Origin of the sequence: Ningiella algicola (assembly GCF_028401415.2) — a bacterium.
GTDB lineage: Bacteria > Pseudomonadota > Gammaproteobacteria > Enterobacterales > Alteromonadaceae > Glaciecola.
In genome coordinates, this window is the sequence record NZ_CP171821.2 from 3,523,871 (window position 1) to 3,900,000 (window position 376,130).

Sequence of the window (376,130 nt, forward strand, 5' to 3'; positions counted from 1 at the left end):
TGTTACCGCTTATATCCCCAATCCTTATCTCAATCCGCAGGAATTGAGACGTGCTGTGGCCTCAGAGTTAGGCGTAGAGCTAAGCAATGACAGTGACCAGCAGGAATTTAGCCAGCGCATACAAAAGCGTTTAATTGAAATTCGCAAGAGTAAGCGCTCTGCAGTATTAATTATTGATGAAGCGCAAGCACTCCCAGACGACAGCATCGAAGCGCTTCGTTTGATGACAAACTTAGAAACTGAGTCGCAAAAACTGATGCAGGTTGTGCTATTTGGTCAACCTGAGCTTAATGCAAAAATTGCACAGGATTCACTGAGACAATTACGTCAGCGCATTACCTTTTCCTATCATTTGCAGCAAATGAATGCTGATCAGATTTATCAGTATATTCGTCACCGTATGCGGGTTGCTGGGCATCCAAATGGGGAGGTTTTTGAAGCGAAAGTCTGCGAGAAAATACAAAGGTTTACCCGCGGAACGCCAAGGCTTGTCAATATCGTGTGCCATAAGGCGCTAATGCTTTGTTTTGGAGAAGGTGCGAAAACAGTGAGCGAACAACATATCAAGCTTGCCGCGTTGGATACAGAAGCGGCAGAAACTGCTCACCAAATGCGCTGGCTATATCGATTCAACAAATGGCTTTTACCCGCAGCGACGCTTGCTCTTCTCGCCATCTTTGCGCTTGGATTTTCTCACAGCTACGCAGCGATTCAGGAGATGGGGCAACTTATGGCGATGGTATCTAAGTGAGTGTGGTCAACAAAATGCTGCAAGATTTGGAGGCGAGAAGACGCCTTGCAAAGCAGCAGGCACAAAACAAACAAGGGCAGGCCTTTAGTGCAGACTACGTAACTGATTCTGCAAGCGCGAACACGTCAAAACGAGAGCTAAACAATATCCGCTTTAGAAAGCCGCTTATGTTCGTTTTGGGTCTAGGCACGCTCGTATGCGCAATAGCACTGTTTTGGCAAAACCAAAATTTGATGAGCGCGCTGCATCAGCAAGAGGCTAATCAAGCGCTTATTGCGGATTCTCTTGCATTACACGCTAAAACACAGCTTGATAACGCAGCCCTTGTTGCCAAACAACGCCAGACACAACTGACTCAGCAAAATAAGAACGTATCGGGTTTTGGCATCGCTTCTGTGGACAACTTACCTGGCAAGACTGAACAGTCTGTTGACGATACAGCGCTGGATAATGATTCGAATAATACGAGCATTGAGATGCTCGAACCAAGGGTGAATGACGACGGTAATCAAACGCTTATTGTCGCTCAACAGCTTACAGATGAAGCCCCGCCGTTGATGTCAAATAATGCTTATGTATCCAGTACGGATGTTGTCAATCAGGCATCTGCTCAACAAGCAGAAGAACAAGCCTTTCGTGTCTTACCAAGCAGTGGTGATGAAACTAAACAATCTATACTTCGCGAGCAGGCGCGAGTGGCACTTATCGACAATGATATCGGCGCTGCGATAAGCGCACTAAGCACGCTAGTAGAGCTTTACCCACAAGACTCGCGCGCCCGTAAACAATTAGCGTCGGTGCTTTTTTCACGGCAAGCCTATGAGCAAGCGTCTATTGTGCTTAAGGCCGGTTTGCCGCATGCACCAGCAGACAGCGATATGCGCGTGATGTTAGCACGACTGCTGTATAAAACCGGCGAGTATTCTCAAGCACTTCAGACCTTAAAATCTCATCCTTATCCACATCTAGCGGACATAGAATTAATCAGTTTTAGAGCGGCACTGGGTGAGCGAATGGGCGAGTATAGCAGTGCTTATGAAGACTACACTCTGCTGACTACACGTGAGCCCAATAACGCAAAATGGTGGTTGGGCTTGGGTGTAAGCCAAGACAAGCTGTCAATGAGCGCACAGGCCATCGAGTCTTATTATCAAGTACAAAACCTCAATCAGTTGCCCACAGACGTTAATCAATTCGTTGAGCAACGCATAGCCGTATTGACGAGGCAAATTTAATGGTACAAAGAGCAAAACTCAGACTCGGTGACCTACTGGTTCAAAATGGTCTCATCAACGATAGTCAGTTAAAAGATGCGCTGGCGGAACAACGCCAAAGCGGGCGCAAACTTGGTGCCACCTTAATCGCCATGAATTTGGTGAGCGAGATGCAGCTGTTAGAGCTACTATCGAAACATCTCAATGTGCAAGCCATTGATATTCAAGACTATCGCGTGAATCAAAGCGCAGTGCGCCTATTGCCTGAGATTCAGGCTAGACGCTATCGTGCGCTTGTCATTGATGACATAGGAGAACGCTTGCTTGTGGCGATGACAGACCCCGCCGATATTAATGCGGTCGATGAGCTAAGCGCAAAATTACCCAAGCCTATTGAGCTTGCCGTGGTCAGTGAATCACAGCTGTTTACCGCGTATGAGAGTTTCTATCGAAAAACCGAAGAAATCGCTTCATTTGCGACCGAGCTTGCAGACGAGTATCAAGATGGTGAAGAGTTTCAGTTAGGTAAAGACCTAAATGACGACGAAGATAACCTCGTAGCGAAGCTCTTGCAGTCTATTTTTGAAGATGCCGTATTGGCAAAAGCGTCTGACATTCATATTGAGCCAGGTGAAGAGCACTTGCGCATCCGTCAGCGCGTAGATGGGGTACTACAAGAGAACTTAATTCCTCAGCATAGCATTGCTGCGGCGCTTGTTTTGCGCCTGAAGCTAATGTCGGGATTGGATATTTCTGAAAAGCGTTTACCGCAAGACGGCCGAACACAGGTGAAGATAAAAAACAGAGATATTGATATACGTGTATCGACCATGCCTATTCAACACGGCGAGTCAGTGGTGTTAAGGCTCTTAGATCAATCTCAAGGTATATTATCGCTTGAACAAACGGGTATGCCCGCCTCAATGATGAAGCGCTTTCGACATTTGTTAGGGCGACCTCACGGCATGATTTTAGTCACCGGCCCTACCGGATCGGGGAAAACGACCACGCTCTATGGTTCGCTCAATGAACTTAATAAACCAGAAAGTAAAATTATTACGGTGGAGGACCCAGTCGAGTACCGTTTGCCTCGAATTAACCAGGTGCAGGTTAACCCCAAAATTGATTTGACCTTCGCTAACGTGCTTCGTACCACACTGCGCCAAGATCCCGATATTTTGATGGTGGGAGAAATGCGCGATCAAGAAACCGTTGAGATTGGACTTCGCGGCGCGCTCACCGGTCATTTGGTTCTATCCACCTTGCATACCAACGACGCCATAAGCTCGGCAATACGCTTAATTGATATGGGCGCACCCGGCTATTTGGTGGCTAGCTCGCTCAGAGGCATTGTCGCCCAACGTTTGGTGCGAAAATTGTGCGAGCGATGCGCACATAGTGCCCCGCCTACATCCGAGCAGAGTCTGTGGTTATCTCGCATGGATGAAAGCCATATCAACCAAGACTACAAACATGCAGGTGGTTGTCAGACTTGCAACTATACAGGCTATAAAGGTCGTATTGGCGTTTTTGAGCTGCTCGAAATGAATGAAGCGATGATGCATGCTTTAAAAAGTGGTGATACTGCTGAATTTAGCAAACAGGCTCAATTACATGAGCATTACAAACCGCTCGCAATGGCGGCCTTAGACTATGCCAAACAGGGAATGACTAGTCTTGATGAAGTACTCAAATTGATTGAGCTAATAGATGAAACGCAGTTCATGGAGCCGGTTGCGGAGCCTCACAAAAAACAGCCTTACGAAAATCAATCTCAAGAGAAAGTGCCCGAGCAAAGTGTTTCAAATAAAGACATGTCCGCAAATAAGCTTAAGCTTGAGGATATTGAGTAGTGGAAAGCTATCAGTATTTAGGAAGAAACGCGCAAGGAGAGGTCATTCGCGGCACCCTGGACTCAGTTGACGAACAGTCTGTCGCAAAGACCTTGCTGACGAAGCAAATCACGCCGGTAAGCATTGCGCTTGCAGATAAGACATCCGACACAAGGGGTAAGCGCAAACAAAGCAGCGCTAGTGCTGACAGAGAGTCGGTAAACTTCTTAACACCCAAGGTCAAAATACAAGATTTAGTGATATTTTGCCGCCAAATGTACTCGTTGACCAAAGCCGGTATCCCAATTATCCGCTCGGTCTCTGGACTGACTAGCACTAAGTGTTTGCGTTTACGAGTTGCGCTTTTCGATATTATTGACCAATTAGAAAAAGGCCGTAATTTATCGTCGGCCATGGCGCAGCACCCGCGAGTGTTTTCGCAATTGTTCGTGAGCATTATTCATGTGGGTGAAAATACCGGTCAATTAGAAAGCGCATTTTTGCAGCTTTCTCAGTATTTGGAGCGCGAACAAGAAACCCGCAAACAAATCAAAAGTGCCACCCGATACCCGAGTTTTGTCATCGTTGCATTAATCGGTGCGCTTGTGGTGATGAACATCTTTGTTATTCCAGTATTTGCCGGGATGTTTGAGAAGTTTGATACCCAACTTCCTCTGATGACTCGCTTCTTGCTTGCCATGTCCGATTTTTTTATCCATCGATGGTATATATTGCTGGGCACAATTTTGGTATCAGTTTTGATAATTAAGCACTACAAAGATACCCAAAAAGGGCGTTTAAAGTGGGACTATTTGAAGCTACGAATACCGGTGGTGGGCGACATAATAGAGCGTTCATTACTCGCCCGTTTTTCACGAAGCTTTACTTTGATGCTAAAAGCCGGTGTACCGCTAACGTCTGCGCTGTCATTGGTCGCTGAGGCAGTAGGCAACGCGCACATGCATCAAGCCATTATTGGCATGCGAAAACGCATCGAAAAAGGGGATAGTTTGAGCAGAGTGTCCGCCAGCAGTGAATTATTCACACCGCTTGTACTGCAAATGATAAATGTGGGAGAAGAGACTGGCCGTGTGGATGAGCTTTTGGCCGAAGTTGCTGATTTTTACGAGCGAGAAGTTGAGTACGACATCAAGAGTCTGACTTCAAAAATAGAGCCGATATTAATATCGATTGTTGCAGTCATGGTGCTTGTTTTGGCGCTGGGAATATTTACCCCAATGTGGGACATGATGGGAGTAGTAAAGTAGATGTATGCGTTGAGGCCATGGCAAATTGCCGTGACCATTTTTATTGTGATTACTGTAGTAGCGCTTGCTGCTTTGCATATGTTTTCGCATAACGATAAATGGCAGAACCATGGTGTTGAAGTGTTACGGCACAAAGTGGAGAGCGGCCTTGCGCAAATTCATGGACAGTGGGCAAGTGAGGGTAAGCCTGAGCAGATAGTGTTTCAGCCGCGAACCCATAATCAAGCAATTACGATCAGTCTTCACTCAGATGGCCGGCCAAAAATCGACATCAACCCGCACAGTTGTCGCAAGTTTTTAAACTGGTTTATTGACGGTTCGTCCATTGATCGGGGCGTTAGTATCAGTTCGGACTTAGAACGTAGCTGTAATTTTAAGGTGGCTCAAAGCACCTTCGCTTATCAACTCAGCGATGATGCCGCAGATAGCGGCGCATATACGCAAGACATTCCATGAGACAAAGTTGAGCGGCGGTCCCACAAGCGTAGAGGCGTTACGGTATTGGCACAGTTCTCGCTAGGGTTCTCACTTATGAACGCATTACGAGCGGCAACTAAACAGCAAGCGCTAAGTAAACCATCAAAACCTGAGAAACAGGCGAAGTAGAAACGAATTTAGGACATGAAAAGCATGCCAACAAAACTGAATAACGCGAACAAGGGTTTTACCTTAATTGAATTAGTTATTGTGGTAGTCATACTGGGGCTTTTGGCCGCCACCGCTATACCACGGTTTTTAAACGTGACTGAAGATGCCGAAGACGCAACCGTAGAAGGGGTCTCTGGCGGGTTTGCAACAGGTGTTGGCCTTGTGCGTGCGCAGTGGGAAATTGAAGGGCGTCCATCGAATAACCTCGCAGCCAATCAAACTTTCGTCACCATTGAGGGGATCAGAATTGCCGTCGATGCGGACACAGGCTACCCCAGTGGACAAGTGGGTAATGGCGCAAGCACTGAAGATGTCGATGTGACGCGCACCGACTGTGAGAGCATTTTTAATTTGATTATGCAAAGTGCACCTACTATCACCTCTGTCTGGAATCCTAATGTGGCGGAAGAATTTACCTACTTTACCAACGTGAACCAAGCAGCGGGCTCCGGCAATAACGATGTGTGTCACTATTATTTGATGCAAACGGTAAAGAATTTAGCCAATCAGCCGTTAACAACGAATATTGGTAACGGTTTTGTCTACGACCCACGCATTGGGCAAGTACAAGTATTTAGCAATAACTAATTTTATATTTGAGGATTTTTACATGAAACAACAACGTGGCTTCACGCTAATCGAACTCATCATCGTTATTGTTATTTTAGGCATACTGGCAGTGACTGCAGCGCCTCGCTTTATTGATATTCAAAGTGATGCACGCGAAGGCACGCTAAATGGCGTTAAAGGGGCCTTACAAGGCGCTTCTCAACTTGTCTTTGCAAAGGCGGCTATAGCAGGCGTTCAGCGCTTGGCAACGGCGGATGCAAACGCTGAAGTAACAATAAACGGTATCGTCATACCAACTGAATTTGGTTATCCGGATGCTGGAGCATTCACGAGTATTTCAGACGATGTGTCTGGAAGCACGCCGGTAAGAGGTGCGGGTAATTTTCTTGATATAAGCGACGATGAGTTTGACCTAACGCGTATGTCTGCAACTGCGTTTCGTATTACCTTTGAGGGTGAAGCTGCAAGCACTTCGACATGTTATTTAGAATACACGAATCCACCCGGGGTCAATCAGGTGCCAACGTACAGTGTAGTCGCCACGCAGTGCTAAGTGGTTAAGGAAACAAAGCCGACTGAATTGATGCAAGCGAATATTAATTAGATTAGTCATAGCTATCTCATGAAAACAGAGGGCGTATGTTAATCAAGCTCCATTTTACTCAACGAGGTTTTACCCTCGTTGAGTTGATCACAGTCCTTGTTGTTTTGGGCATCGTCTCCATTGTCGCCATCCCCCGATTCTCTGGAACCGATACCTATGCCGAGTTTGCGCTACAGCAGCGTTTGAAAACCGCGCTTCGCACTTTACAAATAAAGTCCATGTACGACACCCGAGCAGGATTTTGCTACAAACTAAACGTCAGCATCTCATCCTCAAGCACAGAAGCAGCCTTTGGTCCGGCCACTAACAACTATCAAAGCGGTAATGAAAGCAACACCTGTGCTAACACGATTGATTTTACTGCCCCGAGCTATCTTCGAAGTGCTAGCAACGAATTATCCGCGCAAAATATAGACATTGAAGCGCTTGATTCAGGTTTAGCAATAAGTTTTGTTGAGTTTAACTCACTAGGTCAGCCCATCAGCAGTCGAGGGCAATGTACCGCGGGTTGCGAGCTGTCTTTCATTGGCGCAGCTACTGCAAAAGTGTGTATTAGTTCACAGGGCTATGTTCATGATTGCTAACTCGGGTTTTCAATCTTCTTCTAATGGCGGTTTTACCTTAATTGAACTCATTTTGGGTATGGTGGTGTTCGCTGTGGCCCTGGTGGCTTTAGCCAATGTGTTTATTCCACAGGTAAGCAAGGGCATCGACCCCATATGGCAAGTGCGAGCCGTAACCCTTGCACAATCGCTGAGTAACGAAATTCGAGCCAAAGCATTTGATGAGAACTCAAGTTTTGGTACCAGCAATGCCCCTTGCAATGTCGACACCGCCTGCACACAAAGTGCAAGCCTTGGACCAGATGCAGGCGAAAGTCGCGATTTGTTTGATGATGTCGATGATTATCATGGTTTGTTCCTAGATGGCTCTGATATCGCCAATTCGCTGAGTATGAATACGCGTTTTGCGGGCGTTGATGTGTACGCAGGTTTTCGTGCCCAAGTGAGCGTAATCTACGACGATAATGCAGATGGCATCAACGATGACGATGTTGATGCAGATAGTGTTCTTGACACTGGCACGTATCAGGGAAATAAGAAGCTCATTAGAATAGAAGTATTCACGCCTGCAAACGAAAGCCTTGCGTTTTCAATGTATCGGGAGAATTACTGATGCATAAACGAGCGAGTGGTTTCACCTTAGTTGAGCTTATTTTGGTAATTGTCATTTTAGGGATCGTGGGTCTGGGCATTGCAGGTTTTGTGCGAAGTGCCACGTCTGCCTATTTAGATATGACAGAACGAGAAGCGTTACTCAGAGACGGCAGTTTTTTTGTGGAGCGCCTCACCCGAGAACTTAGTGATGCGGTGCCAAATTCAGTGCGCCTTACAGGCAACGCAAGCGCTCATTGCCTTGAATTTGTGCCCATTAATTGGAATACCTATTACCTCGATATTCCGCTTGTAGACGAGTCCGGGGCAACGGTTGATTTAATTGAGATGAGTAACGATTTGCAAGGCCAGGTCTATGTACCGGACGCAAATGACGTAGCCATCGTTTACCCATTGCGCGCGGAACATGTTTATGGTGTGCCAAATCCCGACAACGCTGATGATATTCGAATGCGTCCAATTTTATCTTGCGATGATGACGACAATGATTGTTCAACAGCCACTGATGCAGACTCAATTGTTCAGTTGAGCTTGGGGGACGGATTTTTCACTGACTCGCCCTCTAAGCGAATTTACATTGCGGATCAAGCCATTAGCTATTGCGTGCGCTCAAACGCAGTTTATCGACATGTAAGTAACATCAGTGGCGCGCAAAGCTTATATACAAGTGGCGGGGTATTAATGGCTGAAAACATAAACAACATTCTGTCGGCAGACCCAAGTATCTCGCCGGGTGACCAAGACCCTTTTAGGATATTTGACAGCTCCTTAAGACGAAACGCCTACACACAACTGCGCTTTATTCTTTCAAGAGAAGATGAGCAAATCAGTTTTATTAAAGAGGTGCATACGCCGAATGTTCCCTAATAAAATAAGCGTCAACAAGCAAAGTGGTAGCATGCTGGTCATTGCACTTTTTGTGTTGGTCATCCTAAGTTTGCTTGCAGGTACGATGATCACCATCATCTCAGGCTCCAGTAAGTCTGTGGTGCACGAGGTTTACGGATTACGTGCACAGCAAGCTGCGCATGCAGGCCTTGAAACGCTGATTGCTGCGAGCTTTCCCTTATCTTCACCCGCGCAAAGCTGTAGCACTACCATCAACAGCAGTGCAAGTTTCTCACAAGTCGATGGCTTCCAAAATTGCCGTTACACCGCAACTTGCTCGTCTGATGACATTACCTTTAATACCGCAAATTCTCGCTACTATCGCTACTCCAGCACTGGATTTTGCGATACGGGAAGTGGCGTAGTAAGCCGAACGCTCTATGTGGATGCGATGCAGGAGGAATTGCCGTGAGTTGTCAAAGCTTCCAAGGTCTTCGAAAAAGCTTTTTTGCTACTTCGTTGTTGATGATATTTCTGCTAAGCCCTAAAAGCTTTGCAACACAATGTTTAGACTTCTTCCCCGACCCCGTTGCCTCGTTTGCCAGTAACGGCAGCGTATCTTTTGCAGCAAACAGCAAGCTAATTGGATCAGATACCGTTTTAGATATTGGCATTTTGACTGATTTGTCTGCTGCTAGTTGCGATAGCGCTGCTTGTACCACAAGTGGAAGCAATACAGCTTCACTAAACTTCCCTGCCTTTCAAACCACCACAAGCTCAACGGATGTAACCGTCGCGTTAAACGGCTCGCAAACGATGAATCAAGTTGACCTCGATCAAGTCAGTATTCAAGCAAATGGTCGCATAACGGTGCAAGGGCAAGACGGTCAAGTGCGGATCGCAAGGCTTACCCTTGCCGATAACGCTCAGATTGTGCTGACATCGGGTGTGTATTTTATTGACGAACTATCTATGTCTACTAGTGCCAGGATAAACGTCACTACGGGAAATCGCGCAATTATCTATGTCAACTCCGCTAGTTTGGGGAGCACTGTTCAAATAAACGCCTCAGGTAGTGCTGACCAGCTGGTTATCAGTGCTTCGGGCAATGTGAGTATGGGCAGTGGCGCCACAGCAAGTGCATATCTTTATGCCTTGGGAGAGGTGAATCTTGGTCAAAATACGCAATTTTATGGTGCGATAAACGCGCAAAGCGTTCAACTCGCTCAAAATGCAACGGTTACTTATCAGGTAGCACAAATCGAACAAGCGAACTTCAATGCTGCTTGTGGACTGAACGCGCTCTTGCCCAATCCCATTGTGCACTACTCTATGGATATGTGCTTATCGCCGCAGCGTAATAAGGGCATAAAAGACGAAATTGGCAGTAATGACGCTGACGCGCTAAACGGCGTTAGCGTAGACTTTGATGGGAAGTATTGCCAAGGCGCATACTTTGATGGCGATAAAACCGCTATTGATATTCAAGATGCCGGTTGGTTTGATTTGCAGCAGGGCAGCTTATCGCTGTGGGTAAATGCTGAGGATTTGAGTTTTAGCAATGCGCCCTCAGCAGGCCGTCAAGGGATTGTGTCAAAAGATGCTGTCAATGGCGAGATTGACGATAGGCTGTCGCTACTTTTAGAGCCATCTGGTCAGTTATTACTCAATTTAAGAGGAGAAAACAACACATGGTTTACCACAAGCCCAGTTATCACTGAAGGGGCGTGGCATCATGTTACGCTCACATGGGGGCCTTCAGGTGTTTACTTATACACCGATGGTGCGCTTCGCGGCAGCGACACCAGCAATACCAGCGCTAAGCTGCAACCAAACGGATTGGATATGGCGCTTGGGGCGAGTAGCCGTCAATTCAACTTGTCGGCCAATATTGAACGATCATCCCAGTTGCGCGACTTTTTCAAAGGCAGCCTAGACGAGCTTAAGGTATTTGATGTGCAGCTAAATGCGGCGCAAGTTTCGCGCTTATACACCTTGGCAGCGCAAAGCTGTGACAGTTGTTCTAACTCTCCGGTTTTACTTTCCCACTTTTCTTCCGATATTTGCAGTATTGAGGCAAATGAAATTGTTGATGTCGTAAGCGGATACAACGGCACCAGTTACAACGGCGTCTCCACTGAGGTAGCGAGTCGTTTTTGTCAAGGTCTCAAGCTAGATGGCGATACATCCTTTGTGCATGTTCCTAATCAAAGCGATTACCAAAACAGTGGCGGTGCAATAGCGCTTTGGTTCAAAATTGACGATTTATCTCATACCTCCAATCCTTTGGTTTTTAGCAGCGGCAGCCAGCAACTTGGCAATACCCTGTTTTCCAAAGGTGTGCCAGATGATTCGAGCGAGGGATACACTCTAGTGAGAGTGACCGAAGGCGGAAGACTTGCCGGACGGATTCAAACTGACAGTGCAAGAGTGCGTTTCACTGGATCAGGCCTTGTTAGCGAGAACACATGGCATCATATGGTATTGAGTTTCGGCGCCCAGGGCCTCCAAATTTATTTAGACGGGACTGAGGTGTTTGCAGATCCTTTTTTAACAACCGCATGGGATCAAAACTCAGCCGACTTAGTGCTCGGTGCATTGGGGACAATATCTGCTGGCAATAGTCCGTCAACCAGTAGTTTAAATAACTTTTTAAAAGGCGAGCTGGATGATGTCAAAATTTATCGCAATCAGCCCTCTGCAGCAGATGTAAACGCATGGTACAACGACAGCGACTATGTGTGCTCCTCGTGCTCATTTTTGGTAGCGCAATACACATTTGACGACGCCGATATAAGCGGCGACTTTGTCAACGATGTCAGCGGTAATGGCAACACAGGGCAGTTTCAACGAAATTTGTCGACCGTATTGCCCAGTGACAACATTGCATGTCGAGCCTTGGAGGTGCCTGACTCGCGCTCACGCAGCAACTTCGAGAATTTCGATACTGGCATTGACCTTAACGACATCGGCAATCAGGGGGGAGTATCATTTTGGTATCGCTCAACATCTGACTGGGGCGGTGATGGACCAAAGCAACTGCTTGACGCGACTCGTGGAAATAAGTTCTTTTACTTGAGTATTCGCGACAATGGCTCACTTTCCTTTGGTGCCGAGGACGAAAATGACAGAGATGTATGGGCGAGAACCGCCATCCCGGGGATAAAAGCAAATGAGTGGGTGCATATTGCGCTAAGTTGGAACTACGACGCGCGCTTTATGACTATCTTATTAAACGGTCGAGAGTATCACCGTCAGTCATGGGGCAGTTGGTATAATAATATTGCCCCGTATGGAACATTAACTTTTGGTGATAATAAAAGCACTTATATTGTGCTGGATATGACAGGCAATTCCGCTGACGGTTACTTTGATGACATCCGAGTGTATCGTCAAATGGTAACTGAGGCTCAGGCTCAGCTCGATATGGCAAACGTACAAGCGTGTGAATCGACGGTGCGCTATCTCATTGAGCATCCTGAAAGCGCCAGTGCCTGCGCAAGCCCATCTGTTACCTTAAAAGCCTGTGCAAATGACGACTGCAGTGAACTCAGTGCAGATCCTGCGACCTTAAGGCTGACACCGGCAGATGCTTGGGCGCAATCTCTAGTGACTTTCACAGGCCAAACTCAGGTTCAGTTAAGCTATGATGAAACGGGCACGCTCACTATTGGAAGTGATGGGCAAACCCCACTTGCACCCGTTAGCTGCGAGCCCGATTGCACGATTGAGTATGAAGAATTTGGTTTAGAGTTTTTCAATCCGCTGACAGGTCAAACTGAGTTTAGCAGCACGCCATTAACGGCAGAGTCCTCCTTCTCAAGTTTAGGACTGCGTGCCACTCAAAAAAGTGGCGCAAGTTGCGATGCCCTGGTGAGTAACTCGCAAACCATCAATATCCAATATCAGTGCATTACTAGTGAGTCAACGCCCTATTTAACTGGAGGGTGTCAAGTTCCCTTTGCTGGTATTCCTTTGAGCACAAGTGGACCTCATTCAGGCAGTATTGATCTAGATTTTGACGCAAACGGCCTTGCTGACTTTGCTGGTCTGTCATTTGCAGATGTTGGTGTATTGAGTTTGACTGCATCAATGGATATCGGCACAGGTGAGAGTGTATCGGCAAGCACGCTAGTAAGCGTTGCACCAGATTCGCTTTTGCTAGACAACACTGCGCCAACGAAGCCAACTGCAGGACTAGCCTTTGAGACGACAATACAAGCAAAGGGAGCACTTGGTGGCACCCTCGTTAGCTACCAGGCAAATGAGCTTGAAGTGTCGGCGCAAAGAGTTACACCCTCTTCAAGTTCCGGAAATGACGCAGAAATCAATTTTAATAGCAACAATGCCATTACAACTAGCACTTCCATTCGATATGCGCCTTTAAATTCGCTTTCGTTTGCTAGTGGCAATGCCGCTATTTCAAACACTGTCGTTGAGGAAGTCGGAACATACATCATTCGCGTTCGAGATGACGATTATCTGGGCAAGCAAGTAAGTTCCAATGAAATGGCACTGGGGCCGGTGATCCCCGCGTATTTCAGTGTAAGACAAGTGAATAGCGCAGTGCTTCAGCCATCAGCAATTACTTTTACCTACGTTGGGCAAGCCTTTGGATTTTTGGAACTCAGCGAGCCTGAACTTGAAATCACCGCCTACAATGCGCAGGGCCAAGTGACGCGCAATTATGCGGACAGTCTGTGGCGCTTGCCAGCAGATCTCTCAAGAGTCGATAGCTTTGTCAATTATACGGACACTTCAGTTTATTCAGGCGATATTCTCAGCGTCAGTAAAGCAGACAGTGTGATGCTATCTAATCAAAACATATATGACGGCAAAGCGACTGTTCGGCTATCTGAGCCCTTATTAAAATACAACAAAATTGCGAGTCCCGCTGGCGCAGACGCAAGCCCCTTTGATGCGGCCCTATCCATTGACTTTGCCCCAAGCTTTTTTACTGACCTGGACAATGTGTGTTTTAAAAATAATGCCTCTGAGAGCACATGTCGGTCATTTTCAATTGATAGCGTGGGTGGCACGCAGATGCGCTATGGCCGGTTAGCATTAGAAAATACCTTTGGGCCTGAAGACAGAGCGCTTCGGGTGCCTGCGGTTGCGCAATACTTGCTTAACGGCAGATGGCAAACGAATCTCCAAGATAACGCCACAGTCATTCAATTTACTCAGGCAAATGGAGATATTGACATTATCCACGATCCACAAAGTTCAAACAACTTAGCTTCCGAAATCAGCGGGCTACTGGCAAACTCAACCCTAATGGGTGGATATTCTTCAGGGAACGATCTTGTGATATCGCCGGTCATAGTCAGCGGTAGTGCACAAAGCGGAAGCTTTTTTATCAGTCTTGATGGTGATTCGACGGGCTTAGCGTGGTCAGAGTATTTGAATATTGACTGGGATGGCGATGGCGATATTGACAGCGATGATCAACCCAGTGCAGCGGTGAGTTTTGGTCTATATCGAGGGGATGATAAAACGATTCACTGGCGCGAGTCTTTTTAAGGCGTATTTTAGGCACAAAACCACTTGCGGCGCTTGCTCTAAGGGCGTTGCATTGTTAAAGTTACGCCATTGTAGTTGGACACAGTCAAACATACGCCGTTTTCCAATAAAAACCGGCGAATTTTTTGCATCTGACCTTCACTCACATAACAAAAACAAATAAAGGCACTCCATGTTCAAAAAGCTCCGAGGTATGTTCTCAAACGACCTTTCCATTGATCTGGGCACTGCAAACACGCTGATATACGTAAAAGACCAAGGTATTGTGCTAAATGAACCTTCCGTGGTAGCTATTAGGCAAGAGCGCGCTGGTGGTCCAAAAAGCGTGGCAGCGGTTGGGCATAACGCTAAGCAAATGCTTGGTCGCACGCCCGGTAACATTAAGGCTATTCGTCCAATGAAAGATGGTGTAATTGCCGACTTTTACGTGACTGAAAAAATGCTGCAGCACTTTATCAAGCAGGTGCATGACAACAATTTTCTGAGACCCAGTCCTCGTGTTCTAGTATGCGTCCCATGCGGCTCAACACAAGTTGAACGTCGCGCTATTCGTGAGTCAGCGCTTGGTGCAGGTGCCCGAGAGGTTTACTTAATTGATGAGCCAATGGCGGCGGCTATTGGCTCAGGTCTGCCGGTTTCAGAGGCCACTGGCTCTATGGTGGTTGATATTGGCGGTGGCACAACCGAAGTTGCCATTATCTCATTGAACGGCGTGGTATATTCATCATCGGTCCGAATTGGTGGTGATAAATTCGACGAGGCCATTATCAATTATATTCGTCGTAATTTTGGTTCATTGATTGGTGAAGCAACCGCTGAACGAATCAAACACGAAATTGGCGCGGCTTACCCCGGTGAAGAAGTCAAAGAAATTGAAGTGCGTGGTCGCAACTTGGCGGAAGGGGTTCCCCGCGGATTTAACCTTAACAGTAATGAAATACTCGAAGCGCTACAAGAACCGCTATCGGGCATCGTAAGTGCAGTGATGGTTGCTCTTGAGCAGTCTCCTCCAGAGCTCGCTTCAGATATTTCTGAACGCGGCATGGTGTTAACCGGCGGTGGTGCATTACTAAAAGACCTAGACCGTTTGCTAATGGAAGAAACAGGTATTCCAGTGGTGATTGCTGATGATCCGCTAACCTGTGTGGCGCGTGGCGGCGGCAAGGCCTTCGATATGATTGATTTGCACGGTGGCGACCTCTTTAGTTATGAGTAGGGCAGCAATGAGCCTGTCCATTAAATATGAATGAAGTCTTCCCTCGAGGCCAATCCCTAATCACGCGCCTCGCCTTGGTGCTATCATTTTCCGTGCTAGCGATGTATTTAGACACGCGCGTAGAGAGTGTTAGCACTGCGCGCGCATACATGACCTCCCTTGTAAGCCCCTTGCAGTATATTGCAGATATGCCGGGCGCTCTGCTCAACTGGAGTGCTACGCGATTCACATCCCGACAGCACTTGCTTGATGAAAATGAACGTTTAACGGAGCAAATTACGCTCATGAACGAGCGCTTGCAGAGATTCCAAGCATTGCAGCAAGAAAATAATAAGCTCAGAGAATTTTTAGATGCGCCGGTGCAAGAGCAAACCTACAAAATGATCGCCGAGCTTATGGCAGTAGACAACAACCCCTACAGTCATCAAATTGTTATCAATAAAGGCGCGCTAGATGGCGTATATTCAGGTCAAGCAGTGCTGGATGAAAGCGGTATTATCGGACAGGTGATCGAGGTTGGGACAACCAATAGTCGAGTATTACTTATTTCGGATGTGACCCATGCCATTCCCGCACGGATAAGCCGCAATAATGTGACCGTCATCGTATCTGGTGTGGGCGACATAAATGAACTATCGCTAGATCATGTTCCTCACAGCATCGATTTAAAGCTCGGTGATGTGCTCATCTCTTCCGGTCTTGGAAATGTATTTCCGCAAGGCTACCCAATTGCTACGGTGTCGGAAATTGTGCGTGATGAGACGCAGCCCTTTGCACAAGTTAAAGCGCGTCCAATCGCTAAACTCGATCGGATCAAGTATTTATTATTGCTATGGTCAGAATCAGACGCGCCAGAAAATTCAGTTTCCTCCTCTGGGGATATCTCTCAGAGCACTGAGAATGAGGGGGAAACAGTTGATGAAAGGTAATAGCACCTTCATATTCACCAGCATTATGATTGGGCTAGTCTTGCAAATCATTCCAATGCCTGCGCAAGCGGACGTTTATCGCCCAGATTGGTTGTTGCTCATATTGTGCTACTGGGCTATGGCTCTGCCAAATAGGGTCAGTGTGGGCATTGCGGGTCTCACAGGGGTAATTCTTGATTTGCTATATGGCACGGCGTTAGGAGTACATAGCTTTGCCCTTGCCATCCCTATATTTATTGTTGCGACTAACTATCAGCGAATGCGCAATCAATCCATTTTACAACTCGCACTAACCGTTGGCGTGCTGTCTTTCGTGTATCACCTTCTCATTTATTGGCTTCAGTTTTGGCTTACCAGCATTGAGTTTCGTATCGAGTTTTTATGGCCAAGCATAAGCTCCGTGCTCATTTGGCCCTGGATGTTTTGGTTACTGAGAAAGTTTAGACGTAAGTTCGGAGTGTCCTAGTGAAGGGGGCACAGCGTTGCGGCTTAAGTAAAGCATGGGATATGCAAATAACACTCGCCTCAGCCTCACCGCGACGACAAGCCTTATTGAAACAAATATGTGCTAACTTTAGTGTTGTCCCTGCAAATATTGATGAGAAAAGGGGAAAGGCTGAAAGCCCAGAGCACCTAGTTAAACGTCTTGCCTTAGAGAAGGCGAAAGCCGTATTTGCACGTCATTCTACAGGTATCGTGCTAGGCTCTGACACCTTAATCGCAAAAGATAATGAGGTACTCGGTAAGCCCCGTGATTGCGCAGATTTTTTATCAATGATGAAGGTTTTGTCTGAATCTAAACATCTTGTATTAACCGCAGTCGCCGGTGTTGCTCATGGGCAAGAGGACTGTGAGCTTGTCGCAACTGAGGTGACCTTCGCTAAAGTAAGTACTGCTGATGCACAAGCTTATTGGCAAACGGGAGAGCCACAAGATAAAGCCGGTGGTTATGCCATCCAAGGTTTAGCTGAGCAGTTTATCAGTCATATTAGTGGCAGTTACAGCGCAGTTGTGGGTTTGCCTCTATATCAAACTAAGCAGCTACTAGAGAGGTTTCACTCATGGACATAAGTGCCGAATTGCTCATCAACGTTACGCCCTCCGAGTCACGAGTTGCATTAATTGAGAACGGTATTCTCCAAGAAATTCATATAGAGCGACATACTAAAAAAGGCATAGTGGGCAATATTTACCGAGGTAAAGTTATCAGAGTCCTTCCCGGGATGCAGGCTGCCTTCGTTGATATTGGACTAGATAAGGCCGCTTTTTTACATGCCTCTGACATTGCGGTGCATGAAGAGCTAAAAGAAGAGGTAAAAGATGAGGTGGCTTCGAGTCAGCTTGAGCGAAAAGATATTAGGGAGTTGGTACGAGAGGGGCAATTTATTGTCGTGCAAGTCATCAAAGATCCTATCGGGACTAAGGGAGCGAGACTGACTACAGATATTACCTTACCTTCGCGATATCTGGTATTTATGCCAAGCGTGACGCATGTAGGGGTATCACAGAAAATTGAAGATGAAGCAGAGCGAGAAAGGCTAAAAGCGCTAGTGGCGGATTTGTGCGATGAAAATGGCGGCTTTATTTTACGTACCGCTGCAGAAGGGGTAAATGGACGTGAGCTGCGCCAAGACGCAGAGTTTCTTCGCAGACTTTGGAGCAAAATAGAGTCGCGTAAAGGCAAAAAAGAATCCAATATATTGTACGAAGACTTACCTGTTGCACGTCGAGTATTAAGAGACTTTGTGGGTACGGAAGTTGAACGCATTCGCATTGATTCTAATCTCACCTTTCAGGAACTTATTGCTTTTACCAAAGAATATGTGCCGGAATTAAGTGATAAGCTTGAGTATTATCAAGGCGACCTGCCCATATTTGATTTATATGATGTTGAGAATGAGCTGCAGCGAGCGCTGGGACGCAGGGTGGATCTCAAATCAGGTGGCTACATCATTATTGACCAAACAGAAGCCATGACCACCATCGATATTAATACTGGCGCGTTTGTTGGGCATAGAAATTTGGAAGAAACGATTTTTAACACCAACATTGAAGCCACACTGGCTATTGCACGACAGCTTCGCCTTAGAAACTTAGGCGGCATGATCCTCATCGATTTCATTGATATGATGGAACCTGACCATCAGCGCCGTGTCTTACATTCACTTGAACAAGCCATGGCTAAGGATAAAGCGAAGTCGAATATTTACGGTTTTACACAGCTTGGCCTTATTGAGATGACTCGCAAACGTACGCGAGAATCCCTTGAGCATCAATTGTGTGGTGAATGTCCCGCTTGCTTAGGCCGAGGTTCTGTTAAAACGATTGAAACTATTTGTTTTGAAATTACGCGCGAAGTCGTTCGAGTGAGTCGCGCTTACAACGCAGACAAATTTGTTGTCTATGCATCTGTGCCCGTGGCAGAGGCTTTGTTAGGCGAAGAGTCGCATATATTGGCAGAGTTGGAAGCCTTCGTTTCAAAGCAGATTAAAGTGCACACGGAGCATTTGTATCATCAAGATAAGTTTGATGTTGTGATGATGTAGTGAGCTTTGCAAAGTTTCAGAAAGTGGATTAAGTCGTCGGGCACGACTTTAGGTAAAAGAAGATGAGTGAAGCACGTTGAGTAAATCAAGCAAATATGCGGCGTTGGCTCTGAGGCAGCTTTGGACAGCTGCTGCAGTTGCGCTCGTTATTATTGCTTTGGGGATTAGCTTGCTGCGCTATTCTTTGCCGTTGCTGGATGATCGAAAACATCTTATCGAGAATTATGTACTCACCGAGTACGGCGTTGATTTGACCATTGGGTCGGTCTCAGCGATGTGGAAAGCAAGCGGTCCCTCACTTCAATTTACTGATGTTCACTTGCGTCAGAATGAGCAGTCGCCGGTGGCTGTACAAGTACAAAATGTGTATATTGCGGTGGAATTTTGGTCGTCGATATTCAGCAGACAGTTGCAGTCGCGCAAAGTGACGCTGTCTGATTTAAACGTTACTGTTGATGTGAAGCGTCTAGCTGGCGGCAGCAGTGACTTCCCAGTAGTTGATGCATTAGAAAGTCTGTTCTTAGAGCAACTCAGCCAATTCTCAATCACCAACAGCGAACTTTCTTTTGTCAATGCAGACGCACAAAACAAGGTTCGCATTCGCCAGCTGTCTTGGTTAAATCAAGACAACCGGCACCAAGGTCTTGGTGAATTTTCACTGGACGGCTTTGCAAGCAACACTGCGGTATTTGTTCTTGATTTAACTGGCAACATCGAAAGTTACAGCGGAATACTGTATGCAAAGGGGCAAGATTTAGATATTTCTGGTTGGCTAAATGATTTTGTTACTCAACATGAAAGTGATGCGAAAGAGAATGTTCAAATTGATAGCAGCATAAAAAGCGCGGGAAATTTCGAGCTTTGGGCGAGTATAGATCAAGGGCGGTTTACCTCAGTTTCTGGAAAGATTTTACCTAGTCAACTTACCTACACGGATGCAAATCAACTTCCCTTAATAAGTTCAATTTCAGCAGACTTCTATGCGGCGCCACACAAAACCGTGAACGAGCAGAATAAATGGTATTTTGGCATCGATAATTTTAACTTTTCAAAGGAGCTGGATGTACAAAATAGTGATGTTAACGAGGCTTTGATGACGGGGTTTCGGGGGCAATTTACGAGTTTCGATGACATCCAAGTGCACAATACCCAAGCCCTTGAACTCGATAAGCTCATTCCTTTATTGAGTATCTATGACAGCAAAATCGCGACGCTCGCATCTGCTTTGGATATGCGCATAAAAGCGCCAACAGTACAACTCAGTTTCTCATCATCTGGTTTGAATGCAATAGTAAAGGACAGTGTATGGTCTTGGTCTGAGCGCGATAAAATCCCCGGCGTCAATGGTTTGCTTATGGATCTTTATCTAGACGAAAATCGAGGGCTTATCGAGTTGTCAGCCGAGCAAACAGACGTATTTTCGCAAAATATGTTCGAGCGTGATTTAGCCCTTGAAAACCTTGATATTCCAATCTGGCTTACAAGGTCGAATATGTCTCGCAGTGTTGCGGGCGATGACCTACCTAAACGGGTAGCTCAAAAAGGATGGAGCCTAAGCAGCACCGAAGGAATGATTAAAATAGATGGACTATTGATACATCCTGACTTTAGCTATCGCAGCGTTGATAAGGCGCTTTCAGTAATAAGCGACGTTGAGACCTTAGCGCTTGCCCGAGTACCTGAATTTCTGCCAAAGAATCTTATGGGCGAAAACGTTCGACGATATTTATCCCAAGCATTTACAGGCGGCGGAACAGTCGAGGCTGCTCACATACTCTGGCAGGGTGATGCCTCTAAGTTTCCATTTTCGGACAACTCGGGTGTGTTTCAGGCATCGGTGGCTATTGATGATGCAGATTTTGTGTTTTCAAAGGCATGGCCCACGCTTAACGAGCTTGATATCAGTCTGTTGTTTGAAAACAATAGTCTAACGATGCGCGCCGACAGCGGTAAACTTGCTGGCGTTAACTTGACTCATTTGGATGCATCAATTGAAAGTTTAGCTAAAAGTAGTCTGTTAACGATTGATGTGCGCGGGGACAGTACTGGTGAGGACGTGGCGCAACTCATGTTACAAAGCTCTCTGGAGACCTCGCTGGGTAGAGTGTTAAGTGAAGATGTGATCGTAGATGGTGAAGTTAGTACAGATTTACGTCTACTTATTCCACTGGCAGACCCGAATAATACTCGCGCTATTGGAGAAGCGGTGCTAAACCAATCTCAGGTGAAAGTTGCCGCCTTAGGATTAAATTTTGCCGATGCCGATGGGGTAATATCTTTTGACAACGAAGCCTTGAGCATTGATGCGCTAAATGCGACCTTGTTAGACCAAGCCGTTTCCATTTCTCTTCAAGGTCAACAGCAAGAAGAAAGCTATTCGCTCAATCTTGACATAAATGGTCAATGGGATGCAAAGCCCATTGTGGAACGCTATGCTACACACTTAAACGGCAAGCTAAGCGGATCCTTCGATTGGAACTTAGGTCTGGAGCTTGCTTTAACTGGGAAAAACTACCGTTATCAAGCCCAGCTCAATTCTTCTATGTTAGCGCTTGAGTCAAGTTTGCCAGCACCATTTTATAAGTCTGCGCGCGATGCAATGCCACTAAAAGTAGTGGCCCAGGGCGACAATATCGCTTCGACAATTACCGCAAAGATTGGCGGCGATGTCAGCTTTGAAGGCGTCTTACCGCATAAAGAGAAACAGTTTAGCCGCGCCCATTTAGCACTAGGGCAAACAGATTTTGTTGGCATGGGGGTTGGCTTTAGCATCAGTGCGAACTTGGCATCTATTGATTTTGAAAACTGGTATCAGGCAGTCAACGGCTTAACTCGTGGACTAGAATATTCCGAAAAGCCGATTTTCTCCGTTCCCGAACGTATTTTTGCGCAGGCCGATCAAGTATTGATTGGTGGTACCCGCATTACAGATGTAGATGTGACAGCCAAACGCCTCGATCGAGACTGGCGCTTTGATATCAATGCCGACCAAATACGGGGGCAATTGGACATCAGCAGCAATTGGGTTTCTGAAGGTGTGCGCTTCGATGCCGATTATATCAAATTGAGCGATATTGACCTTGAAGCGAGTGCGAAAGAGGACGCTACTGGTTTTGAGCCGCAGTCTTTGCCCATGATCCGCCTAAGCTGTAAGCAATGTGAAGTGGGCTCAGTAAATTTAGGTCGGTTAACTCTGGAGGCAGAACCTAATGACGACGGAATTGAAATTACCCGCCTGGAAGTAGAAACCAAGACAGGTGCTATTAGTGCAACTGGACAATGGTACAAGCGTCATCAAGATCACTACACGTTTTTAAGTGGCGACTTGCGAAGCGGTGACTTTGGACAATTCCTGAGTGGCTTCGGTCTGGATTCGGGCATAAAAGATTCTGGCGCAGCAATGGATTTTAGGTTGACATGGAAAGACTCACCAATGGACTTTGGCTTCGCAGACCTTGACGGCACAGTCGATTGGTCGCTTAGCGATGGTTACATGACGGAGGTCAGCGACAAAGGATCGAGAATTTTTACCTTGCTAAGCTTAAACTCTTTGGTTCGGAAACTGTCACTGGATTTTAGGGATGTGTTCGCAAAAGGATTCTTCTATGACGAAATGCTTGGCAGCATCCAAATCACCGATGGTAAAGCCGACACAAGAGATACTCGAATTGATGGTGCAGCCGGCGAGATTGAGATTTACGGGTACACGGATTTGGTCTCTAAAGAGTTAAACTATAACGTGAGCTTCGCGCCTAATGTGACCGGCAACTTACCTGTATTGGTCTATTTTTTCACCGTCAGTCCTCCTTCTGCGCTTGCTGCCTTAGCGATTGACCAAGTGTTAACGTCGGCCAAAGTGATTTCAAACGTCAATTATTCTGTTTCAGGCACAATCGATAATCCAGTATTGATTGAAACAGGAAGACAAAGTACTGACGTGGATTTACCTAGCCGGCGTGTGCCTGAGCTTGACGAAAATTCAGATGAATTTTTACCACCTACTATCGAAGATTTCCTGCCTTTGGAGCAAGGCGATGGTTGACTTATTTGCGCTACAAATAAATGGAAGTGGTAGCGTTGACAACAATTTGGCAAAGATTGAGAGCATCTTAACGCGTGTTCGCGTCGATGTAAGCAAGCCAGCACTAATAATCTTACCAGAATGCGCAAGCTGTTTTGGCGTTGACGGCGCAACGATGCGAAATATAGCAGAACTTGATGGCAGCGGAGCTATTCAAGAGGCTTTTTCGAGCTTAGCAAAGCGCTTTAATGCGTACTTAGTGGCTGGCACTACCCCCATTATCAACACGCCTACTAATAATAATGATTTCAAATATTACGCAGCTAGTCTTGTGTATGCACCAAGTGGCGACTGTATTGCGCGTTATAACAAGATTCATTTATTCGATGTCGATGTGGCAGATAAAACTCAAGCATATTGTGAGTCGAATACGACTATTGCAGGTAGCCAACTTTCACGTTTTGACAGCCCATGGGGAAATATTGCGCAAGCGGTATGCTATGATTTGCGCTTTGCGACAATGTTTCAATCATTATGCCCCGCTAATGTAGTAGTGATACCCAGTGCATTCACCAAGCTCACGGGCAATGCACATTGGCACGCACTGTTGCAAGCACGAGCAATTGAGATGCAAAGTTACGTGGTCGCCGCGAACCAGGTAGGGCGCCATCAAGATGGACGTGAGACCTTTGGTCACTCTTGCGTGTATTCTCCTTGGGGAGAGCAGCTTAGTATTATTAAAAATGACGAAGGGGCTGCATGTGCAGTCTTTGACGCCAGCATCCTTGATGACATTCGACAACGAATGCCAGTGCAGGCACACCAACAAGAGAGATACACATTTGAATAATTTGGTAAGCGACAATTTGTTACATCAGTCTGGTATTACGCTTGGCGACGTCGATGACATGCTTGGTCAAATCATGGGGCATCGCAACACTTTTGCGGATATGTATTTTCAAAGCTCACAACATGAAAGCTGGGTACTGGAAGACGGTATTATTAAAGACGGTAGTTATAACGTCGAGCGCGGGGTGGGCGTGCGTGCAGTGAATGAAGACAAAACCGGTTTTGCTTATTCAGATGAAATCACTAAAGATGCTTTACAAAAAGCCTGTCATGCGGCACGTACAATTGCGCCTAAAGGTCAAACTCAGGCGATTGCCTCTCTTGAAAGTCTAAGCATTCAGCCGCTATATTCCAACGAAAATCCACTGCAAAAAATGACGGATGAAGACAAAATCGCCTTACTTAGCAGCGTAGATTCGTATGTACGAATAAAAGCGCCTGAAGTCAGTCAAGTTGTCGTGAGTTTAACCGGTGTGTATGAAGAGGTTCTAGTCGCTGCGACAGATGGCACGATGGTGACAGATGTACGTCCTTTGATTCGTCTAAACTGCAGCGTGTTGCTTGAACAAGATGGAAAAAGAGAACGTGGCGCATCCGGTTGTGGTGGTCGCCGAGGCTATGAATTCTTTAGCCAAAACACCGAAAGTGGTATTCCTCGTTATCAACAATTGGCCGACGAAGCGCTTCATATGGCGCGCGTCAACTTAAGTGCCGTGCCCGCGCCTGCTGGGGCTATGCCTGTTGTGTTGGGCTGTGGTTGGCCTGGTGTACTTTTGCATGAAGCGGTTGGTCATGGGCTGGAGGGAGATTTTAACCGTAAAGGTGCATCAACCTTCAGTGGACGCATTGGTGAAAAGGTTGCGTCAAGCGGGGTAACGGTTGTTGACGATGGCACACTGGAAAATCGCCGCGGATCGCTTTCTGTCGATGATGAGGGTACGCCGACTCAGCAAAATATCTTAATCGAAGATGGTGTTTTGCGCGGTTACATGCAAGATAAGATGAATGCGAGTTTAATGGGCGTTGCGCCAACAGGAAATGGTCGAAGAGAGTCTTACGCACATTTGCCGATGCCGCGAATGACCAACACCTATATGCTCGCAGGTGATTATTCTCAAGAAGAAATTATCGCCAGTGTCGATAAGGGCATTTATGCACCGAATTTTGGCGGTGGACAAGTTGATATTACCTCTGGCAAGTTTGTATTCTCTACCTCTGAAGCTTACCTGATTGAAAAAGGCAAAGTCACTCAAGCTATCAAGGGCGCAACGCTAATCGGCAATGGCCCAGAGTCGATGCAAAAAATTTCGATGATTGGAAATGATTTAGCACTAGACGCAGGCGTTGGCGTGTGTGGTAAAGACGGTCAGTCTGTGCCAGTTGGAGTAGGTCAGCCGACCTTAAAAATTGATGAAATTACGGTGGGTGGTACTGCATAGCTAACAGGCAATATTGCTACTTTTAGCAAGATCTTGCTGAGCATCGAATTCAATTAGAATTCAGCGAAATCTCGCAAGCTTTTTCGCCCGGTTAAGTATCGCCTGTTTGTTATTTTGCGCCTTGCGAGGGCTGCGCATTTTAACCTTGTCCAAGACGCTGGGCGCTACTTGTTGCGGTTCAACATGCGCCATCATAATCGTGTAATCACTAAAGTCATATAGCCCTTCAACGGATTGCACATATTCGCTGGGGAGACTCACGGGGTAGGGCGGACAGAGCTCACCCTTCACCTGCACCATCAAGTCAGCAATGTATATGTATTTCATTTTATGATTTGCAAGGCTGATATCCATGCTGGTGTGGCCAGGCGTTGAAACCGCGTGCCAATCTGGAAAATGAGGTACTGGCTGTCCATCGTCTAACATTATATCCGGCTTTAATTGCGATGAATACCATATGCGACGCCGAGTCTGTTTAAGCCTTCCAGCCACCCAATGCGCTAATGCGATATCGATAAGATGAGCAATTCTGCCGGACAAGCCCGCGTACCATTGTTTCTCGAACACGCCTGAAATCACCAAGCAGCCCGCGCGTTCGCGCAGATAGTGTGCGCAGCCAGCATGGTCGGGATGCATATGCGTCACCATTACCACTTTTAGGTCAGTTAATGGACGATGCATCACTTCAACAAAGTGCTTTTCAATCAAGTCAAAATCGGCTCGGCAGGCACCGTCAAGTAACAAGCAACCGTGCTCGTACTCAATCAGGTATATGTTCTGAATGTAGCCTTTTAAATGATGAACTTTTGCCAAAGTGTTCTAACGTGCTTTAGAGAAGATGGGCTATGTAAGCCTTAGGCTTGTTTCTTTTGCTGCATGTCTACAATGTCTGCTTTTTCTGCTTCCAGTATGCTATCTGCATCCGTACCACGGAGTAATTTTGCCACTGCATCTTTGTTTTTGGCTAGCAATATCGACAAATCCTCTGCAATCTGATCGTCCAGCTCAATGCCTTTATGCTGAATATAAAGGCTTAAATTGTCGGCGATGCCCAACATTTTGTCGTATTGGTCTGCTTCTTTTTTGTCAGTAGTTACCAATTTATCGATTCCTTTATGTTGCACCACGTACTGCGTGATTACGGCCATGTGGATCTCCTCTGGTTAAATCCATACGTCATCATACGATAACCAACTGTATAAATAAACAGGTTTTAAAGATTGGTCTTGTTAAAGGAATATCAACTATTAAATAAGCTGAACTCAGGATAAGAAGTAGCGCTCATTGTTTAGTTTTTGTGGTGTAAAAGGCATTATTTTTGATTTGGATGACACATTGGTGCACGCTAATCTGGATTTCAAACAGATAAAATCGGAACTCAATTGCCCGACTGATAGCGATATTCTGGCATATATTGACAGCATACCCTGTCCACTTGAAAAAAAACGTGCAATTGACCTTGTGTTAAGACATGAATTAGAAGATGCAAAAACTGCGCGGTCGATAAAAGGTGCAACACACTTTATTGCGCAGGCGAGAGCGCATGACCTACCCTTGGCCATAGTGACGAGAAACTGCAGAGCCGCGACAGATATCAAGCTACAGAATACCAACATCGAAGTAGATATCGTGATAACGCGAGAAGATGCACCACCAAAACCTGATCCTCACGCTATTTTACAAATTGCTGCATTATGGGGACACTTGCCAGAAAATATCGCTTACATCGGCGACTACATTTACGATATACAGGCTGCGCACAATGCCGATGCGCAAGCATGGTTGTTCACGTTTTCGCCAAATTACAGTCGATACTCAGATAACTTGACGCGAGTATTCAAAGAATAAATTCATCATTTCAATAGCTTAAGAAACATTTTAGAAATGTCAGCGAAAATCGAATTGTCGCGGTTTCGCCCGCTTATTAGCATCTGAGGCGTCTGGTTCGAAGAACGAACCTTTGTCATCGTTATTGTTTGTCGTTCAAGGATTGAATATGCAAATCTCTCAGCCTCTATCTTATTATCCTGAGTTCTTTTCAGTCACTGTGACGGTGGCACAGCTAATCATCTACAGTGTCTTCACGCTGCTAATCTTGTGCATCATTTATGCGAGCCGAGGGCTATCTCAATCGGTATTCCGATATCTTCAAGCTCATCTCGGATTCAAAAGGTCAAAGCAAGATTGCAACGCGAGGCAGATAAAATCCCCTGACTGCAACGATGACGGTGACCCTGCATTAATTGATATGTCAAAAATGCTCGACAAAGTCGTCGATAGCATGTTGCATTCACAATATTTAATGAAGGATAAAAAGCGATATAGTTCCGTGTACCAAACGCCTTTCAGAGACAACTTGATTACACTGAAAAACCTGTCAAACGAATTGAGACGAAACGCCTTAACGGAGCAAGTTGACGGCATCAATCTCGCCCACAATCCATCGTTTGATAACGCACAACCAAGAAATAAGCGCCGTGGGGCATCTAAAATCGTGTCTAGCGTGCAGATAGTGCAAGATATCTTACCACCCTTGCAAGATTACGCTATGCGCTCAGGCATATCGCTAAGCTTCAGCGAGCAAGCTAATGGGCAACTTAATATGCCATCGGGTATAAGCGATAAGTTACTGCGTAAACTGATTCTAAATGCCATTCGGTATAATCCGGCTGGTACGAGTATCACCTTGCAATGCGCTGCAAACGAGCATTTTTTGTGCTTCACTATTCATGATAACGGCACTGGCGTCTGTGCAAGGTATACAGACAAAGTCTTTCAGCAAAATAGTCGTAAGCACATTCCTCGCTTGCGCCGACTCTCTGATGCTGAAACACAACTCGATCTTTCGACAATTGCCTATGTCGCGAGACAATTTAATGGAGAGCTGTCAATTAGGTCTGCGCTTGGCATAGGCACGAGCGTAACGCTTATGTTGCCACTCCAACTGGTGCAGCCCAGCCCTCATTTAGCTAAAAAAATCCCCAGAGTGTCAAGCTCTGCAAGCCATCAGGTGCGAGTGAGCGCGCGCAAAAAAGCGGTATTCATCGGTAAGCACGAGTCTGTGCATAACAAATTGGACGAACGTTTTTCTGAATCATATGCGTGGTTTGCCTTTTGTTCCATCGACCGAGCGCTTGCTGATATCTTTGATATTTTGCCTGACATCATTATCGTTGATTTTAGTTGGCAAAACGCCCTTTGTGTTCAACTCTCCGAGTTTCTAAGAGCCTCTAATGAGTTTTCTACAACGCCCCTAATTATGCTGACCAGCTCGGTTGATACCAGAGCAAGAGTGGCTGCATATAGCGCGGGCGTAACAGCCATTGTAGAGAAGCCCTTAGATGTTGACGAGCTAAAAGTGGTAATGGAAAACGTGCTGGAAACAAAGCGCTTATTGATGCGCGCTGATAAACAGTCGAATAATGATACTAGAGATGACGCAAGTGAAGGCTTTACTTATTCATACAGCTCTCGGTCTGATAAAAAGGAATCACAAGCCACGGTTGAAGAGCCGCAAAGCACCTCCTACGAGACTCAACAACTTGCGACTCAGGACATGTTTTGTAGACAGTTAGAAAGCTTAATAGGCGAACATTATCAAGACGAATCACTCAAAGTTTCTGATATTTCGACTTTAATGCACATGAGTGAAAAGACCCTGCAGCGTCGTATTAAAAAGCATTATAATTTAAGTTTTAAACTGTTTTTGCGTCAATATCGCCTTGAAAATGCGCGTCGACTATTGCTTGAAGGTAAAGGTATTACTGAAGTGAGTTTTGAAGTGGGTTATAGCTCAAGCTCATATTTTGGGAAGTGTTTCAAACAGTGGTATGGCTATCCGCCCTCGTTTATTTCAAGGGCGGACTAAGGTGTATCTTTGTGTTTTAGTCGTGACCACCTAAAATTTGAACCTGTGCGATATCGGTATCTCCTTTGAGTACTTTCAATATGGCGTCTTGCGTCAGTGTGCGCATGCCGTCACCCATCGCCTGAGCTTTCATTTCCGACACGGCAGACTCTTTATACACTAAGGAGCGTAGTTCAGAGGTCATACCCAACAGCTCATGCACGCCCGTTCGGCCTTTATAGCCAGTGTCGCCGCAATTATCGCAGCCTTTCGCTTTGTGCAGTTTGATGTCTTGTTCAAGCTCAAGCTCGGCAAAATACTCCTCGCCATATTGGCGTTTAAGGAAGGCTATGTCGTCCTCACTCGCAGGGTATTCTTCCTTACAACTTGGGCAAAGTGTTCTGATCAGGCGTTGCGCAAGAATACCGACACACGCGTCTGAGAAATTCACTGGATCCAATCCTAAATCTAACAAACGTGTAATGGTTTCCGGAGCTGAATTAGTATGCAGTGTTGATAATACTAAGTGACCGGTAAGTGACGCTTCTATCCCTGCATGGGCGGTTTCTTTATCCCGCATCTCACCGATAAGAATAATATCAGGGTCGGCACGCAAGAAAGCACGCAGTGCATTGGCAAATGTAAAACCAATTTTTGGACTAACTTGCACCTGCTGAAGACCTGCTTGGGTAATCTCTACAGGATCCTCGGCTGTCCATATTTTTTTGTCCGGCGTGTTCAAATAGCCTAAAATTGCATGCAAAGTGGTGGTTTTACCCGAACCAGTTGGCCCAACCACCAGCATGATCCCATGAGGTTGCTTGATCATGGTCTCAATCATATTCATGTTACGAGGCGAAAGGTTCATTTTCTCAATTGGCATAGCGCCACCTGTCGCCAAAATCCGCATGACTACGCCTTCACCCGCAACGGTAGGGATGGTTGCAACACGCACCTCAACGGCTTCACCGCCAAGTTTAAAAGCAAGTTTGCCATCCTGTGGAATTCGTTTCTCGGCAATGTTTAAGCTAGACATGATTTTTATTCGCGCAACGACCGAGTTGTGATGCGAAGCGGGCACTTGATTGATATCTCGTACAACCCCATCAACGCGCATTCTGACTCTAGTGGGACCGCCTTTTTCTGGGTCAATATGAATATCTGAAGCGTTGAGTCGTTTCGCATCATGTAGCACACGGCTGACTAAACGAACCACCGCAGGCGCATCTTCACCTAAGTCGTCTGACTGTTCGTCGACTTCATCGGATGAAGTGCCGATTTCATCCAAGATGTCATCCATTTCACCTGGACCACTACCCCCAACGTTTTCACCCAAGTATTTGAGTACATGATTAGGCAAGGATACTGCGATTTCATAGCTATCAATGCCCAGTGCGCTTTCTATTTCCATTAACAGAGCTGCGTTGTTGGGCTCAGACATAATCACAATGATGTTTTCATGCGCATCTGCAATGACCGCAACAAAGTTACGTTTTAGGTATGACAAATTAAGTCGACTGTCGCTTTGATACATGTGATACGTATCAGGAAGATAGTCAATGTAAGGCACTTGATAATGCACAGACAAAGCGCTTCCAATGTCTTTTTCTTCGACGCGATGCTCGCTGGTCAGACGCGTCACGATATGTTTCACATCGTTTGATTTAGTCAATTCTTGAACAATCTGATCGGTCACCAGCCCCCTGAGCGCTAAGTAATCGAAGGGATTCTTTGTTCCCCCCAGCTCGTATCGGAATTTATCGCCTAAAATATCCGCTATCTGCATTCCGACATCAAGGTCGTTTTGGTCAAAATTACTGTCGTTTTTGTTGATGATTTGCATCACGCCCATCATCACGCCTGCGTTCATAACGGGAATACACAAAATGTTTTCGGTCTTGAACTGGCTGGCCCGGTCAAACTTTTTGTCAAAGCGCAAGCGCATGTGAATATTTGAAAGCTGGGTATCATCATAGGGATCATTAATGATGAGAGGCTGCTGAGACATGGCCACGTAACCTGCTATCGACGCTGGACTGATCGGTACCTTGATCTCTTTCGTTTCTTGGCCTGTTTTAAAACGCGCAACCAAGTCTTGCTGCTGGGCACGTTTTTGAAATAGCGACATCCGCGACGCACCAAAAATTTCCAGTATCATTGGCTCTAGCTTTTCATAGGCGGCCATTAGGTTCGGAAACTCTTTTAATTGTGCCTGCAGATTTTGGAGCACGGGTGAGTTAGGTACGCTATCGAACATATAGAAAAAAGGTTCCAGTCATTTGATCCACTTCATAGAATTAACTATCGGCAATTGTGTGCAAAGTCTTGAGCGCTTAAACCATAACATTCACATCTTTTCAGCACTTTGCTTGTAAGAATATCCTGCAAATTCACCATCATCAACTGTCCGTCGGTTGGAATTGCCACACTCAGAGCCGTCTCTAAGTGTCAAACATACCGTATAAATTGATATGAATGTTAAAAATAACTAATTGATTTACATATACTTTATGTTTTCCTTATATTTTTATTATTTTTTTCACAGGTAAGTGATACACACAAACACAATACTTCAATCGAGTTTACGTTCGCCAGCTTGTCGCGCTCGAAGATGCTTGCTTTGCCATGGTATCTAAAAGCCGAAAATGCCGGATCCAGCTTTACATCAATCCTTTGATGAGACGCCCGATCAAGCGTTAACCGAACCACATTTTATGCAATATTTAAGGGACATAAATATGACTTTATTATCATCTCGTATTGGTTTTTGCTTTGTTGCACTGTGCTTGCTATTCCATTCGCAAAGCGCCAAAGCCTTATTGATTTCCATCCAAGCGTCACCGAGTACCGTTAGTGTTGGTGACACCATCGATATTGAGTTCTGGGCTTCTGACCTTAACCCAGATTTGATTGCTGCATATGATTTTGACCTGAGTTTTGACAGCACATTGGTCACTTATGTAAGCGCATCATTTTCTAACTTTCTAGGCAATGATGACTTCTTCTCGTTCGCTGATGTTATTCAAAGTGGCAACTCACTCAATCTAAGTGAATTGTCTTTTTTAAGTGATGCCGAGTTAGGCGATAGACAGTTTATGGCGCCTAGCGGTGATAATCCAGATGAAAGCTTTATGCTTGCTAGCTTGAGTTTTTCAACACTAATGGCCGGCACCACGTCCTTTTCAATCAGTGCAGACGGCCTCGGGCAGGGTTTTATCGGTGCGGACTTTGAACAAATTGACGATGTATTTGAGCGTCGTGAAGTAAGCGTCGACATCGAACCGCTAGCCACCTCTGTGCCTTCACCTACCGCATGGGGTCTGCTGATATCTGCTATTGCCCTAATCATTCTGCTTCGCGCAAGCGCCCGGGAGTAAAAATCATGAAATGGAACAACATTACTCGCACGCTCTTATTGAGCGTTTTCTTAGTATTCATGACACCTTCGGCGTTCGCGCTGGTGTGTGATGCTGATGAGGATAACGACGTTGATAAAAACGACATAGGCTTGATTTTCCAAGCCAGAGGCCAGTCTGCGCTTGGTCCTGACGATCCGAGAGATGAAGATGGTGATGGTGTCATTACTATTTTTGACGGACGTGCTTGCTCAGCTCAGTGTAACTTGGCACGTTGCGCCATCGTTACCCCCTCGGGCAACACGCCACCGGTTGCAGATGCCGGTATGGACGATAGTGCTCTAGTTGGTGAAAGCGTGACCCTTAATGGAGCCAACAGCTCTGATGCAGATGGGGATGCGATTACCTATTCTTGGTCATTCATTCAAAGACCCAGCGGCTCTGGCGCCACCTTAAGCGATCCTAGTTCAGTCAATCCTAGCTTTACGCTTGATGTAAGCGGCAATTACGAAATACAACTTGTTGTTAATGACGCCACGGTAGACAGTGCACCAGATTCAGTCATTATCAGCACCGAAAACTCAGCCCCAGTCGCCGACGCTGGCGCTGACCAAAGTCCGTTGGTGAACGATATTGTCATGTTAGACGGCTCCGCATCATCTGATGTTAATGGTGATACTTTGACTTTTAGCTGGCGCTTTGTGAGTCAGCCGGATGCAAGTAGCGCCGTCTTGTTGGATGAAGATTCGGTATCCCCAAGCTTTTTGGTGGATGCTGCTGGCACCTACGAAGTCTCTCTTATTGTAAATGATGGCAGTGTTGATAGCGCCCCTGACATCGTTTTAATTACCACTCAAAATTCAGCGCCTGTGGCAAATGCGGGAGACGATATCAGCGCTAACGTTGGAGACACGCTTAGCCTTGACGGTACAGCATCATCTGATGTGGATGGCGATAGTTTGAGCTACAGCTGGAGCATATTATCCGCTCCCGTGGGGAGCACCGCCGTTTTAAGCGACCCTGTTTCAAGCATGCCGAGCATTACAATAGACCTTTCAGGGAACTATCAGGTGCAATTAATTGTAAATGACGGTGATATTGACTCCTTAGCGGATGTGGTCAGTATTTCAACAACTAATACCGCGCCTATTGCTGATGCAGGCGCTGATCTAACCCCTTTTATTGGTGATACTGTTACTTTAAACGGCAGCGCATCAAGCGATGCAGATGGCGACCCTTTGAGCTACGCATGGTCACTCACTACTCGTCCTTTCGGCAGCGCGGCGAGCTTAAGCGACCCGTCGTCTGCTATGCCAAGTTTCGATGTGGACGTATCAGGTAGCTATATCGCGCAGTTGATTGTCAATGATGGCTCAGTAGATAGTCTACCCGACACGGTATCAATCAATACCTTAAACTCGCCACCTGTTGCCAACGCGGGTATGGACCAAGATGTTAATGTTGGTGATACCGCAGTACTGAATGCAAGCGCAAGTTCGGACCCAGATGGCGACCCACTCAGCTTTGTGTGGTCCATTACCAGCCAGCCAGCGGGGAGCGCTACATCTTTAAGCGATGTCAATGCACAGATGCCCAGTATCGGTATCGATGTGGCGGGCGAATATGTGATACAACTTATTGTCAATGATGGCACAACGGACAGCGCACCAGATTCTGTGATCCTAAGTACCACAAACACCCGTCCGGTCGCTGACGCAGGTCCTGATAGGACCGCAGAGGTAGGCGATACAGTGGCATTAGACGCCAGTGCAAGCTTTGATGCAGACGGCGATACACTAAACTACGCATGGTCAATCACCTCAAGACCGCCCAGCTCAACTGCCAGCTTAAGCTCCGTAGATACGGTCACAAGTGATTTCATCGCAGATGTTGCTGGCACTTATGTTGTACAAGTAAGCGTGGATGATGGCGCATTAAGTGCGCTGGATACAGTGGTTATTCAAACCGAAAATCAGCCGCCAGTCGCCGATGCAGGAAACAATCAATCGGTCACCGTTGGCGATAATGTCATTCTCAATGGAAGTGGATCGAGCGACCCAGATGGAGATGCAATCACTTATTCGTGGACCATTGCTTCTGCACCTGCAACAAGCGTTGCAGCCCTGAGCAATGCAGATTCAGTCGCGCCTAGCTTTACGGCAGATGCTGAAGGTGACTACATTATTGAACTTATCGTTAATGATGGTGAAGAGGACTCGAGCACCGATAGCATCACCGTTACTGCCGAGCCTGCTGACATTGAGTTGAGCATTACAATTAGTAGTAACTTAATTGGGGTAGGTCGCACAAGTGATGTGGAGGTAAGTTTAAGCTCTGCGGCGCCTTCCGGAGGTCTTGAAATAAGCTTGGCATCGTCTGATTTGGGAGTGGCTGATGTAAATCCTGGTAGCTTTGTCGTTCCTGAGGGTGAGTTTATCGCCAGCTTCACTGTCTCAGGTATTGCGCTGGGTAGTGCAACATTAACCGCCAGTGCACCTGGTTTAGCTAATGCTGCAGTTGCTGTAACAGTCTCTAGCGACCTGATTAGTTTAGGCGAGCTATCTGAAATTGCACCGGGTGAGATGACCGATCTAGCGTTAAGTATTTCGTCTCCGGCACCGTCAGGTGGCGTGGTGATTAGTTTAATCAGCAGCGATGAGAGTGTGGCAACGGTGAGTAGCTCGGTTACCATCGCCGAAGGGGCTTTAGTACCCAGTGCTAATCCTGTTGTGAGTGGCGTCGCTTTGGGCAGCGCAACAATTACAGCCACCGCGACAGGCTATGCGCCAGACAGCGCTGCTGCTGAAGTGGTCGCATCCCTTAGCTTTGAGCCAAACCCTGTTAATATTGCACAAGGCGAAAGCAGCGATGTCACCATACGTCTCAGTGCTCCCGCGCCAGCAGGAGGCGTGATAGTTGACTTATCGTCAAGTGATACCGCAATTTTCACAGTACCTGCTAGCGTTACCGTTGCTCAAGGTCAATTGACGGCGGTTGTCTCATTAAGCGGTATAGATCAAGGCAGTGCGCAGCTTTTAGCCAGCGCAACTGGCATTCCTGAAACGAGTTTGCCGGTTACAGTATCCAGTGGCCCTGCTATCAATTTAACTGCCTCAGCAAGCATCGGTCGTAATTTACAAGCACTGTTGTCTGGCTCGCTTGAAAGTCCTGCGCCTGCGGGTAATCTAGATATTACTATCACGAGTAACAACCCAAGCTTAGTCTTGCTTGCACAAAATCCAACGGATGCAGGAAGTACAAGCATTACCGTTACTGCAAACGCAGGTTCATCCTCTGTTCCCGTATTTTATGTGCAAGGACTGGCATCATCGGGCAGCGCAACGATTACGGCAACAGCAGACAGCTACACCGCAAGCACAAGCACGATTACTTTGGTGCAATCGGGCGCGATCATCAATTCTCCCTCGAGCATAAGCACAACACCATTTTCAAGTAATTCTACGGTGAGTCTTCGCTTATATCGTTTGCAAGCAGATGGCACGCTAAGCACAATACAAGCACTTCGCGGCGGTATTTCAGTGTCGGTGCCAATTACCAGTAGCGATACCAGTGTTGGCGTATTGACTGCAACAACCGCTGATTTCACAGGAGGTGAATCACTTGCTTCGGTTGAATTTGACCCTATCTCAGTAGGAACGACGGACATTGCGGTCGGGAGTGTTAGTGAGCTTGATACGGCGACTGTCTTTCAGTCTATAGAGGCAACGGTCAATGGTGCACAAATACTATTTAGTGACACTAGCGTTGGTCAAAATCTGCAGCGTGGGCAAGGAATTTCTTTGGGTGTAGCACCGCCAGGGCCTGTGGAGGTAACCGTGACCAGTAGCGATCCGAGTGTTCTTGTTGTCAGCAATGCGAGTGAAACAACGGGCAGCGCAAGCACCACGTTTACTAACGTTACAACGGCCTTTGGTGGCACAGTATTCATTCAAGGTGTCAGTAAAGGTAGCGCAACCATTACTGTTTCTGCCGATGGTTATAGCTCAGCGAATGCGACGGTGACGGTTCAAAACAGCGGATTTATTATTAGTAGTCCTTCGACCATCACAACAGATGTATTTGCTGTGAACCGCACTATTACACTAACCTCCTATATGCTAAACGCCAGCAACGCCATTGCTCAACGTCAAGAGCTGCGTGCTGGACAATCGGCCAGTGTTGGTTTCAGTTTGGATGACACAAGCGTAGGAGAGATTATTCCGCTGACTGCTGATTTCGTCGGAGGTGACGTTAGTGTAAGCGTGGAGTTTGACCCTCAAAACGCAGGCAGCGCGACACTATCGCTTACTACGCCGTCAGGTTTTGATACGCCGGCAAACTTCCAGTCTATACCGATTGTGGTGACAGCACCTACCATAACACCGGGCATCTCCAGCACCACAGAAATTGGTCAGAATCTGCAGCGCACAGCCTCTGTGAGCTTCAGCTCAGCACCGCCTTCCGCACAAGATTTAATCATCTCCTCAAGTAATCCAAGTGTGGTTGTGCTAAGCACTGATCCCACTGTGGCAGGCAGTTCAAGTATCACTCTAAACAGCGCGAGCACATTCGTTGGCAGCTATGTTCTTCAAGGTTTAAGCAAAGGTACATCGGATATTAGCTTCACGTCGACTAACTATACGCCTATCACGGTAACGGTTACGGTGAGTGATTCAGGCTTTATTATTGCCTCGCCCTCTAGTATCAATACCACGGTGTTTAGCCCCGATACAAACGTTCGCCTATCTGCCTACTTATTGAACTCTACTACTTTAGCCATCGTACAGCAGCAAGCGCTCAGGGCAGGGTTCAGTGTTGATGTGCCGCTTGTTGTAGACGATCCAACGGTGGGTGTGATTACGACATCTCCGGTCACGTTTTCGGGTAATGATGTAACCTTAAGTACAGGCTTTTCACCTATCGCCTCGGGTACTACGACCGTTGCTGTTACTCAGCCAACAGGCTTTAGTACGCCATCAAGGTTCACATCTATTGATGCAAATGTGAGCGCACCCAGCATATTGATAAGTGATGTGACTGTTGGAAAAGACTTACAGCAAGGTTTAGGTATTACGCTTGACGCCGCGCCACCTAGTCCAGTCGATGTAACGGTGAGCGTTTCGGCAGGCGCCATTGCGGTAATCAGTGACAATATCACCACCGCAGGCACAAATACGATTACCTTTAGCAATGTCACTTCAACCTTTGTCGGCACACTGTTTGTGCAAGGCATTGATATAGGGACAACGCAACTGACTGCGTCGGCACCGGGCTATACTAGCGACATATCAAACGTTTCAGTAGAGCCTGCAGGTTTCATCATTTCAACGCCAAGTGATTTTATCACTACGACCACGCCTCGAGCTATTCGAGTGCAGTCTTTCAGGCTTAATCCAACAACTCTTAATATTCAAGCCGCTCAGAGTGTAAGAGCCGGTTTGGATGTAACGGTAGATTTATTAAACTCGGACAATAGCGTGGGTACGCTTAGCGATACATCGCTTGACTTTATTGGAGGCTCGGCATCCGTGCAGAGCACATTCACTCCAATCGCGCCAGGCACTACAAATATCTCTGTGCAGACGCCCCCGGGGTTTAGTACCGCCAGTAACTTCTCTGAAATTACTGCAACCGTTGTCCCATGAGAAGGCTGCAAGCATCTACGAATAGTATTCACACCGCGGCGCTTTTGATTTAAGCGCCTTCTAGGTAAAACGTTCCCATGACGTTTACCGCCCCCTAAGCCTGTTTACAGACGCTGGGGGGCGGTTTTTTTTATTTTTGCTTGACGCAATAGCGCCTTATTATCTATGGTCTCTTTCACAGTATAAAAAACAGTCAATGCATAATGGAAGCACGGAAGTTCGATTTTACAGTAGGCGATTGGCGCGTTGACGTTAAGGCTTCCTGTATTTTTAACGACGATGGTGAGACTCACGTAGAGCCTAAAGCGATGGAAGTATTGCAGCTCCTCGCAAAAGCTCAGGGCGATGTCGTGTCCCGCGAATCAATTATGGAAAGCGTATGGAATGGACGCTTCGTCACCGATTATGCCTTAAACAATGTGATTGCATCTTTGCGCAAATACTTGTGCCCTGACGATAAAAACAAATATATTGTCACCAGGCCCAAGCGAGGATATCAGCTTGTTTCGCCGGTGGAATTTGCTATTGAACCAACACCAGCGCCCGATTTATCTCAGCATTCTGCACAAAGCGATTCTAAAAATTCATCGCTACCTATGTTACATGATAATACTGGTGGCAGTCGTTTGCATGAAAGTGCTCGTTCAAATTCTAAAATCCGGCTGGTAGCCGCCTTTGCCGCCCTAATTGTCGTTGTCGGTCTCATATCTTCAGTAGGCCCTATTGGCAGCAACGAAATTGACAGGAATATCGTTGCCAAAGAAAGTCTTGCGGTGCTGCCTTTTAAGACACAAAAAGATGTCTCAGAGCTTTCATATCTAGCAATGGGATTAAGTAACGAGCTTATTGCGCAATTTTCGGGAAGCGAAGATTTGTTGGTGATGGATCAGCGCAGTACCAAAGACATCGTGTCGCGCACACGAGATGCCAGAGAGGTCAGTGATCTTTTGAGCGTCGACTTTGTGCTTGACGGAAATGTATATAAAGAATCAGATACTACTTATATTGACGTTGTCTTGTATGACGAACTGGGTAACGAGCGCTGGTCGTCCACTTTCACTGCAAACTCAGATTCGGTATTTACTTTACAAGACGATATATTACTTGAAGTGCACAAAACGATGGACACCGAGCCCATGTTGCTGACTGAAAGCACTACATATTATCGCTCAAGCAATCCACAAGCCTTCGAGAATTTATTGAAGGGGCGTGCGCTAAATAACGAAGCGACAGTGAAGGCCTACAAACAAGCAATTGTTCATTTTCAATTAGCCATAGAATTTGATCCAAATTACGCCAGTGCATACTTAGACCTAGCGACCGCTTATTTATTGTTGTATGGCACAAACAGCTTGTCCTTAGATGAAGCCAATGCCAACGCTAAGCCTCTAATTGAACGAGCAAAGATGCTAGCGCCAGATAATCCCTCAACTTATGCGGTACAGGGAATATTTGCTATGTACAACCGTCAATTTAAAAAGGCGATTGACTATTTTTCGCAAGCCTTAGTGCTCGATTCTGACTTATATCTTGCGCGCGCAAATTTATCTCATTTATATAGTATGCAAGGCGAATACGAGCTTGCGCTTGAGCAAAGCTTAAAGTCACTACAGATACACCCCTTAGCGGCGGTGCCGAATTTCCAGGTAGGTGATATTTACTTCGAGTTAGGAGAGGTAAGCAAAGCCATAAAGCAATTAAAGCGTTGTGTAGGCTTTGTGCTTAATTACGATGACTGTCACTTAGAACTTGCTTTCATACAACGTCTTATTTCTCAGCATCAGGATGCGCAACAAACCTTTGAAGATATGTTAAGCACTCGTGCAGCGCTAAGCGACTTTTGGGTTATCCTCAACCAAGGCTTTCACGCTTGGTGGCAAAACGATTTGTCATTGGCAAACCGCTATTATGGGCAGTTGTTTCAAGAGCATCGTGCTAACTTTTCGTTTTTAAGCTCATACGCATGGTTGCAGTGGCAGATGGGGCAAAAAGATGCATTTATGGAAGAGTTGCAAGCGCTTGATCAAGAGAGTACGAGCGCTACGGCTCATTTAATGCGCTCTTTAGCGCTTTTAGCATATGCCAACGGTGATTGTGACCAGATGTTTGAATACTATCGCCGTAGTGACGAGATTGAAGCGCCTGTTCAATACAAATTTTCTCACCTTATTGAAGGTTATTCTGATGCCTTGAATAAAGCGGCATGCTATCGAAAAGCGGGGCAACCGCAATTAGCACAATCTCTTATTGAGGGCGTAGAGCTTGGCGTAAGCACAGGCGACACGCTAGGGCAGTCGGCAGCAGGCATTCAATTAATAAGAGCAAAACTAAGCTTGCTAAAAGGAGAAGCGACTGACTTGGCATCTTTACGAGAAGTGCTTGAGCAAAAACAATATCCTCATGTCTGGATGCTCGATGAAGACTGGCTATTTCAATAGCTTTATCGCTGGCACTTTCAAATGATGTGATTACGTAAGCTGAGCACCAGCTAATAGAGGTGGATAAAAGTCATTAAAAGCCTTGCCAACTAAGCAGATACATGTATAATTCGCGCCCACTGTCCAAAGCAACTAATCAAATTTAGATGCAAATGGGCGTGGTTAGTGGGTGTTTTTCTAGGTCAATCAGTGCGCTTTTACAGCTGTCACTCCTTTAGATAACACCGCGTGCGGGCAAGAAGCTTTGCTCAGACTTGTAACCTTAAGTCCAGCACACACTAGTATGAACAGGACTCCGATTGGGAGTCATCGGTTTACGCACATCTTTTCAGCTCACTTTCAAATAAGAAAGAAAAGCGTGAAGAGATGAATTTTTTTGTTCTTTCGATTGGAGCTTAATCGATGCCAAATCAAAGAATTCGTATTCGTTTAAAAGCGTTTGATCACAAGTTGATCGATCAGTCTACAGCGGAAATCGTTGAAACAGCTAAGCGCACGGGTGCTCAGGTAAGCGGACCTATTCCTCTTCCTACCCGCAAAGAGCGTTACACTGTGCTGATTTCTCCGCACGTAAACAAAGACGCGCGTGATCAATACGAAATCCGCACACACAAGCGTTTAGTAGACATCATTGAACCAACTGATAAAACAGTTGACGCGTTGATGAGATTGGACTTGGCCGCCGGCGTTGATGTTCAGATTTCTCTGGGCTAACGCTGTTAGAGCTAAATAGAAGAGGGTAATAACAATGTCGATTGGTCTTATCGGTCGTAAAGTGGGCATGACTCGCATCTTCACAGAAGACGGCGTATCTATCCCTGTGACTGTTATCGAAGCGACCCCTAACCGCGTGACCCAGTTACGTACTTCAGAAGCGGACGGTTATCGTGCACTTCAAGTAACCGCGGGCACCAAAAAAGCAAATCGCGTCAATAAGGCTTCTGCTGGTCACTTTGCAAAAGCAGGCGTTGAAGCAGGCCGTGGTTTATGGGAGTTCCGTTTAGAAGACGGTGAAGGTAGCGATATTGAAGTGGGCAGTGAAATCACTGTCGAAATTTTCAGCGATACCAAAAAAGTAGACGTAGCAGGTACATCAAAAGGTAAAGGTTTCCAAGGTGCAATCAAACGCTGGAACTTCAGTTCACAGCGCATGACGCACGGTAACTCGCTATCTCACAGAGCCCCTGGTTCAATTGGTCAAAACCAATCGCCAGGTAAAGTTTTTAAAGGCAAGAAAATGGCAGGTCAGCTTGGCAATAAGCGTGTGACTACCCAGTCTTTAGAAGTGGTTCGCGTAGATGCTGAGAACAACCTTCTATTAATCAAAGGTGCTGTGCCTGGCGCAACTGGCAGCGATGTTATCGTCAAGCCAGCTGTTAAAGCGTAAGTGGGAGTGAACTGATGGAATTAACATTGAAAGACGCGAAAAGCGCTCTTGAAGTATCAGACGCCACTTTTGGCCAAGAGTTTAACGAAGCGTTGGTTCATCAAGTCGTAGTGGCTTATGGAGCAGGTGCTCGTCAAGGTACCAAAGCGCAGAAGACTCGTTCAGAAGTGCGTGGTGGTGGCAAGAAGCCATGGCGTCAAAAAGGTACAGGCCGTGCACGTGCTGGTACCATCCGAAGCCCAATTTGGGTTGGTGGTGGTCGCGCATTCGCAGCGAAGCCTCGTAACTTCGAGCAAAAAGTAAATAAAAAGATGTACCGTGGTGCGATTAAAAGCATTTTGTCTGAGTTGGTACGTCAAGACCGTTTGGTTGTTGTTGAGAAGTTTGGTGTAGACGCACCAAAAACGAAAGAGCTTCTTGGCAAACTAAACGACCTAGAATTGAAGGACGTGCTAATTGTAACGAGCGAATTAGATGAGAATTTATTCTTATCTTCGCGCAATCTTTACAAGGTAGACGTGCGTGATGTTCAAGGCATTGACCCGGTAAGTTTGATTGCTTTTGAGAAAGTATTGATGACCGCCGACGCAGTGAAAGCACTTGAGGAGGCCTTAGCATGAACCAAGAGCGTTTATTAAAAGTGCTGGTTGCACCTCACGTATCTGAAAAAGCGACTTTAGCAGCAGAAGGTGCTAACACCTTCGTCTTCAAAGTAAGCACAGACGCTAACAAAGCCGAAATCAAAGCAGCAGTTGAGCTTTTGTTTGAAGTGGAAGTAGATAATGTGCGCACCGTGAACTGTAAAGGAAAAACCAAGCGTTATGGCCAAAACTTTGGCAAGCGTAGCGACTGGAAAAAAGCTTACGTTTCACTTAAAGAAGGCCAAGACATCGACTTCGTCGGTGCCGCTGAGTAAGGGGATTAGACATGCCATTATTGAAAGCTAAACCTACTTCTGCTGGTCGTCGTCACGTTGTTCAGGTAATTAATCCTGACCTACATAAAGGTGCACCTCACGCTCCCTTGCTAGAGAAAAACAGCAAGAGCGGTGGTCGTAACAACAACGGTCGTATCACAGTTCGTCATATCGGTGGTGGGCACAAGCATCACTATCGTGTTATTGACTTTAAACGCAACAAAGACGGCATTCCTGCCAAAATTGAGCGTTTAGAATATGATCCAAACCGCTCTGCAAACATTGCACTTGTGCTTTACGCAGACGGTGAGCGTCGTTACATCTTGGCTCCGAAAGGCGCGCAAGCTGGCAACGCTATCCAATCTGGTTCTGGTGCACCTATTAAACCTGGTAATGCGATGGAAATGCGCAATATCCCGGTAGGTACAACAGTACACGCGATTGAGATGAAGCCTGGCAAAGGTGCTCAAATTGCACGTTCTGCTGGTAACTATGCACAGATTCTAGCGCGTGAAGGCACTTATGTGACGCTTCGTTTACGCTCAGGTGAAGTGCGCAAAGTATTAGCTGACTGCCGTGCTACTATCGGTGAAGTAGGTAATGCTGAGCATATGCTTCGTTCACTAGGTAAAGCCGGTGCTAGCCGCTGGCGCGGAATTCGCCCAACTGTTCGTGGTGTTGCCATGAACCCGGTTGATCACCCACACGGTGGTGGTGAAGGTCGTACATCTGGTGGTCGCCATCCAGTAACACCTTGGGGTGTTCCTACCAAAGGTAAGAAAACCCGAAGCAACAAGCGTACTGATAAACTTATCGTACGTCGTCGAAACAAGTAAAAGCGAGGATTCACCATGCCACGTTCTCTCAAGAAAGGTCCATTTATTGACCTGCACTTGCTGAAGAAGGTAGAGGCTGCAGTGGAAAAAGGCGACAAGAAGCCAATTAAAACTTGGTCTCGTCGTTCTATGATCATCCCAGATATGATTGGGTTGACCATTGCGGTTCATAACGGTCGACAACACGTTCCTGTATATGTCAGTGACGAAATGGTTGGCCATAAATTGGGCGAATTTGCGCCTACGCGTACTTACCGTGGCCATGTCGCGGATAAGAAAGCCAAACGTTAAGGAGATAGAAATGGAAGCATTAGCTAAACACCGTTTTGCTCGCACGTCGGCTCAAAAAGCACGCTTAGTTGCAGATCAAATTCGTGGGATGCACGTTGAAAAAGCTTTAGAGCTTTTACAATATAGCCCCAAGAAAAGTGCAGCGCTTGTCAAGAAAGTTCTTGAATCAGCGATTGCCAATGCTGAAAACAACGAAGGCGCGGATATTGACGAATTGTCAGTAGCCAAGATTTTCGTTGACGAAGGCCCAACTATGAAGCGTATCAAAACACGTGCGAAAGGCCGTGCTGATCGTATTTTTAAGCGTAGCAGTCACATCACTGTGGTTGTGGCGGATAACTAGGAGTAGATAATGGGACAGAAGGTTCATCCTACCGGTATACGCCTGGGTATCAGCAAGCCATGGACATCGACCTGGTACGCAAATACTGCAGAGTATGCCGACAATTTATATAACGACCATAAAGTGCGTCAATATCTGACTAAAGAGCTGAAAAACGCTTCTTTGTCTAAGATTGTGATTGAGCGCCCAGCAAAGAGTATTCGTGTGACAATTCACACTGCTCGTCCTGGTGTGGTTATTGGTAAAAAAGGTGAAGACGTAGAGAAACTTCGCAATCACATCACTAAGCTTGCCGGCGTGCCAGCTCAAGTGAATATTGCGGAAGTACGTAAGCCTGAACTTGATGCGCAGCTTGTTGGGGATTCAATCTCCAGCCAGTTAGAACGTCGTGTTATGTTCCGTCGCGCTATGAAGCGTGCGGTTCAAAACGCAATGCGTTTAGGTGCATTAGGAATTAAAGTTGAAGTAAGTGGCCGTTTAGGTGGCGCTGAAATCGCACGTAGCGAATGGTATCGTGAAGGTCGTGTACCTTTGCACACATTCCGTGCTGATATCGACTACGCGACATCTGAAGCTTTGACTACTTACGGGATCATTGGCGTAAAAGTCTGGATCTTCAAAGGTGAAGTATTAGGTGGCTTGCCACTTGAACAAGAGCAGCAAGCTCAAGCACCTAAGAAGAAAGGCCGAAGCGCTAAGCGAGAGGGCTAATCATGTTACAACCAAAGCGTACGAAATTTCGTAAAATGCATAAAGGTCGTAACCGTGGTCTTGCTGTTGCGGGTAGCAAAGTAAGCTTCGGCACATTTGGCCTAAAAGCTATTGGTCGTGGTCGTATGACGGCTCGCCAAATTGAAGCGGCACGTCGAGCTATGACTCGTCACGTTAAGCGTCAAGGTAAAATTTGGATTCGAGTTTTCCCTGACAAGCCAATTACTCAAAAGCCTTTAGAAGTTCGTCAAGGTAAAGGTAAAGGTAACGTTGAATATTGGGTTTGCCAGATTCAACCAGGACGTGTTTTGTATGAGATGGAGGGTGTTCCTGAGTCTCTTGCACGTGAAGCCTTTGAGTTGGCAGCAGCTAAATTGCCGTTTAAGACAACCTTTGTAACTCGGACGGTGATGTAATGAACGCGACTGAACTTAGAGAAAAAAGCGTAGATGAGCTAAATGAAGAGCTTTTAAGCTTGCTTAAAGAGCAATTTAATCTTCGTATGCAACATTCTACTGGCCAGCTTGAAAAAACTGACCAACTGAAAACAGTACGTCGCAGCATCGCACGTGTTAAAACTATTTTAACTCAAAAGGCTGACGCCGGAACGGGAGCGAATTAAGTATGAGCGAACAAAAAATCCGTACCCTTCAAGGCCGTGTATCAAGCAACAAGATGGATAAAACCATCACTGTTGTAGTTGAGCGTTTTGTTAAGCACCCGATCTATGGGAAGTTTATTAAGCGTTCTACTAAGATGCATGCACATGATGAAGCCAACGTGTGTAATGAAGGCGATATCGTTACTATTACTGAAACGCGTCCGGTTTCCAAAAGCAAAACTTGGAAACTAGTAGACGTAGTGGAAAAAGCGCGCATCTAAAATCGCGTAAGTATTTAGTAACAATAGAAAAGCGCTTGGTACATGCCCAGCGCTTTTTTTATATCTAAATTTTGGAGCGCGCTTTAACAAAGCTCTATCTGCTGATGGTGAGTTCTTCAGACGGTATGTCTAAATACAATGTCAGTGGCCTACCTTTTCTTTCAATTTCAAAAACCAATGTGTCTGCATATTGAATGGTTCGCTGTAGCTCCGCAAAATCTTCCTGATTCGTAATTTGCTTGCCATTAATTTTTTTAATAACGTCGTCTTCTTGCAAACCAATTTGTTTGAACAGCTGCGGATTCATCCCAACGCTTGCTAGCATGCCATCAGCAATAAAGTCCGTGGGAATTAAAGTGACTATATGTTCGATTATTTTAGGGCGTGTGCCAATTTGTTGCGCAGTCATCTGCATTGGGTCGGGTTCAAGCTCCTCATTCTTCTTGGAAAGCAGATTAGGCCCAATTAAGTTAAATGAATATTCTTCGCTCTCATAACCAACAACTACAAAGCTATCGCTAATCTCAATAAGCTGTATCGGCCAGTTAAATAGAAGCTCTCCGATCATAAACTCTTCCACAAGACCTTGAGATTCTATAAGCGCCAACGGTTCGTTTTTGCTGCGAATCCCAACCACCTTCAGTCTTATAGGGAGACCAGTAGTGGATGAGAGCGATTGGCCAGATCGGCTGGTGCGCGATACTGTAACTTCGCCTGATTGCTTTACCGCTGGATGTTTGTCGATGGACTCGTGCGGGTAACCAAGAGATGAAGTAGGTTCACTTGCATCGCTGGAGGTGAAATTAGAGGCTCTTGCAAAATCAGGTTCAGCATTGAGCGACATAACCGAATAGACGACGGCGCCCAATAAACACAGCAGAAGTGCTGGCGTCGTGATGCTTTGTTTCATCTAGCACTCGTTATAAATACACAAAAAGATGTCTAGGGTATCGGCGTGCTAAGAAAAAACTCGACGCATATCGGAGAATAAATAACCTGAATCCTGTTTAAGAAACGGCGCTCAGTACCGCTAGAATTGCGAATTACTGCGTTGTAAAAGTAAGTAATAGAATGACTATTACGTGACTTTTACGCCTTGTTCTTCACAATTCTAGCAGCACTGAGTGTTAAAATTAAGTTAAAGCAGATGAAACAAGCAGTTGCACCATTCCTTAAACAGGATTCAGGTTAAATAAGCTCAACTCGGGATAGACACATATATTTACGCACTAAGTGTAAAACTTAAGATGCAAATACCTGACGACTTAAATTATGGACGTGCACAATTTAAGTCATAACTCAAAAAATGAATTTAAAGCTGTTAAAATTTAAGTCAAATATTAAGTCATTTATTTATATAAAATTTGGAAAATGAAAAAATCAATAAAATCATATAGTTAAAGTTTTAAAAAAGTTGGCACAGCTAGTGCAAAGTGTGATTCATATCGAAATGTTTAGCCTCGTAAAACTACGACGCAAAAATGAGTTCCACTAGGAGTCACTAATATGAAATCAATCGCACAGCTTAGCCCTATCGTTTTAGCAATTACCGTAGGCGCAACTGCACTTGGCGGTGCCTACACATTTAACATGTTGCCTTCGCACCAGTCGCAGGGCTCTGCAAGTTTAGTTCAGCAGGCGCCAAAGTCTTACATTATTCAGGGTTCTAGCGCCGATTTGCTAGTTGCTAAAGTAGAAAGCGTAGGTGGCGACGTTAACAAGCAGTTCCCTATCATTAACGCTGTGAGTGCGATTCTAACCCCTAGTCAAGCCGAACAGCTTAAAGGTGGTTCGGGTATCCGCGTGATGGATGACCGAAGCGTTACTACTATGTCAACATCGAAAGAATTTGTTGTCGATAACTACATCTCTACTCAAGTTGGCGCAAATCGTCTTCACGATAACGGTATCACGGGTAGTGGCGTAACGGTTGCTGTTATCGACAGTGGTGCTAACCTAGGCGGCGACGGTGAACACTTGTTCAAAGACACCAATGGTGACGTGCGTGTAGCGATTAAGTATGACGCATTTAATAGCACGGAAAATCACTATTATAATGATGACAACAACGGTCATGGCTCACATGTGACGGGTATAATCGCAAGCTCTTTAAAAGATAACGGAGACCGATATAACGGCATCGCACCAGACGCGCTTATCGTATCGATCAAAGCCTTCGATGAAGATGGTGATAGTAGCTATTCTCACATTCTTGATGCTTTAAATTGGATTGCGATGAATAAAGATCGCTTTCAAATTAAGGTGCTCAACTTGTCCTTGGGCGCAGAGGCTCAGTCACGATATTGGAATGACCCTATTAATCAGGCGGTAACTTTCTTATGGGAACAAGGTGTCACTGTAGTTACATCTGCAGGAAATAACGGTGAAGAGCTAGGTATCACTGTTCCAGGAAATAACCCTTATGTGATTACTGTTGGTGCGACTAGTTATAACGGCACACCATTTGATATTAGTGATGATCGCGTTGCGTCATTTTCTGCTCAAGGTCCGACATATGAAGGCTTTGTCAAACCAGACATTGTGGCGCCAGGTGCATCAATAGAAGTCAAATTAGAAGACGAATATTTCACTAAGTCATTAAAAAGTAGTAAACGAGGTATCGACTATTCAGTAATCTCAGGCACATCTCAAGCATCAGGCGTAGTGTCGGGTATTGCGGCCTTAATCATTCAGGCTAATCCTGGTATCAGCCCAGATGACGTGAAATGTAAAATTGTCGCAACCGCAAAAGCGTCGATGAACAAAGATAAGTATGCATATTCCCCTCTTATTCAAGGAAGCGGTATGGTCGATGCCTTTGATGCAGCAAATAGCAATGAAACTGGCTGCGCAAATCAAGGTCTTGATGCCCAAGCTGACTTAAATGGAGATGCTCACTTCGTCGGTCCAGTTGAAAAAGATAACGGTAAATATACTATTAAGCTCGAAAGTGGCGATTCAATGAATCAGGGTAGCGACTGGGCGCCGGAAACGTCAAGCAAGAAAAAAGCCCATTGGAGTAATGAAGTTATTCATGTTGAAGGATCTCATTGGGCTAATGAAACCATGGCAATGCAAGGTTCGCATTGGAGTGATGACTTCGTTGAGACAAAAGGTTCACATTGGTCAAATGAAACGATGGAAGTACAAGGAATTGATTGGAAAGCAGCTACCATGAGCATCAACAAAGCAAAGAGCGCTAATAAGCAAGCGGTTCCTCTTAATCCAAATGCGTGGAACTAAAAATCACTTAATTTGAGTTCACCTGAAGGAAATAGGAAAAGCCATCATTCGATGGCTTTTTTTTTAAAGCAAAGGCAGATGCAGCCGTTAAATGAGCATGGATATTTTCCCAACGCTCGCACAAGAGACTTTATGATTACAAGCAACAAATTGTTTTTTGTCCATAATTTTCCAAGACTTCGTATATTTACGATGTTATTGCTTAGCCTTGGATGCGTGTGGTCGGCAAGTGCGGCAATCGACAATGTTCGCTTTGAGCGCTACTTTGTTGAGCAGGGGCTGTCACAAGAATCTATTACCTCTATTTTTCAAGATTCCAGAGGGTTTATCTGGATTGGCACGCAAGAGGGTTTAAATCGCTACGACGGTCGTCAATTTGTTCAGTTTTTACAGTCTTTTGATCGAAGCGATGCGATCATTTCTTCTTTTGTAACCGACATAACCGAAGATGCTAACGGCAATATTTGGGTAGGCACACAAAACGGTGTCAGTATGTTCGACCCCAAGACTGAGACTTTTTCAAACTTTAATGATGAAGCGTTCGCAAGCGGACTGAACAATAACTACATTCATGAAGTTTGGACTGACCGAAACGGCGATGTTTGGGCGACGACTAAAGCTGGACTCAATAAGTACATTGCCGAGCAGCGCAGATTCAAGCCATATAACCTTACCGATGGAGATGCTAACCCTATCGCCATTGTATCCATTGCAGAGGACTTAGCTGGAGGGCTATGGTTAGGAACGCGCGGTAACGGCGTATATCGTTTTGACCCGATAACCGAGCGCTTTTCAATTGCGTTTCAAAAGTTTCCTTCAGATACCGGTCTGCGCAAAGATACTGCCCGTGCACTTGCTTTGGACACAAAACAACGCCTATGGGTGGGCACTTCACAGTCAGGTATTTTCTACCTTGACTTAAGCTTACCCAAGACCGATGCCTTGCATAATTCGCTTCAGTATATTGATGGGATGCAAGATTACAACGCGCTTAGCATCATGCAAGATAGCAACGATACGCTTTGGTTTGGTACGCCCATTGGATTGGTGTTCTTAGATTCAAGCGGAAATCTCGGAAAGTTCGAACATTACGTTGACGACATTTATTCGCTATCAAATAGCTCAGTTACCGCCTTAATGCAGGATGATGCAGATGTCATTTGGGCTGGCACATTTAGAGGTCTCAATAAATGGAACACCTCAACGGCGCAATTTGATCACTATCGTGCTAGCACACAAGATGGCTTCGGTTTAAGTGGAAACAGTATCACGGCAATTACTCAGTTGGACGAGAATCATTTAGTGATTGCGAATAAAAACGGAACAGATATTGTCAATGTACAAACTGACAAGAGCGAAGCGATCGTTTTACCCGGTGCCGAAACTGAATACTCCGAAGCCTTCTCAGTCATGTCTTTGGCAAGCACGAACTCAGTGGAAATTTGGTTGGGCACGTTCAGCAAAGGTCTGTATCTTTACAATACCGAAACTAAAGAATTTACGCACTACAAAGGTCAAACCGATTTAAGCAAGAACGACAATCAACTGCATTCAAACGCCATAACCGCAATTTATCCCGAATCAAACGAGATAATATGGGTATCTACATTTGGCGGTGGTATAAGTAAAATTGACCGGCAAACGGGCATCATTGAAACCTTCCGACACAGCGCAGAAGATGTTTATACCTTATCCAGCGACAAAGTCATGTCGATTTCTCCAACCGATGACGGCACATTCTGGCTAGGGACCTTTGATGCAGGTTTGTCTGTGTTTAATCCTGAAACGGCCTCTACTTATCGGATTTTGCCAGATCGCGCAGAACCAAATGGACTCTTATCTGATTGGGTATGGTCAGTGCACGAAGATAAGCAAAACAATATTTGGGTAGCAACCCAGCATGGCGGCCTCCATTATCTAAAACGTGAAGATCGTGAAGCGGCACAGATTAAATTTACGCATCTTACAAAATCTGATGGGATGCCCAGTGATGTCGCTTTTGGCATCTTGGAAGATAAGTTAGGGTTTTTATGGGTCAGTTCAAATCGAGGATTAAGCAGGATTAATCCAGAAACACTGGAAGTAACAAACTTTAATTATGCACAAGGCCTGCAAGGGAATGAATTTAATTCAGGCTCGTTCTTTCAATCAAAAGATGGGCGCCTAGCCTTTGGTGGGCAAAATGGGGTGACGGCTTTTTATCCAGAGCGAGTGACGCTGAATAAACATATCCCGAATACCGTAATAACGGCATTTCAAAGGTTGGATAAGGTGAATTCAATTTATCTAGAACAAGATGAAAACGGCCACGTCAACGTCGAGTATACGGATTATTTAATAGGCTTTGAATTCGCTTCTTTGCACTTTATTGCTCCCGATCGCAATCAATATAAGTATCGCTTGTTAGGTTTTGAGGATCAATGGGTCACTGTGCGCGACGTGCCGCGAGCCGTTTATACCAACTTACCTGCAGGTACTTACACCTTTGAAGTAATTTCATCAAACAGTGACGGAGTTTGGAATCTAGAGCCTGCTCGTGTCACATTAAATGTAGAGCCCGCTCCTTGGTTAACGGTGTATGCTTACACGCTGTATGGGATCATAGCGATACTCATTTTGTCGTTAATTTACCGTTCGTATCAGAAGAAGCTTGTGGCAGAAACGCAATATCGTCAGGCCCTAGAGGTGGAGGTCAACAAGCGAACGAGCGAACTTCAAGAAGCAAATGATAAATTACTTACAGCAAGTATTACTGATCAGTTGACCGGTCTTTATAATCGTAGATATTTATCTGACATCATTGCTGAGAAATCGCAAACGATTTATAAGAAATTTCAAAGTGCAGCAAAACGCAATCAAGTGAGTCATGAAACCGGTCCACGACTATTTTTCCTGATGTTCGATTTAGATGGCTTTAAACCGATAAACGATACTCATGGACATGACGCCGGCGATAAAATCATCCAACAAGTTGCGAAACTGCTGCAAGATGTCTGCAGAATGAATGACATTGTTATCCGATGGGGAGGCGATGAGTTCTTAGTGGTTGGTGAAATAAACAAACAGGAAGAACTTGCGTCCCTTGCAGAGCGCATTCGTTATAATATTGAAAAACATGGGTTTGATATAGGTCTTAAACAACGTATGCATGTTTCAAGCTCTATTGGCTTTGCCATGTATCCCTTCAGTCACCACTTGCCCGATTCTTTGAGCTGGGAGCAAACGCACATTCTGGCCGATCACGCTTTGTATCAATCAAAAGCGGAAGGAAAGAACAAGTGGACAGGCATTGTGCAATCAGAAGATGAAATACCCTTCAACATCATGAATGCGCTGCTCGCCAATCTAGATAGTGCAATTGAAAACCAACACGTTACAGTAGTCAAAAGCCATAAAACAAAGCTTCAGCAAACGCAGAATGCCTAAGCTTTAGGATGGATGCGCCCTTCACAATCACATGCTTGCGTAATAAACCTTTATAGTAATCGCTTTAACTTATACAGGGTGGGCTCGCTAACACCCACTAGTTGAGCCGCCTGGCTCATATTAATTGGGCCTAGTTTAAGAATTGTCTCCAGTAAGCTGATCTTGATCATATCCAGCGGAGCGTGAAGTTTTACTTCTTCATCAACCAAATCTTGTATGAGGGTCTGCAATGGCTCAAATGAGCGAGGGAGGGCTGGCAGTGTTTGTGATTGGAACTTTAAAAGCTTTCGGCGCGCCGTGCTCACAGGAATTTGCAGTAAGTGTGCAATATCTTTGTTTGTTTTATGCGAAAGCGAAGATAATTTAAATACCTGCTGTTCCAAATAGCAGCCTATCTGTGCATGGGATAGCTCTGGTTGAGACATCACATCAATCAGGAATGATTCAAGCGCTTGAGACCATCTATGCCGCCACTTAACAACAGCGTCATCGACGGTATCGCTTTCTTTCAAAGCTTCATCATTGATGCTGCCTTCAACTGGCATGTGCGATGAATGCGTGTCTAAGGCTTCGCTATCGACTGCCGCTGGTGTTGTTTTGACCAACGTTGTGGATGTATTGGCGGGTAAAGTTGTATAAGTGCTCACTGGCGGTGAAGCCGGACTGTCTATACTCAAATTCAAGTCATCAAAACGAACTTCATCGTTTTGGCACATTAAACTAGCCTGCATCAATTTATTTTCAAGCTCCCGTATATTTCCCGGCCATTGATATTGCTTCATTTTTTCGAGAGTAGCTTGAGATAAATATTTATTGCTCGTCTCAAACTGGCTGGCAAACTTGGCGAGAAAGTGCTGACTAAGTAAGTCCAAATCCTCTAGCCTGTCGCGAAGGGGCGGGTTGTTAAGAGTCACTACGTTAAGACGATAATACAAGTCTTGTCTGAAGTTGCCCTTATCCACCTCATTTGCCAAATTACGATTCGTGACAGCGATTATTTTCACATCGACCTTTATCGACTTATTTCCCCCTACAGGCGTAAAATGCTTTTCTTGCACAAAGCGCAAGAGCTTAGGCTGCATTGCCAACGGCAGCTCGCCAATTTCGTCTAACACCAAAATTCCACCGTCGGCCGCCTGAATTTTGCCTGTGTTGCTATTTTGCGCGCCTGTAAATGCGCCTTTTACATAGCCAAATAACTCAGACTCAATGAGCGTTTCTGGAATTGAACCGCAATCGACAATCACTAAGGATTGTTTGTTGCGAGGGCTTAAATTATGAATTGCGTGGATAAGCTTTTCTTTACCTGTTCCACTTTCTCCGCTTATCAACACCGTGGTGTCGGTTTGCGCGGCGCGTTGGGTTTGGGAAACTAACTGTTGCATTTTTTGACTGCGGTAGACCAGTGCGCTGGATTTTAACCCCGTTTTGAGCGTATCTAACTCGGAGGCTAATTGCGCGTTTTGCTGTTCTAACCTTCGATTAAGCTCATCTTCCAGTTGACTACGTTTTAGCGCTTTTCCTAACTGTCTGGCGAAGCCCGCAAATAGCATGACCGAGTCGTTCGTTAAATCGAGCGTATCGCCTTTTCCAATTAAGAAAAAGCAGGCCTTGAGCTCAGCGCCAATCGGTATAACCAAATAACGTTTTTCGCTTTTTTGCTCTTGAATATGGTCGCGTTTTTGCAAAGCGTCTGAGCACAGCGATGCTAGATTTTCTGCGTCAGGCAGTTTTGTTATAGGGATCGTCTCTGTGTCGGCCATATCTGAAACCGATACGGCTTGGCTAAAACTGTCGCCCTTTTCTGGTGAATAGATCCCCGCATATTGAAATTCAAAGGTATACGCTAGGCGTTCAATCACGTTATTCAACAGGCGACTAAATTCGTGTTCATCCGCAATAATCGATGAGATGTCCCAAAGCAAAAGCATATTGCGGTAATTAGTGACGTTATCAGGCGTGAAAATTCCGCCCATGTAATTAAAATCTTGTTCTTCGTGATTAAATTTATCCGCTTCCCATTGCACAATGCTGGGTTTATCGGACACTTGCGCAGCTTTAAGTGCTCTCTCAGCACGTGAAATGGCTATGGAAGAAGGGGAACTTCCGTCATCGGTAAGTTCCTCACTACGGATGTGTGCAATGCCAAAGTTAAAGGACAATCGTATGGCGTTTCGAAGGTACGGACGATTGTGCAATTCTGCTTGTAGTTTCTGAGCCAGAGCAAGACCTTCATCGATGGAGTTGGCTTTACTCGCAATCCCAAACAATGCCCCGCCAAATCGGCACGCAAGGTCGTCAGTGCGGGTGTTTTGATAGATGATAGTTGCGATTTCGTTAAGTACTTGGTCTCCCTTTGCTTGTCCAAATTTGCGATTCACAATTTGAAAGTCGCGACAGTGGATCATGCACAAGTTCATCCCGCTGCTGGCTGCTTGCTCATCGATAGTATTTTGCAAGGCGGTTCGCGATTGTAATTTTGTCAAGCTGTCTTCGGTAAGCGCATGTAGCTGATTAAAGACCTTCAAGCTATCTAAAATGCTGGTACAAAGGCTTAATAATAATTGTTGTGAACTAACATTAGTTGCTTTGCTATCTGGCTCCGCCAATGCGAGTAACCATTTGGGTAAGCCTTTGGTTGAAAATAATTCTAAGTTCAGGCTACTGGCTTGGTAACTGGTTGTGACAGCCTGCCTTCGCTCACCATGGATTTCGTTAGCTACATTGATTTGAGCCTGTTTGTCTTTAATTACAAGCGTCACTTTTTGTTCCAAGATAGATGAAACAAAAACGGAATATTGCTGCCATTGGTGTTCTATTTCATTAGTGAAAAGCTCGTTTTCGCTCTGTTCTAGTGCTTTTACATCGGGCGATAGTCCCCCTATCGTATGGCGAATGTGTGGCTTGTTCGAGCGCAGGATAATGCACTCAGACTCGGTGAGGACTTTTACACTATTGATGAGTTGTTCTTTGACTCGGTCCGTGGGTTTCATATAGCCTTTTTACAAAGCGAAATATTGACCATTTGTCATAACGCGTAAACAGCATTTGCGCGAGTAATCTCAATAAGTGGTCAGTGGAAATTATGTCTTACTCTGGTTATCGGCTTAGCTCAGATATTTATTAGTTTCCAATAGCGTTGTTCGATATGCTCAGACGCTTTGAATAGTCTGTTTCTTGATTGCATATTAGCAAGCCATCCTTGCATTACCGCTAGGAGTGATTATTCTAGTCGTGACTATCGTAATTCAAACTTCGGGTTTTATTAAATTGCAGCGCAAACTTGACCTTGAAAAAGATCTTACTGAAATATTCGACGCATCCTCTAGCGTTGTAATCTTATTAGATAGTACAGGCACTATTTTATTCAGCAACTTGGCGATAGAAGAGCTGTTCGGTTACGAAAAAGCTGAAATCACTGGCAATAATATCGCAGTGCTGGTACCGCCAAAATATCGAGCGAAGCATGCGGATTTCGTGCGCAAAGTCAACGCTCAAGGTAGCTCAAGAGATATGGGCCAGGGTCAGTCATTTCCTGGAGTGCATAAGAGTGGCCACGTTGTATATGTGAGCATAGGCTTACGCCCCTTGATGTTAAGAGGTGAGCAACTTACCGTCGCCACCATTACAAAATCTGATGTCCTTAATGAAACGGTCAGCTCACTGGCGCAGTCGCAGCTAAAAGAAAACAATGAAGTGCTCGAAACCACTGCGAAGATAGCAAAGCTTGGGTTTTATTCAGTAGATATGCGCAATAATAAGTTAAGTTGGTCTCAAGAAGTCTTCAATATTCATGACTTGCCCGTTGATCACGATATCTCTATAGAGGAGGCTTTTAGCTATTACGCGCCGTCTGCACGCCCCCGTATTCAAAAAGCGGTCGAGCAGTGCATGCTTAGCGGGGATCCCTTTGATTTGGAGCTGCCATTTACGACCGCAAAAAAACGGGATATTTGGGTCAGAGCATTGGGTTACCCTGAATATGAAAATGGCGAGCCGATTAAGCTTAAAGGCGCGTTTCAAGACATTACCCATATGCGGCAAGCCGCGATTGAGGCTAATCAAGCTATGCGCACCAAAAGTGCTTTCTTAGCGAATATGAGTCATGAACTTCGAACGCCTATAAATGGCATTCTTGGGATTTCGGAACTGCTTGCTGATACGCCTATGTCTGATAAGCAAAACCGTTATATCAAGCTCATTTCTCAAAGTGCAAATTCCTTGTTGTATTTAGTGAACCAAGTGCTGGACTACAGCAAATTAGGCGCGAACAAACAAACGCTTCGCAAACAAGTGTTTTCTTTACGGGCAACCATTGAAGCGGCTTTATCTATCCATCAGCTTGAAGCTCAGCGTAAGCACCTCGATTTCTCCATAGAGATAGCAAAAGATGTGCCCGAGTTGATGGTGAATGACGTTGAGGTGCTCAAGCAGGTGATAAATAATTTGTGTAGCAATGCCCTTAAATTTACCGACACTGGCAGCATTAAAGTCGAGATTTATTTAAGCGACGAGCAATTCGTACGGTTTAAAATCAGTGATACAGGTATTGGAATTGAGGCTAAGGATTTAGAGCGTTTGTTTGTTGAGTTTAATCAGCTTGATAACAGTTTTTCTCGCGCTCATGGCGGTTCAGGCTTAGGTTTGACCATAGCCAAACAGTTGGTTGAGCTCATGGGCGGTAAAGTGGGTGTTGAAAGTACGTTTGGTGTTGGAACATCATTCTTTTTCACTTTGCCCATTGTCACATCAGTGTCCTTGACAACTGAAAACACACGGTTTTCAGGTGCAACGCATTCGCACGAACAAGGCGAGTTTGTACCAGACATCATTTTACTGGTCGAAAATGAAAATCAAGCACAGGTTTTTGATGATCTAGCAAAAATGTTGGGTGTGAAGATCAAAGCGGTACTCGCGCTTCCCGCTTTGATCACGAGCATTAAATCAGAAGATAACTGGCGCGTGATTGGCTTGTTTACACTGCCAGACAGCATGCCCTTGCGAACTGTTTTGAGGTCTGTTGCGAGGGTAAAAAACAATTTGCAGCATATCTGTCTAAGCGAGAGCTTGTTGCATTCCTCAAAGGAAAAAACCGGCATTGAAGATTTTCAGGTTGATATCATTGAGGCGAGCGAGACAGGAGAGTATCAACATCAACGCGCCATCGAGATGATGATTAATAACTATCAACATTTCTTGGCAAGGGCCAATTACCGTTTAGAAGGGAAACGGATACTGCTTGCTGAAGATAATGAGATAAATCAATTGGTTAGCTCACAAATGTTGCTTGATTTAGGTGCTGATGTCAGTGTTGCCCAAAACGGTGAGGACGTGCTAGCAATGCTTGAATCGGGAAAGTGTTTTGATGTGATTTTAATGGATTGTCAGATGCCTCGCGTAGATGGATATCAAGCTGCCCAGAGAATAAAAGCCAACGCTAGTGACTCGGTGCGAAATCATACGATTATTGCTGCCACGGCTCACGGTTTGCAAGAAGATATTGAACGTTGTTATCAGGTGGGGATGAAGGATGTACTAGTGAAACCCTTTACTCGTCAGCAATTACTTGACGTGCTAATTAGAAATCTATGAGCGCGAGAAAAAACGAAAAGCTCACTGAAGCAGCAATACGGTATGTGTATTCGTTTGTCTTGCTGATGGTATTGCCATTGTTGTTACTGTTGTTTCGCAAAAAGCTAAAGATGAAGCATGTGGAGGGCCCCAAACGTTCTTTTATGGAGCGCTTTGGCAAAGTGCCAGATTCCTTTGTTAAAAACAGTGTTCTGTTTCACTGTGTTTCCATTGGTGAGCTCAATGCAGCGAGTGGTCTTATCAAAGTCATACAAGCAAAACATCCTGAAAAAACGATAACAATAAGCACAAGCTCCACCACTGGTGCCGAGCATGCCTATGCTTTATTTGCAAATACTGTACAACATGTATTTTTGCCGATAGATATACCGTGGTTTATGTCACGCTTTTTAAAGAGCTTGTCACCCAGCTTAGTACTGGTAACGGAAGTCGAAATTTGGCCAAACATGCTTGCTCAATGCGCTCAGCGAAACATACCGACCTGCCTAATAAATGCCCGCTTGTCTGAAGCCTCTCTTCCGACTTATCGACGTCTGCGTTGGCTGCTTAGGCCTGCATTGAAAAAATTTGACCTTGTATGTGCTCAAAGCCAACAGGCATTTGACAACTTTAGACAGCTGGGCGTGTACAAATCTCAGATGAGGCTGACTTTAAACATGAAGTTCGATCTTGAGTTAAATCCTTCTGACACTGAAAAAGCAGCATGGCTTAGTCGGGTATTAGCAAGTCAGCAAGGCATATACCTACTTGGCGCAAGCACACATGAAAGTGAAGAAAGCTTGATGTTGAACGTGTATCAAGCGCTGAAACAGGCGCATCCGGGCATGACGTTAATTTTGGTGCCGCGTCATCCGCACCGATTTGACGAAGTGTACCTGCAAATCAAAGCAAGTGGTTTGTCGCTGACCCGCTTAAGCCATGTAAAGTCAGATAAAACGTTAAGCGCGCCTACAGATGTAGTGTTGGTTGACATGATGGGGCAGTTAAAGGCTTGTTACAGCATATGTGATGTGGCCTTTATAGGCGGCAGCTTCGTTCCCAAAGGCGGTCACAATGCCTTGGAGTGCGCCCTATATGGAAAACCTATGGTAATGGGGGAGAGCATTTTTAATAATCCATATATTGTTAGCATGTTAGCAAGCAAACAAGCGCTTAAACTTGTTGCAAACGAAAGCGAATGTATCAGCGCATTTCGAGATTTGTTAGCGGACCCGCATGCGGCACGAAAGCGCGGTCAGAAAGGTCTTGAGGTATTAAATCAGAATCGCGGAGCGGTGCAGCGTACCTACACCGAAATCTCCGCGTATCTAAAGTGGTTTTAGTCACCTTCGCTACTGGTAACCGGGAATCCACGGTCACGCATCAATGCCTCTACTTTTGCATCTCGGCCTCTGAATTTACGATAGGCTTCTTCCGGATCCATCGCATTTCTTACTGCGAACAAATACTTCACTAAACGCTCACCCAATTCTTCATCGTAGTATCCCCCCGGGGCTTGTGCGAAGGCTTCGGCTGCATCTGAGGTCAGCACTTCAGCCCACATATAGCCATAGTATGCTGCTGCATATCCTTCACCTGAAAATATATGACCAAAATGCGTGGAGCGATGTCGCATGACGATCTCTTCTGGCATACCGAGTTTAGTGAGCTCCTCGCGCTCAAAGGTATCTGGCTCAATTAACGCCGGATCTGTCGTGTGGTAAAGCAAATCCATAATAGCAGACGCCATATACTCAGTAGTTTTAAAACCTTCATTGAAGGTAGAGGCTTGTTTAATCTTCGCAACGAGTTCTTTAGGAATGGCCTCGCCAGTCTGATAGTGGACTAAAAACTGATTAATCACCTCATCGGTTAATAGCCATCGCTCAAGCAGTTGCGATTGAAACTCTGTGTAGTCTCGCACGCCAGAATGAGAAGAGGGGTAGACTACATCTGCCGCTAAAAAATGTAGGGCGTGACCAAATTCATGGAAATAGGTTTCGGCATCATCCCAAGATATTAGGGTGGGTTCACCTTCTGCGCCTTTTACGAAATTGGAGTTATTAGACGATAAAACGGAAGTTTCACCATCAAAAGTCGTGTAGCTTCTGTAGGTGGTTGCCCAAGCGCCAGAGCGCTTTCCTTGTCTGGCAAAGGGGTCTAAATACCAAAGCCCGATAAACTTTCCGCTGGTTTTATCTGCCACTTCCCACACCTTTACGTCCTCATGAAACACGGGGACTTTTCCATCAGGCACTGGCGTAAACTCAAAATTGAACAAGCGACCGGCAACATAAAACATAGCGTCGCGTAATTTATCCAACTGCAGGTATTGTTTTACTTCATCAGAGTCCAGCGCGTACTTATCTTGACGAACTTTTTCTGCATAAAAGCGATAATCCCATGGCTCAATAGTGATGTCGTCTCCTTGAGCATCCGCAATTGCCTGCATATCGGCGACTTCTTCTTCCACTCTAGCAATGGCAGCGGGCCAAACTTGCTGCATCAGATTCATTGCGTTTTCAGGATTTTTCGCCATTCTATCTTCCAGACGCCACTGGGCATAATTGTCATAACCCAAAAGACTAATGCGCTCATGGCGTAGGCTTAAAATCTGCTTGATGATATCGTTATTATCAAACTCATCTGCGTTATCGCCTCGACTATAGTATGTCTTCCAGACTTTTTCTCGCAGGCTTCTGTCAGTGGAGTAGGTTAAGAATGGATCCATTGATGAGCGCGTATTAGTGATTGCATACTTACCTGCTTGCCCTCTCTCCTCTGCCATGCCAGCAGCGGCTTTTATGAAAGAGTCAGGGAGGCCGTCCAATTGATTTTCATCTAGATACAGCACATAGTTTTCTTCATCGGCCAGTATATTATTGGAAAATTGCGTATGAAGGCTCGCTAGCTCTTGATTGATTTGTGCATAACGCGCTTGGTCAGCTTCGTTAAGCAGGGCACCATTTCTAACAAATTGATTATAAGCCATCCACGTAATACGTTGCTCTTCGGTTGAAAGCGTCTTCAGCTCTTCGCTTTCGTACACTGCTTTAACGCGTTCAAACAGGGCTTTATTTTGGGAAATTTTTGATTGATAGGCGGAAATTTCAGGTGCCATTTCGCGTTGAATCGCTCTAAACTCTTCAGATGATTTGTTTGAAGCCCAGATACCCCAATACGTAAACACTCGTCTAAGCTCAGTGGAGGCGCGTTCCATTTCAACAATGGTGTTAGCAAAATTTGCTGGCTCAGGATTATTTGCAATCGCATCGTAATTGGCCAAAGACATCGCCATGCCTGTTTCAAGCGCTGGCTTCAACTGGGATAAATCCATTTTGTCAAACGCAGGAACACCGCCGTAAGGGCCTTCGAAGGGCGCCAACAGTATATTTTCAGTGGCTTTGCTAGCATCCACATCAGCATTGTTTGTTTGTGAAACTGCTGGTTCAGATACATTTGATTGAGTATTTGCACCGTCTGGAGCGGGTGTGCATGCGCCAAGGGCGATGATCACTGACGCTGCCACTGCGCATTGAATGGGGTATTTCATTTCTGTCGATTCCTGATATTAGTTTAGGTATGAGCCTTCATCTGGCAATAAATATGCCTGACTCTTTTATATTTAGTCGGAGACAGCCATCATAGGGCGGGCGAATTACACCGATATAGTCACATTATTACCTTTAACGCGGGCGGTATCAATCAAACACAACCGTTTTATGCTCGCAGATAATGACGCGTTTTTCTAAGTGATAGCGTAAACCATTCGCTAATGCATTTATCTCGCAGCGCTTGCCTTTGCGCACCATATCTTTTGCACTGTCGCTGTGACTGATGCGCATGACCTCTTGCTCAATGATCGGCCCTTCATCTAAGTCACTGGTAACGTAGTGGCATGTCGCACCGATGAGTTTGACGCCTCTATCATAGGCTTGCTGATACGGTTTGGCACCCGCAAATGAGGGTAAAAAGCTATGATGTATGTTGATGATTTTACCCGCGTATTTTTTACACATATCCGGTGGAATGATTTGCATAAAACGCGCAAGCACGCTGACGTCTGCATGATAGCGCTCAAAAAGCTCATCCACTTGGGTAAACGCTTTTGCTTTGTTCGAGAAGTCGACATAATGGAATGGCACTTTATACCAGTCGGCGTATTGCCTCATTTTTTCATGATTGGCAATAATGCATGGAATGTTGCAGTCGAGCTCTCCGGTATGCCAGCGGTGCAATACGTCATTTAAACAATGCGATTCATGGCTCGCTAGCAACACGACGTTTTGTTTGACACCCGACTCGCTCAATGACCAATTCATTTCAAAGGTATTTGCTATATCTGCAAAATCCTTACTCAAAGCCTCAACATCGATGGAGTCGGCTGCAATTTCATGACGCATAAAAAATCGGCCAAGATGTTGGTCGGTATGATGACTAGCTTCCAAAATGTTGACACGATGAGCGGCAAGAAACTGCGAAACGGCGGCAACTAGGCCAACTTGATCAGGGCAATCGATAACAAGACGAACGGAAAGGGACAAAGACAAACTCCAAATTGTAAATAAATCAATGGACTACGATTTGTTTAAAAAATACACTGAACTGAGGCACGCTTATTGCGTAAATAAGACTATGGTCTTATACATTTTTCTTGCATTATGAACGCATACATCGAAAAAGCTATAGTTACTTATTGCGATACTAGCCAAACCCTCATCGCAAGGCAAATTGCATACACCGCCCTAACCAATGCTGGCTTTACCGACGCTGATCTAGAGCAAGTATTAAATCAAGGGCCAGAGTCTGTGCCCGTGATGGTGTTTCTAGCCTAAACTAAAGTGCATTCTTCCTTTCGTTCGTCCAACTAATACACTAAAGTCGAATAACAACTATTTCGTAAACGCGATATAAACGGTACTGAGCACGTTTATTTAGCACATTAATAAGGAACAGTGGTTATGGCAAGAGTAGCGTTAGTGACAGGCGGCACACGCGGTATTGGTGAAGCAATATGCACCACATTAAAGGCAAAAGGATATACGGTAGTCGCAAACTACGGTGGCAATGACACAAAGGCTGCTGAATTCACTTCAAGAACATCCATTCCAGCAATAAAGTTTGATGTTTCAGATTTTGAAGCCGTGCAAAGCGCGATTGCGTCAATTGAAGATGAGTACGGGCCTGTAGATGTACTCGTCAACAACGCAGGCATTACACGCGATGGCACCATGCATAGAATGACATTTGAACAATGGGATGCCGTCATTCAGACCAATTTAGCTTCATGTTTCAATACATGCCGCGCCGTTATTGAGGGGATGCGAGAGCGTCAGTTTGGACGCATCATTAACGTTGGCTCGGTAAATGGTCAGGCGGGTCAGTATGGACAAGTCAACTATGCGGCAGCTAAATCTGGGATCCACGGCTTTACAAAAGCACTGGCATTAGAAGGCGCGGGTAAAGGCATTACGGTCAACGCTATTGCGCCTGGCTATGTCGATACTGACATGGTCAGAGCGGTACCGGAAGATGTGCTCGCAAAAATTATCCGTACTATTCCGGTGGGTCGTTTGGGCAAACCAGAAGACATTGCGAACAGTGTTGCCTTTTTAGTTGACGATGAATCGGGCTTTATTACTGGCTCTACTTTATCCATCAATGGTGGCCAGCATATGTATTAAGGCACCTGCCTGAATACATGCTTACATGGCGTTCAGTTTTTCTATTGTCGCATTAGATGGGAAGCCATCAGCAATTAAGCCATTCTCTCGTTGAAAAGCTCTCAGTCCAGCCCGTGTGGCTGGACCGATAATGCCGTCCGCGCCGCCTACATCAAAACCCAGGGTATTTAGCTTGCGCTGTACTTGCGCCATTTGCGTAATGCTATAAGTCGGCAGTTCTGGTAATGCCGCTGATAAGCCTGCACCACCAGCAATACGGTTTGCTAATTGTCCTACTGCGATCCCGTAAAACTGAGAGTTGTTCCATCGTAATATGGTTTTAAAGTTAGCATAGGTCAAAAAGGCCGGGCCCTCAGCGCCTGCTGGGACCAACAGGCCCGCTTCAATATCTGAATCAGGCAGGGCTTCGGCACTCGGCAGCGTTATTCCAAGCTTGGACCATTGGCTTAAAGTCTTCTTGTTACCGCCCGCTAAGGTGTAGTCGAAATTTTCAGGCAAAACCACTTCACGACCCCATCGTAATCCGGGCGTCCATCCTAAGCGCCATAAAAAATGAGCGGCAGAGGCTAGGGCATCCTTCTCGCTTTCCCATAAATTCACTTTACCGTCGCCGTCACCATCAATGGCATAATTGGTATAGGCGGTGGGCATAAACTGCGTGTGGCCCATGGCGCCTGCCCATGAACCTAGCATCTGTTCTTTGCTGAGCTCTTCTCTGTCCATAAGTTTAAGCGCTAAAAACAGCTCTTGCGTGAAAAAACTGGCTCGACGAGGTTCGCAGGCTAGTGTCGCTAATGAGTCGAGCGTCGACATCTTTCCTTTGTAGCCGCCGTAATTGGTTTCTAAGCCCCAGAAAGAAATGATGTAATGGCCGGGGACCCCGTATTTTTGAGTGAGTTGCGCTAAAAAAGGTTTGTACTGTTCATACTTTTCTTTGCCTTTTGTTATTCGCCACTCATTAACGCGCTTACTAAAGTAGTCGGGGAAAGTAGAGACAAACTCAGGTTGAGAGCGGTCTAACTCAATCACGCGTGGAACAAAGTTGAGCGACGCAAATTCTTTTTCCACTCGAGCTTGGCTAACGCCAGCGTCGATAGCGTCTGACGCTTTTTCGGCTAGACAAGATGAAAATGATTGGCGTTGCTCTTCTATGTACTGCTGCAGCTCGTCCGCCATTGATTGAATAGCAAACAAAGATAGTGCAGCACATGTAAAAAATTGGTTCAGCTTTATCAAAACATTCCTTAGTTTTATGGGCAAGCTAAGTAATAGATAAACTGTAAGCAAGTTAGTTCATCAAGGCAACACAACTTTTCACATGATCGTCGTATTACGAGATGAAGCGTCATGGAGCGCTCGCTACTTTGCGTATTTATTGATGAACTCATTCACGATGATAAGGATACTATGCATCTGTGCCCAAAGACCAATATCGGTAGTTTGATTTCGTTAATGAAAACCTGAGCTAAGTATAAAAGTAGTTTGTTACCGAATGTATGCTAATATTGCTATCATTAAGTAACAAACTACCGAATGTTGTGTTTGGAAGTCACGCGGACGATACGGCATGCAAAAATTGAGTCTCCAGCTATACAACAACGCACAGTGGCATGATGCCGCAGAAGTCTGCTTTTACGATACGGATGCCGCAGGCAGAGTGACCATTTCCTACACGCATGCTTACTTAGCAAATTGCCCAAGCTACGACGCTATAGACTGTTGGGCATGTAGCGTAAATGCACCGGTGACAATCAATCCTGCTGACTTTGCAAGATGGCCTGCTCTGTTTGATGACCTTTTACCAGCGGGCAAATCTAGGCAATGGTGGTTAAATTATCTCGATGCTTCTAGAGACGATGAGTTTACGCAAAACCTAAAGTTACTCGCAAATGCATGCGCCTCGCCCATCGGAAATCTGCGAATAAAAACAGAAAAGGACTCGCAAGAAGTAAATCAAAGTCAAAGGTTTTCGATTAAAGACGTTGTGCAGCTTCAGTATGATTTTTTAGAATATGCAAATGAGCAAGGTGCGGCAGTATGCGGTGCCACAGGTGCTGGCGGCGTTGCACCAAAGCTACTCCTCATGGTTGAAGAGTGCGCTAAAGCAGCGAGTAAAAGCAGCAAACGTGTGTATATAGACGGCGATTTTGCTGGAAAGCCATTGAATGCAAAACCATACCTCACAAAATTTGCCAGAAACGAGTGCACCGAGCGAGACAATCAAATACTTAAGGCCGAAGGCAGTTATTATCGCTCACTAAATGATGTGCTAGCAGATACTACGATTGCAACCATTGATGTTGACAATATGTTGACACTTGAGCACGAGGGGCAGGTAAGCCTCTGGCTGCCTCGTTTTGACGTCGAGATAAAAGAGGGGCTAGCCCATCGGGTCGGTGTGGAGAGCATCTACTCCATGTTAGATGCAGCAGCTGGAAGTTATCAAGACCATTTTGAAGTGATTGAGTCTATTTGGACTAAAATTCAGCCATCAACAAGGATGAGCAGTGACGAGTTTATTAAGCAATATGTGAGCAGAGACTTACTCAACTTGGTGTATGGCAACTCTGATAACCACGGTCGAAATATTTCCTTTCTGAAAAGAGAGTCCGACATTTGCTTTGCGCCAATTTATGACTTTGCGCCCATGAAAGCCGATCCTGAAATGGTGACGCGGCTATTTAAATGGGGCGCAAACTGTGAAATGGCTGGCAAAGTTAACTTTATAGATGTTGCCCAACATCTAGATGCATTTTGCAAACCACGGGTGCTTATTGATTTTCTAAATAGCCTCGCCAATAAGCTATTAGATTTACCAAACTCACTTAAAACCCACGGCTGCCCAATTGAAATCATTGAGTTTCCTGCAATTGGGTTTAAAAACACCGAGGCTCGCCTTAAACAAATGGGTTTATTGTATGACTAAATCACTTTATGAAGAGCGTATTGAAAAATTCGATAAAATTGAACGCGCGCTTAACTCAGGCGAAGCGACTATCGGGCAAGCGATAAGAATGATTAGAACCGAACTCTACTGTATGACCCAAAGTGATTTTGCCAAATTTTGCGGCATATCTGACAAAACATTGCGTGACATAGAGCGAGGTAATACGGACCCTCGTTTATCTATTGTGAGTAAGTTGCTTTACAGAGGAGGGTTTAAGCTTGGCGCCAGCAGAATTACAAAGTGATTAGTGCAGATATTGCTTGTGACCTGCATTAGACAAAAAGACATCGTCATATTATCCTGGCAAAAAAGATTAAGTTCCTATGAAATCAATTGAAGTCGTTGCTGCTGTAATCGTTCGTGATGGAGAGTTCTTAAGCGTCCAACGAGGGCCTGCTAAGCAAAAAGCATAGTGCATTTAGAGGACAGGGTGTTTATAAGCATGGGAACAACCTGTTTTTGTTTATAGCTCTGCACAAAGATGAAGACGATATCGCATATAAGGACAAATTTATCTCAAGGACTCGAATGCAGTGGGACAGTCCTAATTCGAGCCGCCCTGATAAAGGACTTGGAAGAGAAATCATAGAACATCAGAAAAACGGATATGTATTGCATTTATTTGTTCGCAAATTTAAAGAGATCGATGGAGTCGTTCAGCCATATATTTACATTGGCGGGGCAAACTATAAATCACATAGCTATCGCGCTCAGTCAGAACCCATTACCTTTCAATTGCGCTTAGAACAGCAAGTACCACCAAACATTTACGCTGAATTCACTAGCGAAGCATGATTAGGTATTTATGACTTATCCAATTTTCGCAAGATGCCCAAATCCATACGTTACTGCACCAAGCACGCCAAAGACTCCGTAGAACATTGCAACAGCATTGGGTTTGCTTCCATGCATAGCGATTGCTACAGCCGCATTTCTAAGAAAGGTATGGCGCTCAATATTGGCAAGGAGTCTGGTTGTGATGCGCGCTTATTCGTTTTACGACCAGCAGGGTTTGGATGGCGCATAAACCTACAATAGAACTGCATATTTGCCGACATCAACCGCAATGAAAGGCGCACTATTAACCTGAATCCTGTTTAAGGAATGGTGCAAGCGATTGTTTTACATGCCTAAATTAATTTTTACACTCAGTGCTGCTATAATTGTGAAATACAAGGCGCAAAAGTCACGTAATAGTTATTCTATTGCTGGCTTTTGCAAGGCAGTAATTCGCAATTCTAGCGGTACTGAGCGCCGTTTCTTAAACAGGATTCAGGTTATTTAGCATACTTATTGATAAACTCAGTCACAATGGGGCGAATGTTTTTACGATACATCGAACCGCTGAAAATACCGTAGTGCCCGGCGCCAGGTTGAACGTGATGTTTTCGCATCTTTTTAGGAATGCTGCGACAAATATCTTGAGCAGCTTCGGTTTGCCCTAGCCCGCATATATCATCATTTGCGCCTTCTACGGTTAGCAAAGCGGTGTTGTTGATGGCGTCGAAATTGACAGGCTTTCCTTGATAGGTAATTGAGCCGTTTGCAATTTCATTATTCTTGAATATGCGTTCAATGGTCTCTAAATAAAATTCCGCTGGCATATCAAGCACGGCCATATACTCATCGTAAAAGGCACGGAATCTATCGGCATCTTCATCTTCTCCGAACAAAAGGTTTTGGAAGAAGTTTACGTATTTTTTCATATGGGTTTTCTGATTCATTGATATGAATCCACCCAGTTGCATAAAGCCAGGGTAAACCTGTCGTCCTTCGCCCGGATATCCCACCGGCACTTGCATAATCGCCACATTTTTGTACCAAGACATGGGATGACGATGCGCAAACTCATTTACCCGGGTTGGGTTTTGGCTAGTATCAAGTGGTCCAGCCATTAAGGTTAGAGACACAGGTGTGTTTTTGTTGTTTTCTTCTGCCATCACTGCAGTGGCAATGAGTGCCTGAACGGTTGGCTGGCAAATCGCTATCATGTGCGTGTCTTCGCCTAAGAAATTTAGAAAATCAATGAGGTAAGAAACATAGCAGTCGAAGGAGAAAGGCCCTTCCTCAAGCGGTACTTCGCGCGCATCCGCCCAGTCGGTAATGTACACTTCATGCTCCGGGAGAAGTGCCTCAACTGTTCCTTTTAAAAGCGTCGCATGATGGCCAGATAAGGGCGCGACTAGCAGCACTTTATCTTTGTCTGTGTGACCGATGGTTTTAAAGTGCATAAGATCACAAAACGCTTTGCTCATCACCACCTCTTCGCTCACCCGATATTTTTTCGCGGCAATGGTGATTTCGTCGATATTAAATCCGAGCTTATCATATCGCCTTGTTACACGCATTGCGGTTTCAAGGCTGGCTTTGGTCAAACGGCCCGACCAAGTATACGAGAAAGGGTTGGAGGGATGTGATACAAGGTCACTTACAATGCTCAAGCCTTCGTTCATCATTTGGCCACTGCGGGCAAGATAGTCATAAGCCTGATAATTCATTTTACTACTCCAATCACGGTGTTTCTTCAACTTCGCGGAAAAAAAAACTCCAATCAAGAACCTGTTGATTAGAGTTTTTAACAGCATCAACTTATCATCGATGCTAGCACATTAAAGCGGCTGTGTTCCTTTAAAAGGAAGATAATATTACTTAGCGGCAGCTGTCACTTTAGACGTCACTTCTTCGCTGATATCTTTGAGCATTGCGCCCGCTTTTTGCTGAGCGCCACTCACTAAAGTATAGGTTTCTTTAGCTGATTCAGTGATAGTTTGCTGTAAGGTTTCTAGATACGCTTTCTGCGCTTCTGCTAGGCTCATTACGTCTTTTTGTTGAGCTGCGGTTTCTGCGAATGATACGCCGCTTGACAATAAAGTGGTGAAAAGCGCGTTTTGCTTTTCAGCAAGCTCTTGCAAAGTGTTCATGTTAAGCGTAGCCAGTTCAGTTACAGGCTTAAGCGACTCTTTAAGTTGTTCGTTGATTTGTTCTAACATAGTGTTATCTCCGGGTGTTTTACTTTAGTTAAGTGTTTAATTTTACTTAGTTTAGGCTTTCTTTGAACTATCTGCTTTTACGTCAGCAGGACTGAGTTCAGCAACTTTTTTCTTAGGAGCCGCCTTTTTAGCAAGTGCTTTTTTAGGCGCTGAAATGGGCGTTGCTGCAGGTTTTTTTGCAACTGGCTTCTCGACAACGGGTGGTGTGGCTTGCGCTGTCACTGTTTTAGCTGCAACTGCTTTCTTTGCAACTGGTTTTTTCGTCGTTGGCTTTGCTTTTACAGGTGCTGCTGCGGTTTTCACCTCAGCTTTAGATGCTGCCTGCTTGGCTGGCGCTTTTTTTGCCGCTGTTTTTTTCGGTGCTGCCTTTTTTACTGCTGGCTTTTTAGCAACTGGACTTGCAGCGCTCTTTGCACTTTCAACGGCTGTGGTAACTACTGTTTTGGCGTCTTCGCTCACATCTGCAAGGGTGCTCTTCACTACGCCCGCCATTTCATTACTCATTTCAGAGATTGCGCCGTAGGTTGACTTTGATGCACTGGTTAAACGTTCTCTTACGGACTCAGCATATACTGAGTGAGCGGCAATCATGCCTTTTAGCTCGGTTTGATCGCTCAAAGTTTCAACAAGCTTAACGCTGTCTGACATGACGCCTGAAAAGAAAACGGTTTGCTGCTTAGATACAAGCTCTAAGGTTTTCGCATTCATTTCGAGCAAAGTACTGGCTGGCTTTGTGGATTTTTTCAATTGTTGTGAAAAGTTACCAAACATTATTTTGACCTCATTGAATATTAAAAAGTGCGAAATCACATTTTGCTGCGCTGCAACATCGCTGATGTTCAAATAATAGACAATGAGAGGAAAAGATCAAGAACTTTTTTGTTGCAGTGCAACATTTTTTCAAATTAGAACGAGCTTTAGAGATGGTTTGGGCTTAACGTATTGATTTATATAATTTTATTATTTATTGCGACTTTTGTCGTACTTCCAAGCCTCCATATTCTTTTCCATCATTTTAGTAAACATTCCGATAGGGGAATTGTCGACCATGTTTTGCATCATACCCTGTACTTTATCTTGCTGCTCGATAAACTGAACAAGGCTTTGTTCTAAATACTGACGCACGAAGACCTGCATGTCGCTATCATAAAATCGTATGAGGCTTTTGAGGAGGGCATCTGTTAACAATGATTGATGCTCATTGGTTTCAGACTCGCTTATAATCTGTAGTAATACGCTTTTAGTAATATCGTCGCCGCTTTTCGAGTCGACAATACTAAACTCTTCACGATCATTGATTAAGTTTTTAATATATTCAAGGTTCACATATTGGCTTTTTGTTGTGTCGTACAGTCTGCGATTTGGATATTTTTTTATAGTAATCAAGCCAAGTTCCTTTAATTAGACGCACCGCAAATAGCTGCGCAGTCTTTATTGACTATGCAAGTGTACACTAAAATCATGTACCTCTGCGTGTTGATGCTACAAATCATTTAAAGGTCAAACATACCATAGGGACTAAAGCATACAAAAAAAGAGCACTTAGCTCTTTTTTTTGATAAAGGCGACCTAAAAGGTAGTCATTATTCTAGGCGCTTGCGCACGTATTCACCGGGTGCATCGCAAATGCTAGGGAAGTCTTCTTGCGAGCCAGGCGCGACTGCGGACTTTCGCTTGCCTGCTTGAGGTTTCAGCCATTTGTGCCAGTCGTGCCACCAGGAACCGGCTTTTTCTGTGGTGCCTGCGAGCCACTGCTCTGCCGTTTCGCAAATCTCTTCGTTTACAAAGTGTGGATATTTTCCGCCGTCGATAGGGTTGATCACGCCTGCAATATGGCCAGAGCCAGCAAGAACAAATCGCGTATCGCCAGTCACATGTTTGGTGCCTTCGTACGCGCCTTTCCATAGGACGATATGGTCTGCTACCGTGCTCAAGAAGTAGGTGGGTACATCAATATTAGCTAAGTCGATGGGCATACCGTCAACAACAATGGCGCCCGGCTCAATGAGTCTATTTTCCCAATAGGTCATACGCAGGTATTGTTTGAAGCAAGCAGCAGGAATATTGGTTGAGTCACTGTTCCAATATAAAATATCAAAAGGCGCGGGGTCTTTGCCTTTTAAATAATTGTCGATAAAAAACGACCAGAATAAGGAGTTTTCGCGCAACAAGCTAAAGCTCATAGCGATAATGCGCCCGTCAAACACGCCCTTCATCTCCGCGTTTTGCTCAATAATAGGCAGCATATCTTGACTGAAGTAATTGCCCACTTCGCCAGGCTCAGAAAAATCAAGTAGGGTAGTCAGCAATGTGAGTGAAGCGATACTCTCGTCTTTTAAACCGCATAAATAAGCGGTAGTCACTGCCGATAGTGTGCCGCCTACACAAAAACCTGTCAGGTTGACCTGCTTTTGTCCCGTAATACGCTTTATTACTTCAATAGCTGTGAGCGGGCCTTTGCGCATGTAGTCAAAAAAGTCATTATCTGACAGCTCAGCGTCTGCATTGACCCACGAAATCATGAATACATTATGCCCGCTGTCAAGTAAGCCTTTTGCCAGTGATTTCTTTTCCTCAAGGTCAAGAACGTAGTATTTATTAATGAATGGCGGCGTAATCAACATAGGAAGGGTATGTTGAGTCTTTGTGGTAGACGTGTAGTGAATGAGTTCAATAAGCTCATTGCGATAAACCACTTTGCCCGCTGTATAAGCTAAGTTCTCGCCAATAGTGAAAGCATTCGCATCGGTTTGGCGCATTTTTAAGGCTTCTAGCGGACTTTCTTCTAAATCTTCAAGATAGGCCTGCATGCCTTTCATTAAAGACTGTCCTTTTGTTGCGAGAATTTCTTCGCAGACATCAGGGTTGGTCAATACAAAATTGGTCGGAGATAAGGAGTTTACATATTGGCGAGTATAAAATTTGGCCTGCCGCTTGTGTTTTGGGTCGGCAAACTCAATGCTATCAACCATATTCGTCATCATTTCTGAATTAATCAGATAGCTTTCTTTGATGTAGTTAAAAATAGGGTTTTCATCCCACTGCTGATGTGAAAAACGTCTATCTTTGCGTTTCTTTGTCTGATCATTTGACCCACTCTTATTTTCAGCGTCGTCTGCAGCTTGCCCCATCATGACTTTGCTTGCCTGTTGCCATAGTTCGTTTTGCTTTTGCATGTAATCAAATTGGTGCTGCATCAGTCGGTTTACATCTACTTTCGTTTCACCCTTCAGTAATTCTTCAAATCGCTCTTGGCTAAAAGGATTAGGAAAACTATCTGCACCCTCTTTGCCTGCGCGGGTAAGAATTTCTTGTGCCATGGAGTTAAATACGCTGGCGTATTTATCGAGATAGCCTAAAATTTCGTTTTCGTCAGTGCCCATGCCTTGTCACTCCTTATCGAGGATATTTTCTATTTCTTGTCGCTTTTGCCACTGCCCGAACTGCTCCCCATCCCGCCAGACATAAGATTGGACATTAAGTTTTGATAAGCAGCAAAACCTGACATACCCTGTTCCATAGCCGGTCTTATTAATGTCTCAAAAGCCATCTGCGGGTCTTGTTGGCACTGCTTTAACATGTCTGCTGTGATGTTTTGATGCAGCTCGCTAAAATCCGGTAGTCCAAACATCTCTCGCGCTTCTGCTGGGCTTAACTCTAAATCAATCTTTATCTTCATAGTTTTTCCAATGATGTTCTGCCATTCGTTTGATGATGCTAAACTCACCCTTTGAGTCAGCTCAAGACCTTGAACTTTTAGCCTATGCGCCTGCCTGATTAAAGTCTACAGTTTTCGACTAAGGTAGCAGTTTATTGAACGATGCAATTGGGTGTATTGCCTATAAATTCACTTTGAACTTAGGGCTTTTCCAGAGGGAGGGGCGGAGCTTTGAAAGCGTCGAAATCATGGACGATTTCGCCGAGCGCCCATGGATGGGTTCACAGCGGCTTTCAAAGCTCCGCCCCTCCCTCTGGAAAAGCCCTAAGCTCAAACAATGCGCAAAATTAAACATAGATGTAAATAAAGGATCTTACTCAGTTTGAAAATGTCATCATTACTTTTTGCCCCCTTTAGATGGTTCAAACGCCACTTTTGGAAGCTTGTAACGGTTTTTATTGTGCTTAGCGTAAGCTATCTCATATATATTGACGCACAAGTCAAACACCACTTTGCCGGACATAAATGGGAAGTGCCTGCACAAATCTATGCACGGCCCTTGCGGCTTTCTCTTAAACAAGAAATCAGCATTGAGGAAATACAAGATGAGCTAAAGCTTCTTGGCTATAGGCAGGTCGCTACTGCCGACGATGTGGGTGAATACAGCATCGGCAAAGATATCCTCTCTATTTACAGGCGGGCATTTCAGTATGGCGCGCTAACTGCACCTGAGCGACGGCTCAAAATTGATTGGCAAGGGCTACGTATCAGCCAAATTGCGCTGCTTGACGACAATCAAAACGCACGCTCTGTTCTCCTAGAGCCATGGCTCATTTCACGATTGGTGGGCGGCTTGTCGGAAGATAGGATGTTGATGCAAGACAGCGATATCCCAGATATGCTGAAAATAGCACTGATAGAAGTAGAAGATAAAAACTTTTATAAGCATCATGGCGTTGCACCGCTGGCGATATTGCGTGCTTTATTTGCCAACATAAGCGCCGGTCGCACCGTTCAAGGCGGGAGCACACTGACACAGCAACTGGTTAAGAATTTATATCTTAGTCGTGAACGAAGTTATGTTCGAAAGCTCAGAGAAGCGGCGATGGCTTTAGTCATAGATGCCCGCTATAGCAAAGATGAAATTTTAAATGCCTATATCAACGAAGTCTTTTTAGGTCAAAACGGCAAAGTCGCTGTGCATGGCTTTGGCTTAGCAAGCCATTTCTATTTCAACAAACCTTTACAAGAGCTTGAGCTAGTTGAAATTGCAACATTGGTCGGGATGGTAAAAGGCCCGTCTTTCTATCACCCTAAGCGACAAAAAGACCGTTCGCTAGAGCGTCGTAATTTAGTGCTGCGTATTTTGTTCGATGAGCAGTATTTGAGTGCTAGCGAGTATCAAAGCGCCATTGCAAAACCGCTTGTGACTTCATCAAGCCCCAGTTTGGCCTCTGGCCAGCACCCTGCATTTATGGACAAAGTTAGAGATGAGCTGTTTTCGGTTGTACCCGATTCAAGCGAGCGATTAGCTGGCGTAAAGGTGTTTACTACATTAGATGTTAATGCGCAGCTTCGAGCTGAAAACGCATTAATAAGTACGCTTGAGCAAAAATCGCAAGCACGGAACTTGCCCAATATTGAAGGGGCAATGGTTGTCAGCGACATCTCTAGTGGCGAGATACGTGCCATTGTAGGCGGGAAGCGAGCGCAGTTTGCAGGTTTTAATCGCGCGTTAAATGGATACAGACAAATAGGCTCTTTAATGAAACCGGTGGTCTATCTGGCCGCGTTAGAGAATGCGTATGAGTTTAACTTAGCCACACGCCTTGCAGACGAGCCGGTGGAATACGATGACAAAGAGGGTAAAAAATGGCAGCCGCAAAATGCCGATAAAAGCTTTAGAGGAGAAGTGAGCTTATTAGACGCGATTGTGAATTCATACAATGTACCCAGCGTAAATTTGGCCAATCTTGTGGGCTTTGACGAGGTTGCGGCAACCTTACAACGCTTGGGTTACGAAAAAGCAGTTAAGCCCTTGCCATCATTGGCGCTTGGCGCAGTGGAGCTTTCGCCACTTGAAGTAAACCAAATCTATCAAGTGATCAGTAACCAAGGAGAGCTAAGACCACTGCATGCATTGAGTTCTGTCACCACGGCAGATAATCAGTTAATTTGGGAACGTGAGGCGGTTTCGCAGCAGCGTGCCGATATTGATGCAAGCTACTTGTTGAATTTTGCCTTGCATCAGGTCACCAAAAAAGGCACCGCGCGTGCCCTCGGTGAGCAATTTGGCCGCGTAAATATGGCGGGTAAAACAGGCACGACAGATGACTATCGAGATAGTTGGTTTGCAGGCTTCGATCGCAATTTAGTGACCAGTGTTTGGGTTGGTCACGATGACAATACGCCTGTTAATATGTCGGGCGCGACTGGCGCCTTACCGGTATTCATGGCGTTTCAAGCGCAAAACTCGCCAAAAAGTCTGGTCAGAGCCTTTCCTGAAACGCTAAGTATTGCGCACTTTGATGTCGCAAGCGGTCAACATATGCTGGCAGGGTGTCCCAACATTATGAGCGTTCCGGCAATAACAGACGGCTTGTCAGACGCACAGGGTTGCGCCGAACTCGAGAGAAACCCACCAAAAGCGCCGAAGAAAGAACGTAATTTCTTCGAGCGCTTGTTTGGCTGGTAATGGATGCTGGCGTACAACATAATTGTTTAATTTCAATAAGTTGTGAGTGCGATTGCGATGCAAAACATCGAGTTTGACGAATATGTTGGGGTAGATTGGTCAGGCGCTAAATCCCCTAAAAAGTCATTTTCAATCTCGCTTGCTTCGTGCTTCTCTGGTCAAACAGACGCGCCTTCTGCACGTCTAGAAAAGCTTTCCCGCACGGACATATTCGATTTCATTAAAGCGCGTTTATCCACGACTTCACGCACCTTAATTGGCATTGATTGCAATTTCGGGTATTGCGCCGAAGTCATGCGGCGTCAGTTTGGGAAAGATGTAAGCTATCTGGACCTACACAAGGCTGTTGAACAGATGAACTTGGAACATCCGAACTTTTTCGCGGGTAACTTTTGGTCATGCAAGCCCTACGTCAATGATTTTTGGACGACAGGCAAACAGCCTCAATGGTTTTGCGCGAAAAGCCTGCGTAGACACACCGAAACGGCCTCTATTGAACAAGGATTAGGGATCCCAGAAAGTCCTTTTAAGCTTATTGGGGCGAAACAAGTCGGAAAAGGAGGCTTGGCTGGTATGAGAATGCTTCGTCAGTTAAAAATGCTTTACCCAGATACGCTTGCGCTCTGGCCTTTTGACGGTCAAAAAATTCATGATGCGCGCGTCGTTGTTACCGAAATATATCCTCGCTTATTTATTAAAAAAGCAGGCTTTGGAAACCAAAAAGTTCGCGATTTACCGACGCTCAACGAAGTGCTTAGCAATTTTGATAGCGGTAGTCTTAAATTAGAAGCTGAGCTCAATGATCATCTAAGCGATGCCATTATTGCCTCGGCAGCCCTGAGATGGTTTTGTCAAAATCGCCATCCCTTATCATTGCGCATGCCGCATGAAGCAAAAAAGTTAGAGGGTTGGATATTTGGGGTGGAGTAACGACACATGGGTAGGTGCTTGATTGTAAAACTCCTTGCACTTACCGCAGCGGCAAATGCCTCGAACCTATATTCAATAGTGATTTACACCATCATCACCAGATACATAAATCGCAGTGTCGCTCAGCGAATATAGACCCTATGAACGGTCGAAAACACCAAAGCTACAATGTATAGTCGAAATAACGATGCTTTAAGCTTTGCGCAAAACAATGACCAGATTCAATAGACTGCGTCTATTTTGCATGAATAACCCACCTTACCAAAATAGGTCAATTGCACAACATTAGTGCATCAAAATCACATCAAAGTATATTCTCTGCCTTTAAGTCCCTGAAAAATAGTCAAATATCGTGTTGGCACTGCTTTTGTATTGATTCGCGGTAGGAACAACCCTTTTCAATACATTCAAACACAAGCAGGAGCAATCTATGAAACTAGTCACTGCAATCATTAAGCCGTTTAAGCTCGATGATGTTCGTGAAGCTATCTCAGAAATCGGAATCGATGGATTAACCGTGACTGAGGTGAAGGGCTTTGGACGACAAAAAGGCCATACAGAGTTGTACCGCGGCGCTGAATATCAAGTGGATTTTTTACCGAAGGTAAAACTTGAAATTGCGATAAATGACGATCAGGTAGAACGTTTAGTGGAAGCCATCGTTGGCGCAGCTAAGACCGGCAAAATTGGTGATGGTAAGGTCTTTGTTTATGACCTGGAACAAGCGGTGCGTATTCGTACCGGTGAAGCTGACACAGACGCACTTTAACGCGTTAACGAATACGGAGAATAATAATGGAAATCACATTCGAACTTGGGTATGCACTTGATACCTTTTACTTCCTAATTTGCGGCGCGTTCGTCATGTGGATGGCGGCCGGTTTTGCTATGCTCGAAGCGGGTTTAGTTCGCGCAAAAAACACCACAGAAATATTAACTAAAAACATCGCGCTTTATTCGATTGCCAGCATCATGTATATGGTTTGCGGCTATGCAATTATGTATGGCGGTGACTTCTTTTTAAGCGGTATAACTGGTGACGGTGCAACAGGCGTTGCCGAAGATCCAGCCACATATGCACCTTCCGCTGACTTTTACTTTCAGGTTGTGTTTGTTGCGACAGCCATGTCAATTGTATCGGGCGCAGTTGCAGAGCGCATGAAGCTTTGGTCGTTTCTTTTGTTCGCGGTTGTTATGACAGGATTCATTTATCCAATGGAAGGCTCATGGACGTGGGGTGGTGAAGCTGTATTTGGTCTTTATACCCTGGGTGATCTTGGATTTAGTGACTTTGCGGGTTCGGGTATCGTTCATATGGCAGGAGCCGCGGCGGCGCTCGCAGGTGTATTAGTGCTTGGCGCTCGTAAGGGTAAATATACCGCAGACGGTAAAGTCAACGCGATTCCTGGTGCGAATTTACCCTTGGCAACGTTGGGTACTTTCATCTTATGGATGGGCTGGTTTGGTTTTAACGGTGGCTCTGTGCTTGCAACCGCATCAGTTGAATCCGCAAATGCCGTTGCTGTTGTATTTATGAATACAAATGCAGCGGCCGCAGGCGGTTCAGTTGCTGCATTGATTCTTGCCCGTATACTTTACGGCAAAGCTGATTTAACAATGGCCTTAAACGGTGCACTAGCGGGTTTGGTCGCCATTACAGCAGAACCTTCAACACCTTCAGCACTTGAAGCAACTATTTTTGGTGCGCTAGGCGGAATTCTTGTTGTGTTCAGTATTGTTGGCTTGGACAAACTTAAAATTGATGATCCAGTGGGCGCGATTTCAGTTCACGGCGTGGTCGGTCTATTGGGCTTGTTACTAGTACCAATCACCAACGACGGCTCATCTTTCTCAGGTCAGATCATCGGCGCGCTTACCATCTTTGTATGGGTATTTGTCACTAGCTTAATTGTTTGGTTAGCGATTAAAGCCATCATTGGTGTAAGAGTATCTGAAGAAGAAGAGTATGAAGGCGTTGACCAAAGTGAATGTGGGCTTGAAGCATACCCCGATTTCACTCAGTCACGCTCGTAGCCTGACCTTAGCTATAGTTCAAAGGGAGAAGCTTGCTCTACAACAACAATAAAAATGCAGTAGAATAATAAAAATTATAGCAAGCAACCAACGACAGTTGGTCACAAAAATAGGCCCCGCAATCGCGGGGCTTTTTTCGTTTACTCATGTCATACTATCCTTAAACAGGATTCAGGTTCCTTAGTTTCTGTATTAATTCGTATCGATGAGTTTAATCTTGATGTCAGTAAAGCCAATCCCAAATAATAAGCTTTATGCCTATGTTTTTCCCGGCGTGAAAGAAGATGTAACGCCATTCATCAGGCCAGCCAAAATCACACGCAATTGGATGGATGAAACGCCCGCTCGCTATGCCTATCGGTGCATCCCCTTGACCGCAGCAAACAGCATGGGATGGGAACTCCTCAATCCGGTTGATACACAAGTGACGTGGACAGGCAAAGCAGCCGGTGATCAGTTGCATTTTAAAGTAAAACAGGCAAGCCCATTCGCGGCTCGTCCACATTTTGGCTCAGGTACGGTCACCTGGTATTTACCCTTTTTGTTTCGAACGCCTCCTGATTACGGATTGATGGTTACTGGCCCTGCCAATCAAGATAAGGCACACGTGGTTCCATTAGATGCATTCATTCGCTCAGACTGGCTACCTTTTCCGTTTACCATGAATTGGCGCATCACCGAAGCTGACAAGCCCATTCATTTTGCAAAGGGAGAGCCAATTTGAAGAATTTTCCCTTATCCATTAGCGCTGTTGAACGAGATGGAGCTTGAAATACATGACTTACAGGAGGACCCAGCCCTCATGCAGCAGCTACAGACATGGGAGCAGTCTCGTCAGGGCAACTATGCAAAGCAAAAGCAAGCAGAAGAGCAGTGGGAAAAAGAAGGCAGAAAGCCAGAGCTCAAAGAGCTATGGAATTCCCAGTATGCAAAAGGTAAGGGTGCAGAGCAAGCCCAGGTGGCGCATCAGAACTTCTTTAAATGTAATGAGCCCACTGATACGCGCAAATCTTAATTTTTGTATACCAATCCGGCTTTCATAACAAATGATGGCGTTTCGAGCAGGTCGATATCCTCAAGCGGATTACCATCCACCGCGATTATATCTGCACTTGCATCGCTGGCGATGACGCCTACATTGCCGCTTTGACCGAGCGCCTGGGCCGCAACTGATGTTGCCGCGCGTAAAACTTCATTGCTTGGCATGCCAAATCTGACCATTCGGGAAAGTTGTTTAGCGTTATCGCCGTGAGGGTAAACGCCCGCGTCAGTGCCCAATATAATTTTAGCGCCAGCGTCTACCGCCTTTTTAAAATTGTCACGCTGGGTTTGGCCAGTCATACGTTCTTTTTCGAGGCTTTCTTCTAAAATACCGGCAGCTTCACCTTCACCGAGTATGTATTCCGTGACATAAATATCCATGGAAAGATAGGCGCCCTGCTTAACTGCCAGTTCGATTCCTTCTTCATCAATAAAGCTGGCATGCTCAATAGTATCAACGCCGGCCTTTAGCGCGTTGATTATGCCCTCAGTGCCGTGCGCATGAGAGGCAACCTTTAGCCCGTGGGAATGAGCCTCTTCCACTATAGCCGTGAGTTCTTCAATGGTGTATTGAGGCGCACCGACTTTAGTGCCTTTCGATAATACGCCGCCGGTGGAACATGTTTTGATTAAGTCAGCGCCATACTTAATATTTCGCCGCACTTTGCTTCTGGCCGCCCACGGCCCATCTGCCACACCTTCGCCCAGTAAATTATATTCAGAAGGAAGCAAATTGTTGTCAGAGCAATGGCCGCCAGTAATGCCAATAGGGGGTCCAGACACAAACATATGCGGGCCAGGAATATCGCCCTCGGCAATCGCGTCACGCAGGGCAACATCCGCAAAACTAGGTGCACCAACATTGCGCACAGTGGTAAAACCGGCCATGAGCGTCCGTTTTGCATTCACTACGCCGTTAATCGCCGCTCTCTCGTGAGAAACTCTAAGGCGTTTGTAGCCGTGGTCGGTCGCCATTGATGTTAAATGCACATGCATATCAATCAGGCCGGGCAGAATAGTTTTGCCTTCAAGCGATATTATGGTTGCGCCCTCTGGTGCATTTAATGCGCTTTGTGATGAGACCTCAACAATAAGGCCATCTTTAATAAGCAATGCTGGGTTATCGATGAGTTTACCGCTTTCGCTGTCAAACATTGCATCAGCGCTAAGGTAAATAGTTTCATCTGTCGCAGAATGCGTGGAACTGGTAACTAAAAGAGAAAAAGCGAATAGGGCGCTGGGGAAGCACTTAGCAATAAAATTCATAAATATCGTGTTCATGTGTGTAAGAGCAAACTACAATGAGCATAGCCCACTTACTAAGGTGCATCAACCTGCGCAAACATTCTTATAATGCCGGCTAAACCACTCACATCAAACGCGTATCAAATAGAGCTCGCTATATTGGCAGCTGGAAGCAGCCAACGATTTGGCGGGATAAAGCAATTGCATAAGTATGGTGACATGACTTTGTTGCAAAGGGTATGTGAGCAATTAAACCAGTCGAAAAGTCAATTTATGCACTTTCGTGTAATGCTTGGTGCAAACGCTGAGCGAGTGAGCGCTTCGCTTAATGAATGCTATGACTGTCGCCATGTAGTGCATTGGCAGCGCGGGATGAGTGAGAGCATTAAGCAAGCAGTTCACTGTGTGAGTGAAAAAACCACTCACCTGATGGTATGCCTGGGTGATCAGATAGCAATAAGCAGTGATGATATTGATGCACTTGTTCAGGCAAGTAGAGCGTGGCCCCAAAGGCTCGTTTGTGCCCAGTTTAAAAGTGATTGTCAAAACAAAGTAACAACAGTAAACGGCGTGCCCGCGATTTTCCCGCGAGCGTACTTTAAAGACTTACTTGCCCTTCAAGGCGATAAAGGCGCGCGAGCATTGCTTGCTTCGTCCAGCCATGCCGCGCCCAGCGATACGCCAATTTGCGTCAATATGCCAAATGCGGCTGTCGACATTGATACCCAAAGTGATCTGGAAGCGCTAAGTCGCTCTGGGTTTAAACGGTAAATCTCTGTATCGCTTGCCCGACGCTGCAAACACTGCATTACTTATCGCCGCGGGGAAAGGTCCCAAGCCGGGCTCACCTAAGCCTGTTGGGTCATCGCCATTGTCGATGAAGTGCGAGCGCACAACAGGCATTTCATTGATGCGTAGCACCGGGTAATCATGAAAATTTGAATTTACTACCGCGCCGTTTTTAAACTCAATTTCGGTACGAAGCGACAATGCGGTAGACATTACCACCGCACCTTCCATTTGCGCTCGCGCGCTGTCTAAGTTAAGCACTTGTCCACAGTCGACTGCGCAATCTACCTCTAATACTTTGATATCGTCACCGTTCACTTCCACTAAAACCGCCATTGCAACATATGATTGAAAGCTATAGTGCACGGCAATACCAATTCCCTGGTTGTCAGGAAGTTGGTCTCTCGTATGCCATTTCGACTTTTCAGCTGCGAGTGCTAACGCACCTTTCGAACGCCTAACTTGTTCCGCTTGTTCAGGGTTTTTGTTGTTGTCGTAGAGCTTGTTTAAAAACGTGAGTGTGTCTTGGCCGCTTTTATGAGCAAGTTCATCTGCAAAAGCGCCAAAAGCGAAGCCGTAGAATATTGCGTAAACTGCGCGGTACCAACCAATGCGTGTATGGCGTTTTGCCTCGCCAGATTCTGTGCGCATATTGGCAATACCAAAAGGATGATCAAATACATTACCAAGGGCGCTATCTGGCGCTCGCTCTACACTTTCATCAAACAGAGACGCTATTGGCATAAATGCCGCTCGATGTAGCCACCCAATCACATTCCCCGTCTCGTCAAACCCAGCTTCAATGTGCTGAGCATTAATAGAATGGTAATAGCCGGTTCGAGTATCTTCTTCCCTTGACCACGTCAGCTGTACGGGTGCGCCGACTGCTTTTGACAAAGCGGCGGCTTCCTGCACGTAGTCGCACTTAAACTTACGTCCAAAGGCTCCACCTGCCATGGTGACGTGAACGAGAATATCTTTTGCTTCGCGCTCTAAATATTGCGCTAACACGCTTTGAATATCAGCAGGACTTTGCGTGGCGGCCCATACTTCGCAGCTATCATCCTGCACCCAAACTACGCTGGCATTGGGTTCCATAGGTGAGTGCGATAAGTGTCCGCCAGTGTAAGTTGCACTGTGTTTTTGTTTTGCCTTGGCAAGGGCTGCATCAACATCCCCTCTTTGTGCCGTCACTTTTGCGGGTTTTTCTACATTTTTTACTAATTGCGCTTTGTAGAGCTTCGAATCATAACTTTTATTCGGGCCTAAATCCCATTCAATGACTAGCTTTTTGGCAGCCTGCTGCGCTGTCCACGTATTGTTTGCAACAACACCCACGCCGCCAACTGAGCCATAAGGGACGGCCATTCGAGGAATTTCAACGACGGCCTCGACACCGGGCATTGCCAGCGCTGTGCGTTTATCAAGACTTTTTAGCTTCCCCTCAAACACGGGGCAATGCACAACTGCACCGTACTTCATGCCCGGTACTTTTGTGTCTACACCATAAGTTAACTCGCCTTTGATGATATCGCCTTGATTGTGGCGAGCGAGATCAGAACCAATGTATTTGTAATCCGGCTTTTTCTTCAGCGTCACAGTTTCAGGCGTTGGCATATCTGCTGCCAGTGAGGCAAGTTCGCCATAGCCAAGTTTTTCGCCTGTACTGCGATTGATTACAAAGTGAGATTGCGCATAACAGTCATCTTCTGAGACCTGCCATTTTTTAGCAGCAGCGGCAATTAACATAAGCTTAGCTGCAGCGCCTGCCTCGCGCATGGGAATGTACATGACACGTATGCTGGCAGACCCGCCAGTCGCTTGTGGGCCGTAGAGATCTTCATTTCCGTCAGCTTGTTTCACGCTCACTCTAGACCAGTCAGCTTCGAGCTCATCGGCCACAGCCGCCGGAAGGGCTGTGCTGATCCCTTGCCCCATTTCGCAGCGCCCGCAGTAAATGAGGGTATCGCCGTTTTCGGCAATGTGTACAAATGCATTTGGGTTGAAGGTGCTGCTAACTTCATGCTCTAGCCCCAGCTTTGCCAGTGCAAGGTTAGGGATGTTAAGACCCAGCCAAAGGCCACCGGCAACAACGCCAGAGCGTTTAATAAATGAACGTCTGCTTACGTTTTCAATACTCATATTAAACCTCCTTGCCCAATTCAAGTGCAGCATCAGATATCGCGGCTTTTATCCTCTGATAGGTGCCGCAACGGCAAATGTTTCCTTGCATAGCGGTGTCGATTTGATCTGATGTCGGAGAAGCGTTTTGAGCTAACAGGCTTGCAGCGTTCATAATTTGCCCTGCTTGGCAGTAGCCGCATTGAGGTACTTTGTGTTTCAGCCACGCCTTTTGCAAGGGGTGATCATGCTCAGGAGCAAGCCCTTCAATGGTGGTAACGCTTTTGCCAGCAACCGCAGAAAGCGGCATTACGCATGAGCGCGCGGCCTGGCCATCAATATGCACTGTACAGGCGCCGCACACGGCCATGCCGCAGCCAAACTTGGTGCCGGTGAGCTCCAGCCTATCGCGCAAAAACCACAGCAGAGGCATTGCCTCGTCTACATCAATTTCAAATGCTTTTCCATTTATCGTGACTGACTTGGCCATGTCGTTTACCTGTTTGGATCATCAAAATAGAAGTATGGTCAATCTTTAAGCACTATACAAGACTATGGATTCAAAAGAGGCGCCAAGTGAAGATGGCAGCCTGAGGGGCACAGCGAACAGATTCGACCTATTGCTCGTCTCTCAGAGCCTTCGTTAACAATGGCTTCATAAAGGCAGGCTCTACCTTATCGATAACGATTTCATTGCAGCTTTGAAAACGACTAAAGCGCATTACAGACTTTGCAAAGGCTAATGCGAGCTTTTCTAAGTCAATCATGGTGCTCTTTCGCACATTGCTTTCAAAGCAACTTGCTTCAAAGTAAAGCGCCCTTATTTGAAGTCTTTTGGCGCTTCTGAGCGCTTTACAATCCATGCGTCCAATAAACATGTCGCGATATAACATCGGTAAACTAAAGTAACCGTATTTGCGCTTCGCTTGGGGCACATAGCATTCGATTTGGTAGTCAAAGTTGAAAATTTCGCTCAGGCGTTGGCGTTGTATGGTGCTGTTATCAAAGGGTGAGAGTATCTTTAATCCGTTGTCAAGTCTTTGCATTGGTTCATCAAATGCGGATTTAGTGCATACAAAACGTGCGCCTGATGGCAGCATGACTTCTTCTAACTCACCAGATTTAAGCATATTTTTAAGTTTTCTGTGGACAATAGAGTTAAGTTCTGGATTCTTTCGTAAATAAGTAAAAGACTTTTGAGCAACAACACCATGGCATTTCAATTGCTCCCTAATTAAGTATTCAGCAAACTCATCAAGGGTAGGTAGTGAGCAATCCACTGCAACTGGAAGGACTCTTTCAGTTAAATCATACACTTTTTGAAAACCGTCACGGCGGGCGATCATTAAATCCCCCTCCATGAATAATTGCTCAATGGCTTTTTTGGCGGGCTTCCAATTCCACCAACCGTTTTGTGCGCTCTTGCCGCCCTCAAAATCCCGAGAGCGCATAGGTCCCCCTCGCTCAATGGTGTGAAGCACTTTTTGCATGAGTTTTCGATCAGGATTTTTATGCCAGTGTGTTTTTCCATTTTTCAGCGCATGTTTGTATGGAAGAGAGAAGCGATAGTGGGAAATTGGCAAATATGCAGCGGCGTGTGACCAATATTCAAACACAAATTTAGACGACAAAAGCTTATCGAGCATGGACGGGCAATAGTCATTTGCTCTTGTAAACAAGACATGATGATGTGCGCGCTCAATTACAGAAATGGTATCAATCTGCACATAACCTAAGTGTTCAAGTGCATTGTGGACAGCGCTGATACCCTTGCCGAAAGGTCGAGTTTTCAATAGGCCCTGCGCCGAAAGCGCTAATCTTCTTAGCTTTGTGCGGTCGCTTTTTGTTTTGATTTCTCTCACAACAATCACACTAGCGATTGGCTAAGCTATGGGGTATTTAAGCTATTGATCCATGCTGCTATTGCCAGGGCCTCATCTTCAGGCACCTGCGGCATTGGCGGCATAGGCGTCGCAAATTCAGGCCAGTTTTGTGGTTCAGGACTGTAAATCAATTCAACGATGCGTTCATCACTATAACCACGCTTTGCAATTGCTTTAAAAGAAGGGCCAATCACACGTTGCTCAGCTTTATGGCAGGCAACACAAGTATTTTTGACCAGCAGTGGTTCAACGTCGGGATAGTTGGGCGCACCAGACTCATGATTACTCGCTACAAGCGCCGCGGACGATAAGCTTGCACTTGCTTTGCCCGAGCGTTTTGTCGACAGCTCACTGAGCGCAACTTTTTCGCCCTCGGGAATATTGTTCAAGGTGTAATAAGCGGCGTCGTGCAATAAGGGTTTGCTACCGTCAGCGGTGATAATGCCATTGAGCTTTATCTCATGAACATAGTATTGACGAAGGTTGTTTACGACGACTCTGACTTTTTTACCATCATCCGATACTTTTACTCCTTGTATATCGAGCGCTTCGATATTCATTTGTGGGCTGCCGTAAACAGGATGATATTTGTAGTTATAGCTTTTACCCACATAACTGTCTAAGTCCTCGGCGCTAGCTTTATCTATGGCTAGCGTAAACTCAATTTCAAATCCGTCGGGCATTGCGCGCACGGTCTTCATTTCTAGGGGCATACGGCCCGTCCAGGTTAAAATCTCTAAGCCAGAGTTAGTCACGCCTGCAGATCCCCAGCCACGATTTGTTTGCCCTACCAGCATTCTGCCGTCATTTGACCAGTTCAGGCGCATAACGCCAGACTGAAAGCCGGACCTAAAGTCAAATGCAACGCCTTGATATTCATCGTTTACTTGCTCAAGTGCGACTCTCATAATTTTGCTTTGGCCTTGATCGCCCACAAATAGCTGCCCCGCAAAAGGACCAAAACTCCCACCAGTGCTATCGCTCAGTATTTCAGAATTTGATACCCCAAGGATCCCGTGAGGCAGAATGACCGATGGCAAGGTCAAAGCAGGAATGTCTTGTTTGACGTCTTGTAAATAATCGGGGTTTTCTTCATCTCTAATGTTTTCGGGTTTGACAAAAAAACCATTTTCTTTAATTTGACGTTTGTCGACTCGGGCATAAAACTGCTCCGAGGATAAGGATATTGGCGACCCCTCTTCTTGTGACCATTTTAAACCGGCTGGATGACCAGTGAAGCTACCTTTTTTGACGTGCCATAAACCGCCCGAGCCTATCCAGTCTCCTTGGTTGTCGGTATAAAATAATTCGCCCTTGTACATGCCCAGGCCAGCAGGGGAACGCATGCCGGTTGCCCATGGCTCAAAGCTCCCGTCGGGATGAATTTTTAAGGTCCAACCGCGCCACGGTACGCGACTTTCTCCGCGCCACCACTCTTCGTTTCCAAACGCTACGTTAAAGGTGACAAACATGCCGCCGTCAGGGGCAAGTTTTGGTCCGAAGGAGTACTCATGATAATGGCTAGAAAGCGGCCATGAGTGAACTGTTTCATAAATATCGGCTTTACCGTCTCCGTCGCTGTCCTGCAACTTTGTTAGCTCACCGCGCTGGGCAACAAATAGTGCGCCTTCATGGTAGAGCATGCCTAGCGGCTCATGTAAACCGTTTGCATATAAGGTAAAAACCGGTTGTGTGCCGCCTTCCATTGTTGGGTTTTCAATTAGCCATACTTCGCCCCTGCGGACACTCACGGCTGCGCTACCATCGGGCATCGTCGCAATACCGCCTACTTCAAGATGGATGCCCTCGGGTACCGGCAAGGTCGTCATGCGGTAGTAGTGTCCTTCGTTTGCAGCCTTGCTGCTCAGCGGGCTTTGCGCAACTGCGCTTTGTGAGATTGAAGCGAGCATGATTGCGCTAAAAATCAACGCGCGTGTTGCGCTAATATAGCCATGCAAGTGCTTCATGTGATTTTTCCAAATGCTGTGCATTTTCATCATAATGGTGCGTCTATTGCCGAATGATAGGTTTGCGTGTTTGCCTAAGCTTTTGTTCATCATCACCAGATTACATCCCACACTAAATCGTCATCATTAAGCTGTACGATGAGTTCCTTGTGTTCACCGTCGCTCATTATTTGCGCCGAATAAGCAGTATCTAGCCTAATATAATAATCGCCATCGCCAATTAAAAAAGTATTGTCTTCCATTTTTGTGATTTGATGCGAGTGCGCTAATTTGTAAAAAAATGGCGCCTTCGATACCGATTCGGTCTCGATATCGCCGGTAATTGGGTCAGTCACAAGCAGTCGATTAGTTAGGTGAGTGTAGTGTTGAGGCGCAATATGATGTTCAAATCTCCGTCCACCAAAATCATATAAAAAAATCGGTTGTTTGGTATCTTTATTAAGTCGATAGCCTCTGGGCCTAAAACTCGTTCTATCCGCTTGCTTGTGAAATGCCACCTTATTCGCAGCCGACTGCGCTATTGGATGCCCGTTAAATGTATATACTGGCGCGCCCCTTGGGCGGAACGAACCATCGCCACGCAAATGCCACATGGGGGTTGCATCAACAAAGTCGCCTCGCCACATGGCGACTAAATTCGCGTTATTCAAGTCATAAACGTAGTGCATGCCAGCTGGGTCGCCCACACCAATGGTGTGAGACAAACGCGTAGCCTGTTGATTGTCGTAAAAGTCAAAGAAAGCTCGTAACAAACGGGGCTCAGCGCCAACATCATCATAAATGGGAGAGGGCAAATCAAGGCTTTGCGGATAAGACTCATACTCGTGAAGACTCACGGGATAAGTATTTTTACCCTCTATAAACAACGCAAGGCGCGGTGCGCGCCAGCCCGAAGTTTTAAAGTTGTACAGTGTGAAATTGTAGGTCCCTGCATCCAGCTCAAGTGAGGCTTTTTTGCGTCCTTCGCCTTTGTTTTGATGATCAATTAGTGCCTTTGCGTCTAGCTCGAATTTGACGCCGCCAGTGTGACCAAGGGTAAAAGTATAGGTGTCGGCTTGCTTAAGGGTGATCGTTCCCGAAAACACTACTCCATAGTTGTTCTCGCGCCCTGCAAGGGTAGCATCAATTTTCTCGCTTTTGCCTGTCGTAACTTTTGAAGCCTCATCAAACTCTGAAATCTTGCTAAAGCTTCCCTCATATACTTCATAATTTATATCATTAAGCGCTACAGATAACTCCGAAAGAAGCTTGTAACGAATGTTTCGGATGGCGACTGTGCCGTTAGTGCCATGAAACGCGTGGTCACCTTGAAACATTAGAGGACCTCGCACAGCCTCCTCTTTGCTGATTGAGCCGGCAGTTGTTTGAGGGATTTCGAGGTTGTTATGAATACGTTGACCGTTTAAATCAACGAAGACAAATCGGGCGTTGGCGATTTTGTTGCTTTGGTCGTCAAAACGTGGTGCTTTAAAGCGTAAATGCACGTGTTGCCACAAGCCAGGCGCTTTGGCGGCATTGCTTAATGGTGCTTTGCCCAGGTATATTTCATTACTTAGCTCTTCCCAGTCGCGATAAATGCCGCCCATGTCTGCAAACGACGGATTGCGCTCGCCCCAGCTGTCAAATAATTGCAATTCGTAACGTCCCTGCAAATAAATCCCTGAGTGTGCATGCCTGGCAAGCATGACATCAAAGGATAACTCAATGTCTGCATGCTCCAGTTTGCTTATTAGTGGGGCTTTTGTGCTTTCAGAATGCAGGTTAAGCAAAATACCTGTACCTTCCCGTTCGCTAATGCCTGCGCCTGCTTCACTTGATTCAACGAATGGAGACATGCTTACATCTCCAACGATCTGCCAGTTACCTGCATGAGACTCAAAGGCGGACATATCGTTTAATTGCAGCGAATTATGCGCTGCCCGTGCAAATTGAGTTAATACAAAGGTCAAGCAAAACAATAAACATATAAATCTGAACATGAGGATAAAGAGTCGCTTTTTTGAGTTAAATGCGGGCGTTTAAGAGACGGATATTATAACTAGCATAAACCGCTCAGAAAATAGTCGCAAGGTCGTATACAAAAAGCAGAACTTTTAGATAGTATTTTGGGTATTGAACTATGATTCTTAAAACTCGCGGCAATTGATGAATAATCACACGATTCAATCTATACCCTCGGGAAAACTGAGACGCAGTCCGATGCGAGTGGTGGCTTTGGTTGGCCTATTCACCCTGGCGGTAACATTAGGTCTTGTTTTTTTTACGCAGCATACGGTTTCAGTGATTGTCGATGAGCAAGTGAGATCTGCGAGCCTTATCAATGTGAGCGGTCAACAGCGCATGCTGTCGCAGCGTATTGCCCTGTACACAACCGAATTTCAAAAAACGTCTGGCGATTCAGCAATGCTTAAGGCCCAAGGTGCACTTAAGCGACTGTTGGAGAATCATGACTTTTTATTAAAGGAGCACAAGCTCGCCATCGAGGCTGATAGTGAAAGTCCGCTATCAGATGCTTTGCAAACACTATACTTTGAGGCACCTTCGAATATTCATTTTAAAATTAGTAGCTTTTCCTACAAAGCCAACAGGATTCTGCAAGATCAACTTCCATTTGAGGGCCTTAAGCCTATTTCGATGGAGGCGGACGAAATGCTAGTGCTTTTTGACAGCGCCGTGAAACAATATGAGAGAGAGGCGCAAAGCCGCATCGAACGACTAAGTTTCTTTCAAAAAACGATATTCATTGGTGTAGGTGTCTTTTTGTTATTTCAAACATTCTTTGTTATTAGGCCTCTTATCCTGCAGTCAATGAGAGTGTCTAAGGAACTTGAGAAAGAGGCAAATATCGACCATTTGACCGGTATGTTAAATCGAAGACCATTTCATATTCTGGCTGATAAAGCCCTTGCCTTATGCAAAAGGGATGACAAAAAGCTTACAGTATTGATATTTGATATAGACCACTTTAAGTCCATCAACGATAACTTTGGGCATCAATTCGGGGATAGAGTAATAAAAGAGGTTGCAAACATTATCATGAGCAATGCTCGTAAGTCCGATTCGGTATTTCGTTTTGGTGGTGAGGAGTTTGTCGTTATTTTGCCTAATACAGGTAAAAAAGATGCTTTGAATATTGCCGATGATATTGGCCAACGAGTTAGCGCAAGCTTTGCAGATCAAAACCTAGAAGGTTTGACTGTTACTTTGAGTGGTGGTGTGGCCGAATATGAAACGCACGAAGCTAGCATCGAAAGCACGCTAAAACGAGCAGATACGGCATTGTTTGAAGCGAAAGAATCTGGGCGAAATCGCATGATCCTTGCTGACATATAACGTCGGTAATGGAAGTTTCCAAGTGCTGCGATTAATCGTTTATCATCGTATTTCGTATCACACTACTGAAATAAAATGGCGCGCAACCGTTTGAGCTTGCGTTTATAATATAAGTGTTTGATTTAGCACCTTGATATTGAGAGTTGTCTATGTTTTTGAAACCGTACTTGAAGACCTTTTTTAGCCATTTTCAGCAAAAGGTCAGTCAACCGCTAATCCATAAAACGCGAGTGATGGGACTGACAATTTGTGCGGTGTCCGTGTGCAGCATATCTGCTCATGCCTTCGATAGAATAACGGGTGAACCTTTTGCTACACGCTCAGAAGTGATTGCGCAAAACGGAATGGCAGCAACGAGTCAACCGTTAGCGACTCAAGTCGCCTTGGACGTATTAAAGAATGGCGGCAATGCAATTGATGCTGCCATCGCGGCAAATGCCATGCTGGGTTTGGTAGAGCCAACAGGTTGCGGCATAGGCGGTGACTTGTTTGCCATTGTTTGGGACGCCGAAACGAAAAAACTCTACGGTCTAAACGCATCTGGTCGCTCGCCGCAAAGTCTTACTATGGCGCACTTCAAAGAGAAGGGCTTGGATAAGATCCCTAAATTTGGTCCGCTTCCTGTGAGCGTGCCAGGCGCAGTAGACGGTTGGTTTATGCTCAACGAGCGCTTTGGTAGTAAATCTATGCAAGAGCTGCTTTCGCCTTCAATCAAGTATGCACGGGAGGGCTTCCCCTTAAGCGAATTAATCGCGTATTACTTTGAACGAAATCAACTGCGTATTGGCGACTACCCTGGCTTTGCTGAAACCTTCACGGTAAACGCAAAGACGCCGAAAAAGGGAGAGATTTTCAAAAATCCTGCACTGGCAAATACTTACGAAAAAATCGCGACAGGCGGACGGGATGCGTTCTATAAAGGTGACATTGCCCGCACCATTGGCGCATTCATGAAAGAGCAGGGCGGCTTTTTATCCTATGAAGATATGGCAGCGCATTATTCCGAATGGGTCGAGCCGGTGTCATCAAATTACCGTGGTTACGATGTATGGGAATTACCGCCAAATGGTCAGGGCATAGCGGCCCTGCAGATTTTGAACGTACTTGAGTTATACGATCTAGAAGGCATGGGACGAGATTCTGCAGAATTTGTGCACACCTTTGTAGAGGCGAAAAAGCTCGCGTTTGAAGACAGGGCAAAATTCTATGCTGATCCAGATTTCAATAACATCCCGGTGGACTTTCTGATTTCAAAAGAATATGCAAAAGAGCGCCAAAAACTCATTTCTCCTGAGCAGGCGGCAAAGCGGGTTGATGCCGGCAAAAATGAAGGTGATACCATCTATTTGACTGTGGCCGACAGCGCTGGAAACATGATATCGCTGATTCAAAGTAACTATCGCGGTATGGGCTCTGGCATGATCCCCACCGACTTAGGTTTTGTGCTGCAAAATCGCGGAGAGATGTTTGCGCTTCAAGAAGGGCACTTCAATATGTATGCGCCAGGCAAACGACCGTTCCATACGATTATTCCTGCTTTTGTGACGCGCAATAATGAGCCATTGATGAGTTTTGGCGTTATGGGCGGAGGCACTCAGCCGCAAATGCATGCTCAGATTATTGTCAACATGATAGATTTCGGCATGAATTTGCAAGAAGCAGGTGATGCGCCTCGTATACTGCATTCAGGCTCAAGTACGCCCGAGGGGGACCTTATGACCGACGGTGGATATGTAAGTTTGGAATCAGGTTTCTCTTATAAAACGCGGCGAGAGTTGATGAAAAAAGGCCATGTCTTGCGTGATGTAAGTGGTGCTTTTGGGGGCTATCAAGCAATTCTCTATGATTCAAAAAATCAGGTATACTATGGCGCATCTGAATCAAGAAAAGATGGCCAAGCCGCTGGATTCTAGTCAAACTGATATATAAGGGCGGGCGAAATCCCGCCATCTCACTAGGTTTACTAAAGGCCAATGCGACTACGTCCAAAGCATTAGGAAGCATATAATTTTGCAAATGACGCAACCACAAAAGGGGATTTGTGCCGAGCCTAATTTGCACGCGCAGTATTTGCTCTTCAATGTTGTTGACGATGACATGGACACCGTTCGCAGCAAAGTCGCAGCTTGTATAGACATTTTCGACCATTTCGATGAAGAACATTATGAAGCCATGGTGTCCGGCGTGGTTGCTATTGGCAGTAACTTTTTTGAGGAGCTTTACCCTGGCGAACAGCCAAGAGCACTCGCTCCATTTCCAGATATGCAAAGCGATGACCGCTGTGCACCTGTTATTCCGTGCGACCTCTTTGTTCAAATTAGAGCAGACAGACTAGATATTTGTCACGCCATGGGCATACGCATTATGGAACTGATGCGTTTGCACACTGAGCTCGTTGAGCAAATTCGCGCATTTCGATACCTTGATGGTCGCGATCTTACCGGCTTTATAATCACTGATGACAACCCACGTGGCATGAAAAAGTTCGATATTTCAGTGGTGGGTGAAGAGGATGAGCATTTTGCCGGAGGCAGTTACATTCATGTGCAGCGCTATCGACACGACATGACGCGCTGGCAAACGCTATCCGAAAAGCGCCAAGAAGACATTATTGGCAGAACAAAAGAGCACAATTTACCGGTAGTGGATTCAGGCCTATCCTCCCACGCCTTTCGCACAAAGATTACCGGTGCTAATGGCGAATACCCCATCTTGCTAAATCAAAGCATGCCTTACGGAAACATGAGTGTTCAAGGCTTGTATTTTGTGAGCTGTGCCAGTCATCCAAATGCCTTTCGCAATCTTCTGCATAGTCGTATTTACGGTGATCAGAATGGACACTATGATCGCTTGCTCGACTATACTAATGCGGAAACTGGAGCGGCATTTTTTGCGCCTTCGATTCCCTTTATTCGACAGCGCGCGCTAGTGCAAGAAGAAACGGAATAAAAAGCCTTGAGGCTCTACTTGCATACTCTAACGTGTAAATTGTGAAATCGCCGTTTCTTTATCTAGTTGTTCTCACCATACTAATAAGCCTTATTATCCTTGCTCAGCTCAGTGTTGATGACGCTCATTCCAATAGGCTTTACGACAAATCCTCAGCAAACGCTCAACTGAAGTCGCACGAAAGATACTCAAATAGCGATTTATTATTTAAAACAGCGTCAGATAAGTTCGCACATGACTTACCGATTGAGTCGGCTCAAAGCCACATTAAAACTGAGGCTACCCCTCGAAGCCTAGAGAGCTTTCATTGTGAAGACTCGCTCGATTTTGCCGAGCTTGTAAGCAAATTGTATAAAGACTCAATTGCGTATGGATTAACTGAAAATCGCTTCGAAGGCTTAAAACAAGCGTTTGCGAATATTCATACGCGAGATAGCTTACTTTCATTAGCAACATTTGAAAGGCTTACTCAATCAGGCAAGGCCTTTTCAGTGCTTAAGTCTGCGCTTTCAACTTATCCTAGCGATGAGTTCATATCTTATCGGGTGCTGTTGGCATGTGTTGAGTTTGAAGCTGGCTGTGACAGCGCATTAGTAGAGCAAGCTTCACAGGTTGATACAGAGAATAGTCTGCATTTTCTATTGAGAGCCAACCTTGCTTCAAAAGCGAAGGACGAAGATGCGGCAGAAGGTTTCATGCAGCAAGCTGCTCAAGCAAAGCGCTACAGCATATATTGGGCGGAACATATAGGCGCGATGGAGCGCGCATTTGCGCAAGCAGGAGCTGGCAACAGCGATTCAACACAAGCTGTTTTGGCTCTTTACACGATGGCCATTCCACTGCCAAGTTACAGTAATTTGATTGCTTACTGCAGAGAGGCTGAAGAATCAGATTATTCTCGTTTAAAAATCTGCGAGCAAGTTGCGTCTATCATCCTCGCCTCAAAAAGCTCATCTATTGATGTCATGATTGGTTTAGCACTGCGGCAGATTATCGCGATTAAGCGCAATGAACCGAATGCGCTAGAAACACTATTGGCTGAGGAGCAAGACCTAAGATTATTTATGGAAAAGTCTCTACCTGCATTAGACATTTTATTTCGCAACCCTAAAAGGCTTAGCGACTGGTCGGAACAAATGAAACGAAGCGGAGAACACCGCACTCTTGAATATGCGCTTGACGAAGTAAATCGCCTTTTGTCAGACCCAGAGTTCGATCCTTGCCAAGTCGATTGGCAATTAGATTCAGCAAGATAATATAAATCAAGTGCTATAGGAGCAGTCTTCGTGAGGATAGATATACAACGAATCAATATAAAAAAACATCTGCGACAATAGCAGCGGTGATGGCTGTTTTATCGGCGATTAGCTCAATTATAAGGATTGCTCCTCTGTTGTTAGGGAGGGATGTAAACGCTTCTTTTAACTTCTTTATTGAAGTAACAGTTAGCGGGACAACAACAAAAATACTGTTGATTTCAATGATGCCAATTTTGACTTATTTGATGGCGTTTATGTGCGTTGCAGTATTTGGCTTGTTTTACAATGTTATGGCTAAATATACCGGCGGAATCTCTTTAGAAGTAAACGATCGTGACTCACGCAGTTAAGCTCAGGGTCGATAGCGCTGCCGCTGCCCATGAATGCTATTCGAACAATTTGGCCAGACTGGCCTCATTTAGCCTTTGTCTTGTGGAACGAAGAAATTAAGCGCGTATATTCCTTATGGCCAACAGGGTTGCTGGTAACATCACCTAAACGCAATACCGTTAAACCTGAATAATGGTGCTCGCGCAGCGCGGTATCGATGTGTTGCCAACCGGCCTTGTGATGCACGCCAGCTGCCAAGGCGTTTTCACCTTTAATTGTTAAGCCTTTAGCGTGCGCGGCTTGTCCAAGCCATGCGACTAATGTCTTTGCGCGGCTGTAGGCCGGCGCTTCTGTATTATTGTCCATTTCCAAAGCGGTAAAATGCACAATAAGCGGTCGCTGCGTTGAAGTCGCAAATTGCTGAGCCATTGTTAATATGGACGAATAGCCAAAGTGATTGTCGATGGAATAAGGCTGGAAAGGTATTAATCCAGCCGCTATTTCTGCCGAGCGACGCATGCCTCCTTGCACTGACATTTGCCAATGGATCCCGGGAATTTTGAATCCTAAGGGAATGTTTGAGAATGCACCCTGCAAAGCAGCATCGCCTGTACTGAGCATTTTTTCCCCATGCATTATTAGTGAATGATGATACCAGTCTATAAAGTCTCGGATTGGGCCCGCTTGATGATGCATAGCGTGCGCAAATGCGTGTTCAAGTTCGACCTGGCTCGGTGAAATACTGGAAAAGCCTGCATATTCTCTATTCCAGCTCGCATTAAGGTCTTCGATAGATGCAAATTTGGTAGACAAGTATTCTCGGTATTTTTCCAAAGCCGCTTCAGAAAACGCTTGCAAAGCGCCTCTTGTGGGATAACCAGTATTTTCATCATGCCCGTTGTAGGATGGATATCGTAATTCACCGGCTGAGCCCATCGAGATATTAATCTCTTGTATTTCATCGGCAAAATCCGCAAATTCCGTTTCAAATGCGTGCATGAACTCGCGATACTGAGCATAAACCTGATTCGATACACTTGGCTCGTGCCATATTGCGAGCGTTTCGCGGGCATAGTTGCCTTGCTCGCTTTTAAACATCAATTCTTCTTGAGATACGCCCTCAAAATGCGTCCAAATCCAATTAGGGATTGGAATATTGCAGTTGTCGCCAACATTGCCACCACATTGGTGAAATGACATGATGGGGATCCACTGTAGTTGATGCTTGCGCAGCAGCTCTGCAAGCTTATGGTAGTATGACCAATCGAAGGTATTGTCAGCAGACTTTTCAACTTTTCCCCACCAAATATCAACGGATACACCGTGTACCCCCATTTCTTTGGCGATAGCCAACTCCTTATCAAACTGCTGCCACTGTTCCTCAGTCGCAAGCTCGAGTGGAGCCATCACATTGAATGTATGTTTGGATGTTGCTGCGAAAACATTCGCAGCAAAGAAGTAGAAAAGTATAAAAATTGCAATTCGTATCATTTTGTAAGCAAGATTTTTCTGCGAGCGATCGATACAAATACTATTGCTCAGCAATTAAGCACTATCAACGATTTTAGCTGTTTTTGACTATGAATACGGTTGCATTTCAGCAAAAATAAAACGCGAACCTGCATCAAAGTTGAGTCACCGTGCAGCGTGTTGAAAGCCTCCATCTACTTATCAATTTTCGCAAACACCGCATCCGCAGCTTCCAAGGTATCTGCCACAATATCAGCGGTGTGCGCTTTGGACACAAACCCAGCTTCGTAAGACGCAGGCGCTAAATAGACACCGTGCTCTAACATGCCATGATAAAACTGATTGAATTGCTTAGTGTTGCAGTTAATCGCTTGCTGATAGTTAGTCACGCGCTCTACATCGGTGAAGAAAATGCCGAACATGCTACCTGCCACATTGCAGCTCATGGGTATGCCGTGCTTATGTGCCAAATCGCGCATGCCCTCGGCTACGTTGCGGGTACTCTCAAAAATGGAATCGTAAAAGCCATCTACCGTAATCTGCTTTAGCGCTGCAAGCCCTGCGGCCATTGCAACAGGATTCCCAGATAGTGTACCTGCCTGATAAATAGGGCCGGTAGGGGCTATGTGGGTAATGATTTCGCGTTTTCCGCCAAATGCGCCGACCGGCATACCGCCACCGATGACTTTTCCAAGGCAGGTTAAGTCAGGTATGACATTGAACGCTTCTTGTGCGCCGCCGCGTGACACCCTAAAGCCGGTCATGACCTCATCAAATATGAGCACGCTGTGATAAGTGTCACAAGTTTCCCGCAGGCCTTCTAAAAAGCCATCAACGGGAGGAATGCAGTTCATGTTGCCGGCGACAGGCTCTACAATGATGCAGGCTATGTCATCGCCGTGTTCATCAAACGCCGCCTGAACAGAGTCTAAATTGTTAAAGTCGACAGTGAGTGTATGTTTTGCAAAGTCTTCAGGGACACCTGGAGAGCTTGGTACGCCCAGCGTAAGCGCGCCGCTTCCTGCTTTAACAAGCAAGGAGTCTGCGTGGCCGTGATAACAGCCTTCAAATTTCAATATTTTGTTTTTACTGGTATATCCGCGGGCTAATCGAATGGCGCTCATAGTGGCTTCGGTGCCTGAATTGACCATGCGAACCATTTCCATTGAAGGTACGGTTTTAGCGACCAGCTCGGCCATTAATACTTCTGCCTCGGTGGGTGCGCCGTAACTTAAACCGAATTCTGAAGCTGCAATCACCGCTTGGCGAATTTGAGGGTTGTTGTGCCCAAGCACCATAGGCCCCCATGACTGAATGTAGTCAATATAGCGATTGCCATCTACATCGTACATATAGGGCCCATCTGTTCGCTGAATAAAGCGAGGCGTGCCGCCTACTGCTTTAAAGGCTCTAACCGGAGAGTTTACTCCTCCAGGAATGGTTTTTTGGGCACGTTCAAATAAGGTTTCAGATTTTGTCATAGCGGTCGCAAATATCTCGTATTAATGGGTGAAAGCTTGTTTTATTCGTTAAGCTTTGATTAGTTTTGGCTTTTAGTTGTGTACCAGTGAACAGGTCGGTCGAAGTCACTGACTTTGTCGGCTACCCCTAAAGTGAGCGCAAAAAGTGCCATTCTCACCAACACGCCATTGTCGGTTTGACGGAATATCGCCAGGTTTGGGTGCATGTTTAAATCGTTATCAAGCTCGTTTGCCTCAGCTCGTGAGTCGCGAGGAAGCGGATGCATAATAACGGTTTGAGATTTAAAGTGTTGAGTATAAATTTGCTGGTTCAAGCGAAACTTACCGCGATATTTGTTTGCTTCTTCCTGTGAAGGAAAACGCTCTTCTTGAATGCGAGTTTGATAGCAAATGTCTGCCTCAACAATCCCTTCAAATTGGTCTGTCACTATGAGTTCATGGCCTGCATCGGTGATAGCGGCGCAAACTGAGTCAGGCATGCCAAGTTCAATGGGCGAAATCATGGTGAATTTTACATTGCGAAAAAGCGTCAGCATTTTTGCCAGAGAATGCACGGTTCGACCAAACTTCAAATCACCAATCATGGCAATATGTAAACCATCAATACTCTGCCCGTTAGACATCCGTTCTTTGGCAATGGTATATAAGTCCAGCAATGCTTGAGTAGGATGCTCGTTAGCCCCATCACCGCCATTAATAACAGGCACTCGACTACCTTGCGCAAACTCAGCCACGGATCCGGCATGGGGATGGCGCATGGCAATAATGTCACTGTAACCACTCAATACTCGTGCTGTGTCGTAAAGAGATTCGCCTTTTGCTAATGCTGAATTGCTCATACCAGTGGTTTCGCGTACTTCACCGCCTAGTAAATTAAATGCGGTGCCAAAGCTTACACGCGTTCGAGTGCTGGCCTCAAAAAAGAGATTGCCTAAAATTGCACCGTCGAGCACTTGCGTGCGTTTTTCTCGGTCGGCATACGGCCGCATATTATCTGCAATTGAGAAAACTTGTTCGATAGCATCGCGATCAAATTGATTTACGCTGAGAATGTGTTGTCCAGTAAAGCTCGACATGTATGTGGGCTACTCGGAATTTAGTGTAATTGATGTAACCCTAAGTGTATCAAACTTTATTCATTTGTTGGACAAAGGGATGCTTATTTGAGCGTTCAAATGAACACTTTTGTTCAAGGATATGTTCAATTATCAACACAGTGTTTAACACTGAGACGGGTCACTGCTTAATTTACGATTGAGAATTTCACTTATGGAGCGCTTTAATGTTTATCTACGTATTTCATTACTTAACCTCAACTCGGGATAAGCGATAGTGCAAATGTTTGTTTTAACGATGTATGTAATATATTGTCACCAAGTAGTGATAAAAACGTGAAGTGCAAGGCGCAAAAGAGACGTAATAGTTATTCTATTGCTCGCTTTTGCAACGCAGTAATTCGCGTTTTTAGCGCTGCTTGGCGCTATCGCTTATCCCGAGTTGAGGTTACTTAACAGTCTGCCTTTGCTTACTTATTCAAAGCGGTGAGCTAGGAGAATCCAACTTTAGATGAAAAGATGAGCAATATTTAATATTAATAGACTAGACAGTCTAGTATTTATATTCTAGCATACTGTTCAGTGTATATAATTTGAGCGCAGTCTTTCAGCGTCAGGACCGCTCTCAAGGCTATAAAGAGAACGCCTTAATGCCCAACGACTCCGCCGCCGCACCGATAAAGCATGGTAATAATGGTAAGCTTCTATTAACGCTTATTACTGTCGTAAGTTTTATTTTACTGATAATTCTAATGAGTGTGTCCGGGAGTGGAAGCAGCCAAGCTTATACTCAAAGCGATTTGATGGTAGTCGAAAATATGACCGTCGAAGTTATGCCAATCAAAATGCAATCACAATTTACTCGCAAGCGAATCGTGTACGGGCAAATCGAATCTGCCAAGCAATCTGATGTAGGGTTTGAGTTAGCTGGCGTATTAGCCAAGCGCTTAGTGGCAGAGGGTGATAGTGTACGGCAAGGTCAAGCGCTAGCCATGCTCGATTTAGCTAGGCTTGATGCACGTGAAAACGAGCTAATTGCATCTCTTGACCGTGCGCGTGCAGACGCCACGCTTGCGGAATTGTCCGCTAAGCGAACTCAAGAGCTAGTTGACGCAAAGCTTGAACCACAGCAGCGTCTAGACGAGGCTCAAGCCGCGCTGAACGCTGCAACTGCATTGGTGAATGAAGTTCAAGCTCGTTTGCAAAGTCTGCAGGTAGAAAAGGAAAAATCAACGATCATCGCGCCCTTTGACGGGCAAGTCGTTGCTGAACTCGCCGATGAAGGCACGGTGCTCAATACGGGACAGGCGGTGTTTAGCGTCTTGGCAACTGACTCACTTGAAGCGCGTTTTGGTCTGCCCGAAAACATTGCTTTCGGCGTCGAGCTTGGTGAGCAATATCGGTTAACCTTAGGCGGCCTTGAATTTCCTGCCTCGGTAAAATCTATTTCAAAACAGCGGAATCTTGCCACACGCACCATCGACACGGTATTTGCTTTATCTCGGAATACCCTGGCGCCAGCGGAGCTTGAGGCATTAGTGTCAGGCGACCTGGTGTCCATATCAGTCCCCATTGAAGTTGACAAGCGAGGCGCATGGATCCCTTTGGATGCTTTATCAAGCGGTGTAAGAGGTTTGTGGACGGTATTTGTTTATGATCAAAGTTCGCAAAGCATTGCTTCTCGTACCGTCGCCGTTGAACACATAGAAGCCGAGAAGGCCTTTGTTTCCGGCGCGATTCAGGACGAAGATTTAATTGTCGCAAACGGTTCTCACCGACTTACGCCAGGGCAAACGGTCACTCAAGTGCGTGAAGTGAAAAATACAGTGACGAATACTATGGTAGACGTCAGTGGCAGTTTGCACACGCAAAAGCAAGGCCGCGATGGGGCCCTTTCATCATATGAGAGCGCAGATTCCGCTTCTGCACATAGAAACTAATGTCACATATTTCAGAATCAGATAAATCAAAGGACGGCGCCTCAAATCAACACGGTGCTCATCCCAATTATCAACATGCTCCTTGGTACACTGCGTTTTTTAGAAAAGGGCATTTATTAGTACTGAGTATTGTGATCATTTTGGTTGCGGGCTTATCTGCAATTCAAAGTCTACCAAGGTTGGAAGATCCACGCATTGATTTGCGCAACGTCATTGTGCTGACTAGCTTTCCGGGAGCCTCTGCTGAACGAGTTGAAGCCTTAGTGACTGACGTAATAGAAGACGAGTTGCGCCAGCTATTTGAAATAAAAGAGATTAAATCAACTTCAAAAGCGGGATTTTCGTCGCTGTCGGTTGAGCTGCAAGATACGGTCGATAACAGCAACAATCAACAGATATTTTCAAAGATTCGTGATGCACTTGATGACGCTGCAGCTCGTTTCCCTCCGGGTGCGCAAGCGCCAATTCTAGAAGACAAGCGTGGAGCAACTGCGTTTACAGTTTTGTATGCCTTAAGCCCGGTGTTTGAAGAGAATACCGACTTAAGCTTAACCAGCAGAATGGCCGATGAACTGGCAGATAGCTTGCGAAACGTGCCAGGTACCGAACTTGTGCGCATTTACGGTGAACCTCAAGAGGAAATTACCGTGACGCTAAATGCACAGCAGTTAGCGCTTGCAGGCATGAGCTTATCGCAGGTAAGTCAGCGTATTGCGGCCGCTGATGCTAAACTGCCTGCCGGTGTGCTACTCAACGATGCGCGTAATATTCGCGTTCAGGTTGCTCAGCCACTTGAGAGCGTGTCAATTGTTGCGAACACCCCCATCATCAACAACAGCGGTGATGTCCTACGCTTAGGGGATATTTCAGATGTTCAGCGTACGCAATTGGACCCGCCCACTGAAATTGCGCTAGTGAATGGCAAACGCAGCATTTTTGTTGCAGTGAGAATGCAAACTACCGTTCGGGTGGATACCTGGACTCAGGCGATTAAAAAGCAAGCTGATAAATTTAATCAAAGCTTCGGCAGCAGCGTAAAGGCTGAGTTAGTCTTTGAACAAAATAAGTATACCGATCAACGTCTCTCAGAGTTAAGTAATAACTTACTGCTTGGCTCAGTGGTCGTCATGTTTGTTGTGCTGTTTTTTATGGGGGCAAAGGCAGCATGGATAGTGGGTCTCGCGCTTCCAATGTGCGCCGCATTTGCCATATTTAGCTTGAGCTTTTTTAATCAGCAAATACATCAAATGTCCATTTTCGGCATCATTATCGCCATTGGCTTGCTGATTGATAATGCCATTGTGATCACGGATGAAATTCGGCTAAACCTGCTCAATCACTCGCTCTCGCGTTTAGACGTGCTGCAAAAAAGTGTTAAACACCTATTTTCGCCCTTACTCGCGTCTACCCTCACTACCATTTTAGGCTTTATGCCGGTATTTTTATTAAACGGCAATATCGGTGATTTCATTGGCGGTATCGCCATAAGCGTTGTCATGGCCCTAATTGGCTCATTAGCAATTTCCTTGACCATTATTGCGGCCTTGGCAGCCCGTTTTTTACCGCGTGACAGCAGCGAAGATCATGCATGGTATCGCCGTGGCTATCAGCTACCGTCGGTCTCAAAAGCCTTTGAACGTTTACTGGCGAAACTGATTAATCGTCCAATGTTTGTATTACCCGCCATTGCCGTTTTTTGTGCCAGTGGCTTTGTATTATCAACCACTCTTGAAAATGTGTTCTTTCCAAGTGCTGATCGCGATCAGTTTGAAATGTATGTGTTTATGCCAAGCGGCACCGGCATTAATCGTACCTACGAAATGACCAGAGAAATTGATGAGCACTTGCGCCAAAATGAAAAAATAGAGCAGCTTACGTGGTTAGTGGGTGCTTCCACACCTTCTATCTATTACAACCAGGTCATGACGCGCGACAACAGCCCTGAATTTGCGAATGCGGTATTTACTACAAGCAGCGTAGCAGATGCTGATACCCTTGTACGCAATATGCATTTTGATGTGCAAAACCGTTTTCCCGAAGCTAAAATTGTGGTGCGCAAATTTGGTCAAGGCCCGCCTATTGCTTCTCCTTTAGAGGTAGATATTTTCGGGCCGGATTTGGAAGTGCTCGAGCAGTTAGGGCAGCAGGTTAGACTTGCGATGACAAAAATTGAAGGGCTGACGCAATCGACCGCCTCCATTACGATGACAGAAGCTGAGCTTAACTATGCGGTGTCTGAAGAGGTGAGCTATTTATCGCAGCTATCTTTAAACGAAATTGCAGAACAATTACAAAATGCCCTTGCAGGCAGCACGGGTGGTTCAATCCTTCAAGGTACTGAAGAAATGCCAATTCGCGTGCGAATCAACAACGCCCAGCGAAGTTCACTGAGCGAACTTGAAGCTTTGCCGCTGATAAGTAGGCAGGTGCAACAAACCGGTCCCTTAGGCGTGGCTAATTTGGGCAGTTTTTCACTGCAGCCAAGCATCAGCGGTATCACGCGTCTAGATGGTGAGCGTATTAACAAGGTACAAGCTTATTTGCTGCCAGGTGTTGCTGCGGTGAGCGCCAGTAACCAATTGCGCGATGAGTTGGAACAGGGCGCATTGGTGCTGCCAGAAGGCTACCGTATAAAAATGGCAGGAGATGCAGACGAACAGCAGCAGGCGCTTGGTCAACTAGCCACATATGCGCCCGTGCTGTTGGTGCTGATGATCACGTCTCTCATTTTAAGTTTTTCAAGTGTCAGGTTTGCCGCTGTGATTGCAGTTGTGGCGATGTTGTCAGTGGGGCTTGGCTTTTTTAGTTTGTGGTTGTCAGGCTTGCCGGTGGGCTTTAACCCGCTTTTGGGCAGCGCAGGCTTAATTGGTGTTGCTATCAATGGCTCTATTGTTGTCATTGCATCGATTGCCAGCAATACAGACGCCATGCGCGGAGATACCGAAGCTATCGTGTCTGAGACCATGAGCTGTAGTCGTCATATTTTATCAACTACCTTCACGACGGTTGGCGGTCTTATCCCCTTGTTGCTATTCAGCGAAGGGAGTTTTTGGCCGCCGCTTGCTGTGGTAATTGCTGGGGGAGTTGGATTTTCTGTGATACTTTCGCTCATATTTACCCCCACAATTGTATCTGCCTTATGCCGTCTAAGAGAAAAACGCAAAGCTTTCTTTGCAAAGCAGCTAGCAAATTAGGTAACAAAGTGCAGCAATGGTGGCATACCGATTGTGCTTTTTGTCGACAAACTCGGTATATCATCATATGGGCAATATTAATGATGATGCTATATTTTTATGTCTGGCACTGATACTTCTGACTCGATACTTATTCGCGGAGTTTCCTCCCACAACGGCTTAACCAGTATGCTCATTGGCATTGGTGCTCTGATTTTGGGCGGCCTCACAATTTCAGTTTTACCTGAATTGTTCTTTCTTGCTGGCATATTAATCATCGCCGCAGGCATTATTGGCATTATTATGGGCTTTTTTAAACTTAGAGAGCCAAAGCACAGCGTAGAAATAAATAAAGACGCGCTTATTTATCATCATCGTCTGGGAAAATGGCATATTGAGTGGGACAACCTGCAGCGCGTAGATGTGCCGCGTATCCATAAAGGCTTAGAGCACGTCGATTTGGAAATGGTTGGCTTTCGTCTAAAAAATCCAGAGCCTCTCCTTCAAAACATCTCCCCGCGTTTAATTACGCATTTGTTAATGGAACAGCGCCCCTTGGTTGCGCAAATAGAGCGTGCTAACTGTGAAACCGGTCGTTGTTATGGCGATGATTTGATTGAAGACGCTAAATATAAAACAAGCGATGGTACTGTGATAAAAGGGGTTGTTGCCATGTTTGCTAATCGTATGCGAAAACTGCAAGAGGGTCATGGATACGACGTCTATGTATCGGTGAATGAGCTAGACCGCAGTGCGCAGGAGTTTGTCACCTTGATACGTGAATGTCATGACAGCGTTAAGCAGGAACGCCTAACTAGCCATACCGATGGCACGCTAAATGAATCGGTGGCCAGCCAGACAAAGATAGAACAGGCAAGCAGTCAGCGCTAAGGGGCGACTGCCTTAATTAATCCGATGTACTGTCGAAGGTGATTTTGAAAGCATTATCCAAATCAACAATGAGATCATCAGGGTGTTCTAAACCAATCGACAGGCGTATCAAACCATCAGTCACACCAAACTTAGCGCGCATGTCTGGTGCTACGCCGGAGTGTGTTGTGCTGCCCGGATGACAAACAAGACTTTCAGTTCCACCCAGGCTTACTGCCGATTTAAAGATAGACAGATTGTTGATGAAGCGAAATGCATCTGCTTTTGAAATGTCCAAAACAAATGAAAAAGTCGAGCTAGGGCCCAAGCACTGGCGTTTGTAGACACTTTGGTAAGCATCGTTTTCGATAAAGTCTGGGTGGAGTATTGTTGCTTTAATATAAGGATTGTCAGCAATCCACTGCGCTACTTTACGACCGCTATCAGCAGCGCGCTGCATGCGAATGCTTAAGGTTTCAAGTGAGCGGGAAATCATCCAGCTTGTATGTGGGTCCAGGTTCAATCCTAATGCGCCGCGAGTAGCGCGCACAGCTTTGAGCATATCACGGCTACCGCAAACAGCGCCTGCGACTAAGTCACTGTGTCCACCAACATATTTGGTTAATGAATACATGGCCATATCAATACCATGAGGTACAACTTGCTGAAAGACGGGCCCCATCAAGGTGTTGTCGCACACGCTCAAAGGGCGGTGGCCTGTTTCTCTTTCAATGACGTCGAGAACGCGATTGAGGGCGGCAAAGTCAACTAAGGAATTGGTTGGGTTGGCGGGGGACTCGATAAAGACCATAGCAACACGCCCCTTATTGCCCGCTTCACGCAATGCGCTGAGCATACCTGCTTCATCTAGTCCGTTGTGAAACTCGCCAGTTTGGATGTTAAACTGGGGCAAAAACTTACGAATTAGCGTTTCGGTTCCGCCATACAAGGGCGCACTTTGAACAATTACGTCTCCCGGGCGCAAATACGCAAGCAAAATAGCGCTAATAGCGCCCATACCGCTCGAGCAAATCACGGATGATTCTGAACCTTCGAAAAGTGACAGTCTGTCTTCAATAATCTCTACGTTGGGGTGATTAAAGCGGCTATAAATGAGACCGCCCACATTGCCTTCTGGTGCAGGCTTACGACCCGCCATAATATGAAATGACTCTTCACCCTCTTCTGGTGTTTGATAGGCAAAGGTGGATGTTAAAAATACAGGCGGCTTAACAGACCCTTCAGAAAACTGTGGATTGTAACCATAGGACATCATCATTGTTTCTGGCTTTAGCGCGTGATTGCCAATTTTGTCTTTTTTGTAGTTTGTGTCATTTGCCATAGTTTACTTCTCACTTTTTGTGCCATTTTCGGGGCTGATGTTGATAGCCTCTACCTAAAATTTGCACTGATAAAACGTTTGTTGTTTGGATGATAGCTTAATTGCTTTTCCTTGACTTCACTATCACAACGAATAATGGTGAATTTCAACGAGGCTTCTATGTCAAAACCCAGTGCTGTAAGGTATTGGTATGTGAAAAAAACCTATCTCCTGATGGCAGTAAAAAATTGTTCCACGAAGCAGTCAAAATGAAAGATGTGCTGGGCACTGACCGCTACAAACACTTGTCAAAATCTGATGCTTACGTATTCGACGATTTAAACATGTCTTTTTTTGGTTAATCATTACATTGGCGGGCCGTATTGGGACAAAGATAATATGGCGGCTCAAAGGTCTTACGATGCATTTAACCCGAGTAACTTCGTACAGAATTGGGATACGCCTATGCTTGTGATCCATGGTGGAAGAGATTATCGCGTTCCCATAGGTCAGGTCATTCAAGCCTTCCAAGCAGCGCGATTGCTTGGCGTTAAAAGCCGCTTCTTGTACTTCCCAGACGAAAATCACAGGGTACTCACGCCTCAAAATGGCTTAGTGTGGCAGCATGAGTTTTTTAAATGGTTAGAAGAAACGCTTTAGCTAGAATATACAACGATGTCGCTCCCTCTGGGAGCAACGTCACGCTTAGTCGACGCGAGAGTAACTGTCAGCTTAATATACACTTTAAAATACATACCAAAACTTACTAAAGTATTTCTTTGTAAATACAGAGACTTAGATTGTTGGCATTGAAATTGTACTGCTGTCCTCACACCTTCCATACAGGCTCACCAAAATGAAAAAAACTATCGCTCTTGTCATATGCATGTTTATGGCTAACGCGAATGCCGCGTTGCTTACCGACCCAGCGGGCCTAGTGGGTACTCAAAGTTTAATTGACTTTAGCCAGTTCACAGGTACCAATCAAAAAGAGGGAGTCGGCACGGCTGAGCAAATTGGCGATTTGGTAGGTGAAGATATTCAAGCGCAAAGTATTGGTTCAAGCGAACTTTGGCTCTACGATGTAAGCTGGGGCTTATCAACAAATGGTGATTGGAATTCGGATCGAAACGGATGGTTAGGCATATTTCCGGGTGAAGGCCCGGTCAGAATCGATTTCAATACAGCTGATATTTCAGGCTTTGGTTTCTTTATGAATATTGTTCCTGAATTTGGAACCGTCAGTTTAAGTGCATTCGACTCAAGTGGAACTCTTCTTGAGTTTTTCGACATTACCGCAACGGCCAACATTAGCACACCTGATGCTATCAACGGTGGTGCATTCAGGGGTATTCAGCTAGCCACAACAAATATCGCATATATCGAATTAGTCGGCGACACCGCAGTGTTTGACGATTTGCGCTTTGTGCGCTCGACGATAAACGCGTCAGCGCCAACGTCTTTTGTATTAATCGCACTAGCTATTGTGGGTATCGCATTTTCAAGCGTAAAGCGACGAAAATAAGCGCGGCATATAGAACATGCAACGTGGTTACAATCGGCTGCTAAATTTTTCTATAAAGTTTTGCGTTTTTCAGGAAGTGAGATAACGTTCTGTCTCAGAGTCCAGCGCGTATGACGAAGCTTGATTTCCAAAAATGAATAGAGCCGCTTGCAGCGCATATTGGCTGTGAAAACGCCGAGAAAACTGTGGTTTTTGCGTTTTACTTTAAAGACGATGTATTCCAATCCGTGGCTTATTCACCTATTGGGGAATCTACTGCCCTGGCCGAAGCGAAGGTTGTGAACAAGGTTGTTTCGGTTGCTAGAACAGACTCTGCCATCGATATGGCTGCGCAGATGATCAAAGAGCGTGATTTTGTGCGCATAGCCGTGAACATTTCTCAAAACAACGCGCAGGCTGACGGGCTGAGCTACATGCAGCACAAAAAGCTGTCTGAAGCGATAGGTGAGACGCTAACTAATCGTCTGGTGTCGTCCGACGAGTTAGTGTTTCAATGGCTTTCAATAAAATTACCGGCGGAAGTGGCAATCATAAGAGATGCTGCGGCCCTGACTGCCCAGTGGCAGTTAGAAGCATATGCAAACGTTACTCCCGGTAAGACAAGCGATGCCGATGTGGCTGCATTTCTAAAGCAAAAAATGGGCGAAGCTGGCGTATTAGCCCTGCGCCTGCAAGATAGATAAAACCGGGTAACGCACTACCCGGTTTTGGCTGTGTTGCAAGTTAGTCTTGTCTCAGCGCATTTATCGGATTAGCGCGAGCTACCGCTGAGGCATTTGCTCCCACCGTTGCCCATGCAATCATTAACAAGATAAAACCAACACCTATGCATATTGGAATCAAGTACAGCGCACTGATTCGGTAGGAAAAATTTTCAAGCCAGGTGATCATCGCGAAACTTGCCAAGGGCCAAGCCACGATGTTGGCGATGAGCACGGGCTTTGAAAACTGCCAAACAAGTAGGCTGACAATATCTTTCACACTTGCGCCCATTACTTTTCTAATACCAATCTCTTTGGTTCTTCTTTCTGTGGTGAAAGCGGCTAAACCATATAGACCCAAACACGCAATCACAATCACCAATATTGAAAACGCTGAGAAGAGACTCGATTGTATGCGCTCATCATTATATTGCGCCTCCATCATGCCATCTAAGAAACGCAAAGATATTGGCTGAGTCGGCATAAGTTCTCTCCAGATTTGCTCAATACGGTTGCGCAGTGCTGCTGGGTTATTCGTATTGAAGCTAAGGCTAGCCACACTAAAGCGCTGAGGATTAAGTGTATAGATACTTGCGCGCACGCCAAACTTGATAGAGCGAAAATAGATATCGGGAATAACGCCCACGATGGTTAAATGCTGTTGTCCGCGTATATTTGCTTCAAGCGTTTGACCTATGGCCGCTTGCGCATTCGCAAAGCCAAATTTGGCCAGCGCGCTTTCGTTTATGACCGCGCTTGCATTAGCGGGCAAATCGCCATTCTCATTATCGCTTATTTCGTCTGAACCATAGTCTTGGTTAAATAAGCGACCTGCAATTGGTGCGACTTCGTAAGCTTCAAAAAAGCCATAGCCCATGTTGTGATAATTCACGATTTGTTCTTGGCTCGCCAGCTCATCGCCATCAAGCAAGGAAAAATAAGCATTATTTTCGTTGTCTTGCGAAGGCGCCTCAGATGAGAAGACCACCGAAGTAATTTCAGGTAGATTCAATAACTCTTGACGCAAGCTTTCTCTGGCATCACCCATACCGTTTATTTGAAGAATTAATTTGTTGTCACTTACATAACCCACATCAACTGATTGGGCGAAGCGTGTTTGAGTGAAGATAACGGCTGTACAAATCACAAGCGCAATGGACGCGCTAAATTGGAAAACCACAAGCAAGGTTCTGAAATTTGCCGTTTTCCCAGACTCTGAGCTTTTGTTGGACTTCAAAATATGACCCGGTAAAAAGCGAGATAAATATAGTGCCGGGTATATGCCAGCGCCAATGCCAACGAATAATCCCACGGCAAGTATTGCACCTAGCAAGGATACATCGGTAAATAATGATAATTCCAATTTGCTGCCAAGCACTTGATTATAAATGGGTAGTACAAGTTCGACTAAAACTAAGGCCACTAACAATGAGATAAATACAAGCGCTACCGCTTCACCCAAAAATTGAATGGTGACTTGTTTCCGGCTAGCCCCTAAGACCTTACGCATAGCAACTTCACGCGCTCGCTGACTGGCACGAGCAGTGGCGAGATTCATAAAGTTAATACAGGCAATGACCAGAATGAGTCCAGCGATAATTGAAAACGCCGTAATCATTGTGGCATCACCCAATGGAGAGAGGTCTCCCATGGTTCCTGCATCTTTTTTCGCATGTAAGTGAATATCTTCCAATGCCATGAGTTTATGCTTCATTCCGTCGGATACTTTTGTTTCAGGCTCAATATCCTTTGACAAGGGACTTTCGTTGTCGACCCAATAAGTAAGACGCTCTTGGAAATCTTCAATTGAAACGCCATCGCGCATTTTAAAATAGGTGTACACGTTAACGCTTGTCCAAGTATTTAACCCGGGGTTGTTTTCGATAAGCGCAGGTGGCACAAGCACAATTAAATCAAGGCTTAAATGCGTGGCTTTGGGTAAATCTTTTACTACGCCTGTAACGGTAAGTTCGGAAGGTTCAGGACCAGCGCAACAGAGCGTTAGCGTTTCACCAACGACATCCGTTTTACCAAAATATTTGATAGCGGTTTCTTCGGTGAGAATCAAATCAAAGGGCTTTTTAAAGGCGTTCTCTTTTGCGCCATAAACAAAGGGCAAGTCAAATACATCGAAGAAGCTTGGGTCAACCAGATTCACGCGTTCAGCCGTTGCGTTTTGATCTTTAATCACCGACGCGCCAAATGAAATGAGTCTTGTACCTTCCTCGACTTCTGCAGTGGCGTAGTCTCGCACTGCTTCCATAAAATTGCCTGCAGAACGTACCGTCAAAAAAGGGGGGGTGCCGGCGCGGTAATAAGCCGTATGCATGCGAACAACTCGATCAGAATCAGTGAGCCACTTGTCGTAACCCACCTGCTCACGCACAAAGAGCGAAATTAAAATACAGCTCATTAAACCTAAGGCCAAGCCAAGGATATTAATGGCCGAAAACATACCGTTTTTTAAAATGTTGCGCCACGCGGTGACTAAGTAATTCTTAAACATGAGACCTTCCTTATTAATTGGCTAGCAAGGGTATTAAATCGCTTGGCGAATGCTTTGAGTCACCACATTTCCATCAAATAAATTGATGGTACGATGCGCATAGTCTGCGTGAGAGGGGCTGTGAGTCACCATTACAATGGTGGTGCCTTCTTCGTTAAGTGCTTGCAACATTTCCATGACTTCTTGCCCATGAGCGCTGTCTAAGTTGCCAGTGGGCTCATCTGCCAAGATCATCGATTGATTGCCCACTACCGCTCTTGCAACTGCGACGCGCTGCTGCTGACCACCTGATAACTGACTTGGCATATGTTGAGCACGATGTGCAATGCCCACCTTATCCATCACAATGGATACTTTTTCTTTGCGCTGTGCTGCAGGAATGTTGTGATATAGCAAAGCGAGTTCTATGTTTTCTTGTACAGTTAGCTCATCAATCAAATTAAAACTTTGGAAAATAAAGCCAATGTTATGCTTTCTGACTTGTGATAATTGTGCTTCTGAATAATCTGAAACATCTTCACCGTTGAAAATGTATTGCCCTTCACTTGCTTTATCGAGCATGCCGATGATGCTAAGCAAAGTTGATTTACCACAACCGGATGGACCCATAATGGAGACGAATTCCCCTTTTTCGATAGCAATGTTTACCTGATTTAGGGCTGCAGTTTCTACTTGGTCTGTTTGAAAAATACGCGATAGATTTTTAAGTTGTAACATGTCGTGATTCCTTGTCTTCGATGCGTTGTTGCTTTGCTATTGGTTCCGCATAAAGCGATGTAAATGTCTAGTTCAGCTTAAGTCGCTGCATATCCTGGTAACTTGTGTATGGGCTAGTGACAACGCGCTCGCCCTCTTCGAGTCCATCCAAAACTTCAATAAAGCGAGAATTGCGACGGCCTAGGCGCACAGGACGGCGAACGGCTTCGGTCTCATCTGGCGTCACCACAAATATCCAGTTGCCGCCAGTATCTTGATAAAAGGCGCCATTTGGGATGAGCAGCGCAGGGCTTGCGTCACCCAGTGTTAACTTGGTTTGAACCGTTTGGCCGCGACGGATACCGTTGGGCTGTTGGTCAGTGAATTTCAGGTCAACCTCAAACTGACCGTTAGCCACTTGCGGATATATTTTAGATACACTGAGCTGATATTCCTCAAAGCTAGCTTGCTGATCAATATCGACTCTGCTTAGGTAAAACTCATCAATGAGCGCGGTTAGTTTGAAGTCATTCGGTGTATCAATTTGCCCTAAGCGTTCGCCTTTATCGATGCTTTGGCCTACCTCAAAATCAAAACCTGAAAGCTTGCCATCAACAGGCGCCCTAACATTCATATTGGCTAGGTTTTGTCGTGAAATGGCTAAATTACTTTCAAGGCGCACGGCAGTATCTTTTAAGAAGGCTAATTGGCTTTCTTGCAGCGCTTTGTCTGAGGCTTGGCTTTCAAGGGTTAGTATTTTTCTCTCTTTGTACCATGCCAAGGTGTCGGCAGTATCAGCGTAGGCCGAAGCACTTACCGCCCCCGTTTTAAGTAGCTCGTCTTCTCTACTTAACTGACGCGTGAGTAATTTTATTTGGTAGTTAATGTCGGCTAAATTGCGTTTATGCTGAAGGCGGTTTTGCTCGAGGCTGAGCTCGATGGAACGCATATTATTTAACTGTTCAGCAACGCGAGCTTCGTTGCCTAACACGCTAAGCTGCAATGATGCATTCGACAACTCAACAATTAGGTCGCCTGCTTTAAGACTAGTGCCGTCTTCCACCAAAATACGCTCTACGCGCCCACCTTCAATGGCGTCTAAGTAAACTGTTTTTGCTGGCGTTACGCGAGCTCTAATAGGAATGAAATCCTCAAATATGCCTGAGCTGACGGCTGAAATCGCAATGCGTTGACTATCGACCTTTATGGCTTTTCCTGAGTTTCCTGAAAACTGCAAATACGCGACATAAGCGAGTGCAGCAAGGACAATAAAAGCGATACTGTATTTCTTCCAAGCAAGACTGGGTTTAGCGATCTTGCGATCCATGCCCGAGCCGGACTTCCCTTGCCCATTTGCGCCTGTGGCTTTCTGTAATGATTGCTCCGTCATAACGACATCTTCCTGTGCGATAATTAAGCGATTGCCCGCGTTCATAGTGGCTATCATTCAAGTATCGAACCAAAGCATAAGTTATTGTTTTAAATGGAATAACTAAATCTAAGCATGGTTGTGATTTTTTAAACTGTACGTTTACGAACACTAAGTGTACGATAATGGACATTCGTATAAATTTGATATCCTGAAATCACTTATGTTGAATAAGGGCACAATACTCATTGTTGATGATGATGAAGATATTCTTATAGCGGCTAAATTACTGCTACGCCGTCATCAATTTGAGGTCACCACTTGCAGTGAACCAAGCCAAATCCCCGATATATTAAAAGCCAATTCTTTCAAAGCCATTATGCTCGATATGAATTTTGGGCCTGGTGAAAGCACAGGCCAACAGGGCTTGAAATGGCTGGAAACCATTCTTTCATTAGAGCCTGATTCGGTAGTGGTCATGATTACCGCTCATGGTGGAATGAATCTAGCGATAGAGGCTATGAAGCTTGGGGCCAGCGATTTCGTGATAAAGCCATGGCAAAATGAAAAGCTGGTGGCGACTATTTCAAGTGCGGCGAACTTAGGCGCCATGCGCAGCGAAGCCAAGCAGCTGCAAACAGCCAACAAGCTATTGGTAGAGGTTGCTAACCAGAGTGAACATCCGCAAATTCTAGGCAAGTCTGAGGCTATGCGGCATGTTTTATCCTTGGTTAGTCGCAGCGCGCCTACTGATGCAAATGTTTTGATACTCGGTGAAAACGGCACCGGAAAAGAGCTTATTGCTCGCGAACTTCACTTGCAAAGCAAACGACATAAACACATTTTTATGACCGTTGATTTAGGTGCTGTATCGGAAAGCCTTTTTGAGAGTGAATTGTTTGGTCATAAAAAGGGAGCCTTTACGGGAGCAAATGAAGACCGTATCGGCAAACTAGAAGCCGCCGATGGCGGAACGCTGTTTTTAGATGAGCTTGGGAATCTACCGCTTCACTTGCAAGCGAAGCTACTCACTGTGCTCGAACAGCGCAAAATTACACCCCTAGGTTCAAATCAATCAAAAGCCTTTAATGTGCGCGTCATCTGTGCAACCAATGTAAGCAAGCAAAAGCTAAGCGACGAAAGCCACTTTCGACAAGACTTACTGTTCAGATTAAACACCGTTGAGATAAGCCTTCCTGCTTTGCGCGAGCGAGCGGAAGATATTGAGGCCATTGCGCAATACTACACAGCGCACTATTGTAAAAAATATGGCAAACCTCTTCTAAGTATCGACCCTGCGGCAATGCAGGCCCTCAAAGCCTACCGATGGCCGGGCAACATACGAGCGTTTCGCCACGCCATCGAAAGAGCAATAATTTTAAGCCAATCTTCTACGCTAATGCTCGACGACTTTCAGCTTCAAGACGCCCATCAAATCAGCGTCGTGAATCATGCAAAGGAGTCTGAAGCGCCGATGATTAACACGGTTGGATCTGAGCACTCTCCCAGACTCACCGAAGCAATAGAACAACAAGACGATCTCAACCTTGACCAGATTGAAAAGCAAACGATTACCAAAGCACTTCGCACCTATCGATACAATATCAGTCATACCGCGAAAGCCCTAGGTCTTACGCGAGCGGCGCTCTATAGGAGAATGGAAAAGCATGGGCTTTAAACGATTTTCATTGTTAATAGGTGTCAGAACTGCGCTTACTATGATCAATTTGCTTGTATTGACTTACCTGTTGGTGACGCCTGGATATCATGCAGCGACAGTTCTCGCATTATTCGTATTGGTTGTTCAGTGCTACAGCATCGTAAAATTTACGGCGCGCACAAACGCCGAGTTGGTCAGGTTTTTAGATGCACTCAAGCATGCTGACTACTCTCAGCGTTTTGAATTATCAGAATTAGGCTCAGGCTTTAGTGAATTGGGCCTTGCATTTGAAGAGATACTGCATCGTTTTCAAACTGATAGGCGGCTTCAAGAAGAGCAATTGAGGCACCTCAAAGCAGTAATAGAACACGTACCCGTGCCATTAATTAGTGTCAAACAAGGCGGTGAAATAACCTTATGGAATAACGCGGCCAGACGGATGTTTGGCAGAGCGAACATTTTACGGCTGGACGATTTGGCTCAATTTGGGACTGAATTTGCTAGCGAACTTAGGACAATGAAAGCCGGTGATAAACGTTTGGTGGGGTTTCAAGTCGACAACATGAGCCAACAGCTAAGTGTGTCGATGACACAAGTGATTGTTGCCGCCGAGCAAGAGAAGCTGTTCAGCTTACAAGATATACAAAACGAACTCGATTCATCCCAACTACAAGCGTGGCAAGACTTAGTTAAAGTGTTGACACATGAAATTATGAACAGTATTACGCCTGTTGCGTCACTCGCCAATACCGCAGCTGATTTAATAAAGGACGCAAAACAACAAGCTCTCAAACAGGCGGATATCCAAGACCAACTGAACGACATAGCAAGTGCAGTTACCACCGTATCGCGCAGAAGCGAGGGCTTAATGAACTTTGTCAGCAGCTACAGAAAGCTTGCACATTTACCTGAGCCTAAAAAGGAAACGCTTAAGGTATCGGCGCTATTTGAGCAAGTGATTGAAATAGTCAAACAAGAAGACAGCACTAATTCCATTGAGTTTACGCAAACCGCGGTACCACAAGACTTGCAAATGAATGCGGACAAAACAATGCTTGAGCAAATGTTAATCAACTTAGTCAAAAACGCCCAGCAAGCCACCGATGGTGTCAGCCAGCCGTCAATATCACTTAACGCACGCCTGAATCGACGCGGTCATGTCCTTATTGAAATAGCTGACAATGGCCCTGGGATTGACGATGATATTGCCAGTAAAATATTCATCCCATTTTTCACCACCAAGAAAGAAGGGTCGGGCGTTGGCTTAGCGTTAACAAGGCAGGTAATGAACGCGCACAGCGGGTCAATAAAAGTCTCGGCAAGTCAAAATGGCGGGGCTTTGTTTAGTTTAGTTTTCTAAAGCAGTTATTCTGAAATAACACTTTACTGGCTCAATACAAAACAAAAGCACAATCAGTTAATTCGTAAAAAATGCTCTGTTGCATCATTAAATTTCGCCGCGCCGCTTGACTAATTTCGCTTTAATTTCTCGCGCCTTGTTTTCGTCCAAATCATAAGCCCACATTACCCAGATGGCCATGGCTGCGGTAACGGCAGGGATGATCACATCAGCAAGGCGCAATTGCGTCATGGTTTCGAGAGTTTGTGTGCTTAAGGAGGCATCAAACCCAACTAAGTTTAGCACCAAACCGCCAAGGATTAAGGCGATTGCATTGCCAATTTTGACCATTAGCCAGTAAATAGCAGCAAATGTACCTTCGCGTCGCGGCATGCCGTTGTTAAGTTCATCCAAATCGCAGACATCAGCTGTCATGCTCAGCATCAAAGTGAACAGTCCGCCAATACCAAAAGACATCAAGGGAATAGGCATAAACATAAGCCAAACATTGTCAGGACTGAAGCCAATCCATTTCAGTGAATAGCCTACAATTGAAAGGCATGTAGAAATGATAAATGCGTTGCGTTTTCCAAATTTGTCAGCCATCCACGAAACGATTGGTATCACAAAAAATGCGGTCATCACTGCGCTCATAGTCGCAAACCATGCCGGCCAGTTGCCTGCAGAGCCAAAGTCACCTTCAAACATGTAAAATACGATTATGAAATATGCAAAACTTGACACTAATTGAAAGCCGTTAAAGACTAAAAATGTAGCGCCGCATAGGCGTGCAAAGGCCGCATTTTTGAAGGTCGTTACAATGCCATTAATGATACTTTTTAAATTGATGAGCATGGTGCTAAAGGAAATTTCCTTACGATTTTCAATTTTTTCGTCGCTTATTCCTTTGCAGAGAAGTCCAGGTATTACGCCTAAAATAATACAGATACCACCTACTACGATGGCCATGTCTTGTACACCGTCAGCTTGTGTTTCAAACAGATTTGGATTGGCAATAATGACCCAAAACCAAGGGACAATCATCCATGCGATTTGCCCCATAAACTGCGACACCGCCATCAAGTGCGTACGCTCTTTATAGTCAGAGCTAATTTCGTAGCCAAGACCGACAAAGGGCGTTGCAAACATCGTGTTGCCGATAGTGAAGGCAAGTGAGAACAGTAAAAAATACACAAAATTGTATTGCTCAGAGGCATCCGGGTTCATTTGCCATAGCAGTGCGAACAATACCCCGCTTAATATTGCGCCAATCACAATGTAGGGTCGGCGTCTACCCCAACGTGACTTTGTGTTATCGGTAAGAAATCCCATGATCGGATCGGTAAGCGCATCGAATAGTCTTGGTAAACCCGTTAATAGACCGGCTAAAAATGGATCGATGCCATATGCGGTCACCAAGAAAAAAGCAAAGATATTTAATGAGGCAGGCAGTAAATTCAGTACTAGCGTACCTGTACCATAGGCAGCTTTTTGTCCAATAGGGACAATGTCTTTGAGTGGGCTAGGTGAGTCAGACATAACTATTGAAATAAACCTATGAGGTGATTCAAGACATTGGATGATAAACCTGAATCATCTTCGCATGTAAAATTAATGTTATAAGAGCATACATAACATCTTTACAGCGCGAAGTGTATTTTTTGAGATAACATGCAGCGATTTTGCGTTGAATGGTCTTTTGCGCTAACGTGCTGATTCCATATTAGTGTTAATACATACACATTGAATTATTTCGCGATGATCGTTAGGAAACAGTGCTGCTCGCTCCCGCAATCTCTTCGTTCCATTGTTCACCTGCATTGCTCAACAGTAGTTGAAATTTCTCAAACAGCTCGTCAATTTCCTCTGCTGGACTGTCCTGCGAAGTGTAAAATAATACCCTGCGCTTAAAATCATTTAGCAAGTGATACTGAGTGCGTTCATGGATCCACAGTTCATCGGCTTTTCGCAAGCCTTCGAACGACGCGAAAATACCGGCCATGGCACCAATCACCAAAATGGCGATGTTGAGGCTGGTTTGTATGCTGGGCATGTACAGCGCTAAGCCAGACAAAAGAGAGGTAAGCCCCGTGAAAGTGAATGCGAAATAGCGTAAGGCGCGATGCATGCTTTTGTGTCTTGAGGAATCTCGTCCAAACTGTGTAATTTTGGTATCGATTTCGCTGAGTAAAAATGCACGTTTTTCTACATGTGTCATATCCCTATTCCTTTAAAATTTGGAGCGATGTTTAGATTCTCATAAACTAAACAAAGCGCTGTCGACGTTTCGACCAGTCGTCTTGCAACAAGGCAACCTCTGATATTAAAGCGCTAACTGCGGTCTCAAAGCGATATTCCAAATTGTTTTTCAAGGCCTCTTCAAGCTCATAGCACATATTCTGCAAACGGGGTACGCCTGTGTAGCAGCAAGCTCCATGGAGTTTGTGAATACTCGCTAGCAATTCCTTGGTTTGATAGTTCTCTGCATACTGCTGAATCTCTTCTTGGTGCTCATTCAAATGACTAATAAAATCATCCATAAACGACATGGCTACTTCAGGATTATGATTAGAACGTCTTAGTGCTAGCTCCCAATCGATGCTCTCGGGAAGCTTCTCACCTTGCTCCTCTTGCATATCGCACCATTCGTTTATCAGCGCTATTAAGTTGTCTAACTGAATAGGTTTAGATAAAAAGTCTTCTAGCCCGCACTGCAAAAAGTGCTGCTTTTCCTCTTCCAAGGCATGTGCAGTGACGGCGATAATGGGTGTGCCAAGATTAAGCTGTGTTTTTCGAATGTGTTTTGTTGTCTCAATGCCGTCCATGGTGGGCATTTGGATATCCATTAGAATTAGGTCGTATTCAACCTGTTCACATTTGCTAATTGCACTTTGTCCGTCGTAGGCCAAATCTAGGGTGATGGGAGAGTTTTTTAACCAGGTTTCGAGCAGTCGTAAGTTTAGCTCCATATCGTCTACCGCTAATATTCGTACGCTGGGCAATTGCGTAATTTGTGTTTCGCTGATAGAGGGTTGAGCCTGATTTACGGTTGATTCTATTGAGGTTATTTTGCGTGCTGTCAAAGGTAGACGAACCACTTTGGTGGATACCGGAAGCACGCTAATAAGCGGATTAGGCGGCGGTGGCCCAGAAAATAAAATAACGGTATTTTTTGGCGCAAACTCACTGACTTTGTGCATTATTTCGCTACGCAGCTTCACGTGTTTTATTGGCAGTGCCACAAACAGATAATCGGCTTCGTTTACGTTTGCCTTAACTAAGCTTAAACTTTCAAAACTGCTGACGTCAAAGCCTGTTATCTGAAGCTGTCTAACCAAGGTGCGTCTCGATTCGCCCCAAGGGTCGTAAACTACCGCTTTGCGATTGAAAAATGGGAGTGACGGAGTTTTGGGGCGTGCATGGGTTTGCACCTTAAAGGGGATAGTCGCCTCAAAACTACTGCCAACCGAGGGTGAACTCTCTACGTTAAGCTCGCCTTGCATCAAATACACCAGTTCTTGGCAAATAACGAGTCCAAGCCCTGTTCCCTGATAAGAACGGTTTAATTCGTCCTCGAGTTGATGAAAGGCTTTGAAAATATTATTCAGTTCGTCTTTACTAATGCCGATGCCTGAGTCGTCCACTCGGATGGAAAGGACGCATTCAACGCTATTTAAAGCAATCACTTTTGCTCGCAAAGCAATGTGACCGTAGTTCGTGAATTTAAGCGCGTTGCTAATGAGGTTTGTAATAAGCTGTTTTAAACGAAAAGCGTCGCCTAATAAGTAATTGGGCATGTCGTCTACATCATAAATAAACTCAAGCTGTTTAAGATGTGCGGTTTTTGACATGGTTGCGGCGATGTCTTCGAATAACTCTTTGGGCTTAAAGGATTTCTCATTTAATGTAAGTTGCCCAGCCTCCATCTTTGAAAAATCGAGAATGTCGTTAACGAGTGTAAGCAAGTCGCTTGCTGCAGAATTGATGATCTTCACATGCTCCTCGCGCTCAGCCACATTGACTTTTGACTGTAACTCCTTGCTAAAGCCAATAATGGCATTTAGGGGAGTGCGAATTTCATGCGACATATTGGCTAAAAACTGCGATTTGATTTCACTTGCTTTTACTGCGTCGCGTCGCGCCATTTCCAGAACGACGTTTTGTTCCTCAACTAATATAAAGTTGTTTTCCGCGTCGGCACGTGCTTGCACAAGTTCGGTTTCAAGCTCATTTTGCCGCTTGCTTACGATAGACAATAAAAATGCGCCCGCTTGCACGTTAAGGGCAAGCTGGAACAGCTGTGCATTGAAGGTATTGGTTGCAAGGTAGCCAAATATATACATCGTACTGAGCAGCGCGCCAAAAAACATGACCAACCAGCCGATAAGCATAGGCCGCGCTGGCACAAAGCCGTTATGATAGCTTTGAAGGGCCGTTAAAAAATTAAGCCCCAGGCAAGTAAAACCGAGTGCGTATGACAGCACAAAACGCCATTCTACGGACAAAATCGGAAATAGCATGATAATTAGAATAAAGGTGGCGACACCCATAAAAATCATTAGCGATTTGAACAAGTAAGATGCGTACAAGCGGCGAGGAAGCAAGCTCGTTGAAAATGCGCACGCTGCTAAGCACAGCAAAATAAGGAGCTCCTCTGGCAGCAGTAAATCGATGTAACCGCCGATGTAATCGCTTAACAGATGGCTGTGACCACTCCAATTAAGTTGCCATATCAACACAACAGCAATATGCAAAAAGAAAAGTAAATTATTAAGGCTGGGGTAGTTAAACGAAAAACTGATGGCGTACATAGCCAGAATTAAAATCGCTCCGTAAAAGCCTCCCCATAGCAAAAAGTCAATTCGGTTGGTGAGATCGTGTTCGGTTTCGCTTTGAATATAAATGGGGGCCAGTAAAGACATACTTGACGAAGATGCATAAATGAAAATATCGACTTTTTCTTCTTTTGGCAGCTCAAATTTAAAGGTAGGGTGGGCATAGGATGAGTTTTTGTTTCGGATCCCGTCGCTGGCCTCGTATATCGTATTTCCTCCCCTGACAATATACATGCGCGCGTCATGCAGCTGGGCAAATCGAATCGACAGCACCCACTCATTAAGTTCGGTTTGATTGATCACTTGTGCATGGAACCACAAACCATCGCGTACAAAGCCAAAATTAGAGCGCGTCGAGAATTGATAAGGTAAGGTGTCTTTTACTGCTCTAAACTCATTAAACTTGAGCGGTTCGCCGTCTTGCCAATATACTGCAAATTTAGGTGTGACCAGTTCCGCTTCTTGGGTTTGCGATAGCACTATTTCGTTTTGCGCAAATACGCTTGATGGAAACATTGCAGCGCAAGCTATACACAAAAGAAACCGTATAAGTATGGTCGGAAACAATAAGGTCTTGAGTTTGTTCAATGAGAAGTTATGCTTTTGTCAAAAATGCGATACCATGAACGCTAATATAAAGTGTCGCGAGACATATGTACACTTTGCAAGGTATCAACAGGCCCTTGCGTCTTGATTTCTTATAGTGCAGTTACCTAAAACAAAAGTGCTAATAATTTCACTTACCCAAAGATCATCGATTTATGAATAATGATATAACAATAAACAGTGATGGTATTGAACAGCTTTCATTAGGACGATTTACCGAAGACGCCTATCTCAATTATTCCATGTACGTCATCATGGATAGAGCGCTTCCGCATATCGGGGATGGCTTAAAACCCGTGCAGCGCCGCATCATTTATGCAATGTCTGATTTAGGACTAAGCAACAACGCTAAATATAAAAAATCGGCGCGCACCGTAGGTGATGTTTTAGGTAAGTTTCATCCACACGGTGATTCCGCGTGTTATGAAGCCATGGTGCTTATGGCTCAGCCTTTTTCGTATCGCTACCCCTTGGTTGATGGGCAGGGAAATTGGGGGGCACCCGATGATCCAAAGTCTTTTGCTGCGATGCGATATACCGAAGCCCGCTTGTCTAAATTCTCTGAAGTATTGCTCAGTGAATTGGGTCAAGGCACGGCAGATTGGACACCTAATTTCGACGGCACACTGCAAGAACCCAAAGTACTGCCCGCCCGCTTACCTCATATATTACTCAATGGCGTTACGGGTATTGCCGTTGGGATGGCAACAGATATTCCGCCTCATAACGCGCGCGAACTTGCCAACGCATGCGCCGCGCTACTCGACAACAGCCGTGCACAGCTATCAGATATCTTAGAGTATGTGCAAGGTCCAGATTACCCCACTGATGCCGAAATCATCACGCCCAAAGCCGATATTCAAAAGCTCTATGAAACTGGACGCGGCAGCATAAAAATGCGCGGTGTGTTTCATGAGGAAAACGGCGAGATTGTCATTACCGCGTTACCTCATCAAGCCTCTGGCGCTAAAATTCTTGAGCAAATCGCGGGGCAGATGCAAGCCAAGAAGCTTCCTTTTGTGAGTGACTTGCGCGACGAGTCAGATCATGAAAATCCAACACGTTTAGTCGTGACACCGCGCTCTAACCGCGTGGATGTTGAGCAAGTGATGCAGCATTTATTTGCCACCACTGACTTAGAAAAAAGCTACCGCGTTAATATCAATATGATTGGTTTAGACGGCAGACCGCAAGTCAAAGACTTACGCGCTATTTTGAGCGAGTGGCTCGTGTTTAGAAAAGACATGGTCACACGTCGCTTGCAGTTCCGTTTAGACAAGGTGCTTGCGCGCTTGCATATTTTGGAAGGTTTATTAATTGCCTTTTTAAATATTGATGAAGTGATTGCTATCATTCGCAACGAAGATAAACCCAAACCGGTGTTAATGGAACGTTTTGGATTATCTGATACACAAGCTGAGGCCATTCTAGAGCTAAAACTTCGTCATCTTGCTAAATTAGAAGAGTTCAAAATTAAGTCTGAGCAAGACGAATTGAGCAAAGAGCGTGATTCTCTTGAATTACTGCTTGGCTCAGATAGACGTTTGAAAACCCTGATTAAAAAAGAAATTTTAGAAGCGGCAGACATTTACGGCGACGACCGGCGCTCTCCCATCGTTGAACGTGGCGAAGCAAAAGCCCTTAGCGAAAAAGAACTTGTGCCCTCTGAGCCAGTAACGGTTGTCTTGTCGGAAAAAGGCTGGGCAAGGTGTGCTAAAGGTCACGACATTGATGGCGCAAACCTGAGCTACAAGTCGGGCGATAGCTACTTACATAGCGCTAAAGGCAGAAGCAACCAGCCCTCCGTCTTTTTGGATTCCTCCGGGCGGACCTTCTCGTGCGATGCGCACTCTTTACCATCCGCTCGAAGCCAAGGTGAACCGCTAACAGGACGATTCAGCATTGTTGGGGGTGAGCGCGCCGAATATGTGATCATGGGGCAAGATAAACAGCAATATTTAGTGGGTTGCGATGCTGGCTATGGTTTTGTTGGGCATTTTGATGACATGCTCACCAAAAACAAAGCCGGTAAAGCCTATGTTTCGCTGCCCATGGCTGCAAAAATTATGTGTCCACAGCAGCTTGTTGATATAGAAAGCGACTGGTGCTTGTGCATTTCTAATCAGGGCCGCATGCTGTTGTTCCCGCTGCGTGATTTGCCTGTACTGGGCAAAGGTAAAGGCAATAAGCTAATGAATATTCCTTCTGCCAAAGCGAAATCCAGAGAAGAGTATCTGACTCAGTTAGCGGTGGTGCCCGAGCAAGCGAGTGTAAAAGTGGTAGCAGGTAAGCGAGTGATGACCTTAACGCCTTCGGATTTGTTGCATTACCAAGGTGAGCGAGGACGACGGGGAAACAAGTTGCCAAGAGGACTTCAGCGAGTTGATGAAGTAGAGGTCATCGCAAAGGCGGCTGCTGTTACCGATGACCAAGCGCTAGCGCTAGACAACGAGCAGAGCGCAAATGACTTGCCTGATAAAGATGCATCCGGCGACGCAGAGTAAGCGTTTAGAACGGATGAAAATGAACGCATAATGGTAAACTCATCATGGATTTGTCCATTGTGCTCCAGCGCACTTCATCTTAAAGATAAAACTTACACATGTGATTCAGGCCACGCTTTTGATATTGCAAAATCTGGATATGTCAATTTATTGCCCGTACAGCATAAGAAGAGTAAAGATCCCGGCGACAGTAAAGCGATGGTGCAAGCACGTGAAGCTTTTTTGGCCTCAGGTAGCTATAGCGCACTTGCAGAAAGTCTTTGCAGGAATATCGTTGAGCTAATTGAGCAACACGGTCAACAAAGTGAAGCATTTAGTTTGTTTGATGCGGGGTGTTCACACGCTTACTACTCTCGCTTTATCCAAAAACACATCCGTGAGCATTTCGGCGCTCAGAGAGTTCGCGTCAGTGGTATCGACATATCAAAAACTGCGATAGAAAAAGCCGCAAAATCATATAAAAAAGATAATAAAAACGAAAATTTAGACCTATCTGCAGGTGCAAACTTTGCCGTTGCGAGCACCTTTAACATACCGCTTGAAGACAATAGCCAAGATTTTGTACTTCAAGTATTCGCGCCATCAGACGCGGAGCAAATCCGCAGAGTATTAAAACCCAATGGAAGGTGGTGTGTGGTGACGCCAGGCGCGCATCATTTAAAAGAATTGAAGCGATTTGTGTACGATGAAGTCAATACTCATGATGAGCAGTTTAATGTACCAGAAGGCTTTATATTTGAATCTCGAAATGCTCTGAGTTTTGAATGCTCCCTCAACACATCAAGCATGCGAGAGAACTTACTTGCCATGACCCCCTTTTATTGGCGCATATCAGATGAAAACAGAGTCAGATTACTGCGGTCATTAGAAAGAGTAAGCGCCGATTTCTCAATCCATATGTTCATGAGTGACAAATGGCTCTGAAATATGCCATGCTATCTATGACATCTGAAACACTCGCAAATCGTGCTGTCTTGCATCCCTTCAAGATGATAACGCAATATTACTAGCTTATGCTTTAAACAACAGGTAGTAATGTTAGCCAACTCAATAACGCTTATATAGGAAAAACAGGATGACTTTATACAAGAAGACTTTCGTAACACTGGCGCTCTTATCCAGCTTGTGGTTCGCAGGAAATGCGCAGGCATCACTCATCGGTGATGCTATAGACCTAACCTTAACGGGTGATCTTGAAATTCAAGATTTAGGTGTGATTGTGAGTGACGACGTCGAATTTTTAGGTGGCGATATTGCAACACAGTTTGGCGGGTTTTTCTTTATCGGTGAATCTATAGATATTGGTGCGAGCTCAATTATTATGGATCTAGACCTTCCACTAGGCGAAAACGGCTTTCTCGTATTCAGTAGTTTGGATTTAGGCGCTGACATCACATCAGCCACACTCACGAGTAACAATGACGCTGTGACTCAGGAAAATCTTAGCTTCACAGCAAATTCGGTTTCTCTGGATCTTGCAGACTGGTTTTTCGCAAGTGGCGAGGCGCTTTTGCAAATAGACCTCGGGGTAGACGATATTGTGGTGGAGGCGAACTCTCCCTCCGTCTTATCCCTGCTGCTGTTGTTGGGCTGTGGCATATTCGCACTAAGAAAACGATAACAGCAATGAAAAGGCTTGCACTGGAGCAAGTCTTTTCACTCAAACCGCATACTTTCAGTATCGAATTGGCTAATGTGTAATTTCTTCAAGTTTCGTTCGATTGCGGCGCGATAAAGTCAAGGTATCACCGTTTTCAAGCAGCACTAAATAGTCACCTTTATCGTTGGGGCGAAGTTCCACTATCTTATTGCGTCTTACAATAGACGAGCGGTGAATCCTCACAAAGCACGATGGGTCAAGTTGCTCCTCAAGTGTGCATAGTGTCTCTCTATGCAATACGGTACTGTCGTCGCTTAAATGGAGTTCAGCGTAGTTTCCCGCCCCTCTGATATAATGAATATTGTCGACGTCAATGAGTCGAATGCGCCCAGTGTCCCTGATCACTAAACGGTCGCGATAGTTATGTTTTTCAGTATCTGCGCTTTTGCTAAGCGCATCTTGCAAGATTGGATAGTGTTGCATGCCTCTTTGGTGAAAACGCTCGGTTGCGCGCTCAAAAGCTTGCAAAAATCGCCCATCTTCGTAAGGTTTGAGAACATAATCAGCTGCGCTTAATTCAAAGGCTTTAAGTGCATAGTCGTTGTGCGCGGTGGCAAATATGACGACGCATTTTTTGGGTAAATGTTGAGCCAGTTCTAGACCTGATGCGCCAGGCATTTCAATATCCAAAATCGCAATGTCTGGCAGTGCTTGATGAGATAACGCGAGCGCTTCATTGCCGTTGCTTGCTTCTATTACTTCACCCACATAGGGTATCTGACTTAACAATAATTTGACCGTGTCTCGTGCCAAGCTTTCATCATCTGCAACTAGTACTTTAAGCATCCTCTGCTCCTATTGGAATAACTAAAACCGTCTCAAACAAACCGCCATTTAGGGGAGTAAGCTCTAACTTGAAATGATCGTACAATTTGGATAATCGTTTTCGGGTATTGGACAGGCCGATGCCGAAGCCTTCGTGTCTATCGTTATTAGCCACTTTGTTTATCATCACAAAGTTTAAGTTACCGTCGACCCTAGAAATTTCTACACTTAGCGGGTTTTGATTGGACTCAAGCTGTGAGCCATGTTGCACCGCGTTTTCTACTAAGGGTTGTAAAAGCATATTGGGGATGTGCAAATCGAGACAGTCACTTTGCACTTGAATATGGGTATCAAGCTTGTCAGTGAAGCGTAATTTTTGTATTGCTAAGTAGCTGTTGATAAATGATATTTCATCTTGTAAACGGATTTCCTGATGGTTTTTGTTCTCAAGTATTTTTCGCAGCATTGTGCTCAGCTCAGATAAGGCAAATACCGCTTGTTTTTCGCGTTTAAGCCGCACTAAGCTGGCGATGGTATTTAAAGTGTTAAACAAAAAGTGTGGGTTTAGCTGCGAGCGAAGCGCTTTTAATTGCTCTTGAATCAATAAATTCTGCAAACGTTTGACTTCATACTTTTCGTGTACGCGACGATGATAAATACCAATGCCTCTCGCACCCACAAATACACACGCATATATGATGATATCTAATTGTGCACTAGAAAACACAATGTGGGAAAGCGATGTCCAAAAATCGATGAGGCTTAATTCAAGAAAATAAAGGCGAAAGAAGTTACATACGCACCAATAAGTGGCCAATAACGAAATGGCACTCAAGAGATGGAAGAATATTTTTTGATGGGTAGATTCGAAATTAGCCTCAATGCGTTCAGAAATAGCAAAGACGGCTGCCGTTACCCATATCCAATGTAAAAACCAATAGCTAGCACGAAACCAGATGGAAACCCATGTCTGCGGAGAATCAGAGTTAAGCGTCGCAATCCATTGAATATGAACAAACAAAGCCGAGGCCGCTAACCATAACAGTATATTGGTTGCCCAAAAGTAATGTGTTAATGACGACTGCTTATTGTTCATTGTTGATATGTGCCTTGCACGGTAGATGGTATTAAGATAACTGTCTTTTCACGATTAATCTACTTATGGACCTTCACCCCGTTCGTCCCTGAGTACTGCACTTTAGTCCCAAACGCGTATTGGGCTTTGATTTTTAGATATCTGTAAGGGCTTAAGCCAATGAATTTATTATAATAAATTCAGTCGATTACATTTTTTTACGGATGTAACACTTTCTTACGATTTATGCCTTCGGCGAATAAAGTGAAGCGAGTTCCCCCCGTTTGTCCCAAATCACATACCGACTATCACAAGGTTTTTACACTTCACGGATAGCGCCTAGTCGGCGCACATCATTGGGCATAATTTAAGCTCGAGCGCATCTTTTTTGTGCTTGCTAACAACAATATGTCTCAGAGCGCCATGTATTCGAGCAGTACGAACAGCCATGCACGTTTTCGGTTTGCAATGGCGCTTATGAGCACTAGGGAGACAACATGTTCAACAAATCAAAAGTCGCGCTTTCGGTCAATTTTGCGCTTAGTATCGCCATAATGACTGCAGGCAGCGTTCAGCTTGTTTCTGCACAAGAAGCAAGTGCTGTCGATGAAGCAAACGTGGAAAAAATATCCGTCACAGGGAGTCGCATCCGTGCCCCAGGCACTGAATCCACAAGTCCAATTGTATCAATTGGTGAGGAAGAGATAGGATTTTTAGCTACCCCAGAATTTGAACGGGTGCTTAGGGTTTTACCCTCTACCATACCTGCTGATGGTAGTAACGCCAATAACGGCACAGCAGGTGCTGCAACTATTGACTTACGTGGTTTGGGGGCCCAGCGGAATCTCGTTCTACTTGATGGTAAGCGTATGGTGCCGTTTAACTTTAACGGCCAAGTTGATACCACTAATATTCCAACGGCACTGATTGAGCGCATTGATGTTGTTACCGGTGGTGCTTCAGCAGTGTATGGCTCCGATGCAGTAGCCGGCGCGATTAACGTCATCCTCAAAAAAGACTTTGAAGGCGTCGCGCTTGACTTGAATCATTCACAAACTGGCGAGTCAGACGGTGATCAAGACGCCATCGCATTGACGGTCGGTTCAAATTTCGACGATGGCCGCGGAAACGCTGTGCTATCCATTAGCTGGTTTGAGCGTGAGGCGGTCAGACTGGGTCAACGTCCGCTAGGGCAGTTGGGTATTAACTCAAACTCTGGTGCGGGCTTTCAAGAATTCTTAGATGGTCAGGCACCGGCAGAGCCCCCTTCAGGCTGTGGTGGTCCAAATGTGGTTGATTTTGTGAACGGCAGTGGCTCTACTACCGCTATTCCTACCCGTTTTGAATTAATAGGCACAGGCGTGTCAGGGCAGTTTAGAGATGATAGAACCTTAAGCGCTGAGTGTAGCCGTTTTAATTTTAATCCGTTTAACTTTTATCAGACACCTGCTCAGCGTTATTCGGCAACCGCAATAGCCAACTATGAAATAAATGACCATGCGGAAGTATATGCATCATTTAATTATTCAAATAGCTCGGTGGATCAACAAATTGCACCTTCAGGCACCTTTGGTTCGGCCTTCAACTTACCACTTTATAATCCGTTTATTGGTGATCAGGCGCTTACTTGGATTTTAGATGGTGCGAATGATGCTGTGGCCGATGGCTCGTTAGTTGATGGCGGCAGTTGGACAGATACTAATGCAAATGGCGTGGTTGACTCTGAAGATACGCTCAACGTGCGTCTTCGTCGACGTACTCTTGAATTGGGCCCAAGAACCGAACGCTTCGACTCTGATATCTGGCAGCTAAATATGGGGGTTCGTGGTGAAATCGTTAACGGTTGGGAGTACGACGTGTCTTATCAATACGGCGAGTCTAATAGAACGACCGTGAGAGACGGATATACCAACCTTCCAAATATCCAGGCGGCCCTTGATAGCAGAGATGGCGTGACCTGCGCGTCGGGTGGTACTTGTGTGCCGATTGACCTTTTCGGTGGCTTTGGCACCATAACTGAAGAAATGGCGGGTTTTGCAAGGGCAATTGCCATACAGCAGCAAAAATATGAACAAGAAATCGGTACAATAGTGGTAACCGGCCCCGTAGACGTAGTTACATTGCCTACCGCAGACGCGCCGTTGGCAATGAGTTTTGGTTTCGAGTTTAGAAATGAAACGGGTATTCTAGACCCGGACGAATGTTTAAAATTGGCTCCGGCAAGTTGTCAAGGTGGAGCGGGCGGTAATTTGCTTCCAATTGAAGGCGGCTACAAAACGCAAGACTTCTATTTTGAGGGGATTCTGCCACTTATTGACGGTATGACCTTTGCCGAAAAAGTGGATTTAGAATTTGGTTTCAGAAGCTCAGATTACGATACCATCGGCACCACCGAATCATGGAAGTATGGTGTGAATTGGCGTCCGACTGAAGAATTCTTGGTACGCGTAATGAAGCAGCGCGCAAACCGAGCACCCAATATCGGGGAGTTATTCTCACCGGTTACATCTGGCTTAAGTAACGCGACGCAAGACCCATGCTCAGTCGCCAATGCTGGAAATATTGATGCTGCGCTCACCGCGCTTTGTGTTGCAACAGGGATGTCGGAAGCTCAGGTAGGTGTCATCCCGGATATCATTTCAGGGCAAATAAATACATTTAACGGAAGTAATCCTGTTGAACCGCCGGGCCCTGAAGAAGCTGACACCACTACCGCAGGCTTTGTTTGGACACCTAATTTTGATGCCTTTACAACCTTTACCTTATCTGCAGATTATTATGATATCGACATTCAAGACATCATTAATAGCTTCAGTGCCCAAGAAGTATTGGATTCTTGCTACATCCTGGGTGACTTAACAGAGTGTGCAAAGATTAATCGTGTTGGCGGTGATTTGACTGGGTCTTCAGCTGGGGTGAACTTGTTCACCACCAACCTTAACTTCTTAAGAGCTGAGGGTATCGAAATAGCCATGAATATCGGCATGGATTTAGATGAATATGGAGAGCTAAACTTCACCGCAAACATCAATAAATACCTGACTCAAGAATCGCAGAGTTCCGATACGGTGCCGATTATCGACTGTAATGGCTTTTATGGTACAAGCTGTACACCGATTTCAGATCTACGCTGGATACAACGCACCACATGGAGTTTAGATGATTTGACTGTTTCGCTTCAGTGGCGACACATCAACTCTGTAGATGTTGAACTCCCGGAAGCAAGTTTGCGTTTCGAAGAGTTTAGAACCATCGATTCTTATGACTACTTCGATCTGTTTGCAAGTTACCATGTCACTGAGTGGGCAATCGTAACCGCAGGCATCGATAATATGTTTGACGAAGATCCCCCGGTTCTAGGTAATCAAATAGGCGCTACTCGCGCTAACTCAGGCAATACATTCCCAAGTCAGTATGACACTTTAGGACGTATTTATAAGCTGGGACTCAACTTCAGATTCTAATACCATGTAAGGGAATCTGAGCACAATTAAAGGCGCTGAAGGCAATTCAGCGCCTTTTTTTAGCAGTAACTAATAAAGACCAATGGAGTTGAAATTTGAGCAAAAAAAAAGAAGGCCAAATGGCCTTCTCAAGCATCTAATGTCTAGGGATAGTATTTAGGTGCCTTTTCATAATACTGAACACCCAAAGCGATTAAAGCCCAAAGGGACGAACGGCATAAATCCTGTGATTAATTGCACAATTACGCCGATGAGTTAGTGCTTTCAAATATTTTATCCGCTGATGCAGCCACAAAGCCTTGATAAAGCTCGCCATTTTGCATGGGATATCGCTGCGCGAATTCATAGAAACAACTGGGGATATTAAGTTCCGTATCGCTGAACTTAACAATAGCTTTGTCGGCCATGGTTGACGACTGGGCTAAGCAAACGTCTTTGCCTCCTTTGATTTCGCCGCCAGAGGTGTTGAGTTCAAAACCGTTCTCTTTAAGAATGCGATTTACCTCGGCCAATTCGGTGATGGAGTGTAAATGATTAACGCTTACCGTAAAATGATTAGCACGATAGCCCCAAGCCGCCATCCACGCAGCATATTCTGATTCTTCAAGCAGTCGATAATATTGCTGACTGCTTACTTGCCAATGCGGGCCTGAGTATAAGAAATTGTCAGCTTTTACTGCTGACGCATCCATTTGTTCAACAAGTCGATGAATGATAGATGCAGCATCTTTACTGAGCTCATTAACACGCAGTTCGCTGATAAAGACCTTTGGCTGCTCTGGGTCGGGATGTTGAAAGTGCAGTGCGCTGAGTTTTTTTGCTGCAAAATCGTATTCACCGCCTTGTTCATAGCCTACGGCTTTAAAATGTGCGGCAAGCTTATCAAGGTTGACCGATTCAATATCAAAGGTGCGAAGCGCAATATGGTCATTTACGATGGCGTCAAATCGATTGTCTTGCGAAGTAGCTTCGCCTTGGTCGTATTCACTCAGTATACGATGAATCTTTTTAGCAGAAGGGGTAACTTCTAAATAGTTTTCCCATAAGCCGTTAAATAATGCGTCAACACTACTGTGCATAATAAGCCTCTTTAAATGTTGTCCAGATTAAGCCCGGGGCTTAGCGTTGATGGGAGCATGACTTTATCAAGCTCTACTGAGGCAACAGGATATGCGCAGTAGTCGGCCGCGTAATATGCGCTAGCGCGATGATTACCACTTTCTCCAATACCCCCAAACGGCGCAGCACTGCTGGCACCGGTAATTGGGCGGTTCCAATTCACAATGCCTGCACGTATGCGCGGTAAAAAGTAGTCATAGTCGGCTTCGCTATCGGCAAGTAGACCCGCAGATAAGCCAAACTTTGTGTTATTGGCAAGCGCAATAGCGTCATCAATATCTTTATATCGAATCACCTTTAGCAATGGACCAAAATGTTCTTCATCAGGCATATCGCGAGCGATGTTTGTCACATCTACAATGCCAGGGCTGACAAAACCGGTACTGGTATCGCTATGCTCAAGTGCAATCAATGCTTTTGCACCCATATCAATTAACTGCTGCTGGGCTCTCACCATAAGCGCCGCTGCCTTAGCCGAGATCATTGCACCCATAAAGGGTTGGTCATTAGCATCGTAATGGCCTACTTTAATTTGCGCGGTGGCTTTTACTAAGCTTTCGAGCAATTGGTCGCCTTGAGCTGTGCTTGGTACAAACAGTTTGCGGGCACATGTGCAGCGTTGCCCAGAGCTAACAAATGCCGATTGTATAATGTCGTGAACAGCGGCTTTAGTATCTGCTACTTCAGTCACAATTAATGGGTTGTTGCCACCCATTTCAAGCGCAAGAATTTTTCCAGGGTTACCGGCAAACTGCTGGTGCAATAGCTTCCCGGTGTTGGAACTTCCGGTAAAAAATAAGCCGTCAATATCGCTATGGCTTGCAAGCGACTTTCCGGTTTCTACCTGCCCCTGTACCATGTTCAACACGCCATCAGGCAGTCCCACCTCTTGCCAAAGCTTTAGGGTTAATTCGGCTACCAGTGGCGTTAAGTCGCTGGGTTTAAACACAACCGTGTTGCCCGCCAGCAGCGCGGGAATAATGTGGCCATTTGGAAGGTGGCCAGGGAAGTTATATGGGCCAAAAACAGCAACCACACCGTGTGGTCGGTGACGAAGCATGGCCTTTCCGGCGGGCATTGGGTTTTCAACTGTGCCGGTTCGCTCTTGGTAGGCGCGCTCACTTATGCCCGCTTTACCGATCATTGCCGCAACTTCAGTTGCCGTTTCCCACAATGGTTTGCCCGTTTCTTTGGCAATCGCATGTGCGAGCGCGTCTTTATTGTCGCCAAGCACTTGTGCAAATCGCTTCACTAGAGCTAAGCGTGCGTCAAATTGGCTCATTGACCATGTAATAAAGGCCTTTCGCGCTGCTTTTACTGCATTGTCGACTTGTGGTGAGCTTGCTGCTTGTCCGCTCCAGACGGGAGCATTCTTGGCTGGGTCAATGGAGTTAAATTCTTCCCCATCTCCTTTCACCCATTTACCATTGATAAAGTGTGTTGTATTAGATGACATAAGCTCGCTCCTAATGGCGTTGTTTAAGCGGGTTTTTGTCCGCAAGGTGCAAAGCGAATTTGGCAGTTGCTATCAACAAGCAGCGCCTTGGCCGTTTCTTGGCTAATAAGTGCTTTACCTTGTTCATCTTCACTTTCACCAAGGACAATTTTCCCAACGCAGGCTCTAAAATTTGAAATTTGGGTATTAATAATATAGTGCATCTGTGCATTGGCTAGACGGGAGTCGTCCACAATCAATACCTCGCAGCATCGACTGTTTCTCACGGTAGTGATGTTGGCAACGTCAGCTTCAATGGTTGGACCTGCGTCAAAAATATCTACATATCCACGACTCTTGAAACCTTCCTGTTCGAGCAGTCTAAGCGCTGGTATTGTTTTTTCATGTACTTTTCCAATGCACGCTTGCGCCGCTTTTGAAAGCAGGTTGACGTAAATGGGGTATTTGGGCATTAATTCGGCAATAAACACTTTATTGCCAATACCGGTTAAGTAGTCAGCGGTAGGAAAATCGACTGAAAAAAAGTGCGTTTCTAACCACTCCCAAAAAGGAGAGGTGCCATTATCATCCGACACGCCTCTCATTTCAGCAATGAGGGTATCTGAAAAGCGCTCTGGGTGTTGAGCCATAAACAAAAATCTGAACTTAGACAATAGTCGACCCGATAAACCCTTGCGCGCTTTTTCTCTCAAGAACAAAGTGCATATTTCACTTACGCCGGTATAGTCGTTGCAAAACATAAGTATATCGACAGTGTTATGAACACCAAGCTCGCGTGAAGCGTGCACAACTTTGCTCACATGATAGTGATAAAAGGCGTCATTAAGTCCAACTGTCGCTTCAATGCCTGAGGTACCAACAACTTCGCCAGTTTCGCTGTTTTCGGCCACAAATAAATAACTTTCTGGGCCTGGGCACTTGGGCGTGCTGGCGAATGCAGCGTTTGCAGAATCTATTTTTTTCCGTAAAAGGTTTTCATTAACCGGCAGCGATGTGAAACCGATGCCCGACTCATTGGCAATTTCATAAAGCGCAGCATAATCACTGTCTCTAATAGGACGGATAATCAACATTGGGCTGCTCCAGTTATCTAAGCAGCGTCAGATTTAGCGACGAGTTGGGCAATGCCTTTCTCAAATCGACGTAAACCCTCTATGATGTCCTCATCTGGTATAATCAGCGATGGCGCAAAACGAACCACGTCCATCCCCGCGACTAAGCACATTAAACCTTCTTCGTTTGCTGCCACCATAAAGTCGCGCGCTTTTCCTTTGTAATGTTCATTTAGCGCACACCCTAAAAGCATGCCTTTGCCGCGAATTTCACTGAACACGTGGTACTTGTCATTAATTTGATTGAGTTTTTCTCTAAACAACGCTTCTTTATGACGAACACCCTCTAGGACTTCTGGCGTGTTAACAATATCGAAAACTTTTTCTGCAATGGCGCATGCAAGTGGGTTGCCACCATAGGTACTGCCGTGTGTGCCAGGTTTGAGGCTGGCGGATACCTTATCTGTAGTCAACATTGCGCCAACTGGAAAGCCACCGCCCAGCGATTTTGCGGTGGTCAGTATGTCGGGCTTTACGCCCAAATTTATGTATTCGTATAGCTCACCTGTTCGGCCCATGCCCGACTGCACTTCATCGAAAATGAGCAGTGCATCATGCTTGTCACATAATTCGCGAACGCCTTTTACAAATTCAGGGTCTGGAACAATAATGCCGCCTTCGCCCTGCATTGGCTCCATCATAACTGCACAGGTACGCTCGCTCATTAGCGCTTTGAGCGCATCCAAATTGTTATATTCGCAATGCTCAACAGCACCGGGTTTAGGCCCAAAGCCATCTGAATAAGCGGGTTGTCCGCCAACGGTGACGGTAAAAAAGGTGCGACCATGAAAACCTTTGGTAAAGGAAATTATTTGGTCTTTGCTTTCTCCAAAATGATCCAACGCGAAGCGTCGAGCAAGTTTAAGCGCGGCTTCGTTAGCCTCTGCGCCAGAGTTTGCAAAATATACTTTGTCGGCAAAGGTCGCATCGGTTAGCTTTTTCGCTAAACGCATTGCGGGCTCGTTAGTAAAGACATTGCTTAAGTGCCAAAGCTTGCTTCCTTGGTCGTTAAGCGTTTTTACGAGCTCTGGATGGCAATGACCTAAGACATTTACAGCAATGCCGCCAGCGAAATCAATATATTCTCTGCCGTCTTGATCCCAAACACGCGAGCCTTCGCCGCGAACCGGTACCATTGCCGCAGGATTATAGTTTGGAACCATAACTTCATTGAATGTGTCTCTGGTCACTTGCATACATGCACCTCTTTTCATATCTAATACAGGCTTGGCTTCGCGCAGAAGTAAAATTAAGACTTACTGAATAAACCCTAAACACTGCCTTGTTTTTCTCAAAACGGACGGCAAGTATGACAGAAAATTTTGGCTTAGTCGCTAGGCTCCAAGCTTCTAAAACAAGGTGCTAAGGACTTAATGGAGAAATTTGCATAAACACTGAATAATTATACGTAGCGAGACCGCAAAATACGTCTAAAGCTTCGACGCACAATAAAAATTTGCGCTATAAAAACCCTTGTAGGTGCCCGCAAGCGCCAATTCGCATATTCATTCACAAAAAATATTGAAAAAGTGCTGTAAAGTGAGCGTTTTTAGCCCTCTTCAGGCATAGATTCGTTGATTTTTAACTCAATTCCGGTGAGGTTAATTTTTGTGACAAGCGCGACATCATCTGACTTTATACCAAAATTTCTTAGGTACAGCATGGATGCTTCCTTATCCATCAGCTTATGACTTTGCATCATTTTAAACTGCATATACCCTTGTGCATTGAATAAGAGCTTAGTGAGTGGGTGAAGCTTGTTATCTTCAAGATATTTAAAGCTAATACTCTTAATAGCGGTGTAGTCTTCAAAGCCCATTCCAATGAGGAGCCATTTGCACTTCAAAGCATTAAATACTGAGGCATTGATGGCAGGGGCATGTTTTCCCCACAAACTCATAATATATTTGTGAGAAGGTTTAAGGCCCGCAAGCGCTTTTGCCTGATTGGGATTGTTTTTATTGCGAGCTTCTATGATTACTTCACGCAGTTTATCATCGAAGGAGCGTAAGTAGAGGCTTGCAATAACCGAGCGGCCAATAGTCGACAACAATCCTAGATTAAATCCAAAATGTGGTCGAATTCCTCGCTTTTCAGCCAGTGCTTTACCAATATTTCCTGTGCCAATGGTGTACAACCAAAGATGTTTTTGCAGCTCAGGGGTAAACTCAGAATGAGGCGGCATGCAATGCTTGGCGATTAACACCGGGATGAGCGAACGCAGGCTCTCAACGCCAATAAAACTCAGTGTCGAATGCAAAGTCTTCAATATGATTGGATGGCCCTGAGAATCCACCCTTCGATACTTGGGTTGGCGGACAAACTTCATCAGCGATTTACTAAGCCAATCTACGGGCTCAATGCATTGCACCAAGCGCGAAATTGAGCATGCCTCCGTATAAAGTATATCGAGTAATTTACCCAGTACAGGGTCAAAATCAAGAACGTTATACAATATGTCGTCAACGTCATTAAATCGTTTTTCTAAGTCGGGAATGAGCGTTCTGTGAAAATCATACTCAATTTGATGCATGAAATTGTTTTCAGCGGTTGCCGCTATCTCGCGCTGTTTGTTCGCCAGCTCCTCAACCATTAATAGTTTTCTTCGCGACTCGGCTTGCTCAGAGTCTTCTAGCATTTTCATCTCTTGGGTTTTTTGACCCGACAAAATAATCGCATCATCAAGCGATAAGAGCATCTGCTCGAACCGGTCGTTGTATATCGCTGCTAGCTGTGAGACGCTTTTTTTCATTCGCTATCCGAGTGTTAAAAAGTTTTCCAGTATTTGGTGTCCATATTCTGTCAAAAGTGATTCAGGATGAAATTGCACACCGTACAGTCCTTGGGCATCATTTTCGATGGCCATAACCTCTTTCAGCGCAAAATCCTCGCACCATGCACTTACTGAAAACTGCGTTGGTAAGCTTGCTTCTTCCACAATTAGAGAGTGGTAGCGAGTAGCGATAAATGTTTCACTGCAATGTGAAAACAATCGAGCGCCAGTATTGCACTTAATTGTCGATGTTTTTCCGTGTCTAATGTGACGAGCTTGAACGACATTTGCACCATTTACTGCAGCTATTGCCTGATGCCCTAAACACACCCCCAAAATCGGCCGTTTACCAGTGAAGGCGTGTATTGCCTCCATTGATATGCCGGATTCATTTGGGCTGCAAGGCCCTGGCGATATAACCAAATGGGAAAACTCAATGCCTTTCATTTGATTGATAGTCAATGCGTCGTTTTTCACCACAGTGACCGATTGCTCAAGCTCTTCAAAGTAGCGGGCAAGATTGAAGGTAAAAGAGTCGTAATTATCGACTATTAGTACCAATTGCCTAAACCTTCAAAAAACCTACAGAATCATACACCTTGCTTAATGTATCGGACGCAATAGCGCGAGCTTTAACACTTCCTTGTTGCATGACACTGTTAAGGAAGTCGCGGTCGTCCCGAATGCGATGATATTCTGCTTGAATAGGCTGCAGCATAGCGACGACCGCATCGGCCACATCACCCTTCAAATGTCCATACATCTTATCTTCATACTCAGGGATAAGGTCATCAATTTCCTTTCCTGTCGCGCATGATAGCAATGACAAAAGGTTAGAAACGCCTGGCTTTTCTTTTGTATCGAAGTATATGCGAGCTTGTTCGTCGGAGTCTGTGACGGCACGCTTGATTTTCTTTGCCAATTTTTTAGGGTCTTCTAACAATCCCAAGACATTATTTGGGTTGTCGTCGGACTTTGACATTTTTTTGCTTGGGTCTTGAAGACTCATAACGCGAGCGCCCGACTTTGGAATGAAGGGGTCAGGTAGTGTAAAAATATCGCCATGAAGGTTATTAAAACGTGTGGCAATATCGCGGGTTAGTTCAAGGTGCTGCTTTTGATCCTCTCCAATGGGAACGGCGTTGGCTTGATACAGCAATATGTCTGCAGCTTGCAGCACTGGATAGGAATATAAGCCAACATTGATATTGTTCACATTCTTTTGCGACTTGTCTTTAAACTGCGTCATCCGATTTAGCTCACCCATTTGGGCGTAGCAGTTTAAAACCCACGCCAGCTGCGCGTGCTCGGGGACATGTGACTGCATAAATATGGTGCTTTGTTCAGGGTCGATACCGCAGGCAAGATAAAGTGCCAGGCCATCTAAACAAGCTGCTTGCAGGCTTAAAGGCTCTTGTCTGACGGTAATGGCATGTAAATCCACAATCATATACAAGCACTGATGCGTGCTTTGCATACTAACCCACTGTTTCAGTGCGCCCATGTAGTTGCCGATAGTTAATTGCCCAGAAGGCTGACAGCCACTTAAGACTGTAGGTTTTGCCTTGTTTTTATGATCAGGGTTCTGAAGGTTAAAGTTTTCCACGTAAAGGTTTCCCGCGCAAATTTACTGATATTATTGTTTTGTCATTTCCATTCGAAAGCCTTCGATGGTGCTTTTATAGTCATCGCTGTTGAATATCGCTGAGCCCGCTACAAACATATCCGCACCCGCGCGGCGAACGCGACCAATATTGTCTTTATTGATTCCGCCATCTACTTCTATGCGCACGCAGTGGCCGGCGCTATCTATCATTTGTTTTAATGCTTTGATTTTGTCAATGCTGTGCTCAATAAAGCTTTGCCCACCAAAACCTGGGTTAACAGACATAACAAGCACGTGGTCAAGCTTGTGCAATACATGCTTAAGAATGCCAAGCTCGGTACCGGGGTTAAGTGCAAGTCCAACTTTGCAATTGAAGCTCTTTACCAGCTCTATGCTACGATCTAAATGCAGTGTCGCTTCGGGGTGAAAGCTAATCATGCTAGCGCCAGCCTCGGCAAAACGTTCAATTAACTCATCCACTGGCGTAACCATTAAGTGCACGTCGATATCAGCGCTAATGCCATGTTTTCGAAGCGCGCTGCAAATCATCGGGCCGAAACTTAAATTCGGCACATAGTGATTGTCCATCACATCAAAGTGCACGATGTCCGCGCCAGCTTCGAGCACTTTATCGACATCTTCACCGAGTTTCGCGAAATTTGCAGACAGTATTGAGGGGGCTATTAGAGGTGTAAACATCATCTCTCCGGCTAAAAAACAAGCCTTGATTTTAACATTGCGTAGAGTGTAACGAACTTCGAAGAAATGACAAAGACAAAAGCTTGCCCCGTATTGGTGAGCGTGCGGCAACTTGGTGCATGCTTAGTCTCCTAGATGTGAGGATCCCGCTTTACAATTGAACAAAAACTATGAACATGATCCAGTAAAAGTTATAAAAAACATAACTTTATAATATTTATTAAGTATTCATTTGACTTGGGCATCGAAATTGCTAAGACCATCAACAAACGACAAAAGTGTAAGTCATCACACAGTTGAGATGATGCTTGCCACTTATTTGCGTGCAGCTTCGGCATAAAAACAAAAACAAGCACCAAAAAATTCAACACAATATTAACTCTATGGAGAACACACGATGCATCACATGAAAAAAGCAGCGCTTGCCGCCTCAATCTTAGCCAGTACTTTGGTTAGCAGTCATGCACTTGCCGAAACGCAATGGTCTGCAAATTTAGGTCTATTAAGCGAATATCACTTTCGTGGAATAGTACAAAACTCCACCGCAACCGCAAATGGTGGCGTTGATTTAAGCTCTGGCGGCTTTTACGCAGGTGTATGGGCAGCGGATGTTGAAGATGGTTTAGAAATTGACCTATATGGCGGCTATGGATTTGAATTTGACAATGGCTTATCGCTTGGTGCGGGCGTCACGACCTATCAATACACAGGCGATTTTGACACTGAGTATAATGAAATCAACCTATCTGCAGGCTATGGAATCATAAGTGTTGAGTATACGCTCGGTGAGCGCGACGGTGAAGGTGACCCTGATGACTCTTACACTTTCTTTGGTATAACAGCTGCGCACGAAGGCTTTTACGGCACAATCGGCTCCTTTGGCGGTGACTACGAAGGTAACTACGGTGAACTAGGTTACGGGACTACCATCGCGGATTTTGATGTGGGCGTTGCATTTATCAAAAGCGACAGCGATCTTGATAACGATGAGTCAGTTTACTTTTCAATCGCTAAGTCATTTGACCTATAGTTTGTATTAGTTCACTCAAAGATTTGTAATCTGAATGAACGCTAGAGTAATGCTCTGGCGTTTTTTTTGATTATCGCTTATGCTAAGGACTTGCAGGATGCACGGGTAAAAGGTCAAAGGTAAGGGGGCGTATATGCGAAACACGAAATTATATCTGACAAAATTGCTGGCAACTGTTGCCGTATCTTGTGTGGCTGTATTTGTTTCAGTGAGTTTAATGCTTTCTAGTGCAAACGCTCCTTGTCATAACCTGATCCAACAAGCGCCTACCACGCAAATCGTATCTACCCAAAATCAACAGCGCGGAAATGCCAACGTAGACGCCTTGTGTAATAGAAATAACCAACAGGTCAACTGGGTAAACTGGTTATTTAAACGCTCTGACTCACCTCAATTTCACTTCGCTGATTTACTAGAGTTACTTAGTAAAACTAACTAAACGCTAAGGGCAATAATATGCGCAAGTCTCCAAGCGTTTGGCAGTTAATCAAAGCCGTCTTAGCTGGATTCATGGGCGTACAAACACACAGTAACTACGAACAAGACTTCACAGAGGCCTCTAGTGTCGTGCCCTACGTCATCGCCGGAATTTTGTTTGTGATTCTCTTGATAGCGACAATTTTAAGCGTGGTTGCTTGGATTTTGTGAGCGCTTTGCCGAGCGACGCTGACATGCGCTTAGCTTACAGAACTTCACGCGCTTTAGTATTCTGTGATTCGAAAAATAACACCAGATCTTCATGCGCAATCGGCCTTGATATTAAATAGCCTTGTATGTAATCGCAGCCTAATATTCGAAGTTGTTCAAAATGCTCCTCTGTTTCCGCACCTTCTGCCACGATAGGCACGGCTAGTCCATGTAGCATTTGAGTCAACGAGCCGACAATTCGCTGTTGTCGTTTGTCCTTGTCGATATTCGTCAATAAGGAACGGTCGAGTTTAACCGTATCGTATGGGAACGCAGTAAGATAAGATAGTGAAGAATAGCCCGCTCCAAAATCATCAATCGCAATCTTAAAGCCCATGCCGGTAGCTTGTTCAATCCATTTTTTTGCTTGGGTAAAGCTCATAATCAAAGAAGTTTCGGTTATCTCTAACTCAATTCGTTCAGCATCAATATCGTACTCTTTAAGCTGATTTTGTAAGATTGTGAGCGCGGTATCGTTGACCAACTGTGAGGGGCTAAGGTTAACAGACACCACTACATGCGACATATTGATGCTGTTCAAATACAAGATTTCCTGGATAACATTACCCACAATCCACTCAAAGAGCATATTCATATTTTCGCTTTCTTCTAATACATCTATGAATACTGGAGGCGGTATGTGCCCCATTTCTGGGTGATGCCAACGACACAATGCTTCAAGCTTGTTCACTTCACGAGTCTGTGCACTGACCACAGGTTGAAAAACCACCTTAAGCTGATCTGCAGCGAGCGAAGCAATAAAGTCATTCTTGATGCTAAATCGACGCTGTGCGCTCTCGCGCATTTGATCATTGAAAAATGCGTAGCAGTTTTTACCATCTTCCTTAGCTTGATACATGGCAATATCTGCATAGCGCAGGAGCGTATCTGGCTCAATATCGAGGGCTTTTTGAAAAGCGATACCGATGCTGGCGCTAATGGTGATGCTTGTGTCGTAAATGTGAAAGGGGGCAGAAAATAGCTCTACGACCATGTCTGCCATTTGCTCTAAATTAGTCTCTTTTTCATAGTTGGAATAGCAAATCACAAACTCATCGCCACCAATTCGATATACTCTGACAAACTTATTGACCACGCCTTTGAGGCGATAGCCAATCTTTTTCAACATAATGTCACCTGCTTCGTGACCTAAGTTGTCATTGACCGGCTTGAAGCCATCGAGATCAAGAAAGAAAATCGCAACATTTTCGATTTGCTCATCTCGATTCATATTGGCTAAATCTTCCACTAGCACATTGCGTGTAAACAAGCCCGTTATGCCATCAATGGTTGCTTGGCGAACTAAGCGCTTTTGCGAGTTGCTGAGCTCTTGCTCATAGGTCTCGAGCACGTCAATCGCGTTTCTAAACTCATCTTCTAAGTCATCTAATTCGTCGGGGAGAGTGGCTCTACCGGGTTTTCCTAAACGATAGCGTGCGATGTTATATTCTTTAGCACCGATAAGTTTGATAGCACGTTTGAGCTGATTGATTTTCGAGATGGGAATGATTGAAAACAAAATCAAAAACAACAAAATACCAAAGGTAAGCGTCACAAAAATCACTATCACCTGTTGTTTTTGCTCCCTCTGTTGAGCTAAGTTCGGTGAAATATCTCGAATGAACATTAGCTTGAGGTCTTCCTCAATGCCATTGAAATACTCAAACCAGACAAAGTAATCCGTTCTATCAACGCTAATTTGAAGACCTTCGTTTTCAAGTTTCTGAAGCTCTGAGTCGCTTAAAATGCGATTGCGAAGGGCGCTGTTCTTTTCAATGCCGGTCATAATTTCGGGAATGTAGCGCTTAAGCGTTTTGTCATTAAGCGCAGGTTCGTCAAAAGGTGACAGCACGCCAATGTCGCTGCCAACAAACTGATTAAGTTCGCGGATGGAAGCGTCCAAACTGCTGAGCGTCGAAAAGGACCAGCTACTCCCTTGAAAATCGATAGGTATCGTTGTTGCCAGTTCACACATAAAATGGCATAAAATGCCGCTATGCGGACGTTTAGTTGAGCGAGCAAGCGCTTCTAAGTTTGCTAGTTTATCGCCCGGAAATCTGCCAAAAGTGAAAGTACGCTCGCCATTAGAAAAGGCCATTGAGGAGAGCGAAAAACTTAGCTGAAGCTGAGGCCATATGCTGTTTAAAAACTGATTGGCTTGTTCAGGCGACTTGCTGGATAAATCACTGAGTACTAGAATTTGCTCACTAATTTGGTTTTCAAATAACAAAAGCTGCGTGATTTCAACATGCGAGCGTTTTAGCCCTTCAATGTCCTCCTGTAGATTCTTTTTCTGCTGAATAGACACAAAAGTATATGATGCTGCAAGCGATAAAACCGCGACAACGACAATCAACAGCAGCATTTTTGACAACAGGCCATGCAGAATATTCATATACTTTTTGAAATCGACTCCTTCATGGGTAACGCAGTTTGCTTAAAAAGACTTTGAAGATATTCGTAGGTGATATCTATTGTTCAAAGAAGTGTATCTTAAGCCTGCTATAATACAACGCAACTATGAATCAATATATCGGCAAACTTATAAAATAATTCAGGAAAGATGATGTTTGCTTAAATACTGAACAAAAGACGAAATTCGAAGCATCACTGTGAAAAAAGGCTGTATACTGATATCTATAAATGACAGAATTGCCAGCTATCAATAGTGACCATGGATGCTAAAAATAATAAACGCATGGGTATAAGATGGACACAAAGCCAGCATTGAACAAAGCGGATAGGCGAAAGTTAGGCTATATAGGGGCGGTTCCAACAAGCTCAGATTTTTCTGAGCGTGATTCGGATGCCTGGTTTACACCCAGTAAATACATCCACTTAGTCAAAAAAACAATGGGTGGTATCGACTTAGATCCTTTTTCATGCGCTCAAGCGAACGAGCTAATCGGGGCTTCACGCTTTTTCGATGAAAAGAGCAACGCCTTTTCGCAACAATGGTTTGAAACTCCTGGTTCTGTTTTTATGAATCCTCCGTACAGCCGGCAACTCATTAATCAGTCCATTGCGTTATTTTTAGAGGAGTGGAAAAAAGGCATGATCACCGAAGCAATCGTGTTGGTGAACAACGCCACCGAAACCAAATGGTTCCAACATTTGCTAAGCGAAGCCAGCGCATTATGTTTGGTCAATAAACGTATCGCTTTTGAAAATCGAGACGGTAAGCATGTTTCTGGCAACACGCGAGGGCAAGTGTTTTTGTACTATGGAAAGCGTATCGCTCGTTTCAAAAAGACCTTTAAGAGTATAGGTGTTGTGGTTAAAGAAGCGTAAAGCTCAGGGGGCTGTTGATATTTGCTGCAAAGTCATACAGTAAAAATCAACAGACCCTAGTTATTTATCTCGCTGTGCACTTGCTGTAGAGATTTTACGAAAGGGCCGCTTGATTGAATCCTGTCGGGAAGTTGCAAAATGGCTTGGTTAGCCTCTGCGATAGTGCCAAACGATTCTGCGTGAAGCACCACATACCATGCCCCCCCGTATCGTTGCGTCTCGTATATCAAAGTTGAGTCGTTAAGCTGATTATCCGCAATATACGATTGAAGCACGCTTCTATTTTGAATACCTGAGAGTTGTATGACAAAACGTTGTTCTGATAGCGACAGTAATTGCGCCTCGTCAAATTCAAAGTCACTTAATTGATTTTCTGATGACACCGAAGCCGATGTATTATTGTCGCGAAGCGATGCTGCAAGGTTCGCGTCAAGTTGCGCCACAGACGTGATGTCGGGGACTGCAAAATCTTGCTCATCAGTAGCTGTGTTATTCACAGGCAGGTTGTTGCTCGGCGGGTTAAGGTTAAGCGCTTGTGCATCGTCATTTGCAGTTTCGTTTTGTGCAGATTCGCTGCCACCATCGGCTTCAGTTGGCTCTAATAAAGCTTCGTCTGCTTCCGCTGGCCATTGACTAACTAAGATCTCATTAGCTAGTTTAGGGGCGATCACTTCTAGCTTAGGCTCATAGCCTGTCGATTGTTCTGGACTTTCTGAATTGATATCACTTGCCTCAGACACCGTGCGATAGCTTTCGTCTGCCTGGTTTTCGACTAATTTCGGCGTCATTGCTAACTCATTTGACGGCAGTTCGCCAGTTTGAATAAAGCGGTCAATTTCGTTTGGGTACTGCCAAAACATAAGTGCCGAGAACACCAGCAAAAAACTGATCAGTACCGCCGCAATAAACCATTTTTTTCGGATAATGCTGTGGCGAGTTTCTCCGGTAAAGAAACTTGGCCTTTGTGCCATTAATTCTTCCAATGCGGATACATCAAAACCGACCACGTCCAAAGACTGTGATGACAATAAAACGGGCTTACTGCTTTGATGTTCAGGAAGCCACTTTTGCGCGTCTTGAGTCCACTGTTCATTGGCAAACAAAATGACATTTACATGGATATTGGCATTCACCTGGCGCGCGTTAGTCACCCACTCCCATAACTCTTGTAAAAATTCCATGTCGATACACTGCGCTTTGGCAATACATACCAAGTAATGCCCTTTATCCGCATCCATGTCGTGTAGTAACTCATTTAAAGGCCTTACAAAGCTACCTACGGTATGGTTGGCAAGTTGCCGACATATAATACGACGATAATCACTGCTTGATTGACTTTCATCAGCGGTTAAAAACGAGACTTCGGTATTGTGAGACTGGGCAGCAAGGAAATCGCTTAGTGTGCGCTGTTGCGTGGCAACAGAATCACTACCCACAAAAATTAGTTGGGACGAATAATTGACTAAATGTTCAAGACGTTCGTGTAGCTGAGACACTCATACTTCCCTAATTACCTTGGCGAATAGTGCGTTTTAATTTTAGAGACGAAGGTCATCCGCTTAGTTCAATAAGCTGTGTAACTCATCTTTTGACACATCTGATACGACTCTCGCTTTTCCTATGCCAATTGGAAGAATAAATCGCATGGTATTTTCAAGCACTTTCTTGTCTCGCTGCATATGTTCTATATACGCTTGACTAGACATGTTCTGCGGGCCCTCAGTTGGCAGGTCAAAGACACTGATCAAGTCCACAATACGCTTAAGTTCATTCGAATTAATATCGCCTCTTGTCATCGAAAGTTTGGCAGCAAGCACCATGCCAGCTGCAACCGCTTCACCGTGAAGCCAGGTTCCGTAGCCAAGCTCTGCTTCAATGGCGTGTCCAAAAGTATGACCTAGATTCAACAGAGCCCGAATGTTTTGTTCACGCTCATCCAGCGCGACAATTTCTGCTTTAATTTCGCAGCAGCGCGCAATCATGGTGTTAAGCACTGGCCCATGTTTGTCTTGAATTTCCCGCTGATTATCTTCAAGCCAAGTGAAAAACGCCGGATCATAAATAATGCCGTATTTTATCACTTCTGCCATGCCAGCGGAGAATTCTCGTGAGGGTAGGCTGCTTAGACAGTTTGTGTCTATGTAGACTGCTTTTGGCTGATAGAAAGCGCCAATCATATTTTTTCCTAAAGAATGATTGACAGCCGTTTTACCGCCTACCGACGAGTCGACTTGTGACAATAGCGTGGTTGGAATCTGCACAAAATCGATGCCGCGCTGATAACATGCCGCTGCAAAACCGGCGATGTCACCCACAACTCCGCCCCCAAGTGCAACGATGCATGCACTTCTTGAAGCGGGCATGGCTAAAAGCTTTGTTAATATATGCTCTAGGTTGGCCAAGGTCTTTTCGCTTTCGCCATCGGGCAATACGATCTCATCCACGCGCTTTCCTAATTGCGTTAAGCGAACTTTGAGCGTGTCCAAATATAGCGCTTTTAATACGGTATTGGTCACAATGATTAAGTGTGAGCTTTGTATTTCTTCAAATAAAAAACCGGCATCACTGAGAATGCCGGTTTCGATATAGATAGGGTAGCTGCGCTGGCCTAAATCAAGCTGTAAAGTAGGCATGTTTGCTTCCTTTGCGCGTGGACTTTTTTACAGTCCTATTTTATTGATGATTTGATTAGCAACAGCACGTGCGCTTTGCTCATCGGTGGTGACAACATAGTCTGCAACTTCTTCATAAAGCGGATTACGCTCTTCGGCTAAGTTTCGCAGTACCGTTTCTGGGTCGTCGTTTTGTAAGAGAGGTCGGCGTTTATCACGCTGCGTTCGAGCAACCTGCTTATCAATAGTGGTCTGTAAGTAAACAACAATGCCGCGCGCGGACAAACGATTTCGAATCACTTTTGACACTACAGAGCCGCCGCCAGTCGCAAGCACAATACCCTGCTTATCAGTTAAGTCATGAATGACGGTTTCTTCACGCTTTCTAAAGCCGTCTTCACCCTCTAAATCAAAGATCCAAGCGATGTCAGCGCCAGTCCTGCGCTCAATTTCCTGGTCGGAGTCAAAAAAATCTAGGTGGAGTTCGTCTGCGAGGTGTCGTCCAATTGTGCTTTTGCCTGCGCCCATTGGACCTACTAGGAATACATTACGTTTTTCAGCCATATTTTGCTAATTCACACTTTAATTTAATGGTTAACGTCGGCATGTGTCATGCGTATTTATAGCCAACAATGACCATAACAAGTGGCCTTGTTATGAACGGTATATCTCCTCGGGAATTATCGAGAGCGCGGATTATCTCAATGATTAGCGCTTGTTTGCAAGCCTAGATGTAAAAATGCCGACGAATAATAGGAAAGTCGTCGGCATTGTTCATATTTTAAAGGGGGTTAGCGCTTATTTTACGAGCCTTCCGTAATGATTTTGGGCGTGACAAAAATTAACAACTCACGCTTTTCTTCAAGCTTTTGAGAAGTCTTGAATAAATTTCCGACCACCGGCAAATCACCAAACAAGGGTACTTTAGATACGTTGTCTGCACTGGTTTGTTGGAAAATGCCACCAAGCACAATCGTTTCACCGTTTTCTACCAATACCTGGGTGCTGATCTCTTGCGTATCAATTGCGACCGCAGGGCCAGTTGGCGTAGAGACTGTTTCGCCACGTGTATCTTGCGTTACGACCAAGTTTAAAATAATTCGGTTGTCAGGTGTAATTTGTGGTGTGACTCTCAAGCTTAAGACGGCCTTTTTAAATTCTACAGCCGTAGCACCAGATGAGGCTGCTTGCACAAATGGGATCTCAGTACCTTGCTCGATGTAAGCTTCCTGCTGGTTTGCGACAGTGATTCTGGGACTCGCGATAATTTCGCCTTTGTTTTCAGACTCTAGCGCGCTTAGCTCTAAATCAAGTACATTACCATCTACTAGGTTCGCAATTTGAAATCCGATTCGGCCAGCCGGGTTGGCAACCGGTAAATTAACATTTAGTCGGTTGTCGATAGACGGCAAAATACCGCCACCTGCGGTGTCTGCACCTTCTATTGAACCAGAACTTGTGCTGTCAGAACCAGTTCCGGTGAAACCCCAACGAACGCCCAACTGCTCGTCTGCATTTTCTCTTACCGTTACCATGCGTGACTCGATAAGTACTTGCTTGACTGGAATATCTAAGGTCTCAACGACCTCACGTGCTTCATCTATAGATTCTTGGGTATCACGAATGAGAAGTGTGTTAGTGCGTTCATCAACACTGACCGTCCCGCGCTCTGACAAAATGCCGCCACCTTCGGTTTTTAAAATCTCAGCCAAAGCTAAAGCAGTTGCGTAGTTCACCGAAATATTCGCTGATTTCAATTCTGCTAAATCCTGGACTTGTTGTTTCGCCTGAAGCTCTTGGGTTTCTCTTGCAGTAAGCTCTTCGCGAGGTGCAATCAAAAGGATATTGCCCTCAAGTCGCTTGTCTAGGCCTCGTATGCGCAGGATCATATCTAGCGCTTGGTCCCAAGGAACGCCACTTAAACTGATAGTAACGTTACCATTTACCGTATCTGTCGTGACTAGGTTAAAATTGTTTACCTGAGCGATAATCTGCAGTACCTGGCGCACAGGTACGTCTTGGAAATCTAGTGAAATCGGGTCGCCCGTGTATTGATCCTCTTCAGACTTTGCTATGTCTTCGGGGTTGACGCTGACTATGTCAAACTCGTAGCCGCTTTCAGTTTGTGATTTTTCGATTTTGACTCGTCCGTCGTAGCGAACGTCAACACGTGCAGTTTGTTCGCGTTGAAAGGTCTCAATCGAAGAAACAACGGTGCCGAACTGGCTAACATCGATTTCCACGTATTGTTCGTCGGCAAGTGCGGTATCTTCAAATCGCAGGGAGATATTACCTCGCGCCTCAACCATCGATACTTCAGGTACGCCGTTGTCAAAATCAACGATGACCTTTGCAGTGTCGCCACTTCTATTGAAGTCAATGTTATTCAGTGTGACCGCCTCCGATTTGACTTGATCACCGATCGGGTCAATTAGCGCCACGGATTCTTCATTAGCAAACACGCCGAAGGTAACCAGGCCGAAAAGAACTGCACATATTAAATATGTGACGGGTTTTCGTCGGTTTAATTTTTTATTAAAAATGTATTGCTCGGACATTATTAGGTACCTTCCCCTGTCGCAGACGCCATGTTGATTGTTGCTGTCTTAGGCTGCCAACAGCCCGCTCCATCTGGGAGCATTTCGCGTATCTTCACTTCAGTATTGTTAATTTGTGTGACTCTGCCGTGGAATAAACCAACATGGTTACCCACCGCAACTCGATGTAAACTTCCATCGTTTGCTTTGATTAATGCAAAACGCTTGCCGTTTATTTCGAGAATGCCTGCCATTTGCAAAGCATCTAGGCCAAAACTCTCTAAAACCTCGCGATTTCGGTTACGATTCGGCTGTGAACAATTCGGCGTTGTTTCAACTTGTGCGACTTCCTCTTCACCCACAGCGCGGGTAAATGGACTGCGAACCGTTGCCGCTGCATAGCGAACATTTTCCGCTTCTTCAAACTTTGGATAAGGTTCGATACTGACTTGTGTGTTTGCTTTTACCTGCTGGGTGTAGGCGACCAAATCGTCAATACTCGCGCTACATCCTACAAGTGCTAAACCGCTAACGAGGCCAAGGACTAACTTTTTCATTGCATGCCCTCCGTTTGTTCAGAGCGGTAGGTTTTCGCTTGCATGCGCAAAGAAAGCTCTCCCTCTGCGCGGGTTATCTCAAAATCGTGGAGCGTTACGATGCGCGGCAAATTGGCCACGTTGGAGGTGAACTGTCCAAATTCGTGATAGCCACCGACTACTTCAATTTGAATTGGCAGTTCGGTATAAAATTCTTTAGGCACCTCTTGCTGCCAGTTTATTAATTTAAACGACAAACCCGCATCTGTTCCCACAAAGGTGACGTCGTCTAGTAGGCCCGGCGTTTCATTTGAGGTAGGCAGTGACTTAAGCATCGATGAAAAGTCTTCTTCAATTTGTGCTAACTGCTGTGCATAGGCGTCAAGGTTTACCGCAATGCGATACTTTGCTTCAAATTCCGTGCGCAGTTCCTTTTCCTTTTTCTCAGAAGCATCAAGCACGGGCAGCTTCCCATCAATGATGGTGTAATAGCAGACTGCGCCTACAATAAGTGCACACAGCAGCGCGACGAAAGCCTTTACTTCTTTAGGCCAAATCGCAATTTGTTCGAAGTCTAAATCGTTGAGCTCTTTTAGCTTGTTAAAATCAAAGGCCATGATTACTTAGCTCCCGCTTTATCGTCAGACGTAGAATCTCTATGGGCGTATTTTGCACTGAGAGACAAGGTCAATTCGAAGTCACTAATGGCATTTGAAGTGCTTGCATCAGCGACAATGGACGAAAGTACTGGGTTGATAAAGATTTCTGAATCTTCCAAGCTTCGCATGAAGGCCGAAAGCCGGTTGTTCGATTCGCTACTGCCAATCAACTTCAGTCTGTTGTCGGTTCGCGACAAGCTGTTGAACGAGACACCAGCAGGCACTGTTCGAGCGAGTTCTTCAAACATAATTGGCGTGACGTTGCGGCTGACTTGCAGCTGCTCAATCAGGCTCATGCGAACAACGATTTCTTCTTTGGCCTCTTTAATGCGCTGAATTTCAGCAATTTGATTATTCAACACATCAATTTCTTGCGTTAAGTAACTGTTGCGAGCGTCTTGATTGCGAATTTGTTGCTCAATGAATTCACCTGCGAGCCAGAAAATCGCAAACACAATCACTGAGATAAGCCCCAGTGACATTACGTACTGTTGCTTTTGAGTCTGCCTAAGCGATTCACGCCAAGGCAAAAGATTTATTTTTGCCATTCGCTGAGGCTCCTTGTTGCAAGACCCGCTGCAATTGACAATTGCGGCGCGATCGTCATTAACTTTTCTTGATTCACTTTGCTATCAACGCTCATATCCGCAAAGGGGTTAAACAAAGTAACGTCAAGCCCCATTTCTTTGCTGAGGGTTTCGCAAATCCCGGGAAGATTGGCACCGCCACCGCACAAACTAAACGCTACTGGCATTTGCTTATGCGTAGTTGCGACAAACATTTGAAGCGCTCTTTGAATTTGTTGTTGGACGGTCGCTAGGAAAACCGGCATATTTTCAGTAAACCAGCTCTCTGGCGCTGTGTTGCTGGCCAGCTGAGTTTCGACCTCTTGCGTCTCAATGTTGTGAAGCATTGCCAAATCTTGAACAAAATTATTCACACCAAAGCTGTGTTCTTTACTATATATAGCAACGCCATTTTCAATCGCAGACACTTGCATGATGGACGCACCGAGATTGATGCAAATGCCTAATTCATTTTTCTTTTTGTCACCAAAGGCAATAAAGGTGTCGGCAAGTACATTTGATTCAATGTCAACAACGACCGGTTCAAACGGTGCTTCTCGCACTAGCGTGATTCGACTGTCGAGCAAGTCCCTGTGCGCGGCGCTGAGCAAAACTTCTACTTTTCCCACGTGAGTCGAAGATGGGCCAATTTCTTGAAAGTCGAGATAAACTTCGTCCAGGGGATAGGGAATAAGGCTATCGGCTTCCAGTTCAATTTGAGTCTCAAGCTCAAAATCGCTTTGATCAGGTTCCATGAACACTGATTTACTGATAACCGAAGATCCAGCAACTGCGATAGCGCAGTCTTTATTCTTTGGCTTTACCGCCATATGTACCTTTTTCAAGGCTTTACTAATGGCATCAAAGTCTTTTATTTCGCGCTCAGCGAACGCCATTCCCTGAATGGGCTCGCAAGCAAACGCCAGCACTTTGTGTTCTTTGCCAGACAAGTCTAGACTGCAGGCTTTTACAAACTTTGTGCCTATGTCTAAACCGATAATTGTCTTAGCTTTTTTTGGAAAAAGCGATTTCATTCAATGGCGGCCTGTCGTTAGTTGCAGTATCATACGTGCGCATAATACAAATTTTAAAATTACCGTATGTAGTGGTTAACGACACCTACGTATAAAATTTGAGTGATTATTTCAATTATTTTGAGTAGCTAAGCCATTGTGAAGTATATAAAAGTCATTTTTTTCCTTATTTTACTGGGCCTTGTGCTTGGCACTGTTTCCGTTTTAGGTATGTATTTCTATCTCAAAGATGATTTACCTAGCGTTGAAGTATTGCGAGACGTTGAGTTACAAACGCCAATGCGAATTTTTACTCAGGATGGAAAACTCATTTCTCAATACGGTGTAAAGCGCCGCATCCCTCTTGCGCTGGAAGATGCTCCTGAATATCTGAAGCAGGCCATTATTGCTACCGAAGACAGCCGTTTTTATGACCATATGGGCGTCGACCCCATTGGTGTGTTACGAGCTGCCGTGAGCCTGGTAACCACCGGCGAGAAAAAGCAAGGCGCTAGTACTTTAACTATGCAGCTAGCGCGTGGTTTTTTCCTCAATCGAAGAAAGGAATTCTCAAGGAAAATCAAAGAAGTATTTATTGCGTACCATATGGAACAAGAATTGTCGAAAGATGAAATACTGGAGCTTTATTTGAATAAGATAGAGTTCGGGCATCGTTCCTTCGGCGTTGGGGCTGCAGCTCAAGTCTATTATGGAAAAGAACCCAAAGATTTAACACTCGCGCAAATTGCAACGGTAGCGGGCTTACCCCAAGCCCCCTCGGTTTTAAACCCAATCAGTAATCCTGAGCGTTCAGTTGAACGTCGTCGAATCGTTTTGTTGCGCATGCTGGACGAGGGCTATATAAGCCAAGCTGAGTTTGATGAAGCGGCGAATGCACCCGTTACAGCACGAAAGCACGGCGCAGAGATAGAGCTTGATGCGCCATATCTTGCTGACATTGTGTACAACGAAATGGTGTCTATTTATGGAAAAGAGATTGCAGAAACCAGCGGTTTTAATGTGTTTACCGCAGCGCATTCAGAATACCAAGAAGCGGCACAACGAGCGGTACTGCAAAACTTACACGACTATGATGAGCGGCACGGGTTTAGAGGACCAATCGACCGAATCTGGCAAGGCTTGACCGACGATATACTTGAAGAGTTTGGCTTTGAGCAGCCTTTGAGCGTTGAGGAGGCTACTCAAATTCAAGCAAAGTATGGTGAATTTGTGGCGCCTGACATTGAACAGATTCTAGAAGCTGTGTCACAACATCCAAACATTGGGCCTTTAGTGCCAGCGGTGGTGATGTCTGTCGATGATCAACAAGCGAGTGTGTTGACCCAAGATAATGAATCAATATTGCTTGATTGGGATGGGCTTGATTGGGCGCGAGCCTACATTAGTGATAAAGCACAAGGAAATGAGCCAGAGCAAGCCAGTGATATATTGCAAGCGGGTATGGTGGTATATATCCGTCAACGCGTTTCTGATGGGCAATGGCAACTGTCGCAATTACCGGATGTATCGGGCGCTTTTGTTGCGCTTAACCCTTTCGATGGAGCAGTTGAAGCAGTGGTCGGCGGCTATGATTTTTATCATAGTCAATTTAACCGAGCAACGCAGGCTAAACGTCAAGTTGGGTCAAACATCAAACCCTTCATTTACGCAGCCGCATTAGATAATGGCTATACCCTAGCATCCATTGTGAATGATGCGCCAATTAATCAATGGGATGCATCATCCGGTGTTGCATGGCGACCGCAAAACTCGCCGCCGGTTTATGACGGTCCGATACGCATGCGACAAGCTTTGGGTAAGTCGAAAAACGTGGTATCGGTGCGTTTACTGCGTGGCGTTGGCATGGATAATACGCGTAACTATCTGACTCAATTTGGCTTCCTACGTGATGAAGTGCCTCGCGATGAGACCATGTCCTTAGGTTCAGGCTCACACACGCCCTTAGAAGTGGCAACAGCTATGGCTGTTATTGCAAATGGTGGGTTTGGCGTTCAGCCTTACTTTATTCAGCGTATTGAGAATGCTATGGGGGAAGTATTATGGGAAGCGGAGCCTTTGCTTGCATGTGACCCCTGTGAAACCGATTCGGTCACTACCGCAGAGGATGTGAACGCGGGTGAGGACGGTGAAATTACAAATAGCTATTCTACCAGTGGAACGGGTGGTACTGACGCATTAGATATAGAGGCACAGCTGGCTGCGAGATTCAGTGCACAGAGCATGCAGCAGGATAATACTGCACAAAACGAAAGTGATCTCGCTATGGTGTCCGAATCTCAGTCTGCGCCACGAATAATAAGCGAGCAGACAGCCTTTATGGTATCTGAAATGCTAAGAACGGCAGTGAGAGCCAACGGCACTTGGAATACACCGACTTATTGGCTTGGTACTGGCTGGCGTGCTCGGAATTTATTACAGCGAGAAGATGTTGGCGGCAAAACGGGTACGACAAATGACTTTCGTGACGCTTGGTTTAGCGGATTTGCACCTGGATTGGTCGCCACGTCTTGGACGGGCTTTGATAACCCAGCACGAGAGCTTGGCAGGACATCTCGAAATCAGAACCTGATCAACAAAAATCCAGAAAAATTTAATTGGATTGGCAATGCCATGTTTGGAGCTGAGGCGGGCGCAAAAGCTGCGCAACCGGCATGGATTCGGTTCATGCAGGCCGTGTTAGAGGATACGCCAGAGCAAATCCCAATGACGCCCGAAGGCATTGTCAGAGTTCGAATCGACAGAGCCACAGGCAACTTAAGTAACAAAACCGACAGCAGTTCAATGTTTGAATACTTTCTCAAAGGCACTGAACCCACTACCTTTGTGCAAAATGATGCGCTTAGCTTGCCAATGGAAAACGAGATTGAGGAAGAGCAAGAGGATATGCTCGACGATATTTTCTAGGCATGTTGCGAATATTATGTGCCAATCTTTTAAATGTTTAAGCCACTTTTAGGTAACGATTGACTATGTCAACAGCCGATAACAACGACTATCTTTATATTCCTTACGCTGGACCCGCACTGCTTGAAACGCCATTGCTAAATAAAGGAAGTGCATTTACCGAGCGAGAGCGCAAATCATTTAATTTGTTAGGTTTGCTGCCCCCTCGCTACGAATCCATTGAAGAGCAAGTAGACCGAGCCTATAAGCAATACAGTAGCTTCCTTGCGCCGCTGAATAAACACATCTATTTACGCGCCATCCAAGACAACAATGAGACGCTCTTTTATCGCTTAGTGCAAGAGCATATAGATGAAATGATGCCAATCATCTATACGCCTACCGTAGGTGAGGCCTGTGAGCGCTTTTCTGATATTTACCGCTCCTCGCGTGGCTTATTCATTAGCTATGAAGAGCGCCACATGATGCAGGACATTTTGCGAAACGCCACAAAACGCAAAGTCAAAGTGATTGTGGTGACCGACGGTGAACGCATATTGGGTCTGGGCGATCAAGGCATTGGCGGCATGGGCATTCCCATTGGTAAATTGTCTTTGTATACCGCTTGCGGCGGCATTAGCCCAGCGTACACTTTGCCTGTTATGCTGGATGTAGGCACTAACAACCCTAAGCTTTTAGATGATCCTATGTATATGGGCGCGCGCCATCCACGTATACCTCAAGATCAGTACGATGAGTTTCTCGATATCTTTATTCACGAAGTAAAACGTCGCTGGCCAGAGGCCATGATCCAGTTTGAAGATTTTGCTCAACCTAATGCAATGCCACTGTTAAAACGCTATCGCGACAAAGTGTGCTGCTTTAATGACGATATTCAAGGAACTGCCGCAGTGGCGCTGGGAACCATTTTGGCGGCATGTAAAGCGCGTGGGTCTAAACTGTCTGATAAAAAAGTCGTGTTTGTGGGGGCGGGCTCTGCCGGTTGCGGTATAGCGGAAATGCTGATCCAGCAAATGGTATTTGAGGGCCTGAGCGACGAACAAGCCCGCTTGCAAGTCTTTATGGTTGACCGCTTTGGCATGCTAACCGAAGGCATGCAAGATTTACGAGACTTTCAACAAGCACTGCAGCAACCGCTCAGCGCGCTTAATGGGTGGCAATACAGCGGTGATTACCCGTCGCTGCTCGATGTGATGCACGGCGCTAAACCCGATTTGTTAATCGGTGTGTCAGGTCAACCGGGATTATTTACAGAACAAGTCATAAAGGCCATGATGCAGTATTGTGAGCATCCGATTATCTTTCCTTTAAGTAATCCTTCACGACAAGTCGAAGCCCGACCCGAACAGGTGATTGAATGGACTGATGGAAAAGTTGTGATAGCGACCGGCTCGCCATTTGATGCGGTGGAGTATAAGGGGAAGCGTTATCCTATTGCGCAATGCAACAACAGTTATATATTCCCGGGAATAGGCTTAGGGGTGATCGCCTCAAAAGCGCGTTTAATATCCGATGAAATGCTCATGGCTGCCAGTAACGCATTGGCTGATGCGTCGCCGATGGCAAACAATGGCTCAGGCGAGCTTTTGCCCCCGCTCACAGAGATTACCCAGCTGAGCAAAGACATTGCCTTTGCTGTAGCAAAAGTCGCAATGAAACAAGAGCTAGCATTAACCCTTTCAGATGAGATGCTGCGAGCGCGCATTGAAGGTAACTTTTGGAAGGCTGAGTATCGCGCATTCAAACGAGTAAGCTTGTAGGTAACCCGAACGCGTGAAGCGCTCTTTTTGATGGTTAGCTTTATCACGGTTGCTTTTTCGTTACGCTAATTCCAGCAAATAGACCTTCGAATTTCGAGTAAAATTATACATCTGCTGTTTAACAGGGGGCAGGGTGTCGATACTTTGTTCAACAAAGCCTTGCTCTAAAAACCAGTGCCCGGTGACCGTCGTTAGTACAAAAATTTTATTCAGCTTATGTTGTGAGGCTTTGCGCTTCATTGCATCTAATAAACGCTCACCACGATTTTGACCACGATAGTCACGATGGGTTGCTACGCAGGCTATTTCACCGCTAGCATCCTCTGGGTATTCGTATAAAGCGGCACAAGCGATTATCATACCGTCGCGTTCTATCACGGTGAAACGATTGATTTCATTCTCTAATAATTCGCGAGAGCGTTTAACTAATGCGCCGCTTTGTTCCAACGGTCGAATTAAATTTAGAATGCCGCCGACGTCATCGATATCAGCATCTCTAAGTTGCTCATAGTGATTCTGCATCACGAGAGTGCCTTCGCCGTCACGAGTAAAGAGCTCTTTTAAAATAGCGCCGTTTTCTTTATAACTCACGCAATGTGCGCGCTCAACACCAGCCTCTACCCCCGCAATCATAGCGGTTATGCAGGTGCTTTCACCATTCACTTTGTCATTGCTAATTAAGCTTTGAAGTGCATGAAGCTCTATGGTTCTGATAATGCTTGCTTTGTTACTGGCATCGTCTTGGTACAAGCCCTCTAAATGCGAGAGTGTAATAATTTTGTCTGCCTCAAGCGCAATGGCGGCTTGGGTTGCAACATCTTCATGTGAAAGATTAAAGACTTCACCGGTTGGGGAGTAACCCATGGGCGAAAGCAGCACAATAGAGCCATCTTCAAGCTGATCTTTGACGCCTTCAACATCTATTCTTCGTACCACACCGGTATGCTCAAAGTCGATGCCGTTGCGTACACCAATGGGCTTTGCAATGACCAAGTTACCTGAACATACTCGAATACGCGCGCCATGCATGGGTGAGTTTGGCAAACCTAGGGTAAGCAAGGCTTCTATCTGGGAGCGTAGGGAGCCTGCTGCATCTTTGACGCATTCTAAGGTATCTTTGTTGGTCACTCGCAAACCGTCGACAAACTGACCCTGCAAAGATCTCAGTTTTAGACGCTCATCAATTTGCGGTCTTGCTCCATGGACGATGATGATCCGCATGCCAAGGCTATGTAATAAGGCAATATCTTGTATCAGGCGCGGGAAACTCGGCTCAAGCACCGCTTCACCACCAAACATGACCACAAAGGTTTTACCTCGGTGAGCGTTAATATAGGGTGCCGAATTCCTAAACAGGCGAATACTGTCTTCATGTGAAAGCGTCATAAGGTACGTATCACCTCTCATCATCCATGTTATGGCTCAGCGCAGCCTTTAACTTATCGAGGTTTTCATGTTCTAAATATAGCGCTCTGGTAACCATTTCATGACCTGTGCCACCGAGCTGATTGCGTTTGTTAACAACGACCTCTAAGGGCAACCAATCAAATACATCTTTATCTATACTTTGGTGCAAGGATTGAAGCGTTGAAATCGGCAAACCCTCCAAGGGAAGACCTTGCTCAATTGCTGTCACCACCGCTTGCCCAGATATATCATGGGCGGTTCTAAATGGAACCCCTTTTGATACGAGATAGTCAGCAAGTTCGGTTGCGTTTGCGTAGCCCTGCTGGGCGGCTTTGCGACAGGCTTCTAGATTAAGGCTTAGCCCATCTAAGACCTCTACCCCAATACATAAACAAATATGGTATTGATTAACTGCATCAATTGCCCCCTCTTTGTCTTCCTGCATATCTTTGTTATATGCAAGTGGTAAGCCCTTCATTGTAACTAACAGCGCTTGTAAGTGACCAAACACGCGTCCGCACTTGCCGCGCATCAGTTCAAGCGCATCGGGGTTTTTCTTTTGTGGCATCAAAGACGAGCCCGACGTTACTGCATCGCTTAAGTGCAAAAAGCCGGCTTCGCCCGAGTTATAAAAAATTAAATCCTCTGCCATGCGCGACAGATGCATCATGCCAGTGCTGGCGGTAAACAAAAGCTCTAGTACGAAATCTCTATCGGACACTGCGTCCAGGCTATTTAAGCAGGGCCCATCAAAGCCTAAGTCAGCAGCAAGCTCATCTCTGCCGACAGGAAACGTTGTTCCAGCCAGCGCGCCACAGCCAAGTGGGCACTGATTGAGCCTTTTAATACAATCGTCAATACGGCTGATATCTCGTTTAAGCATTTCTACATAGGCTAAGCACCAATGTCCGAATAAAACCGGTTGTGCGCGCTGTAAGTGGGTATATCCGGGTAGAATGGCTTTGTCATGACGGCTGGCACATTTCAGCAGAGACTCAAGCATTCGAAGCAAATCCTGCTTTAAACCGATTAAATGTTCTTTGCACCAGAGTCTAAAGTCGGTTGCTACTTGGTCGTTGCGGCTTCGGCCTGTATGCAGCTTTCTGCCAAGGTCGCCTAGCGCGTCGGTCAAATGAGACTCAACAAAACTGTGAATATCTTCCTCTGTTGACTGGAGAAAGTCGATTTCGCCTGCCTGAACCTGAGCTAACAAATTTTTGAGCGCTTGCTCAAGTGTTGCCTGTTCTTGCTCGGTCAATACATCGGCTCTAAGCAGCCCTTTTGACCAAGCAATTGAACCCAGGATATCTTCACTTGCCATGACATAGTCAAAAGGCAGAGAGTCATTCACCTGCTTGAACATGGCGCTAGCATCGCCGCTAAAACGTCCTCCCCATAAAGCCATATTGCTACCTCCTTGTTTAGTTTGCGCCGCCTTGCGCTTTTAATGCTTTAATCCTGCTTGAGAGGCTAAACAGTCTTATAAAGCCTTCAGCATGAGATTGGTCATACACATCGTCTGCACCAAACGTGGCGAAGTCTTCTGAATATAGACTATTAGGCGATTTGCGTTTGGTCACATTGGCGTTGCCTTTATATAGTTTTACTACAATTTCACCGGTTACGTGCTGGGCAAAGCTGCTTGCGCTTGCTAACAAAGCATCATTAAGCGCTGTAAACCAGCGCCCGTCATACATAACATGAGCGAACTCTAAACCAATTTGCTCCCTAAATTTCAGTGCGGACTTATCAAGCACTAAACTCTCTAGAGCTTTATAGGCTTTCATCATTACGGTGCCGCCCGGCGTTTCATAGCAGCCGCGAGACTTCATGCCAACTAAGCGATTTTCAACAATGTCTATGCGCCCAACACCGTGAGCACTGGCAATGTCGTTCAGTTTTACCAAAGCTTGATAAGGCGACAGGGACGTGCCGTTTACTGCAACGAGATTTCCACATTCAAAAATCAGGCTCACCTCTTCTGCTTCGTCTGGTGCGTCCATGGGATCAACCGTCATGGTCCAGACTTGTTTAGTGGGTTCGCTCCAAGGGTCTTCTAATTCGCCGCCCTCGTGGGAGATATGCCACGCGTTTGCATCTCGACTGTAGATTTTAGTCGCCGATGCTGACGTTTGAATCTCTCTTGCTTTTAAATAATCGAGTAAGTCCTCGCGCGACACCATATCCCATTCTCTCCACGGTGCAATAACCTTTAAGTCCGGGGCAAGTGCAGCAAACGCACCTTCAAACCTGACTTGATCATTGCCTTTGCCGGTGCAGCCATGGCTGAGTGCATCCGCGCCGACTTTACGCGCAACCTCAACTTGCGCTTTTGCAATCACAGGGCGCGCCATGGAGGTACCTAGTAAGTACTCACCCTCGTATACTGCGCCGGTGGTAATGGTTGGATAAATAAAGTCGCGAACAAACTCTTCTTTCAAATCAACGATGTGACATTCGCTAGCACCACTGGCTATCGCTTTTTCTTCGAGGCCTTCTAATTCTTCTTCGCCTTGGCCAACATCGGCGGCAAAGGCGACCACTTCGCAACCATAGTTTTCCTTGAGCCATGGCACAATAGCCGAGGTATCAAGTCCGCCTGAATATGCGAGAACGACTTTTTTGATTGTAGACATGTTGTTTCCTTAGCTTTGAAGAGATGGCTTGGCCAATAAATAACTTAGAATCGCATTTTGCGCATGCAAACGGTTACTCGATTGCGTCATTAACAATGATTTGTCAGAGTCCATCAAGCTACTTGTGATTTCAAGGTCACGGTGAGCAGGCTGACAATGCATGACAAACTTCGCATTACTTTGCTCAACTAAGGCTTCATTGACCTGATAGGGCATAAATTTTTCTTTGATATCTGCTAGGGGAGTGTCATCTCCCATGGATAACCAGGTATCGGTGTATATCACGTCACAGTGTTGTAAATCGGATATTTGATGAGTGAAGGTAAGTTTAACGTTATGCGCCTGGGCAAGGTCAATTACTGTCTCTTTTATCTGTGCTGCAATATCGTGCCCTTTAGGTGTTACCACTACCTGATGACATCCCAGCAATATGCCAAGAATTAACAGCGAGTGAGTAACGTTATTGCCATCACCAACATAGGCCATGGTTTTCCCCGCGACAGACCCAAGGTGTTCTTGCATGCTGATATAGTCTGCCAATGCTTGGCATGGGTGAAATTTATCACACAAAGCGTTAATTACTGGCACATCTGAACCTGCTGCCAAGTCTTGCAAGGTTTCGTGGGAGAATACGCGCGCAACAATGGCTTTCGCCCACTGCGCTAGATTGTTACCTACATCTTTCGGATCTTCGCGTTTTTTGAGCTCAGCGCCCTGACTGTCAACGTAGACCATGTGACCACCGAGTTGGTTTATTCCCACGTCAAAGGTCACTCTGGTTCGAAGAGAGGGCTTTTCAAAAAGTGCTACAATTGCCATCCCTTCAAGTGGCTTACCGTATTTTTCAGGATGGGTTTTCAAATCAATCGCAAACTCTAGCAGGTGTTTTGCTTGTTCCTGAGTAAAATCTAAAAACGTCAGAAAGTCCTGATGCATAATATCTCCTTTAATTCGGCTTTGGCATAATTTGCGTGCCGAAGCTTTGCTTATCGTCGAGCAGGGCTTGCGCCTCGTTCCAACTTCCTATGACAACGGCGCTATTTAGGGCATCAGCTGAGTCCTGAGCTGCCTGCACTTTCACAATCATTCCGTCTGTTATCACCTCGTCACTAATCAGCTGTTGAGCATGCGCTGGAGTAAGACGATCGATTTTCTCCATCTTGTCGTCAAGGACCCCCGTCACGTCAGACAATAGAATAAGCTGGGCGTCGATTAATCGGGCAATGCAGGTGGCGGCATGATCGGCATTGACATTATAAAGCTTACCATGACTATCCGCTCCAATGGATGCGATTATCGGAAGCATGTTCGCATCTAATAATATCTGTATCAGTGAGGCGTCATTCTCTTTGGGCGCGCCAACGGCTCCAAGTGCTGGATTAATGGCTTCACATTTTGCAAGCAAGCCGTCAGCGAGACTCATGCCCACGCCGTTTATGTGAAGTGCTTGGCTTTTTGCAACCAAAGACTTATTCAAGAATCCAGCGAGCATCCCCGCTACCGTGGGCATGTGCGTATCTGGAGTGATGCGCAAACCATCGAGCTTGTCACTGACAAAGCCAAGCGCCTTGAGTTGTGTCTGAACGTGGTTCCCACCCCCATGAACCAATACAACACGACGACCAGCGCTTTTTAGAGCTTTGATTGCGTTTAGCAGTGGGTGCGCATTAGTCGCATTTGTTGCACTTAGAAGCTCATCAAAAAAGCGCCCACCTACCTTGATGACAATGGGTTTAGAAGCGTCCGTCACTATAATAAGCCTTCAGTTTGGGGGAAGCCGAATCGAATATTGGCACATTGAATCGCTTGGCTAGCTGCGCCTTTTAACAGATTGTCTATGGCCGCACAGATAACAACACTGCGCTTCTGTTCATCGTATGTCCAGTGTATATCGCAAAATGGGGTATGGGCGACCTGGTCGACTTTTGGCGATGTATCGACTAAGCGTACAAGCGCTTTGCTTGCGTAAGCACTGACAAAGGCGCTGCTGATATCTTGCTCAGAGACACTATCGTTCACAAATGCAGTTGTAGTGGCGAGTATTCCGCGTTTGAATGCGCCCAAATGAGGCGTAAAAATCACCTTTGTTTGCGCAAATTCCTCTATCTCAGGCGTATGTCGATGCGATAGCACACCATAGGCTTGCAAAGAGACTTCAAAAAAGCTGGTGGTCATGGAGGCTTTTCTCCCTGCGCCACTGACGCCACTTACCGCATTAATAACCGGAATGTGGTCTTGTGACAACAAGCCATTATCCATGAGCGGTTTAAGCGATAAAATTGACGCGGTTGGATAACAGCCCGGAACAGCTATGAGTTGTTGAGCATCTTTAATTTCGCCTTCATACCACTCTGCGAGTCCATATACCCGTTGACTCAACAGCTCTACATGTTGATGTTTAAAGCCGTAGTATGATTCAAACACTGCTGAATCGGATAAGCGAAAAGCGCCGGATAAGTCAAAGATCATCACCTTGCTTTGCATTAGGATACTGACCCAGTCGTGACTCACTTCATGAGGCAAAGCCATGAAGACTGCGTCATATTGTTGCCCGATTTCAAACACACCTTCGGATGAAAGCGACTGCGTGACCAGCTTAGAGATGTGTCCGAGTTCTCGGTGAATCTCACCGATGGCTTTATTGGCATCTGCGCTGTTGCTCGACACAAAGCAAGCTTCTAAGGAAAAATGAGGGTGGGCATGTAAGTGCTTTATCAGCTCAGCGCCAGTATAGCCACTCGCTCCCATAACACAGGTTTTGATCATATTATCCATTTACCACACATAAAAAATGGCCGACGGTGCTTACATTTAGTGTAAGCACCGTCAGACCTTCAAGGCATTGCGCAATTGCAATATAACAAGCGGCGTCTCAACCGCATCTCTTGTTTAGAGGTTAAACTCCCTAAACAACTATAAAGCAAAGTCGGCAATGAGTCTGGGGAGAGACTTGCGACATTGACATTTTTCCTATTTTTTAATGTTTACCCGCTTAAGCGTTCTACAATCAGTTTCTCAAACACGTTTTTTATATTGAGCTAAGCGCCTTATTTGATAATACATAAAATAAATATATATTCAATATTTTAATATAAGTATTCATTCTTGCTTCGAAAAAAGACAATATAATAAAATGGAGTACAGTGAAAAATTCCATCATATTAATTCTGATCCTGCCGATATCTGTACCATAGCGCAAAATTTCGCGTTCTACTTTGGATATCTACCATGAAAAATAACTACTACTTTCGCATGTGCGAGCGCACCCATCTTATTTTCAGAGCGGTGCTCTTGTGTCAGTTAGCCCTGTCGGTGTTGATTGGATATTTCACAGACACTATGGCCATGGGTATCGGGCTTGGTCTGTTTATTGTGATGCCCGCATTGATTCTCGGGAAAATGAGCCCAAGCGCTTCTCTGTCAAAGCATGTCGTAGCCGCAGCTACGCAATTAATGGCAGCGCTTCATATTCAACAAACAATGGGAATGACAGAAATGCATTTTCAATTGTTTGTATTGCTCGCTTTTTTGTCGTTCTTTAGGGATTGGAAGGTAATCGTTACCGGTACAGTAGTGATTGCCGTTCATCACATTGGTGGATTTGCTATTCAGCATATGGGCGGATCGCTTGTGGTTTTCGAGGCAAGTCAGCCGGCTTTCTTGATTCTCGCTATTCATGCGGCATTTGCCATCATTGAGTGCGCTGTTTTAGCTTTTGTTGCGCACAATTCGCGAAAAGAGTTCGACACAAGCATTCAGCTAAAAGAAGCGATCGAAAATATAGTGGGTCACGATGGGCGAATCAATTTATCGGGCGAAAACATGCCTGATACAGCTGGGTTAAAAGACTTTAATAGAATGATCGACTCAGTCAAAACATTGGTGTCAAAGGTTTATACCTTGGGCGAAGAGCTGCTTGCCTTCTCAGAAAAGGTGAGGCATTCCTCAAATGAGCTGGATACAACAGTAGACGCTCAGTACGAACAAGTCAGCAGTATATCGTCAGCCATGCGAGATATGACCAGTAGCATTCAAGATGTGGCAAGTTTATCCCAAGATGCCAACGAATATGCGCTTAGCGCTACCGGCAAAACTGAAGATACACGTAGCGCAATTGAAGATAGTCGCAATAATATTGGTCAGTTAAAAACGACATTGCAAACGACATCAGAGGCCATTGGCGACTTAAGCAGTAAGTGTCAAAACATCTCAGAGGTGATGCAATCCATTAAAACGGTTGCAGAGCAAACTAATTTGCTTGCGCTTAATGCGGCGATTGAATCCGCTCGTGCAGGGGAGCATGGTCGTGGATTCGCAGTGGTTGCAGACGAAGTGCGTAACCTTGCGATAAAGTCAAAAGAAAGCGCAGAAGAAATTGAACAGATTACTGATCGGCTAACGGCAAGCGCCAACCATTCTGTAGACAACATGGACAACTGCGTGAGCATGGTTAACGTGGCAGTTGCGTCCTCTGAAGCTGCGACGAAAAATATGAAAGAAGTATTGGACGGTATCGCGGTAGTCAACAGCAACGTGACAAACGTTGCGGGCTCAGCAAGCACGCAAGCTTCTAGCTCTGAATCAATTAGTCAGTCCGCCGAGCACCTAAACAGCTTGTTCTCTAATGAAAAAGAGCAAGTGGATGCTTTAAAAGACGAGATTAATGCCCTAAGTCGCTTAACGGAAGAACTCGGTTCGCAGCTGAACAAATTCGCAATCTAACCATTTAAGCAGCGGCGTATGAGCAAATGAAACTCTGGCAAAAGAGAGTGCTTACACTTAGCGTTGTGATGTGGTTTATTCTCGCCAGCGCAGGTGTATTTGCTGTAAGTAATGTGACAAGCAAATATTTTGACCATGACGCTCGCCTGTCTATGGCCTTAATGTCGCTTGATTTTGAATCGCGTTTAGTGAATGCATTAACCGACCCAGCAGATTCTAATGGCGCACGAATTTATCATATTCGAGGTGTACACAGCTGTTTTTGTGAGGGCTTGGTGCAGGCTCACGTAAAAGCGCTAAACGCCCTCGCCGCAGACAAACTTTCAGTGATGAATGTTCAGCTAGAGCCATCATCTGCTTTAGCTTCTATGGTGCCATCTACACCCGCAGTTGCGGTAGTAGATGAAGATGGCGACCTAGCTTACTTTGGCCCTTACTCACAAGGAATGGGATGTTTTAGTCGAAGCGGTAGCATCAATACCTTGATTCAAAACGTGGCAGATGGCTTACATTCTTATCAAAAGGTTCAAAACAAAACCGCCAGCATCCAAGCGGAGGCTAGCGGGTGTTATTGCAATCAGTGAAAATAACGATTTACATCATGGATTAAGATCTTTGATCACGCGTTCCCTTGTTTTTTCGAGGTTTTCGCTCTCCAATTTGCTGCAATCGATCGCGTTGTTTTTCATCAAGCACGCTTAACATTTCAAACTTCGCCGATGCGTTATTTAGCCCAGCCGATATCTTAGTGGCTTCAACAGATGTTTGAAGGGCAAGCCAAGCATCTTCATCAAAGCTGTCTGAAAATACAATATCGCGTTCGGCTTGCCGGAAGTCCTGCAGTGCATCTACAAAACCTGTATTGGCTTGCTCTGCGGATTCTTTAATTAAGTCAATCTCGCTCGCCTGCTCGTCGGTAAGGTGAAGCACTTTTGCCAGGCGGTCGAATTCACGAGGTCTTTTTTTCTCTTTTTCTGCGCGTTTGTCTAAGCGTTGTAAAAACTCAACTTGCTGCTCTTCGTTTAGCACATTGAACGCTTGGTTACGTGCTTTTGCCATATTGAGTTGAACACCTGCAGATTGTTGTACACGCTGGGTGACTAAATCTTCAGCAAGTGCAGCATCCCATGTTTCAAGTTGCATTAATGCTTGCATTTGCTCACGCAGGGCCTTTTTTTCGCCTCTGTATACTGAATTGTCTTGGGCAAGCTGTTGAAAAATGGCTGCAATATCCTGCTTTTGCGTCTCTGATAAATCGAGCTTCGCAAACATGCGTTTTGCACTACGCTTTTGCTGCATCTGTGATGCGTCGGCCTGTGCGGCGAAATGACTATTGCCAACACTTTGTGCATTGACTAATGATATGCTTGAAAGTATTAGGCTCGCTGTTAGCGCTATACCAGATACAATAGGCAAGAATGATTTGTTTAATGTCGATTTCATACTCTTTCCTTTTTTTGATGTCCTGCATAATAATAAGATTTTCAATGCAAAGAAGTGCTTTGAGCGTGTAAAGGTTATGTAAAGATAGTGCGCAAGCGGACTCAGCCTATTTAGACTATGCTGTTATGAGCACGTCAAACTATGATTTATGGCATGAAAAAACTGATACTTCTTGATGATGATGTAGGCTTGAGTGAGCTATTAAGCGACTATTTGTCAAGCCAAGGATTCGACATACAGGTATATAACGACCCACAACTTGGACTTAATGCTTTAAAACAGAAACAATTTGATTTGCTTTTGCTTGATGTGATGATGCCCAGCATAGATGGTTTCGAACTTTTACGCCAACTTAGGCAGTTCTCCAGCATTCCGGTTATTATGCTAACCGCCAAAGGTGATGACTACGACAAAATCCTGGGGCTAGAATTAGGCGCAGATGATTACCTCCCAAAACCCTTCAATCATAGAGAACTGCTCGCGCGAATTAAAGCGCTGCTGCGTAGGCTGGATAGTTTAAATGGCTTTTCGGCCAGCATGACTTTCAATCTTCATGGGATATCTATTGAGGAGGCAAGCCAAAGCGTGCACATTGGTCAACACGAAGTGTTGTTAACGGGTACTGAATATTTGATGTTGCTGCATTTAGTTAAACATGGCGGTAGTTTAGTATCAAAAGAGCAATTGAGCGAGCAAGTGTTAGGGCGACGCTTGGCGCCCTATGATCGCAGTTTGGATATGCACATGAGCAACATTCGTAAAAAACTCGCTGCGTATGATGTGCATGATGTCATAAAAACGGTGCGCGGCAGCGGTTACATGATGAAAGCGGCACAATAATGCGAGTGTGCCGTGCATCAATACAATAAGCCTGTGAGTCATATGGAAACACCTTCAGCAACGTCCATTTTTTATAAGCTCAATCCCGCTAATAGTTTGTTTGGGCGCATCTTTGTTTGGTTTTGGCTGTCGGTCAGTGCGCTGCTTGTGAGTGTGTTTTTATTAGCAAAACTGATTGCGCCAGCGTTAGACATTTCTGAACCAAATCCTAAGCGCCTAGAGCAGGCACAGCGTGCAGCTACGTTTATGCAAGCTGCATTTAATCGTGGTGTGGACCCTGAAAGGGCGCTAAGACGAGTGGCTAACCGCGGAAGATTTCAACTTGTGTTGGTTGATACACAGTCAAAAGAGGTCATTTTGGGTTTTCCAGCACCCATATTGCCCTCTAAAAAGCCTTTGCTTGAACTTGCCGAATCAACTCAGGTGATTCAAGCCACCACGCCTACCCTGGAATTTATTGGTCCTTTTACCATTAATGCCGCAAATACCGAATCAGCTTATCAACTATTTGTGGGGCGTTTGCTCAAAAGAGAAGAGCGTCGTCCGGTAAATTGGGCTTTAGGGTTAGTGGTAATCCTGACGGTAGGGTCTGCATTGTGTTTTTTCTTGGCGTGGCGCATAAGCAAACCATTGCGGCAGTTGGGAGATGTCAGTAAAGCCTTCGCAAACGGAGATTTTAGCGCTCGAATAAATAACTATACGCACAGACAGGATGAGATTGGCCAACTGGCTCAAGGCTTCAATAACATGGCAGACAAAATCAACGCCTCTGCCCAGCAGCAACAGTCATTGTTAGCGAATGTCTCACACGAGCTTAGAACTCCATTGACGCGTTTACAGCTCGCCGTGGCGATGCTCGAGGACGCACAAAACGCGCCACGATATTTGTCGCGTATAGAGGATGAAATCGACAGTATGGACGTCTTGATTGGTCAGGTCCTTTCACTGACTAGAATGCAGGGTATGCAAAGTGGACTGATTCTGACGGGTGAGCAGCTGATGCAACACCAGAGGCTCCCAGAGCTATTGAAACCTTTACTTGATAATATTCGCTTTGAAGCGGAGGCGTCACAAAAATCAATCATGATTAATGATGTACCTGACATCACTATGAAAGTGCAGGTCAGCAGCTTTATAAGTGCAATAGAGAACATAGCGCGAAATGCGATTAAGTTTGCGCACGATTCTGTGCGTATTCAGTTTAGCGTAGATAAGAGCCATCAACCCACCTTAGACATCTCGATCGAAGATGACGGAGACGGACTACCAAGCGATTCAATAGACAAAGTGTTTCAGCCATTTTATCAAGCACACGCTTCCAACCAAACTGACGCGAAAAGTGGAGCCTTGGGCAGCGCTGGTAATGGGCACAAAGGTTCAGGCCTTGGGTTGGCAATAGCCAAAGCCGCTGTCGACTTACATAAAGGTGAACTGAGCGTATCTCGCAGCATGTCATTTGAAAGTAAAGGAGGCTTGCGTTTCTTGATGAAAATCCCCATCATTGCCGCCTAAATTAATCGCATTGTCGCCAAGCCAATCAGCCATTACGGATCACGTCGTGTACTTAAGTCATGAGGCAAATCTGGAGTCTTACTACCGCGAATATTTGCCGAATTTTATTCAGCAACATCTCGTTGCTGATAATGTAAAGGCTGGCGCCGGGCATCGCTTGCATTACCGATATGCAATAAACCCACAAGCAAAAGCCTGGGTGATTGTGCTCCAAGGGCGGGCTGAGTCTGCCGAAAAATATGCGGAGCTCATAGACGAGCTTTATCAAAATGGCTTTTCGGTGTTTACCTTTGACCATGCAGGGCAAGGCTATTCAGGCCGCTTTAATCAAAACCGGATGCACGGGTATATTGATAGCTTTGATACATACGTCGATGATGCCCATGACTTGATAAGTATTCATTTAGCCGCTGTCAAGGGGCAACATCGACAGGCACACCTCCCACAATTTTTACTCTGCCATTCAATGGGAAGTGCCATTGGAACCCTGCTACTAATAAAGCATCCGCAGCTATGCTCGCACGCGGTGTTTTGTTCTCCCATGTACGGTATAAAAGCGCCAATCCCGCTGATGCTTGCGAGAATTATGATAAACGTGGGCTTGCGGATGAGTCAGTTTCTAGGCCGTAAAAGTCTGTATTTTTTAGGACAAGGAGATTACAAGTCGACAGCTTTTGATAAAAACCACTTAACCAGTAGCCCTCAAAGATACGCATGGTTCAAGGAGTATTACGACACAAATGGCGATGCCAGCATAGGCGGGGCAAGTGTCCAATGGTTGGCCGCTGCGTTAACTGCTATGCATAATATTGAGCAAAATGCCCACAGCTTATCTCACCCTGCTTTGGTCTTTAGAGCAGGTGATGACCACATTGTAGACAATAAGGCCATCGCAAGCGTGGTTTCTTCAATGCAAAACGCACAAATGATTGATATCGAAGGCGCACAGCATGAGATTCTGTTTGAACGCGACATCTATCGTCAGCAAGCGATTAAAGCCATTCATTCATTTTTTGAGCGAGCATTAGTGTCTCAAACAGACAAAAGAGAGCTAACAGATGCTTGATGTCGTTTTATATCAGCCTGAAATCCCGCCCAACACGGGTAATATTGTGCGTCTTTGCGCAAACACAGGGTATCGTCTCCATCTTATCGAGCCCTTAGGATTCGACTGGGAAGAGAAGAAGCTTAGGCGAGCAGGCTTGGATTACCATGAGTGCGCAAGCGTTGCTAGGCACCTTTCACTTCAAGCTTATATTGACAGGCATGCACCAAATCGAATTTTTGCATGCGAGACATGGGGCAAAAGCACGCATTCTGAGGTTCAGTACCAAGCTGGCGATGCGTTATTATTCGGCCCGGAAACGCGAGGCTTGCCCGATTCAGTAATGAAGCTCATTCCAGCTCAATGCCAAGTGCGCATTCCAATGGCTAAAGACAGCCGAAGCTTGAATTTGTCGAACGCCGTTGCAGTGCTGGTATACGAAAGCTGGCGCCAATTGGGCTACGAAAATGGGCAGTGACCTATTCGCTGGTTTGTTCTCGGCTTAATAGCTGGGCTGCTGCCTCTTTTGCGGGTTTTGAGTGATACAAAACTTGATAGATTTGTTCACAAATCGGCATCTCAATGCCTTGCCTCTTTGATAATATATGCACTTCGTCGGTATTTCTGTAGCCTTCAACGACTTGTCCAATAGAGTCAATTGCTTCTTCTACGCTCATGCCTTGTCCTAGTGCCAAGCCAAATCGCCGGTTTCGTGATTGGTTATCGGTACAGGTTAGCACTAAATCGCCCAAGCCAGCCATGCCCATGAAAGCTTCAGCGCTTGCGCCCAATGATGTGCCCAGGCGCGTCATTTCAGCTAGCCCGCGCGTAATCAATGCGGTGCGCGCATTCGCTCCAAACCCTAAGCCATCCGCCAAGCCAGCTCCGATAGCAATCACGTTTTTTACGGCGCCACCTAACTGCACACCAACCAAGTCTTGATTCAAATAGACGCGAAAACTTTTGGAATTGTGCAGCATCGCGCTAAAGCTTTTTGCAAGGGCAGTGTCTGTGCTTGAGAGGGTAATAGCGGTGGGCAGGCCTGCAGCCATTTCTTTTGCAAAAGTAGGCCCAGAGAGCACCGCTCTTTCAATGCTTTTGCCCAACACATCATCAACTACATCTTGAAGCAGGCGTCCGGTTTTGGGCTCTAGCCCTTTCGAGGCCCAAATTAGCTTATGGTGAGGCTGAATAAACGCTTTCATTTGCTTTAGCATTTCGCCAAATGCGTGGCTGGGCACAACAACCAATAGATATTCGCTTTGCGCAATCGCAAATTCTAAATTGTCAGTCGGATGCAGATCTTTTGGAAAGGTAAAGCCGTCAAGATAACGCGAATTGACTCGATTTTCTTGCATGCTTTTAATGTCGTTGGAGTTGCGCCCCCAAAGGTAAGTTGGGTGCTCATTGCGACTCAAACAAAAAGCTAGGGCAGTACCATAGGAGCCTGCTCCAAACACACTAACCTTAGCTTTGCTAATCCTCATATCTTACGAATCGAGTTTAGGCGCAGGCTCTCCAGTGTCGTTTTGACGCTTTTTAACATATGCCGCGAATATAGCATCGAAGTTAACCGGCTGAAGGTTCAATGTCGGGAACGTTCCTCGATTGACTAAATTTGAAATACATTCCCGAGCGTATGGGAACAACATATTAGGACAAAAAGAACCGAGCATGTGAGCCTTGTTTCCATCAGGCATATCACCGATCGCAAAAATACCGGCTTGTTGGACTTCGCATAGGAAACCTGTCTCTTGGGCCACGGTAGCGGTAACTGTCAGAGTCAGCACCACTTCATATAAGTTTTGCTCCAGCTCATTTGTACGTGTATCAATGTCTAGCTTAACTTCAGGCTTCCATTCTTTTTGAAAAATGGCAGGGGAATTTGGCGTTTCAAAGGAAATATCTTTTGTGTAAATACGCTGTAAATTAAACTGAATCTCTTGTTGCTGAGGTTTTTGTTCTGGGTTTTTTATAGCTTCGTCCGCCATCTGTGTTACCTGTTTTGAGTTAAGTTAAATACTGTAAAATGGGAGTTCGTTGCAGGCGGTCTAGGCTTGCAACATGGGATCTAGTTTTTGTGCTGATTCCAGAGCAAACAAATCGTCGCAGCCACCAACGTGAATATCGCCGATAAATATTTGAGGAACAGTAGTACGCCCATTCGCTCTTTCTACCATTTCTGATTTGAGCGATGGCGCTTGCATTAAATCGTGCTCTGTAAACGCGACGCCTTTTTGTTCGAGAAGCATTTTCGCGCGCTTGCAATAAGGGCAATAATCTTTGGTGTAAATAACAACATTTTGCATGGTATGAACCTTATGTGTTTAGGATATGCGCGAGGGCTATTTATTCACTGGAAGGCCTGCAGATTGCCAAGCATTCATCCCGCCGCTCAACACGCTGACTTCTGTGAAGCCTTGCTTCACCATTTTATTCGCAGTACCGGCAGCAAGATTTCCCATTGCGCACACCACAATAATGGGTGTGTTCTTAAACTTTTCAAGCTTTGAAAAGTTCGCTTCGCGCACTTCTTCAGGTTTAATTTGGCGTGCGCCCACTATATGACCGGCTTTAAAGTCTTTTTGTGGTCGAATATCTAATAAAATCGCATCTTTTTTGTTAATCAATTGCGTAGCTTCATGATTATCAACGCGTTTTACCTTTGATAGAAGCGGTCCGATAAAGGAGTAAGCCAACATAATAACAAGGGCAATCCAGATGCCAGACAAAATTAAATTGTCGCGTGCAAATTCGATAAGCTGATCCATGGCGGCGAGTTCCTACCTATATTCCATCGCTAAACTAGCGAACGACTTGAAACTTAAGCACTTCATACTGTGCAAAAAATTACTTACGCACCTTATGCTGTACAAGATAATTACTCTTAAATCCGGTCATTAAATGCAAGCTTGCAACCGTCGCAGAGCAAATTGAAGTCGCGAATTATATAGAAAGCAAAGCTAAAACACACGCCCTATCACCAGATTATATAGCCCGCTTTAATGGCATATTCTGTTTTAGTGTTTATAGCCTGCATAAATACTGGTAAATTGTGCAATTGAATCAAATACAAAAGTAGGTAAAAACTGAATGAGTGAACAAAAGTCGCCATTGGCATTAATTATTCTTGATGGTTGGGGTTACCGAGAAGATACTAAAAATAATGCAATTGCCGCTGCGAATACGCCAAATCTGGATAAGCTAGCACAGCAGTATACAAGTACTTTGATTTCCGGCTCAGGTCTGGATGTAGGCTTGCCCCAAGGGCAAATGGGCAATTCCGAAGTAGGCCATGTTAATTTAGGTGCAGGACGCGTGGTATATCAAGAGTTCACTAAAATTACCAAAGCCATTGACGATGGGGACTTTGCTAATAACGAGGCGATTTCCGAGGGCATCAGTGCTGCAGTGTCTAGAGATAAAGCAGTTCACATCTTAGGTTTGCTGTCAGACGGCGGTGTTCACTCTCATCAAGATCATTTATTTGCTGCCATAAAACTTGCCTGTGAAAGCGGCGCAAAGCATGTGTATTTGCATGCTTTTTTAGATGGTCGTGATACGCCTCCGCAAAGCGCTGAGAACTACCTCAAAGCTGCACAAGCAGTATGCGATAAATACAAAGGTGCACAGATTGCGTCCATCGTAGGGCGCTATTTCGCTATGGACAGAGACAATCGTTGGGAAAGAATAGAACAGGCCTACGACCTTATCGTAGACGGAACGGCCGCTTACGAAGCAGACACCGCGCTTGAGGGCTTACATGCATCATATGAGCGTGATGAAAACGATGAATTTGTGAAAGCAACCAAGATTGGAAATTACAAAGGTATTGAAGATTGCGACAGCGTTATTTTCATGAACTTCAGAGCAGACCGCGCGCGTGCTATGTCTCACGCTTTGGTTGACAAAGACTTTGATGGCTTTGCACGTAAGCGTTTTTGCGACACTCATTTTGTTATGCTGACTGAGTACGAAAGCACCTTACATTGTCCTTGTGCTTTCCCGCAAAAAAAGCTCGTGAATGTGATGGGTGAATGGCTGGCTAAACAAAATAAAACGCAATTGCGCATTTCTGAAACGGAAAAGTTTGCGCACGTCACGTTTTTCTATAGCGGCGGAAAAGAAGATGAATATCCGGGCGAAAGCAGAATATTAATCAAGTCACCAGACGTCGCCACTTACGATCTGCAGCCTGAGATGAGCTCCCAAGAGCTTACTGACAAGTTTGTAGAGGCCATACTTGCAAGAAAGTTTGACGTCATAATTTGTAATTTTCCAAACGGTGACATGGTGGGGCACACGGGCAATTTCGAGGCGGCGGTTAAAGCTTGCGAAGCGGTTGATACCTGTATTGGAAGACTCGTTGAGGCCCTCGAAAAAGTGGGTGGTGAATGTTTAATTACAGCCGATCACGGCAATGCGGAGCAAATGGTTGACCCTGACACAGGTGTTGAGCATACCGCTCATACTAGTGAGCCAGTCCCCTTTATTTACTATGGTCGTAAGGCGGTTGCACGTGAGGGCGGCACGCTCAGTGATGTGGCGCCAACTATGCTGCATTTAATGGGCTTAGAACAGCCAGACGAAATGACCGGAACGCCGATTGTTACGCTTTCTTAAACCGCTAGTCGCAGTGGCCTTTATTCAAATGTCACTCATCATTAGTGCGCTGCTCTTAAGCAGTGCGCTAGTGAGCGGTAATGCCCATGCGCAAGATCAACAAGCTGATTTACAAAATATTAAAAGCCAAATTGAGCAAACTAAGGCGCAATTAGAAAAAAATTTAGAAAGCTCTGAGCGCCTTCAGCAGCAGTTAAAATTAGCTGAGTTAGAGATTGCTGAGGCCGCTACTCAATTAAACCAAACCGATGAAGCACTCAGAAGCACGCGAGCCGAGATAGCCAGCTTGGAAAGCGAAAAGTCAGCAGTCGAACAACAAATAAATGACCAGCAAAGTCGGCTCGCTAATCAGATCAAAAGCGCTTATATGGCGGGCAACTACGATTTCGCAAAAATGATATTCAATCAAGATGAAGCGGGCAGTTTCGAGCGGATCCTTACCTACTATCAATATCTCAACAATGCTCGCCTTGACCAGATTTCTGAGTTTCGCGCACTGATAAAGCAGCTAGAAGAGTTGCAAATAGCACTCACATCAAAAGAAGAACAGCAGATTATATTGATTGCGCAACAGCGCGAACAGGCTGAGCTTTTGCGCAAGCGCCAGCAGTCTCGACTGGCTACCTTGCAAGAGTTAGATAAACAAATTGAGACGGATCAAGCGCGTGTTACTCAACTTCAGCAGCAAGAACAAAGCTTAATGCAGGCACTTGAACAGGCAGAACTGGCGGCCAAACGCGCGGCCGCAAGAAGTCAGCAGGCGATTGTTGAATTAAGTGGCTTAACACAATTAAAAGGAAAGCTCCTGGTGCCGACTTCAGGTACGGTGAATCGGCTGTTCGGAAAGCGCAGACAAGGGCAAGTGCGTTGGAAGGGCATTGTGATAAATTCCCCCTCGGGCACGCCAGTCAACGCTGTAGCAGATGGTAAGGTGTTATATGCTGATTGGCTTAAGGGTTTTGGTTTGGTGACAATCGTGGATCACGGCGCCGGTTACATGAGTGTGTACGGGAGAAACCAAGCCTTACTTAAAAACGTGGGTGATGCGGTTGCCGCTGGGGATACCATCAGTTTAGTTGGCAATAGCGGCGGGCAAGTCCAACCCGGCTTATACTTTGAAATACGCCATAAAGGTAAAGCTCTGAACCCAAGCACGTGGCTTGCGAGAAGCTAAATTAGCTGAATCCTGTTTAAGAAGCGGCGCTCAGTGCCGCTAGAGTTCCGAATGACTGCCTCAAATGAGCGACCACAGCTTGTAGCTCGCCAGGACTAAAACGACCATTATTACCATCGCGCCAAGTGCGTTCTGCAGCAGTGAGTTTTTCTCTGCTTTCATTGCATGCGCATTATTGCAAACAATGAGAAGCAAAACGGCAGAAATAGGCAGAAGCAGGGCGTTTGCTCCCTGCGCGACAATAATCAGCATAAATGGGTTTAGGCCCAACACCGACACAAAGACGCCGCAGGCGATAATGCCCAGACTAACCGCTTTAAAGCGCCAGTCACTTAAATCTGCGCGCCAGTCAAATAGGCCGGATATGGCGAAACTAGCCGCAAGGGGCGCTGTAATGGCGCTTGTAAGTCCTGCAGCAAAAAGGCCAAGGGCGAAAAACCACATGGCGTAATCGCCCAATAAGGGCTCAAGCTGTGTCGCAATGTTATTTTTATCCATCACAACTGCGCTTGCGAAGAATGCACTGGCGGCGGATGACATAACTGCAAAGGTAACAAGTCCGCCCAATCCGATTGATGTAAACAGGGCGAGATTAGTTTGAGTGCTGTGTGACGATGCGGTGTCTTTTTTATCGCGTGCGCTCATACCGGCATGTAAAAAGAGGTTGTAAGGCACAATGGTAGTGCCAACAATTGCCAATAGTAATGCGTAATTTGAAAACAAGCCGAACTCTGCGCGAATGCCGCTAATAAGGTGATCGGGGTTAATGCCTGCGACCCACATTAGGCTGATGAATACGAGGCTCATAAGGGCAACTAGTGCCACTAAGACCTTTTCAACCAGTTGATAGCGATTACTCAATATTAAAAGGGCAGCGAGAGAGCCTAGCGCCAGCGCCCAATGGCTAATGTTGCCCCCAAAACTTGCGCCAAGTCCAAGTGCAGCCCCGGTGAGATTGCCGCCCTCATATGCCGCATTTCCGATGCCAATTGCAGTGCAAATGAGGACAGTAGCAAGTATCTTCCATGCTCTGCTTGTATACTGCGATAAGATGGCCTCAGATAAACCAAGACCCGTAACGTTGCCTAGTCTCGATGCCATCTCTTGCAAAATGCAGGTTGCAAAAATTGCAAACACTAAGGCCCAGATCAGTTGATATCCTAACTGCGCTCCAACCAATGATGCCGTAGTGATGGTTCCTGGACCGATAAAGGCCGCCGTAACGATGATTCCTTTAATTGCAGCGCGCAAATTGTGTTCCTTAAGTTGATTCTTGATTGGATCTTAACAGCTTCGCAGAACATACAGTGAGATGCTTACCGCGGATATTTTTTGGCATGTGGAAAGGCTAAGCGAAATTCAAAGTCGCTCTGCGTCATCCCTGATCGCTTCACCAAAGCCGTCCTTGGCTTTGGAGACTTTGAATTTCGCTTAGCCTTTCCACATGCCAAAAAATATCCGCTAATTCCATTCACGTATCAGCTAAAGGCAAGATACCGTTTAATTTTTTTTGCGTACAATTAGCCTAACATGGCATGCTTGGCTTGTGTATGAGATAAAAACGATAGGCACATATTAAATTAGTATTCAAATCAAAGCGTTAATTCGTACGCAAAGATACTAAAGGAAGATATGAATTTAAGTGAGCTGTATAGCGATCCAGAAAAAGTATCCTATTTGCATTCCCGTTATTTTGTAGAGGGCTTGTTAACGGGTGCATGCGCATGCCCAGAAATTCCGCTGCCAGACACATGGTTGCCATGGACGCTTGCTAAGCAAGGCCAAATTCAAGACGCCAAGCAGGCTGACTACATTTTTGAACAGCTGTTTGCCGCCTTCAAATCGTGCCTAGCGAGCATGAGGGACGGTGAGTTGCGATTGCCTGACTATGCTCAGTATTGTGGTTTGGAGAATTCCAACGCGCTTCAAAAATATTGCTCAGGAATTGTCTATGCGCATCAGTCCGTTGAAAATTGCTGGCAGCAAGCGTGGCAGATTATGCAAGTTAAATCGCCGGATGAGGCGCCTAAGCTGGCGAAAGATTTAAAGCATTGTTTATTGGTGTTTTCTACTTTTGCAGAGCCTGCTGTGGCCATTGCGCAAGCGAACGATCGAGGCGAAATAGGCTTGGGCGAAAAGCTGCCCGTCATCGCGAAGTCTTTGCAGTCAGCCATGGATACTTATGTGGCTACGTCTGGTGCGCTGGCGGCATTTTTGCCTAATCAGTTTGAGACCTTTGAACAAAAAGCCGGTGATGATAGCCAAAAGCCTTAGCTGAGGGCATCATTAACTTAGAAAGGTTTCAGGATAGCCAATACAACAATGGCTAACAGCGCTAATACGGGGGCTTCATTTAAAAAGCGATAGAATTTGGGGCTGTGTGTGTTTTCGTCGCGTGCAAAACGCTTCATTAAGTGCCATAGGTAAAAGTGATAGACATAAAACAAGCTAACGAGTAGTAGTTTTACATGCATCCAGCCGCTTGCTTTTAACCAATCAGCGCCATAGACGTAAATGGCTGCAATTCCAAAGCCTAGGGTCAAAAAGGCGAAAGGCGTGATAAATAGCCACAGACGTCTTTCCATTACTTTAAGCTGATCGCGAACCACTTGCTCTTTCGTTGCAGCGTGATAGACAAATAATCGCGGCAAGTAAAATATGCCTGCCATCCAGGCTATCATGAAAAAAACATGTAGGGCTTTGAGCCATAAAAGTGTCAATGCTTTATGTTCCTCTTTAATATGAACTAGGGCCTGTTGATCTTTGCTGTATGAATTTTGTTCGCTCTATGTGCTTACCGATCGAGGCACATGTTCGCAGGTGCAGTTATTCTGCATCAAGAGCATGTAACAAAGAGCGGTGGGCACATAGAGTGAACCCTTTGTGGCTCCCACGGCAGTGAGCGCTTGTGCATTATTTATACTGCATCATCGTAGTTTCGTGTAGATGACTACACTTCAACTCCGATTCTTTGTCAAAATAACGCACAAACTGCTGCAAAATCATACAGTAAAGATCAACAGGCCCTAGTGTTGTTGCCGTATGAGATAGTTGTGTACCGTATTCCAAGAAATAAGACCGAGTATCTCCTTCCCAGTAATATCAACAATGAACACAGCCCCTTGCCGTTTGCTGTAAAGCGCATCGTAAACATCGGCGAGGGTATGTTGCTCATCCAACAATTCACAGTCGTGTTTGCTTAGGGCTTGTTCATTGTCGCTTAAACTTACGTTCAGTTCTATCAATTGACAAGAATTAAGTTCATCGTCTTGTTGATGAATGAGGGCGCGCTGTGGATAGGCTTGTAAATGCTCGTATAGCACGGCATCGTGTGCTTTTGATAACTGTTTAAAGTTGGTATTTAGCATTGCCAGCACCCCTGTTTGTTGCAGCAGGTCTCGCACCGCAGATGTTGTGTATGGTAAGTCTTGATATTCGAGCTGTTGAATAAAAATAGAGCGGTTTTTACACAGCTGCTTTGAAGTAACGTAAGCGCTTACTATCACTATCATTGACGGCAAAACAGCTTGCGGGCTTGCGGCAAGTTCCATTGCGGCGGAAAGGGCGGCCAGTGGGGCATGCAGTACTGCGGCCAAAAAACCAGCAAAGCCAAGAAGCGCATAAGTGCTATTGATGACTAATGCGTTTGAGTTATGAACATCCATTCCAATCGTGATATTTAGCGTTTGTAGCAGCAGCACGCCTAAGAGCATGCCAATGACGATAACTGCGCCAATGATGCCGCCGGGAATACCAAGTGCAATTGCAACAATTGCCAAAGCAAGTTTGATGAAAAACAAGATTGCCAATGCGCTGATGTCAATCTCAGCACTGAGCAGTTTGTTGACATTAATGTACTCTGCGCCCATAGCCTCGGGCATAAAATAGCCCGCTAATCCTGTGATCAGCGCAGCGATTGCTAATCGTCCAACCATATTCACAGGTCGGAATAATTGCATGGTCCACATGAGCTGTTTATTAAATCCTGCGGCGCACAAACCAATCACGATACCAATTAAGAACAAAAACGGGAGCTGGCTTGCTGCAACGGGTTCAAATTGAAGGAAAGTTAGCTCGTTCACATCGCCAAACACTGCTCGAGTAAGCACTGAGCCACTCGCGGCCGCTAACATAATCGGTACAAAGATGTGTACTTTGTATTCTCTGAGCACCACCTCCATGACAAAAATCACGGCCGCAAACGGCGTATTAAATGCAGCGGATATGCCAGCCGCAATGCCGCAGCCTGAGAGTATTCGTAAGCTATTATGCGGCGCATGCACATATCGTCCAATGAGATGGCTTGCAGCAGCCGCTAAATGCACAGTTGGGCCTTCTTTCCCTACAACAAAACCACTGGCCAGTGCAAGAATTCCGCCGAAAAACTGATTAATGCTGGTGCGAAGAGGAATGTGTCCGTAGTACTGCTTTACTCGATGGATAACAAAGGGGATACCCATTCGATAATGCTTAAAGCCGGTAAGTTTTGCAACAATCACGATACCAAGCACCGCGACCATGGGCATAATCAGGCGTTGGTAAGCCTCAAGTGAAGCGTAGTTTCCAATACCATCGAGCATAAGCATTTGTAATGATGCTAGAATAAAGCGAAACACAATGATGACACAGGCAGCCACTAGCCCTGCAAGCAAGCCAAGCAGGCACAGCTGTATAGAAGTACTCGGATGCGAAAGTGTTTGTCTTAGCGAATGCAGTGACATGGCGCGGCTAGCAATGAATCATGTTATAAGCCTAGCATAATCGGCGCTGTGCAACAGACCCTAATCAGCAGAGGTTTATTTTTTTGAAGCAAAACCCCAAAGACAACAGCTTTATTTTACGCAGTGTGATGCTCTTTGGCAGCATAGTCATCGCGTTTTATTTAGGCTTTTTAAGCGCAAATTGGTACGAACGCTATCGCGACGGACGAATGCAGGTATTAGAGCAAAATCTTGACAGTTTTTCTGAGCAAAATGCACAGCTCAGCGCCAGAGTTAATGAGGCAGACATTGCTTTAACGGTCGCAAAACTTGCAAATGAGCGCTTGCAAGAGAACTTAAGTGAGGCGATGAAAGCGCGAACTGAACTTAAAGAGGAGCTTAGCTTTTATAAGCGTATCGTTGCGCCTGAATTGAGCAATGTCGGTTTTTCAATTGATAATCTCGAAGTATCTCCAAGCGCAATTAACCGTACTTACGATATGCAGCTTACGCTACTTCAACAAACCCAAAGGCGAAATCCAATCAAGGGCAGTGTCAGTATATTTATTAGGGGTGAAGAGGGTGATGAAGCGAAAACCTATGCGCTTGATCAACTAATGTTCACAGATAGCGTAAAAGATTTCGAGTTCAAATACTTTACCAGCATTGATTTTCGATTCGTATTGCCGCCTACTTTCGATGCGGAAACAATTGAAGTTGATGTGCAGTTAAGTAAGCCAAGTCAAGGTCAGACGAATTATTTAGCATCATATGATTGGTCGAGCATACTAGCGCCCAGTTCTGGGGATTGATTTCAAGCCTGAATAGTTGATTAAAACACTCAGGTATTAGATAATCTGTCGTTAATAGATGAACCTTTTGCTGAAGCTAACAGCGTTTTTATTGGAGTAAATGCATGTCAGTTGAAATGGCGATGCCAATTGAGTTTTCAGATGCAGCGGCACTGAAAGTGAAAAGCTTAGTAGCAGAAGAAGAAAATCCAGAATTAAAGCTGCGTGTTTACGTAACGGGTGGCGGCTGCTCAGGCTTTCAATACGGATTTACCTTCGATGAAAAAGTGAACGAAGGCGATATGACGATTGAAAAAGAAGACGTGATGTTGGTGGTTGATCCAATGAGCTTGCAATACCTGGTTGGCGGAATCGTTGACTACACAGAGGGTCTAGAGGGCTCTCGGTTTTTGGTGAATAATCCTAATGCAACCACAACCTGTGGGTGTGGCTCGTCGTTTAGTATTTAACCTCAACTCGGGATAAGCGATAGTGCAAATTTTTGTTTTAACAATGTATTTAATAAATTGTCACCAAGTAGTGATAAAAACGTGAAGTGCAATGCGCAAAAGAGACGTAATAGTTATTCTATTGCTCGCTTTTGCAACGCAGTAATTCACGTTTTTAGCGCTGCTTGGCGCTGTCGCTTATCCCGAGTTGAGGTTATTTAGTAAATCTCCCGTCATGCCTGCGCAGGCATGATGGGGATGTGTGCATTTATGAGGTGAGTTGGTGAGAATGTTCACTAAGTCGAAAAGTGAACTTCCGCCCTAATCGCAATCCCATAAGAGGTCCTAAAATCCTCTTCCCTTAACCAAATTACATAAGGCTCTAGTTCAAGAAATAACCACTCTCTCAGTATTCGCCGCTTATAACGCATGCTAATTAAGCTTGATTCTCTTCGGTAATTTGGCTGACTCAAGCCATCCACCATAGCCGTGAACAGGTAGCTGCTTTCGTTTTTTCCAAGAATGAGATAGCGCGCCTCATGACGCCAGTACCAGTCCTCACGATTATCTCGGTACTGAAAGCTATTTTCGAGTTCAAAGGCCTGTTTTGCGCCGATCTTTGAACTGAAAACACCGTCTAATTCAAAGCCAAATTTGTCCCCTGAGTAGTAGTTCGCTTCCGCGTAATAATGAAATTTACTGATGTCGCTCAGTACCACTTCATCTCTGTAGCGGGCGCGAGTATAGACTTGGCTGCCCCGTCCAAAACCCACGCGATAGGACATACGACTATCTTTTTCTTTTCTAAACTGCACCGCGAGTACGGCACGGTCATTGCCGTTAATATCTCGCCCCTGCGCAGCCTTTAAAGATTGTTGGTCAACGGTATCCTCTTCATCAGATAGTAGTAATTCTACTCTATCTTCAAGTTCTGGGAATTTAGCGCGAATGCGAAAACGAAAATCAAACTGCCCAAGTTCTCCGCTTCGAGGCTCCCACCCCAGTCTGATGCGCCCTTTAGTCGTGGCAATACTCAAGGGCCTGTCCTCATCGCTAATAAACCAACTGTTAATATTATTGGCGGTGGAATCAATGCCGTAGTTTAAATAGCAGTATGCATCGTCAAGCCACTCTTTCTCTGCACAGTGCTCGTATCTTGATTCAAATGTACTTTTCTCGGGTGGTTTTTCGTCAGCGTATACCTTATGAGCATGCAGATGAACGAACAAAAGCAAGCTAAACGAGACTCGCCATAATTGAATGAACGCTTTGTCCATATTCACCCTGCTAGCGATTTGTGTGCGCAAAAATTTATGATGCAAGCACCTATCCGATGATATACTCCATTGCCATAGTATAATATGCCGTGTTGATTTGGATACTTCTTGTTAAACAAAGCTGTCAATATGCTGCAAGAGTATTTACATTAAACAATGAGGCGTGAATAGAGGAATAGTTATGGGTGGTATTAGTATTTGGCAAATCGCAATTGTTTTGGTGATTGTCATTTTGCTTTTCGGCACGAAGAAACTGCGTAACGTAGGCGGCGATTTAGGCTCTGCTTTCAAGGGCTTCAAAAATGCCATGAAAGAAGATGAAAGTAATAAAGACGACAAAAAAGACGCAGATTTCCAAGCAGTTGAGAACAAGCAAAATGATGAAGAACTAGCATCGACAACGCAAAGCAAAGAAAAAGCTGAGTCTAAAGATTAAGACTTATGTTTGATATTGGTTTTTGGGAACTGCTGATTATAGGCGTCATTGCATTGCTAGTGATTGGTCCAGAGCGTCTGCCTTCTTTTATCCGTTCTACGGCTAATACCATTAAGTCAGTTAAGAACGTGGCGAACGGGTTTAAGGAAGAAGTGTCTGAGCAATTGCGTACGCATGAGCTGCATGAAAACTTGAAAAAAGCGGAAAAAATGGGCATGGACGCGATTGGTGGTGACATTAAAAAAAGTGTCGACGAGCTAAAAGAGGCCGCCGCATCCGTACAAACGCCGTACAAAAAAGCATCGCCCAAATCCGATGCAAACACTGATGACGAAAATACGCAAAAAACAACTGATGACGCTAAGATATTGTCAAAGCAGCCTGAGCGGCCCAATAACAACGGCGAGACCCTTGTCACAGACTCAAAAGACCTAAGTGATGAGCGAACCAAGTAGTTTTATATCCCATTTAATTGAGCTAAGAAGTCGGATTTTACGGGCGCTCTTAGCGGTTCTTATTGTTTTTTTGTGTTTGTTCTATTTTGCGCAAGACTTATATGCCTATTTAGCTGAGCCTTTGGTTGCCACTATGCCAGCTGGCGCTAGCATGATTGCGACCGACGTCGCTTCTCCTTTTTTAGCCCCCTTTAAATTAACCTTAGTGCTGTCGTTTTTTATCGCAATTCCTGTTGTGTTGTATCAAGTTTGGGGGTTTGTTGCGCCTGGCCTGTACCGCAACGAGAAAAAGATGGTAGCGCCTTTACTGATTAGCTCGACACTGCTGTTTTATGCAGGAATGGCTTTTGCGTATTTTGTGGTCTTTCCACTGGCTTTCATGTTTTTCAATAGCGTTGCGCCTGAAGGGGTATTAATTAGCACCGATATTTCCAGTTACTTAAATTTTGTTTTAAAGCTCTTTTTTGCTTTTGGCGTTGCTTTTGAGATACCGGTTGCCATTATATTAATGTGCTGGACAGGCGTTACCACACCTGACAAGCTTAGAAAGAAACGTCCTTATGTCATTGTTGGGGTGTTTGTAGTGGGAATGCTACTGACGCCGCCTGATGTCATCTCTCAAACCTTACTTGCGCTGCCCATGTGGTTATTATTTGAGATAGGCGTAGTAATAGGTTCGCTTTATTCACGAAAAGCCAAAAATGACAGCGATGAGCGCGAAGATGAAAGTACGTCTTTGCCCACCGAGAAAGAATAACTTTTATTGAAACACAAGCCCTTTTAGCAATAAGAAAACAGCATGATTTTTCAAAACATAACAAACGCTACTCAGCGTAACACCGGACTAAGCACGCAAAAGGTAATGTGCAAATACTCTATGCTGACCGTGAGTTTTGTCTGCGCGTTTTTCTCTCAAGCAGCTTCTGCGGTAGACGCCGAAAATGCAACTAAAAACCCGCAGGCTTGCGTCAAAATTGACAACGACATTGCTCGATTGGCGTGTTTCGACGCAATCTTTACAGCACCTGAAGTAACTCAGGTGCAGACTCAGCCGATGTCAGCTGTAAGTCCTCCTGTCAGCGTGCAGACCAATAAAACGGCGATTGATACGAGCACATTTGACGAAAGTGAATTGGCGAAAGCTAACGAAAAAAGTGAAGATGACCGAGTCGCCGAATTCGGAGCGGAGGATCTAAAAGCCTCTGCGGCTGATGAAGAGGAACTTAATCGAATAGAAAGTACAATTGTTTCCGCTTCAGAAAATAGTCGAAATATCCGCACCTTTACCCTTGAGAATGGACAAGTGTGGCGAGAAAGTGAGTCAAGCCGACTTCGCTTAAAAGAGGGAATGGATGTTTTCGTTGAAAAAGGTGCTTTTTCATCACACTTTATGGGTAAAGAAAGCAGCAATCGTCGTGTACGAGTTAATCGAGTCAAATAAACATGTCGTGGTTTGACGCGGGCGTAAATCTTTTAGATAGACGATTTGAGCGTGAAACTGTTCTGACAGACTCTATTCAAGCTGGCCTGCGTCATTTACTCATTATCGCAAGTGATATTGAAGAATCGCTTGCAGCGAGCGATTATATCCAAGCCCACAAAAAGACTGAATTGGCTTCTAAAATTCACTTGTCTCAAACTGCAGGCGTACATCCTCACTATGCAAAATCGATGCACTGTGAAAATGCAATGCAAGAGGCCATTAATCAAATTGAGATGCTGCTAGCGCACAGCAGTATTGCGGCAATAGGTGAATGTGGACTGGATTTTAATCGCAACTTCTCTACACCTGACGACCAAATTCGAGCCTTTGATGCGCAGCTTCAAGTCGCGCGAGCTCATGATAAAGGCGTGTACCTGCATGAACGAGATGCCTTTGACCAGCAAGTCAAGATGCTTAAACCACTCGCGCCGCATCTACCGTTCATGGTTGCGCACTGTTTTACTGGCAATGAACGGCAACTGAACACTTACTTAGACTTGGGATGTTACATTGGTATAACCGGATGGGTGTGTGACGATAAACGTGGCTTAGCCTTGCGAGGGGCAATTCAATCACTTCCCTTAAATCGTTTACTCATTGAAACCGACGCGCCCTATCTTTTTCCAAAAAATGTGCGGCCACGGGCAAAAAATAATGCGCCCAAGTACCTAATGGCAATTGCAGAGGCAATAGCCAAAATTAAAGATGTTTCGCTCGAAGAGGTTCAGCAAGCTTCCTACTTAAATGCGTGTAACCTTTTTATCGAGACATGTGAGGCTGCAACATGACTGCACAGATACCCAAGGGTTTATTTAGGGGAGCCGATACAAGCCGCTGGTCGATGGGCCTCGTATCAGTCATTTTTTTACTTCTTCTTGTGCTGGGTTTTGTGTTTCACAAACGCCTAGAACAAATAAGCTTAAGTGCATCCTATGTGTATTTCATCGCTTTGTTCATTGCCTACTTCTTAACACTGGCCTTCCTGTTCATTTATCGCGCCCAATCAAAAAAGGTAAACAGCGACCGACAGCGAGCGCTTGAGAACGAACGCCTGGCAAACAAAGCAAAGGATGAGCTTCTCAAGGCGCAATATGAAGCTAAAGAGACCTTAGAATATCGCGTCAACGAAAGAACCTTTGAGCTAGACATAGCGATGAAAGAGCTTGCTGAGGCTAATCAAGAGCTCGAAAAGCTTAGCGCCAGCGATGCTCTAACGGGGTTAATGAACCGCCGTTATTTTGATAAGCGCCTGTTAGCCGAGTGCCGTCGAAGCCGCCGTGAACAAAGGCCGCTGAGTATTGCGATGTTAGATATCGATTTTTTTAAAAAAATTAACGACAACTATGGTCACTTAGCTGGCGATGAGTGTTTGAAGGAATTCGCGCAGACCTTAACTAAGATTATCAAGCGTCCTTCCGATATCATTTGTCGCTATGGTGGAGAAGAGTTTGTGGCAATTTTACCTGCCACCGATGCTGATGGCGCTAGCAAACTTATGGAAAAAGTGCGCTTGGGTGTCGAGCAACATACTGTTCATTTTGAGGAACATGTCATTGCGATGACGGTCAGCATCGGTCTTACCTCAAGTATTGTAAGCTCAGACAGTGAACAAGAAGATATTATGGGATTTGCAGATAAACTGCTTTACGAGGCAAAAAACGCGGGCAGAAATCGAGTGGTTACGCGCGTCTATCAGCCGTAATCATCCTGATCTGGACGTGATTGCTTATGTGACTGAAGCGCTTATGGTATATGACCAAAGCTGCGTAAAGTGTTAGCATTTGGCTTTGTAACCATGTACTCAGCCTCTATTTCTAGATTATTTATTGAGTTATAAAATAAGGAAAGTCATGTTCCCACATACGCGTTTGAGGCGTTTGCGTCGCACATCAGCACTGCGTGCTTTAGTGAGCGAAAATAGCTTGAGTGTAAACGATCTTATATTCCCCATGTTCGTGCTGCCAGGAGAGGCACAAAAAGAGGCAATTGCGTCGATGCCTGGCATAGAAAGACTTAGCATTGACCTGTTGCTAAATGAGGTAAGCGAGTGCGTCAATCTTGGCATTCGCACCTTTGCCCTTTTTCCAGTGACACCGCAAGAAAACAAATCTCTCAATGCCGAAGAAGCCTATAACCCGAACGGTTTGGCGCAACAGGCATTGATGGCATTAAAAGATAAGTTCGGCGACGACATAAGTCTAATCAGTGATGTAGCGCTTGACCCTTTCACCATTCATGGCCAAGACGGCATTATTGATGATGATGGCTACGTACTGAACGACATCACCACCGAAGTACTAATTCGACAAGCATTGTCTCATGCACAAAGTGGCGCAGATATTGTCGCGCCATCTGACATGATGGATGGTCGCATAGGCGCGATTCGTATGGCTTTGGAAACCGAGGGTTGGGAAAATACCTGCATCATGGCCTATGCTGCAAAGTACGCATCAAGTTATTACGGTCCGTTTAGAGATGCTGTAGGGTCTGCCGGTAATATCAAAGGAGGCGACAAAAAAACCTATCAAATGGATCCAAGCAATAGTGATGAAGCGCTGCAAGAGATCACGCTTGATTTGGAGGAAGGCGCCGATATGGTGATGGTGAAACCGGGTATGCCGTATTTGGATATTGTGCAGCGTTGTAAAAGTGAGCTGAAAGTGCCGACATTTGCCTATCAGGTGAGCGGTGAATATGCCATGCATCAAGCCGCATTTGCTCAAGGATACTTGAAACAAGATGAAGTCACTCTTGAATCATTATTAGCGTTCAAACGAGCGGGTGCTGATGGCATTCTGACTTATTTTGCAAAAGAAGCTGCCAAGCTTTTATCCTGATTTGAGCTTAAACAGGATTCAGGTCAAATACGAATTTGAACGTTATCGATAAGCCTTGTCTTGCCTAAAAATGCTGCGGCTAATATGACTAAATCTTTGTCTTCATGGCCTACCTGTAGCAAGCTGTGGCTATCGCGCACTTCGATGTAGTCGGGCTTTAACCCGGCTTTCACGAGCTTTGATTTAAGGTCTGAAACCATGACCGAAAAGTCCCTGCGGCCGGCTTTTATCTCGTCGGCCATTTTGCATATTAGCGCATACAAGGTTGGTGCGACCCTTCGTTGTTCCGCGCTCAAATAGTGATTCCGAGAGCTCATGGCAAGCCCATCGCTCTCGCGTTCAGTGGGTACGCCGTGAATACTCAAGTTCATTGATAAATCGCTTACCATGGCTTTGATCACTTGCAGCTGTTGAAAGTCTTTTTCGCCAAAAAAAGCCTGATTTGGCTGCACCATGTTAAATAGCTTACACACAATCGTGGCGACGCCTCTGAAATGCCCGGGCCGACTCGCTCCGCAAATCATATAAGAAAGTCCGGGCACTTCCACAAAGGTCTGCTGCTCTAGGCCGCTAGGATAAATATCTTGCGCACTTGGCATAAACAGCACATCTACGCCTAATTTACTCAAAGACTGCTGATCAGCGTCAAGGGTTCTTGGATATGCATCTAAATCTTCATCAGGACCAAATTGGAGTGGATTAACAAAAATTGATACAACGACTTTACTTGCATTGCGCTTGGCGTGCTCTACTAATCTTAGATGGCCTTTATGCAGATTGCCCATCGTTGGTACAAAAGCGATGACTTCCCTCGCGCTTTGCCATGAGCGTCGAAGTTCGCGCAGCTTATTAATATCACGTATCACTTGCATGCACTGGACTCCTAGCTGAATGCGTGCTCTTGGGAGGGGAATTCACCGCTTTTGACTTCTGCAATGTATTGGCCAACTGCGCTTCTTATATCGTGATTCTCTACTAGATAGTTTTTACTAAATTTAGGCATGTAGTTAGCGCTAATGCCAAACATGTCATGCATAACCAGTATTTGGCCGTCAGTATCGGCACCTGCTCCGATGCCTATCACGGGAATTTTCAGCGCTTCGCTGACTTGCTTTGCTAGTTGCTGTGGCACACATTCCAGCACCAGCATCTGGATCCCCGCCTGCTCAAGTGCAAGCGCGCTTTTTAATAGGGCTTCAGCTTGCTCAGTGTTCCTCCCTTGTACTTTAAATCCGCCAATCACATTCACAGATTGTGGCGTTAAGCCAAGGTGACCGCATACAGGAACAGAGCGTTCTATTAGCCCTTCAATTGTCTTCAGCAGCCATTCACCGCCTTCAAGCTTGACCATACTTGCACCCGCTCGCATCAAGGTCGAAGCGTTCATATAGGTATCGTTCTCATTCGCGAAGCTCATAAACGGCATGTCTGCCACTACAAATGCGCGAGTCGTGCCTTTTGCGACGCACTTGGTATGATAAGCCACTTCGTCTAAGGTGACCGATAGGGTGCTATCGTCACCTTTAAGCACCATGCCTAAGGAGTCACCAATCAAGATGACATCTACGCCTTGTTCGTCAAAAAGTTTTGCAAAGCTGGCATCGTAGGCCGTCAGTGCGCTAATTTTATCGCCTTCTGATTTCATCTTTAATAAGCTGGCAGTACTGACTTTTTTCATGCTGAACCTTGTGAATTTACGTAGCTAATTGCTTTTCATTGTATGTGCTTAGGCTTACAGGGTGAGTGACTCAGGCTCAAATTTTTCACCGAGGCGCTTTAAACCAGCGAGACTGCACTTGCTTACCCAAATAGAGAGTCTTTTACCGTCTTGCATAATCATGTCTGGCGCGATTTCAAATAGCGGTACGAGTACAAATTCGCGCTCAGACATGCCGTAATGCGGCAGTACTAAACGCTCGCTTTGCACGGTAAGATCATTAAATAGCAAAATATCTAAATCCAAGGTCCTTGGACCCCAGCGCTCACCTTCTCGCAGTCTTCCCTGTTCTAGCTCGATACTCTGCAACACGTCTAAAAGCTCAATGGGCGTAAGGGACGTCGTTATTTTACATACCGCATTAATAAAATCGTTCTGATTTTGCGGACCCATCGGTGCACTTTGATAAAAATGCGAGCATTGCTGCACTGACACTTGTTCATGCTTATGAAGTGCTCTCAAAGCGTTCTCTAACTGCTCCACGGGTTTTGCAAGATTACTGCCTAAGCCAATAAAGGCGACATCAGACATCATGTGCGCTTTGCCTTTGAGCGACGTCGTCTAGGGTTCTGACGGCCATGTTTACCGCCACTCCCTAAGGCGTTAATCATTTGAGCGCGCTGGTCACCGTCGGCTTCCTGAAACTGCGTCCACCACTGTCCGAGTTCATGCAATTCACCACCTTCTACGTCGCCCCGCAATAATAAGAAGTCGTACGCGGCGCGAAACCGCGGGTGTGACATAAGCTGATAAGGCCGTTTGCCATAGCGTTTTGTTAATCGCTTTTGTAATGACCATATTTCGCGCACCGGAATGCTAAAACGTTTGGGGATCATAATTCGCTGAACTTGGCGTTGGATTACCTCCGCACTGGCAATATTGTGTGCATCATGAGGCGATATTTGTGTGTCAAACACCAACTGCTGGGCACGTTCTTCCATCGGGTACCACAGCATGGACGCGTATAAAAAAGCAGGCGTAATGCGCATCTCATTGTTAATACGCTCATCGGTATTTTTAAGCATATTAACAATTAGCTGATATTCTTTTCCTTTGGTATCGCTTAGAAAATGCTTAAGTGCTGGAAACAGCACTGTGAAAATACCAAGTGAATGCAAGCTTAAGAAAGTTTTCACGCCGCGACCGCTAAGCATTAGCTTACTGACTTCTTCAAATAAACGGGCTGGCGGAATATTGCTCAATAAATGCGCATGCTCTTGAATAATGTGCGTCATTTCATCATCAATCAGCATATTCAGTTTTACAGAGAACCGAGCGGCTCTGAGCATGCGCACAGGATCTTCTTTAAAACGCGTTTTGATATCACCAATCATCTCAATCCGCCGGTGAGAGATAGCATGCATACCGTCAGCAAAATCAAGAATGTTTTCGTTGCGTGCGTCGAAATACATGGCGTTGAAACTAAAATCGCGTCGTGCGGCGTCTTCCTCAATACTGCCAAATATATTATCGCGAATAAGCTGGCCATCTGTATTTTGCTTGGCGTGCCCCTCTTTTGAATCTTGCGAGTGATGCCCGCGGAAGGTGGCAACTTCAATAAGCTCGCGACCGTAGGTAATATGTGCGAGTCTAAATCGTCGCCCAATTAATCGGCAGTTTCTAAAACACGCCTTAATTTGCTCAGGCGTTGCATCAGTCACTACATCGAAGTCCTTCGGGTTCAAACCTAGCAGTCTATCTCGCACACAACCACCTACTGCATAAGCATGGTAGTCATTTTCAATCAGCGTTTTCAGCACTTTTTGTGTATTTGGACTCAAGTCAGATAAGCGCATAGGGTGATCGCTGCGCGGTATCACCGAAGCGTTGAGTCTTAATGGCACTGCGTCGTTTGCATCAGAAATTAATTGGTCTCGCGGCTCATCGAGCGCGTCATTCTCACTGGATGCATTTGAATCCTTAGCCATGTGTGCCGTGTTCCTGCGGATTTGTCATTATGTATTATTTCCTTTTAAGCGCTAGGCCGAGCATTAGTATACGCCATTTGCGTCAGAAACCAGAATTTCTGTGCGTTTCGGTAAATCGCTGAAATCATAATGGCTAATGGCCCATTCAATCAACTTTTCGGTACTGCCTATGTGGTTAAATTTAGCACGTGAACAGCCTAAAAATTGTAAGGCTGCTTTGAGATTAGTTAGTGCATGCTCGTCTTGAATGGGGGGAGCGTGATGCTGTTTTGATAGCTTTTGCCCAGGCTTATCAGATGCAACAGGAATATGTAAATATGTAGGCTGTACAGCTTCCTCCGACGCCAGTGCGCAAAATAAACTCAAGTGAAGCGGGGTAGTATCGAGTAAATCTGCACCGCGCACGATATGGGTAACGCCTTGCTCAATATCATCTGTCACAACTGCTAAGTGATAGGCATAAATGCCGTCTGCTCGCTTTAAAACAGGGTCTTCTTGAGCCATACGGTCGCTGACTATTTGTTCAAAAAAGTGCATATCATGAAAACGCTTACGTTTGGCCTCGTTTTTCCAGCGTAATGCATAATTTTCAAAGGGTAAATTGGCATCTCGGCAATGACCGTCGTAAAAAGGAGCACGCTCGCGGATTTCGCGTCGACTGCACTTACAAGCGTATATTTGCTCTTGTTTTGCAAGGTAATTGAGGCTGGACTGATAGTGCTCAAAGCGCTCGCTTTGGTACATCAGCTCACCATCGAAGTCGAGATTATGTTGTTTAAGTGAATTGACTATGATTGGGCTCATCGCTTTGTCTATGCGAGGCGTATCCACATCTTCAATTCTTAGAAGCCATCTTCCGTTGTGTTGCCGTGCGTGCAGATAACTTGCTAGAGCGCAGATTAATGAACCGAAGTGCAAAGGGCCGGAAGGGGAGGGTGCAAAACGCCCCACGTAATCATATTGATGATGGGGCGGTCGAATACCAGCGTTCAAGGAATGCCTTTTGCTTAAAAGTTGCTTTGTTTAACCTTGAAGCTGCTTTTCTTTTATCTCAGCCATTGTTTTACAATCGATACACAGATCGGCAGTTGGCCTAGCTTCTAGGCGCTTAATACCGATTTCGATACCGCAGGAATCACAAAAACCAAAGTCGTCTTCTTCAATTCTTTTCAGCGTTTTTTCTATTTTTTTGATTAATTTGCGCTCGCGGTCACGCGTGCGAAGCTCAAGGCTAAATTCCTCTTCCTGCGCAGCTCGATCAACTGGGTCTGGAAAATTAGCTGCTTCGTCTTGCATATGATGCACAGTGCGATCAACTTCTTTGCGCAATTGATCGCGCCAAGCAAATAGTATCTTTTTAAAATGTTCAAGCTGGTCTTCATTCATGTATTCCTCGCCAGATTTCTCCACATATGGAGAAAGCTCAGCAAGGGCTAGCAATCCTATTGACTTTGTTTTATCTGTTGGCATCTGCCATTTCTCCTAAGCAAAAACATGTGCTGTGAGCAACCTTGGTCAAACGCTGCCGAATGAACAACACATCTTGATGTGTCCAATACATGCTATGTCTAACGGAGCCTAATGCAATTCGCTTACGAGCGATTAATAAGTGAACAGCAAAGTAAGGCCTGAAAAATTTTGAGGACGGTAATATGGTCATTTTTTCGAAAAATGCAATCTTTTTTTATTAAGAAATTTCAACTGCATGACTTAATCCAATGCCTATTTCACTCATTTCACATGCGTAAGCTAACACTTTAACGCCATTTTCTTTTGCATATTCAATGGCTTTTGCATAATCGGGATCGATTTCCTTAGCAATTGAGAACTGCGTTATGTTTTCGCGTTGAATGCAAAACACAAGGAAAGCTAGGTGTCCGCTTTGCGCGATCTTCGCCAGCTCGTAGCCATGTTTTTGTCCCCTCTTGCTAACGGCATCGGGAAATAGGGCGTGCGTAGGATCCTCCTCATGGACTAAGGTGACCGACTTTACTTCAACGTAAGCATCAGGGGCACCGTCTTCTTGAAGTACAAAATCAATTCTACTTTCGCCGTGTTTAACTTCAGATTGAACATGACTGTAATGTTGCAAAGGCAATATCGTTCGCTCACGCAAGGCGTGTCCAATGACCCGATTTGCATTTATCGTATTAACACCTATCTTGTGTCCAACTGTGTCGCTAGAGAACTCCCAAGTGTGACGATATTTTCGTTTGGGATTGTCGCTCTCGCTCAGCCATGCTCGTGCGCCGACCCTTGCACATCCAGTCATGGCGCCCGTGTTTGGGCAATGCACGGTAAGCGAGATGCCATTAGCTAGCACGACGTCCGCTAAAAAGCGTTTATAGCGCTTAATAAGCGTCGCCTCAATTAAGGGCTTGCTGAATCTATACACGAGACACTTTCCAACACGGTAGTAAGCGAAAGGCTAACAAGGCTAAACTTCTAAGACTAAGTATAATTATCGAAAAACCTGTATTCTAATATAAAACTTAAAACATTGGAGTAACGATGACAACAATCGACGTGTCGCTTAGCACTAAAGAACTTCCCTCATACCTTAAATCTAGTTCTCCACTGCATTGGAATAATGATAGCGTGTGCATTCATATTGAAGGTCACGAGTCAGAACAGTCCTTAACCACCATTCGTCGTTGTGCCCGAAAAATTTCGGCTTCGGTATCAGCGAGTATTCAACTCATGGGTGATTGGTCTATGGAGCAACAGTGGGCCTTCGCGAGCAGTGTTGGTTCGCCCAAGGCAAGCGTGAAACTCAGTTTTAGTGACGCAAGTAGCGCACAAGAGCTTAGCTATTTGAATGATGTGCACAAGGCTTTTGACTTCGCGCGCGACTTGGTCAATCAGACACCTGAACAAATGAGTCCAAGTTCATTGGCAGACCAAGTTGAGCGTTTTATATCTGGGTGCGGTGGAGTAGGAGCAGAGTATTTAACTGCAAAGAGATTGACCGGCAAAGAACTGCTCGAACACCAGTGGCATGGCATTTATGAAGTGGGGCGAGGCAGTGAACGCCCTCCGGTGTTACTCGAACTTGATTATAACCCGACAGGCCAAGCAGATGCGCCTGTTGATATCGCCTTAGTAGGTAAAGGTATTACCTTTGACAGCGGCGGATACAGCATAAAAAGCTCAGAAGGAATGCTCGATATGAAATGCGACATGGGCGGCGCTGCCACCGTCTCAGGCGCGCTCGCGTTGGCTATCATGCAAGGCGTTAAAAAACGCATCAAGCTATTTTTATGCTGTGCAGAGAATTTAATTAGCGGTCATGCCTATAAATTAGGCGACATTATCACTTACAAGAACGGCACTAGCGTTGAAATTGTCAATACCGACGCTGAGGGGCGCTTAGTACTTGCTGATGGGTTAATGGCTGCCACCGAAAGTCAGGCAAAAATGATTGTGGATGCGGCAACCTTAACGGGCGCCGCGGTAATGGCGGTTGGCCGTGATTATAATGCGGTGTTTAGTTTAGATACTGCTTTACAAAAGCAGTTTTTAGCAATGAGTGATAGTGTTAATGAGCCACACTGGCCCTTGCCTTTGAGTCATTCGCATAAGCACAATTGCCCATCGCCTTTTGCTGATACAGCAAATAGCCGCCCTCAAAAAGGCGGTGGCGCTGGGGGTGCCTCAAATGCTGCAGGGTTTTTGTCTAGGTTTGTTCGCGAGGACGGACAGGGCTGGCTTCACATAGATTTAGCCGCTGCCTACAATCGAAATGGTAGCGATACCATGGTGCCTGGCGCAACTGGAATAGGTATTCGAAGTATTGCGGCGCTGTTGCTAGAGACCGCCTAAACGCTCGGCTAACTCTTTGTATTTTTCGACGTCAGATTGGTCAAATAATGGGTTGCCGGCGTCGTCTTTGTCTTTTGCTAATAAAAGACTTTCGCGCTCTAGACGCTGGACACGGACGTCTTGCACAGATAAAAAGTCTGCGACTTCGCTTACGGTCATCAAGGACATGAAATTTCTCCAAAATAAAAACAGTGTTTCAGTTTAGAATTTAACGACCAAAGCACGTAAAAGATTAGAAGAATGTCTGAATTTTCTTATCATTATGTATATAGACTGCAAATCAGAGGCCATTGATGTTAGAAATTCTTGCGGCGGCAACCATGTTGTTTTTGATTATGGATCCGCTGGGTAATTTGCCGATTGCGATGTCGGTGCTTAAAGAAATTGAACCCAAGCGGCGCACGAAAGTCGTGCTAAGGGAGCTGGGCATTGCTTTGCTTGTGCTGATGGTATTTTTGCATAGCGGTCAAAGCCTGCTGGATTTTTTGCAAATCGAACAGGAAACGGTAAGTATTGCCGGCGGTATCATTCTATTTATCATCGCGCTTCGCATGATTTTTCCAAAACCAGGCGGGGTGATGAATTTGCCAAGCGGTGAAGAGCCTTTTATCGTGCCTCTTGCCGTGCCAATGATTGCCGGTCCGTCTACCATGGCCGCATTGATACTCCTCGCCAACCAAGAGCCTGACCAAATGCTCGAATGGAGCGCGGCCCTATTTGCAGCGTGGCTGGTTAGCTCGCTGATTTTGTTGATGTCAAATAAAGTACACAGTTGGCTGGGTGAAAAGGGCTTAAGAGCCGTTGAGCGCTTGATGGGAATGATCCTAATCATGATTGCCATTCAAATGCTATTAAATGGTATTAGCGTATACAGCCTTCACTTAATGCGGGGACTTTAGGGTCAATTTATGAGTAAGTTAACAAGCTTTGCACAAATTCGTGCACTAGACAAAAACAGGGCGCTGGTGCTAAGCACGGCCTTAATTCAGCGGATGTTACCTAACTATTTCCTGTTTTGTGAGGTCCTTGGAAAAGATAGGCTTACCATAGAGGCGCATCAGGCAAGTGCATCAAACTTGGTAAATCTGCTGTGGGAAACATCCACAAATAAAGCAATGAAGCTTAATGTAGACGCTCAGTCAGAAAAGCTAGAAGAAATCACGCCATCCACAACTGAGCACGACAATCTTGGTGTTTATGCAGCGTTGGATTTTTGCATGGCGCTAAGCGCGGCGCTTCAGCTTATTGGCAATGAAGATGAGCAAGCAGCAGTAACCGTGGCAAAGCTAAGTCAAGGCAGTGTCGAGCGACATATTCACGCTATATTAGGCGAAGAAGTGACCGGAGAAGCATTAAAACTGCATCCGCTCATGCAGTTTGAGTTAGAAACGCTAAACGAAGTGTTAGCGGTATGCCAATCGAAAAAACTCAGCAGTGAGCACATTAAGGCGCTTCGAAATGATATGCGAGAGCAAGGTGTTAGCAATTTAGGGATTGAGTGTTAGCGCCTTATTCTTTAGGCGTAATACTTAAACAGGCGAAAGCGCAGCGTTTGACTCGATTTTTCTTTAAGCATCGAAAGTTTGCCAAAATGGTGTAGTTTTGAATCATCAAAGTCGGCCTCCGTTTCAATATAAACTAAGCCCCCATCTTTCAGACACTGGTATTTTACTAATGCATCAAGCGCGGGATTTACGAGTTGTTGATTAAAGGGGGGGTCGATAAACACGATATCGTATGCGTGCCTTAGCATAGAACATGCTTGCAAGGCATCTGCGTGAATTACTTCTAATCTATCCTCAGCCTTAAGTATTTGAGCATTTTTTTGCAGTTGTTGATAGCTGGCTTTGGCTTTTTCAATCAGTGTCACTGAGGCTGCGCCGCGCGAGAGCGCTTCAAAGCCTAAGCTTCCAGCTCCGCTAAACATATCTAGCACTTTCGCATGCGGAAGGTCATGCATTAACCAATTAAACAGCGTTTCTTTTACTCTATCGGCAGTTGGGCGCAAGCCATTCATGTCCAGTACAGGTAGTTTTCTGCCGCGGTAAGTGCCTGCAATAATTCGAATATTCCCTTTTGATGATGAATGTCTGGGTTTTGATGATGGCATGAAGTGTGGGCTAAATGATATTATATGTCATAGTGTACTTTATGACATAGCCTTAGGCTAAAGCAAACTCAACTTAAGTGAGGGTTTGCTGAAAGAAATTTTAGGGAGTAGCCTTGTTTAATTGGTTTAAAAATAAAAAACAGAGCGATCAAAAAGAAAGCCAAAATGTCGATGAAGCTCAGCATGACAGTGATATTCCCGTTGACAGCCAGCCCAGTGATCAAAGCGGTGAGCATGCGGACAAAATAGACGAAACGGGCGAGCAAATAAAAACACAAGCACCATCCGATGAGGTGGTGTATGAGGAAGGGTCGGCACAATCGCCAGTCAAGGATAATTATACTGCTGACAATGATCAAAATGGCGAGCCTGAGCCTGAGCTTGCAGTGAAGCCGGAGCCCGAGGTAGAGGCAGAGCAACACAAGGCTTTGTCTGAAGAGAACATGCTCAATGAACAAGACATCTATCACAACGAAGTGTCAGATTCAGTTGCTGAGCGAGCGCCTGAGTCAGAAAGCGAAGTGCAAAAAGCGGGCGTTGTGGATGACGCTTCGATTGACAAGGATGATGCTCAAAGCGCAGCGACAGATGCGTCATCGGAGCTTGGCAGTCAAAAGCAGGGATTTTTCAGCCGCTTAAAAAGCAGTTTAACGAGAACGAAAGAAAATATAGGCTCGGGATTTGTCGCGCTATTAAAAGGCAAATCAATTGATGATGAACTCTATGAAGATTTAGAGACTCAGCTTCTTGTCGCCGATGTTGGCATGCGTACTACAAGTAACATTATCGAGAATCTCACTAGCAGCGCCAAACTTTCCCAGCTGCGAGATGGCGATGCCTTGCTAAGCTTACTCAAACAGCAAATGCGCAACATTCTTGAACCGGTCAGTCAGCCACTTGACCTTAATAGTGCGTCAAAAGCACCTTTTGTCATTTTAATGGTTGGCGTAAACGGTGTGGGTAAAACAACGACGATTGGTAAATTAGCCAAACAGTTCCAGAAGCAAGGCAAACGCGTCATGTTAGCGGCGGGAGATACCTTTCGTGCAGCAGCAGTAGAACAGTTGCAAGTGTGGGGTGAGCGCAATGATATTCCCGTTATTAGCCAGCCCACAGGTGCAGATAGTGCGTCTGTCATCTTTGATGCGTTAGCGTCAGCGCAGGCCAAAGGGGCTGATGTGCTTATTGCAGACACTGCGGGCAGACTGCAAAACAAAGATAATTTAATTGAAGAGCTTAAAAAAGTGGTCAGGGTAATGAAGAAACAAATACCCGATGCCCCTCATGAAATTATGCTGACACTCGACGCCAGCACTGGCCAAAACGCCGTCAGCCAAACTAAGATTTTTAACGAAGCTGTGGGCATAACAGGCATTAATTTGACCAAATTGGATGGAACGGCAAAAGGCGGCGTTATTTTTGCGCTTGCGGATGAATTTAAGATCCCGCTGCGCTACATTGGTATCGGAGAGGGCATCGATGATTTACGTCCTTTCGAGTCAGATGCTTTTGTTGACGCCCTTTTTGATGATGCTAGTGAATGAGATATGAATACATGATGTTTGACCTTGCACTTTGCGTTTTTAGCGCTGCTTGGCGCTGTCGCTTATCCCGAGTTGAGCTTATTTAACATGATAAAATTTGAACAGGTCAGCAAAACCTACCCAGGTGGTCAAACGGCACTGTCTAAAGTCAGCTTTCACGTTGAACAAGGTGAGATGGCTTTTTTGACCGGTCACAGCGGGGCTGGAAAAAGTACCTTACTCAAGCTAATCAGTATCATGGAAAGGCCAACAGTCGGTAATGTATTGATTAATGGCCACAACTTGGCAAATATTACGCGAAAGCAGGTAGCTTATATCCGTCGCGACATCGGTATGATATTTCAAAGTCATCAGCTTTTGATGGATAAATCCGTATTTGACAATGTCTCACTACCTTTAATTATCGAAGGCCATACTCGGAAAACCATCGCTAAGCGAGTAGATGCGGCGCTGGATATGGTAGATCTCAAAGACAAAGCGAGAAATCTTCCGATTACGCTTTCAGGCGGTGAGCAACAACGTGTGGGCATTGCCCGAGCGGTAGTGAATCGACCGCCACTTTTACTTGCCGACGAACCGACTGGTAACCTAGATCCAAAGCTTTCAATGGAAATAATCCGTTTGTTTGAAGATTTCAACCAGGCTGGCGTAAGCGTATTAATTGCGACACACGACTTGGGCCTGATTGCGCGCATGCGCTACCGAACACTCACGCTTAAAAAAGGAAAAATGATCACCGACGGCTTAGATCAATCTTATGAGGATGCCCTATTATGAGTATTCTTTTCAAAGGGCGTAAAGTCTCAGCCAGAAACGTTAAGGTTAATCCTATACAGCGTTTATTCATGTTCCTTACTGATCACGTCAGACAAGCAGTGAATAGCTTAGGCGAGCTTTATCGTACGCCCTTTGCATCATTGATGACCATCGGTGTACTTGGTTTTAGTTTAACGCTACCGAGCACGCTTTACATATTGGTAAAAAACACCGAGCAAATTTCAGAGCAGTGGCAGCAAGCCAGTGAGATATCCTTATTTCTATACGATAATGTGAGTGAGGCGAATGCCCAGCAGTTGATCACCCGCTTGTCGGTTTGGGATGAGATTGAGAGTGTGTCTTACATCTCTGCTGACGATGCCTTGGACGAATTTCAGACGGTGTCGGGTTTGGGAGATGCCATTGCATACTTAGATCAAAACCCATTGCCTGCTGTGGTCTTAGTCATTCCTACATCTAAGCATGCCACCCCTACCAATGCCGCTGTTTTATTAGATAAGCTAAGACAAGAGCGAGAAGTGGAAATTGGAAAGCTTGATATCGAATGGCTTGAGCGCTTATATGCACTTTTAGATATTGCCAAAGAGTTAGTGTTTTTATTGGCAATTTTGCTATTTTTTGCTGTGGTGCTCATTATCGGTAATACCATCAGACTTAACATTTTAAATAAACGAGACGAAATCTTAGTGATGAAGTTGGTCGGTGCCACTGACGCCTTTATTCAAAGACCATTTATGTACACGGGTTTCTGGTTTGGGATCTTAGGCGGCATAATGGCTTGGTTAACCGTTTCGGTCATTTTGTGGTGGATAGGTTGGAGCCTAGAGTCGTTTATGAGGCTGTATCAAGTGCAGCTTGATATTACCGGAATGAAAGGCAGTGCTTTAGCCGTGATGTTGCTTATTTCAGTGGCGCTAGGCCTGATTGGTTCGATGCTGTCTGTCAACCGCCACGTGAAAGAAATAGAACCCGAATAACATAAAAAAAGCAGGCGCTAGCTTGCCTTTGCTCGCGGAAACATATCAGACGTGGCGGTCATCATACTATTATTCCACTGTACGGCTTCCAGGTAATGTTGGTGCAGCTGTTCTTGACTCAGTCCTAGTGTTTTAGCAAGGGCTTTAAACTTGAGCCAATTACTGGACTCTAGCGCTTTAACACTACTAAGGAGGTCATGATATTCGCCCTCTTGTTTAAGCAAGGCTTGTTTGATGAGAGGTGACACTGGGATTTGCGCAAGTAAATGCGCCATATCGCGATCTAGAATCACGTCAATAAGCGAAAATAGGCCAGTCATAAATGCGGTCATCGCTTGCTTTTCTTTCCCTAATTGCATATCCAAAAGTTCACAATACTTTGCGCGAACTAAGGAGACTTGTAGCAACTCTTGCACCTTATCTTGATTGAGTTGTGCAATAGATATAATGGCGACAAACTTTCTCAGCATAACTTCGCCTAAATAGGTTAGAGCATGTTTGATTGAGGTAATTTGATGTGATTTGTTGACCATCGGGTTATTAATAAAACGCATCAACAGATAGGACAGCGTGGCATCATGCTCAAAGGTTTCTCTAATCGCTTCCATATTGATGCTTGAGTCTGCGGTCTGTGCTAATAACCTAAGCAAGCTTAGCTTATTGGCCGGTAAGTCTTCATGCTGAGTATGCTGCCTTGCAAGGAAAAAATGGCCTTGAAAGAAATCGAAACCCGCATTGACGCATTTCTCAAACTGCTCATGGTTTTCAATTTTGCTCGCGATAATTTTGCATTTATAGTTTTCTGTATGTGCTTGAAGTTGTTTGAACTCAAGCAAGGAAATGTGATTGACATCTACTTTCAAAAAATCAATTGCGCGATAATGTTCATCGCGTAAGTCATGCTGATTTAAAAGCGCAATTCTAAAGCCTTTGCTTTTTAAGATACTAATCGCCTCGCCTAAATAGCTTTCATCAATTGAATCATCACTTAGTTCAAGGATCGTATCTTCTATGCTGAGTTGATCAAGTATATCGCTTTCTATTGCCGCTCTTGAAACGCTTATTAGCGATACAAAGCCTTGCAAGAGGTCATCCAGTATAATAGCGGTAGAACTGTCTTTAAACGTTTCAACTTTGGCATGTTCAACGACCTGAGGATAAGTACTTTCTGGATTGCATGCAATTTGACTTACATCCCCTTGCGCAAGCGGAAGCTCACCCGAAATGGAATCTCTGAATACCAACTGATAAGCGAATAGACGTTGCTTGATGTCAAAAATGGGCTCTCTAGCGAAAATTAACATACAGGCTACCTAACCCTCAAGCAGTGAAGATTTCATGTCGTTCGCCCACTGCACCGATTCATAATACATTTCAAAAAGTTGCGATTCTTTTATATCGGCTTTTATCCCTAGCTCGTGAATCAAGGCCCAGTCTGCTCGCTCAAATGCCAGGCAAATGCGAAGCTGAAGCGCTAAAGGGCTGTCAGTATGAATTTCGCAAAGCGCAAGTTTCACATCTTCTGAAAAAGGTAAGGTGCGCATAATATCCGGCATATGCATATCCATTAAGGCATCCATATGAGAAAACAGGCCTAAAATATAGCTGCTTGGAGGATTGTCTTTGAGATCCATCGCTACGCCCATAAGTTTGCAAAAATGGGCTCGCACAAGAGATGATACAACCAAGTCAGCAGGTTTTTCGCCTTTGAGATTTGCAATAGCCAGTAAAGCAATAAACTTTTTCAATTCAACCGAGCCCAAATAACGAAGCGCATGATGCAATGAGTTGATAGTTTGACGTTTGTTGAACAAGGGATTATTGATAAAGCGCATAAGTTTGTAGGTTAACCCCACGTCCTTTTCACATACTTCAGCGGTTTTATCAAAATCAAATTCTTTTGCGGAGCTAATAGCAACCAGTTCGATTACCGAAGATGCCGCCACCTCAACATTCTTATGCTGTACAACTTCTGGCTTGGATAAAAAATACCCTTGAAAAAAGTCAAAACCGGCTAACTTGAACACTTCAAACTCGTCCAGCGTTTCGACCTTTTCGGCAATCAGTATTTTGCCACTGCGCTTTAGCTCTTCAATTTTCCTGACTACATGTGCATTGTTCATGTCAATCAACTCTGCTTCAATTTTTATGTAGCGAACCAATGGTAGTAACGATTCCCAACGAGGAGAAAAGTCATAGTCATCTAGCGCAAGTTTGTAGCCCATGTTTTTGATATGTTCGCAGGCTTTAATGAAATCTCCGTCTACATCTACCGTTTCAACAATTTCTATCACAACATTCAACGGGTCAAGCGTTGAAGGGAAACGATATAAAATAGTATCTTGGTGAAAGTTGATAAACGAAGGTTTATTGAAGCTTATGTTTTCAACACCGATTGAAAGATGGCTATCAGCAAGCATGGCGCTCGTGGCCTCATCAGGTGATATATCTGGGAAACAGTTACTTTTACCGTCACGAAACAGTAATTCATATGCGAAAACGTTTTTTTCACCATCATAAATGGCTTGGCGTGCTACATATGCGAACATGTTGATCCTTTCTTAAATTAAGTGGTTTTGCGTTATTTCGTATTGTTGTTTTTTACCGTGACTACGTTAAATTCGAGCAAGAATTAAGCGCTTGTTCGATTTAAACGATAAAAGATCCAAACTAAAGCTTGAGTTTTACAAATCTAGTCTTATATTACTCAGTCTGAATTTTGAAATTAATCATGAGAACTATCGGTCATTTATAGAGTCATATCGCGGTAGCGGTAACGCTCAATTGAATGAAAGAGGTAAGAATGAAAGAAAAAATGCACTCTCTCGCCTTAGCCGTTCCCAATAGCGGAAGCATTGAAAGTTATATTCAAGCAGTTTCCAGCATAAATATGCTATCGGCAGAGGAAGAAAAATCTTTGGGACTTCGTTTGTTTGAAAACGGAGACTTAGAGGCTGCGCGCAAGCTCGTCATGTCGCATTTGCGTTTTGTCGTTCATATCGCAAAATCTTATGCAGGCTATGGCTTACCGCAGGCCGACCTTATTCAAGAAGGTAACATCGGTTTAATGAAAGCCGTTAAACGATTTGATCCGCACGTAGGTGTACGTCTAGTGTCGTTTGCAGTGCACTGGATTAAAGCCGAGATTCATGAATTCGTGCTCAAAAACTGGCGCATTGTGAAGGTCGCCACTACCAAAGCACAACGCAAATTGTTCTTCAACTTACGTAAAGCAAAGAAACGCCTCGGCTGGTTTACACACGCTGAGGTGCAAAAGGTTGCTGACGAATTAGGTGTAAGTACGAAAGAGGTCTTGCAAATGGAGGCTCGAATGAGCAGCCAAGACCAAGCCTTTGATTTGGGCAACGATGAGGATGACTCGTCAACCTTTAGCCCAGCGCAATATTTAGAAGATAAAAGCGTAGACGTTGAAAACACCGTTATTAACAACGATTGGGATAGCGCTGCATCTAAGCGTTTGTACTCAGCGATAAAAACGCTTGACGAACGCAGTCAGCACATTATCGAAACTCGCTGGTTAGCTGATGATAAAATGACACTTCAAGACTTAGCAGACGAATATCAGGTGTCTGCAGAGCGCGTTAGGCAAATTGAGAAAAACGCCATGAAGAAGCTTCAGGCGGCAATGGTCTAAAATTACTCAAGCAGAAAAAAGCCCGCAGCCTGCGGGCTTTTTATTGTCTGGCACCTTTGAATACTCATGCAGGCACAAAATGAAGCTCATACAAATTGATAAGGCACGTTACAGAAAACACCTTAACTACGTTATTGTTAGCTGTATTGTAGCGTTAGTAGTGGGAAGTCTTGGCATAGCTCAAGCTTTGATTGCTCTATTTCCAGATGCTAGTGGTAGTCACTTTCACTGGAATCTAACGGGCGTAGTTGTGAGCGCAATCGGTATCGGCTTTATACTCAATAAATATCGACGCCATCCGTTTATGACAGAAGTCACCTATGTTTGGGAGCTTAAGCAAGTGCTAAATAAAATAAACCGAAAGCTAACAAAGATAAAAAATGAAGCTCAAAAAGGTGATGTTAAAGCGATGCAGATCTTGCACTATAGCTATGCTGGTTCTCGCTTGTTATGGCGTTTGGATGACAACAGCATTGTGATGGATGAGCTAAGTTTGGCTCAAAATGAGCTTGATGTCTTGGCAGATAAATATCATGTGCCATTGAGTGCAGAGGTATTTGACGTCGCAGAACTTAACAACTATTAAATGTGCTAACACGATGGACTCACGCGATAACTACAGTGTTTGTGGGTTCACAAAAAGCCCAAAGGACAAGTAAATGCTTATACAATTGTCGCCCGCGCAAGCTCGTGTAATTGGCGTATTAATAGAAAAAGAAATTACTACGCCAGACCAATATCCGTTATCGCTAAACGCCCTAATGCTCGGATGCAATCAAAAAAGCAGTCGCGAGCCAATCATGCAGTTAAGCGAAAACGATGTTCAAAACATTCTTGATGAGCTGCGGGATAAAAACCTGCTGTTTGAGCATCAAGGGAGCGGCTCTCGGGTGGTAAAGTATAAGCACCGTTTTTGCAACACTGAGTTTAGTTCTTTAAAGTTCACACCTCAGCAATTGGGCATTATTTGCGTGCTGCTGTTACGCGGTCCGCAAACACCTGGGGAGCTGCGCACCCGCGCCAGTCGGCTGGCTGAGTTCGCGAACGTGACAGAAGTTGAGACCACCTTACACGAATTAAGCCACTTCAACGGGGAAACATTGATAAGTAAGCTAGAGCGAGAGCCCGGCAAGCGCGAATCAAGATACGCACATTTGTTTTGCGGTGATATTGTCCTGGCGCCAGCAAGCAAGAACGTATCTGAACTTGACTCGTCCTCAACTACCATCGCTGATGCGGGTAATGTGAAAGATCTTCAAGACGCGGTCGAGCGCATCAACACACTAGAGCAGCAATTAGCAAATGTGATCAAGCGTATGGACGAAATGCAGGAGACGCTAGACATTTTATCCGATTAGCTTAACAGTCGGATATACGGCGCTTTCACTAAGACGTTGGACAAGAAATTGTCTGATTATTAAATAATTCAATGCATATTAAAACGCCTACTGCACTGGGGCAGTAGGCGTCATCAATTAAGGCTTAAACCAAGGCCGGTGGAACAGGCCATTGGTCATCAATCAAACGTTGATTGTGAGCTTGGAAGCCTCCGATAGCAGTTACGCCACTGTCATTGTAATGATCCGCTTCCACGGGGCTGGTCATAACGGTATTTTCCATCCCCGTTCGCTGAGTAAACATCCTGTCTACCCCACGGTTCATTAAATCATTCGCTATAGCAGGGTCATTGTGCCTGTTAGCGGATAAGTCATCCCACAGCAAGGCATGTCCAATTTCATGACTCAATGTTTCGCCTATTAGCCTTCCATAGATCGTGGTAGCGACGGCCACTAGCTCCGTGTCTGAGGGTAATGCGCTCTCAAGTTCCAGGATCAAGGCTTGCGTTTCCGTATCCACATCAATGGCATCAGGCTGGTTGTAAGTGCCCGGATAGAGTTCAATTTGCTCATTAAAACTATCCCCTACAGCGACACCGACGGTTACACCAAGGTTGTCTGGATCTCTGTTTTTGATGGTCACCGAGACCGTATTGGCTGGGGTTACATGCGCTGGCACTGCATCAGCATTAGGCGAGATGGTCCAATATAAACGCACGTTGGCTTTGCCTAACAGATGTGCGCATACATCTTTCATCTCTTCAACAATACCGGTTTTCTGTCCTGTTAGCTTGATGTCGCTTAAGGCTTGGTCAAATGCGGCCGTGTCCTCTCCAATTAATACACATTGAGGTACAGAAAGTTTCAGCTTGGTACTGGCAAGGCGATTGCCCGCATTATCATACAAGGCCACATCTAAGTCATGCAGACCGGGTATTACGCCGCGCACTGATGTGGTTTTTGCACTTGGATTGTCGATGATCAACGCACCTGCTGTTGGGCTTGCCCATCGAATCGAAGCACCATCTGGCGCATTTGCGTAATCCGCAGAAACTTGAATGACCATGCTCGTATCGTTTACAGCAGGATTAAAGGCTCTATTTTCAGCACTGGCGGTATCGCCCCGAAGGATAATAATCGGTTGATTAGCCGCATCACCGCTCTCGTCAGGCTTGGTAACTTTAATCGTTTCAACTTCGCCATCGGGAGAGGTTTTCTGGTATTCCACTTCAAGCTCAGGAGAATTCATGCCTTTTTTCGCTTGTTCGGCTATTTGTTTGGCAGTTGACTCCTTGTCGCTTTCTTTGGCTTTGCTGACATTTTTAGCGGCGTTGTTATATGACCCAAGCACTTCTTTAATTTGCTCGGTGGTGTCTTCGTCGCTCAAATAGCCATCTTTATTGAGCTTTTTGATTTGCTCAATTTGTTTTGCGCCATCGCGTTTTTGGTTAGCCATGAGCGCTAAATTCGCAAAATCCTTTGAAATAGACGCCAAATCAGTCACCTGTTTTGAAGTTGTTTGCAATGCACCAAGCGCATTGGCTTGTGTGCCCTCAATGCCCGTAATGTCTCTAAATGCGTCGCCTTGGCCCAATAAGGCATAAGCATCAGCCAGACTGGTGGGAGCAGGCGCTGCAGGTGCTGCTTGCATATTAATAAGATTGGTAGGCAAGTCTTTTACTTGCAGGTCGCTTGGCTCGGAGCGTCTGGTATCGGTAGACAAGGGCTCGATTTCGGGCGCACTGGTTGAACATGGCGCTTCATCAAACCGCCAATGCCGGCTTTCGTCGATTTGCTCGCAGCTGTTGCATTTGCCCATCACCGACTCGGCATAAACACCTTTAGTCGGCACGCTTATGCGGTAGGGGTCTTGCGGCGTAGTGGGTTGATAGTAGTTGAGTAAATCTTCAACCGATTTAAACACAGGGTCAAGTCGCTCACCGGGAATGACTTTAACTACCAGGTTATTACCCACGACTCCCATAACTTTGTTTTCAACCACGCTTGCGACGCTCCTTCCGCCGCTGTTGGGCGCAATATAGCCGTCGAGCAATCCGAACAGGCGGCTAGCATCCATGCTGCTCCATATCACCTTATGCGACAGTTCTAAGTTTTCATTTAGAAACTGAATCAGCGCATTGGCGGCGTCTTGATCTTCTTTTCTTGGGTTAAGCAGTTCACGTTGATTCATCGGCGTGTAGATAAGAGCTGCGTCCGTTGCCACAGTTATCCCGAATACGGAGGTATTGATCACATCATTATTGACACGTGAGTTACGCACAATATAGCCGCTGGAATATTTGGTACGGTAACCCAAATACATGGCTCGCAATATAATACGTGATGAAGGTTTTACATCGGTATTAGCGCGTACCAATAGGTGCGAAAACTGGCGTCTTGTAATACTCTGCGTTTCGCGAGTTGCGATACTCACTTTCAAGGGGGTGCCTTTGGTGTAATTTGAGAGCAGTGTTAAGTCAACATCCAGCTCTGTTTCAAGGCCCTGATCATCTACTGCAAATATACTGAGTCGATCGATGAATCTGCGCACAATGTCAGCGGCATACTGCTCCTCAAACAAGGCATCTTTTTCAGCATCCGTTAGCTCGCGTTCGATATTTATCGTCATTTTTCCGAAGAACCAAGGGAAGAACTCACTTAAGTCGTATTCTTCGGTTTGCGTTGCTTCATCTATGGCGGTGATGTATGGCCTGGCGAGATCGAAGGTCATGGTGAAGTGTCCAGAAAACATTTCAATATCGACATCGGCATAACTTCCCATAGGTAAATCGGCATTGACATAATTGGACTCAATGCGTTCAATAGCGCCAAATCCTTTGCGCAGTTTTCTGCCATACATGCTATTTTCGAGTGTGTTGCGCCAGCGAAGCACTTTTTTATGGTCAAAGTCACTCATCGGCATGGGCACAAACAAGCATTCCTGTACATCTACCAAGTTTTGTTCAATTGCGTAATGCTTCAATACCTCAAAATACTCAACGGTGATGGCATGACAATGATTATGGTTTTTAATCACTTCAGTTTGCGCGGCAACCGACTCGTTTTGCTGAACGCTTTGCACCACGGAGTTGCGCTGGCTACGAAGACTCGATGCTGATTGAGAGGTATTGTCCTGTAAACTATTAAGTGAATTTGCACTTAAGTTTCGAGAGGAGTTTTGTGAGGCGGTTGTTGTGGATGTTGCGCCTGAATGGGCAACGCCGCCAGCGACACCAAACAACACACCTTTTAAAAACCCGCCTGCGCCACCACCAATACCCGCTGATGTTGAGCTTGTGCGATTGCGAGAGCGTGCGCTCATGCTTTCGCTTAACGAAGAGTTCATGATTTCGGTAATGTCTCGGTCGCGTGAAATGTCCGCAATCATTGATTCGGCCACGTCCTGGCTTTCGTCTCGACGTTCTTGCTCCTGTCTGTCCCAGTCCAAAATCGATATGCGCTTTTCCTGGCAAGGAGCAAGAGGAAGACTATAAAGCAAATCACCCAGTGAATATCCGTCGGCTTTCCACTGTTGTTTAAAGTGCAAAATATGCCCGTGAGCAATGGTGGTATTTTCGTACACTGTCGGGGTTTCATCCCAATCAATGCTGTTTTCAACTGACAGTTCGACTCTGCCTGGATGGTTTTGAATATAGGCACGTTTAAGCTTTTCAACATACCGCTGAGACCGTCTAATCTGAGCATTGAGTTGCGTAAGGGTAGAGCTTATCTCATCGTAGTTTTGTACAAAATAATCGTCGACCAACTCTATGCCAAAAGTGACCCCTGACTGGTAAAAGCGATTATATTCCTCAAGTAATGTGATAAATGAAGCAATGCTATCAACAAAAATCTGATAGTAGCTTTCAATTTCAATAATTTCGCCAAGTGAAAAAATGGTCGTATTTTTAAGGGTGTTGCGAATTTCCTGATATTTTTGCATCAGGCACATGATACCCATCGTTTCTTTGACTGGCGCAATGGGACAGGGCTCAAAGCCTAAGGACTCATTACTGATATGATTGGCAAGCTCAATCGCCATGCGCCTCAGATACCCAAGAAGCGTTTCTTGCTTGGCTGATTGTGGTGACATTTTATCGACGCTAATAATGGTTTTTTCAAGCGATTTAGCCACTTTTTCCACCTGCGCTGCTTCGAGGTTTTGGGTATTGATGAGCATATCGATATCAGCAACGGTGTTTCGAAATTGCTGCGCGAGCAAGTCATCAAAATCAAGTAGGCTACCTGTTTTGGTCACGTGTCCTAAAAGTGACTGTAACTCCTCTCGGTCAATACTGCCTTTGGCCGCCAGCTGCTCACAAAATGACATTTCCTCCTGCACACCATTTTTACCGCAATACGCTGCCGCAAGCTTTTGATGCAGCTCTTTTAGCTTTTGCTGCCTGCGACTTTGCGCCAAAATTAAGCTAATAATATCGGTATATTGAAAACGCCGGTCGGTGGTGACAATGTCATTACTGCTTAAATTGAACTGTTGTCTGTACCCTATATCGAGCTTAAGCACATAATTTGGCGGTGTGTATTCTGCCGCAGCTGCAACACCGCCTGGTATTTGAGAAGCAAGCGTTGCTGAGGAGGCCCCTGAAAATCGCCTAATCAAAAGGTCAGGATTGTCAGTTGCCGCTACCGCATCGTTTCGCACTTCGTCCCGAATAAGACCGTCTGAGGGGGCTTTGTATTGCGAGTCTTCGTCAATAGAGAAGGGCAGCATAGTTAAAGAGCTAAAGGATGACTTGAGTCGTGAGAACATGGAAAACGCATTGTCGGAGGCTTCGAATAACTGCTCTTTTATGCGCTGAGAATCATTTCCGTTAATGGTAAATCCTCTGATTTCAGGCTCAGTTGTGCGCACGGTATGATAAAAGCTAAATTCCTCCAAGGTACGGTTAGGCACCGTGAAATCCACGCAAGTTCCGCCTAAATCTTGAGAGAAGGACGACGAATTCACCAAGTCTTTGCTATCTGGCAAACTTGGTGCGGTATTGTCGCAGCCGCAACCGGCAGACTCATCCAAAGAGGATAAATCGGCCACTAAAATAACATTGTTCGGAATTTTATCGTCTTCAAGCGGAATCACAATGGCTTCCGATTCCATACCGGCTATCACGCCGACGGCTTTGGCCGTTGTGCGATTGACTACTTGACCAAAGAAATAGCCATCTTTATCGCTTGTTGCGGTCATGACAGGAGTAAAGGTTGAGGTATCAAATTCTGCAGCGCTATCGCTGCTGGTAAATATAATGACCTGTAGCCCCGCGTTTTTGTCTTCGCCAGACAAGTCAATCACGCGCCCGCTGACTTTTTTAAAGGCCGACTCTGTTGGTGAGTCTTCGTTAAAAGTAACGATGTAAGGATTGAGTTTTATCTTCAGTGCCTTGCTGTTGTCATCGGCAGCAAGGTTAATATCGGCGGCATTCAAACTACCGTAGCTGTAATTCTGTTTGCCAATTAGTCCGCCGTTTGGTGAATATATCTCGAGTGAAACAAGTTCGTTTACAATCAAATTTGCGGGAGGTAAGAAAAACCGAAACTTTCCCGTTTCCCCGACATCTATTCTGTCTCTTGTGAAAACAGCGTTTCCGCTTATTTCCTGACTATAGCTCACTTTAATGAAGTGACCTTGGTACTGGTCAGTGATGGTGATATTACTATCAGATGGCTCAAGTAAGCCGTTTACGCTCATTGAAATCATGGCAAGCTCCATATGCTACGTTCGCATGTTTACTGTTGTGGTGACAAAGCCAAGGCGTTTACTGGCAACAGGGCACTGCGCTTGTTGATTCAAAATCAAATTCGCGCGACAAACAAAGCTCCTTGAGCAAAGAGGAGACTACTTAACAACAACAGACATCTGTAAACATCCACATGCTACTATCAATAAATTCCTTGGAAGTGAGCGGCCAGAGTATAAATTCGGGTGTCAGAATACCTGAGAGAAAGCTATTAAAAATATAAGATTAATATAAGGAAAGGCGGTTAAGCAGGGGCGGCTTTTTGCACCCTCTACGTTGGATATTTGTCGTTCATGGCTTGCCAATCGACCATGATGAGTTCTTCTAAAACATTTAGATCAACATCAGCTAACTTATTGATATAGAGACATGACTTGGCTCGTTTGTGTTTACCGAGGGCCTTAAGTAAGTCGGGTGCGGCACTCATACCGGCCAGTAAATAAAGACTTAAGTTTTGCTTGCGCGGTGAAAACCCAGACCTGAAAAATCGTTCAACTTTCCCCTTACTTGTTTTGTATTGATACTCGCCAAATCCGATCATGCTACTTCCCCACATTCGAGCGCTTTGCTGAGTGAGCGTTTCGTATAGTTTGAGCAATTCAAACGCGTCTTTTTGTCGAGTCGGGTGTTCAACGTTTTTAATAAAATCAGACACAGATAGAGTATTTGCTTGAATTTTATTCTGAGACATTTCGTGCCTCCTTTAAATATGGTCTAAACTCAGCATGACGACTCGTTGTGCACTCTGTAATTGTGAGGCTCACAACTCACCTATAAGCATCGACGCAAGCCCTATCGCAGCGGCAATACCCAGTACTTTCCGTGGAACTTCGCAACCGACTTTTCAGCATCTAATATGTTGACACTTAAATCAATGGGACATTTCTTTCCTGCTTCTAAGAATTCAAATCGGCTGACAAGAGAATCAATACTGCATATGGCTCGCGGTTTCATCGTGATTGGTTTGTGATAGTGAATGTTGCCGTCGCCCAACACAATTTCACCTTCTAAACCTCGTTGCTTAAGCTGCAGGTAAATCATACCCCACCCAGTAAGCGTGGCCAAAGAATAAATGCTGCCTGCAAACATACTGCCATGTAAATTTATATTCTTGTTGAGCGAGGCGCGCGTTTCTATAGTTTGTTCGGTGTATTGAAAAAGCTTTATGCCCATATGTTCGCTAATCGGAATTTGCTCATGCCAAGTATGTTGCAGCTCTCGGCACCATTTAGGATGTAAACTTAGTCTAGAGTCGTCAAATAAATGCTTTCGCATTTGTTTGCGCCTAAGTTTTCCCAACTCTGTTGGGGCCTCGTCAATAATTTCAAAACCTGCAGATTCAAAAAAGTGTATAGACGATTCGCGCGAGTTGGTTACCGCGCGCTCCGCACCAATATCGCGGGCAACTTGCTCAAGCGCAGAAAGAATGATTTGACCAACGCCTTGACGCCGGTAGGCCTTTTCAACTGCGATGTGACGGATTTGCGCCTCTTCGGTGGTATTCAGTTGTACTCTGCCACAAGCGACAATTTCACCGCTTTGGGTTTTGACCATTCGATGTTCACTCACCCCTTCGTATTCGTCTTTCTCGGAGCCTTTAGGATAGCCCCACGGCTCTCTTAGCCAGCGCCATCGAAATGCATAATACTCGGCGAGTTCTTTCTCGCTGCTAGGTTTATGAACGGTAAACAACACTACTTCTCCTATGAAATGCGCATTCGACTAGATAGGGCCGTGGGGAACCCTTAGCAATATATTATACCTTAAAATAGAAGGTAGCCGGTCCATCATTGATTAGGCTTACTTGCATATCTTGACCATATTCGCCTGTCTGGCAGTTAAGGTATTGTTGACGTATGTGTGTAACAAATTCATCGTATATGAATTTACCATGTTCTGGGTTGGCACCACCAGAGAACCCTGGGCGATTCCCTTTGTCGGTTTGTGCAACAAGCGTAAACTGAGAAACAACTAATAGTTCGCCACTAATATCGAGTAAGCTTTTGTTCATTTTGCCTTCATCGTCAGCAAAAATACGGTAGTGCGTGACTTTTTTGGCAAGCTTTTCAATCTGCGTTACGCCATCTGCCTTTTCGACTCCGAGCAAAAGCAATATGCCTTGTCCAATAGTACTTACTTTGTGTGCACCAACAGTGACGCTAGCGTGTTTGACTCGCTGTATTAAGCCAATCATGTTCATCCTTAAAAAGCATTAGTTTAATGGAGATTTCGCCAAATCATTCATAATCGATATTAGCTTTGCCTTGATTCCTTTTTCAGATGCGCTGTGACCGGCATTGTCAACGATAAATAGCTGTGAATTCCTTAGAGCATTGTTTAGTTCATAAGCAGCGGCCACTTTGCAGACCATATCGTAACGTCCATGCACAATGTGAGTGGAAATGTTACTCAGCGCTTGAACGTTATCAAGAATGTAGTTCTCTGGGATAAAGCATTGATGCTGGAGGTAGTGGCATTCGAGCAATGCCAAGCTTTTCACTTGCTGATTAGACGCTGTTTGAGCCGAAAGGTGTGAATCTGGAAGCAATTTCGAAATAGCGCCTTCCCAATTAAACCAAGCATTGAGTGCATCAGTTGACACTTGCGTATTTTCGCTGGCAAATTTATCGTAGAATCGTTGCGTGATTTGAGCTGAGCGCATATTCGGACGCTCGGTTCTGTTAGCAACCTGCGAAATAAAGTCTTCGTATGCATCAGGATACACCTGCGCTGCCCCGCCGTTTGCCTGTAAAAACCAATCAAAGTCTTGTTGCCGCGCCAGAAATACACCTCTTAGTACCAATTGCTTAACATGGGTAGGATGAGCGATTGCGTAACACAGGGCTAATGTTGCGCCCCATGAACCACCAAACACTGTCCAGCTTTGTATTTGCAAGTGCTTACGCAGCGCCTCGATATCATCAATAAGGTGCTTGGTGGTATTATTTTCTAGGCTGCCAAAGGGGCTAGAGTTTCCGCATCCGCGCTGGTCAAATGCAACAATGAAATATTGGTCTGGATTAAATGGCCATTTATAATTGCCATTTATCCCTGCGCCTGGTCCGCCATGCAAAAATAAAACAGGCTGACCATTAGGATTTCCTGCCGTTTCCACATGCATTAAATGATTGTTTGATATGGGAAGTTTGAATGACTGAATGAAGACTGACCTCGCAATGACGACGCATTTTTAAGATTTTATGATATGCTAATGAGTAGGTAGTTTAATACCACGATCGCATGAAATAACTTACAGGTAAAGGGTTGAATATGGTTCACAAATTATTGCTCGGCGCAACGCTATTGATGTTGCTTGCTGGATGTCAGAGTGCCATTGACGATGCATACTTCAGTATGTGGGACAAAATTGGCGTGGAAAAACGCGATATTTTAGTCGATAGAGTGGAAGATGCACAAGATTCCCAAAAAGAAGCGCAAGAGGAATTTGCAGATGCGCTAGAAGAGTTTAGTGCGTTGATCAACTTTGACGGTGGTGAGCTTCAAGATGTGTACGAAGAGTTGAGTGATGAGTACGAAGACAGTAAAGCCAGTGCCGAAGAGGTGAGCGAACGTATCGATGCAGTGGAGTCTGTGGCCAATTCATTATTTAGAGAGTGGGAAAGCGAGCTGGAGGCAATAGGTAACGCAAACCTTAAGCGTGATAGCGCGTCAAAGCTTCGCACTACTCGACGCAATTATGATGGATTATTGCGTTCAATGCGAAGAGTTGAGTCGAGTATGCAGCCAGTGCTTGCGTCCTTGCAAGACAACGTGCTGTATCTAAAACATAATCTTAATGCCAATGCGGTGAATGCCTTACAGGGTGAGTTGAGCACTATCAAAACAGATGTTGATGCACTCATTAAAGAAATGAACGCTGCTATTAAACAATCGGATGAATTTATAAAAACGATTCGTTCATAGTTATAAAACCAACGTCGCCCAAAGCGATTGGCTGAGGGCGCGTGTTTTGACCCATGCCTATGGGCGACGCACCATAAACGTCTTGTTCTCATCAAGCACACCGTCTATCTCGAATTGCACTTGGTACTCACCTATGAGAAATCGCTCGTCGGTAAGCAGCTGGAAGCGATTCACTTTTTTGCCGGTAACTTCTTTTTGTCCAATTCGGGTTCCGTCGGGATCAATAAGTGTGACGCGCATTTGAGCGTCTGGATTGTAATTTAAGCTTGTCACCAAGGTAATGGATGTCATGCACACCCACTCTCCTGAAAATGAACGATTACAGAAATCAGGCCTTGCCTCGAAGCTGTCTATCATTAATGGACCTTGCGGCTCTAATGCAGCTAACAATTCTTCCTGCGTCTTTTCAAGCTCATCAAGCAAGCGTTTGAGCTGGGTATTTTCATCTAAAGCAACTGCTAGTTTAGCCTCTGTATCATTTGGAATGGCAATGCGCGTTTGCAAGGAATTGACTTCGTTTTGAAGTGCTTGATTTGCCAAGTTCAAGGCGCTCACTTCTTTAATCTGTTCGTCTAATGAGGATGAACATGAAATAAAGCGCGATTGAGTTGCTATCAAGTCTTGTTGTATGCGCAATAAAGTATCCGAGGGTGGGCTTTGTTCGCATTGCGTCTGCGTAGCACTTTGCTCGATAGGCATAGGCCTAGCTTCAGTGCGCTCGCTAAATGAGCGTAAATCTGCTTCGAGCTGCGCGATTTTGCTTATGCGTTGGGTACTTTGAAATTCCTTTTCTTTGAGTTGTAATTCGAGTGACTTGTTTTCTTCAATTAAACCCAGCACGTAATCTCGGTCAAACGACGACCCGGAGTCGGCGAGTAAGAAGAAATAAAGCGCAGTCATGACTAAAAACACAATAACAGCAAATAGATATTTTGCAGAGTTTTGGAGTGTACGGCTATCCATAAACAATCACTATTCCATAAGGTGTTAAACTAACAAGCCGTTGTTCGCGTTGACAATTAGACACCCAGCTTTATGTCTTCAGTACCCAATTATCATCTGATTAACAGCCTACAGCGGAGCGGAGTAAGTAAACCCGCGTTAAAGTATATCCTTATGCACATAAAAAAACACCAAGCATAGTTGGTCTGTTAAAATATGCCGTAGTATGATAAACCCTGATAACTATTTAACACAAGATGTACACAAGCGATACGAATCAGCAAGAATAATAATAAAAAATGGAAATTCGCATGCCTATCCGTCAGCTAAGCGTCAAGCTTATTTTGCTTATATCACTGCTTACCAGCAGCCAACATGCGTTTGCTTTGAACGGTTTTTTTGAAGATAAGAGTCCTGAACAGCTTATATCAGGCATCTATATTCTGCTTGGGATCCTCGTTTTATTATTAGTTATGCCCATTGTTCAATTTTACTATGCCGAGCTTAGAGCAAAAGTTGCAAATGAGGAAACTGAGCGAAACAAGCGAATACTAAATGCAGTCGACACCGGTATAGTTCACCTTGATCTGAACGGTATTGTAAAATACGTGAACGACACTAGCTTATCTTGGTTCAAGGTTGACGAGTCGCAACTCCTAAATAAAGCATTGATATCGGTCTTTGACACTAGCGACCATTCTGATATTCGAACAGCGCTAAGAGCTGAACCCTCTGTTGTAGAGGCACAAGTACTGGATCAAAACACACTGGTAAGTTTGCGTTTTGACGAAAGCTTTTATCAAGGCGATGATACCCTTCGCGTAATCTTGGTTCGTTTAGTGGAACCAAGGTCACCACATGCTTTTGGCAGGATAGAAGAGCGTGACAATAATGGGTTTGATGAGCCTCTATTAGCAGAACATGACCAAGCAAACATTGAAACGCCCATCGACAATATCGCCATAGTCAATATCGACTTGCGTGACGACACTTTTACTCACGATATGGCCTTGGACCACTTGCTGAATATGGAAGCGCCGATGGATGCAACAGGCACTTCGGATGCAAGACCGCTTTCAATCTTTGAGCAGCGAATAAAGCAAACGGATATGGGACTTTGGCGTGAAGCGTTAAAGCGAATAAAACGCGAGGATATGGCAAACGTCAATTTGCGTATGCTACAGAACGGCGAACACGACGAACCAGTATTCATTGAAGTTCATATCGAATTTAGCAAACCCAAGGCAACGGAGGATAGAATTTCTCATAGCCCGACCGAATCTGAGTTTGCGCAGTTCCAGCTTTCCATTCAACCAGCATTGAATATGCAAGCGTCACAAAGCGCCTTGTCAGAATTGCGTCATGAATGTGCCAAAGCGAAACACCAAATTCAAGGCATGCAACAGTCACTTGCAAGGGCTGATAAATTCAATGAACAACTGTTGTCGCTTTCACCCAGTGCGGTGGGGCTGATTGACAAAGATCATAACATCATCAGCGCAAATGAAGCGATGCTCAAGCGGTTTAAATATGGCGAGAGAGAGTTAACAAAAGGCAATATTTACTCGCTATTTATGAATACTGAAGAGGCAACGAAGGTCAACAATTCCTTGAAGGAACATGGCCGAGTATCTGATTTTCATTGCATCTTCAAAGGTAAAGACGGAAAAGCCTATCCTGGTGAGCTTACTATTGAGGTATTAGATGACCAGAAGCAAGCGTATTTATTTTGGATCATTGATAGAGCAGACGAGCAGTTTCAACGGGACAAATTTGAGAATTTGCTACAGCACAGCAGCATGCCCCTGGCGATTTTGACCGACGAAGGTTTCAGCAAGTATAACCAAGCGGCAAGCGATTTCTTTGGCGTGGATGATAAAAGCGCTTTACTCGGCATTTATCCTTTTGATACGTCTTTGAATCGCTCAGAAGAAGAGGCTATAGAATTAAAAAGTGTCGTTGATAAGGCCAGGATAAACGGCAAAGTTCAGAATCTAACGTGGACGCATATGATCAACGGCCAATCCGTGCCTTGCGATATTACCATCACCCCTATTTATAAAGACCAAGACTTTGATTCAGTACTGTGTCTGTGGACTGATTTTAGAGAGCTGACTAAAGTGACTGAGCAGCTTAGAAGCACCAATGAGCGGGTAGAAGAGGCGCAAGATGAGATAGAGCAAACGCAGAGTTTGTTGTTAAGCCATCAGTTAGAGCTTGATAATAAAACTAATGCGCTAACGCAGACGCAAAATGATCTAACGCAAACTCAAGAGAGTTTGCTTAATACCCAATCACAATTCAGCGAATTACAAGGCGACTATGATTCCACTCGCGAAAACTTTAGCCAACTAGAGGGTGAGCTTAAGCGCAATCGCGAATTGCTTGATGCGGCTGAAAAGAACAATACACATTTGTCGGAGCAGTTAGAGCAGGTCGTTGCCGAAGCGAAAGCGCTAACGCAGCAACGAGAAGACATTGAGAAAGCCCTTGTGGATACAGCAGCGCGCAATCATCGTGCGCAGCAGGATGCAATCTTTATCAGCAAACAGACATTTGCCTTGCATAAAGAAAGATCGAACACAGACAAGGAACTAGAAGCATTGCGCGAACAACTGGCGCTTATGAAACAACAAGTGAGCGAAAAGGACGAGCAGCTCAATACCGTCACAGGGCAGATAAGTATGCTCGAGGATGATGTTGAGTTAGCGCAAGCAAATGCAAACCGTCTTGAACAGAAATTAGAAGAGCAAGCCTTAGAAACCGAAGCATCTATAGTGCATCAGCGCGAACTGGAAGGACGCGATAAATCGCAACAACAAGAGCTGAGCGAAACACAATCACATTTGAGTGATCTTTCAAAACAGCTTGCAGATGTTGAAAAACAAGCGCATAACCAGCAAAGCACAATGCGTGCAGAGCAAACAAAACTGACTGATGAGCTAAACGCGACTTTAGCAAAGCTGAGTCAAGCTGAGTCTGATTTGCTCGCAGCTAAAGCGGCATCCGCATACGAAAAAGCGGAAAATGAGAAGTACGACGATACGCTTGAAAATTTAAGTATTCTGGTTGATGCAGCCAAATCTGAGGCAGATGAGCAAAGAGAAGCACTTAAACAAAGCGAGCAGCAATGGCGTAAAGAGCAAGAAAGTCTTAACGAACAACGAGAAATGCTTGAGCAAACTCTGGCACAAACGAATGATGAAAATACATCCTTAAAAGCAGAACTAGAGGAGCGCGCCCAAGCGCTTGCTGAAGCGAAGAAGGCGGTGGATGTGCAACAGCAAGGGCAAGCTGAGTTAAGAAAAGAGCTGAATGAGGCAAAACATCTAATCAGCACGCTACAAACTAATATTGTCGATAAAGCCGATGAAGCTGCAGTGTTATCTGCACAGCTTAAAGACAGCGAAGAACAGGAGCGCAAAGAACTTCAGAGCATACAAAGTGCAGAAGAAAAGTCGCTTGCATCTGAGGCGAAGCTGCAGACACTTGAAAATGAATACAAACAAAGCAAGTCACTGCTCATGGCGCAGGAAAAAGAGCAGGCTGCCCTAAAAGAAAAACTGATGTCGCTAGAGTCTGTTCTTGCAAGCAAAGAGCAAGATTTAGCACGGCAAGTTAACGCCTTGCAAGAGGCAACTCAAGAGTTAAGCGTTACTAAGAACAAGCTCAGTCAGCAAGAGCGCGCGCTTATCGCCATGCAAGCTCAGGAGTCCTCGACGGCGTTTGTGAGACCAGATATTGAAAGCTTACCGTTGCCGGTCCGCCCTCAGCTTTGGTTTGATTTGCGCAAATATGTGCAAACGCATGACGCACCGCAATCACTTTTTGAAGACCTAAAGCAGCTCATCGACGACATCGAATCCCACATGGCACTCGCCGAGGAAGTCATAAACAATAACGATGTAAGAAAAATGGCAACGGTGGCGGGCGAGCTCGTTAGCATAGCAAAAATACTGCATTCTGAAGCTTTATTGGAGTTGACTCAAAGTGTTGAGAAAGACTGTCACGATGGTTTGGTGGATAACGTGTCGATTAGATGGCCTTCCACAAAGGCAGCGCTGAACATGAGCCTGCGCGCAGTATACGAGCATCTAACTTGAGTGTTTGTTTGTCATTTAGACTTAGCGGGTGTGATAGCCTTGCTACTTGTCAACTTTGGTCAGTACTGCAACCCAGTCTTGCTCACGATTTTCTCGCCCACCCGGTGGGAAGCCAACGCGTGAATGCGTTTTACCGACGATAAATCGCTCTTCATCGCCAGCAACTAAATCACCGCCCTCTCGAGGGTTAAACCACATTATTTCGTATTCTTCACCCAGTTTCCCAATGCGTAAGTCTTGCATACCACGTCCTAGCGCTGAAAAATAGACTGCGTAAATATCATTTGGTTTTCCAAACACACGAATACCTAAGTGATGCATAGAGCTTTCAAAGATTGGTTGCATCTCATTAAATGGCAGATGTTCGTGCATAAACTCGCGAGCGATTTTGTTTTGATCCCAAAATAGGTCTCGGCTTCGAAAGTCTTGCGCGTTTAGATCAGTTTCTGGACTTTCATACCCGAAATACCATTCCACACCAAATCCTCCACCAAATAGAACTGGCCAAAGTACATCATTTCTTGGGTTGTTGTGACTGGGATCTTCTTCATCCGTCAGCAATGCAAATCCAGCTCCGCCAGGCTCATCCACAGCGATTGCCCAAGGTTTACCTGCGTTTCTCGACAGTAGATACCATTTTCGCAACCGAGGATATACATCTTTAAAGTTAACATCGTCTAACTGTAAGGATGCACCTGTCAGTTCAGATTGTTCGCCGATGAGTGCACCATAAAGATCATCTCGTTTGGGAAAGGTGTGCATCACAATATGCTGATTTTTATATGGTGATACCGCCCTTATATACGCTGCAACAGCCCTTTGGTGATACGCGCTTTCGTTTTGCTCTTCGCCAATATTCCAGTTCAAAGCAGGGTGGTGGGCAAATCGTGCAATAATTTCCCTATAATAAAGCTTATTCTCTAAACCGAACTCACCCTTATCCATAATGTGGTCTGTTTCGTTTTCATGTATTTTAAAATGCAGAAAGAAATGCTTTTCTGAAGCAAACGTAAACAATTTATTCCATTGTGCGAGTTTGCTGACATCGAACCGGGTGCGGTGGAAATAGTTTTCCCATGCTTTTTTATTGTTGCCTTTACTGGCATAGGCTTCGTAATTTTCCATCTCGCCCTCACGAATAAGATGCGGGAAAACGTTACGGTCATCGCCGTCCACATTAAAGGTCAAAAAAGAAATGGAGTTTAACCCTTCTTCGTGTAAATAGTTGATTGCACCAAGCAGCGCTTTACCTTTACCGTCTTGCCAGGTGTAGGCTTGCAAAGCATCGTTATAGTCCTGAAGGTGTGGAGACCAAGACTTTCGACGTTTGGCTACATTGGTCGTGCCGTCAAAGTCATTATAGGCCAATAAGTTCTCAGGAGAATCAACCCCCGTTTTTATGAAGTAGTCTTTCGATCCTGAGAATTGCAAGTAGGCCTCTTTGACATACAACAGAGGTCCTCGTGAATATGGATTCTTGTCTAAATTCTCAAATACCTCAAATTGGCCACTTACTTCATGAAGGGGCGCGATACCTTGTGCTGCACTAGTGTCGTCGGCAACGGCGATGTCTTTGCCTTGTAAAAAGCGGATTTTATAATCCCATATGCCTGTTTTATTGGGCGCAAACCTCACTCGCCATTTGTTTCCGTTACTTGCGCTGGTTTCGGCAGCATTGCCATCGGCGGCGAAAAAGCCAGGGACAACGAAGGTGCTTTGCCCATGTGTAAATAAGACGTCCATGCGATAGTCTAAAAATGGGTTAACGTCGCCAAGTTCACTTGCGTGAGGTCCGTCGAATGTCATTTCAATTGGGGTAAACAGTGTATGCTTTTCGATGTTGCCGGTATTGTCAGCATGCGCTTGACCTGTGCTCAATGCGCAGATGATGCCTGCTAAAAAGTAAAAGATACCTGCTATAGAATCTATTTGGCGTTGCCTTGTAAACTGCATATCGTGCCCTTTTCCATGATATTCACATAAAGTCATTTTAAATCAAAATGAATCATACAACATCACTAAATTGCGTGTTAGGGGCTTGTTTTGTGGTAATACTTAAAAAGGCATGGCAATAGGCGCCAAAATTATCCCGTCACCTGCGGTCGCAACAAGCTCAATAGTGCCTATTTTTGGTTTTTGTGCGCTTCATCTTCCATCAATTGCATAATTTTGCGAGCTTCGAGCGGAATGCGCTCAGGATTATCTTTCATCAAGTCATTATCGTTAGGCAGAGGCTGCCCGGTGAAGGCGTGCAAAAAGGCTTCGCACAGCAATTCTGAATTAGTCGCGTGACGCAGATTGTTGATTTGACGACGCGTACGCTCATCAGTAAGTACTTTAAGGACGTTGATTGGAATGGAGACAGTCACTTTTTTCACTTGCTCAGACTTCTTTCCATGCTCTGCGTAAGGATGGATATACTTGCCGTTCCACTTTGCCATGTTTACTACCGACTGTTTTAAATGCTTATATGAAAAGTCTAACTGGAATAATAAAAAGGTCAATCTAGACGTGTAAACTGCTTGACGTCTAGACGTAGTTTTCGTAGTTTAGACGTCTAAACGTCTACAAGGGTTTTTCATGGTATCGTATGCACAAGGCATAGACGCACTCAACCAGTCGCTATCGGAGCTGACGGATATTGACGTCTCGTTTGAATTTTTTCCCCCGTCATCGCCTTCAATGGAGACTACATTGTGGAAGTCTGTTGAGCGCCTTGCACCGCTAAAGCCCAACTATATGTCCGTTACATACGGGGCAAACAGCGGTGAGCGAGACCGTACACATGATGTTGTCAAGCGGATTCATAAAGACACAGGTGTGCCAACAGCACCTCATTTAACCTGCGTAGACGCAAGTCGTGAGGAACTTAAACAAATTGCACAGGATTATTGGGATTCGGGTATCCGGCGTATTGTTGCGCTGAGAGGTGATTTACCCGAAGGGGTTGATAAAACTGATATGTACGCAAGCGACTTAGTTGCTTTGTTAAAAGACGTGGCAGATTTTGATGTGTCGGTGGCGGCTTATCCGGAAAAGCACCCTGAGGCACCCAATGATCAATTTGATTTGCTTAATTTAAAGCGTAAGGCTGAGGCAGGCGCAAACGAAGCCATTACGCAGTTTTTCTTTGACACCAGTGTCTTCCTGCGATTTAGAGACCGAGCCGCGGCGGCGGGTATTGACCTTGATATTGTTCCTGGAATTTTGCCAGTCACCAATTATCAAACCTTGATCCGCTTTGCTGGATTCACCAATGTGCACGTGCCGTCATGGCTGCATAAAATGTATGACGGTCTTGATAAAGACGACCAAGCAACGCGGAATTTGTTAGGCGCAAATATTGCCATGGACATGGTGAAGGTACTGGCGAAAGAAGGTGTGAAACACTTTCACTTTTACACTTTGAATCGCAGCGAACTTAGCTATGCAATTTGTCATATGCTTGGGCTTCGCCGCTAGGCCTCCTTTGGCAAGTTGTGACCGACGATAGTCCCTTAATTTGGCACTTTTAGCTATAACGCGTTAAACTTAAGGTATGAACCATAAGCAGATGATGCATCCTAGGCTATCCGTATGAGTTACTCTCTAAGCGCGAAAGCCTATTACGAAGCGAGAAAACCGCTCGTTATCGATATATTAAAGACCTTTCTCAGGCATTTGAAATCTGAGCGCATCACTGTGTCATCAGGACATATGGCATTCGTCAGCCTCTTAGCATTAGTGCCAGTTATCATGGTCTTTTTTATGATCATGTCCGCTTTTCCCGCATTTAGTGAAATTCGCACGCTTTTTGAAGATTTTATTTTTAGTAACTTCTTGCCCGCATCTGGCGATGTTATGCAAACACATATAGGCGAATTTGTCAGCAATGCATCGGGAATGGGCGCGGTCGGAATTGGCTCACTGTTGGTTGTTTCTTTACTGTTGATTTCAAACATCGACAAAACCCTCAATCATCTGTGGCAAGCAAAAGCTGACCGCCCGCTTGTGTATACATTTGCGATTTACTGGATGGTAATTACCTTAGGGCCGCTACTCATTGGAGTGAGTATTGCGGTAAGTTCATATTTGGGCGCAATTGCGTCTTTTGCGGATGACTATACACCAGGTTTTGGAACCGCCTTTCTGAAATTAGTGCCCAGCATCGCCGCGGTTGGCGCGTTCATGATTTTATACATGGTTGTGCCGAATCGCCCTGTGCGCGCTAAATACGCCATTTGGGGTGCCGTTTTAGCTGCCGTATTGTTTGAGGTATCGAAAAAAGCCTTTGCCTTTTACGTCGCCAGCTTTCCATCGTACCAAATAATATATGGCGCGCTTGCTGTGGTGCCTATTCTCTTTATGTGGGTCTATCTATGCTGGATTGTGGTTTTTCTTGGTGCAGTGTTTAGTTTTGCAATTACCACCACTTGTGAGCGTTACCTTGAAAACGAAAAGCAGGAAAACCAACAACTCAGCGGACATAGCAAATCAGAACCAGACTCCATTACCAAGCGAGAGCTTGATACTCGTCCCTTGTCCCAAAGCCAAGTTACGATGATTGACGGGGCGAAGGCAAAAGACTTGGAAGTGATCGCCAAAGAGTAGCATCAAGCGTCTGTCAAGGTCTTGCTTGCAATGGGGAGCGTAATTTCAACATTTAAACCTGATAGATAACTTAATTGAAGTGCATCGGCTTGGTCTGATGTGTCGGCATTTCCCGACCTTGCCTGAATACTTCCCCCATGCATGTCGATGACTTTTTTCGCTATCGCCAGCCCTAATCCTACCCCTCCAGTATCCCGCTCCCGAGCTTCAGAGGCACGAAAAAAGGGTTCAAATATATGCGATACTGCATCATCTGATACGCCATCTCCATCGTCTGAAACGCATATCTTAATACTCTCACGGTGCTGAAAAATGCTAATTTGAACGCAGGTTCTCGCATATTTTAAGGCGTTTCGGATCAGATTCTCAAAGGCACTGTTGAGTTTTGATTCGACACCTAGCACCACCGGGTCTGCATTGTTGCCTGTGTGGTCACAAAGTTCTACGCTAAGGCCTTTACCTTGAGCTTCAAATTTTGCATCAGCTAAAATACGCGAAAGAACCTTGCTTAAGTCAAGCGCTTCAAATTCTTGCTCCTCGGCGTCTCGCCAGTCAGCAAGACTAAGCAATTGCGTAATAAGTAAGTTTAATCGTTGGGTCTCCAGTTCCGCTCGATTTAACTTGGTATCAACATCTTGCCAGTTTCCTTTTCGTATTGCTCGTCGTAACAAATCGTAAGCAACCTGTTGGCGCGCTAGGGGGGATTTCAGCTCGTGAGAAATATCACTTAACAACTGCTGTTGAGCGTTTACATGTCGCCGGATTTGAGTCGCCATGGAGTTAAAGTCACGACTGAGGCCGCCCAGTTCATCTTTTCCAATGGATTTTGCTTCAATTTGCACATCCAGTTCCCCTTTTGCCATTCTCTGACTCGCTCGGCGGAGTCGGCGAACCGGCTTTACCACCGACCACGCCAGCATAAAACACAATATGCCGCTAAAAATGACGATGCCAATGAGGAAAAAAGAGGGGTTAGGGCGCGTTTCTCCTAAAAATAGGCTAAGGGGATTAGGTTTAGCGAAAAAAAGTGAGTATGTGCGGCCGTCAATGTCGATTATACCGGGGCCAGAAAACTGTGTTCCTGCGCTCTCAATGCTGCCAAGTGCAGGTGAATTTACCAAGGGTATGACCTCATCGGAAACCATCAATGCAGCGGGGGGTAAGGCGTAAATTGGCTCAAGGGTATTGTGCTCAATAAGCAACATTGGAAGGCGCATTTTTAGCGCAATATCGCGCAACAGGGCGGTTAAACTGCTATCTGTGCCTGAGGCGCTAATAGATACATCACTGCCTTGACTCGTGCTGAGTTGTTCACTAAACGCTTCTTCAACTTTGCCAGCTAAATATTGAAAACGCTGAGAGTCTTGTTCACTCCAAGGCGCCATTTCTACGCGTGTTAATAACTGATTGGCTAAATAGGCTGTGCTGCCGACCAAAAAGATGTTTGCTATCCAAAACCATAAAAAAATGCGAAAGAAGAAGGAGTTGACCAACGAAGCGAGGCGTTTCACTATTTAACCTCAGCTCGGGATAAGCGACAGCGCCAAGCAGCGCTAACAACGCGAATTACTGCGTTGCAAAAGCGAGCAATAGAATAACTATTACGTCTCTTTTGCGCCTTGCACTTCACGTTTTTATCACTACTTGGTGACAATTTATTAAATACATCGTTAAAACATGCACTTGCACTATCGCTTATCCCGAGTTGAGGTTATTTAGTCCCAATGGTCTATTAGCATATAAGCTTGAGGGCGAATAGTCCGAATGATTTCAATTTCGGTGTATTTGGCAAGCTTACGCCTGATGTTACTGATATGCATATCTATGCTTCTATCGTAGCTTTCAAGTGGTTTACCAAAAAGCTTCAGGCTAATAGATGCTTTGGCTACTCGCTGCCCTTTTTGCAGAGCAAGCAGCTGTAACAAGCTGTATTCAGTGCCTGTTAAATTTACAAACTGATCATTAAAAAATAATTGATGTGCTCTGCAGTCGAACATCATTGGACCTATGTCCATACTAGCTACTGTATTGCCGTACTGATTGAATTTCATTCGCCGCAATAAGGCTTTTATTCGCGCCAGTAGTTCTCTTGTGCTAAATGGTTTAGATAGATAATCGTCCGCACCAAGCTCTAAGCCAAGCACGCGATCAAACTCGTCCGATTTTGCGGTAAGTAAAATGATCGGGATGGTACTGCTTTGGCGAATGGCTTTAAGTACATCGAAGCCATTTAACTTCGGCAACATGAGGTCAAGTAATACAACGTCAAAACTTTTGCCGGATATTGCCTGTTCAAGCCCGCTTTCGCCATCATGGCAAAGTGTTAAAGAAAAACCCTCGCTAGATAGATACTCATCTAATAGCGAGGTCATTTCTGTGTCGTCATCAACATACAAAATGTGAGTAGGGCAACTAGTTTCCATAGTTATCAAAAAACGTCCTGTATTTTAAGCTCGAGAGTGAAGCAATGCAGTGCACTTGCTCTCAGTTGGCTAGTCTGCATCTGCCTGCGGCGTTTGTGGAATAAACCGCATGCTGTAATCACTCACAGCGTCAGTATTGGCCTCAAATATCAAAAAAAGTTCAGGACTTTGTTCGTCGAGAATTAACAATTCGCTGCTAAGAATAATATCGCGACCATCAATATTAGCGATTGCATACACTTCGTAAGTGTTGTTACGTAGCACCACATTTCGCGGTGTGGCGAGTCCAACGGTTCGCCGATTATCAGCGGTTTCTATGCTTTCATCGCTTTTCACAAAATAGAAAGTAACGCCTGTGAAATCATCAGAATCAACAAGATTAACAATTTCGACTTCATGATCGTAGATGCCGCTTCTATTACTATTACTTACAACAAGCGTTTGAATAATGGCTTCAGTAGCGTCAATGATACCGTCTCCATTCTCATCAATGTCGCCGTCTCCGTCTTCATCAACTGAGGTCTCATCGGTGTAATAAAATAAACTGCGCTGAGTATTGGCGGGCAGGCTAACTAGCTGATTTTGAAGTAGGAATGTATCGCTTCCACTGATCTGCGTATCAAAATTGTAATCGCCATTTTCAACTAAAAAGTAGTCTGTAAATTGACCCACTTCTAAGGCCTCAGTGAGTACCGTTGTGTTTTGATCCTTATCAAGCGGTTTCGTTGAGCTGACTTGTATTTGACCTTGGTAGGTGGGAAGCAAGCTTGATGCTTGAATACCGTTGTAAATTCTAAATTGTGCTTGTGCGTTGCTGGCTTGATATTCAACATTTGATGTGCGCGCGATATTGTCGATGACAAAGGGCGTTTGGTCTGCCCCAAAGTTCTCGCGTATCGCGATAATATACTGATTGGAAAATGGATAGCTGACTTCAACCGAGGTAAACAAAACTTCACTACTTCCTGCGTCAGTAATGTAGAAAACATATTGATCTTCTTCGAGTTTGGCATTGTCAGACAGGTTAAGATAGTTGTGCGTACCCATCAATTGTGCTTCGTTGAAGGTTTCATCTGACTTGGACATATAGACATCGATGCTTTGAAAATCTGGGTGTAAATTTAAAAATCGTAGATTGAATATGTCATCGTCTGTATCATTCTCATCATCAATAACCGGAACGGTAAACTGGGTGACAACAGGGTTTGGGAATGTTTCGGTCAGCACATACATAATGATGGTTTCAGATGGAACGTAGAGTGAGCTCTCGTAAATTATTTCTAAGTCGGTGCGCAAACTGCTGTCTTCGTCTTGCCACGCAAGTTCAAGGTTATAGTCACGCGCTGGCACCTCTATGTCACTGCTTGCTTGAGCGTAATCAACGCCAGCGAAGGTTTGTTCTACCTCGTCATCAAAATCCTCGTCTAAGTCTTCATCTAAGGTTAAATATATTTCAGGTGCGTTTGGTGAGGCATTATAAAGCTTTATAAAACCGGGTTCGCCATCATCATCGCTACTTGAGCCACAAGCGCTTAGCACTAACAGGGCGAAAACAAGGCTCAGTATCTTGAGCATCACGGTATTTGATATGTTCGTCCGTTTTTGAATGCAGTTCGAAAGTGATGACGAAAACGACCAAAGGCGAAAATTTACTGAGGGAAAGCCAGAGCTTCTCATGTACTGTCTCCATGAATAAGTACGAAAGATTGAACGAGTAATTGGCAGTTGGGCCCTGGCGTTCTTTGCTGCAAAATCATACAGCAAAGAACACCAAGCCCCAGTTTGCCACTGCGAGTATTGGCAGAGCTGCGGGGAAATAGCGCAAGTGTATGTGCGAATACTGAGGCTATGTCAGCATAATAGAAGGCTTAGTTCAGTGTCTTTACAAAGCTTTACAAGCTTTACATTTGTCTTACGGATGGGTGACGTTTTGATACATTGGCATCACGCCGTCGTGTTGCATACGGCGCTTTTATTATCAGATGGCGCTGAGATAGTGCTAACCATGCATTGCTGCATATTTTTCTGCAAGTTGATCCAAAGTTTCCTTATGCTGAGGGCTGGGCACAATACACTCAACTGGACACACACTGACACAACTTGGGGTGTCGTAGTGACCCACACATTCAGTGCATTTGTCGGAATTAATTTCGAAAATCTCGCTGCCCATGCTGATTGCTTCGTTGGGACATTCTTCAGGGCATAGGTCACAATTTATGCATTCTTCGGTGATATATAGGGCCATATTTGATTCCTCATTGGGATAATACCCACTCAATATACCAAAAAGACACCTGATGAGTCCTTGATCAGCATCAACTAAAATGCTTGGTTTAAAATGGATTGAGTGAAGTGTTTGCGCAGGTAAAATCCGCGAGGCCGCGTTTGGATGATTTTACCATTTTCACCAATGGCCTCAGTGAGCGCTCTTCCATTTGCTGCCTTTGGCCTAAGCTGCAAAAACTCCCCTTTTCGTGCATCAATGGTCTGTACTTTGCCAAGCGCAATCAAATCCATTAGCTCGTTGAAATCCTGCTCTAAACTGGCATTTTGTGCGGCATTGGGCGTCCAAATAAATCCCGAGCCGATTATTCTGTTTGCTATCGGGATGTCACGCTCGCCTTGCACAGGTACCCATAAAACGCACTGGAGCTTGTTTTTCACATTGCTCGAGTCCCAAGTGATGCCGTTGATGTTGGTCAGTGGTGCATAACACACATAGGTTGTTTCTAGCGGCGTATTCTGGTGACTCAAAGGCAGGGTTTTAAGCTCTACGCCTAAGTGTGGAAAGTCTTGTTCAGGTTTGCTGCCCGCGCTTGCACCTAAGGCCCTTTCAATCAGTTGCCCCGTCCAGCCTTTGTGACGTGTAAAGTCTTTCGGAACTTGCACATCCAGCGATTGTGCTAACTCGCCAAATGTGAGGCCTGCGATGTCGGCCACGCGAGACATTAGTTGCGCAATTGAATCGGGCGAATTGTTAAGCGCGGTGCTGCTCATTGGTTTTGCTGTCACTATTTATTGACCGAAAAATTAGAGGATTGCTTTAAACAAGATAGAGACGCTTAGTTTACCACTGTGTGCTGAGGTAACAATTACTTTGAATAAGTGCAAGTTTGTGAAAGAATGGCTGCATATTAAGATTGAATGCGCTAGGTAATCTAAGTGATTGATACCGAAGGATTCCGCGCGAATGTTGGCATAATTATATGCAATAAATCAGGTCAGGTTTTATGGGCCAGGCGATACGGCCAGCATTCATGGCAGTTCCCGCAGGGGGGGATTGACCAAGGCGAAACAGCCGAACAAGCTATGTACAGAGAGTTGTATGAAGAAGTTGGGCTAAAAGAAAAAGACGTGAACATCCTTGCTGTCAGCCGCGGTTGGCTGAGATACAAACTCCCTAAACGACTGATTCGTAAGGGAAGCGATCCTGTTTGTATTGGACAAAAACAAAGGTGGTTTTTGTTGCAGCTAAGCTGCCATGAAAAAGACGTGAATTTAGCTGCCTGCGGTCACCCCGAATTTGACGATTGGCGCTGGGTTAATTACTGGTACCCAATCCGCAATGTGGTGTCGTTCAAACGCGAGGTTTATAGAAGAGCGTTGGCAGAGTTTGTTCATGTGGCGATGCCATCGAATCGACCTAATTCAAACAATCACCATAAAAAAGGTCGACGTAAAAAGCCTCGATAAGGCAGATAAGTTTTCACACTCCCAACTTTTATGCACATTACCTTAGTATTGATTCGAGGCATCCATGTTAACCAGTCTTAAGCAGATTATTCAGGAAGTCAGCCAAACGCCTGGTCTAGATAATTCATTGACGACGCTGGTGAGTATGGTTAAAACAACGATGCAGGTAGATGCATGCAGCGTGTATTTGTCGGATTATTCTAAGCGATGTTTGATACTAAGAGCCACTGATGGACTCGACCCAAATGCCGTTGGAAAGGTAAAAATTGGCTTTAATGAGGGCTTGATTGGCTTAGTGGGCGACATAGGAGAGCCTGTAAATATTGAAGATGCACCTCGCCATCCACGCTTTAAACATTTCCCTGAAGTTAAAGAAGATAACTATCACGCATTTATTGGTACGCCCATCATTTATCAGCGCAAGGTGTATGGTGTTATCACCATACAGCAAAAAAAGGCGCGTCGTTTTAGCGAAGATGACGAGGCGTTTTTAATTACACTGGCAGCACAGATTGCACTTGAAATTGTCAACACGCAATTGCACGGTGAGGCGAACCCCAACTTACCTGAAAACAATCAGATCGCAAAAAAAGTAAACGGCATTCCAGGCTCGCCAGGATTAGCCATGGGCATAGGCTTTGCAGTTAACTTTAAGAATGACTTGAAACAGCTGATTACGCGCAAATGCGACGATCCTAATACACAAATTAGTCTGTATCGCAATGCCGTGGAACTCACACGAACACAGGTGGCTGAACTTTCTGCAGATTTAAGTGAGAAATTGCCGGAGGACGTGCGCGCCATATTTCAACTATACCATCAACTGCTTGACGCAAATAGCTTAGGACGAGAGGTAGAAAAAGAAATTCACCTTGGTTGGGATGCCGCTTCATCATTAAAGTTTGTGGTAGAACGCTATGCTTCGCGCTTTGAGAATATGGACGATCCATACATGCGTGAACGAGCGGTGGACATTGTGGACCTATCTAATCGTATTTTGAACAATATCTTGCAAACCAGCGCGGGCAAAGAGGAGCCAATCAACACAAATGAAAGCTGCATTTTGGTTGCCCAAGAGGTAAGTGCCCCTATGCTGGCGGAGTTTTCTCGTGAACGCTTAGCTGGCATTATTTCCATTCAAGGTTCAAACAACTCTCACGCAGCAATATTAGCTCGCGCGATGGGCGTGCCTGCAGTGATGGGTCTTCAAAGCATATCGATTAATTTGTTGAAAAAGGCGCAGCTGTTTATCGACGGCTATTCTGGCGAGGTTGTCATTAATTTTGATGCGCAGCAGCGCGAGCAGTATCAGCGTCTGATTGATGAGGAAGAGGCGCTTTATCGCAAAATTAGCGAGCAGGGCGATCAGGCAAGCGTGACGCAAGATGGGCAAAAAATCTCGCTTTTAGTGAATGCTGGTTTAACGGCAAGCATAGAAATGGAGCAATTCACCCATGGTGAGGGAATAGGTCTGTATCGCACCGAGATCCCATTTATGATGCGCGATCGCTTCCCATCTGAGCGCGAACAGTCTGAACTGTACAAAAGCGTACTTCGCGAACATCCGACCAAAGAAATTACCATGCGAACGCTTGATGTCGGTGGCGATAAGCCTTTGTCGTACTTCCCCATCAATGAAGAAAACCCCTTTTTGGGTTGGCGTGGTATCCGCTTAACGCTTGATCACCCTGACATATTTCTGATGCAAGTTAGAGCGATGCTGCGCGCAAGCATTGGTTTGTCGAACCTGCATATTCTGCTGCCGATGATCTCCAACGTCGAAGAAGTAGACGAAGCCAAACGATTAATCAAACAAGCCTTTCTAGAAGTAAAAGAAGAGGCATTAAGCGAGCAAAAAATGCTCTCAAAACCCGCGGTGGGGATTATGTTAGAAGTACCTGCGGTTATCTTTCAGCTGCCACAGCTCGCGCAGCGTGTGGATTTCTTTTCAGTGGGCACGAATGACCTAACTCAGTATTTGCTGGCTGTGGATAGAAACAACGCGAGAGTATCCTCTTTGTATTCCAGCTATTACCCTTCGGTATTAGCCGCCCTTCACCAAATATTCCAAAGCGCGCAAGCACACAAAGTGCCCGTAACAGTGTGCGGAGAGCTTGCAGGCGAGCCTCTGGGCGCGGTTATTTTGATGGCAATGGGATATCGAAAGCTGAGCATGAACGCACATAGTCTTCGTAAAATTAATTGGGTAATAAGAAACACCAATATTGGTGAAATTGAAGCCCAGCTTCCCAGCATTCTTAATCAAGAATCGCCTGACGATGTCAAGGCGCTAGTCGATAAGTATCTGGAGTCGAAAGGCCTAGGTGGGCTTGTAAGAGCAGGCGCATAAATGGAGCCAGTATTACTGTTAATGCTGTATTGTGTCGCGATTGGCTCTGTTGTGGGCATTATGGCAGGTTTGCTGGGTATTGGTGGTGGCTTGATTTTTGTACCAGCCGCACTATTTTTATTTCAGCATCTGTTAGGGATGAGCATTGAAAATGCCATGCCTATGGTGGTTGCTACTTCACTTTCCACTGTTATTTTTACAGGTATTTCTTCTGCCCGTACGCACTACAAACTTGGCAATTTAGACAGTCAAATCTTTAAATTTTCAGCACTTGGCATTTCAATTGGCGCGGTGTTAGGGGCCCAATTTGCTTCTGCCATTTCTGGCGTATTGCTCCAGCGCATATTTGCTGTACTGGTTATTCTGATTGCATTGCAAATGGTATTCAATCGTCATCGAACATCGAAATACCATACCGGAACCGCTGTGCTGTCTGGCATCGGCTTTAGCAGTGGTTTTGTGTCGTCAATTATGGGCATAGGCGGAGGTGCACTGATTGTGCCTGCTCTGGTATGGTTTCAAGTCAATATCAGAAAAGCCATTGGCTGCGCGAGTGCTTGTGGCGTTTTGATCGCCTTTTTCGGTACCCTTAGTTTCGTTTATGCTGGCTGGCAACAGCCTTATTTACCCGAGTATTCCCTTGGTTATGTGTATTTACCTGCCACGCTCGGCATTGTAATCAGCTCTATGTTAACCGCACGCATTGGTGCTAAACTTACTGCGCGTTTAGACACTCATAAACTTAAAAAGATATTCGCCATATTCCTTGTGCTGGTGAGTATCAGAATGTTGATAGGAATTGAATAGCCAATGGCTGATGGAACGTATCTAAGCTTCCCGCAAATAGACCCGATAATTTTTGAAATTGGTCCACTAGCACTTCGCTGGTATGGCTTGATGTATTTGATTGGCTTTGCAGCTGCTTATTTTTTGGCTTCGCGCAGATTGCCGCGCACCGGTTGGACAAAAGAGCAGCTTTCTGACCTCCTATTTTGGTGCTTTATGGGCGTCATAATCGGCGGCCGAATAGGCTATGTACTCTTTTATAACTTCTCTACATTTTTAGATAACCCTCTGTATCTATTCAAAATATGGGAAGGCGGCATGTCTTTTCATGGTGGGTGTTTAGGGGTAATTGGCGCGGCATTTTTGTACGCGAAAAAACAAAACTGGTCGTTTTTACAAGTGGGCGACTTTATTGCGCCCTTAGTCCCTTTAGGTTTAGGCGCAGGAAGAATTGGCAACTTCATCAATGGTGAACTGTGGGGCAGGGCGACAGATGTGCCTTGGGCCTTTATATTTCCAGGTGCTGGAAATATTGCGCGACATCCTTCTCAATTGTATCAGTTCGCCTTGGAGGGCGTGCTTCTGTTTGCCATTGTGTGGCTGTACTCGGCTAAACCCCGCCCAACGGGCGCCGTGGGAGGGTTATTCTTGGCAGGTTATGGTTTATTCAGATTTATCGTGGAGTTTTTTCGCGAACCAGATGAACACTTGGCTGATTTATACGGCTCAGTCATTACACAGGGTCAAATGCTCAGTATTCCGATGATACTGGCGGGACTTGGGCTGATAACATATGCCTACAAAAAGCGAGAGACGATTGCCTTTGTTTCTGTTCGCCATGTCAATGCGGGCAAAGACAATGCAGGCAAAGACAAAGCGCGCAAAGGAAAAGCGGGCTTAAGCAAAGCTGAATTAAAAACAGCACACTCACCAAAAACATCCAGCAAAAAACAAAATAGAAAAAAGGCAAAGTAAGTGGATCAGTACGAGCGTTTATGTAAACGAATTATCGAAGAAGGTAGCTGGGTCGAGAATAAGCGTACCGGCATTCGTTGCCTTACTGCCATCAATGCAGATTTAGAGTACGATGTTGGCAACAATCAGTTTCCCTTAGTCACGACGAGAAAGTGTTTTTACAAAGCGGCTATCGCTGAGCTCTTGGGTTATTTGCGGGGCTACGATAATGCGGCGCAATTTAGAGCAATAGGCTGCAATACGTGGAATGCCAATGCGAATGAAAATGAAGCTTGGTTAAACAATCCTGCTCGCAAAGGTAAAGACGATATGGGCAGAGTTTATGGCGTACAAGGCCGCGCATGGCAGCGACCAGACGGCAGCGCCCTCGACCAACTCAAAAAAGTCGTAAACAATCTTTCGCAAGGCATAGATGACAGAGGCGAGATAATCACCTTTTACAACCCGGGTGAATTTCACTTAGGTTGTTTACGCCCCTGCATGCACACCCATACCTTTTCTTTACTTGGTGACACCTTGCATTTAACCAGCTATATGCGCAGCTGTGATGTTCCCCTTGGCTTAACTTTTAATATGCCGCAGTGTTTCGTCCTGCTCGCTTTAATGGCGCAAATAACGGGTCATAAAGCGGGTAAAGTGTTTCACAAAATAGTCAATGCGCATATTTATGAGAATCAGCTAGCACCTATGCAGGATGTGCAGCTCGCAAGGGAGCCATACCCCATGCCCTCACTGCAAATAAACTCGGATATAAAAAGCTTAGAAGATATTGAGACTTGGGTGAGCACGGATGACTTTAGCGTGGAAAATTATCAGTTCCATCCTGCTATTGCTTATCCTTTCGCGGTATAGGCCACGGGCTTTATGCTATCCACGTTGAGGTTAATTTAGAGAGTCTCTTTTAGCAGCACAAGCATGTCGTCAACCGATAAGTTTTGTACTTGCTCGTTTCCAGCTAAGAGTGAATCTGCTAAATCGCGCTTTTGCTGGTGAAGAGAAACGATTTTCTCTTCAATGGTATCTTTTGCCACTAATCGATAAATAATGACTGGGCGTGTTTGTCCCATTCTGTGTGCGCGGTCAGATGCTTGATCTTCAACCGCAGGGTTCCACCATGGATCCATATGAATCACATAGTCGGCACCTGTCAGGTTGAGTCCAAACCCTCCTGCTTTAAGGCTAATTAAAAATACCTCACCTTCGCCCGCTTGAAAATCATTCACACTTTTTTTGCGTTGCGCACTGGTGCTTGAGCCATCGAGGTATTGATATGCCAAACCGCGCGCCTCGATGTGCTGTTTGATTAACTGCAAGTGCCCAACAAACTGGCTAAAAATGAGAGCCCTATGCTGATTAGCCCTAAGCTCAACTAGCAACTCGTCAAGGGCGGCAAGTTTAGCACTGGGCAAGTCACTTTCTGCCAGTATAAGCTTGGGATTGCAGCAGGCCTGGCGCAACTTGACCAGCTCTGCTAACAAGCGAATTCGCTGCTCGCCGGCATTGGCACTAGCGTTTGCCTCAGCCATCTTCTCAAGTGCGTTGAGACGAATGGCTTCGTAAAAGGCCTGCTCCTGCTCGCTTAATTGGACGGATATATTGATTTCAGTGCGCGAGGGGAGCTCAGTTAGTACTTGGCTTTTTAAGCGTCGCAGAATAAAGGGTTTTATTAAGGCTTTAAGCGATAAACTTGCTTTGTGTGCGGCAAGTCTGTCCTCTTTTGCATTCGCAATAGGCTGAATAAAACGCTTATGAAATTGCTTTAGATTGCCTAAAAGCCCCGGATTAACGAAGCGAAATAAACTCCACAGTTCGCTTAAATCGTTTTCAATCGGCGTGCCGGTGGTGATCATCTTAAAATCGGCTTTTAAGGTGTATGCCGCCTTTGTTCGCTTTGCTACTGGGTTTTTAAGGGCTTGCGCTTCGTCTGCGACAATGGTGCTCCATTTTACTTGCGCCAATATCTCAGTTTCGCGCTGCAGTAAACCATAGCTTACCAACAAGCAGTCGAAAGGTTTAAGTGCTTTGAGTAAGTTCGTTCGTTGTGAAATTGAAGGCGCGTCGGACAATACGATCACATTTAAAGACGGCGCGAATTTAAGCGCTTCTTGCTGCCAATTGAAACATACAGAGGTAGGTGCAATGACTAAGCTTGGTCCGTTTTTCGCCTTAGCCAGCAATACCGCCAAGGCCTGTAAAGTCTTACCTAGCCCCATATCATCGGCCAAGCAGGCGCCTGCACCCCAGTGCGATAAACGCATCGCCCAGTCGTAGCCTACCTGTTGATAATCTCTAAGGCTGGCTTCAAAGTTTTTGGGTAAGGGAATATCTAGCGTGTTGGACTCATGCATCAGCGCTGTTTGTTTATCCCACGCATCAATGGTTTTCATGCGCATGCCTTGCAACGCGTCTTCTACTTGCGGTGCAGACAGCGGATGAAAGCTTCCCTCATCGGTCACTTGTTCAAGATATTCAAGTTTTTGTTTTAAATCGTGACTTAAGGCCAACACGCGCTGGCTATCAAGCTCTATATAGCGCCCGTTGCTACTGGATACTAAAGCAAGCAGTTTTCGCAACTCAATGACCTGTTCATCGTCTATACGAATATTGCCTGTGATATCAAACCATTCATTTTCTTTTACTACCGCAAGCTGCATGCGCTCGGCGGTTAAGGCCTGGCTGATCTTGATTTTTTTACCCTTAGGCCAGCGCAATATTGCCGCAAGCTTGTTCTCGCTTACTGCCCGCTCCAACTGCTCCAAGGCATCAAGCGCGAGTTGATAATCGTCGACCCTGAGCACATTGTCGGCCATAGACAAAAACGCAGGGCAGGTAGCGTCAAGCGCATCAAGTAAGTGCTGCTCGTGAATGAGGTCGCGCTGCACGCTGATACGCTTGCCATCTATTTGTGCGCTCATGCTAGGAGAGCCAGAGCCAGGTTTGCAAATAGGGCCCTTTTGTCCAAAGGGCATTTGCACGCAGGTGAATATCAAACCGTCATTTGTGGGCTCTATATTGATATAAAGATTTAGGTCGGGTTCAACGGTATCAAGCCCTGTGTCAATGGCGTCTAAGTCTGAGCGAATATTCAAAAATGGCGCGATGGCGGCAATTCCCTGCAATGCCCTATTTTTAGCCGACATGGGGACTAACAGACCTTCCTCACCCAGCACCGCCATGACTTTAAGATGAGACTGACTAAAAGGCGTAAATTGATAGCTCGTGTGATTGAGGCGCTTCACCGTATAGTTTTTAATTGGCTGGAATGCATTTTCATCAGCCGCAAAACCATTGCTGCTTGAACCATGCAAGCCCTCTAGTGATTCAGAGAGGGTGAGACAAAGCTGCTCGGGTAGTTCGCTAACAATCAGCTCAGGTTCTTGAAGCTTTAAATCAATGGCCTGTTCTAAATCATCTTCTAAATATAAATTTTCGATGCCTATTGCTGCACGAAGTGCCCGCTCGCCATCAAGACGATATTGGTCTTTGGCATAGTATCCATAGCCTGTATAGCACTCAATAGCGCGACACATTTGCTGATCACTTGGACTTAAATAGTCAAAGCTACCGGCGTTCTCGTAAAGGCGTTTTAGTGACACGATGCGCCCTTTTGTCCAACCTGTTCGCGTCGATTTTTGTTCTCGCGGCGCAATACTATCTTCAAAGCGGCCTAAACGAAGCTCCCATATTATGCGCACTTTAGATGATTCAGAGTGTACTTTTGCATCTGGCGCGTTTTGCTTTTCTGCAGGACTGAGCGCAATAAGTCTATCAAGCGCATATTCCCAGCTTTGCTTTGCACTTATTTGAGCAGGTAAATTAAGCTTAATATCAACACTTAGTGGCTTGGTCGCATCTGAAGTGCCGGATAAGTTGTCGGAAGGTGAAAAAGCAAAATGGGTTTGCACTTGTTTGATAAGCGCAACAAAGCTTGAAAGCCCGATTTTTTCTAGGGCCTGTTTTGCGCTTAAAGCTGCGTTTTCAAGTAAAGCCTTGATATCACCCGCTACACTTTCGTTACACCATGCATGTCCGTAAAGCATGCTTAAACGACATAGCTGGAAGAAACACACATTGAGACTTTCTAGATTCTGAATGTGAGCTAAACGCTCTGTGTAAGAATTGCCATTGACTAGGCATTTGAGCATGCTTTGCATAGTCGCTGATACTAAACGGATATCTTCAAAGGAGCTGCGATCATCATGCTCGTATGATGCAAAGTCCAGTGCGTTTTGTCTCAATTTGGGCTGATCATGACTATTTTGTGCAATCAGCGCCAACTGATGAAAAAAGCCAGGAATACCTCCAATGTATTGACGCTTTCGCCGCGCAATTTTATTTTTAGCTTTGATAGCAAGGTCAAAAGCTTCCAAGGCCTCAGTAAGCTCAGCCATAAAGACATGATAAATGCCACGAAGTTGCAGGGCATAGGTGCTTTGCAACTTCGTATCACTTATTGCTAAGTATTCGTCGAAGCGGCATTGATAAAGATAAAACTCTGCCAGTAGGAGTCGTAGCGTTTGTTTATCAGATTGCTTTTGGCAAAAGTCTTCAAGCAGCGAAAGTGGATAAGCAATTGACTGACCTTCTTTTAGGCACAATCTAAGCAAGCTGGCGAAGGCGAGATATTGAATATCATTCGGCAAATCTGAAAACTGTTCTTCTTGATATGGTAGGAAACATAATTCCACCAAAATACGATTTTTTTCAACATCAATTAATTGCGGGTTTTTATTGGGCTCAAGCAAGTCGATAAAATTATGCATTTCACCCAATAAAAAGAGGTCGCGCAACACTCTTGTTTTATCTGATAAAACCCTGCGCCATTGAAGATTCTGAATCACAGGCATCACTTGCTCAGATGCGCGCAAAATATGGATAAATCTCAAACCGTTGAACTGCGTCAAACCTTGAGGCTCTGCATTCAGCAATTGCTTTACAAGCGCGTTAGCCAGTAAACGATTAAGCACAAAGCCTTCTTTTTTGCTAAGCAAGATCCCTTGCTCGGTGAGTGAGGCTCGTCTATCTGTGGTAAATTGGTAATGCGACGCGCGCCCAGGTAAAAAGCCTTCCTCCGTTAAGGTTTTTACTACACTAATAAGCTTAGTTGTCCCAATTGGGTTGTAGATGACAGCTAGTAAAAGCAGAAGCGAACGCTCTTTTTCATCGATGCTGGCAAACCAGTTAAGAAGCTTGTCGCGTTGGGCTAGCGTGTTTGAATTAATAAGCGCTGTTGTTGGCATAGACAGTATGGATAGAGATGGAAGAACACAAATACCTAATCGCAGTTGTTGAGTTAAAGCCGTTCACGTCCGATCATTTAATCGTAACACATAGGTAAAAGTTCGCCTAAACAAGTTAATAGTTAACCTCAACTCGCGATAAGCGATAGTGCAAATGCATGTTTTAACTATGTATTTATTAAATTATCACCAAGTAGTGATAAAAACGTGAAATGCAAGGCGCAAAAGTGACGTAATAGTCGTTCTATTGCTCGCTTTTGCAACGCAGTAATTCGCGTTTTTAGCGCTACTTGGCGCTGTCGCTTATCCCGAGTTGAGGTTATTTTAGCAATTTGTTGCTTATCGAAATCCTTATGGCTGGTAGCGATAAGTTGACGACGCTTTTCAAAAAAATCATTGCTCCCTAAAAATGCATACACATCCGTGTTACTCAAAGGTTCGCCCATTTCACTTAAGGCTTGGCCTTTTTGCCAACTGGCTCATTCATATTTTATTCACAACTCTTAATTGGTTGTTTTCACATTTTTCTTACGAAGCATACCAGCTGATTTTCAACAAGTAAGCCCTTGAAACGAATAATTCTAACTTGCTCTTAGGTGATAAATATGTAAACTTTTTGAGCCAGCGTACGATACCATTACTAAGTATCAGGTTATGCTAGGTAACCACGTTTGATTTGTGAGACACTTTGACGCTTATAAAGGATTTATTATGTCTCTTCCTGTTCTGATTTGTGACGATTCCGCATTCGCTCGAAAAGCGATGGCGCGCTCGTTGCCGGATGAGTGGGATGTATCTATTTCTTATGCCAGTAATGGAGAAGAAGCGCTGGAGCAAATTCGTGCGGGCAAGGGCGATATTATGTTCCTTGATTTGAACATGCCGGTGCTAGATGGTTACGGGACTATGGAGGCGATCCGAAAAGACGATTTGCCCACCATGGTCATCGTGGTGTCGGGCGATGTCCAAGAAGGTGCCTACAAGCGGATGATGGAATTGGGTGCGCTCGATTTTATTCGCAAGCCCATAGATAACGCCAAACTCAGTACAATACTGTCCAAGTATGGCATTTATGACGGTAAATCCTCTTCCGAAAAACGTGCAAATAACGCTGATGTGTCTACAGGCGACTCCTTATCTGAAAAACTTGACGCATTCAGAGAAGTCGCAAATGTTGCGATGGGGCAAGCAGGCGAAAACCTGGCGAAAACCTTAGATAAATTTGTCGATTTACCTATTCCAAATGTAAGCATTGTCCACAGTAATGAAATTTCGATGATGTTGACCAATATCGACTCAAATCAGAGCGTGTCTGCGGTATCTAAAGGCTTTGTGAGTCCAGATATCAAAGGCGAAGCGTTGATTATTTTTAATGATACAAATATCACAGCAATACAACAGCTTCTTGGCGCCAAGCAAAATACGTCGAGTGCCGATATCGAAGTCTTAATGGACGTATCGAATATTATTATTGGTGCTTGTTTGAACGCATTATCTACCCAGCTTTCCTTAAAATTTACGCACAACACTCCCATCCTGCTCGGTATTCAATGTGGTCTGGACGATATTGTGAGCAATACCACCACTCGCTGGGAGAAGATGCTTGTTGTAGAAATAGCCTATTCAGTGTCTAGCGAAAATATAAATTTTGAGCTTCTATTAGTGATTCCTGACTTGCATATCGATGCCGCCTTCTCGCGACTGCTAAAGGCTCAAGAGCTGATTCAAATGAATGCAGTGCAACAAAAGGCGCTTGCATCGTGACAGTAACGAATTCTAATTGGCAGCAAGCGCTGATGGCATCCATTGAAGTGGGAATAGTCGTTATCGACAAAAACTTTGTGGTGCAAGAGTTTAACCAGTTTATGGAAAATCACAGCGGTGTAGACGCTGAAAAGATAGTTGGAAATAGCCTGTTTGAACACTTCGCGGAAGTTGATAAGTTATGGTTTGCGAATAAGTGTCAGCCAGTGTTTTCTATGAGAACGCCTGTGTTCCTGATTTGGGAGCAGCGTCAGTATTTATTCAAATTTGGCACAAGTCGCCCGATTACCTCAAGCTCCGATAACATGTACCAGAATATTACTATCCTTCCCATTGCATCAGAAGATTGCACAAAAGATGAGGTCGACCAAGTTTGTGTTTTGGTTTACGACATGACCGACCAAGCCATGAGTAAAGAGCGGGTCGACAAGCTCAACGACGAGCTTAAAGTGATTTCCCGTGTTGACGGGCTTACCCGCCTTTACAATCGGCGCTACTGGCAAGAACGCTTTGAGCGAGAGTATAAGTTAAGCCTTCGTAACAAAAAGCCCATTTCGGTGCTCATTCTTGATATTGACCACTTTAAAAAAGTCAACGACACCCATGGCCATCAAGCGGGGGATAAGGTAATTCAGTCGCTTGCTATGTTAATTCGAAAGGCAACTCGAGAGACTGACATTTGCGGCCGCTACGGCGGAGAAGAATTCGTTGTGTTGTTACCTGATACAACAGCCGAAACCGCAAAAATAGTGGGCGAACGCATCAGAAAAGTATCGGAGCGCTATGTTGTGACTCACGATGAGACTGAAATTAACTTTACCATCAGTGCGGGCATAGCGGAATTTAACGCGGTCTACAACACTCCTCTGCAATGGCTTGAAGCGGCAGATCAGGCACTTTATAAAGCTAAAGAAGGTGGTCGAAATCAGGTTTTGCTATTTGATGCCGTTGAGGCAAAGGCGTAATCAGTAATTAGTATGCAGAGTTTTTAGATCTTAGCTTATGGGCGCATTCCGATGACATCGAGCGGGCATGGGCTGTCTTCATTTAGGTAATGAGTGTATAGCTGCACTTGGTCTCGTATACTACAGTCGTGTCGCAGACTATGTCCTCCAACAAACTGCACTTGATAAATGACATGCCAAAACACGCGCTCTTTTTGCGAGTAAATCTGTTTATCTGTATTTTTTAAGGCGCTCCATTCTTCCAAAATATCCCAAATAAAACGGTCCATTTCTTTAAAGGCAACTTTATCTTGCCAATACGATTCTAAATAGAACGCTAATTGCTCGGCCTTTTTGTCGACGAACTCTTTGACTAACACGATGTGTGCCTTTGTTTACTGTCTACTCTCAGTATAGTCGCAAACGCTAATAAACCACGGAACATGCACGAAACACTTGCAAGTAACTGTTAAGCTTATGAATTAAAACGCGGCATTAGTGGCCCGCTGTCATAAAAATATAATAAAAGTGCCGTTTGTAGGGCGAAAGCGAGTGCTGGGCTACCAACCTAGGTAGGAAAAATAGCCATGCATTTCTTTTGCTAGCTGAGGATAGCTTATATACGAATTAACGCTGTCTGAGAGCTGTCGCTGCCGATAATAGGTTTTTATTTGCTGAATGCTTCTGATACGGCGCGCATCTTCAGTTTGTTGTGCCCACTTATTGTCCCACTGACTGACAAGGTCAAGAACCGGCATAGGCAACTTAGCAATTTGCTTTGGAAGGGTTTGATTTATTTCTCGATGCGGCCAAAACGCATTGCTCAGGACAATCGCATCGGGGTTATCTAGTTGGGTATCAATATCTTCCCTCTCGGATAACAAGTGCACCAAGGCTTGTGCACCAATACCCTGAGCGTAAAATGCTTTGTAGCCGCGAGCATGCTCAAGATGTTCTTTTGCCTTCGCAATATAGCGGTCAAGAAACTTGGCATATGCATGCATATATACTTCATCGAGCTGGTTTTGATGGTGCTTTGCATTAAAGTCCAGTTGAGGTGAGTCCACTGCTTTTGCGTTTGTGGAAGACTTATTTACGGAATCACCGGTGCTTGCTTGAGTCTCGTTGTTTGAAGCTGCCCCTTCAAGGTTGTTGGATTCAGAACGGGTGTTTGGTTCAGGGCTGCCCTGTGCTTCAAGCGTCTTATCTACAGCGTTTATCACATCTGCTAACTCGGGCCCCGATAGCACCACCGCGTCCCAACCCCAGCCATTGAGTTCCGATGCAAGGGAATTCATCGCATGCAGATTGCTTGTGGCAAATCGACTGTCAGCGACCAAAAATAATGTACCTAAGCTTAATGCGCGATGAGACGCACTTTTTTTAACTGGAAACTGATACTGCACATCATCTACCAAAATCTCTAGCAATGTATATTCATCTTCAAATGCACCATACTCTATATCAAAGGCCTTGAGTTCAGATAGGCGAAAGAGACGCTCTTGATTTGTTGTTTGAGCTTCCGCATCGCTTGCATCATTAGAACGCAGTTCTTCTGGTGCAGTTTCCTGCGCTTGCACAAGCGCAAGACTCCCTGCCATAAGCAAGGCGAACAGAGGCAGTCGCATAAATACAAGCGCACTGCGATCAAGCTTAGGAACAGAAAGTTGTAAAAAACGAAATGACAGTGTTTTCAAAGCAACATGTGTCTCTTGCAAACAAACTATAGATATTTATAGTATCGACAGAGCCGTACGTTTAATTAACCCAAACTCTGGATAAGAGGCAGTGCAGGAATATAAAAAGTGCTGAGCGCTGTCTCTTATCCAGAGTTCGGGTTATAAAAGCTTTAGCGCTTTGATATCAAATGGATGAGGGCTGGTGAAAGTCATAGAAGCGTCGGTGCTTGGATGCCTAAACGCAATATCTTGTGCGTGCAAAAGCAAGCGCTTAGATGCAGCAAGCGCCTCTGGGTGTGCATATAGTCTGTCACCCAGTATCGGGTGGCCAATGTGCTGCATATGCACTCTAAGCTGATGTGAGCGTCCAGTGTGAGGTTGAAGCTCCACCAGGCAAGCGTTTTTATTTGATTCAATAAGCTTGTAATGAGTGAGTGCTGACTTACCGTTGTTCATATCTACTATTTGCTTGGGACGATTGGGCCAATCACAGATAAGCGGTGCGTCTACTTTGCCTTGTTTTGCAGGTTCGCCATAAATACATGCGTAGTAGGTCTTTTTGACCTCACGCAGCTCAAACTGCTTTGATAAATGACGATGACTGGCCTTATTTAGTGCAAACAGCATCAATCCGGAAGTGGCCATGTCGAGTCTATGTACAACGCTTGCGCTTGGAAAGACGCGCTGTACTCGCAACTGCAATGAGTCTTTATGCTCCGGCGCTTTGCCAGGAACGCTTAATAGGCCATGTGGCTTGTCTAATACCAGCAAGTCCTCATCACGATATACAAAGCGCAAGTATGGACGGGTGGGCGGCTGATAGTTAAGTAAAGCCATGTGCAAACCGTAATGACAATAAATAGCGCTGCATGTTTACTTGCGATTATTGATCAAAATGCGCACGCTATCTAAATAAGGTTCAGACGCATCTATCGCTGCATGCAGCTGTGATTTCTGCGCTCTAATAAAATCAATCTCTTCTTCTCTGATGGCAGGATTGAGTTTTTTCAGCTCCACCAAGCGGTCGATCTCGGCGCTGAGATTGTCATCGACTTGCTCCAATGCTTGCGACTTGACGGTTTCAAGCTGTGTTGATGCCAACTGCATTGCTTGCTCAATGCCTTGCGTTATTTGCGCTTGCAAAGCACCTATTAACTGCTGCGCCATTTTTGGTTTTACCTTAAATATCGCATCAAATTCCGCGTATGACTCCTGGTTTTTCGCGTCTATACAAATGTGGACCGGCGTGGGCGGCAAGAAGCGATAAAGCTGTAAGTGTTTGTTAGCACTTGGGCTCAAAACGGCTACAATTTCAACCCAAAATGCACCTACCGGGTAGTCGGCTTGATTGACGAAGCAAATGCTGCTTTTTCCCACGACGTCGGTGAGCACACTATCAATGCAATGCGTGACAAGTTCGCTGTCACCGGTTATGTAGCGCACATGCTCAAGCTGTGTGGCTGTGCTTCTTTTGTAGGTAATTTCAAGACCGTCATCAGATACGCCGGGGATGGGGAAGAGCATGGATTCGCCGTGCCGTATCACAAAGCTATTGTCATCTTTTTCTTCTTGAATAACGCCCAGCGCGTCAAACAAACGCGTCATAAACTTCATCATGTGTACAGGGTTTTCGGCTTGCACAATGTTGTCCATCACATCATCAATTTTATCGGAGCCTGATGCGTTTAATTCCAGCAGTCGATCGCGACCTTGTTCAATTTGTAACTTTAGCAGGGTGCTTGTACTGGCGACTTGCTCGGTGACGTCTTGCCAGTTTTCCTTATCAAGTGGTGAGGCAAGCGCACTATGAATTTCGCTGCCTAACTCATCCCAAACTTGAGAACCAACCGGGCACGTTTTTGTAAACGCGCCTAACCCATAATGATAAATGTTGTATAAAACTTCTTGTGCGTTATTTTCAAAATAAGGGACGTGTACATTGATGTCCTGCGTTTGCCCAATTCGATCCAAACGTCCTATGCGTTGTTCAAGTAAGTCTGGATTGAGCGGTAAATCAAACAATACCAAATGATGGCAAAACTGGAAGTTACGGCCTTCACTGCCAATTTCCGAGCACAGCATAATTTGCGCACCCTGTTCAGAAGTCGCAAAAAAGTGCGCCGCTTTGTCACGCTCAACAATGCTCATGCCTTCATGAAACACCGTATGACGAATGCTGGTTTTGCTTCGTAAATACTCGGCAATTTGCAGTGCGGTACTGGCGTAGGCGCAAATCAGCAAGACTTTGTCTTTGTTAGCGGTCGCACTCATGTTTTCCAGCAAAGCACATAACCAACTAACTCTTGGGTCAAAACTTGGCCAGGTCTCGTCTAGCATGCTGGCACGCTCAGGATGTAATGCGTGGGAAACGTTGTCTTGAACGTTACTGCCCGATATAGAAGATGGCATGTCCAGCGCAAGCTCATATTCTTTCGATATACGCTGCGGGTAGGGGGTGACTATACGCTGAGGAAAACCTTGAATAGCGGCGCGTCGATTTCTAAAAAATAGCCGGCCGGTGCCGTGTTGATCAATTAATTCTCGAAGCAAGCCTTTGCGATCATCTGTTTGCGATAAGTCCCACTTTTCGGTATTCAAACCTGGTGCGTATTTCTCAATTTCAGCTAAATCAATATCTTCATGCGTTTGTGAAGCCGCATCGTTGGCGCTTTCAATTAGAGGGGTAACCGCTTCAGCGAGTTTTGCATATTCAGATTCTTCTTTGACAAAACTGTCGTAATTGTGAAAACGTGCGGGGTCAAGCAGGCGTAAACGCGCGAAATGGCTTTCATGACCAAGTTGGTCGGGCGTTGCGGTAAGCAACAAAACGCCTTTTGCAATCTTACTTAAGGTCTCAATTGCCTGATAGGATTCTGAAGCCGCTTGCTTAGACCAATGCAGATGATGCGCTTCATCCACTACCAAAATATCCCACTCTACTTTGCTTGCCAGCTCTAGCACTTGCGCATGTTCAATAAAGCTTTGAGAACACAGTACACGTTGTTCTTGCTCAAAGGGGTTCTCACCACTTTCTTCTACGCTTTCTTTGACAGCCTCTAAACGTTCTTCGTCAAACACCGAGAACGACAGATCGACTCTGCGAAGCATCTCCACTAACCATTGATGAACGAGGCTATCAGGCACGCAAATTAGAATGCGCTCGGCTCTTCCGCTAAGCACTTGCTGATGAATAATAAGTGCTGCTTCAATGGTTTTACCAAGGCCAACTTCATCCGCAAGCAGTACTCTAGGCGCGTACCGAGAGCCGACCTCATGGGCAATATGAATTTGATGTGGTATGAGTTCCACTCTTGCGCCAACTAGTCCAAGGGCACCTGAGTGCGCAAATTCGTACTGATGCTGCCAGCATGCGAGGCGGGTATCGAACCATTTTGGATGGTCGAGTTGGCCGTGAGCCAGGCGTTTCTCAGGCTGGTTAAGCTTTACGCCGTGATCAAGCGCGACTTCAACGATGTTATCGACTTCTGAGTTATCAGCTCTAGGGCCAGTATAAGTAATCAGGCCATCTTGCTCAGACACACTTTCAATGCATATTTGCCAGCCATCAACATGTGGGGCAATCTCGCCTTCACTTAGTTGTAATCGGGTCAGTGCATTTTGCGAAATGGCATAGTTTCGCTCTTCATTAACCGCAGGAAACAATACCGTTACCGAGCGAAAGTCTACCGCCATTACTACACCAAGCCCGAGGCTAGTTTCGGCATTGCTTAGCCATCTTTGTCCTACTGCAAAATCACTTTTTTCAGCCATTTAGGTATTATTCTATCCGTTTGTTCGCGCTTTTTTGTGTATTGTAGTCCTCTAAATATGACATGTCAGCAAAGATAGTCAAACATCGTGTGTTGCATCATCGTCCGCCAACAATTGCTGCGAACTAAATTATGAAAAAACGCGTGATTATCTGCCCATACTGAGTATAGTTGACTAGGGCCTGTTGATTTTTGCTGTATGATTTTGCAGCAGTTTGTGCGTTATTTAGACAAAGAATCGGAGTTGAAGTGTAGTCATATACACGAAACTTCGATGATGCAGTATAAATAATGCACAAGCGCTCACTGCCGTGGGAGCCACAAAGGGTTCAATCTATGTGCCCACCGCTCTTTGTTACATGCTCTTGATGCAGAATAACTGCACCTGCGAACATGTGCCTCGATCGGTAAGCACATAGAGCGAACAAAATTCATACAGCAAAGATCAACAGGCCCTAGGAAAGCAGGTGAATATATTGTGCTTTGCGAACCTGCTCTCAGTCTATTCACTTATCTTACGGAGTAATGGATGCCAGAATCCCACATCGCTGATACACCTTCTCAAAGCCAAGCGGAAAAAAAACTGTATGTGCTCGACACCAACATTTTACTGCATGAGCCTCTAGCCTTCACTTCATTCAAAGAAAATGACGTAGTAGTGCCCATGACGGTTCTTGAAGAGCTTGATTACATTAAAGACAGCAAAAAAGACGTAGCGCGCGATGCAAGAGTGTCAATTAGGGCGATGGAAGACTTATTACGCGACGCCTCACCTGAGCAGATGCTAGAGGGCGTGAGCATGCTTGGATTAGGCGCAGGTGAAGCTGCACCCACTGGCAGTCTTTCGATATTTGCCGACTTATCCATGAATGAAACACAGCAGGTATTTACCAGTAATGAGAATGACAACCGAATAATTAACGCGGCGCTACACTTGCAAAATGAACACGCGCCACGCGAAGTTGTGCTTGTCACAAAAGATATTAATATGCGCCTTAAGGCCAAGGGCGCAGGGATGTCAAAAGTACAAGACTATCGAACCGACCAACTGATCACTGATATCAAGTACTTAACCAAGGGCTATCACGAGTTTGAAGGAGAGTTTTGGTCACGCGTGAAAAGTGTAGAAAGCGTGACAGAAGGGCGCGACACACTTCACAAGGTGGATAAATCGATTGTACCAGAGCCCTACATTAATGAATTTTTGGTGGACGACTCGCACACCTTTGCGGGCATTATTGAAGCGATTGACGAAGACACACTCGATGTTTTAGACCTAGGCTATGAGCGACTGATGTCTCGTCGGGCTTGGGGCATTACGCCGAAGAATATCGGTCAAGCGATGGCAATGTATACCCTGCTCGACCCGCACATTGACTTGGTGGTGCTAACGGGCCCTGCAGGCTCAGGTAAAACGCTGTTAGCGCTGGCAGCTGCCCTTGAGATGGTAGTTGAAAAGAATATGTACGATAAGATTATCGTAACGCGTTCTACTCCCGAAATTGCAGAATCCATTGGTTTTTTACCCGGCACTGAGGAAGAAAAAATGGCGCCTTGGCTAGCGGCGATTACTGACTCTTTAGAGGCACTGCACAAAAACGATGAAAACACCAAAGGCTCACTGAGCTACATTATGGAAAAGGCAAATATTCAGTTTAAGTCAGTGAACTTCATGCGCGGGCGCAGTTTACAAAATGCCATTGTCATTTTGGATGAGTCGCAAAATTTAACTGCGTCACAGCTTAAAACCATCATCACTCGCTGCGGTGAAGGAACGAAGCTAATTTGCGCGGGTAATCTTTCTCAAATAGACAGTAATTATTTGAATGCTTTAAGTTCAGGGCTCACCTATATCGTTGAGAAGTTTAAGAACTTTTCGGGCAGCGCAACCATTAGTTTAGATGGTGTGGTAAGAAGTCGCTTAGCGGAATTTGCCGAAAAAGAGCTTTAAGGTCTTATTGCTTGCGGTAGCAGGTGCAATGAAATGAAAAAGCCTCTGTACTTGCTGCTTTTCGTTTTTCTGCTGTTAAATGCTTGCTCGGAGCAAAAGCAAAGCAATAAACATGAGCGAGAGCAAATACTCAAAACCGTTTATCCGCAGTGGGTTTGGCTCTCAAGCCTTTACTTTTTGACTGATGATCTTGACGCTCAGGATTATGCACAGCAGCTTCAAGATTTATCGAAGGGTATAAGTAGTCAACCTCCGTTGCCTAATACTGCGCAAGACTTAACGCAAAAAGCCACAACGCTAATAACGGAAAACCTTGAAGCACTCGCACGTCTAGGCTCAGGTGCTCAGCAAGCAGCCACAAATTATGCTGCCTCAGAGCGTTTGCTCAAACGCTTTGAGATGTTGGCTGGGCATATGGCAATAAGCATGGGGCAAGCTGTTCTTTCACGGCCGCCTCTCAATGACATCGCATCAAGCGGTGCGCTGGAAGAGCATATGCAGTCTTTACTTAAGCTCATACAAAAGTACCCTGTACTTAAAGACGCGGCTATTGAGGTATATGCCGCCGACTCACAAAATAAGTTGATTGCTTATAGCATGCGTTTGAACAAGGCTAGAGCTTATATTGCATTTAATCATTCCTTTGATATTCACCAGATGCCTCTACCATTTGGATTCATGACATCGACCAAAGTGACGCTGTGGCGTTCAAGCGACACTGATGTTGAGTCCTACGTGACCAGCAGCCCTATTCAAATAGCGCCTTTTGAATATGTCATTGTGTTGGTAGGAGTTTAAATCCCTAGCGAATTAAAAAAACATGGCGTTCTATCTTGATCTGATTTTGTTTTGTTATATTATTGCGCCATATTTAAGATGTAATATTATAACAACACGATGCTTAAAACCAAACGAACTGCAATTGCAACCGCACTACTTCTTATTTCGTCACATTCATATGCCAATACCATCAGCGGAAAAGTACTTGACGAAATGGGGAATCCTGTCACTTCTGGCGAAGTACAAATTATGGGCACAAACAAACGTGTCGATATCAACCTAGACGGCAGCTTCCGTTTTGACAACGTGAAACTCGGCTTACGAGAGCTTCACGTAGCGTCTACTGACTTTGTACATGCCAGTACGCCCGTGCAGGTGGATGAGCAAGGTGTCAGTCAGCTTGAAATCAAAGTGCTTAGTTCAAGCATCGAAGTACTAGACGTAACTGCAAGCGCGTTTCACGCCTCGAACATTGAATCTGCCTCTCCGATTAACGTGTTAGCCGGTGAAAATCTTGACCACAAACAAGCCCCTACCCTGGGCGATACCCTTAGAAACGAAGTGGGCATTCACAGCACATCTTACGGTGGCGTGGTCAGTAGCCCCATTATTCGTGGCCTTGATGGTCCGCGAGTCTTGATTACCCAAAACGGTTTAGATGCATCAGATGCTTCACGCGTGGGCCCAGACCACATGGTTGCAACTGAAACCTCTTCAGCCCAACAAATTGAAGTCTTACGAGGTCCCGCAACACTTTTTTACGGCAGTGGTGCGATTGGCGGGGTGGTGAATGTCGTTGATAATCGCATTCCAAGCGATTTAGATACCGAGGGTGAACTGGCGCTGTCGCGCAATTCCGTAAACTCAGAAGAAGCAGTATCCGGTTTTGCAAAAAGCAGCATTGGCGATTTCGCATTTAACTTTCAAGGCTTTTACCGAGACGCTGACGACTACCGCATTCCCGGTTTTGCAGAAAATGAGCATGCGCATGATGATCACGACGAAGATCACGACGAAGGCCATGATGATCACGGAGACGAACATGACGATGAAATAGGAGCCGAGGGTATTGTGGAAAACTCGCAATATCGCACTCAAGGTTTCACGCTTGGTTCAAGTTACGTGTTTGATCAAGGGCACATAGGCTTTTCAGTAGAACATTTGTCATCTTTATACGGGATACCTGGGCACTCTCATGGCGGACACGAAGATGAACATGATGACGAACACGGCGACGATGACCACGATGAAATGCACGAGCACGATGAAGAAGAAGAGGACGTGCGAGCGGACCTGAATCAGAATCGCTATCAGTTGGGCGGTCAGCTCAATGTAGACACCGATCTTTTAAGTGCGATTAATTTTGGCATGGCGTATACCGATTACACCCACGCTGAAATTGAAAACGGTGAACCCGGAACTCGGTTTTCAAATGATACCTTTGAAACACGCATTGAAGTGCTGCATCAACCCATTGGCGGGTGGCGCGGTGGGTTAAGCCTTCACACTAAACTGAGCGACTTTTCTGCCTTGGGCGAAGAGGCATTTACACCCGCCTCAGACACGCGCATTTTCGGTTTAGGGCTCATTGAAGAAAAGCACTTTGGTGACGTGCTCGTGCAATTAGGCGCAAGAGTAGAGCATGTCGAAATAGACGTATCAAATCCATTTGCGCCCGACTTAGAGCTGCACGGTCATGATGAACATGACGGTGATGATCATGATGATGATCAGGGTGACGAGCACGATGATGCCCATGACGAGGACCATGAACACGATGACCTGATGGCTCTTGACGCTATCAGTGTAGACTTTGCACCTGTCAGTTTGTCTGCTGGTGCAGTTTGGGATTTCGCCGAAGGGTACAACCTTGGCGTGTCATATGTGTATGCCCAGCGCGCGCCATCAAGTGCTGAACTGTTTAGTTTTGGCTCTCACATTGCTACACGCACCTTTGAAGTGGGTACTTTGTACAACATTGATGAGGATCACGTCGAGCTTAACGACATCGATTTTGAAATGGAAACGTCGAGCAACTTCGATATCTCGCTGAGAAAGTTTGCGGGTGATTTTGGTTTTGTCGTAAACGTTTTCTACAATCAAGTGGATGATTATTACTTCCTCGCCGAAACGGGTTTGTTTGCTGAATTTGAGCACTCTCACGATGATGACGAGCATGATGATCACGAGCACGACGATCACGATTCTGAGCATGATGACGACCACGGCCATGATGATGATCATGGAGAGGGTCATGACGATGAGCACGGCGAAGAGCTACCTGTTTTTGCTTATACAAACGCAGACGCTGATCTATATGGTGCAGAGTTCCAAGTGAACTGGCAGGCGACTCAGTATCTTAAGCTGATCACCCAAGGTGATATTATTCGCGCACGTGTTGACGGTGCAGATGGACGCGAAAATCTACCACGCACGCCGCCTGCTCGCCTTACTTTTGGCGCTGAGTTCAATAGCCAGAATTGGTACATAGATGCTCAGGTCATGCATGTCTTTGAACAAGATGACCTTGCTACTTTTGAGACCGATACCGAATCTTATACGATGGTAGATGCGAATGTTTCATACTTCACAACTGTGCAAGGACTCAATTTAGAGCTTTATGCTAAGGGGCGAAACTTAACTAATGAAGAGGCGCGAGTGCATACTTCATTCCTTAAGGACCTTGCGCCACTGCCTGGTCGTTCAGTCATGCTGGGAGTGCGCACTACCTTTTAGTATGGATTAACGCAATATTGCGAATATATTTACACTTTTGATTGTAGCGCTCGCGTGTTTGACTTAATCTATGGTGCCTGACTGTAGGCACCATAGATATTTCGCGCAATTCAAATACTTGCGCGTTTTACGAGTATTAATCGGAAGTAAATAAATTTCATGTCCTTTGCACAACTCACCATCGTTCTGCTAATACTGCTTTGTATCGTCGTTGCGGTGATGGGCTATGTGATTATGCGACTTCGAGCGCGCTTAAAGCATCTTTCAAGAAATATGCTGGGTAATTTGCCTTATTTGCATGAAGAGCCCGCAAAACGAGAAGCGCCGAAAGAGTCCCCTCAGGATTCTCCCGATAGACGATTTGTCGATAAAGCCGACGAAGCGCAAAGGCTGATTAAAACCTTTCAAAAGTTTGTTCCCAAGCAGTTTGTTGATCACATTAAAGGTCAGGATGCAGGCTCCATTGAACTTGGCAAGGCCGCGGCAGATGAAGTGGCTATTTTGTTCTGTGATATTCGGGGTTTTACAGGCTTGTCAGAGCAAATGCAGCCACATGAGCTGATGAAATTTCTCAATTCCTACTTTTTGCGAATGAATGACGCCATCCATCAAAATAACGGCTTTATCGATAAGTTTATTGGTGATGCGATTATGGCGCTTTTCGACCATCCTGGCGGCAATAACTCTGATAAGTCTCTGGATGCAGTGCGTGCAGCAATCGATTTACATGCGGCGCTTGCAATGTACAATCAGCAGCGAAGCAGTGTTGATTACCCGCCCATAGAAATAGGCGTTGGTGTGCATTTTGGCCCCGTAATTATTGGTACAGTTGGCTGTGATGATAGAATGGATACCACCGTTATTGGAGATAGTGTCAATATCTCGTACCGTCTTGAATCACTGGCGCCTCGTTATGACGCTGATATTATCGTGAGCGGTCAGCTACTGGATGAGCTCTCAAAAGAGTCTAAGCCAGAAATTGCATACCGTTTTGTCGACTTTGTGAGGGTGAAAGGGCGACAGGAGCCTTTAGAAATATATGAAGTGTTAAATCACTTACCTAAAGACATTCAACTATCTCGCTATAAAACCGGCTCCATGATCCAGCAAGGCGTTGAGTATCGCAAACAAAAAGACTGGAAGAACGCCATGAAATGTTTTCACGGTGCCCTGATGATTGACCCAGAAGATAGCCTTGTTATCCATCATATGGAGCAAACACATCGGCTACGCATCGCTGAACTTTCCGGTTCAGCTGACGGGGCATTTAACGCTGTTTGATGGCGTGGTTCACCCTCCAAACTTCCCTATCGATAGTTACTGGTTCACCATCTTAATGTAATTTACAGCTTTTTTTCAATGACCAGTTTAGAAAGCGCTACTTCTGCCGATATCCTACTATCAAATGTCTTTAACGCGCGCCTAAAGCATTCGAGTATTGCTTGCAATACCTTTACGAGCAAATGCTTATGCTATAACGCATTTAACTGGCCCAGCAGTGAATTATTAAGGTAGAAAAACAGCAAATGGAAACTACTAGCATACTCATACCCATCGCCATCGTTTTGATGGTGGGCTTGCTGTTATGGCGAATGAAAGCCTCTGGGCAGAAAAAAGACTATTCCAATACACTGCTTAAAGTTAGACAAAAAAGGCAAGGTTCTATTTACAAAGAGCCTCAGTCACCCGACGAGATTGTAAAGGCTTCGATGCCTACCGGCCCTGCCAACCCACAGCCAGCCCAGCAGCCAATGGATAAGCCAGAAGCGCCTGAAGAATTGGCTGAGCTTAAGCTACTTAGCTATGCTGAGTTTCGCAGTCAGGATAATGCTCAGCAAGATTTTCAAAGTCTACGAAAACCCCATCCTTTATTGATGTCGCTGAGTAAAAGTATTACTGATGCTCAGGAGCTCATACGCATTGTAAAAAGTGATCCAGAGCTCGTTGCGATGGTTTTGAACATGGCGAACTCTCCCTTTTTTGGTCTGAAAAAGGCCATTACAGACATCAATCACGCGGTGATTTATCTCGGCATTGCACAAGTTAAGAACTTAGCCACTCAATTTGCGATATCTCAAAGCTTCGAATTTAACACCGATAAGCAACGCTTGGCCTATGAAAAAATATGGCAAACAAGCTTCTTTGCAAGCGCGATGGCACTATTTATCGCTCGCGAAGCCAACCTCGAAAATCCGTCTGAGCTCTCTACTCGCTGCTTGCTTAGTTACCTAGGGGACATCACACTATTGTCCTTAGATCCGCAAGTCGCTAATTTTTATTTAGGAAATATGCCTCTGCACCAACGTATAAAGGGTATGCAGAGCTCACAGAATGCTAACTCGGCCGTTGTTGGGGGAGTGTTTGCTGAGCATTTACAACTGCCAAAAGAGCTTCACGAGGGAATTGGATTAGGTTACCAACCTCTTTTAGATGATTGGGAAGCTTGTGATATAAGTGAGGAAGAAAAACGCGATATTCTATTCTGCTACAGCATTAGCCGTGTGGCTGAGTACTTTATTCTTGAAGCCGATGATACCTTTGGTCAGGCACCTTCATTGAACTACGTGAAGACCTTTAAAACCGAATTTTATTATTTGATAGAGCAACTTGAAGAATGCGGCCTTGATCACCTTGATTCCGTACTGTGCAATGTACGCACCAAAATAAAACTGTCTCAAATGCTTGGCGATTTACGTAAGTCGATGAAAGACAAAAACAAGTAATGAAAACATTTAACGCTTATAACGCTTATTACTAGTATTAGGACGCGCAAATTAAACGGGCAACCTTAATCTTCAGTGTCAAAGCTAGGAGATTTTAGTAGACTTCACACCTTCTAAATTATTTCGAGTTACAAGAAGGTAGTTTTTGTTTTATCTGTGCACGGGCTTTCATCGTAGCGGCACCTCTTTACTTGCGCAAACGCTGCAAGCAAACGGTATCAATATGGGCATGGATCTGATGGGCGCAACCTATGCGAACCCGCTTGGTCATGTTGAAGATATGCCCATGGTGCGCTTACATGACAAAATTTATAAGTTAAATGGTGCTGACTGGCGCTACCACGATTCAAGCCCCCTGATTAAACCCGTTTGGCTTCCAAACTACATTCAAAACTACTTAAATAACCGAGAAGAGGTTGCTCCGAGCGTTCTAAAAGGCGGAAAAGACCCACGTGCAGTGCATTTTTTAAAAGATTGGCAAGTAGCTGCAAAAGGCAAGATCAAATATATTTTTATTTATCGGCATTGGCGCGAGGCTTCCTTTTCCTTGCTCAACCGGCATTCAAGACATTTCTTAAACACTGCACATCCCATGCAAAAGAGCCAAGTGAATCTGTCATTTTGGCAACAGCCAAGTCTTGCCTTTGATATGTGGTTGAGTGCCAACAAGCGTATTCTCGACTTTTACAAAGTGCATTCTGAAAACGCAGTGTTGATGTCGCAGGAGCAATTTGTATTGCTGGCATCTAAAGACCAGCACTGTGTATTTGATAAGTTCGCCGCAAAGATTGGTTTAAACGCTTCGCATTTTGATGCAAAAACCTTGGAAAAAGGGCTTATCACAAACACTTTGCCAGACTACGCACACAATGGAATATCTGAAGATCTGGTAGAACAACTCGATTCACTTTATAGCGCGCTCAACGGTGCGGCAGATTTACCGAATCAGACTATGCCAAGAGCTAAAGATAAATCGCCATATATGAACATCTCTGTGCCCTTGTTTTTTAGTCAGGTTTGTCGTCTCATAAAAATGCTTGAGGGAGACTCAGAAACAAGGACGTCTTCTTCAGCAATCAAAAACGTTCAAACTGACAATATCTTTGCACAAGCGAACTTTGATTTTTCAAATCTTGCTTGGCCTGAGTTTACAGGGGCTTTGCTGCGTTTACCCATCGCTCGACTTTCGCCAAAACCGTTCTACTCAGCGCTCTCATGTGACATTGACTTTCTACTTGACGGTCAATCTCAGGCATTTTCTGTATCACAAGGAGATGCCAATAAACCTCTACCCATATCATCAGACGTGGCAGAGTATTATTACAGTCTGGCGAAAGTTGCTCATTACAAAGGCGTTTGGTTAGTGTGCAGCGTGTTTCAAATGCGCGCAATGCTTTGCGACGCGGCTACTCGTACAGAAAATCCATGGGACATTCGTACATGGGAAAAGTTTGTTCATCAGGACGATTGGCTGACGATTCATGACCGGGACTTGAAGGGTGATAATCCGTTTAAACTAAGACCCATCTTCAGCTTGCCCGAATATTACACCAAGCGAATAGACAAGCTAGAGGCATTAAACAATCTGTCTTTGCAGGCATTGTTTGAGTTACTGCAAGATGACGCGAACATGCCAGTAGAGCATTTGGCAAAACACCGATTGATAGAAGCTTGGCTATTGCTCAATACGCCATCATCAGATGCGCTCGCCCAAATTAAGGCGTATTTCGAGATTGCCGAAAAATGCCATGATTCCATCGATATTGTTGAATTCTGTTTTATGAAGGCGTTACGGTGCGCGTTTGCCGAAACAGAGAATCACAAGGGAAACGTTCAAATTGTCTTGTGCTTATCTCGGCTTTTCGCATTTTATGCGAGTCAGAAGATGTTTTTATATGCAAAAGCGCTTGCTCAACAGCTATCACGATGCAGTGCAGAGGCATTGTCATCTTGCAATGACGACAGCGTCGGCGAGGCTATTTTTAACAGCATTAAAGACTTAATTACGCAGTATCATTTTACGCAGGCTCAAGAATACATAAACACTTTGGGTAAGTTTCTTCACTCAAGCGACGAGATACGTTCAAATAAAAAGGCGGAGTTAGTGGGTTATATGCGTGAGCAAAAAGACGCTTTGCGCCCCGCAAAAGGCTTAAAGCATCGCTTTGCTTTGTTGCCTCATTCGCTGTCTTATGAGCACATTCTAAATGCGGGCGATGAAGCACCTGAAAGAGGGAAAGCGCTTGATTTTCTTAATCAACGGCTGTCTTTCTTAGCCAAAGATAATATCGAGTGGTTGAGTGAGGGGCTTGTTGGCATAAACGAAAATGCGGCAAACTCGCTTATGTGTCTTATTGACAAGCATTGGCGCAAGCTATGGACGCCCGCTACTTACCAGTACTTATTCAACGAAACTGCGCAGTCGCAGCTCCAGCAGATTAATGTTAACACTTCAAAACGCGCCGAGACTGAGTTTGCAGCATGTAATGCTTGCATAATCGTTCGTATAAGTTGCGTCGAAAGCTTTACTGTTTTTTTAGATTTGCTTCAATCACAAGCTCCTAACATTTCCTTGCATTGTATAGTCATAGAGGACAGGCTGGAGCCCGCAGAAAGGGAAGTTCTGCAAAAGATGCTAGTGGCATCTAAGCAATCCTTCAAGATCTCATTTTCGCCAGCCAGTCTGTTCCATAAGCTGCTTGCATCATTGATTGAAGAGGTATCGAAGCAATACGATATTATTGGTCTTGCGCAATGTAGTGCTGTTAAGCTGCATTTAGATAAGCTTAAACAAGTCGCGTGCTGGTATTCACTACTTGGCTTTGAAACAGGCGCACTGCATATGTTGCAAACACTAAAAGACGAGAATCAAGCGCTTGCGATGCTGATACCCAATTATCACCCAAGTGACTTAGCCGCAATTCAAGACAAACCCCTTTTTTATCCAGAGATGCATATGTGTTGGTTGGCAAGCGCTGCTATCGAAAACCCTGCCATGTTTGCAGCCCAAAATGCGCTGCATCGCGTGCTAATATCCACTAAAAAAGGTGGAGGACAAATCAAGCTTACCAGCTTGGTGCTGCAGGGCGAAATTGGCGATTAAAAGCGACAACAGAGAATTCCGACACACATGCACATAATTTAATGCGCGTTCTAATGATTAAGCACTTTATAATAAGGCACTCAAATGATACTGTGACAGACATCAAGAAATGGACGACAGTGGATAGAGCAGTAGCTTGAATTTCAGTTTCTTTTACTCGCTTTGTGTGCACAAACAAAAACAACAATGAAGTTATTTTATTTTCCAGACTATACTCAAACAAACCCTTATCAGAGACTTCTTTATTCGACATTTGAACAAAAAGAGGACTCAGGGGCATTTCCCAGCGAAATTGACGATGCAATAAGGGCTCTATCCGCCCAGCCTGATATAAAAGTTATCTTTCACCTGCATTGGCAGAACGTGATTACCGGCGCTATGCCCAGTGCACATGAGCACCGTATAAAGGCCAAAAAGTTCTTAAGTAAGCTTCAGGCTTTTCAACTGATGGGCGGGGTGGTGATTTGGACCATCCACAATAAGCTGCCTCACGACGTCAAGTTTTTAAGGGCGGAATTGGAGTTTCACGAAGCACTCGCCGATGCGGTTGATGTCATTCTACTTCACGATGAAAGCGCGTTTGATGTGGTAAATGAGCAATATCAAATCCGAAAAGAAAAGGTTAAATACATCGCGCACGGAAGTTACTCATCGTGCTACGCAGACGACATTTCGCTCACCGAGGCTCGAACCCGCCTTGGCATCGCCAACGATAATTTTGTGTATAGCTTTATTGGTCAACTGAGACCATACAAGGGCATTGATACCCTGTTAGATGCGTCCTATCACTTTATGCATTGTGACAATGTAAGCGCATTAATTGCGGGCAAACCCGTTTGGCCTTACTCAGTTGGCTCGGTGCTGCAAAAGACAACTCCGTTTAAGCACATACAAGTGTATGAGGAGTTTATTCCTGACGACGAGCTACAAATTTATTTTAGCGCTTCAGATATCATTGTTTTACCTTATGACGAAATACTTACCTCAGGCAGCATATTTTTAGCCCTCTCGTTTGGAAGACCCATCGTGTTGCCGAAGCTCCCAGCGCTATCTGGCTGGTTTGCTCATCCTTTTGTATTTTCCTTTAATCGCGATGACGCCTCGGATTTAGCACAGGTGCTTAATCAAATTCGTCAAATAGATAAAAATGATTTTATTGCCTTAGGCGAGCAGGCACGAGCATTCTCAAAGACTCAATCATGGATTAAGCCAAGCAAAGACTTACTCGATTTATGTCATCGATTGGTAGGTAAAACGGGTAACACGTTAACGGTAAACTATGCTGACAATAGCGTCGAACTAGCGTGCAGCCGTCAAGCAAGCAATGCAAACGAAGGGGATTTAGCGCTGTGTGTTGTCAATTACTTTTCCAGTTACGAGCTTAAAGCACTGAGCCAGTCTATTAGGTTACTAAATAACCCCAATGTAAAACTATTGGTGTTAGACAACTCAAATGACAGCAGTGAGTACGCACAATTATGCATGCTCGACGGCATTGATTGCTTACTGAAAAGCCAGGTGAATCTCGGCTATGCCGCGGGTAATAATGCACTAATCGCCTATGCGAAAAGTATTGGGTTTTCAAATTTTGGCATTCTCAACCCTGACGTTGAAGTGCCACAAGACATTTTTGCAAGCATTGTAAAACAACTGCAAGAGTCACCTAATTGCATTATGTCGCCTTTGATTTTACGAAACGACAATACAGTTTCTTTTTTCAAAAGTGAGATTAAAAACACAGACAATACGCTCGATATTGAACATGTGCTTGATGGAGAGCCCGCAGATCTTGTTCCAACAGGTTTGCATCCATCTGATTCTCTCAACGGTTGTGCCCTATTTTTTGGCGAGTCAATAATAGACAAATTCGGTTTTATACCCGAAGACTATTTTTTGTATTTTGAGGAGACCGACTGGGTTAGCTCTATGAGGGAGCGGGGTGCTCAGGTGTTTGTCGATGCATCAATATCCATTATCCACCACAAGAGTACGCAAAGCGGCGGTATTCCCTCGCTTGCTTACACTTACTACTTATTGCGTAATGCATTGATTTTTGCCAAAAAGTTTGCATATAACATCAGTAATACCGAACAAAAGTATACCGATACCTTTGTTAAACCATGGATTGAGGTCTTAGAACAGCGAGCGCCTGATTTTACGGCCTGTTTCACAGCAATTTGTAAACTTGCTTTTGATCATGGCAGGGATGAAGTGACAGGGCCTGTGGATTTTTTAGGTCAAATACAACGATACGCGCAAAGCGACGCGCAACAAAGCACAGGTTTTCTCGAGGGGCGTACGCAAAGTAGAATAGTGGGTTGGGCGGTGAATGACCCCATTCGCAAAAGCGAATCCACACAGCTTTTAATTTTGAATAACCATAAGCTCGTCTCAAATGAAGCCTGTAACGTGGTCAGAGCGGATTTAAAAGCGCTGGGGCACAATGAACTAAGCGGGTTTGATATCTATATTGACCAAGCTTTCTCATCTGAAAAGCTTGAAGTGCTTGACGCACACACACTCAAACCCTTGACCAAACTCCCGTCATTTTACTCCGCGATGCCAAAGCTCCAGGATTTTTACGCCGACCTTGAGTTTATGCCAAATCAAATTAAGGCCTATGTGGATGGTTACAAAGACGGCAAAGTAATGGGGTGGGCATTCGATAAGCGCAATCCCGAAATAGCATTAGAGCTTGCTTTGTTTGTAAATGGCGAAGAGTGCGCCATCACTATTGCTAATCGCTACCGAGAAGATTTAGCGAATTCGAGCGAGAACAATGGTTCATGCGGTTTTACCTTTCAAGTACCGCCACAGTATATTCAAAAAAAACCCCTTGCATGTGAGATAAAGGTTCGTGGTCGTCAAGAGAGTTTGTTTACCAAGATGATGATATTTCACACAAAAAGAGGGTTTTGCAGTAAAAATACCAACTTACCAGATTTTCTGAAGGCGTCTTTTTATCAGACAGTGACCCCTTATGGGGCTTTCGAAAAAAGCAAAAAGCTCCAGCATGAGATTTCTGAGCTTAAAGAGAATTTGCTTGCACAAAGCGAAGCTGTTTTAGCACAAAAGCAGTGTTTGGTTTCGGTGATTATGCCTGCTTACAATAGACGGTACGAAATAGAGCGCGCACTTGCATCGATATTTGCTCAGAGCTATCAACACTTTGAACTTCTGATTGTGGATGACGGCAGCACTGATGATACTGTAGAGAGGGTGAGAAAGGCCGTCGACTTTCACAACACTAACAAGCTTGATGTTAAGCTTATCCAATTGCCAAAAAACAGTGGAGTATCGGCTGCAAGAAACCGCGGGCTTAAGGCCGCCAGCGGGGAAATTATTACTTACCTTGATACCGACAATGAATGGCATCAAGATTACCTCAAAATAGTGGTTTCGCAGTATGTCCAATTCCCGAGTTTAGAAAGCGTTTATGCGGGTCAGGAAATTTGGTACACCGACAGGTACAACGACTTGAGTTTTCGCACCAACGTTCGCCTAGTGCCGTTTAATCGCGCATATCTAGAAAATCGTAACTTTATCGACCTCAACGTGTTTAGCCATACCCGCGCTTTGTATCAGCGCCTGGGCGGCTTTAACGAACAGATGAAAAGGCTGGTGGATTGGGAGCTTATTTTAAAATACACCAAAGATCGCCCGCCGCACTTTGTACCCGCATTGCTAACCAAATATTGTTTCGGTTTTGCAGATAATCAAATTACCTCCGTAGAGCCCTATGAAGACAATTTGGCGAAGCTTTTAAGGAGTGTAAAGTGATTCAAATCGCTATTTTCTACGATTCATCAGACGCATTAAATAGAGTCAAACATGCCTGTTTGTGTCAGCCGCAGACACGGCTTTATTTATGTTCGACGGGCAGCGATTGTGCAGTCAGTTCATCTACAGTTGCTCATCTGGGCAATGAAGGCAATAAGGATGAAGTGATCATCCACGGCGGTACCTACGATGAATGCCTCAATCAATTGGCAAACGCAATTGAGCCTAATACACCGCTTATAATTGCCACCGACAGCATCGTCCCAAAGCATGATTGGTGGGAGAAGCTATCTAATTTTATCTCCAAAAATGAGGCTGGCAGTGTGTTTGGCCGGTGGTTCGATAGGGCAATTAAAGAGCGAGTAAGCGTAAGCAACGACGCCCTTGGTCATAAGTTTATTGACTGCATTCCCAAACACATTGGTGATCACATATATTTGGCGACTGAACCGCCTCAGTCAAATTGCGTGAGAGTGGGCGCAGCACCGATATTTTTCAACTGGTTCGCTGTGCACACGCTTGAGACGGTAAAACAGTGTTTGGCTACAAGTAGCGGTTTAGATGAATTCGCTAAAAACATTGGGATTGAGTTTGAGTCTAGTGATTTCAATATATATTATAACAGCGATATAGAGTGCATATCACAAGCGCTGCTGACGCGCTAAGATGTGACATTATTTAACGGACTTTGCTAATGCTACGGAATATACATGTCTGACAATCATCCCCCGGCTAACCCAAGTACACTTGGCGACAGATTTACAGCGCCTTATCACGGTTACATTGAGCGCGTAAAAGCGGGCGTGATTTACGGCTGGGCAGCCGCAAAGGTGGGCGACCATCCTATTGATTTAGTCGTGCTTGCGAACAAAGAAAAGATTGGAGAGGGACGCGCCGATATTTTTAGAGAAGATCTCAAAGAGCACAACATTCACTCGGGCAAGCATGGTTTCAAAATTGGCTTACAGGTAGACGTTGTTATACCAACAGACGCAAAGATTGAGTTGTTTGAGGCTGAAAGCTTACAGCCCATTGCTCACAATGGCTATTTGCTGAAGCACGACGTGCAAGAGTTTGAAGCTGAGTTTTCGGATGTGCAAAATGGCTACCTAGAAGTAAGCCTTAGTTCATTAGAGGCCCTGGGCGAGCTTAAATGCATACTGTTAATTGATGAGAAAAAAGAACTCGGAATTGAAGTAAAAACAAAGCAAAAACAAAAAACACTGCGGTTTTTGCTACCCAAAAGCGTATTAGATCAACAGAATCATTTGTACCAAATTTTTATTGAAGGGTCATCGGTGTTGTTGGCGTCTGCGGTGTTAAGCGCTCAGCCTATTCAAACGCCATGGAAATATTTAACTCAGTCCTACAATGAACCCGGTTTTTTAGGCGTGCCGCCGCCAGCGGATTTTCGCTATGAGTCACTAAAATATCAAGTAGATGCCGCCAATAAGCACAACAGCTTAGACTCACTTGGTGCTTACATCAGCGCTCACGACGTTCTGTGCCAAGGCTACGAGGGGCGAACGACCTTTCCCAAATTAAGCCTACCGGAAGAAGATAAACCGCTTGTGAGTATTATCCTGCCGGCATTTAATAAATTTGAACTCACTTACCATGCGATTGCGTCCATTATTTTGGCCCATAACCAATGCACATATGAGCTAATACTGGCAGATGATTGTTCTGACGATATGACGCAAAACGCACAGGACATTGTGTCTAATCTAGTGATAGCGCGCAGCTCACAAAACAAAGGCTTTTTAAGAAATTGCAATGAGGCCAGCCAAAAAGCACGCGGTAAATATCTCGTTTTCTTGAATAACGACACTGAAGTTACGTCGCAATGGCTTGACGAATTGATAGACGTGTTTGAGCAACACGATAATGTTGGTATATCGGGCGCTAAACTATTAAACGCCGATGGCTCTTTGCAAGAAGCTGGCGGCATTGTATGGAATGATGGAAAACCATGGAACGTGGGCAGAGACGCAAGCTCACTTGACCCAAGATACAACTATGTGCGTCAGGTCGATTACGTAACCGGCGCCGCATTTTGCATAAAAACCGATGTTTGGCAGCAGGTTGGCATGTTTAGCGATGAGTTTGCGCCCTGCTATTTCGAAGACACCGACTTGGCGTATAAGGTTCGTCAATCAGGCTTCAAAGTAATGTACACGCCGTTTGCACAAGTCGTGCACGCAGAGGGACAAAGCCATGGCAAAGATGTGAATGAAGGCTTAAAAACTAATCAAAAGCTCAATCAAATCACCTTTGGTAAAAAATGGTTTCAGGATTTTAAACACAACGGTATTCGCCACAAGCGAAATTTAGACATTAATAAAGACCGCTTCATTAATCACCGTATATTAGTGCTCGATAACACCACGCCAGATGAAAACAGAGACGCGGGCAGTTATGCCATGGTGCAAGAAATGCAGTTGATGATTGCGCTTGGGGCAAAACTCACATTTTTGCCGCACAATCTTGCTCACTTTGGCAAACTCACCAAGCGACTTCAAAAAATGGGCGTAGAAGTTCTCTATGCGCCGTTTTATAAGTCGGTAGGCGATGTGCTCAAGCAGCGTATTAATGAGTTTGACGCATTTTTTATCGTGCGCTACGACGTTGCTCAAAACTATATGGATATTATTCGCGAAAAATCTAATGCCAAAATTATTTTCAATAATGCCGATTTGCACTTTCTGCGGGAAATTCGCGGCGCCTTAAATGCGCCCGATGAAAGCAAGTTGCTGAAAAAAGCAAGAAAAACAAGAAAAGCAGAGCTTGAAGTGTGCAAAAAGGCAGATGCAGTTTTATGCTACAACACGGTTGAGCACGCGGTAATCACCTCGCACATTTTGCAGGCCGATAAGTTTCATGTTACGCCCTGGGTGTTGACCGAAAAGCCCCCCGGGAAAGCCTTTAAAGACCGACACGGCCTAGCTTTTTTAGGCAGCTTTAATCACACGCCAAATGTGGAATCTATTCAATACTTAAGTGAACAAGTGATGCCCGCGTTATACAGCGTGCGTCCGGATATTGTGCTGTATGTGTACGGCAGCAACATGCCAGATGATATGCAAGCGCTTGAAACGAACAACCTCAAAATGGTGGGCTACGCCCAGCGCCTTGACGATGTATACTGCGAGCACCGTATTTTTGTTGCGCCACTGCTTTCAGGAGCCGGAATAAAAGGCAAAGTATTAGAAGCCATGGCATACAAACTACCGGTGGTTTTAACCGATGTTGCACGCGAAGGAACTGGGCTTAATCACGAAATAAGCTGCTTGGTGGCCGAAAATGTTGAACAGTGGGTAGAGCAAGTCTGCCGCTTGTATGATGATGAAGCGCTGTGGAACAAACTTGCGGAAAATGAAAAGATTATTGCGGACTCGCAATTTTCAAAGGCGCGCGGCATTGAGAAGATGCGGGATATTTTTGCGTCGGTTAATTTGTATTAGATAGTGGGTTTTGGAGAAAGATACATGCACAGTAAGTTAATTGTTGCGCCTGATGAGCTTGTTATGTCTCGTTTTTATGAGGATGGGAGTAAGGTGAAGTCGGGGTGCCTATTGAAACATGTGGATGTGTCTGAGTTGGGTGACGAGCCTGATGTGAGAGATTTGGTTTATGCCCAGAGTGGTCAGGTTAAAGTTTTTGTTTATGAAAATAGTAAGTCTAGATCCAAGAAAGTGGATTTGCTACTTCCTTCATTAAGCAATTTCATCGCAATCCACTTAAACAAACAACTACGTAATAAGAAAGAAATGTCAGGGCTTATATCCAACTGGACGAGTTACTTTACTGCTTGTCAGCAAGTGCTGCTTAACTTTCCGCAACTTTTTTCAGCTCTCGATATTGAGGTCAAAGATGAGCGTCTTCTGCAAATGAGTGCATTTTATGCGCTGGCAGATGATCTGGATATTCAGCATTTGCAAAATGAGTGGTCGACGTTTGTGGTGAAGAAGTATTTGCCTGATGCTGATTCGTTGACGTTTTTGTCGGAGTTGGCGGCGCAGCATCAAGCGATTTGGGAGAAGAATAGGCAAGCCAAGAAAAGCGAAGATGAAGTTAATGAGTTAACGATTCGACTCGAAAGAGTTAACGAAACGGCAAATTCAGCGGCAGAAAGAGCGGATTCTATCAAGAGAACCTTGGATGAAAGCACAGCAGAGAAAGAGTTTTTGCAACTGCAAATTACGCAATTGCAAGAAGAACTAGAGCATTTATTTTTAGATGTTAAAGATAAAGAGTCTGAAATAAAGGAGCTTGTGGCGAGTCACGACTCTTTGACGCAAAAGCTAGAGTCGCACGAGCAAAACGTGGCAGAAAGAGATGCCTCGAAAGCTGAAAATGCTCTGTTGCTATCCCAACTTAAACAGTTGCAAGAGAAACTTGACAAGCGTTTGCATAATCGAGGTAGTGCCCCAGTAAACACCTTAGTGTTATTGCGTAGCTCGGTTGCCAACGCAAAGGAGAAACTGGCATTAAGGATAAAGAATTTTTCAATGTATAAGCAAGAATTCGATAACTTTGACTTTGAGGTAATTGCCGAAAACGTAAAGCCTGAGGGATTTTGTGATCGGGGAATTCTTGAGCTAAGAGTTCTTAGTAATCGAGATGGACCGAAAGCACCGCTCCAAAATTGGCAGCCAAATGAGCAGGACCTTGAAGGTAGAAAGCTAAGGCTGATCCTCCATCCTTACCAATCGCCTGAAGAAGCGCAAGCTACCGACGAGTTGAATATAAGGGATAAGGGCTTTCTACACGCGCTTTTTAACTATTTGACAACACCTAATAGGTTTCCTATTGCAAATGATATTCCCTTGGAGCGACCCTATCAGCAATGGCAGCAATTGTTTGCAAAGATGTCGGCAGTATTGTGAAGCGGCCCAAACTGCGCAAAAGGAGTTCTAGATGAACGAAGTCGTCAAGCTCGCTAAAAGTATCGCACAAATATTTGATACGGTCGTAATAGCCGGCAGTTTAGAGCTGTCAAGTGTAAAGCAATTGAAAGATCTCAAGGCGCGTCGAATAATTTGGTATGAACCTGATTCAAACGCGCTTGCTAAGCTTGAAAGAGAGATACAGCAGCAAGACATCACAAATGTAGAAATGATAGCAAAAACTCTCAGCACTTCTAATTCGAAACACGTGGTATTCTACAGAGCTTCGGTGATAGGTTTTAGCTCCTCTTGTGCTCCTTTAAAAATTACAAAGTTGCGTCCAGGCTTGCAATTTAGTAAAGAAAAGGTAGTCGCTGCCTCAATAAAAAATGAATTAAAAAGTCTGGGGATCAAATCTGAATTGGCAAATTTACTTATATTGAATGTAAATGGTACAGAAGCGCTTTTGCTAAAAGCACTTCCGCAAAAGCTATTTAACTGCTTATTAGTTCGGACTGCAAAAACTAACTTATACCACCATAAACACACTTACGAGCAACTTATAAAACAATTTACTTTAATAGCGCCTGTTTGTGTGATGTCAGAAAATACATCGCTGTATAATAATCTTTTAGTTAACCGCGAAGTAAATTGGAAAAACAGTAAAGAGCTTTATGACATAGAGTCTGATAGAGCTGAGCTGGACAAAAAATTAAGTGAATCTAAATCATTAAATGCAAAACTAACGAAAGAGCTTTTTGATTTAAGTAATAAGCTTAAAGCCCAAACACAAAATTCTGCTAACAATGAGCGACTTCTAACGCAATCTAAAATCAACGTAAGCAAGTGCGAAGACACAATTAATAAATTAGAAAAAAAATGTGAAACATTTAATATAGAATTAACAAGTACAACAAATAGATTAAACCGAACAGAAACCGAGCTCAATAACGTTCAGATTGTGAAAGAGGCATTAGAAGCGCAGAATGTAATTATTGAAAAAGACAAACAAAACCTTAAACGGAGTACAGCTGATCTTGCAGACCAAATTATCGGTCTAAAGAATGAGGTTGCAATCCAGCAGCAGGAGCTCAAGGACAAAGAGTCTAAGTATGAGGCTATGGAACAGACGCTTGCTCTCAATACTAAACATTTGACAAAGCTAAATATCGACACTTCAGATCTTAGAAAACAGATTCTGAAAAAGAACAAAGAAGCGAAAAAACTAAAAGCGCTGGTACGGGAACTGCACGATAAACTGAAGTTAGCTTCAGCATTTTATCAACATGTTGAACAGCGTTACCCTGAGTTATTGCAAAGTGAATAAAGCTGTCGGGAACAACCCGATTTCAAGAGGTTTGAGAGCAGAGTTAGATTCTGCACTTGCCATAATTGAAAATAGCGACATAACTGAAATAAGGTCTTTAGTAAGCGCAAATTTGTCATTAGATGCTCAGGCTTCAGCAGCTAAAAGCCTTATAGATAGATGTTCGGAGGTTCTAGAAAAGAATAAATCGAACGAAAAGCCTATTTTACGCGTTGTTCATCATTTTGCATGCAGCGGTGGCACGATAATCACCAAGTGCTTAGCCGCGATGCCGAATGTATTTGTTTTAAGTGAAACGCACCCTTTGTCAAAAAATCATGTTGGGCACCTCGCAAGGTATTCACCAACAGATATAACTACTCTCTCTCGTTTTGCAGGTATCCCAGACTTGGAGAAGCTCGCTATCCGCCTATTTATAACTAATATAAAAGCTGTAAACAAGCATGTTTCTGAGAGGGGAGGGACGCTTGTGCTCCGCGAGCACACGCACATTGATTATTGTGTCGGTAAGAAGATTGCTAGGGCACCAATAGTAGAGACGTGTCTGGATAAGGATTTTGAAATTATAAGCTTGGCAACCGTGAGAAATCCCATCGATTCATACATTTCGTTGCAGACTAACAACTGGCTCCAGTTTAAACCTGCTACTTTTGATGAGTACTGTAAACGGCTTTTTCGTTTTTTAAGTCGTTATCCTCTCGAAAATATCGTTAAGTATGAAGATTTTACTAAAAAGCCTCATAAAGCCATCAATAGAATGTGCAAAATCTTAAACATAAAGTTTGATGGCAGCTTTTCTGACATAACCGAGTTGTTTACAATGACTGGAGACAGCGGACGAGCAAGTAACAAAATTGAAAAGCGAGAACGAAGGGACATTAGCGATGATTTTCGAAATGAAATACATTCATCCGCATATTTTCAGAAAGTAAAATCACTTTTGTGTTACACGGATTATTAGAATCTGAGTCTCTTCTAAGAGCACTGGATATTATCTCTTGCAGTTATCGCTACTTGTGCACCGCCAAATGTGCGGGTATATGCTTAAAATAGTAAGTGAAAATATATTATGAAACAGGGGTGCATTGCCCAGAGTTGTCTCAAAAATCAAAGGAATGTTATAGATGGAATATCCAAAAATTTCAATGGTAATTGGCAGTTTCAATCGTTTAAAGCTACTTCAACTCTGTATTAGTGCAGTCAGAAAAGAGCTTGATGGTCAAAGGTATGAGATAATCGTTGTTGACGGTGGATCGTCAGACGGAACAATCCAATGGCTTGTTCAGCAAAAAGACATCATCACGATATTGCAACATAACCGTGGAGAATGGAATGGCAAGACGGTTAAGCGCAAGCCTTGGGCATACTTCATGAACCTAGCGTTTAAATGTGCTTCCGGCAAATATATATGCATGCTGAGCGACGATAGTTTAATAGTGCCTAGCGCTATAAACAATGGCGTTCATTTATTTGATCAGCTTCTGGATGATGGGGTAAGGACTGGTGCGGTTGCTTTTTATTTTAGAGACTACCCTATTCGTAAAAAGTACGCTGTTGCTGTTAATGTTGGAAATCTGTACGTGAACCATGGGTTGTATTTGCGACAGGCAGTAAAGGAAGTAGGCTATATAGACGAGGGTTACCATTTCTATTTTGCTGACACTGACCTTGTTCTAAAACTCAAGCAGAGAGGTTACAGTTGCATTGCGTCAAAGGCCTCATTTGTTGAGCATTACTTTGAGGCTACGCCAGAAATCCGTTCAACCAACAATGATGATAAAAAGGAAAGAGACCGGTTGCGTTTGATTGAAAAGTGGAAGGGCATTGCTTATCCAAATCAAGACTATGAAAAGTACTTAAAGCTTGTAGGATTTTGGGATTATCACGAACATGAGTTTGTTGACCCTCATGATACAATTTCTAAACTGGTGAACTGTGATAATTAATAAAGAAGTGCTTGCATCAGCGTTGTATTTTGATAAGTCACTACTCGAAAATAAATCAGAAGGCGAATTAGAAAACATACGTAAGTTACGCTATAGGGAATTGTTGTATTCACGATACGACCTACCTCATATCGCAGAAGACTTCGATACTATATTCTTCCGAAGTCTTTCACGACAAGATTATAAGGAATTTTTTAGCACTATTTACGAGAGCTACGAAGCCAAAAAAATTATGATTTGCGACTTTGAAAGAAGCAGCAATTCCCTAAATGGGCATGCTCTAACCACACTTTTAATATATGGCGAACAGCTTAGTTCGATCATCTCAGAGCAATGCGAGCTGAAATTGGATTGCCTATTATTCCGGCTAGCGAAATATGTTCATATTGCAAGAAACATCTTAACCTTAAGTTTTAAGCGTATAGTCTTTTTTTCAGATCACCAGCCTGTGGAGTTTCTTTTGTCAAGTATCTGTAATGATCTTGGTATAAGGACTTGCTCGGTTCAGCATGGATTGTATGTCGAATACAAAGGTATCGACACTGTTAACAAAATAAATTATATGTTCCAGCCATCGCATTACTTTTTATCGTGGGGCAGCGAGACTAAAGAACTGATCGAAAAGTATAACAAACATGCTAACGTAATTAGATGTGGAAAACCGCACATTTTCTTGCCTAATGGAAGTGATGTATGCTCAAAGCCTTTCATCAACCTAATCTTAGACCAACCACTTTTTGAAAAGCAAAATTTACAAATGATTGACTTAGTGACTAATTATTGTTTGTCGTATTCTATTGCGTTAAACGTCCGATGTCACCCAGGTAAGCAGATTTCAAAATATGATCTAACAGTCTTTAAAGGGTGCGAGTTGTATACCGATCTTAAGGTTGAGGATGCAGAGCTTTCTGTTGGGCACTCAAGCTCGTTTTTATTCGAGCTGTTGGCCTTAGGGTGTCCGGTTGCACAATATAAAACGGCCTCTCCAACTATAGATTTACCTGTAAAAATGCAATTCACTGACGCGTTAGACATGAAAGCAATATTCAGTTTAGTAAAGGACTTGAGCAAATGCGAACTGCAAACAATTTCTGAGCGATACTTTGCCAAAGTTAATGCAGAGAGCTTAATGTTGTATCGCAAATTTTTTCGCAAATTTGCTGGTGAAGAAATGGGAAGTAGCATCGAACGAAAGCTAGTTGAGATTGGTAAGAATCAAGCCTTTCAGAACACCAACTGGTTATGCCAGTCGATTTTAGTTGCGAAAAATGTGAATCCTTCAGCAATCCTCATTGACGTCGAAGAACATCAGTTCCCTAAACAAATAGCTAATTACATTTGTTTTGATAAAACCGGTATAACCTTAAATGATGAAACACCAAAAAGTTGGCATGAAGCTATATTTGGATATATTCGTTTTGTATCAATTATTTCATCTCAAAAACGTCGCATGGCCTCAGTTGAAGAGGTGCTCTTGAAAAGGCCAATAATGATGCACTCTTCATACAAAAACAGGCTTAAAAAAATACTGAAACAGTTAGAGCTTTTTCAGCTCCCCAATATAAGGTTGCTCAAATGATTATATTAGACTGTACGCTTCGTGATGGGGGGTACTACAACAATTGGGATTTTGATGATCAAATCGTCAACGCTTATTTGTTGGCCATGGCAAATAGCGGGATAAACGTTGTTGAATTAGGGTTGCGCAATTTTTCACAGAACGGCTTTTTTGGTGCTTTCGCATATACAACAGAGGGGTTTCTTAATAATATCACACTACCGAAAGGTCCCAAGTATGGGGTCATGATTGATGCCAAAACAATAATCAACTCTTCTTTACAGACAGAAGAAGCTATTAACGCCCTTTTTGTACCTGCGAATGAAAGCAAAATAAATGTAGTACGCATTGCTGCACATTTTAGAGAGGTTGAGGCTTCATTTGATATTGCAAAACAACTTAAAGCGCTAGGTTATTATGTCGGTTTTAACTTAATGCAGGCAGGGGGCAAGGCGTCTGCAGTGATTCGAGAAAAAGCGAAAACGATCGAGAGTTGGAATATGGTCGATGTGCTTTATTTTGCGGATTCGTTGGGAAATATGGATGGGAAAGAAGTAACTAGAATAGTTTCTGCTTTAAAAGCTCACTGGACTGGCGATTTAGGTATCCACACTCACGACAACATGGGAAGAGGCTTGGACAATACTTTAATCGCTCATAGTTTGGGAGTGGAATGGATAGATTCTACCGTTACAGGAATGGGGCGAGGTGCTGGAAATACTGCTACTGAAAAGTTATTTGCTGTGTTCAGTCGTGATTCAAGCCTGTACCACCCTAAACCTATCTACGATTTGGTCATTCGCCATTTTGAAAAGATGCAGAAAGAAAAAGGATGGGGAAGTAATTTGCTGTATTTTTTAGGTGCACAGAACAATGTCCACCCTACTTATATCCAAAATTTGCTTGCTGATCCGCACTATGGGCCTGACGAAATTGTTGGGGCGATAGATTACTTGAGTGGAATTGAAGGCACAGAAAGCTATAATGGAGAAACGCTTAATGTTGCTGTAAACCATAATACTAAGTCTATTGCTATCTCTGGCAGTGAGCAACTCAAAGGAGCATTCAAAGATTCAGAAGTGCTGATATTAAATAATGGCCCCAGCTTAGCTAAATACAAGGGAGCTATTATTGACTACATAGTTTCGCGACGTCCTATTGTATTGGCAGTGAACTTTATAAGTGTTATCCCTCAACAATATGTTGACTATTTTTGTTTGACGCACAATACTAAATTCTTATCTGAAAGCGGCGATTACTCATCTATAAGTAAGCCAATAGTTCTGCCTAAGCACAGATTTCATAAAAGCGAGTTAGTTGCGTTTAATACCTCGTGTGTTGATTTTGGTATGGAAATTAGAGATGGGGCGTTTCACGCAAACGCTTCATATTGCTCTGTGCCATACGATTTGACAATAGCTTATGCTCTCGCATTAGCTTATTCTGCAGACTCAAGAACTATATCATTGGTAGGTGTTGATGGATATGAAGCATCAGATCCCCGACATTTGGAAATGATAGATCTGTTGGAAAAAGCACAAGCGTTGTTCGCATCAGATAGTATCGCCGCATTAACTCCGACCACCTATCCAATTGCACAGAAATCTGTTTATGCACCAATTGAATGATTATGATTTGTTAATTTTCGATTGTGACGGAGTTATTCTCGATTCTAATGGCTTAAAGCTTAGTGCCATGGAGGATGCCGTCTTTGCTTGTGGCTTTTCCTCCGATGACGCAGCTAAATGCAAGGCGTTCTTCATTAATAACTTCGGCAGGTCTCGGTTTTATCACGTGACACATTTTGTAAATCATATACTTGACGTAAAAGACATTAAAAAAGCGATTATATACCATGAAATTCTTGAAGGTTTTTCTTCGAGGTGCTCAAAAGAGTATGAAAACTCGCAGTTTACTGCCAACTTTGAAGTGTTTTTTAATGCATTGTCGTGTAAAAAAGCGGTAGCGAGTGGCTCAGAGCAAGAAGAGTTGCGGCGGGTTCTTAGGTCGAAAAATATTGCCCATAAGTTCGAAAAAGTGTTTGGCTCGCCTACCTCTAAGAACGACAATGTATTTACGATTTTAAAAGAAATATCGCATCGACGTGCTGCATTAATAGGTGACTCTGTTGCTGACCTTGACGCTGCCGTTTTAAATAACATTGATTTTATTGCTTATACTCCTTATTCAAACGTGCCTGAAAAGATTTCGAATCTTTGTAAGCAGCAAGGATTTCATGTTTTAAGCGAATGGCCAACAGCATTGGGAACGTAATACAGTGAGATACGCTATAGTTATACCAGCAAGATATGAATCGTCGCGTTTTCCCGGCAAACCGCTTGCAAATATTTGCGGAAAACCGATGATTCAGCGCGTTTGGGAAAGGTGTTGTGATGCTCTTACGAGCGATAAGATATATGTAGCCACCGACTCATCTTCAATACAGGACGTTGTTGAGGGGTTTGGCGGGCAAGTACTAATGACATCAAGTAATTGCTTAACCGGAACTGATAGACTCGCGGAGGCAAATGAGTTGCTAGATTGCGACTTTTTAATCAATGTTCAAGGCGATGAACCCCTAGTGTCAGCGCAAGATATAAGCTCCGTAGTTGATGCTTTTCATGAATTCCCGAATGCGGTAATTAACGCCATGGCTCCAATCGTAACTGAAGCTGACTTTAGATCGAGCAGCGTCCCTAAGGTGGTTACAAGTGCTGACGGAACATTACTTTATATGAGCAGAGCGGGCATACCCACAGATAAAAGCCTTTCATTTCAAAGTGCACATAGGCAAGTTTGTATATATGCGTTCTCCCGAGAACATCTTCAGCTATTTGCGTCTGCAAAAGAAAAAACGCCACTTGAAAGGATTGAAGATATTGAGATACTGAGATTTTTAGAGCATGGTGTTACGGTTAAGGTTTTGACAGTCAAGGGTAATAGCATTGCCGTCGACTATCCAGAAGATATCAGCCGAGTAGAAAAAATATTGCTTGAAACAATAGCGTAGCTACACCTCGGCGATACTTCAACTTGAGAGAGAAAAAGTGAAAATAAAAAAAAGAGCTATAGTGACCGGTGGTGCGGGCTTCTTGGGTTCACATTTGTGTGAGCGATTGCTGCAATTAGAATATGAAGTATTATGCGTCGATAATTATTTCACAGGAAGACGAGCAAATGTTGAGCATTTATTAACAAATACCTCGTTTGAGTTGATGAGACATGACATTACATTTCCACTTTACGTTGAGGCGGACGAAATTTATAACTTAGCTTGCCCAGCTTCACCTGTACATTATCAATTCGACCCTGTGCAAACGACTAAAGTGAATGTGATGGGAGCAATTAACATGCTTGGCCTAGCGAAAAGAGTGAAAGCAAGAATTTTCCAAGCGTCTACATCCGAGGTATATGGGAACCCTGCTGTGCATCCTCAGCCAGAAAGTTACCGAGGAGATGTAAACCCAATTGGTATACGCTCTTGTTATGATGAGGGTAAACGCTGCGCAGAAACGCTCTTTTTTGATTACTACAGACAACACAATGTTGATATTAAGGTTGCACGTATTTTTAATACTTACGGACCAAGAATGCACCCCAATGATGGACGCGTAGTCTCAAATTTCATTATGCAATCATTAAAAGGCGAAGATATCACCATTTATGGTGACGGAATGCAAACGCGGTCGTTTTGTTATGTGGACGATTTAATCAACGGATTTCTCGCACTAATGAGCGCACCGAGAGATGTTACAGGTCCTATTAATTTAGGTAATCCCGGTGAATTTACGATGCGTGATTTAGCCGAGAAGACGATTGAGATGACGGGGTCATCTTCCAAAATTGTTTATTTGCCACTCCCTGAGGATGACCCGATGCAAAGAAAACCCGATCTTACACTCGCAAAGCGAGCGCTAGAGTGGGAGCCTAAGATAAGGTTAGAACAAGGCCTCGCGGAAACGATTAAATACTTTGAAAAGTATGTATACGAGTGAGCTTGATTAATGTCTGAAATGAATGAAGCGAAATGGGCTGAAAAAGCTTCCTTATTACTAAATGACGCTAAAGTGCTCGAAGAGAGTGGAAACCAATCAGAAGCTGAAGAACGCTATTTGAGCGCTTTAAAATATGATTACTATAACGAAGAATTACGAGCGGAAGTGGTAGCATTTTACGAACGACAGAATCGTATTACAGAATCGAGCCGCATTGCTTACAAGCCTCAAAAAATCGCGAAACCCATAAAGTTAAGGCGAATATTTCAGGATCAGGCACCACATAATCTCTTTTTGTCTAAGCGTTTGGCGGAATTAGAGCTGCCAGAGTCTCAAAGAACCTATAACGCATCCAAACTTGAGATCACAGAACCATTTGGATTTCATCTATTACCAGAATTCGTTAAACAGCATTCTGCATTTGCTGCAATTGGCAAAACGTTCAATGTGCCGGAGATCTATCTCCGATGTTTCGCAAATGCGAAGCTTTCCGGCAATGGCGCGTTTGTGACGGGTGAAAATGAGTTTTTTAATGAAAATAGAGTAAATTCAGGTTCTTTTCTTAGGCATGTTGTTTTCCACCCGCTTTTGGGGTTTATAGTGGATGAAGATGATAAACCTACTCGGACTGCTCAGGTTGCGTTTTATTTTCAGAGACACCCAATGCTCAACTATTATCATCTTATAACTGAACAAGCTCCTCAGCTTCTTGCTTATAAGAAACATCTTCAAAAATTTGGTGTGAAAGTTACAGTAATAAAAAATCAGTATGCAGAGTTAATACAGCAAGTTTTAGATTTACTAGAAATCCCCGACGAATCTGTTCAATGGATAAACAGCGGCTATATTGTTAGCGATATCGTTTATCGGCAGGATTCTGCAGCACATAAAAATGATGACGTTAAGTTCATCACTCCAGCAACAATTGATTTTTTTAAGTATGCCCAAGAAGTTGCGAGTGAAGAGCTAAAGGATTCGCGAACTCGGCGCTTATTTATCTCTCGCGAGGATACTCCTAAGCGAGCAATGGAAAATGAGCAGCAGGTCTTTGAATTGTTAAAAGATTATGGGTTCGAAAAAGTTATTCTTAGTGGATTGTCTCTAATGGAACAAATCGCTTTGTTCGGCAACGCAGAAGCAGTTGTTGGTGCACATGGCGCGGGCTTGACAAATATTGGTTTCTGTAAGCCTGACACTTTTGTTCTTGAAATAAGCCGTCAGTTTACGCTAGATAGAGTCCGAATTTTCTGGGACATCGCTACTGCCGCAGATTTGCAGTACGCAATCGTAAGCTCTAATGACAAGATTCAAGACCATGCAGCTCCGTTTAATGCTCCAATTGAGCAAATAAAGAGTGTTTTAGATGCAAGGTTTATTAAAACTAGTCATTCGACATAAGCGACGATTGCAAAATGTAAAGACTTTGGTTAAGAGTGACCAGTCTTAAATTTTATGTAAGAGATATTTTAATGTTAACTGATTACACGAGTCATGTTGAAACTGAAGATTTTATAAGAGCTTTTTGGATTACGAGGAATGCTGAAACCTATCTTGTTTGTAAGGGGGGTGAGATTTTTTGGGCCGAGAGTGTCTATGACCATACTAGTAGAGTTGTTGCTTTATACTTATCTTCACGCGCTCGATATGTCTTAGTAACACAAACTGGCGAATACTTAGAGCTCACTGATCGCGGTGGGCTAAGCTTTTCGGGAAAAACTATTACCAGGGCCAATTGGGTGCACTATGACAAGGACTCGAGGTTGGTATTGCAAGATACGTCTGAGTACATTGCATTGAGTGGAACTATCCTTGCTCGCCAATTGACAGCCACGCACGCAGAAGTGATTACACCAACTTTTGAGCGAATTCAACAAACATCTAGAATGAAAATTTTTGAAAATCATTCATTGACGAAATTCGGCAGTGAAAAAACTGAAAAAGAGAAGTTTGAGAATCGGGTTATCCAGCTCTGTGACGCTGACAAGCCTGTAAGGATATATGTTGGGTGCGGTCTTACAATCAGGCCTGACTTCTTGCATATTGATATGTTTCTGCCTACATCGAATTTAGTTAGATCAGAGTTAATACAAGATTTATTTATGTTTCCAGTTGGCGACCGTTGGAATATTCCGGATAACTCAGTGGATTTTATCTTAAGTGAAGACTTTATTGAACATCTTCCTCAAATGATTCAAGTAAAATTCTTAGCTGAATGTTACAGAGTGCTTAAGCCAGAGGCTATTAATAGAGTGAACACACCATGTTTGTTGGACTCGATGAAAAACTTTTCGAAATTCAAACTTGGAGCGGATGGAGTTTACGAAAGAGAGTGGAAAGCGTGGGGGCATGAGTGTTTGCTAACCAAAGAGTTTCTGAGAGAAATTTCAGATATGATTGGGTACAAAGCCATAAAGTACTTATCAAAAAATGAAAGCGTATCTCCATATCACACTGGTGACTTAAGGCCAAAAGGCGATAGACAAGGCCCAGACGCTAACATCTACGCCGACCTCATTAAATAGAAAATAGAGTTTGTCCTCGTTAAGTCCAACCGGACACCTTTAAAAAGGAATTTTCATCGTTAAGAGGTCATTGAACAGCATTTGCTGACTTATACTAGTATTTTGAAGTAAGCGATCATTTTAGACCGTTCTTTACAACCGTTTGATTTAGGTCTAGTGGTGCAGCGCTAATATGCCTGACTATGCCTGCCGGTACTTTGTGATGTGTTTTTGCGTTGTCGTTGGCAATCAACACCGTTTTTCGGTTTTTCTTAAGTAACGTGCCGGTGTAAGCGATCAAAATAGACCGTTCTTCGTAAGCGATCAAAATAGACCGTTGTTCAACCGCTGACAATGATAATTTAAGATCGCGTCATTGATAAATACAGGAGACCTATCAATGTAACCGATCAAAATAGACCGTTCTTCTACTCCTAAGTTAAGCCCCTAAAATCTAATCATTGATTAAATAGGAGAAGACATCAATGATTAGACGTAGCCCTCAAGAATGGCAGCAACTTATCGATGCTCAAGAAGCGAGCGATATGACCATCGCGCAATTTTGTCACAGGCATCACATTACTCAATCTACTTTTTATTTACAACGTAAAAAGCGACAGGGTTTGTCGCTACCACAGACAACATCCCAATGGTTGCCGATTGACACCATGGCGTCACATCAACCAGATACAAGACAATGGCAAATAGAATTGACCTTGCCAAACGGTGTGGTGCTTAACATGAGTACCGATGGCTGATGTTGTCATCGTCTAGCGCTCGCATTTGGTTGTATACCGGCATTGCGGATATGCGCAAACAGTTCGACGGTTTGGCCGCGCTTGTGACGAATCAATTGCAGATGCAAGCGCAATTAGGTGATTGGTTCGTGTTTGTGAATCGTAAACGCACCATGATGAAGGTGCTATATTATCATCAAGGTGGATACTGTTTATGGTCAAAAAGATTGGAGCGTGGCTCCTTCGCTAAGATCTCAAGTAGCGAGGGTAAAATAGCGCTGAACACCGCGCAGTTACAGTGTTTGATTGATGGCATTTATTGGCAAAAAGGCAGACAAAATAGGCGACTTAAGTAGCTGAATTTGCTATACTTCGCCGCATGAAAAGCGCATCTGATACCGTAGCAAAACCAGCTCATGTTCCTTATGAAGAATATGCAAAAGTGTGCGCGCAGATGACATCGATGCAGCAACAACTGGATTGGTTCAAGCGCCAACTCTTTGGTCGTAAATCAGAGAAGCACCTGCCAGATAACCCCGACCAAGGACACCTGTTTGCTCAGGTAAACAATAAAGATGTATCGCCTGCCCCAAAAAAAGTGGTGAAAGGCTACACGCGCTCCAATAAGCAAAAAGATGACAACGATGTCAATGACACCGGCCTTCGTTATACCGATGATGTACCGACAAAAGTGATTGATGTCCCATGTCCGGAGCTTGAAGGTGAAGATGCAGATAACTATGAGGTCATTGGCGTAAAAGAAAGCCATCGCTTGGCACAATTGCCAGGTAGCTATCAAATTCTCATTTACCGCAAAAATGTACTCAAGCACAAAGACAGCGGACATATCCAATCGCCTAAAACACCGATTAACATACTAGAAGGCACGTATGCGGATGTATCATTGCTTGCTGGCCTAATGGTCGATAAAGCCGTGTATCATTTACCCCTTCATCGCCAGCATCTGCGGATGTTGCAATCGGGGGTCACGCTATCACGCGCTACCCTAATTAATTATGTTAGCCAAGGGATTGATTTACTGACCCCCATTGCCACCGCCGTGCTGAGTAATATCCTCACCGGGGGGAACATCAGTATGGATGAAACGCCGATGAAGGCGGGTCGACAATCCTCGACTCGCCGCAGCCGCAGCCGCACATCAAGCCAACCATCAAAAACAATGAAGCAAACGTACTTCTGGCCGATGTATGGTGAGCAAGATGAAGTGGCCTTTACCTGGTCGTCTTCTCGCGGTAAACAACATGCAATGGAGCAACTAGCAGGCTTTAACGGCACCTTGTTAAGCGATGGTTATGCGGTATATAGCCAAGTCATTGATACGCTTAATCATCAAGGTCAAACAATTACCCATGCAGCGTGCTGGGCGCACACGCGCCGCTACTTCGAAAAAGCATTGGATTATCACCCTAAAGAGGCGCAATACGCCTTGGCTGAAATACAAAAGCTATACAAGATTGAAGCGCACATACGAAAACAGGCACTTAATGCCGAGGATACCGTGCAATATCGCCTTAAACACAGTGAGCCTATCATTACTGCATTATTCAAATGGATATACGAGCAGCGCCAGAGACCTGAATTACTGCCTAAAGACCCGTTAACCAAAGCACTTGCTTATGCCTATGAGCGCCATCATGAGTTAAAAACTTACCTCACTCATGCGCAAGTCAGCATCGATACGAACCACTTGGAGAGAGCCCTGCGCGTTATCCCTATGGGAAGAAAGAATCACTTGTTCTGTTGGAGTGAACTAGGCGCAAAACAGCTTGGCGTCTTGCATACACTCACCGTGACGTGCAAATTACACAACATCAATCCGTATCACTACTTGGTGGATGTACTGCAGCGCGTCTCACAACATCCGGCAAAAGACGTTATCGATTTAACCCCTCGGCGCTGGAAAGTCCTGTTCGCAGACAAACGCCTGCGCTCAGATATAGAAAAGTAAGCACACCATGACAAATAAAGACATCAAAACCACGATAGACATCAGCCATTTATCCATTGACCAACTATATATACTCAATCAATTTGTATGTGAGCGCATAGATACCCTGCAAAAGCAGCAAGACGAAGCCGCGATTGCCATCTTACGACCTGGTATGAAAGTGCAATTTACTCATGACGGCACGACAGTCACCGGCACGTTACTTAAGAAAAACCGAAAAACGGTGTTGATTGCCAACGACAACGCAAAAACACATCACAAAGTACCGGCAGGCATAGTCAGGCATATTAGCGCTGCACCACTAGACCTAAATCAAACGGTTGTAAAGAACGGTCTAAAATGATCGCTTACGAACAAAGAGCAGCCATAATTAATGGTCTATCTTAATTAGTGGTCTATACGACAACTAATTTAGCGAACGCTGTTGTAGCAAATTTAGTGTATACAAGTTGTAAAATACATATTACGCTTTCGCATATACAAAATATAACTGTTCCCATTAACAATGAGATAATGTGACTTATTTTCAATCTACAAGACTATTTCCTAAAAGCCAGGGCGCAGATAAATATGAGATAACCGGCATAGCTTCGAAATGTGACTGGGTTTTATTAAGCGATCATAACCCACCCTACACATATTTAAAAAAAATCACAAACAACCACAAACCTCGATACATATATTTATCTTTAAGATCTCCTTTCGTTGCAATATCAGAGTTCGTTGAAACAGTTCTACCAATAGTTAAGAGCCCATTTATTCTGATATCTGGCTCTGAAGATGTCACAATTCCGAATCAAACTGATAAAAGGTGGCGAGAGTTTTCTGAAACTGAAAAAAGCCTTATCTCCCAAATTCTTCAACATCAACAGTTAATTCATTGGTATGCAGAAAACCTCGATGACTGTTCGATAGATAAGCTAAGCGGTTTGCCTCTTGGAATGGTGTATCCCAATAACCAACCACAAAGACTTCAAGAGCTTCCCAATTCAAAAAATATGGCAGATCGAGAGCTTAAAGTGTTATGCGGACATAGAGTGCGCGACGGTTCCCAATGGGATATTCGCAGAACAGTAACATCCCTTGCTAAGAATAGTTGGTCTTCTTTTACTACAAATCTGCCCGATGAAATACCTGAGAGTGACTTCCTAGACTTGATTCAGGTTCATAGCTTTGTCTTATGCGCAGAGGGTGGCGGTTTAGATCCGTCACCAAAAGCATGGCAATGCCTCCTTTATGGCGCGATCCCAATTATTAAGCGTAACCCTGCGAACGAGTCCTACGCAGTTCTTCCTGTTGTTTTTATTGACGAATGGGAATCGTGTGCAATTACAATTGAAAAGCTCTACCGGTGGAAAAGCGAATATTTAAAATGGTTTGATGAGCCAAGCTATCGACAAGAATTATTACGAAGGTTAGGTATTGATTACTGGTGGGGTAAAATAGTGGCAAGCTCATGAAGTTGGTAATTCGTTCTCACTTAGTCCAGTTGATTGTCTTTCGCATTGTAAGAGGGAAGCATGAGTCTTGATGTTGCTAAAACAGCCGTGATCTATCATTACTATGAAAAAAACTTAGTTTACAAAGATAATTTCGTCTTTTTTCTGAGTTTAGCCTGGCGAGTAGAACTTGATTTTTTTATTATCATAGCCGGTGATACAACCATCAAGCTGCCACAGCATGACAACATTCGTTACTTCTTTACTGAAAACTTACAGCATGACTTTGCGGGCTATTCGCTTGTAGTTGATGACGAGGGTTTTAATATCTACTCTCATTTCATTTTTCTAAATTGCACGGTGAGAGGGCCTTTTCTTCCTCCCTATGTAAATCAATGCTGGACGCAACCTTTTGTCTCTCTGTTAAAAGACTCAGTTCATCTTTCTGGTGCAAGTATTAATATATTGCATGAAGATAGACCATTCTCTCAATTGTATGAAGCAGCATATCCGAATGAAGAGAAACCTTTTTCTCATGTGCAAAGCTCTGTCCTAGCGATGACGAATAATTGTTTTCATTTGCTACTGTCTTCGGGATTTTTTGACAAAGCGAGAGGTATCTCGAAAGAAGATGCAATAGTCGAATGCGAAATAAGAATGAGCCAATTGGTTAAGCAGGCAGGATGGAATATTTCTTGTGTATTACCACCTTACCAAGAAATTGATTATCGTCTGCCACATTCAGACATTAATAAAACTACCAACACGGGTCATCCGCAATCAGTCAATGCGTACTTTGGAAATACTCTTCATCCTTTTGAGGTGATTTTTTTAAAAACTGGGTGGGGAGCTTTAACTGAACACGCATGGAACTTTTACTCAGTTAATTCTCTAAAGCTCAAAAATGATACAATAAGGCTATGGGATGCTGATGAATATCAAGAGCTTTTGCAAAGGCTACAAGCATATTTGGAAACTGATTGAGACTTGCGCCTGTAAAGTCTTTGTTGTTACATATTTTTTTAAGTAAAACGTCGCGGTCACCAATTAAAATGGTAGGGAAATATTGAATGTTAGAGTCTTCTAGGACGTCAGAAATTTTGGAGTCATGCACTGCGCAATGGATTGAAGAGGAGTTGGCCGACATCCCAAAAGTTGACGATTTGTCAATAGAGAAATTGATTCAAGGCCTGCATGGCTGTAATTTTTTTTCTTGGAAAGCCGATGACAGATCACGCGGGGATTTACCCCCTCAAATTATTGTTCAATACAAACGCAATCTTGATGCTTCGAACTTAATGCGAAACAACTTTATGGAAGCAATTGATGCCCTTAGTGTTGAAAAACTATCGCTTAGTCATGTCGAAGATCACTCCAACTTGATTCTAAATTCGGAAACACTAGGTCAGATGATCGATCGTATGAGCGTTTTAACATTAAAGAAGGCATTTTCGAATACAAGGCTTTCAAAGACAGCCTCATTAGAAGCAGAGAAGCGGATAAGTGAGCAGTTGCTGTATGTACAAACATGTTACGATGTATTTTTGGAGCGATTAAAACGCAAAGAAGCCTATATGCTAGCTTATAAACAATATAAAATGTACCAACCTGATTTGTAGCGCACTTTACGTTGTCATTTTACCCTGTGAGTATGACAGGTCATTGTCGACACGTGTCCAATAACCGAAATGGGAGCTAACTAACCCGCCGTAGGTCTTTCTGAGGTGTTGTTCAAGCAGGTAGCTTCCTAGGCGCTCATGGCAAAAATTTGCTGCTCTTATTTGATAGTCGTCTCGTTGTTCTGCCCAAAATACATCAAGGAACTTTCGTGAAATCACCTCTAATTTTTCGTTGATGTCGCAGAATATTTGCGCGGGCATCATTCCGACACTCAAGGCACCGGGCAATAGAATTTTTGTGTTTCGAAGTTCGTCACTTTCTGCTGTTGTTAATATACCTTCGCTTATTGCTATTTCAAGATGCAGATCTAAGTCTTCTATGTGGTGACAATATGCATAATTTCTCTCAATAGTTCCAACTGAAATTGGCATCGGAAGCTTCCATGCGCAGCTTACTTCTGACGGTAACGCTAAATCTGCCAATACTTCGGATTCTCTCTCGGTGATAAAATTTAGCTTTAAGACTTTGTGAAAGTGTTTAGGCCTTTTGTTTGACAGCATAAACGTTCGGTAAGTGGAAATGTTGATTGCAAAATCAAGATTATCATTTGACGCTAAAAGGTGCTTTCGCGCAGCGAAAGACCCCAAGGATGAACCAAGCTCACGTCTAAACCTCTTTCCAAAAGGTATCAAGTTGAAACAATTGATAGTGTTTTCAAAATCTCTAGAATTTAACGTGCCTTCGGCTCCAATTTCCAAATTAAAAGTGGACTCACAAAATGGAATGACAGGTTTTGTGTGCGCAATACAATAATTTTTTACTAATGATGGGGCGTTTATTGTGTCAACGAATTCTATCATGCAGTCTCACCATCGTTATTTTATGCTCATCACTTAGATAGCTCATTCTACCTCAAGCTTTCCTGGTAAATACTCAGGTTTGTCGTTAACGAGTGTCCAGAAACCAAATGCGGAAGAAGGTAGCATTCCATACTGTTTTTCAATATGGTCTTCCATCAAATATACTGCTAACCTCTCGTAGTAATATAACGCACATTTAAAGCGGTTACTTTCAGGAATGCTGCTCAAATGATCGCGAAGAAATCTAAATGTTACGATTTCCGCTTTTTTTGAAATATCTACAAATACGCCCACAGGCATCCGCCCGATTCCCATTGCTGTCAAATGAAGCGCTTTATTTCTCAATCTAAAAGCATGATAGTCATTCAAAACCCCTTCATCAATGGCCGACTTCAAAAACAAACCAAGTACCTCAGAGCCATCTCTTCGCTCGTGAGCTTTCTGAAGTGGAGCATTGGCAAAAAACATAGGAAGTAGCCAAGGCCGCTTTGTTTGACTAAAAGATATGTCATCTTTGTAATCTAAGACTGTCTCGTGAGTCACATGATTCATCTGAGGCCAAGGAGAATGGGGCGTGATTCTGTGTGGCAACACGAACAAACGATATGTAGTAAAGTTGACAACAGTTTTTGCGTTTATGTTATTACGTGCTAGATGCCTAGCAGCGGTCAATAAACCAGAGATAATGACTAACTCATGGCGATATTTTTTCAACGCTGGTATTTCACTAAAGCAATTGATTACATGTTTGTTTCGAGTGCGATCAAGTGTGTTTTTTTCTCCGATTTCTAAACGAATGGTTTCGTCAGATAACGGTAGCTCAGGTTCTTTGTGTGTGATGCAAAAATTAATAACGTCGTAGTGTTCGCGCTCTTTAATTTTATACGCTTTATGTCGGCCAATTATGTTGTTCAATTTGTTAGAGAGCGTAGCGCGGAGCTTGTTCATTTTCTTAAAGAGTTTCCTCGTTTTATTTAGTTTGCGCAATTGCATGAAATTTTTTAATTGTATTTACTATTGCTCTTAGGCCGTCTTTAAGTTGAGTTTTGGGTTGCCAATACAACTCTTCCTTAGCTTTCTGGATGTTCAAACTTCGTCTTTGAGGACCCTGATATTCATTCTCGTCAAATACAATTTTCCCATTATATCCGGTCAAACTAGCTAGTATATTGGCTAATTTTCCGATGGTGGTCACATTTCCTGTGCCTATATTCACTAGACTTGAGTGTTGGTGTAAAGCTGAACAAATGATTCCATCGATCGCATCATCGATGAATAACAAGTCTCTTTCTTGTTTGCCATTACCCCATAGGTGGACCTGAGGCGCTGAAAGCTTGACAGCATTGATAAACTTTTTACAAATGACGTTTACGGCTTGAGCCGTATCCTCAATCTTACTAGAGCAACTTGGCCCGTACACCGTCGGTAATACCACGCTACAGCATTCCAAATTATATTGACTGGAATAAGCATCTTGTGCGGCAATGATCGCAATCTTTGAATTCGCATAAGCTGACAAATTATCTTCTGAAGTTTGGAAAGATATTTCAGTTTCTCGTCTGGTGAATTCAGAAGGTGCATAGATGCTATAAGACAGGGTTGAGATAATCTTTGCTTTCGGGAAATAAAGCCTTACGATTTCGAATATGTTAGCGTTAATTAGCGTGTTGTCATACCAAGCCTTGGCAGGGTTCTTTGCTAACCATTCGCCACCGCGAACACTCGCTGCGAGGTGAAAAATGTACTTAACTTCTATTGTATCGCTCAGGCTTTTGAAGAAATCAAATGTTGTCGTGACTCGCAGATCGTTCTTCGAAGACAGTGCGATGATATCAAAACGTTCGCTAAATTGTTTTTTTAGCCGCATTGTCAGTGAGCTACCAATGTACCCTGTCGCTCCGGTTACGATGATTCCTTCTCTTTTAAAAGTCGTCACGTGAGACAATCCGCAAGTTCGGAAAGGGAACAATGAACTTGCCGCCAGCATTTAAAAACGCTTTCTTTTTCATCATTAAGTATTCCAAATAGTTCCAAGCAAACACAACATAATAGTCTGGCTCTTTGTCGATTGCTTTTTCATCCACTACAGGAATGTGTTTACCGGGAGAGAGCTTTCCTATTTTAAGCTCATTCACCTCGGTCAAACAAGCGATAAGTGACGAGTCGATATCAGCAAAATTAAGAAATGTTGAGCTCTTTAAAGGCGCTCCAAGGCCGAAGATTACCTCATCCTGAGCGTTTAACTCTATGAGCAACTGTTTTAAATGAGAAGCGATGTCTTTTGCTCGTTGACCAAAGCTCATGTAGGTGCCGATGTCTTTCAGGCCTTCATCTAACTCCTTTTGTGCATATTTCGTCACTTTTTCAGAGATCTCATAGTCGGAATTATTGAGCGCAAGCGAGGCAATGAACGAGCCCCCATGGACATCTACATCTTCAATGTCTATCACCTTTAAGTTGTGTTTCTTTAGAATGTTATTTAGCGATGAAAGTGAATGTATACATGTGTGCTCGTGGTAGAAATGGTCGAACTGATTCTTTGAAAGTAGTGATAATAGACTTACGGCCTGAATTACGAAAACTGACCTCGAGCTCATCACAAGCTCGATTCCATCCAGAAAGTCATGAAGATTAGAAACGTGGTAAAAAACTGACATTGCGGTGATTAGCTTTGGTTTGACATTAAGTTGATTAAAGCTAGCCGCAGTGTCCGAATTCCAAAACTTATTGATGACTACATGACCTTGTTCACGTGCCATCTCAGAGATACGAGTTGAAGGCTCTACGCCGATCGTGCTCATACCTTGGCTGTCAAATTGATTTAAAAACGTCCCGTCGTTGCAGCCAATATCTAAGACTAAGTCGGAGCGAGTGAGCGAATAATCATTAGCAAGTTTAACGGACAATGTATGAAAATGTTCGACCATTGGTTGATTAGTACCAGTAAGATAGGGATGGTCATCGAACAGAAGATTCTTATCAATATGGTCTAAAAGCTGTACTTGCCAGCAATTTTTGCAAACACCCATTCGCAAAGGAAACTGTGGCTCTTTCTCTATCGATTCGTTCGGACTAATAAATGCGTTGCCGCTTGGCTGTATTCCTAAATCAATAAATTCAACGACACGGTTTTGCGAACAGCTCATGCAAGCGGTTCTTTTTTGAAAAGTATTATTCACAGATTATCCTACTGTTATTAATTTTTTTGGTTGGCAATACTATCGTTTACTGCGCATGGTATCCAAATGTGTTTGAGTTAGTATTACATTGCGCGCGACTAGCATAATAAAGCGTTTAAACTCAGCGCAGACAAGAAAAGTACTTCTAATGATTGAACTGAACTAATTTACCACTACAATACGGCAGTATTAACGTAAAAAAAAGGAAATTTACGCCCAGATGAAAAAAGCACTGATCACCGGCGTCACCGGCCAAGACGGCTCATACTTAGCTGAATTTCTTTTAGAGAAAGGCTACGAAGTCCACGGCATCAAACGCCGCGCATCACTTTTCAATACCCAACGAGTCGACCACATATACGAAGACATCCACATTAAAAATCAACGTTTCAAACTCCATTATGGCGACTTGACTGACTCCTCCAACCTTATCCGTATTATGAGGGAAGTAGAGCCAGACGAAGTATATAACTTAGGTGCACAGTCTCATGTAGCGGTGTCGTTCGAAGCACCGGAATATACGGCAGACGTTGATGCCATGGGCACACTTCGGCTGTTAGAAGCTATTCGGTTTTTGGGCTTAGAAAAGAAAACGAAGTTTTATCAAGCCTCCACATCTGAGCTGTATGGTGAAGTGCAAGAAATTCCCCAAAAAGAAACCACGCCATTTCATCCGCGTTCCCCTTATGCTGTCGCCAAAATGTATGCATATTGGATAGCAGTGAATTATCGTGAATCTTACGGAATCTATGCCTGCAACGGTATCTTGTTTAATCATGAGTCTCCGAGAAGAGGCGAAACCTTTGTGACGCGCAAAATTACTCGCGGCATTGCTAACATCGCACAGGGCGCTGAAAGCTGTTTATACTTGGGCAATATGGATGCGCTGCGCGATTGGGGGCATGCAAAAGACTATGTTCGTATGCAGTGGATGATGCTTCAGCAAGATGAGCCTGAAGATTTTGTTATTGCGACGGGTAAACAAATATCGGTTCGCGAATTCGTTAAAATGTCGGCGGCTTATGCAGGTATTACATTGGAATTTAGCGGGCAAGGTGTTGACGAAGTAGCCACTGTCACCAATGTTGAAGGTCATGACGCACCTGGCGTAAAAGTAGGTGATGTGATTGTAAGGGTTGATCCGCGTTACTTTCGTCCGGCAGAAGTTGAGACGCTACTTGGCGACCCAAGCAAAGCCAAACAAAAGCTCGGATGGGTGCCAGAAATCACGGTTGAAGAAATGTGCAAAGAGATGGTGGAGCACGACCTTACCACCGCGAAACAAAATGCCCTTCTCAAACAGCATGGTTTTACTGTTGCTTTGTCGCGCGAATAGGACGTTTATATGAAAAACATATTCGTAGCGGGTCACAGAGGCATGGTGGGCTCAGCAATTGTCAGGCAGTTATCGCAGGATTCTAATGTTAATGTTCTAACGCGCTCGCGAGTCGAGCTCGATTTAAGCAATCAGCAAGCAGTGACAGAGTTTTTTGACGCTAACCGCATAGATGAGGTGTATCTTGCTGCTGCAAAAGTTGGTGGAATTATCGCAAATAGCACTTACCCAGCAGATTTTATATATGAAAATTTGATGATTCAGTGCAACATTATTCACAGCGCCCATTTAAGTGGGATTCAAAAGCTATTATTTTTAGGGTCGTCTTGTATTTATCCGAAACTGGCAGCGCAGCCTATGGCTGAGGACGCTCTGCTTACTGGGGTGCTTGAACCCACTAACGAACCTTATGCAGTGGCAAAAATCGCAGGCATTAAGCTATGTGAGTCGTACAATCGTCAGCACGGAAGAGACTACCGCAGTGTAATGCCTACTAATTTGTATGGCCCGCATGATAACTTTCATTCCGAAAACTCTCATGTCATCCCAGCGCTTGTTAGGCGTTTTCATGAGGCAAAAGAAAATGGCGATACACAGGTTGTTGCATGGGGCAGCGGCAAACCGATGAGAGAGTTTTTGCATGTTGATGACATGGCGGCAGCCTCAATTTATGTCATGAATTTGGCAAATGATATATACCAAGCAAATACAGAACCTATGCTTAGTCACATTAACGTAGGTACCGGCGTCGATTGTACTATCCAAGAATTGGTAGAAACCGTTGCGAGAGTAGTGGGTTTTAAGGGGGATGTTGTGTTTGATGCAAGCAAGCCCGATGGCGCGCCCCGCAAGCTTATGAATGTGAGTCGTTTAAAGTCGCTTGGTTGGGAATATACCTATTCACTTGAGCGGGGGCTAGCAAGTGCTTATGAATGGTTTTTAACTAACCAAGACACTTTTCGAAAAGCATGATATGTTTTTAGATGCATCCACCTTTAAAACAGTCATCGAATTTACACCGCTAATCTCTATTGACTTGATTGTGCAAAATTTGGACGGCAAGATATTATTAGGGAAACGTAACAACGCACCTGCGAAAGACTTTTGGTTCGTTCCAGGCGGACGCATCCTAAAAGATGAGTTAATGGAGGTAGCGTTTATTAGGTTGGCTCAGGAGGAGTTGGGGCTAGATATCGCGCTTAGCGATGCTAAATTTCTAGGGGCATACGAACACTTTTATGACGACTGTGTGTTTAGTTCAGAAATTAGTACACACTATGTTGTACTTGCTTATTCATTGCAATTGCAGCGGTCATTGATAAACTTACCCACCAAACAGCATCGAGATTACCGTTGGTTTTCTCCTCAAGAGATGCTTAATAATCGCAAGGTGCATCGCCATTCTACAGCCTATTTAGCGGCACTAGACTAAGGAATTTTTGTGTTAGGAAAATTAATGCCCAAAAAAACGACATCTTCTGTTGAACCACAAGAAGTCGAAGCTCCTGAGCCCGAAGCGCGCGAGGCTGAGTATCATATCGACGTGTTAATTCCTGGGCTTATTACGGGATGGGTTTGCCACAACAAGGAAAAAGAGCATGCGTCTGGCACGTTGACGCTTTCCTTAAACAACAATGAAGTCGCTAAGGTCACGGCAAACATGCCAAGGGAAGACTTGGTTGAAGCCGGACTTGGTAACGGACAGCATGGTTTTGAGGCGAGTGTTAACTGGCAATATTTTGAAGTGGGCGCAAACAAGCTTGTATTAACCCTCGACGGGCATACAAGCGTTACACACACATTTAATATGTCGCAAAAGCAGTTAATGGTCGCCATGCAGGAGCACATATGCATGCATATTGACGATGCCATGATGCAAATGCAGCGTAATTTATTAAACGCGCTTAATCGAGACTGAATTAGGTGACAAATGCGCCTGCATTAAAGGCTTTGTGGTATCGCGAAACGTCATATTTATTTGCTTTGCGAATTCGAAACTTGTTGTATCTCAGCCACATTAACATCGGTGTCAGTGATTAATGCGAACCCTTGTGTTAGACCCCGGTTTCGAGGACTTGAGCTCTCACCATACCAATGTTAACAAGCAGCTCATTTCGCACTTTCGTGCAAATTCATGTGAGCTAAACATTCTCTCATCCATTAACTTGCAAGGATTTGATAAGCAGGCGCTCCTTGCAGATAATACTATTCCTTGGTTTATCTCCCCTTGTTATGTGAATGGCTTGCGCGCGGTTGATCATGAGCAAGAGCAGCGACTTGCGCTTCAATTTAGTATTGAGCTTTCTATGGCCTTAAAAGAGAGGCACATTAATCGTGCAGATAACCTCATTATTCATAGCTGCTTTAGTTTTCATATCTTAGGGTTAGCGTTGTTTCTTCAAAAAGAGGCGACCACTTACGCAGGTAAAGTCATTGTTTGCTCCATGTTTCATCCAGGGCATAGGGTCGCAAAACAGCCGCATGAATTAGATGGCGCAGTATGGTATCGCCGGTATAAATTGGCACTGGCTTTTCTTTCGCAGCTAGTGAGCGTGTCTGATAAAAGTGCCGCACCTAGACGAAACGTTAGGCTTGCAACGAGCTGTAAGACATACCAAGAGGCGTTTTCAGATTGCTCTAGTCTGCCTTGGGAAGTTCACCCAGCAATCAACTTTACTGATCCGATTAAACCCAAGGCAGTGGATAGTGAACCCTACGCCAAGCGGGTTATTCTCTATATAGGAGCGCTTAAACACGATAAAGGAATCGTTTTTTTGGTAGATGCGCTACCGCAAATACTATCTAGATTCAGTGACACGGAGTTTTTTGTTCAATTTAATGAGCAGTCACCTAATGCACATGTGTTTGATGACCTTAAAAAGCGTTTAGTAGACATTAAGCAGCAGCACAATAATTTGTCTCTAACATTTGCCCCCCTGTCGCAAAAAGACTATGAGCATCAATTTGCGACAAGCGATGCACTTGTGATGCTATATGATGTTGAAACATATCAATTAAAAACCTCCGGTTTACTTTGGGACGCTATTCGCCACCCACATTTAAACGTGTTTTTACCGCAGGGCATTTGGGCAAGTGAGGAATACCAAGCGCTTGGTGGGCAGCCGTTTTTGTTTAACGAGGGCTGCAGTGACTCCTTGTGCGAACAACTTGCACTATGGAAGGCGAAACCAAAGGGAAGGCTTAGCTTGTCTGAGTATGGGAGGGTAATTAACCAATCATTTTCAAAGTGGTGTTTACAAAGTTTGGGCTTTGTCGAAAACAGTTGAGCCGATTAAAAATAAATTGTGTTCGTCTATCCGCTTTTTAGCGTTCACAAGGCAAATAGTCTTTTTGCATATTCATACAGCTGAATGTCGTATTTGTTTGCTTCAAGCAGTGTTTCGTATAAGTTTTCACCTATATCATGTTTTAAAGTGCTGAGTTTGTCCGCTATTGTTAACTGGCCACTTTGGCTCGCGTTACTCTTTTTTACTTTCAATAAGACATGATCAAATCCAGCATTTTGTAACACACGGGAAAGCTTATCAATAGAGCGCTCAAACTCCTCAACCAACCCAAAAAACGGCATTGCATTTAGTGCTTGAGTCGCTCGTATGAGCTCATTGTGTTCAGTCGGCGGGTACACTCTGCCAAGCTTGTCACAATGAAAGTTGCGACACTGCTTATCATGCACATTGCTTAAGCGCCCCTCAATATAGCCTTTAATGTCATTTTCACGCGCTAATTTTGTACCGAAGGTATCCACCGTTTGTCTTTTTTCAAATGCGTATACAGAGGTGATGCGCTCAATTGGATGACGCAGAAAAAATATGGGGATGACCTTGACACTCGGGATGCTGGGAACGGGTAAATGGGCGGTATGAGAAGAAAAGCACACTATATTTGCTTCGTCTTTTATCCACTGCGCCAACTGTTCGGCATTGGCCGTTTTATCGTTTGGGAACTCTTTAGTTGCCCATTTATCACTTGTAAACTGCTCCTTTAGCGCAGCATCGATAGACGTGCCAGCGTTTTTAAACAAATGATAGTGCAAAATGACGGTGCGCATACTTCTCCAAATGTGTTTTCATTTTTAGTCTGAATAAGCGTTAACAAAGCACGCGCTAGCTTCACTCTTTATAGATGCTTTGGTTTTTTTGAATGTCAGACCAGTGATTATTTTTTTTATGTTCTAGGTCGTTCACTAAATCAAAATAGGTGTTTATTGCTCGTTGTTCCAATACACATATTGCTTGCGCTTTTTCATCAAGCTTGTTTTCGTATTGCTTATCGATGGCTTCGTTAAAATTGTACGGGCCGGTGGCACGCCAAACATCGTTAAAGGCTTTGGTGCGGAGATTTTCGAGTATCATCTCCCATATGGCATTGAGGGTAGGATTGGAAGCTTGGCAAATGATTAATCCATTCCATATACCGCCGTGCCATTTGCGCATTACGGTGAGTTTATCTTCATTCGCAAACAACGGCTCGATGCTCGAAAGGCATTTGGTCGCCATATCAATATACATCCCGCCATAGGCTAAACAATAAGCGACTCTAAATATATCAGACTTCATCGCAGGCAATGCAGCGCTTTGGTAGAGCTTCTTAATCTCATCGCCATATTCTTGCAGCAGAAACATACTGGCTTTTGTATCGTCAAAGTGCTCAATGGCAAGCCACGGATTGCAAGAACGCCATGATTCGGTGAGTTGCTCAATATCCGCCGGCAGAGGAAATTGATGCCAATACTGCACCAGTGTTCTAGGAAGCATATTTTGCCTTGATGGACGACGCATTCTGCGTATATATCTCGTAAAAAGTATCAACAAGTTCTTCTGCACTGTAGAACTTAGTTGCTCCTAAGGTGACACCGTTATTATGAATACCTTCGACGCATTTACCTTTAAAGGTATTCTCAATTGGAAAGTTGAAATCCATACCCGGATTAAGTGGCGGGATAAATGGATCTAAGGGCTCTTTTGCGTCTTCAACAGGTTTAATGTCAGCCTCCTTCACCCCCATACGACGTAAAATTCGTGTCGCGTACTCTTGTAGTAAGCAATAACAAGGGTGATTAAATGTAAAAAACAATCGCTGCTTGCTCATCTGTTCGCTTATAAAATCCACTATCCCAATATCAACTAACCCTTCACGTTTATTGAGTTCGATAAGCGATGTTGATGCTATGCCAGCATATTTCTCTTGATTGTAACGCTCATCAAATAAAAGAGATGCAGTTTGAGTAGTGGTCAAAGCCTTTAACCAGCTTTCGATGATGGTGGTGTTGTGATAATCACCCATGGGTCCTTGCAAGGTGCCGAGCTGCGGAATACGAACATATGTCCAATCAGGCGTGTAGCCGGCATAGTACAGATTTAAAATGGTCGTGACTTTGTTAGGAAATGCGGTTTTTAGCGTGTTTGTTCGTATATAGTCACATGGATAAGTGTCAGCGATTAGTTGAGTCACAATATGGTCAGCGCTATCGAGCGTGGCGTATACCTCGTCTTTTTCATGTGCTTTTAAAAGATGCACGATAGGCGTATCAATCACGGTCACTTGCTGGTTAATCTGATTGATGATGTCTTTTAAAGGTCGAGCTTGGCAATTGCCAATAATGACGAGGTTCATATCGTTTGTTGACGCGCCAATTTTTGAAATTACCTAACTTTATCGTTTATGGGTATCAGCCTCAAGCAAAGTCCTGACAAATCTGGGCTTTGCTAGTTCAGCCAGTTCCAACTTATGCATTCTAATTTGCGCAAAACTACCCGAGCGAGGCTTCAAACACCTCCCGACTCATCCTCAAACTCTCCCTCACCGGCCGCGTCGGCTCAAAGCCATCCTCATGCGCCAGCTCGATCATTGCATCCCCTTTAAACTTGATGCGCTTTAAGGTATCGCCAATCTTTTCAAAATCCGTATCGCCTTCCCCAATAGACTCGGCCCAATAGCCAGAAGCATACTGATCTCGCAAATGCAAAAACACCAGATTGTCTTTATATTTCTCCAAAAATGCGTTGGGCTCAACACCGGCGCGAATGAGCCAGTTGATATCAGGCCCCAGCTTGATATCGGGAATGCGTTTGAGTGTATTACCTAAGTCGTAAAGATTATTTTCAACTTCGTAAGTGTGATTATGAAGGTTAAGTACCACGCCTTTTGCTGCACCCATCTCCCGTGCTTTGAGTATCAACTCAGCCTGTGCGTCAAACTCTTCTTGGGTCTTCGCTCTGCCAGATGGATGTTTGACAGAAATACCAATGGTACGAGCACCAAGTTTTTGCATATTGGTGAATATGTTATCTAAATCTTCGCTGATTTCATTTGCCTTACTTGCATCCCAAAAATGCGCGCCGTAACTTGTGCCAATTAGGGGTAAGGCATGCTGTGCGATGAGCTCTGCCATTTCTGCCGTTTTATCCTCTCGTCGCAGTGGATGTTCCATTAGCTCAATGCCATCTAACCCGGCATATTTCACATCACTCCATATTGTCGGCAAAATGTTGGAAACGTCGAAACTTGGTTCATGCTTGGCATACACCCATACGTGCATACCAATATTTATGTTATTAAGTATGTTGGGTTTAGCATCGGAAGACGATAGTGCGCGCATAGCGGCAAAGCTGGGCGAAGCGCTTAGACCCAAACCCAATCCGGCAAGGCTTGCGCCGCCTAAAAGTGATAATGCTTGACGTCTATTCATGGCAAAGTCCTTATCTACGTTTGCGAAGCGATAGATTTACCATATATGACGAACCTTGCAGCCGCAAGGGATGTGCATTTGAAAAGCAAACATCACACTGACAAAAAGAAATTACATGATGTTCGCTATTGATTGTGCCTAACCTTTTCACTTCTACATAGTCTTTGCTACTACATAGTCACATATTCTTCCGCAGAAGTAGGATGAATCGCCACACAAGCATCAAAATCCGCTTTCGTTGCGCCCATTTTCATTGCTACGCCAAAGCCTTGAAGAATTTCATCCATACCAAAGCCGATGCCGTGAATACCCACCACTTTTTCATCGTCACCTGCGCAGATTAGCTTCATTTTTGTGGCTTGGCGGTGAGAGGTGACGGCGGTATACATAGCGGCAAAGCTTGAGTTGTATACCTTTATTCCATCCTCGCCATATTCAGCTTTGGCCTCGGCTTCTGTCATGCCCATAGTGCCGATGGCGGGGTGGCTAAATACCACCGTTGGCACGTTTGAATAGTCCATTTTTGCATCGCTCTTGCCGTTAAAGAGGCGTTCTGACAGCAGACGACCTGCCTTTACAGCAACAGGGGTGAGTTCCACATTGCCGATGTTATCGCCCACTGCATAGATATTTTGCGCTGTGGTATTTTGATACTCATCCACTTTCACATAGCCGCGCTCGTCTACTTCAACGTCGGTGTTCTCCAGTTTGATCTTGTCGGTTGAGGGCTGGCGTCCAATGGCCCAAATCAGTGTGTCGGCTTCTAAGCTTCTATCGCCGTTTAAGTGGATTAATAAGCTACCATCACTTTGTTTTTCAACCGACTCAACTTCAGTAAACGGATGCAGGGTTGGTCCATCTTCTTTCATGATTTCAACAATGGTGTCGCTAAGCATATCGTCAAATTGTCGAAGAGGTTTTTCGCGTCTGACCAATAAGTGCGTTTCACTGCCTAACGAATCTAGTACGCCAGCAAGTTCAACGGCAATATAGCCTGCGCCAACTACCACTACCCGTTTGGGCTGTTCGTCAAGGGCAAAAAAGCCATCAGAATCGATGCCAAGTTCAGCACCGGGCACAGGTGGTTTGATGGGGCGCCCACCAACGGCGATGGTGATGTGGTCGGCAGTATATGTGGTGCCATCAATATCAATGGTGTTATTGTCGATAAAGGTTGCGAAGCCTTTGATTAAATCCACATTATTATTACCTAATACGCGATCGTAGCTTTGATGTATTCGGCTAATGTAGGCATCGCGGCTTTCTACTAATTTCGCCCAGCTAAAACTGTTTACGCTCACATCAAAGCCGTAGTCGGGTGCATATTTATGAACCGCTTCAGCGACTTGCGCACCAAACCACATGGCTTTTTTCGGCACGCAGCCTACGTTCACACATGTTCCGCCAATATCTTTCGCTTCAATAATGGCCACTTTTTTCCCATAGCGAGAGGCTCTATTGGCTGAAGCAATGCCGCCGCTGCCGCCGCCAATGCAAATATAATCGTAGTGGGTAGTCTCAGTTGTCATAAATATCCATGTATTTTAGTAATGTTTGCTTGCATAAGACCTTGTTGAGTCTTTGTATCTTTCAGTAGGTAGAGCGAGAGTGAATTATCAAACACAGATTTAAGCTTGTCATTTTATAAATCTACCCCATCTATTTCGTAAGCTAAAGCGTAAAAGTCAATATTAATAGGCTGTTGATGCCTGCACATGTTCTGCTTTGCTGCGCTGTCGACTGTTTTGTACTTAAGGAAATCATAAATGATAAAGCAAATTCCTGCTGGCGATGCTGCCACGGATCTTCATGCCTTACCGAAATTTTCAAAAATCGATACAAAGAGCATAGTCTCTGAGGTGTCAAAAGCCATTGCTCACTGTAAAAGTACCGTTGAATCGGTGGTTGAGTCTGCCGACGTAAGCTATACCAACTTAGTTGAAAAGCTTGAGCAAGCAGATGATGAGCTTAGTCAGCTTTGGTCACCAATAGGCCATACTAACTCTGTTGTTAGCAGCGACGAACTTCGAAGTGCGCATGATGAATGCTTACCGCTACTGTCTGAGTATTCAACCTACTTAGGTCAGCATGAAAAGCTTTGTGCGTTGTATCAGGCATTACAAGAGAGTGATGAATATGCGCAATTGGATACTGCGCAAAAGAAGGTGGTTGATAATGCCGTTCGCGACTTTAAGCTGTCTGGCGTAGCGCTTGATGTTGAGAAAAAGCAGCGTTTTGCCAAAATACGCAGCGAATTGTCCGACTTATCCTCTAGTTTTTCTAATAACCTAATGGACGCAACATTAAACTTTGTAAAGCATGTTGAAGATGAAGCCGATTTAGCTGGCTTACCCGAGTCTGCAAAAGACGCGGCGGCGCAGGCGGCTGAGCAAAAAGAACTCAGCGGCTACGTGTTCACTTTAGATATTCCAAGTTATCTTCCTGTGATGATGTATGCAGATAGCGAAGCGTTACGTGAAGAAATGTACATCGCCTACAGCACGCGTGCGTCAGAGCTCGACACGAAAAATGGCAAATTTGATAATACTGACATCATCAATAAAACCCTCGCCTTACGCTATGAAATGGCACAATTGCTTGGATTTGACTCGTATGCGGATTATTCATTAGCGACAAAAATGGCCGAAAGTAGCGAACAGGTTATTGGCTTTCTAGAAGACTTGGCTGCTCGCTCGAAGCCACAAGCACAGAAAGACTTAGAAGAAATCGAAGCCTTCGCAAAATCAGAATATAACAAAGACAGCCTCAAAGCCTGGGACTATACCTACTATTCTGAAAAGCTAAAGCAGCAAAAATATGCCGTATCAGATGAGCAATTGCGTCCCTATTTTCCAGAAGATAAGGTTATTTCAGGTTTGTTTGAAGTTGTGTCGCGTCTGTACTCACTGCGCATTGTAGAAGTTGAAGGGGTAGACACCTGGCATGAAAACGTGCGCTTTTTTGAGATTCACGATGCGCAAAGCAATGACGATTTTAGCAAAGAGACCTTGAGAGGAAGCTTTTATCTAGACTTGTACGCCAGAGCGAAAAAACGTGGTGGCGCTTGGATGGACGAATGCCGTGTTAAGCGCACCAATGCATCCGGCAAATTACAAACGCCTGTTGCTTATTTAACCTGCAATTTTAACGCACCAGTTGGCGATAAGCCTGCGCTCTTTACCCATGATGAGGTTGTCACTCTGTTTCATGAGTTTGGTCACGGTATTCATCATATGCTGACAAAAGTCACCGTTGGCGGGGTATCGGGCATAAACGGAGTCGCTTGGGATGCGGTAGAGCTGCCCAGTCAATTTTTAGAAAACTGGTGCTGGGAGCCGGAAGCATTACGTTTTATTTCAGGTCATTTTGAGACGGGCGAGCCATTGCCTCAAGATCTGTTAGATAAAATGCTCGCCGCTAAAAACTTTCAATCGGCCATGCAAATGGTGAGGCAGTTAGAATTTAGCCTGTTTGATTTTAAGCTTCACCAGCTGCCGCCTGAACAGGCTGACGTCCAAGCTGTATTAAACGAGGTGAGAGAGCAAGTGTCTGTTATTAAGCCACCCAGCTTCAACCGCTTCCAAAATAGCTTTGGACACATTTTTGCCGGTGGCTACGCTGCGGGCTATTACAGCTACAAGTGGGCAGAGGTGCTCTCGTCAGATGCGTTCTCACGTTTTGAAGACGAGGGGATATTTAATCCCGACACAGGCAAGAGCTTTTTAAGCAACATCCTGGAAAAAGGAGGCTCTCAAGAGCCCATGGAGCTCTTTGTTGCCTTTAGAGGTCGCGAGCCAAGTATTGATGCCTTACTTCGCCATTCAGGGATCAGCAGCGAAGCGGCCTAACATTCGTTTCAGTGCGTCCGATAATAATAAAAAGTGCTAAAGCAAGGAATTGAGGTAAATGGCGATAGAAAAATACGCTGCAATATACCAACGCGCGGCTAAGCGCAAAGGCTCAGAAGCCATGCTGGAATCCTTGCTCTCAGCGCCTTTAAGCAAAGCCGACATCATCGAGATTGGTGATGACCGCTTTCTTGCAGAGTTTACCAAGAAGGTATTTCAATCTGGCTTTGTGTGGCGAGTGGTACGTCAAAAATGGCCGGATTTTGAAGAGATGTTTTGGAATTTTGATGTCGACAAAATTCTGTTGATGCCTGATGAAATGTTAGAGAAAAAAGCGACCGACCCTAAAATTATCCGTAATCTCACAAAAGTGCGCACCATTAGAGACAACGCAATGATGATCAAAGACATTGCGCGAGAGCACGGCAGTTTCGCGAGCTTTGTAGCAAACTGGAACAGTGCAGATATTATCGGCTTATGGGAATTTTTAAAAAAGCATGGAGCACGCTTAGGTGGAAATACAGGGCCATATGCACTGCGTTTTTTGGGCGTTGATACTTTCTTAATCTCTCGCGATACCGAAGGATACTTTGTTCAACATAAGTATATCTCGGGTTCAGTGCGTTCAAAGCGAAGCCTCACAACAATTCAAAGCGCCTTTAACGACTGGCAACAGCAAAGCGGGCGCAGTTTCCAGGAGTTATCCCAGCTTTTAGCCTATAGTGTAGGGGATAACCATGTGGGGATCAGGACTTAAGACTAGCTGAATTTGCATTAAACGCGCTGAGCAAGAGGCACTTTTCTATTTCGGTGGTAGAATCATTATTGATGACGTAGAAATTAAAGAAGAATACAAACTATGACAGACCTTGAAGCACCCGCAAGCGCCAAAAACCAAGAAAACGACCATAAAAACGACACCACCGACTTTGGCTTCACCCAAGTCGATAAGGACAAAAAGGTCAATATGGTTGCAGACGTATTCCATTCGGTCGCGGCAAAATACGACATAATGAACGACGTGATGTCTCTAGGCATCCATCGTTTGTGGAAGCGCTATACCATTGACTGCAGTGGCGTGAAAAGTGGTCAACGAGTGCTGGATTTAGCCGGTGGAACGGGCGATTTAGCCGCTAAATTTAGCCGAATTGTTGGCGAAGATGGTCAAGTGGTTTTGGCAGATATCAACGAGTCTATGCTGCAGGTAGGTAAAGAAAAACTCACCAATATGGGCATCATTGGCAATATTGAATATGTGCAGGCCAATGCAGAAGACTTGCCCTTCCCCGACAATCATTTTGACTTGATCACCATTGCCTTTGGTCTACGGAATGTAACCGATAAATCCGCGGCGCTGGAAAGTATGTTTCGCGTGTTAAAACCGGGTGGCCGTTTATTAGTGCTAGAATTTTCAAAACCAACCACTGAAGCCTTAAGTAAAATTTACGACAGCTATTCTTTTCACGTGCTTCCCAAAATGGGTAAATTAATTGCCGATGATGAAGGCAGCTATCGCTATTTAGCAGAATCTATTCGGATGCATCCAGACCAAGATACGCTTGAGCAAATGATGAAAGACGTCGGTTTTGAGCAAACGACTTACCACAATTTAACAGGCGGCATTGTAGCGCTGCACAGAGGCTTTAAATTCTAAAATGAATGCTGACTCAGCCAATACCACCTCTCCTGAAGCATCTTTAAAACAGGATAACAATAAGCACCAATACATGCACAAGCAAGCGCTAAGCGCATTGCTTGAGGTGGGTATTAAAAAGGCATTAGAACACTCGCTCAACGGCAAGGCTTTACTTAAACCTCTTGAACAAAAAAGATGCATGATTCATGTGCATGAGCTTTCATTGTGTTTGGCATTTCATTTCGCTGCTGAGCAAGTGAATGTATTAAATCAAGAGATGCCTGATGAGGCATATTTAAATGAAATGTCAGACGCTGAGTGCTTTATTAGCCTGTCTTTAGAGGCTTTACCCGAACTTAAAAATAGTAACCAATTCACAAAACTCATCAAGCAAGGAAAGTTAGATTTTTATGGTGATTTGGGTATTGCACAAAAATTCAGTCAAATCTTTGCCGACATTGAATTTGATATTGAGGAGTCGATGTCTGAATACATCGGCGATGCCCAAGCTTACACGGTGATGTCGCAGATAAAGAATTTGCAAAGCCTTGCGGAAAAACAATTAACTTTATTCAGGAATATCTTGAGCGACGCCGCACTTGATGAAAAGCCCATTGCCGTGCGTCCAATAATGCTGGCGAATTTTGTAGATGAAGTGCGCGCATTAAAAACAGACACTGAACGCTTAGAAGCTAAGATGAAGCGCTACGAGTCCTCATTAGTCAGCGCGAACAGTAGGCAAAAAGGAAGCAAATGAAAATAGGCCGCATTTATCGAATTGGCAGTGTGCTGCTGGAGCATGGACTCGATGAGCTTATTCCGAAACGCCTCAGGCCTTGGTATTTTCGTTATTTACGAAAGTGTGTGTTTTGGTTACCGAATAAACACAAAGGTGAATCTCAGGGCAGGCGTTTGCGCTTAGCGCTGGAAACACTTGGGCCGGTGTACATAAAATTTGGACAAATGCTTTCTACACGACGCGATTTGCTTCCGCCTGACCTCGCAAATGAGCTCATGTCTTTGCAAGACAAAGTCCCCCCGTTTGAATCTACCAAGGCGCAGCAAATCATAAAAGACTCCCTGGGCGTGGAGAGTTTAGATGAGTTGTTTGATGAATTTGAGCCTACGCCTTTGGCATCTGCATCAGTTGCGCAAGTGCACAGTGCTCGTTTGAAAGAAAATAGCGAACAAGTTGTGATAAAAGTGCTCAGGCCTGGCATCAAACAAACCATTGAGGCCGATGTGGATTTGTTATCCTCTGTGGCAGGTGTGGTTCAGCGGTGGCTGCCCGACGGTAAACGTTTACGGCCGAAGGAAGTGGTCAAGGAATATCGTCGCACTATCCTAGATGAGCTTGACTTACTGCGGGAGGCCGCAAATGGTATTCAAATCAAGCGCAGTTTTGAAAGCTCAGATGCGCTCTACGTTCCGCACTTTTACTCTGAGCACTGCACCAAAAACGTCATTGTTTTGGAGCGTATTTACGGCATTCCTGTGTCAGATATTGATGCTTTGGTTGAGCAAGGAACGAACTTAAAAGTGCTTGCTGAACGCGGCGTTGAGGTGTTTTTTACTCAGGTTTTCCGAGACAGTTTTTTCCATGCAGATATGCATCCGGGCAATATCTTTGTATCACGCGAGCATCCGGAAAACCCCAAATATATCGGCATAGACTACGGCATAGTCGGCACGCTGAATAAAGAGGATAAACGCTATTTAGCCGAGAACTTTATCGCCTTTTTTAATCGCGACTACCGAAAAGTGGCTGAGCTGCATGTCGATTCAGGATGGGTGCCTGCCGATATTAACGTTGATGATTTTGAAATGGGCATTCGAACGGTGTGTGAACCCATTTTTCAAAAACCATTGGCGGATATTTCCTTTGGTAATGTATTGCTACAGCTTTTTAATACCGCCCGACGATTCGATATGGAGGTGCAGCCTCAACTGGTGTTGCTGCAAAAAACCTTGTTATACGTAGAGGGGCTTGGTCGGCAGCTCTATCCACAGCTCGATTTGTGGAAAACCGCGAAACCTTTTCTAGAAAACTGGATGAAAGAGCAAATTGGTCCTCAAGCCATGTTTAAGCAGCTCAAAGAAAACTTGCCGTTTTGGAGTGAAAAGCTCCCTGAAATGCCAGATTTGCTATTCGATACCATGCGCCAAATGAAACAGCTTCCGGTTCAGCTCAAAGCGCAGCACGAGCGTGAATTACGTCAATTGGCGAGTATTCAAAAAGCAAGAATAACGGGGCATTTAGCCATTGCCCTGAGCATTGGGTCGTTAGCGGCGCATTTACTTGGGCAGCATCATATTTATAGCGTGATATTGGGCGTGGCTGCCGTCTACACTTGGTATCGCTCTTTCAAGATGCTATCGAATGATTAGTAAAAACACTTAGTCATATCGCTTTTAAAACAACGCAGTTTAGGTTAAGACTAGCTGCCAGCCAGCCTTGTGCTGAAGCCAGCATTCATGCATAAGTTCGGTATGAATTAGGGGGTGAGCAATTTTCATGTCTTGCTCAAATTCCAAATGCCAAACCTCGTTGCTATCGATGAGTAAATGGCCACGAGGCACCGCTTCGTCTTTTCTTCTATTTACCAAGATAATACTAATTCGCAATATCCGCATGGCGTTTATTAGCATTTGCCTTAAGGCGTCCTGATAACTATCAAGAATCGACAAATCAATCTCTTGTCTGTGCATGGACACTAAATCAGTGATCATCTTTCGTTGTAGCGTGGTGAACCCGGTTAATTCAACATGTGACAGAATGTAGGCGCCATGCTGGTGATAGGCCTTGTATCCAATATGCAAACCCAGCTCATGAAGCGCAGCAGCCGCGCCTGTAATGACTTCGGTGTCAAAATCACAGAAGTCACTTTGCTGGCACATTTCTCTGCACATATTGATAGCGAGCGTTTGGCATCGTTTGCTATGAGAAGGGTCGATATGAAAACGCGCGATCAGTTGATTAATGCCTTGCTCACGCCGGTCACTTTTTTGATAGTTCTCAAGCATGCCATACAAAATGCCTTCTCTTAGCGCACCACCAGAGATTTGCATATTATTAATGTCGAGACTTTGAAATAGCGCAATCAGTATCGCCAAACCGCCTGGGAATATTGCTTGTCGCGAGGCGGGCAGTCCTTTTATAGATAAATTATCGATGTGTTTAGCATCAACGCAAAGGCGCATTAAATCATACAGATAGTCCAGACGTATCGCGTCGTTCACCCCTTGTTTGACTAAAATACTGACCACTGCTTGAGGCGTGCCTGATGCCCCTAAGCATTGCTGCCAGTCAAAGCATCCGAAGGTATCGCGATGCTCATCAATTTGCGTGTGTGCATGGGCGATGGCTTTGTCAAAGCCCGACTGACTTAAGCTCCCTTGGCTAAAGTAGCGCTCCATGTAAGTCACACAACCAATATTCAGGCTGGTTAAATAAAGAGGCTGTAAATCACGTCCAACAATGACTTCTGTGCTTGCTCCGCCAATATCAATGACCAAAGTATTGCCTTGATTCGCTGAGGTGTAGGCCACCCCAAGATAAATCTGTCTGGCTTCTTCTTCGCCGCTGATAATATTGATTTTATGCGCCAAAATTGATTCGGCCGGGCTGATGAAGTCGGATACGTTAGTAGCGAGGCGCAGTGTCGCGGTAGCAACAATTTTAATGTTGCGAGCAGGGATGTCTTGCAGTTTCTCGGCAAAATTTTTGAGGCAATTTAGACCTCGCTCGATGCTCTGGGCATCTAGCGTATTATTCTCGCCTAATCCCGCCGCCAGACGGACTTTTTGCTTATTTTTACTAACAATCTGCACGCTGCCCGCCAAAACGCGAACAATCACCATATGAAAGCTGTTAGAGCCTAAATCGACCGCTGCATAGTATTCGTCTTGAAAGGCGGAGTAGCCAAGTTCGCTCATCTAAAACCTTTGTTTAGTCTTTCTTTGGAGCGCGTCTTCTTGGGCCATCTTTACGAGGGCCTCGACTTCCATTTCGACTACCGCCCCGATTACCTCCTGGTCGTCCGCGCGTGCTGCGTGGTTTCATTTTCGGCGCCTTCACATCTTCTAAGAGGTGAAGGGGATTGTAGTCTGTCACGGGAATGTCATGGCCAATGTAAAGCTCAATGGCAGTTAAGTTTTGCGCATATTTCTCGCATGCAAAACTGATCGCTTTACCGAGTTCACCCGCACGGCCGGTTCGCCCAATGCGATGCACATAGTCTTCGGCGTCATCGGGTAAATCGTAGTTAAACACGTGAGTCACTTTATCGATATGTAAACCGCGCGCTGCCACATCGGTCGCAACTAATATATCCAGATTTCCTTTGGTGAAGTCATCAAGGATACTCAGGCGTTTTTTCTGCTGTACATCACCGCTTAGCAAGCCTACGCGATGGCCGTCATTCTCAAGCCAGCCTGTTACCCATTCGCAATCATTTTTAGTATTGGCAAACACAATGGCTTTATCAGGCCATTCTTCTTCCATTAGGGTAAGCAGTAAAACCGGTTTATCTTCATTAGAAGGATAAAAGAGCTCTTCGCTAATACGCGAATTTGTTTTGGTATCGGGGGTGACTTCCACGCTTATTGGATTATTCATATGTTCGTAGGCTAGTTCCTGAACCCGCATGCTTAAGGTTGCCGAAAAGAGCATGTTTAAGCGCTCAGAAGGTGGCGGCATGCGTCTGAATAAGTAGCGAATGTCTTTAATAAAGCCCAAATCAAACATTCGGTCGGCTTCATCAAGAACGGCCACCTGAATATTTTCAAGGGTAAAAACATCTTGCTTGTAGTAGTCGATAATTCGACCACAGGTACCAATTAAAATATCAACGCCCGCGTTAAGGGTTTCGCGTTGACTTTCATAGCCTTCGCCCCCATATACCACCCCAACTGATAAGCCAGAGTGTTCGCTTAGCAATACTGCGTCATTGTGAATTTGTACCGCTAGTTCGCGAGTTGGTGCCATAATAATGGCACGAGGGCCGTTCTTAGGCGTCTCTTTTGGGTTATTGAGCAAGTAATGGAAGGTCGCCACCAAAAAGGCGATGGTTTTACCCGTACCTGTTTGTGCTTGCCCGGCAACATCTTTTTCTGAAAGTAATTGCGGCAAACTCATGTCTTGTATTGGCGTACATTGAGTTAACTTAGCTTCTTCCAATGCCTTAAGCACTGAGGGGTGGATCGGAAGCGACGAAAATAACGTATTGGTTAAATGTGTAGTTGGCATAGCTTATAGCTTATCATTGCTTGCATTGAAAACCGATTCTATATAACACTATCAGGCAATTCGAGAATCTTTAGCACGATGTTCATGTCGAGCATCATGTTGAAGCGTCCAAGACGTAGCCTAAAATGGAGAAAAGAATGAGCGACAACATAATCGCATTAAGTGACGACAAGTTTGAAGCCGATGTTATCAACGCATCAGGTCCTGTTTTAGTTGATTTTTGGGCAGAATGGTGCGGCCCATGTAAGATGATCGCGCCTATATTAGACGAAATTGCGACCGAGTACGATGGCAAGGTAACAGTTGGAAAGCTGAATGTCGATGAAAATAACGAAACGCCGCCTAAATACGGTATTCGTGGCATTCCAACACTATTGTTATTCAAAGACGGCGCGGTAGCTGCAACCAAAGTAGGCGCTTTGTCTAAAACGCAGCTCCAAGAGTTTTTGGATGACAATATTTAGTCAATAGCGAATTAAACTCGCGAAACAATGAGCGAATCGACCAAACCCACCTATCGATAATTGCAAAAATGCATTTTTGGAGAGACGGTTTGGTCGATGAGCTTACAAAAACTAATCACAATCAAAGCTGGACGCTCGCAAATTAAGGTGCTACCTTTGGCACTACTCACCAAAAGTAACAACTTCGCCTTTATGGCAATTTCTAGATTTTCGTCAAAAAACGTATTCAGTGCTCCAATTTACGAGTCTTGACGCAAATGTCGGCATACAGCTTGCTTATATTAGTGTCATGAATACTGACAACACGCTGTAAGCCAAAGCGCTAGAAAACTATAAAGCGAATGTGATTACCGAATGATTTCAGAATGATTAACATTAGCGATGAATGATCTTGCTAGTAACAACTAACCGTAAGTGACCGTCATAAGTATCTGCATTCATCAAATGCTTAAGATGGCGCGAAAAACCTCAACCTCAAAGACCCACCAACATGAATCTAACCGAACTTAAAGAAAAACCCATTAGCGAATTAGTGGCATTAGCCGAGAAAATGGGGCTCGAAAACCTTGCCAGAGCGCGCAAGCAAGACATTATATTCTCCATACTAAAAGCGCACGCGAAAGGCGGCGAAGACATCTTCGGCGACGGTGTGCTTGAAATTCTCCAAGATGGTTTCGGATTTTTACGATCTTCCGACTCTTCCTATCTTGCGGGGCCTGATGACATTTACGTTTCACCCAGTCAAATCAGACGCTTTAACTTGCGTACAGGTGACACGATCGCTGGCAAAATAAGACCGCCGAAAGACAGCGAACGTTATTTTGCGCTTTTGAAAATCAGAGAAGTCAATTACGACAAGCCTGAGAATTCTCGCAGTAAAATTTTATTCGAAAACTTAACACCATTGCATGCCAATCAGCGTTTGCGTATGGAGAGAGGCAACGGCAGTACTGAAGACATTACTGCTCGTGTGCTGGATCTGGCATCACCTGTGGGTTGTGGTCAGCGCGGATTGATTGTTGCGCCGCCAAAAGCAGGTAAAACCTTATTGCTTCAAAATATTGCGCAGTCGATTGCTGCCAATCATCCGGATTGCACGCTCATGGTCCTACTTATCGATGAGCGGCCGGAAGAGGTGACGGAAATGCAGCGCTTGGTTCAAGGTGAGGTGGTTGCCTCTACTTTCGATGAGCCGGCAAGCCGTCACGTTCAAGTGGCCGAAATGGTCATAGAAAAGGCAAAACGCTTGGTTGAGCATAAAAAAGATGTGGTGATACTGCTTGATTCTATTACGCGCTTGGCGCGCGCATACAACACTGTTATTCCATCCTCGGGCAAAGTATTAACCGGTGGTGTGGATGCAAATGCATTGCACAAACCTAAACGCTTCTTTGGTGCTGCACGAAATGTGGAAGAGGGCGGAAGCTTAACGATTATTGCAACTGCCCTTATCGATACAGGCTCTAAGATGGATGAAGTCATCTACGAAGAGTTCAAGGGTACAGGCAACATGGAGCTGCACTTAAATCGTAAGATTGCTGAGAAGCGAGTGTTCCCAGCCATTGACTTTAACCGCAGCGGCACGCGTCGTGAAGAGTTATTGACGAGCCAAGTTGAACTTCAGAAAATGTGGATTTTGAGAAAAATCGTGCATGAAATGTCTGAGATTGACGCGATGGAGTTCTTAATAAGCCGCTTGTCCATGACGAAGACAAATGATGAGTTCTTCGATTCAATGAAGCGGCAGAAAGGCTAAGCGCTATCGTTTGATAACGGCAATACCATTTGAGTGCAGGGAGCCTAAATAGAGCTTACCTTCGTGCTCATAGACCGAGGTGACGGCAGTATACTTGCTGTCACCTTGATAGTTTGCGATGACGTTTCCGTATGTGTCATATCCTAAGAAAAACCCATAGTGCTCTGTAGGTTCAAACCACTCGATTGGCAATGCGCCCAGCGCTCTGCGAAGTGCAGGGAATGCCGCTAGGCCCTCAACTCGCCAATCTCTTAAACTGACCATGCCAATCCAAAACTCGCCTTTGTCATTGTAACTAATATTATCTGGCATCCCCGGAAGATGCGATGCAAACACGCTCGTAGTGCCTGCGGTATCGCCCACTAAATGGTGTTTTAAAATGCGTGATTTTCCGGTTTCAGCAACCAGTAAGTATTCGTCGTTAGGGCCTAGCGCCACACCGTTGGCAAAAAATAGCCCATCCATCACTTTTTCGACGTCTCCGCTTTGGGCGCTGTATTTATAAATGCTGCCAGTGGCACTGGTTTCTAAAAAGTCATAAATAAAGTTATCGATTGAGTATCGAGCGCTAGCATCTGAAAAGTAAATATCGCCGTTTTCGGCAATGTCATGATGGTCAATCAGCAGAAGTGATTTGCCCTTGTATTGCGTCACTAAGGTGCTTATTTCGCCTTCGGGCGTAATGGATAGTAAGCCTTTAACAGGGTCTGAAACGACAATATTACCGCTTTTGTTTAGTCTCACGCCAAGCGGGCGGCCACCTGTATTGGCAATGACGCGGATATTGTCCGGTTCATTTACATCAAAGCTCACCACATCGCCGTTTTCTAATCCTGTGTAAAGCAATCCCTCACTTGTGACCACAATATCTTCAGGCGCGATAAGTGTACTTGCATGCAGCACCATGGCGGTATTCAGTTCATCATTTTCCATGAACATATTTTGCAAACCTGCATTGGCATCGGGTTGCCATGACTTTGGTCTGATCGGCGATATTGCATATAAACTGCCAAATCCAATGGCAATTATTAGCAAAATGACAATAAAGGTAGTTTTCATTCCATGTTGACCTTAAAAATTGACGGCTATCAACGCTGTCTATTGAACGTCTCCCGCAGGCGTTGCGACATCTGGAAACGGTTTTGCATTAAACGCAGGGATCGGCTGAGTCTGCATTTTCTTCTGCAAATATTCAATCGCCGCTTCAAGTTGCGCATCATTACCTAAGAAACTGGCGTGAGGTAAATTGTCTACCTCAATGTCAGGACTAATACCGCGGCCTTCTGTGATCCAATTACCCTGCATATCATACACTGGGAATTCTGCAACACGCGCAATGCCGCCATCCACTACGTTGTTTCCGCCGCTTAACCATACCCCTGCGCCTGCGGTCTGTTTGCCGATAACGGTACCTAAATATAATGCTTTTATACCAGCGGTAAACGTTTCGCCGTCTGAGTAAGTAAATTGGTCGGCTAAAACAACTAAATGCCCTCTGAAGGTCTGCTGCATGTTGGTCTGTTTTTCACCATTCGGAGATTGCCAGAATGACCACGCGCGTCTGAGAAGTTTTTCGATGATCACGCTATCGATGTTGCCGCCGCGATTTCGCCTGACGTCTATGATCAGCGCCGGTTTATTGTATTGCGCATAAAACTCGCGAGCAAAGTTCGATAAATCTCGTGGGCCCATAGCGTAGAGGTGTAAATAACCAATATTTGAGCTGATGGCATTTACTTCGCGTGCATTCGACACTACCCAATCGTTGTAGCGGTATCGTGTTTCCATTTGCAAGTTTTGCGGTACCACCACCACTTGATGACTTTTGCGCTTGCGTTTAATGTCCAGCAATACCTGTTGTCCAGCCTGATTCAATAATGCAAGCTGCAGCTGGGCAATGCTGCGAATGGATTGTCCGTTTATCGCGGTGATTATGTCACCGTTTTTTACATCAACACCTGGCATTGATAAAGGAGGTGATTGGCTAATCAATTCCGCGTCATGCTGATAAATTTGCGCGACTAACACCCCTGATTGGTCGTCTGTTTCGCGATATACTGCGCCAAGCGTAGACATATTTGGCGCGTTTTCATTTTTAAGGATATCTCCCCCACGCACTTGCGAGTGAAGTGCATTTAGTTCACCCATCATTTGTTTGAAGATATCATTTAACTCATCGCGGCTGCTTATTCTGTTCACAAGTGGCATGTACTTTTGTTTAACGCTCGGCCAATCGATACCGCGCATATTTGCGTCAAACAAACCATCTCTATGCATTAACCAAGCGTCTTTAAACATTTGTTGCCATTCGGCTTTGGGTTCAACTTTGATACGCCATTTTGATAAGTCCAGCGCAAAATCTTGAGGCGATTTAGGGTAGGGTACATTGGCATCCACCACCGTAAATTTTGAATTTTCTCTCCGGCCGGTTTGAATAAGCAATACTTCTCTATTTGTTGATAATTGAAAACTTTCAACATCCTTAGCATAGGTTTCCAGTTTTGCATCGTGCTCTAGTGCGATGGTTTTAAGGTGGCTCTTCCCTGAGTCCACCTGGTCTAATACAAACAAGGCTTCTCTTCCCGCATTTAAGCGATTAAAGTTACCTGCAGGTGTATCTATTTGCCACAACCTGGATTGAAGCCCATCCCAGTCCACTTCGACTTCAACATCATCATCTTTATCACTGTCATTTGAAGTTGGGCGATTTAGCTCATTTGGAGGTGCAAAGGGAAAGTGGGTGTCCTCATTGAGCGCGAAGGCAAATACCTGAGTGCGCTTATCAAACACTTGCCCCATGTTTCTATCACCCCAAGGGTTACCGGGACTTGCCTGAAAGGCACGATCACTTAAAAAATAGAGCCAATGACCGTCGCTGCTGAAAGTGGGGGAGTATGAGCTATATTTGGCTGAGCTTAGCACCTCGAACGTATCTTTGTTCAAGTCATACAATATAATCTGCGGTCGCTCGCTATGGCGTTGCTGGTAAGCGAAACTAATAAATCGACTGTCAGGAGAAAACGCAATATTGTCTAAAAAACCGCTTGATAAATCGTCCAGCAGCAAACGATTTTTGCCGTTAGATAGTTTCAGAGCGAACAGTTTACCGCTTTTGTCAGTGTGTAATAAATGCTCTGAGTTTGGCGACAGCCACAAGCCTGTTCGGCGGATACTGCCGTCTGAGGTCAGAGGCTCTCGAGCACTGGAGCCGTCTGCACTCAATCGCCATATCTCATATTCACCGCTTTCATCGCTAATAGCATATACAGACTTGCCGTCATGGCTCAGTGTGCTTGCGCGAATTCGAGAACGGGGGTCACTGGCAACCTGCACGAGTCTGCGCCCATCAGTATGTGCAATATTCGCTTTACCTCTAGCAGTAAGGGCTACCATTGTCCCGTCATTGCTCAGGGAGATACTATCGAGATATTTCAGAGGTTCACTCAGATAACGAGATTGCAGATTCGCGAAATCAGACTGTAGTCTTAGTTCAATTGTACTGATCGCGCCACTTGCAACGTTGTATTGCTTGATATCAGCCCCGTGCTGAAACACGATAAGGCCGTTATCTAGATAGGGTTCACGCACCGCCCAATTATCAAAGTCAGTGTGCTGAATCACATCAGAACCATCAAATTTCATCGAATAAATATTGTCTAAACCCGCATCGTTACTTAAAAAGAAAAGGCGTTCCTTGTTGGGCAAGTTATGTAACATCGGTGCTCTGACAGAACCTTCATGCGCCTTCGTTAGATTGACGGCTTCTGCCCCGGCTTTGCCTATTTGTGATAAGTCAAACGACCACAGTTCGCCTTTACCGCCACCTTTATAAAAATTTGCGTTGTCGGAAGACACTTGCAGGCCAAATTGCGTAAAAAATACCGTGCCAGCGCCCGTTGATGAGTTTTTTTGCAGTATTACGCCTTCCACTGCATCAGACAGGGGTAACACCTGAGTTTGTAAGGTATCGATATCGACCGTTTTTAATATCCAGCTATTGTGTGCACCGGCATTGCCTACTGTGCTATATAAAATGCGGGTATTATCAATGAAGCCGTGCAGTTTGGTATTGCCCGCTTCAAAGGTGACTTGCTTGGAAGCTGAACCCGTCTTAGATATCAGGTAGACCGCAGGCACATTTGCGTAATCACTCACATAAGCGATAAGCTCGCCATCTGGTGAAAAGTGCGGGTCTCGCTCAATATTTGGATGTGAGGTAAGGCGAGCGGCAGTGTCTGCACTTTCGCCGTCAAGCTTTGAGAGCCACAAGTCGCCCTGGCTGACAAAAACAAGAGACTGCGCGCGCAAAGCAGGATCTTGATAATACCCAAGGTTGTCGCCAAGGCTTGAGCTTAATCGTGCGTAGCTTACTGGATGAGCAAGGCAAAGTAGAAGTAACAAACAGCAAAGTCGTTTTAGTTGCATTTACATATCTCTTGGTAATGACTCGTAAATTCACTCAGCATAAGCTAAGGTTGAAACGTAATTTATAGTGTTTTTTTGAAATTGTGTATCAAATCTTACGCAGCTTTGGGTGACCCAAGCTAGTTCTGTGAGTAAAAGTGTACTATTTACAAAGGCGCTTATTACAAAGGCGTTTATCTTGACGGTAACACCGCACGCTATTAAAACGTGCTTTTAAAGTAACGCTACAATGAAATTCAACGCAGAATACACTCGCTTTTGCCGCTGTGCGCGCAATCTATTATTACGGAAGCTAATATACGGAAGCTCAAAATGGTATCGAAAACCACATTCTCACACCTTTACCCTCGGCTATCAGCAGACATTACAAAAGAAATCATCTCCAGAAAACGCTTTTATACGGCAATGCGTTCACTGTCGTTTGGTTTTTGTATGGGTGTCGGACTGTTAGCTGAATGCGCAAGCGTTTATGCAAACGATGATATGGCGTCAAGCGCCGGCAAGGATCTGCAAGCACTCGTTGAACAAAAGGCTGATGACATTGAATCAAAGGTGATTGCTTGGCGGCATCACCTTCATCAATACCCAGAGCTTTCTAATCGAGAGTTCGAGACCGCAAAATATATAGAAAAACATGTTAGAGCCCTTGGGCTTGAGGTGCAAACAGGTGTCGCAATCACCGGGGTAGTCGCAGTGTTGGATTCAGGCAATCCGGGTCCCACAGTTGCACTTCGCGCGGACATGGATGGTTTACCCGTTAAAGAGGAAAACGATTTGCCGTTTAAATCGGTGCAGATGGGTGAGTTAGAAGGTAATCAAGTACCCGTGATGCATGCCTGCGGACACGATACTCACGTGGCTATGTTGATGGGGGCGGCTGAGATTTTGGTCAGCATGAAAGATCAGCTTAAAGGCAAGGTAAAGTTTATTTTTCAACCCGCCGAAGAGGGTGCACCTGCAGGAGAGCGTGGCGGTGCTGAAGTTATGGTGGAAGAGGGTGTGCTTAAAAACCCTGATGTTGACGCTATCTTTGGCCTACATATTAGCTCGAATACGGATGTGGGCAAAGTTCGTTACCGTCATGGGGGCATTATGGCAGCTGTAGACCCCTTTAAAATTGTGGTTAAGGGCAAACAAGCGCATGGTGCATATCCTTGGAAGAGCGTTGACCCGATTACTACGTCGGCACAAATTATTATGGGACTGCAAACCATCGTGAGTCGTGAAATACGCGTGATTGATGATGCAGCGGTGGTCACTATCGGCTCTATTCACGGGGGGAATCGTTCAAACATTATCCCAATGGAAGTCACAATGGTGGGGACAATTCGCACCCTAAATGAAGCGGCGAGAGAACACATGTACGAAGCAGTGCCTCGCAAAGTCAAAGGCATTGCCCAGAGCATGCGCGCAGAAGCTGAAGTAACGCTGCCGCTTGACTATAACTACCCTATAACCTTCAATGACCATGAGTTGATGGATCAAATGCTGCCCACACTCATTCGAACTGCTGGTAAAGAGAATACCATTAACTCGAAGGCGGTTACCGGTGCAGAAGACTTTTCATTTTTTCAAAAAGAAGTGCCTGGTGTTTATTTATGGGTAGGCGGAAAGCCGCTCGATGTGCCAGAAGAGGAGTCACCTGCTCATCATACCCCTGAGTTTTTTGTTGACGATAGCGGCATGAAACTCGGCGTACAACTGCTGACTAACCTCACCATCGATTATATGAATGCAGACACATCTGTGAATTAGTGCGTCATTTATTTACCGACAATACGCAAAGCGTGACATGAAGTCTAAACCTAAGTCGCGCTTTTTCTTTCTTTTGCATATAATGGTCGGTTCTCGCGTCTAACTACACCCTAAATCAAAGGGTATCTGAAGCCTTCAATGGTTTCGCCTGGCTAAGTCTAGCAGCTAAGCTGCAACGTATGCTTTGGGCGCTGTTTTACTATTTAGAGGATAGATAATGGCTCAAGTTGCTATTGTTATGGGCTCACAATCTGATTGGCCTACCATGCACAATGCTGCAAAAATGTTGGAAGGCTTAGGTGTGTCTTTTGAAGCCAAGGTAGTGTCGGCACATCGCACTCCTGAGCTATTAAGCGAATTCTCAAAAAGCGCAGCAGATAAAGGCTTTCAGGTCATAATTGCCGGTGCTGGAGGTGCTGCACACTTACCGGGTATGATTGCTGCTCACACACATCTTCCGGTATTCGGTTGCCCGGTCAGGTCCAGTCAGCTTAATGGTCTAGACTCCCTGCTATCTATCGTACAAATGCCCAAAGGCGTTGCTGTGGGTACTTTAGCCATTGGAGAAGCGGGTGCAGCAAACGCGGGTCTCCTTGCAGCGCAAGTCGTCGCGCTGAACAATTCAGCGGTGCGCGACAGTATTATTGCCTTCAGACAACAGCAAACGGATACCGTGCTTGCCAATCAAAGCTTGGAGCTTAAATGAAGATCTTGGTGTTTGGTGCAGGCCAACTGGCCCAGATGATGTATCTGGCAGCCGCACCTTTGGGTGTTGACGTTTATGCAGTCGATGTAAATAGCCGTGAAGTGCTTAATCCCATGAGCAAAGAAAAGCTCGATATGAGTATTGAGTATGCTATTTCAGATGTGGATGCCGTAACCGCAGAATTTGAACATGTACCAGAAGACTTGCTCTTACTCGCTGAAAAAAGTGAAAAACTGCTGCCTAACATGAATGCGATATTAACCGGTGCAGACAGAGTGCGTGAAAAACAAGTGTTTGAATCAAACGCTATCGCAAATTGCCCCCACATGGTCATCAATGACCTTTCACAACTGGATGCAAGCATACAAGCATTAGGCGCGCGAATCATATTCAAAGCCAGCCGCGATGGATATGATGGATACGGACAATGGCGTTTATTGTCAGGCGATGAAAAACCGAAACTCATCCAAGCGTTTGCCAGTCTGGATTTGAAACGCGTGCCTTTGGTTGCTGAAAAAATGCTGAGTTTTGAACGCGAAATATCAATCATCGGAGCGAGAGATGCTAAGGGTAATACTACCTATTTCGACGTTGCTGAGAACTTGCATCATGAAGGCCAGCTTCATGTGTCTGTTGCGCCTGCTACCCATCTTGCACAAAGCACTATCAACAAAGCACATGAAATATTTGACCGCATCGCTACGGCACTCAACTATGTAGGCGTGCTTGCGGTTGAAATGTTCCAAATGGGTGACTCACTGATTGTGAATGAAATTGCGCCACGGGTGCATAACTCTGGTCACTGGACACAAAAAGGCGCAGATACTTGTCAATTTGAACAGCATATTAGAGCAGTATTAGGCTTTCCATTGGGAGCAACTACAAGCTCGGGTGTAACTGCGATGATTAACGTCATTGGTTGTACAAGCTTCTCTCGAGATATCATCAGCATCGAAGGTTGTCATCTGCATTGGTACGGAAAAGAGCTGCGCGTAAAGCGTAAAATGGGGCACATTAATGTTGTCGCTGAAAACTACGCCAGCTTGGGTGAAAAGTTATTGCAATTATTAGCGTATTTACCCGAAGAATACTTCCCCTTGTTGAGAGGCGAGGCGAAGCGATTGTCAGCACTTGATGCTTGACAAGCATCTACAACATTCTACAATCCGTAGCTTGCAATAACGCAGTGTTTTTTAAAAATGTGCCGACTTAGCTCAGTTGGTAGAGCAACTGACTTGTAATCAGTAGGTCGCCAGTTCGATTCCGGCAGTCGGCACCATTTTTAAGCGGTAAATGATGTTAAAGTGCGCCTAACCGAATGCCTACGCACGACCAGGCGCCACTGATAAATCAGTAGTCATGTGGGGTTGGCAGTTCGATTCCGGCAGTCGGCACCATTTTTAAGCGGTAAATGATGTTAAAGTGCGCCTAACCGAATGCCTACGCACGACCAGGCGCCACTGATAAATCAGTAGTCATGTGGGGTTGGCAGTTCGATTCCGGCAGTCGGCACCATTTTTAAGCCGTTTTACTGAACAAAAGCGCTGTTGTCATGGATGAACATTAAAGTAGTAAGGGAGTGTTCAATGTTTGATTTTCTGTTTGCCGATGCAAACTTTCTGTTTTCAATTGCCATCGGCATTGTATTTTTTTTGGGTTTGCTAGAAGCCTTCGGCTTGTTGATTGGCATAAGCTTGGCTGCCTTTCTGGACAACATTTCACCCATTGACGTAGACCTTAGCGCTGACCCTGATATTTCAGCTAGCGGACCCAGCGATGCGCTCTCATGGCTCTGCTTGAATCGCTTGCCGTTAATGGTTTGGCTTGTGTTGTTCTTAACCTGTTTTGGTATTACAGGCTACACCATCAACTTCTTGTCAGCCAGTTTCTTCAATATTTATTTTGCGGGTGTCATAAGTATTTCAGCGGCCTTAATCGCTGGACTTTTATTGACCGCTCGCATTGGTCGAGTGCTTGCCCGCATTATCCCTAAGAATGAAAGCTCCGCCGTTAGCTCCAGCAGTTTTAGCGGCAAGCTTGCAACAATTACTACCGGCACTGCAAGGTGGGGCTCGCCTGCAGAAGCCAGCGTGATTGACGATTTTAACCAGAAACATTACGTGATGGTTGAACCCATAGAATCAGATCAAGTGTTCGCCTCAGGGCAACAAGTCGTCTTGGTTCAAAAAGGAAAGAGTAGCTGGCAAGCCATCAGCTACCCATAATTTGTTTACTTTAAAGGATTCACTATGGAAACATTAAATACTGGAAGTAACCTCACTTTCATTCTCACTATCGCGGCGATAGCCGTTGTTGGTTTACTCACCCTATTTTTGATTTTTGCCAAGCTCTATACGCGTGCAACAAAAGAAACCGCTTTTGTGAGAACCGGTTTAGGCGGCGAAAAGGTCATAAAAGATGGCGGCGCTATTGTGCTGCCGGTGGTGCACGAAACCATACCTGTCAACATGAACACCTTGCGTATCGAAGTTGAAAAAACGTCGAAAGACGCACTGATCACCAAAGATAGAATGCGAGTAGATGTTAAAGCAGACTTCTATTTGCGCGTTGCACCTTCTTCAGAAGGGATATCAATGGCTGCGCAAACACTTGGTACACGAACAACGCGCGCAGAAGAAGTTAAAAAACTGATGGAATCTAAGTTTGTAGATGTACTTCGTGCCGTTGCAGCAGAAATGACGATGACGGAGATGCATGAGCAGCGTGCCGACTTTGTGCAAAAAGTGCAACAAAGTGTAGCGAACGATCTTGAAAAAAATGGTCTTGAGCTTGAGTCCGTATCTTTGACAGGCTTTGACCAGACTGACTTGCAGTATTTTAACGAAAACAACGCTTTCGATGCTGAAGGTCGAGCTCGCCTGGCAAAAATCATCGAGGAAAAACGCAAAGAAACAAACGACATAGAGCAGGAAAACCGCGTCAAAATTGAACAGCGTAATCTTGATGCAGAAAAGCAAAGTCTTGATATTAAGCGCGATGAAGAAGAAGCTCGCCTCATGCAGGAACAAACACTAGCCTTTAAACGTCAGGAGCAGCGCGCCGAAATATCCAAACAACGCGAAATGAAAGAGCGTGAAGAACGGGAAGCTGAAATCGCTAAAAACCGCGCAGTAGAAGCCGCTGAGATTGAAAAGTCTCGTGAGATTGAAACACAAGAAATCGCCAAGCGACAAGCACTTGAGCAGGCGCGCATACGTCAACAGCAAGAAGTAGAAGTAGCTGAGCAGGTGAAACAAATTGCGGTTGCTGTCAAATCTGAAGAAGAATCAGCAGCGCGTGCGAAGGCGGCTGAAGCAGAAAAATTAAAAGTAGAAAAAGAAGAAGCCGTTACTACCGCTCGCCAGGTTGCCCAAGCTAATCGCTCTAAAGAAATTGAAGTGATTGATGCGAAGAAAGAGGCTGAGCGAGAAGCGGTTGGGATCACAGTTGAAGCTGAGGCTAAGCGTGATGCCGCAGAAAACACCGCTGCAGCAATTTTAACAGAAGCCAAAGCAAACGCGGATGCTAAAATTCTACAAGCAGACGCTGATGAAAAAGTCCTTTCAGTTGAAGCCGCCGGTAAACAAGCGCTTCACGAAGCCGAAAACACCTTGAAATCTGAACAGATTGAACTGCAAAAGTCGTTAGCGATTTTGCAAGTGTTGCCGGAAATTGTCGCCAATGCTGTCAAACCGCTTGAAAATATTGACGGTATCAAGATTTTGCAAGGTTATGGAAGTAATGCAATTGGTACTAATGGCAATGCAGGGCTGTCGAGTACGGGCGCCAAAGGAAGTATTGCTGAACAAGTAACGGAAGCTGCGCTTAACTATCGGGCAAACGCGCCTGTGGTTGATTCCTTGTTACAAGAACTTGGCATGGTGGATGCCGACGGTGGTTCTTTGCAAGACTTAGTGAAAGGCAATAGCGCGTTACTTTCTAAACAAAGTGCACCACAGCCCACAGAGCCAAAACCTCATGCAGATGATAGTGACGGACTTGAATAAGTCCTTGCTCAAGCACTAATTGAAAGGCAGACTTCGGTCTGTCTTTATATTTTTATGTTTGTGAGGCATTTAAACAAGGCACATAAAGCGTAAATATGCCATTTTTCGGAACTGTAAAACACAGCTTGGGTCTCTATTGCTAAGGATACATTTACACGCTATGTTATGCGCGATTGGATTGACATGAAGTCTTAATGATGAAAAAGAGAGGTACCATGAAAAGACTAATAATGCTTGCGGCTCTGGTTATTTTTAGCACATTTTCCTATTCTCACGACCACAAGGGAGCCGATGGGGAAGCCTCAATGGCTGATGCTTTGACGGTTAAAGGGGCTTGGGCGCGTGAGACCTTTAAGCTGGCTAAATCGGGCGCCGCCTACGGCACATTTAAAAATGACGGAAGTAAAGACATCACCATCGCAAGCGCAAAAATCGATGCTACTGTTGCCTCTATGGTGGAACTTCATACCACTAAAATGGTTGATAATGTCATGCGTATGCAAGAGCTCGAGGACGGTATTGTGGTGCCGGCAGGTGAAGAAGTCAGCTTTTCCCAAGGCGGCAATCATTTTATGATCATGGGTTTGACCGGTCCTTTAGTATCTGGTGAGAACTTTAATATCACACTGATTTTTGCAGACGCTTCTGAAAAAACGATCGAATTTGATGTTCAGGATATGCGAAGCGCGGTCAATTAAGGCCTTGTCAGAAGTAAACCAAATCTCAGCCTGCCGCCTATATAACCTTAACGCAGCTCACTAGTGGCCTTGGTGCTTTTATTCAAAGAGCATTCTTCAGGCCACTTTAGCTTAATAATACAAAGGAATAACATGTCGAAAATAGATATTGGTATCAACGAGTCAGACCGTATTGCAATTGCAGATGGCTTAAAACACTTGTTAGCAGATTCATACACCCTGTATCTACAGACTCACAACTTCCATTGGAATGTGACAGGTCCTCAGTTTAGAGAACTTCATCTGATGTTTGAAGAACACTACACAGAACTTGCCACAGCCGTTGACGACATTGCTGAAAGGATACGGACTTTGGATGTTGCAGCACCAGGTACTTATAAAGCCTTTGCAGAATTAAGCTCTATTGCAGAAGTTGATGGTGTGCCGGCAGCACAAGATATGGTGAATATTTTGACTCAAAGCCATGAGGCGGTAGTAAAAACCTGTCGTCGAGTTTTGAAGATTGCACAAGATGCTGATGATGAGTCTACCGCAGCCTTAGTTGGCGATCGTATGGGTGTTCACGAAAAAACTGCGTGGATGCTGCGTGCAACCCAGTCGAGCTAAATAAAAAAGCCAGTATGTGATGAAATACTTTTTTTATTTAAGCATTGCGCCATATGCCTTCGTGTATTTTTATGCGGCATGGATTTACGATGGCTTTAGTATGCCGGTTGCCATTGTCGGGTTTATTGTCTCGGTAGGTCTATTCTACTATTTATACAAAGCACACATGCGGCGTGCTGAGCAGCAGCAAATCGAGGCTCGTGCCAGGGCTGAAAGTGCTGTAGCACAGACTCATAGTGCAGACCGAAATTCCTTATCACTATGGAAATCGCCTCTTCCATACATTGGGCTTCTAGCGCTTTTGGCCATTTATTTTGGCTTTAAGCTCTAGTGGCTATTTAAGGCTGACCTTTCCAATAATTATATCTTTAAACATTACCCAATCACCCATTAGGCTGTAAAACGGATATTTAAAAGTAGCGGGTTTATTGCGCTCAAAGAAAAAATGCCCCGTCCAAGCAAATCCATATCCAATTACGGGCACAAGCCATAAAAGCATCAGGTTCCCCAACACAATAGCCATGGCGATAATGCCTATTACTAACCACGAACCAATAAAATGCAGCAGTCGACAGGTAGGGTTGGTGTGTTCCGCTAAATAGTAGGGATAAAACTCTGCAAAGGACTTAAATGCTTGACTCATCAGATTGTTCCCGTTGTCCATTTAATGAATGATTAGGTGATGGATGGGTATTGTATAACATGTTTACGCAGCGCGGAAAACAACGGTCTATCAAAATTTGTTGCTTGCAAAACATATCTTCGCCTCCATAATCTTCACTATACATTCAACGTGAAAACTCTCAGATAATTGGACACCAAATGTCAGACACTGCAATAGCATTAAATGTAGAGAATTTTAAACAAGTTATTATAGAAGACAGTCAAGATAAGATTGTTATCGTGCATTTTTGGGCGCCTTGGGATGAGGGCTCGGTGGAGATGCTAAACACCCTAGAAACGGCAAGTGCGCAAAATATATCTACCACCGCTCTAGCAACGGTTAATTGCGATGAGCAACCGGAGATAGTGCAGCAGTTTGGTGTTCGTTCGTTGCCCACCACTATGCTGATAAAAGAAGGGCAACCGGTTGATGGTTTTGCGGGTGCGCAAACGCTTGAGCAGGTGATTGAAACCTTGTCAAAACATCTGCCAAGCCCCGAGCAAGCGCTTTTTGAACAAGCGGTTAGCGTCGCCCAAGAAGGGGATATGCAACAGGCTTTTACCCTTGCCAAACAGGCCTTTGATATTAATCCTGACAACGTTGAATGTCGGTTCTTATTGAGCGATTGTGCGCTTGAGACAGGCCAAGTCGAGACAGCAAAAACGTTGATGGCAGAGGTTAAATTAGTCGATCAAGATGCACGTTACCAATCTATTATGGGTAAAATCGAGCTTGCAGAAAAAGCAGCGGAGTCTCCTGAGCTGCTGGCGATGCAAGAGGAGCTGGCAAAAAATCCTGACGATTTTGAACTGAAGACAAAAGTCGCAGTTGGCTTGCAGCAGGCTCACAAAACCGAAGAGGCACTTGAGCTATTGTTCCAAATACTGAACAAAGACATGGCCTTTGGCGACGCCAAAAAGCTGACCCTAGACATGATTAACGCCTTGCCTGATGGCGAGCCGCTTAAATCAAAATATCGCCGCAAGTTTTATAGTTTGCTTTACTAGCATGGGTATAAGCGATGCGAAAAAGCGTATAAAATAAATCTCGATTAGGGTCAACATAGGCGGCGAAATTTGCTAATATCGCCGCCTAATTAATCAAGTTCTAATTTCCATGGCAAAAAATGTTGTAGTGCTCGGCACCCAGTGGGGTGATGAGGGCAAGGGTAAAGTCGTCGACTTGCTCACAAGTGAAGCATCTTATGTGGTGCGCTATCAAGGTGGTCACAATGCAGGCCACACGCTCGTAATAGACGGTGAAAAGACCGTTCTTCATTTAATTCCTTCCGGCATTCTGCGTGAAAACGTCAAATGTGTCATTGGCAACGGAGTTGTGCTCAGCCCCCAAGCTCTGCTCACTGAAATGAAGATGCTTGAAGATAAGGGCGTCCCGGTTAAAGAGCGTTTGGTAATCAGTGAAGCTTGCCCCTTGATTTTGCCATTTCACATCGCCCTTGATGTTGCCCGTGAAACGGCGCGAGGTGCTAAAGCGATTGGTACAACAGGCCGAGGTATTGGTCCAGCATATGAAGACAAAGTGTCGCGCAGAGGCTTACGCGTTGGTGACTTGTTTAATCCCGAAGATTTTGCGCTTAAGTTAAAAGAAGTGATGGCGTACCACAACTTCATGCTAACGGAATATTACAAGCAACCTGCGGTTGACTACGATACGGTGCTAAAAGAAGCGTTAGACGTTGCTGACCTGTTTAAGTCACTCACGGTTGACGTGACCGAGCTACTGGAAAATGCGAAGCAGAATAACAAGGCTATTATGTTTGAAGGTGCTCAAGGGACATTGCTTGATATTGACCACGGCACTTATCCATATGTAACTTCATCTAACACCACGGTTGGCGGTGTCGCAACCGGTGCAGGATTCGGCCCATTGAGCATTAATTATGTGTTGGGCATTGTCAAAGCTTATACAACGCGTGTCGGTTCAGGTCCTTTTCCGACCGAGCTTGATTGCGATGTTGGTCAACATCTTGGGGTTAAAGGTCACGAATTTGGCGCAACCACTGGCCGCAAGCGACGCACTGGCTGGTTTGATGCAGTCGCTATTTGCCGCGCGGTTCAGCTCAACTCTATCACCGGATTCTGCCTGACAAAACTTGATGTACTCGATGGCTTGGACACACTTAAAATTTGCATAGGCTATAAAGACAAGCAAGGCAATATTTCCAAAGTCCCACCGCTCGCTGCTGAAGGATATGATGTGGTAGAGCCGGTCTATGAAGAAATGCCAGGTTGGACTGAGCAAACCTATGGCGTGACTGATTATGACAAGCTTCCGCAAGCGGCTAAGCGTTATATTCGCCGTATTGAAGAGCTGACATCCGTGCCTGTTGATATCATTTCGACTGGTCCAGACCGTGCAGAAACGATGGTGTTACGTCACCCATTTGAATAAATAATGTTGGGGAGTAAAGCGTCAATGTCGAGTAATTCAGTAGTTGAAAACAGCGCAGATCAAGATGTCGAGCGCAGCGTGTCGTTCGATTACAGCGAGTTGCTCAATAGACTTGATAGTTTTTTTCATTCGCAACATACCCGCACGCTAGAGTGGCGTAAAGCACAATTAAAGCAGCTGCTAATTCTTATTAACGAAAATGAGCAAGCCTTGTTTGACGCCTTACAAGCGGATCTGGGTAAGTGTAAGCAAGAAGCGTACGTGACTGAGCTTGCTTACTTAAAATCAGATATCAAACACCAAATGGCGAGTGTCAAAAAATGGATGCGGCCAGTAAAAAAGTCTACTCCATTGGTTGCACAACCGGCGAAGAGTTACATTTATCCTGAGCCCCTTGGTACGGTATTAATAATTGGGGCATGGAATTATCCCATTCAACTTACGCTAAGTCCCTTAATTGCTGCCATTTCGGCAGGCAACTGCGCAGTGCTAAAGCCTTCCGAACTTGCCCAGCAAAGCTCTGCGCTAATTGCCAAATTACTACCTCAGTATTTGGACGAAAACGCCTTTGCTGTTGTCGAGGGCGGCAAAGATGAAACGAGCGCCTTACTCAGTCTGCCTTTTTCGAAGTTTTTCTACACAGGCGGTGAGCAGGTTGGAAAAATTGTAATGCGCGCAGCATCTGAGCACTTAACACCTGTTACCTTAGAGCTTGGCGGAAAAAGCCCCTGCGTTGTCGACAGTCAAATAGACATTGAAATTGCCGCCAACCGCATTGTATGGGGCAAGTTTATGAACGTGGGACAAACCTGCATTGCGCCTGACTATGTGCTTCTTGCACAGGATATTGCGGATGATTTTATTGATGCGCTCAAGCACGCCATTGAAAAGCAATATGGTAAGTCACCAAAAGATCAAGAAGAATATGGCAGAATTATTAATCAGCGCCATTGCCAGCGACTTGCCAGCTACTTAGATGGTCAAGATGTCATTTTGGGTGGGCAAATTGATATACAAGAAAAGTATATTTCGCCTACCTTAGTTTTAAATCCAAACGAGAATGACTTGATCATGCAAGAGGAAATTTTCGGCCCACTCTTGCCAATTATTGTTATGCCCTCGCGAGAAGCTATGCTGACGTTTATCAATAAAAGACCGCATCCACTTGCAGCCTACTTATTTTCAAAAGATGAAGCCTTCCAATCGCAGTTTTTGGAGCAAGTGTCTTGCGGAAGCGTCTGTATTAATGACTCTAGTATGTTCATGCTAAACCATGAATTGCCCTTTGGTGGGGTGGGTACAAGCGGCATGGGCCGGTATCATGGAAAGTTCGGCTTTGATACTTTTAGTCATGAAAAGACAGTAATGAAACGTAGTTTTGCATTAGAAAATACGCTGCGCTATGCGCCGTTCACTGCTTTTAAGAAAATGATTTTAAATAGGTTTATTGGATGACTTCTCCCTTCCATCTTGCCATACCTGTTACCGATTTAGACGATGCCGTACGCTTTTATGAAGAGCTTATAGGCTGCGAGCGAGGCCGAAGCGACAGCTGTTGGATTGACTGGAATTTTTATGGGCATCAGTTAGTCACCCATTTGGTGGAGGCAATGCCCAATATTCAGCAAGATGACGAATCATTGCAAACCAACGAGGTTGATAGCCACAATGTGCCAGTTCCTCATTTTGGCATTGTGTTAGCTAAGCATGATTGGCAAGCGTTGTCGGCGCGTCTAGAAAAACACGGGTACGCATTTCACATTAAACCCTACATTCGGTTTAAAGGCCAAGTGGGCGAGCAGGGAACGTTCTTCCTATTTGATCCAAGCGGCAACGCTTTAGAATTTAAATATTTTGAAGATATGAAGCAACTATTCGCAAGTTAACCATGCTCTAAATCCAAGTACCGGAGCTTATTTGACTTCCCAGCTAAATGCTTCATAACTTGGAATAGTATCAAGCTCACCCATTCTCAGAGCGTGAATGTCTTTTTGCAAAGCAAAGCGAAAATCTCTGACTTCTCCCCAAAGTGAATAAAAAGCCTCTTTATCTTCAAGACGACCTTCATCTTCCGCTTCCATTAGAGGACGCAGTCGTATGTAGGCCTTCATCAATCGTTCAGCTTGTTCTTCTTCAAACTGATCGAGCGCATTTTTTGATACCTTCATGGCCTCGCTATCGAAGTCCTGCGCCTCAAAGTTAGCGAAATAGGATACATAGTCTTCAACTGGCAATGAATCCGCATTATTAAAGATTTGCAAACTGTCTAAATTGAGCAATGCTTCACTGCTTGGGTCGATAATCATTACGGTAGGTGTCCCAAAAAATATAGGGTAACCAAATCGTCGCGTTATTTCGCGTTTATCGTTGTAGTTGCCAAGATCCACAAACAGTAGCTCATACTTTTCTAAAATGACTGGGGCAAGCGCTGGCATTTCAATTTTGTCCGCGAAGCCTCTGCTGTCATGACACCACTGCGCGCCTAAAACCAGCAAGAGCAATTTACCTTGCTCAATGGCGCTCTTTAGTGCTAAGTCGACGCGCGCCTCATCATTGTCATGGGCAATAAAATGAATGTTAGAGGACGCTTGTGTATCCTGCTCAGCTTTGACTGTTGGTGTTCTCAATAGACTTGCGAAAAGTAGCGCTAGCACAATAAAAATACCTACATTAGCGCGTTTGAGCGACAATGAAGATGAATCAGGTAGAAAAAAGGACAGCATGAAATGAATACACCTAATTGGATATTTGTCGCTAGCTTATCAGCAAAGGCCATGATGAGGTAGCCGGGGATCTTGCATTTGTCGATCTTTGTATCGACGCAGTCCTTTGTGTAGAAAGCGAAATGACATACAGTTGAGTAAAGCAGCTAAGCGCTAAGGGCGAAGACGCATTTCCAATAGTGCAGTTTCAAATCCCAACTTTTCGTAGGCTTTAATTGCACCAGAGTTTGACGGATATACTGTCAACACACAGTTTTCTACGCCTTTATCTCTAGCCCAAGCAATCAGCGCTTTGATGATTTTAGCATTGATGCCTTTCCCTCTGTGCTCAGCTTCAACGTACATCATGGCTAGGTATAAATGTTGATCATGTTTGTAATAGTCTTTAGAAGGGCGAATAACACCCGCCCCGCATCCAAGCAAGTGTCCGTTAATTTCGGCAACGATCAAATTAGCGTTTTCATTCTCTATGAATGAGGATGGGTCATAGTATTCTATGTGGCCATTTTTTAAACACTCGTCCATTGGGCGTTCGGCTTCTACAATTCCTTGCAAATACGCTCGCAATGTTGGTAAGTCTGAGAGTGTAGCGCTGCGTATTTTCATATCTTTTATAGGACCACTAGGCTTATTGCGATATAAGCAACGATTGTTGCTCCACCCACGACTAATGCATAAGGAAGTTGCGTTTTGACATGCGTCAGAAGGTCGCAGCCCGCAGCAAGTGAACTAATGGCAGTGGTGTCTGAGATAGGTGAGCAATGGTCGCCAAAAATTCCGCCGCCAAGTATTGCCGCTAAAACCAGCTCAGGCGGTAAACCTAAACTTTGTACAAGCGGCATGCCAATAGGAATTAGAATTGCAAATGTCCCCCAGGAGGTGCCGGTGGTGAAGGATATAATGCCGCCAGCAATAAACAACATGGGTACTATTAAATAGATAGATAAATAGTTACCGACCAAGCCTGCTACAAAAACCCCGGTTCCCAGCTCTTTTAAACTTGCACCAAGTGTTATAGAGAGCAACACAATTGTTACCAAAGGAAGTAATTCACCCATGCCTTTGAAACCCATTTTAAAAGCGCCTTGATGGTCAGTTTTTTTGCCCATTACGAGCATGACGTAGGCAACAATACAGGCAAGGAAAGTAGCATATAACACCGATTTGCTGCCGCTCCCTGAGCTTAAATCTCCATTTCCTGTCCACAGCATAAAACCAAGCATACCAAAGACCATCACCAGCATGGGAACTAGCATATACCTTGCTTTACTGGCTTGAGTCACCTCGAGCTTGCTGTCGGTGCTCTCTAAATCAATTTCAGCTTGTGCCATTGGGCCGTGTACTTTGTCTGACGCTATTGTGTATCCAACCACAACTAGTGTTAGCCACGCGTAAATATTATAGGGAAGGGTAGACCATAGAATTTCTAATGGATTTTGTTGTAAGTCGTAAGTGCTCAAAAGTGCGAGGATGTAGGCTCCCCATCCGTTTAATAAAATCAAAATACAAACTGGCGCGCTGGTAGAATCAATCACGTACGCTAAACGTGCACGGCTCATTTTGAAGCGGTCGAATAGGCCTCTTGCCAGAATACCGGCGGTTAATACACTTAGATTTGACTCAATAAACACGGCGACTCCGGTAAACATGGTAATGCTACCCACTCGCTTTTTGGTTTTCGCAATGCCTGAACTAATTAGTCTATTGACCAATGCAGCGACGCCACCCGAGTCGCGAATAAAGGCTAGAAGCGCACCTACGAGTAACGAAAATATCAGGATCCTCGCATTGCCCTCGTCTCCCACGGTACTCACAATTCGCTCAGCCGTATTAATTGGTGTTAGCAGGACAACACTGCCGGTGTTCAAGGTCAGCAGAAATTCTGCGCTTAATATCGATAGCAATAAAGCGAGAATGACTTCTTTTTTCCAGATGACAACTGAAATCGCGATTATTGGAGGAAGTATACTGAGCCAGTCCATTTACGGCGGTCCTTTTGTTATTATTGTGATATTAATTGCTTGCTTCACCTGCAATGATGGCTTCATACACCAGGCTCATCACGCTGCCGTAACGACCTGTTTCATAGGAATCACCTTCAAAATAAGGCTCACCATTTTTGTCGATGACTTTTGAGTGCTTTTTATTCGTTAACAGAATGATGGCTAAATCATATTCTGGGTCCATGATAGTTGCTGTTCCGGTCCATCCGGTATGACCAAATGCGCGTGTGCTTGCGTAAGGGCCAAAGTGCCAAGCCATTGCAGGGTCGGCCGCTAAACGCCAGCCTAAACCAAAGCCATCAGATCCATAGCGAGGCGACGTGAATCGCGCTAATGTGGCCTCATCAAAAAGCTGAGCGTCGTCATATCCGCCGCCGTTGAGCACAAGTTGAGCAAGTACCGCTAGATCTTTCGCTGTTCCAAACAGTCCGGCGTGTCCGGCTACTCCGCCCATTGAATAGAAGGCTTTCTCATCGTGCACTTCGCCGCGTAGAACATGTTCACGAGCGCCCTCAAATTGAATTCGACCTTGTCGGGTATTACCTTGAATTTCAGTCGCAGCAAATTGCCGTTTTGACGCGCCTTTTTGCAGCGGGTTAAATCGAAGGCTATCCAAATCAAGCGCTTGATAAATTTGGGTTTCTAGATATTCATCAAGCGCCATGCCGACCACTCTCTCAATCAGTAAACCCAGCACCATAAAGTTAATGTCAGAATAATGCTGCTCACTCTGGCGCCCTGTTTTAAATGGCACTTGAGAGAGCAATAAATCTTTCGTCGTGCTTCGGTTTAGGGAATGAAAGTCTTCGTTGTTTTGGTCAAAAAAACGTAAGTCGGCGTCGTAGCCTGATGCATGGGCAAGTAAATCTGACACACTGCGAGCTTCTCTTCCCTCACCAAGATACTCTGGCAAATAGTTTGAGATAGGGGCGTCTAAATGCACCTTGCCTTGCGTGACTAAATGCATGATAGCCAAGGTAGTTGCGAAGGTTTTTGTGTTTGAGGCAAGATCAAAGTGAGTATCAACCGTCATCATGTCTGGTTGTTGAAGTAGCATTCCATCGGACGAATATTTCTGAGCATAGCCGTAGGCGTCAAATTTCACTATTTCACCTTTATGCATGACTAACAGCACTGCACCGGGAAAGCCTTCAATCACGTCTTGTTGAATTAAGGTGTCCACAGCAGAAAAGTCATAAGCCGCGTCATCAATATTTAGCTTGCCTGATGCGCTTGCGTTGTTGCTTCGTCCTAAGTTTTTGTAGTTTCTGTTAAGGTTTTTGATGTCTGGATAAGGGATATGGATTTCTAACGATGCCCCTTGCGGCTCAATGTTTTCAACACGTATGCTGTTCAAACCATCTTTTGTTCGCTTAGCGAGGGAGTATTCGTAGAGTCGACTAGGTTCAAACGGTAGCGTAATGTTAAGCGCTTGATCATTTATAAAGATATCGGCAGATTCAGCGTCCATCGCGTTTACGATCATGCTTCCGCGCCCAGAGTAGGCTTTAAAGCTTGCTCTATTATTGACGAAGGCGCGGGTGTTGGAGCGCGTGAGCGGGAATACCTGATGTATTTGCCCCTTTGTAATTTGCGGCTCAGAATCAGGCCTTGGTTGAGACTCAATCTCGTATCGCTCTGTTAGCTTTTCCAAACGCTCAGGAAAATACCGTTCTAACAAAGCGAATATTGCTGCGGCGGTGCTTGAATCTATGTTGCCGCTAACTTGCCATGGCAAAAAGTGCATCTGAAAGGCGCTAACAGTATCGATACTCTGCTGGTCGTTTATTCCAGTTTCGATAATGCCATAGCCATAAGCGCGAAGAGCAGCCTGCACTAAGGCGATGTTTGGCATATTAGCGTTAAACGCTTGCCAGTATTTCGCCAACACATCTTGTTCATACCACGCGCCAATCCCAGCTTCATAGAGCTGAAACCATGGAAAACGGGGACCAGGATCGTTCTTGCGTGATGGCGCTATGTCGGAGTGACCAACGACTGCCGTTGCATCGATATCCGGGTTACGACTTAATATATCCTTACTCAATTCAATAACCAGCTCTATCTGTTTAGGGTCATAATCCGGGAATACGCACAGACGATTTGGTCCATGCTCTGCTTTTGCCGCAGTTCCCGCCTCTTCCAAGGCTTTTTGATTCTGGAAGCAGCTTGGTACGTTCACTATCTCAATGCCAATGGAGCTATCGTTTAGGCCAGTTCGTCCTTGCCAATAGCTCACGCCAGCATGCCACGCTCGTTCATTTTCATCTACGAGCTGAAGAATGCGTAAATCGTCATAGGGATAGCTTGGGTCGTTACTTTCAGGCACCAGATAATGCGAGCTTACCCAGCCCTCTTTAACCAGTGCATCAACCGATTTTTGATAGTTAATGGCCGTAAAATGCATCACCAGTGACTTGACCCTGAAACTATAGTTTACTGATGGAAGCTGAGTGTAACTTGAGCTAATGCAACTGGAGATAAACACACAGATAGAGGCGAGCAACATGGTTTTAATAATTGGCTTCATTGACTCGTCCCGCAGTAATGCGCTAAATAGCTTTTGTGGCTTGGCATTTGTTGTTCAGCTTCGCGCATCGCGCCGGCGATACGTTTAAGATTTTCCTGCCGTTGCCCCTCATCAAGCTTGTTGACTAATGGATGAAAGCTGGAGGGGACAAGGCCTTGACCGTTCATGACCGAAAACCAGCTCAATTCATTGAACAATTCATTATTTTCTCTAAACAATCGACCGCTAGACAAGTACAAATCAATTTTCGCTTGTAAGGTGTCAGGAATAGACATGGATTGGCAATAACGCCAAAATTCTGAGTCGTCACGTTTGGTAGCTTTATAGTGCAATATAATAAAATCGCGGATGCGCCAGAGTTCATCGTCGGTGTAACGATTGTATGTGTCAATGTCAGCTTGATTGCAATGAAGTTTACTTAAGGTCTTGCCTGATGAATCCTGAGAAGGCGACGTTGCTGAATTTTTCGTTGGAAACAAAGACAGTAGCCGCATGATTGCAGACTGAATAAGCTGTAAGCCTGTGGACTCTAATGGTTCAATAAAACCTGCTGATAAGCCAATAGCTACGCAGTTATTTTTCCACGCCTGACAGCGCTTACCATTGATCCATTTAAGCTCTCTCGCTTCAGATAAAGCGTTGCTTGGAAGGCGTTTTGCAAGCTGCGATACGGCCTTTTGCTTACTTAAAAACTCTGACGAGAATACGAAGCCGTTGCCTATTCGGTGTTGAAGCGGTATTTGCCACTGCCAGCCACATTCATGGGCGCTAGAAATTGTGTAGGGTTTTATGTCGTCAAGTGACTCACTTGGCTGGGCGATGGCTGAGTCGCATGGTAAATATTCGCGCCAATCTTCAAAATCGACACCCAGTGTTTGCGCAATCAATAGCCCTTTAAACCCTGAGCAGTCGATAAACAGGTCGCCTTCAACAGACGAGTCATCTTGTAAACCAAGTGCAGTGATATTGGCGCTTTGTGGGCACTGATGTACCTGCCTGACTTCACCAAGTACGCGTCTCACCCCGCGCTCAATAGAGTATTGGCAAAGAAACTCAGCGTACTTTATGGCATCAAAATGATAGGCATATTTGAGCTTAGCCAAGGCTGAACGAGACTGTGGCTGCGGATGGCAAAACTTATTCTGAAGTGCAGCTGTGTATTCTAAACAATAATTTTCGATAGCGTGTTGTTGGCCGCGTAGTTTATCCTTTAACCAATAATGATGAAACGGCACGCCATTCATATTCACGCCGTAAGGACCAAAAGGGTGCATATATTTATGCGACTTTTCATACCAGTCATGGAATTCGATGCCTAGCTTAAATGAGCCATGCGTATATTTTAAAAATTCAGCTTCATTTATACCCAACATGTGGTTGAATTCAAGAATGGAAGGAATCGTCGCTTCACCCACAGAAACTGTGCCGATATTAGAGGACTCTACCAAGGTGATGGAGTGATCCTGCAAAGGGAGCGAATTAGCAAGGGCAGCCGCGGTCATCCAACCTGCTGAGCCGCCGCCAACTATTACTACTCTTAACGTTTTATTAGTTGTCATTAACCTTCTTATACATTTTGCTTTTGTAGTGTCTTGCTGATGTTTATTTAGCGAAGTAAACAGCAACTTCACACCGCGCTTTTTGTATCATAATGCGCTTAGCTGAAACGCACAATTGCTTGCAAATAAAAAGGGCGATGGTATTGCTCATCGCCCTTGATTGAGTCGAGTTAACACTCGCAGAGCAGCAACAACTGATGCTGCAAAAGCCTACGCATTAAAAGTCATAGTTAACTTGTAGTGTAAAAGATCTTCCGCGCGGATCTGCGACCCTTGGGTCGAACGCAGCACCCGGTGAGAAATCGTTCTGATGTGCAGTAAATGGTGGATCGCGATCAAATAGATTTCTTACGCCAAAGATGACTTCGGTATCCTCCCACCCCGTGTAGTTGATGCTGTAGTTGTAAACTAAGTAACTGCCTACAACACCATCATAGTTAGGTGGATTTGCTTCTCCAGATGCCACACCCGGCGGCGTTTCATCGTCATAACTATGTCGGTAAACCTGTGTCAGCACATGCGTAAAGTCCTCATATGAGTAGGTAAAAGAAACGGTATGCTTCCACCTAAGCGGGATATTACCACGTGAATGCGTACCGACTAGATTTGGACCAAAGGGCGCATTATCTCGCTCCTGTTTAATGTCTTCAATCAAATAACTTCCGTTAAAGTTGAGAGCCCAGGTATGGTCGCCAATATCGCCGCCCGTAACCAAACCCACTTCAACACCGCTAGTTTGTCGACCACCTGCGTTGATGAAGCGACGGTCAATCGCAACAATGCTCCCATCGGGAGCAAATAAGAAGTTATCGCTAAATAGCTCTGGGTTCTCAATGAGCTCTCTAAAGCCTGGTGTTTGAATGGTGCCCTCTATTTCAATTTCCCACCAGTCAACATTAACGATGACGTCATCCGTGGCAAACACAACGCCCAAACTAGACTGATTAGATTCTTCTGGGCCTAAGTCTGGTTGACCACCAAAGAAAATAGCGGGGGTGATTGGCTGACATGATGGGTTGTCGGCAATGACTATGCCATCTGGACACAAGAATGGGTTCGCTAAGTCAGTGCCAGTGTAAGGTTCAGCGGTTATACCATTAAAGAGCTGATTAAAGCTTGGTACTCTAAAGCCTGTGCTATAAGAGCCACGGAACAACAACTCGTCTATCGGGGTAAATTTAAAACCATATTTCGGATTAGTTGTACCACCAAAGCCATCATAATCATCATGACGCAGCGCTAAATTTAACTCTAAACTTTCAACCACTGGTACTAGCGCTTCAACAAAGATTGCTTTGATGTCACGGCTCACGTTTTCAAGGGCGTTGGCATCATCAAATGGAGCGCCATATATTGTCGGCCGCTCATCTGCGACTCGACGGTCACCGTTAAATTCGTACTCTTCCCTACGTAAATCAATGCCGGCAGCAACATAAATACTATCTCCGCCTAAGCCGAGCTCAAAGCCGGTATCCCCCGAAATGGTTGCATCGATTTGCGTCATGATGGTTTTACCGCCAAACAACGTTACGCCGCGAGCAGAGGCATTCTCAAGCATTTGCAGGGCTTCAGGTGTTTGCGACTGACCTGGTAACAAGAATGGGTTTAAAACGCCAGTCCCGATGGCTTCTGCAAGCCCTTGAACATAGTGGTAACCACCGCCAAGTTCGGACTCTGCTTCGTTTGCCGAGCGAGACAAGCCTGCTTTATAGTCCCAATCGCCACCAATAACCCCTTCAATGCCTAACTGAATTTTATATGATGTCGTTGTTGTTTCAATTTCTCGAGGTCCGCAATCCATGCAGCGCCAGCGATAGGCTATGGGCGCGCCAATATTGAGTTGGTCTGCGCCATAAAAATCGGATAAAGCGTCTACGATGTAGTCATATGAGGCGCCAGTGCTTGGATACCAACCGCCGCCAAAGGTGTCCCAATCGCCGTTCCCAATCGCCCAAGGCGTAATTTGATTGGGTTCAAACACTTTTTTGGAAACGACTTCAGATCCTAAAAGTTCAATAAATGCTTCCGAGTCCTCACCCACCGCCATGGTGCCACGTCCAACAAAGTCGAGACTTTCAACCGGTTGTTGTAAAACTGCGGCACGAGGGTAATCCCATGCACAGCTTACGCCGAGATTCCGCGTTCTATTCCACAAATCTGCTTGATCAGGTCCCATATTTTCAATGGCATCACATCCAGGTTGACCCGGCAACGCCAGCACATTAAGCACATCGTTCTCAAGCCCTGTATTTGGGTTGGTTAAACCTGAACCGATAAGGTTGTAGTGATTCGATGTGGGGTCGTTTGGACTGCTCCAGCGGTCATTGATTGACGCAAAAGGTGCGCCTCGTGTATCTGGCGATAGGCCTCTATCTGGTTGGAAAGTATTGGTAAAGTCTCTGTCAGTACCGCGCAATATCTCAGACGACTTGTAGGCCAGTGAGCCCATGACATTGTAACCGTCCTTGTTCATATCGCCTGTACCGGCCAACACGTTGAGTCGGTAAATATTACCGCCACCATCTTCAGTGTGATCGGCAAACGCGCCTAGCTGAAGACCGTTGTAGTTTTGCTTCAGAATGAAGTTAATTACACCACCGATTGCATCTGTACCGTAAACAGCAGAAGCGCCGTCGCGCAATATTTCAACTCGTTCTATGGCTGCAAATGGAATGGAGTTAAGATCAACTGAACGACCTTTTAGTCCATGAGTTGCGATTCGTCTTCCGTTCAACAACACCAATGTCGAACCTACACCTTGCTGGCGAAGGTTGGCACTTGAAGCACCATTGTTGCCGCGTTCTTCACCACCCACAATACCCGCATTACTGGCGAGATTGTCATTAGAGTTTGAAGATATATTGAGTTGCAGTAATAGTTGGTCAGCTGAGGTGATACCAGCAGCATCGATTTCAGCCCGCGAAATAACCGTCAGAGGTAGATCGCCCTCTAAGCTTGTGCGCTTAATGCTTGAACCGGTTACTTCAATTCGCTCAACTTCTCCGTTGTTTTCTTCAAGTAATTCTTCATCTGTAGCTTGCTGGGCATAGGCATTTACGCCGAGTCCCGACATGGCTAGCACGAGTGCAATTTTATTTAACTTCACTGTGCAGTCTCCCTAGTTAATTATTATTGGCATGTGTGGTCTATCACTCGTTATTGATAGATGCAGAAATCTGTGTGTGAGATGCCTGCGAGCCAGAAGAGCGTGAAACTACAACGAACACAAGATACACCCTTCCTTGTCTTCACGTTAGCATAAGCAAAATGAATGTAAATAATAAATTATTCCAAAAATGTATCATGATTTTTCAATAAATTATTTATTCTTTAAATTCAGCAGGTTAAGCTGTTCAGCGCGACTAAGGTCTGGGGCGATTTTGGCGGTGAAATCGTATTTGGAGCACAAAACACCAGTCTTAACCCTAGCGCTGAGCATGCGATGAACTGAAGATAATGTGACTTTTTCTTGTTTGTTATTAAGCCAATCTAAGCAATTGCCCGTTAACGACGGCTGCAATGACCTCATCCCCTTTTCGCATCAAAAAGTATGCGGGTTGTTGAAGCACAAGTGCTTGCGGTGAAGCATTTAAGGGTTGATTGAGCAGTATTTGATGATCTGATTGATTGTCAAAGTCTTGTATTTCACCCTGAAACTGAATAACGCCTTGTTTGAGCCAGTCTATAAAACTCTCATTGGTCAAAATAGTGTGAGAGTTAAGGGTGTGCACGGTACCGGAGTCGAAACTAAGTTCACTGGCATCAAATTCCTCAAGGCCAGCTTGAATGCCTAAATCGCCTACTGCGTCTATAAAATATTGATTCGAGTATCTAGCCGTCTGTTTAATACTAATGCTGGCTTGATAGCTATGTCGTCCAACAAAACGTAGGTCGCGGATCACCAAAGACGAAAGCGCTTCTGATACGTTCTCAGGAATCGCCCAATAACGCTCACATAGGGCAGCAACTTCTTGCTCATTGACTTGGTTTTTATGCTGTCGCTGCATATGTAAAAATGCCGCAAGCATCGCTTTAACGTTCATGCGGCGCGCAATTTGTCGGTTAGGATCGTTGGCTGCTGCACCCGATTCAATTAAAATGGTAGCCGCTCCTTTGCCCGCGATGCGATCGCCAAAAGAGCGCGGTGAGAAAGTGTCATCATAGCGCGCAATTGCATTTTTCAGTGTGCTTTCTATTGCCCTCGTCATTGCACCAATGAGCGTGATGGCGAGCTTTCTTGAATCGTCAATATTTTTATCAATATCGTAAGCCGGCGCTAAAAACGCAATTGTTGATGCCATGCCCGTGGTACCTGCTTGATAATAAGGCGACTGATCATGCAAATTGAACGCAATATCGGGCTGAATCTCGTCAACCAAACGCATTAAAATAGTGCCCTCAAGCGTCTGCTTTGCCATTGCATCGCGGTTAATATCAATGGCTTGGGCATTATGGCGGATGCATCGTTGTGCTCCATCAGGGTTCAGCATGGGCACAACATGCAAAGTAAATAGTCCTTCTGGTGCTTCGAGTTCGCTTGTTTGGCGAAGCAAGATATCCAGCAAGTCAAACACTGCTGCCGTCGCCGTTGCTTCATTACCATGCATTTGCGTCCATGCCAGTATTTTAATAGGGCCATGTCCATAGGTGATACGAGTAATACTGCGTCCTTCAAATGAATTACCCTCATGACTTAATCTAATCCTTTCGTCATCTTTGAGCGCTTCGAGCAGCGGTAAAATGTGGTGGTGTTCAATATGCGGTAAATCAAGATCGCTGAGTAAATGGGAGATGGGCGAAGTGTCTGTGGAATTTGCCATAGTGAATTTGTATTTAACAGCTTTTGTGCAGGGCGAGAATGCAAGTAAGATAGCGAAAATTTTGCCCATTGTACAAATTATTCTATGATAAATACTAAAATAAGAATAAAGTATTCCTAAGTTGTACAGGTTGCCATTGGTAAAAAAGTGCGATGAATACTTGTTAGTTTGCTTCAGCACCCATCAATAAGGTGAATCGTGACATGGCAGCATTTTCTAAAATCAAAGCGCTTCGGGGCTCTTTATCGAGCAGTGAGGAAAAGCTAGCGGGCTATATACTGAAATCGCCAGCAGCTTTGCGCGATTTGTCCTCTCAAAAGCTGGCATCCACCGTAGGGGTGAGTCAAAGTTCCGTTGTAAAATTTGCTCAAAAGCTCAAATATAAGGGGTATCCGGCGCTTAAACTGGCGGTGATGGACGATTTGAAGAACGTTGAAACCGACCATCAGAAACTTCACGGCAGCATATCGGTAGATGATGACTACGAAACCATGTCTTCAAAGCTCTTGCAAAGTAAAATCACGGTACTCAATCAAACTAAAAACTTGAATGACAGCGCCGCATTTTCTCAATCTGTCGACTTACTTCGTGGAGCTAACCGCGTTTTAATTACCGGTTTGGGAGGCTCAGCTCTGGTTGGAAAAGACTTTGCCTTTAAATTGCAAAAACTAGGCATTATGGCGCTTTCAGAAATTGACGGACATGCCCAGCTCGCAATTGCCTCTACACTTAATGAAAACGACTTAGTCTTTGCACTCAGTGAGTCTGGCGCTACGCGAGAAGTGGTCAATGTAGTCACACAAGCGAATAACAACGACGTGCCTGTTATATCCGTTACCAAATTCGGTGATACGCCAGTATCGGTAAATGCAAAGGTCCGTTTGTATTCAGTTGCAGAAGAGGCTGCCACACGAATTTCGTCAATACTGGCGCGCACGGCACAAGAGTTTGTCATCGATATTCTATTTATTGCGTTGATGCAATCCTCGGGAGAAAGTCGCTCACTACTGGAAAAATCGCGCGATGTGGTGGCGCAGTTTAGGAATAATTAAATTTTGTCATGGTGCTATTAGCTATATAGATATGAATATCGATGCCGAACTATCAGAGACAATTTATATCTGACGAACTGGCGAGAGCCTATGAAGGTAAAGAAACAGTTAATCTACAATACAAACGGACACCTAAACTTTCTCATAAGTTATTGCGACTCACTTCGTACAATTTCTTGAACTAGGACGTTTTCGTGCTGAAATTGATATACCCACTATTATTTGTAAGCTCTGCTTTTTTGAACAATGCTTTAGCACAAGAAGCACGATCGTTTACTTCGCTTTCGGACATAAGTGAATCTAAGAAACATGAAATTGACCAAGCAATACCTGTATTGATGAAGCAATATGGTGTCAACTCGGTTGGCTTAGGGTTAATTAAAAATACAGAATTGGTCTACTCAGGTTACTTCGGTAATCAACGTGAAGGTGTGCCTGCTAATAAAACGACTCAATTTGATGTAGCGTCGATCACCAAAACAATGACCGCTGAGACTGTTTTAAGGCTCGTTGCCGCCGACAAGCTAACTTTAGATGAACCCATGGCTAATTATTGGGTAGATCCTGATCTTCGTAATGATTCGAAACATTTCAAATTGACCCCTAGAATGGCGTTAAATCATTCAACTGGATTTCCAAACTGGCGTTACTTTTCGGTCGATGGTTCTTTGATGTTTGAGAGTGAACCTGGCACGAGTTATTCGTATTCCGGAGAAGGTTTTGATTATCTCGCACGAATGGTAGAACTTAAGTTACAGAAGCCTTTTGATGCATTGGTGAATGAGTATGTTATCCAAGCATTAGGCTTAAAAAATACCTACTTTCACGTAGCGAAAAGTAACTTTTCTAACCTTAATGAGGCACTTACCGACGAAGGAAAGCATCTTGGACATTATTGTTTTCCATGGGGAGGATGCCGTGAAGAAGGAAGTTGGTCAGCCGCTGACGACTTAAGGATCACTGTAGAGGACTTTGCTGTTTATTTGAAAGCGGTAATGAATGCAGGCGGATACAATGCTGCACTTGTAGCGGATAGAAATACTGTTCAGACAGATATGACTACCCACCCGGACTCTGTATCAATAGTCTGCGCTAGATTAGCTCGCAACAAATGTCCGAAAGAACAAGGGTATGGTTTGGGGTGGCAGGTCGCTGATTACGGCCACACGAAATTGATAAGCCACGGCGGAAGTGATTGGTCAGAGCTAGCTGAAGCATATTTTTACACCGAGTCAAAAGACGGAGTCATTATTTTCTTAAATGGTCTCAATCAAAACTCACTCGCAATGATGCCGCATGTGATCAAGTTGCTGGACCCTGAATCTCCCAAAATTCCGCATTATGAAATGTGGTACGAAAAAGAGTCAGGAGGCCGCTAACTCTAGCAGCAAGCTACACAATCGCTTAGCGACGGATTTGTACCTTCAATAGACCCGCCTTTAGAAGCCATAATTTGAGGAGCCGCTTCTACAAATTAAGGAAAGTGGCTGAAACATGTGTGGTAAACGCCTTTGTTGACACGTTTTAAAATTACTCTGCATACAGCAAATAGGGTGTGCGGAATTTTTCGAACGTTTCAAGCTGACTTTGCCACCCCTTACGAATTTCATTTTCAGTTTTACCGCTCATTATGTTGATGCGCAGCTGGTCTGTACCCGCGAGTTTGTCGAAGAAGTCTGGGGCGGTGAAAAACTTTCTTTGCAGACCTGCGTTTCTAAAAAGCTCGTAGGCCTTGATAAGTGGTGTAAGTGAAAGCCCTTCCATAGTAGAGTTTCGCATATCGACGCCGAAGACTGTCTTTTCCACTAGCTTCGGCGAGGGAGCCGCTTCTGGGCGCGCCTCGGGCACAAAACTGTGCTTGCCAAGCTTTACTTGATGATGCCCGTATTGCTGAAAAGGATAGTCTGTTCCTCGCCCAACACTTACTGCAGTGCCTTCAAAAAAGCACAGCGAAGGATAGAGTTGAACGGCGACATCATTTGGGAGATTGGGTGAGGGGGCAATAGGCAATGAATAGTGCATGCGTTTTTTATACCCTTCTACAGGAACCACATGCAAATCTAGCCGCTGTTGGTCGTCCAATTCAAGCCAGTTTTCACCCTTGATCATAAGTGCAAGTTCTCCTACCGTCATTCCATGCAGTACGGGAATAGGGTGCATACCTACAAATGAGCGAAACTTAGAGTTGAGCACTGGCCCGTCAATGTGCATGCCATTGGGGTTAGGCCGGTCGAGTACTATAAACTGTGCGCCATGTTTAGCGGCCGCTTGCATCATGTAATGCATAGAACTAATGTAGGTGTAAAAGCGTGTGCCGACGTCTTGAATATCGAAAACAATGATATCTAGTTGTGACATAACGGTATCTGGTGGCGTTTTGTTTACGCCATAAATAGATTGAATGGGTACACCTGTTTTTGCATCCACACCGCTTTGGATAGACTCACCGGCACCCTTATCACCGCGTACACCATGCTCCGGCGCAAAGAGCACTCGAATATCAATATCGTGTCCCAAAAGCACATCAACAAGATGTTCATCATTCACTATCGAACTTTGATTCACAACCAGTCCTACTGTTTTATCTCGCAGTGCATCAATGTATAAATGAATGCGCTCAGCTCCGACTTTAATTTGATGGGAGCGTTGCGCGAGATCTTTTTCAGAACCCTGCGCAGTGGTAAACCCTGCAAGAGTTAGCGTCACGACAATAATTAAGAGTTTTACCAACAAGGATACTGAGAGTCGGCATCTTGGTGAGGCACTTACAGTCATTTGCAGTTGCACTTTTTCGTCATTTATTTAAGTGCATCGCGCAAAAAACCCTTGCTATCGTCAAGCATTTTGCTTGCTTGGACGGCATCTGTATGAGTGAGCAGCATAAGAATGGCAACTTTCGCTTTGTTATCAGCTTCTTTTAAAGCATGCTCAGCTTGCTTTCGTGTGCATTGGGTAGCCTGCATAACAATACGAATTGCTCTTGCCTCAAGCTTTTTATTACTGGCGTTAACATCTACCATTAAGTTTTCGTAGACTTTGCCGAGTTTCACCATGCTCGCCGTGCTCATCATATTTAATACAAGCTTTTGTGCCGTCCCTGACTTCATGCGCGTGGAGCCAGTCAAGCATTCTGGGCCGACCGTGACGCAAATTCCAGTTTGTGCAATATCTAAGAGCTCAGAAGAGGGGTTGCAAACCAGGCAAATACTATAAGCGCCTAGCTCATTAGCATGTTCAAGGGCTCCAATAACATAGGGCGTTCGCCCTGATGCTGCAATACCTACCACCACATCATTGACGCTCAGGTCATGTTCTTTTAAATCTTGAACAGCGGCGGATTTGTCGTCTTCCGCTCCCTCAACCGCATGTATAAGCGCGCGCTCTCCACCGGCAATTAGGCCAATGACCAGTGAGTTGGGAACACTAAAAGTGGGTCGACATTCAACCGCATCCAGCACACCTAAACGGCCGCTCGTGCCGGCGCCAGTATATATAAGCCTTCCACCTTTGGACAGGCGCCCAACGATGTGCTCTACAGCTTCTGTAATAGCGGGAAGGGCATTTCTCACTGCTCCTGCGACTTTCGCATCTTCATTATTGATTACTTGAAGCAAGTCATGCGTGCTCAAGGTGTCTAAATCCATGGTATCTGGATTGCGTCCTTCCGATACCAACGCCTCCAACTGTTTGATGAGATCTGTAGAAGAAGCATTCATTGTTGTGTACTCCTTTGACGACCGCTTACGCACACCAACAAAGATAGCGCGGTGCCGATTAATAGCTGCCATGAAAACCCAAGGTCAAATTGCGCGCTTTCAGGCAAGTAGAGGCTTTGCACGTAAGGTTGCATCATCACCGGGGTTAAAAAGCCGATTAATAAAGCGCAAGCGATAGAAAGCGGGGAGCCTCGTTTTGTAAATAAGGCCGTAAAATAGATACCGAGCAAGCCGCTGTACGAAAATACCATGACGCTTAAAGCAAAGGCCAAAAGTGGTGTATCGGTATATTGTTGCCAGTAAAAACACAGAATCGCCATACCTGATAAGGCTAGAGCAACTATGCCCATACTGATGCGCCCTGCACGCACTAATTGCGCTTCTGTTAAGTCTTTGTTGTTATGAATGAGGCCTCGATAGATGTCTTGCACCGCAACAGACGACATAGAGTTTAAACCCGAGTTGAGTGTGGAAAGCGCAGCGGCAATAATACCGATTGTTACAATCGCTTTTATCCCGTTTGGTAAATCGGTCAGCACGTAATACATAAAAATAGTGACGGTTTGACCTTCAAACTGAGGCACGACTTCTGCCCCATTTTCACCACTTGCGAGCGACATAATGTCCGGGCGCTGGTAATAAATAAATAGAAGCAAGCCAATACACACGAAAATAAGCACAACCGGAATACCCATAAAAATGGATGACACTAAGGCTTTGGTTGCACTTTTAGAGTCTTTGCAGGTAAGCATGCGCTGCGTCACATCCTGATCCAGTCCAAAAGCGGCGATGTTAAGCAGTACGAAGCCAGTAATGATGGACCAAAAACTAAACACACCAGCGCTTGAAAAATCTACCGAAAAGTCAATAAAGGTTAATTTAGAGGGCTCTCCATCGCCGGGGGTTCTGAGTACGTCTATCATGCTTGAAAAGTCAGCTGGAATAGTGATGTACAGATAGAACAAAACCAACAGTGCCGCCGAAATATAAACTAAACATTGAATGGCGTCAGAGTAGATAACGCTTCGAATACCGCCGTACATGGTATAGGCGAAACCGATGGATGCAATAATGAGCACCGCCGTAACAACACTCCCAGCTTGAATGTCTCCAAATAGAATCATTGACACTGCAATGGCTGCCATGAACAAGCGTGCACCACTGGCAAAGAGGCGACCGCTCAAATAAACAAGGCCTGCCTGATACTTTGCATTGGCGCCAAACCGTTGCTCGAGGAGTTCGTAAACCGTAAATACTTTCAGCGCGTAAAAGCGCGGAAGCAGAAAGCTAGCTACGAAGATGGCGGCAATAAACCCTGCAATATTGGTGGCTAAATAGGTCAAGTCTCCACGATAACCTTGATCAGGCCCACCTAAAAAGGTCGCAGCAGATTGTGAGGTGGCTAATACCGATATACCCACTACCCAGATAGGCATGGTATTTCCACCTAAGAAGTAATCGGTAGAGTCCTTTGCTTTTTTATTAAGTAAGTAGCCACTTACTAACAGGATAAGCCCATATGAGGCAAACACCGTCCAGTCAAGCCACGAGAATTGGTCAATCATTCGCTTCTCTCATTTGTCATCACTCCTTGATATTTGCGCTTTACGCGGCTCGAAATACGGGTCATTAGTTCATATCCAATAGTGCCAACGTGTTCAGCCACTTCATTAACCGACACGTGTTCTCCCCACAGCTCCACTTCGTCAAACAAATCAATGTTACTATGGTCTGTCACGTCAAAAGTGAGCATGTCCATGGATACACGCCCGACCAGTTTGATTCTTTGTCCCTTGCAATAGGCGGGTGTACCGCTTGGTGCATGACGTGGATAACCATCTGCATAGCCAATGGATACCGTCGCAATTGTTGTTTGTCGCTGAGCTTGCCATGTTGCTCCATAGCCCACCGTATCTCCCTTTGGAATATGGCGAATAGCTACAACTTTTGCGACTAAGGTCATCGCGGGTTTTAATGTCGGTCTGGTAATAGAGTTATTCTGCTTATCGGAACTCATGGTCTTTGAGAGTTCTGATGGAAGTTCAGGTAATCGCGGGAGTTTATAGTCGCTTGGAAAAGGTGAGCTGCCGTAAAGCGTAATGCCGATGCGATTGTAGTCTTGTTTAGCATCTTTATGTTCAATTGCTCCTGCGGAATTGGCAATGGACAGGGCAAATCCATGCGCTTTAGCCTTGTCTAAAAAGCTCGAGATTTGCGTAGCAGCATGCGAGTTATTTGGCTCATCTGCGCACGCAAGATGCGTTGCAATGACTGAATGCCGATTAATAACAGATGTGTTTTCAGCAATAATCTTTTCAAAGTCTTCAATGGGAAATCCTAAGCGGTGCATACCCGTATCGAACTTCAACCAAAGGTGGGCGCCAAGCGAAGAGCGTTCTTTTAATTCGCCCAACCACGCTAACTGTGCTCTGTTATGAACCATCCAATGCAAGTTTTCACTGAATGTAAGCTTGAGCTCGTGCGCTTGATGCGGGCCTTGAAGTATGAGGATTGGTTTACTAATACCAGCCTCTCGCAAGTCAAGCGCTTCGTCAATAAACGCAACGGCGAACATATCTACGTCATCCTCAATATGGCGTGCGACTTGTATTGCGCCATGTCCATAAGAGTCCGCTTTTACAACAGCAACCACCCGACTGCTTGGCGAATAGGCTTTCAGCAGCGTGAGATTGTAAGTAAGTGCATTTAAATCAATGCGGGCGTAGGTGTGTCTCATACTTATTGATGAACCTCTGGCTTGGCATCATTTTCAATCCAGGGTGTCAACTCTTCATAGTGCTGAATCCCCAAACCCGGAGTGGTGTTTAGGCGAATATTGGCATCCTCAAATGTTGTCGCATTTTTTATTGGATCGTATTGACCTAAGCTTGGACCATCTAAGTCAATAAAGCGAATGACATCAGGATGAGCATAGGCTAAATGGGCAGCCGCAGCCACGCCAATACTGCCCTCGAGCATGCAACCAATCATGCACTGTATGCTGTGCTGTCGACAATACTCGATAATTTTTTCAGCGCCATACAAGCCGCCTGTCTTTGCTAGCTTAATATTAACGATGTCGCAAGCTTGCATCTTATGCAAACGTTTTACTTGCTCCAAATTAAACGCACTTTCATCCGCCATCAGTGGGGTTAGTGTATTGGCTTTAATAGCCTGTAAGCCTAAATAGTCAATTGCGGTCACCGGTTGCTCTATTAATTCAAAATGGATGTCATTTGCCTCGAGCGTTTGCATGATTTTAATCGTTGTAGCGGCATCCCAACCTTGATTGACATCGAGTCGAAGTGCGAGGTCCTTAGCTGCGTGAGCCTTATGGATGTGCTGCACAATTTTCTTAATGCGTATTAAGTCTTCAGCGGGTTGGTTGCCTATTTTTATTTTTAAACAGCGATAGTTCCGTAAAAGTGCATGATCAATGTCTATGCACATCTGTTGAATGTCATTTACGCTGATTGTGTAGTCGGTTTCCAGCAGGGGTATACGCGACGACTGTCGATGATTATTAGCAATTGGATGTTTGTCCCGCAAAAATTCAAATAAGGCTTTATTATGGTATCGGGAAACAGCATCGTGTAATGCAATATCTGCGGCGGCTTTAGCATTGCTGCCAATTGTAGGGAGTTGATAAAGTTCGTCTATTAAATCGGAAAAATCGTCCAGTGACCGGTTAGTTAACCAAGGCCTAATAACATCCTTAAAGGCACGGAAGATTGATTCATGGCTATCGCCGGTAATTTTTACAGTATCAGGCGCTGAACCGAAGCCGCTCACAACGTTCTCAGGTTGATTCGGATCAGAGCAATTGAGTCTGATGACAATATCGTGAATATCGTTCACTTCACGTATGGCTGTCCGAAAGGGCGTGCGCAGAGGTACTTTATGACTAAACACGGAAACAGAATCAACTAGCATGAGGGTACGTCGCTTGCGGGCGTGATTATATGCACTTGCTTCATTCTTGCTTTGAAAACAGTTTTCGGAGGCTTTTTGTCAGCAGCACCTGCATCTTTTGCCCTGCCAATGGCAAGTTCTCCTCACGGGCTTCATCCACAGCTACCTGCGCGGCAATCGTAAATTCTCTGCCGCCTTGAAATTGCGGTAGACAGACATGTGCTAGCACCACATTTTCGGTGGTCGAGCGCGTTTCGCTTGGCCCCCAGCCTATCTTTTGAAAGACTCGCCATTGCCCATCACTGACCTTATCGAGCACATTTTTAGGATTTTTAACGCTCTCGCCAGATATGGCTTCGGCTAGCGCATAATGCAACATGGTCGAAATACCTAACATCATCCCTCCGACACGTTTGTCTGAGTAGGAATTGCCGCTACCATAAAAAAGGGTGGACAGGTCTTGCGTCGTCAACATGGGATGAGCGGTGCTTGGGTCTCTATCGTGCGTGGCTAAACGTTTTAACCATTCTGCTTGAGCAAGCGTTGTCATCGGTTTATTGCCCGTTAATCCGCAGCTTTCACAGCGATAGGGTAAGTAGCCAGGATCGTCGGCAGCATTTAAAAATGGACTAATGGAGGTACTTTTATCTTCGTCGAGCATTTGCCAAATGTAACTACTAGGTTCAAAAGCCACTGGACCGTAAGCACCCCGAAAATAGCTTTTTGAATCAGAGAGTTTTAACCACTCATCGTAAAACAAAGCGCTAAGGTAATCTCTGCCCGCGAGATTGGCAAAGAATGTGGCCAATGCATTAGATTCTCCAGAAGCAGTACCAAACGCTTCGTAGCTATTGATCCCGGTTATCATATCTGCCACGAAGGTCTCGCCAACTTTTGCCTGCGCCCCAAGTCCTTGTTGTCTCATCTTCGCCAACGCACCCGTGAAAGCAAATATTTTTGATGAACTCCATGGTTCATATAGGTCATTATGGCTATTGTCATTACTTAAATAGCGATATTTAAGGGTAGATGTATCAGCGTTTTGCCTATCATTTTGCTCAGCTTGAGCAAAATCTATCAGCAGAATACGCCCCTCGCTTGCAGGAATGTCGAAAAACTCTGGGGAATGAGAAATTCGTGACTCCCAGCCATCTTCAGTGCTTTTGCTTTCCCGCGAGCTAAGATAGCGTTCATTGTTCTTTGCCTGAAGCTGACAGTTTATGGTCTTTGATACCAAGTTACTTGGCAGGTATGGGGCAGCGTTCATCACAGTTTCATAAAACTCCTTTTCGCGGGATGCGGCTTCCATTCTCTGAACGGTTTGGATACTCGCTTGGTTATTATCCGTATTTTCTTTAAGGGTTTGCTGATCATTTTTACCGCACCCAAGGCAAAGCAATGCACAAACAACTATTAAAGCAATCTTAATTGGTGAATATGCAACGCTTCGATATACTATAAAGCTCGAGCTTGTGCGCTTAAAACGAACATCATTAGATGCACGATATTTAGCACAAAGGCTATCAATTATTACCATTATTCAAAATTACGTGTAACATTTGGAATAATTTATTAATCCCTGTTTGCTGGACAATGTCAATGGAAGAATGCGCTTGATGGCAAAATATATTATTGGGGTAGATGGCGGCGGCAGCAAATGCAAGGCGTCTTTATACCGTTTATCAGCAACACAGCAAACTTCACACCTTGGTGATGATGCATCACCTATTGCTTCGATTGTGACAGGGCCCGCAAATGTCTTTAGCAGTTTTGACCTTGCTGCCAGTTCAATAATGTCGGCAGCTACCCAGCTTTGTGAACGACAAAATATTAAATTAGCACAGTGTATTTTGAGTGCCGGTTGCGCCGGTGGCGGAATGTCGGCGGCACAAACTAAGTTTAAGCTTTGGCAGCACCCCTTCGCTAAAGCGTATCTACTAAGCGATGTTGAGGCCTCATGTATTAGCGCAAACGCCCAGAAACCATGCGCGTTGATCATTATCGGTACAGGGTCGTGTCTTGCGCTATATCACCCTGACGAGTTCAGTACTTTAGGCGGACATGGTATGCTGCTTGGAGATATAGCTGGTGGGGCGTGGTTAGGTAAGCAAGTACTTACTTGGTATCTGCAATTTCTGGATGGGCTAGAAGATTCTGACCCCTTATCTGAGGCAATGGCGCAACATTTAGGGCGTGACGCAAATGCGGTGGTCGAGCGCTTTTCTCATGACTGTGCAAAACAACTTGCGTCTTGCGCTCACTATGTGTTTGAACAGCGAGTATCATCCCCGGTTTGCCAGGCTATATTGCATCAATCTACCCGCTACATATCGGCTCTTATCAATAAAGCTCGTGAACATAGCGAAGCAGTCTTTATTGATGGTGGACTTGCTTCAAGCTATCTACCTCTGCTAAACGGGCAGCGTTCCGACTCACTAAAAAGGCCATTTAAAAGCGCAGAGCATGGTGCTTTTTTACATGGTTCGAAAATGTATCGAATGGAAACTGAGAAATAAAACATGTTAGTACATTGGGACGACATTCTATTACTTCATGAACAGTTAAGTGAAGATGAGCGCATGGTTCAGGCAAGCGCAAAAGACTTCGCACAAACTGAATTAATGCCAGGGATCATACAGGCAAACAGGCGATCTCAATTTGACACTCGTATTATGCGAAAAATGGGCGAAGCAGGACTGTTAGGCGCAACTATTGATGGCTACGGATGCGCAGGTGTGAACTACGTCTCCTATGGCCTTATTGCCCGAGAAATTGAGCGCGTCGACAGCGCATACAGAAGCGCGTTAAGCGTGCAGTCATCGCTTGTCATGCACCCTATATTCGCTTTTGGCAGTAAAGCGCAAAAAGAGCGTTATTTGCCCAAGCTTGCACGCGGTGAACTTATTGGCTGTTTCGGCTTAACTGAATCAGATGCAGGGTCAGACCCGGCCTCGATGAAAACCGTCGCGAGGAAAATCGATGATGGTTTCATCTTAAATGGCAGTAAAATGTGGATCACAAACTCTCCTATTGCGGATGTATTTGTTGTTTGGGCAAAACTGACTGACACGGGTGCCATTCATGGCTTTGTTCTGGAAAGGGGAATGAGTGGCTTGTCGGCGCCTAAGATTGAAGGCAAACTTTCGCTGAAAGCGTCCATCACAGGTGAGATTGTGATGCAGGATGTAAAAGTAAATGCAGACGCGATCCTGCCAAAAGTGAGCGGCTTGAAAGGGCCATTTTCGTGCTTAAACATGGCTCGCTACGGCATTTCATGGGGCGTGTTGGGAGCCGCGGAGTTTTGTTGGCATCAGGCGCGTCAATATGGCCTTGACCGCAAGCAGTTTGACAGACCCTTAGCGCAAACACAGTTATACCAGACAAAACTAGCGAATATGCAAAGCGACATTGCCTTGGGTTTACAAGGTACGTTGAGACTTGGCCGTCTAATTGACGCTAAAAAAATGAATCCAGCCATGATTTCGCTTATGAAGCGGAACAATTGTCAAAAAGCCTTGGACATTGCGCGCGACGCTAGAGACATGCACGGCGGTAATGGCATCAGTGACGAATTTCATGTAATGCGTCATATGATCAACCTTGAAACAGTGAATACCTATGAAGGAACACACGATATACATGGTTTGATATTGGGAAGAGCGCAGACTGGATTGCAAAGCTTTTTCTAGCATTAGGCTTTCAACCATGTTTCTTTGGCGCATGGAAATGCATGCAAAAAAAAAGAGACCGTGTAATCTTCTGCGGGCACATAATTACAGAAGTTGTATGTCACAACGGTCTCTATCAACGCATTCACTATAGTTCTACTGAACCTGATAAGCCATCAACACTTTATGTAAATTAGCTTGATATTGATTTGGGTCAAATATAAGCGGAAGTTCAGTCACTTTCTCGCCTTTCTCATCAAGTACGAGCACCCTAGGAAACCCAATTAAATCGTGAGTTTTGGCAAAGCCTTGCCCTTCTGCGGAATCGTGATCTATTTCAACGAAGGTAAAATGCTCAGATATAGTGTCTGCAACATCTGCATTTGCAAAAACTTCCTGATCAAGCTTGCGACAGCTAGGGCACCAAATCGCAGAATAATCGGCCAAAATGAGCGTCTTTTTTTCTGCCGCAGCGCTTAGACCTTGCTCAAGGCTGAGTATTTCAAAGGGTATTGCTTTGCGCGCTAGCTCACCTAAGTGGCTTTGCACAAACCGATTACCAAAATACAAAAGTGAAAATAGACCTACAACAACGGCGGCATTGACTGCGAATTTGCGCATAACGAGAAACAGCTTATTTTTAACGTGGCGATGCTAATATAGACCGCCACACATAAGGAATTATTTCACCAGCGCTTTAAAATATCGCGATACAGTGCTTGATCAAGCGTGCTTTGCGCGCCGGAGGCTGGCACATAAATGGATGCTAGCTCACCGCTGGTGCGCAGTTGCTCAATGCCATTCTCAAAAGCATCAATCGTTTGTTGAGCTTGGTCGAAGCGGGTGTGCATGGCTAAGCTCACATCAACTCTTAAGATGGGGTTTTGCGAGATATAGAGCGGCTCTTGATCAATCGCTATGAGCATTTTATTCATCTCTTGCAGCATGATTAAATCTGCGACTACATAATTAACACGTTGCTCAGCGAGCTGTTCGATATTGCTAAAAAAATCTTGTGCGCGAGCCCACTTCACGGTGCGTTGAGAACGAACTTGGTCGGTGTTTGCAAAGCGTGTTTCAAGACCTACTCGCTCTCTGTAAAGCTCGTCGAGCTTACTAATTTCTTGTGCATTGGCGTCAGTAGAGGCGACATGCAAATCGAGCGTAACGTAAGGGCTGGAGTATATATAGTTTTGATCAAAATCATTGAGGGAGTAGTGATCAATGTAACCATTGTACTGCCCATTTCTTAAACCGCTCCCCGACCACGCTTGGGTGGTAGCGGTGATTGAATGCTCTATATCACCTAATGCGGCCTCGACTAAATCAGTCAATCTGGATGATTGGTTTCTATCATTGATGAAGGTTTCAACTTTGTTGCCGACAAGGCGTACTTCTTGAGCATAACTTGAAAATCCAACCAGCAATAAGCTTGCTGCAAACCACGCGAGCTTTAACATTCATAACCTCTAATTAAACATACCGTTAGTTAAAACGTGATTTTGAGCATAATGGTTTATTGCGTGGGTTTATTGCGCCAAAACGATTAACAACGCGCTAGATAAATGCAAAGGCATCACCAATTAAATTCTCTGATTTCAAGCCGACGTTCAATAAGTCGTCTTTAACCGCTTTGGCCATTTCAAAGCGCCCTGCAACGTAAACTTGTTTGTCAGAAAAGTCGGTAACTTCTGACATCAGAACGCGATGGACCAATCCTGTCTTCCCAGCAAAATTACCGTTAGCCTTCTCTACCACAGGCACGAAGGTAAATTGAGGATGTTGCTCGCTCAAGTGCGTTAGCGCAGTAGCCTCATACAAATCATCGAAGGTCTTGCTACCCCAATATAAGGACACTTTGCGCTGGGGTTGAGACGCTAAAATTTCCATCAACAGTGACTTGGTATAAGAGTACCCAGTTCCACCTGCAAGTAAGATTGCTTCTAACTCACTACTTTGAAGATAAGCACTTCCGTGAGCAACTTCTATCATCAAGCTTTGGTCTTGCTCAAGCTTTTGTATCACTTCATAGGCATATGGGTTTTCGGGTGCCGCGCCAATATGCAGCTCTATGAGTTTCGAATTAGCAGGAATGCTTGCGATTGAGAACGGTCTCTTGTCTTGCTCAGCCATTACTACCTGTAAATACTGGCCTGCCTTAAATGTTATTGCTTCTTGAGTTTCGAGTAATACTTTAAATACATAGGGAGTAAGTGACTCTTTACTTACTAAGTTTGCTTTTATCGCTGTCATGCTGTTCCTAGGTGTTGCGCTAGCGCCTAATTCTACTTCGCTTTTTTTAATTTATTTTTTGTCGATAAGATTAAGTTCATCCCAAAGCGAATCAATTTTTTGTTTTACATCATCATCCATTACGATGGGCGTACCCCATTCTCGGTCAGTTTCGCCGGGCAGTTTGTTAGTTGCGTCCATGCCCATCTTGGAGCCTAAGCCAGATACGGGCGAGGCGAAATCCAAGTAATCTATGGGGGTGTTTTCAATTAATGTCGTGTCTCGAGCTGGATCCATTCGCGTCGTGATAGCCCAAATGACGTCGTTCCAATCGCGAGCGTTGACATCATCATCGCATACTATCACGAATTTCGTGTACATGAATTGACGCAGAAATGACCAGACACCCATCATCACGCGTTTTGCATGCCCAGGATACTGTTTTTTCATAGTCACGACGGCCATGCGATACGAGCAGCCCTCAGGAGGTAAATAAAAATCTACAATTTCGGGAAACTGTTTTTGCAGTATCGGTACGAACACTTCATTTAACGCGACGCCCAAAATAGCTGGTTCGTCTGGTGGTCGTCCAGTGTAAGTGCTGTGATAAATCGGCTTATCTCGATGAGTAATGTGAGTTACTGTAAACACGGGGAAGGAGTCAACTTCGTTATAGTATCCCGTATGGTCTCCATAGGGACCTTCATCAGCCATCTCATCTTGCGCAATATATCCCTCTAGGACAATTTCAGCGCTAGCAGGTACTTGTAAATCGTTCGAAATACAGTTCACAACTTCCGTTTTATCTCCTCTGAGTAGGCCTGCAAATGCATATTCTGAGAGCGTGTCAGGAACGGGGGTGACCGCGCCTAAAATGGTGGCAGGATCAGCACCCAGCGCTACCGACACCGGATAGGGTTCCAATGGGTGGGTTTGACACCATTCTTTAAAATCAAGCGCACCTCCGCGATGAGATAGCCAGCGCATAATAAGCTTATTCTTAGCAATCACTTGCTGTCGATAAATACCTAGGTTTTGGCGTTTCTTATGCGGGCCGCGAGTCACGGTTAAGCCCCAAGTAACTAAAGGTGCTGCATCACCAGGCCAGCAGCGCTGAACGGGAAGGGCGTGCAAATCTACGGCATCGCCCTCAATTACATGCTGCTGACAAGGCGCTTTTCGAACCACCTTTGCAGGCATGTTCAAGACTTGTTTAAACACCGGAATTTTACTAAATAAGTCTTTTATGCCCTTTGGCGGCTCGGGTTCTTTAAGAAAGGCTAAAAGCTTACCTACCTCGCGAAGCGCCTCTACCGATTCTTGCCCCATACCAAGTGCCACCCGCTTGGGTGTGCCGAATAAATTTGCCAATACGGGAATATCAGAACCTTTTGGATTTTCAAATAAAATAGCAGGTCCCCCTGCGCGAAGCGTGCGATCGGCAATCTCTGTCATTTCAAGCTCAGTATCGATTTCCATACTGATGCGCTTGAGCTCGCCCATTTTTTCGAGCTGTTCGATAAAATCTCGCAAATCTTTATATTTCATAAAGCTACAATTAAGTCCCACAGTGAAATTACAGCATGTGATTACTACGCTTTCTTGATAAATGGAGCGCGCTCACGACGAAAAGGCTAAGCCTGATGGTTTCTATGAATATTCTACATGAATTTGCTGAGATAAGTTTAGGGGGTATTGAACTTCTGGGTTTGGAACGCTTGCGTAATTAACCTCAATTCGGGATAAGTGATAGTGCAAATGCTTGTTTTAAGGTTGTACTTATTAAATTATCACCAAGTAGTGATAAAAACGTGAAGTACAAGGCGCAAAAGTGACGTAATAGTGATTCTATTGCTCGCTTTTGCAACGCAGTAATTCGCGTTTTTAGCGCTGCTTGGCGCTGTCGCTTATCCCGAGTTGAGGTTAATTATCAACTAAGCTATTTTTGTCGTGCTTGTGCATTATGCTTCACACATTAAAAAGCAGTTCAAAAAAATTGGGAGTTGCCGATATAACAAAGAATGTTGATTAACGAGAACCTAGTCATGAAATCTGCTTTGAAACGCGTGATTATCCATCCTCTTTTTATTGTGTTTTTGGCTATCACTTGCACCAGCCACAGCTATGCTCAGCAACTAGAAGCGGTGCAGTTGTATTCGCAAGACGAATTAATCAAACTCATTAATCAAAATGCGCATTTAGAGCGCGTGGTCTCAGACCGATGTCAACTGGTGCAAGATATTGAAGCTCGTGCGGATATCATGATGATTCCTGCCTATCAATTTTTGTGGGGCGATATGCTTGCATGGGGTGTTTGTGTTGACGCCAATCCGACTCAAGGTATGTTTTACATCAGGCAGGCAGCTGATCACGGTTTACCGGCTGCACTTGAACAGTTGGGGCGCTATCATGCTAAAGGAACGCTCGTACAAGAGGATAAGCAGCGCGCTGTTGTGTATTTGCGAGAGGCTTCGGCGCTTGGCAACTTAAAAGCGCAATTACAACTGGCAGAGCTTTTCATAGATGGACACGGCAGCCCATATGACTTCGAAGACCTCTATCACTGGTTATACAACGCGGTCACCAATGACTCGGATATGCATCAACGGATTGCGATTTATATGCGTGAGTTAGAATACCTTATGCATCCAAAAGCGGTAAGAAGCGCTAAGCGTCCGTTGGTGGACTAGGGCGTGTTGATCTTTGCTGTATGAATTTTGTACGCTCTGTGTGTTCATCGATCGCGGCACATGCTCGCAGGTGCAGTATATCTGCATCAAGAGCATGTAACAAAGAGCGGTGGACACACAGAGCTCACCCTTTGTGGCTCCCACAGCAGTGAGCGCTTGTGCACCATTTATACTGCATCATCGCAATTTTATGTAGATGACTACACTTCAATTGCGTTTCTTTGTCTAAATAGCGCACAAACTGCTGCAAAATCATACAGCAAAGATCAACACGCCCTAGTGTTCAAAGCAAAGTATAAGCTCTTGTATTAAATTTCTTACATCAATATCACCTTTGAGATCCCAGTCAAATTAAAATAGTTGCTACTGCTTATGGAAGACTGTCATATTAGTACCTGATGATTCGCACTCACTTAGCAAAGTGACGCAAATACTATGAGTATTCAATATGTTGATTTTACGACTGAATAAATCTGGAATGCCGCAAACCTGGATCAGCCAAGAAGAAGCTGCCAAATGTTACGTCCAAGAAAAAGTCGTGTTTGAGCTTGGACAGAGCACTGTCGAGCTAAGAGGTGGTTGGAATCGAGAGGGCAAACAGAGCAAACTATGCTTATCTAGCATTATTGCTTGCGATGGAAAAATCACGCAAGACTCTGGGAAAATCGCGCTCAGCAATCGTTATCTGTTTCGACGCGACAACAACATGTGTCTTTATTGTGGGGATACCTTTTCTCCCGCCCAGCTTACCCGCGATCATATTGTGCCTCGCTCTCGCGGCGGCAAAAACACTTGGAGCAACTCGGCGACGGCATGTAAGCGATGCAACCATGCTAAAGCAGCGCGGACGCCAGAGGAAGCTCACATGAAACTCCTTGCAGTGCCTTTTGCTCCCAATATTTACGAACGCTTCTTCTTAATGAACAGGCGCATATTATCTGATCAAATGGCCTTTTTAAGTGCACACTTTTCTAAAAAGCGAGATTGGCTAAGTTGAACAAGACACAAGTCTTTTGATTGTCTTACCATCGATTTTCAGTTTCGCCTGACTTTTGTTGAGCGTCATTAATTAGGGCCCGTTCGAATAATCAGAATTATTCCATTAAATCCGTTTTGCTTTGCTGCAAACATGGCATAGAATCACCACCATTCGATACGATGCAGCTTTGTGGTGCAACCACATGACCAATATTGGAGAGTTCATACCCTAATGGCAGCTTTTGGAACAGTATTTTTGCCAGAAATGGCTATCGCTAAGTTTGAAGACGGCTCATGGAGCAAAACAAACATGGTGAGCGCAGACAGCATTCAAATGCATCCTGGTGCCCATGTACTTCATTATTCAAGCACCTGCTTTGAGGGCTTAAAAGCCTTTAAACACGAAGATGGCAGTATCAACATCTTTCGGATGGAGCAGAATGTTAAACGAATGGCGCAAAGCTCGCGTCTGCTTAATTTGCCAAAAGTCGATGAGTCGCAGCTATCTGAGATGATTGTCTCGATTGTGAAAAAGTACGCATCACAAGTGCCTTCACCTCCTGGTTCGATGTATATCCGTCCTACGCACATCGGCACGGAAGCATCTATTGGAAAAGCGGCAGCGCCTTCGGCGACCTCTATGTTATATGTGCTGTTATCGCCAGTTGGAGATTACTTTTCAGGAGGCGCTAAGCCGCTGCGTTTGCTACTTGCAAAAGACGGAATGCGATGTGCAGAGCATATGGGAATGATTAAAAGTGGTGGTAATTACGCCAGTGCTTTGGGGCCAATCCTTGAGGCGAAGGCCTCTTCGGATGCTGATCAAATACTCTTTTGTCCCAACGGTGACGTGCAAGAAACGGGAGCTGCAAACTTCATTTTAATTGATGGTAATGAAATCATTACTAAAGCCTTAGATAGCACATTTTTGCACGGCGTGACTCGCGCCTCTATTTTGACCCTTGCTGCCGACTTAGGCATGAAGGTCTCAGAACGGGAACTGTCGGTGAATGAATTGCTAGAACGCGCCGCAAAACCAGAAACTGAAGCCGCATTGTCAGGAACCGCCGCCGTTTTAACTCCTGTGGGCACGCTGATTCATGAAGGCGCGGAGCTGTCAGTGGGCTCGGCTAAAGCTGGTGCCACGACAATGAAGTTAAGACAAGCCTTGAACGACATCCAATGGGGTAAGGCTCAAGATAAGCATGCTTGGTTGACGCGCGTATAGAATATTTTCTCTGCACAAAGAACCTACTTTTTTGTTAATACAAATTCGTATTCCTTGGCTTGGTATATTTCGTACATCTGTATGTTCAGTAATCTTGCTTGATCTCGGTATACTTGGATATTTGAAGCGTTTTGTAAATAGTTGTCCGCTTGCTGACGCATGTAGCGATGCCATGGTTTGCCTCGGCTTTTTTCCACGTGTGCATCAAGGGTAGAGATGAGGCCTTGTTTGGAATCGTGCATCGACTCTGGATACTGCCCTAGCATTGAAAACTGCACCTGTAGCAAGTCACGTAGGGCTTTTTCGGTGTCTACTCTTAGTTGATTGACCTCTCGTATCTTCCTAGCAGGCTCAAAAAATGGGGCCTTATCATAATTAGAAAGGTTGATACCCGTTCGCAATTCGTCAGACTCAAAACTATCAATTGCCTTGCCATTAATACTCAGCCCGTACACACCCTTTTCCAGACCGATGACAGTAAAACTGAACTGATTGTATTTGTCTTCAAAGGGTACAAACTTGAGTGCTTCATGTTGCGATGTTGAGATAGGGAAAGGCAGCGCGGTAAGTGCACAGCTCATCGTTAAAATATCGGCTGATTTTCCATTCAATACCTTACTCTGTTGATATTCGATATCGCTTAGGTCGCAGCTGTGCATTTTGTGAGTTTTCTTGTTCAGGTCAACGAAAATACTTGCCACCCGTGAAGGCTTGAAATGCGATGTTAACATTTGATAGAACATCACAAAATGCCCGGTTTCACCGGGATGTATGCGATCAGGCCCAACAATGCTAAGTGTAGGATCCTTAACTTGAATATCTTGATTGATTGCCAACATAGGGGATTGAAAGTCGATTACAGCTAAATCGCGCTCTTTTGCGTAGCGACTCATTAATCTAGCGTAGTTGGCCAACTCATCGTTGACGCCAAACATATTGGTGCGCTCGGCTTGTAGTGTTTGATCGTAAATGGACGGTGTCAAAATAGTCGTGTCCGTTTCCATGTCACTTAGCTGGTCAAGCAGTTCATTCATATTGTTGATATAGGTTTGGCGCGCCGATAGTTGCTGTTGTTCAAATTCATCAAGTGCCGCAGCTGTCAAAGGCGGATGCTCATAAATACCACGATTTACGTCATTCATCCCCAGCATGATGGATGCTCGTGTAGGTTTGTGGATGGCAATGTCTTTGTCAAAACGAGCCAGAGTACCTTTGGCGGTATCACCGGATATTCCAGCGTTAATGAAGCGAATATATCGGTCAGGAAGTCGGGTTGCATAATACAGAGCTAAATTCCCGTGATAACTACCTGCGTGAGTAATCGAATCACCAATAAACACCACCGTGTCTTGATGCTGAAACGCTAACGAGGGGGCGGCGCGACCGTTAGTAGCACCGAGAAGTATTGAATGCCACAGAATGCCGAAGCATACAAATATCATTAAGCGATAAGCGAGTCGCCGGCTTTGAAAAATACTGCGGCAGCTTTTCATAGATTCACTCTTTATTGAAATGGATATGTAAAAAGCTAGCGCGACGCTTTAGCTTTTTCAATTATGCTCTTTACATATTAAGCTTAATATTTGCTAAGGAAGCCCTAAAACTCCAGCTACTGACTGGCACTTAAAGCAATGTACGAGTACACCTGTTATACTGCGCGCAAATTTAAACGAAATACCGAATTGAGTGAATGAGTAAAGACCCGCATTTCGCGCGTGAAAAAGAAAAGTATGATAATCCAGTTGCTAGTCGAGAGTACTTGCTAAGCCTTGTTAAAAAACACAACGAGCCACTCTCCTTTTTAGATATATGCCAAATTGTGGATGCTCATGACGAAGAAAGTCGGATTGGCATTCAGCGCCGCTTGCGAGCAATGGAGCGTGAAGGACAACTGGCGTTTAATCGAGACAAGAAGTACGAAGTCCAAAAACAAGCATCTTTAGTTCGAGGCCGTGTTATTGGCCATCGCGACGGCTTTGGTTTTTTAAAGCACTCCCTGACCGAAAAAGATTACTTTATACCGATTCACCAAATGAACACGCTCATGCATGATGATATGGTCGAGGGCACCATTAATGGTGAAGACAGACGCGGACGAACAGAGTTTAGAGTGAATCGCGTTGTGGAGCCTCGCAAAGAGCCAATTGTTGGTCGCTTTTATACCGAGCAAGGCACTGCAATGGTTATACCCGACGATAACCGCATTTGCCATGAAATCATGATAATGGACAGCGACACCATGAACGCTAAACAGGGCAATGTGGTGGTGGTAGAGGTGACGCAGCGTCCGCGAAGACGAATCAGCGCCATTGGTAAAATAATTGAAGTGCTAGGGGAGCACATGGCGCCCGGTATGGAAATCGAGACAGCACTACGTAATTTTGATATTCCGCATCAGTGGCCCAAAGCGGTTCTTAGCGCCGTTGAGAAGCTAGAAGAACATGTGCCAGAGTCCGCTAAAAAAGGTCGTATTGACCTTCGACAGCTGCCTTTGGTCACCATCGACGGTGAAGATGCTAGAGATTTCGACGACGCAGTTTATTGTCAGCCACTTGAAGAGGGCGGTTGGCAGCTATGGGTGGCTATTGCTGATGTGAGTGCATACGTTCAACCTGGCACCGCGCTTGATAACGAAGCGATTAAGCGTGGCAATTCGGTCTATTTTCCGGAAAAAGTGATTCCCATGCTTCCGGAGGTGCTTTCAAACGGGCTTTGCTCTTTAAATCCAGAAGTCGACCGCTTGTGCATGGTGTGTGAAATGAGCATTGACGCTCGCGGGAAACTAAGCGAATACCAATTTTATGAAGCCCTCATGCGTTCTCACGCCCGCCTAACTTACACTAAAGTATGGAACATTTTGCAAGGCAGTGAGGAGCTTATTGAACGTTATCAATCAAGTGTACAAGACCTAAAAAACCTTAATGACCTATTCGGCGCGTTGAAGCTTGCTCGCACAGGGCGAGGCGCAATTGAATTTGAGACGCAAGAAACAAAGTTTGTTTTTAACGCTCAGCGTAAAATTGAACATATCGTTCCTTTGATCCGCAACGATGCACACAAAATTATTGAAGAGTGTATGATCATGGCGAACGTCTGCGCAGCAAGGTTTATTGAAAAGCACCATGAATCGTTAAAAGCAGAGGCGCTTTTCAGAGTACATGATAAGCCCGATGAAGACAGGCTATTAACGTTTCGAAATTATTTACGCGAAATTGGCGTAGATTTTTCGTCTACTCAAGAGCCCAGTCCTCGTGAATTTACGCAAGTCATTAATAAAACAGCCCATCGAATGGATAAAGAGCTGATTCAAACTATGTTGCTAAGATCCATGAAGCAAGCTGTGTACGATGGTTCGAACATTGGACACTTTGGCCTGGCTCTAGAGGCTTATGCTCACTTTACGTCGCCCATCCGTCGATACCCCGATTTGATTGTTCACCGAGTGATCAAAGCCATCTTAAACAAGATAAACAATAACAAAGCGTGTAAAGGTGCGAAGTTTTACACACAAGAAGAAATTGAGCAATTGGGTGAGCAATGCTCAACCACAGAGCGTCGAGCGGATGATGCCACCCGTGACGTGGCGGACTGGCTTAAATGCGAATTTATGCAAGAGCATGTAGGGGATGTGTTTGAGGGTGTCGTCGCGTCGGTTACCAATTTTGGCTTATTTGTGCGATTGACGGATTTTCATATCGATGGTCTTGTGCACATTACTTCGCTCGCGTCAGATTATTATCATTATGATGAAGTTAAACAATGCTTGATCGGCGAGAGCTTTGGCTTGACTTATCGACTTGGCGATCCGCTCAAAGTGAAAGTTGCCGCGGTGAATCTCGATGAGCGTAAGATTGACCTTATTATCGATGGGCTACCAGCAATGGAAAAAAGTCTCAAAGGTAAAAAACGAAGCGTCAACAAGCGAGGCTCGAGTGCTGCGAAAGGCTCCGGCAAAAAGGCAGGCACAGACAAGGCTGGCCGAAAAGGTCCAAGTAAATCAAAGCCAAGCAGCAAGAAGAAGTCTGGTCCAAGCTCAAAGCGCAATAAAAGCTCTCGTAATAAACCAAAACGATAAGGAAAGAGGTTCGTGGCTCAACAAGAGTGGTTGTATGGTCAACACGCAATATCAGCAGTGCTTAGCAAAGAACCAGAGCGTGTGTTGGAGATTATGGCGGCGAAAGGAAGAAATGACGATCGAATGAATGCGCTCATTACCCTTGCGCGTAAAAACGGTATTTCAGTTCAGTTTTGTCATCGGAAAACCCTTGACGATAAAAGCAAAGGTGAGCAACACCAGGGTGTAATGGCGAGGGCAAAGCCTGCGCGCGTGCTGAATGAAAACGACCTAGACATAATCTTGGAAAAGCAAAACAATCCCTTCTTTTTAGTATTAGACGGCGTAACCGACCCGCACAATTTAGGAGCATGTTTACGCAATGCAGATGCCGCAGGCGTGCATGCGGTAATTGTTCCCAAAGACAATTCTGCTTCAATTACACCAGTGGTGCGAAAAGTGGCAGTAGGTGCTGCTGAAACCGTCCCTCTTATTCAAGTCACAAACCTTTCCAGAACGCTAAAACAGTTGCAGCACTCTGGTGTATGGATAATTGGTACAGCGGGGGAAGCAACGCAACTCATTTATGACACACAGCTAAATGGAAGCATCGCGCTTGTGATGGGTGCAGAAGGTAAAGGAATGAGAAGGCTAACGCGAGAAACATGTGACGAACTCGTAAGGTTACCTATGGCGGGTAGTGTTTCAAGTTTGAACGTATCTGTTGCTAGCGGCATTTTTTTGTTTGAAATAGTGCGTCAACGCACCTAGTTTACTTCAATTTGAACAGCAGCAGTCACCCATTACGCCTATTGTTATAGACATAAAAGCCAGTGTTTTGGGTGTTTAAGGAGTCATTAACCACCAGCATTCAATAATTCCTGTTTTTCTTAAAAATAAACTACACGTCCCCCCTCTTTTCTGTTATAGTTTCGCGCCCTTTTTATGGGGGTATGGTCTATATTTCTCATTTTTTTGAGATTTTATAGCAGCTTAGCGACTCTACAAGAGTCATAAATTAACAGCGGAGCACTAACTAATGATCCAAATGCAAACTAACCTGGATGTTGCCGATAATTCGGGCGCTCGCAGGGTTCAGTGTATTAAGGTTCTTGGTGGCTCGCATCGCCGTTATGCACATATCGGTGACGTTATCAAAGTTACTGTCAAGGAAGCAATTCCTCGCGGTAAAGTAAAAAAAGGTGACGTTCTGAATGCAGTGGTGGTGCGTACTAGGAAAGGCGTTCGTCGCGCAGATGGGTCAACCATTCGTTTCGATAACAACGCAGCTGTTTTGCTCAACGCAAACAAGCAACCAATTGGTACGCGTATCTTTGGCCCGGTCACTCGTGAGCTTCGTGGAGATAACTTCATGAAAATCATCTCATTGGCCCCAGAGGTACTATAAGGAGTCACGATAATGGCTAACAAAATTCGTCGTGATGATGAAGTAGTCGTATTAGCGGGTAAAGATAAAGGCAAGCACGGCAAAGTTTTGCGTGTTGTAGCTGAATCTGACCGCGTATTTGTAGAAGGCGTAAACGTTGTCAAAAAACACCAAAAAGGAAACCCACAAGCGGGTGAGCCTGGCGGTATTATTGACAAAGAAGCTTCTATTCACGTTTCAAATGTAGCGATTGTTAACTCGGCAACGGGTAAAGCAGATCGCGTCGGTTTCCGTTTTGAAGATGGCAAAAAAGTCCGCTTCTTCAAATCTAACGGCGACTTAGTTTAATTTATTGGAGAGTACGATGGCGAAACTGCATGATTTCTATAAAGAAACAGTAGTAGCTGAACTTGCAAAGCAGTTCGGGTACAAAAGCGTCATGCAAGTCCCTCGGGTAGAAAAAATCACTCTAAACATGGGTTTAGGTGAAGCAGTAGCTGACAAGAAAGTGCTAGAGTCTGCGCAAGCTGACATGGCTGCTATCGCTGGTCAAAAGCCAGTTGTCACTGTTGCTAGAAAATCTGTTGCGGGTTTTAAAATTCGTGAAGGTTATCCGATTGGCTGCAAAGTAACCCTACGTGGCGAACGTATGTGGGAATTCCTTGAGAGATTAATCTCAATCACTATTCCTCGTATCCGTGACTTCCGTGGTCTTAACCCGAAATCTTTTGACGGTCGAGGCAACTATAGCATGGGTGTACGTGAGCAAATCATCTTCCCTGAAATCGATTTCGATAAAGTGGATAAAGTGCGCGGCATGGATATTACAATTACCACAAGCGCAGAAACTAACGAAGAAGCTCACGCACTATTAAGTGCATTTAGCTTCCCGTTTAGAAAATAAGGTGTAGGGTTATGGCAAAAGAATCAATGAAGGCGCGCGAAGTAAAACGTGCCAAGCTGGTTAAGAAGTATTCAGCTAAGCGCACCGCGCTTAAAGCAATCATCAGCGATGTGAATGCTTCTGAAGAAGAGCGCTGGGACGCTGTTCTGAAGCTACAACAACTTCCACGTGATTCGTCTCCTTCGCGCAAGCAAAATCGTTGCCGCGTAACGGGTCGTCCACATGGGTTCCTACGCAAATTTGGACTATCTCGTATCAAGCTTCGTGAAGCGGCGATGCGCGGTGAAGTCCCTGGCCTTAAAAAAGCCAGCTGGTAAGGGAGTAGCTTAATATGAGTATGCAAGATCCTATCGCAGATATGTTTACCCGCATCCGTAATGGTCAACAGGCCGCTAAAGTTACGGTAGCGATGCCTTCTTCTAAAGTTCGCGTAGCAATCGCGAAGCTTCTAGAGTCAGAAGGCTATATCGAAGGTTTCAGCGTTGAAGAAGGCACAAAACCAGTGCTTGACGTAAAGTTGAAGTACTTCGAAGGTAAAAAAGTAATTGATACAATTGAACGAGTCAGCCGTCCTGGTCTGCGCATCTACAAGAAAAAAGATGAGCTGCCGAAGGTACTAGGCGGACTTGGGATTGCTATCGTGTCTACCTCAAAAGGTGTGATGACTGACCGTGCGGCGCGTAAAGCTGGCATGGGCGGTGAGATCATCGGTTATGTAGCATAACGGAGGAAATGAAATGTCACGTATAGCAAAAGCACCTGTCGCACTTGCATCTGGAGTAGAAGTCTCCATTTCAGGTCAAGAAGTGACTGTAAAAGGTAAGAAAGGCACCTTGACTCGCGTATTTAACGATGCAGTTGAAGTGGTACAAGAAGAGAACGAACTGAAAACTCAGCCTAAAGAAGGCGCGGTGAACGGTTGGGCTCAAGCAGGTACTGCCAACTCTTTGCTAAATGCAATGGTTATTGGTGTAACCGATGGTTTTGAAAAGAAACTTCAGCTGAATGGTGTTGGTTACCGTGCTCAAGCGCAAGGTAAAAAACTCAACCTCACGCTAGGCTTTTCACACCCTGTCGTATACGAAATGCCCGAAGGCATTACCGTAGAAACGCCTACTCAAACTGAAATTGTTGTCAAAGGCAGCGATAAGCAGGTTGTAGGTCAAGTTGCAGCTAACATCCGCGCTTACCGTCCACCAGAGCCTTATAAAGGTAAAGGTGTTCGTTACGCTGATGAGATGGTGCGTCGTAAAGAAGCTAAGAAAAAGTAGGTGGGTGATATGGATAAGAAATCAGCTCGCTTGCGTCGCGCAACTCGCGCACGTAAGAAAATCAGCGAACTTGCTGTAAATCGCTTGGTTATAAACCGTACTCCGCGCCACATTTACGCTCAGTTAATCGCGCCAAGCGGTTCTGAAGTAATTGCATCAGCTTCGACTGTTGAAAAAGATCTTAAAGGTTCTTTGAAAGCAACAGGCAACGCAGAAGCAGCAGCGGCAGTTGGAAAAGCGATCGCCGAACGCGCTATCGATAAAGGTGTGAAAGAAGTTGCCTTCGATAGAAGTGGGTTCAAATATCACGGTCGTGTGAAAGCACTGGCTGATGCCGCGCGTGAAGCCGGCCTTCAGTTCTAGGAGTTAATAATGGCTAAAGTAGAAGTTCAACAACAGGGCGACCTGTTAGAAAAGCTTATTGCTGTAAACCGCGTCTCTAAAGTAGTTAAAGGTGGTCGAATCTTTAGCTTTACTGCACTAACAGTTGTTGGTGACGGAAATGGGCGCGTGGGTTTTGGCTACGGTAAAGCACGAGAAGTTCCTGCTGCTATTCAAAAAGCAATGGAAAAGGCACGTCGCAATCTAGTCACTGTAGACCTTAACGGTAATACGCTACAACACCCAATCAAAGGGCGTCACTCTGGTTCTAAAGTTTACATGCAGCCTGCCTCTGAAGGTACGGGTATCATCGCTGGTGGTGCAATGCGTGCAGTTTTAGAAGTAGCGGGTGTTCAAAACGTTCTTTCTAAGTGTTACGGCTCAACAAATCCAATCAACGTTGTTCGCGCAACCATCAACGCTCTTGTAGAAATGAATTCTCCAGAGCAGGTGGCAGCTAAACGTGGATTGCCTGTTGACGAAATATTGGGGTAATCGAACATGGCTAATACGATTAAAGTAAAGCAGGTAAAAAGCTCGATCGGTCGTTTGCCAAAGCACAAGGCTACCTTGGTAGGTTTGGGTTTACGCAAAATCGGTCACGTTCGTGAACTAGAAGATACAGCTGCCGTACGCGGTATGATTAACCGTGTTAACTACATGGTTGAGATTGTTGAGGAGTAATGAAATGAAATTAAATACTATTGCTCCTGCACCGGGAGCGAAACACTCAGGTAAGCGTGTAGGCCGAGGAATCGGCTCAGGTTTAGGCAAGACAGGTGGCCGTGGCCACAAAGGTCAAAAGAGTCGCTCAGGCGGGTCAGTCAAGCCTGGATTTGAAGGCGGTCAAATGCCTATTCAGCGTCGCTTACCCAAATTTGGTTTTACCTCGCGCGTATCTTTTGTAACTGATCAGGTTACATTAAGCGAAATCGCCAAAGTCGAAGGTGACGTGGTCAGCCTTGATTCTTTGAAAGCTGCAGGTTTGGTTAAAAAAGAAATGCAGAATGTAAAAGTCATCAAGTCTGGTGAAATCAGCCGTGCTGTTACAGTAAGCGGATTAAAAGTCACAAAAGGCGCATTGGAAGCGATTAACGCTGCTGGCGGTAAAGTAGAGGAATAAGCTAAATGGCGAAACCAGGACAGGGTTCAAGTGCAGGCGGGTTGAGTGAGTTATGGTCTCGCTTATTGTTTGTACTTGGCGCAATCATAGTGTTTAGGCTTGGGTCTTACGTACCCATCCCTGGTATTGATTCAAACGTGTTGTCTCAAATTTTTGAGCAGCAAACGGGCACCATTGTTGGCATGTTCAACATGTTTTCTGGCGGTGCTCTGGAGCGTGCATCAGTATTGGCACTTGGCATTATGCCCTACATTACTGCTTCGATTATCATGCAGTTGTTGTCGGTTGTTCATGAGCCGCTTAAAGAAATCAAGAAAGAAGGTCAGTCAGGTCAGCGTAAGATTAGTCAGTATACGCGCTATTTGACATTGGTGTTGGCAACTTTCCAATCTATTGGTATTGCCACCGGTCTTCCGCAAATGATTCCTGGCTTAGTCCTTAATCCTGGTCTCGGCTTTTATTTTACAGCGATTGTAAGCTTGGTTACCGGAACCATGTTTTTAATGTGGTTGGGTGAACAAATTACAGAGCGCGGCATTGGTAATGGTATCTCCATTCTGATTTTTGCCGGTATTGTGGCGGGCTTACCTACCGCAATTGGGCAAACCGCAGAGCAAGCAAGGCAAGGTGACATAAACCTTTTATTCTTGTTTGTGATTGGCGCTATCATTGTTGCATTAACGTATTTAGTTGTTTTTGTTGAACGTGCACAACGTCGTATTGTCGTGAACTACGCAAAACGACAACAAGGGCGAAAAGTGTTTGCAGCGCAAAGTTCTCACCTTCCATTAAAGGTGAATATGGCAGGTGTAATCCCACCTATCTTTGCTTCAAGCATTATCTTGTTCCCAGGTACGCTCTCGGGTGTGTTTGGTCAAAATGAGTCTTTATCATTTTTGACAGACGTATCTTTAGCACTGTCCCCTGGACAACCTCTATATGTAATGCTTTATGCCGCCACGATTATCTTCTTTTGCTTTTTCTACACTGCATTGGTTTTTAATCCTCGCGAAACAGCTGATAACTTGAAAAAGTCTGGTGCATTTGTCCCAGGGATTCGTCCCGGTGAGCAGACATCACGTTACATTGATAAAGTGATGACTCGACTCACGTTGGCAGGTGCTCTGTATATTACTTTTGTATGTTTGGTGCCCGAGTTCTTACTGCTATGGTTTAACGTTCCGTTTTACTTTGGTGGTACATCATTGCTCATTATATGTGTGGTGATTATGGACTTCATGGCACAGGTGCAGACTCATTTGATGTCACATCAATATGGGGATGTTCTTAAGAAAGCTAACCTGAAAGGCTAAGGTCTAGGGTTAGTCATTTACGGAGAGATGTAATGAAAGTTCGTGCATCCGTTAAAAAGATTTGCCGTAACTGCAAGATCATTAAACGTAACGGCGTTGTTAGAGTGATCTGTGTAGAGCCTAAGCACAAGCAAAGGCAAGGTTAATCTCAAGTAGCTGGTTTTTACTACTGGGTCGAAAGTTTCGATTCGGCGGAAAGAGACCTAATTTGCAATATAGTTACCGGGTAAGTATCCTAACGGGCTTTTTAGGCTGGTAACAATAATTTAGAGGAGTGCTGTTAATGGCCCGTATCGCTGGCATTAACATTCCTGAACACAAGCATACGGTAATTGCACTACAGTCGATTTTCGGCATTGGTGCAACCCGTGCAAAGGCGATTTGCGATAATGCAGGTGTGTCAGAGTCTACCAAAATTAAAGATTTGGATGAGACAACAATCGATAAACTTCGTGATGAAGTTGCTAGGTTCACTGTAGAAGGTGATTTGCGACGTGAAGTTTCCATGAGTATTAAACGTTTGATGGACCTAGGTTGCTTCCGTGGTATACGCCACCGTCGTAGCTTGCCTCTACGTGGTCAGCGCACCAAAACGAATGCGCGTACCCGTAAAGGTCCTCGTAAACCTATTAAAAGATAAGCGAGGAATATAACTATGGCTAAAGCACCAGCACGTAGCACGCGTAAGCGCGCAAAACGTCAAGTCGCGGACGGTATGGCTCATATCCATGCGTCTTTTAACAACACCATCGTGACAATCACTGACCGTCAGGGCAATGCATTGGCATGGGCAACATCTGGTGGTTCAGGTTTCCGTGGTTCACGTAAATCAACCCCTTTTGCTGCACAGGTCGCTGCTGAAAGAGCAGGCGTTGCTGCACAAGAGTATGGACTGAAGAACATTGAAGTGTTCGTTAAAGGTCCGGGTCCAGGTCGTGAGTCTGCAATTCGTGCATTAAATGCAACGGGTTACAAAATCACGAATATTACAGATGTGACGCCTATTCCACATAACGGATGTCGTCCACCTAAAAAACGTCGCGTATAGACAGACAGTTGGAGAAAGATCATGGCTAGATATTTGGGTCCAAAACTCAAACTAAGTCGTCGTGAAGGAACCGACTTGTTCCTAAAAAGCGGCGTAAGAGCAATTGATAGTAAGTGTAAAATTGACACTGCTCCCGGTCAACATGGCGCCCGTCGCGGTCGCTTGTCTGACTACGGTGTTCAGTTGCGCGAAAAACAAAAAGTACGTCGCATGTATGGCGTATTAGAAAAGCAATTCAGAAACTACTATAAAGAAGCGGCTCGTCTCAGAGGTAATACCGGTGAGAATTTGCTTCAGCTTCTTGAGCAGCGTTTAGATAACGTTGTTTATCGTATGGGCTTTGCAAGCACGCGCTCTGAGGCACGTCAACTTGTTAGCCACAAGGCAATTCTTGTTAACGGTAAAGTAGTGAACATTCCATCGTTCAATGTCAAAGCTGAAGATGTGGTTGCTGTTCGTGAAAAAGCGAAAAAGCAAGCGCGTATCGGTGCAGCTCTTGAGCTTGCTGATCAGCGTGAAAAACCAACATGGTTGGAAGTTGACAACACTAAGCTTGAAGGCACATTTAAACGTGTTCCAGAAAGAACCGATTTGTCTGCAGAGATAAACGAACAGCTTATTGTTGAACTTTACTCTAAGTAAAAAATAACTAAAGAGGATACATTGTGGGTTCAGTGACCGAATTCCTAAAGCCAAGATTAGTTGAAATTGAAAACGTTTCACCTACTCGTGCAAAAGTAACATTAGAGCCGTTAGAACGTGGTTTTGGCCACACTCTTGGTAATGCTTTACGTCGTATTCTCCTTTCGTCAATGCCAGGTTGTGCAGTGACAGAAGTTGAGATTGATGGCGTTTTGCACGAATACACTGCAAAAGAAGGCGTTCAAGAAGATGTACTGGAAATATTGTTAAACCTTAAAGGTTTAGCGGTACAACTTGAAGGCAAAACTGAAGCAACACTTACGCTTGTAAAGTCTGGCGTAGGCCCAGTTGTAGCGGGTGATATTCAGCACGACGGTGACGTTGAGATTGTTAATCCTGAACATGTGATTTGTACCTTAACAGGCGACGCAGAATTAAGCATGCGCATTAAGGTAGAAATGGGTCGCGGTTATGTACCTGCTTCTGCTCGACGTTCCTCTGAAGATGATGATCGCCCAATTGGTCGATTATTAGTGGATGCTTCATTCAGCCCAGTAGAGCGTATCGCTTACGGAGTTGAGTCAGCGCGTGTTGAACAGCGCACTGACTTAGATAAGCTCGTAATTGATATGGAAACCAATGGAACATTAGATCCAGAGGAAGCCATTCGTCGCTCCGCAACAATCTTATATCAGCAATTAGATGCTTTCGTTGAATTACGAGATATATCAGTTCCTGAAGAGAAAGAAGAGAAACCAGAATTTGATCCGATTCTACTTCGTCCTGTTGATGACTTAGAACTGACGGTTCGTTCTGCAAACTGTTTGAAAGCTGAAGCAATCCAATATATTGGTGACCTGGTTCAGCGTACTGAGGTAGAGCTTCTCAAAACACCTAACTTAGGTAAGAAGTCTCTAACTGAAATCAAAGACGTACTTGCTTCTCGCGGTTTATCACTGGGCATGCGCCTAGAGAATTGGCCACCAGAATCAATTGCGGAAAAAGATTAATCAGGTTTCACGTAAACTGATTTTTAAAGAAGGAAAGCACTATGCGCCATCGTAAGAGTGGTCGACAGTTAAATCGCAACAGCAGCCATAGGCAAGCTATGTTTAAAAACATGGCAAGCTCTTTGGTAAAGCACGAGGTAATTAAAACGACCTTGCCGAAAGCGAAAGAACTACGTCGCGTAATAGAGCCTTTAATCACACTAGCTAAGCAAGACAGCGTTGCAAATCGTCGTCTAGCTATGGCACGTACAGGTGATAAAGAGGTTGTTGGTAAACTATTTAATGAGCTTGGTCCGCGTTACGACGCACGTCCAGGTGGTTATAGCCGTATCCTTAAGTGTGGTTTTCGTTCTGGAGACAACGCGCCTATGGCTTATATTGAATTAGTAGACCGTCCGGTTGTTGAAGTTGAAGAAGAAGTAGCTGAAGCAACTGAAGAGTAAAAAACTCTATCATTAAAAAACCCGGGCAATCGCCCGGGTTTTTTGTGTTATACAGTGCGTTGCAAGCTAATTAATGGAATCGTCTGCTTCTGTGTAGTGTTTCTCTATTAATAATGCTACGGCGTCCTCGCTCAATCCGCCTTTAATCGCACTATCCCGTACTTTTTCAGCGTCAATATTTTGATCATGGGCTAAGGCAACAAGGCGATTCAATGCGTCAGGATATTCGGTCAATTGTTCAACTGAAACAATTATCATGTTTTCAGACTCATCACTCCCCTCATCCACAGTCGCTAGAAGCGCGTCAAGTATATACTTTCCAACATAAGGCACTTCTTTTATTGTGGTAACCAAGATCTCCATCGTTTTATTTGGATATGCCTTAACTAACCTTTGTGCAATCTGATCAGCGGAATCAGGCTCCGCATGGACTGCTGTCTTAATGATTTCATTGAAGTAATCGGGTGATACCTTGCAAGCCTCACGAGTTGTAATCTCCGCATAACTAGGTTCAGCATTTACAGCGATTTTAACGATTTCAGCCGGATTCGATATCTTGTGTTGATTTGCGACCATTATTATTTGGTCGATAAACATTGGGTTGGTGCTGACACTTGCGCTTATTATCTCTTCATATTTGTCGGGATAAGCAGTAAATGCAATTGATAAGAAGTCACCGGTTTTCTCCGGGTATCTTTGCAATAGAGAACTGAGCGCATTTCCTACAGAACGATTATTTGCAACTTGCGTTTTGAAAAACTTGATAGATTGTTGAGAAGGCTCGGTAATTGAAGAGCCACCACTACTGGGTTCAATAGAGTTTGCAAAAAAACTTCCGCTTACTAATAAACAGACGGTGCTTGCTAAAGCGAGTTGTTTCATAAATTGGCT

The 376,130-nt window shown here is 44.8% G+C and carries 315 protein-coding genes, 1 tRNA gene and 2 pseudogenes (1 of these 318 cut by a window edge); 191 read left to right on the top strand and 127 right to left on the bottom strand.

What is annotated here, in order from left to right:
* The 20 genes from PN836_RS15350 to tldD form a co-directional block, all read left to right on the top strand.
* Positions 1-751, top strand: partial view of an ExeA family protein gene (locus PN836_RS15350; RefSeq protein ID WP_395339853.1) — the 3' portion only. 212 nt of this gene lie to the left of the window's left edge; only the last 751 of its 963 coding nucleotides appear in the window; its start codon lies beyond the left edge, outside the window; its stop codon occupies positions 749-751.
* Complete coding sequence (locus PN836_RS15355; RefSeq protein WP_395339854.1) at positions 748-1,986, top strand: tetratricopeptide repeat protein; 1,239 nt, start codon at positions 748-750, stop codon at positions 1,984-1,986. Before PN836_RS15350 ends, PN836_RS15355 begins: the two co-directional genes overlap by 4 nt.
* The gene (locus tag PN836_RS15360; RefSeq protein ID WP_395339857.1) at positions 1,986-3,818 is read left to right on the top strand and encodes a GspE/PulE family protein; all 1,833 of its coding nucleotides are present in this window, start codon (positions 1,986-1,988) and stop codon (positions 3,816-3,818) included. Before PN836_RS15355 ends, PN836_RS15360 begins: the two co-directional genes overlap by 1 nt.
* Positions 3,818-5,065, top strand: a complete 1,248-nt coding sequence (locus PN836_RS15365; RefSeq protein WP_395339859.1) for a type II secretion system F family protein — start codon at positions 3,818-3,820, stop codon at positions 5,063-5,065. Before PN836_RS15360 ends, PN836_RS15365 begins: the two co-directional genes overlap by 1 nt.
* 30 nt (positions 5,066-5,095) lie before the next feature.
* On the top strand, positions 5,096-5,521 hold the full coding sequence (locus PN836_RS15370; RefSeq protein WP_395339860.1) for a hypothetical protein: 426 nt from the start codon (positions 5,096-5,098) through the stop codon (positions 5,519-5,521).
* Between the two features lie 174 nt (positions 5,522-5,695).
* Complete coding sequence (locus tag PN836_RS15375; protein WP_395339863.1) at positions 5,696-6,301, top strand: type IV pilin protein; 606 nt, start codon at positions 5,696-5,698, stop codon at positions 6,299-6,301.
* 22 nt (positions 6,302-6,323) lie between these two features.
* Positions 6,324-6,836, top strand: a complete 513-nt coding sequence (locus PN836_RS15380) for a prepilin-type N-terminal cleavage/methylation domain-containing protein (protein ID WP_395339865.1) — start codon at positions 6,324-6,326, stop codon at positions 6,834-6,836.
* An 86-nt stretch (positions 6,837-6,922) separates the two neighbouring features.
* The gene (locus PN836_RS15385; RefSeq protein WP_395339868.1) at positions 6,923-7,471 is read left to right on the top strand and encodes a pilus assembly FimT family protein; all 549 of its coding nucleotides are present in this window, start codon (positions 6,923-6,925) and stop codon (positions 7,469-7,471) included.
* The gene (locus PN836_RS15390; protein WP_395339871.1) at positions 7,461-8,063 is read left to right on the top strand and encodes a type IV pilus modification PilV family protein; all 603 of its coding nucleotides are present in this window, start codon (positions 7,461-7,463) and stop codon (positions 8,061-8,063) included. Before PN836_RS15385 ends, PN836_RS15390 begins: the two co-directional genes overlap by 11 nt.
* Positions 8,063-8,929, top strand: coding sequence for a type II secretion system protein J (locus PN836_RS15395; protein WP_395339873.1), 867 nt, complete (start codon positions 8,063-8,065; stop codon positions 8,927-8,929). The genes PN836_RS15390 and PN836_RS15395 overlap by 1 nt, the downstream gene beginning before the upstream one ends.
* Positions 8,919-9,362: a type II secretory pathway component gene (locus PN836_RS15400; protein WP_395339875.1), complete on the top strand. Its 444-nt coding sequence runs from the start codon at positions 8,919-8,921 to the stop codon at positions 9,360-9,362. Before PN836_RS15395 ends, PN836_RS15400 begins: the two co-directional genes overlap by 11 nt.
* Positions 9,359-14,413 carry a DUF6701 domain-containing protein gene (locus PN836_RS15405; protein ID WP_395339877.1) on the top strand — a complete coding sequence of 1,685 codons (5,055 nt, stop codon included), beginning with the start codon at positions 9,359-9,361 and terminating at the stop codon, positions 14,411-14,413. Before PN836_RS15400 ends, PN836_RS15405 begins: the two co-directional genes overlap by 4 nt.
* Positions 14,414-14,585: 172 nt before the next feature.
* Entirely contained in the window at positions 14,586-15,629 is a 1,044-nt protein-coding gene (locus PN836_RS15410) for a rod shape-determining protein (protein WP_395339879.1), read from the top strand.
* Positions 15,630-15,655: 26 nt separating this feature from the next.
* Positions 15,656-16,558, top strand: a complete 903-nt coding sequence (mreC, locus tag PN836_RS15415; protein WP_395339882.1) for a rod shape-determining protein MreC — start codon at positions 15,656-15,658, stop codon at positions 16,556-16,558.
* The gene (gene mreD, locus PN836_RS15420; RefSeq protein WP_395339884.1) at positions 16,548-17,024 is read left to right on the top strand and encodes a rod shape-determining protein MreD; all 477 of its coding nucleotides are present in this window, start codon (positions 16,548-16,550) and stop codon (positions 17,022-17,024) included. The genes mreC and mreD overlap by 11 nt, the downstream gene beginning before the upstream one ends.
* Positions 17,025-17,065: 41 nt before the next feature.
* Positions 17,066-17,629 (top strand): Maf family protein, encoded by a 564-nt coding sequence (locus PN836_RS15425; RefSeq protein ID WP_395339886.1) that lies wholly within the window; start codon positions 17,066-17,068, stop codon positions 17,627-17,629.
* On the top strand, positions 17,626-19,104 hold the full coding sequence (gene rng / locus PN836_RS15430; RefSeq protein WP_395345701.1) for a ribonuclease G: 1,479 nt from the start codon (positions 17,626-17,628) through the stop codon (positions 19,102-19,104). The genes PN836_RS15425 and rng overlap by 4 nt, the downstream gene beginning before the upstream one ends.
* Before the next feature lie 76 nt (positions 19,105-19,180).
* Positions 19,181-23,146: a YhdP family protein gene (locus PN836_RS15435; protein ID WP_395339889.1), complete on the top strand. Its 3,966-nt coding sequence runs from the start codon at positions 19,181-19,183 to the stop codon at positions 23,144-23,146.
* On the top strand, positions 23,139-23,975 hold the full coding sequence (locus tag PN836_RS15440) for a carbon-nitrogen hydrolase family protein (protein ID WP_395339891.1): 837 nt from the start codon (positions 23,139-23,141) through the stop codon (positions 23,973-23,975). Before PN836_RS15435 ends, PN836_RS15440 begins: the two co-directional genes overlap by 8 nt.
* The gene (tldD, locus tag PN836_RS15445; RefSeq protein WP_395339893.1) at positions 23,968-25,413 is read left to right on the top strand and encodes a metalloprotease TldD; all 1,446 of its coding nucleotides are present in this window, start codon (positions 23,968-23,970) and stop codon (positions 25,411-25,413) included. The genes PN836_RS15440 and tldD overlap by 8 nt, the downstream gene beginning before the upstream one ends.
* Before the next feature lie 60 nt (positions 25,414-25,473).
* Here tldD and PN836_RS15450 read toward each other — a convergent pair whose 3' ends face one another.
* Together PN836_RS15450 and PN836_RS15455 are read right to left on the bottom strand one after the other, a co-directional pair.
* On the bottom strand, positions 25,474-26,226 hold the full coding sequence (locus PN836_RS15450) for an MBL fold metallo-hydrolase (RefSeq protein WP_395339896.1): 753 nt from the start codon (positions 26,224-26,226) through the stop codon (positions 25,474-25,476).
* Positions 26,227-26,267: 41 nt separating this feature from the next.
* Positions 26,268-26,561 carry a YebG family protein gene (locus tag PN836_RS15455; protein ID WP_395339899.1) on the bottom strand — a complete coding sequence of 98 codons (294 nt, stop codon included), beginning with the start codon at positions 26,559-26,561 and terminating at the stop codon, positions 26,268-26,270.
* A 136-nt stretch (positions 26,562-26,697) separates the two neighbouring features.
* Here PN836_RS15455 and PN836_RS15460 point away from each other — a divergent pair, with 136 nt between their 5' ends.
* Both PN836_RS15460 and PN836_RS15465 read left to right on the top strand, forming a co-directional pair.
* Positions 26,698-27,261 (top strand): HAD family hydrolase, encoded by a 564-nt coding sequence (locus PN836_RS15460; RefSeq protein WP_395339901.1) that lies wholly within the window; start codon positions 26,698-26,700, stop codon positions 27,259-27,261.
* Positions 27,262-27,409: 148 nt separating this feature from the next.
* Entirely contained in the window at positions 27,410-29,281 is a 1,872-nt protein-coding gene (locus PN836_RS15465) for a helix-turn-helix domain-containing protein (RefSeq protein WP_395339903.1), read from the top strand.
* 16 nt (positions 29,282-29,297) lie between these two features.
* On the opposite strand, the gene PN836_RS15470 is transcribed toward PN836_RS15465, so the two are convergent.
* Positions 29,298-31,517 (bottom strand): GspE/PulE family protein, encoded by a 2,220-nt coding sequence (locus tag PN836_RS15470; protein ID WP_395339906.1) that lies wholly within the window; start codon positions 31,515-31,517, stop codon positions 29,298-29,300.
* 481 nt (positions 31,518-31,998) lie between these two features.
* On the opposite strand from PN836_RS15470, the gene PN836_RS15475 reads away from it, so the two are divergent.
* The 14 genes from PN836_RS15475 (at position 31,999) to rpsQ (ending at position 46,065) form a co-directional block, all read left to right on the top strand.
* Complete coding sequence (locus tag PN836_RS15475; RefSeq protein ID WP_395339908.1) at positions 31,999-32,637, top strand: cohesin domain-containing protein; 639 nt, start codon at positions 31,999-32,001, stop codon at positions 32,635-32,637.
* 5 nt (positions 32,638-32,642) lie between these two features.
* On the top strand, positions 32,643-38,261 hold the full coding sequence (locus PN836_RS15480) for a PKD domain-containing protein (protein ID WP_395339910.1): 5,619 nt from the start codon (positions 32,643-32,645) through the stop codon (positions 38,259-38,261).
* Positions 38,262-38,464: 203 nt separating this feature from the next.
* The gene (locus PN836_RS15485; protein ID WP_395339912.1) at positions 38,465-40,699 is read left to right on the top strand and encodes a winged helix-turn-helix domain-containing protein; all 2,235 of its coding nucleotides are present in this window, start codon (positions 38,465-38,467) and stop codon (positions 40,697-40,699) included.
* Between the two features lie 402 nt (positions 40,700-41,101).
* On the top strand, positions 41,102-41,413 hold the full coding sequence (gene rpsJ, locus PN836_RS15490) for a 30S ribosomal protein S10 (protein WP_010179497.1): 312 nt from the start codon (positions 41,102-41,104) through the stop codon (positions 41,411-41,413).
* A 34-nt stretch (positions 41,414-41,447) separates the two neighbouring features.
* Positions 41,448-42,086, top strand: a complete 639-nt coding sequence (gene rplC, locus PN836_RS15495; protein ID WP_395339919.1) for a 50S ribosomal protein L3 — start codon at positions 41,448-41,450, stop codon at positions 42,084-42,086.
* A 14-nt stretch (positions 42,087-42,100) separates the two neighbouring features.
* Positions 42,101-42,706 (top strand): 50S ribosomal protein L4, encoded by a 606-nt coding sequence (gene rplD, locus PN836_RS15500; protein WP_395339921.1) that lies wholly within the window; start codon positions 42,101-42,103, stop codon positions 42,704-42,706.
* A complete protein-coding gene (rplW, locus tag PN836_RS15505; RefSeq protein ID WP_395339924.1) occupies positions 42,703-43,002 on the top strand; it encodes a 50S ribosomal protein L23 in 300 nt (99 codons plus the stop codon). The genes rplD and rplW overlap by 4 nt, the downstream gene beginning before the upstream one ends.
* An 11-nt stretch (positions 43,003-43,013) precedes the next feature.
* Entirely contained in the window at positions 43,014-43,838 is an 825-nt protein-coding gene (gene rplB / locus PN836_RS15510) for a 50S ribosomal protein L2 (RefSeq protein ID WP_395339926.1), read from the top strand.
* A 15-nt stretch (positions 43,839-43,853) separates the two neighbouring features.
* Positions 43,854-44,129 carry a 30S ribosomal protein S19 gene (gene rpsS, locus PN836_RS15515; protein WP_284218686.1) on the top strand — a complete coding sequence of 92 codons (276 nt, stop codon included), beginning with the start codon at positions 43,854-43,856 and terminating at the stop codon, positions 44,127-44,129.
* Positions 44,130-44,139: 10 nt separating this feature from the next.
* Positions 44,140-44,472, top strand: a complete 333-nt coding sequence (gene rplV, locus PN836_RS15520; protein ID WP_395339930.1) for a 50S ribosomal protein L22 — start codon at positions 44,140-44,142, stop codon at positions 44,470-44,472.
* Positions 44,473-44,481: 9 nt separating this feature from the next.
* Positions 44,482-45,183 carry a 30S ribosomal protein S3 gene (gene rpsC, locus PN836_RS15525; protein ID WP_395339931.1) on the top strand — a complete coding sequence of 234 codons (702 nt, stop codon included), beginning with the start codon at positions 44,482-44,484 and terminating at the stop codon, positions 45,181-45,183.
* Between the two features lie 2 nt (positions 45,184-45,185).
* Positions 45,186-45,599: a 50S ribosomal protein L16 gene (gene rplP, locus PN836_RS15530; RefSeq protein ID WP_395339934.1), complete on the top strand. Its 414-nt coding sequence runs from the start codon at positions 45,186-45,188 to the stop codon at positions 45,597-45,599.
* Positions 45,599-45,805, top strand: coding sequence for a 50S ribosomal protein L29 (rpmC, locus tag PN836_RS15535; RefSeq protein WP_395339937.1), 207 nt, complete (start codon positions 45,599-45,601; stop codon positions 45,803-45,805). The genes rplP and rpmC overlap by 1 nt, the downstream gene beginning before the upstream one ends.
* A 2-nt stretch (positions 45,806-45,807) precedes the next feature.
* Complete coding sequence (rpsQ, locus tag PN836_RS15540) at positions 45,808-46,065, top strand: 30S ribosomal protein S17 (protein WP_395339940.1); 258 nt, start codon at positions 45,808-45,810, stop codon at positions 46,063-46,065.
* A 94-nt stretch (positions 46,066-46,159) separates the two neighbouring features.
* Here rpsQ and PN836_RS15545 read toward each other — a convergent pair whose 3' ends face one another.
* Complete coding sequence (locus PN836_RS15545; RefSeq protein WP_395339942.1) at positions 46,160-46,975, bottom strand: hypothetical protein; 816 nt, start codon at positions 46,973-46,975, stop codon at positions 46,160-46,162.
* Positions 46,976-47,571: 596 nt separating this feature from the next.
* Here PN836_RS15545 and PN836_RS15550 point away from each other — a divergent pair.
* Complete coding sequence (locus PN836_RS15550; RefSeq protein ID WP_395339945.1) at positions 47,572-49,308, top strand: S8 family peptidase; 1,737 nt, start codon at positions 47,572-47,574, stop codon at positions 49,306-49,308.
* A gap of 78 nt (positions 49,309-49,386) precedes the next feature.
* Positions 49,387-52,734: a two-component regulator propeller domain-containing protein gene (locus tag PN836_RS15555; RefSeq protein WP_395339948.1), complete on the top strand. Its 3,348-nt coding sequence runs from the start codon at positions 49,387-49,389 to the stop codon at positions 52,732-52,734.
* A gap of 50 nt (positions 52,735-52,784) precedes the next feature.
* On the opposite strand, the gene PN836_RS15560 is transcribed toward PN836_RS15555, so the two are convergent.
* Positions 52,785-55,727, bottom strand: a complete 2,943-nt coding sequence (locus PN836_RS15560) for a sigma 54-interacting transcriptional regulator (RefSeq protein ID WP_395339949.1) — start codon at positions 55,725-55,727, stop codon at positions 52,785-52,787.
* A 241-nt stretch (positions 55,728-55,968) separates the two neighbouring features.
* Here PN836_RS15560 and PN836_RS15565 point away from each other — a divergent pair, with 241 nt between their 5' ends.
* Both PN836_RS15565 and PN836_RS15570 read left to right on the top strand, forming a co-directional pair.
* Positions 55,969-58,326, top strand: a complete 2,358-nt coding sequence (locus PN836_RS15565; protein WP_395339950.1) for an ATP-binding protein — start codon at positions 55,969-55,971, stop codon at positions 58,324-58,326.
* A complete protein-coding gene (locus tag PN836_RS15570) occupies positions 58,323-59,648 on the top strand; it encodes a 3-deoxy-D-manno-octulosonic acid transferase (protein WP_395339952.1) in 1,326 nt (441 codons plus the stop codon). The genes PN836_RS15565 and PN836_RS15570 overlap by 4 nt, the downstream gene beginning before the upstream one ends.
* On the opposite strand, the gene PN836_RS15575 is transcribed toward PN836_RS15570, so the two are convergent.
* On the bottom strand, positions 59,645-61,858 hold the full coding sequence (locus PN836_RS15575; protein ID WP_395339954.1) for a M3 family metallopeptidase: 2,214 nt from the start codon (positions 61,856-61,858) through the stop codon (positions 59,645-59,647). The genes PN836_RS15570 and PN836_RS15575 overlap by 4 nt on opposite strands.
* 148 nt (positions 61,859-62,006) lie before the next feature.
* Complete coding sequence (gene purU / locus PN836_RS15580; RefSeq protein ID WP_395339956.1) at positions 62,007-62,849, bottom strand: formyltetrahydrofolate deformylase; 843 nt, start codon at positions 62,847-62,849, stop codon at positions 62,007-62,009.
* Between the two features lie 117 nt (positions 62,850-62,966).
* Between purU and PN836_RS15585 the strand changes: the two genes are divergently transcribed.
* Both PN836_RS15585 and phbB read left to right on the top strand, forming a co-directional pair.
* Complete coding sequence (locus PN836_RS15585; RefSeq protein WP_395339959.1) at positions 62,967-63,140, top strand: hypothetical protein; 174 nt, start codon at positions 62,967-62,969, stop codon at positions 63,138-63,140.
* Between the two features lie 126 nt (positions 63,141-63,266).
* Positions 63,267-63,989: an acetoacetyl-CoA reductase gene (phbB, locus tag PN836_RS15590; protein WP_395339962.1), complete on the top strand. Its 723-nt coding sequence runs from the start codon at positions 63,267-63,269 to the stop codon at positions 63,987-63,989.
* A 21-nt stretch (positions 63,990-64,010) separates the two neighbouring features.
* Here phbB and PN836_RS15595 read toward each other — a convergent pair whose 3' ends face one another.
* The gene (locus PN836_RS15595; RefSeq protein WP_395339963.1) at positions 64,011-65,225 is read right to left on the bottom strand and encodes a lytic murein transglycosylase; all 1,215 of its coding nucleotides are present in this window, start codon (positions 65,223-65,225) and stop codon (positions 64,011-64,013) included.
* A 331-nt stretch (positions 65,226-65,556) separates the two neighbouring features.
* On the opposite strand from PN836_RS15595, the gene PN836_RS15600 reads away from it, so the two are divergent.
* The 3 genes from PN836_RS15600 to PN836_RS15610 all read left to right on the top strand — a co-directional run bounded on the left by PN836_RS15600 (position 65,557) and on the right by PN836_RS15610 (position 67,731).
* Positions 65,557-66,915, top strand: coding sequence for a type II toxin-antitoxin system HipA family toxin (locus PN836_RS15600; protein ID WP_395339965.1), 1,359 nt, complete (start codon positions 65,557-65,559; stop codon positions 66,913-66,915).
* Positions 66,908-67,180: a helix-turn-helix domain-containing protein gene (locus PN836_RS15605; RefSeq protein WP_395339968.1), complete on the top strand. Its 273-nt coding sequence runs from the start codon at positions 66,908-66,910 to the stop codon at positions 67,178-67,180. Before PN836_RS15600 ends, PN836_RS15605 begins: the two co-directional genes overlap by 8 nt.
* A gap of 215 nt (positions 67,181-67,395) precedes the next feature.
* A complete protein-coding gene (locus PN836_RS15610) occupies positions 67,396-67,731 on the top strand; it encodes a DUF3427 domain-containing protein (RefSeq protein ID WP_395339969.1) in 336 nt (111 codons plus the stop codon).
* 482 nt (positions 67,732-68,213) lie between these two features.
* Here PN836_RS15610 and PN836_RS15615 read toward each other — a convergent pair whose 3' ends face one another.
* From PN836_RS15615 to PN836_RS15640, 6 genes are all read right to left on the bottom strand, one after another.
* The gene (locus PN836_RS15615; RefSeq protein ID WP_395339972.1) at positions 68,214-69,434 is read right to left on the bottom strand and encodes a polyhydroxyalkanoate depolymerase; all 1,221 of its coding nucleotides are present in this window, start codon (positions 69,432-69,434) and stop codon (positions 68,214-68,216) included.
* Between the two features lie 147 nt (positions 69,435-69,581).
* Positions 69,582-69,926: a phasin family protein gene (locus PN836_RS15620; protein ID WP_395339974.1), complete on the bottom strand. Its 345-nt coding sequence runs from the start codon at positions 69,924-69,926 to the stop codon at positions 69,582-69,584.
* A 51-nt stretch (positions 69,927-69,977) separates the two neighbouring features.
* Positions 69,978-70,697 (bottom strand): phasin family protein, encoded by a 720-nt coding sequence (locus PN836_RS15625; protein ID WP_395339976.1) that lies wholly within the window; start codon positions 70,695-70,697, stop codon positions 69,978-69,980.
* Between the two features lie 189 nt (positions 70,698-70,886).
* Complete coding sequence (gene phaR / locus PN836_RS15630) at positions 70,887-71,312, bottom strand: polyhydroxyalkanoate synthesis repressor PhaR (RefSeq protein ID WP_395339978.1); 426 nt, start codon at positions 71,310-71,312, stop codon at positions 70,887-70,889.
* A gap of 197 nt (positions 71,313-71,509) precedes the next feature.
* Positions 71,510-73,309: a PHA/PHB synthase family protein gene (locus tag PN836_RS15635; protein WP_395339981.1), complete on the bottom strand. Its 1,800-nt coding sequence runs from the start codon at positions 73,307-73,309 to the stop codon at positions 71,510-71,512.
* Positions 73,310-73,338: 29 nt separating this feature from the next.
* The gene (locus tag PN836_RS15640; RefSeq protein WP_395339984.1) at positions 73,339-73,605 is read right to left on the bottom strand and encodes a DUF6489 family protein; all 267 of its coding nucleotides are present in this window, start codon (positions 73,603-73,605) and stop codon (positions 73,339-73,341) included.
* 367 nt (positions 73,606-73,972) lie between these two features.
* On the opposite strand from PN836_RS15640, the gene mrcB reads away from it, so the two are divergent.
* The 5 genes and pseudogenes from mrcB (at position 73,973) to PN836_RS15665 (ending at position 80,258) form a co-directional block, all read left to right on the top strand.
* Complete coding sequence (gene mrcB / locus PN836_RS15645) at positions 73,973-76,279, top strand: penicillin-binding protein 1B (protein WP_395345703.1); 2,307 nt, start codon at positions 73,973-73,975, stop codon at positions 76,277-76,279.
* Between the two features lie 57 nt (positions 76,280-76,336).
* Positions 76,337-77,209: a hypothetical protein gene (locus PN836_RS15650; RefSeq protein ID WP_395339987.1), complete on the top strand. Its 873-nt coding sequence runs from the start codon at positions 76,337-76,339 to the stop codon at positions 77,207-77,209.
* Positions 77,210-77,639: 430 nt separating this feature from the next.
* The gene (gene glnK / locus PN836_RS15655; protein ID WP_395339990.1) at positions 77,640-77,978 is read left to right on the top strand and encodes a P-II family nitrogen regulator; all 339 of its coding nucleotides are present in this window, start codon (positions 77,640-77,642) and stop codon (positions 77,976-77,978) included.
* Positions 77,979-78,004: 26 nt separating this feature from the next.
* Entirely contained in the window at positions 78,005-79,243 is a 1,239-nt protein-coding gene (locus PN836_RS15660; RefSeq protein WP_395339993.1) for an ammonium transporter, read from the top strand.
* Positions 79,244-79,571: 328 nt separating this feature from the next.
* Positions 79,572-80,258: pseudogene (locus PN836_RS15665) on the top strand (DUF6065 family protein).
* Here PN836_RS15665 and PN836_RS15670 read toward each other — a convergent pair.
* Positions 80,255-81,550, bottom strand: a complete 1,296-nt coding sequence (locus tag PN836_RS15670) for a metal-dependent hydrolase family protein (protein ID WP_395339996.1) — start codon at positions 81,548-81,550, stop codon at positions 80,255-80,257. The pseudogene PN836_RS15665 and the gene PN836_RS15670 sit on opposite strands and share 4 nt — an antisense overlap.
* A gap of 87 nt (positions 81,551-81,637) precedes the next feature.
* Here PN836_RS15670 and PN836_RS15675 point away from each other — a divergent pair, with 87 nt between their 5' ends.
* Positions 81,638-82,300 (top strand): nucleotidyltransferase family protein, encoded by a 663-nt coding sequence (locus tag PN836_RS15675; protein ID WP_395339998.1) that lies wholly within the window; start codon positions 81,638-81,640, stop codon positions 82,298-82,300.
* Here the strand turns inward: PN836_RS15675 and PN836_RS15680 are convergent.
* The 5 genes from PN836_RS15680 to PN836_RS15700 all read right to left on the bottom strand — a co-directional run bounded on the left by PN836_RS15680 (position 82,274) and on the right by PN836_RS15700 (position 90,124).
* Entirely contained in the window at positions 82,274-84,460 is a 2,187-nt protein-coding gene (locus tag PN836_RS15680; protein WP_395340000.1) for a xanthine dehydrogenase family protein molybdopterin-binding subunit, read from the bottom strand. The genes PN836_RS15675 and PN836_RS15680 overlap by 27 nt on opposite strands.
* A 1-nt stretch (position 84,461) precedes the next feature.
* Positions 84,462-84,929, bottom strand: coding sequence for a (2Fe-2S)-binding protein (locus PN836_RS15685; RefSeq protein WP_395340003.1), 468 nt, complete (start codon positions 84,927-84,929; stop codon positions 84,462-84,464).
* A gap of 127 nt (positions 84,930-85,056) precedes the next feature.
* Entirely contained in the window at positions 85,057-86,232 is a 1,176-nt protein-coding gene (locus tag PN836_RS15690; RefSeq protein WP_395340006.1) for a winged helix-turn-helix domain-containing protein, read from the bottom strand.
* A 95-nt stretch (positions 86,233-86,327) separates the two neighbouring features.
* Entirely contained in the window at positions 86,328-88,289 is a 1,962-nt protein-coding gene (locus tag PN836_RS15695) for a c-type cytochrome (RefSeq protein WP_395340007.1), read from the bottom strand.
* Between the two features lie 92 nt (positions 88,290-88,381).
* Positions 88,382-90,124 (bottom strand): family 16 glycoside hydrolase, encoded by a 1,743-nt coding sequence (locus PN836_RS15700; RefSeq protein WP_395340009.1) that lies wholly within the window; start codon positions 90,122-90,124, stop codon positions 88,382-88,384.
* A 310-nt stretch (positions 90,125-90,434) separates the two neighbouring features.
* Here PN836_RS15700 and PN836_RS15705 point away from each other — a divergent pair, with 310 nt between their 5' ends.
* The 5 genes from PN836_RS15705 to PN836_RS15725 all read left to right on the top strand — a co-directional run bounded on the left by PN836_RS15705 (position 90,435) and on the right by PN836_RS15725 (position 96,180).
* Positions 90,435-91,622 carry a sensor domain-containing diguanylate cyclase gene (locus PN836_RS15705; RefSeq protein ID WP_395340011.1) on the top strand — a complete coding sequence of 396 codons (1,188 nt, stop codon included), beginning with the start codon at positions 90,435-90,437 and terminating at the stop codon, positions 91,620-91,622.
* Positions 91,623-91,855: 233 nt separating this feature from the next.
* The gene (gene ggt / locus PN836_RS15710; protein WP_395345705.1) at positions 91,856-93,535 is read left to right on the top strand and encodes a gamma-glutamyltransferase; all 1,680 of its coding nucleotides are present in this window, start codon (positions 91,856-91,858) and stop codon (positions 93,533-93,535) included.
* A gap of 103 nt (positions 93,536-93,638) precedes the next feature.
* Complete coding sequence (locus PN836_RS15715) at positions 93,639-94,571, top strand: Dyp-type peroxidase (protein WP_395340013.1); 933 nt, start codon at positions 93,639-93,641, stop codon at positions 94,569-94,571.
* Between the two features lie 41 nt (positions 94,572-94,612).
* Positions 94,613-95,827, top strand: coding sequence for a hypothetical protein (locus tag PN836_RS15720; RefSeq protein WP_395340014.1), 1,215 nt, complete (start codon positions 94,613-94,615; stop codon positions 95,825-95,827).
* 89 nt (positions 95,828-95,916) lie between these two features.
* Positions 95,917-96,180 (top strand): hypothetical protein, encoded by a 264-nt coding sequence (locus PN836_RS15725; RefSeq protein ID WP_395340016.1) that lies wholly within the window; start codon positions 95,917-95,919, stop codon positions 96,178-96,180.
* Positions 96,181-96,244: 64 nt separating this feature from the next.
* Here the strand turns inward: PN836_RS15725 and PN836_RS15730 are convergent, their stop codons facing one another.
* The 3 genes from PN836_RS15730 to PN836_RS15740 all read right to left on the bottom strand — a co-directional run bounded on the left by PN836_RS15730 (position 96,245) and on the right by PN836_RS15740 (position 100,187).
* Complete coding sequence (locus tag PN836_RS15730) at positions 96,245-97,567, bottom strand: family 14 glycosylhydrolase (RefSeq protein WP_395340019.1); 1,323 nt, start codon at positions 97,565-97,567, stop codon at positions 96,245-96,247.
* A 257-nt stretch (positions 97,568-97,824) separates the two neighbouring features.
* Positions 97,825-99,111, bottom strand: coding sequence for a glutamate-1-semialdehyde 2,1-aminomutase (gene hemL, locus PN836_RS15735; protein ID WP_395340021.1), 1,287 nt, complete (start codon positions 99,109-99,111; stop codon positions 97,825-97,827).
* A 59-nt stretch (positions 99,112-99,170) separates the two neighbouring features.
* Positions 99,171-100,187 (bottom strand): aspartate carbamoyltransferase, encoded by a 1,017-nt coding sequence (locus PN836_RS15740; protein ID WP_395340024.1) that lies wholly within the window; start codon positions 100,185-100,187, stop codon positions 99,171-99,173.
* A gap of 629 nt (positions 100,188-100,816) precedes the next feature.
* Between PN836_RS15740 and PN836_RS15745 the strand changes: the two genes are divergently transcribed.
* The 3 genes from PN836_RS15745 (at position 100,817) to PN836_RS15755 (ending at position 106,170) form a co-directional block, all read left to right on the top strand.
* Positions 100,817-102,106 carry an efflux RND transporter periplasmic adaptor subunit gene (locus PN836_RS15745; protein WP_395340026.1) on the top strand — a complete coding sequence of 430 codons (1,290 nt, stop codon included), beginning with the start codon at positions 100,817-100,819 and terminating at the stop codon, positions 102,104-102,106.
* A complete protein-coding gene (locus PN836_RS15750; protein ID WP_395340029.1) occupies positions 102,106-105,300 on the top strand; it encodes an efflux RND transporter permease subunit in 3,195 nt (1,064 codons plus the stop codon). The genes PN836_RS15745 and PN836_RS15750 overlap by 1 nt, the downstream gene beginning before the upstream one ends.
* A gap of 99 nt (positions 105,301-105,399) precedes the next feature.
* Positions 105,400-106,170, top strand: a complete 771-nt coding sequence (locus tag PN836_RS15755; RefSeq protein WP_395340030.1) for a DUF2982 domain-containing protein — start codon at positions 105,400-105,402, stop codon at positions 106,168-106,170.
* Positions 106,171-106,186: 16 nt separating this feature from the next.
* Here the strand turns inward: PN836_RS15755 and PN836_RS15760 are convergent, their stop codons facing one another.
* Positions 106,187-107,491 (bottom strand): cystathionine gamma-synthase family protein, encoded by a 1,305-nt coding sequence (locus tag PN836_RS15760; RefSeq protein WP_395340032.1) that lies wholly within the window; start codon positions 107,489-107,491, stop codon positions 106,187-106,189.
* 378 nt (positions 107,492-107,869) lie between these two features.
* On the opposite strand from PN836_RS15760, the gene PN836_RS15765 reads away from it, so the two are divergent.
* The 3 genes from PN836_RS15765 (at position 107,870) to PN836_RS15775 (ending at position 109,678) form a co-directional block, all read left to right on the top strand.
* Entirely contained in the window at positions 107,870-108,130 is a 261-nt protein-coding gene (locus PN836_RS15765) for an alpha/beta hydrolase family protein (RefSeq protein WP_395340033.1), read from the top strand.
* Between the two features lie 196 nt (positions 108,131-108,326).
* Complete coding sequence (locus PN836_RS15770; protein WP_395340035.1) at positions 108,327-108,995, top strand: hypothetical protein; 669 nt, start codon at positions 108,327-108,329, stop codon at positions 108,993-108,995.
* Positions 108,996-109,180: 185 nt separating this feature from the next.
* A complete protein-coding gene (locus PN836_RS15775; protein WP_395340037.1) occupies positions 109,181-109,678 on the top strand; it encodes a hypothetical protein in 498 nt (165 codons plus the stop codon).
* A gap of 40 nt (positions 109,679-109,718) precedes the next feature.
* On the opposite strand, the gene PN836_RS15780 is transcribed toward PN836_RS15775, so the two are convergent.
* The 3 genes from PN836_RS15780 to PN836_RS15790 all read right to left on the bottom strand — a co-directional run bounded on the left by PN836_RS15780 (position 109,719) and on the right by PN836_RS15790 (position 114,288).
* Positions 109,719-112,202, bottom strand: a complete 2,484-nt coding sequence (locus PN836_RS15780) for an ABC transporter permease (RefSeq protein ID WP_395340038.1) — start codon at positions 112,200-112,202, stop codon at positions 109,719-109,721.
* A gap of 33 nt (positions 112,203-112,235) precedes the next feature.
* Positions 112,236-112,919, bottom strand: coding sequence for an ABC transporter ATP-binding protein (locus PN836_RS15785; RefSeq protein ID WP_395340040.1), 684 nt, complete (start codon positions 112,917-112,919; stop codon positions 112,236-112,238).
* Positions 112,920-112,986: 67 nt separating this feature from the next.
* Positions 112,987-114,288, bottom strand: a complete 1,302-nt coding sequence (locus tag PN836_RS15790; protein ID WP_395340042.1) for an efflux RND transporter periplasmic adaptor subunit — start codon at positions 114,286-114,288, stop codon at positions 112,987-112,989.
* Positions 114,289-114,490: 202 nt separating this feature from the next.
* Here PN836_RS15790 and PN836_RS15795 point away from each other — a divergent pair, with 202 nt between their 5' ends.
* The gene (locus tag PN836_RS15795; RefSeq protein ID WP_395340045.1) at positions 114,491-115,945 is read left to right on the top strand and encodes a sigma-54-dependent transcriptional regulator; all 1,455 of its coding nucleotides are present in this window, start codon (positions 114,491-114,493) and stop codon (positions 115,943-115,945) included.
* A complete protein-coding gene (locus PN836_RS15800; protein WP_395340046.1) occupies positions 115,935-117,287 on the top strand; it encodes a sensor histidine kinase in 1,353 nt (450 codons plus the stop codon). The genes PN836_RS15795 and PN836_RS15800 overlap by 11 nt, the downstream gene beginning before the upstream one ends.
* Before the next feature lie 87 nt (positions 117,288-117,374).
* On the opposite strand, the gene PN836_RS15805 is transcribed toward PN836_RS15800, so the two are convergent.
* From PN836_RS15805 to PN836_RS15815, 3 genes are all read right to left on the bottom strand, one after another.
* Positions 117,375-118,805: an MFS transporter gene (locus PN836_RS15805; protein WP_395340048.1), complete on the bottom strand. Its 1,431-nt coding sequence runs from the start codon at positions 118,803-118,805 to the stop codon at positions 117,375-117,377.
* Positions 118,806-119,031: 226 nt separating this feature from the next.
* Positions 119,032-119,484: an SLATT domain-containing protein gene (locus tag PN836_RS15810; RefSeq protein ID WP_395340050.1), complete on the bottom strand. Its 453-nt coding sequence runs from the start codon at positions 119,482-119,484 to the stop codon at positions 119,032-119,034.
* A 46-nt stretch (positions 119,485-119,530) separates the two neighbouring features.
* On the bottom strand, positions 119,531-122,617 hold the full coding sequence (locus PN836_RS15815) for a response regulator (RefSeq protein ID WP_395340052.1): 3,087 nt from the start codon (positions 122,615-122,617) through the stop codon (positions 119,531-119,533).
* 245 nt (positions 122,618-122,862) lie between these two features.
* Here PN836_RS15815 and parC point away from each other — a divergent pair, with 245 nt between their 5' ends.
* The 3 genes from parC to PN836_RS15830 all read left to right on the top strand — a co-directional run bounded on the left by parC (position 122,863) and on the right by PN836_RS15830 (position 126,832).
* Positions 122,863-125,211, top strand: a complete 2,349-nt coding sequence (gene parC, locus PN836_RS15820; protein ID WP_395340054.1) for a DNA topoisomerase IV subunit A — start codon at positions 122,863-122,865, stop codon at positions 125,209-125,211.
* 30 nt (positions 125,212-125,241) lie between these two features.
* Entirely contained in the window at positions 125,242-126,135 is an 894-nt protein-coding gene (locus PN836_RS15825; protein WP_395340055.1) for a putative RNA methyltransferase, read from the top strand.
* A gap of 151 nt (positions 126,136-126,286) precedes the next feature.
* Positions 126,287-126,832 (top strand): hypothetical protein, encoded by a 546-nt coding sequence (locus tag PN836_RS15830; RefSeq protein ID WP_395340057.1) that lies wholly within the window; start codon positions 126,287-126,289, stop codon positions 126,830-126,832.
* A gap of 69 nt (positions 126,833-126,901) precedes the next feature.
* On the opposite strand, the gene PN836_RS15835 is transcribed toward PN836_RS15830, so the two are convergent.
* Together PN836_RS15835 and PN836_RS15840 are read right to left on the bottom strand one after the other, a co-directional pair.
* Positions 126,902-127,657: a LytR/AlgR family response regulator transcription factor gene (locus PN836_RS15835; RefSeq protein WP_395340059.1), complete on the bottom strand. Its 756-nt coding sequence runs from the start codon at positions 127,655-127,657 to the stop codon at positions 126,902-126,904.
* Positions 127,650-128,732, bottom strand: a complete 1,083-nt coding sequence (locus PN836_RS15840) for a sensor histidine kinase (protein WP_395340061.1) — start codon at positions 128,730-128,732, stop codon at positions 127,650-127,652. Before PN836_RS15840 ends, PN836_RS15835 begins: the two co-directional genes overlap by 8 nt.
* Before the next feature lie 476 nt (positions 128,733-129,208).
* Here PN836_RS15840 and PN836_RS15845 point away from each other — a divergent pair, with 476 nt between their 5' ends.
* Positions 129,209-132,175 (top strand): TonB-dependent receptor domain-containing protein, encoded by a 2,967-nt coding sequence (locus tag PN836_RS15845; protein ID WP_395340063.1) that lies wholly within the window; start codon positions 129,209-129,211, stop codon positions 132,173-132,175.
* Positions 132,176-132,417: 242 nt separating this feature from the next.
* Here PN836_RS15845 and PN836_RS15850 read toward each other — a convergent pair whose 3' ends face one another.
* The 8 genes from PN836_RS15850 to rpe form a co-directional block, all read right to left on the bottom strand.
* Positions 132,418-133,254 carry a DUF1338 domain-containing protein gene (locus tag PN836_RS15850; RefSeq protein ID WP_395340064.1) on the bottom strand — a complete coding sequence of 279 codons (837 nt, stop codon included), beginning with the start codon at positions 133,252-133,254 and terminating at the stop codon, positions 132,418-132,420.
* A gap of 11 nt (positions 133,255-133,265) precedes the next feature.
* The gene (gene astD, locus PN836_RS15855) at positions 133,266-134,750 is read right to left on the bottom strand and encodes a succinylglutamate-semialdehyde dehydrogenase (protein ID WP_395340065.1); all 1,485 of its coding nucleotides are present in this window, start codon (positions 134,748-134,750) and stop codon (positions 133,266-133,268) included.
* A 23-nt stretch (positions 134,751-134,773) separates the two neighbouring features.
* Positions 134,774-135,823 (bottom strand): arginine N-succinyltransferase, encoded by a 1,050-nt coding sequence (gene astA, locus PN836_RS15860; protein ID WP_395340066.1) that lies wholly within the window; start codon positions 135,821-135,823, stop codon positions 134,774-134,776.
* A 17-nt stretch (positions 135,824-135,840) separates the two neighbouring features.
* Complete coding sequence (locus PN836_RS15865; protein WP_395340068.1) at positions 135,841-137,058, bottom strand: aspartate aminotransferase family protein; 1,218 nt, start codon at positions 137,056-137,058, stop codon at positions 135,841-135,843.
* Positions 137,059-137,411: 353 nt separating this feature from the next.
* Positions 137,412-138,614: an HDOD domain-containing protein gene (locus PN836_RS15870; protein ID WP_395340070.1), complete on the bottom strand. Its 1,203-nt coding sequence runs from the start codon at positions 138,612-138,614 to the stop codon at positions 137,412-137,414.
* A gap of 3 nt (positions 138,615-138,617) precedes the next feature.
* On the bottom strand, positions 138,618-139,196 hold the full coding sequence (locus PN836_RS15875) for an anthranilate synthase component II (RefSeq protein WP_395340072.1): 579 nt from the start codon (positions 139,194-139,196) through the stop codon (positions 138,618-138,620).
* 4 nt (positions 139,197-139,200) lie between these two features.
* A complete protein-coding gene (trpS, locus tag PN836_RS15880) occupies positions 139,201-140,241 on the bottom strand; it encodes a tryptophan--tRNA ligase (RefSeq protein ID WP_395340074.1) in 1,041 nt (346 codons plus the stop codon).
* Positions 140,242-140,271: 30 nt separating this feature from the next.
* A complete protein-coding gene (gene rpe / locus PN836_RS15885; RefSeq protein WP_395345707.1) occupies positions 140,272-140,940 on the bottom strand; it encodes a ribulose-phosphate 3-epimerase in 669 nt (222 codons plus the stop codon).
* A 397-nt stretch (positions 140,941-141,337) separates the two neighbouring features.
* Between rpe and PN836_RS15890 the strand changes: the two genes are divergently transcribed.
* From PN836_RS15890 to PN836_RS15900, 3 genes are all read left to right on the top strand, one after another.
* Positions 141,338-141,970 (top strand): TorF family putative porin, encoded by a 633-nt coding sequence (locus PN836_RS15890; RefSeq protein WP_395340076.1) that lies wholly within the window; start codon positions 141,338-141,340, stop codon positions 141,968-141,970.
* Between the two features lie 133 nt (positions 141,971-142,103).
* A complete protein-coding gene (locus tag PN836_RS15895) occupies positions 142,104-142,409 on the top strand; it encodes a hypothetical protein (protein WP_395340079.1) in 306 nt (101 codons plus the stop codon).
* Between the two features lie 17 nt (positions 142,410-142,426).
* Complete coding sequence (locus PN836_RS15900; protein ID WP_395340081.1) at positions 142,427-142,618, top strand: DUF2970 domain-containing protein; 192 nt, start codon at positions 142,427-142,429, stop codon at positions 142,616-142,618.
* 34 nt (positions 142,619-142,652) lie between these two features.
* Here the strand turns inward: PN836_RS15900 and PN836_RS15905 are convergent, their stop codons facing one another.
* On the bottom strand, positions 142,653-145,052 hold the full coding sequence (locus PN836_RS15905; RefSeq protein WP_395340083.1) for a putative bifunctional diguanylate cyclase/phosphodiesterase: 2,400 nt from the start codon (positions 145,050-145,052) through the stop codon (positions 142,653-142,655).
* Between the two features lie 314 nt (positions 145,053-145,366).
* Here PN836_RS15905 and PN836_RS15910 point away from each other — a divergent pair, with 314 nt between their 5' ends.
* Positions 145,367-145,948 carry a DNA N-6-adenine-methyltransferase gene (locus tag PN836_RS15910; RefSeq protein ID WP_395340086.1) on the top strand — a complete coding sequence of 194 codons (582 nt, stop codon included), beginning with the start codon at positions 145,367-145,369 and terminating at the stop codon, positions 145,946-145,948.
* A gap of 56 nt (positions 145,949-146,004) precedes the next feature.
* Here the strand turns inward: PN836_RS15910 and PN836_RS15915 are convergent, their stop codons facing one another.
* The 8 genes from PN836_RS15915 to pilM all read right to left on the bottom strand — a co-directional run bounded on the left by PN836_RS15915 (position 146,005) and on the right by pilM (position 153,892).
* A complete protein-coding gene (locus PN836_RS15915) occupies positions 146,005-147,444 on the bottom strand; it encodes an SPOR domain-containing protein (protein WP_395340089.1) in 1,440 nt (479 codons plus the stop codon).
* Between the two features lie 63 nt (positions 147,445-147,507).
* Positions 147,508-148,581: a 3-dehydroquinate synthase gene (gene aroB, locus PN836_RS15920; protein WP_395340090.1), complete on the bottom strand. Its 1,074-nt coding sequence runs from the start codon at positions 148,579-148,581 to the stop codon at positions 147,508-147,510.
* A gap of 27 nt (positions 148,582-148,608) precedes the next feature.
* Positions 148,609-149,124, bottom strand: coding sequence for a shikimate kinase AroK (aroK, locus tag PN836_RS15925; RefSeq protein WP_395340091.1), 516 nt, complete (start codon positions 149,122-149,124; stop codon positions 148,609-148,611).
* 239 nt (positions 149,125-149,363) lie between these two features.
* Complete coding sequence (locus PN836_RS15930; RefSeq protein WP_395340093.1) at positions 149,364-151,118, bottom strand: type IV pilus secretin PilQ; 1,755 nt, start codon at positions 151,116-151,118, stop codon at positions 149,364-149,366.
* Between the two features lie 2 nt (positions 151,119-151,120).
* A complete protein-coding gene (locus PN836_RS15935) occupies positions 151,121-151,654 on the bottom strand; it encodes a pilus assembly protein PilP (protein ID WP_395340095.1) in 534 nt (177 codons plus the stop codon).
* Positions 151,651-152,250 carry a type 4a pilus biogenesis protein PilO gene (locus tag PN836_RS15940; protein ID WP_395340097.1) on the bottom strand — a complete coding sequence of 200 codons (600 nt, stop codon included), beginning with the start codon at positions 152,248-152,250 and terminating at the stop codon, positions 151,651-151,653. Before PN836_RS15940 ends, PN836_RS15935 begins: the two co-directional genes overlap by 4 nt.
* A 2-nt stretch (positions 152,251-152,252) precedes the next feature.
* Positions 152,253-152,840 carry a PilN domain-containing protein gene (locus PN836_RS15945; protein WP_395340098.1) on the bottom strand — a complete coding sequence of 196 codons (588 nt, stop codon included), beginning with the start codon at positions 152,838-152,840 and terminating at the stop codon, positions 152,253-152,255.
* Positions 152,828-153,892 (bottom strand): type IV pilus biogenesis protein PilM, encoded by a 1,065-nt coding sequence (gene pilM / locus PN836_RS15950; RefSeq protein WP_395340100.1) that lies wholly within the window; start codon positions 153,890-153,892, stop codon positions 152,828-152,830. The genes PN836_RS15945 and pilM overlap by 13 nt, the downstream gene beginning before the upstream one ends.
* Positions 153,893-154,030: 138 nt before the next feature.
* Here pilM and PN836_RS15955 point away from each other — a divergent pair, with 138 nt between their 5' ends.
* On the top strand, positions 154,031-156,796 hold the full coding sequence (locus tag PN836_RS15955; RefSeq protein WP_395340102.1) for a penicillin-binding protein 1A: 2,766 nt from the start codon (positions 154,031-154,033) through the stop codon (positions 156,794-156,796).
* 65 nt (positions 156,797-156,861) lie between these two features.
* Positions 156,862-158,556 (top strand): NAD-dependent malic enzyme, encoded by a 1,695-nt coding sequence (locus PN836_RS15960; RefSeq protein ID WP_395340105.1) that lies wholly within the window; start codon positions 156,862-156,864, stop codon positions 158,554-158,556.
* A 60-nt stretch (positions 158,557-158,616) separates the two neighbouring features.
* Here the strand turns inward: PN836_RS15960 and argA are convergent, their stop codons facing one another.
* The 6 genes from argA to argC are packed head-to-tail and all read right to left on the bottom strand — an operon-like array spanning position 158,617 to position 165,365.
* Entirely contained in the window at positions 158,617-159,942 is a 1,326-nt protein-coding gene (argA, locus tag PN836_RS15965; protein ID WP_395340108.1) for an amino-acid N-acetyltransferase, read from the bottom strand.
* A gap of 10 nt (positions 159,943-159,952) precedes the next feature.
* The gene (argH, locus tag PN836_RS15970) at positions 159,953-161,368 is read right to left on the bottom strand and encodes an argininosuccinate lyase (protein ID WP_395340109.1); all 1,416 of its coding nucleotides are present in this window, start codon (positions 161,366-161,368) and stop codon (positions 159,953-159,955) included.
* 16 nt (positions 161,369-161,384) lie between these two features.
* A complete protein-coding gene (locus PN836_RS15975; RefSeq protein ID WP_395340111.1) occupies positions 161,385-162,599 on the bottom strand; it encodes an argininosuccinate synthase in 1,215 nt (404 codons plus the stop codon).
* Between the two features lie 9 nt (positions 162,600-162,608).
* Positions 162,609-163,535 (bottom strand): ornithine carbamoyltransferase, encoded by a 927-nt coding sequence (locus tag PN836_RS15980; protein WP_395340114.1) that lies wholly within the window; start codon positions 163,533-163,535, stop codon positions 162,609-162,611.
* A gap of 10 nt (positions 163,536-163,545) precedes the next feature.
* On the bottom strand, positions 163,546-164,349 hold the full coding sequence (gene argB, locus PN836_RS15985; RefSeq protein WP_395340117.1) for an acetylglutamate kinase: 804 nt from the start codon (positions 164,347-164,349) through the stop codon (positions 163,546-163,548).
* On the bottom strand, positions 164,349-165,365 hold the full coding sequence (gene argC, locus PN836_RS15990) for an N-acetyl-gamma-glutamyl-phosphate reductase (RefSeq protein ID WP_395345709.1): 1,017 nt from the start codon (positions 165,363-165,365) through the stop codon (positions 164,349-164,351). The genes argB and argC overlap by 1 nt, the downstream gene beginning before the upstream one ends.
* Positions 165,366-165,827: 462 nt before the next feature.
* Here argC and PN836_RS15995 point away from each other — a divergent pair, with 462 nt between their 5' ends.
* Entirely contained in the window at positions 165,828-167,321 is a 1,494-nt protein-coding gene (locus tag PN836_RS15995) for a methyl-accepting chemotaxis protein (protein ID WP_395340119.1), read from the top strand.
* 26 nt (positions 167,322-167,347) lie between these two features.
* Positions 167,348-167,905: a DUF6436 domain-containing protein gene (locus PN836_RS16000; RefSeq protein WP_395340121.1), complete on the top strand. Its 558-nt coding sequence runs from the start codon at positions 167,348-167,350 to the stop codon at positions 167,903-167,905.
* Positions 167,906-167,927: 22 nt separating this feature from the next.
* Here PN836_RS16000 and PN836_RS16005 read toward each other — a convergent pair whose 3' ends face one another.
* Positions 167,928-168,764, bottom strand: a complete 837-nt coding sequence (locus PN836_RS16005) for a Spy/CpxP family protein refolding chaperone (RefSeq protein ID WP_395340123.1) — start codon at positions 168,762-168,764, stop codon at positions 167,928-167,930.
* Between the two features lie 153 nt (positions 168,765-168,917).
* Here PN836_RS16005 and PN836_RS16010 point away from each other — a divergent pair, with 153 nt between their 5' ends.
* The 4 genes from PN836_RS16010 to trmL are packed head-to-tail and all read left to right on the top strand — an operon-like array spanning position 168,918 to position 172,639.
* Entirely contained in the window at positions 168,918-169,604 is a 687-nt protein-coding gene (locus PN836_RS16010; RefSeq protein ID WP_395340124.1) for a response regulator, read from the top strand.
* 42 nt (positions 169,605-169,646) lie between these two features.
* A complete protein-coding gene (locus tag PN836_RS16015; protein ID WP_395340127.1) occupies positions 169,647-171,116 on the top strand; it encodes an ATP-binding protein in 1,470 nt (489 codons plus the stop codon).
* 46 nt (positions 171,117-171,162) lie between these two features.
* Positions 171,163-172,182: an alpha/beta fold hydrolase gene (locus PN836_RS16020; RefSeq protein ID WP_395340130.1), complete on the top strand. Its 1,020-nt coding sequence runs from the start codon at positions 171,163-171,165 to the stop codon at positions 172,180-172,182.
* Entirely contained in the window at positions 172,175-172,639 is a 465-nt protein-coding gene (gene trmL / locus PN836_RS16025; protein ID WP_395340131.1) for a tRNA (uridine(34)/cytosine(34)/5-carboxymethylaminomethyluridine(34)-2'-O)-methyltransferase TrmL, read from the top strand. Before PN836_RS16020 ends, trmL begins: the two co-directional genes overlap by 8 nt.
* 1 nt (position 172,640) lies before the next feature.
* On the opposite strand, the gene gpsA is transcribed toward trmL, so the two are convergent.
* The 4 genes from gpsA to PN836_RS16045 are packed head-to-tail and all read right to left on the bottom strand — an operon-like array spanning position 172,641 to position 174,932.
* Positions 172,641-173,648, bottom strand: a complete 1,008-nt coding sequence (gene gpsA, locus PN836_RS16030) for an NAD(P)H-dependent glycerol-3-phosphate dehydrogenase (RefSeq protein WP_395340133.1) — start codon at positions 173,646-173,648, stop codon at positions 172,641-172,643.
* Positions 173,649-173,651: 3 nt separating this feature from the next.
* A complete protein-coding gene (gene secB / locus PN836_RS16035; protein ID WP_395340135.1) occupies positions 173,652-174,152 on the bottom strand; it encodes a protein-export chaperone SecB in 501 nt (166 codons plus the stop codon).
* Between the two features lie 60 nt (positions 174,153-174,212).
* Positions 174,213-174,470 (bottom strand): glutaredoxin 3, encoded by a 258-nt coding sequence (grxC, locus tag PN836_RS16040; protein ID WP_395340136.1) that lies wholly within the window; start codon positions 174,468-174,470, stop codon positions 174,213-174,215.
* A gap of 36 nt (positions 174,471-174,506) precedes the next feature.
* Entirely contained in the window at positions 174,507-174,932 is a 426-nt protein-coding gene (locus PN836_RS16045) for a rhodanese-like domain-containing protein (protein WP_395340138.1), read from the bottom strand.
* A 322-nt stretch (positions 174,933-175,254) separates the two neighbouring features.
* Here PN836_RS16045 and gpmI point away from each other — a divergent pair, with 322 nt between their 5' ends.
* Positions 175,255-176,784, top strand: coding sequence for a 2,3-bisphosphoglycerate-independent phosphoglycerate mutase (gene gpmI / locus PN836_RS16050; RefSeq protein WP_395340141.1), 1,530 nt, complete (start codon positions 175,255-175,257; stop codon positions 176,782-176,784).
* The gene (locus PN836_RS16055; protein WP_395340144.1) at positions 176,768-177,958 is read left to right on the top strand and encodes a murein hydrolase activator EnvC family protein; all 1,191 of its coding nucleotides are present in this window, start codon (positions 176,768-176,770) and stop codon (positions 177,956-177,958) included. The genes gpmI and PN836_RS16055 overlap by 17 nt, the downstream gene beginning before the upstream one ends.
* Before the next feature lie 60 nt (positions 177,959-178,018).
* Here PN836_RS16055 and PN836_RS16060 read toward each other — a convergent pair whose 3' ends face one another.
* A complete protein-coding gene (locus PN836_RS16060; RefSeq protein WP_395340146.1) occupies positions 178,019-179,209 on the bottom strand; it encodes an Nramp family divalent metal transporter in 1,191 nt (396 codons plus the stop codon).
* 381 nt (positions 179,210-179,590) lie between these two features.
* Between PN836_RS16060 and PN836_RS16065 the strand changes: the two genes are divergently transcribed.
* Complete coding sequence (locus tag PN836_RS16065; RefSeq protein WP_395340149.1) at positions 179,591-180,232, top strand: UPF0149 family protein; 642 nt, start codon at positions 179,591-179,593, stop codon at positions 180,230-180,232.
* Positions 180,233-180,249: 17 nt separating this feature from the next.
* Here PN836_RS16065 and hemJ read toward each other — a convergent pair whose 3' ends face one another.
* Together hemJ and PN836_RS16075 are read right to left on the bottom strand one after the other, a co-directional pair.
* Complete coding sequence (hemJ, locus tag PN836_RS16070; RefSeq protein WP_395340152.1) at positions 180,250-180,678, bottom strand: protoporphyrinogen oxidase HemJ; 429 nt, start codon at positions 180,676-180,678, stop codon at positions 180,250-180,252.
* 306 nt (positions 180,679-180,984) lie between these two features.
* On the bottom strand, positions 180,985-182,679 hold the full coding sequence (locus PN836_RS16075; protein ID WP_395340155.1) for a chloride channel protein: 1,695 nt from the start codon (positions 182,677-182,679) through the stop codon (positions 180,985-180,987).
* An 83-nt stretch (positions 182,680-182,762) separates the two neighbouring features.
* Here PN836_RS16075 and PN836_RS16080 point away from each other — a divergent pair, with 83 nt between their 5' ends.
* Both PN836_RS16080 and erpA read left to right on the top strand, forming a co-directional pair.
* Positions 182,763-183,470 carry a DUF6776 family protein gene (locus tag PN836_RS16080; RefSeq protein WP_395340157.1) on the top strand — a complete coding sequence of 236 codons (708 nt, stop codon included), beginning with the start codon at positions 182,763-182,765 and terminating at the stop codon, positions 183,468-183,470.
* A gap of 104 nt (positions 183,471-183,574) precedes the next feature.
* Positions 183,575-183,919, top strand: a complete 345-nt coding sequence (erpA, locus tag PN836_RS16085; RefSeq protein WP_395340159.1) for an iron-sulfur cluster insertion protein ErpA — start codon at positions 183,575-183,577, stop codon at positions 183,917-183,919.
* 275 nt (positions 183,920-184,194) lie between these two features.
* Here the strand turns inward: erpA and PN836_RS16090 are convergent, their stop codons facing one another.
* Positions 184,195-185,175, bottom strand: a complete 981-nt coding sequence (locus tag PN836_RS16090; protein ID WP_395340160.1) for a hypothetical protein — start codon at positions 185,173-185,175, stop codon at positions 184,195-184,197.
* A gap of 181 nt (positions 185,176-185,356) precedes the next feature.
* Between PN836_RS16090 and tatA the strand changes: the two genes are divergently transcribed.
* From tatA to hemB, 7 genes and pseudogenes are all read left to right on the top strand, one after another.
* The gene (gene tatA, locus PN836_RS16095; protein WP_395340161.1) at positions 185,357-185,611 is read left to right on the top strand and encodes a Sec-independent protein translocase subunit TatA; all 255 of its coding nucleotides are present in this window, start codon (positions 185,357-185,359) and stop codon (positions 185,609-185,611) included.
* Positions 185,612-185,616: 5 nt separating this feature from the next.
* Positions 185,617-185,910, top strand: a pseudogene (gene tatB / locus PN836_RS16100) (Sec-independent protein translocase protein TatB); the annotation flags it as partial.
* Between the two features lie 139 nt (positions 185,911-186,049).
* Positions 186,050-186,823 carry a twin-arginine translocase subunit TatC gene (tatC, locus tag PN836_RS16105; protein ID WP_395340164.1) on the top strand — a complete coding sequence of 258 codons (774 nt, stop codon included), beginning with the start codon at positions 186,050-186,052 and terminating at the stop codon, positions 186,821-186,823.
* 42 nt (positions 186,824-186,865) lie between these two features.
* Entirely contained in the window at positions 186,866-187,507 is a 642-nt protein-coding gene (locus PN836_RS16110; protein ID WP_395340166.1) for a hypothetical protein, read from the top strand.
* 2 nt (positions 187,508-187,509) lie between these two features.
* Positions 187,510-188,337, top strand: a complete 828-nt coding sequence (locus tag PN836_RS16115; RefSeq protein ID WP_395340168.1) for a TatD family hydrolase — start codon at positions 187,510-187,512, stop codon at positions 188,335-188,337.
* Positions 188,334-189,251, top strand: a complete 918-nt coding sequence (locus tag PN836_RS16120) for a GGDEF domain-containing protein (protein WP_395340170.1) — start codon at positions 188,334-188,336, stop codon at positions 189,249-189,251. The genes PN836_RS16115 and PN836_RS16120 overlap by 4 nt, the downstream gene beginning before the upstream one ends.
* 148 nt (positions 189,252-189,399) lie before the next feature.
* Positions 189,400-190,386, top strand: coding sequence for a porphobilinogen synthase (gene hemB, locus PN836_RS16125; RefSeq protein WP_395340172.1), 987 nt, complete (start codon positions 189,400-189,402; stop codon positions 190,384-190,386).
* A gap of 23 nt (positions 190,387-190,409) precedes the next feature.
* Here the strand turns inward: hemB and panC are convergent, their stop codons facing one another.
* The 7 genes from panC to sfsA form a co-directional block, all read right to left on the bottom strand.
* Complete coding sequence (gene panC / locus PN836_RS16130) at positions 190,410-191,258, bottom strand: pantoate--beta-alanine ligase (RefSeq protein WP_395340174.1); 849 nt, start codon at positions 191,256-191,258, stop codon at positions 190,410-190,412.
* A gap of 11 nt (positions 191,259-191,269) precedes the next feature.
* Positions 191,270-192,064: a 3-methyl-2-oxobutanoate hydroxymethyltransferase gene (gene panB / locus PN836_RS16135; RefSeq protein WP_395340177.1), complete on the bottom strand. Its 795-nt coding sequence runs from the start codon at positions 192,062-192,064 to the stop codon at positions 191,270-191,272.
* A gap of 54 nt (positions 192,065-192,118) precedes the next feature.
* Positions 192,119-192,637: a 2-amino-4-hydroxy-6-hydroxymethyldihydropteridine diphosphokinase gene (folK, locus tag PN836_RS16140; RefSeq protein ID WP_395340180.1), complete on the bottom strand. Its 519-nt coding sequence runs from the start codon at positions 192,635-192,637 to the stop codon at positions 192,119-192,121.
* Positions 192,634-193,920, bottom strand: a complete 1,287-nt coding sequence (gene pcnB / locus PN836_RS16145) for a polynucleotide adenylyltransferase PcnB (RefSeq protein ID WP_395345711.1) — start codon at positions 193,918-193,920, stop codon at positions 192,634-192,636. Before pcnB ends, folK begins: the two co-directional genes overlap by 4 nt.
* A gap of 174 nt (positions 193,921-194,094) precedes the next feature.
* Entirely contained in the window at positions 194,095-195,024 is a 930-nt protein-coding gene (gene gluQRS, locus PN836_RS16150) for a tRNA glutamyl-Q(34) synthetase GluQRS (RefSeq protein WP_395340182.1), read from the bottom strand.
* Positions 195,025-195,054: 30 nt separating this feature from the next.
* Positions 195,055-195,501, bottom strand: coding sequence for an RNA polymerase-binding protein DksA (gene dksA / locus PN836_RS16155; protein WP_395340184.1), 447 nt, complete (start codon positions 195,499-195,501; stop codon positions 195,055-195,057).
* Positions 195,502-195,718: 217 nt separating this feature from the next.
* Positions 195,719-196,426, bottom strand: a complete 708-nt coding sequence (sfsA, locus tag PN836_RS16160) for a DNA/RNA nuclease SfsA (RefSeq protein ID WP_395340186.1) — start codon at positions 196,424-196,426, stop codon at positions 195,719-195,721.
* A gap of 116 nt (positions 196,427-196,542) precedes the next feature.
* On the opposite strand from sfsA, the gene pepB reads away from it, so the two are divergent.
* The gene (pepB, locus tag PN836_RS16165) at positions 196,543-197,853 is read left to right on the top strand and encodes an aminopeptidase PepB (RefSeq protein ID WP_395340188.1); all 1,311 of its coding nucleotides are present in this window, start codon (positions 196,543-196,545) and stop codon (positions 197,851-197,853) included.
* Here pepB and PN836_RS16170 read toward each other — a convergent pair.
* A complete protein-coding gene (locus tag PN836_RS16170; RefSeq protein ID WP_395340190.1) occupies positions 197,839-198,021 on the bottom strand; it encodes a helix-turn-helix domain-containing protein in 183 nt (60 codons plus the stop codon). The two genes, pepB and PN836_RS16170, sit on opposite strands and share 15 nt — an antisense overlap.
* 125 nt (positions 198,022-198,146) lie before the next feature.
* On the opposite strand from PN836_RS16170, the gene PN836_RS16175 reads away from it, so the two are divergent.
* Both PN836_RS16175 and PN836_RS16180 read left to right on the top strand, forming a co-directional pair.
* Positions 198,147-198,752, top strand: a complete 606-nt coding sequence (locus tag PN836_RS16175) for a YhgN family NAAT transporter (protein ID WP_395340191.1) — start codon at positions 198,147-198,149, stop codon at positions 198,750-198,752.
* Positions 198,753-198,761: 9 nt separating this feature from the next.
* The gene (locus PN836_RS16180) at positions 198,762-199,358 is read left to right on the top strand and encodes a YjaG family protein (protein WP_395340194.1); all 597 of its coding nucleotides are present in this window, start codon (positions 198,762-198,764) and stop codon (positions 199,356-199,358) included.
* A gap of 11 nt (positions 199,359-199,369) precedes the next feature.
* Here PN836_RS16180 and rsmD read toward each other — a convergent pair whose 3' ends face one another.
* Positions 199,370-199,963, bottom strand: coding sequence for a 16S rRNA (guanine(966)-N(2))-methyltransferase RsmD (rsmD, locus tag PN836_RS16185; protein WP_395340196.1), 594 nt, complete (start codon positions 199,961-199,963; stop codon positions 199,370-199,372).
* 113 nt (positions 199,964-200,076) lie between these two features.
* On the opposite strand from rsmD, the gene ftsY reads away from it, so the two are divergent.
* From ftsY to ftsX, 3 genes are all read left to right on the top strand, one after another.
* Entirely contained in the window at positions 200,077-201,507 is a 1,431-nt protein-coding gene (ftsY, locus tag PN836_RS16190) for a signal recognition particle-docking protein FtsY (RefSeq protein ID WP_395340199.1), read from the top strand.
* A gap of 87 nt (positions 201,508-201,594) precedes the next feature.
* Complete coding sequence (gene ftsE, locus PN836_RS16195; RefSeq protein ID WP_395340202.1) at positions 201,595-202,284, top strand: cell division ATP-binding protein FtsE; 690 nt, start codon at positions 201,595-201,597, stop codon at positions 202,282-202,284.
* Entirely contained in the window at positions 202,281-203,261 is a 981-nt protein-coding gene (gene ftsX, locus PN836_RS16200) for a permease-like cell division protein FtsX (protein ID WP_395340205.1), read from the top strand. The genes ftsE and ftsX overlap by 4 nt, the downstream gene beginning before the upstream one ends.
* A 17-nt stretch (positions 203,262-203,278) precedes the next feature.
* Here the strand turns inward: ftsX and PN836_RS16205 are convergent, their stop codons facing one another.
* Both PN836_RS16205 and PN836_RS16210 read right to left on the bottom strand, forming a co-directional pair.
* Positions 203,279-204,565, bottom strand: coding sequence for an EAL and HDOD domain-containing protein (locus PN836_RS16205; RefSeq protein ID WP_395340207.1), 1,287 nt, complete (start codon positions 204,563-204,565; stop codon positions 203,279-203,281).
* Positions 204,566-204,574: 9 nt separating this feature from the next.
* A complete protein-coding gene (locus PN836_RS16210) occupies positions 204,575-205,810 on the bottom strand; it encodes an EAL and HDOD domain-containing protein (RefSeq protein WP_395340209.1) in 1,236 nt (411 codons plus the stop codon).
* A 254-nt stretch (positions 205,811-206,064) separates the two neighbouring features.
* Between PN836_RS16210 and rpoH the strand changes: the two genes are divergently transcribed.
* From rpoH to PN836_RS16225, 3 genes are all read left to right on the top strand, one after another.
* Positions 206,065-206,916, top strand: coding sequence for an RNA polymerase sigma factor RpoH (gene rpoH, locus PN836_RS16215; protein ID WP_395340211.1), 852 nt, complete (start codon positions 206,065-206,067; stop codon positions 206,914-206,916).
* 79 nt (positions 206,917-206,995) lie between these two features.
* On the top strand, positions 206,996-207,502 hold the full coding sequence (locus PN836_RS16220) for a DUF3087 domain-containing protein (protein ID WP_395340214.1): 507 nt from the start codon (positions 206,996-206,998) through the stop codon (positions 207,500-207,502).
* A 73-nt stretch (positions 207,503-207,575) separates the two neighbouring features.
* Positions 207,576-208,274: a YceH family protein gene (locus PN836_RS16225; RefSeq protein ID WP_395340217.1), complete on the top strand. Its 699-nt coding sequence runs from the start codon at positions 207,576-207,578 to the stop codon at positions 208,272-208,274.
* Positions 208,275-208,398: 124 nt separating this feature from the next.
* Here the strand turns inward: PN836_RS16225 and PN836_RS16230 are convergent, their stop codons facing one another.
* From PN836_RS16230 to pip, 5 genes are all read right to left on the bottom strand, one after another.
* Complete coding sequence (locus tag PN836_RS16230) at positions 208,399-213,966, bottom strand: hypothetical protein (protein ID WP_395340219.1); 5,568 nt, start codon at positions 213,964-213,966, stop codon at positions 208,399-208,401.
* A 311-nt stretch (positions 213,967-214,277) separates the two neighbouring features.
* Positions 214,278-214,697 carry a DUF1801 domain-containing protein gene (locus tag PN836_RS16235; RefSeq protein ID WP_395340221.1) on the bottom strand — a complete coding sequence of 140 codons (420 nt, stop codon included), beginning with the start codon at positions 214,695-214,697 and terminating at the stop codon, positions 214,278-214,280.
* A gap of 101 nt (positions 214,698-214,798) precedes the next feature.
* Positions 214,799-215,698, bottom strand: a complete 900-nt coding sequence (locus tag PN836_RS16240) for a YiiD C-terminal domain-containing protein (RefSeq protein ID WP_395345713.1) — start codon at positions 215,696-215,698, stop codon at positions 214,799-214,801.
* A gap of 64 nt (positions 215,699-215,762) precedes the next feature.
* Positions 215,763-216,200, bottom strand: a complete 438-nt coding sequence (dtd, locus tag PN836_RS16245) for a D-aminoacyl-tRNA deacylase (RefSeq protein ID WP_395340224.1) — start codon at positions 216,198-216,200, stop codon at positions 215,763-215,765.
* An 18-nt stretch (positions 216,201-216,218) separates the two neighbouring features.
* Positions 216,219-217,127, bottom strand: a complete 909-nt coding sequence (gene pip / locus PN836_RS16250) for a prolyl aminopeptidase (protein ID WP_395340225.1) — start codon at positions 217,125-217,127, stop codon at positions 216,219-216,221.
* 149 nt (positions 217,128-217,276) lie between these two features.
* Here pip and PN836_RS16255 point away from each other — a divergent pair, with 149 nt between their 5' ends.
* A complete protein-coding gene (locus PN836_RS16255) occupies positions 217,277-217,930 on the top strand; it encodes a DUF2959 domain-containing protein (protein WP_395340226.1) in 654 nt (217 codons plus the stop codon).
* A 57-nt stretch (positions 217,931-217,987) separates the two neighbouring features.
* Here the strand turns inward: PN836_RS16255 and PN836_RS16260 are convergent, their stop codons facing one another.
* On the bottom strand, positions 217,988-218,566 hold the full coding sequence (locus PN836_RS16260; RefSeq protein WP_395340228.1) for a hypothetical protein: 579 nt from the start codon (positions 218,564-218,566) through the stop codon (positions 217,988-217,990).
* On the opposite strand from PN836_RS16260, the gene PN836_RS16265 reads away from it, so the two are divergent.
* Together PN836_RS16265 and PN836_RS16270 are read left to right on the top strand one after the other, a co-directional pair.
* Entirely contained in the window at positions 218,559-218,711 is a 153-nt protein-coding gene (locus PN836_RS16265) for a hypothetical protein (protein ID WP_395340229.1), read from the top strand. The genes PN836_RS16260 and PN836_RS16265 overlap by 8 nt on opposite strands.
* Before the next feature lie 472 nt (positions 218,712-219,183).
* On the top strand, positions 219,184-222,975 hold the full coding sequence (locus PN836_RS16270; protein ID WP_395340231.1) for a PAS domain-containing protein: 3,792 nt from the start codon (positions 219,184-219,186) through the stop codon (positions 222,973-222,975).
* Between the two features lie 42 nt (positions 222,976-223,017).
* Here PN836_RS16270 and PN836_RS16275 read toward each other — a convergent pair whose 3' ends face one another.
* Together PN836_RS16275 and metJ are read right to left on the bottom strand one after the other, a co-directional pair.
* On the bottom strand, positions 223,018-224,928 hold the full coding sequence (locus PN836_RS16275) for a DUF5060 domain-containing protein (RefSeq protein WP_395340233.1): 1,911 nt from the start codon (positions 224,926-224,928) through the stop codon (positions 223,018-223,020).
* Positions 224,929-225,098: 170 nt separating this feature from the next.
* The gene (gene metJ, locus PN836_RS16280; RefSeq protein WP_395340236.1) at positions 225,099-225,416 is read right to left on the bottom strand and encodes a met regulon transcriptional regulator MetJ; all 318 of its coding nucleotides are present in this window, start codon (positions 225,414-225,416) and stop codon (positions 225,099-225,101) included.
* 139 nt (positions 225,417-225,555) lie between these two features.
* Here metJ and metF point away from each other — a divergent pair, with 139 nt between their 5' ends.
* Complete coding sequence (metF, locus tag PN836_RS16285; RefSeq protein ID WP_395340238.1) at positions 225,556-226,437, top strand: methylenetetrahydrofolate reductase; 882 nt, start codon at positions 225,556-225,558, stop codon at positions 226,435-226,437.
* 114 nt (positions 226,438-226,551) lie between these two features.
* Positions 226,552-227,565: a virulence factor BrkB family protein gene (locus PN836_RS16290; RefSeq protein ID WP_395340241.1), complete on the top strand. Its 1,014-nt coding sequence runs from the start codon at positions 226,552-226,554 to the stop codon at positions 227,563-227,565.
* Positions 227,566-227,567: 2 nt separating this feature from the next.
* Here the strand turns inward: PN836_RS16290 and PN836_RS16295 are convergent, their stop codons facing one another.
* The 5 genes from PN836_RS16295 to mutH form a co-directional block, all read right to left on the bottom strand.
* Positions 227,568-229,076, bottom strand: coding sequence for an ATP-binding protein (locus PN836_RS16295; RefSeq protein WP_395340243.1), 1,509 nt, complete (start codon positions 229,074-229,076; stop codon positions 227,568-227,570).
* A 204-nt stretch (positions 229,077-229,280) separates the two neighbouring features.
* On the bottom strand, positions 229,281-229,988 hold the full coding sequence (locus PN836_RS16300) for a response regulator (protein WP_395340245.1): 708 nt from the start codon (positions 229,986-229,988) through the stop codon (positions 229,281-229,283).
* Between the two features lie 69 nt (positions 229,989-230,057).
* Entirely contained in the window at positions 230,058-231,665 is a 1,608-nt protein-coding gene (locus PN836_RS16305; RefSeq protein ID WP_395340248.1) for a DUF4397 domain-containing protein, read from the bottom strand.
* A gap of 322 nt (positions 231,666-231,987) precedes the next feature.
* On the bottom strand, positions 231,988-232,233 hold the full coding sequence (locus PN836_RS16310; RefSeq protein WP_395340251.1) for a YfhL family 4Fe-4S dicluster ferredoxin: 246 nt from the start codon (positions 232,231-232,233) through the stop codon (positions 231,988-231,990).
* A gap of 74 nt (positions 232,234-232,307) precedes the next feature.
* On the bottom strand, positions 232,308-232,985 hold the full coding sequence (gene mutH / locus PN836_RS16315) for a DNA mismatch repair endonuclease MutH (protein ID WP_395340253.1): 678 nt from the start codon (positions 232,983-232,985) through the stop codon (positions 232,308-232,310).
* A 165-nt stretch (positions 232,986-233,150) separates the two neighbouring features.
* Between mutH and rppH the strand changes: the two genes are divergently transcribed.
* The 5 genes from rppH (at position 233,151) to PN836_RS16340 (ending at position 238,644) form a co-directional block, all read left to right on the top strand.
* Positions 233,151-233,681, top strand: a complete 531-nt coding sequence (gene rppH, locus PN836_RS16320) for an RNA pyrophosphohydrolase (RefSeq protein ID WP_395340255.1) — start codon at positions 233,151-233,153, stop codon at positions 233,679-233,681.
* 64 nt (positions 233,682-233,745) lie between these two features.
* The gene (ptsP, locus tag PN836_RS16325; protein WP_395340257.1) at positions 233,746-236,031 is read left to right on the top strand and encodes a phosphoenolpyruvate--protein phosphotransferase; all 2,286 of its coding nucleotides are present in this window, start codon (positions 233,746-233,748) and stop codon (positions 236,029-236,031) included.
* Entirely contained in the window at positions 236,032-236,838 is an 807-nt protein-coding gene (locus tag PN836_RS16330; RefSeq protein WP_395340260.1) for a sulfite exporter TauE/SafE family protein, read from the top strand.
* Between the two features lie 3 nt (positions 236,839-236,841).
* On the top strand, positions 236,842-237,792 hold the full coding sequence (gene lgt, locus PN836_RS16335) for a prolipoprotein diacylglyceryl transferase (RefSeq protein ID WP_395340263.1): 951 nt from the start codon (positions 236,842-236,844) through the stop codon (positions 237,790-237,792).
* Positions 237,793-238,644, top strand: coding sequence for a thymidylate synthase (locus PN836_RS16340; protein WP_395340265.1), 852 nt, complete (start codon positions 237,793-237,795; stop codon positions 238,642-238,644).
* Positions 238,645-238,679: 35 nt separating this feature from the next.
* On the opposite strand, the gene PN836_RS16345 is transcribed toward PN836_RS16340, so the two are convergent.
* Positions 238,680-243,032 (bottom strand): DEAD/DEAH box helicase, encoded by a 4,353-nt coding sequence (locus tag PN836_RS16345; protein ID WP_395340267.1) that lies wholly within the window; start codon positions 243,030-243,032, stop codon positions 238,680-238,682.
* Positions 243,033-243,743: 711 nt separating this feature from the next.
* Between PN836_RS16345 and PN836_RS16350 the strand changes: the two genes are divergently transcribed.
* Positions 243,744-244,796, top strand: a complete 1,053-nt coding sequence (locus PN836_RS16350) for a response regulator (RefSeq protein ID WP_395340269.1) — start codon at positions 243,744-243,746, stop codon at positions 244,794-244,796.
* Positions 244,797-244,828: 32 nt separating this feature from the next.
* Positions 244,829-245,761, top strand: a complete 933-nt coding sequence (locus PN836_RS16355) for a diguanylate cyclase (protein ID WP_395345715.1) — start codon at positions 244,829-244,831, stop codon at positions 245,759-245,761.
* Between the two features lie 35 nt (positions 245,762-245,796).
* Here the strand turns inward: PN836_RS16355 and PN836_RS16360 are convergent, their stop codons facing one another.
* From PN836_RS16360 to rapA, 4 genes are all read right to left on the bottom strand, one after another.
* Positions 245,797-246,120, bottom strand: a complete 324-nt coding sequence (locus PN836_RS16360; protein WP_395340271.1) for a hypothetical protein — start codon at positions 246,118-246,120, stop codon at positions 245,797-245,799.
* Between the two features lie 180 nt (positions 246,121-246,300).
* Positions 246,301-247,437, bottom strand: a complete 1,137-nt coding sequence (locus PN836_RS16365; protein WP_395340274.1) for a DUF3530 family protein — start codon at positions 247,435-247,437, stop codon at positions 246,301-246,303.
* Positions 247,438-247,578: 141 nt separating this feature from the next.
* Entirely contained in the window at positions 247,579-248,256 is a 678-nt protein-coding gene (locus PN836_RS16370) for an RluA family pseudouridine synthase (protein WP_395340276.1), read from the bottom strand.
* A 36-nt stretch (positions 248,257-248,292) separates the two neighbouring features.
* Complete coding sequence (gene rapA, locus PN836_RS16375; protein WP_395340278.1) at positions 248,293-251,190, bottom strand: RNA polymerase-associated protein RapA; 2,898 nt, start codon at positions 251,188-251,190, stop codon at positions 248,293-248,295.
* A gap of 528 nt (positions 251,191-251,718) precedes the next feature.
* On the opposite strand from rapA, the gene PN836_RS16380 reads away from it, so the two are divergent.
* The 20 genes from PN836_RS16380 to PN836_RS16475 all read left to right on the top strand — a co-directional run bounded on the left by PN836_RS16380 (position 251,719) and on the right by PN836_RS16475 (position 282,499).
* On the top strand, positions 251,719-253,140 hold the full coding sequence (locus PN836_RS16380) for a PhoH family protein (protein WP_395340281.1): 1,422 nt from the start codon (positions 251,719-251,721) through the stop codon (positions 253,138-253,140).
* 33 nt (positions 253,141-253,173) lie between these two features.
* Entirely contained in the window at positions 253,174-253,938 is a 765-nt protein-coding gene (locus PN836_RS16385; protein WP_395340283.1) for a hypothetical protein, read from the top strand.
* A 99-nt stretch (positions 253,939-254,037) separates the two neighbouring features.
* Positions 254,038-256,656 carry a TonB-dependent receptor gene (locus tag PN836_RS16390; RefSeq protein WP_395340285.1) on the top strand — a complete coding sequence of 873 codons (2,619 nt, stop codon included), beginning with the start codon at positions 254,038-254,040 and terminating at the stop codon, positions 256,654-256,656.
* Between the two features lie 159 nt (positions 256,657-256,815).
* Positions 256,816-257,937: an adenylate/guanylate cyclase domain-containing protein gene (locus PN836_RS16395; RefSeq protein WP_395340288.1), complete on the top strand. Its 1,122-nt coding sequence runs from the start codon at positions 256,816-256,818 to the stop codon at positions 257,935-257,937.
* Positions 257,938-258,182: 245 nt separating this feature from the next.
* Positions 258,183-259,379, top strand: a complete 1,197-nt coding sequence (locus tag PN836_RS16400; protein ID WP_395340289.1) for an HDOD domain-containing protein — start codon at positions 258,183-258,185, stop codon at positions 259,377-259,379.
* Between the two features lie 145 nt (positions 259,380-259,524).
* A complete protein-coding gene (locus PN836_RS16405; RefSeq protein ID WP_395340291.1) occupies positions 259,525-262,482 on the top strand; it encodes a hypothetical protein in 2,958 nt (985 codons plus the stop codon).
* 186 nt (positions 262,483-262,668) lie between these two features.
* A complete protein-coding gene (locus PN836_RS16410; RefSeq protein ID WP_395340294.1) occupies positions 262,669-266,262 on the top strand; it encodes a glycosyltransferase in 3,594 nt (1,197 codons plus the stop codon).
* The gene (locus PN836_RS16415; RefSeq protein WP_395340296.1) at positions 266,259-266,927 is read left to right on the top strand and encodes a hypothetical protein; all 669 of its coding nucleotides are present in this window, start codon (positions 266,259-266,261) and stop codon (positions 266,925-266,927) included. The genes PN836_RS16410 and PN836_RS16415 overlap by 4 nt, the downstream gene beginning before the upstream one ends.
* A gap of 45 nt (positions 266,928-266,972) precedes the next feature.
* Positions 266,973-269,726 carry a glycosyltransferase gene (locus PN836_RS16420; protein WP_395340298.1) on the top strand — a complete coding sequence of 918 codons (2,754 nt, stop codon included), beginning with the start codon at positions 266,973-266,975 and terminating at the stop codon, positions 269,724-269,726.
* 24 nt (positions 269,727-269,750) lie between these two features.
* Positions 269,751-271,151 (top strand): hypothetical protein, encoded by a 1,401-nt coding sequence (locus tag PN836_RS16425; RefSeq protein ID WP_395340300.1) that lies wholly within the window; start codon positions 269,751-269,753, stop codon positions 271,149-271,151.
* 31 nt (positions 271,152-271,182) lie between these two features.
* Entirely contained in the window at positions 271,183-272,478 is a 1,296-nt protein-coding gene (locus PN836_RS16430) for a hypothetical protein (RefSeq protein ID WP_395340302.1), read from the top strand.
* Between the two features lie 112 nt (positions 272,479-272,590).
* On the top strand, positions 272,591-273,439 hold the full coding sequence (locus PN836_RS16435) for a hypothetical protein (protein WP_395340304.1): 849 nt from the start codon (positions 272,591-272,593) through the stop codon (positions 273,437-273,439).
* A 163-nt stretch (positions 273,440-273,602) separates the two neighbouring features.
* A complete protein-coding gene (locus PN836_RS16440; RefSeq protein ID WP_395340307.1) occupies positions 273,603-274,424 on the top strand; it encodes a glycosyltransferase family 2 protein in 822 nt (273 codons plus the stop codon).
* Complete coding sequence (locus tag PN836_RS16445; protein WP_395340310.1) at positions 274,414-276,003, top strand: hypothetical protein; 1,590 nt, start codon at positions 274,414-274,416, stop codon at positions 276,001-276,003. The genes PN836_RS16440 and PN836_RS16445 overlap by 11 nt, the downstream gene beginning before the upstream one ends.
* Entirely contained in the window at positions 276,000-277,610 is a 1,611-nt protein-coding gene (locus PN836_RS16450; protein WP_395340312.1) for an aldolase catalytic domain-containing protein, read from the top strand. Before PN836_RS16445 ends, PN836_RS16450 begins: the two co-directional genes overlap by 4 nt.
* Positions 277,594-278,256: an HAD family hydrolase gene (locus PN836_RS16455; RefSeq protein WP_395340314.1), complete on the top strand. Its 663-nt coding sequence runs from the start codon at positions 277,594-277,596 to the stop codon at positions 278,254-278,256. Before PN836_RS16450 ends, PN836_RS16455 begins: the two co-directional genes overlap by 17 nt.
* 4 nt (positions 278,257-278,260) lie before the next feature.
* Positions 278,261-278,992: a 3-deoxy-manno-octulosonate cytidylyltransferase gene (gene kdsB / locus PN836_RS16460; RefSeq protein WP_395340316.1), complete on the top strand. Its 732-nt coding sequence runs from the start codon at positions 278,261-278,263 to the stop codon at positions 278,990-278,992.
* A 37-nt stretch (positions 278,993-279,029) separates the two neighbouring features.
* Positions 279,030-279,977 carry a UDP-glucuronic acid decarboxylase family protein gene (locus PN836_RS16465; protein ID WP_395340318.1) on the top strand — a complete coding sequence of 316 codons (948 nt, stop codon included), beginning with the start codon at positions 279,030-279,032 and terminating at the stop codon, positions 279,975-279,977.
* A 9-nt stretch (positions 279,978-279,986) separates the two neighbouring features.
* A complete protein-coding gene (locus PN836_RS16470) occupies positions 279,987-281,375 on the top strand; it encodes a glycosyltransferase family 61 protein (RefSeq protein WP_395340321.1) in 1,389 nt (462 codons plus the stop codon).
* Between the two features lie 71 nt (positions 281,376-281,446).
* The gene (locus PN836_RS16475) at positions 281,447-282,499 is read left to right on the top strand and encodes a class I SAM-dependent methyltransferase (RefSeq protein ID WP_395340324.1); all 1,053 of its coding nucleotides are present in this window, start codon (positions 281,447-281,449) and stop codon (positions 282,497-282,499) included.
* Positions 282,500-282,614: 115 nt separating this feature from the next.
* On the opposite strand, the gene PN836_RS16480 is transcribed toward PN836_RS16475, so the two are convergent.
* Positions 282,615-282,806, bottom strand: coding sequence for a hypothetical protein (locus tag PN836_RS16480; RefSeq protein ID WP_395340327.1), 192 nt, complete (start codon positions 282,804-282,806; stop codon positions 282,615-282,617).
* A 157-nt stretch (positions 282,807-282,963) separates the two neighbouring features.
* On the opposite strand from PN836_RS16480, the gene tnpA reads away from it, so the two are divergent.
* The 7 genes from tnpA to PN836_RS16515 all read left to right on the top strand — a co-directional run bounded on the left by tnpA (position 282,964) and on the right by PN836_RS16515 (position 288,242).
* Positions 282,964-283,236, top strand: coding sequence for an IS66 family insertion sequence element accessory protein TnpA (gene tnpA / locus PN836_RS16485; RefSeq protein ID WP_395340329.1), 273 nt, complete (start codon positions 282,964-282,966; stop codon positions 283,234-283,236).
* On the top strand, positions 283,236-283,571 hold the full coding sequence (tnpB, locus tag PN836_RS16490; RefSeq protein WP_395340332.1) for an IS66 family insertion sequence element accessory protein TnpB: 336 nt from the start codon (positions 283,236-283,238) through the stop codon (positions 283,569-283,571). The genes tnpA and tnpB overlap by 1 nt, the downstream gene beginning before the upstream one ends.
* 23 nt (positions 283,572-283,594) lie before the next feature.
* Positions 283,595-285,184: an IS66 family transposase gene (tnpC, locus tag PN836_RS16495; RefSeq protein ID WP_395340333.1), complete on the top strand. Its 1,590-nt coding sequence runs from the start codon at positions 283,595-283,597 to the stop codon at positions 285,182-285,184.
* 7 nt (positions 285,185-285,191) lie between these two features.
* On the top strand, positions 285,192-285,527 hold the full coding sequence (locus PN836_RS16500) for a hypothetical protein (protein ID WP_395338410.1): 336 nt from the start codon (positions 285,192-285,194) through the stop codon (positions 285,525-285,527).
* A gap of 172 nt (positions 285,528-285,699) precedes the next feature.
* Entirely contained in the window at positions 285,700-286,644 is a 945-nt protein-coding gene (locus PN836_RS16505; RefSeq protein WP_395340335.1) for a hypothetical protein, read from the top strand.
* A gap of 60 nt (positions 286,645-286,704) precedes the next feature.
* Positions 286,705-287,607, top strand: coding sequence for a hypothetical protein (locus tag PN836_RS16510; protein ID WP_395340337.1), 903 nt, complete (start codon positions 286,705-286,707; stop codon positions 287,605-287,607).
* An 86-nt stretch (positions 287,608-287,693) separates the two neighbouring features.
* A complete protein-coding gene (locus PN836_RS16515) occupies positions 287,694-288,242 on the top strand; it encodes a DUF4254 domain-containing protein (protein WP_395340340.1) in 549 nt (182 codons plus the stop codon).
* A gap of 6 nt (positions 288,243-288,248) precedes the next feature.
* Here the strand turns inward: PN836_RS16515 and PN836_RS16520 are convergent, their stop codons facing one another.
* Genes PN836_RS16520 through PN836_RS16535 form a run of 4 tightly spaced genes read right to left on the bottom strand, consistent with a single transcriptional unit; the run spans position 288,249 to position 292,282 of the window.
* A complete protein-coding gene (locus PN836_RS16520; RefSeq protein ID WP_395340342.1) occupies positions 288,249-289,103 on the bottom strand; it encodes a hypothetical protein in 855 nt (284 codons plus the stop codon).
* Positions 289,104-289,145: 42 nt separating this feature from the next.
* A complete protein-coding gene (locus PN836_RS16525) occupies positions 289,146-290,096 on the bottom strand; it encodes a hypothetical protein (RefSeq protein ID WP_395340345.1) in 951 nt (316 codons plus the stop codon).
* Positions 290,074-291,039: an NAD-dependent epimerase/dehydratase family protein gene (locus PN836_RS16530; RefSeq protein WP_395340348.1), complete on the bottom strand. Its 966-nt coding sequence runs from the start codon at positions 291,037-291,039 to the stop codon at positions 290,074-290,076. Before PN836_RS16530 ends, PN836_RS16525 begins: the two co-directional genes overlap by 23 nt.
* Positions 291,026-292,282, bottom strand: coding sequence for a class I SAM-dependent methyltransferase (locus tag PN836_RS16535; protein ID WP_395340350.1), 1,257 nt, complete (start codon positions 292,280-292,282; stop codon positions 291,026-291,028). The genes PN836_RS16530 and PN836_RS16535 overlap by 14 nt, the downstream gene beginning before the upstream one ends.
* 220 nt (positions 292,283-292,502) lie before the next feature.
* Between PN836_RS16535 and gmd the strand changes: the two genes are divergently transcribed.
* The 5 genes from gmd to PN836_RS16560 all read left to right on the top strand — a co-directional run bounded on the left by gmd (position 292,503) and on the right by PN836_RS16560 (position 296,905).
* A complete protein-coding gene (gene gmd, locus PN836_RS16540; protein WP_395340353.1) occupies positions 292,503-293,618 on the top strand; it encodes a GDP-mannose 4,6-dehydratase in 1,116 nt (371 codons plus the stop codon).
* A gap of 9 nt (positions 293,619-293,627) precedes the next feature.
* A complete protein-coding gene (gene fcl / locus PN836_RS16545) occupies positions 293,628-294,590 on the top strand; it encodes a GDP-L-fucose synthase (RefSeq protein WP_395340354.1) in 963 nt (320 codons plus the stop codon).
* Between the two features lies 1 nt (position 294,591).
* Positions 294,592-295,050, top strand: a complete 459-nt coding sequence (locus tag PN836_RS16550) for a GDP-mannose mannosyl hydrolase (protein ID WP_395340356.1) — start codon at positions 294,592-294,594, stop codon at positions 295,048-295,050.
* Between the two features lie 24 nt (positions 295,051-295,074).
* Positions 295,075-295,536 (top strand): hypothetical protein, encoded by a 462-nt coding sequence (locus PN836_RS16555; protein ID WP_395340359.1) that lies wholly within the window; start codon positions 295,075-295,077, stop codon positions 295,534-295,536.
* A 121-nt stretch (positions 295,537-295,657) separates the two neighbouring features.
* Positions 295,658-296,905 carry a hypothetical protein gene (locus tag PN836_RS16560; protein ID WP_395340361.1) on the top strand — a complete coding sequence of 416 codons (1,248 nt, stop codon included), beginning with the start codon at positions 295,658-295,660 and terminating at the stop codon, positions 296,903-296,905.
* A gap of 44 nt (positions 296,906-296,949) precedes the next feature.
* Here PN836_RS16560 and PN836_RS16565 read toward each other — a convergent pair whose 3' ends face one another.
* The 5 genes from PN836_RS16565 to gorA all read right to left on the bottom strand — a co-directional run bounded on the left by PN836_RS16565 (position 296,950) and on the right by gorA (position 301,856).
* Positions 296,950-297,687: a sulfotransferase family 2 domain-containing protein gene (locus tag PN836_RS16565; protein WP_395340364.1), complete on the bottom strand. Its 738-nt coding sequence runs from the start codon at positions 297,685-297,687 to the stop codon at positions 296,950-296,952.
* 61 nt (positions 297,688-297,748) lie between these two features.
* On the bottom strand, positions 297,749-298,393 hold the full coding sequence (locus tag PN836_RS16570; RefSeq protein WP_395340367.1) for a glycosyltransferase family 32 protein: 645 nt from the start codon (positions 298,391-298,393) through the stop codon (positions 297,749-297,751).
* Positions 298,383-299,252 (bottom strand): WcbI family polysaccharide biosynthesis putative acetyltransferase, encoded by an 870-nt coding sequence (locus PN836_RS16575; RefSeq protein ID WP_395340370.1) that lies wholly within the window; start codon positions 299,250-299,252, stop codon positions 298,383-298,385. Before PN836_RS16575 ends, PN836_RS16570 begins: the two co-directional genes overlap by 11 nt.
* Positions 299,253-299,388: 136 nt before the next feature.
* Positions 299,389-300,327: a sugar phosphate isomerase/epimerase family protein gene (locus PN836_RS16580; protein ID WP_395340371.1), complete on the bottom strand. Its 939-nt coding sequence runs from the start codon at positions 300,325-300,327 to the stop codon at positions 299,389-299,391.
* Between the two features lie 170 nt (positions 300,328-300,497).
* Positions 300,498-301,856: a glutathione-disulfide reductase gene (gorA, locus tag PN836_RS16585; RefSeq protein ID WP_395340374.1), complete on the bottom strand. Its 1,359-nt coding sequence runs from the start codon at positions 301,854-301,856 to the stop codon at positions 300,498-300,500.
* 237 nt (positions 301,857-302,093) lie between these two features.
* Between gorA and prlC the strand changes: the two genes are divergently transcribed.
* The 5 genes from prlC (at position 302,094) to ubiB (ending at position 308,199) form a co-directional block, all read left to right on the top strand.
* Positions 302,094-304,175 (top strand): oligopeptidase A, encoded by a 2,082-nt coding sequence (gene prlC, locus PN836_RS16590; protein WP_395340377.1) that lies wholly within the window; start codon positions 302,094-302,096, stop codon positions 304,173-304,175.
* Positions 304,176-304,233: 58 nt separating this feature from the next.
* A complete protein-coding gene (locus tag PN836_RS16595; protein WP_395340380.1) occupies positions 304,234-304,932 on the top strand; it encodes a DNA-3-methyladenine glycosylase I in 699 nt (232 codons plus the stop codon).
* 102 nt (positions 304,933-305,034) lie between these two features.
* Positions 305,035-305,829 carry a bifunctional demethylmenaquinone methyltransferase/2-methoxy-6-polyprenyl-1,4-benzoquinol methylase UbiE gene (gene ubiE / locus PN836_RS16600; protein ID WP_395340383.1) on the top strand — a complete coding sequence of 265 codons (795 nt, stop codon included), beginning with the start codon at positions 305,035-305,037 and terminating at the stop codon, positions 305,827-305,829.
* A 1-nt stretch (position 305,830) separates the two neighbouring features.
* Positions 305,831-306,568: a ubiquinone biosynthesis accessory factor UbiJ gene (locus PN836_RS16605; protein WP_395340385.1), complete on the top strand. Its 738-nt coding sequence runs from the start codon at positions 305,831-305,833 to the stop codon at positions 306,566-306,568.
* Entirely contained in the window at positions 306,565-308,199 is a 1,635-nt protein-coding gene (ubiB, locus tag PN836_RS16610; RefSeq protein WP_395340387.1) for a ubiquinone biosynthesis regulatory protein kinase UbiB, read from the top strand. The genes PN836_RS16605 and ubiB overlap by 4 nt, the downstream gene beginning before the upstream one ends.
* Before the next feature lie 39 nt (positions 308,200-308,238).
* Here the strand turns inward: ubiB and PN836_RS16615 are convergent, their stop codons facing one another.
* Positions 308,239-309,747, bottom strand: a complete 1,509-nt coding sequence (locus PN836_RS16615) for a guanosine-5'-triphosphate,3'-diphosphate pyrophosphatase (RefSeq protein WP_395340390.1) — start codon at positions 309,745-309,747, stop codon at positions 308,239-308,241.
* A 13-nt stretch (positions 309,748-309,760) separates the two neighbouring features.
* On the bottom strand, positions 309,761-311,059 hold the full coding sequence (gene rhlB / locus PN836_RS16620) for an ATP-dependent RNA helicase RhlB (RefSeq protein WP_395340392.1): 1,299 nt from the start codon (positions 311,057-311,059) through the stop codon (positions 309,761-309,763).
* A 137-nt stretch (positions 311,060-311,196) separates the two neighbouring features.
* Between rhlB and trxA the strand changes: the two genes are divergently transcribed.
* Complete coding sequence (gene trxA / locus PN836_RS16625) at positions 311,197-311,523, top strand: thioredoxin TrxA (RefSeq protein WP_395340394.1); 327 nt, start codon at positions 311,197-311,199, stop codon at positions 311,521-311,523.
* Positions 311,524-312,013: 490 nt separating this feature from the next.
* Complete coding sequence (rho, locus tag PN836_RS16630; RefSeq protein ID WP_395340396.1) at positions 312,014-313,279, top strand: transcription termination factor Rho; 1,266 nt, start codon at positions 312,014-312,016, stop codon at positions 313,277-313,279.
* Positions 313,280-313,282: 3 nt separating this feature from the next.
* On the opposite strand, the gene PN836_RS16635 is transcribed toward rho, so the two are convergent.
* The gene (locus PN836_RS16635) at positions 313,283-314,338 is read right to left on the bottom strand and encodes an SMP-30/gluconolactonase/LRE family protein (protein ID WP_395340398.1); all 1,056 of its coding nucleotides are present in this window, start codon (positions 314,336-314,338) and stop codon (positions 313,283-313,285) included.
* A 39-nt stretch (positions 314,339-314,377) separates the two neighbouring features.
* Positions 314,378-317,704: a S41 family peptidase gene (locus tag PN836_RS16640; protein ID WP_395340401.1), complete on the bottom strand. Its 3,327-nt coding sequence runs from the start codon at positions 317,702-317,704 to the stop codon at positions 314,378-314,380.
* Between the two features lie 483 nt (positions 317,705-318,187).
* On the opposite strand from PN836_RS16640, the gene PN836_RS16645 reads away from it, so the two are divergent.
* The 9 genes from PN836_RS16645 (at position 318,188) to PN836_RS16685 (ending at position 325,807) form a co-directional block, all read left to right on the top strand.
* Complete coding sequence (locus tag PN836_RS16645) at positions 318,188-319,459, top strand: amidohydrolase (protein WP_395345717.1); 1,272 nt, start codon at positions 318,188-318,190, stop codon at positions 319,457-319,459.
* Positions 319,460-319,676: 217 nt separating this feature from the next.
* Complete coding sequence (gene purE, locus PN836_RS16650; protein ID WP_395340403.1) at positions 319,677-320,165, top strand: 5-(carboxyamino)imidazole ribonucleotide mutase; 489 nt, start codon at positions 319,677-319,679, stop codon at positions 320,163-320,165.
* Positions 320,162-321,307 (top strand): 5-(carboxyamino)imidazole ribonucleotide synthase, encoded by a 1,146-nt coding sequence (locus tag PN836_RS16655; protein WP_395340406.1) that lies wholly within the window; start codon positions 320,162-320,164, stop codon positions 321,305-321,307. Before purE ends, PN836_RS16655 begins: the two co-directional genes overlap by 4 nt.
* Positions 321,308-321,368: 61 nt before the next feature.
* Positions 321,369-321,444 (top strand) — tRNA-Thr (locus PN836_RS16660).
* Between the two features lie 307 nt (positions 321,445-321,751).
* Complete coding sequence (locus PN836_RS16665) at positions 321,752-322,390, top strand: YqiJ family protein (RefSeq protein ID WP_395340409.1); 639 nt, start codon at positions 321,752-321,754, stop codon at positions 322,388-322,390.
* Positions 322,391-322,414: 24 nt separating this feature from the next.
* Entirely contained in the window at positions 322,415-324,172 is a 1,758-nt protein-coding gene (locus tag PN836_RS16670; protein WP_395340411.1) for a flotillin family protein, read from the top strand.
* 215 nt (positions 324,173-324,387) lie between these two features.
* Positions 324,388-324,870 carry a copper chaperone PCu(A)C gene (locus PN836_RS16675; RefSeq protein WP_395340412.1) on the top strand — a complete coding sequence of 161 codons (483 nt, stop codon included), beginning with the start codon at positions 324,388-324,390 and terminating at the stop codon, positions 324,868-324,870.
* A 132-nt stretch (positions 324,871-325,002) separates the two neighbouring features.
* Entirely contained in the window at positions 325,003-325,476 is a 474-nt protein-coding gene (locus tag PN836_RS16680; protein ID WP_395340414.1) for a Dps family protein, read from the top strand.
* Positions 325,477-325,495: 19 nt separating this feature from the next.
* On the top strand, positions 325,496-325,807 hold the full coding sequence (locus tag PN836_RS16685; protein WP_395340417.1) for a hypothetical protein: 312 nt from the start codon (positions 325,496-325,498) through the stop codon (positions 325,805-325,807).
* A gap of 3 nt (positions 325,808-325,810) precedes the next feature.
* On the opposite strand, the gene PN836_RS16690 is transcribed toward PN836_RS16685, so the two are convergent.
* The gene (locus PN836_RS16690) at positions 325,811-326,119 is read right to left on the bottom strand and encodes an Mpo1-like protein (RefSeq protein WP_395340420.1); all 309 of its coding nucleotides are present in this window, start codon (positions 326,117-326,119) and stop codon (positions 325,811-325,813) included.
* Positions 326,120-326,298: 179 nt separating this feature from the next.
* Here PN836_RS16690 and PN836_RS16695 point away from each other — a divergent pair, with 179 nt between their 5' ends.
* The 4 genes from PN836_RS16695 (at position 326,299) to PN836_RS16710 (ending at position 330,438) form a co-directional block, all read left to right on the top strand.
* Entirely contained in the window at positions 326,299-327,147 is an 849-nt protein-coding gene (locus tag PN836_RS16695; RefSeq protein ID WP_395340422.1) for a co-chaperone YbbN, read from the top strand.
* Positions 327,148-327,256: 109 nt separating this feature from the next.
* Positions 327,257-328,552 carry an adenylosuccinate synthase gene (locus PN836_RS16700; RefSeq protein ID WP_395340424.1) on the top strand — a complete coding sequence of 432 codons (1,296 nt, stop codon included), beginning with the start codon at positions 327,257-327,259 and terminating at the stop codon, positions 328,550-328,552.
* 24 nt (positions 328,553-328,576) lie between these two features.
* Positions 328,577-330,007 (top strand): aldehyde dehydrogenase family protein, encoded by a 1,431-nt coding sequence (locus tag PN836_RS16705; RefSeq protein WP_395340426.1) that lies wholly within the window; start codon positions 328,577-328,579, stop codon positions 330,005-330,007.
* Complete coding sequence (locus PN836_RS16710; RefSeq protein ID WP_395340428.1) at positions 330,004-330,438, top strand: VOC family protein; 435 nt, start codon at positions 330,004-330,006, stop codon at positions 330,436-330,438. Before PN836_RS16705 ends, PN836_RS16710 begins: the two co-directional genes overlap by 4 nt.
* Before the next feature lie 27 nt (positions 330,439-330,465).
* On the opposite strand, the gene PN836_RS16715 is transcribed toward PN836_RS16710, so the two are convergent.
* From PN836_RS16715 to PN836_RS16745, 7 genes are all read right to left on the bottom strand, one after another.
* Positions 330,466-331,275, bottom strand: a complete 810-nt coding sequence (locus tag PN836_RS16715; RefSeq protein ID WP_395340430.1) for a thioredoxin family protein — start codon at positions 331,273-331,275, stop codon at positions 330,466-330,468.
* A gap of 153 nt (positions 331,276-331,428) precedes the next feature.
* Complete coding sequence (locus PN836_RS16720) at positions 331,429-331,881, bottom strand: GNAT family N-acetyltransferase (RefSeq protein ID WP_395340433.1); 453 nt, start codon at positions 331,879-331,881, stop codon at positions 331,429-331,431.
* A 5-nt stretch (positions 331,882-331,886) separates the two neighbouring features.
* The gene (locus PN836_RS16725) at positions 331,887-333,257 is read right to left on the bottom strand and encodes a Na+/H+ antiporter NhaC family protein (protein ID WP_395340434.1); all 1,371 of its coding nucleotides are present in this window, start codon (positions 333,255-333,257) and stop codon (positions 331,887-331,889) included.
* 31 nt (positions 333,258-333,288) lie between these two features.
* Positions 333,289-335,808 (bottom strand): penicillin binding protein PBP4B, encoded by a 2,520-nt coding sequence (gene pbp4b / locus PN836_RS16730; protein WP_395340437.1) that lies wholly within the window; start codon positions 335,806-335,808, stop codon positions 333,289-333,291.
* Complete coding sequence (locus PN836_RS16735) at positions 335,805-337,367, bottom strand: tryptophan halogenase family protein (protein ID WP_395340440.1); 1,563 nt, start codon at positions 337,365-337,367, stop codon at positions 335,805-335,807. The genes pbp4b and PN836_RS16735 overlap by 4 nt, the downstream gene beginning before the upstream one ends.
* Before the next feature lie 217 nt (positions 337,368-337,584).
* On the bottom strand, positions 337,585-340,473 hold the full coding sequence (locus tag PN836_RS16740; protein WP_395340443.1) for a TonB-dependent receptor domain-containing protein: 2,889 nt from the start codon (positions 340,471-340,473) through the stop codon (positions 337,585-337,587).
* A 373-nt stretch (positions 340,474-340,846) separates the two neighbouring features.
* On the bottom strand, positions 340,847-342,187 hold the full coding sequence (locus PN836_RS16745; protein ID WP_395340446.1) for a M14 family zinc carboxypeptidase: 1,341 nt from the start codon (positions 342,185-342,187) through the stop codon (positions 340,847-340,849).
* Positions 342,188-342,390: 203 nt separating this feature from the next.
* On the opposite strand from PN836_RS16745, the gene PN836_RS16750 reads away from it, so the two are divergent.
* Together PN836_RS16750 and PN836_RS16755 are read left to right on the top strand one after the other, a co-directional pair.
* Positions 342,391-343,239, top strand: coding sequence for a MurR/RpiR family transcriptional regulator (locus PN836_RS16750; protein WP_395340449.1), 849 nt, complete (start codon positions 342,391-342,393; stop codon positions 343,237-343,239).
* Positions 343,240-343,433: 194 nt separating this feature from the next.
* Positions 343,434-344,618 (top strand): serine hydrolase domain-containing protein, encoded by a 1,185-nt coding sequence (locus PN836_RS16755; RefSeq protein WP_395340452.1) that lies wholly within the window; start codon positions 343,434-343,436, stop codon positions 344,616-344,618.
* Between the two features lie 151 nt (positions 344,619-344,769).
* Here the strand turns inward: PN836_RS16755 and PN836_RS16760 are convergent, their stop codons facing one another.
* The 6 genes from PN836_RS16760 to PN836_RS16785 are packed head-to-tail and all read right to left on the bottom strand — an operon-like array spanning position 344,770 to position 352,404.
* The gene (locus PN836_RS16760) at positions 344,770-346,014 is read right to left on the bottom strand and encodes an exo-beta-N-acetylmuramidase NamZ domain-containing protein (protein ID WP_395340455.1); all 1,245 of its coding nucleotides are present in this window, start codon (positions 346,012-346,014) and stop codon (positions 344,770-344,772) included.
* 23 nt (positions 346,015-346,037) lie between these two features.
* Entirely contained in the window at positions 346,038-346,955 is a 918-nt protein-coding gene (gene murQ, locus PN836_RS16765; RefSeq protein WP_395340457.1) for an N-acetylmuramic acid 6-phosphate etherase, read from the bottom strand.
* A complete protein-coding gene (locus PN836_RS16770; protein ID WP_395340460.1) occupies positions 346,952-348,520 on the bottom strand; it encodes a sodium:solute symporter in 1,569 nt (522 codons plus the stop codon). Before PN836_RS16770 ends, murQ begins: the two co-directional genes overlap by 4 nt.
* Positions 348,517-349,692 carry an alanine racemase gene (alr, locus tag PN836_RS16775; protein ID WP_395340463.1) on the bottom strand — a complete coding sequence of 392 codons (1,176 nt, stop codon included), beginning with the start codon at positions 349,690-349,692 and terminating at the stop codon, positions 348,517-348,519. The genes PN836_RS16770 and alr overlap by 4 nt, the downstream gene beginning before the upstream one ends.
* 2 nt (positions 349,693-349,694) lie before the next feature.
* Positions 349,695-350,888, bottom strand: a complete 1,194-nt coding sequence (locus tag PN836_RS16780; RefSeq protein ID WP_395340466.1) for a dipeptide epimerase — start codon at positions 350,886-350,888, stop codon at positions 349,695-349,697.
* Positions 350,889-350,928: 40 nt separating this feature from the next.
* A complete protein-coding gene (locus tag PN836_RS16785; RefSeq protein ID WP_395340469.1) occupies positions 350,929-352,404 on the bottom strand; it encodes a hypothetical protein in 1,476 nt (491 codons plus the stop codon).
* 79 nt (positions 352,405-352,483) lie between these two features.
* On the opposite strand from PN836_RS16785, the gene PN836_RS16790 reads away from it, so the two are divergent.
* Entirely contained in the window at positions 352,484-353,383 is a 900-nt protein-coding gene (locus PN836_RS16790; protein WP_395340472.1) for a BadF/BadG/BcrA/BcrD ATPase family protein, read from the top strand.
* Between the two features lie 3 nt (positions 353,384-353,386).
* Positions 353,387-354,556 carry an acyl-CoA dehydrogenase gene (locus PN836_RS16795; protein ID WP_395340475.1) on the top strand — a complete coding sequence of 390 codons (1,170 nt, stop codon included), beginning with the start codon at positions 353,387-353,389 and terminating at the stop codon, positions 354,554-354,556.
* A 135-nt stretch (positions 354,557-354,691) separates the two neighbouring features.
* On the opposite strand, the gene PN836_RS16800 is transcribed toward PN836_RS16795, so the two are convergent.
* The 4 genes from PN836_RS16800 to ubiD all read right to left on the bottom strand — a co-directional run bounded on the left by PN836_RS16800 (position 354,692) and on the right by ubiD (position 358,315).
* A complete protein-coding gene (locus PN836_RS16800; protein WP_395340478.1) occupies positions 354,692-355,156 on the bottom strand; it encodes a thioredoxin family protein in 465 nt (154 codons plus the stop codon).
* 65 nt (positions 355,157-355,221) lie between these two features.
* Complete coding sequence (locus PN836_RS16805; protein WP_395340481.1) at positions 355,222-355,995, bottom strand: hypothetical protein; 774 nt, start codon at positions 355,993-355,995, stop codon at positions 355,222-355,224.
* Positions 355,996-356,092: 97 nt separating this feature from the next.
* On the bottom strand, positions 356,093-356,788 hold the full coding sequence (gene fre / locus PN836_RS16810) for an NAD(P)H-flavin reductase (RefSeq protein ID WP_395340483.1): 696 nt from the start codon (positions 356,786-356,788) through the stop codon (positions 356,093-356,095).
* A 51-nt stretch (positions 356,789-356,839) separates the two neighbouring features.
* On the bottom strand, positions 356,840-358,315 hold the full coding sequence (gene ubiD, locus PN836_RS16815; RefSeq protein ID WP_395340486.1) for a 4-hydroxy-3-polyprenylbenzoate decarboxylase: 1,476 nt from the start codon (positions 358,313-358,315) through the stop codon (positions 356,840-356,842).
* A 509-nt stretch (positions 358,316-358,824) separates the two neighbouring features.
* Here ubiD and PN836_RS16820 point away from each other — a divergent pair.
* The 3 genes from PN836_RS16820 (at position 358,825) to PN836_RS16830 (ending at position 361,663) form a co-directional block, all read left to right on the top strand.
* The gene (locus PN836_RS16820) at positions 358,825-359,457 is read left to right on the top strand and encodes a tetratricopeptide repeat protein (protein WP_395345719.1); all 633 of its coding nucleotides are present in this window, start codon (positions 358,825-358,827) and stop codon (positions 359,455-359,457) included.
* Positions 359,458-359,905: 448 nt separating this feature from the next.
* Positions 359,906-360,454, top strand: coding sequence for an HNH endonuclease (locus PN836_RS16825; protein WP_395340489.1), 549 nt, complete (start codon positions 359,906-359,908; stop codon positions 360,452-360,454).
* Between the two features lie 213 nt (positions 360,455-360,667).
* Entirely contained in the window at positions 360,668-361,663 is a 996-nt protein-coding gene (locus tag PN836_RS16830) for a branched-chain amino acid aminotransferase (protein WP_395340492.1), read from the top strand.
* A gap of 23 nt (positions 361,664-361,686) precedes the next feature.
* Here PN836_RS16830 and PN836_RS16835 read toward each other — a convergent pair whose 3' ends face one another.
* Positions 361,687-363,156 (bottom strand): SGNH/GDSL hydrolase family protein, encoded by a 1,470-nt coding sequence (locus tag PN836_RS16835; protein ID WP_395340495.1) that lies wholly within the window; start codon positions 363,154-363,156, stop codon positions 361,687-361,689.
* Between the two features lie 197 nt (positions 363,157-363,353).
* Here PN836_RS16835 and rnr point away from each other — a divergent pair, with 197 nt between their 5' ends.
* The 19 genes from rnr to rplQ all read left to right on the top strand — a co-directional run bounded on the left by rnr (position 363,354) and on the right by rplQ (position 375,239).
* Positions 363,354-365,738, top strand: a complete 2,385-nt coding sequence (rnr, locus tag PN836_RS16840; RefSeq protein ID WP_395340498.1) for a ribonuclease R — start codon at positions 363,354-363,356, stop codon at positions 365,736-365,738.
* Positions 365,739-365,750: 12 nt separating this feature from the next.
* Positions 365,751-366,488 (top strand): 23S rRNA (guanosine(2251)-2'-O)-methyltransferase RlmB, encoded by a 738-nt coding sequence (gene rlmB / locus PN836_RS16845; protein WP_395340501.1) that lies wholly within the window; start codon positions 365,751-365,753, stop codon positions 366,486-366,488.
* A gap of 268 nt (positions 366,489-366,756) precedes the next feature.
* Entirely contained in the window at positions 366,757-367,125 is a 369-nt protein-coding gene (rplN, locus tag PN836_RS16850) for a 50S ribosomal protein L14 (protein ID WP_395340504.1), read from the top strand.
* 12 nt (positions 367,126-367,137) lie between these two features.
* The gene (gene rplX, locus PN836_RS16855; RefSeq protein ID WP_395340506.1) at positions 367,138-367,452 is read left to right on the top strand and encodes a 50S ribosomal protein L24; all 315 of its coding nucleotides are present in this window, start codon (positions 367,138-367,140) and stop codon (positions 367,450-367,452) included.
* A gap of 16 nt (positions 367,453-367,468) precedes the next feature.
* A complete protein-coding gene (rplE, locus tag PN836_RS16860; RefSeq protein ID WP_395340509.1) occupies positions 367,469-368,008 on the top strand; it encodes a 50S ribosomal protein L5 in 540 nt (179 codons plus the stop codon).
* An 11-nt stretch (positions 368,009-368,019) separates the two neighbouring features.
* Positions 368,020-368,325, top strand: coding sequence for a 30S ribosomal protein S14 (gene rpsN / locus PN836_RS16865; RefSeq protein WP_395340512.1), 306 nt, complete (start codon positions 368,020-368,022; stop codon positions 368,323-368,325).
* A gap of 14 nt (positions 368,326-368,339) precedes the next feature.
* On the top strand, positions 368,340-368,732 hold the full coding sequence (rpsH, locus tag PN836_RS16870) for a 30S ribosomal protein S8 (RefSeq protein ID WP_395340514.1): 393 nt from the start codon (positions 368,340-368,342) through the stop codon (positions 368,730-368,732).
* A 13-nt stretch (positions 368,733-368,745) separates the two neighbouring features.
* Positions 368,746-369,279 carry a 50S ribosomal protein L6 gene (gene rplF, locus PN836_RS16875; RefSeq protein ID WP_395340517.1) on the top strand — a complete coding sequence of 178 codons (534 nt, stop codon included), beginning with the start codon at positions 368,746-368,748 and terminating at the stop codon, positions 369,277-369,279.
* A gap of 9 nt (positions 369,280-369,288) precedes the next feature.
* Positions 369,289-369,642, top strand: coding sequence for a 50S ribosomal protein L18 (gene rplR, locus PN836_RS16880; protein ID WP_395340519.1), 354 nt, complete (start codon positions 369,289-369,291; stop codon positions 369,640-369,642).
* A gap of 9 nt (positions 369,643-369,651) precedes the next feature.
* A complete protein-coding gene (rpsE, locus tag PN836_RS16885) occupies positions 369,652-370,155 on the top strand; it encodes a 30S ribosomal protein S5 (RefSeq protein WP_395340521.1) in 504 nt (167 codons plus the stop codon).
* 6 nt (positions 370,156-370,161) lie between these two features.
* On the top strand, positions 370,162-370,344 hold the full coding sequence (rpmD, locus tag PN836_RS16890) for a 50S ribosomal protein L30 (RefSeq protein WP_395340523.1): 183 nt from the start codon (positions 370,162-370,164) through the stop codon (positions 370,342-370,344).
* A 4-nt stretch (positions 370,345-370,348) separates the two neighbouring features.
* A complete protein-coding gene (gene rplO / locus PN836_RS16895; RefSeq protein WP_395340525.1) occupies positions 370,349-370,783 on the top strand; it encodes a 50S ribosomal protein L15 in 435 nt (144 codons plus the stop codon).
* A gap of 5 nt (positions 370,784-370,788) precedes the next feature.
* Positions 370,789-372,096, top strand: a complete 1,308-nt coding sequence (gene secY, locus PN836_RS16900) for a preprotein translocase subunit SecY (protein ID WP_395340527.1) — start codon at positions 370,789-370,791, stop codon at positions 372,094-372,096.
* Positions 372,097-372,128: 32 nt separating this feature from the next.
* A complete protein-coding gene (gene rpmJ / locus PN836_RS16905) occupies positions 372,129-372,242 on the top strand; it encodes a 50S ribosomal protein L36 (protein ID WP_075607266.1) in 114 nt (37 codons plus the stop codon).
* A 137-nt stretch (positions 372,243-372,379) separates the two neighbouring features.
* Positions 372,380-372,736 (top strand): 30S ribosomal protein S13, encoded by a 357-nt coding sequence (gene rpsM / locus PN836_RS16910; protein WP_395340530.1) that lies wholly within the window; start codon positions 372,380-372,382, stop codon positions 372,734-372,736.
* A gap of 15 nt (positions 372,737-372,751) precedes the next feature.
* Positions 372,752-373,144 (top strand): 30S ribosomal protein S11, encoded by a 393-nt coding sequence (gene rpsK / locus PN836_RS16915; RefSeq protein WP_214452560.1) that lies wholly within the window; start codon positions 372,752-372,754, stop codon positions 373,142-373,144.
* 21 nt (positions 373,145-373,165) lie between these two features.
* On the top strand, positions 373,166-373,786 hold the full coding sequence (rpsD, locus tag PN836_RS16920) for a 30S ribosomal protein S4 (protein ID WP_395340533.1): 621 nt from the start codon (positions 373,166-373,168) through the stop codon (positions 373,784-373,786).
* A gap of 20 nt (positions 373,787-373,806) precedes the next feature.
* Positions 373,807-374,796 carry a DNA-directed RNA polymerase subunit alpha gene (locus PN836_RS16925; protein WP_395345721.1) on the top strand — a complete coding sequence of 330 codons (990 nt, stop codon included), beginning with the start codon at positions 373,807-373,809 and terminating at the stop codon, positions 374,794-374,796.
* 41 nt (positions 374,797-374,837) lie between these two features.
* Positions 374,838-375,239 (top strand): 50S ribosomal protein L17, encoded by a 402-nt coding sequence (gene rplQ, locus PN836_RS16930; protein ID WP_395340535.1) that lies wholly within the window; start codon positions 374,838-374,840, stop codon positions 375,237-375,239.
* Positions 375,240-375,305: 66 nt separating this feature from the next.
* Here the strand turns inward: rplQ and PN836_RS16935 are convergent, their stop codons facing one another.
* Positions 375,306-376,121 (bottom strand): hypothetical protein, encoded by an 816-nt coding sequence (locus tag PN836_RS16935; protein WP_395340537.1) that lies wholly within the window; start codon positions 376,119-376,121, stop codon positions 375,306-375,308.
* Positions 376,122-376,130: the final 9 nt, after the last annotated feature.

Excerpts from the sequence above, each read along its gene's own strand:
- PN836_RS16010 (WP_395340124.1), top strand. The coding sequence starts at position 168,918 with ATGAAAAAACTGATACTTCTTGATGATGATGTAGGCTTGAGTGAGCTA.
- PN836_RS15625 (WP_395339976.1), bottom strand. The coding sequence starts at position 70,697 with ATGTTTGGTAACTTTTCACAACAATTGAAAAAATCCACAAAGCCAGCC.
- rplP (WP_395339934.1), top strand. The coding sequence starts at position 45,186 with ATGTTACAACCAAAGCGTACGAAATTTCGTAAAATGCATAAAGGTCGT.
- PN836_RS15600 (WP_395339965.1), top strand. The coding sequence starts at position 65,557 with ATGCAAAAATTGAGTCTCCAGCTATACAACAACGCACAGTGGCATGAT.
- trxA (WP_395340394.1), top strand. The coding sequence starts at position 311,197 with ATGAGCGACAACATAATCGCATTAAGTGACGACAAGTTTGAAGCCGAT.
- PN836_RS15945 (WP_395340098.1), bottom strand. The coding sequence starts at position 152,840 with ATGGCAAAAATAAATCTTTTGCCTTGGCGTGAATCGCTTAGGCAGACT.
- PN836_RS15815 (WP_395340052.1), bottom strand. The coding sequence starts at position 122,617 with ATGTTTCCATCAAGCGTATTTGCGCAAAACGAAATAGTGCTATCGCAA.
- PN836_RS16825 (WP_395340489.1), top strand. The coding sequence starts at position 359,906 with ATGTTGATTTTACGACTGAATAAATCTGGAATGCCGCAAACCTGGATC.
- gpmI (WP_395340141.1), top strand. The coding sequence starts at position 175,255 with ATGAGTGAACAAAAGTCGCCATTGGCATTAATTATTCTTGATGGTTGG.
- rpsE (WP_395340521.1), top strand. The coding sequence starts at position 369,652 with ATGGCTAAAGTAGAAGTTCAACAACAGGGCGACCTGTTAGAAAAGCTT.
- PN836_RS16665 (WP_395340409.1), top strand. The coding sequence starts at position 321,752 with ATGTTTGATTTTCTGTTTGCCGATGCAAACTTTCTGTTTTCAATTGCC.
- PN836_RS16780 (WP_395340466.1), bottom strand. The coding sequence starts at position 350,888 with ATGCTAGTTGATTCTGTTTCCGTGTTTAGTCATAAAGTACCTCTGCGC.
- PN836_RS16575 (WP_395340370.1), bottom strand. The coding sequence starts at position 299,252 with ATGAACCTCGTCATTATTGGCAATTGCCAAGCTCGACCTTTAAAAGAC.
- metJ (WP_395340236.1), bottom strand. The coding sequence starts at position 225,416 with ATGGCAAAGTGGAACGGCAAGTATATCCATCCTTACGCAGAGCATGGA.
- PN836_RS16515 (WP_395340340.1), top strand. The coding sequence starts at position 287,694 with ATGTTAGAGTCTTCTAGGACGTCAGAAATTTTGGAGTCATGCACTGCG.
- PN836_RS15615 (WP_395339972.1), bottom strand. The coding sequence starts at position 69,434 with ATGAATTATCAGGCTTATGACTATCTTGCCCGCAGTGGCCAAATGATG.
- PN836_RS16450 (WP_395340312.1), top strand. The coding sequence starts at position 276,000 with ATGATTATATTAGACTGTACGCTTCGTGATGGGGGGTACTACAACAAT.
- rplC (WP_395339919.1), top strand. The coding sequence starts at position 41,448 with ATGTCGATTGGTCTTATCGGTCGTAAAGTGGGCATGACTCGCATCTTC.
- PN836_RS15895 (WP_395340079.1), top strand. The coding sequence starts at position 142,104 with ATGCGAAACACGAAATTATATCTGACAAAATTGCTGGCAACTGTTGCC.
- PN836_RS16090 (WP_395340160.1), bottom strand. The coding sequence starts at position 185,175 with ATGGACAAAGCGTTCATTCAATTATGGCGAGTCTCGTTTAGCTTGCTT.
- PN836_RS15750 (WP_395340029.1), top strand. The coding sequence starts at position 102,106 with ATGTCACATATTTCAGAATCAGATAAATCAAAGGACGGCGCCTCAAAT.
- PN836_RS16805 (WP_395340481.1), bottom strand. The coding sequence starts at position 355,995 with ATGTTAAAGCTCGCGTGGTTTGCAGCAAGCTTATTGCTGGTTGGATTT.
- PN836_RS16420 (WP_395340298.1), top strand. The coding sequence starts at position 266,973 with ATGTCTGACAATCATCCCCCGGCTAACCCAAGTACACTTGGCGACAGA.
- argC (WP_395345709.1), bottom strand. The coding sequence starts at position 165,365 with ATGATCAAAACCTGTGTTATGGGAGCGAGTGGCTATACTGGCGCTGAG.
- PN836_RS16350 (WP_395340269.1), top strand. The coding sequence starts at position 243,744 with ATGTCTCTTCCTGTTCTGATTTGTGACGATTCCGCATTCGCTCGAAAA.
- PN836_RS16270 (WP_395340231.1), top strand. The coding sequence starts at position 219,184 with ATGCCTATCCGTCAGCTAAGCGTCAAGCTTATTTTGCTTATATCACTG.
- PN836_RS16715 (WP_395340430.1), bottom strand. The coding sequence starts at position 331,275 with ATGCTGTCCTTTTTTCTACCTGATTCATCTTCATTGTCGCTCAAACGC.
- PN836_RS15825 (WP_395340055.1), top strand. The coding sequence starts at position 125,242 with ATGGTAAACTCATCATGGATTTGTCCATTGTGCTCCAGCGCACTTCAT.
- PN836_RS15425 (WP_395339886.1), top strand. The coding sequence starts at position 17,066 with ATGCAAATAACACTCGCCTCAGCCTCACCGCGACGACAAGCCTTATTG.
- PN836_RS16635 (WP_395340398.1), bottom strand. The coding sequence starts at position 314,338 with ATGAAAACTACCTTTATTGTCATTTTGCTAATAATTGCCATTGGATTT.
- hemL (WP_395340021.1), bottom strand. The coding sequence starts at position 99,111 with ATGACAAAATCTGAAACCTTATTTGAACGTGCCCAAAAAACCATTCCT.
- PN836_RS15935 (WP_395340095.1), bottom strand. The coding sequence starts at position 151,654 with ATGAAAAAGTTAGTCCTTGGCCTCGTTAGCGGTTTAGCACTTGTAGGA.
- rplX (WP_395340506.1), top strand. The coding sequence starts at position 367,138 with ATGGCTAACAAAATTCGTCGTGATGATGAAGTAGTCGTATTAGCGGGT.
- PN836_RS16800 (WP_395340478.1), bottom strand. The coding sequence starts at position 355,156 with ATGCGCAAATTCGCAGTCAATGCCGCCGTTGTTGTAGGTCTATTTTCA.
- PN836_RS15930 (WP_395340093.1), bottom strand. The coding sequence starts at position 151,118 with ATGTCCGAGCAATACATTTTTAATAAAAAATTAAACCGACGAAAACCC.
- PN836_RS15725 (WP_395340016.1), top strand. The coding sequence starts at position 95,917 with ATGGCTGTTTTATCGGCGATTAGCTCAATTATAAGGATTGCTCCTCTG.
- PN836_RS16170 (WP_395340190.1), bottom strand. The coding sequence starts at position 198,021 with ATGTCCTTGATGACCGTAAGCGAAGTCGCAGACTTTTTATCTGTGCAA.
- PN836_RS15555 (WP_395339948.1), top strand. The coding sequence starts at position 49,387 with ATGCAGCCGTTAAATGAGCATGGATATTTTCCCAACGCTCGCACAAGA.
- PN836_RS15730 (WP_395340019.1), bottom strand. The coding sequence starts at position 97,567 with ATGGCTCCACTCGAGCTTGCGACTGAGGAACAGTGGCAGCAGTTTGAT.
- PN836_RS16735 (WP_395340440.1), bottom strand. The coding sequence starts at position 337,367 with ATGACAACTAATAAAACGTTAAGAGTAGTAATAGTTGGCGGCGGCTCA.
- panB (WP_395340177.1), bottom strand. The coding sequence starts at position 192,064 with ATGAAAAAAGTCAGTACTGCCAGCTTATTAAAGATGAAATCAGAAGGC.
- PN836_RS15780 (WP_395340038.1), bottom strand. The coding sequence starts at position 112,202 with ATGTTTAAGAATTACTTAGTCACCGCGTGGCGCAACATTTTAAAAAAC.
- PN836_RS15695 (WP_395340007.1), bottom strand. The coding sequence starts at position 88,289 with ATGAAGCACTTGCATGGCTATATTAGCGCAACACGCGCGTTGATTTTT.
- rplQ (WP_395340535.1), top strand. The coding sequence starts at position 374,838 with ATGCGCCATCGTAAGAGTGGTCGACAGTTAAATCGCAACAGCAGCCAT.
- PN836_RS16330 (WP_395340260.1), top strand. The coding sequence starts at position 236,032 with ATGGAGCCAGTATTACTGTTAATGCTGTATTGTGTCGCGATTGGCTCT.
- dtd (WP_395340224.1), bottom strand. The coding sequence starts at position 216,200 with ATGATTGGCTTAATACAGCGAGTCAAACACGCTAGCGTCACTGTTGGT.
- PN836_RS15850 (WP_395340064.1), bottom strand. The coding sequence starts at position 133,254 with ATGCACAGTAGTGTTGACGCATTATTTAACGGCTTATGGGAAAACTAT.
- PN836_RS16690 (WP_395340420.1), bottom strand. The coding sequence starts at position 326,119 with ATGAGTCAAGCATTTAAGTCCTTTGCAGAGTTTTATCCCTACTATTTA.
- rplB (WP_395339926.1), top strand. The coding sequence starts at position 43,014 with ATGCCATTATTGAAAGCTAAACCTACTTCTGCTGGTCGTCGTCACGTT.
- PN836_RS15900 (WP_395340081.1), top strand. The coding sequence starts at position 142,427 with ATGCGCAAGTCTCCAAGCGTTTGGCAGTTAATCAAAGCCGTCTTAGCT.
- murQ (WP_395340457.1), bottom strand. The coding sequence starts at position 346,955 with ATGAATGCTTCTTCTACAGATCTCATCAAACAGTTGGAGGCGTTGGTA.
- PN836_RS15795 (WP_395340045.1), top strand. The coding sequence starts at position 114,491 with ATGTTGAATAAGGGCACAATACTCATTGTTGATGATGATGAAGATATT.
- gpsA (WP_395340133.1), bottom strand. The coding sequence starts at position 173,648 with ATGAGGATTAGCAAAGCTAAGGTTAGTGTGTTTGGAGCAGGCTCCTAT.
- pbp4b (WP_395340437.1), bottom strand. The coding sequence starts at position 335,808 with ATGAAGCCAATTATTAAAACCATGTTGCTCGCCTCTATCTGTGTGTTT.
- PN836_RS16065 (WP_395340149.1), top strand. The coding sequence starts at position 179,591 with ATGAATTTAAGTGAGCTGTATAGCGATCCAGAAAAAGTATCCTATTTG.
- PN836_RS16795 (WP_395340475.1), top strand. The coding sequence starts at position 353,387 with ATGTTAGTACATTGGGACGACATTCTATTACTTCATGAACAGTTAAGT.
- PN836_RS16225 (WP_395340217.1), top strand. The coding sequence starts at position 207,576 with ATGCTTATACAATTGTCGCCCGCGCAAGCTCGTGTAATTGGCGTATTA.
- PN836_RS15940 (WP_395340097.1), bottom strand. The coding sequence starts at position 152,250 with ATGGCCTTTGATTTTAACAAGCTAAAAGAGCTCAACGATTTAGACTTC.
- PN836_RS15485 (WP_395339912.1), top strand. The coding sequence starts at position 38,465 with ATGGAAGCACGGAAGTTCGATTTTACAGTAGGCGATTGGCGCGTTGAC.
- pilM (WP_395340100.1), bottom strand. The coding sequence starts at position 153,892 with ATGAAATCGCTTTTTCCAAAAAAAGCTAAGACAATTATCGGTTTAGAC.
- argA (WP_395340108.1), bottom strand. The coding sequence starts at position 159,942 with ATGACGCTTTCACATGAAGACAGTATTCGCCTGTTTAGGAATTCGGCA.
- mreD (WP_395339884.1), top strand. The coding sequence starts at position 16,548 with ATGAAAGGTAATAGCACCTTCATATTCACCAGCATTATGATTGGGCTA.
- PN836_RS16395 (WP_395340288.1), top strand. The coding sequence starts at position 256,816 with ATGTCCTTTGCACAACTCACCATCGTTCTGCTAATACTGCTTTGTATC.
- rpsJ (WP_010179497.1), top strand. The coding sequence starts at position 41,102 with ATGCCAAATCAAAGAATTCGTATTCGTTTAAAAGCGTTTGATCACAAG.
- PN836_RS15455 (WP_395339899.1), bottom strand. The coding sequence starts at position 26,561 with ATGGCCGTAATCACGCAGTACGTGGTGCAACATAAAGGAATCGATAAA.
- PN836_RS16440 (WP_395340307.1), top strand. The coding sequence starts at position 273,603 with ATGGAATATCCAAAAATTTCAATGGTAATTGGCAGTTTCAATCGTTTA.
- PN836_RS16770 (WP_395340460.1), bottom strand. The coding sequence starts at position 348,520 with ATGATTGACCAATTCTCGTGGCTTGACTGGACGGTGTTTGCCTCATAT.
- PN836_RS16680 (WP_395340414.1), top strand. The coding sequence starts at position 325,003 with ATGTCGAAAATAGATATTGGTATCAACGAGTCAGACCGTATTGCAATT.
- PN836_RS16670 (WP_395340411.1), top strand. The coding sequence starts at position 322,415 with ATGGAAACATTAAATACTGGAAGTAACCTCACTTTCATTCTCACTATC.
- PN836_RS15840 (WP_395340061.1), bottom strand. The coding sequence starts at position 128,732 with ATGAACAATAAGCAGTCGTCATTAACACATTACTTTTGGGCAACCAAT.
- PN836_RS16475 (WP_395340324.1), top strand. The coding sequence starts at position 281,447 with ATGTTAACTGATTACACGAGTCATGTTGAAACTGAAGATTTTATAAGA.
- PN836_RS15745 (WP_395340026.1), top strand. The coding sequence starts at position 100,817 with ATGCCCAACGACTCCGCCGCCGCACCGATAAAGCATGGTAATAATGGT.
- PN836_RS15700 (WP_395340009.1), bottom strand. The coding sequence starts at position 90,124 with ATGTCTCCATTCGTTGAATCAAGTGAAGCAGGCGCAGGCATTAGCGAA.
- hemB (WP_395340172.1), top strand. The coding sequence starts at position 189,400 with ATGTTCCCACATACGCGTTTGAGGCGTTTGCGTCGCACATCAGCACTG.
- PN836_RS16230 (WP_395340219.1), bottom strand. The coding sequence starts at position 213,966 with ATGATTTCAATGAGCGTAAACGGCTTACTTGAGCCATCTGATAGTAAT.
- PN836_RS16525 (WP_395340345.1), bottom strand. The coding sequence starts at position 290,096 with ATGCAATTGCGCAAACTAAATAAAACGAGGAAACTCTTTAAGAAAATG.
- PN836_RS15870 (WP_395340070.1), bottom strand. The coding sequence starts at position 138,614 with ATGAAAAAAAGCGTCTCACAGCTAGCAGCGATATACAACGACCGGTTC.
- PN836_RS15620 (WP_395339974.1), bottom strand. The coding sequence starts at position 69,926 with ATGTTAGAACAAATCAACGAACAACTTAAAGAGTCGCTTAAGCCTGTA.
- tatA (WP_395340161.1), top strand. The coding sequence starts at position 185,357 with ATGGGTGGTATTAGTATTTGGCAAATCGCAATTGTTTTGGTGATTGTC.
- PN836_RS15570 (WP_395339952.1), top strand. The coding sequence starts at position 58,323 with ATGAGCGCGAGAAAAAACGAAAAGCTCACTGAAGCAGCAATACGGTAT.
- rplR (WP_395340519.1), top strand. The coding sequence starts at position 369,289 with ATGGATAAGAAATCAGCTCGCTTGCGTCGCGCAACTCGCGCACGTAAG.
- rpsM (WP_395340530.1), top strand. The coding sequence starts at position 372,380 with ATGGCCCGTATCGCTGGCATTAACATTCCTGAACACAAGCATACGGTA.
- mreC (WP_395339882.1), top strand. The coding sequence starts at position 15,656 with ATGAATGAAGTCTTCCCTCGAGGCCAATCCCTAATCACGCGCCTCGCC.
- PN836_RS16255 (WP_395340226.1), top strand. The coding sequence starts at position 217,277 with ATGGTTCACAAATTATTGCTCGGCGCAACGCTATTGATGTTGCTTGCT.
- PN836_RS15585 (WP_395339959.1), top strand. The coding sequence starts at position 62,967 with ATGAACGCATACATCGAAAAAGCTATAGTTACTTATTGCGATACTAGC.
- PN836_RS16305 (WP_395340248.1), bottom strand. The coding sequence starts at position 231,665 with ATGAGAAGCTCTGGCTTTCCCTCAGTAAATTTTCGCCTTTGGTCGTTT.
- PN836_RS15830 (WP_395340057.1), top strand. The coding sequence starts at position 126,287 with ATGACTTTATACAAGAAGACTTTCGTAACACTGGCGCTCTTATCCAGC.
- PN836_RS16835 (WP_395340495.1), bottom strand. The coding sequence starts at position 363,156 with ATGAAAAGCTGCCGCAGTATTTTTCAAAGCCGGCGACTCGCTTATCGC.
- PN836_RS15545 (WP_395339942.1), bottom strand. The coding sequence starts at position 46,975 with ATGAAACAAAGCATCACGACGCCAGCACTTCTGCTGTGTTTATTGGGC.
- ubiB (WP_395340387.1), top strand. The coding sequence starts at position 306,565 with ATGAAAATAGGCCGCATTTATCGAATTGGCAGTGTGCTGCTGGAGCAT.
- PN836_RS16000 (WP_395340121.1), top strand. The coding sequence starts at position 167,348 with ATGAAACTCTGGCAAAAGAGAGTGCTTACACTTAGCGTTGTGATGTGG.
- PN836_RS15790 (WP_395340042.1), bottom strand. The coding sequence starts at position 114,288 with ATGACGGAGCAATCATTACAGAAAGCCACAGGCGCAAATGGGCAAGGG.
- rpmJ (WP_075607266.1), top strand. The coding sequence starts at position 372,129 with ATGAAAGTTCGTGCATCCGTTAAAAAGATTTGCCGTAACTGCAAGATC.
- grxC (WP_395340136.1), bottom strand. The coding sequence starts at position 174,470 with ATGCAAAATGTTGTTATTTACACCAAAGATTATTGCCCTTATTGCAAG.
- rplW (WP_395339924.1), top strand. The coding sequence starts at position 42,703 with ATGAACCAAGAGCGTTTATTAAAAGTGCTGGTTGCACCTCACGTATCT.
- rpoH (WP_395340211.1), top strand. The coding sequence starts at position 206,065 with ATGAAAGAAAAAATGCACTCTCTCGCCTTAGCCGTTCCCAATAGCGGA.
- PN836_RS15380 (WP_395339865.1), top strand. The coding sequence starts at position 6,324 with ATGAAACAACAACGTGGCTTCACGCTAATCGAACTCATCATCGTTATT.
- PN836_RS16700 (WP_395340424.1), top strand. The coding sequence starts at position 327,257 with ATGGCAAAAAATGTTGTAGTGCTCGGCACCCAGTGGGGTGATGAGGGC.
- mutH (WP_395340253.1), bottom strand. The coding sequence starts at position 232,985 with ATGAGCAGCACCGCGCTTAACAATTCGCCCGATTCAATTGCGCAACTA.
- PN836_RS16205 (WP_395340207.1), bottom strand. The coding sequence starts at position 204,565 with ATGTTAATTTTCGCTAGAGAGCCCATTTTTGACATCAAGCAACGTCTA.
- erpA (WP_395340159.1), top strand. The coding sequence starts at position 183,575 with ATGTCAGTTGAAATGGCGATGCCAATTGAGTTTTCAGATGCAGCGGCA.
- PN836_RS16580 (WP_395340371.1), bottom strand. The coding sequence starts at position 300,327 with ATGAATAGACGTCAAGCATTATCACTTTTAGGCGGCGCAAGCCTTGCC.
- rplV (WP_395339930.1), top strand. The coding sequence starts at position 44,140 with ATGGAAGCATTAGCTAAACACCGTTTTGCTCGCACGTCGGCTCAAAAA.
- fre (WP_395340483.1), bottom strand. The coding sequence starts at position 356,788 with ATGACAGCGATAAAAGCAAACTTAGTAAGTAAAGAGTCACTTACTCCC.
- argH (WP_395340109.1), bottom strand. The coding sequence starts at position 161,368 with ATGGCTTTATGGGGAGGACGTTTTAGCGGCGATGCTAGCGCCATGTTC.
- fcl (WP_395340354.1), top strand. The coding sequence starts at position 293,628 with ATGAAAAACATATTCGTAGCGGGTCACAGAGGCATGGTGGGCTCAGCA.
- PN836_RS15465 (WP_395339903.1), top strand. The coding sequence starts at position 27,410 with ATGCAAATCTCTCAGCCTCTATCTTATTATCCTGAGTTCTTTTCAGTC.
- PN836_RS15980 (WP_395340114.1), bottom strand. The coding sequence starts at position 163,535 with ATGCATCAGGACTTTCTGACGTTTTTAGATTTTACTCAGGAACAAGCA.
- PN836_RS15845 (WP_395340063.1), top strand. The coding sequence starts at position 129,209 with ATGTTCAACAAATCAAAAGTCGCGCTTTCGGTCAATTTTGCGCTTAGT.
- PN836_RS15640 (WP_395339984.1), bottom strand. The coding sequence starts at position 73,605 with ATGAAGATAAAGATTGATTTAGAGTTAAGCCCAGCAGAAGCGCGAGAG.
- PN836_RS16935 (WP_395340537.1), bottom strand. The coding sequence starts at position 376,121 with ATGAAACAACTCGCTTTAGCAAGCACCGTCTGTTTATTAGTAAGCGGA.
- PN836_RS15995 (WP_395340119.1), top strand. The coding sequence starts at position 165,828 with ATGAAAAATAACTACTACTTTCGCATGTGCGAGCGCACCCATCTTATT.
- PN836_RS16750 (WP_395340449.1), top strand. The coding sequence starts at position 342,391 with ATGGCAGCATTTTCTAAAATCAAAGCGCTTCGGGGCTCTTTATCGAGC.
- ftsE (WP_395340202.1), top strand. The coding sequence starts at position 201,595 with ATGATAAAATTTGAACAGGTCAGCAAAACCTACCCAGGTGGTCAAACG.
- rnr (WP_395340498.1), top strand. The coding sequence starts at position 363,354 with ATGAGTAAAGACCCGCATTTCGCGCGTGAAAAAGAAAAGTATGATAAT.
- PN836_RS16075 (WP_395340155.1), bottom strand. The coding sequence starts at position 182,679 with ATGTCACTGCATTCGCTAAGACAAACACTTTCGCATCCGAGTACTTCT.
- rpmD (WP_395340523.1), top strand. The coding sequence starts at position 370,162 with ATGGCTAATACGATTAAAGTAAAGCAGGTAAAAAGCTCGATCGGTCGT.
- rapA (WP_395340278.1), bottom strand. The coding sequence starts at position 251,190 with ATGGCTGAAAAAAGTGATTTTGCAGTAGGACAAAGATGGCTAAGCAAT.
- PN836_RS15890 (WP_395340076.1), top strand. The coding sequence starts at position 141,338 with ATGCATCACATGAAAAAAGCAGCGCTTGCCGCCTCAATCTTAGCCAGT.
- ubiD (WP_395340486.1), bottom strand. The coding sequence starts at position 358,315 with ATGAAATATAAAGATTTGCGAGATTTTATCGAACAGCTCGAAAAAATG.
- PN836_RS16045 (WP_395340138.1), bottom strand. The coding sequence starts at position 174,932 with ATGGATCAGCTTATCGAATTTGCACGCGACAATTTAATTTTGTCTGGC.
- PN836_RS16470 (WP_395340321.1), top strand. The coding sequence starts at position 279,987 with ATGTCTGAAATGAATGAAGCGAAATGGGCTGAAAAAGCTTCCTTATTA.
- panC (WP_395340174.1), bottom strand. The coding sequence starts at position 191,258 with ATGCAAGTGATACGTGATATTAATAAGCTGCGCGAACTTCGACGCTCA.
- PN836_RS16180 (WP_395340194.1), top strand. The coding sequence starts at position 198,762 with ATGAGTAAGTTAACAAGCTTTGCACAAATTCGTGCACTAGACAAAAAC.
- rpsH (WP_395340514.1), top strand. The coding sequence starts at position 368,340 with ATGAGTATGCAAGATCCTATCGCAGATATGTTTACCCGCATCCGTAAT.
- rpsN (WP_395340512.1), top strand. The coding sequence starts at position 368,020 with ATGGCAAAAGAATCAATGAAGGCGCGCGAAGTAAAACGTGCCAAGCTG.
- PN836_RS15575 (WP_395339954.1), bottom strand. The coding sequence starts at position 61,858 with ATGAAATACCCCATTCAATGCGCAGTGGCAGCGTCAGTGATCATCGCC.
- PN836_RS16520 (WP_395340342.1), bottom strand. The coding sequence starts at position 289,103 with ATGATAGAATTCGTTGACACAATAAACGCCCCATCATTAGTAAAAAAT.
- PN836_RS16410 (WP_395340294.1), top strand. The coding sequence starts at position 262,669 with ATGAAGTTATTTTATTTTCCAGACTATACTCAAACAAACCCTTATCAG.
- gorA (WP_395340374.1), bottom strand. The coding sequence starts at position 301,856 with ATGACAACTGAGACTACCCACTACGATTATATTTGCATTGGCGGCGGC.
- PN836_RS16275 (WP_395340233.1), bottom strand. The coding sequence starts at position 224,928 with ATGCAGTTTACAAGGCAACGCCAAATAGATTCTATAGCAGGTATCTTT.
- PN836_RS15680 (WP_395340000.1), bottom strand. The coding sequence starts at position 84,460 with ATGAGTATTGAAAACGTAAGCAGACGTTCATTTATTAAACGCTCTGGC.
- PN836_RS16220 (WP_395340214.1), top strand. The coding sequence starts at position 206,996 with ATGAAGCTCATACAAATTGATAAGGCACGTTACAGAAAACACCTTAAC.
- rpsD (WP_395340533.1), top strand. The coding sequence starts at position 373,166 with ATGGCTAGATATTTGGGTCCAAAACTCAAACTAAGTCGTCGTGAAGGA.
- PN836_RS16790 (WP_395340472.1), top strand. The coding sequence starts at position 352,484 with ATGGCAAAATATATTATTGGGGTAGATGGCGGCGGCAGCAAATGCAAG.
- PN836_RS16210 (WP_395340209.1), bottom strand. The coding sequence starts at position 205,810 with ATGTTCGCATATGTAGCACGCCAAGCCATTTATGATGGTGAAAAAAAC.
- PN836_RS15410 (WP_395339879.1), top strand. The coding sequence starts at position 14,586 with ATGTTCAAAAAGCTCCGAGGTATGTTCTCAAACGACCTTTCCATTGAT.
- PN836_RS15770 (WP_395340035.1), top strand. The coding sequence starts at position 108,327 with ATGAAAAAAACTATCGCTCTTGTCATATGCATGTTTATGGCTAACGCG.
- PN836_RS15375 (WP_395339863.1), top strand. The coding sequence starts at position 5,696 with ATGCCAACAAAACTGAATAACGCGAACAAGGGTTTTACCTTAATTGAA.
- PN836_RS15800 (WP_395340046.1), top strand. The coding sequence starts at position 115,935 with ATGGGCTTTAAACGATTTTCATTGTTAATAGGTGTCAGAACTGCGCTT.
- tatC (WP_395340164.1), top strand. The coding sequence starts at position 186,050 with ATGAGCGAACCAAGTAGTTTTATATCCCATTTAATTGAGCTAAGAAGT.
- PN836_RS15670 (WP_395339996.1), bottom strand. The coding sequence starts at position 81,550 with ATGAATTTTATTGCTAAGTGCTTCCCCAGCGCCCTATTCGCTTTTTCT.
- PN836_RS16355 (WP_395345715.1), top strand. The coding sequence starts at position 244,829 with ATGGCATCCATTGAAGTGGGAATAGTCGTTATCGACAAAAACTTTGTG.
- ptsP (WP_395340257.1), top strand. The coding sequence starts at position 233,746 with ATGTTAACCAGTCTTAAGCAGATTATTCAGGAAGTCAGCCAAACGCCT.
- PN836_RS16425 (WP_395340300.1), top strand. The coding sequence starts at position 269,751 with ATGCACAGTAAGTTAATTGTTGCGCCTGATGAGCTTGTTATGTCTCGT.
- tnpA (WP_395340329.1), top strand. The coding sequence starts at position 282,964 with ATGATTAGACGTAGCCCTCAAGAATGGCAGCAACTTATCGATGCTCAA.
- PN836_RS15835 (WP_395340059.1), bottom strand. The coding sequence starts at position 127,657 with ATGCTTAAAGTACTAGTTGCAGATGATGAAAGCTTGGCACGAGACACG.
- PN836_RS16380 (WP_395340281.1), top strand. The coding sequence starts at position 251,719 with ATGCCAGAATCCCACATCGCTGATACACCTTCTCAAAGCCAAGCGGAA.
- PN836_RS15765 (WP_395340033.1), top strand. The coding sequence starts at position 107,870 with ATGGCGGCTCAAAGGTCTTACGATGCATTTAACCCGAGTAACTTCGTA.
- PN836_RS16290 (WP_395340241.1), top strand. The coding sequence starts at position 226,552 with ATGAGTTACTCTCTAAGCGCGAAAGCCTATTACGAAGCGAGAAAACCG.
- PN836_RS15475 (WP_395339908.1), top strand. The coding sequence starts at position 31,999 with ATGACTTTATTATCATCTCGTATTGGTTTTTGCTTTGTTGCACTGTGC.
- PN836_RS16655 (WP_395340406.1), top strand. The coding sequence starts at position 320,162 with ATGAAGATCTTGGTGTTTGGTGCAGGCCAACTGGCCCAGATGATGTAT.
- PN836_RS16430 (WP_395340302.1), top strand. The coding sequence starts at position 271,183 with ATGAACGAAGTCGTCAAGCTCGCTAAAAGTATCGCACAAATATTTGAT.
- PN836_RS15440 (WP_395339891.1), top strand. The coding sequence starts at position 23,139 with ATGGTTGACTTATTTGCGCTACAAATAAATGGAAGTGGTAGCGTTGAC.
- PN836_RS15550 (WP_395339945.1), top strand. The coding sequence starts at position 47,572 with ATGAAATCAATCGCACAGCTTAGCCCTATCGTTTTAGCAATTACCGTA.
- PN836_RS15975 (WP_395340111.1), bottom strand. The coding sequence starts at position 162,599 with ATGTCTACAATCAAAAAAGTCGTTCTCGCATATTCAGGCGGACTTGAT.
- PN836_RS16615 (WP_395340390.1), bottom strand. The coding sequence starts at position 309,747 with ATGAGCGAACTTGGCTACTCCGCCTTTCAAGACGAATACTATGCAGCG.
- PN836_RS16550 (WP_395340356.1), top strand. The coding sequence starts at position 294,592 with ATGTTTTTAGATGCATCCACCTTTAAAACAGTCATCGAATTTACACCG.
- PN836_RS15905 (WP_395340083.1), bottom strand. The coding sequence starts at position 145,052 with ATGAATATTCTGCATGGCCTGTTGTCAAAAATGCTGCTGTTGATTGTC.
- gmd (WP_395340353.1), top strand. The coding sequence starts at position 292,503 with ATGAAAAAAGCACTGATCACCGGCGTCACCGGCCAAGACGGCTCATAC.
- pepB (WP_395340188.1), top strand. The coding sequence starts at position 196,543 with ATGACAACAATCGACGTGTCGCTTAGCACTAAAGAACTTCCCTCATAC.
- PN836_RS16785 (WP_395340469.1), bottom strand. The coding sequence starts at position 352,404 with ATGGTAATAATTGATAGCCTTTGTGCTAAATATCGTGCATCTAATGAT.
- PN836_RS15760 (WP_395340032.1), bottom strand. The coding sequence starts at position 107,491 with ATGGCAAATGACACAAACTACAAAAAAGACAAAATTGGCAATCACGCG.
- PN836_RS16345 (WP_395340267.1), bottom strand. The coding sequence starts at position 243,032 with ATGCCAACAACAGCGCTTATTAATTCAAACACGCTAGCCCAACGCGAC.
- mrcB (WP_395345703.1), top strand. The coding sequence starts at position 73,973 with ATGTCATCATTACTTTTTGCCCCCTTTAGATGGTTCAAACGCCACTTT.
- PN836_RS16015 (WP_395340127.1), top strand. The coding sequence starts at position 169,647 with ATGGAAACACCTTCAGCAACGTCCATTTTTTATAAGCTCAATCCCGCT.
- PN836_RS15635 (WP_395339981.1), bottom strand. The coding sequence starts at position 73,309 with ATGGGCACTGACGAAAACGAAATTTTAGGCTATCTCGATAAATACGCC.
- PN836_RS16725 (WP_395340434.1), bottom strand. The coding sequence starts at position 333,257 with ATGGACTGGCTCAGTATACTTCCTCCAATAATCGCGATTTCAGTTGTC.
- PN836_RS16120 (WP_395340170.1), top strand. The coding sequence starts at position 188,334 with ATGACTGCACAGATACCCAAGGGTTTATTTAGGGGAGCCGATACAAGC.
- pip (WP_395340225.1), bottom strand. The coding sequence starts at position 217,127 with ATGCATGTGGAAACGGCAGGAAATCCTAATGGTCAGCCTGTTTTATTT.
- rhlB (WP_395340392.1), bottom strand. The coding sequence starts at position 311,059 with ATGCCAACTACACATTTAACCAATACGTTATTTTCGTCGCTTCCGATC.
- PN836_RS15470 (WP_395339906.1), bottom strand. The coding sequence starts at position 31,517 with ATGTTCGATAGCGTACCTAACTCACCCGTGCTCCAAAATCTGCAGGCA.
- PN836_RS16510 (WP_395340337.1), top strand. The coding sequence starts at position 286,705 with ATGAGTCTTGATGTTGCTAAAACAGCCGTGATCTATCATTACTATGAA.
- PN836_RS16640 (WP_395340401.1), bottom strand. The coding sequence starts at position 317,704 with ATGCAACTAAAACGACTTTGCTGTTTGTTACTTCTACTTTGCCTTGCT.
- tnpC (WP_395340333.1), top strand. The coding sequence starts at position 283,595 with ATGAAAAGCGCATCTGATACCGTAGCAAAACCAGCTCATGTTCCTTAT.
- rpsS (WP_284218686.1), top strand. The coding sequence starts at position 43,854 with ATGCCACGTTCTCTCAAGAAAGGTCCATTTATTGACCTGCACTTGCTG.
- PN836_RS16760 (WP_395340455.1), bottom strand. The coding sequence starts at position 346,014 with ATGACTGTAAGTGCCTCACCAAGATGCCGACTCTCAGTATCCTTGTTG.
- PN836_RS15605 (WP_395339968.1), top strand. The coding sequence starts at position 66,908 with ATGACTAAATCACTTTATGAAGAGCGTATTGAAAAATTCGATAAAATT.
- aroB (WP_395340090.1), bottom strand. The coding sequence starts at position 148,581 with ATGCCTACTTTACAGCTTGATTTAGGCCAGCGCAGCTACCCTATCTAT.
- PN836_RS16400 (WP_395340289.1), top strand. The coding sequence starts at position 258,183 with ATGGAAACTACTAGCATACTCATACCCATCGCCATCGTTTTGATGGTG.
- rpsK (WP_214452560.1), top strand. The coding sequence starts at position 372,752 with ATGGCTAAAGCACCAGCACGTAGCACGCGTAAGCGCGCAAAACGTCAA.
- rplN (WP_395340504.1), top strand. The coding sequence starts at position 366,757 with ATGATCCAAATGCAAACTAACCTGGATGTTGCCGATAATTCGGGCGCT.
- rplF (WP_395340517.1), top strand. The coding sequence starts at position 368,746 with ATGTCACGTATAGCAAAAGCACCTGTCGCACTTGCATCTGGAGTAGAA.
- alr (WP_395340463.1), bottom strand. The coding sequence starts at position 349,692 with ATGAGACACACCTACGCCCGCATTGATTTAAATGCACTTACTTACAAT.
- PN836_RS16745 (WP_395340446.1), bottom strand. The coding sequence starts at position 342,187 with ATGGCAAATTCCACAGACACTTCGCCCATCTCCCATTTACTCAGCGAT.
- PN836_RS16310 (WP_395340251.1), bottom strand. The coding sequence starts at position 232,233 with ATGGCCCTATATATCACCGAAGAATGCATAAATTGTGACCTATGCCCT.
- PN836_RS15705 (WP_395340011.1), top strand. The coding sequence starts at position 90,435 with ATGAATAATCACACGATTCAATCTATACCCTCGGGAAAACTGAGACGC.
- rpe (WP_395345707.1), bottom strand. The coding sequence starts at position 140,940 with ATGTTTACACCTCTAATAGCCCCCTCAATACTGTCTGCAAATTTCGCG.
- PN836_RS16300 (WP_395340245.1), bottom strand. The coding sequence starts at position 229,988 with ATGGAAACTAGTTGCCCTACTCACATTTTGTATGTTGATGACGACACA.
- PN836_RS15715 (WP_395340013.1), top strand. The coding sequence starts at position 93,639 with ATGACGCAACCACAAAAGGGGATTTGTGCCGAGCCTAATTTGCACGCG.
- PN836_RS15660 (WP_395339993.1), top strand. The coding sequence starts at position 78,005 with ATGGAAATCACATTCGAACTTGGGTATGCACTTGATACCTTTTACTTC.
- PN836_RS16110 (WP_395340166.1), top strand. The coding sequence starts at position 186,866 with ATGATTTTTCAAAACATAACAAACGCTACTCAGCGTAACACCGGACTA.
- ftsX (WP_395340205.1), top strand. The coding sequence starts at position 202,281 with ATGAGTATTCTTTTCAAAGGGCGTAAAGTCTCAGCCAGAAACGTTAAG.
- PN836_RS15805 (WP_395340048.1), bottom strand. The coding sequence starts at position 118,805 with ATGTCTGACTCACCTAGCCCACTCAAAGACATTGTCCCTATTGGACAA.
- PN836_RS15865 (WP_395340068.1), bottom strand. The coding sequence starts at position 137,058 with ATGCAAGTGACCAGAGACACATTCAATGAAGTTATGGTTCCAAACTAT.
- PN836_RS16555 (WP_395340359.1), top strand. The coding sequence starts at position 295,075 with ATGCCCAAAAAAACGACATCTTCTGTTGAACCACAAGAAGTCGAAGCT.
- folK (WP_395340180.1), bottom strand. The coding sequence starts at position 192,637 with ATGATGTCTGATGTCGCCTTTATTGGCTTAGGCAGTAATCTTGCAAAA.
- PN836_RS15910 (WP_395340086.1), top strand. The coding sequence starts at position 145,367 with ATGGACACAAAGCCAGCATTGAACAAAGCGGATAGGCGAAAGTTAGGC.
- secB (WP_395340135.1), bottom strand. The coding sequence starts at position 174,152 with ATGGCGGACGAAGCTATAAAAAACCCAGAACAAAAACCTCAGCAACAA.
- PN836_RS16570 (WP_395340367.1), bottom strand. The coding sequence starts at position 298,393 with ATGCTTCCTAGAACACTGGTGCAGTATTGGCATCAATTTCCTCTGCCG.
- PN836_RS15755 (WP_395340030.1), top strand. The coding sequence starts at position 105,400 with ATGTCTGGCACTGATACTTCTGACTCGATACTTATTCGCGGAGTTTCC.
- PN836_RS15480 (WP_395339910.1), top strand. The coding sequence starts at position 32,643 with ATGAAATGGAACAACATTACTCGCACGCTCTTATTGAGCGTTTTCTTA.
- PN836_RS16370 (WP_395340276.1), bottom strand. The coding sequence starts at position 248,256 with ATGGCTTTACTTAACTATCAGCCGCCCACCCGTCCATACTTGCGCTTT.
- rho (WP_395340396.1), top strand. The coding sequence starts at position 312,014 with ATGAATCTAACCGAACTTAAAGAAAAACCCATTAGCGAATTAGTGGCA.
- PN836_RS16695 (WP_395340422.1), top strand. The coding sequence starts at position 326,299 with ATGTCAGACACTGCAATAGCATTAAATGTAGAGAATTTTAAACAAGTT.
- PN836_RS16175 (WP_395340191.1), top strand. The coding sequence starts at position 198,147 with ATGTTAGAAATTCTTGCGGCGGCAACCATGTTGTTTTTGATTATGGAT.
- PN836_RS16705 (WP_395340426.1), top strand. The coding sequence starts at position 328,577 with ATGTCGAGTAATTCAGTAGTTGAAAACAGCGCAGATCAAGATGTCGAG.
- PN836_RS16830 (WP_395340492.1), top strand. The coding sequence starts at position 360,668 with ATGGCAGCTTTTGGAACAGTATTTTTGCCAGAAATGGCTATCGCTAAG.
- PN836_RS16005 (WP_395340123.1), bottom strand. The coding sequence starts at position 168,764 with ATGAAATCGACATTAAACAAATCATTCTTGCCTATTGTATCTGGTATA.
- PN836_RS15685 (WP_395340003.1), bottom strand. The coding sequence starts at position 84,929 with ATGGCCAAGTCAGTCACGATAAATGGAAAAGCATTTGAAATTGATGTA.
- PN836_RS15390 (WP_395339871.1), top strand. The coding sequence starts at position 7,461 with ATGATTGCTAACTCGGGTTTTCAATCTTCTTCTAATGGCGGTTTTACC.
- rsmD (WP_395340196.1), bottom strand. The coding sequence starts at position 199,963 with ATGCCATCATCAAAACCCAGACATTCATCATCAAAAGGGAATATTCGA.
- PN836_RS16595 (WP_395340380.1), top strand. The coding sequence starts at position 304,234 with ATGGCGATAGAAAAATACGCTGCAATATACCAACGCGCGGCTAAGCGC.
- PN836_RS15395 (WP_395339873.1), top strand. The coding sequence starts at position 8,063 with ATGCATAAACGAGCGAGTGGTTTCACCTTAGTTGAGCTTATTTTGGTA.
- PN836_RS16390 (WP_395340285.1), top strand. The coding sequence starts at position 254,038 with ATGCTTAAAACCAAACGAACTGCAATTGCAACCGCACTACTTCTTATT.
- PN836_RS16455 (WP_395340314.1), top strand. The coding sequence starts at position 277,594 with ATGCACCAATTGAATGATTATGATTTGTTAATTTTCGATTGTGACGGA.
- PN836_RS15740 (WP_395340024.1), bottom strand. The coding sequence starts at position 100,187 with ATGTCGAGCTTTACTGGACAACACATTCTCAGCGTAAATCAATTTGAT.
- PN836_RS16565 (WP_395340364.1), bottom strand. The coding sequence starts at position 297,687 with ATGCGCACCGTCATTTTGCACTATCATTTGTTTAAAAACGCTGGCACG.
- PN836_RS16685 (WP_395340417.1), top strand. The coding sequence starts at position 325,496 with ATGAAATACTTTTTTTATTTAAGCATTGCGCCATATGCCTTCGTGTAT.
- dksA (WP_395340184.1), bottom strand. The coding sequence starts at position 195,501 with ATGCCAACAGATAAAACAAAGTCAATAGGATTGCTAGCCCTTGCTGAG.
- purE (WP_395340403.1), top strand. The coding sequence starts at position 319,677 with ATGGCTCAAGTTGCTATTGTTATGGGCTCACAATCTGATTGGCCTACC.
- PN836_RS15785 (WP_395340040.1), bottom strand. The coding sequence starts at position 112,919 with ATGTTACAACTTAAAAATCTATCGCGTATTTTTCAAACAGACCAAGTA.
- aroK (WP_395340091.1), bottom strand. The coding sequence starts at position 149,124 with ATGGCTGAAAAACGTAATGTATTCCTAGTAGGTCCAATGGGCGCAGGC.
- PN836_RS16720 (WP_395340433.1), bottom strand. The coding sequence starts at position 331,881 with ATGAAAATACGCAGCGCTACACTCTCAGACTTACCAACATTGCGAGCG.
- PN836_RS15360 (WP_395339857.1), top strand. The coding sequence starts at position 1,986 with ATGGTACAAAGAGCAAAACTCAGACTCGGTGACCTACTGGTTCAAAAT.
- phbB (WP_395339962.1), top strand. The coding sequence starts at position 63,267 with ATGGCAAGAGTAGCGTTAGTGACAGGCGGCACACGCGGTATTGGTGAA.
- PN836_RS16265 (WP_395340229.1), top strand. The coding sequence starts at position 218,559 with ATGCGCAATAAAGTATCCGAGGGTGGGCTTTGTTCGCATTGCGTCTGC.
- PN836_RS15960 (WP_395340105.1), top strand. The coding sequence starts at position 156,862 with ATGTCAACAGCCGATAACAACGACTATCTTTATATTCCTTACGCTGGA.
- prlC (WP_395340377.1), top strand. The coding sequence starts at position 302,094 with ATGATAAAGCAAATTCCTGCTGGCGATGCTGCCACGGATCTTCATGCC.
- PN836_RS15650 (WP_395339987.1), top strand. The coding sequence starts at position 76,337 with ATGCAAAACATCGAGTTTGACGAATATGTTGGGGTAGATTGGTCAGGC.
- PN836_RS15810 (WP_395340050.1), bottom strand. The coding sequence starts at position 119,484 with ATGACACATGTAGAAAAACGTGCATTTTTACTCAGCGAAATCGATACC.
- trmL (WP_395340131.1), top strand. The coding sequence starts at position 172,175 with ATGCTTGATGTCGTTTTATATCAGCCTGAAATCCCGCCCAACACGGGT.
- PN836_RS16645 (WP_395345717.1), top strand. The coding sequence starts at position 318,188 with ATGGCGTCAAGCGCCGGCAAGGATCTGCAAGCACTCGTTGAACAAAAG.
- PN836_RS16560 (WP_395340361.1), top strand. The coding sequence starts at position 295,658 with ATGCGAACCCTTGTGTTAGACCCCGGTTTCGAGGACTTGAGCTCTCAC.
- rplD (WP_395339921.1), top strand. The coding sequence starts at position 42,101 with ATGGAATTAACATTGAAAGACGCGAAAAGCGCTCTTGAAGTATCAGAC.
- PN836_RS15560 (WP_395339949.1), bottom strand. The coding sequence starts at position 55,727 with ATGAAACCCACGGACCGAGTCAAAGAACAACTCATCAATAGTGTAAAA.
- tnpB (WP_395340332.1), top strand. The coding sequence starts at position 283,236 with ATGTTGTCATCGTCTAGCGCTCGCATTTGGTTGTATACCGGCATTGCG.
- rpsC (WP_395339931.1), top strand. The coding sequence starts at position 44,482 with ATGGGACAGAAGGTTCATCCTACCGGTATACGCCTGGGTATCAGCAAG.
- PN836_RS16500 (WP_395338410.1), top strand. The coding sequence starts at position 285,192 with ATGACAAATAAAGACATCAAAACCACGATAGACATCAGCCATTTATCC.
- PN836_RS16675 (WP_395340412.1), top strand. The coding sequence starts at position 324,388 with ATGAAAAGACTAATAATGCTTGCGGCTCTGGTTATTTTTAGCACATTT.
- PN836_RS15385 (WP_395339868.1), top strand. The coding sequence starts at position 6,923 with ATGTTAATCAAGCTCCATTTTACTCAACGAGGTTTTACCCTCGTTGAG.
- ggt (WP_395345705.1), top strand. The coding sequence starts at position 91,856 with ATGGGACTGACAATTTGTGCGGTGTCCGTGTGCAGCATATCTGCTCAT.
- rpsQ (WP_395339940.1), top strand. The coding sequence starts at position 45,808 with ATGAGCGAACAAAAAATCCGTACCCTTCAAGGCCGTGTATCAAGCAAC.
- ubiE (WP_395340383.1), top strand. The coding sequence starts at position 305,035 with ATGACAGACCTTGAAGCACCCGCAAGCGCCAAAAACCAAGAAAACGAC.
- PN836_RS16710 (WP_395340428.1), top strand. The coding sequence starts at position 330,004 with ATGACTTCTCCCTTCCATCTTGCCATACCTGTTACCGATTTAGACGAT.
- PN836_RS16235 (WP_395340221.1), bottom strand. The coding sequence starts at position 214,697 with ATGTCTCAGAATAAAATTCAAGCAAATACTCTATCTGTGTCTGATTTT.
- rplO (WP_395340525.1), top strand. The coding sequence starts at position 370,349 with ATGAAATTAAATACTATTGCTCCTGCACCGGGAGCGAAACACTCAGGT.
- glnK (WP_395339990.1), top strand. The coding sequence starts at position 77,640 with ATGAAACTAGTCACTGCAATCATTAAGCCGTTTAAGCTCGATGATGTT.
- PN836_RS16115 (WP_395340168.1), top strand. The coding sequence starts at position 187,510 with ATGTCGTGGTTTGACGCGGGCGTAAATCTTTTAGATAGACGATTTGAG.
- secY (WP_395340527.1), top strand. The coding sequence starts at position 370,789 with ATGGCGAAACCAGGACAGGGTTCAAGTGCAGGCGGGTTGAGTGAGTTA.
- PN836_RS16605 (WP_395340385.1), top strand. The coding sequence starts at position 305,831 with ATGAATGCTGACTCAGCCAATACCACCTCTCCTGAAGCATCTTTAAAA.
- lgt (WP_395340263.1), top strand. The coding sequence starts at position 236,842 with ATGGCTGATGGAACGTATCTAAGCTTCCCGCAAATAGACCCGATAATT.
- PN836_RS15675 (WP_395339998.1), top strand. The coding sequence starts at position 81,638 with ATGCCGGCTAAACCACTCACATCAAACGCGTATCAAATAGAGCTCGCT.
- rpmC (WP_395339937.1), top strand. The coding sequence starts at position 45,599 with ATGAACGCGACTGAACTTAGAGAAAAAAGCGTAGATGAGCTAAATGAA.
- parC (WP_395340054.1), top strand. The coding sequence starts at position 122,863 with ATGAATAATGATATAACAATAAACAGTGATGGTATTGAACAGCTTTCA.
- PN836_RS16385 (WP_395340283.1), top strand. The coding sequence starts at position 253,174 with ATGAAAAAGCCTCTGTACTTGCTGCTTTTCGTTTTTCTGCTGTTAAAT.
- PN836_RS15400 (WP_395339875.1), top strand. The coding sequence starts at position 8,919 with ATGTTCCCTAATAAAATAAGCGTCAACAAGCAAAGTGGTAGCATGCTG.
- astD (WP_395340065.1), bottom strand. The coding sequence starts at position 134,750 with ATGTCATCTAATACAACACACTTTATCAATGGTAAATGGGTGAAAGGA.
- astA (WP_395340066.1), bottom strand. The coding sequence starts at position 135,823 with ATGTTGATTATCCGTCCTATTAGAGACAGTGATTATGCTGCGCTTTAT.
- rplE (WP_395340509.1), top strand. The coding sequence starts at position 367,469 with ATGGCGAAACTGCATGATTTCTATAAAGAAACAGTAGTAGCTGAACTT.
- metF (WP_395340238.1), top strand. The coding sequence starts at position 225,556 with ATGGTATCGTATGCACAAGGCATAGACGCACTCAACCAGTCGCTATCG.